At 64.9% G+C, this 457,684-nt stretch carries 412 protein-coding genes, 4 tRNA genes and 2 riboswitches (1 of these 418 only partly in view); of the genes, 205 read left to right on the plus strand and 211 right to left on the minus strand.

Features of this window, described 5'->3' with window-relative positions:
- The first annotated feature begins 65 nt into the window (after positions 1-65).
- The 3 genes from mmsA to QQZ18_RS13285 all read left to right on the plus strand — a co-directional run bounded on the left by mmsA (position 66) and on the right by QQZ18_RS13285 (position 3,575).
- Complete coding sequence (mmsA, locus tag QQZ18_RS13275; protein WP_284541877.1) at positions 66-1,580, plus strand: multiple monosaccharide ABC transporter ATP-binding protein; 1,515 nt, start codon at positions 66-68, stop codon at positions 1,578-1,580.
- Positions 1,580-2,773, plus strand: coding sequence for a multiple monosaccharide ABC transporter permease (gene mmsB, locus QQZ18_RS13280; RefSeq protein ID WP_284541400.1), 1,194 nt, complete (start codon positions 1,580-1,582; stop codon positions 2,771-2,773). The genes mmsA and mmsB overlap by 1 nt, the downstream gene beginning before the upstream one ends.
- A gap of 184 nt (positions 2,774-2,957) precedes the next feature.
- Positions 2,958-3,575 (plus strand): YceI family protein, encoded by a 618-nt coding sequence (locus QQZ18_RS13285; RefSeq protein ID WP_284541401.1) that lies wholly within the window; start codon positions 2,958-2,960, stop codon positions 3,573-3,575.
- Between the two features lie 83 nt (positions 3,576-3,658).
- On the opposite strand, the gene QQZ18_RS13290 is transcribed toward QQZ18_RS13285, so the two are convergent.
- Positions 3,659-4,621: an aldose epimerase family protein gene (locus QQZ18_RS13290; RefSeq protein WP_284541402.1), complete on the minus strand. Its 963-nt coding sequence runs from the start codon at positions 4,619-4,621 to the stop codon at positions 3,659-3,661.
- 250 nt (positions 4,622-4,871) lie between these two features.
- Here QQZ18_RS13290 and QQZ18_RS13295 point away from each other — a divergent pair, with 250 nt between their 5' ends.
- A complete protein-coding gene (locus QQZ18_RS13295) occupies positions 4,872-5,543 on the plus strand; it encodes a FadR/GntR family transcriptional regulator (protein ID WP_342398921.1) in 672 nt (223 codons plus the stop codon).
- A gap of 19 nt (positions 5,544-5,562) precedes the next feature.
- On the opposite strand, the gene QQZ18_RS13300 is transcribed toward QQZ18_RS13295, so the two are convergent.
- From QQZ18_RS13300 to QQZ18_RS13320, 5 genes are all read right to left on the minus strand, one after another.
- The gene (locus QQZ18_RS13300) at positions 5,563-7,329 is read right to left on the minus strand and encodes an IlvD/Edd family dehydratase (RefSeq protein ID WP_284541403.1); all 1,767 of its coding nucleotides are present in this window, start codon (positions 7,327-7,329) and stop codon (positions 5,563-5,565) included.
- 28 nt (positions 7,330-7,357) lie between these two features.
- The gene (locus QQZ18_RS13305) at positions 7,358-8,227 is read right to left on the minus strand and encodes an SMP-30/gluconolactonase/LRE family protein (RefSeq protein ID WP_284541404.1); all 870 of its coding nucleotides are present in this window, start codon (positions 8,225-8,227) and stop codon (positions 7,358-7,360) included.
- 117 nt (positions 8,228-8,344) lie between these two features.
- On the minus strand, positions 8,345-8,956 hold the full coding sequence (locus QQZ18_RS13310) for a glutathione S-transferase (RefSeq protein ID WP_284541405.1): 612 nt from the start codon (positions 8,954-8,956) through the stop codon (positions 8,345-8,347).
- Positions 8,957-9,088: 132 nt separating this feature from the next.
- Entirely contained in the window at positions 9,089-10,531 is a 1,443-nt protein-coding gene (locus QQZ18_RS13315; RefSeq protein ID WP_284541406.1) for a putative bifunctional diguanylate cyclase/phosphodiesterase, read from the minus strand.
- Between the two features lie 415 nt (positions 10,532-10,946).
- Entirely contained in the window at positions 10,947-11,444 is a 498-nt protein-coding gene (locus tag QQZ18_RS13320; protein WP_284541407.1) for a YciE/YciF ferroxidase family protein, read from the minus strand.
- 163 nt (positions 11,445-11,607) lie between these two features.
- Between QQZ18_RS13320 and QQZ18_RS13325 the strand changes: the two genes are divergently transcribed.
- From QQZ18_RS13325 to QQZ18_RS13340, 4 genes are all read left to right on the plus strand, one after another.
- A complete protein-coding gene (locus QQZ18_RS13325; protein ID WP_284541408.1) occupies positions 11,608-12,738 on the plus strand; it encodes a glucose-1-phosphate adenylyltransferase family protein in 1,131 nt (376 codons plus the stop codon).
- 58 nt (positions 12,739-12,796) lie between these two features.
- Complete coding sequence (locus QQZ18_RS13330) at positions 12,797-13,687, plus strand: SDR family oxidoreductase (protein WP_284541409.1); 891 nt, start codon at positions 12,797-12,799, stop codon at positions 13,685-13,687.
- A gap of 346 nt (positions 13,688-14,033) precedes the next feature.
- A complete protein-coding gene (locus QQZ18_RS13335) occupies positions 14,034-14,714 on the plus strand; it encodes a BON domain-containing protein (protein ID WP_284541410.1) in 681 nt (226 codons plus the stop codon).
- Between the two features lie 229 nt (positions 14,715-14,943).
- Positions 14,944-15,081 carry a hypothetical protein gene (locus QQZ18_RS13340; protein WP_284541411.1) on the plus strand — a complete coding sequence of 46 codons (138 nt, stop codon included), beginning with the start codon at positions 14,944-14,946 and terminating at the stop codon, positions 15,079-15,081.
- 71 nt (positions 15,082-15,152) lie between these two features.
- Here the strand turns inward: QQZ18_RS13340 and QQZ18_RS13345 are convergent, their stop codons facing one another.
- Both QQZ18_RS13345 and QQZ18_RS13350 read right to left on the minus strand, forming a co-directional pair.
- Positions 15,153-15,725, minus strand: coding sequence for a ferritin-like domain-containing protein (locus QQZ18_RS13345; RefSeq protein WP_284541412.1), 573 nt, complete (start codon positions 15,723-15,725; stop codon positions 15,153-15,155).
- A 179-nt stretch (positions 15,726-15,904) separates the two neighbouring features.
- A complete protein-coding gene (locus tag QQZ18_RS13350; protein WP_284541413.1) occupies positions 15,905-16,381 on the minus strand; it encodes a sigma-70 family RNA polymerase sigma factor in 477 nt (158 codons plus the stop codon).
- 358 nt (positions 16,382-16,739) lie between these two features.
- Between QQZ18_RS13350 and QQZ18_RS13355 the strand changes: the two genes are divergently transcribed.
- The 4 genes from QQZ18_RS13355 (at position 16,740) to QQZ18_RS13370 (ending at position 19,080) form a co-directional block, all read left to right on the plus strand.
- Positions 16,740-17,078, plus strand: a complete 339-nt coding sequence (locus tag QQZ18_RS13355; RefSeq protein WP_284541414.1) for a PepSY domain-containing protein — start codon at positions 16,740-16,742, stop codon at positions 17,076-17,078.
- 69 nt (positions 17,079-17,147) lie between these two features.
- Positions 17,148-17,726: a hypothetical protein gene (locus QQZ18_RS13360; RefSeq protein WP_284541415.1), complete on the plus strand. Its 579-nt coding sequence runs from the start codon at positions 17,148-17,150 to the stop codon at positions 17,724-17,726.
- 173 nt (positions 17,727-17,899) lie between these two features.
- On the plus strand, positions 17,900-18,667 hold the full coding sequence (locus tag QQZ18_RS13365; protein WP_284541416.1) for a siderophore-interacting protein: 768 nt from the start codon (positions 17,900-17,902) through the stop codon (positions 18,665-18,667).
- Positions 18,664-19,080 carry a low affinity iron permease family protein gene (locus QQZ18_RS13370; protein WP_284541417.1) on the plus strand — a complete coding sequence of 139 codons (417 nt, stop codon included), beginning with the start codon at positions 18,664-18,666 and terminating at the stop codon, positions 19,078-19,080. Before QQZ18_RS13365 ends, QQZ18_RS13370 begins: the two co-directional genes overlap by 4 nt.
- A 15-nt stretch (positions 19,081-19,095) precedes the next feature.
- On the opposite strand, the gene copM is transcribed toward QQZ18_RS13370, so the two are convergent.
- Positions 19,096-20,499, minus strand: a complete 1,404-nt coding sequence (gene copM, locus QQZ18_RS13375) for a CopM family metallochaperone (RefSeq protein WP_284541418.1) — start codon at positions 20,497-20,499, stop codon at positions 19,096-19,098.
- A gap of 219 nt (positions 20,500-20,718) precedes the next feature.
- Positions 20,719-21,312: a TetR/AcrR family transcriptional regulator gene (locus tag QQZ18_RS13380; RefSeq protein WP_284541419.1), complete on the minus strand. Its 594-nt coding sequence runs from the start codon at positions 21,310-21,312 to the stop codon at positions 20,719-20,721.
- A 157-nt stretch (positions 21,313-21,469) separates the two neighbouring features.
- Here QQZ18_RS13380 and QQZ18_RS13385 point away from each other — a divergent pair, with 157 nt between their 5' ends.
- Entirely contained in the window at positions 21,470-21,874 is a 405-nt protein-coding gene (locus QQZ18_RS13385) for a RidA family protein (RefSeq protein WP_284541420.1), read from the plus strand.
- A 382-nt stretch (positions 21,875-22,256) separates the two neighbouring features.
- On the opposite strand, the gene QQZ18_RS13390 is transcribed toward QQZ18_RS13385, so the two are convergent.
- From QQZ18_RS13390 to QQZ18_RS13415, 6 genes are all read right to left on the minus strand, one after another.
- Positions 22,257-22,332 (minus strand) — tRNA-Phe (locus QQZ18_RS13390).
- Positions 22,333-22,517: 185 nt separating this feature from the next.
- Positions 22,518-22,706 (minus strand): DNA gyrase inhibitor YacG, encoded by a 189-nt coding sequence (locus tag QQZ18_RS13395; RefSeq protein ID WP_284541421.1) that lies wholly within the window; start codon positions 22,704-22,706, stop codon positions 22,518-22,520.
- Positions 22,706-23,335, minus strand: a complete 630-nt coding sequence (locus QQZ18_RS13400) for a Maf family nucleotide pyrophosphatase (protein ID WP_284541422.1) — start codon at positions 23,333-23,335, stop codon at positions 22,706-22,708. Before QQZ18_RS13400 ends, QQZ18_RS13395 begins: the two co-directional genes overlap by 1 nt.
- An 87-nt stretch (positions 23,336-23,422) precedes the next feature.
- A complete protein-coding gene (gene infA, locus QQZ18_RS13405) occupies positions 23,423-23,641 on the minus strand; it encodes a translation initiation factor IF-1 (RefSeq protein WP_026784394.1) in 219 nt (72 codons plus the stop codon).
- A 133-nt stretch (positions 23,642-23,774) separates the two neighbouring features.
- Positions 23,775-24,290 carry an arsenate reductase ArsC gene (locus QQZ18_RS13410; protein ID WP_284541423.1) on the minus strand — a complete coding sequence of 172 codons (516 nt, stop codon included), beginning with the start codon at positions 24,288-24,290 and terminating at the stop codon, positions 23,775-23,777.
- A 138-nt stretch (positions 24,291-24,428) separates the two neighbouring features.
- Positions 24,429-24,947: a UPF0262 family protein gene (locus QQZ18_RS13415; protein ID WP_284541424.1), complete on the minus strand. Its 519-nt coding sequence runs from the start codon at positions 24,945-24,947 to the stop codon at positions 24,429-24,431.
- A 186-nt stretch (positions 24,948-25,133) separates the two neighbouring features.
- On the opposite strand from QQZ18_RS13415, the gene htpG reads away from it, so the two are divergent.
- The 3 genes from htpG (at position 25,134) to QQZ18_RS13430 (ending at position 29,274) form a co-directional block, all read left to right on the plus strand.
- Positions 25,134-26,990, plus strand: coding sequence for a molecular chaperone HtpG (htpG, locus tag QQZ18_RS13420; RefSeq protein ID WP_284541425.1), 1,857 nt, complete (start codon positions 25,134-25,136; stop codon positions 26,988-26,990).
- 229 nt (positions 26,991-27,219) lie between these two features.
- Positions 27,220-28,902 (plus strand): methyl-accepting chemotaxis protein, encoded by a 1,683-nt coding sequence (locus QQZ18_RS13425; RefSeq protein WP_284541426.1) that lies wholly within the window; start codon positions 27,220-27,222, stop codon positions 28,900-28,902.
- A gap of 147 nt (positions 28,903-29,049) precedes the next feature.
- Entirely contained in the window at positions 29,050-29,274 is a 225-nt protein-coding gene (locus tag QQZ18_RS13430; RefSeq protein WP_284541427.1) for a YgaP family membrane protein, read from the plus strand.
- A 3-nt stretch (positions 29,275-29,277) separates the two neighbouring features.
- Here the strand turns inward: QQZ18_RS13430 and hisD are convergent, their stop codons facing one another.
- The 7 genes from hisD to QQZ18_RS13465 all read right to left on the minus strand — a co-directional run bounded on the left by hisD (position 29,278) and on the right by QQZ18_RS13465 (position 35,017).
- Positions 29,278-30,567 carry a histidinol dehydrogenase gene (gene hisD / locus QQZ18_RS13435; protein ID WP_284541428.1) on the minus strand — a complete coding sequence of 430 codons (1,290 nt, stop codon included), beginning with the start codon at positions 30,565-30,567 and terminating at the stop codon, positions 29,278-29,280.
- A gap of 36 nt (positions 30,568-30,603) precedes the next feature.
- The gene (locus QQZ18_RS13440) at positions 30,604-31,035 is read right to left on the minus strand and encodes a DUF2948 family protein (protein ID WP_284541429.1); all 432 of its coding nucleotides are present in this window, start codon (positions 31,033-31,035) and stop codon (positions 30,604-30,606) included.
- Between the two features lie 158 nt (positions 31,036-31,193).
- A complete protein-coding gene (locus QQZ18_RS13445) occupies positions 31,194-31,688 on the minus strand; it encodes an SRPBCC family protein (protein WP_284541430.1) in 495 nt (164 codons plus the stop codon).
- Positions 31,689-31,793: 105 nt separating this feature from the next.
- Positions 31,794-32,234 carry an N-acetyltransferase family protein gene (locus tag QQZ18_RS13450; protein WP_446728647.1) on the minus strand — a complete coding sequence of 147 codons (441 nt, stop codon included), beginning with the start codon at positions 32,232-32,234 and terminating at the stop codon, positions 31,794-31,796.
- 5 nt (positions 32,235-32,239) lie between these two features.
- Positions 32,240-33,529: a UDP-N-acetylglucosamine 1-carboxyvinyltransferase gene (murA, locus tag QQZ18_RS13455; RefSeq protein WP_284541431.1), complete on the minus strand. Its 1,290-nt coding sequence runs from the start codon at positions 33,527-33,529 to the stop codon at positions 32,240-32,242.
- A gap of 62 nt (positions 33,530-33,591) precedes the next feature.
- On the minus strand, positions 33,592-33,801 hold the full coding sequence (locus QQZ18_RS13460) for a hypothetical protein (protein WP_284541432.1): 210 nt from the start codon (positions 33,799-33,801) through the stop codon (positions 33,592-33,594).
- Between the two features lie 190 nt (positions 33,802-33,991).
- Positions 33,992-35,017, minus strand: a complete 1,026-nt coding sequence (locus tag QQZ18_RS13465) for a LacI family DNA-binding transcriptional regulator (RefSeq protein WP_284541433.1) — start codon at positions 35,015-35,017, stop codon at positions 33,992-33,994.
- 137 nt (positions 35,018-35,154) lie between these two features.
- Here QQZ18_RS13465 and QQZ18_RS13470 point away from each other — a divergent pair, with 137 nt between their 5' ends.
- The 8 genes from QQZ18_RS13470 to QQZ18_RS13505 all read left to right on the plus strand — a co-directional run bounded on the left by QQZ18_RS13470 (position 35,155) and on the right by QQZ18_RS13505 (position 45,397).
- Positions 35,155-36,099: a hypothetical protein gene (locus QQZ18_RS13470; RefSeq protein ID WP_284541434.1), complete on the plus strand. Its 945-nt coding sequence runs from the start codon at positions 35,155-35,157 to the stop codon at positions 36,097-36,099.
- Entirely contained in the window at positions 36,096-37,253 is a 1,158-nt protein-coding gene (locus QQZ18_RS13475; RefSeq protein ID WP_284541435.1) for a serine hydrolase domain-containing protein, read from the plus strand. The genes QQZ18_RS13470 and QQZ18_RS13475 overlap by 4 nt, the downstream gene beginning before the upstream one ends.
- A gap of 101 nt (positions 37,254-37,354) precedes the next feature.
- Positions 37,355-38,656, plus strand: coding sequence for an ABC transporter substrate-binding protein (locus QQZ18_RS13480; RefSeq protein WP_284541436.1), 1,302 nt, complete (start codon positions 37,355-37,357; stop codon positions 38,654-38,656).
- A 36-nt stretch (positions 38,657-38,692) separates the two neighbouring features.
- On the plus strand, positions 38,693-39,625 hold the full coding sequence (locus tag QQZ18_RS13485; RefSeq protein WP_284541437.1) for a carbohydrate ABC transporter permease: 933 nt from the start codon (positions 38,693-38,695) through the stop codon (positions 39,623-39,625).
- Complete coding sequence (locus QQZ18_RS13490) at positions 39,622-40,446, plus strand: carbohydrate ABC transporter permease (protein WP_284541438.1); 825 nt, start codon at positions 39,622-39,624, stop codon at positions 40,444-40,446. The genes QQZ18_RS13485 and QQZ18_RS13490 overlap by 4 nt, the downstream gene beginning before the upstream one ends.
- A 51-nt stretch (positions 40,447-40,497) precedes the next feature.
- Positions 40,498-41,571: an ABC transporter ATP-binding protein gene (locus QQZ18_RS13495; RefSeq protein WP_284541439.1), complete on the plus strand. Its 1,074-nt coding sequence runs from the start codon at positions 40,498-40,500 to the stop codon at positions 41,569-41,571.
- A 539-nt stretch (positions 41,572-42,110) separates the two neighbouring features.
- Positions 42,111-42,185, plus strand: a tRNA-Thr gene (locus tag QQZ18_RS13500).
- 467 nt (positions 42,186-42,652) lie between these two features.
- A complete protein-coding gene (locus QQZ18_RS13505) occupies positions 42,653-45,397 on the plus strand; it encodes an autotransporter outer membrane beta-barrel domain-containing protein (protein WP_284541440.1) in 2,745 nt (914 codons plus the stop codon).
- 101 nt (positions 45,398-45,498) lie between these two features.
- On the opposite strand, the gene QQZ18_RS13510 is transcribed toward QQZ18_RS13505, so the two are convergent.
- Entirely contained in the window at positions 45,499-45,945 is a 447-nt protein-coding gene (locus QQZ18_RS13510; RefSeq protein WP_284541441.1) for a DUF6641 family protein, read from the minus strand.
- Positions 45,946-46,586: 641 nt separating this feature from the next.
- Here QQZ18_RS13510 and QQZ18_RS13515 point away from each other — a divergent pair.
- Complete coding sequence (locus QQZ18_RS13515; RefSeq protein WP_284541442.1) at positions 46,587-47,555, plus strand: alpha/beta hydrolase family protein; 969 nt, start codon at positions 46,587-46,589, stop codon at positions 47,553-47,555.
- Between the two features lie 115 nt (positions 47,556-47,670).
- Positions 47,671-48,702 (plus strand): AraC family transcriptional regulator, encoded by a 1,032-nt coding sequence (locus QQZ18_RS13520; protein WP_284541443.1) that lies wholly within the window; start codon positions 47,671-47,673, stop codon positions 48,700-48,702.
- 323 nt (positions 48,703-49,025) lie between these two features.
- On the opposite strand, the gene QQZ18_RS13525 is transcribed toward QQZ18_RS13520, so the two are convergent.
- Complete coding sequence (locus tag QQZ18_RS13525) at positions 49,026-49,928, minus strand: LysR family transcriptional regulator (RefSeq protein ID WP_284541444.1); 903 nt, start codon at positions 49,926-49,928, stop codon at positions 49,026-49,028.
- Between the two features lie 133 nt (positions 49,929-50,061).
- On the opposite strand from QQZ18_RS13525, the gene QQZ18_RS13530 reads away from it, so the two are divergent.
- The 3 genes from QQZ18_RS13530 (at position 50,062) to QQZ18_RS13540 (ending at position 52,901) form a co-directional block, all read left to right on the plus strand.
- On the plus strand, positions 50,062-50,685 hold the full coding sequence (locus QQZ18_RS13530) for an NADPH-dependent F420 reductase (protein ID WP_284541445.1): 624 nt from the start codon (positions 50,062-50,064) through the stop codon (positions 50,683-50,685).
- A gap of 144 nt (positions 50,686-50,829) precedes the next feature.
- Positions 50,830-52,221: an NAD-dependent succinate-semialdehyde dehydrogenase gene (locus tag QQZ18_RS13535; RefSeq protein ID WP_284541446.1), complete on the plus strand. Its 1,392-nt coding sequence runs from the start codon at positions 50,830-50,832 to the stop codon at positions 52,219-52,221.
- A gap of 116 nt (positions 52,222-52,337) precedes the next feature.
- Positions 52,338-52,901, plus strand: coding sequence for an NADPH-dependent FMN reductase (locus QQZ18_RS13540; RefSeq protein ID WP_284541447.1), 564 nt, complete (start codon positions 52,338-52,340; stop codon positions 52,899-52,901).
- A 332-nt stretch (positions 52,902-53,233) separates the two neighbouring features.
- Here the strand turns inward: QQZ18_RS13540 and QQZ18_RS13545 are convergent, their stop codons facing one another.
- A complete protein-coding gene (locus QQZ18_RS13545; RefSeq protein WP_284541448.1) occupies positions 53,234-54,106 on the minus strand; it encodes an alpha/beta fold hydrolase in 873 nt (290 codons plus the stop codon).
- A 220-nt stretch (positions 54,107-54,326) separates the two neighbouring features.
- Here QQZ18_RS13545 and QQZ18_RS13550 point away from each other — a divergent pair, with 220 nt between their 5' ends.
- The 4 genes from QQZ18_RS13550 (at position 54,327) to QQZ18_RS13565 (ending at position 60,500) form a co-directional block, all read left to right on the plus strand.
- Positions 54,327-54,755 (plus strand): YciI family protein, encoded by a 429-nt coding sequence (locus QQZ18_RS13550; RefSeq protein WP_284541449.1) that lies wholly within the window; start codon positions 54,327-54,329, stop codon positions 54,753-54,755.
- Between the two features lie 170 nt (positions 54,756-54,925).
- Positions 54,926-56,242 carry an RNA polymerase sigma factor gene (locus tag QQZ18_RS13555; protein WP_284541450.1) on the plus strand — a complete coding sequence of 439 codons (1,317 nt, stop codon included), beginning with the start codon at positions 54,926-54,928 and terminating at the stop codon, positions 56,240-56,242.
- Between the two features lie 38 nt (positions 56,243-56,280).
- Positions 56,281-56,871, plus strand: coding sequence for a GNAT family N-acetyltransferase (locus QQZ18_RS13560; protein ID WP_284541451.1), 591 nt, complete (start codon positions 56,281-56,283; stop codon positions 56,869-56,871).
- Positions 56,872-58,223: 1,352 nt separating this feature from the next.
- Positions 58,224-60,500 carry an autotransporter outer membrane beta-barrel domain-containing protein gene (locus tag QQZ18_RS13565; protein WP_284541452.1) on the plus strand — a complete coding sequence of 759 codons (2,277 nt, stop codon included), beginning with the start codon at positions 58,224-58,226 and terminating at the stop codon, positions 60,498-60,500.
- 192 nt (positions 60,501-60,692) lie between these two features.
- Here the strand turns inward: QQZ18_RS13565 and trpA are convergent, their stop codons facing one another.
- Genes trpA through QQZ18_RS13580 form a run of 3 tightly spaced genes read right to left on the minus strand, consistent with a single transcriptional unit; the run spans position 60,693 to position 63,844 of the window.
- Positions 60,693-61,505, minus strand: coding sequence for a tryptophan synthase subunit alpha (trpA, locus tag QQZ18_RS13570; protein ID WP_284541453.1), 813 nt, complete (start codon positions 61,503-61,505; stop codon positions 60,693-60,695).
- 22 nt (positions 61,506-61,527) lie between these two features.
- A complete protein-coding gene (locus QQZ18_RS13575) occupies positions 61,528-63,039 on the minus strand; it encodes a xylulokinase (RefSeq protein ID WP_284541454.1) in 1,512 nt (503 codons plus the stop codon).
- Between the two features lie 25 nt (positions 63,040-63,064).
- Entirely contained in the window at positions 63,065-63,844 is a 780-nt protein-coding gene (locus QQZ18_RS13580) for an SDR family NAD(P)-dependent oxidoreductase (RefSeq protein WP_284541455.1), read from the minus strand.
- Here QQZ18_RS13580 and QQZ18_RS13585 point away from each other — a divergent pair.
- The 16 genes from QQZ18_RS13585 to QQZ18_RS13660 all read left to right on the plus strand — a co-directional run bounded on the left by QQZ18_RS13585 (position 63,843) and on the right by QQZ18_RS13660 (position 79,765).
- Positions 63,843-64,043, plus strand: a complete 201-nt coding sequence (locus tag QQZ18_RS13585) for a hypothetical protein (RefSeq protein WP_284541456.1) — start codon at positions 63,843-63,845, stop codon at positions 64,041-64,043. The genes QQZ18_RS13580 and QQZ18_RS13585 overlap by 2 nt on opposite strands.
- A gap of 447 nt (positions 64,044-64,490) precedes the next feature.
- Entirely contained in the window at positions 64,491-65,441 is a 951-nt protein-coding gene (locus QQZ18_RS13590; RefSeq protein WP_284541457.1) for a sugar-binding transcriptional regulator, read from the plus strand.
- Positions 65,442-65,778: 337 nt separating this feature from the next.
- Positions 65,779-66,741, plus strand: coding sequence for a DMT family transporter (locus QQZ18_RS13595; RefSeq protein ID WP_284541458.1), 963 nt, complete (start codon positions 65,779-65,781; stop codon positions 66,739-66,741).
- Between the two features lie 260 nt (positions 66,742-67,001).
- Positions 67,002-67,361 carry a PilZ domain-containing protein gene (locus QQZ18_RS13600; protein WP_284541459.1) on the plus strand — a complete coding sequence of 120 codons (360 nt, stop codon included), beginning with the start codon at positions 67,002-67,004 and terminating at the stop codon, positions 67,359-67,361.
- Positions 67,358-67,531: a hypothetical protein gene (locus QQZ18_RS13605; protein WP_284541460.1), complete on the plus strand. Its 174-nt coding sequence runs from the start codon at positions 67,358-67,360 to the stop codon at positions 67,529-67,531. The genes QQZ18_RS13600 and QQZ18_RS13605 overlap by 4 nt, the downstream gene beginning before the upstream one ends.
- 434 nt (positions 67,532-67,965) lie before the next feature.
- On the plus strand, positions 67,966-69,054 hold the full coding sequence (locus tag QQZ18_RS13610; RefSeq protein WP_284541461.1) for an HD domain-containing phosphohydrolase: 1,089 nt from the start codon (positions 67,966-67,968) through the stop codon (positions 69,052-69,054).
- Positions 69,055-69,529: 475 nt separating this feature from the next.
- The gene (locus QQZ18_RS13615; protein ID WP_284541462.1) at positions 69,530-69,847 is read left to right on the plus strand and encodes a hypothetical protein; all 318 of its coding nucleotides are present in this window, start codon (positions 69,530-69,532) and stop codon (positions 69,845-69,847) included.
- On the plus strand, positions 69,844-70,212 hold the full coding sequence (locus tag QQZ18_RS13620; RefSeq protein ID WP_251727524.1) for a response regulator: 369 nt from the start codon (positions 69,844-69,846) through the stop codon (positions 70,210-70,212). The genes QQZ18_RS13615 and QQZ18_RS13620 overlap by 4 nt, the downstream gene beginning before the upstream one ends.
- On the plus strand, positions 70,209-72,251 hold the full coding sequence (locus QQZ18_RS13625; protein ID WP_284541463.1) for a chemotaxis protein CheA: 2,043 nt from the start codon (positions 70,209-70,211) through the stop codon (positions 72,249-72,251). The genes QQZ18_RS13620 and QQZ18_RS13625 overlap by 4 nt, the downstream gene beginning before the upstream one ends.
- Positions 72,248-72,778: a chemotaxis protein CheW gene (locus tag QQZ18_RS13630; RefSeq protein WP_284541464.1), complete on the plus strand. Its 531-nt coding sequence runs from the start codon at positions 72,248-72,250 to the stop codon at positions 72,776-72,778. The genes QQZ18_RS13625 and QQZ18_RS13630 overlap by 4 nt, the downstream gene beginning before the upstream one ends.
- Positions 72,779-72,822: 44 nt before the next feature.
- Entirely contained in the window at positions 72,823-74,676 is a 1,854-nt protein-coding gene (locus QQZ18_RS13635) for a methyl-accepting chemotaxis protein (protein ID WP_284541465.1), read from the plus strand.
- Positions 74,677-74,678: 2 nt separating this feature from the next.
- Complete coding sequence (locus QQZ18_RS13640; RefSeq protein WP_284541466.1) at positions 74,679-75,173, plus strand: chemotaxis protein CheW; 495 nt, start codon at positions 74,679-74,681, stop codon at positions 75,171-75,173.
- Positions 75,174-75,354: 181 nt separating this feature from the next.
- Positions 75,355-77,085, plus strand: coding sequence for a methyl-accepting chemotaxis protein (locus QQZ18_RS13645; RefSeq protein WP_284541467.1), 1,731 nt, complete (start codon positions 75,355-75,357; stop codon positions 77,083-77,085).
- 2 nt (positions 77,086-77,087) lie between these two features.
- The gene (locus QQZ18_RS13650) at positions 77,088-77,582 is read left to right on the plus strand and encodes a chemotaxis protein CheW (protein ID WP_284541468.1); all 495 of its coding nucleotides are present in this window, start codon (positions 77,088-77,090) and stop codon (positions 77,580-77,582) included.
- A gap of 61 nt (positions 77,583-77,643) precedes the next feature.
- Positions 77,644-78,501 carry a CheR family methyltransferase gene (locus tag QQZ18_RS13655; RefSeq protein WP_284541469.1) on the plus strand — a complete coding sequence of 286 codons (858 nt, stop codon included), beginning with the start codon at positions 77,644-77,646 and terminating at the stop codon, positions 78,499-78,501.
- Positions 78,502-78,658: 157 nt separating this feature from the next.
- Positions 78,659-79,765, plus strand: a complete 1,107-nt coding sequence (locus tag QQZ18_RS13660; RefSeq protein ID WP_284541470.1) for a protein-glutamate methylesterase/protein-glutamine glutaminase — start codon at positions 78,659-78,661, stop codon at positions 79,763-79,765.
- A gap of 24 nt (positions 79,766-79,789) precedes the next feature.
- Here the strand turns inward: QQZ18_RS13660 and QQZ18_RS13665 are convergent, their stop codons facing one another.
- From QQZ18_RS13665 to QQZ18_RS13720, 12 genes are all read right to left on the minus strand, one after another.
- The gene (locus QQZ18_RS13665; RefSeq protein WP_446728659.1) at positions 79,790-80,824 is read right to left on the minus strand and encodes an HlyD family secretion protein; all 1,035 of its coding nucleotides are present in this window, start codon (positions 80,822-80,824) and stop codon (positions 79,790-79,792) included.
- Positions 80,825-80,982: 158 nt separating this feature from the next.
- Entirely contained in the window at positions 80,983-82,686 is a 1,704-nt protein-coding gene (locus QQZ18_RS13670; RefSeq protein WP_284541472.1) for an MFS transporter, read from the minus strand.
- A complete protein-coding gene (locus QQZ18_RS13675) occupies positions 82,683-83,261 on the minus strand; it encodes a TetR/AcrR family transcriptional regulator (protein WP_284541473.1) in 579 nt (192 codons plus the stop codon). The genes QQZ18_RS13670 and QQZ18_RS13675 overlap by 4 nt, the downstream gene beginning before the upstream one ends.
- 521 nt (positions 83,262-83,782) lie before the next feature.
- The gene (locus QQZ18_RS13680; RefSeq protein ID WP_284541474.1) at positions 83,783-84,868 is read right to left on the minus strand and encodes a M48 family metallopeptidase; all 1,086 of its coding nucleotides are present in this window, start codon (positions 84,866-84,868) and stop codon (positions 83,783-83,785) included.
- The gene (locus QQZ18_RS13685) at positions 84,834-85,895 is read right to left on the minus strand and encodes a YjgN family protein (RefSeq protein WP_284541475.1); all 1,062 of its coding nucleotides are present in this window, start codon (positions 85,893-85,895) and stop codon (positions 84,834-84,836) included. The genes QQZ18_RS13680 and QQZ18_RS13685 overlap by 35 nt, the downstream gene beginning before the upstream one ends.
- Positions 85,896-86,078: 183 nt before the next feature.
- Positions 86,079-86,960 carry an ADP-ribosyl-[dinitrogen reductase] hydrolase gene (gene draG / locus QQZ18_RS13690; RefSeq protein ID WP_284541476.1) on the minus strand — a complete coding sequence of 294 codons (882 nt, stop codon included), beginning with the start codon at positions 86,958-86,960 and terminating at the stop codon, positions 86,079-86,081.
- Positions 86,961-87,006: 46 nt separating this feature from the next.
- The gene (locus tag QQZ18_RS13695; RefSeq protein WP_284541477.1) at positions 87,007-87,846 is read right to left on the minus strand and encodes an NAD(+)--dinitrogen-reductase ADP-D-ribosyltransferase; all 840 of its coding nucleotides are present in this window, start codon (positions 87,844-87,846) and stop codon (positions 87,007-87,009) included.
- Positions 87,847-87,873: 27 nt separating this feature from the next.
- Positions 87,874-88,257: a nitrogenase stabilizing/protective protein NifW gene (nifW, locus tag QQZ18_RS13700; RefSeq protein ID WP_284541478.1), complete on the minus strand. Its 384-nt coding sequence runs from the start codon at positions 88,255-88,257 to the stop codon at positions 87,874-87,876.
- Between the two features lie 8 nt (positions 88,258-88,265).
- Complete coding sequence (locus tag QQZ18_RS13705; protein ID WP_284541479.1) at positions 88,266-88,586, minus strand: HesB/IscA family protein; 321 nt, start codon at positions 88,584-88,586, stop codon at positions 88,266-88,268.
- Between the two features lie 131 nt (positions 88,587-88,717).
- Positions 88,718-89,341 carry a nitrogen fixation protein NifQ gene (locus QQZ18_RS13710; protein ID WP_284541480.1) on the minus strand — a complete coding sequence of 208 codons (624 nt, stop codon included), beginning with the start codon at positions 89,339-89,341 and terminating at the stop codon, positions 88,718-88,720.
- Between the two features lie 101 nt (positions 89,342-89,442).
- Positions 89,443-90,261, minus strand: coding sequence for a ModD protein (gene modD / locus QQZ18_RS13715; protein ID WP_284541481.1), 819 nt, complete (start codon positions 90,259-90,261; stop codon positions 89,443-89,445).
- The gene (locus QQZ18_RS13720) at positions 90,258-90,470 is read right to left on the minus strand and encodes a TOBE domain-containing protein (protein WP_284541482.1); all 213 of its coding nucleotides are present in this window, start codon (positions 90,468-90,470) and stop codon (positions 90,258-90,260) included. The genes modD and QQZ18_RS13720 overlap by 4 nt, the downstream gene beginning before the upstream one ends.
- Positions 90,471-90,597: 127 nt before the next feature.
- Here QQZ18_RS13720 and QQZ18_RS13725 point away from each other — a divergent pair, with 127 nt between their 5' ends.
- Positions 90,598-91,200, plus strand: coding sequence for a DUF2478 domain-containing protein (locus QQZ18_RS13725; RefSeq protein WP_284541483.1), 603 nt, complete (start codon positions 90,598-90,600; stop codon positions 91,198-91,200).
- 15 nt (positions 91,201-91,215) lie between these two features.
- Here the strand turns inward: QQZ18_RS13725 and fdxB are convergent, their stop codons facing one another.
- The 15 genes from fdxB to QQZ18_RS13800 form a co-directional block, all read right to left on the minus strand.
- On the minus strand, positions 91,216-91,533 hold the full coding sequence (gene fdxB, locus QQZ18_RS13730) for a ferredoxin III, nif-specific (protein ID WP_446728648.1): 318 nt from the start codon (positions 91,531-91,533) through the stop codon (positions 91,216-91,218).
- Between the two features lie 34 nt (positions 91,534-91,567).
- Entirely contained in the window at positions 91,568-92,029 is a 462-nt protein-coding gene (locus QQZ18_RS13735; RefSeq protein WP_284541485.1) for a NifX-associated nitrogen fixation protein, read from the minus strand.
- Between the two features lie 3 nt (positions 92,030-92,032).
- Entirely contained in the window at positions 92,033-92,521 is a 489-nt protein-coding gene (gene nifX / locus QQZ18_RS13740) for a nitrogen fixation protein NifX (RefSeq protein WP_284541486.1), read from the minus strand.
- On the minus strand, positions 92,484-93,860 hold the full coding sequence (gene nifN / locus QQZ18_RS13745; RefSeq protein WP_284541487.1) for a nitrogenase iron-molybdenum cofactor biosynthesis protein NifN: 1,377 nt from the start codon (positions 93,858-93,860) through the stop codon (positions 92,484-92,486). The genes nifX and nifN overlap by 38 nt, the downstream gene beginning before the upstream one ends.
- 10 nt (positions 93,861-93,870) lie before the next feature.
- Positions 93,871-95,349, minus strand: coding sequence for a nitrogenase iron-molybdenum cofactor biosynthesis protein NifE (gene nifE / locus QQZ18_RS13750; RefSeq protein ID WP_284541488.1), 1,479 nt, complete (start codon positions 95,347-95,349; stop codon positions 93,871-93,873).
- Between the two features lie 65 nt (positions 95,350-95,414).
- Positions 95,415-96,956: a nitrogenase molybdenum-iron protein subunit beta gene (gene nifK, locus QQZ18_RS13755; protein WP_284541489.1), complete on the minus strand. Its 1,542-nt coding sequence runs from the start codon at positions 96,954-96,956 to the stop codon at positions 95,415-95,417.
- Between the two features lie 135 nt (positions 96,957-97,091).
- A complete protein-coding gene (nifD, locus tag QQZ18_RS13760; RefSeq protein WP_284541490.1) occupies positions 97,092-98,606 on the minus strand; it encodes a nitrogenase molybdenum-iron protein alpha chain in 1,515 nt (504 codons plus the stop codon).
- 79 nt (positions 98,607-98,685) lie between these two features.
- Entirely contained in the window at positions 98,686-99,585 is a 900-nt protein-coding gene (nifH, locus tag QQZ18_RS13765; protein WP_284541491.1) for a nitrogenase iron protein, read from the minus strand.
- A 306-nt stretch (positions 99,586-99,891) separates the two neighbouring features.
- Positions 99,892-100,761, minus strand: a complete 870-nt coding sequence (locus QQZ18_RS13770) for an SIR2 family NAD-dependent protein deacylase (RefSeq protein WP_284541492.1) — start codon at positions 100,759-100,761, stop codon at positions 99,892-99,894.
- A 1-nt stretch (position 100,762) separates the two neighbouring features.
- Positions 100,763-100,975 (minus strand): putative nitrogen fixation protein NifT, encoded by a 213-nt coding sequence (nifT, locus tag QQZ18_RS13775; RefSeq protein WP_284541493.1) that lies wholly within the window; start codon positions 100,973-100,975, stop codon positions 100,763-100,765.
- Entirely contained in the window at positions 100,972-101,271 is a 300-nt protein-coding gene (locus QQZ18_RS13780; RefSeq protein WP_284541494.1) for a nitrogen fixation protein NifZ, read from the minus strand. The genes nifT and QQZ18_RS13780 overlap by 4 nt, the downstream gene beginning before the upstream one ends.
- A 1-nt stretch (position 101,272) precedes the next feature.
- A complete protein-coding gene (locus QQZ18_RS13785; RefSeq protein WP_284541495.1) occupies positions 101,273-101,467 on the minus strand; it encodes a 4Fe-4S binding protein in 195 nt (64 codons plus the stop codon).
- Between the two features lie 147 nt (positions 101,468-101,614).
- Positions 101,615-103,381 carry a nif-specific transcriptional activator NifA gene (nifA, locus tag QQZ18_RS13790; RefSeq protein WP_446728649.1) on the minus strand — a complete coding sequence of 589 codons (1,767 nt, stop codon included), beginning with the start codon at positions 103,379-103,381 and terminating at the stop codon, positions 101,615-101,617.
- A gap of 273 nt (positions 103,382-103,654) precedes the next feature.
- Positions 103,655-104,734, minus strand: coding sequence for a siderophore-interacting protein (locus tag QQZ18_RS13795; protein ID WP_284541496.1), 1,080 nt, complete (start codon positions 104,732-104,734; stop codon positions 103,655-103,657).
- A gap of 37 nt (positions 104,735-104,771) precedes the next feature.
- Complete coding sequence (locus tag QQZ18_RS13800) at positions 104,772-105,689, minus strand: siderophore ABC transporter substrate-binding protein (RefSeq protein WP_446728660.1); 918 nt, start codon at positions 105,687-105,689, stop codon at positions 104,772-104,774.
- A gap of 237 nt (positions 105,690-105,926) precedes the next feature.
- Between QQZ18_RS13800 and QQZ18_RS13805 the strand changes: the two genes are divergently transcribed.
- Genes QQZ18_RS13805 through QQZ18_RS13820 form a run of 4 tightly spaced genes read left to right on the plus strand, consistent with a single transcriptional unit; the run spans position 105,927 to position 109,510 of the window.
- The gene (locus QQZ18_RS13805) at positions 105,927-106,832 is read left to right on the plus strand and encodes a helix-turn-helix domain-containing protein (protein WP_284541498.1); all 906 of its coding nucleotides are present in this window, start codon (positions 105,927-105,929) and stop codon (positions 106,830-106,832) included.
- Positions 106,829-107,800: an ABC transporter permease gene (locus tag QQZ18_RS13810; protein ID WP_284541499.1), complete on the plus strand. Its 972-nt coding sequence runs from the start codon at positions 106,829-106,831 to the stop codon at positions 107,798-107,800. The genes QQZ18_RS13805 and QQZ18_RS13810 overlap by 4 nt, the downstream gene beginning before the upstream one ends.
- Positions 107,790-108,755: an iron chelate uptake ABC transporter family permease subunit gene (locus QQZ18_RS13815; RefSeq protein WP_284541500.1), complete on the plus strand. Its 966-nt coding sequence runs from the start codon at positions 107,790-107,792 to the stop codon at positions 108,753-108,755. The genes QQZ18_RS13810 and QQZ18_RS13815 overlap by 11 nt, the downstream gene beginning before the upstream one ends.
- Positions 108,752-109,510 carry an iron ABC transporter ATP-binding protein gene (locus QQZ18_RS13820; RefSeq protein WP_284541501.1) on the plus strand — a complete coding sequence of 253 codons (759 nt, stop codon included), beginning with the start codon at positions 108,752-108,754 and terminating at the stop codon, positions 109,508-109,510. The genes QQZ18_RS13815 and QQZ18_RS13820 overlap by 4 nt, the downstream gene beginning before the upstream one ends.
- A 14-nt stretch (positions 109,511-109,524) precedes the next feature.
- Here the strand turns inward: QQZ18_RS13820 and QQZ18_RS13825 are convergent, their stop codons facing one another.
- Positions 109,525-110,280, minus strand: coding sequence for a GntR family transcriptional regulator (locus QQZ18_RS13825; protein ID WP_284541502.1), 756 nt, complete (start codon positions 110,278-110,280; stop codon positions 109,525-109,527).
- Between the two features lie 621 nt (positions 110,281-110,901).
- Here QQZ18_RS13825 and QQZ18_RS13830 point away from each other — a divergent pair.
- The 6 genes from QQZ18_RS13830 to QQZ18_RS13855 all read left to right on the plus strand — a co-directional run bounded on the left by QQZ18_RS13830 (position 110,902) and on the right by QQZ18_RS13855 (position 115,270).
- Positions 110,902-111,861 carry a sugar kinase gene (locus tag QQZ18_RS13830; protein WP_284541503.1) on the plus strand — a complete coding sequence of 320 codons (960 nt, stop codon included), beginning with the start codon at positions 110,902-110,904 and terminating at the stop codon, positions 111,859-111,861.
- Between the two features lie 48 nt (positions 111,862-111,909).
- Positions 111,910-112,131 carry a hypothetical protein gene (locus QQZ18_RS13835; protein WP_284541504.1) on the plus strand — a complete coding sequence of 74 codons (222 nt, stop codon included), beginning with the start codon at positions 111,910-111,912 and terminating at the stop codon, positions 112,129-112,131.
- Positions 112,132-112,182: 51 nt separating this feature from the next.
- Complete coding sequence (locus tag QQZ18_RS13840; protein WP_284541505.1) at positions 112,183-112,644, plus strand: YhcH/YjgK/YiaL family protein; 462 nt, start codon at positions 112,183-112,185, stop codon at positions 112,642-112,644.
- Between the two features lie 31 nt (positions 112,645-112,675).
- A complete protein-coding gene (kduI, locus tag QQZ18_RS13845; RefSeq protein WP_284541506.1) occupies positions 112,676-113,518 on the plus strand; it encodes a 5-dehydro-4-deoxy-D-glucuronate isomerase in 843 nt (280 codons plus the stop codon).
- Positions 113,519-113,538: 20 nt separating this feature from the next.
- Positions 113,539-114,324, plus strand: a complete 786-nt coding sequence (locus tag QQZ18_RS13850; protein WP_284541507.1) for a gluconate 5-dehydrogenase — start codon at positions 113,539-113,541, stop codon at positions 114,322-114,324.
- 112 nt (positions 114,325-114,436) lie between these two features.
- Positions 114,437-115,270 (plus strand): class I SAM-dependent methyltransferase, encoded by an 834-nt coding sequence (locus tag QQZ18_RS13855; RefSeq protein ID WP_284541508.1) that lies wholly within the window; start codon positions 114,437-114,439, stop codon positions 115,268-115,270.
- 3 nt (positions 115,271-115,273) lie between these two features.
- Here QQZ18_RS13855 and alr read toward each other — a convergent pair whose 3' ends face one another.
- The gene (gene alr / locus QQZ18_RS13860) at positions 115,274-116,377 is read right to left on the minus strand and encodes an alanine racemase (protein ID WP_284541509.1); all 1,104 of its coding nucleotides are present in this window, start codon (positions 116,375-116,377) and stop codon (positions 115,274-115,276) included.
- Between the two features lie 195 nt (positions 116,378-116,572).
- On the opposite strand from alr, the gene cpaB reads away from it, so the two are divergent.
- From cpaB to QQZ18_RS13890, 6 genes are read left to right on the plus strand one after another with little or no spacing between them, the layout of a single operon-like run.
- A complete protein-coding gene (gene cpaB / locus QQZ18_RS13865) occupies positions 116,573-117,493 on the plus strand; it encodes a Flp pilus assembly protein CpaB (RefSeq protein ID WP_284541510.1) in 921 nt (306 codons plus the stop codon).
- Positions 117,490-118,860: a type II and III secretion system protein family protein gene (locus QQZ18_RS13870; protein ID WP_284541511.1), complete on the plus strand. Its 1,371-nt coding sequence runs from the start codon at positions 117,490-117,492 to the stop codon at positions 118,858-118,860. The genes cpaB and QQZ18_RS13870 overlap by 4 nt, the downstream gene beginning before the upstream one ends.
- 5 nt (positions 118,861-118,865) lie before the next feature.
- Positions 118,866-120,107, plus strand: a complete 1,242-nt coding sequence (locus QQZ18_RS13875) for an AAA family ATPase (RefSeq protein ID WP_284541512.1) — start codon at positions 118,866-118,868, stop codon at positions 120,105-120,107.
- On the plus strand, positions 120,100-121,506 hold the full coding sequence (locus QQZ18_RS13880) for a CpaF family protein (protein ID WP_284541513.1): 1,407 nt from the start codon (positions 120,100-120,102) through the stop codon (positions 121,504-121,506). The genes QQZ18_RS13875 and QQZ18_RS13880 overlap by 8 nt, the downstream gene beginning before the upstream one ends.
- A gap of 7 nt (positions 121,507-121,513) precedes the next feature.
- Positions 121,514-122,473, plus strand: coding sequence for a type II secretion system F family protein (locus tag QQZ18_RS13885; protein ID WP_284541514.1), 960 nt, complete (start codon positions 121,514-121,516; stop codon positions 122,471-122,473).
- Positions 122,474-122,480: 7 nt separating this feature from the next.
- Positions 122,481-123,479 carry a type II secretion system F family protein gene (locus QQZ18_RS13890; protein ID WP_284541515.1) on the plus strand — a complete coding sequence of 333 codons (999 nt, stop codon included), beginning with the start codon at positions 122,481-122,483 and terminating at the stop codon, positions 123,477-123,479.
- Here the strand turns inward: QQZ18_RS13890 and QQZ18_RS13895 are convergent, their stop codons facing one another.
- Positions 123,480-125,156 carry a methyl-accepting chemotaxis protein gene (locus tag QQZ18_RS13895; RefSeq protein WP_284541516.1) on the minus strand — a complete coding sequence of 559 codons (1,677 nt, stop codon included), beginning with the start codon at positions 125,154-125,156 and terminating at the stop codon, positions 123,480-123,482.
- Positions 125,157-125,357: 201 nt separating this feature from the next.
- On the opposite strand from QQZ18_RS13895, the gene QQZ18_RS13900 reads away from it, so the two are divergent.
- Entirely contained in the window at positions 125,358-125,834 is a 477-nt protein-coding gene (locus QQZ18_RS13900) for a tetratricopeptide repeat protein (RefSeq protein ID WP_284541517.1), read from the plus strand.
- Here the strand turns inward: QQZ18_RS13900 and QQZ18_RS13905 are convergent, their stop codons facing one another.
- A complete protein-coding gene (locus QQZ18_RS13905; RefSeq protein WP_284541518.1) occupies positions 125,835-126,194 on the minus strand; it encodes a DMT family protein in 360 nt (119 codons plus the stop codon).
- A gap of 161 nt (positions 126,195-126,355) precedes the next feature.
- On the opposite strand from QQZ18_RS13905, the gene QQZ18_RS13910 reads away from it, so the two are divergent.
- Entirely contained in the window at positions 126,356-127,024 is a 669-nt protein-coding gene (locus tag QQZ18_RS13910; RefSeq protein ID WP_284541881.1) for a polysaccharide deacetylase family protein, read from the plus strand.
- A 5-nt stretch (positions 127,025-127,029) separates the two neighbouring features.
- Here QQZ18_RS13910 and QQZ18_RS13915 read toward each other — a convergent pair whose 3' ends face one another.
- On the minus strand, positions 127,030-127,362 hold the full coding sequence (locus QQZ18_RS13915) for a hypothetical protein (RefSeq protein ID WP_284541519.1): 333 nt from the start codon (positions 127,360-127,362) through the stop codon (positions 127,030-127,032).
- A gap of 115 nt (positions 127,363-127,477) precedes the next feature.
- A complete protein-coding gene (locus QQZ18_RS13920; RefSeq protein ID WP_026790096.1) occupies positions 127,478-127,978 on the minus strand; it encodes a response regulator in 501 nt (166 codons plus the stop codon).
- 438 nt (positions 127,979-128,416) lie between these two features.
- Between QQZ18_RS13920 and hemA the strand changes: the two genes are divergently transcribed.
- On the plus strand, positions 128,417-129,688 hold the full coding sequence (hemA, locus tag QQZ18_RS13925) for a 5-aminolevulinate synthase (RefSeq protein ID WP_284541520.1): 1,272 nt from the start codon (positions 128,417-128,419) through the stop codon (positions 129,686-129,688).
- Between the two features lie 77 nt (positions 129,689-129,765).
- Here the strand turns inward: hemA and ccoS are convergent, their stop codons facing one another.
- The 8 genes from ccoS to ccoN all read right to left on the minus strand — a co-directional run bounded on the left by ccoS (position 129,766) and on the right by ccoN (position 137,949).
- Positions 129,766-129,981, minus strand: coding sequence for a cbb3-type cytochrome oxidase assembly protein CcoS (ccoS, locus tag QQZ18_RS13930; RefSeq protein ID WP_284541521.1), 216 nt, complete (start codon positions 129,979-129,981; stop codon positions 129,766-129,768).
- Complete coding sequence (locus QQZ18_RS13935) at positions 129,978-132,284, minus strand: heavy metal translocating P-type ATPase (RefSeq protein ID WP_446728661.1); 2,307 nt, start codon at positions 132,282-132,284, stop codon at positions 129,978-129,980. Before QQZ18_RS13935 ends, ccoS begins: the two co-directional genes overlap by 4 nt.
- A gap of 20 nt (positions 132,285-132,304) precedes the next feature.
- Positions 132,305-132,814: a FixH family protein gene (locus QQZ18_RS13940; protein WP_284541523.1), complete on the minus strand. Its 510-nt coding sequence runs from the start codon at positions 132,812-132,814 to the stop codon at positions 132,305-132,307.
- 82 nt (positions 132,815-132,896) lie between these two features.
- Positions 132,897-134,351 (minus strand): cytochrome c oxidase accessory protein CcoG, encoded by a 1,455-nt coding sequence (gene ccoG, locus QQZ18_RS13945; RefSeq protein WP_284541524.1) that lies wholly within the window; start codon positions 134,349-134,351, stop codon positions 132,897-132,899.
- A 194-nt stretch (positions 134,352-134,545) separates the two neighbouring features.
- Complete coding sequence (gene ccoP / locus QQZ18_RS13950; RefSeq protein WP_284541525.1) at positions 134,546-135,412, minus strand: cytochrome-c oxidase, cbb3-type subunit III; 867 nt, start codon at positions 135,410-135,412, stop codon at positions 134,546-134,548.
- Between the two features lie 3 nt (positions 135,413-135,415).
- A complete protein-coding gene (locus QQZ18_RS13955; RefSeq protein ID WP_284541526.1) occupies positions 135,416-135,571 on the minus strand; it encodes a cbb3-type cytochrome oxidase subunit 3 in 156 nt (51 codons plus the stop codon).
- A gap of 9 nt (positions 135,572-135,580) precedes the next feature.
- The gene (gene ccoO, locus QQZ18_RS13960; RefSeq protein WP_284541527.1) at positions 135,581-136,312 is read right to left on the minus strand and encodes a cytochrome-c oxidase, cbb3-type subunit II; all 732 of its coding nucleotides are present in this window, start codon (positions 136,310-136,312) and stop codon (positions 135,581-135,583) included.
- Between the two features lie 11 nt (positions 136,313-136,323).
- The gene (ccoN, locus tag QQZ18_RS13965; RefSeq protein ID WP_284541882.1) at positions 136,324-137,949 is read right to left on the minus strand and encodes a cytochrome-c oxidase, cbb3-type subunit I; all 1,626 of its coding nucleotides are present in this window, start codon (positions 137,947-137,949) and stop codon (positions 136,324-136,326) included.
- A 419-nt stretch (positions 137,950-138,368) separates the two neighbouring features.
- Between ccoN and hemN the strand changes: the two genes are divergently transcribed.
- Positions 138,369-139,730 carry an oxygen-independent coproporphyrinogen III oxidase gene (gene hemN / locus QQZ18_RS13970; RefSeq protein WP_284541528.1) on the plus strand — a complete coding sequence of 454 codons (1,362 nt, stop codon included), beginning with the start codon at positions 138,369-138,371 and terminating at the stop codon, positions 139,728-139,730.
- Positions 139,731-139,743: 13 nt separating this feature from the next.
- On the opposite strand, the gene QQZ18_RS13975 is transcribed toward hemN, so the two are convergent.
- From QQZ18_RS13975 to QQZ18_RS14010, 8 genes are all read right to left on the minus strand, one after another.
- Entirely contained in the window at positions 139,744-140,502 is a 759-nt protein-coding gene (locus QQZ18_RS13975) for a Crp/Fnr family transcriptional regulator (protein WP_284541529.1), read from the minus strand.
- Positions 140,503-140,914: 412 nt separating this feature from the next.
- Positions 140,915-141,253, minus strand: a complete 339-nt coding sequence (locus tag QQZ18_RS13980) for a response regulator (RefSeq protein ID WP_284541530.1) — start codon at positions 141,251-141,253, stop codon at positions 140,915-140,917.
- A 74-nt stretch (positions 141,254-141,327) separates the two neighbouring features.
- Positions 141,328-141,948, minus strand: a complete 621-nt coding sequence (locus tag QQZ18_RS13985; RefSeq protein WP_284541531.1) for a response regulator transcription factor — start codon at positions 141,946-141,948, stop codon at positions 141,328-141,330.
- A gap of 245 nt (positions 141,949-142,193) precedes the next feature.
- A complete protein-coding gene (locus QQZ18_RS13990; protein ID WP_284541532.1) occupies positions 142,194-143,357 on the minus strand; it encodes a two-component system sensor histidine kinase NtrB in 1,164 nt (387 codons plus the stop codon).
- Between the two features lie 165 nt (positions 143,358-143,522).
- Positions 143,523-144,746 (minus strand): pyridoxal phosphate-dependent aminotransferase, encoded by a 1,224-nt coding sequence (locus tag QQZ18_RS13995; RefSeq protein ID WP_284541533.1) that lies wholly within the window; start codon positions 144,744-144,746, stop codon positions 143,523-143,525.
- A 131-nt stretch (positions 144,747-144,877) separates the two neighbouring features.
- Complete coding sequence (gene mscL / locus QQZ18_RS14000) at positions 144,878-145,294, minus strand: large conductance mechanosensitive channel protein MscL (protein ID WP_284541534.1); 417 nt, start codon at positions 145,292-145,294, stop codon at positions 144,878-144,880.
- Between the two features lie 137 nt (positions 145,295-145,431).
- Entirely contained in the window at positions 145,432-145,854 is a 423-nt protein-coding gene (locus tag QQZ18_RS14005) for a hypothetical protein (RefSeq protein WP_284541535.1), read from the minus strand.
- A gap of 100 nt (positions 145,855-145,954) precedes the next feature.
- Positions 145,955-146,398 (minus strand): MerR family transcriptional regulator, encoded by a 444-nt coding sequence (locus tag QQZ18_RS14010; protein ID WP_284541883.1) that lies wholly within the window; start codon positions 146,396-146,398, stop codon positions 145,955-145,957.
- Between the two features lie 340 nt (positions 146,399-146,738).
- Here QQZ18_RS14010 and QQZ18_RS14015 point away from each other — a divergent pair, with 340 nt between their 5' ends.
- The 3 genes from QQZ18_RS14015 to QQZ18_RS14025 all read left to right on the plus strand — a co-directional run bounded on the left by QQZ18_RS14015 (position 146,739) and on the right by QQZ18_RS14025 (position 152,200).
- Positions 146,739-150,206: a peptidoglycan-binding protein gene (locus QQZ18_RS14015; protein ID WP_284541536.1), complete on the plus strand. Its 3,468-nt coding sequence runs from the start codon at positions 146,739-146,741 to the stop codon at positions 150,204-150,206.
- Positions 150,207-150,510: 304 nt separating this feature from the next.
- Positions 150,511-151,434 carry a sulfite exporter TauE/SafE family protein gene (locus tag QQZ18_RS14020; protein WP_284541537.1) on the plus strand — a complete coding sequence of 308 codons (924 nt, stop codon included), beginning with the start codon at positions 150,511-150,513 and terminating at the stop codon, positions 151,432-151,434.
- A gap of 1 nt (position 151,435) precedes the next feature.
- Entirely contained in the window at positions 151,436-152,200 is a 765-nt protein-coding gene (locus QQZ18_RS14025) for a TIGR02186 family protein (RefSeq protein WP_284541538.1), read from the plus strand.
- A 25-nt stretch (positions 152,201-152,225) separates the two neighbouring features.
- Here the strand turns inward: QQZ18_RS14025 and pdeM are convergent, their stop codons facing one another.
- The 4 genes from pdeM to QQZ18_RS14045 all read right to left on the minus strand — a co-directional run bounded on the left by pdeM (position 152,226) and on the right by QQZ18_RS14045 (position 156,907).
- Positions 152,226-152,948, minus strand: a complete 723-nt coding sequence (gene pdeM, locus QQZ18_RS14030; RefSeq protein WP_284541539.1) for a ligase-associated DNA damage response endonuclease PdeM — start codon at positions 152,946-152,948, stop codon at positions 152,226-152,228.
- On the minus strand, positions 152,945-155,443 hold the full coding sequence (locus tag QQZ18_RS14035) for a ligase-associated DNA damage response DEXH box helicase (protein ID WP_284541540.1): 2,499 nt from the start codon (positions 155,441-155,443) through the stop codon (positions 152,945-152,947). Before QQZ18_RS14035 ends, pdeM begins: the two co-directional genes overlap by 4 nt.
- A 55-nt stretch (positions 155,444-155,498) precedes the next feature.
- Entirely contained in the window at positions 155,499-156,407 is a 909-nt protein-coding gene (locus QQZ18_RS14040; RefSeq protein ID WP_284541541.1) for a class I SAM-dependent DNA methyltransferase, read from the minus strand.
- Positions 156,408-156,493: 86 nt separating this feature from the next.
- Positions 156,494-156,907: a tellurite resistance TerB family protein gene (locus tag QQZ18_RS14045; RefSeq protein ID WP_284541542.1), complete on the minus strand. Its 414-nt coding sequence runs from the start codon at positions 156,905-156,907 to the stop codon at positions 156,494-156,496.
- Positions 156,908-157,083: 176 nt separating this feature from the next.
- Here QQZ18_RS14045 and QQZ18_RS14050 point away from each other — a divergent pair, with 176 nt between their 5' ends.
- Positions 157,084-158,748, plus strand: coding sequence for a lysine--tRNA ligase (locus QQZ18_RS14050; protein ID WP_284541543.1), 1,665 nt, complete (start codon positions 157,084-157,086; stop codon positions 158,746-158,748).
- A gap of 49 nt (positions 158,749-158,797) precedes the next feature.
- Here QQZ18_RS14050 and QQZ18_RS14055 read toward each other — a convergent pair whose 3' ends face one another.
- On the minus strand, positions 158,798-159,502 hold the full coding sequence (locus QQZ18_RS14055) for a thermonuclease family protein (protein ID WP_284541544.1): 705 nt from the start codon (positions 159,500-159,502) through the stop codon (positions 158,798-158,800).
- Positions 159,503-159,674: 172 nt separating this feature from the next.
- Between QQZ18_RS14055 and QQZ18_RS14060 the strand changes: the two genes are divergently transcribed.
- Both QQZ18_RS14060 and QQZ18_RS14065 read left to right on the plus strand, forming a co-directional pair.
- Positions 159,675-160,028 (plus strand): DUF952 domain-containing protein, encoded by a 354-nt coding sequence (locus QQZ18_RS14060; RefSeq protein WP_284541545.1) that lies wholly within the window; start codon positions 159,675-159,677, stop codon positions 160,026-160,028.
- On the plus strand, positions 160,025-161,125 hold the full coding sequence (locus QQZ18_RS14065) for a quinone-dependent dihydroorotate dehydrogenase (protein WP_284541546.1): 1,101 nt from the start codon (positions 160,025-160,027) through the stop codon (positions 161,123-161,125). Before QQZ18_RS14060 ends, QQZ18_RS14065 begins: the two co-directional genes overlap by 4 nt.
- 2 nt (positions 161,126-161,127) lie before the next feature.
- Here the strand turns inward: QQZ18_RS14065 and QQZ18_RS14070 are convergent, their stop codons facing one another.
- From QQZ18_RS14070 to lsrF, 8 genes are all read right to left on the minus strand, one after another.
- Positions 161,128-161,919: an SDR family NAD(P)-dependent oxidoreductase gene (locus tag QQZ18_RS14070; RefSeq protein ID WP_284541547.1), complete on the minus strand. Its 792-nt coding sequence runs from the start codon at positions 161,917-161,919 to the stop codon at positions 161,128-161,130.
- A 17-nt stretch (positions 161,920-161,936) separates the two neighbouring features.
- Positions 161,937-162,674 carry a ribulose-phosphate 3-epimerase gene (locus QQZ18_RS14075; protein ID WP_284541548.1) on the minus strand — a complete coding sequence of 246 codons (738 nt, stop codon included), beginning with the start codon at positions 162,672-162,674 and terminating at the stop codon, positions 161,937-161,939.
- A 10-nt stretch (positions 162,675-162,684) separates the two neighbouring features.
- Positions 162,685-162,981 carry an antibiotic biosynthesis monooxygenase gene (locus QQZ18_RS14080; RefSeq protein WP_284541549.1) on the minus strand — a complete coding sequence of 99 codons (297 nt, stop codon included), beginning with the start codon at positions 162,979-162,981 and terminating at the stop codon, positions 162,685-162,687.
- A gap of 164 nt (positions 162,982-163,145) precedes the next feature.
- Entirely contained in the window at positions 163,146-164,171 is a 1,026-nt protein-coding gene (gene lsrB / locus QQZ18_RS14085; protein ID WP_284541550.1) for an autoinducer 2 ABC transporter substrate-binding protein LsrB, read from the minus strand.
- 78 nt (positions 164,172-164,249) lie between these two features.
- Positions 164,250-165,251, minus strand: coding sequence for an ABC transporter permease subunit (locus tag QQZ18_RS14090; RefSeq protein WP_284541551.1), 1,002 nt, complete (start codon positions 165,249-165,251; stop codon positions 164,250-164,252).
- Positions 165,248-166,315, minus strand: coding sequence for an autoinducer 2 ABC transporter permease LsrC (gene lsrC, locus QQZ18_RS14095; RefSeq protein ID WP_284541552.1), 1,068 nt, complete (start codon positions 166,313-166,315; stop codon positions 165,248-165,250). The genes QQZ18_RS14090 and lsrC overlap by 4 nt, the downstream gene beginning before the upstream one ends.
- Positions 166,312-167,829 (minus strand): autoinducer 2 ABC transporter ATP-binding protein LsrA, encoded by a 1,518-nt coding sequence (lsrA, locus tag QQZ18_RS14100; protein WP_284541553.1) that lies wholly within the window; start codon positions 167,827-167,829, stop codon positions 166,312-166,314. Before lsrA ends, lsrC begins: the two co-directional genes overlap by 4 nt.
- 127 nt (positions 167,830-167,956) lie before the next feature.
- Positions 167,957-168,841: a 3-hydroxy-5-phosphonooxypentane-2,4-dione thiolase gene (gene lsrF, locus QQZ18_RS14105; protein ID WP_284541554.1), complete on the minus strand. Its 885-nt coding sequence runs from the start codon at positions 168,839-168,841 to the stop codon at positions 167,957-167,959.
- A 366-nt stretch (positions 168,842-169,207) separates the two neighbouring features.
- Between lsrF and QQZ18_RS14110 the strand changes: the two genes are divergently transcribed.
- The 3 genes from QQZ18_RS14110 (at position 169,208) to QQZ18_RS14120 (ending at position 172,157) form a co-directional block, all read left to right on the plus strand.
- On the plus strand, positions 169,208-170,158 hold the full coding sequence (locus tag QQZ18_RS14110; RefSeq protein ID WP_284541555.1) for a sugar-binding domain-containing protein: 951 nt from the start codon (positions 169,208-169,210) through the stop codon (positions 170,156-170,158).
- Complete coding sequence (gene lsrK / locus QQZ18_RS14115) at positions 170,155-171,720, plus strand: autoinducer-2 kinase (protein WP_284541556.1); 1,566 nt, start codon at positions 170,155-170,157, stop codon at positions 171,718-171,720. The genes QQZ18_RS14110 and lsrK overlap by 4 nt, the downstream gene beginning before the upstream one ends.
- Positions 171,721-171,803: 83 nt before the next feature.
- Positions 171,804-172,157 carry a cupin domain-containing protein gene (locus QQZ18_RS14120; protein WP_284541557.1) on the plus strand — a complete coding sequence of 118 codons (354 nt, stop codon included), beginning with the start codon at positions 171,804-171,806 and terminating at the stop codon, positions 172,155-172,157.
- On the opposite strand, the gene QQZ18_RS14125 is transcribed toward QQZ18_RS14120, so the two are convergent.
- Complete coding sequence (locus QQZ18_RS14125; RefSeq protein ID WP_284541558.1) at positions 172,154-173,248, minus strand: low temperature requirement protein A; 1,095 nt, start codon at positions 173,246-173,248, stop codon at positions 172,154-172,156. The genes QQZ18_RS14120 and QQZ18_RS14125 overlap by 4 nt on opposite strands.
- Before the next feature lie 157 nt (positions 173,249-173,405).
- Here QQZ18_RS14125 and QQZ18_RS14130 point away from each other — a divergent pair, with 157 nt between their 5' ends.
- On the plus strand, positions 173,406-173,765 hold the full coding sequence (locus tag QQZ18_RS14130) for a plasmid stabilization protein (RefSeq protein ID WP_284541559.1): 360 nt from the start codon (positions 173,406-173,408) through the stop codon (positions 173,763-173,765).
- Positions 173,766-174,110: 345 nt separating this feature from the next.
- Positions 174,111-175,172 (plus strand): NAD(P)-dependent alcohol dehydrogenase, encoded by a 1,062-nt coding sequence (locus tag QQZ18_RS14135; protein ID WP_284541560.1) that lies wholly within the window; start codon positions 174,111-174,113, stop codon positions 175,170-175,172.
- Between the two features lie 249 nt (positions 175,173-175,421).
- Here the strand turns inward: QQZ18_RS14135 and QQZ18_RS14140 are convergent.
- The 3 genes from QQZ18_RS14140 to QQZ18_RS14150 all read right to left on the minus strand — a co-directional run bounded on the left by QQZ18_RS14140 (position 175,422) and on the right by QQZ18_RS14150 (position 178,166).
- Positions 175,422-175,495, minus strand: a tRNA-Gly gene (locus QQZ18_RS14140).
- 34 nt (positions 175,496-175,529) lie between these two features.
- The gene (locus tag QQZ18_RS14145) at positions 175,530-176,630 is read right to left on the minus strand and encodes a 2'-deoxycytidine 5'-triphosphate deaminase (protein ID WP_284541561.1); all 1,101 of its coding nucleotides are present in this window, start codon (positions 176,628-176,630) and stop codon (positions 175,530-175,532) included.
- Positions 176,631-176,759: 129 nt separating this feature from the next.
- Positions 176,760-178,166, minus strand: coding sequence for a diguanylate cyclase domain-containing protein (locus tag QQZ18_RS14150; RefSeq protein ID WP_284541562.1), 1,407 nt, complete (start codon positions 178,164-178,166; stop codon positions 176,760-176,762).
- A gap of 216 nt (positions 178,167-178,382) precedes the next feature.
- Positions 178,383-178,462, plus strand: a riboswitch (SAM riboswitch).
- A gap of 75 nt (positions 178,463-178,537) precedes the next feature.
- On the opposite strand from QQZ18_RS14150, the gene QQZ18_RS14155 reads away from it, so the two are divergent.
- The 7 genes from QQZ18_RS14155 to nudC all read left to right on the plus strand — a co-directional run bounded on the left by QQZ18_RS14155 (position 178,538) and on the right by nudC (position 183,838).
- The gene (locus tag QQZ18_RS14155; protein WP_284541563.1) at positions 178,538-179,713 is read left to right on the plus strand and encodes an O-succinylhomoserine sulfhydrylase; all 1,176 of its coding nucleotides are present in this window, start codon (positions 178,538-178,540) and stop codon (positions 179,711-179,713) included.
- Between the two features lie 48 nt (positions 179,714-179,761).
- On the plus strand, positions 179,762-180,112 hold the full coding sequence (locus QQZ18_RS14160) for a MarR family transcriptional regulator (RefSeq protein ID WP_284541564.1): 351 nt from the start codon (positions 179,762-179,764) through the stop codon (positions 180,110-180,112).
- Complete coding sequence (locus QQZ18_RS14165; RefSeq protein WP_284541565.1) at positions 180,109-180,993, plus strand: C40 family peptidase; 885 nt, start codon at positions 180,109-180,111, stop codon at positions 180,991-180,993. Before QQZ18_RS14160 ends, QQZ18_RS14165 begins: the two co-directional genes overlap by 4 nt.
- Positions 180,994-181,110: 117 nt before the next feature.
- Positions 181,111-181,953 carry a transporter substrate-binding domain-containing protein gene (locus tag QQZ18_RS14170; RefSeq protein ID WP_284541566.1) on the plus strand — a complete coding sequence of 281 codons (843 nt, stop codon included), beginning with the start codon at positions 181,111-181,113 and terminating at the stop codon, positions 181,951-181,953.
- A gap of 26 nt (positions 181,954-181,979) precedes the next feature.
- Positions 181,980-182,372 carry a Co2+/Mg2+ efflux protein ApaG gene (gene apaG, locus QQZ18_RS14175; RefSeq protein ID WP_284541567.1) on the plus strand — a complete coding sequence of 131 codons (393 nt, stop codon included), beginning with the start codon at positions 181,980-181,982 and terminating at the stop codon, positions 182,370-182,372.
- Between the two features lie 194 nt (positions 182,373-182,566).
- Positions 182,567-182,842 carry a DUF6460 domain-containing protein gene (locus tag QQZ18_RS14180; RefSeq protein ID WP_284541568.1) on the plus strand — a complete coding sequence of 92 codons (276 nt, stop codon included), beginning with the start codon at positions 182,567-182,569 and terminating at the stop codon, positions 182,840-182,842.
- A gap of 60 nt (positions 182,843-182,902) precedes the next feature.
- Positions 182,903-183,838, plus strand: coding sequence for an NAD(+) diphosphatase (nudC, locus tag QQZ18_RS14185; protein WP_284541569.1), 936 nt, complete (start codon positions 182,903-182,905; stop codon positions 183,836-183,838).
- Positions 183,839-183,841: 3 nt separating this feature from the next.
- Here the strand turns inward: nudC and QQZ18_RS14190 are convergent, their stop codons facing one another.
- Together QQZ18_RS14190 and QQZ18_RS14195 are read right to left on the minus strand one after the other, a co-directional pair.
- Entirely contained in the window at positions 183,842-184,726 is an 885-nt protein-coding gene (locus QQZ18_RS14190; RefSeq protein WP_284541570.1) for a prephenate dehydratase, read from the minus strand.
- 149 nt (positions 184,727-184,875) lie between these two features.
- Positions 184,876-185,631 carry a 3-deoxy-manno-octulosonate cytidylyltransferase gene (locus tag QQZ18_RS14195; RefSeq protein ID WP_446728650.1) on the minus strand — a complete coding sequence of 252 codons (756 nt, stop codon included), beginning with the start codon at positions 185,629-185,631 and terminating at the stop codon, positions 184,876-184,878.
- A 225-nt stretch (positions 185,632-185,856) separates the two neighbouring features.
- Between QQZ18_RS14195 and QQZ18_RS14200 the strand changes: the two genes are divergently transcribed.
- Entirely contained in the window at positions 185,857-186,477 is a 621-nt protein-coding gene (locus QQZ18_RS14200; protein WP_284541571.1) for a c-type cytochrome, read from the plus strand.
- A 37-nt stretch (positions 186,478-186,514) separates the two neighbouring features.
- Here QQZ18_RS14200 and QQZ18_RS14205 read toward each other — a convergent pair whose 3' ends face one another.
- Complete coding sequence (locus QQZ18_RS14205; RefSeq protein ID WP_284541572.1) at positions 186,515-187,393, minus strand: EamA family transporter; 879 nt, start codon at positions 187,391-187,393, stop codon at positions 186,515-186,517.
- Between the two features lie 67 nt (positions 187,394-187,460).
- The gene (gene betI, locus QQZ18_RS14210; RefSeq protein WP_284541573.1) at positions 187,461-188,045 is read right to left on the minus strand and encodes a transcriptional regulator BetI; all 585 of its coding nucleotides are present in this window, start codon (positions 188,043-188,045) and stop codon (positions 187,461-187,463) included.
- A gap of 291 nt (positions 188,046-188,336) precedes the next feature.
- On the opposite strand from betI, the gene QQZ18_RS14215 reads away from it, so the two are divergent.
- From QQZ18_RS14215 to QQZ18_RS14225, 3 genes are read left to right on the plus strand one after another with little or no spacing between them, the layout of a single operon-like run.
- Complete coding sequence (locus QQZ18_RS14215) at positions 188,337-189,272, plus strand: choline ABC transporter substrate-binding protein (RefSeq protein WP_284541574.1); 936 nt, start codon at positions 188,337-188,339, stop codon at positions 189,270-189,272.
- Positions 189,273-189,304: 32 nt separating this feature from the next.
- On the plus strand, positions 189,305-190,135 hold the full coding sequence (gene choW / locus QQZ18_RS14220) for a choline ABC transporter permease subunit (RefSeq protein ID WP_284541575.1): 831 nt from the start codon (positions 189,305-189,307) through the stop codon (positions 190,133-190,135).
- 10 nt (positions 190,136-190,145) lie between these two features.
- The gene (locus QQZ18_RS14225) at positions 190,146-191,192 is read left to right on the plus strand and encodes a quaternary amine ABC transporter ATP-binding protein (protein WP_284541576.1); all 1,047 of its coding nucleotides are present in this window, start codon (positions 190,146-190,148) and stop codon (positions 191,190-191,192) included.
- A gap of 4 nt (positions 191,193-191,196) precedes the next feature.
- On the opposite strand, the gene speB (QQZ18_RS14230) is transcribed toward QQZ18_RS14225, so the two are convergent.
- Genes speB (QQZ18_RS14230) through QQZ18_RS14240 form a run of 3 tightly spaced genes read right to left on the minus strand, consistent with a single transcriptional unit; the run spans position 191,197 to position 194,247 of the window.
- On the minus strand, positions 191,197-192,099 hold the full coding sequence (speB, locus tag QQZ18_RS14230; RefSeq protein ID WP_284541577.1) for an agmatinase: 903 nt from the start codon (positions 192,097-192,099) through the stop codon (positions 191,197-191,199).
- A gap of 31 nt (positions 192,100-192,130) precedes the next feature.
- A complete protein-coding gene (locus QQZ18_RS14235; RefSeq protein ID WP_284541578.1) occupies positions 192,131-193,522 on the minus strand; it encodes an ATP-binding protein in 1,392 nt (463 codons plus the stop codon).
- Positions 193,519-194,247, minus strand: coding sequence for a response regulator (locus tag QQZ18_RS14240; protein WP_284541579.1), 729 nt, complete (start codon positions 194,245-194,247; stop codon positions 193,519-193,521). The genes QQZ18_RS14235 and QQZ18_RS14240 overlap by 4 nt, the downstream gene beginning before the upstream one ends.
- Before the next feature lie 224 nt (positions 194,248-194,471).
- Between QQZ18_RS14240 and QQZ18_RS14245 the strand changes: the two genes are divergently transcribed.
- A complete protein-coding gene (locus QQZ18_RS14245; RefSeq protein ID WP_284541580.1) occupies positions 194,472-195,026 on the plus strand; it encodes an EF-hand domain-containing protein in 555 nt (184 codons plus the stop codon).
- A 52-nt stretch (positions 195,027-195,078) separates the two neighbouring features.
- On the opposite strand, the gene QQZ18_RS14250 is transcribed toward QQZ18_RS14245, so the two are convergent.
- The 5 genes from QQZ18_RS14250 to QQZ18_RS14270 all read right to left on the minus strand — a co-directional run bounded on the left by QQZ18_RS14250 (position 195,079) and on the right by QQZ18_RS14270 (position 200,330).
- Positions 195,079-196,149 (minus strand): ABC transporter ATP-binding protein, encoded by a 1,071-nt coding sequence (locus QQZ18_RS14250; RefSeq protein ID WP_284541581.1) that lies wholly within the window; start codon positions 196,147-196,149, stop codon positions 195,079-195,081.
- Positions 196,150-196,186: 37 nt separating this feature from the next.
- Positions 196,187-196,969, minus strand: a complete 783-nt coding sequence (locus QQZ18_RS14255; RefSeq protein WP_284541582.1) for an ABC transporter permease — start codon at positions 196,967-196,969, stop codon at positions 196,187-196,189.
- On the minus strand, positions 196,966-197,847 hold the full coding sequence (locus QQZ18_RS14260; RefSeq protein ID WP_284541583.1) for an ABC transporter permease: 882 nt from the start codon (positions 197,845-197,847) through the stop codon (positions 196,966-196,968). The genes QQZ18_RS14255 and QQZ18_RS14260 overlap by 4 nt, the downstream gene beginning before the upstream one ends.
- 104 nt (positions 197,848-197,951) lie before the next feature.
- Entirely contained in the window at positions 197,952-199,055 is a 1,104-nt protein-coding gene (locus QQZ18_RS14265) for an ABC transporter substrate-binding protein (protein ID WP_284541584.1), read from the minus strand.
- Positions 199,056-199,325: 270 nt separating this feature from the next.
- Positions 199,326-200,330 (minus strand): 2-hydroxyacid dehydrogenase, encoded by a 1,005-nt coding sequence (locus QQZ18_RS14270; RefSeq protein WP_284541585.1) that lies wholly within the window; start codon positions 200,328-200,330, stop codon positions 199,326-199,328.
- Between the two features lie 119 nt (positions 200,331-200,449).
- Here QQZ18_RS14270 and def point away from each other — a divergent pair, with 119 nt between their 5' ends.
- From def to truA, 3 genes are all read left to right on the plus strand, one after another.
- On the plus strand, positions 200,450-200,968 hold the full coding sequence (def, locus tag QQZ18_RS14275) for a peptide deformylase (RefSeq protein ID WP_284541586.1): 519 nt from the start codon (positions 200,450-200,452) through the stop codon (positions 200,966-200,968).
- Between the two features lie 371 nt (positions 200,969-201,339).
- Positions 201,340-202,272, plus strand: coding sequence for a methionyl-tRNA formyltransferase (gene fmt, locus QQZ18_RS14280; RefSeq protein WP_284541587.1), 933 nt, complete (start codon positions 201,340-201,342; stop codon positions 202,270-202,272).
- Between the two features lie 5 nt (positions 202,273-202,277).
- Positions 202,278-203,015, plus strand: coding sequence for a tRNA pseudouridine(38-40) synthase TruA (gene truA / locus QQZ18_RS14285; protein WP_284541588.1), 738 nt, complete (start codon positions 202,278-202,280; stop codon positions 203,013-203,015).
- 54 nt (positions 203,016-203,069) lie between these two features.
- Here the strand turns inward: truA and QQZ18_RS14290 are convergent, their stop codons facing one another.
- The gene (locus QQZ18_RS14290; protein WP_284541589.1) at positions 203,070-204,644 is read right to left on the minus strand and encodes a glucan biosynthesis protein; all 1,575 of its coding nucleotides are present in this window, start codon (positions 204,642-204,644) and stop codon (positions 203,070-203,072) included.
- 130 nt (positions 204,645-204,774) lie between these two features.
- Here QQZ18_RS14290 and recD2 point away from each other — a divergent pair, with 130 nt between their 5' ends.
- Both recD2 and glgB read left to right on the plus strand, forming a co-directional pair.
- Positions 204,775-206,958, plus strand: coding sequence for an SF1B family DNA helicase RecD2 (gene recD2 / locus QQZ18_RS14295; protein ID WP_284541590.1), 2,184 nt, complete (start codon positions 204,775-204,777; stop codon positions 206,956-206,958).
- Between the two features lie 180 nt (positions 206,959-207,138).
- Positions 207,139-209,385 (plus strand): 1,4-alpha-glucan branching protein GlgB, encoded by a 2,247-nt coding sequence (gene glgB, locus QQZ18_RS14300; RefSeq protein WP_284541591.1) that lies wholly within the window; start codon positions 207,139-207,141, stop codon positions 209,383-209,385.
- 81 nt (positions 209,386-209,466) lie between these two features.
- Here the strand turns inward: glgB and dapE are convergent, their stop codons facing one another.
- From dapE to rpmH, 9 genes are all read right to left on the minus strand, one after another.
- On the minus strand, positions 209,467-210,654 hold the full coding sequence (gene dapE / locus QQZ18_RS14305; RefSeq protein ID WP_284541592.1) for a succinyl-diaminopimelate desuccinylase: 1,188 nt from the start codon (positions 210,652-210,654) through the stop codon (positions 209,467-209,469).
- Between the two features lie 73 nt (positions 210,655-210,727).
- Positions 210,728-211,591, minus strand: coding sequence for a 2,3,4,5-tetrahydropyridine-2,6-dicarboxylate N-succinyltransferase (gene dapD, locus QQZ18_RS14310; protein ID WP_284541593.1), 864 nt, complete (start codon positions 211,589-211,591; stop codon positions 210,728-210,730).
- A gap of 312 nt (positions 211,592-211,903) precedes the next feature.
- Entirely contained in the window at positions 211,904-213,712 is a 1,809-nt protein-coding gene (locus QQZ18_RS14315) for a DEAD/DEAH box helicase (RefSeq protein WP_284541594.1), read from the minus strand.
- Between the two features lie 115 nt (positions 213,713-213,827).
- The gene (locus tag QQZ18_RS14320; protein ID WP_446728662.1) at positions 213,828-214,292 is read right to left on the minus strand and encodes an HAD-IA family hydrolase; all 465 of its coding nucleotides are present in this window, start codon (positions 214,290-214,292) and stop codon (positions 213,828-213,830) included.
- Between the two features lie 231 nt (positions 214,293-214,523).
- The gene (argB, locus tag QQZ18_RS14325) at positions 214,524-215,396 is read right to left on the minus strand and encodes an acetylglutamate kinase (RefSeq protein WP_284541885.1); all 873 of its coding nucleotides are present in this window, start codon (positions 215,394-215,396) and stop codon (positions 214,524-214,526) included.
- 139 nt (positions 215,397-215,535) lie between these two features.
- On the minus strand, positions 215,536-216,186 hold the full coding sequence (gene yihA / locus QQZ18_RS14330) for a ribosome biogenesis GTP-binding protein YihA/YsxC (protein ID WP_284541595.1): 651 nt from the start codon (positions 216,184-216,186) through the stop codon (positions 215,536-215,538).
- Between the two features lie 106 nt (positions 216,187-216,292).
- Complete coding sequence (gene yidC / locus QQZ18_RS14335; RefSeq protein ID WP_284541596.1) at positions 216,293-218,104, minus strand: membrane protein insertase YidC; 1,812 nt, start codon at positions 218,102-218,104, stop codon at positions 216,293-216,295.
- A complete protein-coding gene (gene rnpA, locus QQZ18_RS14340; protein ID WP_284541597.1) occupies positions 218,101-218,550 on the minus strand; it encodes a ribonuclease P protein component in 450 nt (149 codons plus the stop codon). Before rnpA ends, yidC begins: the two co-directional genes overlap by 4 nt.
- Positions 218,551-218,562: 12 nt before the next feature.
- Positions 218,563-218,697, minus strand: coding sequence for a 50S ribosomal protein L34 (gene rpmH / locus QQZ18_RS14345; RefSeq protein WP_026781973.1), 135 nt, complete (start codon positions 218,695-218,697; stop codon positions 218,563-218,565).
- Positions 218,698-219,093: 396 nt separating this feature from the next.
- Between rpmH and QQZ18_RS14350 the strand changes: the two genes are divergently transcribed.
- Entirely contained in the window at positions 219,094-220,539 is a 1,446-nt protein-coding gene (locus QQZ18_RS14350) for a sensor histidine kinase (RefSeq protein ID WP_284541598.1), read from the plus strand.
- 74 nt (positions 220,540-220,613) lie between these two features.
- On the opposite strand, the gene nagB is transcribed toward QQZ18_RS14350, so the two are convergent.
- The 13 genes from nagB to QQZ18_RS14415 form a co-directional block, all read right to left on the minus strand.
- Complete coding sequence (nagB, locus tag QQZ18_RS14355) at positions 220,614-221,360, minus strand: glucosamine-6-phosphate deaminase (protein ID WP_284541599.1); 747 nt, start codon at positions 221,358-221,360, stop codon at positions 220,614-220,616.
- A 109-nt stretch (positions 221,361-221,469) separates the two neighbouring features.
- Entirely contained in the window at positions 221,470-222,678 is a 1,209-nt protein-coding gene (locus QQZ18_RS14360) for an ROK family transcriptional regulator (protein WP_284541600.1), read from the minus strand.
- Positions 222,679-222,756: 78 nt separating this feature from the next.
- Positions 222,757-223,647, minus strand: a complete 891-nt coding sequence (locus tag QQZ18_RS14365) for a helix-turn-helix transcriptional regulator (RefSeq protein ID WP_284541601.1) — start codon at positions 223,645-223,647, stop codon at positions 222,757-222,759.
- Between the two features lie 52 nt (positions 223,648-223,699).
- Positions 223,700-226,249: a phosphoenolpyruvate--protein phosphotransferase gene (gene ptsP, locus QQZ18_RS14370; protein ID WP_284541602.1), complete on the minus strand. Its 2,550-nt coding sequence runs from the start codon at positions 226,247-226,249 to the stop codon at positions 223,700-223,702.
- Between the two features lie 116 nt (positions 226,250-226,365).
- Positions 226,366-227,508: a mannitol-1-phosphate 5-dehydrogenase gene (locus tag QQZ18_RS14375; RefSeq protein ID WP_284541603.1), complete on the minus strand. Its 1,143-nt coding sequence runs from the start codon at positions 227,506-227,508 to the stop codon at positions 226,366-226,368.
- A 68-nt stretch (positions 227,509-227,576) separates the two neighbouring features.
- Positions 227,577-229,499: a PTS mannitol transporter subunit IICBA gene (locus QQZ18_RS14380; RefSeq protein WP_284541604.1), complete on the minus strand. Its 1,923-nt coding sequence runs from the start codon at positions 229,497-229,499 to the stop codon at positions 227,577-227,579.
- Between the two features lie 590 nt (positions 229,500-230,089).
- Entirely contained in the window at positions 230,090-231,913 is a 1,824-nt protein-coding gene (gene glmS / locus QQZ18_RS14385; protein ID WP_284541605.1) for a glutamine--fructose-6-phosphate transaminase (isomerizing), read from the minus strand.
- 161 nt (positions 231,914-232,074) lie between these two features.
- Positions 232,075-232,398 (minus strand): PTS fructose transporter subunit IIB, encoded by a 324-nt coding sequence (locus QQZ18_RS14390; protein WP_284541606.1) that lies wholly within the window; start codon positions 232,396-232,398, stop codon positions 232,075-232,077.
- A gap of 226 nt (positions 232,399-232,624) precedes the next feature.
- Positions 232,625-233,644 carry an ABC transporter ATP-binding protein gene (locus tag QQZ18_RS14395; protein ID WP_284541607.1) on the minus strand — a complete coding sequence of 340 codons (1,020 nt, stop codon included), beginning with the start codon at positions 233,642-233,644 and terminating at the stop codon, positions 232,625-232,627.
- A 10-nt stretch (positions 233,645-233,654) separates the two neighbouring features.
- Positions 233,655-235,283: a glycoside hydrolase family 43 protein gene (locus QQZ18_RS14400; protein WP_284541608.1), complete on the minus strand. Its 1,629-nt coding sequence runs from the start codon at positions 235,281-235,283 to the stop codon at positions 233,655-233,657.
- Between the two features lie 3 nt (positions 235,284-235,286).
- Positions 235,287-236,087 (minus strand): carbohydrate ABC transporter permease, encoded by an 801-nt coding sequence (locus QQZ18_RS14405; protein ID WP_284541886.1) that lies wholly within the window; start codon positions 236,085-236,087, stop codon positions 235,287-235,289.
- A 26-nt stretch (positions 236,088-236,113) separates the two neighbouring features.
- On the minus strand, positions 236,114-237,052 hold the full coding sequence (locus QQZ18_RS14410; protein WP_284541609.1) for a carbohydrate ABC transporter permease: 939 nt from the start codon (positions 237,050-237,052) through the stop codon (positions 236,114-236,116).
- Positions 237,053-237,215: 163 nt separating this feature from the next.
- Positions 237,216-238,472, minus strand: a complete 1,257-nt coding sequence (locus QQZ18_RS14415) for an ABC transporter substrate-binding protein (protein ID WP_284541610.1) — start codon at positions 238,470-238,472, stop codon at positions 237,216-237,218.
- A gap of 175 nt (positions 238,473-238,647) precedes the next feature.
- On the opposite strand from QQZ18_RS14415, the gene QQZ18_RS14420 reads away from it, so the two are divergent.
- Positions 238,648-239,925 carry an AraC family transcriptional regulator gene (locus QQZ18_RS14420; RefSeq protein ID WP_284541611.1) on the plus strand — a complete coding sequence of 426 codons (1,278 nt, stop codon included), beginning with the start codon at positions 238,648-238,650 and terminating at the stop codon, positions 239,923-239,925.
- Between the two features lie 183 nt (positions 239,926-240,108).
- Here QQZ18_RS14420 and QQZ18_RS14425 read toward each other — a convergent pair.
- The 3 genes from QQZ18_RS14425 to QQZ18_RS14435 all read right to left on the minus strand — a co-directional run bounded on the left by QQZ18_RS14425 (position 240,109) and on the right by QQZ18_RS14435 (position 242,098).
- Positions 240,109-240,185: transfer RNA gene (locus QQZ18_RS14425), tRNA-Arg, on the minus strand.
- Positions 240,186-240,434: 249 nt separating this feature from the next.
- Positions 240,435-240,662, minus strand: a complete 228-nt coding sequence (locus tag QQZ18_RS14430; RefSeq protein ID WP_284541612.1) for a hypothetical protein — start codon at positions 240,660-240,662, stop codon at positions 240,435-240,437.
- 515 nt (positions 240,663-241,177) lie between these two features.
- Positions 241,178-242,098 carry a MurR/RpiR family transcriptional regulator gene (locus tag QQZ18_RS14435; protein WP_284541613.1) on the minus strand — a complete coding sequence of 307 codons (921 nt, stop codon included), beginning with the start codon at positions 242,096-242,098 and terminating at the stop codon, positions 241,178-241,180.
- 70 nt (positions 242,099-242,168) lie between these two features.
- On the opposite strand from QQZ18_RS14435, the gene QQZ18_RS14440 reads away from it, so the two are divergent.
- From QQZ18_RS14440 to QQZ18_RS14470, 7 genes are read left to right on the plus strand one after another with little or no spacing between them, the layout of a single operon-like run.
- Complete coding sequence (locus QQZ18_RS14440) at positions 242,169-243,404, plus strand: diaminopropionate ammonia-lyase (protein WP_284541614.1); 1,236 nt, start codon at positions 242,169-242,171, stop codon at positions 243,402-243,404.
- The gene (locus QQZ18_RS14445; protein ID WP_284541615.1) at positions 243,401-244,657 is read left to right on the plus strand and encodes a Zn-dependent hydrolase; all 1,257 of its coding nucleotides are present in this window, start codon (positions 243,401-243,403) and stop codon (positions 244,655-244,657) included. Before QQZ18_RS14440 ends, QQZ18_RS14445 begins: the two co-directional genes overlap by 4 nt.
- Before the next feature lie 14 nt (positions 244,658-244,671).
- Positions 244,672-245,589, plus strand: coding sequence for an N-carbamoyl-D-amino-acid hydrolase (locus QQZ18_RS14450; RefSeq protein ID WP_284541616.1), 918 nt, complete (start codon positions 244,672-244,674; stop codon positions 245,587-245,589).
- 23 nt (positions 245,590-245,612) lie between these two features.
- Positions 245,613-247,637, plus strand: coding sequence for a 4Fe-4S dicluster domain-containing protein (locus QQZ18_RS14455; protein ID WP_284541617.1), 2,025 nt, complete (start codon positions 245,613-245,615; stop codon positions 247,635-247,637).
- 15 nt (positions 247,638-247,652) lie between these two features.
- Positions 247,653-250,295: a selenium-dependent xanthine dehydrogenase gene (xdh, locus tag QQZ18_RS14460; protein WP_284541618.1), complete on the plus strand. Its 2,643-nt coding sequence runs from the start codon at positions 247,653-247,655 to the stop codon at positions 250,293-250,295.
- Positions 250,292-251,476 carry an amidohydrolase family protein gene (locus QQZ18_RS14465; RefSeq protein WP_284541619.1) on the plus strand — a complete coding sequence of 395 codons (1,185 nt, stop codon included), beginning with the start codon at positions 250,292-250,294 and terminating at the stop codon, positions 251,474-251,476. The genes xdh and QQZ18_RS14465 overlap by 4 nt, the downstream gene beginning before the upstream one ends.
- A gap of 51 nt (positions 251,477-251,527) precedes the next feature.
- A complete protein-coding gene (locus QQZ18_RS14470; protein ID WP_284541620.1) occupies positions 251,528-252,208 on the plus strand; it encodes a transaldolase family protein in 681 nt (226 codons plus the stop codon).
- A gap of 11 nt (positions 252,209-252,219) precedes the next feature.
- Here the strand turns inward: QQZ18_RS14470 and QQZ18_RS14475 are convergent, their stop codons facing one another.
- The 8 genes from QQZ18_RS14475 to QQZ18_RS14510 all read right to left on the minus strand — a co-directional run bounded on the left by QQZ18_RS14475 (position 252,220) and on the right by QQZ18_RS14510 (position 261,657).
- Positions 252,220-252,372 (minus strand): hypothetical protein, encoded by a 153-nt coding sequence (locus tag QQZ18_RS14475; RefSeq protein ID WP_284541621.1) that lies wholly within the window; start codon positions 252,370-252,372, stop codon positions 252,220-252,222.
- Between the two features lie 156 nt (positions 252,373-252,528).
- A complete protein-coding gene (locus QQZ18_RS14480) occupies positions 252,529-256,206 on the minus strand; it encodes an EAL domain-containing protein (RefSeq protein WP_284541622.1) in 3,678 nt (1,225 codons plus the stop codon).
- 295 nt (positions 256,207-256,501) lie between these two features.
- Positions 256,502-256,807 carry a hypothetical protein gene (locus tag QQZ18_RS14485; protein ID WP_284541623.1) on the minus strand — a complete coding sequence of 102 codons (306 nt, stop codon included), beginning with the start codon at positions 256,805-256,807 and terminating at the stop codon, positions 256,502-256,504.
- Between the two features lie 157 nt (positions 256,808-256,964).
- Positions 256,965-257,834, minus strand: a complete 870-nt coding sequence (gene purU / locus QQZ18_RS14490; RefSeq protein ID WP_284541624.1) for a formyltetrahydrofolate deformylase — start codon at positions 257,832-257,834, stop codon at positions 256,965-256,967.
- Positions 257,835-257,937: 103 nt separating this feature from the next.
- Positions 257,938-259,002 carry a molybdenum ABC transporter ATP-binding protein gene (modC, locus tag QQZ18_RS14495; protein ID WP_284541625.1) on the minus strand — a complete coding sequence of 355 codons (1,065 nt, stop codon included), beginning with the start codon at positions 259,000-259,002 and terminating at the stop codon, positions 257,938-257,940.
- On the minus strand, positions 258,999-259,688 hold the full coding sequence (gene modB / locus QQZ18_RS14500) for a molybdate ABC transporter permease subunit (protein WP_284541626.1): 690 nt from the start codon (positions 259,686-259,688) through the stop codon (positions 258,999-259,001). Before modB ends, modC begins: the two co-directional genes overlap by 4 nt.
- A gap of 104 nt (positions 259,689-259,792) precedes the next feature.
- On the minus strand, positions 259,793-260,557 hold the full coding sequence (gene modA, locus QQZ18_RS14505) for a molybdate ABC transporter substrate-binding protein (protein WP_284541627.1): 765 nt from the start codon (positions 260,555-260,557) through the stop codon (positions 259,793-259,795).
- 83 nt (positions 260,558-260,640) lie between these two features.
- Positions 260,641-261,657, minus strand: a complete 1,017-nt coding sequence (locus tag QQZ18_RS14510) for an AI-2E family transporter (RefSeq protein ID WP_284541628.1) — start codon at positions 261,655-261,657, stop codon at positions 260,641-260,643.
- Between the two features lie 129 nt (positions 261,658-261,786).
- Between QQZ18_RS14510 and QQZ18_RS14515 the strand changes: the two genes are divergently transcribed.
- The gene (locus QQZ18_RS14515) at positions 261,787-263,145 is read left to right on the plus strand and encodes a GH1 family beta-glucosidase (RefSeq protein ID WP_284541629.1); all 1,359 of its coding nucleotides are present in this window, start codon (positions 261,787-261,789) and stop codon (positions 263,143-263,145) included.
- Positions 263,146-263,296: 151 nt separating this feature from the next.
- Here QQZ18_RS14515 and QQZ18_RS14520 read toward each other — a convergent pair whose 3' ends face one another.
- Complete coding sequence (locus QQZ18_RS14520) at positions 263,297-263,569, minus strand: hypothetical protein (RefSeq protein ID WP_284541630.1); 273 nt, start codon at positions 263,567-263,569, stop codon at positions 263,297-263,299.
- A 432-nt stretch (positions 263,570-264,001) separates the two neighbouring features.
- Here QQZ18_RS14520 and QQZ18_RS14525 point away from each other — a divergent pair, with 432 nt between their 5' ends.
- Positions 264,002-264,403, plus strand: a complete 402-nt coding sequence (locus QQZ18_RS14525) for a flagellar basal body rod protein FlgC (protein ID WP_284541631.1) — start codon at positions 264,002-264,004, stop codon at positions 264,401-264,403.
- A gap of 9 nt (positions 264,404-264,412) precedes the next feature.
- On the opposite strand, the gene QQZ18_RS14530 is transcribed toward QQZ18_RS14525, so the two are convergent.
- On the minus strand, positions 264,413-265,531 hold the full coding sequence (locus tag QQZ18_RS14530; protein ID WP_284541632.1) for a DUF4432 family protein: 1,119 nt from the start codon (positions 265,529-265,531) through the stop codon (positions 264,413-264,415).
- 126 nt (positions 265,532-265,657) lie between these two features.
- Positions 265,658-267,145, minus strand: coding sequence for an ATP-binding protein (locus tag QQZ18_RS14535; protein WP_284541633.1), 1,488 nt, complete (start codon positions 267,143-267,145; stop codon positions 265,658-265,660).
- 147 nt (positions 267,146-267,292) lie between these two features.
- Here QQZ18_RS14535 and mog point away from each other — a divergent pair, with 147 nt between their 5' ends.
- Both mog and QQZ18_RS14545 read left to right on the plus strand, forming a co-directional pair.
- Positions 267,293-267,814 (plus strand): molybdopterin adenylyltransferase, encoded by a 522-nt coding sequence (gene mog / locus QQZ18_RS14540; RefSeq protein ID WP_284541634.1) that lies wholly within the window; start codon positions 267,293-267,295, stop codon positions 267,812-267,814.
- Positions 267,815-268,018: 204 nt separating this feature from the next.
- On the plus strand, positions 268,019-268,228 hold the full coding sequence (locus QQZ18_RS14545) for a cold-shock protein (protein ID WP_026781928.1): 210 nt from the start codon (positions 268,019-268,021) through the stop codon (positions 268,226-268,228).
- A gap of 79 nt (positions 268,229-268,307) precedes the next feature.
- Here QQZ18_RS14545 and QQZ18_RS14550 read toward each other — a convergent pair whose 3' ends face one another.
- From QQZ18_RS14550 to QQZ18_RS14565, 4 genes are all read right to left on the minus strand, one after another.
- Positions 268,308-268,805 carry a cytochrome b gene (locus tag QQZ18_RS14550; protein WP_284541635.1) on the minus strand — a complete coding sequence of 166 codons (498 nt, stop codon included), beginning with the start codon at positions 268,803-268,805 and terminating at the stop codon, positions 268,308-268,310.
- A gap of 112 nt (positions 268,806-268,917) precedes the next feature.
- A complete protein-coding gene (locus tag QQZ18_RS14555) occupies positions 268,918-271,215 on the minus strand; it encodes a Tex family protein (protein ID WP_284541640.1) in 2,298 nt (765 codons plus the stop codon).
- 106 nt (positions 271,216-271,321) lie between these two features.
- Positions 271,322-271,609 (minus strand): DUF2934 domain-containing protein, encoded by a 288-nt coding sequence (locus QQZ18_RS14560; RefSeq protein WP_284541641.1) that lies wholly within the window; start codon positions 271,607-271,609, stop codon positions 271,322-271,324.
- A 273-nt stretch (positions 271,610-271,882) separates the two neighbouring features.
- A complete protein-coding gene (locus QQZ18_RS14565; protein ID WP_284541642.1) occupies positions 271,883-272,236 on the minus strand; it encodes an amidohydrolase family protein in 354 nt (117 codons plus the stop codon).
- A gap of 191 nt (positions 272,237-272,427) precedes the next feature.
- Between QQZ18_RS14565 and QQZ18_RS14570 the strand changes: the two genes are divergently transcribed.
- The 3 genes from QQZ18_RS14570 (at position 272,428) to ilvD (ending at position 276,372) form a co-directional block, all read left to right on the plus strand.
- Entirely contained in the window at positions 272,428-272,832 is a 405-nt protein-coding gene (locus tag QQZ18_RS14570; RefSeq protein WP_284541643.1) for a cupin domain-containing protein, read from the plus strand.
- Positions 272,833-273,032: 200 nt separating this feature from the next.
- Positions 273,033-274,394, plus strand: coding sequence for a globin-coupled sensor protein (locus QQZ18_RS14575; RefSeq protein ID WP_284541644.1), 1,362 nt, complete (start codon positions 273,033-273,035; stop codon positions 274,392-274,394).
- Between the two features lie 121 nt (positions 274,395-274,515).
- Positions 274,516-276,372 carry a dihydroxy-acid dehydratase gene (gene ilvD, locus QQZ18_RS14580; protein ID WP_284541645.1) on the plus strand — a complete coding sequence of 619 codons (1,857 nt, stop codon included), beginning with the start codon at positions 274,516-274,518 and terminating at the stop codon, positions 276,370-276,372.
- Between the two features lie 222 nt (positions 276,373-276,594).
- Here the strand turns inward: ilvD and QQZ18_RS14585 are convergent, their stop codons facing one another.
- On the minus strand, positions 276,595-276,795 hold the full coding sequence (locus tag QQZ18_RS14585; protein WP_284541646.1) for a hypothetical protein: 201 nt from the start codon (positions 276,793-276,795) through the stop codon (positions 276,595-276,597).
- A gap of 38 nt (positions 276,796-276,833) precedes the next feature.
- Here QQZ18_RS14585 and QQZ18_RS14590 point away from each other — a divergent pair, with 38 nt between their 5' ends.
- Positions 276,834-277,619, plus strand: a complete 786-nt coding sequence (locus QQZ18_RS14590) for a ThuA domain-containing protein (protein WP_284541647.1) — start codon at positions 276,834-276,836, stop codon at positions 277,617-277,619.
- Positions 277,620-277,690: 71 nt separating this feature from the next.
- Complete coding sequence (locus tag QQZ18_RS14595; protein ID WP_284541648.1) at positions 277,691-278,743, plus strand: Gfo/Idh/MocA family protein; 1,053 nt, start codon at positions 277,691-277,693, stop codon at positions 278,741-278,743.
- 216 nt (positions 278,744-278,959) lie between these two features.
- On the opposite strand, the gene pta is transcribed toward QQZ18_RS14595, so the two are convergent.
- The 3 genes from pta to QQZ18_RS14610 form a co-directional block, all read right to left on the minus strand.
- Positions 278,960-281,074, minus strand: coding sequence for a phosphate acetyltransferase (gene pta, locus QQZ18_RS14600; RefSeq protein WP_284541649.1), 2,115 nt, complete (start codon positions 281,072-281,074; stop codon positions 278,960-278,962).
- A 19-nt stretch (positions 281,075-281,093) separates the two neighbouring features.
- The gene (locus tag QQZ18_RS14605) at positions 281,094-282,305 is read right to left on the minus strand and encodes an acetate/propionate family kinase (RefSeq protein ID WP_284541650.1); all 1,212 of its coding nucleotides are present in this window, start codon (positions 282,303-282,305) and stop codon (positions 281,094-281,096) included.
- Positions 282,306-282,653: 348 nt separating this feature from the next.
- On the minus strand, positions 282,654-284,027 hold the full coding sequence (locus tag QQZ18_RS14610; protein WP_284541887.1) for a leucyl aminopeptidase family protein: 1,374 nt from the start codon (positions 284,025-284,027) through the stop codon (positions 282,654-282,656).
- Between the two features lie 169 nt (positions 284,028-284,196).
- On the opposite strand from QQZ18_RS14610, the gene QQZ18_RS14615 reads away from it, so the two are divergent.
- A complete protein-coding gene (locus QQZ18_RS14615) occupies positions 284,197-284,982 on the plus strand; it encodes a tetratricopeptide repeat protein (protein ID WP_284541651.1) in 786 nt (261 codons plus the stop codon).
- Positions 284,983-285,114: 132 nt separating this feature from the next.
- On the plus strand, positions 285,115-285,504 hold the full coding sequence (locus tag QQZ18_RS14620) for a cupin domain-containing protein (RefSeq protein ID WP_284541652.1): 390 nt from the start codon (positions 285,115-285,117) through the stop codon (positions 285,502-285,504).
- Between the two features lie 9 nt (positions 285,505-285,513).
- On the opposite strand, the gene QQZ18_RS14625 is transcribed toward QQZ18_RS14620, so the two are convergent.
- The 5 genes from QQZ18_RS14625 to QQZ18_RS14645 form a co-directional block, all read right to left on the minus strand.
- Complete coding sequence (locus QQZ18_RS14625) at positions 285,514-286,806, minus strand: amidohydrolase family protein (protein WP_284541653.1); 1,293 nt, start codon at positions 286,804-286,806, stop codon at positions 285,514-285,516.
- A gap of 24 nt (positions 286,807-286,830) precedes the next feature.
- Positions 286,831-287,760, minus strand: coding sequence for a LysR substrate-binding domain-containing protein (locus QQZ18_RS14630; protein ID WP_284541654.1), 930 nt, complete (start codon positions 287,758-287,760; stop codon positions 286,831-286,833).
- A 166-nt stretch (positions 287,761-287,926) separates the two neighbouring features.
- Positions 287,927-288,406: a heme-degrading domain-containing protein gene (locus QQZ18_RS14635; protein ID WP_284541655.1), complete on the minus strand. Its 480-nt coding sequence runs from the start codon at positions 288,404-288,406 to the stop codon at positions 287,927-287,929.
- The gene (locus QQZ18_RS14640) at positions 288,403-289,851 is read right to left on the minus strand and encodes a lipopolysaccharide biosynthesis protein (RefSeq protein ID WP_284541656.1); all 1,449 of its coding nucleotides are present in this window, start codon (positions 289,849-289,851) and stop codon (positions 288,403-288,405) included. The genes QQZ18_RS14635 and QQZ18_RS14640 overlap by 4 nt, the downstream gene beginning before the upstream one ends.
- Positions 289,845-291,152, minus strand: coding sequence for a VpsF family polysaccharide biosynthesis protein (locus QQZ18_RS14645; protein WP_284541657.1), 1,308 nt, complete (start codon positions 291,150-291,152; stop codon positions 289,845-289,847). Before QQZ18_RS14645 ends, QQZ18_RS14640 begins: the two co-directional genes overlap by 7 nt.
- 180 nt (positions 291,153-291,332) lie before the next feature.
- Here QQZ18_RS14645 and QQZ18_RS14650 point away from each other — a divergent pair, with 180 nt between their 5' ends.
- From QQZ18_RS14650 to QQZ18_RS14660, 3 genes are all read left to right on the plus strand, one after another.
- Positions 291,333-293,579 carry a GumC family protein gene (locus QQZ18_RS14650; protein WP_284541658.1) on the plus strand — a complete coding sequence of 749 codons (2,247 nt, stop codon included), beginning with the start codon at positions 291,333-291,335 and terminating at the stop codon, positions 293,577-293,579.
- Between the two features lie 283 nt (positions 293,580-293,862).
- Positions 293,863-294,729, plus strand: coding sequence for a WecB/TagA/CpsF family glycosyltransferase (locus QQZ18_RS14655; RefSeq protein WP_284541659.1), 867 nt, complete (start codon positions 293,863-293,865; stop codon positions 294,727-294,729).
- Positions 294,730-294,734: 5 nt separating this feature from the next.
- A complete protein-coding gene (locus QQZ18_RS14660; protein ID WP_284541660.1) occupies positions 294,735-295,979 on the plus strand; it encodes a glycosyltransferase in 1,245 nt (414 codons plus the stop codon).
- On the opposite strand, the gene QQZ18_RS14665 is transcribed toward QQZ18_RS14660, so the two are convergent.
- Positions 295,937-296,998, minus strand: a complete 1,062-nt coding sequence (locus QQZ18_RS14665; protein WP_284541661.1) for a glycosyltransferase — start codon at positions 296,996-296,998, stop codon at positions 295,937-295,939. The genes QQZ18_RS14660 and QQZ18_RS14665 overlap by 43 nt on opposite strands.
- Positions 296,999-297,164: 166 nt before the next feature.
- Between QQZ18_RS14665 and QQZ18_RS14670 the strand changes: the two genes are divergently transcribed.
- From QQZ18_RS14670 to hrpB, 3 genes are all read left to right on the plus strand, one after another.
- Entirely contained in the window at positions 297,165-298,070 is a 906-nt protein-coding gene (locus QQZ18_RS14670) for a DMT family transporter (protein WP_284541662.1), read from the plus strand.
- 73 nt (positions 298,071-298,143) lie between these two features.
- Complete coding sequence (locus tag QQZ18_RS14675) at positions 298,144-299,340, plus strand: lytic murein transglycosylase (protein ID WP_284541663.1); 1,197 nt, start codon at positions 298,144-298,146, stop codon at positions 299,338-299,340.
- Positions 299,337-301,817 carry an ATP-dependent helicase HrpB gene (gene hrpB, locus QQZ18_RS14680; protein WP_284541664.1) on the plus strand — a complete coding sequence of 827 codons (2,481 nt, stop codon included), beginning with the start codon at positions 299,337-299,339 and terminating at the stop codon, positions 301,815-301,817. The genes QQZ18_RS14675 and hrpB overlap by 4 nt, the downstream gene beginning before the upstream one ends.
- On the opposite strand, the gene QQZ18_RS14685 is transcribed toward hrpB, so the two are convergent.
- From QQZ18_RS14685 to QQZ18_RS14715, 7 genes are all read right to left on the minus strand, one after another.
- Entirely contained in the window at positions 301,818-302,201 is a 384-nt protein-coding gene (locus tag QQZ18_RS14685) for a hypothetical protein (RefSeq protein ID WP_284541665.1), read from the minus strand.
- Positions 302,202-302,302: 101 nt separating this feature from the next.
- Entirely contained in the window at positions 302,303-303,346 is a 1,044-nt protein-coding gene (locus QQZ18_RS14690) for a sulfate/molybdate ABC transporter ATP-binding protein (protein WP_284541666.1), read from the minus strand.
- A 10-nt stretch (positions 303,347-303,356) separates the two neighbouring features.
- Positions 303,357-304,277 (minus strand): sulfate ABC transporter permease subunit CysW, encoded by a 921-nt coding sequence (cysW, locus tag QQZ18_RS14695; RefSeq protein WP_284541667.1) that lies wholly within the window; start codon positions 304,275-304,277, stop codon positions 303,357-303,359.
- Entirely contained in the window at positions 304,270-305,112 is an 843-nt protein-coding gene (gene cysT, locus QQZ18_RS14700) for a sulfate ABC transporter permease subunit CysT (protein ID WP_284541668.1), read from the minus strand. The genes cysW and cysT overlap by 8 nt, the downstream gene beginning before the upstream one ends.
- A gap of 153 nt (positions 305,113-305,265) precedes the next feature.
- The gene (locus QQZ18_RS14705) at positions 305,266-306,285 is read right to left on the minus strand and encodes a sulfate ABC transporter substrate-binding protein (RefSeq protein ID WP_446728651.1); all 1,020 of its coding nucleotides are present in this window, start codon (positions 306,283-306,285) and stop codon (positions 305,266-305,268) included.
- Between the two features lie 250 nt (positions 306,286-306,535).
- Positions 306,536-307,987, minus strand: a complete 1,452-nt coding sequence (locus tag QQZ18_RS14710; RefSeq protein ID WP_284541669.1) for a tetratricopeptide repeat protein — start codon at positions 307,985-307,987, stop codon at positions 306,536-306,538.
- Positions 307,984-311,850, minus strand: coding sequence for a tetratricopeptide repeat protein (locus QQZ18_RS14715; RefSeq protein ID WP_284541670.1), 3,867 nt, complete (start codon positions 311,848-311,850; stop codon positions 307,984-307,986). Before QQZ18_RS14715 ends, QQZ18_RS14710 begins: the two co-directional genes overlap by 4 nt.
- A gap of 187 nt (positions 311,851-312,037) precedes the next feature.
- Between QQZ18_RS14715 and QQZ18_RS14720 the strand changes: the two genes are divergently transcribed.
- The 9 genes from QQZ18_RS14720 (at position 312,038) to QQZ18_RS14760 (ending at position 324,615) form a co-directional block, all read left to right on the plus strand.
- Positions 312,038-312,856 (plus strand): LOG family protein, encoded by an 819-nt coding sequence (locus QQZ18_RS14720; protein ID WP_284541671.1) that lies wholly within the window; start codon positions 312,038-312,040, stop codon positions 312,854-312,856.
- Between the two features lie 72 nt (positions 312,857-312,928).
- The gene (mutS, locus tag QQZ18_RS14725; RefSeq protein ID WP_284541672.1) at positions 312,929-315,658 is read left to right on the plus strand and encodes a DNA mismatch repair protein MutS; all 2,730 of its coding nucleotides are present in this window, start codon (positions 312,929-312,931) and stop codon (positions 315,656-315,658) included.
- A gap of 93 nt (positions 315,659-315,751) precedes the next feature.
- Complete coding sequence (locus QQZ18_RS14730) at positions 315,752-318,523, plus strand: [protein-PII] uridylyltransferase (RefSeq protein WP_284541673.1); 2,772 nt, start codon at positions 315,752-315,754, stop codon at positions 318,521-318,523.
- A gap of 15 nt (positions 318,524-318,538) precedes the next feature.
- The gene (gene murJ, locus QQZ18_RS14735; protein ID WP_284541674.1) at positions 318,539-320,107 is read left to right on the plus strand and encodes a murein biosynthesis integral membrane protein MurJ; all 1,569 of its coding nucleotides are present in this window, start codon (positions 318,539-318,541) and stop codon (positions 320,105-320,107) included.
- A 92-nt stretch (positions 320,108-320,199) separates the two neighbouring features.
- The gene (locus QQZ18_RS14740) at positions 320,200-321,291 is read left to right on the plus strand and encodes an acyltransferase family protein (protein WP_284541675.1); all 1,092 of its coding nucleotides are present in this window, start codon (positions 320,200-320,202) and stop codon (positions 321,289-321,291) included.
- A gap of 187 nt (positions 321,292-321,478) precedes the next feature.
- Positions 321,479-322,531: a tryptophan--tRNA ligase gene (trpS, locus tag QQZ18_RS14745; protein WP_284541676.1), complete on the plus strand. Its 1,053-nt coding sequence runs from the start codon at positions 321,479-321,481 to the stop codon at positions 322,529-322,531.
- A 70-nt stretch (positions 322,532-322,601) separates the two neighbouring features.
- Positions 322,602-323,099 (plus strand): universal stress protein, encoded by a 498-nt coding sequence (locus QQZ18_RS14750; protein WP_284541677.1) that lies wholly within the window; start codon positions 322,602-322,604, stop codon positions 323,097-323,099.
- A gap of 117 nt (positions 323,100-323,216) precedes the next feature.
- Complete coding sequence (locus QQZ18_RS14755; RefSeq protein ID WP_284541678.1) at positions 323,217-323,771, plus strand: NifU family protein; 555 nt, start codon at positions 323,217-323,219, stop codon at positions 323,769-323,771.
- A 250-nt stretch (positions 323,772-324,021) separates the two neighbouring features.
- Positions 324,022-324,615: a malonic semialdehyde reductase gene (locus QQZ18_RS14760; RefSeq protein ID WP_284541679.1), complete on the plus strand. Its 594-nt coding sequence runs from the start codon at positions 324,022-324,024 to the stop codon at positions 324,613-324,615.
- 73 nt (positions 324,616-324,688) lie between these two features.
- Here the strand turns inward: QQZ18_RS14760 and nth are convergent, their stop codons facing one another.
- Positions 324,689-325,360, minus strand: a complete 672-nt coding sequence (gene nth / locus QQZ18_RS14765; protein WP_342398928.1) for an endonuclease III — start codon at positions 325,358-325,360, stop codon at positions 324,689-324,691.
- Between the two features lie 298 nt (positions 325,361-325,658).
- Here nth and QQZ18_RS14770 point away from each other — a divergent pair, with 298 nt between their 5' ends.
- Entirely contained in the window at positions 325,659-326,549 is an 891-nt protein-coding gene (locus QQZ18_RS14770; protein ID WP_284541890.1) for a methylated-DNA--[protein]-cysteine S-methyltransferase, read from the plus strand.
- Positions 326,550-326,628: 79 nt separating this feature from the next.
- Here QQZ18_RS14770 and QQZ18_RS14775 read toward each other — a convergent pair whose 3' ends face one another.
- From QQZ18_RS14775 to QQZ18_RS14785, 3 genes are all read right to left on the minus strand, one after another.
- Complete coding sequence (locus tag QQZ18_RS14775; RefSeq protein ID WP_284541680.1) at positions 326,629-327,249, minus strand: 2,3-bisphosphoglycerate-dependent phosphoglycerate mutase; 621 nt, start codon at positions 327,247-327,249, stop codon at positions 326,629-326,631.
- A gap of 105 nt (positions 327,250-327,354) precedes the next feature.
- Positions 327,355-328,167: a 4-hydroxy-tetrahydrodipicolinate reductase gene (dapB, locus tag QQZ18_RS14780; RefSeq protein WP_284541681.1), complete on the minus strand. Its 813-nt coding sequence runs from the start codon at positions 328,165-328,167 to the stop codon at positions 327,355-327,357.
- Positions 328,168-328,305: 138 nt separating this feature from the next.
- Positions 328,306-329,061 (minus strand): alpha/beta hydrolase, encoded by a 756-nt coding sequence (locus QQZ18_RS14785; RefSeq protein ID WP_284541682.1) that lies wholly within the window; start codon positions 329,059-329,061, stop codon positions 328,306-328,308.
- 323 nt (positions 329,062-329,384) lie between these two features.
- Between QQZ18_RS14785 and infC the strand changes: the two genes are divergently transcribed.
- The 5 genes from infC (at position 329,385) to pheT (ending at position 334,644) form a co-directional block, all read left to right on the plus strand.
- Positions 329,385-329,921: a translation initiation factor IF-3 gene (gene infC, locus QQZ18_RS14790; protein WP_284541891.1), complete on the plus strand. Its 537-nt coding sequence runs from the start codon at positions 329,385-329,387 to the stop codon at positions 329,919-329,921.
- Positions 329,922-330,305: 384 nt separating this feature from the next.
- The gene (gene rpmI, locus QQZ18_RS14795; protein ID WP_026781888.1) at positions 330,306-330,506 is read left to right on the plus strand and encodes a 50S ribosomal protein L35; all 201 of its coding nucleotides are present in this window, start codon (positions 330,306-330,308) and stop codon (positions 330,504-330,506) included.
- Between the two features lie 43 nt (positions 330,507-330,549).
- The gene (rplT, locus tag QQZ18_RS14800; protein ID WP_100080005.1) at positions 330,550-330,912 is read left to right on the plus strand and encodes a 50S ribosomal protein L20; all 363 of its coding nucleotides are present in this window, start codon (positions 330,550-330,552) and stop codon (positions 330,910-330,912) included.
- A gap of 152 nt (positions 330,913-331,064) precedes the next feature.
- Positions 331,065-332,147 carry a phenylalanine--tRNA ligase subunit alpha gene (gene pheS, locus QQZ18_RS14805; protein ID WP_284541683.1) on the plus strand — a complete coding sequence of 361 codons (1,083 nt, stop codon included), beginning with the start codon at positions 331,065-331,067 and terminating at the stop codon, positions 332,145-332,147.
- An 82-nt stretch (positions 332,148-332,229) separates the two neighbouring features.
- Positions 332,230-334,644 carry a phenylalanine--tRNA ligase subunit beta gene (gene pheT, locus QQZ18_RS14810; RefSeq protein WP_284541684.1) on the plus strand — a complete coding sequence of 805 codons (2,415 nt, stop codon included), beginning with the start codon at positions 332,230-332,232 and terminating at the stop codon, positions 334,642-334,644.
- Positions 334,645-334,705: 61 nt separating this feature from the next.
- Here the strand turns inward: pheT and mepA are convergent, their stop codons facing one another.
- Both mepA and QQZ18_RS14820 read right to left on the minus strand, forming a co-directional pair.
- Complete coding sequence (mepA, locus tag QQZ18_RS14815) at positions 334,706-335,557, minus strand: penicillin-insensitive murein endopeptidase (protein WP_284541685.1); 852 nt, start codon at positions 335,555-335,557, stop codon at positions 334,706-334,708.
- Between the two features lie 114 nt (positions 335,558-335,671).
- Positions 335,672-337,546 carry a hypothetical protein gene (locus tag QQZ18_RS14820; protein ID WP_284541686.1) on the minus strand — a complete coding sequence of 625 codons (1,875 nt, stop codon included), beginning with the start codon at positions 337,544-337,546 and terminating at the stop codon, positions 335,672-335,674.
- Positions 337,547-337,677: 131 nt separating this feature from the next.
- Between QQZ18_RS14820 and QQZ18_RS14825 the strand changes: the two genes are divergently transcribed.
- On the plus strand, positions 337,678-338,742 hold the full coding sequence (locus tag QQZ18_RS14825; RefSeq protein ID WP_284541687.1) for a glycosyltransferase: 1,065 nt from the start codon (positions 337,678-337,680) through the stop codon (positions 338,740-338,742).
- A gap of 1 nt (position 338,743) precedes the next feature.
- Positions 338,744-339,145 (plus strand): GtrA family protein, encoded by a 402-nt coding sequence (locus tag QQZ18_RS14830; protein ID WP_284541688.1) that lies wholly within the window; start codon positions 338,744-338,746, stop codon positions 339,143-339,145.
- Here the strand turns inward: QQZ18_RS14830 and QQZ18_RS14835 are convergent.
- Positions 339,133-339,930: a GNAT family N-acetyltransferase gene (locus QQZ18_RS14835; RefSeq protein WP_284541689.1), complete on the minus strand. Its 798-nt coding sequence runs from the start codon at positions 339,928-339,930 to the stop codon at positions 339,133-339,135. The two genes, QQZ18_RS14830 and QQZ18_RS14835, sit on opposite strands and share 13 nt — an antisense overlap.
- 321 nt (positions 339,931-340,251) lie before the next feature.
- On the opposite strand from QQZ18_RS14835, the gene QQZ18_RS14840 reads away from it, so the two are divergent.
- The 4 genes from QQZ18_RS14840 to QQZ18_RS14855 all read left to right on the plus strand — a co-directional run bounded on the left by QQZ18_RS14840 (position 340,252) and on the right by QQZ18_RS14855 (position 345,481).
- The gene (locus QQZ18_RS14840) at positions 340,252-341,466 is read left to right on the plus strand and encodes a glycosyltransferase family 87 protein (RefSeq protein WP_284541690.1); all 1,215 of its coding nucleotides are present in this window, start codon (positions 340,252-340,254) and stop codon (positions 341,464-341,466) included.
- 181 nt (positions 341,467-341,647) lie between these two features.
- On the plus strand, positions 341,648-343,546 hold the full coding sequence (gene dnaK / locus QQZ18_RS14845) for a molecular chaperone DnaK (RefSeq protein ID WP_284541691.1): 1,899 nt from the start codon (positions 341,648-341,650) through the stop codon (positions 343,544-343,546).
- A 109-nt stretch (positions 343,547-343,655) separates the two neighbouring features.
- Positions 343,656-344,786, plus strand: coding sequence for a molecular chaperone DnaJ (gene dnaJ / locus QQZ18_RS14850; RefSeq protein ID WP_284541692.1), 1,131 nt, complete (start codon positions 343,656-343,658; stop codon positions 344,784-344,786).
- A 77-nt stretch (positions 344,787-344,863) separates the two neighbouring features.
- On the plus strand, positions 344,864-345,481 hold the full coding sequence (locus QQZ18_RS14855; RefSeq protein WP_284541693.1) for a class I SAM-dependent methyltransferase: 618 nt from the start codon (positions 344,864-344,866) through the stop codon (positions 345,479-345,481).
- A gap of 19 nt (positions 345,482-345,500) precedes the next feature.
- Here QQZ18_RS14855 and QQZ18_RS14860 read toward each other — a convergent pair whose 3' ends face one another.
- Entirely contained in the window at positions 345,501-346,055 is a 555-nt protein-coding gene (locus tag QQZ18_RS14860; protein ID WP_284541694.1) for a MarR family winged helix-turn-helix transcriptional regulator, read from the minus strand.
- A 221-nt stretch (positions 346,056-346,276) separates the two neighbouring features.
- On the opposite strand from QQZ18_RS14860, the gene lepA reads away from it, so the two are divergent.
- Positions 346,277-348,082 carry a translation elongation factor 4 gene (lepA, locus tag QQZ18_RS14865; protein ID WP_284541695.1) on the plus strand — a complete coding sequence of 602 codons (1,806 nt, stop codon included), beginning with the start codon at positions 346,277-346,279 and terminating at the stop codon, positions 348,080-348,082.
- A 268-nt stretch (positions 348,083-348,350) separates the two neighbouring features.
- Here lepA and grpE read toward each other — a convergent pair whose 3' ends face one another.
- Complete coding sequence (grpE, locus tag QQZ18_RS14870) at positions 348,351-348,974, minus strand: nucleotide exchange factor GrpE (protein ID WP_284541696.1); 624 nt, start codon at positions 348,972-348,974, stop codon at positions 348,351-348,353.
- Positions 348,975-349,204: 230 nt separating this feature from the next.
- Here grpE and QQZ18_RS14875 point away from each other — a divergent pair, with 230 nt between their 5' ends.
- Positions 349,205-349,615 (plus strand): GFA family protein, encoded by a 411-nt coding sequence (locus tag QQZ18_RS14875; protein WP_284541697.1) that lies wholly within the window; start codon positions 349,205-349,207, stop codon positions 349,613-349,615.
- A 69-nt stretch (positions 349,616-349,684) separates the two neighbouring features.
- Here QQZ18_RS14875 and hrcA read toward each other — a convergent pair whose 3' ends face one another.
- Positions 349,685-350,755 (minus strand): heat-inducible transcriptional repressor HrcA, encoded by a 1,071-nt coding sequence (gene hrcA, locus QQZ18_RS14880; RefSeq protein ID WP_284541698.1) that lies wholly within the window; start codon positions 350,753-350,755, stop codon positions 349,685-349,687.
- Between the two features lie 143 nt (positions 350,756-350,898).
- On the opposite strand from hrcA, the gene tsaB reads away from it, so the two are divergent.
- The 4 genes from tsaB to QQZ18_RS14900 are packed head-to-tail and all read left to right on the plus strand — an operon-like array spanning position 350,899 to position 353,356.
- Positions 350,899-351,570, plus strand: coding sequence for a tRNA (adenosine(37)-N6)-threonylcarbamoyltransferase complex dimerization subunit type 1 TsaB (gene tsaB, locus QQZ18_RS14885; RefSeq protein ID WP_284541699.1), 672 nt, complete (start codon positions 350,899-350,901; stop codon positions 351,568-351,570).
- Positions 351,571-351,581: 11 nt separating this feature from the next.
- A complete protein-coding gene (gene rimI / locus QQZ18_RS14890) occupies positions 351,582-352,076 on the plus strand; it encodes a ribosomal protein S18-alanine N-acetyltransferase (RefSeq protein ID WP_284541700.1) in 495 nt (164 codons plus the stop codon).
- Between the two features lie 48 nt (positions 352,077-352,124).
- Complete coding sequence (locus QQZ18_RS14895) at positions 352,125-352,571, plus strand: Fur family transcriptional regulator (protein ID WP_284541701.1); 447 nt, start codon at positions 352,125-352,127, stop codon at positions 352,569-352,571.
- Positions 352,568-353,356, plus strand: a complete 789-nt coding sequence (locus QQZ18_RS14900; protein ID WP_284541702.1) for a lysophospholipid acyltransferase family protein — start codon at positions 352,568-352,570, stop codon at positions 353,354-353,356. The genes QQZ18_RS14895 and QQZ18_RS14900 overlap by 4 nt, the downstream gene beginning before the upstream one ends.
- Before the next feature lie 23 nt (positions 353,357-353,379).
- Here the strand turns inward: QQZ18_RS14900 and QQZ18_RS14905 are convergent, their stop codons facing one another.
- The gene (locus QQZ18_RS14905; RefSeq protein WP_284541703.1) at positions 353,380-354,426 is read right to left on the minus strand and encodes a MaoC family dehydratase; all 1,047 of its coding nucleotides are present in this window, start codon (positions 354,424-354,426) and stop codon (positions 353,380-353,382) included.
- Positions 354,427-354,707: 281 nt separating this feature from the next.
- On the opposite strand from QQZ18_RS14905, the gene polA reads away from it, so the two are divergent.
- Genes polA through QQZ18_RS14920 form a run of 3 tightly spaced genes read left to right on the plus strand, consistent with a single transcriptional unit; the run spans position 354,708 to position 359,766 of the window.
- Positions 354,708-357,692 carry a DNA polymerase I gene (gene polA, locus QQZ18_RS14910; RefSeq protein WP_284541704.1) on the plus strand — a complete coding sequence of 995 codons (2,985 nt, stop codon included), beginning with the start codon at positions 354,708-354,710 and terminating at the stop codon, positions 357,690-357,692.
- Positions 357,692-358,297, plus strand: a complete 606-nt coding sequence (cobO, locus tag QQZ18_RS14915) for a cob(I)yrinic acid a,c-diamide adenosyltransferase (protein ID WP_284541705.1) — start codon at positions 357,692-357,694, stop codon at positions 358,295-358,297. The genes polA and cobO overlap by 1 nt, the downstream gene beginning before the upstream one ends.
- Positions 358,297-359,766, plus strand: a complete 1,470-nt coding sequence (locus QQZ18_RS14920; protein ID WP_284541706.1) for a cobyric acid synthase — start codon at positions 358,297-358,299, stop codon at positions 359,764-359,766. The genes cobO and QQZ18_RS14920 overlap by 1 nt, the downstream gene beginning before the upstream one ends.
- Here QQZ18_RS14920 and cbiB read toward each other — a convergent pair.
- Positions 359,747-360,739, minus strand: a complete 993-nt coding sequence (gene cbiB, locus QQZ18_RS14925; protein WP_284541707.1) for an adenosylcobinamide-phosphate synthase CbiB — start codon at positions 360,737-360,739, stop codon at positions 359,747-359,749. The genes QQZ18_RS14920 and cbiB overlap by 20 nt on opposite strands.
- A 552-nt stretch (positions 360,740-361,291) precedes the next feature.
- On the opposite strand from cbiB, the gene QQZ18_RS14930 reads away from it, so the two are divergent.
- Genes QQZ18_RS14930 through QQZ18_RS14965 form a run of 8 tightly spaced genes read left to right on the plus strand, consistent with a single transcriptional unit; the run spans position 361,292 to position 370,216 of the window.
- Positions 361,292-361,615, plus strand: coding sequence for an STAS domain-containing protein (locus QQZ18_RS14930; protein WP_284541708.1), 324 nt, complete (start codon positions 361,292-361,294; stop codon positions 361,613-361,615).
- The gene (locus QQZ18_RS14935; RefSeq protein ID WP_284541709.1) at positions 361,590-361,958 is read left to right on the plus strand and encodes a response regulator; all 369 of its coding nucleotides are present in this window, start codon (positions 361,590-361,592) and stop codon (positions 361,956-361,958) included. The genes QQZ18_RS14930 and QQZ18_RS14935 overlap by 26 nt, the downstream gene beginning before the upstream one ends.
- Before the next feature lie 18 nt (positions 361,959-361,976).
- Complete coding sequence (locus QQZ18_RS14940; protein WP_284541710.1) at positions 361,977-364,070, plus strand: chemotaxis protein CheA; 2,094 nt, start codon at positions 361,977-361,979, stop codon at positions 364,068-364,070.
- A gap of 18 nt (positions 364,071-364,088) precedes the next feature.
- Positions 364,089-364,589: a chemotaxis protein CheW gene (locus tag QQZ18_RS14945; protein WP_284541711.1), complete on the plus strand. Its 501-nt coding sequence runs from the start codon at positions 364,089-364,091 to the stop codon at positions 364,587-364,589.
- A gap of 24 nt (positions 364,590-364,613) precedes the next feature.
- Complete coding sequence (locus QQZ18_RS14950; protein ID WP_284541712.1) at positions 364,614-367,577, plus strand: methyl-accepting chemotaxis protein; 2,964 nt, start codon at positions 364,614-364,616, stop codon at positions 367,575-367,577.
- A 56-nt stretch (positions 367,578-367,633) separates the two neighbouring features.
- A complete protein-coding gene (locus tag QQZ18_RS14955) occupies positions 367,634-368,485 on the plus strand; it encodes a CheR family methyltransferase (protein WP_284541713.1) in 852 nt (283 codons plus the stop codon).
- 3 nt (positions 368,486-368,488) lie between these two features.
- Positions 368,489-369,133: a chemoreceptor glutamine deamidase CheD gene (locus tag QQZ18_RS14960; RefSeq protein WP_284541714.1), complete on the plus strand. Its 645-nt coding sequence runs from the start codon at positions 368,489-368,491 to the stop codon at positions 369,131-369,133.
- A 9-nt stretch (positions 369,134-369,142) separates the two neighbouring features.
- Complete coding sequence (locus QQZ18_RS14965; RefSeq protein ID WP_284541715.1) at positions 369,143-370,216, plus strand: protein-glutamate methylesterase/protein-glutamine glutaminase; 1,074 nt, start codon at positions 369,143-369,145, stop codon at positions 370,214-370,216.
- Positions 370,217-370,230: 14 nt separating this feature from the next.
- On the opposite strand, the gene QQZ18_RS14970 is transcribed toward QQZ18_RS14965, so the two are convergent.
- A complete protein-coding gene (locus QQZ18_RS14970) occupies positions 370,231-370,764 on the minus strand; it encodes a gamma carbonic anhydrase family protein (protein WP_251753909.1) in 534 nt (177 codons plus the stop codon).
- A gap of 186 nt (positions 370,765-370,950) precedes the next feature.
- On the opposite strand from QQZ18_RS14970, the gene miaB reads away from it, so the two are divergent.
- The 15 genes from miaB to QQZ18_RS15045 all read left to right on the plus strand — a co-directional run bounded on the left by miaB (position 370,951) and on the right by QQZ18_RS15045 (position 387,553).
- Positions 370,951-372,429, plus strand: coding sequence for a tRNA (N6-isopentenyl adenosine(37)-C2)-methylthiotransferase MiaB (miaB, locus tag QQZ18_RS14975; RefSeq protein WP_284541716.1), 1,479 nt, complete (start codon positions 370,951-370,953; stop codon positions 372,427-372,429).
- 61 nt (positions 372,430-372,490) lie between these two features.
- On the plus strand, positions 372,491-373,504 hold the full coding sequence (locus QQZ18_RS14980) for a PhoH family protein (protein WP_284541717.1): 1,014 nt from the start codon (positions 372,491-372,493) through the stop codon (positions 373,502-373,504).
- Positions 373,501-374,001 (plus strand): rRNA maturation RNase YbeY, encoded by a 501-nt coding sequence (ybeY, locus tag QQZ18_RS14985; RefSeq protein WP_284541718.1) that lies wholly within the window; start codon positions 373,501-373,503, stop codon positions 373,999-374,001. Before QQZ18_RS14980 ends, ybeY begins: the two co-directional genes overlap by 4 nt.
- A gap of 66 nt (positions 374,002-374,067) precedes the next feature.
- Positions 374,068-375,102 (plus strand): hemolysin family protein, encoded by a 1,035-nt coding sequence (locus tag QQZ18_RS14990; RefSeq protein ID WP_284541719.1) that lies wholly within the window; start codon positions 374,068-374,070, stop codon positions 375,100-375,102.
- A 159-nt stretch (positions 375,103-375,261) separates the two neighbouring features.
- A complete protein-coding gene (gene lnt, locus QQZ18_RS14995) occupies positions 375,262-376,890 on the plus strand; it encodes an apolipoprotein N-acyltransferase (RefSeq protein ID WP_284541720.1) in 1,629 nt (542 codons plus the stop codon).
- Positions 376,891-377,038: 148 nt separating this feature from the next.
- Positions 377,039-377,452, plus strand: coding sequence for a helix-turn-helix domain-containing protein (locus QQZ18_RS15000; RefSeq protein ID WP_284541721.1), 414 nt, complete (start codon positions 377,039-377,041; stop codon positions 377,450-377,452).
- A gap of 297 nt (positions 377,453-377,749) precedes the next feature.
- Entirely contained in the window at positions 377,750-378,925 is a 1,176-nt protein-coding gene (metK, locus tag QQZ18_RS15005; protein WP_284541722.1) for a methionine adenosyltransferase, read from the plus strand.
- Positions 378,926-379,026: 101 nt separating this feature from the next.
- A complete protein-coding gene (gene trmB / locus QQZ18_RS15010; protein ID WP_284541892.1) occupies positions 379,027-379,758 on the plus strand; it encodes a tRNA (guanosine(46)-N7)-methyltransferase TrmB in 732 nt (243 codons plus the stop codon).
- Between the two features lie 163 nt (positions 379,759-379,921).
- Positions 379,922-380,515, plus strand: coding sequence for a ribosome maturation factor RimP (gene rimP / locus QQZ18_RS15015; protein ID WP_284541723.1), 594 nt, complete (start codon positions 379,922-379,924; stop codon positions 380,513-380,515).
- A gap of 93 nt (positions 380,516-380,608) precedes the next feature.
- On the plus strand, positions 380,609-382,207 hold the full coding sequence (nusA, locus tag QQZ18_RS15020) for a transcription termination factor NusA (RefSeq protein ID WP_284541724.1): 1,599 nt from the start codon (positions 380,609-380,611) through the stop codon (positions 382,205-382,207).
- Between the two features lie 50 nt (positions 382,208-382,257).
- The gene (locus tag QQZ18_RS15025; RefSeq protein ID WP_284541725.1) at positions 382,258-382,956 is read left to right on the plus strand and encodes an RNA-binding protein; all 699 of its coding nucleotides are present in this window, start codon (positions 382,258-382,260) and stop codon (positions 382,954-382,956) included.
- 73 nt (positions 382,957-383,029) lie between these two features.
- Positions 383,030-385,699 carry a translation initiation factor IF-2 gene (gene infB, locus QQZ18_RS15030; protein ID WP_284541726.1) on the plus strand — a complete coding sequence of 890 codons (2,670 nt, stop codon included), beginning with the start codon at positions 383,030-383,032 and terminating at the stop codon, positions 385,697-385,699.
- Between the two features lie 52 nt (positions 385,700-385,751).
- Positions 385,752-386,264: a hypothetical protein gene (locus QQZ18_RS15035; RefSeq protein WP_284541727.1), complete on the plus strand. Its 513-nt coding sequence runs from the start codon at positions 385,752-385,754 to the stop codon at positions 386,262-386,264.
- 117 nt (positions 386,265-386,381) lie between these two features.
- A complete protein-coding gene (rbfA, locus tag QQZ18_RS15040; RefSeq protein ID WP_284541728.1) occupies positions 386,382-386,819 on the plus strand; it encodes a 30S ribosome-binding factor RbfA in 438 nt (145 codons plus the stop codon).
- Between the two features lie 95 nt (positions 386,820-386,914).
- The gene (locus tag QQZ18_RS15045; RefSeq protein WP_284541729.1) at positions 386,915-387,553 is read left to right on the plus strand and encodes a glutathione S-transferase family protein; all 639 of its coding nucleotides are present in this window, start codon (positions 386,915-386,917) and stop codon (positions 387,551-387,553) included.
- A 2-nt stretch (positions 387,554-387,555) separates the two neighbouring features.
- On the opposite strand, the gene QQZ18_RS15050 is transcribed toward QQZ18_RS15045, so the two are convergent.
- Complete coding sequence (locus QQZ18_RS15050; RefSeq protein ID WP_284541730.1) at positions 387,556-388,389, minus strand: EamA family transporter; 834 nt, start codon at positions 388,387-388,389, stop codon at positions 387,556-387,558.
- A gap of 122 nt (positions 388,390-388,511) precedes the next feature.
- Between QQZ18_RS15050 and truB the strand changes: the two genes are divergently transcribed.
- From truB to QQZ18_RS15075, 5 genes are all read left to right on the plus strand, one after another.
- Complete coding sequence (gene truB / locus QQZ18_RS15055; protein ID WP_446728652.1) at positions 388,512-389,486, plus strand: tRNA pseudouridine(55) synthase TruB; 975 nt, start codon at positions 388,512-388,514, stop codon at positions 389,484-389,486.
- Positions 389,487-389,637: 151 nt separating this feature from the next.
- Complete coding sequence (rpsO, locus tag QQZ18_RS15060; RefSeq protein ID WP_284541732.1) at positions 389,638-389,907, plus strand: 30S ribosomal protein S15; 270 nt, start codon at positions 389,638-389,640, stop codon at positions 389,905-389,907.
- A 272-nt stretch (positions 389,908-390,179) separates the two neighbouring features.
- Complete coding sequence (gene pnp / locus QQZ18_RS15065; protein ID WP_284541733.1) at positions 390,180-392,318, plus strand: polyribonucleotide nucleotidyltransferase; 2,139 nt, start codon at positions 390,180-390,182, stop codon at positions 392,316-392,318.
- A 173-nt stretch (positions 392,319-392,491) separates the two neighbouring features.
- Entirely contained in the window at positions 392,492-392,767 is a 276-nt protein-coding gene (locus QQZ18_RS15070; protein ID WP_284541734.1) for a hypothetical protein, read from the plus strand.
- 250 nt (positions 392,768-393,017) lie between these two features.
- A complete protein-coding gene (locus tag QQZ18_RS15075) occupies positions 393,018-393,338 on the plus strand; it encodes a hypothetical protein (RefSeq protein ID WP_284541735.1) in 321 nt (106 codons plus the stop codon).
- Between the two features lie 3 nt (positions 393,339-393,341).
- Here QQZ18_RS15075 and QQZ18_RS15080 read toward each other — a convergent pair whose 3' ends face one another.
- The 7 genes from QQZ18_RS15080 to QQZ18_RS15110 all read right to left on the minus strand — a co-directional run bounded on the left by QQZ18_RS15080 (position 393,342) and on the right by QQZ18_RS15110 (position 402,933).
- A complete protein-coding gene (locus QQZ18_RS15080; protein ID WP_284541736.1) occupies positions 393,342-394,283 on the minus strand; it encodes an ABC transporter permease in 942 nt (313 codons plus the stop codon).
- On the minus strand, positions 394,280-395,329 hold the full coding sequence (locus QQZ18_RS15085; protein ID WP_284541737.1) for an ABC transporter permease: 1,050 nt from the start codon (positions 395,327-395,329) through the stop codon (positions 394,280-394,282). The genes QQZ18_RS15080 and QQZ18_RS15085 overlap by 4 nt, the downstream gene beginning before the upstream one ends.
- Positions 395,329-396,846 (minus strand): ABC transporter ATP-binding protein, encoded by a 1,518-nt coding sequence (locus tag QQZ18_RS15090; protein WP_284541738.1) that lies wholly within the window; start codon positions 396,844-396,846, stop codon positions 395,329-395,331. Before QQZ18_RS15090 ends, QQZ18_RS15085 begins: the two co-directional genes overlap by 1 nt.
- The gene (locus QQZ18_RS15095) at positions 396,843-398,258 is read right to left on the minus strand and encodes an amidase (protein WP_284541739.1); all 1,416 of its coding nucleotides are present in this window, start codon (positions 398,256-398,258) and stop codon (positions 396,843-396,845) included. Before QQZ18_RS15095 ends, QQZ18_RS15090 begins: the two co-directional genes overlap by 4 nt.
- A gap of 8 nt (positions 398,259-398,266) precedes the next feature.
- Positions 398,267-399,247: a BMP family protein gene (locus tag QQZ18_RS15100; protein ID WP_284541740.1), complete on the minus strand. Its 981-nt coding sequence runs from the start codon at positions 399,245-399,247 to the stop codon at positions 398,267-398,269.
- A gap of 153 nt (positions 399,248-399,400) precedes the next feature.
- A complete protein-coding gene (locus QQZ18_RS15105; protein ID WP_284541741.1) occupies positions 399,401-401,806 on the minus strand; it encodes an MGH1-like glycoside hydrolase domain-containing protein in 2,406 nt (801 codons plus the stop codon).
- 95 nt (positions 401,807-401,901) lie between these two features.
- Positions 401,902-402,933 (minus strand): LacI family DNA-binding transcriptional regulator, encoded by a 1,032-nt coding sequence (locus tag QQZ18_RS15110; protein ID WP_284541742.1) that lies wholly within the window; start codon positions 402,931-402,933, stop codon positions 401,902-401,904.
- 312 nt (positions 402,934-403,245) lie between these two features.
- On the opposite strand from QQZ18_RS15110, the gene yicI reads away from it, so the two are divergent.
- Positions 403,246-405,564, plus strand: coding sequence for an alpha-xylosidase (yicI, locus tag QQZ18_RS15115; protein ID WP_284541743.1), 2,319 nt, complete (start codon positions 403,246-403,248; stop codon positions 405,562-405,564).
- An 89-nt stretch (positions 405,565-405,653) separates the two neighbouring features.
- Here the strand turns inward: yicI and QQZ18_RS15120 are convergent, their stop codons facing one another.
- From QQZ18_RS15120 to QQZ18_RS15140, 5 genes are all read right to left on the minus strand, one after another.
- Positions 405,654-406,721 carry an ABC transporter ATP-binding protein gene (locus tag QQZ18_RS15120; RefSeq protein WP_284541744.1) on the minus strand — a complete coding sequence of 356 codons (1,068 nt, stop codon included), beginning with the start codon at positions 406,719-406,721 and terminating at the stop codon, positions 405,654-405,656.
- Entirely contained in the window at positions 406,718-407,545 is an 828-nt protein-coding gene (locus QQZ18_RS15125; RefSeq protein ID WP_284541745.1) for a carbohydrate ABC transporter permease, read from the minus strand. The genes QQZ18_RS15120 and QQZ18_RS15125 overlap by 4 nt, the downstream gene beginning before the upstream one ends.
- Entirely contained in the window at positions 407,542-408,444 is a 903-nt protein-coding gene (locus QQZ18_RS15130) for a carbohydrate ABC transporter permease (RefSeq protein WP_284541746.1), read from the minus strand. The genes QQZ18_RS15125 and QQZ18_RS15130 overlap by 4 nt, the downstream gene beginning before the upstream one ends.
- Before the next feature lie 121 nt (positions 408,445-408,565).
- Positions 408,566-409,795, minus strand: a complete 1,230-nt coding sequence (locus QQZ18_RS15135) for an ABC transporter substrate-binding protein (protein ID WP_284541747.1) — start codon at positions 409,793-409,795, stop codon at positions 408,566-408,568.
- A gap of 388 nt (positions 409,796-410,183) precedes the next feature.
- Positions 410,184-410,861 (minus strand): energy-coupling factor ABC transporter permease, encoded by a 678-nt coding sequence (locus QQZ18_RS15140; RefSeq protein WP_284541748.1) that lies wholly within the window; start codon positions 410,859-410,861, stop codon positions 410,184-410,186.
- 32 nt (positions 410,862-410,893) lie between these two features.
- Positions 410,894-411,098, minus strand: a riboswitch (cobalamin riboswitch).
- A 283-nt stretch (positions 411,099-411,381) separates the two neighbouring features.
- Between QQZ18_RS15140 and QQZ18_RS15145 the strand changes: the two genes are divergently transcribed.
- Entirely contained in the window at positions 411,382-412,677 is a 1,296-nt protein-coding gene (locus QQZ18_RS15145) for a solute carrier family 23 protein (protein ID WP_284541749.1), read from the plus strand.
- 16 nt (positions 412,678-412,693) lie between these two features.
- Here the strand turns inward: QQZ18_RS15145 and QQZ18_RS15150 are convergent, their stop codons facing one another.
- Positions 412,694-413,134 (minus strand): winged helix-turn-helix transcriptional regulator, encoded by a 441-nt coding sequence (locus QQZ18_RS15150; RefSeq protein WP_284541750.1) that lies wholly within the window; start codon positions 413,132-413,134, stop codon positions 412,694-412,696.
- 102 nt (positions 413,135-413,236) lie between these two features.
- Here QQZ18_RS15150 and QQZ18_RS15155 point away from each other — a divergent pair, with 102 nt between their 5' ends.
- Positions 413,237-414,262: a zinc-binding alcohol dehydrogenase family protein gene (locus tag QQZ18_RS15155; protein WP_284541751.1), complete on the plus strand. Its 1,026-nt coding sequence runs from the start codon at positions 413,237-413,239 to the stop codon at positions 414,260-414,262.
- Between the two features lie 140 nt (positions 414,263-414,402).
- On the plus strand, positions 414,403-414,561 hold the full coding sequence (locus tag QQZ18_RS15160; RefSeq protein WP_284541752.1) for a DUF3563 domain-containing protein: 159 nt from the start codon (positions 414,403-414,405) through the stop codon (positions 414,559-414,561).
- Between the two features lie 96 nt (positions 414,562-414,657).
- Here the strand turns inward: QQZ18_RS15160 and QQZ18_RS15165 are convergent, their stop codons facing one another.
- Positions 414,658-415,737 (minus strand): LacI family transcriptional regulator, encoded by a 1,080-nt coding sequence (locus QQZ18_RS15165; RefSeq protein ID WP_284541753.1) that lies wholly within the window; start codon positions 415,735-415,737, stop codon positions 414,658-414,660.
- A gap of 442 nt (positions 415,738-416,179) precedes the next feature.
- Here QQZ18_RS15165 and QQZ18_RS15170 point away from each other — a divergent pair, with 442 nt between their 5' ends.
- From QQZ18_RS15170 to QQZ18_RS15195, 6 genes are all read left to right on the plus strand, one after another.
- Entirely contained in the window at positions 416,180-417,898 is a 1,719-nt protein-coding gene (locus tag QQZ18_RS15170) for an ABC transporter substrate-binding protein (RefSeq protein ID WP_284541754.1), read from the plus strand.
- Positions 417,899-418,048: 150 nt separating this feature from the next.
- On the plus strand, positions 418,049-419,041 hold the full coding sequence (locus QQZ18_RS15175) for an ABC transporter permease (protein WP_284541755.1): 993 nt from the start codon (positions 418,049-418,051) through the stop codon (positions 419,039-419,041).
- Positions 419,038-419,928, plus strand: coding sequence for an ABC transporter permease (locus QQZ18_RS15180; protein ID WP_284541756.1), 891 nt, complete (start codon positions 419,038-419,040; stop codon positions 419,926-419,928). The genes QQZ18_RS15175 and QQZ18_RS15180 overlap by 4 nt, the downstream gene beginning before the upstream one ends.
- Before the next feature lies 1 nt (position 419,929).
- Positions 419,930-420,892 (plus strand): ABC transporter ATP-binding protein, encoded by a 963-nt coding sequence (locus tag QQZ18_RS15185; protein WP_284541757.1) that lies wholly within the window; start codon positions 419,930-419,932, stop codon positions 420,890-420,892.
- Positions 420,879-421,757 carry an ABC transporter ATP-binding protein gene (locus QQZ18_RS15190; protein WP_284541758.1) on the plus strand — a complete coding sequence of 293 codons (879 nt, stop codon included), beginning with the start codon at positions 420,879-420,881 and terminating at the stop codon, positions 421,755-421,757. Before QQZ18_RS15185 ends, QQZ18_RS15190 begins: the two co-directional genes overlap by 14 nt.
- 51 nt (positions 421,758-421,808) lie before the next feature.
- Positions 421,809-423,239 carry an FAD-binding oxidoreductase gene (locus QQZ18_RS15195; protein WP_342398923.1) on the plus strand — a complete coding sequence of 477 codons (1,431 nt, stop codon included), beginning with the start codon at positions 421,809-421,811 and terminating at the stop codon, positions 423,237-423,239.
- A 13-nt stretch (positions 423,240-423,252) separates the two neighbouring features.
- Here the strand turns inward: QQZ18_RS15195 and QQZ18_RS15200 are convergent, their stop codons facing one another.
- The 5 genes from QQZ18_RS15200 to speB (QQZ18_RS15220) all read right to left on the minus strand — a co-directional run bounded on the left by QQZ18_RS15200 (position 423,253) and on the right by speB (QQZ18_RS15220) (position 428,205).
- On the minus strand, positions 423,253-424,050 hold the full coding sequence (locus tag QQZ18_RS15200; protein ID WP_284541759.1) for an ABC transporter permease: 798 nt from the start codon (positions 424,048-424,050) through the stop codon (positions 423,253-423,255).
- A gap of 1 nt (position 424,051) precedes the next feature.
- Entirely contained in the window at positions 424,052-424,903 is an 852-nt protein-coding gene (locus QQZ18_RS15205) for an ABC transporter permease (RefSeq protein WP_284541760.1), read from the minus strand.
- A complete protein-coding gene (locus QQZ18_RS15210) occupies positions 424,900-425,931 on the minus strand; it encodes an ABC transporter ATP-binding protein (protein ID WP_284541761.1) in 1,032 nt (343 codons plus the stop codon). The genes QQZ18_RS15205 and QQZ18_RS15210 overlap by 4 nt, the downstream gene beginning before the upstream one ends.
- A 64-nt stretch (positions 425,932-425,995) precedes the next feature.
- Positions 425,996-427,084: an ABC transporter substrate-binding protein gene (locus QQZ18_RS15215; RefSeq protein ID WP_446728653.1), complete on the minus strand. Its 1,089-nt coding sequence runs from the start codon at positions 427,082-427,084 to the stop codon at positions 425,996-425,998.
- 68 nt (positions 427,085-427,152) lie between these two features.
- Positions 427,153-428,205 (minus strand): agmatinase, encoded by a 1,053-nt coding sequence (gene speB / locus QQZ18_RS15220; RefSeq protein WP_284541762.1) that lies wholly within the window; start codon positions 428,203-428,205, stop codon positions 427,153-427,155.
- A gap of 222 nt (positions 428,206-428,427) precedes the next feature.
- Here speB (QQZ18_RS15220) and QQZ18_RS15225 point away from each other — a divergent pair, with 222 nt between their 5' ends.
- Positions 428,428-429,381 carry a LysR substrate-binding domain-containing protein gene (locus QQZ18_RS15225; protein WP_284541895.1) on the plus strand — a complete coding sequence of 318 codons (954 nt, stop codon included), beginning with the start codon at positions 428,428-428,430 and terminating at the stop codon, positions 429,379-429,381.
- A gap of 26 nt (positions 429,382-429,407) precedes the next feature.
- Entirely contained in the window at positions 429,408-430,589 is a 1,182-nt protein-coding gene (locus QQZ18_RS15230; RefSeq protein ID WP_284541763.1) for an aminotransferase, read from the plus strand.
- Here the strand turns inward: QQZ18_RS15230 and QQZ18_RS15235 are convergent, their stop codons facing one another.
- From QQZ18_RS15235 to QQZ18_RS15270, 8 genes are all read right to left on the minus strand, one after another.
- Positions 430,590-431,597: an MBL fold metallo-hydrolase gene (locus QQZ18_RS15235; protein ID WP_284541764.1), complete on the minus strand. Its 1,008-nt coding sequence runs from the start codon at positions 431,595-431,597 to the stop codon at positions 430,590-430,592.
- Between the two features lie 105 nt (positions 431,598-431,702).
- Positions 431,703-432,380, minus strand: coding sequence for a DUF2161 domain-containing phosphodiesterase (locus QQZ18_RS15240; protein ID WP_284541765.1), 678 nt, complete (start codon positions 432,378-432,380; stop codon positions 431,703-431,705).
- Positions 432,381-432,488: 108 nt separating this feature from the next.
- Positions 432,489-433,241: an ABC transporter ATP-binding protein gene (locus QQZ18_RS15245; RefSeq protein ID WP_284541766.1), complete on the minus strand. Its 753-nt coding sequence runs from the start codon at positions 433,239-433,241 to the stop codon at positions 432,489-432,491.
- Positions 433,238-434,071 carry an ABC transporter ATP-binding protein gene (locus QQZ18_RS15250; RefSeq protein ID WP_284541767.1) on the minus strand — a complete coding sequence of 278 codons (834 nt, stop codon included), beginning with the start codon at positions 434,069-434,071 and terminating at the stop codon, positions 433,238-433,240. The genes QQZ18_RS15245 and QQZ18_RS15250 overlap by 4 nt, the downstream gene beginning before the upstream one ends.
- Complete coding sequence (locus QQZ18_RS15255; RefSeq protein WP_284541768.1) at positions 434,068-435,000, minus strand: ABC transporter permease; 933 nt, start codon at positions 434,998-435,000, stop codon at positions 434,068-434,070. Before QQZ18_RS15255 ends, QQZ18_RS15250 begins: the two co-directional genes overlap by 4 nt.
- On the minus strand, positions 434,997-436,040 hold the full coding sequence (locus QQZ18_RS15260) for an ABC transporter permease (protein WP_284541896.1): 1,044 nt from the start codon (positions 436,038-436,040) through the stop codon (positions 434,997-434,999). Before QQZ18_RS15260 ends, QQZ18_RS15255 begins: the two co-directional genes overlap by 4 nt.
- Positions 436,041-436,126: 86 nt before the next feature.
- Complete coding sequence (locus QQZ18_RS15265) at positions 436,127-437,764, minus strand: ABC transporter substrate-binding protein (protein WP_284541897.1); 1,638 nt, start codon at positions 437,762-437,764, stop codon at positions 436,127-436,129.
- A gap of 267 nt (positions 437,765-438,031) precedes the next feature.
- On the minus strand, positions 438,032-438,853 hold the full coding sequence (locus QQZ18_RS15270) for a pyridoxal phosphatase (protein WP_284541769.1): 822 nt from the start codon (positions 438,851-438,853) through the stop codon (positions 438,032-438,034).
- Between the two features lie 349 nt (positions 438,854-439,202).
- Here QQZ18_RS15270 and QQZ18_RS15275 point away from each other — a divergent pair, with 349 nt between their 5' ends.
- From QQZ18_RS15275 to QQZ18_RS15305, 7 genes are all read left to right on the plus strand, one after another.
- Entirely contained in the window at positions 439,203-440,135 is a 933-nt protein-coding gene (locus QQZ18_RS15275; RefSeq protein ID WP_284541770.1) for an ArsR/SmtB family transcription factor, read from the plus strand.
- A gap of 248 nt (positions 440,136-440,383) precedes the next feature.
- Positions 440,384-441,892 (plus strand): arabinosylfuranosidase ArfA, encoded by a 1,509-nt coding sequence (arfA, locus tag QQZ18_RS15280; protein ID WP_284541772.1) that lies wholly within the window; start codon positions 440,384-440,386, stop codon positions 441,890-441,892.
- Between the two features lie 174 nt (positions 441,893-442,066).
- On the plus strand, positions 442,067-443,959 hold the full coding sequence (locus tag QQZ18_RS15285; RefSeq protein WP_284541773.1) for an ABC transporter substrate-binding protein: 1,893 nt from the start codon (positions 442,067-442,069) through the stop codon (positions 443,957-443,959).
- Positions 443,960-444,102: 143 nt separating this feature from the next.
- A complete protein-coding gene (locus QQZ18_RS15290) occupies positions 444,103-445,095 on the plus strand; it encodes an ABC transporter permease (protein ID WP_446728663.1) in 993 nt (330 codons plus the stop codon).
- A gap of 5 nt (positions 445,096-445,100) precedes the next feature.
- Complete coding sequence (locus QQZ18_RS15295; RefSeq protein ID WP_284541775.1) at positions 445,101-445,958, plus strand: ABC transporter permease; 858 nt, start codon at positions 445,101-445,103, stop codon at positions 445,956-445,958.
- Between the two features lie 4 nt (positions 445,959-445,962).
- Positions 445,963-446,991 (plus strand): ABC transporter ATP-binding protein, encoded by a 1,029-nt coding sequence (locus tag QQZ18_RS15300; protein WP_284541776.1) that lies wholly within the window; start codon positions 445,963-445,965, stop codon positions 446,989-446,991.
- Entirely contained in the window at positions 446,988-447,797 is an 810-nt protein-coding gene (locus QQZ18_RS15305; protein WP_284541777.1) for an ABC transporter ATP-binding protein, read from the plus strand. The genes QQZ18_RS15300 and QQZ18_RS15305 overlap by 4 nt, the downstream gene beginning before the upstream one ends.
- Positions 447,798-447,930: 133 nt before the next feature.
- Here the strand turns inward: QQZ18_RS15305 and QQZ18_RS15310 are convergent, their stop codons facing one another.
- The 5 genes from QQZ18_RS15310 to QQZ18_RS15330 all read right to left on the minus strand — a co-directional run bounded on the left by QQZ18_RS15310 (position 447,931) and on the right by QQZ18_RS15330 (position 453,646).
- On the minus strand, positions 447,931-448,878 hold the full coding sequence (locus QQZ18_RS15310) for a D-ribose ABC transporter substrate-binding protein (RefSeq protein ID WP_284541779.1): 948 nt from the start codon (positions 448,876-448,878) through the stop codon (positions 447,931-447,933).
- Positions 448,879-449,004: 126 nt separating this feature from the next.
- Complete coding sequence (locus QQZ18_RS15315; RefSeq protein ID WP_284541780.1) at positions 449,005-450,057, minus strand: ABC transporter permease; 1,053 nt, start codon at positions 450,055-450,057, stop codon at positions 449,005-449,007.
- Between the two features lie 2 nt (positions 450,058-450,059).
- Positions 450,060-451,637 (minus strand): sugar ABC transporter ATP-binding protein, encoded by a 1,578-nt coding sequence (locus tag QQZ18_RS15320; RefSeq protein ID WP_284541781.1) that lies wholly within the window; start codon positions 451,635-451,637, stop codon positions 450,060-450,062.
- A complete protein-coding gene (locus tag QQZ18_RS15325) occupies positions 451,634-452,359 on the minus strand; it encodes a DUF2291 family protein (RefSeq protein ID WP_284541782.1) in 726 nt (241 codons plus the stop codon). Before QQZ18_RS15325 ends, QQZ18_RS15320 begins: the two co-directional genes overlap by 4 nt.
- A 429-nt stretch (positions 452,360-452,788) precedes the next feature.
- Positions 452,789-453,646, minus strand: a complete 858-nt coding sequence (locus QQZ18_RS15330) for a DeoR/GlpR family DNA-binding transcription regulator (protein ID WP_284541783.1) — start codon at positions 453,644-453,646, stop codon at positions 452,789-452,791.
- A gap of 228 nt (positions 453,647-453,874) precedes the next feature.
- Between QQZ18_RS15330 and QQZ18_RS15335 the strand changes: the two genes are divergently transcribed.
- The 4 genes in view from QQZ18_RS15335 to QQZ18_RS15350 are tightly spaced (at most 32 nt apart) and all read left to right on the plus strand, a layout consistent with a single transcriptional unit that may run on beyond the window.
- Positions 453,875-455,341 carry an L-fucose/L-arabinose isomerase family protein gene (locus QQZ18_RS15335; RefSeq protein ID WP_284541784.1) on the plus strand — a complete coding sequence of 489 codons (1,467 nt, stop codon included), beginning with the start codon at positions 453,875-453,877 and terminating at the stop codon, positions 455,339-455,341.
- Positions 455,342-455,373: 32 nt separating this feature from the next.
- Entirely contained in the window at positions 455,374-456,222 is an 849-nt protein-coding gene (locus QQZ18_RS15340; protein WP_342398924.1) for a transketolase, read from the plus strand.
- Entirely contained in the window at positions 456,222-457,178 is a 957-nt protein-coding gene (locus QQZ18_RS15345) for a transketolase family protein (protein WP_284541785.1), read from the plus strand. The genes QQZ18_RS15340 and QQZ18_RS15345 overlap by 1 nt, the downstream gene beginning before the upstream one ends.
- A gap of 2 nt (positions 457,179-457,180) precedes the next feature.
- A protein-coding gene (locus tag QQZ18_RS15350) for an FGGY family carbohydrate kinase (RefSeq protein WP_284541786.1) crosses the window boundary here: on the plus strand, positions 457,181-457,684 show its beginning. Its footprint extends 960 nt past the window's final position; 504 of the gene's 1,464 nt are visible here — the first part of the coding sequence; it begins with the start codon at positions 457,181-457,183; its stop codon lies off the right edge, out of view.

Consider the following 457,684-nt stretch of genomic DNA (forward strand, 5'->3'; position numbering starts at 1 on the left):
GCCTGTCGCCCATCGGAGATCGGCGGACAAAGGAGCCTCGCGTGAGCACGAACGTGATCCTCGAGATGCGCAACATCACCAAGACGTTTCCGGGCGTCAAGGCGTTGAGCGACGTCAGCTTTTCGGTAGAGGAAGGCGAAATCCACGCGCTCTGCGGTGAGAATGGCGCCGGCAAGTCGACGCTGATGAAGGTGCTGAGCGGCGTCTATCCCCACGGCACCTATGACGGCGAGATCTACTACAATGGCGAGCTCAAGAAATTCGGCTCGATCAAGGATACCGAGGAAGTCGGTATCATCATCATTCACCAGGAACTCGCGCTGATCCCGATGCTGTCGATCGCCGAGAACATCTTCCTGGGCAACGAGGTCGCCAAGGGCGGCGTCATCAACTGGGCCGAGGCGACGCGCCGGACCACCGAGCTCTTGGCCAAGGTCGGCCTCAAGGAAAATCCCTCGACGCTGATCACCAACATCGGCGTCGGCAAGCAGCAGCTGGTCGAGATCGCCAAGGCACTGTCCAAGAAGGTGAAGCTGCTGATCCTCGACGAGCCCACGGCCTCGCTCAACGAAAGCGATTCCAACGCGCTGCTCGACCTCCTGCTCGAGTTCAAGAAGCAGGGCCTCACCTCGATCATCATCTCGCACAAGCTCAACGAGATCTCCCGCGTCGCCGACAAGATCACCGTCTTGCGCGATGGCGCCACCGTCGAGACGCTCGACTGTCATGCCGAGAAGATCTCCGAAGCGCGCATCATTCGCGGCATGGTCGGCCGCGAGCTCAGCGACCGCTTTCCCAAGCGCGTGTCTAAGGTCGGCGAGACCATCTTCGAAGTGCGCAACTGGACGGCCTATCACCCGATCCACTCCGACCGGAAGATCTCCAACGGCATCAACCTCAACGTCAAGCGCGGCGAGGTGGTCGGCATCGCCGGCCTGATGGGCGCCGGCCGTACCGAGTTCGCCATGAGCGTGTTCGGCCGGTCCTACGGACAGAAGATTTCCGGCGAAGTGCTGATCAACGGCAAGCCGGCCGACGTTTCCACCGTGGAACGGGCGATCAAGTCGGGATTGGCCTACGTTACCGAGGATCGCAAACAGCTTGGTCTGGTGCTGATCAACAACGTGATGCACAACAACACGCTGGCCAACCACAAGGGCATCTCGAAGAACTTCGTCATCGACGAGTATACCGAGCGCAAGGCGGCCAACGAGTATCGCCAGAAGCTTCGAATCCGCACACCCAGCATCTACCAGGATGTCGTCAACCTCTCCGGCGGCAACCAGCAGAAAGTCGTGCTGGCCAAGTGGCTGTTCGCCAATCCGGACGTGCTCATTCTCGACGAGCCGACGCGCGGCATCGACGTCGGCGCCAAGTACGAGATCTATACCATCGTCAACGACCTCGTCGCCGCCGGCAAGGCGGTCATCTTCATCTCCTCGGAAATGCCGGAGCTTCTCGGCACCTGCGACCGCATCTACGTCATGAACGAAGGCGCGATCGTGGCCGAAATGCCCGTAGCCGAGGCCAGCCAGGAAAACATCATGGGCGCCATCATGCGCTCGGGGGAGAAGGTTTGATGAATACGCCCAACGAAGCCACCCAGACGGCCGCGCCGTCGCTTGCCGTCTTCCTCCGGCAGAACATGCGCGAGTATGGCATCCTCATCGCGCTCGTGGTGATCATGGTCTTCTTCCAGATCATCACCGGCGGCGTCCTGTTCCGCCCGGTCAACCTGACCAACCTCGTGCTGCAGAACTCGTTCGTCGTCATCATGGCGCTGGGCATGCTGCTGGTCATCGTTGCCGGCCACATCGACCTCTCCGTCGGCTCGATCGTCGCCATCATCGGCGCCGTGGCCGCGGTCATGATGGTGAACTACAAGATCGACCCATGGACGACCTCGCTCGTCTGCCTCATCCTCGGCGGTGCCATCGGCGCGGCGCAGGGCTACTGGGTGGCCTATCACCACATCCCGGCGTTCATCGTGACGCTGGCCGGCATGCTGGTGTTCCGTGGCCTGACGCTCTGGCTCCTGGGGGGCATGAACATCGGTCCGTTCCCGAGCGAGTTCCAGAAGCTCTCCACCGGCTTCCTGCCCGACCTGTTCGATATGGGCGGCCTGCACTCCACCTCGATCATCCTGACCATCGCCATTCCGGCTCTCCTGGTCTTCCTGTCGTGGCGCAGCCGCAAGCTCAACGAGTCGCATGGCATCGAGGTCGAGCCCTTCGCCTTCTTCTTCACGCAGAACGCCGTGCTCGTCGCCGTCATGGTCTACCTCGGCTACCAGCTCTCGACCTACAAGGGCTTCCCGAACATCCTGGTGATCATGGGCGTGCTGATCGCCTTCTACACCTTCGTGACCACCCGCACGACCATCGGTCGCCGCATCTACGCGCTCGGCGGTAACGAGAAGGCGACGAGGCTCTCCGGCATCAACACCGATCGCCTCAGCTTCTACACCTTCATCAACATGGGCGTTCTCGCGGGCTTTGCCGGCCTGATCGTCGCCGCCCGCCTCAACTCCTCGACCCCGAAGGCCGGTAACGGCTTCGAGCTCGACGTCATCGCCGCCTGCTTCATCGGCGGCGCCTCGACAACGGGCGGTGTCGGCAAAATCACCGGCGCGGTGGTCGGCGCCTTCATCATGGGCGTGCTGAACAACGGCATGTCGATCATGGGCCTCGGCATCGACTTCCAGCAGATGGTCAAGGGCCTGGTGCTGCTCGCCGCCGTCGTGTTCGACCTCTACAACAAGCAGAAGGGCTGAGGCTCCCCCTCCTCCCTCCAACCTGCGAGCCGGGACCGAAAGGCCCCGGTTTCTTTTTTTGCCGGACGAGTCCTCTCCGGCACCGGCGCCATGGACGCCCTGGCAGGAAGTATCGAAGCAACGGGAATAAACGTCGTCGCGGCGTGTTGTTGAGGCTGGGGCATGCCGCCCCGGAGCCGAACCGATGCGACACCTCCTGCCCGATCACATCTCACGCCATGTCCGGCAGTCCCTGACCCTCCTCTTCCTGCCGCTCCTGCTCGCCACTGCGCCGGCAGGCGCTGCTAGTTTCGACGATCTCGCCGGCCGCTATGCCATCGGCGATCAATCGAGCGTCACTTTCTCGATCTCGGGCACACTCGTTCCAACCGTGCATGGCAGCTTTCACAGCTTCTCCGGAGATTTTCGCCTCAATCCAGAGCATGTCGAGCGATCGTCGGTGACCTTCTCCGTCGCCTCGAGCTCGATTACCACCGGGATCGCCCCGCTCGACAGCTTGCTCCGATCATCCGTGGTGTTCGATGCGGTGGACCATCCGGACATCCGCTTCGCGTCGACCGCAGTACGCCGAACATCGGAGACCACCGCCGAGGTGGATGGCCTTCTGGAACTTAAGGGGCAGACACTGGCCGAACATTTCACCGTGACGCTGACGGGGCACGGCGACAAACGGCCGGAGTTTCACGTGATAGGCCGCGTGGCTCGTTCGGCTTTCGGGATGAACATCGGCCGACCGGTCTATTCGGACGACGTGGTGTTCAACCTCGACGTCCAGGGCCGTCACGTGCGCGCCGCCGGTTGATGGAGAGCTGCCGCTGCCCTCTCTGCTGACGAAAAAGGCCGCGCCCCCCCTGGACGCGGCCTTAGCTTTTCCCGACGCCGGACTCAGAAGCCCGAGAAGCGCCACTCGATGCGATGATGATAGGTCTCGCCCGGGCGCAGCACCGAACTCGGATAGCTCGCCTCGTTGGGGGCGTTGGGGAAGGTCTGCGGCTCAAGCGCGAAGCCGGCGTTCTTCAGCAGTTCGGAGAACGGCGCCTTGATCGCCGGCGTGAAGTGCTCACCGGTGTAGAGCTGAATGGCCGGCTCGGTCGTCCAGACCTCAAGCGTGCGGCCGGTGACCGGCTCGATCGCGCGAGCGCCGAGATGCAATTCGCCACGGCCGGCATCGAGCACGAAGTTCTGGTCGTAGGGACCGGCAATCGGACGCTTCTCACGGAAGTCGAAACGCGTCCCGACCACATCGGCCAGCGGGCCGAGGGGAATGAGATCGGCGTCGACCGGTGTATAGCGGCTCGCCGGGATCTGCATCAGATGACCGAGAATATCGCCCTTGCCCAGCAGGTTCCAGTAGACGTGATTGGTCAGGTTGACCACCGTGGGCTTGGTCGTGGTGGCGGTCATGTCCAGATAGAGCGTCTGCCCCTTGAAGCCGTAGGCCGCCTTGACAGCCAGCGCGCCGGGAAAGCCCATGTCCCCATCGGGGGAATCCAGCCGGAACACCACTTCACCGCCGGCCTCCTCGACCTCCCAGCTCAAGTGTCCGAAGCCAAGGGCACCGCCATGCAACTGCTTGGAACCTTCGTTGGCCGGCAAGCTGTAGGTGGCGCCGTCGAGCGTGAAGCTCGCTCCGGCGATGCGGTTGGCAAAGCGACCGCAGATGGCACCGGCCCAGCCATCGCCGTCGGGAGCATTGAGGCGGCCGGACGAACCGACCACCGTCTGCACCGGTCCGCCGGAGCTCGTCGGCACGTAGAGCGCCACGAGCTGCGCGCCGGCCGGGCTGAAAATGGCCTTGAAGCCGTCGCCGCCATCAAGCGTGATGAAGTCTTCAACCGGATGTGTCATGCTTCTCTCCCCGCGCTCTCCTGGAGCGGTCCTCGAAATATCCGTCAATCTCGCTCAAGTTCGCGAAAAACAAAAGGTTTTTTCGTCGTTGACCTTTCGGCTGGCTCCCAAGGCCGCAAGGTTGTGGCATAGTCGCACTAGCCTCACAATTTCAGGCGCAATGGCTTGATTCGTGGAGGTCGCCGGGCGGTTTGTGGGGAGTTGCATGACACGACGGACGGCTCAAAAGCGTTCGCGCCAGGATGAGATTGTGCGCGAACTGGCCCACGAGATTGTCAGCGGTCACCGGCCGGAGGGCAGCCTGCTGCCATCCGACGCCGAACTGATGTCACGCTTCGGCGTGTCGCGGACGGTGTTGCGGGAATCGTTGAAGACATTGGCCGCAAAGGGCCTGATCCAGCCCAAGACGCGCGTCGGCACCCGCGTGGTCGAGCGGACGAACTGGAACCTCTTCGACCCGGACATGCTGCGGTGGCATCTCGACTGCGGCATCGGGCTCGAGCTGCTTGCCCATCTGTCCGACGTACGCCTTGCCCTCGAACCGGTCGCCGCCTCGCTCGCGGCGCACCGACGGAGCGAAGCGGATGTTGCCGCGCTCCATGCCATCGTCGATCGCATGGAGGCGCCCGACGCCTCACCGGAGATTTTCGCAGCCGCCGACCTCGACTTTCACCTCGCCGTCGCCCGTCTCAGCGGCAACCCATTCTTCCGCACGGCGTCGGCCCTGATCGAGGTGGCGCTGGCCGCCACCTTCGCCATCACCACCCCGGTCAACGACCCGAAGGCCAAGGCCGCCTCTTGCGCCGCCCACCGCCGCGTCGTGACGTCGATCGGCGATGGCGACGGCGATGCAGCGGCGGCGGCCATCGTCGAAACGATCCGCTCGGGCGCGGCACGCGTGGCAGCGGCCGCCGGCCGCTGACAGCGTCGTTCTCCGGCGCTTAGTGGCTGTCGCGCGGATCGGTATCGGCCACCTTCTGGTACTTCACCGCCATCTCCATGACGGCGCCGTCGGCGAGCTGGCCGACCGTTGCCCGGTAGAGTTCCTGCCAGGGCGTCTGGCTGGCCGGGTAGACCGGCGTGAATGCGGCGCGGCGGCGCTCCCACTCATCGACATCGACGAGCGCATCGGCGGTGCCTGCGTTGAGATCGACCCGGATGCGATCGCCCGTCTTGAGTAGGCCGAGCCCGCCACCCACCGCCGCTTCGGGCGACGCGTTGAGGATGGACGGCGATCCGGACGTGCCGGACTGCCGGCCGTCGCCCATGCAAGGCAATTCACGGACACCGCGTTCGATGAGCGAAGCCGGCGGCTGCATGTTGACCACCTCGGCCGAGCCGGGCCAGCCGACCGGGCCGGCATAGCGGATCACCAGGATGGTTTCCGGCGTGATGCCAAGCGCCGGGTCCTCGATGCGATGGTGATAGTCCTCCGATCCATCGAAGACCACGACCGGTCCCTCGAAGACGTTTTCCGCTCCCGGCCTCGACAGGTAGCGGGCGCGAAACTCGTCGGAGATCACCGACGTCTTCATGATGGCGGCGTCGAACAGGTTGCCCTTCAGCACGATGAAACCCGCCTTGTCCTTCATCGGGGCATCGTAGGGCTTGATCACCTCGCCGTCGGGAGCTGGGAACGGGGCGAGGTTGTCGGCCATCGTACGGCCTGAGACGGTCAAGGCATCGCCATGAAGGCGACCATTGTCGAGCAGCGCCTTCATCACCACCGGCAGGCCGCCGGCCCGATGGAACCCCTCTGACAGATGGCTGCCGGCCGGCTGCATGTTGACCATCAGCGGCACGTCGTAGCCGACGCTCTGCCAGTCCATCGGTTCGATCGGCACGCCGGCATGGCGGGCGATGGCAACAATGTGCGGCTGGGCATTGGTGGAGCCGCCGATCGCCGAGTTGACGACGATGGCGTTCTCGATCGCCTGCCGCGTCAGGATCTTCGACGGTCTCAGGTCTTCCTCGACCATGGCGACGATGCGCTCGCCGGTGCGGTAGGCCATCTGCCCGCGCTCGCGGTAGGGAGCCGGGATGGCGGCATTGCCGGTGAGGCTCATGCCGAGCGCCTCAGCAAGGCAGTTCATGGTGGAGGCGGTGCCCATGGTGTTGCAGTAGCCGTCGGACGGGGCCGAGGCCGCCGCCGCCTCGATGAACTCCTCGTAGTCGATCTCGCCGGTGGCCAGTTGCAGCCGCTTCTGCCAGATGATGGTGCCGGAGCCGGCCAGCTTGCCCTCGTACCAGCCGTCGAGCATCGGCCCGCCGCTCAGCACAATGGCCGGCAGATCGACGGTGGCGGCGGCCATGATCAGCGCCGGCGTCGTCTTGTCGCAGCCGGTGGTCAGCACCACGCCATCGAGCGGGTAGCCGTGCAGGATCTCGACGAGGCCCAGATAGGCGAGGTTCCGGTCAAGCGCCGCCGTCGGCCGCCGACCCGTCTCCTGAATCGGATGCACCGGAAACTCGAAGGCGATGCCGCCGGCCGCCCGGATACCCTCGCGCACTCTTTCGGCCAGGCGCAGATGGACCCGGTTGCATGGCGACAGGTCCGAGCCGGTCTGGGCTATGCCGATGATCGGCCGATCGGATCGCAGCTCCTCGATGGTCAGGCCATAGTTGAGGTAGCGCTCGAGATAGAGCGCCGTCATCGAGGGATTGTCGGGATTGTCGAACCAGAGCTTGTGGCGGCGCGGTCGGGACATCGATCATTCTCCAGTCGGTGCGATGCGGTCAGCCAATCAGAACGGCCGGTTGCGGCAGCCCGCGGAACGGCCCATCGACAAGGTAGGTCAGGCCGGCCTCCGGCTCCGCGGCGCGCTTCTCCGCGTCGTAGCCCTCGAAAGCCGAGGTCACGAGAAGGCGGTCGAGGTTGGCTCCGACGAAAGCCGGACAGCTTACCTGCCGAGCAGGCAATGAAATGGTCCTGACGAGATGGCCGTCGGGATCGTAGGCATCGACGGCCGAGCCACCCCAGCGGGCGTTCCACAGGAGACCGTCGGCACCCACCGTGGCGCCATCGGGGCCGCCGCCGCTCACCTTGCAGAACACCTGTCGTTCGCCGTTCGGGAGCCCGGTGAGCGGATCGACGGCGAGCCGGTAGATGACGTGTTCCGTAGTATCGGAGAAGTAGGCCGTGCCGCCATCGGGAGAGAAGGAGATGGCGTTGGGAATGGTCAGTCCATCGACGATCAGCCTGAGTTCGCCGGCGCGATACCACCAGATACGCCCGAATCCCGGTTCGAAGCGCCAGCCCATGGTGGAGATCCAGAGGGCGCCGGCCGGATGCACGGCGCCATCGTTGCTGCGCGTGCCGGGTCGCTCGTCCCAGAACGGCCGAAGCTCTTGCAACGTGCCGTCGTCGATCGACCTGAGGTGCAGCCCGGCATCGCTGGCGATCAGATGCCGGTCGTTGTCGACGCGGGCAGCGACGGTGGCATGAAAGGGAAGATCGTGGATTTGCGGGGCAGCGTCGTCGAGCCCCATCTCCAGCAGCTTGCGGTCGAGGATATCGAACCAGAACGCCTTGGCGCGTCCGGGGTGCCAGCTCGGCCCCTCGCCAAGATGACAGGCATGACTGGACAAGACGGAAACAGTCGGCATGCACTCCTCCTCGTCGGTGGGCACCTCCGCCTGTCACCGAACATGACAATAGCCTTCCGGTTCAGGCCTGACCAGCCGGAGCGGACATAAGTCATACTAATTGATCGATGGCCGCATCTACTCGTGCGGCCAGGCCTGGAAAAGCGCGGTCCGCTCGGCGGCGGCGGTTAGCGCGGCAAGACGAGGATAGTCGGCCAAGGACACCACGTCCGGCACCAGGGCAGAAATGAAGGTTCCCGCCACGGCCAGCGTGATGCCCGCCTCGCTCGGGGGCGGCCCCAGCAGCCAATCGGCGCCGCCGATGTCGGCCTCGATGGCCGAAAGAGCTGCCTTGAGCTGTCCGGCGACACGATCGAGCCATGGCTGGTGCTGCTTTTCGGCCGGGCGGAGCTGGCGCTCGTAGACGATCTGGACCGCCTTCTCACACGCTGCAAGGCCCAGCCCGGTCAGGCGAACGTCGAGACCGGCCAATCGCCCGTCAGCCGGACCGAGGGTTTTGCCGCCGGCTAGCACCTTCAGGGCATAATCGATGATCAGGGTGGAATCGAGCAGCACGACGCCATCGTCGGTCACCACAGTGGGCGCCTTGACCACCGGGTTGATGGCGGCAAAGGCGTCATAGTGACGAAAGACCGAAAGCGGCTCGTGGGCGAAGGGAACATCGAGGGCGGCGAGCGTCAGCGCGGTACGGCGGACGTAGGGCGAATCGAGCATGCCAATAAGGCGCACGGCAAACCTCCGATGAATACGGAATCGCGTTCAGCGCGACGACGCGCCGCTACCGTAAGGCAAAAGCGAGGTGGAGTGGAGCAGACTTCGGCACCCGAGCGACGGATGTGGCCAACGCCGCAGGATCGAAGCTCACCCAGCGACGGCGCGCCGCTCCCTCTCCAGCGACGCCGGCGAGGTGACCACGTCCGGCAGGGAGGCCGGCCGGCCGAAATAGTAGCCCTGGAAGCACTGGCAGCCGGCAGCCTTCATGAGGAGATACTGTTCCTCGGTCTCGACGCCCTCGGCAAGAACGCGGGTGCCGAGCGCGCGAGCAAGCTCGGTGATCGCCGTGACGAAGGTCATGTCGACGTCGCTTGACCCGGCTGCGTGGACGTAGCTCTTGTCGATCTTCAGGCAGTCGAAGTGGAACTTCCGCAAATACTGCAAGGAAGCGAAGCCGGACCCGAAATCGTCCAGCACGATCATCACGCCGGCCGCCCTCAGGCCGTCGAGGTTTGCCCGTTCGACCGAGCCGAAATCCAGGAACACGGTTTCAGTGATTTCGAGCACGAGACGGCTGGCCGGCAAGCCGGAGGATGCCAGTTCGCCGGCAACGAAGGCGGCAAAGCCCGGCTGCTTCAGCTGGACGGCGGAGACGTTGATGCCGAATTGATACCGGCCGTAGCGGACCGCATCGCGAATGACGCGGCGGATCACCCACTCGCCGACCTCTTCGATCAGCGTGGACTGCTCGGCAACGGAAATGAACTCGGCCGGCGGAATGGTGCCGCGCAACGGATGGTGCCAGCGAATGAGGGCTTCGAAGGCGGTCTGCTCCTCGCCGTCCTGCGCCATGATCGGCTGGTAATGCATGTCGAGCTGGTTGAGGTAGATGGCGGCCCGCAGTTCGCGGGTGAGGAGCCGGGTATAGCGGTCGTCGACCAGCATGCGGGCGTTGTAGGACAGCACCGTGCCACGCGCCTGCTTGGCCTTGTAAAGGGCGAGGTCCGCAAGGTTGACCAGTTCGAGCGCGATATGCGTGTCGTCGGGCGCCATGGCGATGCCGGCCGTTGCGGACAGGCGCATGGTGCGGCCGTTGATCTGCACCGGCTGCCGCAGCCGGTCGAGCAAGGCCTTTACCCTCTGAACCACCTCGCCGCGCGAGGAGCAGTCGGTGAGGAGCAGCGCGAACTCGTCGCCGCCAAGCCGACCGACGACGGCGCCGGGCAACTCTTCGCGGCAGATGCGGACCACCTGGGCCAGCGCCTCATCGCCGGCGGAATGGCCGAAGGTGTCGTTCAGAGCCTTGAGGTGGTCGAGATCGAGCATGACATAGGCATGCCGACGCTCGCCGGACGTTTGCACCCGACGCCGCAATTCCTCGAGAAAATCGGCGCGCGTCAGGGCCGACGTGACGGGGTCGACCCGGGCCGAGCTTTCGGCGCGCTCCTCGCCCTGCATCAGAGCGAGACTCTTGCGCATCAGCACGAAGCCCACGGCGACGATCAGCAGAAGAAGCAGGGTTTCCGAAACGAGCCCTGTCAGCAGGCCGGGCTGCCAGGAGACCGGCAGCGTGCCCAGGCGGACGAGCATCAAGGCCATTGCAGTAGCAAGACAGGAGGCCGCGAGCGCTCCGACGAGCAACGAAACGCGCCGACTGACGCTCAGCGCGGTCTGAAGTTGTTTTCCGAGCGCCATCCTACACCTTTATGTCTAGGCAGATTTACCGCGCTCTTATGAATTTTTCGCAAATTCCAAGTCGAGATTTTGAACAGATCAGCCAAAAGTCTAACAAATGTCATGACTTGAGTGACGGGTAACGAGAAGCGGCAATACTTCGTTGCCGGCTAAGCAAAGCCGTGTCCGGTTCGGCCGGCGCCACGCCCGTTTTCCCCGCCCGGTCACGAAAAAGGACGGTCCCGCCCGAAGGGGGACCGTCTATATCGGGCGCGCTGCCCGAGGGAGGGGAAATGACGCGCCCCGACATAATATCCGGGAAGAGTGAGCGTCAGGCAGCCTTGAGAGCCGCCTGGTTGGCCGACCCCTCGGCGATCTTCGTCAGGCCGAGATCGGTCGCCTCTTCCTCGGCCAACGTCTCCTTGAGGAGCTTGGCGGCCTGCTTCTGTCCGATCAGCTCCGCCCAGCGGCACATCGTGCCGTAGCGCGCGATCTCGTAATGCTCGACCGCCTGCGCGGTGGCGATCAGGCCGGCATCGATGGCGTCGGAACCGGCGAAGGACTCAAGAACCTCCTCGCCTTCCTCGATGATGCCCTCGATGGCGGGGCAGGTCTTGCCGCGCGCGGGCTTGCCGATGAGTTCGAACACCTGCTGCAGGCGCTCGATCTGGACTTCGGTTTCCTCGCGGTGCTTCTCAAAAGCGGCCTGGAGCTCCGGCGACTGCGCGCCCCGGGCCATTTTCGGCAGGGCCTTCAGGATCTTGCGCTCGGCGTAGTAGACGTCCTTGAGCATGTCCAGGAAAAGATCGTCGAGTGACTTGGTCTTCATGGCTTCACCTCTGGGGCTGAAAGGAAGTTGCCCCTTTCAAACCGGCGGCGGGACGGATTGTTCCAGGCGGTCATGACGCCGAAGCCGCGTTCATTCCACCGGCCGTACGGGAACAATCGATGGCTTGGGCGATTTCACTACCTCCAACCACCGGAGGTCAAAAATGCATTTTCCGTCCTTCCCTTCGTTCCCGGCTGCCGACGCTTTCTGCATTCTGCTCGCGGGGGGACAGGGAACGCGGCTTCACGAACTCACATCGACCGAATGCAAGCCCGCCATGCCCTTTGCCGGCGGCAAGCTGGTCGATTTCACGATTGCCAATGCCATGCGGTCGGGAATGCCGCAGGTCCTGGTGGCGACGCAATACCTGCCGGCCAGCCTGACCCGACACCTTGAAACCGAGTGGCGGCACCAGTTTCCGGGCGGCATCGAAATACGCGATGGGTATCGGCTGCGGTCCAACGGCTATCGGGGCACGGCGGATGCCGTGCGCGCCAATCTCGCGGAGATCGCGGCAAGCGGCGCCGAGGAAATCCTCGTTCTCTCCGCCGATCATGTCTATCAGATGGACTATCGCGCCATGCTCGAAAGCCATCGAGCTTCCGGCGCCAAGGTGACCGTCGCCGTGACGAGAGCGCCGCTGGCGCAGGCGTCCAGCTTCGGCGTACTGTCGGCGGACTCGGACGGGGTGATCGCCGATTTCGCCGAGAAGCCGGCGCGCCCGCATCCCACCCCCGACGATCCCACGCATGCGTTGATCAGCATGGGCGTCTACGTGCTGGACCGCCGGTGGCTGTCCGAGATGCTGGCTTTCGAAGACGGCATGGACGACTTCGGACAGGACATTCTGCCCGAAGCGGTTCGCCAGGGCGTGGCGCGGGTGCACCAGCCCACTACGAACGGTACCTTCTATTGGCGCGACGTCGGCACGCTCGACAGCTATCGCCTCGCGCAGTTGGACTTCATCGATCCCGCCAGGGCGCCCCTTCCGCTGCCGGCCGCCACCGTCAAGCCCTCGCGGCAGATGCTGCTGGCCGCCGAGCGAGGCTCGGTGCTGCTGCCGGGCGCCCGTCTGGGCTACAGGACGCGCGTCGAGCGCGCCATCATCGCCCCCGGTGCGATCGTGCCGGACGGTCTCGTCATCGGCGAAGATCCTGAAGACGATCAGCGCTGGTTCCGCGTCACGCGCGGCGGCACCGCCCTGGTGACCGCAGCCATGCTGGACCGGTATCGCGAGGAGCGGCCACGGCTCCACCTCATCACCCTGCCCTTCCTGCCGGCACGAAGCTCCTAGGCTTCGCGTCGCCCCTCGGTCGGCGTCCTCGCCGGCCAGACCAACACGGAGATATCCCATGAGCAGCGAGACCCCATCGGGCGCGCCCCGCTATCCGGACTACCCGAAACCGCCCTTCCCCAAGCAGACCCAGCAGCTTCCGGGCAGCTTCAGGCTTCTTGAGCCGGCACCCGACCATGGCGAGGAGAGCTGGCGCGGCGCCGGCCGGCTGGAAGGCATGGTCGCCCTGATCACCGGCGGCGACAGCGGCATCGGCCGTGCCGTTGCCATCGCCTATGCCCGCGAGGGCGCCGACGTCGCGCTTTCCTTTCTGGAGGAGCGTGAAGACGCCACCGACACCGCGCGCCTCGTGACCGACTGCGGGCGCCGCTGCCTGCAGCTGCCGGGCGACATCGCCGATCCAGCCCACTGCCGCGACATCGTCAAGCGGGTGGTCGACGAGTTCGGCCGCATCGACATCCTCGTCAACAACGCCGCCCACCAGGACACATTCGACAGCCTGGAGGAGATTCCCGACGAGGAATGGCAGCGGACGTTCGCCGTGAACATCCATGCCATGTTCTACCTGGCCAAGGCGGCCGTGCCGCACATGCAGCCGGGCGCATCGATCATCAACACCGCCTCGATCAATGCCGATAGCCCGAGCCCCAGCCTGCTCGCCTATGCCACCACGAAGGGGGCGATCCAGAACTACACCGGCGGCCTCGCGCAACTTCTCGCCGAGAAGGGCATTCGCGTGAACTGCGTCGCGCCCGGGCCGGTTTGGACACCGCTCATTCCGGCCAGCATGTCGGCGGAGAAGACCTCGCAGTTCGGCGCCAACTATCCCATGAAGCGGCCGGCGCAGCCGGTGGAGCTCGCGTCGGCCTACGTGATGCTGGCCGAACCCATGTCGAGCTATGTATCGGGTGCCACCATCGCGGTGACCGGCGGCAAGCCGCTGATCTAAGGCGAGAAGCCCCTTCCAAGACGTCGGCCCGCGCCCATCCGGCCAAGTGCCGGAGCGCGGGCCTTTTCTCGACATGGCGAACAGACAACCAGAGCGACAAACCGGAACAATCGATCGATCCGCCTGTTGTTGATTGAGGCCGGTCCGAGGCCGGAGATCGACGAGAGGAGAGATGACAATGGCATACGGGCGAGATGACCGCGATTATCCCCGCAACCGGGGCGACGATCGGCAGCGGCTCAGCGGACGCTGGGTTCAGGACGATGACACCGGCTATCTGCGGCGGCGCTTCGAGGACTTCGGTCCCGGCGAGGACTCCCATGATGGCAGAAGCGATCGGGAAGGCTTGGATTATGGCGACCGGCGATATGGCCGCGGCGCAGGCGGCTACTACGGTGGCTCCGATCGGCCCTTCGAACGGGAGGGAGGCCACGCCTTCGACTTTGCCCGGCGCGATTCCGGCCGGTCCGATATTGGCGGGCGGGTTGGAGATCCGTCTCTCGGCGAGACGGACCGCTTCTCCGACGGCGAGGGATATGGCTCGCGTTTCGGCAGCGGCCCTGATCCGCGCTACGGCGACCGGACCGGCCAGGATCCCTCGCGCAGCTCGCCGCGAGGGGGCTGGCCGCAGAGAGACAACTGGATCAGCCGCTACGTGGCCACCGACGCCCGATCCGGCGAACAGGGTTCGTCGGGACAATCGGGGTCGTTCCGCGGCAAGGGGCCGAAGGGGTATGTGCGTTCAGACGAGAGGATCCGGGATGACGTCAGCGACCGGCTGAGCGATGAGGATCGCCTGGACGCTTCGGACATCACCGTCGAAGTCTCGGGAGGGGAAGTCACCCTTTCCGGCTATGTCGACTCACGGCTGGCCAAGCGAATGGCCGAGGATTGCGCCGAACAGTGCGCTGGCGTCGGCCATATCCAGAACAATCTTCGTGTGCGTTCGGCCGTCGATTCAGGTGCGAACCCAACCGGCTCGGCAACCGAACAATTCGGCGATAAGCCAAAGACAACAGACGTCTAGGCGTCCTCTCGCCAACCGCCCCGGTTCGCGATCCGCACGAACCGGGGCGGCGAATTGAAACCGACCGAAGATAAACCGACCATTTCGCAGGAGATTCCGGTTTCGGCGCGCTTTGCCAGGTAATAAGGTTTTCAGACGGTGCGCCTATGCTGTAGCGATCATGTCTTCAAACCATCTTCTCCCAGACGACCCATGCGGCGAACAACGACCTGAGGGTGACCTTGACCAGTTGAAGGCGACAGCCCGACGACTCGTCGATGCCATCGCCGCCGAGCCGGTGCCGGAGCGCTTGCGCGAGCTGGCCGTGCAGCTCGGCGAGTTGATCGACCGCCAGCGGGAGAAGGGCGACACCCAGCGATCAGAGTGAGCCGCTGAGGGGGCCGCCGCCGCGAGATACGCGACGGCTTGTTCAATCGACCTGCTACAATCCGGGTCACATTACCGGCGTGCCGGCAGACCGGCTTCGTCGCGAGCCAGGAAAATGCGCGTCGTCTGATCGAGATGATCGAACAACCAGTCGGCCATATCCTGTTCTTCGGCGAGGTTCTCTTCGAAAATCGAGATCGCCGTGGTGTCTTCAAGAACGGCGGCCGTCGAGATCAACACCTTGTAGGCGGCGATTTCCATCTGCTCGAAAGTGTAGCTCGCCATCACGCCCTTGATCACCTCGTCGTCGGCAAACATGCCGCCGAGAGCCTGACCGAGGGCCGTCGCTTTGCCAAGCGTGTCCTTGACCACGGAGGCGCCGCTATCGCGCCCTTCAAGCAGCTTCCGGAGGGATTCGGCCTGGCGCTCAGTTTCGGCGACGTGCTTTTCCATCCGGGCACAAAGGACCGGATAGTTCTCGAGGCGCGACAACATGCCGCGCATCATCGTCAGGGCCTGTTCTTCCATGGCATGGGCGTCGCGAAGCCAGGCCAGATAGTGTTCACGGATATCGTCCATGGTCTTGCCCTCCTGGGGGATGTGGCGATGAACTCGTTCGGCGTGCACCTCGGAGAAGGAAAGCAAGGCTGTCTTCCTCCAACCGCCGGCGCTTGAAACCGTTGCGGCTTGCCGTTCACGAGACGGCAGCCTCGGCGCATCCTCACGGCGCGCGAATAATCCAACCGATAACCCCTAGAGAAGTTCCATCCCGATTGGTTCGCTGTTGGCGTTGCCAGCTCTCGGTCGACCGCCTGAGCCGATAGCTAGATTTCCTCGCCCATGGCGGTGCGCAGCATTCGGCGGCCACGATTGATGCGACTTTTGATCGTGCCGATGTCGCATTCGAGGATTTCGGCGGCCCTGGCGTAACTCTCCTCGAGCACCACCACCAGCACGATCGCCTCGCGATAGTGGACGGGCAGCTCCTCCAGGGCCTGCTCAAGCTCCCTGATGCGCACCTGCCATTCCTGGGGCGCCGAGATCGTCGGTTGCTGGGAGGCGCAGTCCTCGTCGCCCGTTCGTTCCCGGTTTCGCTTGATGCAGTTGGAATAGAAGCGATTGCGCATGATCGTGAACAACCAGGCCCGCAAGTTGGTGCCGGGCGTATAGCTGGAGATGTTCTCGATCGCTCTCAGCAGGGTTTCCTGGACCAGGTCGTCGGCATCGGTGGCGTTGCCACACAAGGAGCGCGCAAAGGCACGCATAGCCGGCAAGTAAGAAAGAATATCATCGGACATCATGATGCGCTTTTGAGTTTCGAGCCGATATGGACCAACGGGCGGTCGCAAGATCGGCCACCCGCTGAATTGGACGAAACGCTTCCAACTGAATTCCTCAGACACGAAACGGTTCCGTCTTGCATCCCATTCACACGAAAATTGCCGCCGGACGCAGACAACCATCAGTGTACGTCAAGGTGTGTTCCGGTTGAGGCGAAATACCCTGGCACCGGCAGTGGAACTATTGCCGCTGCGGGACGTTGAAAAGGCGGTGCGGTGAGGTCGAAACATCGCCTCCGCCGCTCTCCAAAGTCACCGGCAGGTGCCGTCTCTCGGCTCCGCTTGACCGGCAATAACCCCAACGTCCGAGGAGATTCCGATGAAGCTCGCCTCACTCTGCATGGCCACCGCTCTTGCCTTCAGCACCAGCGCGTTTGCCCAGACCTCCACCGAACCGGCCACCCCTGCGCCGGACCCCGCCGCGCCGACGGCACCCAACACGCCTCCGGCGCAGACGAGCCCGTCCGACGAGAACCTGACGCCGGGCGCCAACAGCTTCACCGAGGCGCAGGCGAGGTCCTGGCTCGAAGAGGCCGGCTATACCGAAGTGACCGGCCTCGTTCAGTCCGAGGACGGCATTTGGCGCGGCCATGCCCGCCGCAACGGCGCAACCGTCGCCGTGGCCGTCGACTACAAGGGCACCATCAGCACTGAATAAGTGCGGCGCCTCCCGACCGGACAGCCTCTAAGCCACAGTCAAAAGCGACACACTGGGAAGGATAGCATCATGAGCACGCACACCCGACTTTACGACACTTGGTCCGACGCCATGGCGGTCGTTGATCGTCTCCGCGCAGCCCGGATCTCCAATGACGACATTTCCGTCATCTCCCCCGAAAGCGAAGACAATCGCGTGAGCGACGGCGCCGAAGCCACGGCTGCCGGGTCCGGCATCGGCGCGGTGCTCGGCGGAGGCGCCGGCGCGCTTGCTGGCGTCGGCATGCTCGCCATTCCGGGCCTCGGCCCGATCGTGGCGACCGGCTGGTTCGTATCCACACTGGCCGGCCTCGCGGCCGGCGCGGTGGCCGGCGGCGTGGCGGGCGGCATCGTCGACGCGTTGACCAGTTCCGGCCTCACCGCGGAAGAGGCGCAGGTCTATGCCGAGGCCATCCGGCGCGGCGGCACCATGGTGACGGTGCGCGTCGACGACAGCGAGGACGCCATGGTGGCGCGCCTTCTCGATGAAACGCCACCGGTCAATCTCACCGAGCGCGAACAGCTCTACCGCGAGAGCGGGTGGACGGGCTTCGACCCGACGCTGGACCCGCGCGTCGACGACCTGACGCGCCGGCCGCCGCCGGGCTGACGCACCGCTCCCCTGCCTTTTGTTGGGCGGCCGCATCACGGAGCGGCCGTTCGACACACACCGTCGCCCGTCTCGCCCCTTTCCCGGGGCGGGCGGGCTGTCGTGTGCGCCCACGCCACCGGCCGCTAGCTTCCACTTTCCCGTGTCACTGGTTCCCAGATCGGGAGACGTCCATGTTCCCGCAACCCATCGACCACGCCGACCGCTTCGACGCCATTCGCCGGGCCAATCGGCGCCGCCCTGCCACGGTTGTCGGGGCTTTCGACCTGACCCCGCATATGCGCCGCATCGTCCTGCGGGAACTCGAACCCGTCTCAGACAGGCCGGCCAAGCCCGCCGAGTGGATCAAGCTGCACGTTCCCTGGTCCGGCGAGGGGCGCAAGCATGGCCGGGCCTACACCGTCCGCGACCGCTCCAACGGCCGGATCACCATCGACATGGCGATGCATGACGGCCTCTGCGCAAGCTGGGCGCGCCGCGCCCGCCCAGGCGATCGGGTGGAGATTTCCGGACCCCGGCATGGCTTCAGGCTGGCTTGGCCACCGGACGAGTTGTTGCTGGGCGCCGACGAGACCGGCCTTGCCGCAGTTGCGACCATCGTCGCCGGTCTGCCGCATGACACGCGCGGCAAGGTGTGGCTGGAAGTGCCCGACGAGCGCGACGTTCTGCCGCTCGACGCGCCACCGTCCGTTGCCGTGCGGTTTCTGCCGCGCGGCGCGGCTGAGCCCGGGCACCTGTTGATGCGGGCCATGCGCACCGCAGCCATAACACCGACGACGGCGGTCTGGGTGGCGGCCGAGCGCGCCGCCGCGCTGGAACTGCGCGAGCATTTCGAGGCGGCGCTGCCGCCCCACCAGGTTGTCACATCCGGATATTGGCGTGTGCCCTGCCGCGAGCCGGCCGTCCACGATCCTTTCCCAGAACATGCGAGGCCGGCATGAGCGGAGCGAGTTCCACGACCCTCTTTGCGCGCTTTGCTTCGGTCCTCTCCGAATGGTCGGGACGACCGCCGACCTTCGCCCTTGCCGTGGCGATCCTTCTGATCTGGGCGATTTCCGGCCCCGTCTTCGGCTTTTCGGCAACGTGGCAGCTCGTCATCAACACCCTGACGAGCATTGCCACGTTCTTGATGGTGTTCATCCTGCAGAGTTCGCAGAACCGGGATGGCAAGGCCTTGCAAGCCAAGATCGACGAACTGATCCTCAGTTCGGAGGCGCGCAACCACTTCGTCGGTATCGAAAGGCTCGACGAGGAGAGGCTGCAAGACATCTGCGCCACGCTGCCCGATCCGGCCAGGGACGACTGCGAGGGTGAGATACCGGCGCTGAACGTCGGCCTCGCCCGGTCGGGGTGAGGCCGACGTATAGGCTTACTCGGAGATACCGCGCTGGCGCAGCCAGGCCCGCATTTCCGCAATCTCGCGCGTCTGCATGTCGATGATCTCGCGGGCGAAGTGCTGGTTCTGCGGGTCCTTGCCGAACTTGAGCACGATGTCCGCCATGTCGATAGCGCCCTGGTGGTGCGGGATCATGCCGCGCACGAAGGCGGCATCCGGATCCGCATCGGCAATGCCGCTCATCATCGGTCCGTGCATTCGGTCCATGGCGAGGCGATAGGCCTCCTCGGCGGTGGCGGCGTCGGACACGCCGCTCATGCCGGTGACGCCATGAGGATGCTCGGCATTGGGCGTGTGGGTGAGATACTCGGCCGGCGCCGCGCCGACGTTGCCCTCGGCACCGTAGATCGCCACGTGCAGCCCCCAATACCCGGAGGCGAAGACGACCAGCGCCGCCGCGATGCCGGCCGGCACGCCGGCCAGCGCCCGTTTCACCGCAGGCAGGAAATGCACCTCGCGGGTCCGATCGGCGGCGATGGCGACGATGATCGCCATGATCAGGGCATGGCCGATCAGGTCGACGCGCCCGAAGGGATAGACGGCGGCATTGAAGATGACGAAGAGAGCGATGGCCGACAGGCGACGCACCAGTGGCGTCCAGATCAGGCCGAAGCCCATGGTGAACTCGGCGACGCCGGCCATCGGAATGAACACGTCGCGTGGCATGCCGAAGGTCAGGAAGGGCTTCTCCACCACCAGCGGATAGAACCAGTCGGGATAAGCGAACTTCTCAAGGCTCGACCACATCAGCGCGATGGCGACGCCCCAGCGCAGCACCTCGAAGCGACGCGCCCGCAACTCCGGGTTCGGCAGCGCCTCCAGCACCAGATAGGCGGCGACGCCGACGCCCAGCGCCAGATAGTCCAGAAGGTGGAAGATGTCGTAGTCGCGCAGGGCCAGCAGCCACAGGCCGATGATGCCGGCGGCGGCTAGCGGCTGCGTGCGGCGCGAGAAGATCAGCGCGGCGATCAGGAGCTGCATCCACGACACCCACTCCGCCGGCGTCTTGAGATCGGGCGTCAGATAGACGCCGCCGATGGCGAAGATGGCGACGAAGAAGGCGCCGATGACGACGCGGACGAAATCGTCGAGCCGCAGCCAGAGCGGATCGGTGGCACGATCGAGGCCCTGCAGGATGGCCTCCCCAGCCGACGACCGCTCGACGAGGCGGGTGGCAAGGAAAAACACGAGGACGAGGAGAATGCCGGTCCAGAACCAGACGTTGCCCAGCGTCGCCGCGATCGGCTGCGGCGGCGCGCCGACAATGTAGGGCGCGAACCATTTAACGTGGGCGGCGGCGGGCGAGGCGGCGATGAGGGGCAGCAGCATGGCGCCGCCAAGGAAAAGGACGAGTTTCGGGGAAAATGGCCTTCGCATCGCAGCTCTCCGTCGCTGGTTTCGCACTCCCGGCGTAGCGGCCGGGTGCCGTCTTGTCCGAACCCTTGGGTCGTCGGCTGAGTTCCAGCCCGACGATCCGTTGGCCGGATCGGCATCACGCGTTCATCGGCGGCGATCTAACGATAATATGAGAATCATTCTCAAGTTAGCAGTAACCCGCACTTGTTTGGAATCATTCCTAACAGGAAGAGGAAGGGTCTACGCCGCTTTCACGAGAAGGCCGGAGGCGAGGGCCAGGAAAGCCTCGGTGGCCTTCGGCAGAACCTCCTGCGGCCTGTCGCTGGCGGCGATCCACAGCGCGGCGTTGAGCGCGCCCCCGCTCAGAAGCCTTGCCACCGCCTCAGCATCGAGAGGCTTCACGACCCCTTGCTCGATGAGCCGCTCCACCGCCTGTTTGGTGACCTGAAGGCAACGCCCCTGGCTCGGCCATTGCGAGGGGTCGCCCAGCACGGCAGGGCCGTCGAGAAGCACGATGCGCTGGACCTCGGGGTCGAGCGCCATCTCGATATAGGCCACGCCCTCGGCCAGCATGCCCAGCCAGGCGTCCGCCGACCGGGCGCCGACCCTTTGGGCGCGCGAGGCCATTTCCGTGTCGATCTGGTCGACCACCGCCGCCATGAGGCCGCGCTTGTCGCCGAAGTTATGGTAGAGCGCGCCGCGCGTCAGCCCGACGCTGGCGGTCAGCTCATCCATGGACGCGGCGGAATAGCCCTTCTCCGCGAAGGCCTTGCGCGCTGCCGCGATCAGCTTGCCGCGGTTCTCCTCCATCGTCTCCTGACGCCGCCGTGCCACCGGTTCCGCTCCATTTCGCATACGTCACGTATATGAACTTGACATACGGATCGTATGCGAGTTAGTTCACATACGCATCGTATATCAAATGATGACGCGCGGGAAGCCGAGCCATGGCCGCGCCCGCATCCCTATCCAGCAGCAAAGCGAGATCGACATGGCCCAACGTGACGCCATCTTCCCGGCCAACCGGCACACCCTTTATGAAGCGCACGGATACTCCGCCGCCATTCGCTCCGGCGATCTGCTGTTCGTGTCCGGACAGGTCGGCAGCCGTCCGGACGGATCGCCCGAGCCCGACTTCGGCCGCCAGGTTCAGCTCGCCTTCGACAACCTCAAGGCCGTGCTGGAAGCAGCCGGCTGCACCGTCGACGACATCGTCGACGTCACGACGTTCCACACCGACCCGGAACAGCAGTTCGGGGCGATCATGGCCGTCAAGGAGCAGGTGTTCAGCCAGCGCCCCTACCCCAACTGGACGGCCGTCGGCGTAACCTGGCTGGCCGGCTTCGACTTCGAGATCAAGGTAATCGCCCGGATTCCCGCTTCGGCAAAAGCGTAAGGCGCCCGAACCTCGGGGCGCCGGCTTCTCCAAAACAGAACCCCGTTGGTGGCAGACAAGCTCCAACGGGTTCTTTCCGCGTCCGGCACGCCGAGGGGAAAACGACGGATGGAAGGGCTTTTCGAAGCATCCCGCCCCGACGGCCCTGTTCCGCTCTTGGACGACGACCCGACACTCTGCGAGAGGAGCACCGTGGGCACGGCGGGATAGAGGCTACATCAAGCGGTGCGGTGGTGCTCCAGCCTGCTATGGCGCACTTCGGTGTGAACGAAGGGCTCGCTGTTGAAGCGCTCAGCATGTCCCGAAAGATGAGGCAAAACAGGTAAAGCGAGCGAAACAAACGCTGCTAATCTATTGTCTCATCAACGTTGAATTGGAGAAATGGTGCCTGAGGGCGGAATTGAACCACCGACACTACGATTTTCAGTCGCATGCTCTACCAACTGAGCTACTCAGGCACTTGCCGCGATCCACTGGGCGTTTGGTGTCGTCCAACGGCGAAGCACGGGCCTTATAGATAGTCCTTGCGGACCTGTCCAGAGGGTTTGACGGGAAAAATCAACTACGCCGGCAAGGAATGGAAAGACGAGCCATTTCAAGGGCGAAGCGCAGCCCACCTCGCCGCATCTGGGCGAGGGCCGCCTCAGGGACGGCCATCGCCCTCGTCATCGGGCAAGGGAAGATCGTCGTATTCGACGACGGGGATCGAATAGGCCCCCTTCAGCCACCTGTTGAGGTCGACATCCTTGCAGCGCTTGCTGCAGAAGGGCTTGAAGACCGGATCGGTCGGTTCGCCGCAGTTGGGGCAGCGGGGGCCCTTCGGCGCGACCATCAGGCGATCGCTCCGTCGGCCCAGCGCGCACGCACCGGGTAGCGGGCGGCTTCGAGCAGGTTGGCCGTCTCGTGCAGGGGCAGGCCGACCACGGAGGAATAGGAGCCGGACACCGAGGCGACGAAGGCGCCGGCGAAGCCCTGGACGGCATAGCCGCCGGCCTTGCCCTGCCACTCGCCGGAAGCGAGGTAGTCGGCCATCTCCTGCGACGACAGGCGCTTGAAGCGGATACGCGTCTCGACCAGCTTTTCGCGCAGGCCGGACGGTGTGGCCAGCGCCAGACCGGTGAAGACGCGGTGCGTGCGGCCGGACAGCAGAGCGATGCAGCCTTCGGCATCGGCGAAGGTTTCGGCCTTCGGCAGGATGCGGCGACCGACGGCGACCACCGTATCGGCGGCGAGCACCAGCACCTCGCGGCCCGGATAGTCCTGCAGCGGCACGCGATGGGCGGCGACCTCCGCCTTGGCGCGGGCGAGACGGCGGGCAAGACGGCGCGGCAGCTCGGCCCGACCCGGCGTCTCGTCGATGTCGGCCGGCAGCAGCAGGTCGGGCGCTATGCCGATCTGGTTGAGCAGCGCCACGCGGCGCGGACTCGCAGATGCCAGAACCAGGACGGGACGGTTGGTCATCGGGAGCGCACCCTAGACAGCTCGGCGTGGAGACAGCCGCCCGCATCCCGGATCGAGCCGGGGCGGCTCGCCGCCTCCTTGCGCCGCTTACTTGAAGCGATAGGTGATGCGGCCCTTGGTGAGGTCGTAGGGCGTCATTTCGACCAGAACCTTGTCGCCAGCCAGGACGCGGATGCGGTTCTTGCGCATGCGGCCGGCCGTATGAGCGATGATTTCATGGTCGTTCTCGAGACGAACGCGGAAAGTCGCGTTGGGCAGAAGTTCCGAAACGACGCCTGGAAACTCCAGGACTTCTTCCTTGGTCATGCGGGCATTGATCCGTTTTCGGGAATTGGTGGCGGATAACTATCCGAAATGCGCCGCAAAATAAACCACCCAGGCCGAAAAACGCAGAGAAAAGCGAGTGGAAGGACAGACGTAGCGGTCGGCGCCCCCTCGATCAACCGTTCTCCGCCTTCGCCCCCATCTCCCGCACGCCCTCGCGACGCGGTTCGAAGGACGGCGTCCAGCCGAGTCGCTTCTTGATGCGGGCCGTGAGCTGGTCGCGAACGGCCCGATATTCGTCGAGAATGCGCTCGCGTGAGCCGGAAGCCAGCGTCGGGTCGGCGGTGGGCCAGTATTCGGCCTCCACCGAATTGTAGCGTGTGTATTCGAGGGCCTTGTGGTGGGCTTCCGGGGCAAGCGATATGATCAGGTCGAAGTTGCTGTCCTCGAGATCTTCGAAGGTCTGCGGCTTGTGACGGGAGATATCGAGGCCGATCTCGTCCATCACGGTCACGGCGAAGGGATCGAGCTCGCCACGGCGGGCGCCGGCGGAATCGACGAAGATCTTGCCGGGAAACAGATGGCGGGCGATGGCCGCCGCCATCGGCGAGCGCACCGCATTGAACGAGCAGGCGAACAGCACCGCGCCGGGCTGCTTCACCTCCGCCTCTGTGTCCTCCTCGTCCGTCATGAGCCTCCCATCGGCCAAGCCCGCGCTTCGATCAGACGGCGAACCCTGTGTCGCCCGGCATGTTCCATCCCTTTGTTGTCACGCAACTCCGGAGGCAAAACCGGTCCCCCTTCTGCTGGAGTTGCTCCAGGCTTCGGTTCAGCCCTTCCAGCGCAGCACGGCGATCAGCGTGAACAGCCGCCGGGCTGTCAGCTTGTCGATGGCGATCTTGTCGGCCAGCTTGTCGCGCAGGATCTGCGCGCCCTCGTCATGCAGCGCTCGCCGGCCCATGTCGATGGCCTCGATCTGGCTCGGCGTCGAAACCTTGATCGCCTCGTAATAGCTGTCGCAGACGAGATAGTAGTCGCGGATGATGCGGCGGAAGGGCGTCAGCGACAGGATGTGGGTGGTGACGGGCTCGCCGTCGGCGCGGAAGATCTGCAACACGAGGCGATTGGAGACCAGCGACAGCCGAAGGACGAACTCGCCGCCGGGCGCGCCCACCGGCTCGAAGGAGTTCTGCTCCAGAAGATCGAAGATCGCGACTTGCCGTTCGTGCTCGACCTCGCGCGAAATCTGGCCGATCGAGGCGGCATCGAGGGTCACCGATACGAGGCGCCCGGTGATACTGTCGGTGTCGGTCACGACTGTCCTCCGCGAAAAACGTCGCCGAGGCATAGCACGGTCGACCCGCCCCACGAAGCCGGCAAAAGTCGACCCGGGCAGGAGTTTTACGCATGCCTCGTCCCTGCCGCCCATCGCGCCCCGCGAAGGCTCGACACCGCTTGACACCGGCCCTGCCTAGCAACACATAGCGGACGCGCGCCGGTTTTTCCGGCCCCCATCATCCACAAGAGCGAGACCATGACGCAAACGGAACGTCACAGCTTCGAGGCCGAAGTTTCCCGCCTGCTGCACCTCATGGTGCATTCCGTCTATTCCAACAAGGACATCTTCCTGCGCGAGTTGATCTCCAACGCGGCCGATGCCTGCGAGAAGCTGCGCTATCTCTCCATCGCCGAGCCGCAGCTCGCCGGAGAAGGCGGCTTTGCCATCACGCTATCGGCCGACAAGGACAAGAAGACGCTCACCGTTGTCGACAATGGCATCGGCATGAGCCACGACGAGCTCAAGGACAATCTCGGCACCATCGCCCGCTCGGGCACCCGCGCCTTTCTCGACGGCCTTGCCGACAAGGCCGAGGGACAGGCGCTGATCGGCCAGTTCGGCGTCGGTTTCTATTCGGCCTTCATGGTGGCGAACCGCGTTCGCGTCGTTTCGCGCAAGGCTGGCAGCGAAGAGGCATGGGCCTGGGAGTCGGATGGCGCCGGCACCTTCGAACTGACGCCGGTCGAGCTTGCCGACGCGCCGGCACGCGGCACCGTGGTCGAGCTGTTCCTCAACGACGACTCGCTCTCCTACGCCGAAGAGCACACGCTAGAACGCATCGTACACGAGTATTCGGCGCACGTGCCGGTACCGATCCGCTTCGGCAGCGGCGAGGACGCGCGCGAGCTGGCCGACGGTTCGGCCCTCTGGGTGAAGCCCAAGTCCGCCGTGACGGCCGACGAGTACAAGGAGTTCTATCACCACGTCGCCACCGCCTGGGACGAGCCGGCGCTGACGCTGCACTACCGCGCCGAAGGACGGCAGGAGTACAACGTGCTGCTGTTCGTGCCGCGCGAGAAGCCGTTCGACCTGTTCGACCCCAGCCGCAAGGGCCGGGTGAAGCTCTACGTGCGGCGCGTGTTCATCACCGACGAGGCGGACATCCTGCCGGCCTGGCTGCGCTTCGTGCGCGGCGTGATCGACAGCGAAGACCTGCCGCTCAACATGTCGCGCGAGATGCTGCAGAAGAACCCGGTGCTGGAGACGATCGCCAAGGGCGTCACCGGCCGCGTGCTGTCGGAGCTCTCCAAGCTGGCCGAGACCGACGCCGACCTGTTCCAGAAGGTGTGGTCGTCCTTCGGCGCGGTGATCAAGGAAGGCCTCTACGAGGCGCCGGAGCGCCGCGACGAGCTGTTCAAGGTCGTCCGCTTCAAGACCACCACCTCGGGCGACGGCTGGCGGTCGCTCACCGACGTCGTCAAGGACTTCAAGGAAAACCAGACCGCGATCTACTACGCCCTCGGCGAAGACGAGAAGCAGGTGCTGGCCTCGCCGCATCTCGAAGGATACGCGGCGCGCGGCCTTGAGGTGCTGATCCTCACCGATCCCGTCGATGCCTTCTGGGTGCGCACGGCGCTCGGCTTCGAGGGCAAGCCCTTCAAGTCGGTAACGCAGGGCGAGGCGGACCTCGACAACGTCAAGCCGCTCGAGGCGGACAAGGCCGAGAAGCCCGGCGCCGAGATGGCCGGCCTCGTCGCGGCGCTCAAGGACGCGCTGAAGGACGACGTGGCCGACGTGCGCCCGTCGGTCCGCCTCGCCACCAGTCCGGTCTGTCTCGTCGCCTCCGATTTCGGCCTCGACCGCATGACCGAGAAGCTGGTCGCCCGCCAGGAAGGCAAGGCTGCCCTCGGCAAGCCGGTGCTGGAACTCAACGCCGGGCACAGCCTGATCAAGGCGCTGGCGGCCAAGGCGGCGGCCGGCGATACGGCGGCGGTGACGGCGGCAGCGCCGCTCCTCTTCGGACAGGCGCGCATTCTCGACGGCGAAGCGCCGAGCGACCCGGCGGCTTTCGCAGCCTCCGTCGCGTCCCTGCTCGAAAAGAGCCTCACCTGAGACGGATCGGGGCGGAGGGGCATGCCCTTCCGCCCCCCAGGTGCTTGGACCGGCCGGTCTACTTCTGTTGATACTTTCAGATTTCAGCATATTTCCGGGCGGAGGAGAGAACTCTACGCTTTTGGTCAAGAAAAGCACGTAGTATTACCCGCGCTCTCCGATCCGAAATCCTTCGTTAACAAAGCAAGCTTGTAATACCCCTCAGATGCATTTTGCCTCGGGGGTATTCATGACTATTTCCCTCAAGACTTCGCTGATGGCGACCATTGTCGCGCTGCTGCTGATGACTTGCGGCCTCGGATGGGTGGCCGTCTCCCAGCTGTCGGCCGCCAACGAGCGGATCAGCGAGTTCGCGGATCACAAGCTGCCGCTGGTCAGAAGCCTCGGAGAAATCCGCTATGCGACGACGCGCCTGCGCGTCCGTTCGGCCCGCCTTGCCCAAATCACCGATGCCGGCGAACGGCAGAAGGCCAAGGATCTTGCCGACCAGTCGATCGCCGACGTCGACAAGGCGGTGACCGAGTTTGCCGGCCTGATCGCCGACCTGCCGAAGCAGCAGGAGGTGCTGGCGGCCTTCAAGGCGAACTGGCCGACCTATGTCGCCATGCACAACGACATCTACCAGAAGATGGTCGACGGCAAACCGGATGAAGCCTCGGCGATTCTCAACAAGACGTCGCAGCCGCCGTTCAACGCCGTCATCGCGGCGCTGCAGTCGGGCATCGATCAGATCAATGCCGACACGGCCGTAGCCCAGGCCGAGGCGGTCGCCGATTATCGCAGTGCCTTCGTCCTCACGGCCGGCACCATCACGGCGGGCCTCGTCCTGGCGCTCGGCGCGCTTGCCTTCGTCTTCTACGGCGTGGTCCGGCCGCTGCATCGGATTACCGACGCGATGGGCGAGGTGGCCGGCGGCAATCTCTCCGCCGCCATTCCCCATGCGGATGCGAAGAACGAAATCGGCAAGATGGCCGGTACGCTAAAGGTGTTCCGCGACGGCCTCATGGAGACGGAACGGCTGCGGCTCGCCAGTGCCGAGGCCGAGGCGAGCAACCGCGAGCGGCTCATCGCCGAGCGCGCCGCCATCGCCGACCGCTTCGAGGAGGCTATGGGCACGCTGGCCGAAGGCTTCGTCCACTCGTCGAGCGAGGTCGCCGACGCAGCCCGCAACCTCGCTTCGACCGCCGAGGAGACCAGCCGGCAGGCCCAGGCCGTCGCCGGCGCCGCCGAGACCGCGTCGGAGAACGTCCAGACGGTGGCGGCCGGCACCGAGGAGCTTTCGGCGTCGGTGCGCGAGATCACCACCCAGGTGACGCGTTCGGCCGATATCGCCCGCACGGCCGCTGGCGAAGCCCAGCGCTCAAGCGAAAACGTCAAGGCGCTGTCCGCCTCGGCGCAAGGCATCGGCGAGGTGGTCGAGCTGATCCGGGCGATCGCCGAGCAGACCAACCTCCTCGCCCTCAACGCCACCATCGAGGCGGCTCGCGCCGGGGAAATGGGCAAGGGTTTTGCCGTCGTCGCCTCAGAGGTGAAGAACCTCGCCGGCCAGACCGCGAAAGCCACGGAAGAGATCGCCAGCAAGATCCAGGAAATGCAGGCGGCGACATCCGTCACCGTCGACAGCATCTCGCTGATCGTCTCGACCATCGGCACCATCCAGGGCGTCACCCAGTCGATCGCCGGCGCCGTCGAGGAGCAGGGCGCCGCGACGACGGAGATTGCCGGCAACACTCACAAGGCCGCCAACGGGGCGAGCGACGTCACCGAGAACATTTCCGGTGTCGGTACCGCCGCCGAGATGACGGGGTCGGCCGCGACGCAGTTGATGTCACTCTCCGGCGCGCTGCAAACGCAGGCGGCCGACCTGAAGGGCGAGGTTGCCAACTTCGTCAAGAGTCTCAGGGCGGGTTGAGCGAGGCCACTACACCCAGGCAGGAATGCGCGGCTTCAGTCGCGCATTTTTGTTGAGATTCTCGCACTTTGGCGCGTTGCCGACCGTGTCGGCGAGGACTACCTCTTTACTGCGGATTGAAGATCCGAGGCAAAAAAGGAGCGTGCCATGATCAAGAACGTCGGCTCGACCGACCGCCTCGTCCGGCTCATCGCCGGTCTCATCCTTCTCATCATCGCAGTGCCATCGCTCGCCGGCATGGCCTTCGCCGGCCTCGGCGGCTGGGCATGGCTCGTGGGTCTCGTCGGCGTCGTCCTGGTGGCGACCGCGCTCCTGAACTTCTGCCCGGCCTACACGCTCATCGGCGTCAACACCTGCAAGACCGACAAGTAGCGATCACTCGAGCCGGATCGAGACGCTCCGCGCATGTCCGCCGAGGCCTTCCACCTCGGCGAGCGTGATGGCGGCTGGTCCGATCTGCTTCAGCGCGGCGGGCGGGACCTTCAGGAGCGAAGTGCGCTTCATGAAGTCGAGCACGCCGAGGCCCGATGAGAAGCGGGCCGAACGGGCGGTCGGCAAGACGTGGTTGGACCCACCGACATAGTCGCCGACCGCTTCCGGCGTGTGATGGCCGACGAAGACGGCACCGGCATTGCGAATACGGGCGAGCATGGCTTCGGGATCGGCGACGGCGAGCTCGAGATGTTCTGGAGCGATGCGGTCGCTGAGCGCCACAGCGCGGTCGAGCCTATCGACATGGATGATGGCGCCGTAATCGCGCCAGGAGTCGGCGGCAATGCCGCCGCGCGGCAGCGCCGCGAGCTGACGCTCCACGGCCCGCTCGACCGCGACGGCCAAAACCGCATCATTGGTGATCAGGATCGACTGCGCCGCCTTGTCATGTTCGGCCTGGGCGAGAAGGTCGGCGGCGAGCCATTCGGGATCGTTGTCGCCGTCGGCGATGATCAACACTTCCGACGGCCCGGCGATCATGTCGATGCCGACGGTGCCGAACACGCGGCGCTTGGCGGCGGCGACATAGGCGTTGCCCGGGCCGACGATCTTGGCCACCGGCCGGATGGTGTCGGTGCCATAGGCGAGCGCCGCCACCGCCTGCGCCCCGCCGACCCGATAGACCTCATCGACGCCAGCCAGGCGAGCGGCGGCCAGCACCAGCGGATTGACCTCTCCGCCCGGCGTCGGCACCACCATGACGAGGCGATCGACGCCGGCCACCTTGGCCGGCACGGCATTCATCAGCACGCTTGACGGATAGCTCGCCGTGCCGCCCGGCACGTAGAGACCGACGGCCTCGATGGCTGTCCAGATCGACCCCAGCTCGACGCCGATGGCATCGATGTAGCGATCATTTTTCGGCTTCTGGCGCGCGTGGTGGCTTTCTATGCGGTCGCGGGCGAGCTTCAGCGCCTCCATCACCTCGGGCTTGACCGCGGCGATGGCCTTGTCGATCTCCGCCTCGGAAACGCGGAGGCCTGAGGCGCGGCTGTCGAAGCGGTCGAGCTTCTGCGTCCAGTCGTGCAGCGCTGCGTCGCCGCGGGCACGCACGTCGGCGATGATGTCGGCGACGGCGGCATCGACATCGGCCGACACTTCGCGCTTGGTGGTCAGGAAGGCGGCAAAGCGGGCCTCGAAATCGGGCTCGCAGTTATCGAGGCGGATAGCCACGGGTCTCTCCAGCGGAAGAACGAAAGGGGCGGGCGGTCAGTTGAGATCGTGGCTGGGCTGGTGCTCGGTAGCCCAGGCAGCGCCGAGATCGGTCAGGCTCGCCTCGATGCACTCGACATCGAGCCGCATCGAGCCGCCGCCGGCAAACTCGAGGAAGATCCGCCCCGACGGGTCATCGTCCTGCCCCTCGAAGCGAATGGTGAGCAGGCTGACGATGGCGTCGGGAAAATCGCGCCGGATATGGGCCGACTTGACCGCCTCGACACGGGCGAAGTGCAGAAGGGTGCGCCGGCGCTCCTTGCTGCGGGCGCCGGCCTTCTCCCAGGCGAAGCGATTGAGTTCCAGAGTGAGGCGATGCTCGCCGGGCCGCCAGACGATATCGCCGACCTTGCCGACGGCGTCCTGCGCGTGGGCGGCAATCACCTTGAGGTCTTCGGCGTCGAGAGCCGCGAGTTTCAGCATGTCCATGGAGGGCGTTCCGCTCCTGTCAGGGCGGCGGGATGCAAGTGGAAACTCGCCCCGCCGAGGTTGCCTTGAGATAGGGCGGATGAGACGGCGAAGCAAGGCTTTGCCGCCTTGGATACCGACGGAAACAGGCCGGCTCGCCTCGGTGGCGGCATCGGCGATCAGAGCTGGCCGGCCATGGCCTCGACGAGTTGGTCGAGGGCGGCGCCCCAGCCGTCCTGGAACCCCAGATCCTCATGCCGTTGGCGGTCCTTGGCCGTGGCGTGCATGAGGTGCGCCCGGTAAAGCGTGCCACCGGCCTCCTCGCCCAAGGTCAGATCGGCGGTGAAGACGAAGTCGGCGTCACTGGTCGGCTGGGCGTGCGGCCGGAAGCCGGGCGTCAGCGCCGACGTCCACACCAGCCGCCTTTCTGGCTCGACGAGCAGATAGCAGTTGGCGCCGGCAACCTCGACGCCCTCGGGCGAGCGCATCACCGTGGCAAAGCGGCCACCGGGCCGGAGGTCGATGTCGCAGCTCACCGTTTCCCAAGGGCGGGGACAGAACCACTTGATCAGCGTTTCAGGTTCGGTCCAGGCCCTCCAGACGAGACGCCTCGGCGTCGGCACGACGCGTTCGAAGAGCAGATCGAGTTCGGGGTCGAAAGCGGCAGCGGTCATGGCATCCGGTCCTCCCAGACAGGCGGCGCTCGGCCGAGCCGCCATTATGCCGGAGCTTTCAGCCATATCAATGCCAGACCAGCGTACCGTGGCGCCTCGCCGCGATCAGGGCGTCAGCTTGTAGACGACCATGCCGCTCGCCTCCGCGAACCCGTCGTAGAGACGGCGGGCGGGATTGTCCTCTCGGGTGTGCCAGTAGAGGCGGTCCCAGCCCTTGGTCCTGGCAAGCGCCCGGATGTCCTCGATCAACGCCCGGCCGGCGCCGCGCCCCCGGCTTTCGGGGGCAACGAAGAGATCCTCGAGGTAGCAATGCGGCGTCAGCGCCCAGCTTCCCTCGTGCAGAAGACAGACGGCGAAGCCGACGACGACGCCATCCACCACCGCGAGGCGACAGAACACCGGGCTCGCCGGATCGAGAATGCGAGCCCAGGTGTGGGCCGTGACCTCGTTCGGCACGGTGGAGTCGAGATGGCCGAGATAGCCCGACCACAGGCGACGCCACGCCCCTTCATCGCTCGCTTCTGCTTCGCGGACCACGATAGTCATGGCGGTCAGCCGCTGATCCGCTCGATGACGGCGCCGCAGCGGCCGATCTTGTCTTCCAGCCGTTCGAAGCCGCGATCGAGGTGATAGACGCGGTTGATCACCGTCTCGCCCTCGGCGGCGAGGCCGGCGATCACCAGCGACACCGAGGCGCGCAGATCGGTGGCCATCACCGGCGCGCCCTTGAGGCGCTCGACGCCCTCGACGGTGGCGACCTGCCCTTCGAGGCTGATGCGAGCGCCGAAGCGGGCGAGCTCGGCCACATGCATGAAACGGTTCTCGAAAATGGTCTCGGTGATGCGGGCGGTGCCGCGCGCGCGCGTCATCAGCGCCATGAACTGCGCCTGCAGGTCGGTGGGGAAGCCGGGGAAGGGATCGGTGACGATGTCGGCGGCCACGATGCCCGCGCCGTTGCGCCGGATGCGCAGGCCGTCGTTGGTCTCCTCGATCTCGGTTCCGACCCGGCGCAACACCTCGATCGGCGCTTCGAGCAGCGATGCTTCAGCGCCCTCCAGCAGCACATCGCCGCCGGTCATCGCCACGGCCATGGCGTAGGTGCCGGTCTCGATACGGTCGGCAACGACGCGGTGACGGGCGCCGCGCAGGCGATCGACGCCCTCGACGACGATGGTCGACGTGCCGGCGCCGGAGATGCGGGCACCCATGGAGGAGAGGCAGCGGGCGAGATCGACGACCTCGGGCTCGCGGGCAGCGTTCTCGATCACCGTCTCGCCCTTGGCAAGGGTCGCCGCCATCAGGATGACGTGCGTGGCGCCGACCGACACCTTGGGGAAGACGACGCGGTTGCCGACAAGGCCGCCCGGGGCCTTCGCCACCACGTAGCCGCCTTCGACGTCGATCTTGGCGCCCAGCCTCTCAAGGCCCATCAGGAACAGGTCGACCGGTCGCGTGCCGATGGCACAGCCGCCCGGCAGCGACACGCGCGCCTCGTGCATGCGGGCGAGCAGCGGACCGATCACCCAGAAGCTGGCCCGCATGGTGGAGACCAGTTCGTAGGGGGCGGTGGTGTCGGTGATCGAGCGGGCGGTCAGCGAGACGGTCTGCCCGGTGAGCAGCCCCTCGCCCTGGCGCTTGCCGTTGACGCCGTAATCGACGCCGTGGTTGACGAGGATGTTGGTGAGCTGGCGCACGTCGGCGAGCCGGGGCACATTCTCGAGCGTCAGCGTCTCGTCGGTCAGCAGACTGGCGATCATCAGCGGCAACGCCGCGTTCTTGGCGCCGGAAATCGGAATGATGCCGTTGAGCGGATTGCCACCGACGATCCTGATCTTGTCCATCTTCACCTCTGGCCGGCAGCACCGGCAAAAATCCGCATTCGGTCTTGTCCCTTCGCGTGGGACTAACCGTCGGAACCGCCCGGCGTCTCGCCAACGCCAGGCTTGGCGGCGGCCAGTCCGGCGCGCTGATCGGCTTCACCGGCGCGGCGGCCACGCGCCTGCGCCTTGCGTTTCAGGAGGTTCTCACGCAGCGCCTCGGCGAGGCGCCGCTCCCGTTCCGCCTTGGCGTCGCGTCCCGCGCCGCCCTTCGCCGTGCCGTCGTCGCTCACCATGATGCCGCGCCGTTCCTTTCCGGCCTTCCTTGCGATCCTTTTCTTCGCCTTTCAAGGAATTTCATCGACAAAGCCGGCTTTTCCCGCGCTCAAGGCGTCATGATGGCCGGCGAAACGCCCTTTCGCCGACGCGCTTCTCCTCCATGAGTTGCGCGGTGGGCGGAACTATGGCGAAGGACCGGCCATGCGATCAGGAAGCGGCGGCCGGCAGGGAACCGCGCGGCACAACCGACATCGGCACCAGATGCTCTCCGGCCGCCGGCTCCGCGCCGAGCAGCAGTTCGACGGCGAGCTGACCCATCTTCTGATGCGGCAGACCGATCGTCGTGAGGCCTGGGCGCAGATAGGACGCCAGTTCGTCGTTGTCGAAGGAGACCAGCGCCACATCGCCCGGAATGGACAGACGAGCCTCGCCGAGAGCCTGATAAGCGCCGAACGCCAGACGGTCGTTCAGACAGAGAAGGCCCCTGGGACGATCCTTCCTGAGCAGCCGGCGGACCAGATCGTAGCCGTTCGATACCTCCCAGTCCCACGAACTCAGCTCGGCGGCGAAAGCCAGCCCTCGGACGGCCATTTCGGAGCGAATGCCGGCGAGACGCCGCGAGATGGTTTCGGAGCGGAACTGTCCGCGCTCCTCGTCGGGATTGTGCCCGACCAGGACGAGACGGTCGGTGATGCCGGCCTCGGCGAAGAGCCGGACGGCGCTCCGCCCGCCTTCGAACTCATCGGGCAGCACCGAGGTGAGAAAGCGCGCATTGGTGCCGTTCAGCATGACGGTCGGCACGGGAATGGCGATATCCGGAAGAAACACCTCGCGAGCTCGCATGGCGGCAAGAATCACGCCGTCGACCTGACGGTCGAGCGCCGCCTCGATGGCGCGGAGCGTCCGGGCCGGCTCGCCGCCGGTTTCCAGCACCAGCATGACGTTCCTGGCGGCATCGGCGGCGGAAAGCGCGCCACGAATGAGGCCGCTCGCAAAACGCGTGGTCGCCACGTAATCGGAAATGAAGGCGATCGACCGCGACTGGTCGGTCCTGAGAGCGCGGGCCGCCACGTTCGGCCGATAGCCGAGCTCCGCCGCCGCGGCATGCACCCTGGCGTGCGCCTCGGCGGAAAGACGGGTATCCGGCCGGCCGGTGAGAATCATCGACGCGGCCGTCGACGACAGTCCGGCAAGGCGAGCGACGTCGGCCAGGGTGACCCGCTTTTTCTGCAATCGCTCCCACCTCTTCCGTTGCCGCTTTTCAGTTCATTTCCATTGAGGCTGAGATAGCCGGACCTATGGCCTCTTGACAACTTTCGCCTGACATTGCATTTGCTAAATGGTTTTAGCAAGGGACTGTGGGGCACGCCATGGTTTTCTGCCCGCCACAAAGCTGGGTTTGGGATTTCTGGATCGCCGATGACGGGGCGGCCTACCATCTCTATTTCCTGAATGCCCCGCGATCGCTCGGCCATCCCGATGCCCGCCATCGGAACGCCAGCATCGGGCATGCCATTTCCAGCGACCTCACGACCTGGACCGATCTCGGCCCAGTGCTGGAACATGGCGAGAACGGAGCGTTCGACGCCACGGCCGTCTGGACGGGATGCGTGGTCCGGGACGATGCCGGACTCTGGCGCATGTTCTACACCGGTTCGCGGTTTCTCTCCGACAAGGGGCCGGCCAATGTCGAGACCGTCGGGTTGGCGGTATCCGCCGATCTCGACGTCTGGCAGAAGCGCCCCGGCTCGCTACTGTCGGCCGACTGCCGCTGGTACGAAACGCTCGGGTCATCGGCATGGCCCGAGGAAGCTTGGCGCGATCCTTGGGTCTTTCGCGGCGCGGACGGCAACTGGCACATGCTGGTGACCGCGCGAGCGCGGTATGGCGATCCCCTCGACCGAGGCGTCGTCGGCCATGCCACGTCGCGAGACCTCGACCATTGGGTGGCGGCGCCGCCACTATCGCTGCCGGGATGCGGCTTTGCCCATGTCGAGGTCATGCAGATCGTCGCCGTCGCGGATCGCCAGCACATGGTGTTCAGCTGCGACAGCAGCAAGCTTGCCGGGCACCGTGCCGGCGGCACTGGCGGCATCTGGACGCTGCCACTGAACTCGCTCGAGCATTTCCAACTCTCGGAAGCACGGCTTCTACTGCCCGAGAGCCACTATTCCGGACGTATCGCGTTCGACAGACGGAAGCGGCCGGTCCTCCTCGCCTGCATGCAGAACGATGGCGACATTCTGGGTCTTTCCGACCCGATGCCTCTTGCGACCGGTGCGGACGGCTATCTCATCGTGGAGAACGACCAATGATGCCCCTCGTTTCCGGCAGCGTGACATCCGGCTTCGAACCGCTGGCGGACGCCTTTGCCGCAGGCTTCGCCGGTCGGCCGACCATGGGCGCGGCCCTCTCGGTCCGGATCGACGGCGAGACGGTCGTCGATCTCTGGGGCGGCATCGCCGACGAACGCGACGGACGCGTCTGGACCGGCGATACGCCATCGGTTGTGTTCTCCTGTACCAAGGGATTGCTGTCGATCCTGTCGGCGCGCCTCGTGCAGGAAGGGCGCCTTGCCTACGACGCGCCGGTGAGCCGCTACTGGCCCGAGTTCGCCGCCGCCGGCAAGGCGGAGGTCACCGTCGGCGAGGCCCTGGCCCACCGGGCCGGCCTGTCGGCGACGCGGGCCGATCTCACCGAGGCTGACATTGTCGACTGGGCTCGCATGGCGGCGGTGCTGGCCGCGCAGGAGCCATTGTGGCACCCCGGAACCGGTTACGCCTATCACGCCATCACCCACGGCTGGCTCAACGGCGAGGTCATCCGGCGGGTGACCGGCCAAAGCGTCGGTCGCGTTTTCAGGGAGATGATCGCCGGCCCGCTCGGCGCCGATGCTTGGATCGGCCTGCCGGACAGCGAGGCGGATCGTCCGGCTCATCTGCAAGTCAGCCCGCTGCTGACCGAGCTCTGGGTCACTGAAGCGGCAAAGCCCGAGCCCAACTGGCCCTATAAGGCGATGACGCTGGGAGGCGCCCTGCCCGCCGATCTCGTCACCCCTGACGGCGGCTTCAACGCCCGCCGCATCAGGGCGGCGGAAATCCCGGGGGCCGGCGGCATCGCGTCGGCGCGGGCGCTCGCCGCGATCTGGTCGGCGACGGTCGCCGCCACCAATGGCACCCGCCTCCTCGACGACGCGACGATCGCCGCCGCGACCGAGGAGCGCTCCGGCGGCGCTCCGGTGTTCGCCGCCATTCCGCCCTATGCGCGCTGGGGCGCCGGCTTCCAGCTCGATTCGGAAGCCCGCCGCTACACCGGGCCGAAATGCTTCGGTCACGACGGCGCCGGCGGTCAGGTCGGCTTTGCCGATCCGGAACGGAGGATCGGATTTGGCTACGTCACCAACTGGATGATGGGGCCGGAGGATCAACGGGCGACGGCGATCATCGACGCGCTGCGTCCCTTGGTGTGAGGAGGCCGCCGCGCCCGGGCCGAGGAGCCGGGCGCGCGGATGGAGAACTTGCAGAAGCAGCGGCCTGCCGCCGCTTGCCCGCGTGTAAGGAGGAGATGATCATGAGAGCCAGACTTTCCATAAGGCTGATGTTCGGCGTCGCCCTTCCGGCGACGCTGCTGTCCGGCGGCGCCCTCGCCGCTCCCAGCTGCGGCGCCGACCCCGTGGTGCTCAACGCCTATTTCGAGACCGGCTTCCCGTTGCCGACCAAGCTGGCGGAAGAGTTCACCCGGCAGTTTCCGAACGTCACCTTCAACATCAAGGAAGACCAGTTCGCCAACCTCCTGGAGAACAGCCCGCGCACGCTGTCGGAGGACGGCGCGCCGGACCTCATCCGGTTGCCGACGATGAGCGACCTCGTCGCCAACGACCTGCTGGCCAATCTCGACCCGTATTTCACGGCCTTCGGCTGGGACAAGTTCCCGCCCTCGCAGCTCGTGCAGTTGCGCGTCGAGCAAGGCGGGCGGCCGCGCGGCAGCGGCTCGCTTTACGCCATGGGCATCAACTATTCGATGACCGGCGTGTTCTACAACAAGGAGCTTGCCGCCAAGGTCGGCATGACCGAGCCGCCGAAGTCCCTGGCCGAGCTCGACGCGGCTCTCGCCAAGGCCAAGGAAGCCGGCGTCCAGCCGATCATGCAATGGAACAAGGCGACCGGCGGTCTCGCCTTCCCGTTGCAGAACCTGATGGGCGCCTATGGCGCGCCGGAGCCGATCAACGACTGGATCTTCCAGAAGGAAGGCGCCAGCATCGACACGCCCGACAATCTCATGGCGGCCCAGCATCTCGAGGCCTGGATCAAGGCGGGCTACTTCCCCAAGGATGCCAACGCCATCGAGTATTTCCAGATGATGAGCCGCTTCATCGGCGGCGAAGGCCTGTTCATGTTCAACGGCGACTGGGAGTCGGGCAACCTCGACAAGCAGGCGGCGAGCAAGTTCGGCTTCTTCCTGATGCCGTCGGTGGAAGCCGGCGGTCGCCACGCCACCATGTCGGCGCCGCTCACCTTCGGCATCGCCGCCAAGGCGACCCACGCCGACTGCGCTGCCTACTTCCTCAACTGGGTGGCGACCAACACCGACGCGCGCAAGATCAACGTCGAGGTCGGCGGCTCCAACCCCGGCGGCCCGGCCGACATGCCGATCCCCGCGGTGACGCCGGGCTCGGTGACCGAAGCGACGCTGACCGCCGGCCAGGTGCTCGCCAAGGACAACGGCGCCATGGACTTCATCGCCAATGCCACCGGCGCCATCTTCGCTGCCGGCTGGACGCCGGAACTTCAGAAGATGATCGGCGGACAGCAGACGGCCGACGGTCTGCTGAAGGCCGTTCAGAAGGAATACGAGACCGAACTCTCCCGCTGACGCGGCGGGATTCCACAGAGACGAGCGGAGCCCGAGATGAACCACGGAACGCCCTCCGGAGACACCCGGCTGCGGATGTCGCGGCTCTTCCCCGGCGGGAAGAGCCAGAAGGCCCGCGCCACGGCCCTATTGTTCGTGTTGCCGGCCTTTACGGCCTATGCCGTGTTCGTGCTGGCTCCGCTCGTCATGTCCCTCTACTACTCGACGCTCCGTTGGGACGGCATCGGCAAGGCCCGGTTCACCGGGCTTGCCAACTATGTGACGGTGCTGACCGACCCCGACCTTCTCTCCATCATCGGCAACGCCTTCGAGCTGGTGCTCTATTTCACGGTGATCCCGGTCCTGCTCGGCCTCGCCGTGGCTTCCGCCATCCGCGGCCACATGGCCGGCACCTTTGGCACGTTGACGCGCACCGTGCTGTTCCTGCCGCAGGTCATTCCGCTGGTCGCCGCCGGCATCGCCTGGAGCTGGATGTTCGCCTCGTCGGGACTCGTCAACCAGGCGCTGACCGTCGTCGGTCTTGCCGACTGGACGCGCGGCTGGCTCGGCGATTTCGATTTCGCCCTGCCCGCCGTCGGCATCATCGGCGCCTGGGTTCTGCTTGGCCTCTGCACCATGCTGCTGGTCACCGGCATCGCCAAGATCGATCCCAGCCTCTACGAAGCGGCGCGGCTCGACGGCGCCAGGCCGTGGCACGAGTTCCGCTACGTCACGCTGCCCGGCCTCCGGCAGGAGATCGGCGTCTGCATCACCGTCACGGTCATCTCCGCGCTGGCCAGCTTCGACATCGTCTACATCGCGACCGGCGGCGGCCCCGGCATCACCACGATGGTGCCCGGCCTCGAAATCTACCGGCTCGCCTTCGCCCATCGGCAAGTCGGCCTCGCCTCGGCCCTCGCCATCGTCCTGATGGTGCTGGTGCTGATCGCCATCACCCCCATCCAGTGGTACGCGCGAGAGAAGAAATGACGGCTGCCAAACCTAGGAAATGGCTGGCGCACCTGCTGCTCGCCCTGCTGATGACGGTGACGCTGCTGCCCTTCCTCAGCATGTTCACGGCGGCGCTCGCCCCCTCCGGCAGCTATCCGAACGGTCTCAGTTGGCCGGACGACCCGCAGTGGAGCAACTTTGCCAAGGCATTCGAGGTCGCCAACATGGGCCGGCTGCTGGTCTCGAGCACGCTGATCGTGCTCGGCGTCGTGCCGGTGTCGGTCCTGGCGGCCACCATGGCCGGTTACGGTCTCGCCAAGCTCACCGGCGGCCGCAACAAGTGGATCTACCTCGTGTTCGTCGCCGGCCTCACGCTGCCGTTCGAAGCGGTGATCACGCCGCTCTACTACGAGGTTCGGGCGTTCGGCCTGCTCAACACCCGATTTGCCATCATCCTGCCGCTGATCGGCCTCTACATGCCGTTCTCGGTCTACTGGATGCGCGCCCATTTCCTCAACGTGCCGAACGACCTCACCGAGGCGGCGCAGCTCGATGGCGCCACGCGCTGGAAGGAATTCTGGCTCGTTCAGGTGCCGCTCGCCCGGCCGGCGATCATGTCGCTGACCATCCTGCTGTTCCTGTGGACCTGGAACCAGTTCCTGCTGCCGGTGGTGTTGGTGAGGGATCCGAGCCTGCGCACCATGGCCGGCGCCCTCGGCGCCTTCCAGGGGCAATGGGGCACCGACGTGCCACTGCTCTGCGCCGGCTCGCTGCTCATTCTGGCCCCGACCGTCCTCCTGTTTCTCGCCTTCCAGCGCCACTTCGTCGCGGCGCTCCTTCAGGGCTCGGTCAAGGGATGAGGAGCCGGTTCGGGAAAAGCGGGCGTTAGCCCCCGCATGGGAGATACCTCTATGGCTGGACTGAAACTTCAGGACGTGCGCAAGAACTTCGGCACCGTCGAGGTGATCAAGGGCGTGGATCTCGACGTCGAGCACGGCGAGTTCGTGGTCTTCGTCGGCCCGTCCGGTTGCGGCAAGTCCACATTGCTCAGGATGGTCGCGGGGCTGGAGGAAACGACCTCGGGCCGGATAGAAATCGGCGGCCGGCTCGTCAACGACGTCGAGCCGCGCGACCGTGGCGTCGCCATGGTGTTCCAGTCCTACGCGCTCTACCCGCACATGAGCGTCTACGACAACGTCGGTTTCGGCCTGAAGCTCGCAGGCACCCCCAAGGATGTGCGCGACGCCAAGATCCGGGCGGCGGCGCGGGTGCTGCAGATGGAGCATTTGCTCGACCGCAAGCCGGCCCAGCTCTCGGGCGGCCAGCGGCAGCGCGTCGCCATCGGCCGGGCCATCGTGCGCGAGCCCGACGTATTCCTGTTCGACGAGCCTCTCAGCAACCTCGACGCAGCGCTGCGCGTCGACATGCGGATGGAACTCGCCCGCCTGCACACCGACCTCGGCGCCACCATGATCTATGTGACGCACGACCAAGTGGAAGCCATGACGCTGGCCGACAAGATCGTCGTGCTGCAGGGCGGCATCGTGCAACAGATCGGCTCGCCGCTGGAACTCTACAACCACCCGACCAACCTGTTCGTCGCCGGCTTCATCGGCTCGCCCAAGATGAACTTTATCGAGGTGACCGTCGATGGCGCCACCGACGATGGCGTCCGCATCGCAAGCCCGCTGCTCGCCTCTCCCGCCATCGTCGATCAACGGCAAGGCATGGCGCAGGGTGGCAGGCTGACCCTAGGCGTCCGGCCCCACGCGCTCCAGCTTGACGACACCGGACCGATCGGCGGCGTCGTGACGCTGGTCGAGCGCCTCGGCAACGAGACCATCGTCCGCGTCCGTCTCGATGGCGCGACGGAGATGACCGCCGCCCTGGCTGGCCAGAGGGAGGTGGCATTGGATGCACCCGTTCGCCTCGGTTTCACGCCGGCCGACGCGCACCTTTTTGCCGCCGGCGGAAAACGGCTTTAGCGGCGCGGCTAGGCGATGCCATCGGCCGAAGCAGGTTCGATGGATGCCGCGCCACAAGCTGCCATCAGCGCTTGCCCCTCCGATGTCGAGTTCGGCGCCGGATGCCAAGTGCGCGCCTTTCGGGTGGGAGCAGGTTCGCTCCACAAGGATCATGGCCACCTGCAAGACAGGTAGCCACGTAGAGAACGACTGGGCAGGACGGCGTGAGACGTCATATGGTCGGGACGCGCCAGCGCTCCGGAAACCGCATACCATCCGCTCTCTGTTCGCCGGTGCCGCCTTCGGCTCGCTCCATACCGATTTGGCGACGATGCCTCCCGGCCGACCGCCCCGAACGCGTCGTCACCCTTCCTCGCCCCTTGTCTTCAAATGGTTTTGCCGACAAAGCCCTTTTTCCCGGCTTCCGTTTGGGCCGCTTTGCCACACGGGCTTTTTTGCCGTTCAATTTCGTGCCGATGGGGTTGCACGGCTGAACGAACTGTGGCAGGAGAACGCCCGTCCCCGACGATCGGTCGCGAGGCCAATCGGCGGACGAAGATGCTGCGGTAGCTCAGTGGTAGAGCACTCCCTTGGTAAGGGAGAGGTCGAGAGTTCAATCCTCTCTCGCAGCACCATTAATCCCTTGAAATAGCTGACGTTTTTCCGCTGCTTAATGCTGACCGGCGATCTTGGTCTCTGTCGGCTGCCGTTGATGCCCACGAGGCTACGTGATCCGGATATGGCAACGCTGGAACATCACCAAAAAGGTAGCAACACAGCGCAATGCAATTGCGGTCATGAAACACAATCCGTAACGCGGTTCAGACCGAGCAGTGACAACCGCTCTGCGCTGATCGCGGGCAGGCACGGTTCCAGCGAGACGATCAGGCTACAGCGTGGAAGAGCGCTGATTCCGGCAAATGCGCCCTTGAAGACCCGAAGTATACGCGGTTACCCTGGTGTGTCGCCATCGCGCCACATGCGCCGAATTTATTGCCATAGTCAAATAGACCATTGCTGCTTGATAATGTTACTGAATATTGTTCTTGCCGTGTTTTAGCACGTTTTGCGCGAACGGCGTTGCCGTCGGGGCGGGGCAGATATGACGAAGATGGTTGGGGCCCGGGCGGGCCTTGTGCGCAGCGTATCCTTGTCCGCACTGGCTATGACCGGCGTCTTTGGGGTCCCCGCCGCGCGCGCCGCCGACACAACCATCTCCGTCGATACCGCCGTCGACCAGGTCTGGACGTCGGATAGTTTCATCATCGCCCATGGCGTGACCCTGGAATCGTTCGCTCCGGTCAGCACCGATTCCACAGTCGGTACGCTAACGGTCAACGGCACCATCAACGAAAGCGATCCGACCGACAACGGTGGCGCGGTCAACGTCTTTGAGCACGGCGTCGTCGATGCCATCGACATCGCGCTTGGCGGCACCGTTTCGGGCACCTTCCGGGGCATCAACATTCGCGAGGCGACGATCACCTCGATCGCCAACGCCGGCACCCTATCGGGCGGCCAGGAAGCCATCGACAATTACCAGGGCAACATCGGCTCGATCGTCAACAGCGGCGACATGTCAGGCTCCCGCTATGTCATCCTCAATCAGTTGGGCACCGTCGGCTCGATCACCAACACCGCGTCCGGCCAGTTGATCGGCACCGCAGACCGCGCGAACGGTATTACCAACAACGGGACGATCACCGGCGCCATCGTCAACGATGGCTTGATCGACATGTCTAGCACGACAGTGAACAGCTACACTGGAACCTACCAGGAGACACAGGCCAACCCAATTGGCATCTACAATCTAGGTTCGGTGGTCTCCATCACTAACTCTGGAACGATTCGCGCTACCGGCACGGCTAACGCGATGGGCATTGAAAACGACAACGGAGCCGACACCGCTACTATCGGTACGCTGACCAACACCGGTTCGATCGTCACCAACAGCTATTCCAACGTAACCGGTTCAGATCAGGCCTATGCGACCGGCATCGTGAGCTGGGGCGGTTCGATCGGCACACTAAACAACAGCGGCTCAATCGCTGCCACAGGCTATACGACCACCGGCTGCACTTCGTCGATAAGCACCGACAGCTGCAAGGGAGCCTATGCGTATGGCATGTGGCTTTACGGGACGAACATCACAACGCTCGAAAATTCCGGAGCGATTTCAGGCCTGATCGCCGACGGCAACACCGACGGTTGGGGTTACGGCATCAAAGCCAGTGCTGGCACCACGATCTCTACGTTCGAAAACTCAGGGACGATTTCTGGGTCGACAGACGGCCTCAACAACAGCGCCGCTATAACGAACCTGAACAACACGGGAACCATTCGCGGGGCGACCCGGGCTGGCATCCGGACCACGAGCTCTGGATCAATTGGTACGATCGACAACTCCGGCACCATTTCCGGCGAGTACGGCATCTATGAATCCGGTGCCGCTGCGACCATCGGCTCGATCGTCAACACCGGAACGATCTCCGGCAACCTCGTCGCCATCACCCTCAGCACGGCCTCGACCATCACCAACTCCGGGGTGATCAGGGGCGGAACGAACTCAGTCCCGACCACGTCGATCCTGTTCGGCGCTAACGGCAACAGCCTCAACATCCTGCCAACCGCTCAGTTCTACGGCGTGGTCGACTATAACAATACCACCGGCAACACCACGACCTTCGGCGCTGGCAGCTACTCCGTGCCGGCCTCCAACTATCTCGAAGCCAGCAACACGATCACCCTCAACAACTCCAAGCAGTTTCTGATCCTTGACCATCCCAACTCGACCGGCACCATCAACGTCGTCGCCTTGTCGGCAGGTGATCAGTCGGCCACTCAGTATACGGCATCGGTGTCGGATGTGATCGGCAGTATCGTTGCGCTCGACGTGGCGCGCCCCGATCAGGTGACCATCGGCGACAGTACGATTTCGGCCCTGCAATATGGCGAGGGGAAGCCTGAGACCAAGGCGGCCAGGGCGCTGCGTCAACTGGGCGACGGGTTGGTCGTCGATGGCTATGGCAACCTGTTCTGGGCGCGCGCCTTCGGTGGCCTGCGCTACCAACAGGGAAACAATGGCGATCCGGCCAGCCACACTTCGCACTATGGGATCATTTCCGGCGTCGATCATCAGTTTGAAAACTATCGCCTGGGCTTCTTCGGCGGAGCGGGCAGTGTGCGGACCGCCACCTCCGGCAACGCCTCCGTCACCACGGGCGACACCGGCTTCGTTGGCGTTTACGGCTCGGTCAAGCTTCATGGTCTGCAATGGAACGCCTCACTGACCGCTGGTGGCATCGACAACGAGGCCAGCCGCTCCATCAACAACGGCGCGCAAACCGCTTCCGGCAATTTCACGGGCTGGTACGTTTCTCCGGAACTGGCGGTGAGTACCACCTATGCGTTGGCTTCCCGGTGGGAGGTCACGCCCAGCGCCAAGCTGCGCTATACGGGCGCTTTCTACGATGCCTACAACGAAAGCGGTTCCTCGCAGAACGTAAACTACGATTCCCGCGAAACCCATTCGCTGGACGGGCGCCTGCAAGTCGAACTCAAGCACACCATGGTGCTGCCAACGGGGCTGCCGGCCTCGGTCATCGCCACCGCCGCCTTGGGGGACACTCAGTATCTCGGTTCTGGCAAGACCCATGCGAGCCTCCAGAACAACGAGTTCACTCTCTCGAGTTCTGGAGACAAGAACGTGGTGGGCGCGACCCTCGGTCTCGGGTTCGATGCCATGGTGTCCAAGCGCGCGGCTGTCTACGGCAGCATCGATGGCACGCTCTACAGCGATGATTCGGTTGGGGCGTCGGGGCGGCTGGGGCTGAAGGTGGCCTTCTAGCGAGAAGTAGCCAATCGAGGCGGGGAGCTTGAACTCAGATGAAGAAGCCAGAGCCAATCAAAGTTGGCTCTGGCTTTTCTGTTTGGCAGTCGTGGCGACAGTCATCCCGCCCTCTTCAGCACCTGGCGCCGCTCTGCCGAAGCCTGCGCGAACTGATCTTCCAGTTCGCCACCACGAACCGCCTCGATCAGCTTGTCGATGATGCCGGGCAGGTTCGCAAAGTCGCCGACGGTCACGGCGTTCTTGTCCTTGGCGAACTCGATGGTCTTGCCCGCATAACGAAGGCCGAAGAAGAACTGACCGCTGGCGTCGGTGAACCAACCAGCACGCAGGCGCTTGGGCGTCTCGACCTCAACGAGCTGACCATCAGCGCCCTTTTGCCAGACCGTGTGCGTCGGCGCGAAATGCTGGCTAGCGATCTTGGCTTCGGCCATGGCCTTCTGTTCGGCGAGTGCGGAAATCACCTTGTCACGGGCACGCTCGCTGGGATTGTCGCTCGAATGGACAGGCTTGGCGTTGGTCAGCTTCAGGCTCTTCAGGATGCTCATTTGTCGGGACCTCCATGTGGACAGTCCCCGTCCCATCTACAGCTGCTTTCCAAGCTCGCAACCTAAACGACCAATAACTCCAACCTCAACGGCGACTGATTTCCCCACTCCAGCATATTCCAACCATTCATCGGAATATTCTCCAGATCTTTCAACGCGATCTATTCAAGAAACACCTTCACTGTCGACAGAGATCCAATCTAACACGCACCTAGCACAATGATCGAGATACGCTGATTTTACTGACAATTTTCTTTGGAAAACGTTATTTGTAACGTAGGGGTCGAGAGTTCGATCCTCTCTCGCAGCACCATTTTTACACAGTTATATCAATATCTTGAAATAGAGCAGCGTTTTCGCGCCGACACACATCATGCAGAACATTCAGGTGTTCTGGCACAATAGTGACACGCTGGTTGCGGCTTCGTTCTGATCAGACCTTGCCAACCAGAACCTTGAATACCGATGGAAGATAGGTTGATGCCGTTCCGGCGTTCATCACAGGAGGACGAGCCATATCTCAATCGCTTGGCGCCATATGCAAATCGATTGGCGGGAAGCGCCAATGCTCGGAAGCATCGAGCCGCTTAAAACGACTTCACCGGCCACCGATATCGGTCCGGCCAGATGGAGTCAGACATATGAACAACCTCATCAAGGATGCCCTGCTGATCCCGGTCAGCGATCCGCGCCAGACGATCTCGATCAACCCCGTCGTCCTCAAGGTCGAAGGCCGCCCGATCCCGCTCGAACTTCGCATCACGGCGCCCGTGGCCGGCGACAATCTGCCGGTGGTCCTGCTTTCGCATGGCCATGGGCCGTCGCTCTACCTTCCGTCGAAAGATGGCTACGGGCCGCTCGTCAACTTTTACGCGGAGCATGGCTTCGTCGTGATCCAGCCGACCCACCTCAATTCGAAGGTCGCGGGTATGCCGGCCGACGCCGCAGGCGGCCCGCTCTTCTGGCGCTCGCGCGTTGAGGACATGACCGCCATCCTCGACCAGCTCGACACGATCGAGGCAGCCGTCCCGGCGATTGCGGGCCGCATCGATCGCAGTCGTATCGCCGTCGTCGGCCACTCGATGGGCGGGCAGACCGCAGGCGTTCTGCTGGGCGCCCGGCTGACCGATCCGAACGATCCGAACGCACAGAATGTCGACATGCGCGAGCCGCGCATCGCGGCGGGAATCATGCTGACGGCGCCGGGCAATGGCGGGGCTTCGCTGAGCGAGATGGCGGCGAGCCGCTACAGCTTCTTCAATCCGGACTTCTCGCATTTGACTACGCAGACGCTGGTGGTCGTGGGAGATGAGGACGCCTCTCCGCACCTGACGGTCCGTGGTCCGGCTTGGCATGCCGACGCCTTCCACGACAGCCCGGGCGCGGAAGCCCTGCTGACCGTTATCGGAGGCAAGCATGGCCTTGGCGGTATCGCGGGCTATGACGCCAAGGAAACGGACGACGAGGATCCGGAGCGCCTGGAGATCGTCCTTCGGACGACATGGGCCTATCTGCGCTCCGCGTTGTACGATGGCGACGACGCTTGGGCGGTGGCAAGGCAAGCGCTGCTCGCGCATTGCGCGGGTCACGCCCGAGCCGAGGTCAAGTGACGTGAGCAGGCCGGACCACCCAGCACTATAGGCGCGCCTGGCTTACGCAGCACAAGGCCGTGGCGCGGTACAACACGTCACGGCCTTGACCGCCGGACCAACCTGGGCTTTCGTGATGGTGCCGAAGAAGACAAACAGCATTCCCGACAAGTGCCGCCTGCAGCAGTCCTTCTGGTCGGCGATGCAGACGACTGGCCTGAACCCGGTCGCGGTTTTGCACCACGCCCGCTTGCCCGTGACGCTGCACCTCGACACGCGCCGCTTCGTAAGCACCGAGCAACTCTTCTCGCTATGGACCGCGATGTCGGATCTCGCGGCGGATCCGGACTATTGGCTCCGCTTCGTTCAGGCGACGGAGTCGGTGGGGCACCAACCCATGTTCGTGGCCGCATGCCACGCCTCCGATTTCCGCGACGGCATCGGGCGCATCGCGCGTTTCAAGCAGTTTACGATGCCGGAACGAATTGCGATCGAAGAGCGCGGTTCGGAGGTCCACATCTACAAGGAGTGGTTTCACACCGGCGCTGCGGAACCGGACCTTTCGGTCGATGTCAGCTTCGCATTCCTCCTGTCGCTTGGCCGGCGCGGGACCGGCCAGAGACTGACCCCGCTCCGGCTGGAGCTGAGCCGGAGTGGCGCGCCGACCGCCGGACAGAGCAGCTTCTTCGGGTGCCCGATCGTCGGTGGAAAAGCGCGTAACACGCTCGTGTTGGCGGCGTCCGATCTCGATCGTCCGTTTCCAGGACATAATGCCGAGCTGATTGAAATCATCACTCCTGCTCTGGAGGAAAGCTTCGGCCGTCTAAGGCCCCGCAGCTCGTTCTCGGAGCAGGTCAAGGCCGTGCTGAAGCGTGGCTTTGCCAGCGGGCGCCCGGAGATCTCCGCCGTGGCGCGTGACCTCGGAACGAGTGAGCGCACGTTGCAACGGCGCATCACCGACGAGGGGGGCAGCTTTCGCGCACTTGTCCAAGAGGCCCGGAAGGAGTTGGGGCACAAGCTTCTATCCGACCCATATGCCGACGTAGCGGAAGTCGCCTGCATCCTCGGGTTCCAGGACACCACCTCATTCTATCGGGCGTTCCGCGGCTGGGAGGGCGTCACTCCCCAGGCCTGGCGCAGCCGCAACGCCGCGATACAGCCCGACTGATGAGGGCGTGAATGACACCGTCAACGAGCGTCCTTCATCCATGCCAAGATGGTCCAGCCAATGCAGGCCTCCGAACACGGGCCGGTCGACATTCGGGCCCGTCTGGAGCTCATTTGTCGGGACCTGCATTTGGACAGCTCCTGTCCATCTACCGTCGTTTTCCAAACTTGCAACCTAAACGACCGACCCCGATGGGACGCCCCATGGTTCAGACCAACTGCCGTAGAGCTTGTCTAGCGCTCGCACGTTACAAACCTTCCCGATCGACGCTCTACCGACCATCCCGATACTGCTCGGTCGCCAGCGCTGAAGGTTGAGTAACTTCACCGATCCGGTGAGTTGCGGCCGAGACGTTCGACGATGTGATCGACGAACACCCTGACTTTGATGGGCAGATGAGCCCGGCTTGGGTAGACGACGTAAAGACCAAGCTCGCCGCAGGTCCATCCCTTGAGCAGGGGAACAAGGGCGCCGGAGGAGAAGTCATCCTCAGCCAGGAAATCGGGCTGAACCAGCGCGCCGAGACCTTTCCGCGCCATCTCGACCAGAAGCTCCCCGTTGTTGGAGAGTATTTTCGGGGTCAGTTGGACGGGATGCGTGACCTCATTACCGCTTCGAAAGACGAGATGGCCGGATGTCCACAACGGCGTAAAGCCAAGGATGGCATGGTCGGAGAGATCGCTAGGCGTCTCAGGCTCCGGATGGTCTGCGAGGTATGAGGGTGCGGCGCACACCATCATGTGGATCGGCGTTATCTTGCGGGCAACGAGCTCCGGGCCAGGAGAGTTAGTCATGCGCAACGCCACGTCGATACCGTCGTTGACGAGATCGACCACCCGATTGTTGAAATCCAAGTCCAGGGTGATGTTGGGATACTGGCGGCAGAAATCGGGAAGGATTGGCGCGAGCTTTCGCATGCCGAAGGATACGGGCGCGCTAACGCGAAGATGGCCGCATGGGTTAAGCACGTGTTGTCCGACCACCGCGACGGTTTCGTCCAGATCGGCGAGAATATGCTGCGCTCTTTCTCGCAGTTCGCGCCCCGATTCCGTAAGGGATAGCCGGCGAGTGGTGCGCTGGAGCAGGCGCGCGCCCAGATGCTCCTCAAGGGCGGAGATGTAGCGCGAGACCGCGCCGGTCGATGTATTAAGCCTCTCGGCAGCCGCCGCGAAACTTCCAGCGTCGGTAACGTGCACGAACACCCGCATTGCTTTCGTCAAATCCACGTGGGCCTCCGATCCTTTCGATTTTCGCAACAATACGTTTCTTCTTATTGCCTTTTTAGGTCAAGACGAGGGGAATATGTGTGGGGTTGCGCCGTCGAGACGGATTGCTCGGCGAGCCTACAAGGCGTCTCCAATGAAAGTGACCCTCATCGGATCAGGCAGCATGGCGGAAGGATTGGCCGTACGCCTCACTGCATCCGATCATTATGTTCAGATTTACGGCCGCAACGCCGACAAGGTGGCGGCGCTTGCCGACAAGCTCGGTGTCAAACCCGTTGAGGCTGCCAAAGCGGCAAATGCCGACATCATCATCATCGCAACTCCCTACAACAACGCGGTCGAGGCGCTCTCTAGGCTCGGCGATCTCTCCGGAAGGGTCGTGATCGACATCACCAACCCGCTCACTCCGGACTTTATGAGCCTTTCCATCGGGCACTCCACCTCGGCGGCGGAAGAGATCGCCCGCGCGGTGCCAGGCATCCGTCTGGTCAAAGCCTTCAATACGGTCTTTGCCCAGGTTCTGCAGCGCGGCCACGAGATTGCAGGAACCGCCGTCCCGGTCTATGTGGCCGCCGACGATGCCGAAGCAAAACGCACGGTCACGGCATTGGTCCGCTCTTTGGGCTTTGCGCCCGTAGATGCCGGCAGTCTTGCGAACGCCCGATATCTGGAACCGCTCGGTGGCCTGAACATCTATTTCGCCTATGAAGCCGGCTTCGGTACAGCTATCGCCCCAGCTTGGCTCAAGGACTCTTGACCATTGCCGACCCTCAGTAGGCGCCTCTAGCCGATATCCTTTCCTTTCACTGATCCACAGCGCCCCCGGTACCGTCAGGACTTGGCCGTACCCGACACACGCCGCCGTGCATCGCAGTTTTCTTCAAGAATCGAGGACCAAATCATGGCCTATGCAACGATCAATCCCTTCACTGGCGAAAAGGTGAAGACATTCCCCGATGCGCGCGACGAGGATATCGAGCGGGCGGTTGCCACGGCGCACGCCGCCTTTCAGGGCTGGCGCAAGACATCCTTCGGCGTACGGGCCGCGGTGATGCGCCGCGCCGCCGCGCTGCTGCGCAAGAGCAGCCGTGCCTATGCCGAGATCCTGACGCTCGAAATGGGCAAGCTCATCGGCGAGGCGGAAGCCGAGGTCGAACTGTCGGCCAAGATCTTCGAGTATTATGCCGACAATGCCGCGACTTTCCTGGCGCCACGCCGCCTGCCCGTTCGCGATCCGGCCGAGGGTGAAGCGACACTGGTCTCCGAGCCACTGGGCGTTTTGCTTGCCATCGAGCCCTGGAACTTCCCCTACTACCAGATCGCCCGCATCATCGCTCCGCAGTTGTCGGCTGGTAATGTCATGCTCCTCAAGCATGCCTCGAACGTGCCGCAGAGCGCCGCCGCCTTTGAAAAGCTGATGCGTGAGGCTGGCCTGCCAGAAGGCGGGTTCACCAATCTCTATGCCACCCGCGCCCAGATCACGCGCATCATTGAGGACCCGCGCGTCGCTGGCGTCGCCCTCACAGGTTCGGAGGGAGCCGGCTCCGAGGTTGCCGCAACCGCAGGCCGGGCGCTCAAGAAGTCCACGCTGGAACTCGGCGGCGCCGACGCTTTCGTCGTGCTCGCCGATGCCGATCTCGACAAGACCGTCCGCTGGGCGGTGTTCGGGCGCCATTGGAACGGCGGTCAGGTCTGCGTCTCCTCAAAGCGTATGATCATCGTCGACGAGGTCTACGAAGAGTTCCTCGCCAGCTATTCCAAGGGCGTGGCCGCGCTTCGCACCGGCGACCCCATGGACCCGGCGACAACGCTGGCGCCACTCTCCTCGCAGGCCGCCGCCGACGAGGTGAAGGAGAAGATCCGGCAGGCGGTCACCCATGGTGCCACCGCTACCGAGGTTGGCCCAAAGGTCTCAAGCCGGGGCGCTTTCGTGCAGCCCACCATCCTGACCAACGTCACGCCCGACAATCCCGCCTATTACTGGGAATTCTTCGGGCCTGTCTCGATGCTGTTCCGCGCCAAGGACGAAACCGACGCGGTGCGGATTGCCAACGACTCGCCCTTCGGTCTCGGCGGCTCGGTCTTCACCTCGAACACGGCACACGGCGCCGAGGTCGCGGCCGAAATCTCGACAGGAATGGTCTTCGTCAACCATCCGACCAAGGTCGAGGCCGATCTGCCGTTCGGCGGCGTCCGCCGGTCCGGCTACGGCCGTGAGTTGCTCGATCTCGGCCTCACAGAATTCGTCAATCACAAGCTGATCGACATCGTCGACATAGACGCTTCGTTCTGAGGTCCTCGCCGTTCTAGGCGGCCCATCGCCAGCTCAGCGATGAGACAACTCTCCAATTGAAAGAGGAAAGATCATCCATGCGTGGCCTTTCCTCATCACCCTCAAGGAACACAGACTTGTCGAAGATATATTCCGTCGCCGTACTCGTCGGCAGCTTGCGCAAGGGCGCCTACACCCGAATGCTGGCGAATGCACTGAAGAAGATTGCCCCGCCTTCGATCGCTCTCTCGATCGTCGAAATCGGCGACCTGCCACTCTACAATCCTGATCTTGATGACGCGGGCGCACCAGCCGCGTGGACGCGGTTTCGCAACGAGGTGAAGTCCTCCAACGCGGTGCTGTTCATCACACCGGAGTACAATCGGTCAGTTCCTGCAGCCCTCAAGAATGCCCTTGATGTCGGCTCCCGACCTTATGGCGCCAGCGTCTGGCCCGGTAAACCTGGCGCTATCATCAGCCTGACGCCCGGCTCGCTCGGCGCTTTCGGTGCCAATCACCACCTGCGCCAGTCACTGGTATTTCTGGACGTACCAACCCTGCAGCAACCCGAAGCGTACCTCGGCAATGCCGGCTCGATGTTCGACGTTGCCGGAGGCTTTGCCGATGCGTCAACGGAAGCGCATATGAAGGCGTATCTCGACGCTTTCGCCGACTGGATTACGCGCACCGCGAAAGCGTAACGACAGCTGCGGATTTACAAGACCGGTCATGGCCAATGCCGCCCCCCCCGGGACATACCAGCTGCGGCAAAAAATCGAATAGCGACACCGATCACTCCACAGTTTGTAAAGGAGAGGTAGAGAGGCCAACCCTCTCTCGCGGCACCACCAATCCCATGAAATAGCTGAGCTCCCCCAACTCCGTTGGACTCCGGACAAAAACGGCTAGCACGCTTTTGGAGCGCACCTGGAGCGGGGAAGCTGCCCAGGACACTCACGCGATCCTTGATCGTATCCGCCATGGCCCATACTCCGTCGAGGACAGACCATGGCGGGGTGGGTTTTTTCGCGGACTACTTTTCGAACATCCCTTTGGCGTGCTCACCATCCAGAAATGGCTTGATGAGGCCCATCAGCAGATCTGGTTGTCGAATAATTGCCGTATGCGAACTTGCTGGCAGAACAGCGAAGCGGGACTTTGGAAGTTTGCGCCCCAAATCGCCCATGGCTCCGCCGCCCAGCAGACGAAACAGCTCGACCGAATGCTCAAGCGTGACCACGTCAGCATCGCCCGTAACCAGCAACGTCGGGCTTTTGAGCTGTCTCACCCGCTCCTGCCACGAGACCGGTTCGTGTTCGAGCGCGATCATTTTCTCGACGAACAACACGAACCGACCGGGATGGGGCGAAAGAGTCTTCCATTGCTTCTCGATCGGGCTTCCGACGAACATCTCCGGCCGCATCTGTGGGATCATTTTCAGATAGTCCGGCTGCATGCCTGAAAGATCGTAAGCCATAGACAAGGCAACGAGCTGATCCACCTTGTCCGGGTGGTCGGTGGCGAGGAAGAAGCCAACCGCAGCCCCCATGGAGTAGCCAACTACATCCGCCTTGCGGATCCCCATCTGGTCCATGAACGTCGAGACGTCGCTCGCGAGATCCTGATACCGGATCGGTCGATCTATGTCGTTGGTCCGCCCATGCCCCTGCAACTCCACTGCATAGACCATGCGCTCTTTGGCGAGCTGCGGGATGATCTCCCCCATGCTCGGAATATCCATGTACGCACCGTGGAGTACGATGACCGGCTCCGGATTGCCCTCCCCATGAATCTCGTAATACATCTTGAGGTTACCGACAGTCGCATAGCCCGAACTTTCGCTATGGGCTTTCGACACGGGTATCAGAACCAGCGCAGCAGCTACAATTCCCAGTAGTCGTCTCATTTTCCACCTCCGTTGGGGTTCAGAGATAAGACGTTCGTGCTGGGAAAAACCCGACATGGGCTCCAGCTTTCATATCTCGGCGGCCGATTTCCGGGCCATGGGGATGCCGACAGACACAAAAAAGAGGAGCATGATGTCGGGAACCTCCGCTCCCGTTCGTTGAATACATGTCTGCCTCGATGGAGGGGCGACTGCCAGAAACTGAACAAGGAGACCTGAGATGCGTGTCATGGTGATGGTAAAAGCCACATCCGCAAGCGAGGCGGGTGAAATGCCCACCTCGGACGTGCTGGAGGCCATGGGCAAGTTCAACGAGGAACTGGCCAGGGCGGGCGTTCTGCTCGCGGGGGAGGGATTGAAGCCTTCACGGCAAGGCAAGAGAATGGAGATCGAAAAGGGCAAGCGACGGGTGATCGACGGCCCATTCGCGGAAACCAACGAGCTGGTCGCGGGCTTCTGGCTTTGGGAAGTTCGGGACATGGACGAGGCTATCGAGTGGGCGCGACGGTGCCCGGCACCGATGCCCGAACGAAGCCAACTCGAAATCCGTCCGGTGTTCGAAGCCGACGATTTTGGAGACGCGATGACGCCCGAGCTTCGTGAACAGGAAGAGCGGATCTCGCAACAGATCGGCAAGACGAGCGTCTAGGGCCCAGTACCTGTGCCATCGATGGTCGCAGAAGTTTCCCGTGGGACTTCCCTGGAGCATATCCGGCGAACCCCGGTTCGCCAACACGCTCTAGTTCCTTGTTGTCGCAATGTTTTTGCGGGAAACCGGTTTCACCTTTCCGCACAAAGCTCTAGCTGAAGAGCAACGGCATGACTGCGTCCGCCCCAACCAGCCGTGAACTTGAAGCCGTGTTTCGTATCGAGCGGCCAAGGCTCATCGCCGCGTTGCTCCGTTACTCACGCGACGTCACGAACGCTGAGGACCTCGCGCAGGATGCACTGCTCAAGGCGTCGATGGTTTGGTCATCAGATGGAATCCCAGCAAATCCTGGCGGATGGCTATTTGCGGTCGCGCGCAATCGTCTGATCGATCGCGCGCGACACGCCCGCCTGGCCAAGGATAAGCTGGTCGACCTCACGCATTACCTGGAGCTCACCAGACCTCCCTCGCAAGCTTCTGCTTCGGACGCAGTGTCATACCCGGAAGTCGGGGACGACATGTTGGCCATGATGTTCATGACCTGCCATCCGGCGCTCTCTCAAGACTCGCGGGTCACTCTCACCCTGAGACTGGTTGGCGGTCTTTCCGTCGAAGAGATCGCGCGCGCTTTCCGGACTGGCGTAGCAGCAATTGAGCAGCGGATTGTTCGGGCCAAACGAGAACTTCTGCATCAGGGCATCAGCCGCGAACTGCCAGGGGAATGCGAGAGAGACCAACGGCTTCACTCCGTGATGGAGGTTATCTATCTCATCTACAATGAAGGCTATGCGGCAACGGAGGGAGCGAACCTAACCCGCCCGCCTCTCTGCTCGGAGGCGCTTCGGCTCGGACGCACGCTCGCAAATCTGAAGCCGATGGAGCCCGAAGTTCTTGGGTTGCTTTCACTGATGGAACTGCAATGCGCTAGATTGGTCGCGCGCCAGGACAAATCCGGCGTGCCGATACCGCTGGACCGGCAGGATCGCGCCTCATGGGATAGACTGCTCACTCGCCGCGGCTTGAAGTTGCTGGATCGTGCTGATCAACTTGCGCAATCTCCGGGCCGGTACTTGATCCAGGCGAAGATCTCCGCATGCCATGCACGCGCGCTTTCCTTCAACGACACCAACTGGACTGAGATAAAGCAGCTGTATGACGCTCTCTTCACTCTATCCCCGAGCTATGTGGTCGCACTCAACCGCGCTGTCGCGATATCTTGGGCGATTGACCCAGTTGCCGGCATGATAGAACTCGACGCAATCGCTGAGACCTGGGACGTCGATGGCTACTCGCTGTATCACGCGTCTCGAGCGGATTTCCTGGCCCGGCTTGGCCTTGAACAGGAGGCTGCCGCAGCGTTTGGTTTGGCCGCAAGCCTGAGCGCAAACGTTCCACAAAAGCTGTATCTGGCTGGTCGCGCCGAGGAGTGTCGCCAGAGAGCGAGGCACAAAGCGGAGGGCACTGGAGCTAGCCCGACACGACTGTAGGCTCGGCAGCACCGGCATATTTTGAAGGGCTATCGGCTGTGCAAACGTTGAATCCAACTGAGGGTAAAGATCTCGTTTCGCCTGAGGACGCTGCGCTCCTCCTCAGGCGTCCTGTCGCGAAAGATCTCGATTTTCTTTCAACCTACTCTCCCTCGGCGGACATCGCCCGCATGGCGGGCTACGCATGCACTAAGGATTGGGCCCCGGAGCTTGAAGGCTTGAGGCTTCTCGACCGCCTCAAGGCAAGCCCCTATGGGTGGCTCGCAGAAGTGAACGGGCGACTTGTCGGACATGTGAGGCTTTCCGAAACCGAAACGAGCCAGCGGCGTGGACGGCTCGTCACTGGGCTTTTCGATGACGCAAATCTTGGACGCGGGTACGGCAGGCGCGCTGTCGCCCTGGCGCTTGATCATCTCTTTCAAACGGAAGGGTTTCATCGCATCGACTTGCGCGTCCTCGCTTACAATCGCCGTGCAATCCGTTGCTATCTCGCGTGTGGCTTCAGTTTCGAGGGATTGGAGCGAGAGGTCTTCAATCTGGAGGGCGTTTGGCACGGAGACTGGATCATGTCGATCCTCGAGCACGAGCCGAGGCTGATGCCGCACGTCGCCGATCGGTTGCTCGCGTGACCGAACCTCACTGCCCAGAATGAATGGCCCCGCGTTTCGTGACACTTTCGGACTCAACAGCTAACCGGCAGCTACCCTCAACCCCAAATATCTTCCTTTCCTCGACATATTGCCCCTCAAGGAGTTCCTGTTGAACTCGGATCCCATTATCGGGATGCCCGCATTGGCCAAGGCGAAACCCAGACCAACCTGTTCGGCTAACTCCGCCTACAGCTTCCGGCACACATATGCGACCCGGCAGCTCAGGAAGGGAGGGAAATCGAGCGGTTCTTTCCCTCGATGTCGGCGGGGCAGGCTTTGCCGCAGACGGGGACTGAACGCAGTCACCTTACGTCAGTTCGGCTTATTGAAAAAACGCCGATTTACCCAACATACGTAAAGTAAAAATCAAACTATTTTACAACTGTTCAACCCCATTTCGACCTTAATTACGCCGATCCATTTATCTAGAACACATATAGAACGTATAAATTAGTACACTGATTTTTCTTATTCTTTTTGTGGATACCATAATTGGTAAGGGAGAGGTCGAGAGTTCAATCCTCTCTCGCAGCACCGTTAATCCCTTGAAATAGCTGGCCTCCGCAAGCGAAAGCCACTGGTTTTCGGGTCAAGACGGCTAGTGCCGCTGACGCGGCATGGCAATCCGCTAGTGGCGCCCATGGCACGACCCAAGCTGCCCTATCTCGGATTTTCAGAGTGGACAGCCAGCCTGTCGGTTCGCAGTCCCATGCTGCGGCAACTTCTGTCGCGCCCACGGCGTCATACCCGTTCCGCTTCATCTGGACTCGTCCAGTTCATGCGGGTCTCGCCCTGACCGGCCGGCACCCGGTTGGGCGCTTCCGCTTGCGTCAGGTTCCGCCCCGACGGTCAAAACCTGATGGAAGCGGCATCAGGTCCTGCCTCGATGTCGGCGAAACACAGGTCGAGCCGCGCGGCAGCGGCACGGTGGCCGCTGATCGGAAGGTTCGAGATGCCCCCTATCGTCCGCCCACGGTCCTACCTGGACTGGCAGATGCGGGTGTTTGCGAGCGCCGCTCCCGCGGCGGTGCCAGAACAGCGCAGCGGGAACAAAATCGTGAGAAGAGACCTTTGTTTAACACCAATGGTTGCACTAACCCTTGACAATTGTATCTGTATTCTGGATGAGAGTATGGAACCATGTATTGAGTCGAACCGCTTGAATGGCGCCCGGTAACTGACGAGCGGTAAGTGACGATCCAAAGAGAGCACCCTTGATGTCGGCTATCGCTCCCCCAGTCCGTTTCCGTTCGCGTTCCAGCCGCACAGTTGTCGGCAAGCGCCTTTTGCTGGCGTCGACGGCGTTGATGATGACCCTTTCGCAAGGGGCCATGGCAGATCCGGCTGACGAGGTTATCGACGGCGGCGAAATCCGCAACATTACGACCTCTACATCCTATCCTCGCGAACTCGTCGTCGGCTCAACCGGAGTCGGTACCCTGAACATCAGCAATGGCGCGACAGTCTCCAACGCTAATGAAGGTACCGTCGGCTTTATTGCGGGCAGCAACGGCACGGTGACGGTGGATGGCTTGGGTTCGTCCTGGGTCAACGGCGTGGGCCGGCAACTAGCCATCGGCTGGAGCGGCACGGGTACGCTAGCGATCACGAACGGAGGATCGGTCAGCAACTCTAACGGCTTCATCGGAGCGCGCGCCAGTGGCTCCGGCACCGTGACGGTCAATGGTGCCGGATCGACGTGGACAAATAGCGAGCAGCTTATTCTCGGTCTTGAAGCTTCCACGGGCACTCTGTCCATCGAGAATGGCGGAACGGTCATCAATACGGATGGTCGTATCGGCTTGAGCACCGGCAGCACGGGCACCGTCACCGTCACCGGGGCCAACTCGACCCTGACCGACAACGGCACGATCCTTCGTGTCGGCTGGCAGGGCAACGGCACGCTGACCATCGCCGATGGCGGCTTGGTGACGGTCGGCGCCGTGACGAACGGCGTGCATGGCGGCACTCTCAACATTGCTACGATCGCCGGATCGGCAGGTACGCTGAACATAGGCGCTGCGGAGATCTCTTCCGCCCAGGCGGCTGGCCGGCTCCAAGCCGCCGCCGTTACATTCGGCGACGGTAACGGAACCGTGGTGTTCAACCATACCGACACGGGCTACGACTTCGCCTCGGATATCTCTGGTCACGGAACGATCAAGGTTCTGTCCGGCGCGACGACGCTCTCGGGCAACAACTCGGCCTTTACCGGATCGACGACAGTCTCCTCCGGCGGAGCGCTCAATGTGACCGGGTCGCTCGGAGGCGGAGCGACCGCCGTCACGCTTGATGGCGGAGAGCTGACGAACAGCGGCGTCATCAAGGGCGGCACGACCTCGGTGTTCTTCGCCACCGGCGGCAACACGCTGAACGTCCTACCGACAGCCGTCTTTGACGGTGTCGTCGACTACAACAGCAAGATCGGCAACACGACCACATTCGGCGCCGGCAGCTACAGCATCGATGCCTCCAACTACAACGATGCCAGCAATACCATCAGGCTGAACAACTCCCGGCAGATGGTGGTCCTCAAAGACGCCGACACCACAGGCACGATCAATGTCGTCGCCGTTCCTGCTGCCAGCCAGACCGCGAAGCAGTACACCGCGTCGGTCTCGGATGTCGTCGGCAGCATCCTGGCGCTCGACGTGGCAAGGCCCGATCAAGTGGTGGTCGGCGGGTCCACCATCTCCGCCCTGCAGTATGGCGAACAGAAGGGGGAGACGTCCGAGTCCAAGGCATTGAGGACGCTCGGCGACGGCATCGCCGTCGATGGCTACGGCAACCTGTTCTGGGCGCGCGCCTTCGGTGGGCTGCGCTATCAGCCGTCGGGCGATGGCGATCCGTCCAGCCACACCTCGCACTACGGCCTGATTTCGGGCGTCGATCACCAGTTCGAAAACTATCGCCTGGGCTTCTTCGGCGGCGCCGGCAGCGTGCGCAGTGTCGCCGATGACAGCTCATCGAAAACGACCGGCGTCACCGGCTTCCTGGGCCTCTACGGGGCGGTGAAAACAAACGGCCTGCAATGGAACGCTTCGATCACCGGCGGCGGCATCGACAACGAGGCCACCCGCTGGGTCAACAACGGAGCCAGCAAGGCATCCGGCGACTTCATGGGCTGGTACGTCTCGCCCGAGATGTCGGTGAGCTCGACCTACCAGATCGCCCCGGAATGGGAGCTGACGCCGAGCCTCAAGGCCCGCTACACCGGGGCCTTCTATGATGGATATTCGGAGAGCGGGCCGTCGTCGCAGAACCTCTCTTACGATTCTCGTCAGAGCCACTCCATCGACGGTCGACTGCAGATCGAACTCAAGAGGAAGATAACTCTGAGCTCGGGCCTGCCGGCGGCGATCTCGGCCTCCGCCTCGGTGCTGGACACCCAGTATCTTGGTTCGGACGCCACCCATGTCCGCCTGGACAATAGTGAATTCAGCGTCTCGAATTCAGCCGACCGCAATGTCGTCGGCGCCAGTCTGGGCGTCGGTTTCGATGCCATGGTGTCGGAGCGCACCTCCGTCTACGGCGGCATCGATGGGACGATCTACAGCGACGACTCCGTGTCGGGCTCCGGCCGGCTCGGGCTCAAGCTCGCTTTCTAGGTGCTTCAAGCAAACGTAGGCACCGGCTTTGCGTCTGGGGCCGCGTCTCGGCAGAGAGTAGAAGTGTTCCGGTGAATCCGTTTCACCGGAACCTCCTGTACGGGGAGACATGCGCCACTCGGATGCTGTTCGGGAATCGCCGTTTCGGAGCATGTCCGGCCGCAAACCGGCGCCTACTTTCCCGGAGCGGTCCTAGAAGCTCAGAGCCTCTTTGAGCAGTTGCATGTCGTTTTTGAACTCGGCTTCCGTCTTGGTTGAAAGCCATTCGAGCGCGAGGCTGCCAACAATGACGCCATCCGCGCCTGCGGCGCGCATGTCCCGGACATGACCGGCATTCGAGATGCCGAATCCGGCGCAGATCGGAAGATCGCCGAGATGTCCGCGCAGGGCGGAAATGCGATCGCCAAGGCCGGGCATGACGTGATCGCGCTTTCCGGTCACGCCGGGCGTCGCTTGCATGAAGACATATCCCGACAGCGGCGCGGCGGCGAGAGCCCGGGCATAGTCATCGGTGAAGTCATACGGAGACAGCCCCAACAGATCGATGCTGCTCGGAAATGCCGTCGCTTCGTTCGCCAGCCAGGCCGGTTCCGCGCCGACGATCAGAACCGAGTCGACTCCGTTGTCGGTGCACAAGCTCAGAAACCGGTCCGAACCCAGTTCGGTCACGGTCTCGGTGTAGGTAAAGACTTCCAGGGGCTTGTTCGGGTATTTCGTGCGGATGCGCAGAATTTCCCCGAAGCACTTCTCCACCGTATATCCGTCTGCCAAGGCTTGCGACATCGCCTTGGTAACGGTTTTGCCGTCCATGTAGGGATTGGCGGTTGGCAGCCCGATTTCAAGAACGTCGACGCCGCAGCTGTCGTAGACATCGGCCAGCTGGACGCTGTCAAAGCCGATTCCGATCGGGAAATAGGTAATCATCGCGCCGCTGCGTTCCTGTTTCAGCCTCTTAAACATCTGCTGCAACGGGTGAGAGGCCATCGCCGATTGATCGTTGGTCAACTCTAGTTCCTTTATGTGAAAGCTAAATGCGCCGCATCCTGGCGAGGGCGGTGTTCGCTTGGTGAAGGGCCGGATGCAGACTGCGATAGATGTCGACGATCGTTTCGAAGCGGGCACGCGTCCGCTCGCTCGGGTAGAAGGTGCGGTCGACGTGAACCAGACGGGCGGCGGCATCGGAGATGCTTGACGTCGTTCCGGCCGCGATGGCAGCGATGAGGGCCGCGCCCAGCATTCCGGTGTTCCGAACCTTCAGGCGCTCCACCGGCCGACCGAGAATGTCGGCCCGGATCTGGCAGGCGATGTCGGACTGGGATCCCCCTCCGCTGAGGCGAACCTTGGCGGCCCGCCGGCCACTGGACTCCTCGGCGGCTTCCAGAACCGCCCGCCCGGTGATTGCGACACCCTCGATCACGGCGCGGGCCATGTCGGCCCGGGTGTGACGCCCCGTCAGGCCGATGAAGAGTCCGCGGACGTCATCGTCCCACAGAGGCGCGCGTTCACCTTCGAGATAGGGCTGGAAGATGAGCGGATCGGCATCCTCGGCGCCGCTTGCGGCCAGCGCCATCAACTCGGGCACCGACACCCCCAGAACGGAAGCGAACCATTGCACGGCCGAACCGCCCGACTTGGTTGGCCCCGCATAAAGACGCAATCCATCGACGGGTGGAAACTTCACCACGCCATGGGGTTCCTGATCGAGCGGACTGAGGATGCCGGCAATTTCGCAAGTGCCGGCGACCTCGATGGCGAAACCGTCGGAATCCGCGCCAGAGCCGAACAGGTTCCCATAGACGTCCATGTTGCCCACGCCGACGACCGCCCCCGCGAGAGCCGCATCGAGTGCGGGATCTCCGGTGGGCATCACCTCGCCAAGCGGCTGCCGGAAGTCCCGGATTTCAGGAAGGATGCGGACGACTCCCGGAACCAGTTCGTCCAGCCCGGCAAAATAGCTGCCATCGTCATAGACGAGGCCATACTGGCTCATGCCGTCCGTGGCGATGGCGCCGGTCAAACGCAGGTTGAGGTAGTCCTTGGGGTTGAGCAGATAACGGACCCGCCCCCAGAGTTTCGGCTCGTGTTCCTGAAGCCACCGCGCCCGCGCAAGCGCCGACGCGTTGTCGATCTTGAAGTTGGGCGGAAGGCGATCGGCATCGATGCTCGCCGCTCGCGCGTTCATCTCCGCGACAACCGGTTGGCAGCGGCTGTCCTGCCACAGCCAAGCCTTGGTCACCGCCTTGCCTTCGGCATCGACGAACACATGCGATCCGACCTGGGCACAAATCGCAATGCCGGCCACCTTGGCGTTGGGGGAAGACTGGATCAGGGCGGACAGGACGCTTTTCAGCGCCTTCCACCACATGTCCGGGTCCTGCTCGACGCGGTCGCGACCCTCTCGCTGCATGGGGAGAGCTTCCTCTCCGGAGGCGAGCTGAGTGCCACGGGCATCGAAAAGGGCAGCCTTCAGGTTGGTGGTGCCCAGATCGACGCCGATCATGCAACGGTCGATGATGGTCTTCGATGGAGTCGCGCTCATGATCGAGCCTCCGCAACGGTTTCGGTCAGGGAATGATGTATCCGCCGTCGATCGGCAGGACCGCGCCGGTGATATAGGCGGCGCCATCCGATGCCAGCCAGGCGATGGCCTCGCCGATCTCGCGCGGCTGTCCGACGCGCCCCAGCGGATGCAGGGCGATGAACTGTTCCCGAGCCTTGTCGTCCTTTTGCCAATCGTTGAAGATGGCCGTGTCGACCGCGCCAGGCGCGACGACGTTGACGCGGATGCCGGCAGGGGCCAGATCCAGCGCGGCGGACTTGGAAAGCCCGATCACGGCATGCTTGCTGGCGCAGTACGGCGCGATGCCCGGAGCGCCGACCAGCCCGCCGACCGACGACACGTTGATGACGGAACCACCCTTGCGTTTGCGGATTGCCGGCACACCCGCCCGCATGCCGTTCCAGACGCCCTTGAGGTTCACGTTGAGAATGCGGTCGTAGTCTTCTTCAGGAACCTCGTCGATCGGGTGCGGAGCGACGTTGATGCCGGCATTGTTGACGAGAATGTCGAGCCCGCCCCATTCGGAGACCGCGAGATCGACAGCCGCCTGTACCTGCGCGAAGTTCTGAACGTCGACTTCCGCCGCCAGTGCGGTGCCACCGGAAGCGCGGATCGTTTTCACGAGCTCGTCGAGCGCGGCAACATTCCGGCTGGCGGCAACCACCTTCGCGCCTGCGCCGGCAAGAATTTGCGCTGTCGCCGCGCCGATACCGACACTGGTGCCGAAAACGACCGCGACCTTGCCGTCGAGTGCCGGCGACGTACCGGAGATTGCTGATTTCATGGGCTTCCTCACTCCCGCCCCTGCCACGGGGCATTTCTTTGTTTGGACCGTCAAATCACAAGGACAGATTCAGTTTGAACAAACGTTCATTACTGAACGTATGATCAGGCTAGCACTCCTGATCGTGCATCGCAAGTGGATCGGCGGCGTCTTTCCAGCTGCGACATCGCCCAGCGGCACAGGGACTTCGCCGGGATGACCCGGTTCGGGGCCACGCCGAGAAGTCGGCTGCCTTGTGAGCCGGGGACTCCATCGCCTTGCCGCGCCGACGATCGGGGCGAAGGAACGCGGCGCAGGTGGATATGGACTTCTCATATTGCCTGCCCGTCGCTATGAAAGGGTATGGCCCAGGCCGCATCTTATGCGCGCAGCGCTTTAGGAGTGATGGCGGGAGAAAGGACGAGACGCCGATCGGACACGCCTCATTGCCGAAGGAATTGTATTTTTCGTCAATGAGTTGATGCGTTCGGCTTTGTAATGAGCCTCTTGCTCGGAGGCAGTGGTCGGGATGCCCTTTCGCGCGAACATCCGCCGCGCGAAGGTGTGATCTGGCGCACAAACGCCCCAGCGGCGGCTTCGGCACGATGATGGGGCAAGCGACAGGTTCCGGCGCAACCTACGGACGGGAAAGGAAGAGGCGGCGGTGATGCTTCTTGATGACGAGCGTATGCGGCTACTCGTGAGAGTGGCGACGATGTATTACGTTCGCGGACGTAACCAGGAGCAAATTGCGGCGGAGCTGAAGCTCTCGCGGCCGAAGATCAGTCGTCTTCTGGCTCAGGCGCAGAAGGCCGGAATCGTCCACATCAGCATCCATGATCCGTTCTCGTCTAAGAGCCAGATCGAGCGCCACCTGACGGAAAGGTTCGGGCTCCGCGAGGCGATCGTCACGACTTCCGCGACCGAGGTCAATGCCGTGCAGGCAAGCGTGTCGGTCGCAGCGGCTGGGTTGCTCGAGCGGCTGATCGAAGACGGAGATTCCATCAGCATCAACGCAGGCGTCACGTTGAACGACACTTGTGAGGCGGTCCGCAGCCTGCCGCGCGCCAACTGTGTCGTTATCCCGCTGGTCGGGGGGTGGGGGCCGAGCGGCTCGCGATGGCAAGCCAACCTGTCGGTAAGGACGTTGGCGCAACGGCTCGGTTGCTCCTATCTGCAGCTGAATGCGCCGGCTTTCGTATCCAGCGCTGCGGCAAAGCAGGCCTTGCTGGCCGAGTCCGAAATTCAGCTCGTGCTCTCCCGGGGGCGGACGAGCGACCTTGCGCTGGTGGGCATCGGACAGATTTCGATGTCATCGACACTGTTCAAGGCAGGCTTTCTCGACGCCGAGCATCTTGAAGAGCTGTGGAGCAGAGGCGCCGTGGCGAACATCTGCAACTCGTTCATCGACCGGACTGGGGCGCTCGTTCCGTTCCCCCACTACGATCGCATGATTGGGCTTTCGACGGACGAACTGGGTGCCATCCGCACCATTGTCGGGGTAGCCTCGGGAAGCAGCAAGGCCGAGGCAATCCTTGCCGCGTTGAAAGCCGGGCTGCTTCATTATTTCGTCACCGACTCAGCCACAGCCAAGGCCGTTCTTGCCTTTGACGAATAGGCTTCCCGGTCTAGCGAGACATTAGCGCCGGCTGGCTCGCCATCCTCATGGCCTCGCCAAGCCGACACACGCCACTCGTTGCATTTCCCGAATGGACATCTTTTCGCCGCTTGCGGCAGCGTTTCGGCATGCCTATAGTGATCCATTGTTCAGTCATGAGCAAATGTGCAAACACGTTACGAGCATCGCGGAGCGACCCCGTGTCGTGAAGCCCTCGTGCTCTTCAATGAGCACCTGCTTAGCTTTTGCCGAGGGACCTCCTCCGGCTCGGGCTGCGGGCTTCCGATGGAGGGACATGGAGGAGTGCCCCGCCACCGCTTCAAGGGAGAGAGTGCCAATGTCTATGACAACCACCGCCTCGACGCAGAAGGCCGCCTCCGGCGCTTTTCTTGTCGTCGTCGGGTCGATCCTGTTCGGAACGCTAGGAACCGTTTCGGTTCTGGCCTACCAGCACGGCATGACCCCGCCAGCCTTCGCTGCCTGGCGCGAGACGATCGGAGCCCTCGGGCTGCTGCTCATTCTGGGCACCGGTGTCGGCCGCCCGCGCGACGGCAGCAGCTTTTCCTGGAAAACGCTGGAAGCGAGCCAGAAAGTACGTCTGTGCATCGCGGCCGTTGCATTCATGACCTTCAGTCTCGCCATCTTCTACGCGTTCAATCTGATCACGGTCGCCCTGGCGCTGCTGATCTTCTACCTTTATCCGGCGTTGGTGACATTGGTCAGCGGCATGACCGGCAAGGAACGCTTCACCGTTTCCAAGATCATCGCGCTCATTCTCGCCTTGGCCGGCAGCGTGCTTGCCGTCATGGGCGGATATTTCGGCCCCGGCGACGTTCAGGTCAATTTGTTCGGTGTCGCGTTGGCGGCTCTGGCGGCGATCGCCGACACCGTCTACTTCCTCGTCGCCCGCGACGGCTATCGCGACGTGCCGCCGATCTATGCCACGACCTTCTTCCTGGTGGCCGGCGCCGTGGTTTTCGCCCTGATCAGTCTGGCCACGAGTGGATTGGAATCCCTGATCTATCCGTTCGCCAATCCAAGCGTTTTCCCGATCCTGCTGTTCGCGGGAGTCTTTGGAGCGGCTGTTCCCACCGTGATGATCCTGGCCGGCATCCGGATGGCGGGCTCCTCGCGCGCCTCGATCCTGGCCTTGACGGAGCCGGTCGCCGGAATGCTGATCGCTGCCGTGGTGCTGTCGCAGACCATGCTGCCCATCCAGATGACCGGCGGCGTACTCGTCCTCGTCGCCCTTGTTCTGCTTCAACTGTACAGGGACAAGGATAGTCAGTCCCAGAACTGACCCACTCATCGCTCTCTTGCGGCTTTAGCCGCAAACATCCAGCATCTGTTCACTTGGGCCGAACCGCAGGACTGGAGGCTTCTTGCCCCAGTCCTGCGGAGAGGTTCAAACGCATGTTGGTGCGGGACACTCCTGGTCATGACGACCGACGGCATCGCCACGGACCTTGCCCGGAATTACCACCTCTAACTGCATTGGCATCGCGTTTGCTCTGAATGGGAGCATGGCGTGTCCATGTGTTTCAAAGGGGGGCGTTTCCAATGCTTGATCGGCGCAGGGAGCATCGCGGCCGTACCTATTTGGGAGGTCAGGTCGCTTTCAACAACCGTTGGTGTACCATCGACTGCCTTGTTCGAAACGTGTCCAGAAGCGGAGCTAAGCTCGAGTTCTCCGATCCGGTACTGGTGCCCGGCGAGTTGGACCTGATCATCCCAATGAAGGGAGACAGCCACCGGGTGCAGGTCGTCTGGAGACGGGCAAAGACGCTGGGAGTCACGTTTGTCGACAAGGACAGGGATACGGTCATCCCGATCGATGTGGCGCGTCAGATCCGAAAATTGAAGGAAGAGCGCGACATGTTGGCGCGTCGGGTCAGGGATCTGAGTGACTCGCCGATATGATCAGAAGGGCGCTGACGTTCATCGCACATCGCCTTATCTTCATGGCACTCTTGCTGTTGGCCCTGAACGTTTTCTCGCAACGTTCCGGTTACGGCACCCCGAAGGAAGCCATGCGGGTACTGGCCGGCATCGCCAAGGCGCTTGACACCCTGAGCAGCTCATTTCGGTGAGGTGACATACGCCATCTCCGATACGGCCGCGCGAGCGCTTCTGGCGGCATGCGGCGCCAGCGCTTCGCTGCATGATCGCGTTTCTCGCCGTCACGGCGGGAATACCCGCTCGCCATGCGCAACAGGCGGCTCACGGCGCATTGCCCAGCGCGCCGCCATCCCCGCCAATCCGACGCCACAAGCGATCTCTCGTACCTCGAATTACGCCCCCGCGACGAACTCTTATTTCACTCTTTCATGTCATCGTCAGTATATGTCTTGTCTGGGCGGAAGCTATTACCCTCCCCTCGACCGGAGGGGCATTGAAATGGCAGACCATCAAGGTCAGGCGCAATGCGCATCGTCGCGTGTATCTCACTACTGATTGTTGTCGTCGGAGGAGCACGAACCGTGCCGAGACAGAGTCACGACGTATACGATAAGGCCATGACGCGATGCGCGCGCTGATCATCGACGACAGCAAGTCGGTCCTTTTGTGGATGGGCGCGGCGTTGACCGAAGTGCCGAGCCTTATGCTCGACCTCTGCGACAGCCCGGAAGAGGCCTTGGCTCTGGCTTCGACGCGGCAATACGACCTTGTCGTGGTCGACTATCTCATGCCCAACCTCACGGGCATCGAGGTGACCGAGGCGCTTCGCCTGCGTCCTGAGTATCACGCTATTCCAATCGTTATGATCACCGCCGAGCGGGACAGCGAAATCAGGCTCAAGGCGCTTCTCGCTGGCGTCAACGACTTCCTCAACAAGCCCTTCGACCCGATCGAACTGCGGGCCCGGGTCACCAACCTCATGTCGCTTCGGCGCACCCAGGTGGAGCTTGCCAATCAGGCACACCGCCTGGAGGAAGCGGTGAGCCAGGCCACCGCCGATCTGGTGTCGCGCGAGGAAGAAATGATCTGGCGACTGGCGCGGGCCATCGAGATGCGTGACGGCGGCACCGGCGCCCACATATCGCGTGTGGCGGCGATTAGCCGGCTGATCGCCGAGGGATTGTCGCTTGGTCCGCATTTCTGCCGGATGATCTATCTCGCAGCTCCGCTTCACGACATCGGCAAGATCGGCGTCCCCGACGCGATACTGAACAAGCCGGGCCGCCTCACCGCCGAGGAGATGACGGCGGTCCGCGAGCACGTCAACTACGGCGCAAGGATGCTGGAAAACGGCACCTCCGATCTCATTCGGGTGGCGGCGGCCATCGTCGGCGGCCATCACGAGAAATGGAACGGCAGCGGTTACCCGCGTGGTCTTTCGGGGACTGCCATTCCCATCGAGGCGCGCATCACCGCCGTCGCCGACGTGTTCGACGCCCTGAGTTCGGCAAGACCCTACAAGGAAGCCTGGAGCCCGGAACGGGCCTACGACGAAATCGTTCGTGGGGCTGGCAATCATTTCGATCCGGATTGCGTTCGCGTTTTCTGCGAGAAATGGCCGGAGATCGAGGAGGTGGCCCGCACCCTCCGCGATGAGGAAGAGGGACCGACGGCCTGGTCGAAGCAGAGCGAGGCTCCGGTCGCCCACGTGTGAGGCGATCGACCGAGAGAGCCCTGACGAGCACCCGCCAAAAAATTGCATTTCTCCGGAGGCGACCAGAAGCTGCCCGCCGGTGCTCGCATGCGCCTGAACGACGCCCGCCAAGCCGTTTCGCTTCCCCCCGCTGAGTCGGAATTGGGCGGCAAAATCGATATATCCAAGTGCTTAGGTGTTTATACGTATGTCAATCATTTCAGCCGAAGAAATCAGTATACATTCTAACAACTCACACGAGTCCGGATTCTATCTCGGCAAAAATTTTCATACGCGTTGCGCGCGATTCCGGCGGTTTGGCGCTACCCCAAATACTCGTAAAACGAGTCTCGCCGCTCCCGAGTATTAAGACTTCAACCCGTTCTTTATTGAAATTAATGCATGCTTTTTGATTCAAAATCATACTGTAAAAAAGCAGTTTATGGAAATTTAGTATTTGCATTCCACAACTTCATGGTCAGCAGGAGCTGCTTCCATGGAGAACTCAATCGTCATTCGGATGCATTCAAGTCTATGTGTTTCTGACATCCGGACGTCTTACTCTACCTTGGTCGAAGCGATGGATAAATTTCCCAGTATTCGCCTCGCCATTCCGACCGACGCAATCGTCGATCTCAGCTTCCTTCAGCTCATCGAAGCCGGAAGGCAACGAGCTGCCGAACAGGGCAAATCCCTGTCTCTTCTTGAACCGGCCAACGGCGAGCTACGGCGCGCGCTGGACCGAAGCGGCCTCATGACGGCCGCGACAGCTGCCGATCGTTCATTCTGGCTCCACGAGGAGACCGCCCAGTGACCGCGAGTATTCTGACCGTCGACGACTCGGTTTCGGTGCGCATGACAACGCGTATCGCCCTGACCGGTGCCGGCTACAAAGTGACGGAGGCCGTCGACGGCCTCGACGGCCTCAACAAGGCCAAGGCAACCCGGTTCGACCTCGTCATCACCGATCTCAACATGCCCAATATGGACGGCCTGCGTATGATCGAAGAGGTCCGGCGCCTGCCGAACCAGATCGGCGTTCCCATCCTGTTTCTCACCACCGAATCCGACGCCGCACTCAAGGGGCGCGCCAAGGCCGCCGGAGCCACCGGCTGGCTGACCAAGCCCTTTGAGTCCGACCAGTTGGTCCGCCTCGTACAGAAGGTGCTGGCCAAATGAGCACTCCCGACCCAGCAGACATCTTCCGCATCGAAGCGGCCGAACTGCTCGAGCAGATGGAACAAGGGCTGCTCGACCTCGAACATCGCCTCGACGACCGGACGCTGGTCGACGCGGTCTTTCGCGCGCTCCACACCCTCAAGGGGTCGGGTGCCATGTTCGGCTTCGACCGCCTCGCCGCCTTCACCCATCACTGCGAGACCGCTTTCGATCGCGTTCGCAAGGGTTTGGCCGACGCGACGCCAGAACTGGTGTCCGCGGTACTCAACGCTCGCGACCATATGCGTGCGCTCGTCGAAAATCCCGATGGCGATCATGCCGACGAGGAGCGCTATCTCCTGGAGCGTCTCCAGGCGGCCGTTTCCGTAGCCGCTTCTTCGCCAGTCGAGGCAGCCGCTGCCGAGGTGCCCGCCGCCGTGGTGCCGGAAGCGCCTGATGCGACGACAACCTGGCGCATCCGGTTCGGCCTGCCGGAGAACACCTTCGTCAACGGCACCAATCCCCTCAGCTTCCTCGACGAGCTGAGAGCGATGGGCGAATGCCGCGTCGTGCTCGACCGATCGGCCCTGCCGCCGCTTGAGAAGCTCGACCCCACGGCGCTCTACTTCACCTGGGATGTGACGCTGACAACCAGCAAGAGCCGCGCCGACATCGAAGACGTGTTCCTGTTCGTCATGGACGAGATGACGCTGGACATCGAGGAGACGACCCTCGGCGAACCCGCTCCCGTGGCGGCTCCGTCGGCAGCTCCGATCGTCGAAGCGTCTCCCTTGCCCCCGGTCGCGGAAATACCAGTGGAGCGGCAGGCGCCAGACACCGCCGCCCGTCCTGCCGCGGACGCGGCCGATCCCAAGCTGCGGCGGAAGGTGGAAAGCGTCCGCGTTCCCGCCGAACGGCTGGACGAGCTGATGGATCGCGTCGGCGAGCTGGTGATCGTGCAGTCCCGCTTGCAGCAGATCGCCGCCAGCAGCGCCGACATCGGACTCAGGACCGTCAGCGAGGAGATGGAGCGTCTTTGCAGCGAGCTGCGCGTCACCATGATGGTTTTGCGCATGGTCCCGGTGGCCACGCTCTTCGACCGCTATCGGCGCCTCGTGCACGACCTCCAGCGCGACACCGGCAAGAAGATCGAGCTTTCGACCGACGGAGAAAGCACCGAGATGGACAAGACGGTGATCGAGCGCCTCGCCGATCCCCTGGTCCATCTGGTGCGCAATTCAGCCGACCACGGCCTGGAATCGAGCGAGGCGCGTATCGCCGCCGGCAAATCGGAGACCGGCAGCATCCGCCTGTCGGCCCGTCAAACCGGCGGGGAGGTGATCATCTCGGTCACCGACGATGGTCGCGGCATCGACAGGGCAAAGGTGCGCGCCAAGGCGGAAACGGCGGGACTGATCCAGCCGGGGGCGACCATCCCCGACCAGGAGCTGCTTCAGCTGATTTTCCAGCCGGGCTTCTCGACGGCCTCGTCGGTCACCAACCTCTCCGGCCGCGGCGTCGGCATGGACGTGGTCAAGAAGGCCATCGAGTCGCTGCATGGATCGATCGACATCGCCAGCCGTCCCGGCGAGGGGTCGACCGTCTCCCTGCGCATACCGCTGACGCTGGCCATCATCGACGGCCTGCTCGTCAGGGTGGGCGAAGGTCACTACGTGATCCCGCTGCCCGCCGTCGAGGAGTGCATCGAGATCAGCCAGGAGGAAGACCTGCGTTCGCGCGGTCGCGCCTTCCTGTCGCTGCGCGACACCCTGGTGCCCTTCATCCGCCTGCGCGAACTGTTCGTCACCGGAACGAAGCCGGACCCCTACCAGAAGATGGTGGTGGTCTCGACCGGCGAAGAACGCGTCGGCCTGATCGTCGATCAGATCATCGGCCACCACCAGACCGTCATCAAGTCGATGTCCAAGCTGCACGACGACGTGACGACCTTCTCGGGGGCCACCATTCTCGGTGACGGTTCCGTTGCGCTCATCCTCGATGTGGCCAACCTGGTATCGCTCGGCCAGGAGCAGGAGGCGCAGTTGCGCGCGATCGCATGAGTGAGTTAGCCCTCAAGACCAAAGCCGTCCACGACGCACCGGCCGACGAGATCGAGGTCCTGACCTTCGAGATCGGTGGCGAGACCTTCGCCCTCGAGGCGGCCATCGTGCGCGAGATTCTCGATCTCCTGCCGGAGACGATCGTTCCGGGCAGCCGGCCGTTCGTCAACGCCGTGATCAACTTTCGCGGCAAGGTGATCCCGCTCGCCGACATCCGTGTCGCCATGGGCATGCCGACAGCGGCCACAACCATCGACAGCCGCATCGTCGTGGTCGAACTCGACCTCGACGGAACGCCGTCGCTGATCGGCCTCAGGGCCGACAGCGTCAACGAAGTCACGGCGTTTTCCAAGGCGAGCGGCGAACCGCCGCCGCGCGTCGGCCTCAAGTGGCCGCCGCAGTTCATCGAATGCCTGATCCAACGGGAAGGAGCCTTCGTCATCTTCCCGGATCTCAAAGCCATATTTGCTTCCAAAGGCCGTGCGAGCCAGCCGGACCAAAAGCAAATACCCAACCCATCCAAATAAAGCTCAAGCCAAACGCTAAGGGCACTGGACCGGAACAGAATATCATGCGCATCACTATAAAGCTAAAGCTTGCGTTATCCTTCGTATTCATCATCGCCCTTGTTGGCGGCATGGCGACGCTCGCCATCAGCAACCTGTCATCGCTGAACACGGCCATAACCAACATGGTTCAGGGGCCGGTGTCCGATCTTGCCGATGTGCGCTCCCTGACACAGGTCTTTTATGATGGCATTCGCCACGAAAAGAACGCCATCATGACGACCGATTCCAGCGAAACCAGGCAGTTTGCCGATTTCGTCAAGAAAGCCGACGAGGCAACTCTCGCAGGTATCGATACGCTGAAGGAGTCGACTGACCCCGAAATTCGCAACCTGGCTGCCGAGTTCGAGTCGATCAACAAAGAGCTGACGGGCGTTCGGGGCCAGATCATGGACTTGGCCGTCCAGAACACCATGGATAGCAACGCCTCCGCGGCAAGACTCAGCATGGGGCAGGCCCGCGCCATCACGGGCAAAGCTATCGACGTGCTCAGCAAGATGACGGACGCCATTGGCGCTAACGTCAAGGAAACGGACGCGGAGACCAACGCGCTTTACGACACGTCGCGCACGGTGTTGCTGACCTTCATCACAGTCGTGACGCTCTTCTCGATTGTCATCGCCTTCTGGATGTCGCTGTCGATCGCCCGCGGCCTGAAGCGTGGTGTCGAGCTGGCGGAAGCCGTGGCCATCGGCGACCTGAACCACGAGGTCGCCCACAAGTCCAACGACGAGATCAAGGATCTGATCTCGGCCATGCAGAGGATGACGGCCAATCTCCGCGAGACCGCCAACGTGGCCGCCGAGATCTCGAACGGCAACCTTACCGTGACGCCGAAGCCGCTGTCCGACAAGGACACCCTCGGCCGGTCGCTGCTTGACATGGTCGAACGTCTGCGGTCGGTCGTGAGCGATGCACTGGTCGCCTCCGACAACGTGTCGGCCGGTAGCCAGCAGCTGTCGTCGGCCTCCGAGCAGATCGCTCAGGGCGCCACCGAGCAGGCTTCGTCGGCCGAGGAAGCGTCCTCGTCGATGGAAGAGATGGCCTCCAATATCAAGCAGAACGCCGACAACGCCGCCCAGACCGAGAAGATCGCCCGTCAGTCCGCCAAGGATGCCGAGACCTCCGGTCAGGCCGTCACCCAGGCCGTCGCCGCCATGCAGACCATCGCCGAGAAGATCGGCATCGTCCAGGAGATCGCCCGCCAGACCGACCTTCTGGCCCTCAACGCCGCCGTCGAGGCGGCCCGGGCCGGCGAACACGGTCGTGGCTTCGCCGTCGTCGCCTCGGAAGTGCGCAAGCTCGCCGAGCGTTCGCAGGCCGCCGCCACCGAGATCTCGCAGATGTCGGTCGACACGGTTGCCTCTGCCCAGCAGGCTGGCGACATGCTGAACCGTCTGGTGCCGGATATCCGCAAGACCGCCGAGCTGGTGTCGGAGATCTCCGCCGCCTGCCGCGAACAGGACATCGGCGCCTCCCAGATCAACCAGGCGATCCAGCAGCTCGACAAGGTGACGCAGCAGAACGCCGGCGCCTCCGAAGAGATGTCGGCCACCTCCGAGGAACTGGCAGCCCAGGCCGAGGAACTGCAGGCCTCGATCGCCTTCTTCCGCGTCGATAATGCGGTCGCTGGCGCCAAGTCCACCCAGCGCAAGGCACCGCAGGCTACCCGGCAGACCGCCAGCCACGCCCCCGCTCGGGCATCGCAGCCTGCCGCGCCGGCCAAGAAGGCCGCCAGCGCCGGCCGGATGCAGCGTCCGACCGTCAAGGCCCAGCAGGAAGCGGCGCGCGGCTTCGCGCTCGACCTCGACATGGGCGGCCCGGATGCCGACGACGCCGACTTCCGGGAAAGCGCCTGATCATGACGGCTCGCTCTTCGGAGACCCAGTACGTCACCTTCGCACTCGGTAGCGAGGTGTTCGCGGTCCCCGTCGCCGTGGTGCGGGAGATCCTCGATCATGAGGAAAGCTTCCGCATCCCGAACGGCCCGGACTATCTGATCGGCCTGCGCGACGTGCGCGGACAGGGCGTGCCGGTGATCGACCTCAGGCTGAAGCTCGGCCTCAGCCGCACCGTGCCGACCCCCAACACCCGCGTGCTGGTGGTCGACATCACTCTCGACGAGCGCCAGCTGACGCTTGGCCTGGTCGCCGACCGCGTGTTCGAGGTCGCCGCCTTCTGCGGCGACCAGCTGGAGGCGGCGCCGGACATCGGCGTTCACTGGAACTCCGACTACATCGACGGCGTCGTCCGTCGCGACCAGGGCTTCGTCGTCGTCATCGACCTCGCCAGGCTCCTGACCGCGAAAGACCTCGTCGCCCTCGGCGGGGCGGACAAGACAAAAGCCGTCGCGTGAGAAAATCGCGGGGCAGCAGTTTCTGCTGCCCCGCCGAAGACTTTGTACATGCAGCATGGTCTGCTCGCCCAGTACCAAGCCCTATTTCGCGCTGGCGTTGTCAGTACAGAAAAGGACTGGGGAGCTCCTGCCGAACAAGAGATCAAAAGCGCGCCAGCGTACGTGAAATAGGGGATGAGTCATGCGTATCACAATCAAAGCAAAGCTAGGGCTTGCCTTCGGATTCGTCATCATGCTGACGGCTGCGATGGCAGGCCTTGCCGTTTCGGACCTGTCGTCGCTCAATACGGCCGTCACCAACCTGGTCAACGGCCCGACCGCCGACCTTGAGAACATCCGGGTGCTGACCAACGAGTTCAACGCCATCGTTCGCAACGAAAAGAACGCTGTCATGAGCTCTGATTCTACCCAGATCGCGTCTTTCCGGGAGAAGGTCGATCAGAGCAGCCAGAAGATTCGCGATCTCTCCGACCAGATTGCCAACTCCACCGATCCGAACGTCGTCGCCGAAATTGCCAAGTTCAAGCCGCTGTTCGACCAGCGCGCGCCGCTATCGGAACAGACCCTCAATCTGGCCGCCATCAACACCGACGATGCCGATGAGCAGGCCTCAAGACTGAGCATGGGCAAGGCCCTTGAGGTCAGCTACGCCATTTATGCCGTGCTCGACGACATGGCCAACATCGTCAGCACGAACCTCCAGGCGACCGACGAAGCCACGGGTGCCGAGTACATCACCTCCCGCAACCTGCTCCTCGGCTGCATCGGCTTCCTGTCGCTCTTCTCGGTAACCGTTGCCGTGCTGATGTCGGTTTCGATCAGCCGCAGCCTCCGGAACGCCGGCACCGTGATGGGCAGGGTGTCCGACGGCGACCTGACCTGGAAGGCGGAAAAGCTTCCCAATGATGAAATCGGCGACATGCTGCGGCTCGTGGATACCATGGTCGAACGTCTGCGGTCGGTCGTGAGCGATGCGCTGGTCGCCTCCGACAACGTGTCGGCCGGCAGCCAGCAGCTGTCGTCGGCCTCGGAGCAGATCGCTCAGGGCGCCACCGAGCAGGCTTCGTCGGCCGAGGAAGCCTCCTCGTCGATGGAAGAGATGGCCTCCAACATCAAGCAGAACGCCGACAACGCCGCCCAGACCGAGAAGATCGCCCGCCAGTCCTCCAAGGACGCCGAGACCTCCGGTCAGGCCGTCACCCAGGCCGTCGCCGCCATGCAGACCATCGCCGAGAAGATCGGCATCGTCCAGGAGATCGCCCGCCAGACCGACCTCTTGGCCCTCAACGCCGCCGTCGAGGCGGCCCGGGCCGGCGAACACGGTCGTGGCTTTGCCGTCGTCGCCTCGGAAGTGCGCAAGCTCGCCGAGCGTTCGCAGGCCGCCGCCACCGAGATCTCGCAGATGTCGGTCGACACGGTTGCCTCTGCCCAGCAGGCCGGCGACATGCTGAACCGTCTGGTGCCGGATATCCGCAAGACCGCCGAGCTGGTGTCGGAGATCTCCGCCGCCTGCCGCGAACAGGACATCGGCGCCTCCCAGATCAACCAGGCGATCCAGCAGCTCGACAAGGTGACGCAGCAGAACGCCGGCGCCTCCGAAGAGATGTCGGCTACCTCCGAGGAACTGGCCGCCCAGGCCGAGGAACTGCAGGCCTCGATCGCCTTCTTCCGCGTCGAAAACGCAGCCGCCAACGCCAAGGCACCTCAGCGGAAGGCACAAGGACGGGTCACGCGGACGGTCGCCCACGAGCCCGTGCGGAAGCCGGCCGCGCTCGTCAAGAAGACCGCCAGCGCCAGCCGGTTGCAGCGCCCGACCGTCAAGGCCCAGCAGGAGGCCGTGCGCGGCTTCGCGCTCGACCTCGACATGGGCGGTCCGGATGACGACGACGCCGACTTCCGGGAAAGCGCCTGATCATGACGGCTCGCTCTTCGGAGACCCAGTACGTCACCTTCGCCCTCGGCAGCGAGGTGTTCGCGGTCCCCGTCGCCGTGGTGCGGGAGATCCTCGATCATGAGGAAAGCTTCCGCATCCCGAACGGCCCGGACTATCTGATCGGCCTGCGCGACGTGCGCGGACAGGGCGTGCCGGTGATCGACCTCAGGCTGAAGCTCGGCCTCAGCCGCACCGTGCCGACCCCCAACACCCGCGTGCTGGTGGTCGACATCACCCTCGACGAGCGCCAGCTGACGCTCGGCCTGGTCGCCGACCGCGTGTTCGAGGTCGCCGCCTTCCGCGGCGATCAGCTGGAAGCGGCGCCGGACATCGGCGTTCACTGGAACTCCGACTACATCGACGGCGTCGTCCGTCGCGACCAGGGCTTCGTCGTCGTCATCGACCTCGCCAGACTCCTGACCGCGAAAGACCTCGTCGCCCTCGGCGGGGCGGACAAGACAAAAGCCGTCGCGTGAGAAAATCGCGGGCGGCGATATTTCGCCGTCCGCACCCCACCCCTTACATGAGGACCGAAACTTGTCGTCTGTCGAAGCCCTACAATATGATCGTTCGGCCGACCGCCTCAGCGCGAAGAACTTCCGTCGGCTGTCGGGTTTCGTGAGCAGCTACAGCGGCATCAAGATGCCGCCCGGCAAGCAGACCATGCTGGAAGGCCGTCTCCGCCGACGCCTGCGGTCGACCGGATTCGCCTCGCTCGACGAGTACTGCACCTATCTCTTCGACAACGATGGCCTGGACGTCGAGGCGGTGGCGCTGATCGACGCGGTCACCACCAACAAGACGGACTTCTTCCGCGAGCCCAAGCATTTCGAGTTCCTGAAGCGATACGCGCTGCCGGCGCTCGTGCGAAACGGCCGCACCTCGCTCCGGCTGTGGAGCGCCGCCTGCTCGGTGGGAGCCGAACCCTACACGGCCGCCATGATCCTCGCGGACTTCGCCGAGAGTTCCGGCCCTCTCAACTACTTCGTCCTTGCAACCGACCTCTCCACCGAGGTCCTCGCGTCCGCCCGCAAGGGCATTTATCCCGCTGCCATGCTCGCTCCGGTACCGGAGGACTACATGCAGCGTTTCGTCCATCGCTCGAACGACCCCAAGAGCAATCTGGTTCGAATAGCGCCGGCTCTTCGGTCGAAGGTCGGGTTTGCCCGCATGAACTTCATGGACGAGACCTACCCGATCGGCGAGCCAGTCGACGTCATCTTCTGCCGCAACGTGCTCATCTACTTCGACAAGCCGACGCAGGCCAAGGTTCTGTCGCGCCTGTGCGACTGTCTGACGCCGGGGGGCTATCTGCTCATCGGCCACTCGGAGTCGATCACCGGCTTCAACCTGCCGGTTCGGACCGTGGCCAACACGATTTTCCAGAAGCTCTGAGACGCTTCCACTCGGCTTTCGCTTGCTTCCACCCGACAAGCCGCTGCATCCAAAGCCGACTTGCCGCTTCGATCACCCTCATGTTAGGCCAAGCAGGTCCAGCGTGGCGCCGCCAGACGGCGGGCCGCCACCAAGTCAGGCCCACCGCCGGAGCGAGATGACGTTGCCCTCCCAGAAACGCGTCCGCGTCCTCATCGTCGACGACTCCGCCTCGGTTCGGCAGACGCTGGCCACCATTCTCGGAAACGATCCGGAGATCGAGGTGATCGGTGTCGCCGCCGACCCCTTCGTGGCCGCCAAGCGGCTTCGGGAAGACATTCCCGACGTGATCACCCTCGATGTCGAGATGCCACGCATGGACGGCATCACCTTCCTCAAGAAGCTGATGGCCCAGCACCCCATTCCGGTGGTGATGTGCTCATCGCTGATCGAGGAAGGCTCGGAGACGTTGATGCAGACGCTGGAGGCGGGGGCGGTCGACGTCATCCTGAAGCCGAAGATCGCCGCCGCCGATCATCTCGCCGAGCAGGCCATGCTGATCTGCGATACCGTGAAGAGCGCCGCTCGCGCGCGCCTGGGGCGGCGGAAGACCGACAAGCCGGCCCTCGTGCCGGGAGCGAAAACGCCGGCGCCCAAGCTGACGGCCGATGCCATGCTGCCGCCTGCCGCGCATGGCGCCATGGCCAAGACCACCGAGATCATCGTCGCCGTCGGAGCGTCGACAGGGGGCACCGAAGCCCTGCGCGAGTTCCTGATGGCCCTTCCGGCCAACGCACCCGGCACTGTCATCGTCCAGCACATGCCCGAGCACTTCACCGCCGCCTTCGCCAAACGGCTCGACGGACTGTGCCAGGTCAGCGTCAAGGAGGCCGAGGATGGCGACCCGGTATTGCGCGGACACGTGTTGATCGCCCCCGGCGGACGACATCTTCTGCTGGAACGCCAGGGCGCCCGTTATCATGTCGCCGTGAAGGATGGTCCGCTGGTGTCGCGCCATCGACCGTCGGTCGACGTGCTGTTCCGCTCGACCGCCAGGGCGGCCGGCCCCAATGCCATCGGCGTCATCATGACCGGCATGGGCGACGACGGCGCCCGCGGAATGCTCGAAATGAAGGAAGCCGGCGCCCACACCATCGCGCAGGACGAGGAGAGCTGCGTGGTGTTCGGCATGCCGAGAGAGGCTATCGCGCGCGGCGGCGTCGACACCATCCTGTCGCTTGAGGACATCGCGCCGCACGTCATCCTGCAACAGTCGCGGCGGTGACCGGCGCCGATCGCTTTAAGCGATTTACGTCCGTCCGCCTGCCGAGGAGGACGGTCTCGCCGACGCCGTCTCGACCCTGGCGATGACCGACATGCCGGGCCGCAGACGCTCCGCCATCGGCTGATCGTCCGCCAGGCGAATGCGAACCGGGATGCGCTGAACCACCTTGGTGAAGTTGCCGCTGGCGTTGTCGGCCTTCAGAACGCTGAACTCGGATCCGGTGGCCGGGGCCAGTTCCTCGACAGTGCCCTGCAAGGCCGCACCATCGAGACCATCCACATCAATCGTGACGGGCTGGCCCACCTGCATGTGGGCGGTCTGCGTTTCCTTGTAATTGGCAACGATCCATCGAGTGGGCGGCACCAGAAACATCAACTGCGTGCCGGCCGTCACATATTGCCCTTTCCTGACCGAGCTTTCGCCGATCTGTCCGTCGGCGGGCGCGGTGATCACCGTGTTGCCGAGGTTGATGCGAGCAAGGTCGGCGGCCGCCTCGGCGGCGTGCACCTGCGCCGTCAGGCCCGAGCGTGACACGTCGGTGGCCCGCACCTGCGCCTCGGCCAGCCTGACGTTGGCCTCGGCTGCCGACACGCCGGCCTCGGCGACCTTGAGGGCGGCCACGGCACTGTCGAGATCGGTTTCGGCACGGATCCCTTTCTGGGCAAGCGAACTGACACGCGCGTAAGCCGCCTTGGCCTCTGCAAGCTGGGCGGCCGCCTGATCGAGTGATGCCTTGCGGACGGCGACCGTGGCGACGGTTTGGGCCATGGTCTGGTCGACGTTGACCAGCGAGGCTTTGGCGATGTCGAGCTGCGCCACGGCCTGTTCCAACTGCTGGCGGTAGATGCGATCATCGACGCGGACCAGGGGATCGCCGGCCTTCACGACCTGGAAGTCGCGCACCGGCACCTCGGTCACGTAGCCGCTGACCTGGGAGGCCAGTGCGGTCACCTGTCCGCGTACATAGGCGTTCTCCGTCACCTCGACGGTGCTGGTGAACGGCCAGAGATGCCAGGCCCACAACACGGCCGCCGTGCCGGCAAACGCCACGAGCAGCATGCCGAAGACCGTTGCGACGCCGGCCTTGGCAACCTTGGGCGGCGGCGCCGACCGCTGCGGAGAGGGGGCCGCATCGGTGGTCTCGGTATCCATGCTGCGGCGAGCGTGGCTGGTGACGGCGGTTGCCGCCTCCGGCGACGGTGGACGGATGGGCTGGTTCATTGCGGCGTGGTCCTGAGTTTGCGTGACTGCCGGTAGCGGGCGGCAGACAGGCGCCGCCGGGTCAGTCGCCGAGCCTTTTCGATGCTGCCCGTCAGGACGCGGAAGACGTCACTGGCGAAGGTCCAGAAGAGAAAGCAGAGGGCGATCAGGCTGTTGAGAAGCGAGGCATCGTTGTAGGCCCGGACATTGGCCTCGCGGGTGGCCGCTTGGGCGAGCAGCGTTCGCGCCTGAACGTCACGCCGCACCGGGTCGACGATCGTCTTGGCGTAGGCGCCTTGATAAAGCTTGATCCTCTGCGCGACTTGGGGATCGGCCGGATCGAGCGCATCGACGAGGACCGCCGAATATTCATGCTCCCGATAGAGCTGATAGGTCCCCAGCACCGCCGGGCCGGCAAGACCACCGATCCCCTGCGACAGGCTGAACAGCACCGAGAACGTGACGATGTGGTCGGTGCCACGCGACAAGGCCTTGGTGATTCCCATGAGCAGCAGCGGCCCCATGAACATGCCGGTGGCAAGCGAGATCATCAGCTGGCTGAGATAGACATCGTGAGGCCGGGTGAGATTGGTGGCGTTATGCTCGAGGTAACTGCCGGCGACCACCAGACCGATCGAGATGCCGAGGATTGCCAGCACGCGCTTGGGTCCGAACATCAGCGCCGAGATCACGGCTCCAACGATGGTGGCGGCGAAAATGACGGCATAGAGGGGCTGCAACTGATCCGGCCCCATGCCGAGCGTGCGAAGAAGTCCCGGCGCCGTGTAGCTCTGCTCGGACAGCAGGAAGCGCATACCGACCGCCCCCATGCCGAAGCGGAAGGCATCGCTGGTTCCGAGCCAGCGCGTCATGATCAAAGGGCGCGCCCGATGATGCTCGATCAGCACCGCCGCCAGGGCCATCGCCATGGCCGCGATGATGGCGTAGGCCATCCATGGATTGTCCTCCCACCATTCATAGCGCATCTGGGCGAACACGGCGCCGACCAGGGCGATCGCCGGAGCCATCAGGGCAAAGGACAGGAAATCGAGCGGCTCGAAAACGCGGATGCGGATGCCCTGCGGCAGTTTGACGATGACCATCGCCGCAAGGCTGATGAGCGCCATGCCGAGTTCCAGACGGTAGATCTCCCGAAAGTCGCCGGTGCTGGACAGAGATGGCGACAGGACCCAGGCGAGCGGCGTCATCGCCTGCATCAGCCCCAGAGCGAGGCAGAGGGCGCGGCCGAGATGCTTCAGCGGGAAGGCCTGCATCAGGTAGAACATGCCGAGCGCGCTCATCGGAGCGGCCGCGAAGCCGGCCACGGCGCGCAGCAGCAACGCCGTCGGATAATCGGCGACCACGAGATGCAGTACGCAGAGCAGGACATAGGCGGCGATGCCCGCCTCGGCGAAATGGCGGATACCGAAGCGCTGCCGGCACTTGAAGAGGATCAGGTTGGCCGACGCGTTGAACATGACATAGACGGCGGGCAGCCAGGCCGCTTCGGATGGGGTCAGGCCGAGATGACCCTGGATGTTCTGGAGGTTGGCCGAAACGAGACCGGTGCCGAGCCCGCTCGTCGTGATCACCAGCAGACCGACCAGGCCATAGGCCAGGCGACGGCCGGGCGAGTGCTTGACGAGGGCCGGCGACCCCGGCATGCGGGGGCGTTCCTCGGGATCCCAATCGGGTAGCGGATCGAGCGGTTGGGGGGTCATGTCGCCGCCTGCGCGTGCTCGGCCGGCCGCGGGCGCAACCCCGCGACCAGGAGTTCGAACGCCCTGAGGCTGAGCCTTGCCTGCTCGTCGGCCGAGCGACCGCGCAGTGCGGAACCGAGCATGCTGACCAGCAGCGTGACATCCTCGACCTGAATGTCGGGCCGGCATGTCCCGGCCTCGACGGCACGAAAGATCAGCGGCGAGAAGATCTGATGAAAGCGCTCGCGGACACGCCTCACTTCCGGCGCGCCCCGATCGAGCACGCGCCAGTAATCGACCAGCGACGAGCGGGAATGGATGCGTTCGGCGTGAAAGCGCAACAGCACGAAGAAGGCATCCTCCCGGTCACCGAGTTCGACCGCCTTGGCTGCGGTCTCTTCCAGCCCCCGCTCGAGAAGAGCGACGATCAGATGGTGACGATCGGGGAAATGCCGGTAGAGCGTCGCCCGGCCGACCCCCGCCTGCTGGCAGACGAGGTCGAGCGGCACGGTGATGCCATGGCTTGCGAAGACGAGATCGGCCGCAGCGAGGATGACCGCGCGGTTCTCCTCTGCGTCCCTTCTGAGCTTTGTCATGCGCTTCAAATCGGACAAAAATGTCCGATCGTCAATGCATGTCGCTCGCATCTGCAGGAAAACCCGGTCAAACTTAGGTGATGGGACTTATCTCACGGCAACACAGCCGCAACTGCGGTCCACGCCATTTCAAGTCTCTGGAGGAAATGGACACAAGTGCCCGTAGTTCTCACCCGCCGCTTTCGCCTAGAGCGCCTCCAGCAAAAGTGGGTACCGGTTTTCCGTCCGGAACTGCGTCGTAATAGAGCTTTTCCGGCGAACCCGAGGTCGCCGGAAAACTCTAGCGGCTCGACGGGCTGTGCCAACTGAGCGTCCAAGAGCCGAGAACGACGACCCGGCGTGCCGGTGCTGATCGCACCCAGAGGCCGGCTTCAGCGCCATCCTATCGCGTGAAGATATCGCGCCGCGCGTCGTGCAGCGGCAGGCGCGGCGGTGACCGGACCCGGCGGCCAGAGAGGTTCCCCGCTCATGGAGCCTCCGAGCGCTGGGACGGCCGCGAGAGCGGACACTTGTCCAGCCAGCTACCTCGCGGAAGTTCCGCTTTCCAGTTCGCGAGCGTATTTCATGACAGCCGCACGACGTGCGGGCGTGTCCGGATGGGTGGACAGAAAGCTGACTTCGCCCCGCGTCCCCGAAATCGTCTCGATACGGTCGAAAAAGCGGACGATGGCCGTCGGCTCGTAGCCGGCGGCGCGCATGATCTCGACGGAGCGGCGGTCGGCTTCCGCCTCGGCAGCGCGCGAATAGGACAGAGCCAGGATGGTACCGCCCTGGGTCAGCATGTCCTCCAACCCCGAGCCGACATCGCCGGCAATCAGCAAGATCATCGCCGTCACGCCAGCGACGCGGTAGATTTGCCGAAGGCTGTGCTTGCGCTCGACGTGGGCGATCTCGTGCCCCAGCACACCGAGGATCATTTCCCGATCCCCATCGGCAAGCTTCACGAGATCGTCGGTCAGGATGAGGTTGCCGTCCGGTAGCGCGAAAGCATTGGGGCCGATCGCCCCACCGTCGCGAAAGCTGAGCGTATAGGCAGTTGGTCCGCCTTCGGACGCGGCGGCCAGTCTCTCAAAGCCGTCGCTGATCGCCTGCCTCTCGTCCTCGGGCAGATGGGAAGGCCCCAACACGGTTCGGTCAAGCGAAGCCAACGCGCCAGAGCCGATCATTTCCGGCACGAACGGCGGCGTCACGAACACTGCGACTTCGACCAGAACCGGAACCGCATAGCGGTAGATCGCGAAGGCGAGGAAAATGACGGCGACGACGAAGACGAGGAGCCGGGGGCGGAACGCCTCCAGGCCATGGACCCAGCCGGACTTCGCCCCCTTGTGTCGGCGAAGCCAGGCATCGATGCCGTCGTTGTCGGCCGTTTCAAAGACGGATCCGTCCGGAAACGTCAGCCTGCGGGGGATCGAGCCGACACGCGGGCTGATCTCGACTTTTCTCTCGGACACGACGGCGCGAACGGCGCCATCGGCCATGACCGACAGCTCATCTCCGTTTGCTTGGAGATCGGCGGGAATAGAGCGGCTGGTGTTTGGTGGATGCCACTCGCCAACCGCGACCGGCTCGTCAGAAGCCAAAATCGAAGCCTTCCATGTCGACATATTCGGCGGAGATCGCCGATCCACTCGCTTCGATCTGCGACATTACCTCGCCAGGATCTCCATTGATACGGATGCCGGTGTGCTCGTTGGTGAAACGCGCCATGCGCACGGCGGCCCAGGGACGCATCAGGCCGAGCGTCAGTATGGTGACGAGAATGTTTGAGGCGGCGATCCAGGCATAGTGCAGCCGGGGGATGTCACTCAGCAACTCATGGCGGTCGTCCAGCAGTGCAGCTGAAAGAACGACGTTGCGGACGCCGATGCGGTAGACGAGAGCAACAAGAGCGTAGATGAGAAGAACGATGTACGGCAGAAACACCGAGAAGACCATAAAGCCGGCCCCAGGTTGGCCCGTGCTCTGACCAACTGCGAAACCTGCCGCAATGATCGTACCGACGATTGCGCTGCCAAGAGCAAACAGCAGGAACGGAAGCAGCCAAACGCGGTAGAGGGCACCGAGGCGCGGCGCAGTGGAAAAGGCTCTGTTGCCGTAACGGAGATTGTTGAGGATGTAGCGCCACAGCCAGCGACTCGCCAGAGGCGCCAGGATGCCGAGGGACAGGAAGGCGACGATGCCGCCGAGCGTCACCGCGACGAAGGCGCCGCCGGTCGAGCCCACGAAATCGAAGCGGACGTTGCGATAGCTGGTCACCCGCGCATTGAACCGCAGGCTGCGCTTGATGAGCCACGGAAGCCCGATCACGATCAGCAGCCAGGTCGCCAGCGTGAGAAATGGATTGATGATTCCGAGAACGTTGACGGCGATGAGCGCACCGATGACGATCAGCCGGCCGACGAAGATCTGACTTCCCTTGGCGTGATACTCGAACGTCCGCCCGAGAAGAACGGTGTTGCCGTGGAAGTAGCGCTTGCGGCGCACCTTGGCCCAGGCGGAGTAGATGCCGAGCGTAAGGATGGTCAGCAGGACGTTGACGATCCAGATACCGAAATACTCCGAAGCGCTGCCAGTGAACGAAGCACGCGCGAACCGGTCCGCCGGAACCGGCGGCGTATCAACCAAAGCCATGATCTAGATCCCCGTGTTCCCGCGGGACGATGCGCCATCTCCGCGGCACAGGGCAACCAGATACAACCAGAACATCTTTTCAACCTTAACGTTTATATCGAATAGGTAGTTCTCTCTACAAGACGGCCAGAATCCCTCATTGCCGAGACCGACGCCACCGCTCCCTTCTTTGGCAAGCCGCCATCACCCTTCAGCGAGCCCCAGCAGGGCCGGCACCAAGGCCCTGATCGCCGTGGCCGCGTCGCGATCGAGCGCCTTCAGCCAGCGCCTCGGGATGGCGTCGAGGCCATATGTCGCGCCGGCCAAGGCGCCGACGATGGCCCCGGTGGTGTCCGCGTCGCCACCGTGATTGACGGTGCGGATCAGACAGTCCTCGAAGGTATCGGTGGCAAAGTAACCGTCGAACACGGTCTGAAGCGTGTCGACGACATAGGCCGACGACAGCCCCCGATAGGGAACGAAACGGAAGGTCGGATAGCGGCCGACCAGACCATCCGCCAGTCGCGCGGCAGCGGCCCGCCCTCCTCCGGCAATCAGCGTGGCCAGCATGCCGGCCAGCGCGTCGCAAGCGGCGTCCGACAGCGGATGGTTGTGGGTGACATGCCCCTGCTCCACCGCCCAGCGGCGGGCGCGGGCCGGATCGCGATAGCTGGCGATCGCTGCCGGCAGAACGCGCATGGCAGCGCCGTTGCCCGCATCGCCCTCGTTCGGCGGGCCGATGACGATGCCACGCTGGATGTAGCGGCGGATGCCGCGCCGGCAGGTGTTGCCGACGTCGGGCGGCCCCGACTTGAGCCAGGCGGCGAACTCCTCGCAGAGATCGGTGAGGTCGAGTTCGCCCTTGCGGGCGAGCGAACGCCCCAGGGCCAGAGACATCGCCGTATCGTCCGTCACCGCGCCGGCCTTGAGGTGCAGCCAGCCACCCCCGACGATATCGCACAATAGGCCGTGCTCGACGGCGATCTCTCGCGGCGTCATGAACTCGACGGTAGCGCCGAGCGCGTCGCCAATGGCAAGGCCCAGGAAGGCGGCGAGAGCCCGGTCCGCAATGCCGGCATCGATCATGCAGGCCTCCCGTTGCCGACCGAAATGCCCGTGAGGACGAGCCAGCTCATCGCGACACGCTGAGTTCGTAGTCGCCGCCGATCACCAGATACTCTCCCTCGCCCTTGAGGGGGTGAGATGCCATCAGCGTGTTGAAGAACAGGATCTTCTCGCGCGGCACCCGTGCCGTGAGAATGACGTCACCGAAGCAGTCGGCGATGTCGCGTTCGGCCGTGAAGGACGACAGGCTGTTGAGGCGCATGACGATCCGGCGCCGATCGATCCGCTGCCGGATGGGATGTTCGTCGAAATCATTGACGCCGCGATGGAGCGTCAGGTGGGTTTCCGTCGGAGAGGCGAAGCGGACGAGCGCCCACTGGCAGAACTCGTAGAGCAGGTCGAGCTGGGCCATGATCGCGTTGTTGTGGAAGCGGCTCGACATCTTCTCGGCGACATAGGCCGCCCAGGCGGCCGGCGCCTGCCTCACCAGACGTTCCCGATGAAACGTTGGAAAGATGCCGAAGCGGCTTTCCACCCAGCCCTTCAGCACCGCCCCCTCCGGACCGTTGCTGTCGTAGCCCCAGCCCTTGATGAGCCTCAGATAGGACGAGCGATAGCGCCGCCGTCCCGCCGCGTTCCCCGGCTCGCGCTGCTCGCGGTCGATGCCGAACATCGCCATCATGTAACTGGCGAAGGCCTCGCCCGCCTCGGTCAGGTCCGCGGCGAGCCCGAGCATCTCGAACAATCCTCCGTTCATCTCGCGCACGCCGGAAACGTGGACGGGAACCGGGCGGGCGTTGAAGGCGACGTCGGCAAGAAAAGCCGTCGACAGCCCGACGAGATTGGTCGAGTGGCCGATCAGGCCGCCGTCCGGTGTTCCCTCCTCGCTGACTGCCGCTTCACTCACGATGAAGACCGCTCCAAAGCCCGGGGCTCAGCCGCCATCGATCGGTCGCAGGGCATCGCCGAACGACACGAAGGGACGGCGCGGCGGCGCGGCGGGCCGGGCAGGGTCGCGGTCCTTCAGGACCTTGAAAAGCCGTTTCTCAAGCGGCGAAGCGCCGGAGAACTCCCGATAGGCGCGCTCCAGCATGGAGCGGGCGCGGGCGGCGGCAACGGCATCGGGCAGGTCTTCGAGGTCATCGCCCGCCAGCATCTCGCCCATGCGTTTCATGACGTGAAGGCGGCAGACGGCGAGGCGCTCGGGATCGAAGCGAACGCCGAGGACATCGAAGAAGTCTTCGGCCGAGGAAAGGCGCCTCATCCTCTCAAGGATGCCGGTGGCGTCGGGAACAGGGCGATCTATAGGACAGGACATGGTGCCTCTCAGCAGAAGGACTTGCCGCAGGAACAGTGGGACGCGGCGTTCGGATTGTCGAAGACGAAGCCCGACTGATCGACGCCATCGACGAAGTCGACGACCAGTCCGTCGACGTGGCGCTGGGTCAGCAGGTCGAGATAGAGCCGGACGCCGCCCTGCTCGACCACGAGATCACCGGGGCGTTCGTCCGTCTCCAGGCCCATTCGATACCTGAGGCCGGCACAGCCTCCGGCTTCGACGATGATGCGCAAACCCTCGGCCTGCCCGTCGGCAGCGGCAAGAGCGGTTCGCACGGCGTCGGCAGCGTTTTCGGTGAGTTCGATCATGGTCATGTCCTCACCACCCGGAAACGAAGTGGTCTAAGCGGAGATTGCATGGCTCATGCCACATTCTAAGTGCCTGAAACTCAACGGACCTGAGTGGCTTGTCGGAAATCCGACATGTTGCCGGGTGCGGTTCACGCCGCCTCCTCCACGCGCCTGCGGAGGTCGGCGAGCCGGCTGAGGCCATCTTCGGCGCCGAAGCAATCGTTGAAGTCGGCGCAGACGGAGCAGGACGGCGCCGCGCAGAGCGAAAATCCCTCGGCTTCGCAGAGCACGCGATAGAAGTACTTCTTCCAGCGCATGTTGCCGGTATTGCCGGCGTGCAGGCTGCGGAAATGGCGGGCGAGCAAACGATTGAGCTCGCCACGGTCGTTCAGCCCCAAATCCTGCCAGAGATGATCGGGCCGCATGGCCCGACGGGCGATCAGGACGGACAGCCAGGTGGCCACCGGTTCGGGTCCGGCGCGATGCGCCATCAGCAGGTCGACGAGGAGAACCTCCTCTTCCGATGGCCCGCTCGGCGGAAGAGTGCGAAACGTCGGAGCGGAGTAGCCCGGAAAGCAGCTACCAAGGAGCCGATCGACGTCGGCGGGCGAAAGACCGAGGCCATCGATGGGGGGACTGCCGGATATCTCCGCCTCGGCCAGCGCAGCCGCAAGAATGGCGGCGAGGATATGGCTGTCGAAAGCCTCGGCTTCGTCCCGCGCCGGGCGGGCCGCGGCGCGGAGCACGGAGTAATGTCGGGCAAAGGCCGGCATGTGGCACCTCCTTCAGCTCTGTCGGGAATCCGACACGGCGAACGCCGCATTGTCGGATCCGATGAGTGTCTGAGGGAGATCAGCGCAAGGGCCGTGCCGGTTCAGTCGGCAAACAGCCGGACCGCGACGTCGCGGGGTCGGGCGGTATAGGGCCAGGACGTGACAATGAGGTCGGCACCAGCCGCCACATAGGCGGCCGCGTTGCTCGGATCGATACCGCCCGCCGCGCCCAGGCGAGCCCTCTTGCCCGGTTCCGGCAGACAGCCGACCAGTTCCGCCACCGCCTCAGGCGTGAACTTTTCAAGCTGGACCACGTCGAAGCCGGCGACAGCCGCCTCGACCGCCTCATCGATCGTACCGACCTCGACGGTCAGCGCCTTCTCGGGCTGGGTTCGCCTGAGGCGAGCCGCGATGTCGGACAGGCTCTCGCCACCAAGAAACACCCGGTGTTCCGGGAAGACGAGGATGGTCTCCGACAGACCATGGCGATGGAGAATGCCTCCTCCGGCCCGGACGGCCAGTTGCGACAGGGCGCGGGCGCCCGGCACCGTCTTGCGCGTGGTCGCCACCGGAACAGGGGCCGCCGCCTCGACCACCGCACGGGTGGCGGTCGCAATGCCAGAGAGGATTTCGAGCAGCGTCTGTGCCGCCTTCCAGGCGCGGTGCAACTCGCCGGCTCGCCCACTTGCCTCCAGAATCGGCGTCCCCGCCGGCAGCCGATCGCCATCGCTGGCGTGAAGATCGACGGCAAGGCCGTCCATCATCCTGGCGGCCACCTCAATGCCGGCGAGCACCATGTCGTGGCGCGCCGTGAAGGTCATGCGGCCGGTGCGATGCCCTATGCCCAGGGCGTCGGTGGTCAGATCGCCGGCCGGCACGTCCTCGGCCAGCAGACGTTCGATCTCGGCGCGGGAAATCACAGATCGATACCGATCATCACGTCGGACGCCTTGATGATGGCGGCGGCGTCCGCGCCGATCGTCAACCCCAGATCGTCGGCCGCCTCATTGGTGATCGCGGCGGTGACCACCATGCCGTCCACGATCTCCACCTTGACATGCGTGGTGGTGGCGCCACGTGTGAGAGCCACTACCTTACCCTTCAGGATATTCCGCGCCGAGAGCCGCATGGCCATCTCCGTGAGTGCGTGCCGTTTCACCTCGTTATATAGCCGAAACAATAACGTTCAAGGCGGTTGGCCCGGCACTTGCGAGGCACCGATCACTGACGCCCGCATTCCGACAAGGAGTCTCTTCATGACCCGTCGCCTGCTCGACCGCTTTCCGGCTCTCGATCCTGCCGACATCAATGCTTCCGAGCTGGCGGCGATCGTTTACGACGAGGGGGCTTCGGTGGACCATCTCATCGCCTTCTTCGCCGACGAACTCCAGGCCACGGGGCGCCGGGTGGGCGGCATCGTCCATCTCCCCGACGACGAGGAACCCGCGAGCAAAGACGTGACGCTGGTCGATCTTGTCGCCGGCGATCGCTGGCGGCAATTGCACGCATGCCCCTCCCCGGCCGAGGCCGCCATGACGAGGCAGCGCATCCTCGCGGCCATCGAGGCGCAGGCCGACCTTGCGATCCTTCCACGCTTTGGCGCGGCGGAAATCACCGGCGGCGGCCATGCCGACACCTTCGGTACGCTGGCCGCCTTCGGCCTGCCGATCCTGACGGCGATCCGCCGGGACGACGTGGAGGCCTGGTTGCGGTTCACCGGCGGCATCGGCACCCTGCTTGCCTGCCGCCTGCGCGTCGTGCGCGACTGGTGGCAGGAAACAGACGGCCGGCGGCAGAAGATGCTTGCCCGCATGAACGCAAAAAGCGGCAACGTCGTGCCGCTTCTGCCGACCTTCTGACGATGTGAAACAGGCTCACGCCGCCAGCTTGTCGGGCTCGGCGTGGCTCTGGCAGTTCTTCGGACAGACGCGGGCGCAGGCATTGCAGCCGATGCAGGCGCCATCGTTGTCGGCGACCATGATCTTGCGGTTGAGTTCGCCGTCGAAGTCGTCGTCGTCGTCCTCGACGACCTTGCCGAGAATTTCGCCCTCGTCATCGACGCCATAGAGATGCATGACGTCGCGGTCGCAGACCTTGAAGCAGCGGGCGCAGCCGATGCAGGCGCCGCCGTCGATCGAGACGAGAAACAGCGGCGTCCAGGGACTGCCGTCGCGGGTGGTATAGTCGGCCATCAATTGTCTCCAGCACGGATGGTTCAGGGGGGCGTCAGAAGTCGGCAACTTTGGGAAAGCGCTCGACCATGGCGACGGCTTCGTCGACCAGCTTGCCACCGGCGGCGGCCAGCGCCTCAAAATCGTCGAAGCCGAAGCGGTGGGCGTCGCGCAATGTCCTTGAGATCACCACCAGCCGGCCAGCGGTGAGCAGAACGCGACCGAAGCCCTCGTGGTTGAGTTTCAGCATCGGCGAGGCCAGCCGGCCGGTCGCCTGCTCAATGGCGAGACCGACCGCGCCATAGAAGGCCTCGACGCGATCGATGATGTCGGGATCGGGATCGTCGATGATCGGTCGCGACCGTCTTTCCGCGCGGCTGACGATGAAATCGGCCAGCACCTCGGCGTCGGACTTGCGGTCCCAGACGCCGTGACTGTCGGCGGCGCGGACGAGGCGGGCCAGTGTCTTGACGAAGGGATGATCGACGGCGGAGACTGGCGGGGCGATGTCACTCATGGCTCAATCGTCCTCGAAATCGGGTCGGGGCGCGGCAACGCCGGCCGCCTCAAGAACCTTGCGAAGCCATGGCGGCGGGCTGCCGGTCAGCATGGCGCGCACCTTTTCCAGTACGTCGTCAATGGCCGCCGGTTGTGCCTTGATCGGGTGGATGCGGCTTGCCACCGCCTTGGCGGCGGCCGGTCCGCCGATGGCCAGGCAGAACAGCAGATGACAGCCGGCGAGTGCATCGACCTTGGGCGTGATGCGGTCGTCGCCATCGGCCCGGTGCGTGCCGTCGCCCTCGGTGTTGCCCTCGAACTCAACGGCTTCGACGAAGCTCCAGCCGGACGGCGTCACATCGTAGATCGCGAATTTGGGCGCCGAACCGAAGTGGGCGTTGAGCCCCTTGAGATCGGAGGAGGCGATGGCGACCCGTACCGCGCCGGGCGGCGAAGTGGGTTTCGTTGCCGTGTCAGTGTCGACGAGGCTGAGGCGACGGACGGCTGTCATGGGGTGTCTCCCGGTTGCGGAGAGGATCGAGGCTGTCGGGGGTCGGATGGTGACGGTCGGATGCGATCAGGGTGTTCGCGACCTCGAAGATCAGGTCGCGCGTGCCCTCGTAGAGAACGCTGCGCCGGTGCTGCGCGCCGAGCCGGTCGAAGATTGGAAAGCCGACGCGAAACAGCGGGACTCCCAGCCGTTCCGACGCCTGCCGGCCATGAGCGTGGCTGACCAGGAGATCGACGCCGGCTGCCCGCTCCTCAAGGTCGCCGAGATCGCCCACGGTCACCTCGGCCGGGACGACGGCGAGAATGGGATTGTCCGGCGTCGCGGCGATCGCCACGGTGGTCTCGGCGCCCATTTCGGCGAAGAAGGCGGCCATCTGGTAGAGGAGGTCCGGCTCGGCGGCGACGGCGACCTTGCGGCCGCCGAAGTGGAAATGACCATCCAGCATGGCGTCCTGCAGCTGCGAGCGGCGGCGACGGATCGCGGCCGGCACCGGCCGGCCGGACAGGCGTGAGAGCTGCGCCACCAGGCGGTCGGCGGCGGCAAGGCCGGTCAGCGTCGGCAGGAGCGTGTAGGCAAGACCGGTCTTCCGGCGCAGCGCCTCGGCCGGCCGGCGCATGTGCTCGCCAATGGCGATGCAGTGGCAGGCGCCGCCAAGCGACTCGATGTCGGCGATAGGCGTGCCGCCGTAAGTTGAGGATACCCAGCGATCCGGCACCGTGCCGTCGAGCGAGCCGGAGATATCCGGCAGGATCACCGGTGCGAGACCGAAGGCCTCGACCGTCTGCCGCACGGTATCGATGTCGCCGACCGTGAAATGGCTGGGCGCAAGGATGACGAGACGCTCAGGGTCACGGCAGGTTGTTTGCCGGGTCAGCGCCTCGATCGTCGCCGTGACGGCGGCGCTCCAACCCTCCTCGATCGAGCCGCGGAAGTCGGGGGTCTCGGCTAGCACCACGCGGCAATCGCCGAGCACATCAGCACGGCGACCAGAGATCGAGGCGAGATCGGCGGCGAAATCCTCGCCGCGCGTTTCCACCAGCGCCGTTGTGCAGACGCCGATCAGCTTCGGGTTGGCGCGGGTCCGGATGTTGAGAAGAGCCTCTTCCAGGTGATCGGCGCCGCCGAGCACCGTCGATATCTCGTTCATCGCCGTCGTCTGGATGGGGATGGTTTCCTTGAAATGGCGGACGAGCAGCACCAGCGCGAAGGCGGTGCAGCCCTGGCTGCCATGGAGGAGCGGCATGGTGCCTTCGATGCCGAGAAAGGCATAGGCGGCGCCGAGCGGCTGCGACGACTTCAGCGGATTGGTGGAGAGGGAGCGGATTTCATTGACCGGCATGACCGTCTCCTCAGCAATCGTCGGCGTCTTCGAGGACGCCGCTGGCAAACTTGCGAAAGCTGTGAGCCACCTCGGCCGGCGGAATACCGGGGTCCGTGAGCCGACCCGCCTCGTCCCAGGGCGCCGGCTGGCGCAGGGCGGGGAACACCGGACTGTTGACGGCGAGGTCGATCCGCTTGAGCAGTTCGACGATGCCCTCGTAACCGGCGTAGGGGTGATGGCGCTCCTGATTGACGTCGAGCCAGGGCGCCTTCGCCTTCAGGGCGATGAACTGAGTACGACTGCCCGACAGCATGATGTCGGCCTCGCCATCGGCCAGCATGCGGTAGATCTCGCGCGGCGCCAGGCGGTCGAACAGGTGCTTCTCATCCCTCAGCGCGGCGAGCGCCCGCGCCTTGTCCTCGTCGGTCGACTTCTTGATCGAGGTACGGATCACCTCCATACCCGCCTCCTGAAGGGCATCAACCATCGACCAGCTCTTGACACCGCCGGTGTTGAGCAGCACCCGCTTGCCGGCAAGCCGCCGCTTGAAGGGCGCGATGCGCTGCCAGGCGATCGCCTCTTCGCGGGTGATCAGCGCCTCGGCCCGGTCGAGGAGGTCGGCGGGCGCGCCCTGTTCCACCAGCAGCCGGCAGAGGCCGCGGATGGCCGACGAGGTGTCGGAGATGCCGTAGAAGGACCCCTCGAAATAGGGGATACCCCAGCGCTCCTCCATCCGGCGGGCCAGAGCAATCAGCGCCGACGAGCAGACGATCATGTTGGCCTTGGCGCGATGGGCGGAGGCGACATCGCGATAGCGGGCGTCGCCGGGAATGACGGCGCGCAAGCGGATGCCGAGCTCTTCGAGCAGCGGCTTCACGAACCAGAACTCGCCGACCAGATTGTACTCGCCGAGGATGTTGACGTCGTAGAGGCCGACGTCATCGGGCTCGATGGTGCCGATGACATGCTCAAGCAGCGTCTCGCCGGCCAGCTTGTTGCCGAGGTTCTTCGAACCGGCGAAACCGGGAGCATCGACGGGCACCACCGGCCGATCGAAGCGTTCGCTCGCCCGCTTGCAGACGGCGGCGACATCGTCGCCGATCAGCGCGGTGACGCAGGTGGAATAGACGAAGACGGCGGGCGGATCGTGCCGCTCGACGATGGTCCGGATCGCCTTGAACAGTTTCTTCTCACCGTTGCCCATGACGATGTCGAGCTCGGAGAGATCGGTGGTGAACGACCGCCGCCAGAGGTCGGAGCCGGAGGAGGCCGCGTGGCGATTGTCCCAGGAGTTTCCCTCGCAGGCGAGCGGGCCATGGATGAGATGGGCGACGTCGGTGATCGGCTGAAGCACGATCTTGGCGCCGTCGAAAGCGCAGCCTCCCGCCGCCGCGCCGGGCGTCAGCGGCTTCGAGCACCCCTTCTTGCGCGTCGTCTCGGACTTTTCCCGATTGGTCGGGCAAGCCGGCTCGTCGAACAGGGTGGCTATCCTGGCCTTCAGGGACATCGGCGCCTCTCTGGTGTCATGTGCGAGGAGAGCCGGCTCCGAGTGTCGGAGCCGGCGTTGGCCGATCAGCGGGTCAGATCGAACGAGATGTCCGTCTCGCCGGCGATGTTGGTCTCGGCGTCGAGCTTGTCGAACAGCTTGTCGAGGATGGTGGTGAGCACCCTGAGGCCGCCCTGATAGCCGATCACCGGGAAGCGGTGATGGTGGTGACGATCGAAGATCGGGAAGGTCAGGCGGATCAGCGGCGTCTTGGTATCGCGTTCGAGATACTTGCCGTGGCTGTTGCCGATCAGGAAATCGACCGGCTCGGTGAAGAGCAGCGAGCGCAGGTGCCAGAGATCCTTGTGCGCGTAGGCCTTGCAGTCCTTGCCGAAGGGCGAGCCGTCGAACAGCTTCCGCATGCCCTCGGCCCACTCCTTGCCGCCGTTGGTCGACAGGCAATGGACGGGCTCGCCGCCGGTCTCCAGAATGAACCGGGCCATCGCCTCGACGAAGTCCGGATCGCCGAAGATGGCGTAGCGCTTGCCGTGCAGATAGGCCTGGCTGTCGGCCATGGCGTCGACGAGGCGGCCACGCTCCAGACGAAGCGCCTCGGGAATGGTCTTGCCGGAGAGCGCCGAGACCTTCATCAGCAGCTCGTCGGTGGCTTTGACGCCGAGCGGATAGTGGAAGCTCGCCGTCTCCTGGCCGACGCTCGCCGCATATTCCAGCGTCTTGCGGCTGTTCCAGTGCTGGAGGGCGACGGTCGCCTTGGCGCCCCTGGCCGCCTTCAGTTCATCGATGGTGGTACCGCCGTCATACATGCGGTACTCGCCGTCCGACGGGGTGTCGAACTGATCGGATGCGTCACCGATGAAGGTATAGCTGACGCCCATCAGGCCGAGGATGCGGGCGAACTCGCGGTTGTTGCCGACGCAGAAGCCATCGAAGCCCGGTACGATGTTGATGGTGTCGACCGACGCGGCGACGACCGGGCTGTCCTTCCAGAAGTGCTCGAGAATGCCCTTGATGGCGTTGTCGTAGCCATCGATGTGGCTGCCGACGAAGGACGGTGTATGGGCGAAGGGCACGTCGAAGTCTTCAGGCACCGAGCCCTTGGCCTTGGCGTTGCCGATGAAGCCGTGCAGGTCGTCACCAATCACCTCGGCCATGCAGGTGGTGGAGACGGCGATCATCTTCGGCTGGTAGAGCGAATAGCAGTTGGCGAGGCCATCGATCATGTTGTTGAGGCCCCCGAACACCGCTGCGTCCTCTGTCATCGAGGAGGAGACCGCCGTGCAAGGCTCCTTGAAGTGGCGCGAGAGATGCGAGCGGAAATAGGCGGCGCAGCCCTGCGAGCCATGGACGAAGCTCATGGTCTTCTCGAAACCGGCGGCGGCGAACACGGCGCCGAGCGGCTGGCAGGCCTTGGCGGGATTGATGACCAGCGCCTCCCGGGCGAAGTTCTTTTCCCGGTAGTCCCACCCCTTGGTGTATTCGGACTGAAGGGCCGTGGCGTCGATGCCGGCGGCACCGTCGCAGGCCTTCTTGCGGGCGAACATCTCCTGGTATTCCGGTTCGCGGAACAGAGGACCATGGTCAAGGATCTTTTCGACTGACTGGGGCATTGTCTGACCTCATCGCCCGCGCCGCGCCATACGGCGGCAGACGGGCATGGGAGTATCGGTCACGCGCCAAAGGGCGTGGTGGACGTGTCAAGGCTGTCGGGAAGCCCACTCCCCTTCACGGGAGGGAGCGTCAGGTCATTCGGCGGCCGCGAGGAGTTCGCCGCCGTCCGTCCAGGGGGCGTCGAACAGATCCCAGACCGGGTTGTTGATGGCCAGATCCATGTCGCGGGCGAAGATGGCGAAGCCGTCGTAGCCGTGATAGGGGCCCGAATAATCCCAAGAGTGCATCTGGCGGAAGGGAATGCCCATCTTCTGGACGGGGTACTTTTCCTTGATGCCCGAGCCGACGAGATCGGGGCGGATCTTCTCGACGAACTTCTCCAACTCGTAGCCAGTGACATCGTCGTAGATCAGCGTGCCGGGCTTGGCATAGTGACCGGTGCGCTGGTAGTCGTCGTTGTGGGCGAACTCGTAGCCGGTTCCGGCAATCTCCATGCCGAGATCCTCGTAGGCGGTCATGACGTGACGCGGCCGGAGCCCGCCGACGTAGAGCATGACCTTCTTGCCCTTGAGGCGCGGGCCGTATTTCTCGACGATGCCATCAACCAGCGGCTTGTACCTGGCGATGACCTCCTCGGCCTTGGCCTCGATCTCGGGGCCGAAGTGCCTGGCGATCTTGCGCAGGCTGGCGGCGATCTGCGACGGGCCAAAGAAGTTGTACTCCATCCACGGAATGCCGTACTTCTCTTCCATGTGCCGGCAGATGTAGTTCATCGAGCGGTAGCAGTGGATGAGGTTGAGCTTGGCCTTCGGCGCCCGCTCCATTTCCGCCAGCGTCGCATCGCCCGACCAGTTGCCACAGATGCGCAGCCCCATTTCCTCGAGAAGACGGCGTGACGCCCAGGCGTCGCCGCCGATGTTGTAGTCGCCGACGATGTTGACGTCGTAGGGGCCGGCTTCCCATTCCGCCTCGGCGCTCTTGTCGAGCACCCAATCGCGGATGGCGTCGTTGGCGATGTGGTGGCCGAGCGACTGCGACACGCCACGGAAGCCCTCGCAGCGGACGGGGACGATGGTCTTGCCGATTTCCTTGCCCTTGCGACGGGAGACGGCCTCGATGTCGTCGCCGATGAGACCGATCGGGCACTCCGACTGCACCGAGATGCCGCCGTTGAGCGGGAACATCTGCTCGATCTCGTCGATCACCTTGTCGAGCTTCTTGTCGCCACCGAAGACGATGTCCTTCTCCTGGAAGTCGGAGGTGATCTGCATGGTGCCGAAGGCATCGATGCCGGTGGTGCCGACATAGTAGTTGCGGCGTTGCGACCATGAATACTGACCGCAGCCGACGGGGCCATGGCTGATGTGGACCATGTCCTTCACCGGCCCCCACACCACGCCCTTGGAGCCGGCGTAGGCGCAGCCGCGAATGGTCATGACGCCGGGGATCGACTTGATGTTCGACTTGACCTCGCACTCGGTGAGAAGCGGGCCCTCCTCGCCGACCGGCGCATCCGGTGCCGCCTCGGCCGCCTTGGCGACGGCCAGGTGCTTCTTGCGCCGCTTGGCGAACTTGTCGGGATATTGCGCAAGGACCTCGGTGATGTACTGCTCGTGGGCCTTGCCGTCGTTTTCGTAACTGTCGCTCATGGACTTGTCCTCGCGGAAGGGGCCGAAAAATGAACGCGAAAGCCGGGGTCAAGGCCCGGCCTCCGCCTCCTCCCGGAAATCAGGCGGGAACCGCGGCCTGGCGGGCGGCTTCCTTGGCGGCGAGTTCGGCGATCATCTGCTCGTCGGTCTTCATGATGCCGAAGGCCAGCAGCATGTCTTCCAGCTCTTCCATGGTGATCGGCGTGGGTATGGTGCCCTTGCCGCCGTTCTCATGGATCTTGGTGGCGAGCTGGCGGTACTCCTCGGCCTGCTTGCTGTCCGGGGCGTACTGGATGACCGTCTGCTTGCGCAGTTCGGCATGCTGGACGATGTTGTCGCGCGGCACGAAGTGGATCAGCTTGGTGTTGATGCGCTTGGCCAGCGCCTCGGCAAGATCGAGTTCGCGGTCGGTCTGGCGCTCGTTGCAGATCAGGCCGCCGAGGCGCACGCCACCGGTATTGGCGTATTTCAGGATGCCGCGCGAGATGTTGTTGGCGGCATAAAGTGCCATCATCTCGCCGGACATGACGATGTAGATTTCCTGCGCCTTGTTCTCGCGGATCGGCATGGCGAAGCCGCCGCACACCACGTCGCCAAGCACGTCGTAAGAGACGTAGTCGACGTCTTCATAGGCGCCGTTCTCCTCAAGGAAGTTGATGGAGGTGATGACGCCACGGCCGGCACAGCCGACGCCGGGCTCCGGACCACCAGATTCGACGCACTTGATGCCCTTGTAGCCGACCTTCAGAACGTCCTCGAGTTCGAGGTCCTCGACCGATCCGTGTTCGGCGGCGAGATGAAGGACGGTGTCCTGCGCCTTGGCGTTCAGGATGAGGCGCGTCGAGTCGGCCTTGGGGTCGCAGCCGACGATGAGAATCTTCTGCCCCATCTCGACGAGGGCGGCGAGCGTGTTCTGGGAGGTGGTCGACTTGCCGATGCCACCCTTGCCGTAAAAAGCGATCTGGCGGAGTGCTGCCATGGTCATGGTTCCTTGTCTTCACGAAAAGCATCGGGAGGTGGATGCGAATTCGGTCGGCAGCGACGGGCCGCCTCACAGCTCTCCAATTTCAAGGGTCGTGCCAACTGACGAAGAATCCATAAAATCATTTCAAATCATATATTTGCTCATCTTCTCGAGAGGCTACACCGGGCAACAGGCGCTGTCGCGGGTCCGACAAAAGTCGACAGTCGATGTCGGGAGATCGAGCATCCGAACAAAAAGGCCGCCCCGAGGGGCGACCAGAAGAGCGAACGAGGGGAGATGGGAAGGCCCGCCTGACAAGGTTCATCCGGCGAGGATCTGCGCAGCCTCGGCGAGTGGCAGGTCGAGCAACAGGATTCCCTCGGCGGCAAGGAAGCGTCGCTCGTTGACGGTCAGCGCGGACGCTTCCGCCACGCAAACGTGCGACCCGGCCGAGCGCTTCAGGATCTGCCGGGCATAGGTGCGCAGCATCTGGTCGTGGAAGCGGCATCCGAGGAACAGGAAGCCGCGCGTCGCCCGCCGCGTCCGCACCTCCTCCGGGATCGGCGTCTGAATGTCGATCTCGGTCAGCACCTCGACGTAATCGCTGTCGGATACCAGCACGTCACCGTCCGGCCTCATGCCGCCGTGCGGCCTGTAGAGCAGCGTGCGCGCCTTGTCCGGCTCGGTGGGATGTCCAAGGAGGTCGAAGGCCCGATGCCAGCGGCTTTCGCCGATGGCGGCGCGCGACTGTCCCTGAACGTCGACGACGTCGGTTCGTCCGGCCTCGGCCATGGCGGCGACCAGCACACCGTCATACCAACTGTCGACGACGAGACCGAGCGGCAGCTCGGCCAGAAAGCGATGGAAGGCGGAGGGTGTCGGTTCGACGGCAAAGACGTCCGCCATCAGCTTCTTCAGCGTCCGACGGTGACGATGGCTTTCGATGTATTGGGCGACGGCCCACATGTTGCCGCGGATGCGGCCGGGCACGGGAACGCGCTTCTGGAGAGCGGTGGCGATGTCTTCCGGCGAGGCCGGCACCGCCGCCGGCCCTTCGAGCGTCAGGAGGCCGGGGCCGAGATAGGGAACAAGGCGATCGGCGAGAAGCTCGGTTCGCTGGTGCGAGAGCGCGTCGCGGGCGGCCTCTCCAGAGAGAACGTCGAGGCGGCCGCCAGCAAGAAGCGCGCTCATTTCAGCCGTCCTCGCCGCGTCGGCGTGCGTTGACCGTCACCGGCAGGCGGGTTTCCAACGGCATGTCCGGCAGATCCAGCACCCAGCCGTTCTTCAACGTCACGGCGCCACCCCAGAGCTCATCCTTCTCCTGCGAGACGATGGGCTCCTCAAGGTCCTTTTTGGCAACGTAGGCCGACAAACCTTTTGCCGATTGGCGGATCATCACTTTCATCGCGGCTTGCGCTCCGTCGTCTCCCGGCCGTCGAGCGCGGTGAGTTCCCGCGCCCGCATGCCGACCAGAATGCCGCGATCGACCCACTCGACCGCGTAGATGTAGAACTGCTGCAGAAAGGTGCCGACGTCGCGTACGTAACCGACGTCGCCCTTGTGAACGAGACGCTCGCCGATGTCGCGCCCGGGATAGGTGCCGTCGTTCTTCACATTGAGGCGTGCGATCACCTTGTCGCCCGGCAGATGGCGCGGTGGACCGTCGATCTCGACCTCCGGCTCTCGTTCGGCAAACGCCATGTCAGGCCGCCCGCGAGATGGCGCCCGACGGACAGACGTCATCGCACTGCGGTGCATCGGCGACGCCCTGGCACTCGGTGCATTTGCTGGCGTCGATGAGGTAGGCGGCACCCTTCAGGCGAATGGCCTTGGAAGGGCATTCGCACTCGCAGGCACCGCAGGCGGTGCAATCGTCGGCGTTGATGGACATGGCCATGGCGATATCTCCGTTCGGAAACTCCGCCATTTGCTCCGCAAGCCCCATGCCACCCTAAAAACCGTTCCCCGCCAGATCGTTAGGTGGGAGGCTCCCCTGGACAGCCTTGATCCGACACGTCATTGTCGGACTTCCGACAGGTGGCGGTCAGAACCGCTTCAGCTCGACGCGGTGCTTCTTGAGCGCGTAGCCGATTTGGCGCGGGGTGAGGCCGAGGATGCGCGCCGCCTTGGCCTGCACCCAGCCGGATTTTTCCATGGCGTCGATCAGCCGCTCCTTCTCGCCGGCACGATGGCCGAGCGCGGGACAATCGGGGCCGGCGTGTTCGCAAAGCGGAGTTTCGGCTTGCGGTTCCGGGCAGGCGTCCGCCTCGGGCACTCCCGACACGGGAGCCGGCGGACGCAGGCCGGGCACCAGAAGCTCGCCACGCCTCAAGGCGGTCAGTTGCTCGTCGGCCGTGACATGGTGAGCGCCGGTCCACAGCGTCGCCGACAAGCATTCGCCGTGTGCGCAGGCAAAATCTTCCCGGCGGATGGTGTCGCCGCGCGCGAGCGTCGCGGTCCGGCGGACGCAATTCTCCAGCTCGCGCACGTTGCCGGGGAAATAGCACTTGCCGAGCAGATCCAACGCCCGATCGGTAATACTTAGCCGGCGTCCATTCTCGCGGTTGAAGCGGTCGAGAAACGCCCGGGCGAGCAGCTGAATGTCGCCCGGACGCTCGCGCAACGGCGGCAGGAACACCGGCACGACATTGATGCGGTAATAGAGATCGGCCCGGAAGTCGCCCTTCGCCACCGCCGCCTCAAGGTCGCGGTTGGTGGCACAGATCAGCCGGACGTCGACCTTCAGCGTCCGCGTACCGCCGACCCGCTCGAACTCGCCCTCCTGGAGGACGCGCAGCAGCTTGGATTGGAAGGCGGGTGAAATCTCGCCGATCTCGTCGAGCAGAAGCGTGCCGCCGTTGGCCAGTTCGAAGCGGCCCGGCTTCAGCGCAATGGCGCCGGTGAAGGCGCCCTTTTCGTGGCCGAATAGCTCGGATTCCAGCACGCTTTCGGAAACGGCGGCACAGTTGAGCTTGATGAAGGGTTTGGCTTTGCGGCTCGAAAGCTCATGAATGGCGCGGGCGAACAGTTCCTTGCCGGTGCCGCTTTCGCCGCGCAGCAGAACCGTGGTGTTGGACGGCGCGACGATGGAGATGGTCTCCATGACGCGGCGCACCGACGGGCTGTCGCCGACGATGCCGCCGGTCCCGACGCGGACGCGTGCCGGCTTGGGCTTTTCGTCGAGCGCCTTTTCCAGCCTCGACCGTTCGTCGATCAGACGTCGGCGATCGGCGGCGACGACACGATGGAGGCGCACCGCCTGCCCCACGAGATTGGCGACCATGGCGAGGAAGCGCAGGTCCTCGTCGATGCGGATGTCAGCCGATCCGTCCCAGACACGGTCGATGCTCAGAGTACCGATCACCTTGACATCGTCCTTGATGGGGACGCCAACGAAGGAGACGCGGCTCGGGTCATGGGCGGCGGGCGTACCGGCAAACAGCGGATCGGCAGCCGTGTCCTGAACGACAAGCGAGGTTTGTGTGGCGACGATGCGATCGATGACCGCCTGGGGCAGGCTGTCGATCGGCCGCCCCTTGACCTCGCCCGCCCAGCCGGCGGTGGCGACGATCTCCGGTTCGCCAGCCTCGTCGATGACGACGATCATGCCGCGCCGCATGGCGAGGAAGGACGTGAGGATGTTGACGACGCTCGCCAACATGCTCTCGAGGCGGACGGGCGCGTTGAGGATCTTCGATATCTCGTAAAGGCCGAACAGCGCCATTTCGGCACTCTGCCGGCTTTCGCGCCGAATGACGGGGGCCGTCTCGACGGGTGCGAGGCGAGGCGGTTGGCGGACTGCCACGATCATGCCATGGCTCCTCAGGGTCGGGGCCGGCAGGGAGGAGACCGGCTTCCCAAGTCTAAAGGGTCGAGGCAAATCCTGCTTTTGTCACGCACGAATTGCAGTCATTCCTGACACCACCATGCATAATACGAAAGCATATAAGTCTATATACTTAGAAAAATCGTCTGGAAGAACAGGCAGTTGCGGGGCGAGCGCTCCGCAAGTCCTTGTCTCGTCTTTCCTGCACAGCTCGGCAGCGACCGACGGCAGATGCGTCGCATATGAGCAGGTGGCGGCCTAATCGTCGTGGTGGTGATCTCCACCCGCCTGACCGCGCCGCCAATAGGAGGCAAGCCGCAAGCGGTCGCGCGACAGTCCCCAGATGTCGACTGCCCTGCGGTAGATGGCGCGGCGCGCAGCGTGCTCCATGCCACCCCACACGACGACATCGGGCTGCAGATCATCGGCGCCTATCGCGTCGACCATCGTTTCCAACCGGGCGCCATCCCGCCGATGCAGCCAGACGATGTCCGCCTCGGCCGCGCTTGGAAGATCCTGCCAGTCTTCCCGGCCTTCGACCTCCAGGATCGCGCGGACACGGCAACCGACCGGCATCTCGGCCAGCATGCGGGCGACCGCCGGCAATCCCGTCTCGTCGGCGAGGAACAGATAGTCGGAGGCCGCGGGCAGATCGCCGCCGCCAGGTCCCGTCATGCCGACCACGTCGCCCGGCCGCGCCCGCTCGGCGAAGGCGGCACCGGGCGCATCGCGATGACCGACGTGCAGCAGCATGTCGATCTCCACCTCGCCAGCGGCAACGTCGATGCGTCGCAAGGTGTAGACGCGCGCCGGCGGCGGATTGCCATCCGGCCACCAAGGGCGTCCGTCATCGCCGGTCACCGGCCAGCGCTGACGCACCCCCTCGGCCGGCAGCAGCAGGCGGACATGCAGCCCGCTTTCGGCGAAGCGACCGAGATCGTCACCCTTGAGCGTCAGGCGTCGGAAGCGACCGAACGTCGCAGCGCCGGTCACCGTCATCTGCCGAAAGAATGGCAGCGGCGAGCCGGCGGCGCCCACTCCCGTCCAATGAAGGGCAACGTCAGCCTCGCCGAAGTCCAGCACATGATTGGCCATGATCATCTTGATGTAGGCAAGACCGGCAGGATCGGCGCTTTCGGCGGTAATGCGCAAGGCGCCGGCTTCGAGCGCCAGCCGCGACCGGCCAAGCTCGCTCGACAGCACGACGTCGCCCGAGTCCGTCGTCACGCAGCTGGCATGGCGGCCGACGTGTTCAGCGAGCCGCGCGCGCAACGCCACTGGGTCCGGACTTGGAACGACAAGGGTGGCAACCAGCCGGACCGGCGCGTGCATGGTCATCGGGAGACGTCTCCGGGCAGATGTGGAAGGCGCAAAGTCATGGGCGCTCGAAGGCGGCGAGGAAGCCGTCGACGATCACTTGTTCGGCGCGCAGACCGGACCCCGTCAGGTACATACCGACCGGATCGAGATAAATGATCTGACCGGACTTGGCCGCCTGGGTGCGGTTCACCAACTCGTTGTCGAGCAGGGCACGGGCCGGCGTATCGGCCCGGCCGATGGCCGCGTCGCGGTCGATGACGATCAGCCAGTCCGGATTGACCTTGAGGATGTACTCCCATGAGATGACCTGACCGTGGGTAGTCGCATCGATAGTCGGATCGGCGGCGGCAAGGCCGTAGAGATCATGCACCTCGGAGAAGCGCGAGCCGGGACCGTAAGCACTGATCTTGCCGCCGGTGGTCAGCACCACGAGCCCCCTGCCCTTGTCGGCGGTCACCTCCTTCAACCGGGCCGTCGTGGCGTCGAGCTTCCGGAGCCGCTCGGCCACGTCCGCTTCCTTGCCGAACAGCTTGCCGACCGCTTCGGCGTTGCGCTTCACCGATGCGCGGAAATCGTTGTTGTCGGGCGTCAGGTCGAGCACCGGCGCGATCGCCGACAGCGCCGCGAAATGCTTCTGGCTGCGGCTGCCGATGACGATCAGTTCTGGTTCGAGCGCGGCCACCGCTTCGAAATCCGGCTCGAACAGCGAGCCGACCTTGGCGTAGGCGTCACTCCGATACTTCTCGAGCTCGCCGGACATCGCCCAGTTGGGTACGCCCTTCACCTCGACCCCAAGGGCATCGAGCGTATCCAGGGCGGCAAGATCGAAGACGACGACGGTCTTCGGATTGTCCGGAAACACCCGCGTTCCCTGCGCGTCGGTGATGGTGGCTGCGGCCGCCGAGCCGACGGGCAGGAGGAGCGACATCAGCAGGACGCCGAGGCGGCAGAGCCCGCCTCGCCCACTCCGGATCGGATGCGACCGGAACACCGAGAGAAGACCCATTTTGCTCGTCATTTGCCTCTATCCGACCACTATTTGCAATTGCAAGCCACTCGCATAAGGGATTTCCCTTAAACTTGACTAGTCATGTCAGGTATATAAACAAGGTGGTCGGAAGCTGTCGACGATCCGGGCTTCAGCGCAAACGTCGGTTTCTTTCTCGCAAACAGCCGAGCCCGTCGCGCGTGTTGTCGGACGGCGTCTTGGGTGGCATTGGGTGCGTTCATGGAACTGTCGCTGGCGACATCGGAAAACGACGGCATCTCGCTCGCCTGCCGGCTCACGCCCGTGATCGCCGGCCAACGCAGCGTGCGCGAGATTCCGCCGGGTTTTCGGCTGTTCATCTATCTCCGGGGCTGGCAGCGGTTCGAGATCGACGGACAGCGGTTCGACGTCTCCGCCGATGCCGGTCCGGTGGCATTGGCACTGTCGCTCGTCCGCCCCGCCCGTCTGGTCCAGCTCGCCTGGTCGGAAGACCGGATGAGCAAACTGATGATCACCGCCCCAAGCGACTGGACGGCGACGCTCGACCTTGATGGTGCGGGCCACGGCGACGCACTTGCGACCTTTCTCGCCGGGCATGGCAATCACCATCTCTGGCGCCTCGACGACGACAGCGTCCGCATCGCACGGCTGGCCGCCGAGCCGCCGGCCTGGGTGCCGCGAGAGGCGTTACCGCTCTATCGGCGCGCCCGCGCGCTCGATCTCGTTTGCCTCACCCTCAGCACGCTCGCCCTGCGCCGCGAGGAGAATACCCTGCCCCGCCCCGCGCAGTCGGTGTTGGGCGAACGCATCCGCATCTTCCTGCTCGATCACCTCAACGAACCGCTGACCATCGATGCGGTCGCCCAGGCCGTCGGGGCGTCGGTCAGCGTCGTGCAGCGGTGCTTCAAGGAACTCTACGGCATGACGGTGTTCGACTTCGTGCGCCGCCGTCGCCTCGATGCCGCCCGCGACGCACTGGACAATCGCGGCGTCAGCATCGCCTGCGCCGCCTTCATAGCGGGCTACTCGGCGCCGTCGAGCTTTGCCACCGCCTTCAAGAAGGCCTATGGCGTGCCGCCCAAACTGCGGCGCCGGCAGGCGATGCCGTTCCGCGAGGCGGCCGAGTGACCGTTCCACCTCGTCCGTTGCTGCTTGGCACCCTCCTGATCGCGACCGCCCTTCTTGCCGCAGCGAGCCTCCTCATCGGGGGTGGCTACGCATGGTCCGACGTGCTGACGCTGGAAGGCGATGGAGCGCTCATACTCGCCGCGAGCCGCGTGCCGCGCACCCTCGCACTGCTGCTGTCGGGCGCCGGGCTCGCCGTATCCGGCATCCTGATGCAGATGATCGCCCGCAACCGCTTCGTCGAGCCGTCAACGGCCGGCACGGTGGAATCGGCAAGCCTCGGCATTCTTCTGACGTTGCTCCTGATGCCCGGCGCCCCGGTGGTCGTGCGCATGCTGGTGGCAGCCCTGGTGGCGCTGGCCGGATCGGCCGTGTTCCTGATGCTGATCGCCCGGTTGCCGCTCGGGTCGGTGCTGATGGTTCCCCTGGTCGGCATCATGCTCGGCGGCATCTTCGACGCGGCGACCAGCTTTCTCGCCTATCGCTTCGACCTGCTGCAATCGCTCGGCGCCTTCGGCAGCGGCGATTTCTCCATCGTGCTGCGGGGGCGTTACGAGTTCCTGTGGATCATCGCCGGTCTGGTGGCCGTCGCCTATGCCACCGCCGCCCGTTTCACCATCCTCGGCATGGGCGAGGCCGTGGCGGTCGGCGTGGGCCTCGATTATCGGCGGCTCGTCATCTTTGGCCTGATCATCGTCTCGGTGGTCACCGCCGCCGTGGTGGTGACGGTCGGCGCCGTCCCGTTTGTTGGTCTCATCGTGCCCAATGTCGTCAGCCTGTTCCTGGGCGACGACCTGCGGCGCAGCCTGCCGGTGGTGGCGACGGGCGGCGCCGTGCTGGTCCTCGCGTCGGACGTCGTCGGCCGGATCGTCATCGCGCCCTATGAAATCCCGGTCGGGACCATCATGGGCGTCGTCGGCAGCCTCGGCTTCCTGACGCTCATCTTCTGGCGACGCGGCCATGCCGCCTGATCGCCCGCGGTCCGCCCGTCTCGTGCTGGTTGCCGTGACATCGCTCGCCATTCTGTCGGCGGTGGCCTTCATGACGCTCGATGCAAAGGGACCATGGAGTTTCATACTCACCCATCGCGGCGTCCGCCTCGCCGCCCTGATCACGGTCGCCTACGCCATCGCCGTATCGACCGTGCTGTTCCAGACGTTGACGGGCAATCGCATCCTGACGCCGGCGGTGATGGGCTTCGACGCATTGTTCCTGCTGCTGCAAACCTCGCTGGTGGCGGCCCTCGGCGGCGCCGGTGCCGGGACGATCGATCCGCGACTCCTCTTTGCGGTCGAATGCCTGGCCATGGTCGGTCTATCCGGCCTGCTCTTTCGTCTGCTGTTTCGGGGCGAAGGCCGAAACCTGCCGCTGGTCGTCCTGTCCGGCATGCTGTTCGGGGCACTGTTCCGCAGCCTGTCGAGCTTCCTGCAACGCGTCATGGACCCCAACGATTTCCTCGTGCTGCAAGGACGGGCCTTCGCCTCCTTCAACGTCGTCGATCCGGCATTGATCGGCGTTGCCGCGCTGCTGGCGGTGGCGGCGACGATCATCGTGCTGCCCCGCCTTGCGGAGCTTGACGTGCTCGTTCTGGGGCGCGACCGGGCAACGGGCCTTGGCGTCGACACGGCACGCCTGTCGGCCATCGTCTTCGCGGTCGTTGCCGTCCTGGTATCGGCGTCGACGGCGCTGGTCGGACCAACCACGTTCTTCGGCCTGCTGGTCGCCAACCTCGCCTATCTCCTGATCCCTTCGGCCCAGCACGCCAAGGTGCTGCCAGTCGCCATCGGCCTCGCCATCGTCACGCTGGTCGGTGGTCAGATGCTGCTGGAGCGGGTGCTGGGCTTCGGCACCGCGCTCTCCATCGTCATCGACTTCGTCGGTGGCGTCACGTTCCTTCTCATCCTGTTCAGGTCCGGCCGGCGATGATCGAAATCGACAAGGTCTGCAAACGCTACGGCGACACGCTGGTCGTCGACACCGTCAGCCTCGCCATTCCACGCGGCGGCGTGGTCGGAATCGTCGGCCCGAACGGCGCCGGCAAGTCGACACTTCTATCTGTCATTAGCCGGCTCATGAAGTCCGACTCGGGCCGCGTTCTCGTGGACGGCCTCGACGTGACGAAGACGCCCGGCCGCGAGCTGGCCCGTCGGCTGTCGGTGATGCGGCAGGAAAATCACGTCGCGGCGCGGCTGACGATCCGCGATCTCGTCGCCTTCGGCCGCTTTCCGCACAATCGGGGGCGCCCCAACCGCGACGACCAGGAGCGGGTGGCGGCGGCGATCGCTTTCGTCGGGCTGGATGCCATGGCCGATCGGTTTCTCGATCAGCTCTCCGGTGGCCAGCGGCAACGGGCGTTCGTCGCCATGGCTCTTGCCCAGGACGCCGACTATGCCCTGTTCGACGAGCCGCTCAACAACCTCGACATTCATCATGCCGTGTCGATGATGCGGCTTTTCCGCCGCATGGGCGACCAGCCGGGCAAGACGGTGGTGATCGTGCTGCACGATCTCAACATCGCCGCCACCTACGCCGACCGGATCATCGTCATGCAGAACGGCCGGGTGGTCGGCGACGGCGCCCCATCGGAGGTCATCAACGGGCGCCTGCTGTCGGAGGTGTTCCGCGTCGAAGGCGATGTCATCGAAATCGATGGCCGGCGGGTGGTCAGCGTAGCGCCGTGAGCCTCCGCTCCCGCTCAGGCCGTTTCGACGGCCCAGCGATCGTAGACGGCACTGACATCGCCGGAGAAATAATCGGGGTTGAGCTCGCGTATGGGCGCCAGGCTGATCCGAAGGCCGTCGAGATGGCGATGCATCGCCGCCGCAGCAGCCGCGTCGTCTCGACCGGCGATGGCCTCGACAATCGCCTCGTGTTCGGCGAGTGCGTGCTCCATGCGGTGCGGTTGCGGCAGGGTCAGGCGGCGATAGCGATCGAGCTGAACCTTGATCTGAACGATCATCGCCCACAGTCCCGGCAGCCTGCCGGCCTCGGCGATGGCCCGGTGCATGAGTTCGTCGGCGGCGTGAAAGCCGTCGATGTCGCCGGTGGCAAGCGCCTCGCGCTGCCGCTCCATGATCGCCCGGAGGCCCGCGACATCGGATCCCTTGGCGGTCTTGGCAGCCGCCCGCACGGTGACCGCCTCGAGAGCGGCGCGTGCGACGATGATCTCCGGCAGAATCTCGGCCGGAATGCGAGACACCATCGTTCCGGACTTGGGCACGATCTCGATCAGTTTCTCGTCGGCGAGGCGGAGCAGCGCCTCGCGGACGGGCGTCCTGCTGACGTGGGCTTCCAGAGCGATCTCCTTTTCGAAGATCACGTCGCCCGGACGACGACGCATGGAGACGATGTCATCCCGTAGCCGACGATGAACCAGTTGGGCGGCCGTTTCGCCGGCCGGGACACCGGCGGTCGAAGGTCGCCCGCTACCGCTCATGGTCCATGTCGTCATCGGGTTCGCTCCATGGGCTGCCCTTGTGATGGTCAGTTCCGTCGATTCTTCGAGGCTACCGACGGAAACGTGCCGTCAGCGCCCTTGGTCGCGGGAGGCTTTCGTCGTCGACACGAGTCCTGCCTCGTATTTCAGATATATAAAGTAGCCAGAGCGAGTTAGTGCCAAGCTCGCGGATCGGGATCGCTACGGATGCCCCCTCGGAGCGCAGGTCACGTCTCTCCAGCATAAACGGCCCCGCTTCAAGTGGAAACATGGTGACCGCTTCACCGCACCGTCAAAGCGACGCGGTTTCGCGATTCACCCCCACCATGATCCCGAACATATTTTTATGCTTATATCGACATATACCTTATATATCTTATATACAAGATTGTATTTATTACCCTATTCGCGACCCTTCATGAGTTATATATTTTCTCATTACGCTCTCTAGATGCGAGCAGATTTGTTTATTACTTATATTTAGACTTTGGTATCGCTGCAATTTCAAGCAGTTTGACGTGGAATAATGCGTATTGACTTAAAGGTCCCGGAAACAGATGCTCCAACCACTGCGAATGATCGCGAGACGCCGGATGGCTTCCGCCCAGATCGAGCAGCGACCGATCGGAGGATGACGTGACCCAGGATATCCGCGTGGCAGCCATCGGCGAGTGCATGGTCGAACTGCAGGAGCGGGCCGACGGCGGCATCACGCAATCCTTCGGTGGCGACACCTTCAACACGGCGGCCTACATGGCCCGGCTCGGCGAGGGCCTCGGCGGCTTCGTCGATTATGTCAGCGCCATCGGCGACGATCCGTTCAGCGATGCCATGTCGGCCTTCTGGCGCGCCCAAGGCGTCGGTGACCGCCTTGTGCTGCGTCGCCCGGGCCGTCGTCCCGGCCTTTACTTCATCAAGACCGACGCCGCCGGCGAGCGCCGCTTCTATTATTGGCGCGGCGAAGCCGCGGTGCGCGAAACCTTCGAGACCGACGGATCCGACACCATCCTCACGGCGCTCGCCGGCTACAGCAACATCTATCTCTCGGGCATCAGCCTCGCGGTGCTGAAGCCGCAAAGCCGCGCCCGCCTCATCGCCCGCCTCGGCGAACTCGCCAGAGATGGCATCGCCGTCGACTTCGACTGCAACTACCGGCCGCTCCTATGGGAGAGCGTCGCGATGACGCGCGCCGTCTACGAGGAGGTCATCGCCTTCGCAAGTCGCGTACTGGTGACGGTGGAAGAACTCGAGGTGCTCGGCATCGATCCGACGCCCACGGCCGGCGCCGACCATTTCGCGGCCATGCCGCGCCTCGAAGTGGTGATCAAGGACGGCGCCAAGCCCTGCACGCTGATCCACGGCGGCAAGGTCGAGACCGTGCCCGCAACAGCCGTCGACAAGGTGGTGGACACCACCGCCGCCGGCGACAGTTTCTCGGCCGCCTATCTGCTCGGCCGCAGCCTCGGCCTCCCGCCGACGGAAGCCGCCCATCGCGCCCACATCGTCGCAGGCGCCGTCGTGCAGCACCGTGGCGCCATCATTCCGAAAGACGCCACCCCCGACGTCTTCGCCTCCGAAATCGCCCGTCGTCGCTGACCCGCCGCACGCGCCAACACCAGCCGATACGCTCGAAACGACCGGATCATGAACATCAAGAGGACGATCGACAAAATCCCGGGAGGGTCGATGCTGACCGACGGGCCGATCGGCGGCACCAACGGCGCGGCCGGCCTCGCGGTTTCCTCGACCACCGGCGCCAATCCGATGATCATCGCCGAGCCGATCCTGACCGGCATCCCGGCCACACGCGTCGGACGCGTCGGCGCCGTCCCTCTTCCTGTCGAGAAGCTGCAAACCGCTGAATAGTCGCGGAGGGACGGCGTCAACGTCCCCTCGAACCGCCCCAGGAGAAGCCCCATGTATCTCAGCCATATCGCCACGCTCGATCGCGACGCCGCCAACCTGCCCGAAGACATTCGGCGCGGGCTCAAATTCCTGGCCGAAACCGACATCATCGCCCTGCCGGCCGGTCGAGTCGACATTGACGGCGACCGTCTGTTCGCGCTGATCCAGGACTACGAAACGGTCCCCAAAGCGGACAAGCGTCCCGAATCCCACGCCCACTACATCGACATCCAGTATGTGGCGAGCGGTCGCGAGAGGATCGGCTATGCGCCTCTCGCCGGCAACAATCCGGTGTCCGAGGACCTGCTCGAAAGCCGCGACGTGCAGTTCTTCGCCACGGTTGCCGACGAGACCGACCTCGTGCTGGGCACCGGTGCCTACGCCGTCTTCCATCCCACCGACATTCACCGGCCGGGTTGCGCCGCGGGCGCGCCGGCCAAGGTCCGCAAGGTCGTGGTCAAGATTCTGGCCTGACCTCCCGCATCTCTCACCATCGGAGACACCAATGGACATTCGCTATTCGGCCAATCAGAAGGACTTCAAGCGCTACACCACCGAGGAAACGCGCGCGGAGTTCCTGATCGAAAACCTCTACCTCAATGATGAGGTGGTCGCCGTCTACTCCCATGTCGACCGCATGGTGACGCTCGGCTGCAAGCCGGTCAACGAAGCGGTGCCGCTCGACAAGGGCATCGACTGCATGAAGAACTTCGGCACCGCCTACATGCTGGAGCGCCGCGAGATCGGCATCTTCAACATCGGCGGCACCGGCTCCATCGAAGCCGACGGCGAAACCTTCCAGCTCGGCTTCCAGGACTGCCTCTACATCACCAAAGGCACGAAGTCGGTCGTCTTCCGCAGCGACGACCCCAACGCGCCGGCCAAGTTCTACATGGTGTCGGCTCCGGCCCACAAAGCCTGCAAGACCACCTTCCTGTCCATCGCCGACGCCAAGAAGAAGCCGGTCGGCGACGAGGCCACCGCCAACAAGCGCGTCATCAACCAGTTCATCCATCCGGACGTGCTGGAGACCTGCCAGCTTTCCATGGGTCTCACCCAGCTCGCGCCGGGCAGCGTCTGGAACACCATGCCCGCCCACACCCACGAGCGCCGCATGGAGATCTACACCTATTTCAACATCCCCGAGGGGCAGGCCGTCTTCCACATGATGGGCGAAGGCAACCAGACCCGACACATCCTGGTGCAGAACGAGCAGGCGGTCATTTCGCCGTCCTGGTCGATCCACGCCGGCTGCGGCACCGCCGCCTACACCTTCATCTGGGCGATGGGCGGCGAGAACCAGACCTTCGACGACATGGATCACATCGCCATCGGCGACCTGCGCTAAGCAAACAAGGACAGACCGCAATGACCTACCCGAACGCATTCTCGCTTGAAGGCAAGGTGGCGCTCGTCACCGGCGCCTCCTACGGCATCGGTTTCGCGTTGGCGAGCGCTCTGGCCGAGGCCGGCGCCACCATCGCCTTCAACGACATCAACGCGGAGTTCCTCGAGAAGGGCCTTGCCGCCTACAAGGCTGCCGGCATCGACGCCCGGGGCTACATCGCCGACGTCACCGACGAGACCGCCGTGCAGAAGCTGGTGGCCGACATCGCGAAGGATCTCGGCTCCATCGACATCCTGGTCAACAATGCCGGCATCATCAAGCGCATCCCGATGCACGAGATGGACGTCAAGGACTTCCGCCAGGTGATCGACATCGACCTCACGGCGCCGTTCATCGTCGCCAAGGCGGTGATCCCGGGCATGATGAAGAAGGGCAGCGGCAAGATCATCAACATCTGCTCGATGATGTCCGAGCTCGGCCGCGAGACGGTTTCGGCCTACGCAGCCGCCAAGGGAGGCCTCAAGATGCTGACCCGCAACATCGCCTCCGAATACGGTGCCTTCAACATCCAGTGCAACGGCATCGGTCCCGGCTACGTCGAAACGCCGCAGACGGCGCCGCTACGTGCGCCCGGCCACCCGTTCGACGCCTTCATCCGCGCGAAGACGCCGGCCGGCCGCTGGGGCACCACCGACGACCTGAAGGGCCCGGCGGTCTTCCTCGCCTCCTCGGCGTCGGACTTCGTCAACGGCCACATCCTCTATGTCGATGGCGGCATTCTCGCCTACATCGGCAAACAGCCCTGATCGACCGATCTTGAGACCAAGGCGGCCGCGCTCCCCCGGGGGCGCGGCCGTTGCCTTTCCGGCCGAGAATTCCGTTTCATCCGGCGCGATCGGGGCCTATCCTGCCGCCGCCATGTACGAAATTCTCTCCGGCTTCCTTGCCCGCCCCGTTCCCTTTTCCATCTCCACCACCGAACTGCTGTGGACCGACCCGCACATTGCGAACGAGATGCTGCGCTTTCATCTCGACGGGAGCAACGATCTGGCCTCGCGGCGGACAACCACCATCGATGCCTTCGTCGACTGGCTGGACCGACGCTTCACCCTCGCCGGGCGTAGCGTGACCGACCTCGGATGCGGACCCGGCCTTTATGCGAACCGGTATGCTGGGCGCGGCGCAGTGGTGACGGGCCTCGACTTCTCGACCAACTCCCTTGCCCACGCGCGCAAGGCGGCCGAAGCGGCGGGACTTTCCGTCGACTACAGGCGCGCCGACTATCTCAGGGACGATCTCCCCGGCGGCCAGGACCTTGCCACCATGATCTATGGCGACTTCTGCGCCATGGCGCCCGACAAGCGCGCCGTCATCCTCGCCAAGATCAGGGCCATGCTGAAGCCGACCGGCAGCTTCGTGTTCGATGTGTTCTCGACGGGGATGTTCGCCGAGTTGCGCGAGGAGACGCTTTTCGAATCCCGCCTGATGAATGGCTTCTGGGCGGCCGGCGACTACGTCGGCTTCAAGACGACCCGACTTTACCCGGACGAGGCCATCGGGCTCGATCGCTATCTCATCGCAGCGCCCGATCGCACCTTTCAGGTCTTCAACTGGATGCAGTACTACACGCCGGACACCATCACGGCGGAGGTGCTGGCCGCCGGCTACTCGTCCGTGGACATCGTCTCCTTCGAGACCGGCGGTCCGTGGCCGGGCGGCGCCAGCGCCTTCGCGGTGATCGCCCGGCCCTGAGGATCAGCGATAGACGCGGTGGTAGCGGCGGCCAAGCGAGGTCAGCACCTCATAACCGATGGTGCCGGCAGAGCGCGCCAAGTCGTCGGCGCTCTGGTGCGGACCGATCAGTTCGAGAAGATCCCCCTCGGCGAGCGTGCCCGCCGGCAGGGCGCTGATGTCCACCGAGAAGCTGTCCATCGACACGCGGCCGACCGACGGCAGGCGCGTATCGCCATGGTAGGCGGCGCCGGCGCCGTTGGAGAAGCGGCGCCACCAACCGTCGGCATATCCCGTCGCCAGCGTGGCAAGGCGGGTCGTCCGGCTGGCGCGGAAGGTATAGCCATAGCCGACCGAGGTACCCGTCTCGATCTCGCGGATCTGGGCGACCTTCACCCTGAGGTCGACGACCGGCTTGACTCCCTCGGCCAGCGGACTGGTCTCGATGCCGTAGAGCGACGCGCCCGGGCGGGTGAGATCGAAATGGTAATCCGCTCCGAGGAAGATGCCGCTCGAGGCGGCGAGCGAGCCGGGAAGCCCCGGCAGGCGCTCGCGCGCGGCCCGGAAGGCGGCGAGCTGCTCGCCGCTCGCCGACTTGCTCGGCTCGTCGGCACAGGCAAGATGGCTCATGATGAGACGGGCGCCCGTGGCGGCGAGCAGCCCCGGATCGTCGGCAAGCATCTGCTGCTCGGCAGTGTCGAGGCCGAGACGCGACATGCCGGTATCGACTTGGATCACCGACGGGCGGTCGCCACGGCTGGCCTCGGCCCAGGCGCGGCATTGGGCGATCGAGTTCAGAACCGGCAGAATGCCATTGCCATAAGCCGCCGCCGTTCCGGGCAGCAGGCCGTTCAGCACGTAGATCGTCGCATCGGGCGGAAGCAGCGGTCGGAGCGCTTCAGCCTCCGAGAGCACGATCACGAAGAAGTCGCGACACCCCGCGTCGTAGAGCGGCCGCACCAACGGGGCGGCACCGAGACCGTAGGCATCGGCCTTGACGACGGCGGCCGTGCGAGCGGGCGCGACACGGGCAGCGAGGCTCTTCCAGTTGGCGACGACGGCGTCGACGCCGATGGTCAGGATGCCGCCGGCCGCGGCCGCGCTTGAAACGCCTTCGGAAGCCGACACTTTTCCCTCCACGCCTGATGGACTGCCTGGCACCGGCTTAGTCCGCCTTCTCAGCCGCCGCAAGCCGCACTGGCGAAGAACCGGCATCGGCAGGGTAAACAGAACCTTGAGATGATTGCGGAAAAGCCACGAGCCGATTGAACCGGCCTTTATCGCGAACCTGCTAGCTTGGGCGCACTTTAAGAGAGTGTCTCGATGCGCGCCAATTTCAAGGTCATGATCCTGCTTGCCATCGTTTGTGGCGGCGGAGCCATCTGGGCGGGCGGTCGTTGGCTCGACAACGCCTCGGCGGCCCGTCTCAAGGAGATCGAGGCGGCGCGACCTTCGGTGACCTTCGGAACCCTGGTGGTGGCGGCGGAACCGCTGAGGTTCGGCGCTCCGCTCTCTCGCCAGGCGGTCCGCGAGATTCCCTGGCCGGATGGCGATCTGCCGCCCGGCGCCTTTGCCACGACCGACGATCTGTTCAAGGACGGCGACCGCACCGTGCTGTATGCGCTGGAGCAGGGCGAGCCGCTGTTCGCCTCCAAGCTGACGGGCCCCGGCGAGCGGGCTGCCCTTTCCCGCCTTATTTCCGACGGCAATCGTGCCGTGACGCTGCGCGTCAACGACGTTGCCGGCGTTGGCGGCCTGGTCCTGCCGGGCGACCGGGTCGACGTGGTGCTCACCACCGCCGAGGTGGCCGAGGTCATTCTCCAGGACGTACGCATCCTGTCGATCGACCAGATGGCCGACGAGAAGAGCACCGAGCCGATGGTCGCGCATACCGCCACCGTGGAAGTATCGCCGGAAGCCGCGCAGAAACTAGTGCTGGCCCAGAGCGTCGGCAGCCTGTCGCTGGTGTTGCGACGGGCCGGTGAAGTGACCGCCGCCGCGTTCCGGCCGATTGGCGTTGCCGACCTCACCACCGCCCGCAAGACCGAAAACGCTGAAGCCGAGCCGCCGCCCACCCCACCGATGACCGACGCCACGGTATGGGTACGGCGTGCGACCGAGCTTACCCAGTACTCCGTTCCGGTGAGGGACGGCGGCCCCAGCCGCCTCGTGACGCCCCCGACCGCACCGACTGAGGCCGCTCCTCCATCGCCCGCATCGATCGCCGCCGGAGAACCGCAATGATCCCCTCGATGCGCGCGGCGCTTCGCCTCGTGGCGCTTCTCGTTTTCGCGCTGGCCGCCGCCGTGCCGGCCAATGCCGCCGCCCCCATCCGCATGACGGCGGCGACCTCTGGCCAGTCGTTCTCGATTGCCAAGGGCGTGCCGCAGATGATCGTGACGACCTCCGCCTTCTCGGAGATCGTGGTCGGCGATCCGGCGCTGGCCGATGCTTGGCCGCTCACGGACAAGTCGTTCATGGTGCTCGGCTCGAAGGGTGGCGTCACCGGCATCGTGCTGTTCGACAAGGAGCGAAACGTGGTCGGCGCCGCCGATTTCGAGATCGCCCTGCACACCGACCGGCTGCAGGCGGCCTTGGAGCGCAAGCTGCCCGACGCCCGGGTCGACGTTTCCTCGGCCAATGGATCGATCGTCCTGTCGGGGACGGCCGCCGACCAGAAGACCATCGACGAAGCCGGCGCCATCGCCAAGGAGTTCGGCGGCGACAAGGTGGTGAACACCGTCGATATCGGCGGCGGCAAGCAGGTGCAGCTCAAGGTTCGCTTCCTTGAGGCGACTCGCTCGGCCAGCCGCGAGCTGGGGCTGGGCTGGGCAGTTCAGACCGATGGCTTCTCCCTCGGCGTCGGGTCGTCGACGCTTGCCTCCGGTTCGACGCCGTTCGGCGAGATCGTCAGCCAGGTTCTGTCGGGTGGCCTGTCGGTCGACATGGTGGTGCAGGCGCTGGAAGCGCGCGGCCTCGCCCGATCACTGGCCGAGCCCAATCTTGTGGCGTTGTCCGGCCAAACCTCCAGTTTCCTTGCCGGCGGCGAATTTCCGGTGCCGGTGGCCAGCGACAACAACTCGGTTTCCGTCGAGTTCAAGAAGTTCGGCGTCGGCCTCGACTTCACGCCCACTATGGCGCCTAACGGTCTCATTCATCTCAACATCAAGCCGGAGGTGAGCGAGATCGACTATTCGGCGGCGGTCACCATCAACAGCATCACCATTCCCGGCCTCAAGGTGCGCCGCTCGGACTCGACGTTGGAGCTGCGCGACGGCCAGAGCTTCGTGATCGCCGGCCTGCTCACCAACTCGCGGTCCGTCTCGAACAATCGCGTGCCATGGCTCGGCTCGATGCCCGTGCTCGGCAACCTGTTCCGGTCCACCGCCTACAAACGGTCGGAAACCGACCTCGTGATCATCGTGACGCCGCACATCGTCGACCCGCTCGGCGCCGGCAACGCCATCGCGACGCCCTTCGACCGGGCGATGCCGGGCAGCGATCTCGATGCCTTCGCGCGTGGCAATGCCGAAGTGCCGCACGATGCCGCCGCCTATCTCGCCGCCAACGGCACATCGACCGGCGGCTACATCCTGGACCTGGTGCGGTGATGCCGATGGCCGAGACCTCGATCAACTTCGGAATCGTCCTCGTCGTCACCGCCGACAAGGATTTCGCCGTCCTGGTGGCCGATGCCCTCAGGGCATCCGGCGCCAACGTCGGCGACCTCAAGGTGCGGTCGCCCGACAAGCTGTCCGACGAACTCGCCGATCCGGCCTGCGGCCTCGTCGTCCCCGATCTCGATGCCTTCCCGGACGGACCGGTAGCCGGCCTTTCAGAGCTTTACCGACAGGCCGGTCCGTCGGTACGCTTCCTCCCGGTCACCGGCGTGTTCGATGCCGAGGTCGCCCGCGGGTTTCTGCGGCTGAGACTGCAGGACTTCCTGGTCAAGCCGGTGGCGCCTTCCGACCTCGCCCACACGCTGACCCGCCTCGGCCGCGACGATTCCGACCCCTATCCCGACTCGCGGATCTTTACCTTCCTGCCGGCGGCCGGCGGCGTCGGCAACACGACCCTGGCGCTTCAGGCGGCCGTGTTGTTGCATCAGGCGGCGGCGCGGCGCCACCAGACGACATGCGTCGTCGACCTGAACCTTCAGAGCGGCTCCTGCGCCGAGTATTTCGACCTCGAACCGCACTTCGACATCGCCGAGATCGAGAACCAGCCGGACCGGCTCGACCGCAAGCTGCTCGACGTCATGCTGAGTCGGCACAAGTCGGGCCTCGCCATCGTTTCGGCGCCACCCTGCCCATGGGAGATGCGCAGCTACCGCCCCGACCTCGTGGCGCGGCTGCTCGACCTCGTCGCCGGGCACTTCAACAACGTGGTGATCGATCTTCCTCGCACCTGGTTCCCCTGGACCGACTCGGTCCTCCAGGGATCCGACCATGTGTTCCTGACCACCGAAATGACGGTGCCGGCGCTGAGACAGGCACAAAGGCTTGCCCAGGCCGTCCGGGAACGCGTCCACAAGGATGCCCGTTTCGGCGTCATCATCAACCGCGTCGATGCCAAGGGCAGCCCCAGCGTATCGCTCTCCGAGGTCAAGGAGCTGTTCGGCGACGCCTTCGCCGGCTCCGTCGCCAACGACTACAAGGCCGTCCGCGAAGCGCTCGATCAAGGGCGCGCGCTTGGCGAGGTGGCGCCCAACTCTCGCGTCATCGCCGATCTCCGGGCGATCATCGCCGATCCGGCCGAGCTTGGCGGAACTTCCTGGGCCGCACCGCTGCGCGCCCTTCTCGCCCGGCTGAAGCGGTCCGATCCGGCGGCGGCGAGCAAGGGGAGGCGTCATGCGTAGCCGTTTCCTGAGTTTGCAATCGGGCGAAGCGCCGCCGACGATGCCTGCGGACCGGCCGGCCGTGTCGCTGATCCAGGTGGCGCCTTTGCGCGAAATGGAGCCGCTGCCGCTGCCCAAGCCGATCAACGAAAAGCTGATCGCCGCCAAGGACAAGCTGCACAAGCGCCTGATCGAAGACCTCAACCTCTCCCAGCTTGAGAAGCTGTCACCCGACGCCGTGATGCGCGAACTCTACGGCCAGGTCAGCGCCTTCGCCGCCGAGGAGCGACTGGCACTCAACGAGCAGGAATTCGGCGAGTTCGTCACCGCCGTCTACGATGAAATGATGGGGCTCGGACCGCTGGAAGCGGTGATGCGCGACCCCACGATCAACGACATTCTGATCAACGGCCACCAGAACTGTTTTGTCGAGCGCTTCGGCAAGCTCGAGCCGATCAACATTCCCTTCAAGGACGAGGCGCATCTTCTTCGCATCATCAACAAGATCGTCGCCGCCGTCGGCCGCCGCATCGACGAGAGCCACCCGACCTGCGACGCCCGCATGCTCGACGGCTCGCGCTTCAACGCGGCGATCCGGCCGATCGCCGTCGACGGCCCCCTGGTCTCCATCCGCAAGTTCGCCAAGAAGAAGCTGTCGCTCGACCGCCTGATCGACGTCGGCGCGTTGGGCAAGCCGATGGGCGAACTGATGGCCGCGGCCGTCAACGCCCGCGTGACGACGCTGATTTCGGGCGGCACCGGCACCGGCAAGACGACCATGCTCAACGCCCTCTCGGCCTTCATCTCGCCGGACGAGCGCCTGATCACCATTGAGGACGCGGCCGAGCTGCAACTGCAGCAACCGCATGTCGCCCGTATGGAAACCCGTCCCGCCAACACCGAGGGCCACGGCGAGATCCGCCAGCGCGACCTCGTCAAGAACGCGCTGCGCATGCGGCCCGACCGCGTCATCCTCGGCGAGTGCCGTGGCGAGGAAGCCTTCGACATGCTGCAGGCCATGAACACCGGCCACGAGGGATCGATGGCGACGATCCACGCCAACACGCCGCGCGATGCCATTGCCCGCCTCGAACAAATGCTGGGCATGACCGGCATGCCGATGACCGTCGCCTCCATCCGCTCGCAGATCGCCTCGGCCATCCGGCTGATCCTGCAGCTGACGCGCCTGTCTGACGGCAAGCGACGCGTCACCTCCATTTCCGAGATCACCGGAATGGAAGGGGACATCATCCAGATGCAGGAGATCTTCCGCTTCAACCGCCTGCGCACCGAGGCGGATGGAACGGTGGTCGGCGAGTTCCGCGCCACGGGCATTCGGCCGCGTTTCCTCGACGATCTCGTCGCCAAGGGCATCACCGTGCCCAGCGCCTATTTCGATCCCACCAAGCCACTCGTTTGAGGCCGACATGAACGAGATGCACCTGTTCTACGCCTTTGCCGGCTTTGCCGCCGCCTTTCTGGGCGAGGCAGTGTATCTCCTGACCGTGAATGCCAGCGCCGACCGCCGTCAGATCAACCGCCGGCTTCGCGTGTCGGCGCCGGACGCCAACCGGCAGGAGGTCATGGTGCTGCTCAGGCGCGAACGCGGCCTGACAGCGTCGGGCGGCATGCCGCGCCACCTCGCCTGGCTCGGCCGACTGATCGTGCAGTGCGGCATCACCATCGGCCTCACCAAGCTGATGCTGGTGTTCGTCGCCACCGGCCTCATCATCGCCGGGCTCGTCTTCAACTTCACCGACCACGACATCGTCAAGACCGCGATCGCATTGCCGCTTGGCGGTTTCGTGCTTCCCGTCATGGTGCTGCGGATGCGGCGAAACCGAAGGCAGGAGAAGTTCGCCCTGCAATTCCCGGAGGCGATCGAGCTGATCGTCCGCAGCCTCAAGGCCGGGCATCCGGTGCCGGTCGCCATGTCGATGGTGGCGCGCGAAATGCCCGATCCCATCGGCACCGAGTTCGGCCTGATGACCGACGAGGTGACCTACGGCGCCGATCTCGTGACGGCGCTCGCCAACATGCAGGCCCGTGTCGGCCAGGAGGACTTGCCGCTGTTCGTCACGGCGGTGTCGATCCAGTCGTCGACGGGCGGCAACCTGCGCGAAATCCTGCAAAACCTCACCGACGTGATCCGCCAGCGCATCAAGATGCGGCGAAAGATCCGTTCGATTTCGGCCGAGGGGAGAATATCCGCCGTCTTCCTCACCGCCATGCCGGTCCTGCTGTTCGCGGCCCTCAACTTCATGTCGCCCGACTACTACGGGTCGGTGTGGGGCAAGCCGATGACCACGTGGGGTCTCCTCGGCGCCGTCGCATGGCTCGGCGTCGGCAACCTGATGATGAAGAAGATGATCAGTTTCCGCTTCTGAGGCCCAAATGCCCGACGTTGCCCGCTCACTTCTCGATTTCGCGACAGCCCGACCGGACCTCGTTGCGCTCGTCGCCTTCATGGCCATGCTGACCAGCATCGCCGTGACGGCAGTGAGTTCGCTTGCACGCCGTCGTCGTCTCAGGCGCCGCCTGAAGGTCGATCTGCCGGTACCGAAGCGAGACGCGACGAGAGACGAACCCGGCGAGGATCCGCTGTCGACGCTTGGCCTCGGGCCGGAGGGCAGCCGCCTGTCGCCGACGCTCGAACGGTTCGTCATCCAGGCCAACGGCATCGTCAGCAGCGGTGATGCCGGCAAGATGAAGCTGGCCCGGCAGCGGATGATCCGGGCCGGCCTGTTCTCTCCCTACGCCGTTGCCCTGTTCTTTGTTGCCCGCCTCGCGGGCGCTGCCGGATTGCCCCTCGTCGCGCTGCTGTTTCTTGCCTTTACCGGCTTCGAACCGGTCATGACGAAGCTGCTCCTCATCCTGATGGTGTCGGCCATTGTCGGCTATCTCGGCCCGAGCCTTTACGTCGACCGGCGCGCCAAAGCGGTGCTGCGGCAGAACCGCATTGCCTTCCCCGATTTCATGGACCTGATGGGCGTCTGCGCCAACGCCGGGCTTTCCATGGAGGCCAGCCTGGAGCGCGTGACCCAGGAACTGGCGCCGATGTACCCCGCGCTCGGCGTCAATCTTCAGGTGCTTTGCCTTGAGGTACGAGCCGGGCGCTCGATGGAACTGGCGCTGCAGACCCTGGCCGATCATGTCGGCGTACCTGAGGTCCGCGCCTTCGCAACACTGCTTCAGCAGTCGCGCGAGCTGGGGTCGAGCCTTTCGGATGCGCTGCGCGTCTTCGCCGAGGACATGCGCCATCAGCGTCTCGCCGCTGCCGAAGAAAAGGCCTACGCTTTGCCGGCCAAGCTGTCGGTACCGGTCACCGCCTGCATCCTGCCAGTGGTCCTGTTCATCGCCATCTGGCCGGTGGTGGTGAAGTTCAACAGCTGATCAGGCCGCGGCGACGTCGTCGAGGAAACTTCGCACTCGCTGGCGCAGCTCCGCGGTCTTCTCCGTCACGTCGGCCGAGGTCGAGAACACCGATCCGGCAGCCGCGCGTGATTTTTCCGCCGACGACGACACGCCGTCCACGCTGTGCGTCAGATCGGCGGCGCTCGACGACACCGCACCGATGTTGGCGGCTATGGTGCCGGTGACGACGCCCTGCTCCTCGATGGCGGCCGAAATGGTGGTGGTGTAGGAGCGCACCTCGTTCATCACGACGCCGATCGAGCGGATCGCTTCGACGGTGTCGCCGGTCGACGACTGAATGCTCGCGATCTTTTCGGAAATGGTGCTGGTCGCCTGGGCCGTCTGGGCGGCCAGCGACTTCACCTCGCTCGCGACCACGGCAAAGCCCTTGCCGGCCTCGCCGGCGCGGGCAGCCTCGATCGTGGCATTCAGCGCGAGAAGATTGGTCTGGGCGGCTATGCTGTCGATGAGGGTGACCACCTCGCCGATGGCATCGGCCAGTTCCGCCAGCTCGCCGACGCGCTTGTTCGCCCCGTCGACCATCTCGGCAGCGCGCAAGGTCACCTCGGAGGTTCTGGAAATCTGCTCGGAGATTTCGGAAATGGCGCCGCGCAGTTCGTCGGACGCGGAGGCGACCGCCGACGCGCTGGTGGCCGATTGCTCGGCCCCTTGCGCCGCCTTGCTGGCCAGCCGTTCGGTCTCCTCGCCGGCCGTCGAGAGATCGCCGGCCAAACGGTCGAGACCGGTCATTTCGGCGATGACGGCATCGAGCCGACGCCCGACATCGCTCCCAAAGCTGGAAATCAATCCTTCGACCGCCTCGCGTCGACGCTGGCGGTCCTGGTCGGCGCGCTCCTGCTCGGCGCGCAGGGCGTTCCGCTCCTCGGCATTGCGACGGAAGACGTCGACGACGCGTGCCATTTCACCGACCTCGTCGCTGCGCTCAAGGCCGGCAACCTCAACTGGGCGCCCTTCGGCAATGTCGGCCATCGAGGCGCGCAGAGCGCGCATCGGCAGGGTAATGGTGCGGGTGAGCCAGCTCGCGACAAGCACCAGAAGCGCGGCGATCACCAGGGTGGAAACCGCCGCCCAGATGGCCGACGAACGGTTCTCGGCGGCAATGTCGTCGACATAGACGCCCGTTCCGATCGCCCAGCCCCAGGATGGGAAAGGCAGCACGTAGCTGGTCTTGGGCACCGGCTGCTCGGCGCCCGGTCGCGGCCAGAGATAGCTGTAGTAGCCGCCGCCGTTCTTGGCGAGCCGGGCCATATCCTTGAACAGAGTTGCACCGGCAGGATCGGTGGATGCAGAGAGATCCTTGCCGTCGAGTTCCGGCTTGATCGGATGCATGACCATGTGTGCGTCGAAATCGATGACGAAGAAGTACTCCTGACCGTCGTAGCGCATGGACGAAAGGGCCGCGAGCGCTTCTCTTTTCGCCGTGTCCTCGTCAAGCGCACCGCTCTTTGCGAGGTTCGCGAAATGGCCGACCGACGACAGAGCCGTGTCCGTGAGGGAACGCAACGTCTCGGTGCGATGGGTTCTGTTCGAGGCCGTGAGCTGGTAGGTCGACAATCCGGCAACACCGGCCACCGCGAGGACGGCCAAGATTATGAGAGCATGGAATCGTCCGGCAATGCTGTTGAGCCTGATCATTCTTCTTCCACCCCTCGCGCTATACAGCACTCCCGCCGGATGATTGATGAAGCGTGTGAACAGCTCATTAATGAAGTAAGGACAGCGACATGCATGCGGACAATTATTTCGGCGCACCTTCTTCATAAAATTGAACAGGAATTCTTGACGCAGATTTATGGTGCATTCACTAGAGTTCGATGAGCCACCAAGGTATGCACCATGGATCGACTCTTTTTCCTACCAGCCATTGTTCTTCTCGTCTCGCTACCACTCGGTGCGTGCAGTACAGCCTTCGAAGACGGGCTTATTGACGGCGGCCCCGAGTATTCGCAGTTCGCGACCCAGCAGGCGGCGTTGCGCGATCGCGCCAAGGCGGCCTTTCGGCAGAGCGACTTCGCCGGGGCCGAGCGTACCTTCCGGGCAGCGTTGGCCAAGGATCCGCTCGATCCGGAAGCCTGGCTCGGTTTCGCGGCCGCTTCCGATCGGCTCGGGCGGTTCGAGGTCGCCGACAAGGCTTACGCACAGGTGATCGCCATCGCCGGCCGTCGCGGCGAAGTGGTGAACAACATGGGTTGGTCACAGTGGCTCAGGGGCAACCGCGAGGCGGCGAAGCTTCTCTTCGCCGAAGCGCTGACGCTCGCCCCCGGAAATCCGGTGATCGCCGCCAACGCATCGGTCAAGAGCGCCGAAAGCTGACTATAGCCGGATCGGCCCCTTGAAGATGAAAAACGCGCCAAGACCGATGAAGGCAAAGCCGACGAGGTGATTGAGCGTAATCGGCTGCTTCAGATAGACGGCCGAGAAGACCATGAAGATGACGAGGGTGATCACCTCTTGCATGGTTTTCAGCTCGGCCGCCGAATAGACGCGGAAGCCGTAGCGGTTGGCCGGAACCGCGAGACAGTATTCGACGAGGGCGATCGTCCAAGAAATCAGGATGACGGCCCATAGGGGCTTGTTCGGGTACTTGAGGTGACCGTACCAGGCGAAGGTCATGAACAGGTTGGAGGCGACGAGCAGGACGACGGGGAGGAGCGCCGACGGGATGAAGGACATTAGAGCCATTCCGGTGGGAAGAATTCCGGAGTCTTGATTCCAGAATTTTGGCGGCATGACGGCAGCCTTGATTTCGACATGCCTGCGGCGCATCGACCCGCCGTCCGCGTGCCAGGAGTCGAGCGATGCGATTGTCCCTTCTTGTTCCCTTCCTCGCCCTGATGGCCTCTCCCGCCCTTGCCGGCGATATCGAACCGCGCCTGACGCTGCCAGCGGGCATCCATGCCGTGGCGCTCACCTTCGACGCCTGCTCGGGCGCCGTCGACGAGCGAATCCTCGACGAACTGATCGCCGATCGCGTTCCCGCCACACTGTTCGTCACCCACCGATGGCTGAAGCGCAACGCCGCCGCCACGGCTCTGCTTCTTGCGCATGCCGACCTGTTCGAAATCGAAAATCACGGCGAGAATCACGTGCCGGCCATCACCGATCGGCCCACGGTGTTCGGTCTGGCTACGGCGGGGTCGCTCGCAGCGGTGTCGGAAGAAGTGTTGGGAGGCGCGGCTGCGGTGACCGCCGCCTTCGGGCGGAGCCCCGTCTGGTATCGCGATGCCTCGGCGCGCTACAGCCGTGACGCGGCCCATTTGATCGGCGAACTCGGATACCGCATTGCCGGCTACTCGCTCAACGCCGACGTCGGCGCCTCACTGCCGGCGGATACCGTGAGCAAGCGAATTCGAGCGGCACGGCCGGGCGACGTGATCATCGCCCACATCAATCACCCGGAGCGGCCGTCGGGGGCCGGCGTCGTCGAGGGTATCAAGGCTCTCCTGGCAAAAGGCGTCCGGTTCGAACGGCTCGACGCCGCCTTCTCGCTTCCGACCGGCTGAGGCGTTCACAGCGAACCGAAATCGCCCTTGATGGACGGATCGGCGGGGCGGCCCGGAGCGATCTTCGACACCGCGCCACTCTTCGGCGGGGCAAGCATGCCACAGGCGACCGTCAGCCCCGTACCGTCGGCGAGATCTAGATCGACGCTGCGGTTCGGCGTCACATCGAGCTGGGACCACGCTGGAGAGCCGTCGCCGGAGCCGAGGCCCACGAGACAGACCGACAGCGCCGGAGGCGCAGCAGAGGAAGCTTCGACGGCGAAGGCGGGGGACGCGATCTCGAACAGCGCTGCGATGGTCATCGACAGGAAAGCCGGTTTGCCAGGGATGCACACCATGATCGTCTCTCCAGAAGGACAGGCCGGCCGCCACCCGTCGCGGCAAAGCGGGCCTTTGTGGGTCCTATAACGCGGAGTAAGGCAAAGAGTTTCAGCTCGCAGGCACGCGAATGGGTCAGGACGCCGCCTTCTCGCCCGGCTTGGCCTGCCAGATATTCTGGCGGTTGCGAATTTCACGCGGGGCGGGACCGAAGTAGGTCGGGGTCTTCACGAAATCGCGCGGAGCCAGCACCACCGACTGGATGCGCTGGTAGAGCGACTTGGCCGAAATCGGCTTGCACAACAGCTCGTGAATGCCAAGCCTGCGCGCCTCGATGATCCGGCTGCGCTCGGTATGGCCCGTGACCATGATGATCGGAATGTAGGCGAAGGGGTTGGACGGTACGCGAATCATTCGCACCATGTCGGCGCCGTCGAGGATCGGCATCACCCAATCGAGGATCAGAATATCCGGGTTGGCGCGGTCCATCGCCTCCAGGCCGGACGCGCCATCTTCCGCCTCCACGATGCGGCGCGCGCCGAAGCCCTGCAGCATCGTCCTGAGGATCGTGCGCATGTAGGCGCTATCTTCCACGACCAGAAAGGTCAGGGATGACAGATCAAGCTGCACCGGCATACTCCTTCGACTCTCTCCCTATCAGCCAAAGGTGAAAAAGCAGTTAGGCGCCGCCGCAGCAGCGGCAGCGGACGCAAAGCCTTCGACCAAAGGCCAAACACGGCGCCCGACCGCATCGCCGCCGTCCGTTTCCTGGCGCGAGAAGAACGAAACCGCTTGAGACTTCACCCATGCCGTGCTTTAGTTTCAGACAGATGCGTCGGGTTTTTGGACCCGTTCAAAAAGCTGTGACCACGCAAGGACATCGGGGATCCCCACCGTCTTTTCGCCAACCCTATTGATCAAGACTGTCCACGATTTGATCGTGATCAAAGGCGTTTCGCGGCAATGTGCGTAGGTTATCGTAGGTGGAAAGACGACGGACCGTCGGCCGAAGCAAGGCGATCCGTTCACGGAAAGACGCTCAGTCCGCCGGGCGTCGGAGGGATTGGATCGATCATGAACTATGATGCCGTGTTCGAGAGTGCCGTCCAGGCGCTGCAGGACGAGAAGCGCTATCGCGTGTTCGCGGAACTGGAGCGAATGGCCGGGCGGTTCCCAACCGCTCTCTGGCATCAGGGCGGCGGAACGCGCGAGATCACCGTCTGGTGCTCCAACGACTATCTCGGCATGGGCCAGCACCCCAAGGTGATCGGCGCCATGACGACTGCCGCCGAGACGATGGGCGCCGGTGCCGGCGGCACGCGCAACATTTCCGGCACCAATCATCCGCTGGTCCAGCTTGAGAACGAACTCGCCGACCTGCACGGCAAGGAAGCGGCGCTGGTGTTCACCTCCGGCTACGTTTCCAACGAGGCGGCGATCTCGACCATTGCCAAGCTGCTGCCGAACTGCCTGATCCTGTCCGACGCGCTCAATCACGCCTCGATGATTCACGGCGTGCGCTCGTCGGGCGTCTCCAAGCAGATCTGGCGGCACAACGACCTCGGCCATCTTGAGGAGCTGCTGATCGCCGCGGGTTCGGATCGCGCCAAGCTGATCGTCTTCGAGAGCGTCTATTCGATGGACGGCGATGTTGCGCCGATCGAGCAGATCGCCGATCTCGCCGACAAATACAACGCCTTCACCTATATCGACGAGGTGCACGCCGTCGGCATGTACGGCAACCGCGGCGCCGGCATCTGCGAGCGTGACGGCGTCATGGACCGAATGGACGTCATCGAGGGCACGCTCGCCAAGGGCTTCGGCGTGATGGGGGGCTATATCACCGGCAAGAAGTCGCTGGTGGATGCCGTACGCTCCTATGCTCCGGGCTTCATCTTCACGACGGCTCTGCCGCCCGGCCTCTGCGCCGCCGCCACCGCCTCGATCCGCCATCTCAAGGAAAGCCGCAGCGAGCGCGAAGCGCACCAGCGGCAGGCTGCCCGCACCAAGGCGGTGCTGAGGGCCGCCGGCCTGCCGGTGATGCCGTCGGTGACGCATATCGTGCCGGTGCTGGTCGCCAATGCCGACCTTTGCAAGAAGGCGACCGACATTCTGCTCGAAAAGCACGGCATCTACATCCAGCCGATCAACTACCCGACGGTGCCGCGCGGCACCGAGCGGCTGAGGATCACGCCGACGCCGTTCCACAACGACGCGCTGATCGAGCACCTGCGCGACGCGCTGGTCGACGTGTGGGAGACGCTCAGCCTTCCCTTCTCCGAGCCGAGCGTGCCGGAGACGGAAAAGACCGTTCGCCAGCAGATCTTCAGCGCCGCCGGCGGCTGACCGAAACCTGCCCGAAAACGATGAACGGGACCGACGGCGTCGGTCCCGTTTTCTTTTTGCCGTGATGCTGGCGTCGCTCACCCCCTGCGACGTTCCTCGCCTTCGGGAACCCGTCCACGCACGCCCTCGGGGAGAGCTTCGGGTACATCCTCGACGTCGTCGTCCTCAAGGATGCGCCAGGCGGCACCTTCAAGATCCTCGTACTGGCCGGTCTTCAACGACCACATGAATCCGGCGAGGCCAAGGAGACCAAGCGCCAAGGCCGCCGGCACCAGAAAAACGAGAACGCTCATATCTGCACCTTGGCTTGCTCTCCAGCCAGCTCGTCACGGGCGGCCGCCACCGCCGCCGGAGGCCGTTCGGCGGGTGGCATCGCCACACGGCGCAAGCGCAACGCGTTGAGCGTCACGATCAGGGACGAGCCGGACATGGCCGCAGCGGCGATCAGCGGCGTGACGTATCCTAGAACGGCGATCGGCACGGCGATCAGATTGTAGACAACCGCCGTCCAGAGGTTCTGTTTCATCAGGCGGTAGGCGGCGCGCGACACGTCGAGTGCGGTGACCACCGGCTTGAGACGGTCGCCGAGGAAGACGGCATCGGACGCCGCCTGGGCAAGGTGGGCAGCCGAAACCGGCGACAGCGACACATGAGCGGCTGCAAGCGAAGGGGCGTCGTTGAGGCCATCGCCGACCATCAACACCCGCCGCCCTTCGGCCTTCAAGGCATCGAGCCGGGCGATCTTGCCGGCCGGGTCGACCTCGGCCTGCCATTCGGCGATGCCGAGCGTTTCGGCCACGATCGCGACCGCCGCCGCGCGATCACCCGACAGGATGATCAGGCGACACCCCTTGGCGCGGAGCTCGGCCGCCACCTCGACGGCATCCACCTTGAGGCGCTGGGCGAAGGCGAACACCGCCTTCCGCTCGCCATCGGAGAAAGCGATGAGCGAGGCATCGGGATGGGCGGAGCGCACCGGCTCCGCGAGATCCTCACCGATCTTGCAGAAGGCGAGCGATCCAAGCCGCAGGGTCCGCCCCGCCAGCTCAACCGTCACGCCCTCGCCCGTCACTTCGCGAGCGCCGTCGATGGTGCCTCCGGCGCCGGAGGCTCGCGCCAGCGCCTCGGCCAGGGGATGCCGGCTGGAGCGGGCAAGACGGCCGGCGAGCTCGAGAAGATCGTCGGATATGGAAGCCCGATTGGCGAGAAGCGGTTCGGGGCTGGTCAACGTTCCCGTCTTGTCGAAGACCACGGTATCGACGCGGGCGAGGCGTTCGATGGCGTCGCCGGCATTGAGCAGGATGCCATTGCGGAAGAAGCGGCCGGCCGCCGTCACCTGTACCGCAGGCACGGCAAGCGCCAGCGCGCAAGGACAGGTGATGATCAGAACGGCAATGGCGTTGACGAGAGCGGTGTGCCAGCCGGCGCCATAGAGCAGCCAGCCGATGGCCGTCAGCAAGGCCGATGAGTGGACCACCGGCGCATAGGCGCGCGCGGCGCGGTCGGCCAAGCGCAGCGCTCCGGATTTTGCCGTCTGCGCCTCGCCGATCAGCCGCTCGATCTCGGCCATCAGCGTGCCCTCGACGGCGGCGGTCACCACCACGGTGAGGAGACCGGCGCCGTTCAGGGTACCGGCGTGAACGACATCGCCTGGGGCGACCGGCACGGGAAGCGTTTCGCCTGTGACGAGACTGCGATCGACGTCGGACTGCCCGGAGAGAACCTCGCCATCGACGGGCACCCGTTCACCGGGCCGCACCACCACAATATCCCCGGGGCGCACCGCGCTGAGCGGCACGCGCACCAGATCGCCGTCGCTGCCGCGTTTCAATGCCGAGTCGGCACGGAGCGTTGCCAGCGTTTCCGCTTCCACCGCCGTGCGGCGGCGCATGTTCTCGTCGAGGAAACGGCCGAGCAGCAGGAAGAACAGCAGCATCAGCGCGCTGTCGAAATAGGCCTCGAGCGCGTGATTCAACGTGTTGAAGATGGAAAGGCCCATGGCCAGGCAGACGCCGAGCGAAATGGGCACGTCCATGTTGAGCGACCGGCGGCGAATGGCGGCAAACGCGCTGCGGATGAACGGCCGGGCAGCATAGGCCACCGTCGGAATGGCGATCAGAGCGCTCATGAAGTGGAAGAAGTCGCGCGTTTCCGGCGTGATGTCGGTGACATTGCCGGACCAGACCGAGACCGACATCAGCATGACGTTCATGGCGCCGAAGCCGGCGACGCCCATGCATTTCAGGAGCTCCCGCGCCTCGGCCGAGCGATTGTCGCGTCGCATCGCCGGATCGAAGGGCTGAGCCGGATAGCCGATCGCCGCCATCCGCTCCAGCACGGCGTCGGGGGTCAGCTTGTCGGGCGAGAAGACGACGGAGGTGCGGCGATTGCCGACGTTCACCCGGGCACTCACCACGCCCGGAAGGCGACGAAGGCCTCGCTCGATGTCGGTGAGGCAGGCGGCGCAGGTTATGCCGTCGACGGCGAGCTCGATGCGGCGGGCGCCATCGCGATCGGCGACGGTATAGGCGTCCCAATCGTGCCCGACGGACCGCCCCGAGGGATCGTCTTCCAGACCGCCGGCATCCACCGCTATGTTCACGGCCTCTCCCTTCGTCAGCGGACGAGGCGAAGCTGGTTGCGGCTCATGAAAAGTCGCTCGTCGCCTCGGTAGGCCTCGATCGTCAGACTCCACATGCCGGCCTTCACGCCTTGCAGCTCCGTTCGATAGGTGCCGCTCTCCACTTCGGGCAGCGTGGCCGAGTGGTCATGGTTCGGATCGACGGCATGAATCAGGCGGACGCGCACGTCGAGGCCGTGCAGATCGGCGCCAGACTTGTCACGAAAGTGAACTTCGACGGCAGCGTCGTCACCCACCGGCTTGACGGCGGCGTCCACCGTCCAGCCGCGCTCGGCCTGGGCTCGACCGGCGGCGATCTCACCTTCGAATTCCTGGCCAGCCTTGTAGCTCGAAGCCACCTCGACGCCTGGGAACGTCGAAACCGCGAAGTAAATGAAGGCGCCATTCACCGCGAAGGTGACGCCGAAGAAGGCAAAGAGCCAGAGGAGAACGCCCCGCCCGGTCAGGCGACGGCCGCGATCGGCTTCCTCGGTGGTAGCGGTCATTCGGTTACTCCCTCGCCATGTCCAAGCATCTGCCTTTTGCCAGCCGTTCGCAACCTTTCGGGCACGGTTCGGCCGGCATGGCTCAGTTCGGCGGCGCAGCCTTGAAGAAGTCGGAAGCGGAGGCCTTCTCTCCGTTGTCGGTATCGACGATGTAGAAGTCGATCGGCGTCGACTCCGGCAGAGACAACCCGCCTGGAACCATGACCAGCACGCGCAGCTCACGCGTCGTATCGGCCGGCACCTCGATCACCGGCTTGCCGCCGGCCGAGGCCACGCCTTGGGCTTCGACGATGAAGCCTTCCGGCAGGCCGGATACGGTGAGGGCGAAATGCCGCTCGTGGGCGCGCTTGTTGATGAGGCGCACGGTGTAGCCGTTGCGGGTGCCGCCGTCGGACAGGTTGACGTAGAGCGGATTGCGGTCGTGCAATACGCTGACGCCCTGGAAGGCACGGGTGGCCAGGGCGTAGGTCATGATGCCGCCGATGATGACGATCAACGCCGCGTAGAGCACGGTGCGTGGCCGCACGATGCGGAAGATCGGCGGCTTGCCCTCACTGCGCCGGGCGATGTTCATATCAGTATCGTAGCCGATCAGGCCGGGCTCGCGGCCGACCTTCTTCATCACCGTGTCGCAGGCATCGATGCAGAGGCCGCACTGGATACATCCGAGCTGCAGGCCCTCGCGAATGTCGACGCCGGTGGGACAGACCTGGACGCAGGCCTTGCAGTCGATGCAGTCGCCGACCTGGGCACCGGCCGCCTTCGCGCGCGCGCCGGTCCGGACCGACATGCGCGGCTCGCCGCGATCGGTGCGATAGGTGACGTTGAGCGCCCATTCGTCGGTCAGCGCCGCCTGGATGCGTGGCCAGGGGCACATGTAAAGGCAGACCTGCTCGCGCATGAAACCGGCGAGCGAGTAGGTCGTAAAGGTCAGGATGCCGATCCAGATGTAGACGATCGATGCGGCATTGCCGGTGAAGATGTCCCGGATGATCGTCGGCGCATCGCCGAAGTAGAGCACCCATGCGCCACCGGTGCCGACGGCGATCAAAAGCCAGACAAGATGCTTCGCCGCCTTGCGCGTGAGCTTGCCGACGCTCAGCGGAGCGCGATCCATCAGGATACGGTCGCGGCGATCACCCTCGAACCAGCGCTCGACTGCGAAATAGAGATCGGTCCAGACGGTCTGCGGGCAGAGATAGCCGCACCAGACGCGACCGGCCACCGCGTTCATCAGGAACAGGGCGATGGAAGCGAGCACGAGAAGGCCCGTAAGGTAGTAGACCTCCTGCGGCCAGATCTCCACGCCGAAGAAGTAGGCCTTGCGGCCGGCCATGTCGATCAGCACAGCTTGGCCAGGCGCATCGGGCCCGCGATCCCAGCGGATGAAGGGCAGGAAATAGTAGATGCCAAGCGTGATGATCAGCACCGACCACTTGATGGTCCTCAGCCGGCCACTGACCGATGCCGGGTAGTTCTTCTTGGCGGCGACATAGTAGCTGTCGCCTCCCGTCGTGACGTCCTCGTCAACCCGCATGGTGCCTTCATCTCCCGGCGGCCGCCTTGCCGTCCCGGCAGCTCGCTTCTAAGTAATCGCCACTATTATTAGCACATTAGCACAAACGAGAACTGGCGACGACCGGCGATTTGGTCGCTGCCGCCCATGCTACCGCTGCAAAAGGCAGCGGCGGGGATCGCTCCCCGCCGCCCCGGTTTGACGAATGGGGCAGATCAGGTGCCGCCGCCCAGGTCGTGGACGTAGATCGCCAGTGACTTGATGGTCACCGGATCGAGCTTGCCACCCCAGGTCGGCATGACGCCACGGTGAGCATGGGTGATGGTGTAGATCACCGACTCCTCGTCGCCGCCATAGAGCCAGATCTTGTCGGTCAGGTTCGGCGCGCCCAGTTCGTGGCTACCCTTGGCGTCCTCGCCATGGCAGCTCGTGCAGTTCTCGGCGAAGATCTGCTTGCCGGCGTCGACGTCGGCACCCCGAACCGAGTTGCCCGACAGCGACAGCACGTAGCCGGCCACATTGCGGACCTGCTTGGCGTCGAGCAGGCCGTCGGCGCCGAAGCGCGGCATGTCGTTCATCCGCGTGTCCGGGCTGGTCGAGCGCACGCCGACCGTGATGGTGTGCTCGATGTCTTCAAGCGTGCCGCCCCACAGCCAATCGTCGTCCTGCAGGTTGGGATATCCCTTGGAACCCGTCGCACCCGAGCCGTGGCAGGGAGCGCAGTTGTCGCCGAAGGCGGCGCGCCCCTGAGCCATGGCGAACTCCAGCATCTTGGGATCGTTCTTGATCTCCTCGAGACTGGCGTTGGCGAGGTTCTGGCCCACCTCGTTGCGCTCGACACGGCCCGCCTCGGTCTCGGCGAGCGCCGAAGCGCGTTGCGAGTGGCCGAGCAGACCCTTGGTGTAGGTCGAGACGAGCGGCACCGCGGGGTAGACGAAGACGTAGCCGATCGAGAAGACGATACAGGCGTAGAACACCCAGAGCCACCAGCGCGGCAGCGGGTTGTTCAGTTCCTTGATACCGTCCCACTCGTGGCCGGTCGTCGACACGCCGGTGACCTTGTCGATTTCCTCATGAGCCATGGCTCAATCCTCCTCAAGCGGGATCTGCGCGGCTTGGTCGAACTTCGCCTTGTTCTTCGGCCAGAGCGCGTAGACGCAAATGGCGGAGAAGATCAGGAAGAAGTACAGAAGCCCGCTCTGTTGGGCGAAGGCGGCAACCTGTTCGTAGCTGAAGTCCATGGCTGTTCCTCAACGCAGGTTGGCTTTGTCGTCGTAGGTCGAGAAATCGACCAACGTGCCGAGCATCTGGAGATAGGCGATGAGCGCGTCCATCTCGGAGAGCTTGTTCGGGTTGCCGTCGAAGTCGCGCACCACCGTCTTGGGATAGCGGGCGACCAGACCTTCGATCGTGCCGTCCGGATTCACCTGGGCCTTGAGGTCGGCCACGGCGTTGGCGATGTCCTCGTCAGTGTAGGGCACGCCTTCGAGCCGCAGCGCCTTCATGTCCTCGGCGATGAGGTCACCCTTGAGCGGCGTCTCCTTCAGGAAGGGATAGGCCGGCATGACCGAAGCCGGCACCACCGAACGCGGATCGACGAGATGGGCGACGTGCCAGTCGTCGGAATACTTGCCGCCGACGCGAGCGAGATCGGGACCCGTCCGCTTCGATCCCCACTGGAAGGGATGGTCATACTGGCTTTCGGCCGCCAGCGAGAAATGGCCGTAGCGCTCGATCTCGTCGCGCATCGGGCGGATCATCTGGCTGTGGCAGAGATAGCAGCCCTCGCGCACGAAGATGTTGCGGCCGGCCAGTTCCAGTGGCGAGTAGGGACGCATCCCCGTCACCGTCTCGATCGTGCTCTTGAGGTAGAACAGCGGCACGATCTCGACCAGGCCGCCGATGGCGACCACGATCAGGATGCCGATCAGGAGAACGATGGAGTTCCGCTCGAACACCGCATGCTTTTGCATGAGACTCATCAGTCGTCTCCTTACTCGGCCGGAGCCAAGGCCACGTCAGCAGCCGGCTTTTCGGCCTCGCCGTGGCGAATGGTGAGATAGAGGTTGACCGCCATGATCACCGCGCCGGTCAGGAAGAGGATGCCGCCCAACGCACGGATGACGTAGTAGGGATGCATCGCCTCGACAGTTTCGACGAAGGAGTACTGCAGGAAGCCGAGCTCGGTGTAGGCGCGCCACATAAGACCCTGCATGATGCCCGACACCCACATGGAGGTGATGTAGAGCACGATGCCCAGCGTCGAGATCCAGAAGTGCCAGTCGACGAGCTTCAGCGAGTAGACGTCGCGTTTGCCCCAGATCCAGGGGACCATGCAGTAGAGGGCGCCGAAGGAAACGTAGCCCACCCATCCGAGCGCGCCGGAATGCACGTGACCGATGGTCCAGTCGGTATAGTGGCTGAGGGAGTTGACCGCCTTCACCGACATCAGCGGGCCTTCGAAGGTCGACATGCCGTAGAAGGCCACCGACACGACAAGGAGACGCAGCACCGGATCGGTCCGGAGCTTGTCCCAAGCGCCCGACAGCGTCATCAGGCCGTTGATCATGCCACCCCAGGACGGCATCCACAGCATGACCGAGAACACCATGCCGAGCGTCGAGGCCCATTCGGGCAGCGCGGTGTAGTGGAGGTGGTGCGGGCCGGCCCAGATGTAGAGGAAGATCAGCGCCCAGAAATGGATGATCGACAGCCGGTATGAGTAAACCGGCCGGTTGGCCCGCTTCGGCACGAAGTAGTACATGATGGCCAGGAAGCCGGCGGTCAGGAAGAAGCCCACCGCGTTGTGGCCGTACCACCACTGCACCATGGCGTCCTGCACGCCGGCCCAGACGACGTAGGACTTGGAACCGAAGAAGCTGACCGGCACCGCCGCGTTGTTGACGATATGCAACATGGCGATGGTGACGATGAAGGCCAGATAGAACCAGTTGGCCACATAGATATGTGGCTCCTTGCGCCGCCACAGCGTCGCCAGGAAGATCAGCAGGTAGGCGACCCAGACGATGGTCAGCCACAGATCGGCATACCACTCGGGTTCGGCGTATTCCTTGCCCTGCCCGACGCCGAGCAGGTAGCCCGTGCCGGCGAGGACGATGAACACGTTGTAGCCGAGGATGACGAACCACGGCGTGACGAGACCCGGCATGCGAGCCCGGCTGGTGCGCTGCACGACGTAGAAGGACGTCGCCAGAAGCACGTTGCCACCGAACGCGAAGATCACCGCCGACGTGTGGAGTGGGCGAAGGCGTCCGAAGGTGGTCCACGGAAGACCGAGGTTGAGGGCCGGATAGGCCAGCTCGAGAGCGATCCAGATACCGACGGAAAAGCCGGCGATGCCCCAGAACATGGCGGCAATCGAGGCGAACTTGACCGGACCGAGATTGTAGTTCGGCTTGCCGTTGATCTCGGCGGGCTCGACGCGCCCGTCGCGGTCGATGAACGACCGGACGATCAGGAAGACGCCTGCCGCCGACGCGATCGCGCCGATGGTGGCATGAAAGGCAAAGACCGGATCAACCGCCTTGCCGGCGGCCAGAACGCAGTAGAGAAAAAGAAGCCCCAGGAAAACCGAGTATGCAGTTTCCTCGAGCGACATCAGAGGTTTGGCCCTCAATGCCGTCATGTTCGTCGCCCCGTGTCTGTCGGAGATCGCCCGCCGTCGCCAACGAACGCCTCGCCTCGCCCGCTTGCCGACCCCATGGAGTCCCCCGCCCCGGACCTTCGCGTCCGAAGCACGGGAAACAACCTAGTGGGGTCTACGCATACCAACCTTGATAAAGGTCAAGGCCGATCCCGGAATGGAGGGGGTTTAGCGCAGTTCTAGACGTTTTGCCTATATCAAAATGGACTAATTATAATGAGCGTCACGGTTTGGATCGTCGCCGTTGCAAGCGAGACGGATCGAGAGGCAGATACCTGTCCGCCAAAATGGCCAGGACCGACTGATTCGGTCCAATGCCGCCGCGTTTGACGCCGGTCAATGTATTCACCGGCCAGCGGCGCCTAGGATTGCGCATGACACAACTGGACGAAGCCGTTTCCCTCGAGACCCTCATTCGCGCCACCGTGCCGCGCTACACCTCCTATCCGACGGCGCCGCACTTCTCGGCTGACGTCGGCGCGGACGCCTATGGCGGCTTTCTCGACGGGGCAGCGGCGGAGGACGGTCCCGTCTCGCTCTACGTCCACATCCCGTTCTGCAACTCCATCTGCCACTACTGCGGCTGCACCACCAAGGCGACGCGGCGTTATGCGCCGATCGAGGCTTATGTCGAGGTGCTCAGGTCGGAAATCGCCATGGTCGCGGCGCGGATCGGCCGGCGGACGGTGTCGCATATCCATTGGGGTGGCGGCACGCCCAACCTGCTCTCCGCCGAAGCCTTCGAGGCCATCGTGGGCGATTTCCATCGCTTCTTCGGCATCGGACCGGATACCGAGCACGCGATCGAGCTCGATCCGCGCCATCTGGGCAAGGAGCGGGCACGCCTGCTTCGAGCCATCGGCGTCAACCGCGCCAGTCTGGGCGTGCAGGACTTCGATCCGGCGGTCCAGGCGGCCATCGGGCGAATCCAGCCCGCCGAGACGGTGGCGGCGGCCGCTGAGCATCTGAGAGAGGCCGGCATCACCTCGCTGAGCTTCGACCTCATCTATGGACTGCCAGAGCAGACGGTTTCGTCCATCCGGCGCACGGTGGAGACGGCCATCGCGCTCGCACCCGATCGGATCTCCCTGTTCGGCTACGCCCACGTTCCCTGGTTCCGCGTCAACCAGAAGCTCATCGACACATCGAAGCTTCCAGGTAGCGAGCAACGCCTCGAACTCGAACGAACGGCCCATGGCTCCATCGGGGCGGCGGGCTACGTGCCGATCGGCATCGACCATTTCGCGCGGCCGGGCGATTCCATGGCCGAGGCCTTGTCGACGCGAACGCTGCGGCGCAATTTCCAGGGTTACACCACCGATCGCGCCGAAACGCTGATCGGCTTCGGCGCCTCGTCGATCGCCCGAACCTCCAGGGGATACGCGCAGAATGTCACCGACACCGGCAACTGGCGCGAGCGCATCGTCGACGGTCGTTTCGCAACCGAGCGGGGGCGGGAGTTGACGGCGGAGGATCGCCTCAGGGCCGATGTGATCGAGCAGCTTCTCTGCTTCTTCGACGTGGACCTGCCGGCCACCGCCGCTCGCCACGACGCCGAGGTCGGGTTGTTCTCGGCCGACCTAGAGAAGCTGGCGCCACTCGTCCGCGCCGGCTGGGTGGTCGCCGACGGCGGTCGGGTAGCCATCGTCCAGCACGGCGCCGAGCTGGCGCGCCTTGTCGCGTCCGCCTTCGACGCCTATCTCGGCACGGGCGGACGCCACTCGGTAGCGGTGTAGCCGGCGACGAAACTCAATGGATGCCGGTCATCTTGCAGACGCGGCAGACATCGACGAGGCGGATGCGGTCGTTGCGCTCGATGGCGATGAAGCCGCGCCGCTTGAGGTCGGACAGCACGCGACTCACCGTCTCGATGGTCAGGCCGAGGAAATCGGCGATCTCCTGCCGCGTCATCTTCAGCACCACGAGCTCGGTGTCGGCGCTGTGCCGCTCCGGTCCCGCACAGCCGACCACGCCGCGTCCAGGCACGAAACGCATCAGGAAACTGGCCACCCGCTCGGTAGCCGACTTGCGGCCGAGCAACACGGCGTGGCTGTGCAACGCTTCGATGCGCGTCAGCAGGCATCGATTGACATGGGCGAGCAACTCGACGGACTGGTCGATGTCGCGACGATCCAGCGTCCGCACCTCGGCGGAGGTCAGCGCCTCGGCGGTGCAATCGTAGAGACCGGTGAGCGAATGGCCGCAAAGGTCCCCCTCCCCGAGGATATCGACAACTTGGCGGCGGCCGTCGCCGAGCAGGCGATAGAGCATGATCTGGCCACTGACCACCTCGTAGAGATGGCTCGCCGCATCGTCCTCACGAAACAGCACGGAATGGGCGTCGTGGCGATCGAGCCGGGCCCGGGGCGAAGCGCGGTAATGCGTCCACGCACTGTCGTCGACCGGCGCACGAACCCTCGTGCCAGCGTAGCGGCTGCGGTGGCGTCCATCGTCGAAACCGCCGGCAACGAACCCTTCGGCGAATGACGTCTTTTTCTCTACGAACATCGATCCCTCCTCGATGACTTGCTCGATGACACGTGGTCGGCAGGCCACCGGAGGATCGATCCGGCCATCCGTCCATGGCCATCTCTTCTCCGTAGGCTCGACCGAAACCCGTCCGCTTCGGCCGCACCACTATCGATACTGACACAATATGGACATTCGCGCCCTGCGGTAATTCGTTTGGTTACTTAACCATCGCAAGAAGGGTTGCCGCACGCCACGGCAGTGGACACGGCAAAGCGGGGCGGAAACATGCGTTTCCACCCTCCCCTCAAGACAATCCCAGGGAAATGTCACCCCCGACAAAACGGGCGCGAACATGGACAATACCGCCGTGCGACGCCTTTCTCTCCCGAAAAGAAAGACAAAAAAACCCGGCGAACCGGGGCACCAGCGCACCGTTCCAAACGAAAGATCAGGCGGTGATCGCCTCCAGCCAGTCGGCCGCCGGCGGCTTGCGAAGAATCTTCACATCGGCCAAGCCTTCCGTCTCGCGGGCAATCGTCCGCGACGACTTGCCAGAAATGGCAATGACCTTGGGGGTGGCGCCGGCCTTTTCCAGATGGCGAACGAGTTCGCCGCCGCTCATGCCCGGCAGACCCAGGTCGACAATCATCGTATCCTCGGGCGCCAGTGAAGCGGAGTGGATGAATTCCTCGGCGGTGGCAAAAACACGCACCTGCAATCCCGCTCCGGAGAGCAGGGATTCCAGTGCGTCGGCGACCGAAGGGTCGTCCTCAACAATTATGTACATCGGCAACACTCTAAAACCGCGAGACGCAAACCAGTCGCAGGAAAAAGTAGTGTGCCTCGATCATCCGGCAATGTTTATCCGTGATCCCCCGTATGCGCAGTCAGCACGATACGCACGAGATCGGCCGCATTGCGCGCTCCGAGCTTTTCCATGATGCGCGCACGGTGCACTTCGATGGTGCGCGGGGAGATGCCCAAGCGACGACCGGCTTCCTTGTTGGAGGCGCCACCGGTGATTTCCTGAAGAACGTCGCGCTCGCGCGGCGTCAGGTGCTCGGCACCGGGGAAGCTGAGGCCAGGCGTGCCGCCGCTGGCATGACGGCCGTAGGAGGCAATCGCCTCGCGAACGCGCGTCACCACGGTGTCGGCATCGAACGGCTTCTCGATGAAGTCGGTGGCGCCGGCCTTGATGGCGCTCACCGCCATGGGAATGTCGCCCTGACCCGAAATGATGAACACCGGAGACGGGAAGGTGCCGACATCGATCGAACGGAGAATGTCGAGACCGGACTTGCCCGGCATGTGGACGTCGAGCAGCACGCAGGCCGGCTTGTCCGTCTTGAGGGCCGTCAGAAACTGGTCGCCGTCGGCGAACACCCTGACGCCATAACCTTCCATCTCGAAGATGACCGACAGCGCGTCACGCACCGATGCATCATCGTCGACAACGAAGATTTTTCCTTCTGTTTCAGCCATGTCACCCTTCCTCGATCTGAGGATCCCTGAAGACCGCCAGGGTCCCGCCCGGCTAGCCAAGTCCATGGATCGCGTCCGCTCCTCGCGCTTTGCGGCTTCCCGCCCGGGGGCGGTCTCCGCAAAGCTCGCGGCGGACTTTGTTGATTTACGTATTTATACGGCGAAACCTCCCGCCGCGCCAGTTGCCGCTCTTGTGGCGGCCGTATTGTTTTTGCCCTTCCCTCCGGCGCCAGCCGCGCCGCTCTTTACTCCCACGCGTCCTCTTCCGTCTCGTCCGACTGGTGCATCGGCAACATCAGGGTGAACGTTGCCCCCTGTCCGTTGCCGCCGGGGTCGGCCATCAGGTCTCCACCATGGTTCTGGGCGATCGCCCGGGAAATGGCGAGCCCCAACCCCATGCCGGTTTTCTTGGTCGTGCTGAACGTTCTGAACAGCGACTTGCCGACATCCTCGGAGAAACCGGGACCGCTGTCGGTCACCGAGACGAAGGCCGACCGATCGTCGGAGCCGATCGACACCTTCACCCAGCGCTCCTCGCTCTCCTTGGCCACCTCCAAGGCGTTGCGCAGGAGATTCAGAATGATCTGCTGGATCTGCGTCGCGTCGGCGTCCACCTGAATCGGGGTCATGCCGAAGACGCGGCGAATCGTAACGGTGGCGCCCTGCGCCACGAACTCGCTGAGGTCGAGCGCTTCGTTGACCACCTCGCGCAGGTCGATGGTTGCCCGCTCCGGATCGCGCTTTTCCACCATCTGACGCATGCGCTGGACGATGTGACTGGCCCGCTCGGCCTCGAGCACCGCCTTGTCGAGCACGTCGAGCATCTTGTCGCTCGGTGGCTTGGCGTCCGCGTGGCAGGACTTGACCTGACGAGCAACGGCCTGGAGGTAGAGCAGAAGCGCGGTGAGCGGCTGATTGAGTTCGTGCGCCATGGCGGCGCCCATCTCATCCATGGCGGAGAGGCGCGTCATGTGCACCACCTGCGCCTGGAGCTGCGACACGCGCTGTTCCACGGTCCGTCGGGGCCGCAAATCGCGCAACACACCGATATACTGCCGCCCATCCGCCGTCTTGGCTTCGCCGACAGAGAGTTCAAGCGGGAAGACCGTACCGTCACGGTGCATGCCGGACACTTCACGCCCGATGCCGATGATCCGTCTCTCGCCCGTGCGGTGATAATTGTTCATGAAGCGATCGTGGGAGGTCGAAAACTCCGGCGGCATGATCAGCGACACGTTCTGGCCAATCGCCTCCTGGGCGGTATAGCCGAACAGCCGTTCGCAGATCTTGTTGAAGACCAGCATGCGACCAGTCTCGTCGATGACGATGATGCCATCGGCGGCGGTGTCGAGAAGACTCTCGAAACGAGCTTCCGAAACCGCGGTCCTGCGGTCCTCGAGTTCTCCCATATCTGCCTCGCTCTCCCCTTCATCCAGACGGGGCCACAACCTTGCCCCGAAATCTGTCAAATCAGGAACAGCCCTTCAGTGCAAGTCCGGATGTAACATGCACGACTTCTACGGAAAAGGAACTGTTCCAGATCAAATTCAAACGCAAATGTCCGTAAAAAATCACTAAACGGCTGCTGCCACCTGTCGGCGCGTGGCGAGCCAGGCCGAAAGACGGCCGAGCGCGATGGTGATTTCCTGCGGGTCGCCTGCGAAACAAAGGCGCATGAATCGCTCGCCGCCACGGCCGAACGCGGTGCCCGGCGCGATTCCGACGCCCGCCTCACGCACCATGTCGAGGCAGAGCTGGCGCGTGTCGGGCTCGCCCTCCACGGAGAAGAACAGATAGAAGGCGCCGTCGGGCGGGGAGACGGTCACACCGCCGGCAGCGGCGAGCGCGGCGAGAACGGCCGCCCTGTTGTCGCGTGCGCGGGCCGCCTGAAAGGCCAGGAATTCCTCGCCATTGTCGAGCGCCTCGACGGCGGCTCGCTGCATGAAGACCGCCGTGCCCGAGCTCGTATACTGCACAAGATTCTGGACGGTGGCGTTGAGGGAGGCCGGCACTTCGATCCAGCCGATGCGCCAGCCGGTCATCGCCCAGTTCTTGGAGAAGGTGTTGACGAAGATAAGCCTATCCTCGGGTTCTGCCATCGTATGGAACGAAGGCGCCACGGCCGCGCCGTCGAGATAGCAGAAGCGGCCATAGACCTCGTCGGCGACGATCCAGAGTCCATGGCGGCGGGCGATGTCGAGAATGGAGGCCAGCCGGTCGCGGTTCGCGACCCAGCCGGTCGGATTGCCGGGCGAGTTGACGAAGATGGCCCGGGTACGCGCCGTGATCGCCGCCTCGAGATCGTCGGGGTCAAGATCCCAACCGGCCGAGCCGAAGCGCATCGGCACTTCACGCACCGCGGCACCGCAGAGCGCGGCGGCGGCCGGAGCGTTCGGCCAGGCCGGCGTCGGCACGATCACCTCGTCGCCGGCGCCGGCGACCAGCGTTGCCGCCATCTGGATGGCATGCATGCCGGACGCGGTGACGATGAAGCGGCTCACGTCGGCGGGGCGACCGCCGAACGGCCCGTAGATTCGGTCGTGATAACGACAAAGAGCCTCCCTCAACTCCGGCAATCCAGCCTGATGAGTGTAGAAGGTCTCTCCGGCCAACAGCGAACGAACCGCCGCGTCACGGATGTTGGAAGGCGTCGGCAGGCTGCCTTCGCCAACCCAGAGCTTGGCCGTCCCCGGCCGCTTCAGTCCTTCGAGATGGACTTCGACGATGCCGCTTGGCGGCGCATTTCGGGCCGCCGGTCGGATGGTATCGAGAAAGCGTGCAGCAACGTCGGGTGTCATGGGCATACCCTGCTCGGATGGTCGGCGAGAATCGCCGCCACTCGGGGGAATATCAGGGCCTCAAAAACGAATCAAAAGGCAAGACGAGGAAGAGGCGGCCACAGCCCCGGAGAGCATGACCGCTTTTCCCGTCAGCCCTTCTTGAGGAGGTCGCGAATCTCGGTGAGCAAGGCGACGTCGGCCGGAACTTCCGGCGGCGCTTCCACCGCCGGTTCGGAGGCCTTCTTCATGCGGTTCATCACCTTGACCACCAGGAACAGAACAAAGGCGATGATCAGGAAATTGATCACGAGGGTTACGAAGTTGCCGTAAGCGATCGTTGCCCCAGCCTTGCGGGCGGCTTCGAGATCGCTTGCCACCGGTGCGCCAGACAGCTGGACGTAGAGATTGGTGAAATCGATGCCGCCGGTGATGAGTCCGATGACTGGCATCAACAGGTCGGCGACGATCGAGTTGACGAGGCCGCCGAAGGCTCCGCCGATGATCACGCCGATGGCGAGGTCGACCATGTTGCCACGCAACGCGAATTCCTTGAATTCCTTCAGCATGTTTCCATCTCCCAGCGTTTATCAAAGGTAAACGCGATCATGCAGCAGCGTTCGCCGCGCTGCCATGCCCCCAAGCGCACTCGGCTCGCATTTCTACTGATAAACTTGTGGATTTCCGGTGCGAAACCCGGGAGCCGCTAGATTGGCGCCCTCTCCCGCTCGCGCAGCCGCTCGACCAGATCGAAGAAATGACGAAACATGCGGTCACCGAGGTCGAAGAATTCCTGCAAACGTCGTTCGTCGTCCCCGCCGAGCAGCGGCGCGGCGTGCTCCTCCGCCTTGAGGGCGGCAAGCTGCTTGGCGAGACGCTCGTTCTCGGCCTCCAGCTCGACAATGCGATCCTCATAGGCCCTGCGGTCGTCGGCGATCAGTTGGCAGGACCAGGCATCGCCACGCGGCGTGCAAAGGGAAACGTCGCCGGTCCGGCGGTCGATCTTGAGATAGTTGCCGGTGGCGGGCTGCAGGCTGTAGCCCTCGTCGGGCGTCGGACTCTGCGCCGAAGCGGGTGAAAGGACGAGGATGGTGCCGAACGCAAGAAGGGCGGCCAGGATCGCGCGCATCGTGGATCTCCCGGTTGGTCACTCGCCGACAGGATACCCCATCGTGTCCACGACGGCTCGTTCATATTTTCCGCCGCAAACTCAGGCCCGGCCTCTCGTCTCAGCCCTTACGCGTGCCGGCTTCCTTTTCCTCTTTTTCCTTCAAGAGGCCACTGACAACCGCCGTGGTCCGGCGCAGTTCCATCAGGGCCTGCTCGATTTCCTTTTTCTGCTTTTCAAGGATGGCGATCCGATCGTTGAACCGGTCGAGCGCAACCTTGAGCTGGGCCACCTGACCGTCACGCAGGTCATAGAGGTCGAGCATGCCCTTGATCTCGGTCAGCGAGAACCCGACGCGCTTTCCCATCAGCACCAGCTTGAGGCGGGCTCGATCGCGACGGGAGTAAAGCCTGTTGAGTCCCTCGCGGCGCGGACTGACGAGCCCCTTGTCCTCGTAGAAGCGCAGGGTGCGAAGGGTGACGTCGAACTCGCGGGCCAGATCGCCGATGGAAAACAACGATCCACGGGGATGCAGCCCATCGTCGTCCTCGAGCTTGTCGGCAATGACGGCCCCGATTTGAGCCTCGGCGGCCGGCTCGTCGCTTTCGGTCACCCCTGATCCCTCCATACCGAGCCGTGCCGGGACGGCTCCGCTACCCATCGGTCAAACTGCGCACAAGCTTCCCTTTACGTCAAGGTCGGGCAGAAATGACACTGATGGCGTCAGTTTTCGGAGCGGCACGGTAAGGTTCCGTTCAGAGCGCTTAAAAAGTGGCGAAGAAGGACTGCATAGTTAACCGGGTGTTTACCCTGTTTTTGCAAATTGCCCAATGAATGCATCCTGGCGGCGATCCGTCCCGGCGGCCCTTGCCGCGAGGACGGCGTTGCAAACGGGGAGAACAGTCATGGCGTCGCGGGCTACGTCTCGTTTGAGCGGCGGAATGGGCGGAGCGAGCCAGTACGATCGGGAGCCGACCGGCTACGGATCGGAAAGCGACCGGCAGGGCAGCGACCCCGTCGACCGCATCCTCACATCGCTCGATCGCCTCGGGGAGCGCATTCGCACGCTGTCCCCGGTCGAGGAGCGACGGGCGGCAAGGCCCGCGCCACGTACGCCGGAACCCGATGACCTTCAGCGGGCCATCGAGCAGATTTCGCGCAAGCGCGACTCTGTCGATCCCGGCCGGCTCGGCCGCCGCGACGGCGCCGATGTTGCCGAACTCGGCGCCCGCGTCCGTGCCCTCAGCCAGGAAATGAATGCCGACCGGCGGCGGACGTCCTCGCACGGCGACGGCCTGGCGATGGAAGTGGCCGACCTTCGAGCTCAGGTCGAACGACTGGTCGAAGCAAGTTCCGGGCGGTCCCTTGAGAGCGCCTTCGATACACTGGTGGCACGGCTCGACGACATCCACACCTCCGTCGACAACCCGCGCCTCGTGGACGACCTCGTGCAGCGTCTTGCCGAGATCCGCCGGCTGATCGCCACGCTGCCGTCGGGCGATCAGGTCGGGGTCATCACCGCCCGTCTCGACCGTCTTGCCGAACGACTCGATCAGGGGCTCGGTGACCAGCGCGTGCTCGGCGACTTCGGACGCAGCCTTTCGGATCTCGCCGCCGCCGTCGCCCAGCTCGACAAGCGCGAAGTGATCGCGGCCATCGAACGGCGCCTGGATGACGTCGCCGGCAGCATCCGCTCCATCGAGCGCGACGTCGGCGACTTTTCGCTTTGGAAGGATGGGCTCGATCGGCAGAACGCGACACTGTCGCAGGTCGCCCAGCGCTCCGAGCAGTTGCCGCGCTTTGCGCATGAACTGGAGCGGCAGTCGGCATCCATAGAGCGCATTGCCCGCTCGACCGAGGGGTTGCCGCGCCTTGCCGAGGAGATCGACGGCCTGCGCCTGTCTCTGGATCGTCCTGGCGTGGCGCTCGACGCCGCCGCCATCCGGGCGCTCGACGAGCGGTTCACCGAACTCGGCCGCTCGCTGGAAGCGCAGCTCCGTCCGGCGTCCAGCGGACTGCCGGACGACCTTGCCGCCGCCCTCTCCCGCATCGAATCCAAGCTCGCCGAGCCGGTGCCAACGGGTCGAATTTCGGAAATCGAAGACCGCATCGCCGTTCTGACGCGGTCGGTCGCCGACATCGACTTCGCCACCGGCAAGGATGTTTCCGCGCTCGAAAGAGCCGTCGAGAGCCTCAGGGAAGACGTGCTGACCGCAGCCGGCCGGCCCGACGCCGGCCTCGCGTCCGATGTGCGGACGCTGGTCGAACGTCTCGATCGGCTGGATGCTCCATCGATCGGCGCCGTCGCCTTCGAACGGCTGGAAAGCCGGATCGCCGATATTGCCAGCCGCCTCGAAACCCGACCGAACGAAATCGCCGCGCTGGCCGAAGCGCTCGAGCGGCTCGACGCCACCATGTCGAGTTCGCTGTCCGTGGAGGCCATTGCCGATCGCGTGGCGGCGGTGGCGGGGCGGAACGGAGACGACGCCCCAGCGCGTCTCGCCAGCGTCGAAGCCGGCATCACGCGCCTCGGCGAAGATCTGAGGGCTGGCGCCGAACGCGACCGCGGCTTGCTGCTGGCCATCGGTCAGACTGTGGAGCGCTTGGCGCTGCGCGAGGTTGGCGAGGACGGTCCCCGCCTCGACGCGGCCGAGCCGAAGCCGGTGCGTGCCAGGAAGGACAACTGGGAAGAGATCGAGCAGGCGCTCACCCGGCGGACGCCGCCGATCCCCGAAGCCGAGGAAAACGACGACCTGCCACGCATCTTCGGCCGCAAGCCGGCATCCGCGCCGCGCGTCGAGCCTCAGCTCGGCAAGCCGGAGCCTGCGGAGGCCAATGAGCCCCTGCTGCCGCCCGGCTTCGACGTCAACAAGCCGCTCGAGCCCGGCTCGGGCAAGCCGCGCCTGCCGAAATCGGCGCCGGTGGCCGAGAAGCCCGCCGCCGATGCGACGCGCACGCCAACCAAGGCGGACTTCATCGCCGCGGCCCGACGGGCTGCTCAGGCGGCCGGCACCGGCTCGCCCGACGAGGCGCGCAAGGAAGAGGCACCCGCACGCGGGAAGCCTCGCTTCGCCTTGCCAAAGATCGGATTCAACCTGCGCAAGATGGCCATGGCCGCCGCCGTGGTATTGATCGCGCTCGGCGTCGCCAAGATCGCCATCGACACGCTAAGTCGCGGCGCGACGCCCGACGAGGCGCCAGCGGCGACCCCCGCTTCGCAGGAGCCAACGGCGTCGACCGCGCCGGCTCCAGAGGCATCCCCCGTTGAAACGCCGGCTCCGATGGCGCCGATCGTTCAGACTCCCGAGACCCAGCCGGCCGGACCGACCTCCGAGATCGAAGGGGCGCCGACGGCGCCGACCAGTCTCGAAATTCCTCCCGCTCCGCAGGTCACGCCGCCGCCGGGCGGCTTCTCCCAGATCCCCTCGGCACTCCCGACCGATGGCTTCGTGCCGCCGGCCGCATCACCCGAAACTGCGGTGGAGGCATCGGCGGCTCCGATTGCCAAAGCCGCACCCACCCTGCCGGAAGCCGTGGGCTCCAAGGCCCTGCGCGACGCGGCAGCCGGCGGCGACCCGCTGGCCGCCTTCGAAGTCGCCTCCCGCTTTGCCGACGGGCGAGGCGTGCCGCAGGATCTCTCGGCCGCCATCGACTGGTACCGCCGTGCCGCCGAAGCGGGCCTTGCGCCGGCTCAGTATCGGCTTGGGAGCCTTTACGAGAAGGGCGTCGGTACGGCGCGCGACGCCAAGACGGCCACCGAATGGTACACCAAGGCCGCCGCTCTTGGTAACGCCAAGGCCATGCACAACCTCGCGGTGATCAACGCCGAAGGCAGCCTCGGTTCGCCCGACTATGCCATGGCCGCCAAGTGGTTCCAGGGCGCCGCAGAGCACGGCATTCGCGACAGCCAGTTCAACCTCGGCATCCTCTACGCTCGAGGCCTCGGTGTGCCGCGTGACCTCGCCACGTCCTACAAGTGGTTCGCGCTGGCCGCCACCGGCGGCGACGCCGACAGCGCCAAGAAGCGCGACGACATCGCCCAGGTGCTTTCCAAGGAAGACCTTGCCCGCGCCCGTCTCGCTGTCGAGACATGGGTGGCCAAGCCGCTTGATCCCAAGGCCGAGGATGTGCCTCCGGCCGATCCGGCCTGGGCCGTTCCTGCCGAACACACAGCGTCGGTCGACACCTCCCGGACGATCGCCCGAACCCAGGCCGTGCTCACGAGCCTCGGCTTCGACGCCGGCCAGCCCGACGGCAAGATGGGCCGCAAGACCCGTGACGCCATCGCCGCCTTCCAGACATCGAAGGGAATGCCGGCGACGGGCGAGATCGACAAGGCTTTGATCGAAGCGCTCGGCATGCCGACCATTTGATAACCGTTCCGCTTGATCTGGACTCATCCAGCTCAAGCGGGCCTTACCGGCCGGCGCCCAGGCAGGCGCTTCCGCGTCCTTCAGGTTCCGCCCCGAGGATCAAAACCCGGCGGAAGCGGTCCGACGGAAGCGGTATGAGTTGCCGCAGACTGCTATCCCCGAAGCTTCGGCTCCGGGGGTTTCTTTTTGCCACATCAATGCGCTTTTTCGCCGGAAAGGCGTGGCACAAGCTGTTCCGTTGCACTTTTGCAAGGGGTTAGGAGCTAATACTGGCCGCCAACCGCCTTTGAACGGATGACGGGTCGTGGATCTTTACTTGCCGATCGCCGAAATGCCGATGAATCTCTTCCTGTTGCTGGGGATGGGCGCGGCGGTCGGCTTCCTGTCCGGCATGTTCGGCGTGGGCGGCGGCTTCTTGCTGACACCGCTCCTCATCTTCTCCGGCATATCGCCGGCCGTTGCCGTCGCATCGGTCTCATCGCAGATCGTCGCCAACTCGGCCTCGGGGGTCCTCGCCTATCTGCGCAAGAAGACGGTCGACCTGAAGCTCGGCCTCTACCTCACGCTGTCCGGCATCATCGGTTCGGCGATCGGCGTCTTGGTCTACGGGGCCTTGCGCGGCATCGGCCAGCTCGATGTGGTCATCGCCCTTTGCTATGTCGCCTTTCTCGGCACCATCGGCATGCTGATGGCCGTCGAGGCCATCAGGGCAATCCTTGCCAAGCGACGCGGCACGCCCCTGCCCATCCGCCGTCCGGGCCAGCACAGCTGGATCGCCGGCCTGCCGCTCCGGGTGCGCTTCCATCGGTCGCGCCTCTATATCTCGGCCCTGCCGGTCATCGCGCTCGGCGCGTCCATCGGTTTTCTGGGCGCGCTGCTCGGCATCGGCGGCGGCTTCATCATGGTACCGGCGCTGATCTACCTGCTGAGGGTACCGACCACCATCGTCATCGGCACGACGCTCTTGCAGACGCTCGGGACCATGGCCTTCACCACCTTCATGCAATCGGCCACGAACCAGACAGTGGACGTCATCCTCGGTCTGGCCCTGATGGTCGGCGGCGTTGTCGGGGCGCAGTTCGGAGCCCGCGTCGGCCAGTCGCTGCGCGGCGAGACCTTGCGTCTGCTGCTCGGCCTTCTCGTGCTGTCGGTGGGCCTCAGGTTTGCCGTCGATCTGGTGGCGAGACCGGACGAGCTCTACTCGATCAGTCGGATGGGAGGAGGATGACATGATCGTCCGCGCCCTTCTCGCCGCCGCGACGCTCGCTTTCGCCTCATCGCACCTGCACGCCGAAACCCTGGTGACGGCGCTCTCCACCGAACGCGTGTCCATCGAATCCAACTTCACGGGTTCGGGTGTCGTCATCTTCGGCACCGTGGAGCGCGACCGACAGACGGTGGCCCGTGCCGATCCCTATGAGATCGTCGTGACGCTGACCGGTCCGTTGCGTTCCATGGTGGCCCGCCGCAAGGAACGGGTGGCCGGCATCTGGATCAATCGGGCGTCGAGCGAGCTGCCGCGCGTTCCATCCTTCCTGGCCATCGCCACCACGGCGCCGATGGCCGATGTGGCCGGCAACCGCGTAAGAGCCGGCCAGGGCCTCGGCTTCGACATGTTGCCGACGCGCGGCCTGCCGGATGCCTTGCCGCCGGTCAGAACCGAGTTCGACGCCGCCTTCCTGCGGCTGATGCAGAAGGAAGGCCTGTTCACCCTTAACGAAGGGCGAGTCGAGTTCCTGTCGCCTCAGTTGTTCCGGGCGCCGATCGACCTGCCGGCCAACGTGCCGATCGGCTGGTACACGGCCACCGTCTACCTGTTCTCCGGAGGCGTGCTCCTCGCCAAGACGACGCAGGATTTCTCGATCCTGAAGGGGGGCTTCGAGCAGACGATCACCGACCTCGCCCATCGCCAGCCGGCCGTCTACGGCCTTGCGACCGTGATTGTAGCCTGCTTCACCGGATGGCTGGCAGGCGTGGCGTTCCGCAGGGACTGAGTTCGCCTTCCTTGCCGCCCGATGGCTAGTCGGGAAGGAACTCAGACGAACGCACCGGATAGACGCGCCCGTCCGACAACATCCAGGCGATGAGGCGGGACCGCTCGAACAGCCCCTTGAAAGCCGCATCCATGACATTGAGTCCGCCGGTGTAGGCACCGAAGGCGGGCAGCAGACAGCGGCTGCCATCGCACACGAAGGCGCGACGACGGACCGAGCGGGTTCGCCCGACCTTGGCCGCCGGATGAAGGTGACCGGCCACCTCGCCGACCGAACGGCCGACGCGCGGTTCGTGCCGGAAGACGAGAGGACCGACGACGATCTCGGCGACCGGCCTGCCGCCCAGGCCGGCCGGCGGCGACGGATCGTGGTTGCCCGCCACCCACGTCCAGTCGACGGATCCAACCAGCGCCGAGAGGTTTTCAAGATCGACGGGAGCCAGGCGCCCCTCGGCCTCAGTGTCGTGGAAACTGTCGCCAAGCGCGATCACGCGCTCCGGCCGAAGACGGCCGATGGCCTCCGCCAGGGCTCGGAGCGTCGCTCGGGTGTCGTAGGGAGGCACAAAACGGCCGCGCGAGCCGTGAGAGGACCCCTTTTCGAGGTGCAGATCGGCAACGACCAGCAGTCGTTCCTCGGGCCAGTGGAGCACACCGGACGCATCGAAACGCACGGCGGCGCCGTTGAGGTTAACAAGGCCGCCCGCTGTCAGCACGTCGTCGTCTCCCTGTCTCTTGCTCAGCGCCGTCAAGCCATGGCCTCCCGGATGATCTCGTCGGCCGCCTCACGCAGGACGTCCTCGTCGGCCTCGCCGGCAACGCGCTCGCCGCCGATCTCAAGCATGATCGGCACGGCGAGGGGCGAAATGCGGTCGAGCCGCTTATGAACGATGCGGCCGCCGATTCGCGACAGCATATCCGAGAGACGGCCGAGGTCCAGAAGCCCCGTCGAGGCATCGGCCCAGGCCGCTTCGAGCAGGATGTGGTCCGGTTGATGCTCGCGCAGCACGTCGTAGATGAGGTCGGTGGAAACCGTCACCTGCCGTCCCGTCTTCTGCGCGCCGATGGCATTCTTCTCGACGAGGCCGGCGATCGTGGCGCAGGACTTGAACATGCGCTTCAGGAGATAGCTCTCGGCCATCCAGGCTTCGAGATCGTCTCCCAGCATGTCCGGCTCCAGGAGGCGCGACAGCGTCGGCTGCCCCTGGGCGAAGGCGCTTCCAACGTCGGTCGCGCACCAGACGCCGATCACGTAGTCCGTGGCGATGAAGCCGAGCGGCTTGAGGCCGAAGCGTTCGAGCCGGCGCGTCAACAGCATGCCGAGGGTCTGGTGGGCGAGCCTTCCCTCGAACGGATAGAGCGCCAGGAAGTGGCGACCCCGGTGGGGAAAGGTCTCGACCAGGAGTTCGTCGGGCTGGGGAAGCAGGGAATGGTCCCGCTGCAGCTCGAGCCAGTCGCGCACCGGCGCCGGCAGCCTGCCCCATGACGAGGGATCTGAGAGCATCTTGCGGACGCTGGCCGCTAGGAAGGTGGAGAGCGGGAACTTTCCACCGGCGTAAACCGGAATGCGGGGGTCGCTCGACCGCGCGCGGGAGACGATCACCTCCGTCTCGCGCATACCCTCGAAACGCAAAACTTCGCCGGCAAACAAAAAGGTGTCGCCCACCTTCATCTGCTCGCAGAAATACTCCTCCACCTCGCCGAGCAGGCGGCCGCCCATCACCGGACCGCGGCCGCGCGCCTTGCCGCCGAGCCGGACCTTCAGCATCGGGCTTTCGATGATGGTGCCGACATTGAGCCGATAGGCCTGCGCGAAGCGCGGATGAGTCAGGCGCCATGTGCCGTCGGCGGTCAGCTTGATCTTGGCGTAGCGCTCGTAGGCGCGCAGCGCGTAGCCGCCGGTGGCGACGAGATCGACCACCCGATCGAACCGTTCGCGGTCGAGATGGCGATAGGCATAGGCGGAGACGACCTCGGCATGGAAATCGTCGGCGCGAAACGGACCGGCCACGGCCCGGCCGAGCACGTGCTGGGCCAGCACGTCGAGCGCGCCGTCGCGGATCGGCGGCGTGTCCTGGGCACCGACATAGTTGGCATCGAGCGCCGCCTGGCATTCCAGCACCTCGAAGCGGTTGGCCGGCACCAGAAGCGCCGTCGACGGCTCGTCCATGCGATGGTTGGCGCGACCGACCCGCTGGGCGAGCCGGCTGGCGCCCTTCGGAGCACCGACGTGGATGACGAGATCGATATCGCCCCAGTCGATGCCGAGATCGAGGGTCGAGGTGGCGACCACAGCTCTCAGACGACCATCGGCCATCGCCGCTTCCACCTTGCGCCGCTGGCCGACGTCGAGCGAACCGTGATGAAGGGCGATGGGCAGGTTGGCGTCGTTGAGGCGCCAGAGCTCGGAAAACACCATTTCCGCCTGGCTGCGCGTGTTGACGAAGATGAGGGTCATGCGGCGGCGATCGATTTCCGCCAGCAACCCTTCATAGGCATAGCGGGCGGAATGCCCAGCCCAGGGGATGGTCTCGTCGGCCTCGAAAATGCGGATGTCGGGCCGGGCGCCGCCCGCGACGGTGACGATCTCGGAGAGAGCGAGCGGCATGCCCGGGGCCTGCGGCACCAGCCAGGCCCGCAGTTCGTCGGGATCGGCAACGGTGGCCGACAGGCCGACGGTGCGGATGGCCGGCGCGATGGCACGCAGCCGGGACAGACCGAGCGCCAGCAGGTCGCCGCGCTTGCTCGTGACCAGCGCATGCAGTTCGTCGAGAATGACCGTCTTGAGGTCTTCGAAGAAGGTTTCAGCGTCACGACCGGCGAGCAGCAGCGCCAACTGTTCCGGCGTTGTGAGCAAAATGTCGGGCGGAATCAGCTTCTGCCGCTGGCGGCGGGACGCGGACGTGTCGCCGGTGCGCGTCTCGATGGCAACGTCGAGGCCGATTCCGGCGACAGGGGTCTCAAGGTTGCGCTCGATATCGACGGCAAGCGCCTTGAGGGGCGAGATGTAAAGCGTATGAATGCCGCGCCGTCGCGTCCCCGGCCGCCACTTTGGCCGGGATGCGAGATCGACAAGCGACGGCAAGAAGCCCGCCAGCGTCTTGCCGGCGCCGGTCGGGGCGATCAGCAGCACCGAACGGCCGGCAAGGCCGTGTTCGAGCAGCGCGAGCTGGTGAGCACGCGGGCTCCAGCCGCGCGACGCGAACCAGGCTTCGAACTTGGGGGGCAGAAGATTCGTCTCGGTCACGGCGGGAGTAAGCCCGATTTCCGCGAACAAGTGAAGAACATTTGCTCGGCAGCCGCTATCGCGCGAGCCGAGCCACCACGATCAGCCCCCGGATCGGCGCGCCACGGTCGAACCGCAGCGTGCCGCGCGTGAGCTCCACGACCTCAAGGTCCGCCTCGGCAATGGTCCGGCGGATGTAGGATTCACCGTGGGCGTAGCGCAAGCTGTCGCGAAGCACGAGATCGCCGTCGAAGGATTCCTCGACACTGAATGCAAAAAGGCCGTCCGGTGCGAGACGGACGGCCACATGCCGAAACAGACTGTCAAGCGCGCCGACGTAGACGAGGACGTCCGCGGCGGTGACGAGATCCAGGGTTTGAGTGCGCTCCGACAGGAAGGTCGCAGCCTCGGCGACGACGACCGACTGATAGCGCTCGCCGGCCTCGGCACGGGCGATCATCTCCGGCGACAGGTCGCAGCCCGTGAAGTGATCGACACGCCCCGCCAGCGCCTCGGCCATCAGCCCCGTGCCGCAGCCGAGGTCCAGCCCTCGCGAAAAACGCCCGCCGGGCCGGACTGTTTCGATGAGATCGGCGATGAGCCAGGGCGCCCGATAGCCGAGGTCCTCCACCAGCGCCGTCTCGAAGCGGTCGGCATAATCGTCGAAGAGACCACGAACATAGGCGGCGGGCGGAGCGTCGGGAACCTCGGCAAAGCCCAAGGCGGCGAGCCTCAGCGATGCGCCGAACAGCCCGTCGTGGTCGCGCTTCGCCGCTTCGCGCAGCAGCGGCTCGGCTTCCGCCGGGCGGCCGTCGGCGGCCAAGGCATCGGCGGCGCCGACAAGGGCCGGCAGCCAGCCCGGAGCGCGTTCGAGGGTCTGCAGAAAGAGATCGGCTGCCGCTGCGGCATCCTCGGCCTCAAGATAGGCGCGGGCATACTCGTAGCGGCGGTCGGCGAGAAGGTCCCCGGAAGAGGAAACATGCAAGATGGCGGCACTCGGCGGAAAGGGCGCCGGGTCATCTCGCTAAAGCGGGCCGCCGTCAAGATGGATTCCAACGAGAGGCGTCAACCTTACCCCAACTTGCGATAGCGAACGCGGGCCGAGTGCTCGATGGCGGCGACGGCCAGCTTGTCGAGCGCGAAACGGTCCTCCAGCATCTGCAGGAACACCAATTCCTCCTGCTTGACGTCGACATCGGAGGCGGCAACCTCGACGGCGAGCGCGTAGGCCGTCTCATAGAGACGCTCCGGCAGGGACATCGCCACCCGATCGAGGATGTGATCGATGCCGTTCACCGACTTCAGGTTGGCAGAGCAGGCATCGGCGATTTCGCCGACCGAGCCCTCGAACCCCTGGAACACCGGCAGGAAGCCGATCAGCCGCTCGAACTGGTTGAGTTCGCGCTCGGTCATGTTGCGGTCGGCGATGGCGGTGGTGACCATCACCCAGATCAGCGATTCCTGGGCGGACAACGGCTTGTGCATGGATTCCTCGGCCAAAGGTCAAACGGGACCCTATTTGGGACGCCACCTCAAAAAGCGCAAGCATCCTCTCGGCGGAATCGACGCAAAGCACCCCCATGTCCTTGACCTTTCGGGGCCTCGTCCCTACTGTCCCGCGCGCCCCGGAAACTCCGGGTTTTCTCGAATAGAGGCAACCGATGGCAACCGTTTTTTCCGCCCTGCTCTCCGATCCCGCGCTTCTCGCCGCGGCCGGCCGCTCCAAGGCCTGGCCCTTCGAGGAAGCCAAGAAGATCGTGGCGCGGATCGAGAAACGGAAAGATGCATCGAAGCCGGTGATCTTCGAGACCGGCTACGGCCCGTCCGGTCTGCCGCATATCGGCACCTTCGGCGAAGTGGCGCGCACCACCATGGTGCGCCACGCCTTTCGCGTGCTGACCGGCGACAGCGTGCCGACGCGCCTTCTCTGCTTCTCGGACGACATGGACGGCATGCGCAAGGTGCCGGACAACGTGCCGAATCCCGAGCTGCTCAGGGCCAATCTCGGCAAGGCGCTGACCAACGTGCCGAACCCGTTCGACAACGGCTATCCGAGCTTCGGCCACAACAACAATGCCAAGCTCCGGCAGTTTCTCGACGCCTTCGGCTTCGACTACGAGTTCATGTCGGCCACGGAGGAGTACAAGAAGGGCACTTTCGACGACATGCTGCTGCGCATGCTCGCCAAGTACGATGCGGTGATGGAGATCATGCTGCCCGTTCTCCGCGAGGAACGGCGCAAGACATACTCGCCCTTCCTGCCGGTGCATCCGAAGACGGAAGTCGTCATGCAAGTGCCGGTCGAGGAGCGCAACGTCGAGAAGGGCACCATCGTCTGGACCGACCCGGCGACCGGCGAGCGCTTCGAGACCCTGGTGACCGGCGGCCACGCCAAGTGCCAGTGGAAGCCGGACTGGGCGCTTCGCTGGGCAGCGCTCGGCGTCGACTACGAAATGAGCGGCAAGGACCACATCGACAACGTCAAGACCTCGTCGCGGATCTGCAAGGTGCTGGGCGGCAACCCGCCGGACGGCTTCAATTTCGAGCTGTTCCTCGACGAGAACGGCGAGAAGATCTCCAAGTCGAAGGGCAACGGCCTGACCATCGACCAGTGGCTGACCTACGCCTCGCCGGACAGTCTCGCCCTTTACATGTTCCAGAAGCCGAAGACGGCCAAGCGACTGTTCTTCGACGTGATCCCGCGCGCCGTCGACGAATATTTCGCCTATCTCGAGAAATATCCGGCGATGGATGCCGACCAGCAGCTCACCAACCCGGTCTGGCATATCCACTCGGGCAACGTGCCGGTGACCCCGGTGCCGGTCAGCTTCTCGATGTTGCTGAATCTGGTGTCGGCCAGCCATGCCCACGACAAGGGCGCGCTCTGGGCCTATATCGGCCGGCATTCGCCGGGCGTGACGCCAGAGACGCATCCGAAGCTCGACGAACTCTGCGGCTATGCGCTGGCCTACTATCGGGACCGGGTGAAGCCCTTCGTCACCTTCCGCACGCCGGACGACGAGGAGCGGCAGGCGCTCGCCAAGCTGCGCGACGCGCTCGACGCACTGCCCGCCACCACCAGCGGCGAGGCCATCCAGGACACCGTGCTGGCGGTCGGCCGCTCGTTCCCGCGCTTCCAGGACCCGTCCAAGAAGAGCCCCGACGGTGGACCGGGCGTCAGCCTCGAATGGTTCGCGACGCTCTATCAGGTGCTGCTCGGCCAGGAGAAGGGGCCGCGCTTCGGTTCCTTCGTCGAGCTCTACGGCCTGAAGGAAACCGTGGCCATGATCGACGCGGCGCTTGCCGGCACGCTCGGCCAAGCCTGACGAACGAAACCAAAAGACGATCGGAGGCCGGCACTCGCGCCGGCCTTTGTCATTCGTCCGGCGGCTGCAGGCTGCCATCGCCGTAACGACCGAGCTTCTCCTCCTTCGCCTTGGCGGCGTAGGGAGCCAGCAGCGGATCGGCGGGGTCGACCGGTTCGGCCCATCCCCGGCTCACCATGAACAGCGACAGGTTGCGGCTGCCGACCCAGCAGTCGGAGGTGCTCTCGCCATCCTCTCCCTGCGCCACGATGCCGACGCAGCCCACCGAGCGCGGTCCGATCAGGCGAGCAAGATCGGCGCGGGCGCGGGCGCCGCAGTTCCAGCGGCCGGCGGTTCCATCGCAGGAATCGGAAAAGGCAAGCCCGGCGATGCCCTTCAGATGAAGGACCTGCGTCTCGCGGTCGCGGATGGCACGGAAGCGGGTGGCATCGAGCACGGTGACGCGCGAGAACAGCGCCTCGAAGCTGTCCGGAGGCGGCGGAGGCGACGGCATCTCCCGAGGACGCGTCTCTGACGCCGCCGAACCCAGGGCGACTTCCACCGGAGGAGGCTCCCGGGCGGCAAGCGGCTGCCTCAAGGCGGGGGGCGACGGCAAGCGACCGAAATCGATCATGGTGGGCCGAACCTTCGCCAGGTCCTCACGCTCGGCGTCTTGCGACAGCCAGAGCAGCGCCGCAGCGGTCAAGGCCGAGCCGGCTATCAGCGGCGCCATGCAACCCAAGAGAAAACCGTGCCGCTTCGTCTGCTTCGCCATCGTCTGAACGGCTTCCCCGCTTGATTGCATGCCATGGAAAATGCTGGATTCTCGCCATGGGGGCAAGCGGCCCGGCGATGGAACCAAACCGAGCGGGGAATTGAACCCGGCGGGGTGGTGTCGGGCGGCCGGATGCTCTAGAGCAGGGCCGCAGCCTTTCGGAGTCCCGCACATGGATCGTCTCGTCTACAAGATCGCACCGCGCGCATTGTGGGAAGCCGCCGAAGCGACCGGCGTGTTTGCCGGCGCATCCGTCGACTTCGAGGACGGGTTCATTCACCTTTCCTCGGCCGCGCAGGTGAGGGAAACGGCGCGGCTCTACTTCGCCGGACAGGGCGACCTTCTGCTGATCGGCGTCGGGACGGCAGCGCTCGGCGAAGCGTTGAAATGGGAGCCGTCGCGCGGCGGCGATCTCTTCCCGCACCTCTATGCGCCGCTGGAGTTCTCGGCCGTGGACTTCGTCGTCCCGCTGCCGCTCGGGCCGGACGGTGTCCACCAGTTTCCCGATCTGGAGACCGGCCGATGACGCTTTCCGAACTGATCGGCTCATCCAGCGCGGCCATGCTTCGGCGCTTCGATCCGGAAGTCTCCCACACGCTGGCCGTCACGGCCATGCGTCTCAACCTCGTGCCCGGCCTGCCGAAGGTGGTGGACGACCGGCTGGCCATCGGCTTCTTCGACATGCGGCTCGACCATCCGGTCGGGTTGGCTGCCGGTTTCGACAAGAACGCCGAGATCGCCGACACGCTGCTGAAGCAGGGCTTTTCCCATGTCGAGGTCGGCACGGTGACGCCACGGCCGCAGCCGGGAAATCCCAAGCCGCGCATCTTCCGCCTGCCCGAGGCGAACGCGGTGATCAATCGTTGCGGCTTCAACGGCAAGGGGCATGCCCACGCCCTGAAACAACTGGAGCGACGCGGCGGACGGCCCGGCGTCATTGGGGTCAACGTCGGCGCCAACAAGGACAGCGTCGACCGGGCAGCCGATTACGTGGCCGGCATCAAGGCGTTCGCCGGACTTGCCTCCTATTTCACCGTCAACATTTCCTCGCCCAACACGCCTGGCCTCCGCGACTTGCAGGCGAGCGCGGCGCTGTCCGACCTGATCGCCCGCGTCATCGAGGCGCGCGATGAAACGGCCGCCGCCGTCGGTCGGAAGACGCCGGTGCTGGTGAAGATCGCTCCCGACCTCGACGAGGCGGCGCTCGACGACATCGCCGCCGTCATCGCGGCGCGGGGGGCCGATGGCCTCGTCGTCTCCAACACCACGCTGTCGCGGAGCGGCGTGTTCGGTCCGACGGCGACCGAACCGGGCGGTCTTTCCGGCAAGCCGCTGTTCGAACGGTCGACGATCGTGCTCGCCAAGATGCGCGAACGGGTCGGACGCGCACTGCCGATCGTCGGCGTGGGCGGCGTGATGACCGGCGAGGATGCCTATCTGAAGATGGCCGCCGGCGCCAATCTGGTGCAGGTCTACACCGCGTTCATCTATGGCGGCGGCAATGCCGTCAACGCCATCACAACGGATCTGCTCGGCCGCATCGAACGAAGCGGCATCGGTTCGGCGCGCGCGCTCGCCGGCTCGGACAGCCGGGCCTGGGCCAGCCGGCCGATTCCAGCCTGAGTTCAGAGGGTGTTGAGAACGCCGCCATCGACGCGCAAGGCGGCGCCGGTGGTGGCCGACGCCTGCGGCGAGCAGGTATAGACCACCATGTTCGCCACCTCCTCGACGCTGGCCGCGCGCTGGATGATCGACGAGGAACGGTGAGCCATGACGAAGTCGGCGGCGACTTGCTCGACCGTCTTGCCGCTGCGCTTCACTTCGCCGGACAGCATGTCGGCGAACCCTTCCGATAGCGTCGGGCCGGGCAGCACCGAGTTGACCGTAACCCCTGTCCCGGCCATCCGCTTGGCCAGACCGCGAGCGAGCGACACCAGCGCCGTCTTGGAGACGCCATAGTGGACCATGTCCTCGGGGATGTTGAGGGCGGATTCCGAGGAGATGAACACCACCCTTCCCCAGTTCCGCTTCGCCATGCCCGGCAACCAGGCCCGCGACAGGCGGACGCCCGACATCACGTTGACATCGAAGTAGCGGGTCCATTCGTCGTCAGGCGTCTCGAAGAAATCGCGTGGGCCGAAGATGCCGAGATTGTTGACGAGGACGTCGCAATCGGGATGAGCAGCGACGATCGCCGCGCAGCCGTCCGCCGTGCCGAGATCGCCGGCATGGCCGATGAAGCGACCTTCCGGCACAGCCGCCTTGGCGGATGCGATCGCCTTGTCGACAGCCGCCTGGGTGCGGCCGTTGACGACGACGGTGGCGCCGCACTCGGCGAGGCCCTTGGCGATGGCAAGTCCGATGCCCGCCGTCGATCCGGTCACGATGGCGGCTTTGCCCGAAAGGTCGATCCTCATGTCTGTCTCCTCGGCGATTACTGGCCGGCTGCCCGGCGCAGTCCTTCGAGATTGGCGGCAATGCTGGCGCCAGCCTTGAAGACGGCGCTGCCGCTGACGATGATATCCGGCCGGAAGCCGGCGGCAATGCCGATGGTCGCCTCGGTGATGCCGCCATCGATGGCGATCAGCGGATCGGCGCCGGCCTCGGTGGCAAGCCGCCTCAGCCGCTCGATCTTGCGACCAAGCGCGGCGTCGGGCACGCCGCCGCTCCAGCCGGGATCGACGGCGAGCAACGTCACCATGTCGACCTCATGGAGGACGGGCACGAGAAGGTCGACCGACGTTGCCGGATTGAGCGCAACGGCACGCAACACGCGACGGCCCGGCTGTCCCGCCACATCCACATCGAGCATGGCGAGCGCCCGATGGAGGTGCACAAGCCCCTCGGGGTGAACGTGAACGATGTCGGCCCCGGCCTTCAGGACCGCCGGAATGATCGCGATCGGATCGGCCACCATCAGATGGACGTCCTTCAGCATCTTCGTCTTCGACGCCGCGACAAGTGGCGGCCCGGCGGTGAAAGCTGGACAGAAGACGCCATCCATGACGTCGAAATGCAGGAGCGCGGTGCCTGCCGCCTCAAGTTCGGCGATGGTCGCGCCATATGCCATGGCGTCGGCGGCCAGAAGGCCGACGCTGAGGGAGGGCGTGGCATGGCGCAGGAACGTCTTCAGCGAATCGCGCGTCGCAAGATCATCGGGAGTGGGGAGCATGGCGGCCTCGTCAGTCGCGCGGCATGACGCCGACGAACACCTTGTGGCTGCGCGGCCCGGTCATGATGTCCTCGAGCTCGGCCTTCACCTTGAGATAGTGCGGCGTGGTCTTGTGGAACTTCACTGCCGCCTCGTCGACGAACGCCTCGTAGATGGTGAAGCGGGTGGGCTCCGCCGGATCCTGCAACACGTCGAAGCGGCGGCAGCCGGGCTCGGCAATGGTGCCCTCACGGTTGGCGGCGAAGACGCGCAGGAAATCATCGATCCGTTCGGGCTTGACGTTGATCTCGACGAGCGTGACGTGCATGGAGGGACCTCCGGATTGAGTGCAAGAAAAGGATGGCCGGCCGCCGATGGATGGCGGCCGGCTCTCCGAAATCCCGCGCGGCCTCAATGGGGGGATGGCCGACGGGGGAGAAGCGGACGGCAGACGGGAGGGACCGCCGTCTCGCAGAGTTGGGATCGACCCGATCAGAAGTCGAAGTTGTCGATGTTGTCCTTGGTGAACACCTGACGCTCCGGCAGCAGGATGATGCCGTTGTCGTCGGCTTCATAGCTGTAACCCTGGACGCTGTTCGGGCTGACTTCGACGGTGCCGATCTCGGGAATGTCGAGCTTGTCGCCGACCTTCATGGCGCCGTTCTTGATGAGGTGATCGGCAACATAGATCGAGATGGCGCCCTGCTTGGTGACGTCCCAGAGGCCGAAGGCCTTGACGGTGTCACGCTTGACGTAGGGGCGCATCACGTTCGGCGTCGAGAAGCCGACGATGGTCACCTGACCGGCGCGGCCGACGTTCTCGGCAGCCTGGGCGGCGGCCGGAAGCGCGTTGGCGTCGGGGGCGATGATGATGTCGACGTCCTTGTAGGCCTTCAGGATGCTCTCGCCGGTCTGCAGCGACTTCTGGGCATCGTTATATCCATACTGGGTGGTGACGACCTCCCAGCCCGGCTTGTCCTTGGCGATGATCGCCTTGGCCTGCTCGACCCACTGGTTCTGGTCGGTCACGGTCGGGCTGGAATAGAAGAAGGCGACCTTCGCCTTCTCGGCCGGGTGCTGCTCGGACGCCATGTCGACCAGGAGCTTGCCGAGCTGGGCCGGCGTGCCCTGGTTGACATAGTAGCTGCGGCACTCGGGATTGACGTCGCTATCCCAGGTCAGAACCTTGATGCCACGCTGCATGGCGCGCTTCAGCGCCGGGCAGAGACCGTCGGGCGACACGGCGGAGACGACGATGGCGTTGAAGCCCTGGTTGGCGAAGGTGTTGATATACTGCACCTGGCCTGACACCGACGGTTCGGTCGGGCCGTCATAGGTCACTTCGACGCCGAGCTTCTTGCCGGCTTCGACGGCGCCCTTGCCGCCGGAGGTGAAGAAGCCGACGCCCACCAGCTTCGGGATGAAGGCGATGCGGGTGCTGTCGGCGGCGACCGAAGGACCGGCGAAGGTCGCAGCGGCGGTCACGGCAAGCGCGAGGGAAACGGTACCGAATTTCATTGTACTCTCCTTCCAAGACATGGCCCCCGAGGCTGAACACCCCGCTTTTCCGGGCCCTCCTCCTCAAACGTCAGACCGTCATTCGGCCGCAACGTTTCTCAAGACGCGACGATGCTGGAACCAGACGCGTCCCATTTCCGAGAGGCTGCGCAAGGCAACCACGATGACCAACAGACCACCCGACAGGGCGCTCGAGACGTGGCTCGACACGCCAACCAGTTGAAGACCGGTTTGCAGATAGCCGACCAGCAGAGCGGCCAGCGCCGTACCCAGGATGGTGCCCGAACCGCCGTAGATCGACGTGCCGCCGAGCACGACGGCGGTGATCGCCGGCATCAGGGCCGTCGTGCCGAAGTCCGAACGGGCGGAGCCGAAGTAGGACGCCAGGATCAGGCCGGACAGCGCCGCCATCAGACTGGTCAGGGCGTAGGCAACCACCAGCGTGCGGAACACAGGCGTGCCGGCATAGGCAGCGGCGCGCGGGTTCTGGCCGATCAGGTAGACATAGCGGCCGAAGCGGGTGCGATGCAGCAGCGCCATGAAGCCGGCGGTCAGCGCAAGGAACAGGGCGAAAGGCAGCGGCAGACCGAGAACCTCGAGATTGGCGAGGTTGACGAAGGCCGGATCGAAGTTGCTGATGCCTTCATAGCCCGTCGCACCGGCGAGCCCCGACAGGACCAGCGCGGCTCCACCGAACAGGAAGCCGGTGCCGAGCGTGATCACCAACGGATTGACCTTGGACAGGTGAATGGCGACGGCATTGAAGATGCCGCCGAGCGTGCCGACCCCGAGCGCGGCCACGGCCGCCACCCAGATGTCCACACCACCCACCCAGAGGATGCCCAGGGTGATGGCCGAGAGGCCCATCACCGAGCCGAGCGACAGGTCGATGCCACCGGTGATGATGACCAGCGTCAGCGCCAGCGCCGTGATGCCGACGTGGATGAAGTCGGAGGTGGCGTAGAGCAGCATCGACGGCTGCAGGAACACCGGGTTGATGGCGCCGAATAACAGGATCTCGGCGATCAGGAGCAGTGCGAGCACGCTCTCCCAGCGCTTGAGGGCAGGATGAAGCTTCATTTGCGCGCCTCCGAGGTCTCAAGCGTCGTCTTGAGCGGCCGCGTCGCGGCCTTGGCGGCGTCGCCGTGCTGGCCGGCCGCCTGCGGATCGATGAACTTGCGGTACTTCTGGTAGCGGAGGAGACGATCGACGGCCTCGCGGATCTTGCCGTCGGTGATCAGAACCACCAGCAGGATGGCGCCGGCGATGATGTCGTTCCAGTAGGCCTCAAGGCGCAGCAGCACGAGAACGCTGTCGATCGAGGTCATGAAGTAGGCGCCGAGCGCCGCGCCGAGCACGGTCCCCGTGCCCCCCAGGAGACTGACGCCACCGAGCACGCTCGATGCGATGGCCCGCATCTCCATGCCGGTGCCGGCGGTGTTGGGAATGAAGCCGATCTGAGAGGCGAAGATGACGCCGGCCAGCGCGGCCAGGAGGCCGTTGAGACCGTAGGCGACGATCTGCACCTCGTTGACGCGGATACCGATGAGGCGAGCGCCCTCGCGGTTGTCACCGACGGCGAACATGGAGCGGCCGAAGGCGGTGTAGCGCAGGCAGAGATGGGCGACGATCAGCAGGACCAGCACCAGCCAGGCCACCGGCGACAGGCCGAGCGAACCGGCCTTGGTCAGCGCCTTGAAATTCTCCGGCAGGCCTTCGATCCAGCTGCCACCGGAGAGGAGATACACAAAGCCGCGATAGAGGCCCAGTGTGCCGAGCGTGGCGACGATCGCCGACACCTTCAGCCACGACACCAGTACGCCGTTGAACAGGCCGCAGAGGAGACCGACCAGAAGCGCGACGCCGATGGAAGCGGGAAGCCCCCAGCCGGCATTCATCAAGAGGCCGGCAACCACCGCCGCAAGCCCCATGATCGAACCGACGGACACGTCGAGGCCGTGCGTCGCCATCACCATGGTGGCGCCGATCGCCAGGACGAACAGGATGAGGCTGTTGCCGTAAACGAGGAGCACCGTATCCAGGGACAGGTAGCTGTGATCGACGAGGCCGAGGACCGCGAACAGGAAGACGATGATCAGCGCGACCGAAGCTTCGCGGTGGCGCTGCAGGAAGCGGATGATCATTGCGCAGCGTCCAATTTGGCGCCGACCCCGAAGGAGAGGCGGGCAATGGCATTGATGGTGATGTCGGAGCCTTCGAGCAGGCCGCCCGGATAACCGTGGTTCATCACCAGTACGCGGTGACTGAGGCGCTCGATCTCCTCGTGGTCGGAGGAGATCAGGAGGATGGCGAGCCCTTCGCCGGCCAGCCGGTCGATCAGCCGGTAGATGTCGGCGCGCACGGCCACGTCGACGCCGCGCGTCGGCTCGTCGAGGATCAGGACGCGCGGGCCGGCGGCAAGGCACTTGGCAAGCAGCACCTTCTGCTGGTTGCCGCCCGACAGCGTGCGAACCGGCTGGTCGGCATTGGCGCAGACGATGCCCAGAAGCTTGACCTGCTCGGAGAAATCGACCCGTTCCCTGGCCAGCGGCAGCCACTCCCGGCCCCGGTGCAACACCAGTGCCGACGCATTCCAGACGAGCGGCGCGTTGACGAACAGGCCGGAGACCTGACGGTCCTCGGGCAGGTAGACGACGCCGGCATCGAGGCTCTGGCGTGGCCCATGGCCGGACAACGGCTTGCCGTCGACGAGAATGCGGCCACGAGCGGCGGGGCGAATGCCGTAAATGGTTTCGGCAAGCTCGGTACGGCCGGAGCCGACGACGCCGGCAAGCCCGAGGATCTCGCCCGAATGCAGCGAGAAGGTCACGTCGGCAAAGCCTTCGCCGGCAAGCCCCTCGACGAGCAACCGTTCAGGCCCGCGCTCGGCGGGAGCTGCGACACGACCGAGCGTGAAGCCCTCCTTGCCCTCGACATGGGTCATCGCCGCGACGATCTCGGCGTCGGTGAACGACTTCGGCGGACCGGCCAGCACGACCTGGCCGTCACGCAGGATGGAGACGATGTCGGCTATCTCGCGGATCTCGCCGAGCTTGTGGGAGATGAAGAAGATGCCGACGCCCTGGGCCGTGAGCGCGCGGATGCGCTCGAACAGCTTGCCCACCTCGCGCGGCGTCAGGGCCGAGGTCGGTTCGTCGAGAATGAGGATGCGGGCGTCGCGGATGAGACCGCGCAGAATTTCGACCATTTGCTGGTCGGCAACCTCGAGCTGCCCGGCCTGGGTGGACAGCGTCATGCCGGCGCCGATCTCGGAGATCATGGTCTCGAGGCGCGCGCGCAGTTCCTTGCGATTGCCGGGAACGTGCATCAGCACGTTCTCCTCGACCGAAAGGCTCGGGAACAGCATCGGTTCCTGCGGGACCAGATGGATGCCCGCCTGCCGGGCGGTGACCGGCGTCATGGCCGAGGCATCTTCGCCGCAAACCAGGAGTTCGCCCCGGTCGACGCGATGCAGACCGGCGATCATCTTCATCAGCGTCGACTTGCCGGCACCATTGCCGCCGAGCAGCGCATGCACTTCGCCCGGACGAAGCGTCAGGTCGACACCTCGCAGCACGGCGATCGAGCCGAAGAATTTCCAGATTTGCCTGGCTTCGACCAGCGGCGGCGGCTGGTCGGACGGCGAGGTTCCCGCCATATTGACAGTCTCCCAACATTATTCTTGGAAGCGCGGGGGTTGCCCGCGTTTCGGCGCCCTCCTCCGGGCGATCCGCCGGACCTCCCCTTGAGGAGCCCGGCGGCACGGTTCGCGAACTTCCTGTGGCTCAGGCCGCCTTGGCCTTGCCGGCCTTGTAGATGTCGTAGGCCTTGTCGACGCTCTCGCCGTCGTGCACCACGGCCCGCACGGCCGAGATCATCGCCACGGGGCAATCGGACTGGAAGATGTTGCGGCCCATGTCGACGCCGGCAGCGCCCTGATCGATGGCGCGCCAGGCCATCTCGAGCGCGTCGCGCTCGGGCAGCTTCTTGCCTCCGGCGATGACGATCGGAACCGGGCAACCGGCCACGACCTTCTCGAAGCCGTCGTCGATATAGTAGGACTTGACGATGTGCGCGCCGAGTTCCGCGCAGATGCGGGTCGCGAGACCGAAATAGCGGGCGTCGCGTGCCATGTCCTTGCCGACGCCGGTCACCGCCATGGTCGGAATGCCGTAGCGATTGCCGGTGTCGATCAGCTTGACGAGGTTGGCGAGCGACTGGTGCTCGTACTCGGCGCCGACGTAGACGTTGGTGGTGATCGCCGAGGCGTTGAGACGGATGGCGTCCTCGATGTCGACCGCCACCAGCTCGCGCGACAGTTCGGTCAGAACGCTCATGCCGCCCGAGCAACGCAGAACCACCGGTTTGCGGCTGTCGGCCGGCATGGTCTGACGCAGGCCGCCGCGCGTACACATCAGCACGTCCGTGTAGGGAACGAGCGGGCGAATGGTGAGATCAAGCCGCTCCAGACCGGTAGCCGGCCCCTGGAAATAGCCATGGTCAAAGGCCAGCATGACGGTGCGACCGCTGTTGGGCTGGAAGATACGCGCCAGGCGGTCCTGCATGCCCCAATCGAGCGAGACGGAACCACGCACAGGGAACGCCTTGACCTCCACCGGCTGATCCAATCCGAAATCCTTGCCTTCTCTCACGTCGTCCAAATCGGCCATGGGGTCCTCCAATGGGCGGCGGGGTCTGCAACCAGCAGCACCAGTCGTTCAAATGAACACCGCCTTATCAATTGCACACCGGACTATCCGCCGAGCGGCCCATATCGTCAACCCAGATTCTGCACATAAGTGATAACGACAGCCAAACGAACCACCCTGCAAACTTGAGGCAATACGACGTCATTCTTGCAAGCTATTGATTTATAACAATTTCGAAAAATCTGACAATTGGCGCTATGCGACTTAATGATGATCAAGAACATCACGTCTTGCGCTTATGTGCGCATCGTGATCATATGATCGTCACCAACGGTGCTCGGGACCTCTGGCGGGAGCACCCGTGCAAATGTCACGAAGGTGAATAACGTGAACGAAGCTTATGACGAGCTGGCATTCGAGCCGCACGAGGAAGAGCTGCTGAGCCGCGTGGCATGGCATTACTATCATGACGGCCTGACGCAGAGCGAAATCGGCGAGCGGCTCAACCTGTCGCGCATCAAGGTGTCGCGCATGCTCGACCGCGGCCGGAAGATGGGGCTCATTCACGTCCACATCAATTCGAGCTATGGCGGCTGCTTCGCCCTAGAGGCCCGCCTCCAGGAGCTTTACGGCCTCGATGAGGCGCGCGTCATTCCCGCGCAGGAGACGGGCAACATCAACGACCGGTTGGCCGAAGCGGCCAGCCAGTACCTGATGGGCCGCCTCAAGGACCAGGAAATGCTGGCCGTCGGCTGGGGCGCCACGGTCATGGGCACGCTGCAGCGGCTCGCCCGCACGCTCTCCTACAAGGATATCTCCCTGGTCAGCCTGACCGGCGGCGTCTCCGCCTACATCGAGGGCGTTGCCTCGGGTCGATCGTCGCAGAACGTCCACCTCATTCCGGCGCCCCTCGTCGTGTCGCAGGAGAGTATCGCCGAGGCGATCCGGGCCGAACGGCACGTCGTCGAGGTGATGAGCATGGCCCGCACCGCCAACTATGCCCTGGTCGGCATCGGCGCAGTTGCCGACGAGGCGACGCTGATCGCCTCCGGCTACGCCAGCCGGTCCCAGTTCGAGATCTTCCGTCGTCAGGGCGCGGTCGGCGACATCATCGGCATTTTCTACGACCAGAACGGCGCACCGCTCGACCTTCCCTTCCACAAGATGCTGGTCGGCCTCGATTTCGACGCCCTGTCGGCCATTCCGCAGGTCATCGCTGCCGCCGGTGGTTCCAAGAAAGTGGATGCCATCCGAGCCGCCGCACGCGGCGGCCGCATCAACGTGCTGATCACCGACGAGCCGACCGCCGAAGCCATCCTTGAGAAAGACCCAGCATGATCCTCCCGCACGTTCTCGCCATCGATGCCGGCACCGGCAGCGGCCGCGCCGTGATCTTCGACAAGGCCGGCCGACAGGTCGCCGTCGCACAGGAAGAATGGACGCATCTCAGCGATCCCCGTTACCCCGGATCGATGGAGTTCGACTGCGCCGCCAACTGGGCGCTGCTTGCCGGCTGCGTACGCCGCGCGCTCGCAGCCGCCAACCTGCCGGCGTCGGCCATCCGAGCCGTCAGCGCCACCTCGATGCGTGAAGGCATCGTGTTGTGGGACCGCGACGGGCGCGAGCTCTGGGCCTGCGCCAACGTCGACTCGCGCGCGTCCGACGAGACCAAGGCCCTCAAGGCCGCCATGCCGGACTTCGAGCGAGACGCCTATGCCGTGACCGGGCAGACGTTCGCGCTCGGCGCCATTCCGCGCCTCAAGTGGATCGAACGCCACCTACCGGACGTTTATGCCCGCACGGCACGCATGTGCATGCTGTCCGACTGGATCGTTGCCCGCCTCTCGGGCGAGATCGCCTGCGATCCCTCGAACGGCGGCACCAGCGGCCTGCTTGCCCTCGACAGTCGCACCTGGGATGCCGATATCGCCCGCCGCGCCGGCATCGATCCCGCCATCCTGCCGCCCGTCCATGAGACGGGTACCGCCATCGGCCGCGTGACGGCAGCCGCCGCAGCCGACACGGGCCTCGCCGTGGGAACGCCGGTGGTGGTCGGCGGCGGCGACGTGCAGCTTGGCGCGCTCGGCCTCGGCGTCGGTCGCGCTGGCGAAGCGGCCGTGCTGGGTGGCACGTTCTGGCAGGAAGTGGTCAACATGCCCAGGCCGACGGCCGATCCGGCCATGCGGGTGCGCGTCAATCCGCATGTCGTGCCGGGTCTCAGCCAGGCCGAGGGCATCGCCTTCATGGTCGGCATGACCACCCGCTGGTTCCGCGATGCCTTCTGCGACGAGGAGAAGCGCATCGCTGCCGAACGAGGCATCGACGTCTACGCGCTCCTTGAGGAGAAATCGGCCGCCGTGGCGCCCGGCGCCAATGGCATTCTTCCGATCTTCTCGGACGTGATGAACTGCGGCGCCTGGTACCACGCCGCGCCGTCGCTTCTGAACCTGTCGCTTGACGCCAGCGTTTGCGGCAAGCCCCAGATCTTCCGCGCCATCCAGGAGAACGCCGCGATCGTCGCGTCGGAGAATCTCCAGCTTGCGGCGAACCTCGCAGGCGTGACGCTGACCGATCTGGTTTTCGCCGGGGGCGCCTCCAAGGGCGCTCTCTGGGGCCAGATCCTGTCCGACGTGACCGGCCTGCCTGTGAAAGTGCCGGAGGTGACCGAGGCGACGGCGCTGGCCGCGGGCCTCGCCGCCTGGGTCGGCATCGGCGAATACGCATCACTGCCGGAAGCGGCCGACGCCGTGGTTCGCTGGCGTCGTCGCTACGAGCCGGATGCCAGTCGTCATTCTTTCTACCGGGAGGTCGCCGAGCGTTGGCGCGAAGCTTATGCCGCCCAACGCCGCCTCGTCGACGCCGGCATCACCCGGTCGATGTGGAAGGCCCCCGGCCTCTGACGCCTGCCGCAACGAAGCGGCAGCACCGACTTTCAATTGCAAGCAAGAACCGCCGTCCGGACGGGGACAGCGGCGGAGGAACAATGTTCAAAACAAAAGAAGACGAGCACGAATATCGCTTCGGCGATCATGGCCCCAAATACCTGCTGCGTGGTCCGCGCGTCGACATCGGCGTCGTCACACTGCTGCCGGGCCAGCATTTCAACACGCACAAGCATCAGCACATCGAGGAAAACTTCCTGACGATCGCCGGTGAGGTTCACATGTACGTCGACGGCGAGCTGCATGTGCTCGGGGTCGGCGACTTCCTGCGTTGCGAGCCCGGCGAGGGGCATCACGTCGTCAATCGTGGCGACACGCCGTGGAAGGCGGTCTTCGTCAAGGCGCCCTACGACCCCAAGGACAGCGTCCCGATCGCCTGGTCGCCCGAAGACTAGTCGTCAACTCGCCCTGCCACGGCATCCGCGGCAAGTGCCGCCACGGCGATGGCAAGTGCCGCACCGAGGAGGCCAACCGGCCCCAGGGGGAGCAGCAAGAGCACGCACCCCGCCGCGGCGGCCGCGATGCGCGGGGCTACGCCGCGAAGGCCGAGGCCGTACCGGAACAGGGCTGTTCCGGCGAAGTAGAGGACGAGCCCGAGACCGAGCCAGAAGGACAAGTTGGCATCTCCGCTCTCAGCCCCGAAATGTTCCTTGAGCCCGACCGACAGGCAAAGCACGCCGCCGATCATCACCAGGAAGGCGAACCAGTAGGCGATCAGCGCCGCCCGGCCACGTTCGGCCGGGGTCAGATCGGATAGTCGTCGCTCGGCCCGCCGATCGTCACCGGCAAAATAGGCGGACCACAACGCAATGATGATGGCCAGCGACAGGCCCGCCTCGATCAGGCCCGTCACCATGCCGCCGGCAGAGAGCGAGATGCCGATCGAGATGACGCTCTCCCCGAACACGATGAGAAGCAGCAGGCCATGCCGCTCGACAAAATGGTCGGGAGCGAGCGTGAAGGCGCGCGCCGTGTAGAACAGCGCCATGCCGACCAGGATGATGATCACCAACGCCTGAGCCATGCTGCCCGCAAGCCCCGGCAGATAGCCGGATATGCCCAACAGGAGCGCGGTGCCGACGTTGACGACGCCGAAGCGCAAGGTCGGGCCGACAAGGCCGCCAAGCGTTGCGAAGGCCAGGGTATGAACCGCCACGACGAACAGCGCGCCCCCGCCAACAACGGCGGTGCTGTGCTCGTGGAGGCCAGGAATGCCGATCGCGAGAAAGAACGTGCCGGCCATGGCGACCAGCATGACCGCCGTCAGGGCTCGATGCGAAGCGATGTGGCTCGCCAGCCAGACATAGCCGCCGTACATCCACCAGAGGAACGTCAGCACCGACAGGGCGCCGACAAGATCGGCCGGCGTGTGCGCCGCCTTCAAGAGGTGGGTGATCTGGGTAATCGCAAAGACGAAAGTGAGGTCGAAGAGAAGTTCGACCGTCGCCGCGCGACGTTCGCCCGCCCCCTGCGCTGCTGAAATCATCGAGGCCCCCGCCCGAAAGAAGCTGAAATGTACGTCGACAACAATGATTGGAAGAGTAGTCGATTTAGGGGGTCGCGCAACCAGCGACGGCGAGGCGCGGAACATTCCCGTCGACGAACGGTTTAGGCGGGACATATCCGCAGTAAGGAGACGTTCCATGCCCCGTGGAGATAAATCCGCCTATACCGAAAAGCAGAAGCGCAAGGCCGAACATATCGAGGAAGGCTACGAGTCACGCGGCGTTTCCGAAGATGAAGCGGAGCGGCGTGCCTGGGCGACCGTGAACAAGGAAAGCGGTGGCGGCAACAAGTCCGGTTCCGGACGCGGCCGCCCGGACACCACCGTTTCCTCCGAGAAAGGGGGACGGAAAGGCGGCGCCGCCTCGGCCTCCCGCTCGAAGGAAGAGCGATCCGCCTCGGCCAAGAAGGCGGCCGCCTCTCGATCGCGGGAAGATCGTTCGGCATCGGCCAAAAAGGCCGCCGCGACGCGCAAGCGCAACAAGGAACGAGCCGCCTGACGTCCGGCGCTGGAGCGACTGAAGGATCGAACCCTCTCGCCGAGTTCCGGCATATCGATAGCGGCGAGTGCGCTTGGCTGGCCCTTAGCCACTAGCCGAGTGGGTCAACCCGGGCAAAGTGACCTAGCTTGTCGAGGACTCTCGACGCACAAGTATACGTACCATTCCGCACCATGTTTTCGCCCCTTTGGGGCTAAATCGATTTCTAATCATTTAGATTCCACTTTACCGCGCTCAGGACTCGAAGTGCAATTTCACTAGTCTTTCCATAGGTATAATCCGATATTGCCCGCCACCGGATAATTTCTAGAGTTCTTCTGTCAAGTTTGATGGAAGGAAAGAAAAATGCGTGGCTTCGCAATGCTGGGTATCGGTCGGACCGGGTGGATCGAGAAGGAGACGCCCAAATGCGGACCGATGGACGCAATCTGCCGCCCAATTGCGCTAGCCCCTTGCACGTCGGATACGCACACCGTCTGGGAAGGAGCGCTGGGAGACCGCCACAATCTCATTCTTGGTCATGAAGCGGTCGGTGAAGTGGTCGAGGTCGGATCGCTGGTGAAGAGCTTCAAGCCAGGGGACAAGGTGCTTGTTCCGGCGATCACCCCGGATTGGAACTCGCTTGAGGCGCAGGCTGGCTATTCGATGCACTCCGGCGGAATGCTGGGGGGATGGAAGTTCTCGAACAGCAAGGATGGCGTCTTCGCCGAGTTCTTCCACGTCAATGACCCGGACGGCAACCTGGCCCATCTCCCCGAAGGCATCGAGCCGGCGGTCGGGACGTTGCTCGCCGACATGATGCCGACAGGCTTCCACGGCGTCGAACTGGCGGACGTGAAGTTCGGCGACAGCGTCGCGGTGATCGGAATCGGGCCGGTTGGCCTGATGAGCGTGGCCGCGGCAGCCATCGGCGGCGCCTCTCGCATTTTCGCCGTCGGCTCCCGCCAAAGAACCATGGACATCGCCATTGAGTATGGCGCCACCGACTGCATCAACTACCGGGATGGCGACATTGGCGAGCAGATTCTTGAGAAAACCGCCGGAAAGGGCGTCGACAAGGTAATCGTAGCCGGCGGCGACGTCGACTCGTTCATCCCGGCGACCAACATGATGAAGCCGGGCGGCACGATCGGCAACGTCAACTACCTTGGCTCCGGTGACTATATCAAACTACCGCGCTCCGGCTGCGGTTGTGGCATGGGTCACAAGAACTTCCGAGGCGGTTTGATGCCCGGCGGGCGGCTTAGGATGGAAAAGCTCGCCGCGCTGATCACGTCGGGCCGCATCGATCCAAGCAAGCTCATCACCCACAGGTATGAGGGGTTGGAGCACGCCGAAACGGCGCTGATGCTGATGAAGGACAAGCCGGCCGATCTGATCAAGCCGGTCGTCACCATCAACTGGTAGTGCAAGCATAACCTTAGGCACCGGAGGCCATCCGCTACATTGCGGGTGGCTTCTCGCGGCACGCCGGCAACGCACACCACAACAAAAACGACCAACCTTTAAAGCCGAGGCGATGGGCTGGAGCAAAGCCGCAGGATCGCGAGGGCAAGAGTCGTAGCCAGGTCGCCGAAAGGCGAGTGACACGGCAGTGACACGAGTGACACGGCAGCGAAAACTAAAGCTTTAAAATATTGATTTTATTGGAGAAATTGGAGCGGGTGAAGGGAATCGAACCCTCGTATTCAGCTTGGGAAGCTGCTGCTCTACCATTGAGCTACACCCGCGACGCGCCCTAGATCGCAGTCTCGCCCGGCGCTGTCAAGAGGCGCTTTGGGGGCGGAAATGCTTGGAGAGCTTCAGCCCCTGGGCCTGATAGTTCGACCCCATGCCCTGCCCATAGAGCGTGGCCGGCACCTCGACCATACGCTCGTAGACGAGGCGGCCGATGGTCTGCCCATGATCGAGAATGAACGGCACGTCGTGGCTTCGCACCTCGAGCACCGCGCGAGCACCCTTGCCACCGGCCGGCGCATGCCCGAAGCCGGGGTCGAAGAAACCGGCATAGTGAACGCGGAACTCGCCGACCAAGGGATCGATCGCCACCATTTCGGCGGCCGTTTCGGGCGGCACCTGCACGGCCTCGCGCGAGACGAGGATGTAGAACTCATCCGGATCGAGAATCAGCGACGTACGGCCGCGCGCCTTGATCGGCTCCCAGAAGTCGTCGATCTCCTGCGCCGCCTTGACGTCGACGTCGAGAACACTGGTATGCCGGCGGGCACGATAGCCGATCAGCGCGCCCTCTCCCGCTCCGGCAAGGTCGATGGACAGGGTCAGGCCATGCTCGAAGCGCGGCTCCCGGTCGACCAGGGGAAAGCGGGCATGAAGCGACGCCAGCGCCGCATCATCGAGACGCGCGTCGCCACGGCGGAAGCGAACCTGGCTGAGGCGCGAGCCCGTCCGGACCTTGATCGGGAAGGTGCGGGGCGAAATTTCGACCCACAGCCGCCCGTGATAACCGGCGGCGATCTGGTCGAAGGCGACGCCACGATCGGTGATGAGGCGGGTGAAGACATCGATGCGGCCGGTCGAACTCTTGGGGTTGGCCGAAGCGGACACCGCATCAGGCAGGGCGAGGGACTCCAGAACCGGAACGAGATAGACGCCGCCAGTCTCCAGAACCGCGCCGGCACTGAGATCGAGTTCGTGCAGGGCGAGATAGTCGAGCTTGTCCTCGACCGTGGAGCCGCCGCCCGGCAGAAAGCTAGCCCGAAGCCGGTAGGCGACCGGCCCCAGGCGCAGATCGAGACTGGCCGGCTGGATCTGGTCGGCATCCAGCGGTCGTGTCGACGCGATGGCGCCAGCGTCGAACAGGTCGCGGATGCGATGGGCAGGAAGAATGCCGGCGATCTCGGTCATGGGCGTGCAAAGCGTCCGGAAAGCAACATACGAGGCCGACGCAGGAAGGCGCGGCCGGACTTTTCGAAGCTCTAGCCTGTTTTGATGTCTATGGAAACTCGAAGAGGTATGGGAAGCGAAGAATGGCGCTCAGATGCCGACGGCGGGAGCCATTGCCCAGTCGCTCGGAACCGTCTCGGCATGCATGCTCTTGCGGTAGAACCGAACCCGCCCCTTGCCGCCCTGCTTGGCAGCGTAGAGCGCGGCATCGGCCTTGTGCAACAGGGCCGCGACATTGAGGCCATGCTCCGGCGCCAAGGCAATGCCGATGCTGACCCCGACGACCAGGGGACGCCCGTTGTAGTGATAGGGGCTGCTCAACGCAGCCAGCATAGCTTCTGCCCGCTCCTCGACCAGTTGGCGATCGTTCATCGGAATGACCATCACGAACTCGTCGCCGCCGAGCCGGGCCACGGTATCCTCCGTCCGGCAGAACTCGCTCAGCCGGCGCGCCACCCCCACCAGCACGGCATCGCCAGCGGCATGACCGGCGCTGTCGTTGACGTCCTTGAAGCCATCGAGATCGAGGTAGAATACCGCCGCCCTTGCCTCCTCACCGCGCTTCGCCGCGAGCAGGTGCTTCATGCGATCGAGCAGAAGCAACCGGTTGGGCAGACCGGTGAGCGGATCGTGCAATGCCTTTTCCTCGCTGTCGCTGATCAGCCGGACGGCACGGCGCGCAAAGAGCAGTACCACGGCGGTAAGGACGAGATAGGCCGCGAAGACCAACACGAGTCCCGGTCCGATGGCCTTGATGATTTGATCGCCGGGCAGGATGGGGTCCCAGACCAAGGCATCGGACATGGTTCCGTCCTGGCCCATCAGACGCAGGCGGCCGGGGCCGTCGCTCGTCTGGCCGAAGCCCGGTTCGAAGCTGAGGTTGGGCAGCATGAAGGTCTCGGAGAGGTGCCTGAGGCTGGCACGGTCGACGCGCCGGCCGATCGCCAGGACATAGCCGTTGTCGGCCAGCTCGTTCCGGTCCGCGATCTTGTGGATGCCGGTGACCGCGAACAGCACCGGCGTACCGTCCACCGCCATGAGCTGAGTGACGGTATCGCTGATGTGGCCGGCCCGCCAGCGCGCGATCAGCTGCCCGAAGGTAGGGGGCAGAACGCTGCGCGCCTCCACCGCCACGTCCCGGCCGCCGATACGAGAAAACAGCGTACGGTCGTCAGGATCGAGAACGAACAGGAAGGCGTCGGCCTGTTCCGCCGTCAAATGTTCGGCGAGCCAACCGGCATCGAAGGCGTCGATGACATGGGTCGCCGTCTCGTCCCGGCCAGCCATGCCGGACGCCATCTCGGACAGTTCGTCTGCGAAATAGCGCAGCGCGTTCTTCGCCGTGCGGTGCTGGAACTCCGTCGACAGGTAGTTTTGCTTGGACGACAGCATGAGCACGCCGGCAATGGCGCCAGCGAGCAGAATGGCAATCAGGCCGAACATCGGCAGGATCACACGCAAAAGAAATCGGCGATCAAGGCTGGCCGTCGGGTTCATCGGACCTCCGGAAACGCGGTCGCATGAACAATATCTTGAGCCCCATCAACCAATAATCAGTGGAGGTACGAGAATTATCTCGGTATGACAAACACGACCTTACGGGAATGAGCAGTTTCGCCGTGGCCGTTTGCGGCTTGCGGCGGCGCTGCGGCCGACTCTGCAACGCACCGCATCGGTTGCCGGCTTGACCTTTGTCCACGCATCCCATAGCGTTACAGGGATCGTGGTTCTTTGAGCCGACCGGCTTGCCGCCACGTTAAACAAGGCTGCTAAAAGGTCGGGACGGACATGTCGATTGTTGACACCCGGCTCGCCTCTGCGCAGCCGGGTTTGTTTTTTTCCGGTCTCCGATATCGAAGGACGAAGACATGACCAAGGTCAACTGGCATCCCGACACTGCCCTCGTGCATGGTGGCAGCCTGCGCTCGCAATGGGGCGAGACGTCCGAGTCGATGTTCGTGACGCAGGGCTTCGTCTATGACAGCGCCGAGCAGGCGGAAGCGCGCTTTCTCAATCTCGATCCGGGCTTCCAGTACAGCCGCTTCTCCAACCCCACGGTCGCCATGTTCGAAGAGCGCATGGCCCTGCTCGAAGGCGCCCCGGTGGCGCGGGCCACGGCGACCGGCATGGCGGCGGTGACGGCGGCCATCCTGTCGCAGGTTTCGGCCGGCGACCACATCGTCGCGGCGCGGGCGCTGTTCGGGTCCTGTCGCTACATCGTCGAAGACCTGGCGCCGCGCTTCGGCATTGCCTGTACGCTGGTCGACGGTCGCGACCTTGACCAGTGGCGGGCAGCGGTGCGGCCCAACACGCGCGTCTTCTTCTTCGAAAGCCCGACCAACCCGACGCTGGAGGTGGTCGATATCGCCGCCGTGGCCGAGATCGCCCACGCGGCCGGCGCGCGCCTCGTCGTCGACAACGTCTTCGCCACCGCGCTCTATCAGAAGCCGCTCGAACTCGGTGCCGACGTGGTGGCCTATTCGGCCACCAAGCACATCGACGGCCAGGGCCGCTGCATGGGCGGCGTCGTCCTGTGCGACGAGGAGTTCCTCGAGAAGTACCTGCAGGTGTTCCTGCGCCAGACCGGCCCGACCATGAGCCCGTTCAATGCCTGGGTGATGCTGAAGGCCCTCGAAACCTTCTCGCTCCGCGTAAGCCGACAGGCCGAGAGCGCCGCGAAGATCGCCGCCTTCCTTGAGGGACACCCCAAGATCGAACAGGTGATCTATCCGGGTTCGGCGAGCCACCCCCAGGCCGACATCTGCCGCAAGCAGATGACCGGCGGCTCGACCATGATCGCCATCGAGGTGAAGGGTGGCCGCGAAGGTGCCTTCGCCGCCGTGAACAAGCTGGGCATCATCAAGATTTCCAACAATCTCGGCGACGCCAAGAGCCTGATCACCCACCCTTCGACGACGACGCACCAGCGCTTCACCGAAGAGGTGCGGCAGGAACTCGGCATCCGCCAGGGTCTGTTGCGCCTGTCGGTCGGCCTCGAACATGCCGACGACCTGATCGCCGATCTGGAACAGGCGCTCGGCTGATCGTTCGATAATAACGCCTCCGAAACGAGTTCGGTGTAGACAGGGCGCATGCCGATCGACATGCGCCCCGCTCAGGCCCTCAGACTTTGGCACGATGTCTCGCTCGCCACCGTGCGCGAGAACGGCGCCGACCTGTCGCCGCGCCAGATCACCGTGCTGCTCACCGTCTATCTCGAGCCGCCGCCGCACACGGTGCGCGGCCTCGCCGAAAAGCTCGGCGTCACCAAACCGGCGATCACGCGTGCGCTCGACACCATGGGCGAACTGAAGCTTCTGGGCCGCAAGCGCGACGAGACCGACAGGCGCAACGTCATCGTTCATCGCACGGTGGAAGGGGCGCTGTTCCTCGAACGCCTTGCCGATATCATCGTGGACAAAGCCAGGGAGCTGCCGCGTTGACCACCGACCGCCGCACCACGTTCGCCCGCCCCGACCTCGCCGACGCCGCGCTTGCCGGTCACGTGGCGGCCGAGCGATATGCCGAGCCACGGCCGGCCCGGATCATTTCGCCGATCGCCGGTCTCCGGCGCGAGCCGCGCTTCGATTGCCCGCTCGACAGCGAGGCGATCCATGGCGAGGCGATCAACGTGCTCGATGTCGACGGCGAAGGCTGGGCCTTTGTCCGGATCGGGCGAGACGGCTATGTCGGTTACATGCCGGCCGAGGCAGTGTCCTTCTCGACGCCCGAGCCGACGCATGCAGTGTCGCAGGTGCGCTCCTTCGCCTTCTCGGGGTCCGACCTCAAGCTGCCCGTCGCCTACACGCTGGTTCAGGGGGCGCTCGTCACGGTCACGGGCGAAGTTGAGCGACGCAACCTCGTTTACGCGCTGCTCTCCGACGGTACGGCCACGGTGATGAAGCACCTCCGGCCGGTCGGATCGCCGCCGGCCGGCGATTTCGTCGCCGTTGCCGCCACCTATGTCGGCACGCCCTATCTCTGGGGCGGTTCGTCGAGCCTCGGCATCGACTGCTCGGGGCTCGTCCAGCGCGCCCTCGCCGAAACCGGCGTCGCCGCTCCCCGCGACACCGACCAGCAGGAGACCGGCGCCGGCGAGCCGGTCGACTGGAATGGCGATCCCGACGCGCTCGAGCGCGGCGATCTCGTGTTCTGGAAGGGGCATGTCGGCATCGTCGCGGGTCCGGACCAGCTGCTGCACGCCAACGGCTTTCACATGGCAACGGTGATGGAGCCGCTCGGCGGCGCCATTGCCCGCATCGCCTCTGGCGGTGTGCCGGTGACGAGCGTACGACGGCTTGCCGGCTACCGCGCCAAGGCGTGACGGGAACGGGTCGGAGCCCCCGTAGATCCGAGGACCGGCAGCCGAGGCTTCCGCCAAACCACAAGTTCGGCTAGCCTCGTGGGACTTTCATTTTCGCAGCCGCCGAGTGTGTCGAAGATGCGCCTATCAAAAACCTTGGTTGCTGCAAGCCTGGGTCTGCTGTTCTGCCTCGCCGGCCCGTTTGTCTCGGAACTCCGCGCCGCCGACGCCGACTATCCCCGGCTTGTGCCTCTCGGGACGGGGGCCACCGCCGGCGCGAGCCCGCCATCCATTCGCTTCGTGACCTCCGACGACTTCCCGCCGTTCAACTTCGTCGACGGTTCGGGCCTCATCACCGGTTTCAACGTCGAGGTCGCGAGAGCGATCTGCGCGCGCCTTACCATTCCCTGTACCGTTCAGGTCCGGCCGTTTCCTCTTCTTCTCGAGGCGGTGCGCGAGAACAAGGCAGACGCCATCGCCGCGGGCGTCGCCGATACGCCGGCCCTGCGCCGCCATCTGGCCTACTCCGTTCCCTACTTCAGGGAGCCGGCGCGCTTCGTCCGCCGCTGGCCGGCACTGGTGGAGCCATCGCCGCGCTCGCTGGCCGGCAAATCGGTGGGCGTCATCGCCGGCAGCCGTTATGCCGATTTCATCGGCGACTTTTTCCCTACCTCCAAGCTTCGTCCCGCGACCACCGAGGCCGAGCTGTTCTCGCTCCTCAAGAGCGGCGAGGTGGATGCCGTCTTCGCCGGTGCCGTCGGCGCGTCCTTCTGGCTGGCCGGTCCGGTCGCCAAGGGCTGCTGCGCTTTTTCCGGCGGCGCCTACACCGAGCCGGCCTATTTCGGCGACGGCATGAAGATCGCCGTCGCCGCCGACAACACCGCGCTCAAGGCCAGCATCGACGGTGCGCTGCGCGCCCTCGACGCCGACGGCACGCTGGCCGATCTCGCCTTGCGCTTCTTCCCCGAAAGCCTTTACTGACGCCGAGCCGCGAACCGGGATGCATCATGTTTACCGCCGTCAGCCATGAGATCGTCGTCAGCGTGGAGCCGAGTTATCTCCCTGGAGAGTCCGAGCCCGACGAGCACCGCTATGTCTGGTCATACCGGGTGGTCATCGCCAATCATGGCCGGCGCGCCGTGCAGCTCGTGACGCGCTTCTGGGAGATCACCGACGCCAACGGCCTGCGCCGCACGGTGACCGGGCCGGGCGTCGTCGGGCAGCAACCGATCATCGAACCGGGCGAGGCCTTCGAGTACACGAGCGGCTGCCCGCTATCGACGCCGAGCGGCATCATGTCCGGCAGCTATCGAATGGTCGACGATCGCGGCACCACGCTCGACGTCGTCATTCCGGCCTTCTCGCTCGACAGCCCGGCGGCGGTGCGTACCCTCAACTAGTATCCGCCCCGGCTTCCGCTCGGCACCCGTTTCCGAGATGCTTCATGTTGCGCGGGTGGGTCGGCTGCCGTCGAACCGCGCCTGAGGTCACTTCAAGATTGCCCGCATCTGGTCACCTCCAACGGCTGGACAAGATCGGTTGCCGCGCCTATCTGTCGGCAACTCCCTCACCGGAAAGCCGGAGCGTTGTTCCCATGTCCGACCGTTTCGCGCGCCTGTTCGGCGACAGCCCGGCCCGCCTTCTTCTGAGGCTTGTCATCCTCTCGTTGGTCGTCGGCGTCGTGCTCGCCGCGCTCGGCATAGAGCCCTACGACATCGTCACGTCGGCGCTTCGCTTCGTCGACCGCATCTGGTCGATGGGCTTCGATGCCGTCGACCGTGTCTGGCGTTACTTCCTGCTTGGCGCCGTGGTGGTGATCCCGGTCTGGCTGGTGCTGAGACTGCTCAATATCGGCCGCAACCGTTTCTGACGGACGGTCGCAAGCACCCGGCCGGCGGTGAGAGCCGGCCCACTGAAAGCGAATGACACGATGATTCTGCCTTCCGACCCGCCCTTCGGCTTCGACTGGTCCAGCCACAACACCTACTCGACCAACGTTCTTCATCGTCATTCCGAGCAACGCACCGACGAAGCGCTGGTGCAACGCCATCTTGCCGACCCGCACCGCCGGTTGATGATGCTGTTCGGCGACCGCGTCCTCGTGAAGTCGGGCCGCCTCGACTTCGAGGGCAACGCCGCCTCCGCCCTGTTCCAGGAAACGGAGACGCAGATTTTCCTTGGCCTCGACGCCGAGGGGCGCCCGTGGTTTGCCGGCGAGTTCAAGACCGAACCGGAGCTGGAGCCCGGCGAAACCCTTGTCGATCTCCGCAGCCTTGCCCGTGATGCCGTGGTCGGAGCCGACGGTTTTGGCCCCGTGGCACAGGCGCGGGCAACGCTGTTCTGGCACCAGCGCCACCGTTTCTGCGGCGTCTGCGGCGCACCGACGGTGAGCATTGCTGCCGGCTACCAGCGCACCTGCACCGGTTGCGGCACCCAGCACTTCCCGCGAACCGATCCAGTGGTGATCATGCTGATCCAGAACGGCGACGACCGGGTGCTGCTCGGCCGGACGCCCCGCTTCGAGGCCGGCATGTATACCTGCCTTGCCGGCTTCATGGAGCCGGGAGAGACGGTCGAGGACGCCGTGCGCCGCGAAGTGAAGGAAGAATCCGGCATCGACGTCGGCCCAGTCCGCTATCATGCCAGCCAGCCGTGGCCGTTTCCGGCCAACCTGATGCTGGGCTGCTATGGCGAGGCGATCTCCACCGACATCGTGGTGGACAAGGCAGAGATGGACGACTGCCGCTGGTTCACGCGCGACGAGGTCAAGGCGATGCTGGCGACCACCGAGGTCGGCAAGCTTCACTGCCCGCCGAGACTGGCGGTCGCCCGCCACCTGATCGAGGTGTGGGCGGACCTCAAGTAGCGATCACTCGCCGGGCCGGAGTCCGAGATGGGCCGCCGGCTCGCGGATCTTGTCGCGGAAGGGGCTGGCGGGATAGCTGCCGAACACCTTGACCTCACGGCTGAAGAACTCGAGCTCCTCCAGGGCGAACTTCACCGCCGGGTCGTCGGGATGTCCTTCGACGTCGGCGTAGAACTGCGTCGCGAAGAACTGGCCTTCGAGCTGGTAGCTCTCCAGCTTCGTCATGTTGATGCCGTTCGTGGAGAAACCGCCCAAGGCCTTGTAGAGCGCGGCCGGAATGTTGCGGACTCGGAAGATGAACGTGGTCACCGTCGGCGTGCCATAGGGCGGAGCAGCGCGCGGACGCGGCGACAGGATGATGAAACGCGTCGTGTTGTGGAGCGTGTCCTCGCAGTCGGCCTTCAGCACGTCGAGACCGTAGATGTCGGCGGCAAGCGACGAGGCGATGGCGGCGCGCGTGGGGTCGCCCCCCTCGGCGATCTCGCGGGCCGAACCGGCGGTGTCGGCGCCGACGATCGGCGTGATGCCGAGCGAGCGCAGCGTTTGCCGGCACTGACCGAGCGCCTGTACGTGGCTCTGCGCCGTCCGGACGTTCTCAAGGCGCGCGCCTTTGACGCCAAGGAGCTGGTGGTGAACCGGCAGGAAATGCTCGCCGATGATATGGACGTCGGCGTGCGGCAGGATGTGATGAATGTCGGCGACCCGGCCGGCGGTCGAGTTCTCGATCGGAATCATGCCGAGGTGACCGGCGCCGGATGCGAGCGCGGCGAAGCAGTCCTCGAAGGTCGGACAGGCGATCGCCTCGCAATCGGGATAGACTTCAAGAGCGGCAAGATGGGAATTGGCGCCCGGCTCGCCCTGGAACACGACCTTAAGCTTCTCCGACATCGTTCTCTTCCGCTTTTTCATAAGGCGGAAAGCGGCATAGCAGCCGCGCCGAAGCAATTCCAGCGAAAGTGGACATGGGGTCCACCTTCGGACTGCGCCGTGAGATCGGAAGGGGCGTTTCCTGCCTCACCGGAAACGCCACGGCCTCATCATCTCTTGAGAGAGGCGCCGATGATCGCCCTGGCCCGGTCGAGATCGTGCGGGGTGTCGACGCCCAGCGGCACGTCATCGACGATGGCCGCGTCGATGCGCATGCCCGCCTCGAGAAGGCGGAGCTGCTCCAGCCTCTCGCGCTTCTCGAGCGTCGACGGCGGCAGCGTCACGAAACGGGCGAGCGCCGCGCGGCGATAGGCGTAGAGGCCGATATGGTGATAAAGCGGCCCGTCGCCATAAGGCGCCGTGGCGCGGCTGAAATAGAGCGCCCGGAGGCGACGCTCGGCCACCGGCGAGCCGATCACCTTGACCACGTTGGGGTCGACCTTCTCCTCGTCGCGAACGATCTCGGCGGTCAGCGTGGCAACGTCGACCACAGGATCGAGAAGCGGATCGAAGCAAGCGCGAACGGCGGCCGGTGCGATGGTCGGCAGGTCGCCCTGCACGTTGACGATCACCTCGACCCTTCCCTCGGGATCGGCCTTGGAAAGCGCTTCGAAGATCCGGTCCGAACCGCTCGGATGGTCGGGGCGCGTCAGCACCGCTCGTCCGCCGGCCGCTTCGATGACCGCTTTGATGGAGGGATGATCGCAGGCGACGACCACCTCGCCGATGCCGGCCTCGACGGCACGCCGCCAGACGTGGACGATCATCGCCTCGCCATGGATATCGGCGAGCGGTTTGTCCGGCAGGCGCGTCGATCCGAGGCGCGAGGGAATGATCACCAAGACGTTCGGCTTCACTTCGGACACGTGCAATCCTCCGGCAGGGCGGCGAAAAGGCGTCGGCCGACGCACTTTCGAGCGGCCGCTTTATACGGCGCGGCGCGACCTGAGGATAGTTTGCAGGAGGGAGCAAAATCCCGTATATGCTGCCGAGTGTGACCAGAAATCCTCTGGTGAGATCCATTCCTAAACCGCCAAACGTCACGCGCGCCAGGGCGGGCGCCGCGCGACCCCAAGGAGCCGGTGTCCCCGATGTCGCTGCAACCCAACAAGATTCTCGGCGCCGTGCTGGCGGTCGCCGTCGTCGCTTTCGCCATCGATTTCGTGTCCGACCAGATTTTTGCCAAGCAGGACCTCAAGACACCCGGCTATGTCGTCGACATGAACGCCGCTCCGGCGGTTGCCGCGACAGAGGCTCCCGCACCCGCTGCGGTCGCGCCCGATCCCAACGCACCGGCCGCCGTTGCGACCCAGCAGGCCGCCGCGGCGCCGGCAGCCGCCGGCTCTGACGTGGCGCCCATCGCCGACCGTCTGAAGGCCGCCGACGTCGCCGCCGGCGAGAAGACGTCCAAGGTCTGCACGGCCTGCCATTCCTTCGCCGATTCGGGCGCCAACAAGGTTGGCCCCGGCCTTTGGGAAGTCGTGAACCGCAAGCCGGGCACGCATGAGGGCTTCAAGTACTCGCCAGCCATGGTGACCTTCGGCGAAACCCACACCTGGGATTACGCCACGCTCGACATCTATCTCACCAACCCCAAGACCGAGGTGCCCGGCAACAAGATGGCTTTCGCCGGCGTCAAGAAGCCGGAAGATCGCGCCAATCTGATCGCCTACCTTCGGTCGCTGTCGGCCAATCCGGCGCCGCTGCCGTAATCAGGCTCCAGACGGAAGCAGATCACGCGGGCGGCCTTCAGGCCGCCCGTCGTCTTTTGGCGAAGGTCGGCAACGGTAGGGCGATGGTGGCGAGCCCAAGAAGGATCAACCCCATGCCGGCGACGCGGAGCGGCGAAAAGGTCTCTCCCAGCACCAGCCAGGACGACAGCGTGCCGAACAGCGGCACCAGAAGCGAAAAGGGCGCCACCGTCGAGGCCGGGTGGTTCTTGAGAAGGAAGCCCCAGAGGCCGAAGCCGACCAGCGTGGCGAGCAGGGCGAGATAGAGCACCGAGCCGGCGCCCACCAGTCCCATTCCGGCGACGCCGGAGACGATGGCCGGCCATCCTTCGAAGACGAGCGATAACGCGAACAGCGGGATCGGCGGCACGAGGCTGAGCCAGACCATCATCGGGAACATGTCGACCTTGCCGGTGCCCCGCATCAGGACATTGCCGAGAGCCCAGCTCGCCGCCGAGGCAAGAGTCAGACCGAGACCGATCGCCGTGAAGTCGCCGCCCACCGTGGAGGCAATGGTCAGGAGTCCGAGCGCGGCGACACCGGCACCGGCAAGCTGGCGGGGCCTTGGCCGCTCCCCAAGGGCGAGCGCGGCGAACAGGATGGTCAGGAAGGCCTGGCTTTGCAGCGTCACCGAGGCGAGCCCCGGAGGCATGCCGAGCTTCATCGCCGGAAACAGGAAGGCGAACTGACCGACGAACAGCGTCATGCCCACTGCGATCATCCGCATCGGCGGCACATTCGGCCGCGCGAGAAAGACGACCGGCAGGGCGGCGACGACAAACCGCAGCGCCGCGAGCAGGAGCGGCGGCACGGAGCCGAGCCCGAGACGGATCACGACGAAGTTGAAGCCCCAGATCGCCGTGACGAGGACGGCGAGGGCGATATGGCGGACAGGCATGGGCGAACGGCTCCGGGAGGAGCGCAAAGCCTAGCGGTGCGACGGCCCGGACGCAAACGGGGAAATCTCAGGTTCTCGCCACGGCGAGACGACCATCGACATAATCGCGCAGAATGCCGAGGGCCTCGCCGGGGGAGCGATGCAACGTCGGCAATGCGGCGTGCAGCCAGAGACCGTCGATCATCGCCGCGATGCCACGCGCGAGAGCCGGGGCGCCATCGCCGACAAGCGGCCGAAGATCGTGCCGGAGGTTGGCCTCGAGCCGCTTCAGGTAGATGGCGAGCAGACGTGCAGCCGCCTTGTCGTGAATGGACTGCATGTAGAAGGCGAGCCAGGCCGAAATGACGGCGGGGGAGAACTGCTCGGGCGCGAAACTCGCCGCCAGGATGGCATCGACGCGGGAACGCGGATCGCCCGCTTCTGCGAGGCGGCGGCGGGCGGCGAATGCGAACTCGCCGAGAAGGTGGCGCATGGTGGCCGACAGCAGTTCGTCCTTGGAACCGAAATAGTGATGCGCCAGCGCAGGCGACACACCTGCCCTCTTGGCGATGTCCCCCATGGTCACGCCATTGAGACCCCGCTCATGAATGGCTTCCACGGCCGCGACCACCAACTCCAGTCGGCGGATGGGCTGCATGCCGAGCTTGGGCATTCCGCTCTCCATTGCTGCTGGACACAGCATATTTTTAATTGACTGCTCAATCAATAAAAAACTCACAGCGTAATTCCACCCGTCTTGCGATGGCGAGGCGCGAACGAGGTCCGACAAATACGCTACGACCGGCCGATTTCCGCGGAATCCGTGAAGTACTCCACTGCAATCGGTCAAAAAAGCATTGGCATTCACTGGAAAATGCGTATTCACTTCGCTCCGCATGGTCATAAAACTTTCATGGCCCGAGGGAGGTTATGCCTCCGGACGGCTTGAGGAGCTCTACAGCCGATGAAATCCGCCTTTGCCGCCCTGCCGATCGCCCTTGCTCTCGCCGGTCCCGCGCTTGCCGCCGACGGCGACGCCTGCACGACCGTGCGCTTTGCGGATGTCGGCTGGACCGATATCACGGCCACCACGGGTGCCGCCTCCGCTGTGCTCGAAGGGCTTGGCTACCAGCCGGAGGTACAGCTTCTCGCATTGCCGGTCACGTTCGCATCGCTTGCCAACGGCGACATCGACGTCTTCCTCGGCAACTGGATGCCGACCATGGAGGCCGACCTCAAGCCCTACCTCGACAAGGGAACGATCGAGGTGACCGGCATCAACCTCGAGGGGGCCAAGTACACGCTCGCCGTGCCGAAATACACCTTCGACGCCGGTCTCAAGTCCTTCGGCGATATTGCCAAGTTCAAGACCGAACTCGACGGCAAGATCTACGGCATCGAGCCGGGCAACGACGGCAACCGCCTCATCCTCGGCATGATCAACGACGGCAAGTTCGATCTCACCGGGTTTGAACTGGTGGAGAGTTCCGAGCAGGGCATGCTTGCCGAAGTGAGTCGGGCGGTGAAGGACAACAAGCCGATCGTCTTCCTCGGCTGGGAGCCGCACCCGATGAACGCCCGTTTCGAGATGGCCTATCTCGAAGGCGGCGACGACGTCTTCGGCCCGAACTTCGGTGGCGCCACCATCTACACCAACACGCGCAAGAACCTGTCGGTCGATTGCCCGAACCTCGGCAAGTTCGTCAACAATCTGAAGTTCACGTTGCCCTTCGAGAACGAGATCATGGGCGACATTCTCGACAACGGCGCTGACGCCAAGGATGCCGCCAAGGCCTGGCTGAAGGCGCATCCCGACACGCTCGGTCCCTGGCTCGACGGCGTCATGACGCGCGACGGCAAGGATGGCCTCGCCGCCGTGAAGGCGTCACTCGGGCTGTAAAACTGACGCGGTAATAGGAAGCTGAGGCGATCATGGACTTCCTGACGGCCTACAAGATCCCGGTCGGCCCCTGGGCCAAGACGCTGGTGGACTGGCTGACGGCCAATGGCGGCGGCTTCTTCGACGCCATTTCCGCCGTGCTCGGCGGAGCCGTGGGCTGGATCGTCCTGGCATTGCAGGCGCCGCCGCCACCGGTGACGGTTGCCTTGATCGCCACGCTGGCCTTCATCCTCAAGCGGTCGATCCCGCTCGCGGTGTTCGTGGCAGCGGCGCTCCTCTTCATCGTCAACCAGGGGTTCTGGAAGGAAACGACTCAGACGCTGGCGCTGGTCGTGGCGTCATCGGCGGTCTGCATGGGGCTGGGCGTGCCGATCGGCATCCTGGCGGCGCGGAGAGCCTGGGCCATGGCGGCGTTGCGTCCGGTGCTCGACCTGATGCAGACCATCCCCACCTTCGTCTATCTCATCCCGGCATTGGTTCTGTTCGGTCTCGGCATGGTGCCGGGTCTGATCGCCACGGTGATCTTTGCCCTGCCCGCGTCGATCCGCCTTACGGCCCTCGGCGTGTCCTCGACGCCAAAGCCGTTGGTCGAGGCGGCCGACAGCTTCGGCGCGACGCCGTTGCAGCGGCTCGTCAAGGTGGAGCTGCCTTATGCCATGCCGCAAATTCTGGCCGGCCTCACCCAGACCATCATGCTGTCGCTATCGATGGTGGTCATCGCCGCCATGGTCGGCGCCAACGGTCTCGGCGTACCGGTGGTGAGGGCGCTCAATACCGTCAACATCGGCATGGGCTTTACCGCCGGGCTCGCCATCGTGCTGATCGCCATCATGCTCGACCGCATGTGCCGGATTCGCGGCTGAGGAGTTGTTCGTGTCATCCTCCCGCGTTCGCGACGCGTTGCGCTTCGAGCGCGTCGACATCGTCTTCGGCAAGAAGCCGGAGCCCGCTTTCCCTCTGATCGATGCCGGCCTCAGTCCATCGGAAATCACCGCCGAGACCGGCCTCACCGTCGGCGCCATGCAGGCATCCTTTTCGGTGCGCGAGGGCGAATGCCTGGTGCTGATGGGGCTTTCCGGCTCGGGCAAGTCGACGCTGATCCGTGCCGTCAACGGCCTCAACCGGGTCAGCCGGGGGCACCTTTTCGTGCGTGACGGCGAAGGCGAAGTCGATGTCGCCCGTTGCGATGCCGTGGCGCTGCGCCGCATCCGCCGCCGACGCGTCGCCATGGTTTTCCAGCAGTTCGGTCTCTTGCCCTGGCGGACGGTGGCCGACAACGTGGCGCTCGGGCTCGAACTCGCGGGCGTGCCCAAGGCGGACATCGCCGCGCGCGTCGCGACGGAGCTGGCGCGCGTTCACCTGGCCGACTGGGCCGACCGCCGGGTGCAGGAGCTGTCCGGCGGCATGCAGCAGCGGGTGGGTCTTGCCCGCGCATTCGCCACCGAGGCGCCGATCCTGCTGATGGACGAGCCCTTCTCGGCCCTCGACCCGCTGATCCGCGACAAGCTGCAGGATGAGCTGATCGATTTCCGCGCCGAGCTGAAGCGCACCATCCTGTTCGTCAGCCACGACCTCGACGAGGCCATGAAGCTCGGCGATCGCATCGCCATCATGGCCGGCGGGCGCGTCGTGCAGGTGGGTACGGCGCAGGAGATCATGCTGGCCCCGGCGACGCCCTATGTCGCCGAGTTCGTCGCCCACATGAACCCGCTCAACGTGTTGCGCGCCGCCGACGTCATGGCACCGGCCGGCGATCTCATTCGCGAGGAGGGCAGCGCGGTGGTCGCCCCGACGACGCCGATCCGCGAAGTGATGGCCGCTTCCGTCGCCACCGGCAAGCCGGTGCTCGTCGAAGACGCCGGCGAAATCGTCGGCGCCATCACCTCGGAAGCAATCCTCAAGGCCATCCTCAGGAAGTAGCCGATCAGGCCGTCTTCGCCGACCCGACGAGGCCGAGATAGTCCCAGATCACCGTGGCGGCTGCGAGCGACGTGATCTCCGACACGTCGTAGGCGGGGGCGACTTCCACGACATCCATGCCGACGAAGTCGATGCCGGCAAGGCTGCGAAGAATGGCCTGGCTCTGCCATGGCAGAATGCCCGCGAACTCCGGCGTACCGGTGCCGGGAGCGAAGGCCGGATCGAGGCAGTCGACATCGTAGCTGAAATAGGTCGCTCCCGATCCCACGACCTTCCGGACCCGTTCGGCGACGGCGGCCGGCCCCAGCGCGTGAACGTCCTGGGCCGAGAGGATGGTGACGCCCTTCCCGACCGTCCAGTCCCAGACTTCCCGCTGTACGGGCGAGCGAATGCCGATCTGGATCATTCGCCTGGGATCGACGAGTCCTTCCTCGATGGCGTGGTAGAAGGGCGAGCCGTGACCATAAACTTGGCCGAAGTTGTCCGGCCAGGTGTCGACATGGGCGTCGAAATGGACAAGGCCGAGCGGCGCACCGACCTTGCGACGCAGGGCGCGCAGGAGCGGCAGCGTGATGCCGTGTTCGCCCCCGACGGCAAGAAGATGATCGAGCCCCTCGGCCTGTTCTTCGATCAGCCGATAGCTTGCGGCGAGATCACCGAGGGCGATCGTGAAGTCGCCGATGTCGGCAATATCGAGACGCGTCGGGTCGATCCAGAAATGCGGATGGTCACCATCGGTCAGCATGCGGCTCGCCGCGCGCACGGCGGCCGGCCCCGAGCGGGCGCCGGTACGGTTGGTGACGCCGATGTCGAGCGGGATGCCGGCCAGAGCAAAAGCGGCGCTGCGATCGGAGCGAGGGAGCCCCATGAAACTTGAGGCAACAGCGAAGGTCGGGGTACCGGACATGGACGCTCCTGCGTGCGCGCTCCGGCAGCCGTCAGGTCTCGGCGGCGACCGGCAGATGAATCGCCGCAGTCAAACCGCCGCCGGGCCGATTGGCAAGCGTCAATTCGCCGCCGTGGGCCCGGACGATCGAGCGCGCCGTGGCAAGGCCGAGGCCCACGCCGCCGGTTTCGAGATTGCGGGACGTCTCCAACCGGGTGAACGGGGCAAAGACCTCCTCCAGCTTGTCCTCGGGGATGCCGGGGCCATCGTCGTCAACGACGATGACGACGGCGGTGGCGGTGCGCTCCAGCCGGACGCGGGCGCGGAGCCCGTAGCGGATGGCGTTCTCGACAAGATTGCGCAAGGCGCGCCGCAGCGACACCTGCCGGACCGACAGATAGAGATGCTCCGGCCCCTCCACGGTGACGTCATGACCAAGGTCCGAGAAGTCGGCCGATACCGCCTCGATCAGCGCCACGAGATCGGTATTGCGCGACGCCTCGCCCGCCGCGTCGTCGCGGGCGAAGGCCAGCGTCGCCTCGGCCATGCGCGCCATCTCGTCGATGGTGGCAATCATCCGCTCGCGCGTCTCGTCATCGTCGATGAACTCCGCCCGAAGGCGCAGCGACGTCAGAGGCGTTCGGAGGTCATGGCTGATTGCCGCCACCATGCGGGTACGGTCGGCGACGAAACGGCTGACGCGCGCCTGCATGGCGTTGAAGGCCCGCGTGGCGCGGACGATCTCCTCCGGACCGCGTTCGGGCAGGTCGGGCACATTCTCGCCGCGCCCGAGCCGGTCGGACGCCTGGGCCAGCTCCCGGAGCGGCTTGGTGATCCGCCGCACCGACAGCGCCATGACCAGGGATATGGCGATCACCGTCAGGAAGGTCGACATCACCACCGGCCATGCCCAGAGCTGGGGGCGCGGCAGCAGCGTTTCCGAGTTGAGCCAGGCGCCGTCGGCAAGCCGCACCGACAGCGCAAGCGTCGGCGGCCAGTGCTTCATCCGCTGCCGGCCACCCGGTCCCTGTCCGTTGCCCCGCGGTACGGGGCGCGGTTCGACACCGGCCCGGTCGTTGTCGGCAAACTCGGCGCGGACCTGTCGCCCCGGCCCGAAGATTTCGTCGAGCTTGGCGCGCGTCTCGTTGTCGGGCCAGACGGTGACGTCTCCCTTGACCAGCGGCTCGGGAGTGACCGAGTAGGTAAAGCGGCTGGTGCTGAGCGCCCCCAGAATGCGATCGCGCTGGCCGACGGGCGTTTCCTCGATCAGGTTGGCCAGCGTGGCAATGCGGCCGAGCACCTGCTCGCGGGCCGCCGCGTCGATCGCCGATCGCCGGCTTTCGGCGAAGAACACCAGCGTGACCACCTGGGCGATCAGGACGGCGGCGATCAGCAATACCGAAAGCTGGCCGGCAAGGCTGCGCGGGAACAGACGCAATCTCACTCGGACAACTCCTCGACGTCGGCGGCAAAGATGTAACCGCCTCCCCACACGGTCTTGATCAGTTCGGGATTCTTGGGGTCGACCTCGATCTTCTTGCGCAGCCGACTGACCTGATTGTCGATGGAACGATCGAAGATTTGCGGCGTGCGTCCGGAGGTGAGATCCATCAGCTGATCGCGGTTGAGGACCATGTTGGGACGCTTCAGGAAAGCGGTGAGCAGTTGGAACTCGGCCGTGGACAGCGGCAGTGCCACGCCGTCGCCACCGACCAGTTCCCGGCGGCGCGCATCGAGCACGAAGCGGTCGAACTTCAACCGCCGGGACTCCAGTGGATCCCGGGGCTTGGGCACGGCCTGCGTTCGTCTCAGCACCGCGCGGATGCGGGCGAGCAGTTCGCGCGGATTGAACGGCTTGGTGACGTAGTCGTCGGCGCCGATTTCCAGGCCGACGACCCGGTCGGTATCCTCGGCCATGGCGGTGAGCAGGATCACCGGCGTATCCGAGCTCTCGCGCAGGAAGCGGCACAGGCTGAGGCCGTCCTCGCCAGGCATCATGATGTCGAGCACCACGAGATCGACCGCCGCCGCCTTCAGCGCCTTTCGCGCCGCTGCCGCGCTCTCTGCCGTCGTGACTCGAAATCCGTTCTTCAGCAGGTAGCGGCCGATAAGGTCTCGGATCTCGCGATGATCGTCGACCACCAGAATGTGGGGTTGAGGTTCGGTCATGTCGGGTACTCGGACGTTCTGTGTCCCAAGGATAGCGATCCGCCGGAAGGATACCAAAGGAAATGGTATCAAGATGTATCACTCGCCTGCGAGGTTACGCCTCAATACAACAGGGGCATTTCCCGGCGAATTTGAGCGACAATTGCTCCCTATGTTGCCACTGCCGCCAACGGGAACCCCCTTTTCAAGCCGTAGGCGGTACGGACAGACAAGGAGAAGCTCCCGTGAAAGCGCTCACACTCGCCACGATTTCCACTCTTTCGGTCATTGCCATCGGCACCGTCGCCTTCGCCGCCGGCCCCGGCATGGGACCGATGGGATACGGCCCGTCAGGCGGACCGATGAAAGTCTTCACCGCGGCCGACACCAACAAGGATGGCAAGGTCGACGCCGCCGAGCTGACTGCCTATCGCGACAAGATGTTCGCGGAGGCCAACAGCGACGGCAAGGACGGCATTACCATTCAGGAGTTCGAGCCCTGGTTCTGGAAGCAACATCGGGAAATGATGGTGCGCGCCTTCCAGCGGCTCGACGCCGACGGTGACGGTCAGATCACCAAGGCCGAGGCCGATGCGGCCGCCGAGCAGATGCTGAACCGCTTCGACCGCAACAAGGACGGTGTCCTCTCGGCCGAAGACCGGCCGAACCGCGATGGCTGGGGCCGTGATGGCAAGCACGGCCGCCATCATGGTCCGGGCATGATGAAGAACTGGATGGGCCAGGGCCCCGGCCCGGCGCAGGACGCGCCCGCCGACGAGACGCCCGATCCCGCCAACTGATCCTGAACCCCGCAAGACCATCGCCGCCCTCCCTCCGGAGGGCGGCTTTGCTTTATTGCGCGCGATCGATGATCAGCAGATCGTCCTTTTTGAAGAAAACCGTCGCCGCCGATCCGACCTTCGGCAACTCGAGTGCCGGATCGTTGAAGATGTCGAGCGACACCCTGGCCTCGCGAAGCCGGACGCGGACGCGTATCACCGCGCCAAGGAAGGACACCTCCTCGACGGTTCCGGCAAGGGCATTGCGATCGCTCTCGCCGTCGCCGCCGAGCGACAGTGCCTCGGGCCTCAGCGCCACGGTCGCCTCGTCGGCGATGCCAAAGGCGGAAATGTCGCGCGCCGTCACCACCGGCTGGCCGTCGATCGACACACGCCCGGTCGCCGGATCGACAACACGCGCCTCGAACAGATTGAGCGTGCCGACGAAACTCGCCACGAAACGCGTCGTCGGGTTGTTGTATATTTCCGAAGGCGTCCCGACCTGATCGGCCCGACCTTCGTTCATCACCACGATGCGGTCGGAGATGGACAGCGCCTCTTCCTGGTCGTGCGTGACGAACACGGTGGTGATGCCCAGTTCGCGCTGGAGAGCCCGAATCTCCTCGCGCAGGGATACGCGGATCTTGGCGTCGAGCGCTGACAAGGGCTCGTCGAGCAGCAACACCTGCGGTTTGATCGCCAGCGCGCGAGCGAGCGCCACGCGCTGCTGCTGGCCGCCGGATAGCTGGTAGGGGTAGCGATCGCCGAGGTCCGGCAACTTGATGAGTTCCAGCATCTCGGCAACGCGCGCGTCGATCTCGCCCTTGTCCTTGCCGGCAATCTTCAGCCCGAAGCCGATGTTGCCGGCCACCGTCAGGTTGGGAAACAGCGCGTAGGCCTGAAACACCATGCCGACATTGCGTTTGGCCGGCGGCAGGTTCGTCATCTCCAGCCCGCCGACATGGATCGATCCCGACGTGACGGTCTCGAAGCCGGCGATCATTCTGAGAATCGTGGTCTTGCCGCAGCCCGACGGGCCGAGGAAGGAGATAAACTCGCCCTTCTCGATGGAAAGGCTGAAGTCGTGGACCACGGTGTTCGGACCGAAGGACTTCCTGAGGTGGCTGATTTCGATGAAGGACATCGGGCGTTCCGTGGAGTGCGGCGGTTGGGGCGCCGGGTCAGGGGCGGGCAGCAACGGCGTTGCGGGAGATGACCTGGATGATCCCCATGCAGGCCCAGGTGATCATGAAGGCCATGACGGCCAGCGCCGCCGGCTCGTAGGCACGATTGGCGCCGATGAGCTGGAGGTAGGGACCGAAGGCCGGCCGGTTGAGCAGGCTGGCGAAGGTGAATTCGCCGATGACGATGGCAAAGGTCAGGAAGGCGCCCGACAGCATGGCCGACCGGATGTTGGGCAGGATGATGCGCCAGATGATGGTGCCCGACGATGCGCCGAGGCTCTCGGCCGCTTCGGTCAGCGTTCTGACGTCGATGGACCGGAGGCCCGTCTCGATGGAGCGGTACATGTAGGGCAGCGCCAGCGTCACGTAGCCGCAGGTCAGGAGAAAGTTGGTGCCGAGCGAGGAGTTGGTGAGCGGCAGGACGCTCGACGAGTTGTAGAGGCGCAGATAGCCGAAGACGATGACGATGGCCGGCACCACCAGCGGCAGCAGCGTCACGAACTCGACGAACGGCCTGAGCTTCCTGAGCCGCAGCTCGACGAAATAGGCCATCGGCACGATGATGGCCATGCCGAAGACAATGGTGACCACGGCAAGGCCGACCGAGAAGGTGAAGGACGACTGGAACTGCGGGTCGGCCAGCACCACCCTGTAGGCCTCGAAGCTGTAGACGCCCCTGAGCTTCCTCAACGAAAACTCGAAGGTGGCCGCGAGCGGGACCAGGAAATACAGCGTGCCGATCAGGATGGCGAGCCAGTGGCCGAGGCGGTCGCTCTTCATTTGAGCCACCTTTCACTGCGCACGCGCAGCAGGATGTAGCAGAGATTGGAAAGACCGGTGATGACGATCATGCCGAAGGCGATGGCATAGCCGAGGTTCTGGTCATGCAGCACGTCGCCGCGGATCTGCGCGTAGAGCAGGATGGTGACGATGTTGAGCGACGAGCCGGTCAGCGCATAGGCGGTGGCTATGGCGCCGAAGGCGTTGGCGAACAGAAGCAGCGTCGCACCGAGAAAGCTCGGCAGCAGAACCGGCCCGGCGATATGACGCCAATACTGCCAGTTGGACGCGCCGAGGATGGTGGCCGCCTCGCGCCATTCCTTCCGCAGCCCCTCGATGGCCGGGGTGACGATCAGCACCATCAGCGGGATCTGGAAATAGAGGTAGGTGAGCGTCAGCCCCCAGAAGGACAGGAGGTTGAAGCCCTGGGCGTAGATGTTGAGACCGAACACCGACGACAGGAACAACGTGACCAGACCCTGCCGGCCGAGCGTCGCCAGAAAGGCGAAGGCCAGCGGTACGCCGGCGAACTGCGATGCGACGCCGGAGAAGGTCATGATGGTTGGGCGGATCCAGCGCGGCAGGCCACCCGACACCGCCGCATAGGCGATGAAGGCACCGATCGCCGCGCCGATCACCGCCGAGGCGACCGACACCTTGATGGAGATCCAGTAGGACGACAGGATGGTCGGCGTCCACAGCTTGCCCAAGTTGGCGAAGGTGAAACTGCCTTCATTGTCCTGAAACGCGCCGACCACGAGAAACAGGGTCGGCAGGACCAGGAACAGCACGGCGAAGACCATGAAAGGCGTTACGCCGACGACGGCCCATGGAACGCGTGGGCGGGGGGAACTGGCAGACGAAGCACTGAAAGCCATGCTTTTTGCTATCCGGATCGGCGATCGCGGAAAACCGCCCTCCGACCATGGCCGGAGGGCGGTACCGGGAAGGGAGGCGGGCGGCCATGTGGCCGCTCCGGGCCTTACTTGACGTCGGCGCCGACGACGCTGTCCCAATTCTTGGTGATGGTTTCCTTATAGGCCGCCTGCTCGTCGAGCGTCGGGAAGATGGCGTTGGCATAGGCCTCGGCCGGCGGCAGCTTGTCGAGCAGCTCCTGCGGCACCTTGCCGTTCTTGGCGAGGTCGTTGAAGCGGATCGGATGGCAATAGCCCTTCAGCCAGCCGAGCTGACCTTCATCCGAGTAGAGATACTCCATCCACAGCTTGGCGGCATTCGGATGCGGCGCATAGGCCGAGATCGCCTGAACGTAGACACCGGCCAGCACGCCGGTCTTCGGCACAACGACGTCGATCGGCGGGTTGCCGGCGAGCGTGTCGCGCCAGGACAGAAGGTTGTAGTCCCAGGCGGCGACGATCGGCGTCGTGCCCTGCGCGAGGGAGGCCGACTTGCCGATCACCGGCACGAAGTTGCCCTTGGCGACGACATCCTTGAAGAGACCGAGGCCGGCCTCGCCAGCCTTGGCGACATCGCCACCGGCGGCCGACAGGCCTGCCGCGAAGACGGCCGAGATGGCCTGCGAGGAAGCGCGCGGATCGCCGGCCAGAGCCACGGCGTTGGCGAACTCCGGCTTCAGGAGGTCGGCCCAATCGGCCGGGCTGTCCTTGATGAGGTCCTTGTTGATGCCGAAGGACATCACGCCGTAGTAGTCGCCGTACCAGTAGCCCTCGGCGTCCTTGGCGCTGTCGGGGATGCTGTCCCAGGTCGCCACCTTGTAGGGCTGCAGAAGTCCCTCGGCCTTGGCGGACGGACCGAAGCTGAGACCGACGTCGATCACGTCAGGCGCCTGATCGCCGGTGTTGCCCTTGTTGGCCTTGATCGCCTCGATCTCGTCGCCGGAGCCGGCGTCGGGATTGAGCTCGTTGACCTCGAGACCATACTTGGCCTTGAAGCCCTCGATAACGGCACCGTAGCCGCACCAGTCGTGCGGCAGGGCGATGGTGGTCAGCTTGCCTTCGGCCTTCGCGGCAGCGACGAGTTCATCCAGCGACGCCGCGAACACGGGCGTGGAAACGCACAGAACGGCCTGCGCGGCGATGGTCGACGCGAGAAACAGTTTGAAAGACATGATGGTTCCCCTGTTGGCCGGACACTCCGGCACCCGGATTTCCCACTCTTCGGCAACGCCCCATACCCGCCTCCGCAAGGAAGCGGGCGAGGTTTGCGCGTTCTAGAAGGCGCTCCGATCCGGGATGCCGCGAGCGGTCTCAGAAAGGTTCGCCGTCTCCGCGTTCTTCGTTACCTGAGTTATATGACAGTTTGTTGTGCGTGCCGTCAATTCGCCCAGTCCATTCGGGACGTTGCGTTTTTCGCCGCCTAAGGGCTTTCGCCTTTGCGCTCAGTAGCCTTTGTCGCGATCGACAAGATGACGGAGGGGCCGCCCCGCCTCGTAAGCGGCGATCTCGCCGATTACATAGCGGCTGAGCGCCACCGGATCGCTCTCGGCGGCGACATGAGGCGTCATGAAAAGATTGGGCGCCTGCCAGAGCGGACTCTCGGCCGGCAATGGTTCGGTGGCGAAGACATCGAGGCTTGCGCCTTTCACGCGGCCGTCCAGCAGCGCTTCGACCAGGTCGGCCTCGACCAGTGACCGGCCGCGGCCGGCATTCAGAATGACCGGACCGCCGAGAGGGCCATCCTTGGCCAGCGCATCGATGACGGCGCCGTCGATCAGGTTCTCGGTCTCCGCCGTCAGCGGCAACAAGGACACGAGAATGTCCGTGCGAGCGAGGAAGGGCGCAAGTCCTTCCTCGCCATGGAAGCAATCGACACCTTCCATGCGCTTCTCGGTTCGGCTCCAGGCGGCGACCTGAAAGCCGAGCGCCAGGAGCGCCCGTGCGGCGTCCCGCCCGAGCTCGCCCAGCCCCATGATGCCGACGCGAACGGCACTGGCCGCCCACTGGCGGAGCGGCTTCCAACCGCCGGCCGCCTGTGCCGCCGCGTAATGGGCATGACGGCGGTGATGCAGGAGCACGTTGAGCACGACCCATTCGGTCATCCGCCCGGTCAGATCGGGGTCGACGATGCGAACGACCGGAAGGTTGGGGAGATCCGGATCGGTGGTGAGATGGTCGACGCCGGCCCCCAGCGAGAAGATCGCCTCGAGCTTGGGGAATGTTTTGAGATAGCCGGGCTCCGGCTTCCAGACGAGAGCGTAACGGACGCTGGCTGGGTTGAAATCGTCGCCCGGCAGCACCACCGCGCGATCGGGCGCAGCCTCCCGCAGGGCTTGGATCCAATGATCGGGCTTCCAGCCCCGAACGGCGACGAGAATGGTCATGGCGATTCCCGGATGGAGAAGATGCTCCACCTTGCCCGGCTTGAGAGCGGAAACGCAAGCCATGCCCATCCGCCGCCGACTGCATTGGCTTGCGCCGTTTCGCGTGAACGGCCCACAGTTCCCAGGACATGCCCGGATGGTCGCTATTGACGGCAATAGCTGCCATGCGTATCTGACTTTTCATGTCAACACGCCCCCTCGTTATCCTTCCCGCCCCGCAGCTTCGACTGACTTCGGCGCCCATCGCCCGCGTCGACGATGGCGTTCGCAAGCTTGCCGAAGACATGCTCGAAACCATGTACGCGGCGCCCGGCATCGGCCTTGCCGCCGTGCAGGTGGGCGAGATGAACCGCCTCATCACCATCGACGTCTCGCACGACGAGGACGCCAAGGAGCCGCGCGTCTTCATCAATCCGGAAATTCTCTGGAAATCCGAGGAGTTGTCGGTCTACGAGGAAGGTTGCCTGTCGATCCCCGACTACTATGAGGAAGTCGAGCGACCGGCCAAGATTCGCGTCCGTTACACCAACCTCGCCGGAGAGCCGGAGGAGGTGGAAGCTGACGGGCTGCTTGCCACCTGTCTGCAGCACGAGATCGACCATCTCGACGGCGTCTTGTTCATCGACCACATCTCCAAGCTGAAGCGCGACCGCGTCACCAAGAAGTTCGCCAAGGCGGCCAAGGAAAAGACGAGGATCTAGTTTTCCTGCGTCTTAAGGCCGCTTTCGGCTTTCTTCGCCTCAATCGCCGGCGGGCCTCCGGCCCTTGGCTTTCGCGCTCCGTGCGGGCGCCGCTTGGCGCCGGAAGCCGCTTTCGGCTTTGTTCGCCTCAATCGTTGGCGGCCTCCGGCCCTTGGCTTTCGCGCTCCGCGCGGGCGCCGCTTGGCGCCGGAACCCGCTTTCGGCTTTGTTCGCCTCAATCGCCGGCGGGCCTCCCGCCCTTGGCTTTCGCGCTCCGCGCGGGCGCCGCTTGGCGCCGGAAGCCGCTTTCGCGGCTTCACGCGGTTCCGATGCTTGACGCCGCCATCCGCATGGTATGAAACGCCGGGCAGAACAACTGCCGCAGGATCGCCATGCCGCTCAAGATCGTCTTCATGGGAACGCCCGATTTCTCGGTGCCGGTGCTCGACGCCGTCGTCGGGGCGGGACATGAGGTCATCGCCGCCTATACGCGTGCGCCGAAGCCGGCCGGACGCGGCATGGACCTTCGTCGCTCGCCGGTCCACGTCCGCGCCGATGCGCTGGGCATTCCGGTTCTGACGCCAAAGACACTGAGGACGGAGGAGGCGCAGGCGACCTTCGCCGCCCATGGCGCCGATGTCGCCGTTGTCGTCGCCTACGGCCTCATCCTGCCGAAGCCCGTGCTCGACGCCCCTCGCCTCCACTGTCTCAACCTGCATGCCTCGCTGCTGCCGCGTTGGCGCGGGGCTGCGCCGATCAACCGTGCCGTCATGGCCGGCGACGCGGAATCCGGCGTCATGGTGATGAAGATGGAGGAAGGGCTCGACACCGGCCCGGTGGCGCTGACCGCCCGCGTCGTCATCGGACCGAACATGACCGCCGGCGAGTTGCACGACGCACTGTCGCCGACGGGCGCCGCCTTGATGGCCGAGGCCCTCGGCAAAATCGAGGATGGATCGATATCCTTCGTTTCCCAAGGCGAGGACGGTGTCACCTACGCCGCGAAGATCACCAACGAGGAGACCCGCGTCGACTGGCACCTGACGGGCACTGTGGTGCATGATCACGTGCGCGGCCTTTCGCCCTTCCCCGGCGCCTGGTTCATGGCTGATCTCGGCAAGGGCGAGGAGCGGGTCAAGCTCCTCCGGGCCGAGCGGGCCGAGGGCTCCGGGTTACCCGGCTCCCTGCTGTCGGTCGAAGGGATGGTCGCCTGCGGCGAAGGCGCGGTGCGCCTCCTCACCGTGCAGCGGGCCGGTTCGAAGGCGATGTCCTTCGCCGACTTCGCACGCGGTGCCCGCCTGGGCACCGGCTTCCAGTTCGGCTGACCGATATGCCCCGTTACCGGATGCTCATCGAATATGACGGCACCGCTTTTTCCGGCTGGCAATCGCAGGCCGAAGGAACCGGCGTACAGGACTACCTGCAACGGGCGATCCAGGGGTTCACCGGCGAGAGGATCGTCCTCAAGGGCGCCGGCCGTACCGATGCCGGCGTTCACGCACTCGGCCAAGTCTGCCACTTCGACATCGGCAAGACGTTGCGCACCGATACCATCCGCGACGCCGGCAACGTTCACCTGAGGCCGCACGCCATCACCATCGTGTCAGCCGAAGAGGTGCCGGAGAGCTTCGACGCTCGTTTTTCGGCGGTGAGGCGTCACTATCGGTATCGTGTCTTCGCACGGCGGGCACCGCCGACGCTGGAGCGTCACCTCGTCTGGCACGTCCACGCGTCACTCGACGTCGAGCGCATGGCGGATGCCGCCAAGGTGCTGCTCGGTCGGCACGACTTCACCACCTTCCGCTCCTCGGACTGCCAGTCGAAGAGCCCGGTCAAGACGCTCGATCAGCTCGATGTGGTCGCGGTGGACGGCGAGATTCACTTCCTGGTCTCGGCGCGCTCATTCCTGCACAATCAGGTGCGGTCGATGGTCGGAGGGCTCCGGAAGGTCGGCGACGGTCGCTGGACGGCGGCCGATCTCAAGGCGTCGCTGGACGCCACCGATCGCAGCGCGTGCGCGCCGGTGGCTCCGCCCGAGGGGCTTTGCCTGATGCAGGTCGACTATTGAGAAAAGGGCGGGAAGTTTCCTCCCCGCCCCATCGAACTCAACCGCCCGCCCGGATCACTTCGGCCAGACGAACGTGGTCGGCAGATGCTGGTAAAGCCAGGTCTCGGTCAGCGTCTTGTCGCCGGCGCGAAGGTAGAGGCGCATGTCCACCGGGTTGGGGCCGTCGCCCTTGAAGTCGAACACGGCCCGCCAACGCGTGGTACCCACCACCGGCAGCGTGTAGACGCCCGAGATGGAGCCGGACGACGCGGAGACCACAGCCTCGACGCCCGACGACTGGTCATAGGTGCTGAGGTCGCCACCGTCGAAATCGATCACATATTTGACGACACCGGCGGGGCGGGTCTGACCGGGCACGCCGCCGAAGCCGAGACGCGTCGAGTAGACGCGGCCGACCGGCGCCGGGTTCGGCTCGTCGACGCCCCAGGTCAGGCGATAGTCGAAGGCGATCTCACTGCCCTTGATGGCCGGCGCCGCCGGCAGCCAGTAGGCAACGATGTTGTCGTGGATCTCGTCGTCGGTGGCAATCTCGACGAGTTGCACCGCGCCGTCGCCCCACTCGCCCTTCGGCTCGACCCATACCGTCGACCGCTTCTCGTAGAAGACGCCGTCGTCCTGATAGTCTTCGAAAGAGCGGTCGCGCTGACAGAGGCCGAAGCCCTTGACGTTCTTGTCGACGAATGTCGACGTCATCACGTTGATCGGGTTGTTGAGCGGCCGCCAGACTCGTTCGCCGGCACCGTTCCAGATCGATAGGCCATCCGAGTCGTGGATCTCCGGCCGCCAGTCGGGCGCCCGCTGACGATTGGTCTCGTCGTACCAGAACATGGAGGTCAGCGCCGCCACGCCGAAGCGGGCGATATCCTCGCGCGGGTAGAAGCGTACGGCCATGTCCATGACGACCGTGCGGTTCTCGTCGCGGCTGACATCCCAGCGAACGGCGCCCGAAACGCGCGGCCCCTCGAGGTCGGCATAGATGGCGAACTGGCCGTCCTTGGAGGCGCCGAAGTAGAAGTTGGTGAAGCGCGGGAACTCCTCGGGCGTCGGCATGGCGACGTCGATGGCCAGCGCGCGGGCGGACAGGCCGTACTGGTCGAGCGCACCCGACGAGCGGAAATAGGCGGCCCCGAGGAAGGCCAGCCAATCGCGCTGGCCGGTATCGTCCATGACGCGGAAGCCGGCGAACCCGATGTCGCCCGGCAGGCTGGCGGCCGGATTGCCCTCGGGAATGTCGAAATAGTCCGGCGAGTAGAGGACTTCCTGCGTCTTGTCGCCATCGACGAGATAGATGCCGACCGGCAGCTTGAAGTAACGGCCGAGGTGGAAGAAGCGAAGCGGCGCCTTGCCGCCGGCCGCCTGGACGGTGTGATCGTCCTTGAACTTGATCTGCCAATGCCTGTCGTAGTCGATGGCTTCCAGCGCCTCGAAGGCGCGCGGCACCTCCGGCACGTAGGCGGCGGCGGCCCGCTCCTTGGCGGCGGTCATCAACTTGCTGAAGGAAAAGGGCTTCGGCTTGCCGAGCCTGGTCGACGCCTCAACGGCGAGAGCCTCGGTTGCGGAAAGGCTCGGGACGAGCCCGAGAGCGGCCAGCATGGCCAGAAGGTCACGGCGGGTAAGCTCGGACGACATGAGAGGGACACACTCCGACGAAGAGTCGGCGCCAGCCATGCCGATCGTTATCGGAGCGCGGCGCGACGGGCGCATACATAGACCGATCAAGGCTCGACGAACAGTAGTGGAACACTGCATAACTGGTAGAATGATTGATGATTCCCGACCATCCGAGCGTTTGTTCGAGCGGCTCACCGGCACGGTCGAGCGCGTTACCTTCCACAACGAGGAAAACGGCTTCTCGGTGTTGAGGATACGCGTGCGCGGCCGAAAGGACCCTGTGGCGGTCGTCGGCCACGTTCCCACCGTGGCCGCAGGTGAAAAGATCGACGCCGAGGGCCAGTGGATGACCGACAAGGTCCACGGCCTGCAGTTCCGCGCCGACCGCATCGAGACGCACGAGCCCACCGGCAAGGATGCGGTGGTGCGCTTTCTTGGGTCGGGCCTCATTTCCGGCATCGGGCCGGCGATGGCCGAGCGCATCGTGCAGGTGTTCGGGGCCAAGGCGCTCGACGTCATCGAAAACGAGCCGATGCGGCTCGTCACCGTGCCAGGCCTCGGCAAGCAGACCGCCGCCCGCATCGCCGAAAGCTACCGGGAGCGCAAGGCGGTCAAGGACGTGATGATCGCCTTCCAGGACAAAGGTATCGCCACGGCGCGCGCCGTGGCCATCTGGAAGGTCCTGGGACCGGAAGCGGTAAAGCTGGTCGAGGAAGACCCCTATCGCCTCGCCCGCGAGGTGCGCGGCATCGGCTTTGCCGGCGCCGACGAGATCGCCGAGAAATTCGGCATCGACCGCGCCGCGCCGGAGCGCATCCGGGCCGGAATCGCCCATGCCATCGAGGGCGCGGCGGACGACGGCCATACGGCCGTGCCGCGCGCCGACGTGCTGGAGCGTGCCGAACGGCTGCTCGGTGTCGATGCCGACGCCGTGTCGGCCGAGGTGGAAGGAGCTATCGCTCAGGGCGATGTCGAGACCTTCGACATCGACGGCACCGCGTTTCTGGCCGTTCGCCGCCTCGCCCGCTTCGAACGCTCCGTCGCCAGCCGCCTCAAGGCTCTCTCCGAAGGGCGCCCACCTTGGGGCAAGATCGACGTCGACACGGCCGTCGAGCGGTTCGAAACGCGAAAGGGCATGCAGCTCAGCCCATCGCAACGCGAAGCGCTGGCGCTGGTCGCCGGTGCGAAGGTCTCGGTGATCACCGGCGGCCCCGGCGTCGGCAAGACAACGCTGCTCGAAGCCCTGCTTGCCACCATCGCCACCTCGAAGCTCACGGTGGCGCTCGCCGCTCCGACCGGCCGCGCCGCCCGCCGCATGGCCGAACAGGCTGGCCGCGAGGCGAAGACCATCCACCGCCTTCTGGAAATCGACCCAACGACCGGCGGCTTCAAGCGCTCGGCGTCCGAACCGCTGGAAGCCGACGTGGTGGTGATCGACGAAACGTCGATGGTCGACGTGCCGCTGATGGCCGCGCTGGTCGAGGCCGTGCCGCTCAACGCGGCGCTGATCCTGATCGGCGACGTCGATCAGTTGCCGTCCGTCGGACCGGGCCAGGTGCTCGCCGACATCATCGGCGCCGGCCTGGTGCCCGTGGCCCGTCTGACCGAGATCTTCCGCCAGGCCGAAGAGAGCCGGATCATCGTCAACGCCCACCGAATCAATCGGGGCGAATGGCCGGAGCCGCCGCCCTCCGGCGAACTTGCCGACTTCTACGTCATCGAGGCGCGCGGGGCCGACGATGCGCTGGCCAAGATCCTGGAGGTGGTCGGCAACCGCATCCCTCGCCGCTTCGGTCTCGATGCCATGCGCGACGTGCAGGTGATCACGCCGATGCAGAAGGGCATCTGCGGCGCCCGCAACCTCAACGACCGTCTTGCCGAACTTCTGAACGGCGCGCCGCTCGACCGCATCGAACGATTCGGCCAAACCTACGCCACCGGCGACAAGGTGATGCAGATCGAGAACGACTACGATCGCGACGTGTTCAACGGCGACCTCGGCATTCTGAAGCGCATCCGCCAGAAAGAAGACGAAGTCGTCGTCTCCTTCGACGGGCGCGACGTGAAATACGGCCTCGAGGACCTTGAGGCGCTGACTCGCGCCTATGCCATCACCATTCACAAAAGCCAGGGCTCGGAATACCCGGCGGTGGTGATCCCGCTCCTGCGCGACCACGCGATCATGCTGGCCCGCAATCTCCTCTACACGGCGGCGACGCGCGGCCGGCAACTGGTCGTGCTGGTGGCTGAACCGCGAGCGCTGGAGATGGCGCTCTCGGGGGACAGGATCCGCCGGCGGTTTACCCGTCTGAAGTCCATGCTGACCGGCTGACCCAGCTCCAAGACGAAGGATTTCTGCTCGGAAAGGTCCGTTTCGCTCTGCATCGTTGCACGCCGCGCGCGGCCGCGGGCCATTTCAACCAGTTGCTTTGATTGGTCGGAAAGCCATTTGCCCTCGCCTTGGCTTCCGCGTAACGTCGAGAAATAGCGATCGAATTCGGGAGATGGGTCGATGGTGGATCTCGGGTTGCGTGAGGGACTGACGGACGGTGCGGTCCGGGCGATCACCGAGGGAACCCATGGCGACCCCTTTGCACTTCTCGGGCCGCATCGGGTATCAGGTGCGCGGACCGTCATCCGGACCTTCAAGCCGAACGCCCGCGCCATCGCGCTGATTTCCTCCGACGGACGCAAACTCGCCGACTTCCAGCACGTGGAAGGTGGCCTGTGGGTGGCTTTCGCGCAGGGCGATCCAGGCCTCTACCGCCTGCGGGTCGAGTGGCCGAACGGCAGCCACGAGGCGGAAGACCCATACTCCTTCGGGCCGTTGCTCGGTGAAATGGATGTCTACCTGCTCGCCGAGGGGCAGCACCGGCAGCTCACCGACGCACTGGGTGCCGTAGTCACCGAAGTCGGGGGCGTGCCGGGCGTGCGCTTCGCCGTCTGGGCCCCCAATGCCCAGCGCGTTTCGGTGGTCGGCAACTTCAACGTCTGGGACGGCCGCCGCCACCCGATGCGACTCCGCCGCGAATGCGGCGTCTGGGAGTTGTTCATCCCTCGCCTTCCCGTTGGCGAAGCCTACAAGTACGAGATCATCGGTGCCCACGGCGAGCTGCTGCCCGACAAAGCTGACCCCGTCGCCCGCCAGTACGAACTGGCGCCGGCCACCGCCTCCATCGTTGCCGATCCCAAGCCGTTCGAATGGCACGATGCCACCTTCATGCGCAACCGCGCCGCCTTCCAGTCCAGGACCGCGCCGTTTTCCGTCTACGAGGTGCATCCCGGCTCGTGGCAGCGTCCGGACGGCAAGCCCGTTACCTGGCGTTTCCTCGCCGAGCATCTCGTGGCTTACGTGAAGCACATGGGCTTCACGCACATCGAGCTGTTGCCGATCATGGAGCATCCGTTCGGCGGTTCATGGGGCTATCAGCCGCTCGGGCTGTTCGCGCCCACGGCCCGCTATGGTTCGCCGGCCGACTTTGCCCGATTCGTCGACGCCTGCCACGAGGCGGGCATCGGCGTCATCCTCGACTGGGTGCCGGCGCATTTTCCGACCGACGCCCATGGCCTCGCCCACTTCGATGGTACGCCGCTCTACGAGCACCAGGACCCGCGCGAAGGCTTCCATCAGGACTGGAACACGCTGATCTACAACTTCGGCCGCACCGAAGTGATCGGCTTTCTGGTCGCCTCGGCACTCGAATGGCTGAAGCGTTTCCACATCGACGGCCTCCGGGTCGACGCAGTGGCGTCGATGCTCTACCGCGACTATTCGCGCCAGCCGGGCGAGTGGATTCCAAACAAGTATGGTGGCCGGGAGAACCTGGAAGCGGTGTCCTTCATCAAGCACCTCAATGGCGTCATCGCCCACGAAGTGCCGGACGCGTTGATGATCGCCGAGGAGTCCACCGCGTGGCCGGGCGTGACCGCCCCACTGGCCGACGGCGGCCTTGGCTTCTCCTACAAGTGGAACATGGGCTGGATGCACGATTCGCTCGACTACTTCTCGCTCGAGCCCGTTCATCGCAAATATCACCACAATCAGCTGACCTTCGCGCTGATGTACGCCTATTCCGAGCGCTTCGTGCTGCCGCTCAGCCACGACGAGGTGGTGCATGGCAAGCGCTCGATCTTCGGCCGCATGCCCGGCGATGAGTGGCAGCGTTTCGCCAACCTCCGCTCCTACTACGCCTTCATGTGGACCCACCCCGGCAAGAAGCTGTCCTTCATGGGCAACGAGATCGCCCAGGGGCGCGAGTGGAACCACGACGGCACGATCGACCTGTGGCTCGAAAGCCGGGCGAGCAATCTCGGCATCCAGCGCCTGATGCGCGACCTCAATACGCTTTATCGGGCAGAACCGGCGCTGCATGCCCGCGACTTCGAGCCGGAAGGCTTCCAGTGGGTGGTGGTGGACGACAACGAGCAGTCGACACTGGCCTTCATGCGCTGGGGCTTCGAGAGTGACGCACCCTGCCTCGTCGTCGGAAACTTCACGCCGGTGCCGCGTTCGGGGTATCGCGTCGGGGTATCGCGCGCCGGCGTCTGGCGCGAGGTGTTCAACTCCGACGCCGAAATCTACGGCGGTTCCAACATGGGCAACAAGGGGCGGCTCACGGCCAACGACGCCCCGAGCCACGGCATGGACTTCTCGCTCGATCTGACCTTGCCGCCGCTCGCCGTCGTCATCTTGCGCTGGGATGGCGAGGCGCCCGCAGCCGAAGAAAAGCCGGCAAAGAAGGGCAAGGCGAAGGGATAGTGCCGCCGCCAGTTTCTGGCCAGCCTGTGTGCCCTCCCCGCGTGTTGCCCTTCTGGGAACGCGCATAGGGAGGGCTGAAGGTTATGAAGCGAAGTACTTATCCAGGAAGGCCCGGTAGATCGCCTTCAGGCGGTGCAGGTCGTCGAGCGCCACGTTCTCGTCCACCTTGTGCATGGTCTGTCCGACGAGGCCGAACTCGACCACCGGGCAGTAGTTCTTGATGAAGCGCGCGTCCGACGTGCCGCCAGTGGTGGACAGCTCCGGACGGCGGCCGGTGACCGCCTCGACCGCATCCGACAGGCCACCGATCAGTGTGGCGTCGTGGGTCAGGAAGGAAACCGCGTTGGTGGGCTCGAACGTCAGCTCGTAAGCGAGCGGCGCAGGTCGCCCCGTCCGCAGCGGCGCGGTCTCGACGGCGCGGCGAACCCGTGCGCCGATCTCCTCGTGCAACGCCTCGACCGTCCAGATGTCGTTGAAGCGGATATTGAAGGCGATCTCCACCTCGGCCGGCACGACATTGGTGGCGCGATTGCCGGTCTCGACCGAGGTGACCTCCAGGTTGGACGGTTGGAAGCGCTCGTTGCCGGCATCGAACGGCGGGTCCATCAGCGCGGCGATGACGGCCGGCGCGACGCGAAGCGGGTTGTCGGCAAGGTGCGGATAGGCGACGTGCCCCTGCACGCCCCTGAGCTTGACGAAACCGGACAGGGAACCGCGACGGCCGACCTTCACCATGTCGCCGAGAGCGTTCGGGTTGGTGGGTTCGCCGACGATGGCATGGCTGAAGCGCTCGCCGCGCTTTGACGCCCAGTCGAGGAGCTTCACGGTGCCGTTGATCGACGGTCCCTCCTCGTCGCCGGTGATCAGGAGGGAAATGCGGCCGCCGAAGTCGCCCCCGTTCTCCTCGACGAAATCGAGGGCGGCGGCAGCAAACGCGGCAATCCCGCCCTTCATGTCGACGGCGCCGCGGCCATAGAGCCTGTCGCCCTCGATATCACCAGCGAACGGGCCGTGGCTCCAGAGCTCCACCTTGCCGGGCGGCACCACGTCGGCATGGCCGGCAAAGGTCAGATGGCGGTTGCCGGAGCCGATGCCGGCAAAGAGGTTCTCGACATCGGGCGTACCCGCGTCGGAGAAGACAGGGCGATCGACCTGGAAGCCAGCCGGCGCCAGCAATCGTTCCAGAAAGGTGAGCGCCCCGCCCTCGGCCGGCGTCACCGAAGGGCACATCAGAAGGTCGCGGGCAATGGCGACGGGATCGTGGGGCATATCCTTCTCCTCGAAACGCAAACGGCCGGCAGTTTCCCGCCGGCCGTTCGGATAGCACGGATCGGCTCTGCGGTCAGTCGCGCAGAAGCTCGTTGATCGAGGTCTTAGAGCGCGTCTTGGCGTCGACCTTCTTGACGATGACGGCGCAATAGGTCGACGGACCCCAATCCTGGCCGGGCATCGGCTTGCCGGGGATCGAGCCGGAGACGACCACCGAATAGGGCGGCACCTTGCCCATATGAACTTCGCCGGTGGCGCGGTCGATGATCTTGGTCGACTTGCCGATGAAGACGCCCATGGAGATGACCGACCCTTCACCGACGACGACGCCCTCGACCACTTCGGACCGGGCGCCAATGAAGCAATCGTCCTCGATGATGGTGGGGCCGGCCTGCATCGGCTCCAGCACGCCGCCGATGCCGACGCCACCCGACAGGTGGACGTTCTTGCCGATCTGGGCGCAGGAGCCGACAGTGACCCAGGTGTCGACCATGGTGGCCGTGTCGACATAGGCGCCGAGGTTGACGAAAGAGGGCATCAACACCGCGCCCGGGGCAATGTAGGCCGAGCGACGGACGATGGCGCCGGGCACGGCGCGGAAGCCAGCGGCCTCATAGGCGGCGGCGTCCATGCCTTCGAACTTGGAGGGCACCTTGTCCCACCAGGCGGCGCCACCGGGGGCACCGGGGATCAGCGCCGTCGGCGTCAGGCGGAAGGACAGCAGCACCGCCTTCTTGAGCCACTGGTTGACCACCCATTCGCCGCCGATCTTCTCGGCGACGCGCGCCTTGCCGCCATCGAGCAGGTCCAGCGCCGCTTCGACGGCGTCACGCACCTTGCCTTTGGTCTCCTGCGAGACGGAGGCGCGAGCCTCCCAGGCGGCGTCGAGGGTGGCGGCGAGGTCGGCATAGGCGGCCGTGGCGGCAGTCTCGGTCATGATGATCTCCGAATGGGCCATGCGGGATTGGCATCGGCTTCGTGCTTTAGGGGTTTTGCCCGGCACACGCAACAAAAGCGGCGACCGCCAGAGCAGCTAGCCGCATGCCCCTCGCCAACCGGCGCGGCGATGGCGCGACATGTCCAAGGTCAGCCGAAGCGGAGGAAACCAACCCCGATTCAAGGCCTTATCGCTGCCACTAGAGATCGGAAGGGCTCCAAGGGACAGCTCCGGCCTTCACAAAGCCGGTCCGTCGGCGAAAAGCCGACGGATGCATAGGTACTATCACGCACCTTTGCAGACACCCGCCGATCAGCCGGCCTTTCGGACTTTCTTCTTGCCCTTGAAAGGCACCTTGCCGTCGCGCGGGTCCTTATGCGGCGGCTTATCGTCGCGCGGCGCGTCCCTGTATGACGGCTTGCCATCACGCGGCGGCTTCGCCTTGCTCTTGGGGCGGTCATCCTCGCGACGGGGCTTGTCCTTGCGGGGACCGGCGGGCGATGCCGCCGGCGGACCATCGGCACGCGTGATGCGGACATTCTCGTCATTGCCGGCGGCGGCAAGCCGCTCCATGGCGGAAACGCCGCCTGGCGCCACTTCGGCGAAGGTCTCGCCGTCAGCGAGGCGGATGGCGCCAAAGTCGCGCCCCTTGAGACCGGATTGGCGGCACAGGAAGGCCAGTACGCGCTTCACCTCGGCGCCATCGCGGCGGCCGACCGACAGGCGGAACCAGGCCGAGCCGGTGAAGTCCACCGTTTCCCGAACCTTCGGGTACTCCGGCGTATCGGTGCGGCGCGGCTTGCGCTCCACCGGATCGCTGATTTCCTCGGGCGCAGGAAGCCGCGTACGAGCGAGGCGGATGAAGGCTGCGGCCAGCTCCTCCGCCGTCCGCCCCTCGGCGAGGCGGGTTGCGAAGGCCAGCTCGTCTTCGCCTATCTCCTCGGTCAGCACGGGATCGGCGAGCAGGCGATCTTCGTCCAGCTTGTGGATCGTCTCGGCCGACGGCGCCGCCTCGGAGAAGAGTTCGATGCCGGCTCCGGCGAGCAGGCTTTCCGCCCGACGCCGACGCGTTGACGGAACGAGCAACACGGAGACGCCCTTGCGACCGGCACGGCCGGTGCGGCCGGAGCGATGCAGCAGCACCTCGCTGTCGTGCGGCAGGTCAGCGTGGATGACGAGGCCGAGATCGGGAACGTCGAGGCCGCGCGCCGCCACATCGGTGGCGACGCAAACGCGGGCACGTCCGTCGCGAAGTGCCGACAGCGCCTCGTTGCGTTCGCCCTGCCCCATTTCGCCAGAGAGTGCCACCACCGAGAAGCCGCGTTCAAGCAACGCGCCGGTGAGGCGTTTCACACCCTCGCGGGTGCCGCAGAAGACGATGGACGTCGTCGCATCGTGGAACCGCAGAAGGTTGACCACCGCCTTCTCGATCTCGTGCGGGAAGACGCGGACGGCATGATAGTCGATGTCGGCGTGGACCTCGCCATCTTCGGCGACATCGACGCGGGTCGCGTCCTTGCGCATGAAGTCGCGGGCAAGGCGGACGATGTCGGCCGGCAGCGTCGCCGAGAACAGCAGCGTCTGCCGATCGGCGGGGGCGGCCCCCAGCAGCTTCTCAAGATCTTCCCGAAAGCCGAGATCGAGCATCTCGTCGGCCTCGTCGAGCACCACGGCAACGGCTTCGGTCAGGTCGAGGTTGCCCCGATCGAGATGATCGCAGAGGCGGCCGGGCGTGCCGACGACGATATGCGCGCCCTGCGCCAGCTGCCGCTGTTCGCGGCGCGGATCCATGCCACCGACGCAGGAAACGAGACGGGCGCCGGTCTCGCCGTAGAGCCAGGCAAGTTCGCGCGCCACCTGCAGCGCCAGTTCGCGCGTGGGGGCGACGACGAGAGCGAGCGGCTTACCGGCGGCTGCGAAAACCTCGGCCGGGCCGAGAAGGCGCTCGGCGAGCGCCATGCCGAAGGCGACGGTCTTGCCCGAACCGGTCCGGGCGGACACCAGCATGTCGGCGCCGGCGAGTTCGGGCGCGGCGACTGCCGACTGGACGGCGGTGGGATCGGCATAGCCACGGGCGGCGAGCGCCCGCGCCAAAGCGGGATGGGCTTGAGAAAAAGACATCGGGTTCCTGGGAGGAGCGCGCGAGCAGCGGCGGAGGCCGGCACAGCGCGGAAAAACGAAACTCTCTCATACAGACGAAGGCGCGTTTCCGCCACCCCTGTCGATGCATGGCTCGTCAGCCGGAAAGTGCGTCGGCGACACGGGAGAGGAAGCCGGGCAGGTCACTGATAACGAAATCGGCGCCCGGCGAGGCCGGCTGCGGCGTCTTCCGCCCGGTCACCAGCACCGTGCGCATACCGAGGGCTCGCGGCACGACGAGATTTCGCGGCGCGTCCTCGAACATGACGGCGGCCAACGGCTCGATGGAAAACCGCTCGATGAAGGCGGCATAGGTCGCCTCGGCCGGCTTCGGCAGATAATCGGCGTCGGCGATGTCGAACACGCCGTCGAAGCGGTCGGCGATGGCAAGACAGGCAAGCGTCTCACCGACGTGGGCATGGGTGCCGGAGGTCAGGATGAACTTGCGCCCCGGCAGGCGGGACAACGCTTCTGCCAGTCCCGCATCCGGAGCAAGCGCCGAACGGTCGACGGTGTGGACATCGGCAAGGAAATCCTGGGGATCGACGCCATGCTCCTCCATCAATCCGCGCAGAGTGGTTCCGTAGCGGGCAGCGTAGGTTCTCTGAAGGGGCGGCGGCCTCCTCGGCGGGAATGCCCGTCACCCGTGCCGTGTAGGCACGGATGCGTTCCATCACGGCGGTGAAGACGCCGCTCTCCGGCGGATAGAGCGTGTCGTCGAGATCGAAGATCCAATCCCGAACACCGGCAAACACCGAGAGGTCGCTGCCGGCGGGCGATATGTCGACCGTCATCAGCGGCGGATCAGCGTGCCGGCGCCGGTCTCGGTGAAGATCTCAAGAAGAACGGCGTGCGCCGTCTTGCCATTGACGATCACCGCCGCGTCGACGCCGCGCTTCAGCGCGTCGAAGCAGGTTTCCACCTTGGGGATCATGCCGCCGGAAATGGTGCCGTCGGCGACCAGCGCCTGCGCTTCGGCGCGCGTCAGTTGCTTGAGAAGCTGGCCGTTGCGGTCGAGCACGCCCGGAACGTCGGTCAGGAACAGAAGGCGGGCCGCATGCAACGCGCCGGCGATGGCGCCGGCGAAGGTGTCGGCATTGACGTTGTAGGTCTCGCCGTCGATGCCCGGCGCCACGGGCGCCACCACCGGGATCAGGTCTTCCTTGGCGACCATGTCGAGCACGGCAGGATTCACCACCTTGGGCTCGCCGACAAAGCCAAGATCGATCACCTTCTCCATCTCGCTGTCGGGATCGCGCATGGTGCGCGTCGCCTTCTCGACGGTGACGAGATTGCCGTCCTTGCCGCAGAGGCCGATGGCCCTGCCGCCCTCGGCGTTCAGCGCCGAAACGATCTGCTTGTTGATGGAGCCGGCCAGCACCATCTCGACGATTTCCATGGTGGCGCGGTCGGTGACGCGCAGACCGTTCTTGAATTCGCTCTTGATGCCGAGCTTGTCGAGCATGGAGCCGATCTGCGGGCCACCACCGTGGACCACGATCGGCTTCATGCCGGATTGCTTCAGGAGCACGATGTCGCGGGCAAAAGCGCGGGCGAGATCGGGGTCGCCCATGGCATGGCCGCCGTATTTGACCACGATCGTCTTGTCGTCGTAGCGCTGCATGTAGGGCAGCGCTTCCGAGATAATGCGGGCACGCGACAGCATCGCTTCGGTGGATTCGGGCGTGGAAGATGTCATGGCGGCCTCGCGTCGGTTGGATCGAGAACGCCTATAGCCGATCGAGGGGCAAGGCTCAACGGAGGAAGCGCAGGCGGCACGGCCCAAGCCGCCTCCGAGCCACCGCTCACGCGCCGGCGAGTAGCCTGGAAATCGCGGCCTTGAGATCGTCGATGCCCGCGCCCTTCTCGCTTGAGGTGGCCAGCACCTCGGGAAAGGCAGCGGGACGCTTGCGAATGCGCTCGGCGGTGTCGGCAATCACCTTGTCGATGCCACCCGGCTTCAGCTTGTCGGCCTTGGTCAGCACGACCTGGTAGGAGACGGCCGCCTTGTCGAGCAGCGTCAGCACCTCTTCGTCGTTCTTCTTGAGACCATGGCGGGCATCGATCAGCACGTAGACGCGACGGAGATTGGGACGGCCGCGCAGATAGTTTCGGATCAGCGCGTTCCAGACGTCGACCTTCTCCTTCGGCGCCTCGGCATAGCCGTAACCGGGCATGTCGACCAGCAGGATGCCGGCTTCGACCTCCGGCCGGAACAGGTTGAGCTCCTGCGTACGGCCGGGCGTATTGGAGGTGCGGGCGAGCCCCTGCTGACCGGTCAGCGCATTGATGAGGCTGGACTTGCCGACGTTGGAGCGCCCGGCGAAGGCCACCTCGATGGTGCCGGCGATCGGCGGCAGGTCATCCGTGTTTGCCATGCCTCGGACAAAAGTCCAGGGCCGGGCGAACAGAAGGCGCGTCGCTTCGGGATCGATCGCAGTGCGGGTCTCGTCCATCGTGGAAGTTCCTGGGCTGACGGCGGCGGGCGGCCTCGCCCTTATAACGGAAACGGACCGGCCTGTTGTAGCCGGTCCGCGTATTTCACGAGCCTTGGCGGCAGTTTCAGCCGGCCTTTGGCTTTTTGGCGAACGTGCTTTTCAGGTTGTCGAACAGCTCGATCTTGACGCCGTGCTTCTTCATGATCAGCGACTGCTGCAAGATCGACAGCGAGTTGTTCCACGACCAGTAGATGACGAGACCGGCCGGGAAAGACGCCATCATGAACGTGAAGACGATCGGCATCCAGGTGAACAGCATCGCCTGCGTCGGATCCGGGGGCGCCGGGTTGAGCTTCATCTGGACGAACATCGTGATGCCCATGATGATCGGCCAGATGCCGAGCATGAGCATGTGCGGCGGCGTCCAGGGGATCAGCCCGAACAGATTGAAGATCGTCGTCGGGTCCGAAGCCGACAGATCGTGGATCCAGCCGAAGAAGGGCGCGTGACGCATTTCGATGGTCACGTAGAGCACCTTGTAGAGCGAGAAGAACACCGGGATCTGCACGACGATCGGCAGGCAGCCGGCCAGCGGGTTGATCTTCTCCCGCTTGTAGAGCTCCATGGTCTCCTGCTGCTGCTTGACCTTGTCGTCCGGATACTTGGCCTTGATGTCGGCCATGGCCGGCTGCAGCATCTTCATCTTGCTCATCGACGCATAGGACTTGTTGGCGAGCGGGAAGAAGATAGCCTTGACGATCAGGGTCACCAGCAGGATGGCAATGCCGAAGTTGCCGACCAGATTGTAAAGCCAATCGATCAGCAGGAACATCGGCTTGGTGATCCAGTAGAACCAGCCCCAGTCGATCATGCGGTCGAACTTGACGATGCCGAGCTCACGCTCGTAGGCATCGACGCGAGCCACCGTCTTGGCGCCGGCGAACAGGCGCGTCTCGGTGACGGCAGACCCGCCGGCGGGGACCTCAAGCGGATCGCGGAGATAGTTGGCCTGATAGGTGTCGATGCTGCCGGCGAGTGCCCACGAGAAGCGCGGCTGGAACGAGACTCCGCCCTCGGGAATGAGCGCCGTCGCCCAATACTTGTCGGTGATGCCGAGCCAGCCGGACGCGACCTTGGCGGGCTTCACCCCATCGCTATCCTTCAGATCCTTGTAGGAGGTCTCGGTGAGCCCCTCGTCGCCGAACACGCCGAGCAGCCCCTCGTGGAGAACCCAGGTGCCAGGCACCTGCGGCGTGCCATAGCGGGTGACGAGACCGTAGGGGTAGACGGTGGTGGCGGTACCCGAGGTGTTGGCAACGCCGTCCTTCACCGTGAACATGGCGTGGGCATCGACCGAGATTTCGCGCGTGAAGACGAGGCCGGACCCGTTGTCCCAGGTCAGCGTGACCGGTGTCGACGGCGTCAGACGTGCGCCCTGGGGCGCGGTCCAAACCGTGTCGGCGCCCGGCAGCTTCACACCGGCTCCGGCCGGAGCCATGAAGCCGAACTCGGCGTAATAGGCGTGGTCGGTGCCGAAAGGGTTGAGCAGCTTCACCAGCGGCGAATCGGGTTCGATGGTGTCGCGGTAAAGCTTCAGCGACAGATCATCGATGCGGGCGCCGGTAAGGCTGATCGAACCAATGAGCTCGGGCGTATCGACCGGCACGCGCGGGCTCTTGGCCAGCGCTTCCTCGCGGGAGACAAAAGCCGCGGTGGTATTGAGACCAACCGTCGGCGCCGAACCATCGGTCGCGGCACCACCGGCAGCCGCACCGTCAGCCGCCGGGGCGGGGGTCGCGGTGCCCGCCTGCTGCTCGGCCAACTGCTGGGCGATCTGGGCCTTTTCGAGCTGCGGCTTGGCAACGAAATACTGCCAGCCGAGCAGCACGGCCAGCGACAGCGCAATGGCCAGGATCATATTGCGGTTTTCGGTCATGGACCTTTTTCTTCCTCGCTCGGCGCCGGCTTCAGCGCCTCATTGCCGCCGCGCGGCCTTGTCTTGTCGGAGGCCGCGGCACGAACGGCGCCAACGACTTCGGTCACCAGATCGGCAAACGGCATGTCCAGCGCCGGACGGCGGCCGACCAGCACAAAATCGCGTCCGGGGTCGGCGGCCATGGCACCGGCGAGCCGTACCGCTTCCTTGAGACGCCGCCGGATGCGGTTGCGCACCACGGCGTTGCCTATCTTCTTGGTCACCGTGAAACCGAAACGGGCGTCCGCCCCGGCCTCACCTTCCACCCCATCGGCGCGGCGAAGCGATTGCAGCAAAAAGCCGCGCCGGGGTGTTCGGGCACCCCGGGCGACTTTTACGTAGTCTTTTCGCTTTTTCAGCCGTTTCATGTCAGGCGCCTCGCAAGCCGGGTGGCCGGCGTCCGCCATGAACAAGGCCGATCACGCCGACAGACGCTTGCGCCCCTGGGCCCGACGGCGGGCAATCACCTTACGACCACCGGCGGTGGCCATGCGCGCACGGAAGCCGTGACGGCGCTTGCGAATGAGCTTCGACGGCTGATAAGTCCGCTTCATGGTCGTTTGCCCGCCCAGCGGGCCCCTCGTTCTGGCGGCTCTCCGGCCTCGTGGCGCTTAGCGCCCCGCCTTCGGACAGCTCTTGTGTCTCAACAGGGAAATCGGCCACAGCACATGCGGCCAAGCCGGCCGAAAGACCGGTGGCGCCCTTCCGATCGGAGGGGCTTATACGGGACGGACGGTGGCTCGTCAACGCATCAATGCCATGCGAACCGCTGCGAGACCGCCACTTATCCGGCTTTCTTGCCGCTGCTGACAGTTGCCGGCGCGCCGACGCGCCAGGATGAGGGCAAATATGGCACCGTGACAGAATTTTACCTTATTTCCGACGCGTGCCTCTTCCAATTTCTGCGCAAAGCGACAGATAGAGAACAGTCTTTTTCGGAATCTCCCATAATGGCCCAGACTGATAGTTCCGGCGGTACAGCCAAGCCGCATTTCCCGACCAAGCACACCTTCAGTCTGTCGTTCAAACTTCTGATCTTCACGATTCTCTTCGTGATGTTCGCCGAAGTGCTGCTGTTCGTGCCGGCTGTCGCCAACTTCCAGCGCACCTATATCGAATCGAAGATACGCACCGCCGGCATCGTCGCTCACACACTGACCACCTATCCCGAGACGGCGCTGCCACGCACCATTCAGGCCGACCTCCTGAACCGGCTGGACGCCTATGCCGTCGCCGTGCGCTCGGAGGGGATGAAGCAGCTCGTCGCCATGGCCGACGCTCCGCCGACGGTCACTCGCAGCATCGATTTCGACAGCCAGCGGACGCATGGCATCGTCATGGAGGCGATGGACACCATGCTGTTCGGCGGCGACCGCACTATTCGCGTCACCGGCGACTACGATGGCGAGGGCGAGGTCGAGGTGGTGTTCTCCGAGACGCACCTCAGAGACGAGATCCTGCATTTTGCCGGCCGGCTGCTTCTGGTGTCCTTCCTGATTTCAGCCTTCGTCGGCGTGCTGGTCTTCTTCTCGATCCAGTATCTGATGGTCATCCCGATGCGTCGGCTGGGCAAGTCGATCTACAAGTGGTCGCAGGAGCCGGAAAGCGATGCCTATCTCGTCCGCTACGGCGGGCGCACCGACGAGATCGGCCGGGCGGAGTTCGCCGCGGCCACCATGCAGCAGCGCATTCAGGAGCTTTTCAAGCAGCAGAAGCGGCTCGTCGAGCTGGGGCTCGCGGTCTCGAAGATCAACCACGACCTTCGCAACCTGCTCGCCTCGGCCCAGCTCATCTCCGACCGCCTGACGGCCATTCCTGACCCATCGGTGCAGCGCTTCGCACCAAAGCTGGTGTCGGCGATCGACCGGGCGATCAACTACTGCCAATCGGTCCTGGCCTATGGCAAGGCACAGGAGGCGCCGCCGGCCCGGCGACTCCTGTCGCTGTCGAGGCTTTGCACCGATGTCGCGGAGATGACCGGACTCATCCACCACGCCAGCATAGAGTGGGTGAACTCGGTGCCCGACGACCTCGAAGTCGATGCCGACTCGGACCAGTTGTTCCGGGTCCTGCTCAACCTCGTCCGCAACGCCTCGCAGGCGCTCGAACAGTGCAAGGACGACGCTCTGGTTCGTCGGCTGACGGTTTCCGCCGAGCGGGACGGGACCAAGGTGAGCATCCGCGTCTCCGATACCGGCCCCGGCCTGTCCGAGAAGGCGCGCGAGTCGCTGTTCAAGCCCTTCTCTGGTTCGGTCCGGTCAGGCGGCACAGGGCTCGGTCTTGCCATCGTCGCCGAGCTCGTCAGGGCGCATGGTGGCACGATCTCATGCCTGGATGGCGGCCCCGGCGCCACCTTCGTCATCGACATTCCCGACCGCCCGGCCCTTGCCGCCTGAGCGCGGAGTGCACGCAAAAGCGGCGACGCTCAGGAAGCGTCGCCGCTGGCATTTTCCAAATGCGATGAAGCGCCTTATTCCGCCGCCAGGCTTTCGCCGGCCACGCCGGACCCGCTCTCGGCGTCCAGCCACCAACTGACGTTGGCATGGCGGCGCAGCGCCGTGGCCGGGCAGTTGGAACTGATGGCGCCCTTGAGCGCGGCGTGCACCGCGTCACGCTTGGTGGCGCCGGTGGCCAGTACCATGATTTCACGCGACTCGAGGATGGTGCCGATACCCATGGTCATGGCCTTGGTGGGCGGCAACGCGCCATCGAAGAAGGCCGAGTTGGCTTCCAGCGTCGACGGCTCGAGATCGACGACGCGGGTACGAGCGGCGAAGTCGGTGCCGGGCTCGTTGAAGCCGATATGGCCATTGCGGCCGATGCCGAGAAGCTGCAGGTCGATACCCCCCGCCTCGCGCATCATTGCCTCATAGCGGCGGGCGAAAGCGGCCGGATCGGCGGCAAGCCCGTCCGGCACGAAGGTCCTGGTCTTGTCGATATCGACGAGATCGAACAGCTGGCTGTCCATGGTCGAGCGATAGGAGCGCGGATCTTCGGGCGGCAGCCCAACATACTCATCCAGATTGAAGGAGGTGACGTCGGCGAAGCTGATCTCGCCCGCGCGGTGCAGCGCAACAAGCCGCTCATAGACCGGCTCCATGGTGGCGCCGGTGGCAAGGCCCAGCACGATCTTCGGCATCGCCTTGAGGCGCTCGGCGATACGGTCGGCCACGGCATGGGCCGCCGCCACGGTGGTGGGGAAATGATTGATCCGCATCTTGGGCTCCATCGACCGGTCATGCACGAGCGACCGCCAATCTCATGTGGAGATGATGGCGATGGATAATTAGTTCGTCAAGATGCCGAACATAAAATTTCGATGACACTCAGCCGTGAGCAGCGGCCGGCAGTCGCAGCGGCATGGGCAAGTCCGCCGGGCTGAACAGCAAGTTGTGCGCCTGATTGAGCGCGATGGCGACGGCCCCGGTCAGGGCGGCGCGGGCACCGAGAGCCGATACCTCGACGACGATCGGTCGGCGGCTGACGCGCGGCAGTTCGGCGCTTATCCAGTCCACCACGCCCGGCAGGCATCCGACGATGCCGCCCACCACGATCTTCCTCGGCTCAAGCAGTGCATGGACGGCAACCATTGCCAGAGCGACGGTGTGGGCAAGGTCGCGAGCGGCCGCGACGGCGGCGTCATCCTGGCCCTTCAGGGCGGCCGCGACGATATCGGACGTGCTCTGCGTCTTCGCGCCGCCAAGCGCCCGGTAGCGTTCGCGGATGCCACGACCACCAATGGTGCTTTCAAGGGCGCCACGCTCCAGACTGTCGGCGGCAGCCGGGTCACCACCAATCGGTAGGAAGCCGATTTCGCCGGCGGCGCCGCTGGCGCCCCGGATCAGTCGCCCGCCCGTGAGCGCGCCAAGACCGATACCCGTGCCCAACGAAACGAAGGCCACCTCTTCGACCCCGACGGCACACCCCATCCAGGATTCCCCGATCACCGCCGCGTTGATGTCGTTCTCGATCACCACCGCGCAACCAAGCTCGGCCGCCAGCAGCGTGCGGACATCGACGTCGCCCAATCCTTCAAGGTTGGGCGACAGCGACAGACGTCCGCTGACCGGCTCGACAACGCCGGGCATGGCCACCGCCGCCACCAGAACCTTCTGCCTGTCCACGCCGGCCTTGGCGACCAGTTCGCCGCAGAGACGTCCCAGAGCGGAAACCAGCGCGGTGCCCGTGAGGTCGTCCGACGGCGCTTCCTCCGACGCCAGGATATCGCCGACGATGTTGGAGAGCGACAAGCGCAGCGACGTGACGCCGAGTTCGGCGCCGATCACGTAGCCGGCCGAAGGATCGACTTCATAGATGACGGCAGCGCGGCCGACCTTGCCCGAAGTCACGCCCTTGATGCGCACGAAGCCGCCGCTTTCCAGCACGCGGATGACTTCCGACATGGTCTGCTTGGATAGACCGGTGATCTTGGCAAGGGCGGCTCGCGAGGTCGCGCCCGAGTTGAGGAGCACGTCCATGACGGCGCGCACCGAGATCTGGCGCAGCACCGGCGTTGCGGTATCGTCTGGGATCATCGGGCCGGAAGTCTCCGTGGGAGAGTAACGGGATCGATCCTTACACCCAAATGCGAAGCTTCACAGCCCTGCCAACACTTACGCCTTGGAGGCGGCAGCCCCGGCCTGCACCGAGTTTCGGTATTCGGTGGGCGTGCGCCCGACCACCTTCTTGAACACCTTGTAGAAGTAGTTGAAGTCGTTGAAGCCGCATCGCTGGGCGATCTGCGACAGCGGCAGATCGTATTTCTCCAGCATGAACTTGGCCTTGCCGATTCTCACCTGCGTCAGGTAGTCGGAAAAGGTCATGGCGCCCTGCTCGCGGAAGACGCGGGAGAAGTAGTTGGGGCTGATGCGCAGATGGGCGGCCACCGTGTCGCGGGTGATCAGCCGGTCGAAGTTTTCCTCGATATAGAGACAGGCGGCACGGAAGAAGGCCGACGACTGCCGGTCCTCCTCGGGTACGGGATTGGCAATCAGGCGGCGGGCATACTCGAGGATCGACTGCGCCAACAGACGGGCATCCAGGCTGGTGCGCCCGACGTCGTCGCGATGGCTCGTCATGGCCTCCACGAGGTGCTGCAACGGCCCATTGCCGGGGATCAGGCAGCTTCGCTTTTCAACGGAGACGAAGCGCTGCTCGCCGGCGTTCCAGCGCACCAGACTGACGCCGAGATGGGTTGCGCCGAACAAAAGGCTCAGTACCTCGACGTCCTTGTTCCACAGCGGCTGGTTCCAGCAGTTGCCCGGCACCACCAGCGCGTCGCCGGGCCCGAGTTCGCTTTCCACGATCCGCGCGGCATGGTCGCAGAGCAGGTTGGTATAGGTTCCGGCGATCACGAACTCGAAGCGCGCAAACTGAACCTGCAGGGCCCCGAGGGGCGGGGCGGCAGCGTCGAGGCCAAAAACGATGCGCTGCGGCCAGCCCGCCTCCGCGGCAAGCGCGTCCCCACGGGCAAAATCGTCGAGCGTCACGTTGGCATTTAACATCGCGCGTCTCCTTCTTGCTTCGAGGGGGCAAGAGAGCGGTCGCAGAAAGGCGTCAGAGCCCCGGCCAGCGCCGCGCCACCATCGCCCGCACCTCGGCCGCGGAATCGAGAGACAAGGCTTCCTCCGCCACGGCCCGGCAGGTGTCCTTGTCGAGCGTGCGGATGAAGGCCTTGAGGTCGGGAATGCCGGAACGGGTGGCCGACAGGCTGGTCACGCCGAGCCCGATCAGGATGGGCGCGGCCGGCAGTTCCGAGGCGAGGCCGCCGCAAACACCCACGGGGCAGGCGTGGCGGGCACCGGCCGCCGCCGCGTCGGCGATGGTCTTGAGCACCGCCGGATGCAGCGAGTCGATCTCAGGGGCGAGTTCGGTGTTGCCGCGATCCATGGCCAGAACATATTGGGTGAGATCGTTGGTGCCGATGGAGAAGAAATCGGCCTCCTGTGCCAGCTTGTCGGCCATGGCGACGGCGGCGGGCACCTCGATCATGATGCCGAGAGGCACGTCGGCGGTCACGCCGAGCGCGGCCTTCTCTTCCTCGAAGATCGCCTTGACCCAGCGGAGCTCTCCGATGTCGGCGATCATCGGCATCATGATCCGGACGACCGACACCGGCGTGACCTTGAGGATGGCGCGGAATTGCTGGCGCAGAAGGTCGGGCCGGCGCCGGGAGACGCGGATGCCACGCACGCCGAGGATCGGGTTCTCCTCGACCGCCTGCTTGAGATAGGGCAGTGGCTTGTCGCCGCCGATATCCAGCGTGCGGATGGTCAGCGGCTTGCCGCGCAGCGCATCGGCGATGGCCTGGTACTCGGCCTGCTGCTCGGCTTCGGTGGGGGCCGTCGGCCGATCGAGAAACAGGAACTCGGTTCTGAGCAGCCCGGAGCCTTCGGCGCCGAATGCGAGACCGCGCGCCGCGTCGGCCACCGAGCCGACGTTGGCATAGACGGGCAGACGCGTGCCGTCGGCCATCACGCAATCGACCGGCGCCGCCTCGCGGTTGGCGGCGCGACGCACTTCGCGCTCGGCAGCCGCCTTTCGGGTAGCTTCGATGGTCGCCTCGGTCGGGTTCACCTGGATCTCGCCGCGCTCGGCATCGACGATGAGAGGCGTGCCTTCGACGATGCGATGGGCATCGGAGCCGACGGCAGCCAACATCGGCACGCCGCTCGCCGCCGAGAGAATGGCGACGTGCGAGGTTCGGCCACCCTTGGCGACCACGAAGGCCGCCGGCAGGCGATCGCCGAACGCCATGAACTGCGACGGCAGCAGATCGTCGGCGATGGCGACGGCATCCTCGGGAAGCGCCAAGTTCTCTGGCGAACCGCCGGCCAGCACGGTCAGCACCTGCTGTTCGAGATCGACAAGGTCAGCGGCGCGTTCGGCAAGGCGGGCGTTGTCGAGCCCGCGCAGCAAGGCTGCCTGGGCCGAGATGGTATCGGAGAAGGCCCAGCCGGCGCTCTTGCCGCGCGCGATCCGGTCGCGAGCGCCCTCGAGCAGCTCGGTATCTTCAAGAAGCGCGGCATGGGCTGCCATGATTTCGCGCTGCTGCTGCGTGCGGCCGGCCGTCGCCTGCTCGGTCAGGTGCCGATGGACGCGAGCGAGGGCAGCGTCGAGGGCCTCGCTTTCGGCCACCATGTCGCCACCCGCCTCCGGCGGGCGGGCCACCTTTTCCTTGAGATGAACGGCGCGGCCGATGGCAAGACCGGGCGCCGCGACCACGCCGGCGAGCTGCGGCCGGTCTTCCGGACCGAAAGGCGTAAGATCAACGGGCTCCTCTTCCTGGACGGGATAGGCCTCGGCAACGCCCGGCAACGTATCCTGTCCGGCGTCGGCATAAGAAACCACCGGATCGCCCAGCCCCGACGCTATCGCCTCGATGACACCATCGACGGCTGCCGCCGCGTCGGCGCCCTCCGCCGAGACGGCCAGACGACTGCCCCAGCGGCTGCCGAGCGTGAGCAGCGACACCGGGCTCTTGGCATTGGCCTTTCGTTCGCCGAGAACGATCTCGATCGCACTTGCGTACTCCTTGGCCTTGGCCGCAAGAAGCGCCGCCGGCCGGGCGTGCAGGCCCTCGCTCATTTCCAGCACGACGTCGCGCTCCACCCGCGCGACGGGCGGGGGAGCTTCCGCGCCGATCGGCATGACCGTCATGACCTCGTCTTGGAGGTTGACCGAACCGGCCGATTTGCGCGCCGTCACGTGGAAGGCGTCCTCATTGGTCACGAGGACGGGGGTCGTCACAATGCCGCAGCTCTCCGCGAGGGCCGCGAGATCGAAGCGGATGAGGAGATCGCCAGCTGCGACGCGGTCGCCTTCCGCCACCATGGCCACGAGCCCGGCGCCGCGCAGCGCCACGGCCTCAAGGCCGACGTGTACCAGGAACTCCGCGCCGTCGTCGGTCATCACCTTCACCGCATGACCGCGACGATGCACGGAGGTCACCGTACCGGCGACCGGCGCATGCACTTCGCCGACCTCCGGCTCGATGGCGAGACCATCGCCCATCATGCCGAGCGCGAACATCGGATCGGGAACGTCGCCGAGCGGCACGATCCGGCCCTTGAGCGGAGCCCGGACGGAGATGATGGAGGTGGTCATGCGCTTGTCTCCCAATACCTTGTGTCGAGGCGAGCCTCCCGCCGCCGCCAGTATCCGGCGACGACCGGGGTGCGAGGAGGACCGGACGCTTGCCGTCCCGTCATGCCTCGTGGGACTTAAATCTGGGCTGCGGCGGCTATCTCGGCAAGAACCTCGGCGGGAAGCGCGTTGCCGGAGAAACGATCGACGGCCGCCGCGACACCGACTTCGGCAATGGCCGCCTGCATCTCGACCGCCTGGGGATCGCCGTCGTTGCGGTAATGCAGGGCGGCAGCGATGCCCTTGACGAGGTTTGCATGCGGCAGGCCGTACTCCAGCGTGCCGAGTAAAGGACGGATCAATCGGTCGCCCTTGCCCAGCTTGCGCAGGGGCTCGCGGCCGACACGCGCCACATCGTCACGGATGAAGGGATTGGCGAAGCGGCCGAGGATCTTCTCGATGTAGGTGGCGTGCTTGGCCGGGTCGAAGCCGTAGCGACGGATCAGCACGGCGCCGCTCTCTTCCATGGCAGCCTTGACGACGGCATGAATGCTCGCGTTTTCGATGGCGTCGCGGATGGTCGGCATGCCCTGTTCAAAGCCGAGATAGGCCGTGATGGCGTGGCCCGTGTTGAGCGTGAACAGCTTGCGCTCGACGAAGGCCATCAGATTGTCGGTCAGTTCCATGCCCGGAATGTCGTGGGCCCAGCCCTTGAGCTGACCGCGATCGACGATCCACTCGGAAAACTCCTCGACGGTGACCGCGAGCGGCTCGCCTTCGACGGGTGGAGCGGGCGGCACGATGCGGTCGACGGCGCTGTCGGCAAAGCCGACCTCGATCTCGACGACGGCGGCAATGGCTGCCGGCAGATGTCCGAACACGGCATCCTTCAGCTGGGTGGTGCCGCGAATGGTGTTTTCGCAGGCAATGATGTTGAGCGGCGCATGCTTGCCGGAGGCGACGCGCGCTTCGAGACCACGGGCGATGGTCGGGGCGATCTTCGGCAGCACGGCCGGTCCGACGGCGGTGGTAATGAGGTCGGCAGAGGCCATGAGAGCCACGATCTCGTCACCTATCGACGAGACGGCGGTAACATTGGTCACCTCCTCGCGACGGCTGCCGGATCCCACGATGTCGACGGGGTAGCGTCCGTCCCTGGCGATCTGTCCGACCAGGGTTTCGTTGACATCGGCGAAGGTGACGGTCCAGCCGGCGTCGGCGAGGATCTTGCCGATGAAACCGCGGCCAATATTGCCCGCGCCAAAGTGAATGGCTCGCATGGTCGTCTCCAAAAGATGTCGGGGGAGGAGGCCGCCTGTCGACGGCCTCCGGTTCTCAGAAGCCGAGGTCAGCCGAGATCGAGGATGCGCAGCACGTCGGCGGGGTTTTTCGTCGTCGCAAGGTGGGCGACCACCTTGGGATTTTCGAGAACCCTGGCGAGGGCAGACATGACATCCATGTGTTCGTTGCCCTTGGCCGCGAGGCCAACGACGAGACGAGCCACGTTCTCGGAGTCGGGACCGAAGAACACGCCGTCGGGGTACTGGCAGACGACGATGCCGGTCTTCAGGACCTCGTTCTTCGCTTCGTTGGTGCCGTGCGGCATGGCCAGCGACTGCCCGAGATAGGTCGACACGATGGTCTCACGCTTGAGCATGGCCTCGATGTAGCTCGGGGTAATCGCGCCCATCTCCAAAAGCTTGGAGCCGGCGAAGCGAATGGCTTCCTCTTTGGTGGACGCGGTGAGGCCGAGGAAGATGTTTTCCTCACCGAGATTAAAAGATGCGCCACCCTCGGGCTTGCCGGCGGCCGGAGCCGCGGCGGAACCCGCCTTCGCCTTGATTTCGGCGACGATGCGGTCATAGGCCGCGCCATCGAGGAAATTGGTGATGGAGATGTGGGTGGCCTGGGGAGCAGCCCGACGGGCACGCTCGGTCAGGTCCTTGTGGGTGATGACCACATCCACATCGGCCGGAAGCGCGTTGATGGCGACATTGCTCGACCGAATGGCGCCGAGGCCGGCCTGATCCAGCTTCTTGCGAAGCATGGATGCACCCATGGCGGACGAGCCCATGCCGGCGTCGCAAGCGACGATGACCGAGCGGACCGGACCGGAGATGGCGGCCGACGAAGCGGCAACCGGGGCGGCCATGCCCTTGGATTCAGCCTTCAGAGCCTTCATGCGAGCGGTAGCCGCATCGAGGTCCTCGACGGCTTCCTCGGTCTTGTCGGTCTTCAGCAGAACCGAAGCGACCAGGAAGGTCACGAGGGCACCCAGCGTCACGGCGGAGATGACGCCCACGAAACCATCGGCCGGGGTCATGCCGAGCACGGCGAAGATCGAACCCGGCGACGAGGGGGCGCGCAGACCACCACCGAGCAGCATGTTGCAGGCAACGCCAGTGGCACCGCCGGCGATCATGGCGATGATCAGGCGCGGCTTCATCAGCACGTAGGGGAAGTAGATCTCATGAATGCCGCCGAAGAAGTGGATGATGGCGGCGCCCGGAGCCGACTGCTTGGCATTGCCACGGCCGAAAGCCATGTACGCAAGCAGCAGGCCAAGACCCGGACCAGGGTTGGCTTCGATCAGGAAGATCAGCGACTTGCCCTGTTCCGCAGCCTGCTGGATGCCGAGCGGGGTGAAGACGCCGTGGTTGATGGCGTTGTTGAGGAACAGCACCTTGGCCGGCTCGACCAGGATCGAGGCCAGCGGAATGAGACCGGTGCTGATCAGGGCGTTGACGCCCGCGCCGAGAGCCGCAGACAGATGCTCGACGATCGGGCCGACGATCGCGAAAGCGATCATGGCGAGGATCATGCCGAGGATGCCGGCCGAGAAGTTGTTGACCAGCATTTCGAAGCCGGGGCGGATCTTGCCGTCGATCAGCTTGTCGAACTGCTTGATCGACCAACCGCCGAACGGACCCACCAGCATGGCGCCGAGGAACATCGGAATGTCGGTACCGACGATGACGCCAGCGGTGACGATGGCACCGACGACGGCGCCGCGCTCACCGTAGACCAGCTTGCCGCCGGTGTAGCCCAGAAGGAGCGGCAGCAAGTAGGTGATCATCGGACCGACGAGCTTGGCGAAAAACTCGTTGGGCAACCAGCCGGTCGGGATGAAGAGAGTTGTAATGATACCCCAGGCGATGAAAGCGCCGATGTTGGGCATCACCATGCTGCTCAGGAAGCGGCCCACCTGCTGGACGCGCACCTTGAGGTTGGACGACGCTCCGTCGCCCCCTGCGGTTCCGGTATATGCCATGTCTTGGAAACTCCTCCACGAAGTCCTGTCACGCCCCAGAGGGGAACCGACAGGCCTAGGGACAAGCGATCCCGCCGCCGCAACTGAGTTGCGTCGAAGAAATACCGGCTCCCGGGACGAGCCAGTCAGGTCGTTTGTCTCGCAGGCCTCTCCGCCCCTCCACCCCAGCCCCGTATTCCACGGTCCAGGAGATACGAAAACACCGCCCCGAGCGCCTATCGACGCTCGGACTCCATCTCACTTGAATAGTTGTTCTTGCGGGTCCTCGTTCGATTGTGATGAAAACATGACATCACTATTAGTTAAAGTGGAAAGATATAAACACGACTGTAAAAATGTATCCCTCGTTGACGCGTCATTTCAGCGCCTCTCGCCCAGCGGAGCGAAAAACCAATGAAATCCATGGATTTGGGGTGATATCCACGACTTGAAAATTGTATGATTGAGGTTTAGCCAGAACCATACTTAAGTCGACATGCGGAGCACTCCGACTCCCTTACGTATACTTTTTGCGCATGGAAAAACGGCGCGCCGGCCTCGAAGGACCGACGCGCCGCTATTGTTCGAGCCGGAATCAATCGGCTGGTCGTCTACTCGACGGTCACGCTCTTGGCGAGGTTGCGCGGCTGATCGACGTCAGTGCCCTTGGCCACCGCCGTGTGATAGGCGAGAAGCTGAACCGGCAGCGAGTAGAGAATGGGGGCCACGAAAGGATCGACCTTTGGCAGCTCGATCGACCAGCGCACCTTGCCGCCGAGGCGGGCGACGCCTTCGGCATCGGAAATCAGCAGGACACGGCCGGAGCGGGCCGCCACCTCCTGCACGTTGGAGACCACCTTCTCGAACAGGGAATCCGAGGGGGCGAGCGCGATCACCGGCACGCCGTCGTCGATCAGCGAGATCGGGCCGTGCTTCATTTCGCCGGCGGCATAGCCCTCGGCATGGATGTAGCTGATCTCCTTCAGCTTCAGCGCTCCTTCCAAGGCGATGGGGTACGCCGTGCCGCGCCCGAGATAAAGGGCGTCGCGGCTTTCGGCCACCATGCCCGCCAGCGCCTGGATGGCGTCGTCGTGGCGCAGCACCTCAGCGGCGCGCGCCGGCACTTCGCGCAAGGCCAGCGCCAGTTCGGCCTCCCGCTCGTGGGAGATGGTACCGCGAGCCCGGGCGAAGGCCAGCACCAGGCAGGCCATGACGGTGAGCTGGGTGGTGAAGGCCTTGGTGGAGGCGACACCGATTTCCGGTCCGGCCAGCGTGTAGAGCACACGGTCACTCTCGCGGGCGATGGTGCTCTCGGGCACGTTGACGATGGAGACGATGTGCTGCCCTGCCCGCTTGGCGTGGCGCAGCGCCTCCAGAGTATCGAGCGTCTCGCCCGATTGCGAGACGAAGACGGCGACGCCCCCTTTCTCGAACGGCGTGTCGCGGTAGCGGAACTCCGAACCGATATCCACCTCGACCGGCAGGCGCGCCACCTGCTCGAACCAGTACTTGGCCACCATGGCCACGTAGTAGGCTGTGCCGCAGGCGACGATGGTGAGGCGCGGCACCTTGGCGGGATCGAAGGGCAGATCCGGCAGCGCGATGGTGCCGGTGGATGCAGACACGAAGGCGTTGATGGTATCGCCGATCACTTGCGGCTGCTCGAAGATTTCCTTGAGCATGAAGTGGCGGTGGCCGGCCTTGCCGATCAATGCCGCCGAAACGTTGGAGACGTGGATCTTGCGCTCGACAAGCGTGTCGTCGGCGGTGCGAATCTCGGCCGAGGCGCTTGTCAACACGGCCCAGTCGCCATCTTCGAGATAGGCGAGCCGGTTGGTGAGCGGCGCCATGGCGAAAGCGTCGGAGGCCAGATACATGGCGCCGTCGCCATAGCCGACGGCGAGCGGCGTGCCGCGCCGCGTGCCGACCATCAGGTTCTCCTCGCCGGCGAACAGGATCGCCAGCGCGAAGGCTCCCTCAAGGCGATGGAAGGCGAGGCGGCAGGCCTCGACCGGCGCCTTGCCTTGCTGGAGATAATCGGTGATCAGGTGGGCGACCACTTCGGTATCCGTCTCGGTGACGAAGACGTGGCCCTTCCGCGTGAGCTCGGCGGTCAGCGCCTGGTAGTTCTCGATGATGCCGTTATGGACCACCGCCACCTTGTCGGTCGCGTGCGGATGGGCGTTGCCCTCGGTGGGGCCGCCGTGGGTTGCCCAGCGCGTATGGCCGATGCCGATGGAGCCGGCGAGCGGCTCTTCGGCAAGGCGCCGTTCCAGGTTGACGAGCTTGCCCTCGGCGCGGCGACGCTCGATGGCACCGTCGACCAGCGTCGCGATGCCGGCGCTGTCATAGCCACGGTATTCGAGGCGCTTCAACCCTTCGAGCAACAGTTCAGAGACACCATCGCGACCAACGATTCCAATAATTCCGCACATTGACGAACTAATCCATTCTTGTCCCGGAGGCCGATCTATCAAACGAAACTCGTCCCGACGATCTCGCCTTTCATGGGAGATGACCGTGTCACGCCGAATAACTGGCGACAAGTCAACAATAGTTGCCAAATTTTACAGAAATCTTGCCGGATGGCCGGCCATCACGGCCTGGGCAGCGCCAGGGCTTCGGCCAGCACCGCATCCGGGTCGGCTATGGCGCGCGCCGTGCCGACGGTCAGCACCGGCACGTTCTGGAAGCGATCGAGGCCGTCGATGTCCACATCGGCGGCAATGATGGCAGCGTTGGCGCGACCGATGTCCTTGCGCGTCAGAACGTCCTCGCTGCCGAGGGCGCCCTGCGTCTCGACCTTGATGAGGTAACCAAGGCGCTGAGCGGCGGTCAGCAGGCGGGTGGCAGCCATATAGGTGAGCGCGACGCCAGTCGGGCAGGCAGTGACGACAACGATACGGATGTCGCTTTCCATGTCGCCTCCCTCCCCTGTCGTCCGCGGATACCCGCAGACGGCGCTCCGCCATTTCGAACCGCTCTGATACTTCAAATGCGCCAAAGCTGCAAACGGCAGGAAAGAGGACACTCCTTCTGAAACTCGCACCCGATACTTCGACCCGATCGGCATCGAGATCGCGAGTTTAAGGACCGGCAAAATGCCCCCGGGCCATCAACGATGCCCCGAGGTATCACATATGATCTCAATGCGTGGTCCGGAGGACCGGACAAGACTGCCCGTCCGAATCGAAGCCATGTGACGCTGCCGCCTGCGGCGCGAGGCCTATGGTCTCGCCGCCGGTGAGTGCCGCATCGCCGACGGCCCTTACCGTCAGACGGCCAATCTCTGGAACGTCAACGTGCAGATAGGTGTCGCTGCCCAGCCTTTCACTGAACTGCACGGTTCCGGTCCAGTGGGGGGACGAGGTGACGATGTCGATGTGCTCGGGCCGAACCCCGAAGGTGGAAACGCCCAGACGCGAGGCATACTCGCCCGTGATGAAGTTCATCTTCGGCGAACCGATGAAGCCGGCGACGAACAGTGTCCGCGGTCGATTGTAGAGTTCGAGCGGACTTCCGACCTGTTCGATCCGCCCCTTGTTCAGGACCACGATCTGATCGGCCAGCGTCATCGCTTCGACCTGATCGTGGGTCACGTAGATCATCGTTGCGCCAAGCCGCTTGTGCAGCTCCGCGAGCTCCACACGCATCTGCGTCCTGAGCGCCGCGTCCAGATTGGACAGCGGCTCGTCGAACAGAAACACCTTGGGCTCGCGCACGATGGCCCGGCCAATCGCAACGCGCTGACGCTGGCCGCCCGAAAGTTCGCCCGGCTTGCGCTCCAGAAGCGCGTCGAGCTGCAGCGTCTCCGCTGCCGCCTGCACCTTTCGAGCGATCTCTGCCTTGGGCTTGCCGGCCATCTTCAGGCCGAAGCCGATGTTCAGCGCCACGTTCATGTGCGGATACAGCGCGTAGGACTGGAACACCATGGCGATCCCGCGTTCGATCGGTCGGGCGAAGGTCACGTCTGCCCCATCGATCTCCAGCGTCCCTTCGCTGATCTCTTCCAGCCCCGCAGCAAGCCTCAGCAGGGTCGATTTGCCGCAACCCGACGGGCCGACAAAGACGGTGAACGAGCCATGGGGGATGAACAGCGACACATCCGGAATCACCTCCACGGCGCCGAAGGTCTTGTTCACATGCTTGAATTCGAGCGTTGCCATGGATGGACCCTCACGCGCCGAGATCGCGGTAGCGGAAATAGGAGAAGTCGGCCGGCATGCCCTGGCCGCTCAGGTCGTTGGCCGACATCCCGACGAACGCGCCGGTGAAGTTGGAGTGTTCGCCTGCTCCGCACTCGTCCGACAGGAGCGAGGCATCGAGCGCGCCACCCACCTGCGCCCAGTCGTCCGAGCCCACAGCGTAGAAGAAGGTCAGGGTTGTCGTCCTGACTTCGACCTTGAGCCGCACCGGCACTCCGCCGGGCACGGGAACAGGCTTGGCGAGGCCGATGGTGGTCTGCCCTCCCCCTTGCGTCCCGGTGCAGGAGATGACCTGCAGGCAGGTGCCGACCTCCTGATCGAAGGTCAAGGCAAGGTAATGATAGGCAAAGCGGTTGTAGTAGGCCGCGAGCCCCGCCATCTGCATGTGGAGCTTCGGGTCGGCATGGACCTCCGTTTCCGCGTCGTAACAGAAAGCCGTCTGCCGACGTGCGACCAGAGCCTGCTCGTACCAGGACCCCATGGCCTCGCGCCCGTAGAGACGCAGAAAGCCGGGACGGGCATCAAGTGAGAACAGCCGTTCTCCGAAGGGCGTGCGCAACCACTGGAAGTCCCTCGGCAAGCCGGCGTCGGACGAGAAGCGGTACTCTTCCGGGGCAGGGGCGAAAGGATGAGCCGGCACGTCGGGCGCTTCGACTTCCAGCTTCGGCGTCAGCTTGCCGCCCACGATGCGGGGCCAGCCATCGGTACCCCACTCGATCTTCTGGATCGCGGTTTCCCGCCCCAGAGGGCAGCGGCGCAGGCCCGGAATGGGGCGGCCGGTCAGATGCACGAGATAGGTCTCGCCCGCTGGCGTATCGACAAAATCGGCGTGCCCGGCGCGCTGGAGCGGCGCGTTCGGATTGCCGCGAGCCGTGACCACGTAGGTGTCGGGATGCAGCTCATACGGCCCATCGAGCGCACGGGAGCGCCCCACGGTGGCGACATGATTGTAGCCGGTGCCGCCCTCGGCAACCACGATGTAGTACCAGCCATCGCGCCTGTAGAGATGGGGGCCTTCCGTCAGCCCGGCCTCGGTGCCCTTGAAGATGTTGGTGATCGGCCCCTTCAGCTTGCGCTCGGCGACGTCGTATTCCTGGCAAGCGATGCCGGCAAAGCTGTTGTCTCCCGGAAAGCGCGGCGGGCGGCCGCGATAGTCCCACCACACGTTGAGCAACCACTTGCGCCCATCGTCATCGTGGAACAACGACGGATCGAAGCCCGAGGAGTTGAGGTAGATCGGATCGGACCAGGGCCCTTCGATCGAGGGAGCGGTCACGAGATAGTTGTGCACGTCCTTGACCGAGCCGTCGCGGCGCTTCATGTCGCTGAAAATCAGCCAGAACATGCCGTCGGCATAGGTCAGACAGGGCGCCCAGACGCCGCAACTATCCATCTCGCCGCGCATGTCGAGCTGGCTTGGGCGATTGAGCGGCCGGCAGACCAGATCCCAATGCACGAGGTCGCGGGAGTGGTGAATCTGTACTCCGGGAAACCATTCGAAAGTGGAGGTGGCGATGTAATAGTCGTCGCCGGCGCGGCAGATCGACGGATCGGGGTTGAACCCCTTGAGGATCGGATTTGTGATGACAGGACGGGACATGTTTCAACCCTTGACCGAGCCGCGCGTAAGGCCGGCAACGATGTATTTCTGTGTGAAGGTGAAGAAGATGAGCGCCGGCAGGATCGTCAGCGACACGAAGGCGAGAATGCGGTTCCATTCCACGATGAACTCGCCACGGAACTGCATGATGCCGAGCGGCCAGGTGAACAGGGACTGCTCGTTGAGCACGACCAGCGGCAGCAGGTAGTTGTTCCAGCTCTGGACGAAGACGAAGGTGCCGACCGTGGCCAGGATCGGCGTCGACAGGGGCAGCGTGAACCGGAAGAAGAATCCCACATAACCGCACCCGTCGACGTAGGCCGCTTCGAACAGCTCCTTGGGCAACTGCTGGAAGAAGCTCCGGAGCAGAACCACGGCGAAAGCCATGGAGAAGGCCGTCTGAGGCAGGATGATGCCGAGCGGATTGTCGAGCAACCCGAAGCGGTTGATCTGGAAGAACAGCGGCACGATGGCGGTGGCGAAGGGGAACATCATCCCCAAGAGCATGTAGGACTGCAGATAGCGCGAGCCGAAGAAGCGGATCTGCGCGAAGACATAGGCGGCCATGGAGGCGCAGAGCACCGTCAGAACCACCGCCGACAGCGAGATGATCAGCGAGTTGCGCAGGTAGGTCCAAAACGCCGAGCCAGTCAGAATATCGACGAAGACGGTGAAGCTCCAGTCGGAGGGGATGCCGAAGGGCGCCGCTCTGAGCTCGCCCAGCGTTTTGAAACCGCCAAGAAAGGTGGCCAGCAGGGGCAGGATGACGAGCGCGGCGATGAAGGACAGGAAGGCCGCGCGCATCAGCTGCGGGAACAGGTTCGTGCGCTTCACAGCTGCCCTCCCTTGTCGATCGCCATGCGCTTGTAGGTGAAGGCCGTGCCGACGCAGAGGGCGAACAGTACCACGCCGACGGCAGCGCCGAAGCCGACGTTCATGCGGGCGAGGCCGAAGGTGTAGAGGAAGCTGACAATCGAATGCGTCGAGTTCGATGGGCCACCGTTGGTCAGCGGAATGATGATGTCGAAGACCTGGAGGGCGCCGGTGATGGCAAACAGCACGCTGAGCTTGATGGCGTGCATGATCATGGGCAGTTTGACGTACCAGATCGTCTTCAGCGAACTGGCTCCATCGATCTCCGCCGCTTCGACAAGGTCTGACGGCACCGCCTGCAAGGCGGCGATGAAGATCATCATGTGATAGCCGAAGTACTTCCACACCACCACGATGATGATCGTCCAGAAGGCCCACTGCTTGTCAGCAAGGATGTAGAAGGGCTCGGTGCCAAGCTTGTTGGCGACCATTGCCGAGATGCCATAGTCACCGTCGAAGATGAAGCTCCAGATCAAGCCCGTGGCGATTTCGGCCAGGATGTAGGGCGCAAAGAAGATCAACCTGAACGCCGTGTTGGCGGACGTCTTGCGGTAAAGGAGCAAGGCGAGCATCAGGGCCAACGGAATCTGCAGAAAGATCGATGCCAGCAGCAGCTTGAGCGAGTTGAACAACGACTGGTGGAAGATGGAGTTCTTCACCAGGATTTCGTAGTTCTTCAAGCCAACGAAATTGGTGACATCGCCATAGCCGTTCCACTTGTAGAAGCTGAGATCCACCGCGCTGAAGATCGGCCAGATCACGAACAGGGTGAACAGGAGCAGGGCCGGAGGCAGAAAGAGGATCAGGGCGGTGAGGCTGCCGTCCGTGCGCATGCGGGCAAAGCCGCTCGGTCGCCGTCGCGCGACCGGTGGCACCGCGGGTGTTGTGAGGGTCATGAAACAGGTCTCTTGGTAGGCAGCCTCGGAGACGGGGGAGGCGACCATCGATGCCCAGGGGATCGGGGGAGCCAAGCACGGCTGCCGGCCCGGCAGGAACAGTCGGAGCCATTCCGGATGGCTGGCGAGTGCCACCACCCGGAATGAGCGTTTCAGGCGCCGGTCAGCGCATCTCGTTCGCTTCCTCGACCATCTGCGCCGCTTCCTCAGGCGAGATGTCGCCGGTGGCCAGCTGAGCCGAAGCATCGTTCATAGCCGCGCCGACGTTGGCGCCAAGCTCCTGGTCGAGATAGAGCTGATGGTGCGGGGCTGAGGCGAGCAGGTTGGCGATCGCCTTGACGTTGGCGTTCTTTATGCCGGCGTCCGCGCCCTTCACGATCGGCAGCCAGAGGTCCATGCTGGCGCTGACGGTCTGGTTATCGAGATTCATCAGGCTTTCCAGAAATTTGGCAGCTGCCGGCGTCGCATTCTGGGAGACCAGCCAACCGTTGATGCCGCCGAACGTGTCTGCCGGATCGCCCTTGCCACCCTCGACGACCGGGAAGGGAATGAAGCCGAGGTTTTCGTCGCTGATCCCCGTGCCGGACGTGGAATTGCGCTTCTGGGCACCGATCATGTAGTTGCCCGACAGGATGAAGGCGCCGCGGCCGTCGCCAAACAGGCCGCCGGCCTTGGAGTTGTCGGTATCCATGAAGCCGGGCTGGAAGGGCTGGAGATCGGCCAGCCTCTTGAACTCTTCGCCCGCCTTGATGAAGTCCGGCCCGGCAAGCCCGTCGTTCTCGCCGACGGCAGCGGCGGCAATGCCATCGGTACCGGCGATACGCGTGGCGAGGTAGCCATAATAGTGCTGGAGGGGCCACTTGGACTTGCCGCCGACCACGATCGGCGTGATCCCGGCTTCCTTGACCGTCTTCACGGCGGCAAGGAAATCATCCCACGTCTTGATGGTCTTGGGATCGACACCAGCCTTGTCGGTCAGTTCCTTGTTGTAGAACAGCACGACGACGCCCGCGTACATGGGAAGGCCGTATAGCTTGTCCTTGTAGGTCAGCGCTTTGATGCCGCCGGGGGCAAAGGTTTCGAGCGCCTTCGGATCCACGTCGCCGGAGATGTCCTTGAGGACGCCTGCGTCGGCCTGTTCGTGGAAAACGCCACCGGTCCAGGTGAAGAAGATATCCGGCCGGGCCGCCGACTGAAGCAGCGTGGGCAGCTTGGACTTGAAAGAGGTGTCGTCGAGATAATCGAACTGGATCTTGATGTCCGGATTGGCTTTCTCGAATTTCTCGATCGCCGCGGCGTAAAAATCACGCCCTTCCTTGACATTGGGCTCGATCGAAAGAACTTTTACGGTCTCAGCAAAAGCTGGACACGAGGCGAGCACCGTCGCTGCAAGCACAGCGAGCATGGCATACTTTTTCATATTTCTCCTCCCACTCCGCGCCCGCAGTGCTCCAACGTTAATACATTGATTTACGTATCAACCACTTCGATGCGAGCCGAATGGGACGACACTAGTCGAGCCGATTTGAAAATCGGGATTATGTTTTTTTATAGTTCGACGACGGTGGCGCATTTTCTCAGACGAGATAGACTATTTGCTCAGTGAGGCGCCGAACCCCGAACGCAAGCCGTTTGGGAAACAACCGGATCGGGCGGAGAAGCTGGCTGGCATGGTCGCGACGGGGGTGAGTTCTTTTCGCGTGGCCTTGATGCTGAAGGCCAAGGGAGCCTGGGGCCGCAACGTGGTCGCGGGTGTCAGCGATTATGTCCAATCGACCCGCGTCGCCTGGGACTTCTTGCTGTTCGAAGACTTCCGCGGCTCGATCACCGGCATCGACGCGTGGTCTGGCGACGGAATCATCGCCGACTTCGACGATCCGGAGTTCGAGCGCCTGTTCAGCCGCAGCAAGCGACCGATCGTCGCGGTTGGCGGCTCCTATGAACGCTCGACCGATTACCCCACGGGCACTCCCTACGTCGCCACCGACAATTTCGCCCTCGTCGCAGCGGCTTACGACCACCTTGTCGAAATGGGATTGACGCACTTTGCCTTTTACAGCCAACCACCGGCGCCAACCAACCGCTGGGCACAGCAGCGAGAAGCCGCGTTCTGCAAGATCTGCCTGCGCGATGGCATCGCCCCTCTACTGTTCGAGGGGCACTTCAACGACGGGCTGGATTGGGACAGCATTCTGAGGGAACTCATCGACTGGCTGGCGGGACTCCCGAAACCGATCGGCGTCATCGCAGTGACCGATGCCCGTGCCCGTCAGGTGCTTCAGGCCTGCATCATGGCCAAGATCGCGGTTCCCGAAGAGGTGGCGCTGGTCGGCATCGACGACGATCATCTCCTCAGGATGCTCTCCCGCATCCCCATCAGTTCCGTTCGTCAAGGCACTCGCGAGATGGGGAGGATCGCCGCGGAGATGATGCACCGACGCCTCATCGGGGATCGCGCGGAACAAAGCCCCGTCTTGGTCCCTCCCAAAGGGCTCAACGCGCTGGCATCCTCCCGCCACCAACCGACCTATGATCCCTATATCATGAGGGCGCGCCACTATATCCGCCAGTTCGCCGCGCAAGGGGTAAAGGTGGCGCAGGTGGCAGCCTATGTCGGCGTGTCGCGCGCGACGCTCGACATCCATTTCCGCAAGGCCTTCGGCTGGACAGTCCACGACGACATGTTGGCGTTTCGCCTTGAGCGCGCCAAACAGATGCTGTCCGACCGCACGCTGTCCTTCGCCGAAATCGCGGCGCGCAGCGGCTTCACATCCCTGCCCTATATGTATGCCGTGTTTCGGCGCGAGCTGGGCTGCACGCCAACCGAGTTTCAGGCGACGCTACCAGCAGCCACCATGATCGAAACGGCATAAAGGAGAACCGGATTCGGCCTCAACGACGTCCGGACGAGCCTTCGTCACGGCCATGATCGGGTTTCGGAATATGGACAATCGCAGCGACAGCTCTCTACGACGACGTAGCCAAAAAGGCTGCCAGCCGCGCGCAAGTCAGGTCGGCTTTGCCGACTCTGCAACACTATGCAAACGAAAGAAGAATGGCGCGCTCGAAGAGATTCGAACTCCTGACCCTCAGATTCGTAGTCTGATGCTCTATCCAGCTGAGCTACGAGCGCAAGCCAATACAATCTGAACACCGCCGCGATGAAATCGGCGGTCCCGATCGCTGGGGAGTGTCTAACCAACTGACCGAATGAATGCAAGAGCTTTCTGCTTGATGGGTGAGCCTTTTTGCGCTCCGGCCGATTTCCCGTATTTTCAGAGAGTTAGTGCGGGCGATCCCGATCATGAACCTTGGCCGGCGCAGTTTTGCGACCGCCGGCCAATCGGCGCCCTGCTTCAAAGCCGAACTATCCGCGTGCCCATCAGATCTGACGCACCGCCCGGCGAACGGCGCGGCGTTCGGAAATGACGGAGCCCGGCTGCATCGCGGCGGCGGGAACCGGAGCCTGCGTCGGCCGGCGGGAAGCGAAAAGGGCCCCCACCACGACGGCGAGCAGCATCGGCAACCACAGCAGAGTTCCCGACCAGGCGATGAGCCGATTGAAGGGGCGATTGCGTCCGTTGGAGGCGAGCTCGTGAAGCGACAGCATCGCAAAACCGAGCCCTATGGCAAAATAAGCCAAGCTTGCAAAAAGAACGAGAGTAAACATTGGCGCCAACCCGAGTGCTACCGATCGACAACCGACCGGAATGGAAAAGAACCCCTTCGAGCCAATGGCTCGTCGGGCGCTTTCCGGGTCTATCCAAACCCGCATAAACCTGTCGGGACCCCGTTTCGCTTGCGCGAAAAACGGAACCCGCCGGCTTGGGTGAGGTGGCCGCCACGAAGCTGGCGCGCTCGCTGTTCACCCGACCCGCACCGAGACTGGAGTCCAGACTCGCACGGAGAAGGTTAATGAAAGATGAGTCAATCGCCTCGATCCGACGCGTTAGCTCGCTTTCATGGGGTGGAAGTATACATCTTTTTCACCAAGAGTCGTGCAAAAGTAGAGTTAATGCGCGCAGTTTTTGCAACAAGGGCGCGCTCTGCAAGACGTAGTACACCCGCAGATTTTTGATTTTTCTTGAGTTTTTCCGAAAAACATCATCTTGCCGGGCCCGGCATTCACCCACGCGACGACCGGCCGCCGCCCGGGGAAAACGGTTCGAGACGCCGGTGCGCATCCTCGATCATGGACAGGCGCCGCTCCGCCGCCGGGCCGAGCGCCGCCCCCACCGCCGATGCAAGATGGCTGATGAGCGACATCGGCGCCACGTAACTGTCGAACAGACTGGCGCCCTGATTTGGGCAGCGAAGCGTCACATGCGCCAAATGGGCCGTGCGCGCCGCCGATGCATCGGTGACGAGCAGGATTCGGGCGCCCGCTTCGCGAACGGCGGCCATCGCGTCGCGCAGCATCGCCGGGCGACGACGGAAGCCGAACACCAGGAGGGCGTCGTCGGATCCGAGATCGACGAGATCCTCGGCGAGCGTCTGTCCTGCCAGCGGCAACAGCCGGACGTCCGGCTTGACGTGAGCCAGAAGGCCGCGGGCATACCCGGCAAGCGTCGCCGAATTGCGGAAACCGATGACATGAAGTCGCCTTGCCGAAACGAGCAGATCCACGGCTGCGGCCAATGACGCAGGCGAAAGCTCGGCGACCAGACGTTGCAGGTTTTCGATGTCCTGACCGACGTGTCGTGCAAGATCGGCGGGCTGCCCGCCAGCCGAGAGTTCGTAAAGCGGCGAACCCCAGGTGCGCGCGTCGCGAACGGAACGGCGCAGGTCACCGTAGCTCTCGTAGCCGAGCCTCCGAAAGAAACGGGCCGCCGTCGCCGCCGAGACCTCGGCGCGCGATGCGAGTTCGCCGGCCGTGAAGGACGAGAGAGCGCCGGCCGCTTCGAGCACGACCTCGGCAAGACGCTTCTCGCTCTCGGTCAGGTCGTCGAACAGAGCGGCGATCCGGACGTCGATGGCATCGTCTGCCGATACGCCATCTCGTCCGCCCACACCGTCGGCAGCCAACTCTTTTTTCACTTTTTCCATTTCATGAAAATTCTCTTTCATATATGCTTCACTGTCAAGCCGGACTGCCGGCAGCAAGACCATAGGACCAATGACAGACTTTTTCTCACATCCGGCCTTCATGCCCGACAAGGCAGCCTTTCTCGGCAACCCCTCTCGCAAGGCGGGCGCCTATCCCGAGCCCTTCAAGGCAACGCTGTCGCACGCCGGATATGTCAGGGCGGCCGGGATCATCACGTCCTGGCCGGGGTACGCGCCGACACCACTCGTCTCGCTCGCAACGCTGGCGGAGCAGCTCGGTGTGGCCAGCATTCACTACAAGGACGAAGGCGACCGCTTCGGTCTCGGCTCCTTCAAGGCGCTCGGCGGCGCCTACGCGGTGTTTCGCCTGCTTGCCCGGGAACTCGGACGCCGCAACGACAGCTTCGACGAGGCGGCACTTGCCTCCGGTCGGCTGAAAGAGGCGGCCAAGCAGATCACAGTCTGCTGCGCTACCGACGGCAATCACGGTCGTTCGGTCGCCTGGGGCGCGCGCACGTTCGGAGCGCGGGCCACGATCTTCGTTCACGAGACGGTCTCGGAACAGCGCGTCGACGCCATTCGGCGCTACGGAGCCGAGGTGGTCAGAACCAAGGGCAACTACGACGACTCCGTGCGCGAGGCCGATCGGGCGGCCGCCGAAAACGGTTGGTTCGTGGTGTCCGATACCTCCTATCCCGGCTACACCGACGTGCCGCGCGACGTCATGCAAGGCTATGCGGTGATGGTGGCCGAGGCTCTCGAAACATGCGAGGCGCCACCCACGCACGTCTTCCTCCAGGCCGGCGTCGGCGGTCTTGCCGCCGGCGTCATCGCCCACCTCTGGGAAGCCTACGGCGCCGACATGCCCGTCATGACGGTGGTGGAACCGATCAGGGCGGCCTGCCTTTTCGAAAGCGCGCGATCGGGAAAACCGACGGCTGTCGCGGGCGAGCTCGATACCGTCATGGCCGGCATGGCCTGCGGCGAACCTTCGGTGATCGCCTGGCCGATCCTTGAAGGCGGAGCATCCGCATTCATGGCCATCCCGGACGAAGCGGCCCTTGCCACAATGCAGCTCTTGGCGTCGGGCGCCGCGGGGGCCACCATTGTCGGCGGCGAATCGGGGGGCGCGGGCCTTGCCGGATTGATCGTCGCCGCCGGTCAGCCGGACTGGCGGCAGTCGATTGGTCTTGATCGCGCCTCGCGTGTCCTGCTCATCGGCAGCGAGGGCGACACCGATCCGGATCTTTACGCCCGCATCGTCGGCCGCACCGGCGACGCGGTTCGCGCTGGAGCACAGAGATGACAGACCTTTCTCCCGCCCTGCCCGTCAACGGCGACCGTCTCGTCGCGCGCCTCAAGGCGCTTGGTCAGGTCGGCGCATTGCCGGAAGGCGGCGTCTGCCGCCTTGCCCTGACACCCGAGGATGGCGCCGGCCGCGATCTCGTCGTCGGCTGGATGCGGGACCAGGGACTTGAGGTGGCGATCGACCCGATCGGCAACATCTTCGGGACCCGCAAGGGTACGCAGGACGGCCCGTCGGTGATGATGGGCTCGCATATCGACACGGTGGCAACCGGCGGCCTTTACGACGGCAACCTCGGCGTGCTCGCCGGTCTGGAAGTGCTGCAGGCCCTCGACGACGCCAACATATCCACCGTTCATCCGGTGACCGTCGCCGCCTTCACCAATGAGGAAGGCGCCCGCTTCCAGCCGGACATGCTGGGCAGTCTCGTTCACGTCGGCGATCTGCCGCTGCAGGACGCTCTCGACACCATCTCCATCGACGGCACGCGGCTCGGCGACGACCTCGCCGACATCGGCTATGCCGGCACCGCGCCACTCGGCGGCATCAAGGCGGCCGCCTATCTCGAATACCATATCGAGCAGGGCCCGGTGCTGGAGGCCGAGGGGATCGACATCGGCGTCGTCGAGGGCGTGCAGGGCATTTCCTGGACCGAGATCACACTGTCCGGCCGGGCGAGCCACGCCGGCGCCACGCCGATGCGTCTTCGGCGCGACGCGGGACTTGCCGCTGCCCGCATCGCTCATGGCGTCGCCGACATCGCCAAGTCGATCGGCGGCGACATGGTTGGCACCGTCGGCTCGCTGCGCCTTCGGCCCAACCTCGTCAACGTCGTCGCCGAAATGGCGCAGATGACGGTGGATCTCCGCCATCCGCAGGAGAAGGTGCTGGCCGAAGCCGAGGCGCGTCTTGCCGCCCTGGTGGCGCGTGTGGCCGAGGAGGAGCACGTCTCCTTCACGCGTCGGCCCCTGGCGCGCTTCGAACCCGTTGCCTTCGACGGCCAACTGGTCGGTCGTGTGGAAAAGACGGCCAAGAGCCTCGGCCTTTCCACCCGCCGCATGTTTTCCGGCGCCGGTCACGATGCCCAGATGCTGGCCCGCACCTGTCCGGCCGCCATGGTGTTCGTTCCGTCCATCGCCGGACTCAGCCACAACATTGCCGAATACACGGCGCCCAGCGACATCGCCAACGGTCTGGCCGTGCTCGGCACGCTGGCGCTGGAGCTGGCCGGCCGCGCCAACACACCCGCCTGAGGAGTATTGAGAGAATGTCCCGCACCATTGTCGTCGGTGCCGCCCAACTTGGGCCGATCGCCCGCGCCGACAGCCGCGAAGTCGTCGTCAACCGGATGATCGCGCTGCTCGAAAAGGCCGCCCGTCGCGGCTGCGATCTCGTGGTCTATCCGGAACTGGCGCTGACCACCTTCTTCCCGCGCTGGTTCATGGAAGACCAGGCCGAGGTCGACAGCTTCTTCGAAACCGAGATGCCCGGTCCGGCAACGGCGCCGCTGTTCGCCAAGGTCCGGGAACTCGGCGTCGCCATCAGCTTCGGTTATGCCGAGAAGACGGTGATCGACGGCCGCGTCCGGCATTTCAACACCTCGATCATCGTCGACAAGACCGGTGCGATCGTCCATCGCTACCACAAGGTACACCTACCCGGGCACACCGATAACGAGCCCTGGCGCGCCTTCCAGCACCTTGAGAAGCGCTATTTCGAGCCCGGCGACACCTTCTTCGAACCGGCCGACTGCCTCGGCGGCAAGATCGGCATGGCAATCTGCAACGATCGCCGCTGGCCGGAGACCTACCGCGAGCATGCGCTGCGCGGCACCGAGATGGTGCTGATCGGCTACAACACGCCCTATCATTATCCGCTCGCCCCAGAGCACGATCACCTGCAGTGCTTCCACAACCACCTGGCCATGCAGGCCGGCGCCTATGCCAACGGCATGTGGGTGGTCGGTGTCGGCAAAGCCGGCAACGAGGAGAACTGTGTGCTGATTGGCCAGAGCTGCATCATCGCACCGACGGGCGAGATCGTCGCCATGGCCTCGACGCTAGGCGACGAACTGGTTACGCACGACTGCGACCTTGATCGCTGCACCGAGATTCGCGCCAATATCTTCAACTTCAAAAAGCACCGGCGGCCGGAAATGTATCCGCTCCTGTCGGCGCCGGTCTGACGCCGCTTCGGGGACAGATTTCCATGGCCGACCTGACGCCCATCCCGTTGCCGATACTTGTCAACCGGATGTTTCGCGAACTCGAGGCGAAGAAGAGCGCCTTCCATCTGCCGCGCTTCAAGTTCGCCAAGGCGGCGGCCGGCCGTGACCTCTCCACCTCGATCTTCGGCCGGAGAGCGGCGACGCCCTTCGGACCGGCAGCCGGTCCGCATACTCAACTGGCGCAGAACATCGTGCTGAGCTGGCTGGCCGGCGGCCGGGTGATCGAGCTCAAGACGGTGCAGGTGCTCGATCATCTGGAAATCGCCCGCCCTTGCATCGACATGGAGACGGTGGGCTTCAACATCGAATGGTCGCAGGAACTGTCGCTTGAGCAGTCGCTCGAAGAATACGTCAAGGCGATGATGCTGATCGAGATGGCCAAGGCGTCGGGTCTTGCCCCAGGCCTTGATGATACCGTCATCGACATGAGCGTCGGCTACGATCTCGCCGGCATCCGCTCGGACAAGGTGCGGGCTTTCATCGCCGGCATGAAGGATGCGAGCGCCGTCATCGAGCAGCTGCGGCCGCAAATTCCCGACGCCTATGCCCACTTCCGGGAGCAGGCCTATCCCACCTGCATCTCCGACAACGTCACGGTATCCACCTTCCACGGCTGCCCGCCCGGCGAAATCGAGGCGATTGCCGCCCACCTGATGGCTGAGGAAGGGCTCGACGTGGTCGTCAAGCTCAACCCGACGCTGCTGGGCAAGACCGACCTCAATGCCATCCTGCATGACAGTCTCGGCTACGCCGATCTCGTGGTGCCCGACGCGACCTTCGAGAAGGACGCGAAATGGGAGGACGTCAGGGGCATCGTCGGCCGGCTCGGCGAACTGGCCGACAAAGTCGGGCGCGGCTTTGGCGTCAAGTTCTCCAACACCCTGCTCGTCCATAACCACAAGCAGTTCTTTCCGACCGGCACCGGCGAGATGTACCTGTCCGGTCCGCCGCTACACGTTCTGGCCATCGAGCTGGTCGCCCGCTTCCGGGCCGAATTCGGCGATCGCTTCCCGATTTCCTTCTCGGCCGGCATCGACGTCGGCAACTTCGCCGATACGGTGGCGCTCGGCCTCAAGCCGGTCAGCGTCTGCACCGACCTTCTGAAAGGCGCCGGCTATGGCAAGGGAACGGACTATATCGCCGACCTCGCCGATCGCCTGGCCGAGGTAGAGGCAACCGATCTCGACATCTACACCCTGAAGGCCTTCGGGCTTGCTGAAGCGGCACTTGGCGATCTGAAAATCGCAGCGGAGCGCAAGGTAGCCCTGACCACGACCCTCACGACCGGTGCGAACCTGCGCGAAACCGCCGGGCCGGATTTCGAGGCGTGGGTGTCGGCCGCCCGACTTCGCAACACCGCTCACTATGCTGCTCGCGTGCGGACCGACCGTCGCTACAGCCGGCCCGAGGTCGATCATCCGCCGCGCCGGACGGGCGTGCTGCTGGCGCTTCTCGACTGCGAGACCTGCGGCAAGTGCGTCAACATCTGCCCCAACGACGCCATCTTCCGCTATCCGCTGCCGCAGGAACCGGTCGTCACCGCGACGCTGAGCCCTGGCTCGACCGTGATTGTCGGCGAAACGCAGGCGGTGACGCGCGCCCAGCAGATCGGCATCTTCGCCGACGTCTGCAACCGCTGCGGCAACTGCGACGTCACCTGTCCCGAAACCGGCGGCCCCTTCGCCCGCAAGGTCAACCTGTTCGGCTCTCCCGCGAGCCTTGACGATGCGCCGGACCGCGACGGTCTTGCCATCGAGAGAACCGCGACGGGCCTTCGCTCGCATGTGCGCGACAACGGTGAGCGGTTCACGATCGACGACGATGGCGTTCGCCTGGTCTGCCGAGGCGACGGTCTCGACCTCTCGATCGATCCGGCCGCACCCGAGGCGGTCTCCGGTACGGCAGACCGCCCGACCGATATCGGCCGCATGATCCTCTTCGCCCGCATCGCCCGCGCCGTCACGGCGCCGACGATCGTCACCTATGCCAACGCCGCCTTCGACTGAACGGACACCCGCCAGATGCCCATGATCACCCTCACCGTCAACGGTCGCGACCATCAGCTCGATGTCGAGGCGGACGAGACGCTGCTTTCCGTGTTGCGCGACCGGCTGAAGGTCACCTCGGTGAAGGATGCCTGTTCCGGCCAGGGCCAGTGCGGCTGCTGTCTGGCTCTGATCGGCGGCAAGCCGAGCAAGACCTGCACCCTCAAGGCCGCCGCCGTGAGGGGGCGTCCGATCGTCACGCTGGAAGGCGTCGACGCGGCGGAGCGCCAGCTCTACGCCGATGCGTTTCAGGCGGCCGCAGGCGTCCAGTGCGGATTCTGCACGCCCGGCCTCGTGGTGCGCATCAAGGCGCTCACCGACGCCGGCGAAGCAACGGACCGGCAGGAGATCGCCGCCGCCCTCGACGGCCACCTCTGCCGCTGCACCGGCTACAAGAAGGTGATCGACGCCGTCGAACTGATCCGCGACGTCAAGGCGGGCGTGAAGCCGCATCCGCAGCCAATGACGGATGGCGGCGTCGGCCGGCCGGTCGAGCGCTTCCGGGGCGGCGACCTCGCACTTGGCGATCGGCCGTTCCTCGCCGACATCGAGGTGCCCGGCCTGCTGCACGGCGCCTTCGTTCTGTCGCCGCACGCTCGCGCCCGGGTCAACGCCATCGATCTTTCCAAGGCCCTCGCCTACCCGGGCGTGGTGGGCATTGCCACCGCCGGAGACGTGCCTGGCGACCGCTGGGTCGGACAGATCAAGAAGGACTGGCCGGTGTTCGTCGCGGTGGGCGAAGAAGTCCGCTATGTCGGCGACGTCATCGCCGCCGTCGCAGCCGAAACGCCGCGGGCCGCCCGCGCGGCGGCGGCTCTCGTCGCCGTCGACTACACGGTGCTGGAGCCGACGCTGTCGCCGGAAGAAGCACTGAAACCCGGCGCGCGGCAGGTCAATCCGCGCCAGCCCAACATGTTGTCCGAGACCGTGATCGACCGCGGCGACGTTGACGCAGCGCTGGCTGCCTCCGCCCACGTCGTCTCCGGCACCTGGCAGACCCAGCGCATCGAGCACCTGTTCCTGGAGCCGGAAGCCTGTCTGGCGGTGCCGCTCGAAGACGGCCGCCTCCACCTCTATTCGCAGGGACAGGGCGTGTTCGAGGACCGTAAGGCGGTGGCCGGCGTGCTGGGCGAGGCGGTGGACAACATCTTCGTCGAACTGGTGCCGACCGGTGGCGCCTTCGGCGGCAAGGAAGACATGACGGTGCAGGCGCAGACGGCCGTGCTCTCCCGCCTGACCGGCCGGCCGGTACGACTGGTCCTGTCGCGCGAGGAATCGGTGCGCGTTCATCCCAAGCGCCATCCGATGAAGATGACCTATTCGGTCGGCTGCGATGCCGAGGGCCGAATCACCGCTGCCAAGATCGACATTCTCGGCGACAGTGGCTGCTACGCCTCGGTGGGAGACAAGGTGCTGGAGCGCGCCGCCGGCCATGCCTGCGGCCCCTACAGGGTGCCGACGCTGTCCATTCACTCGATCGCCGCCTACACCAACAATCCGCCCTGTGGCGCCATGCGCGGCTTCGGCGTCAACCAGACCTCGTTCGCCATGGAAGGCTGCCTCGATCTGCTCGCCGAAAAGGTCGGCATCGACGGTTGGGAGATGCGCTGGCGCAACGGCGTTCGCGTCGGCGACGTCTTCTCCTCAGGCCAGATCCTCGAGAAGTCGGTCGGCCTTGAGAAGTCGCTTCTCGCCGTCAAGGACGCCTATTACGCGGCAAAAGCCGAGGGCAAGGCGGTTGGCGTCGCCTGCGCGGTAAAGAACTCCGGCATCGGCAATGGCGCTCTAGAATGGGGCAAGTGCCGCCTCGAAATCGAAGCGGAAGACCGCATCGGTCTCCACATCGGCTTCACCGAAATGGGGCAAGGACTCCTCACCATCGCTGCTCAATCGGCGGCCGAGGTGACCGCCCTGCCGTCGTCGATCTTCGTGCCGCAGGTCAACAGCCGCTTCGATGTCGGCTGCGGGCAGACCACTGGATCGCGCGGCACGCTGTTGGCCGGCAACGCCGTGATCAAGGCGGCGAAGGCGCTGCGCGCCGCGCTCGACGGGGGCAAGACCTTGAAGGACCTCGTCGGCGAGGTGTTCGTCGGAGACATCATGATCGACGACACCACGGCGCCGGGGCAACTCAAGAACGGCAAGATCAAGACCCACACGGCCTTCGGTTGGGCAACGCAGGTGGCGATCCTCGACGAGACCGGCCGCGTCGCCAAGGTGATCGCCGCTCACGATGTCGGCAAGGCTCTGAACCCGAAGCTGGCCGAAGGCCAGATCGAAGGAGCCGTCCACATGGGCCTCGGCTACGCCCTGACGGAACAGCTTCCCTGTGAGGACGGCATGCCGGTGACGGCCAGCGTCCGTGAGATCGGCGTGCTCAGGGCGTCCGACATGCCGGAGGTCGAGGTGATCATCATCGAGGAGCACGAACCGGAGGGGCCGTTCGGCGCCAAGGGGATCGGCGAGATCGGCCTCGTGCCGACCGCCGGCGCCGTAGCCTCGGCGCTCGCCGCCTTCGACGGCGTGCGGCGCACGGTGTTGCCGATGATCGACAGCCCGGCTGCAAGGGCACTGTCCGTCGGCCTCGATCCCGACCTCGACCGGAGCCATTGGCATTGACCCGTTCCATCACTCTGGGCCCCGACAGAACCGGCCGCACCGTGGCGATCGTCGACGGCGTGATCGCCGAGGCGGCCGATCCGGCAGCGCCGACCGTGTCATGCCCGGATGGAGAAATCCGACCGGGCGCGGTCTGCGCCCATACCCATCTCTACTCGGGCCTGGCGCCCTACGGCATGCCGCCGGCCGAACCGGCGCCCGCCAACTTCGTCGAAATCCTTGAAAAGGTATGGTGGCGGCTCGACCGGGCGCTCGATCGCCAGGCCCTCAGGGCGTCGGCCCGCGACTACATCGCCAAGGCATTGCTTGCCGGCACCACCAGCCTTGTCGACCATCACGAGTCGCCGCATTTCATCGGCGGCTCGCTTCAGGTGCTGGCCGACGCGGCGGAAGAACTCGGCGTGCGGGCGCTTTTCGCCTTCGGCGCCACCGAGCGCAACTTCGGCCGCGCGGAAGCCGAGGCCGGCCTTGTCGAGTGCGGCAATGTCGAGGAGACGTCGCTCATCCGCCGCCTCGTCGGCTTGCACGCCAGCTTCACCGTATCCGACAACACCATCCGCGCGGCGGGCGAGCTTTGCGCCGCACTCGGCACGGTGATGCATGTCCATGTCGCCGAAGCGCTCGATGACGTCGAGGACGCGCGGGCTCGCGGCTACGCCGGTCCGCTCGAACGCCTCCTCGCCCTCGATGCGCTGCCGCCCGGATCGGTCCTCGCCCACGGCGTGCATCTCACGGCCGACGAAGTGCGCGAAGCGAACCGACACGGCCTCTGGCTGGTCCAGAATCCGCGTTCCAACGAGGGTAACCGGGTCGGCTATCCCGCCAACCTCCGCCACTCGGACAAGGTCGCGCTCGGCTGTGACGGCTGGAATGCTGACATGGCCATTGAGGAAGCCGCCCTTTTCCGTCTTGCCGCTGCCGAAGGCGATGACGGAGCGTCCGGCCGCCTCGATGCCGGCCAGCGGTTGATCGCCGAGCGCTTCGGGTTCTCCACCACGGGGCTTTCGGCGGGGGCTGCCGGCGATCTGGTGGTGCATGAAGATGGCAAGGTGATGCTGGTGGTGGTCGACGGCCGGCTCGTCGTCCGCGACGGTCGCCTCGTCGGTACGGATGCCGGCGCGATCGAAGCCGAGGCGCGCGCCGAGGCGGCGCGTCTGTGGCAGCGGATGGCCGCGCTCTGACCCCGTGACGGCGCGACCGGCCAAGGCTATTGTCGGCGAAGGGAGAGACCGATGATCTATTTTCTCGACACAGCCAACGCCGCCGCCATCGCCCGCCTTGCGGACCTTTATCCGATCGCCGGCGTCACCACCAATCCGACGCTGATCGCGCGCGAGAAGCGGCCGTTCCCGGACATCATCAAGGACATCCGGGCCGTGATCGGCGATGGCTCCATGCTGCATGTCCAGGTGACCGGCCACGACGCCGATACCATGGTGACCGAAGCGCGCAAGCTTGCCGACTTCGTCGGTGCCGGCTTCCACCCCAAGGTGCCGGTGACCCCTGAGGGCCTCAAGGCGATCCGCCGTCTATCCGGGCTCGGCTTCCACGTGACCGCGACGGCCATCGTCACCGCCCAGCAGGCGCTGATGGCGGCGGTCGCCGGTGCAGCCTTCACCGCCCCCTATGTCAATCGGCTTGACATGATCGGTGGAGACGGCGTCAAGGTCGTCGCCGACATCGTCCATCTCTTCCGCACCCATGCACTGCCGACCCGGTTGCTCACCGCCTCGTTCAAGAACGTCCAGCAGGTACATGACGTCACGATGGCCGGAGCGCATTCGGCAACGCTGCCGCCCGATATTCTCGAAGCGCTGATCCGCCACCCGCTCACCGACTCCGGCGTTGCCGGCTTTGCCGCCGATTGGACGGCCGCCTACGGCGAAGGCCGCAGCACGGCCGACCTTATCTGAAACCGGAGCGCTTACGCCGCCGTCTTCTTCTTGCCGGCGTGATGGGTGGCGTCGTCGGTTGCCTTGGCAAAGACATCCGTCACCGATGTCGTCTTCGCGCCGGCCGGCTTGGTCGCCTTCGGTTTGCGTGCTTCCTTGGTTTTTTTCACTTGTCCCTTGGCCATGTCGCTCTCCTCAGCGAAAGCGCGGCCGACGCGACAGTCGCCGCGCGCCTTTCCTTCGTCGGGCCGGTCTTCCGGCTGGCCACCAACGCAGAGCATGATGAACCGGCTTTTGCGCAGATACAACCCGAGCTTAGGTCCATGCGGTTTGCCGCGGACTCACGCACGCAGAGGCTCGGCCGGAACGAGGCCACGTCCATCGCCGAAGCCCGCGAGAACCGCGTCGAAATCGCTCGGCTCGCTGAAGAGATAGCCTTGGCCGTAGCCAACGCCGAGCGCGGCCAGTTCCTTCAGAGTGGCTTCGTCCTCGATGCGCTCGGCGATGACCTCGATTCCGAGTTGGCGGCCGATTTCGTTGATCGCCCGGACGACGGTGCGGTCATAGGCGCTGTTGGCCATGTTGTGGACGAAACTGCCGTCGATCTTGATGGCATCGACATCGAAGCTCTTCAGATAGGTAAACGATGACAGGCCGGAGCCGAAGTCATCGAGGTTGACGCGGCAGCCGATGCCACGCACGGCGCGGATGAAATCGCGGGCCACCTCGAAGGAATTGATGACGGCCGTCTCGGTGATTTCAAGCGTCAGGCGCGAGGGCGTCAGAGGGCTCGTCCGGAAAAGATCGGCGAGGTAGCGCCAGAGCGTCGGGTCGTTGAGCGAGTTGGCCGACAGGTTGACGGCCACGCGCAGATTGGGCACCGCCATGATCGCCGGTCCGAAATGCCTGATGACCTTGGCCAGCACCCAACGGTCGATGGCGCCCATCAGGTCGAAGCGCTCGGCGGCCGGAATGAAGGCATCCGGCGTCAACACACCACCGTCATCGTCGAGCATGCGGATGAGGACTTCGAGCGAGCGACCGCGCGCGCCGATGGCGGCTATCGGTCGGATCTCCTGGGCATAGAGCACGAACCGGTCGCTCTCTATGGTCTCGCGGATACGGGCGGCGAGGCGGAAGTCGCTCATGTGCTGTTGCGCCTCGCCGGTGTCTTGCAGGAACACGGAGACGCGACCGCGGCCGGCGGCCTTCGCGGCGTAGCAGGCAACATCGGCCTCGGCCAGCACCGCCTCGGCACTGGCGGTGGTGACGTCAACCTGGGTAACGCCGACGCTGGCGCCGACTTCGTAAATCTTGCCCTCCCAGGTGAAGCGTATGGCTTCAATGGCGCCGATCAGCTTTTCGCCGACGAAGGCCGCGAACTGACGGTCGCAGTTTTCGATCAGAACGGCGAACTCGTCACCGCCCAGCCGGGCGAGACAATCACTGATCGGCACGATCGACCGCATGGTGCGTGCCACTTCCTGCAGGAGAGCGTCGCCGGCCAGATGCCCGGCCGTGTCGTTGACGATCTTGAAGCGGTCGAGGTCGACAAACAGAAGCCCGTGCTGGCTGCCGTCCTCACGCGCCGTGGCGATCATGCCCTGGATACGCGTTTCGAAATGGCGGCGATTGGCGAGACCGGTGAGATCGTCGTGGGTCGCGGCATGGGCGAGAGACCGCTGCATGGCGCGCTCGGCCGAAACGTCCTGGAAGACCAGAACGGCGCCGGCTCGCCCGTCGGCAGCCGTGGCGGCGATCGGCGCCGCCGCTTCGCGGATGTAGTGCACGTCGCGACCGCGCACGTCGATGACCTGCGTTCCGAGCCGTTCGACCGCCGCACCGGTTTCCAGTACCTGCCGCACGCATGACGCGGCAGGCCGGCCACTGTCGTCATGGACGGCCTGGAAGACCTCTTCGATCGGATGACCACAGGCCTCCGCTTCGGAGAAACCGGTCATTCGCTGAGCGGCGGGATTGATCAGCGCGACGCGGCCGTCGGCATCGGTGGCAATGACGCCGTCGGAAATGGCGTGCAACGTCGTTCTCAGGCGCTCCTTCTCGTCGCGCAGCGCCTGGGCCGAACTCACCTGTTCGCTGATGTCCCAGGCCGTGCCGAGCAGCAGCCTGTCGCCACTCGACAGCGTCACCTGGTCGGCAAGCACGCGGATATGCACCACGCCGCGCGTCGGGCTCAGCAGGCGACAGGTGGTGTTGACGCGCGCGCTCGGATCCAATGCAGCCTGATGCAGCATGTCCGACAGACTTGGCCGATCCTCGGGATGGACGAAGCTCAGCCATTCGAGCGAGCGCTGTCCGGTCCGGTCGGTCGCCATCTGGCCGAAGGTCTCGCCATTCCAGGTAGCAGTGCCGGTGGCGAGATCGATGCTCCAGAGACCGATGCCGCCGGCTTCGACAGCGAGGCGCACGCGCTCCTCAAGAAGCTGGATCTCCCGCTCCGCCGCCTTGTTGCGGGAAATGTCGGTGTGGGTGCCGATGATACGAAGCGGACGACCGTCGGCATCGCGAGAGATCACCTTGCCGCGGTCCAGAATCCAAATCCAGTGACCGTCCTTGTGGCGCAGGCGAAACTCCGCCTCTAGCCATTCGGTATCGCCCCGCTCATGGGCATCGTTGACGGCGAGGAAGGTGTCGCGGTCGTCGGGATGCATCAACTGGAGCCATGCATCCCCGCCGTCGATCGACACATCGTCCGGTTCGTAGCCAAGCATCCGCTTCCAAGTGGGCGAGGTGTAGAGGCGGCCGCCTGACTTGTCGACATCCCAGACGCCCTGCTGGCCATTCTCCAGCGCGAAGGCCCAGCGGCTTTCGCTCTCGGCTATGGCTTCGAGCGTTCGTTTCTTGAGGTCTATGTCTTCGATCTGTGTGATCAGGCGGTTCGGCCGGCCGGTTGCCGGGTCGGCGAGGACAATGATGGAGAGCTCCGCCCAGAAAACCTCGCCCGACTTTCGCACATAGCGCTTTTCAGCCTTGAGACTGCGGATTTTGCCCTCGGCAATGCCGTTGCAGAAGCCGGCCAGCCTGCCCCGATCCGCCTCGTAGGTTATGTCCTGGAAGCATCGTCCGAGGAGTTCCGCTTCGCTGTAGCCGGTCATGGCGCAGAAGGCAGCGTTGACCTTCTGATAAATGCCATCCGTGCTGATGATCGTCACGCCGATGCTGGCATCGTCCATCGATCGGCGAAACAGGTTCTCGCTTTCGGCCAGATCCCGTTCGCGTTGACGCAGGCGCTCCAACAACACGCAGGTAGCGATCGGCAGCAAAACGCCGATGGAGACACCGAGAGGAGTCAGCAAGGGAGCCTGCGACGTTCCGACCATGCCATAGGCGGCCATCATCGTCGCGAACCAGACCGTGCCCGACAACACCGCCATGTCTACGGGGCGGAGCACAAAGCTCGCGAGCAGCAGCGGGACGACGAAGAACACCATCGGCTCGGGCAGCGTCGCGGTGGCGGCGACGGCGCCAGCCGAAAACACCAGCACCACGGCTATGAAAGCCCAGCCATTCAGCCAAACGGGCCGCCGACCAAGCCGCGCGGCATCGCGTTGCAGATAGAGCAACGGCGGAAGGAAGATGGCAAAAGCGGCGGTCCCGCCGCCCCACCACACACCGAGCGGCATCGGCGTGTTCCGCAGAATTCCCGCTCGCGAAAGAAGGAATGCCAAGGCGAGGCTGGCGAGAGGGGCAAATATGGCGGCGGCCAGCGCGGCAACCACCTCGAACAGTTCCTCGCTGTGCGACCGTTCCGCCCAGGTCCGGACGAGATCGATCACCCAGAAGCCGACTCCCATGGTGAGAGCCCGCACGAACAGAATGGAGACAAAGAAGTGCGCGTCGCCGCCACGATACCAGGCGAACAGGAGCCATCCCATGAGGGCGCCCGCCACACCGGCCAACCGATCGCCGACCGGTCGGTTGGCCAAGAGGGCGATGACCACGGCGTCGGCAGGCCACACGGGCGTTTTCACACCGGCCAGCACGACGATCGCGAGCATAACCGCGGACAGTCCGGTGTACAGCAGACCGCAGCCCGCAAACACTCCGAGCCGGCCTCCGGGGAACACGCCTTTCAGCACCGCAACACCATGCCATGAGGTGAGGTTGCGGCGACATTGGCAGGCCGGCGTGAAACAACGCTTAACAATGCCCCAACCCGGCGGGAACATTGGCCCGAAAAGCCTCCCGCCGTCCGGGCCAAACTACGACGCGGAAACGAGGAAGCAGAACAAGAAACTGCTCCCTCGGTCGCCTTTACTTTAGCTCGCCGGATACGTTAAGGGGCCGTCGGCTTCACTCCTCAAAAGAGAAGCGCCCCACCTCGCAGACATTGACGCCCGCTTTCGTGGCTTCCGTAGAGTCTTCGAACACGGCGCGGAAGTCATACTTGCAGTAACCCGAACCGTCATCGATGTTGACCGTCAACTCTCCGCCCGGCTGCAGCATTTCGTTCCCCAGAATGTCCTCCTGCCAATCATTCTGGCCGGTATTCGAGGCATAGAACTCCTGGATCGCCGAGGACGTATTGTTGATCACGACGACGCGACGATCATAGGCGCTGGCGTCGGCCACGCACGCAACAATGACGGCAACGGCCAACGCCGATCTCTGCATATGAAAACTCATGTTCACCCAACCCCTTTCGTCTTTCAAGGATCGGCGAAATCTGCCTCTTGAAGACGCAGCACCAAAGCACGCCCGCAAATCACGGTCACCTGCGACTTTTGGGGCTGTCGGAGATCGGCGCGCGGACGCGTCAGGCGAAGACGATGGTTTTCTTGCCGTGCATCAGCACGCGCGCCTCAAGATGCAACTTCACCGCGCGAGCGAGCACGCGGGACTCGTTGTCACGACCGACGGCGACGAGATCCTCGGCGGACAGGGCGTGGGTGACGCGCGAGGTTTCCTGCTCGATGATCGGACCTTCGTCGAGGTCGGGCGTCACATAGTGGGCAGTGGCGCCGATCAGCTTCACCCCGCGCTCATGGGCCTGGTGATACGGCCGGGCTCCCTTGAAGGACGGCAGGAAGGAGTGATGGATGTTGATGATCTTGCCGAACAACGACGACGACAGCTTGTCCGACAACACCTGCATGTAGCGGGCGAGCACGACCAGTTCGGCGCCGGTTTCCTCAACCAGGGCCACGACCTTGGCCTCCTGCTCGTCCTTGTTCGACTTGTCCCTGTCGACCGGCCAGCAGTAGTAGGGAATGCCCTGGGCCTCGGCAAAGGCTCGGCTGTCCTCGTGGTTGGAGACGATGGCGGCCACCTCGGCCTTCAGCCAGCCGACGCGGATCTGATACATGAGGTGCTGAAGGCAGTGATCGAACTTCGACACCATGATGATGATCTTCGGCATGCGGGCGGCATCGACGAGGTCGACGGTCATACCGAAGGTCTCGATGGTGTCGGACAGCGCTGCGCGGATCGTGTCGGCACTGAGGGCCGACGGCGTCTCGAAGGCGATGCGCATGAAGAAGCGGTTGGTGATCCGATCCCAGAACTGGGCACTTTCGGCGATGTTGCCACCGAGACCGGCGAGGATGGTGGTGACCGAGGCGACGATGCGCGGACGATCGGCGCAGGAGAGCGTGAGAATGTGGGTGCGCTTGTGGGCGTCGGCCATGGTCGGTGAACCTCGTCGCGATTTGATCGATGCTAGTTAGCTTGGCATGCCCCGAGAAGAAAGAGGCTAAAGCATTCAGATATGGCCAACCGCCGCCGGACGTTCACAAAGGACGTTCGTCAAGGGCCACCGACTTCACCAGCGCGAACACCGAACGGCCCGGTTTGAGGTCCAGTTCGGCCACCGCCGCCCGTGTGACCGAGGCGGCGAGCCGGGAGCCGCCCTGAAGCGCCACGTCGACAGTGACGCTCGGACCGGAGCCGTCCGGCACGTCGGCTACGGTGCCGGCCAGCACGGTTCGGATGGTGACGCCTTCGGGGCGGTGGATGGCGAGCGCCACGTCGGTTGCGTGGACCAGCACGCGCACCGTCCGGTCTTGCGGCCGCACGAGGCCGTTCAGCCATACGGTTCCTGCAGGCATCTCAACCGGTGTCAGTTGGAAAGCCTCGTTCGGCGAGCCGAGCCGTCCCTCGATCACCGACATGATCTCGAAGCGATCGGCCGCGAGGCGGAACACGTCGGCAGGCGGCCCCTCGCGCACGACCTTGCCCGCCTCCAGCACCACGACCTTGCCGGCAAGCCGCGCGACCTCCTCAACGGCATGGCTGACGTAGACGATGGGGATGCCGAACTCGTCGCGCAGGGCCTCGATCAGCGGCAGAATTTCCAGGCGACGCGGTGCGTCGAGCGAAGCAAGCGGTTCGTCCATCAGCAGCAGGCGTGGCGAGGCAAGCAGCGCCCGTCCCAGGGCAACGCGCTGCTGTTCGCCGCCGCTCAGCGTCGCTGGATGCCGATCGAGCAGGTGACCGATGCCGAGCGTCTCGATCACCGGTCCTTCGGCGATCCGTCGCTGGTCCAGAGGCGTAAACAGCCGTCCATAGCGAAGATTGCGCCGGACGGAGAGGTGCGGAAACAGCCGCGCCTCCTGAAACACCACGCCGATACGGCGGCGATGGGGCGGCACGTGGCATCCCTGTCCATCGGCCAGGACCGCTCCGTCGACGAGGATTCTGCCGGAGCGAAGCCGCGTCAGGCCGGCAACGATCTTGATCACCGACGACTTGCCGGAGCCGGAAGGGCCAAACAGCGCGGTGACGCCATCGCCGCCGGAGAAGTCGACATCGAGTTGAAAGTCGCCGAGGCGCTGGTGGATCTCGACATCGATCACGAGGAGGTTCTCCTGAACCAGCGCGCGATGACCTCCGAGGCCACGAGAGCGGCGAGGCCGATCGAGGCGGCGATCACCGAGAGGAGGAGCGCCTCGCCGTCGCCTTCCGGGCTCTGGCTTGCCGTGTAGATGGCCGATGCGATGGTACGCGTCTCGCCGGGAATGTTGGAGACGAAGGTGATGGTGGCGCCGAACTCGCCGAGCGCCTTGGCAAAACCCAAGGTCGCCCCGACCAGAATACCGGGCAGTGACAGAGGCAGCGTCACCAGGAAGAACGTGGCAACCGGACCGGCGCCCAGCGCGCCGGAGGCCTGTTCGAGACGGACGTCGACCGTTTCGATGGACAGCCGGATGGCGCGAACGATGATGGGCAAGGCCATGATGACGGCGGCAACGACGGCACCCGTCCAGCGAAACGCAAAGACGATGCCGAAATGCTGGTCGAGGAAGGCGCCGATCGGCCCCTTGCGGCCCAAGAGCAGCAGCAGCACATAGCCGGTCACCACCGGTGGCAGCACCAAAGGCAGATGAATGAGCCCGTCGAACAGCGCCTTGCCGGGAAAGCGCCCACGGGCAAGGATCAAGGCCAGCACGATGGATACGGGAACGCCCCACAACGTCGCCATGGCAGCGACCTTGAAGCTCAGGGCAATGGCAGTCCAGGCGTCTGGGGAGAGATCCGGCATCGGCTTACAGTGTTCGATCGGCACCGGGTCGGCAAGTGGTCATCCGGGAGAATGGTTCCCGCCGCGGGCGGTCGACGGGGCGGCGCATGGCCGCCCCGAGCCGATCACTTGGCGGGCTTGACGAAACCGGCGGCCGTGAACACGGAATCCGCTTCCGGCCCCTTGAGATAGGCGACGAAATCGCTGGCGGCCGGGCCGGCACCCTTGGTCAGACCGATCGGATAGACGATGGGCTTGTGGCTCGTTTCGGGGAAGGTGGCGACGACGGCGACACCCGACTCGGCGGCGGCGTCGGTTCCGTACACGATGCCGAGCTTGGCCTCGCCACGGGCGACCATCTGCAAGGCGACGCGGACGTTTTCGGCCGGAGCAAATCGCGGCGACACCGCGTCATAGAGACCGAGCGACTTCAGCGCCTCCTCGGCATAGGCCCCGGCGGGAACGCTCTTGGCTTCGCCGACCGCGAGGCGCTCCTCACCGAGAACGGCCGGTAGTGCCGCCTTGTCGGCAAAGTCGACGGCGACCTTGTCGTCTTTCGCGGCCACCAGCACCAGGGAGTTGCCAAGAAGATTGAAGCTGCTGCCCTCCTTCATCAGGCCTTTCTCGTTGGCATAGGCCATCCACTTGAGATCGGCGGAAATGAAGATATCGGCAGGCGCACCGGCCTCGATCTGCTTGGCCAGCGCACCGGAGGCGGCGGGCGTGATCAGCACCTCGACATCCTTGCCGGCATTGTAGGTGTCGGCGATCTTCTGAAGCGACGGCGCCACGGAAGCAGCGGCGAAAATCCGGACCTGATCGGCGGCGGAGGCAGCCGAAGTCAAGAGGCCGAGCGCAAGCGCGGCGACGAGGGCGAGCGACTTTTTCATGGAATTGGGTTCCCGACTTGGCGTTATATACTGCACGCTATAACGATCCTCAGGGGAGCGCAAGCGGCGGGAAACCATGGCTCTCAGATCAGGCCGTTGGCCGACAGTTCTTCCTTGACGTAGGCATAGAAGATTGGCGCAGCGATCAGGCCGGGCACGCCGAAGGTCGCTTCCATGGCCAGCATTACCGTCAGCATTTCCCAGGCGCGGGAGTTGATCTGGGTGCCGATGATGCGGGCGTTGACGAAATACTCGAGCTTGTGAATGGCGATCAGGAATATCAGCGCGGCAATCGCCGCCGGCGCCGACACGCCGAGACTGACAATGAAGATGACCGTGTTCGAGATGATGTTGCCGATCACCGGCAGCAGACCGACGATGAAGGTGACCGCCACCATAGTCTTCAGGAACGGCAGTTGAACGCCGATCAACGGATCGAGGCCGTAGAGAAAGAGAGCGGTCAACGTCGTGTTGAGCAACGAAATGCGGAACTGGGCGAAAACGACGCGACGGAAGGAGAGCGTGAGACGACGAACGCGGCCGATCAGCTCGATGGCGAGCGGGCCGTGCGGCTTCTCCGGCGGTCTGCGAAACAGCACCAGAGAGCCGATGATGATACCGAACAGAATGTAGACCAGGATGCGGCCGACGTCCTGGCCGAAGCGCTGCAGTTCCCAGGCGTTGTCCTGAAGGAACTTCACCGCCTGCCGCCGGAGTTCGTCGGTGTTGACGGGCAGATAGTCGCCAATCCACGGCGGAAGATAGGTGCGGCCGGTTTCCAGCACCTGCGCCATCTTGTGAATGAGGGCGAACAGCCCCTCCGAACCGTTGGTGAACAGCGATCCGGCCGCGATGACGGCGGCGGCAATGCCGAGCGAGATCGCGGCAACGATGACGATGAGGGCCACCGCCTTGCCCATTTGCTGGGTCCAGCCGGTGCGGTTGCGGAGCCATGGAGCGGCGCTGATCGCCGTCTCGTGCACGAGCAGCCCAGCCAGGAGGCCGGCGAGCAGGCCCATCTCAAGACAGAGGAGAAGGGCGATGCCAACGATCAGATAGGAGGCGATCTTCACCCAATTGCACGAAGCCAGCTTGTCCATCGCCCGTGATCATCTCCATCAGTGATGCCCCAATACAGCCCATTCCGGATGAACGCAAAAAGAAACGACGGGGGCTTCCGGGGTGAACCGATTCATGGCAATTCGTTGTGTTCGACGAGGAGGAACCCGATGTCCAGCGCTGCGCTTTCGAAACGTTTTCCCCGCGACTTTGTGTTCGGCTATGCCACCGCCGCCTATCAGATAGAGGGCGCCCATGATGAAGACGGGCGCAAGCCCAGCATCTGGGACGCTTTTTCCCGCATTCCGGGCCGCGTCAGGAACGGCGACACCGGCGACGTCGCCTGCGATCATTACCACCGCATGCCGGATGACGTGCGCCTGCTGAGGTCGCTTTCGGCGGATGCCTATCGTTTCTCGATCGCCTGGCCGAGGGTCATTCCCGACGGTCGCGGCCCGGTCAATGAAAAGGGCATCGACTTCTACGACCGGCTGGTCGACGAGTTGCTGAAGGCGGAGATAAAGCCCTACGCAACCCTCTATCATTGGGATTTGCCGATCGAGCAGCACGGCCGCGGCGGCTGGTGTGCCCGCGACACCGCCTATGCCTTTGCCGAATATACCGACGTGGTCATGGCCCGCCTCGGCGACCGCCTCTCGGGCATCATGACGCTCAACGAGCCCTGGTGCTCCGGCCATCTGTCCTACCTGATCGGCGAGCATGCCCCCGGGGAGCGCAATCTGACGGCGGCGCTCGCGTCGATCCACACGCTGAACCTCGCCCATGGGCTCGCCATGCAGGCGATCAAGGCGCGCCGATCCGATCTTCCGGCCGGCATCGTCTACAACGCCAAGGCTCTCTACCCAGCCAGCAACCGCCCCGAGGACATCGCCGCCACAGAGCGCTATCGCGCCTTCCACGACGGCGTGTTCCTGGATCCGGTGATGCTCGGCCACTATCCCGCCGACGTCCTTGAGGCGTTCGGCCCGATCATGCCGACGATCGAGCCCGACGATCTCAAGATCATCTCGACGCCCATCGATTTCCTCGGGCTCAATTTTTATGCTCCCGAGCGGATCGCCGTCGATCCCGCCTTGCCCTTCCCGCGTGCCCGCTCCGTCCAGGCGGAGAACGTGCCGCGCACCGCGATGGGATGGGAGATCCATGCACCGGCCCTCGATCGGCTGCTCACCGACCTCGACGCCCGTTACACACTGCCGCCGATCTACATCGCGGAAAACGGATGCGCCCAGTATGACGAGCTCATCGACGGCAAGTGCGACGATCCCGGTCGCATCGACTATCTCGAAAAGCATCTGACGGTCCTCGCCGACGCCCGCGACAAGGGGATCCGCGTCGATGGTTATTTCGTCTGGTCGCTGATGGACAATTACGAATGGTCGCACGGCTATGCGAAGCGCTTCGGCGTCGTCTACGTCGATTACGAGACGCAGGTGCGGACGCCCAAGTCCTCGGCCCTCTGGTATCGCGACCTCATCGCCGGCCGGGCCCAGGCCGCGTCCGTGTGATCATCGAAAACAAAAAGCCCCGGGAGCTAGCGCTCCCGGGGAAGTTTATCGGCGCGCCTGGAAGGGTAACGGCCGAGAAGGACAACCAAGGAAAAGAAAAACGTTACTCAAAGGACTTAAGAAGAGCTTCAAGAAAAGGTCTGGACTAGGATCACGTGCTGAAAGCCTCGATCGTCGGGCGCCCCGTCAGACCAAGTCCGTCGCGAAAAAACGAATACTGGCGGCGGCCGCGTTGCGTCGACTTTCCCGCCCCATGGCGGGCAAGACGCCGTACCGCGCGCTCGGCGGCAAAACCATTGTCGAAGACCGCTCCCTCGAGAGAGCGAAAGCGCGGATCCACCGCGTGAAATTCATAGACGCCACCGGCGCCAACCAACACACCGGCCGCTTCGCCGGCCAGTTCGACAATATATCCGCTATCCATTTCCTGCCTCCAGGGCCGGCGTGCACCGGCCACCCATCAAACCCGTTCGAAAGCGTTTGGTTTCAGCCACGTTCGAAAAAATCGACGACAGCATCGTCCGGCGGCATGGTTAGGGATCGTCGGGTGAGCAAAGGTCATGGTCGCCTCCTGGAAAGGCACCACCATGCCGGGGGCATGGCGCTTTAGCGATTGATCCGGCGGTCGCAAGCTACTGGTCAAATCCCGCCGCATCCGTGTCCGGATGCCCCATCATTTGGCACCGGAAGCGGCTGTTCTTCGAGGAACCGCCGTCCAAAGATTCCCGGAAATGGAGATAAATCGTCCCAACGGCAGCTTGGGCGGGCAATGATTCAAATTCGCGGCATCGCGGCAAGGCGAGTTTAGCTTATGTCGCCGACAATGCAGCTCTTCGAGAGCCCGGAGCCGCCCCCGATGTCCATCTCGCCCATCTTGTCGATTTCCACGTCGGGCATGCAGGCCGCCGCGACGCGCCTTGAAGCTTCGGCGCAGAACATCGCCAACGTCCAATCTTCGGGTCCATTGCCAAACGCCGCCGGCACCACGTCCGCTTATGCGCCGGTCGCAGTGAAACAGGCCGACGTCAAGGGTGGTGGCGTCTCGGCCCGCATCGTCAATGCCGCCGATCCCTTTGTGCCGTCCTACGATCCGTCCTCGCCGGACGCCGACACCGAGGGAATGGTGGCTACCCCGAATGTCGACATGGCCGGCGAGATGGTCAACGTCATGACGGCCCGCATCAGCTACGAGGCCTCGGCGAAGACGCTGAAAGTGGGCAACGACATGCTGAAGGCGACGCTCGACGCCTTCAGCTGAGCAAGGCGCTCAGGCGCGCAGCCGTTTCACCGCCTCGATATGGCGCGCCATGGCCTCCGCTTCCGCCGGCGTGAAGACGGCGGCGACGATCTCGGTCGCAAAGCGCTCCCCCTGGCCCAGCGGCGCGTGGGTCACGGGCTGACCGTTGACGCACGCCGCCTCGTCCGGCGACCGCACGGGAAAAGCCATGCCGACCGCCTCCTGGTCGCCCGTGCGACAGATCCAGCGGGCAGCGGCTCCCGTGTCCTCGGGTTTGAAGGAGGTGTAGTCGGCCGTCCCATCGGGATGAACCTGCATGAAATGCGACCGTCCCTCGTCGTCGGTCAGAGGATCGAAGGCGAACACCACCTCCGGCGCAAAAATCTTGTCCGAGGTCAAGGTGCCGGCACGGCCGGGGTCCTTGGCGAGCTCCGCTATCCATTCGACATAGCCCGGGCCGGGCTTGATATGCGGAGGAATTTCCTGACGGACACGCAAACTCTCGGCCGTCTCGTGGACCGTGCCGAGCAACCGGCCGCCCTCGCGGGCGCGCCAGTTGAGATGGCCGAGATAATGCACCGTGAGCGGCGACGATTTCAGGTTGGTGACGGTGATGCCGATGGCGATCCTCGACCGGCCCTCATACAGCTTCAGAAGCGGCACCGCCTCGTAGTTGGTGGCAAAGGCGACCGTATGGTTATAGCGGCCGGTGACCGCGATATAGCGGCCGTTTGCGTCCTCGCCGATCAGGACGGCGGCATCGCGATAGGGGGCGTTGGGCAGTTCGCCGTGCTGCTCGCGGCGCTCCATCGGGCCGGGAGCGCCGATCGCGGTGATGCCGGCGTGCTGGAAATAGCCGCCATAGGTCTCGAAGAATTTCTGCGTCGGGCGCGGCATGTCGAACATCGACTTCATGCCGACGTCGCGGCCACCGAGACGAGCCGACCAGACATGCTGCCCCTGGAAGGGCAGCACCACCACCTCGTCGGCTCCGTTCGACAGCCTGACGGCATCGACTCCGGAGGCAAATCGGAAAGCCGCCGCCGAGAGAGACCCGGCTCGGAAAAACACCCGCTCGGCTTCCGCGAACGCAACGCCGCGAAGGTCGACGGCCGCTGTCGCCCCCTCGCTCAACTTCGACAATGTCATACCATCCTCCCAGGCACGGCGACCGGGAGCCCTCCCGAGTCGACGATCGCCGGAGCGGCAGTCTGTCGCGTTTTATCCGGCGCTCCAAGGGGTGGAGACACAGCAATAGAGCTTAGTGCAATGATATCACTCGGCAGCGGCGGCCGCCGTCGCCGAGCCGGACGCCGTCTGCCATCCGAGATCGGGAAGCTGGATCATCCGCTGGCCACGCAAGTCAGACGCGCAGACGAGAAAACCGCGCTCCTCCATATAGGCGAGCAGTCGCCGCGCGCGGGATGGCGAGCGGGTCCCGTAGGCCCGGGCGATCTCGGCGTCGGAAGGGCATGGCGCCTTCTGGAGCGCCGCCTTGGCGACCAGCAGGAAGACGCCGCGCATGTCCTCGGGCAACGATGCCGAAATCAGCGTGGCCTGCTGCCAGGCGTCCTCGTCGACCGCCTCGGTCTCCACGCCGGCGCGGGCCAGCGACAAGCGCTGGCGGAAGGACTGCAAGTCGAGGCTGTCGCCGGTCACCCGCTTGATGCGGCAGCGGACGAGGAAGTCCTGATAGAGCATCGACACCGGCTGGAAGGCGGCGTCCGGCTCGGCCATCATCTCCACGAGGATTTCCTCGATCGCCTCGTCACGGGCAAGTCGCCCGAGTAGATCGGCCTGGGGCGGATTGTCCTCGGGCGCCGGCGCCAGTGCCGCGCGGGACCGCGACAGCTCGGAAAGGATATCGGCGGTGGAGATGGGCGCGGCCGTGATGCGCGGCGCCTCCTCACCGGCCGCCGACCGGAAAATCAGCTCGCGCGCCGCCTCGCCACCCTGTTCGGGCAGCGGCGTCAGCTTGGGACCGCCGCCGCGCCCCGTCGTTTCCACCGGCCCGATCCTGACCGCTTCCGGACGGCGACCGATGGCCGGACCGAGCGAGACGAACTCGCCGCGCTGAAGGTTGCGGAACATTTCCGCCTGTCGCCGCTCCATGCCGAGCAGATCGGCGGCACGTGCCATGTCGATGTCGAGGAACGTGCGCCCCATCAGGAAGTTCGAGGCTTCGGCGGCGACGTTCTTGGCCAGCTTGGCAAGGCGCTGGGTTGCGATGACGCCGGCAAGGCCGCGCTTGCGACCGCGACACATCAGATTGGTCATGGCACCGAGCGAGGCGCGGCGCGCCTCGCCGTCGGCCTCGCCGGACGCCGCCGGTGCGAACAGCTGCGCTTCGTCGACCACCACCAGCATCGGGTACCAGTGATCGCGCTCGGCATCGAAGAGGCCGTTCAGAAAGGCGGCCGCGGCGCGGACCTGGCCGTCGACATCGAGCCCTTCAAGGTTGAGAACGACGGACACGCGATGTTTGCGGACGCGGGCCGCGATCAGCGCCAGGTCACGCTCTGAGCAGTTGGCGTCCACCACGACGTGACCGAAGCGATCGGCCAGCGTCACGAAGTCGCCTTCGGGGTCGATGACGGCCTGTTGTACCCACTCGGCACTCTGCTCGAGAAGTCGGCGCAGAAGGTGCGACTTGCCGGAACCGGAGTTGCCCTGGACCAGCAGACGGGTGGCCAGCAGTTCCTCAAGGTCGAAGGCGGCACGCGTGCCGTTCGCCCTGTTGCCGATGTCCACGCTGAAGGTCATCCCGAAATCTTTGTCCCACGCACCGGTAAACACGGCCCGCCTTCGCGAGCATGTTTCTTCTGTCGACCGATTCGGCCGCCTTGGCCAAGGGCGAAGCAAGATGCTAACGCTGTCTTCTCCCGTGATTCACAGGCTGGAGCTTCGACCATGGTCCGAATTGCGCTTCTCACCGTTTCCGATCGTGCCGCGCGCGGTGAGTATGAAGACCTCTCAGGGCCGGCGATCGCGGCTTGGCTCGGCCGTGCCGTGACCTCGCCCCACGAGATCCTGACGCAGGTGGTCCCCGATGGCGTGGATAGCGTCGGCGGCGAGCTGGTCCGCCTCTGCGACGAAGAGCGGGTCGATCTCATTCTCACGACCGGTGGAACCGGGCCTTCGCCACGCGACCTCACGCCGGAGGCGATGAAGGTGGTACTGGAGAAGGAGCTGCCGGGCTTTGGCGAACTGATGCGCCGCATCAGCCTTGAGAAGGTGCCGACCGCCATCCTGTCGCGCCAGACCGCCGGGACGCGCGGCTCGACACTGATCGTCAACCTTCCGGGCAAGCCGGCCTCGATCGCCGTATGCCTCGACGCGGTATTTCCGGCCATTCCCTACTGCCTCGACCTGATCGGTGCCGGCCGTATCGAGACCGACCCGGCCGTCTGCCAGGCGTTCCGACCGGCATGACGACACACCTAAAGGTTGCTTGCAAGAATGCCACTTCCCGTAGTATGAAACTGCTATCGATTTTGGCCAGACCATCGGCCCTGAACGCCTGGGGTCCATCCCCCGCGACGTGACGACCTTTCCAAACTCGGTAACCACCTGCCACGCGCTCCGTGCGGGCGCTTGGCTTTCTTTCAAGTGACTTTCTGAGGAAAGGATCTCATCATGGCTCTAGGTACCGTCAAGTGGTTCAACGCCACCAAGGGCTACGGCTTCATTGCTCCGGACGCCGGTGGTCCGGACGTTTTCGTTCACATCTCCGCCGTCGAGCGCTCGGGCCTTGGCTCGCTCAACGATGGCCAGAAAGTGAACTTCGAGGTCGTGCAGGACCGCCGTTCCGGCAAGTCCTCGGCTGACAATCTGTCGGCTGCCTGATCTCACGATCGACCGGCTTGAATGCAAAGCCCCGCGGGAGTTCTCTTCCGCGGGGTTTTTCTTGTCCAGAACGAAGCCGTCAGTGGGTGCCCGGCACCATCATCCGACGCAGGGTTGAATCCTTCAGCACGAAATGGTGGTAAAGAGCCGCCGCAGCGTGGATCAGGATCAGCAGGATGAACACGGGCTTGTTGGCGGCATGAACCTCGCCGAAGGTTTCGATGTCGACATACTGGGCGAGAAGGCCTGTGATCGGCGTAACGATCAGCATGAGATAGAAAAGATAGTGCAAAGCCTCGCCCGCCTTCACTTGCAGAGCAGGGCCGGGCACCGAAGGCGGCACGCCGACCGTCAGGCGCAAGCCGAAACGGAACAGCGTCAGAACGAGGACGGCGATGCCGACGCCGACGTGCAGATAGTAGCCGGTCAGGAGCGGGGCGACGTCCTGTCCGGAATGCAGGAAATAATTATAGCGCCCCATGTCTTCGCCGAAGATCAACTGGAACAATACGAGAAGCACGATCAACCAGTGGAGCGAAAGCTGGAGAACGGTGTAACCGGTGGACTGCTTGGCCATGGCGGACTCCCGCGGTGGTTAACGGAGCGGAGCTTACACCAAATCCGCCGACACAATCGGCAAGATTGCATCGATCACCCGGAAATATACCGCCGCCGGTGACGGTGCCGTCTCACCGCCGCTTCATGGCGGCGGCCAGGGCGGCAGCCATGGCATTGTTGCCCGTCGATGGCGGCGGCGGACTCCGCCGGTCCGGCCGACCGCCGCCCGTACCTTTCGGCGCGCCGTCATCGTCCTTGCGCATGGACAAGGCGATACGCTTGCGTTTGACCTCCACCTCGACGACACGAACCTTCACCACGTCGCCGGCCTTCACAACGTCGCGAGGGTCCTTCACGAACCGGTCGGCCAACTGGCTGACGTGAACGAGGCCGTCCTGATGGACGCCGATATCGACGAAGGCACCGAAGGCGGCGACATTGGTCACCGTACCCTCGAGGATCATGCCGGGCTTGAGATCGGCAATGTCCTCGACCCCTTCGGCGAAGCTGGCGGTCCGGAACTCGGGGCGCGGATCCCGGCCGGGCTTTTCCAGCTCGCTCAGAATGTCGCGTACGGTCGGCAAACCAAAACGGTCGTCGACGAATTTCGCCGGGTTCAGCGCCTTAAGCACGGCACTGTCGCCCATCAGCTGCCGAATGTCGCGGCCGCAGGCGGCGACGATGCGGCGGGCGACGCCATAGGCCTCGGGATGCACGGAGGAGGCATCGAGCGGCTCGTCGCCATCGCGGATGCGCAGGAAGCCGGCGGCCTGCTCGAAGGTCTTGGCACCGAGGCGCGGTACTTCCATCAGCGCCTTGCGGCTGCGGAAGGCGCCCGAGAGATCGCGGTAGGCGACGATGGCCTCGGCAAGCGAAGGGCCAAGGCCGGAGACGCGGGACAGGAGCGGCGCCGAGGCCATGTTGAGATCGACGCCGACGGCGTTCACCGCGTCCTCGACCACGGCGTCCAGCGCCTTGGCGAGATGGCCCTGATCGACATCGTGCTGATACTGCCCGACGCCGATCGACTTCGGCTCGATCTTGACCAACTCGGCCAGCGGATCCTGAAGGCGGCGAGCGATGGAAACGGCGCCTCGCAGCGAAACGTCGAGACCGGGAAACTCACGGGCGGCCAGTTCGGATGCCGAATAGACCGAGGCCCCAGCCTCGCTCACCACAACCTTGGTGGGCTTGGGTGCCGGCAGATCGGCAATCAGCGCTGCGGCAAGGCGATCGGTCTCGCGGCTCGCCGTACCGTTGCCGATGGCGATCAGTTCCACCTTGTGCTTGCGGGCGAGGGAAGCCAGCGTTGCAAGCGCTCCGGCAACGTCGTTTCTCGGTTGGAACGGGTAGACGGTGGCCGTGTCGACCAGTTTGCCGGTGGCGTCGACCACCGCCACCTTGACGCCGGTGCGGATACCGGGATCGAGGCCCATGGTGGTACGGGCGCCGGCCGGCGCCGCGAGCAGCAAATCCTTCAGATTGTCGGCGAAGACGCGGATCGCCTCGGTCTCGGCTTTCTCTCTCAACGTACCCATCAGGTCTAGGGACAGGGAAAGCTGAAGCTTGACCCGCCAGGTCCAGCGGCAGACATCGAACAAAAAGCCTTCGGCCGGCAGTTTCGCCGGAACGTTGATCGAAAAGGCTTCCGCCACCATGCGCTCCACCGGCTTGACCGGCGCCGGATCGTCCGCGTCGATCTCAAGCTCCAGGGCCAGCACCTCCTCGTTGCGGCCGCGCAGCATGGCGAGCGCGCGATGGCTGGGCACCGTCGCCCAGCGCTCTCGATGATCGAAGTAGTCGGCGAACTTTTCGCCGGCGGCTTCCTTGCCCGCGATCACCGCCGAGCGCAACACGGCGCGATCGCGCAAATAGGCACGCAGGCGACCGACGAGTTCCGGCGTCTCGGCAAAACGCTCGGCGAGGATATCGCGGGCTCCATCGAGTGCCGCCTTGATGTCCGGCACTGCCTCGTTGACGTAGGCCGCAGCTGTCGCGGCTGGCTCCCGCGTCCGATCGGCGAACAGCGCGTCGGCCAACGGCTCCAGCCCCTTCTCCTTGGCGATCTCGCCCTTGGTGCGGCGCTTCGGCTTGAAGGGCGCGTAGAGATCCTCGATCTCCGCCTTTGTGACGGCGGCGGCGATCTTTTCGGACAGCGCAGGGGTCAACTTGCCCTGCCCTTCGATGGCCGTCAGGACGGCGGCACGACGGGTCTCGAGCTCGCGGAGATAGGATAGCCGCTCCTCAAGCTTGCGGAGCTGCGTATCGTCGAGCCCGCCGGTGACTTCCTTGCGGTAGCGGGCGACGAAAGGCACCGTCGCGCCCTCGTCGAGAAGGCCGATAGCTGCCGCTGACTGCGCCGGCCGGCAGCCGATTTCGCTGGCGATGGCCTCGACAATGCGGGCTTCGACGGCTGCGGAAAGGCTCATATCACGGCTCCCTCACAAGAAGGCCGCGACATTAGGCATCCTGTCCGGACGGCGCAACGGCGCCGACCGGCCTTGTCAACAAGCTGTCCGTGCCGTGGTGGCGACTTCAGCCGGAGACCACCTTGAGCGACGGCTTCTTGGCGGGCTCTTTCTTGGCCACTTCCTTCTTGGCGGCGGGCTTCTTGGCAGCCGGCGCCTTGGCTTCGGGCGCCTCCTTCTTGGCGGCGGCTGCGCGCGGCTTGCGAGCCGCCTTGGGTTTTGCAGCCGCCTCGGCTTCGGCGCGAACGATCGCCTCCGCCTCGTGCCAGTGTTGGTCGGCCCGTCCTTCGGGCTGCCCCTCGGCCAGCCAGAGTTCGCGCGCCTTTTCTCTGATCTTGGCTTCGATATCGGACATGTCGAAATCCTCTTTTGTTCGGAACCCGGCCAGCGGACGCCGCATCCGGCATCCCCTCAGGGGCTTTCGGGACAAGAAACTGGACCCTTCGACCCGACGGCTTCGTCGACGAAACCGCAGCGAGAGCAATGTAGACCAGCACTCGCCATCTGAGAAGGCAATGACAGGCGGAAAACTGCGCGCTGGCAAAGACTTTTACTCCGAATCGCCCTGCATGACGCCTGTCATGGCGACGAGCCACCTCCTTGCGGGCGAACGGACTTCCCCGACGAGTCAGGCGACAGAGCCGGCGATGGCCGGACGAAGGGCTGCGGCTGCGGCCACCAAGGCGCCGACATCGGCAGTGAGAAGGCTTCCGGCCTCGACGATACGACGACCGCCAACGAAGACGTCAGTGACATCGGCCCGACCGGCCGAATAGACGAGGTGGGTGACGGGATCGAACAGCGGGGCAGCATGCAGACGGCCGGTGTCGACCAGAATGAGGTCAGCCTCCTTGCCAACCTCGATCGATCCCAGCCGATCGCTGGCGCCGAGTGCGCAGGCGCCGTTGCGCGTTGCCATGGCAAGGGCTTCGCCGGTGGTAACGGTGGTGGCGTCGCCTGTCGCGGCCATTGCGGACGGCAACGGCGCCGTTCTCGATGACGGTCATGGCATCGTCGCAGGTGACGACATGGTCGGCGCGAATGACGAGATCGGAACTGGGCATGTTCTCTCCGGAGTATTCATTCATCGCCGATGGGCCGCACCCCGTAAAGAGAGTGTTGCCGCCCCATCTCCCTTGCCTCAAACTCGCCCCAGCAACCGGCGAGGCCATCATGACCCATCCATTCTTCATCCCGAGCGGAGGCCTTCGGGAGTTCGCGACATCGGAACGCTGTCACATCACCGAGCTTCTCAACCATCCGACCCGGCCGGATGTGTCGCTGGCGCGGGCGCGCGTCACCCCCGGCGTGGTCACAGAGCTGCACGCCCTCGACGTCGAGGAAACCTATGTGATCGAGATGGGAAGCGGCATGATGGAGGTGGGGGGCGATCGCTTTCGCGTCGGTCCCGGCGACAGTGTTCGCATTCCTCAGCGGGTGTCGCAACGGATCGAAAACGACGGAGCCGTCGATCTCGTCTTCCTTTGCCTTTGCCGGCCGCGCTTCCGTCCTGAGGGCTACGCCAGCCTGGAAGCTTCCGTTGACGAGCCAACCCGGTCGGGGGCCACGGGGGACTGAGGCATACGGCATGTATAATATTGAGAGCATTTCTCATGAATATTGCGCATATAGGTAGTATAGCGCACCTTCACCTGACGTAAGTTCCTTAAATATCGATGGTTTTCCTAATTCATTTACGAAGAGGTAAGGGATTTGACGCGACATAGCCGGTGTCGGGCGCATCCGGTGCGCCGACCCCGCAGCACAAAGGAACCGGCATGTCCGCTCCCTCGATCATTGCCTCTGACATGCGTCAGCGCCTCGGTTTTCACGCCATCGACGACAGTGTTGCCGCGACCCTTCGCGAACATCGCTCCTATATTTTCAGTATTCTTGCCGACGGTATCGACGCCTTCTACCGGCATATCGCGGAGTTCCCTGAAACCAAGCGCTTCTTTCGATCTCCCGACCATATGGCCCATGCCAGGGCGGCACAGATCAAGCATTGGGAGCGCGTGCTGGAAGCTCGCTTCGACGAGACCTATTTCCAGTCCGTTTCGAAGATCGGAGAGACCCATCACCGGATCGGCCTGTCTCCCACGTGGTACATCGGCGGCTACGACTTCCTGCTCAACACGCTGATCGCCCGCATCAACAAGGATTACTCCGGCGGCTTCATGAAGCGCGGCCGGGATGAGACGCGGCTCAAGCTGCTGCAGGCGCTCAGCAAGGCCGTCATGGTCGATATGGATTTTGCCATTTCCGTCTACATCGATGCGGAACGCGCGGCGCGCCAGAGCCTGATCGACCACGTCACCAAGGAGTTCGAGTCGTCCGTCGGAGCCATTGCCGACAAGGTCCTCTCCTCGGCCAAGGATATGGCTGCGCTGACTCGCGACCTCGACCATGCGACCGACAGTGCCGCCGAACGGGCCAAGAGCGTGACGCGCGGCGCCGAAACGGCATCGGCGAACGTTGCCACCGTTGCCGCCGCCACCGAGGAACTGACCGGCTCCGTCGCCGAGATCACCCGCCAGGTCGAGGAATCGAGTCGCGTCGCCGCCGAGGCGGCCGCCGATGCCGCCCGCACGTCGACACAGATCAGGGACCTCTCGGAAGCTGCCAAGAAGATCGGCGACGTCGTCGATCTGATCGACAACATCGCGTCCCAGACCAACCTTCTGGCGCTGAACGCCACGATTGAAGCTGCCCGGGCCGGCGAGGCTGGCAAAGGGTTCGCCGTCGTCGCCGCCGAGGTCAAGCAGCTCGCCGACCAGACCGCCAAGGCGACGTCGACCATCGCTGACCAGATCAGGGGCATTCAATCGTCGACCGAGCAGTCCGTGGCGGCCATCAACACCATTTCCGGCGTCATCGGCCGCCTCAGCGAGATCTCCAACGTCATCGCGGCGTCCGTCGAGGAGCAGGGCACCGCCACGCTCGACATCTCGCGCAATCTCAACCAGGCATCGACCAGCACCGCCGAGGTGACCGAGCACATCGACGGCGTGTCGCAGGCCAACGCCGCCGCCGTCGTGGCCACCGAGCGGATGAAGGTCGGTACGGCGGAGCTCGACGAAACCTGTGCCCGCCTCCGGTCGGAAATCAAGGGTTTCCTGGCCAAAGTGCGCGCCGCCTGACGGCGCCTCCGAGCCCATAAGGGGCGGCAGCGAACGCTTTGCGCCGCTGCCGCCCTTGCTTTTTCGGCAAAACGGTCTCATCCGTCAGGCAATACGCCTTCCACCGAGATGGATCGAACCCATGCCCGCCTATCGTTCCCGCACCTCCACCCATGGCCGCAACATGGCCGGCGCTCGCGGTCTGTGGCGCGCCACCGGCGTCAAGGAAAGCGATTTCGGCAAGCCGATCATTGCCGTGGTCAACTCCTTCACCCAGTTCGTGCCCGGCCATGTGCATCTCAAGGACATCGGGCAACTGGTTGCCCGCGAAATCGAGAAGGCCGGCGGCCTCGCCAAGGAATTCAGCACCATCGCCGTCGATGACGGCATCGCCATGGGCCATGACGGCATGCTCTATTCGCTGCCGTCGCGCGACCTGATCGCCGACAGCGTCGAGTACATGGTCAACGCCCATTGCGCCGACGCCATGGTCTGCATCTCCAACTGCGACAAGATCACGCCAGGCATGCTGATGGCGGCGTTGCGCCTCAACATCCCCGCCGTCTTCGTCTCCGGCGGACCGATGGAGGCCGGCAAGGTCCTGCTGTCGTCGGGCGTCACCAAGTCGGTCGACCTGATCGACGCCATGGTCGCCGCCGCCGACGACAAGGTGTCGGACACCGACGTGCGCTCCTACGAACGGTCGGCCTGCCCGACCTGCGGCTCCTGCTCGGGCATGTTCACCGCCAACTCGATGAACTGCCTCACCGAGGCGCTCGGCCTCAGCCTGCCGGGCAACGGCTCGATGCTGGCGACGCACGCCGACCGCAAGGCACTGTTCCTCAGAGCCGGCCAACTGATCGTCGACCTCTGCAAGCGCTACTACGAAGGCAACGACGAGAGCGTGCTGCCGCGCTCCGTCGCCTCTTTCGCCGCCTTCGAGAACGCCATGACGCTCGACATCTCCATGGGCGGGTCGACCAACACGGTGCTGCACCTGCTGGCGGCCGCCCAGGAAGCCGGCGTCGACTTCACCATGGCCGACATCGATCGCCTCAGCCGCCGCGTGCCCTGCCTGTCCAAGGTGGCGCCGGCCGTGGCCGACATCCACATGGAGGACGTGCACCGTGCCGGCGGCATCTTCGGTCTGCTGGGCGAGCTCGATCGCGCCGGGCTGCTCAACACCGACCTGCCGACCGTCCACACCCCGACGCTGAAGGCAGCGATCCGCGAGTGGGACGTCGTTCAGTCCAACTCGATCGCCGTCCGCACCTTCTTCGCGGCGGCGCCGGGCGGCGTGCCGTCGATCGAAGCCTTCAGCCAGGATCGGCGCTGGGACGATCTGGACCTCGATCGCAAGAAGGGCGTCATCCGCTCTATGGAAAACGCCTATTCCAAGGATGGCGGCCTCGCCGTGCTGTTCGGCAACATCGCGCTGGACGGCTGCATCGTGAAGACGGCCGGCGTCGACGAGTCCATCCTCGTCTTCGAGGGCGAAGTGAGGATCTATGAAAGCCAGGAAGGCGCGGTGAAGGGTATTCTCGGCGGCGAGGTCACTGCCGGCGACGTCGTGGTGATCCGCTACGAGGGCCCCAAGGGGGGGCCCGGCATGCAGGAGATGCTCTATCCGACGAGCTATCTGAAGTCGAAGGGCCTCGGCAAGGCTTGCGCGCTTCTGACCGATGGCCGCTTCTCCGGCGGCACCTCGGGCCTTTCCATCGGTCATGCTTCGCCTGAAGCGGCCGAAGGTGGCGCCATCGGCCTTGTCGAAGCGGGCGACCGCATCCGCATCGATATCCCGAACCGCACCATCAATCTCCTGGTGTCGGACGAAACTCTCGCCGCCCGGCGTGCCGCCATGGAAGCCAAGGGCAAGGCTGCCTGGAAGCCGGCGGCTCCGCGTCCGCGCAAGGTGTCGGCGGCGTTGCGCGCCTATGCCGCCATGACCACTTCGGCGGCCAAGGGCGCCGTGCGCGACGTCAGCCAGATCGAGCACTGACACGGCGCTCGGCCGCCTGCGCGCTTACCTGTCCCGGAAAAGACCCGGTGGCGACGTGTTCGCCGCCGGAGTGGGGCGAGAACGGCCGGGGATCGGCGCCATGGGCAAGGCGCGATCATTTTTATCATAGCGTCTGGTAACCGTCCGAATTCGTATGGCATTTTAGCGTCGTGACGGCGCGTCGGTGACGCCTGCGCGCACCCAATGTTTGTTTCGATTCATTCAAAGCGCTTTTATTATTTCGTCATTCAAAATATCTTTGACGGAACAAGCAATTGTGAGAACTACCCACTGCGGCCGGCGACTCTTGACAATCACCATTAAAAGCGCTTTGAATGCTTGTGAAGCAAGATGCCGCGCCTCGTTTACGGCCTTGAGGAAGGTCGGCGAACCGGGTCTTGCCGCGGAATCGGCGGTGCGCACGTCAGCGGCGCCGGGCCGCTCATCCCGGGAGGACTTCCATGACTATCCGCACCACCGTCTACGGCGAGAACGTGCACGAGCAGACCAGCCAAGTCGTGCGTGACCTCTATCCCAACGGCATGCACAGCGCCATCGCCGATGCGCTCAACGTCGACCCGTCCATCGAGGCGAGCTGGGTGACCCTGCAGATGCCCGAGCACGGCCTGACGGTCGAGAAGCTCGCCGCGACCGACGTCCTGGTCTGGTGGGGCCATGCCGCCCATGGCGAGGTGAAGGACGAGATCGTCGAGCGCATCGCCAAGCGCGTCTGGGAAGGCATGGGTCTCCTCGTCCTGCACTCCGGGCATTTCTCGAAGATCTTCAAGCGTCTGATGGGGACGCCCTGCGCGCTCAAGTGGCGCGAGGCGGGCGAGCGCGAGCGCCTCTGGGTGATCAACCGCAACCATCCGATCGCCGCCGGCCTGCCGGAGAAAATCGAACTCGACATGGAGGAGATGTACGGCGAACCGTTCTCGGTCCCCGAGCCCGATGAAACCGTATTCATCTCCTGGTTCCAAGGTGGCGAAGTGTTTCGTTCCGGCCTTTGCTACAAGCGCGGCGCCGGCAAGATCTTCTATTTCCGCCCTGGCCACGAGGCCTACCCCACCTACCACGATGAAAACGTGCTGACGGTGCTGCGCAACGCGGTCAAGTGGGCCTACAATCCGGGCCCGGCCTGGACGGCGGTCACCGAAGCGCCCAACGTGCCTGTCGACAAGGCGCTGGAGCCGATCAAGGAGCGCGGCCTGACCATCCATGCCAAGGGTGCTCCCGGCCTTCGCTGAATGTTCTTGAACGGCCGGCGGCTTCCCGCCGGCCGCCGCTCTTATCGCCCTCTTCCCATCGGACCTTCAACATGCGTCTCATCATCGTGGGCACCGGCAGCATGGCCCGCCATCACGCCCAGCACTTTTCCAAGATTCGTGGCGTGAAAATCGTCGGTTGCGTCGACATCTTCCCCGAGCTCGCCACCGCCTTCGCCAAGGACTTCAACATCCCCCGCACGTTCGCCACGGTGGAGGACGCCATCGTCTGGGGCAAGTTCGACTCGGCGGCCAACGTCACCACCGATCTTGCCCACTACCCCACGACCATGGCGCTGCTCACTGCGGGCAAGCACGTGCTCTGCGAAAAGCCGCTTGCCACCAACTATGCCCACGCCCTCGAGATGACCGAGACCGCCGAGAAGGAAGGTGTCGTGGGCATGGTGAATCTCAGCTACCGCAACGTGCCCGAGATTCACAAGATGCACGAGATGGTCACCTCGGGCGCCATCGGCGACGTCAAGCACGTAGAGGCCAGCTACCTCCAGAGCTGGCTCACCGGAACCCATTGGGGCGACTGGCGCACCGAAAGCCGCTGGCTGTGGCGCCTCTCCGAGAATCACGGTTCCAAGGGCGTCATCGGCGACGTTGGAATCCACATTCTCGACTTCGCCTCCTTTGGCGCCGGCACCGACGTGACGCGGCTGTTCGGCCGTCTCAAGACCTTTCACAAGGCGCCCGACGACAAGATCGGCGAGTATACGCTCGACGCCAATGACAGTTTCGCCGGCACGCTGGAGTTCGAAAACGGCGCCATCGGCGTCATCCATGCCTCGCGGTTTGCCACCGGTTATGCCAACACGCTGCGTGTCCGCGTTTTCGGCGACAAGGGCGCCCTCGAAATCCAGAATGGATCCGATGGCACCTGGCTGCGCGTGTGCAAGGGCGCAAAGGACATCAACAGCCAGACCTGGCGACCGGTGACGGCGAAGCCGGTGCCGATGAACTACAAACGCTTCTTCGATGCGGTGAAAGCCGGTCGGACCATGGAGCCGAGCTTCCGTCGGGCCGCCGATCTGCAACGCATTCTCGATGCCTCCTTCGAGACGGAGCGGCTGAGGGGCGAACTGCCCGTTGCCGGCTGAGGCGTCCCATGCCTGTCGTTCAAAGCCGCCGGGTCGTTTCCCGGCGGCTTTTGTTTGAACGCCCCAGAAGCGACCCATCATATAATTAGTCGGCTTACTACATATCGACAATCGGCTGGATACGTCCCTCTCGCTCCGCAAGACCATCGCCCCGGCAACAAAAAACCGGCGACCCAAAGATCGCCGGTTTCGTTGTTCCGTTGGATTTCCGCAGCCTTATTCGGCGGCGGCCTGCATCGGCCGCTCGCTCTGCCCGACCTGGATGGCCGTCAGCGCGATGGTGTAGACGATGTCGTCGACCAGGGCGCCGCGCGACAGGTCGTTCACCGGCTTGCGGAGGCCCTGCAGCATCGGGCCGACCGACACGACGTTGGCCGAACGCTGCACCGCCTTGTAGGTGGTGTTGCCGGTGTTGAGGTCGGGGAAGACGAAGACATTGGCATGACCGGCCACCGGCGAGCCCGGCGCCTTCTGCTTGCCGACGCTTTCGACGGAGGCGGCATCATACTGGATCGGACCGTCGATCAGCAGGTCCGGACGACGTTCCATGACCTTCAGCGTAGCCTCGCGCACCTTGTCGACATCGCTACCCGTTCCGGACGTGCCGGTCGAGTAGGAGATCATGGCAACGCGCGGGTCGATGCCGAAGGAGCGAGCGCTGTCGGCCGACTGGCAGGCGATCTCGGCCAGTTCGTCCGCCGACGGGTCGGGGTTGATGGCGCAATCGCCGTAGACCAGCACCTGATCGGGCATCAGCATGAAGAACACGCTGGAGACGATGGAGTTGCCCGGCGCGGTCTTGATGAGCTGCAACGCCGGGCGCACCGTCGAGGCCGTCGTGTGAACGGCGCCCGAAACCAGGCCATCGACGTCGCCCATGGCCAGCATCATGGTGGCCAGCACCACGTTGTCCTCGAGCTGCGCCTCGGCCTGCGGCGGGGTCAGCCCCTTCGACTTGCGAAGCTCGACCATGGGGGCGACGTAGCTGCCGCGCACCTTGGCCGGATCGAGGATTTCCAGCTCCGGCGGCAGTTCGATGCCGTGGCTGGTCGCGACATCCTTGATCGCCTTCGGGTCGCCGACCAGCGCGCAGCGGGCAATGCGCTTCTGCGTGCAGATGACGGCGGCCTTGATGGTCCGCGGCTCGTCGCCCTCGGGCAGCACGATGCGGCGGTTGGCGGCACGCGCTTCCTGGATCATCCGGTGGCGGAACATCGGCGGCGTCATCAGGCCGCCGTTGGAGCGTGTCGTCGCCGGGGCGAGCGGAGCAAGATCGATGTGATCGGCCACATGCTCGAGCAGCTTTTCCATGCGCTCGGCATCCTCGTGACGAACGCGGCGGTCCATCGAGTTGAGGCGCACGGCGACGTCATAGGTCTGAAGCTCGGTGGTCAGCACCGGCAGATCGCCGAAGCGTGGCGACAGGAACTCGGAGATGGACGGTGCCATCGGCTCGTCGCAGGTGAGCAACAGACCGGCGATCGGCAGGCCCGACGAACGGGCCAGCGTCGTGGTGATGATGATGTCGGACCGGTCGCCGGGGGTAACCACCAGCGTGCCGGGCTTCAACGCCTTCACCACCTTGTCGGGGCTGCGGGCGCCGATGACGATCTCGCCGACCCGCGCCTTCTTGATGTCACCGGGGCGAAGGATGCCGAAGCCGAGGTCGCCAGCGACGTCGATGAGACGTGGCGCGTTGAGGGCCGGCTCGTCAGAGGTGACGGCGAGCACCGGTACCCCGATCTTCGCGGCTTCCAGCGCCTTGGCGAACTCTTCCGCCTTGACGTCGCCACCGCGAGCACGGCCGACGATCAGGCCGGCAAACGGGCGCCCCTCGGCGAGGAAGCGATGCTGGGCGTCGGCGAGATCGCCGACAATCGACTTCACCGTCGCGTCGAGGCCGGGCACCACCGGGATGATCTCGGCCGACAGCGAGCGACCCATGGCGATGTCGAGGTCGATGGTCAGCGGGTGCGTGGTCGAGGGCAAGAGCCCTTCGACGATCACCATGGACCGGGCGCCGCGCGCTTCCTCGACCAGTTCCACGATCTCTTCGAGCAGCGTGAACAGGTTGCCGGTGCGGATCATCTCCTCGGCGCGCTCGGCCGGGATCGGATCGGGCGTGTTGAGGCCCAGCAGCGTGCGGGCGAAATGCACCGAGCGGTCGAGACCGTCGGGATAGGCCTCGGGATCGGCGACCGGCTTGGCAAAGCCGACGTCGTAGCCTTCGCGCTGGAAGGCGCGGACGAGGCCGAGCGCCACGGAGGAAATGCCCTGCTGGCTGGAAGTCGGCGCCAGGAAGAACGTGCGGTAAGAGGGTTTCGGAGTCATGGCCTTCGTCCCTTTCGCATCAGGCTTTGGCAGGCAGAAGACCGGCGAGGAGGGCCGTATCTTCAGCGATCACACGTTCTTCATCGGTCGGCACGACGATGGCGACCGGCTTCCTCGACCGCGAGACGATGCCGCTCTTGCCGCCGAAGATGGTGGCATTGGCTTCCTCGTCAAGATCGAGGCCGAGGGCGGACAGGCGCTTCAGCGTCTTGGCCCGGATGTAGGCGGAGTTCTCGCCGATGCCACCGGTGAAGGCGACGGCATCGAGGCGCGGCAAGGCGGCCGTCAGCGCGCCGATGTAGCGGCAGAGACGGAAGACGAAGACGTCGAGCGTCTCCTCGGCCTGGTGGTTGCCGGCCTGGGCGGCCTCGGTCAGCGTGCGGCAGTCGTTGGAGAGTTCCGACAAACCGAGCAGACCGCTCTCGCGGTTGGCCATCTTCTCGAGCCCGTCGACGTCGAGACCGGTCTTCTTGGCGATGTAGGCGAGCGCGCCGTAGTCCACGTCACCGGTGCGGGTGCCCATGACGAGACCTTCCAGCGGAGTGAGGCCCATCGACGTGTCGACGCACTTGCCGTTCCAGACGGCGGTGGCCGACGAGCCGTTACCGAGATGGCAGACGACGACGCCGCTGTCGTTCGGATCGAGGCCGAGCAGGCGGATCGTCTCGCCGGACACGTAGCGGTGCGAGGTACCGTGGGCGCCATAACGGCGCACGCCGAGATCGCGGTAGTACTTGCGCGGCAGGGCGTAAAGGAAAGCTTCCGGCTTCATCGTCTGATGGAAGGCGGTGTCGAACACGGCAACCTGCGTCAGCGACGGGAAGGCGTGGACGGCGGCGCGCATGCCGATGGCGTGGGCCGGGTTATGCAGCGGCGCGAAAGGACAGGTGCCGATTTCCTCGATCATGGCATCGTCGGTGACGATGCGGCTCTCGGTGAAGCGTTCGCCGCCATTGACGACGCGATGACCGACGGCCGCCACGCGTTCGAACCAGCCGCGCTCCTTCAGGAAGGCCATCAGCGCATCGACCGCGCCCTGATGATTGGTGGGGGTCAGCGGGTTCTTGTTCTTGGCGCCGTCGACATCAATGCGGATCGAGGCATCGCTCTGGCCGAGGCGCTCGGCAAGACCGGACGCCAGCGGCTGGCGTTCGCCAAGCGGGTAGATAGCGAACTTCAACGACGAGGAGCCGCTGTTGATGACCAGGATCAGGGGGGAGGATGTCGACATTGGCGATACTCTATCGATTCTCGTTGGATTGACCGAGGATACGGCGAGCGGCGGCGCCCCCGTCATACCAATTCTCGTGGATTTGCGGCGAATATCCGAGATCGGGTGGATTTGGTATGCGGCCCACCCCGTACCGAAATCGCAACCGCCAATGCCCACAAAACATCGGGGAGCCTATCGCGAGCCGATTTATATTTTCTTTTCATGGCTTTAACAAAAACTATCCCCCGCATTTCCGGAATGGCTCGGGGGAGAGCAATGCGCAAGACGCAGACGAGCCGCCCGGCAGCGGCATAAGTGCGCGCTACCGAACAGCTTTTTTTGTCGCAGTGGGTTTCAGTACCGCGCTCAGGCGTGGCCGAAGCGGTCCTTCAGATAGCGATAGACAGCTCGGATCGCCTGTGCCTCGCCACCCTCCGGCTGCCCGGGCCGAGCCGCCGGCACCCAGGCGAAGATATCGGCGTGCATCCAGGTCTTTGCCTTTTCGACGAAGCGGCCGAGGAACAGCGCGGCGGTGATCGAGCCGGCAAAGCCGCCTGGAGACACGTTGTTGAGATCGGCGATCTTCGACTTGAGACCGTCCTCGTAGGGCGCCCACAGCGGCAGGCGCCAAAGCGGATCACCGGCGGCAAGGCTGGCCGCCGAGAGGTCGGCGGCGAAGGCATCGTCGCGGGTATAGAAAGGCGGAATGTCCGGACCGAGAGCGACGCGGGCGGCCCCGGTGAGCGTCGCCAGGTCGACGAGCAGATCAGGGGCTTCGTCGTCGGCGAAAGCCAACGCGTCGGCAAGGATCAGGCGCCCTTCGGCATCCGTATCGCCGATCTGCACGGTGAGCCCCTTGCGCGAGGGGAAAACGTCGCCCGGCCGGTAGCTGGTACCCGACACGGCATTCTCGACGATCGGCAGCACGACGCGCAAGCGCAGGTCGAGGCCGGCTTCCATGATGAGACGGGCCAGGCCGAGCACGTTGGCCGCGCCACCCATATCCTTTTTCATCAGCAGCATGTAGCTGCCGCCCTTGATGTCGAGGCCACCAGTATCGAAGACGACGCCCTTGCCGACCAGCGACACTTTCGGAGCGTCGGGCCGCCCCCAGGTGAAGGTGATCAGGCGCGCCGGGCGGCTTGAGCCGCGCCCGACCGCCTCGACAAGCGGGAACTCGCGCGCGAGAAGGTCGTCGCCGAGGTACTCCTCGAACACCGCGCCATGGGTCGTCGCCAACTCGCGGGCGGCGGCCGCCAGTTCGGTCGGGCCGAGGTCGTTGGCCGGGGTGTTGACGAGGTCTCGAACCATGTAGACGGCAGCCGCGATCCGCTCGGCCTCCGCGCCCTCTTCGCCGTCCGGCAGAACGAGACGCGGCGCGTTTGTCTTTGGCTTCAGATACCGCTCGAAACGGTAGGATCCGAGCGCAAAGCCCAGGGCCGCGTCTCCGACGTTGCCCGGCCAGCCTTCGAGACGATAGGTGCCGGCCGGCAGAACGGTCGCAAGCTTGCCGGCGAGAAGCGGCGGTCTGCTGCCTCCTTCGCGGCCGAGGCCGAACAGCGCGGACGCCACCTCACCATCGCCATTCGGCAGCAACAGAAGCGTTCCCTCGTCGGCCGAGAAGGCATTGGCTTTCGCCCAGGCCGTCGCGCCGAGCTCGGCAAGCTTGGCTTCGAGGCCCTCGGTGGTGACGGCGTGGACGGGAATGGCGGTTTCATCGGCAGCGGCAAAGGCGGGCAGCAAGACGGCAAACTCCGGTTGGCGTTTTCCCGAATGTAGAGAGACGGGCGAGCCGCGGCAAGGTGACCGCGGCAGTTGGGAAAGCATCGGGTTAACCGGCCGTTAGGGTTAACAGATTATCAAGGACAAGCTCCGAGGCGGTGGTGCCGCCCCCATCACGGTGAGACCGATGCTGTTTTCCCTTCGACGTTCCGCGCTTCTCGCCCTGCTGCTGCCGCTTGCGCTCGTCTCCGCCGGGTGCGCGAACAACAGACCGGTGCTCACCACCAGAGGCGACGTATCGGTGACCGGTTCCGTGGATCGGATGACCGACACGCAGATCACCGCTGCCGCATCGGCCTGGGGGCAGCGCTACGACGCCGATCCCAAGAACCGCACCAACATTCTCAACTACGCCGCGGCCCTTCGCCTCGGCGGTCGCACCGACCAGGCCGTCGCGGTCCTTGAGAAGGGCATGCTGGCCTCGCAGAACGACCCGGAAATGAGCGCCGCCTATGGCAAGGCGCTTGCCGCCAACGGCAACTTCGACCAGGCGCTCAGGGTCATCCGCCAGACCCAGCAGCCCGATCGCCCGGACTGGAAGCTCTATTCCGCCGAAGGCGCCATCCTGGACCAGCAGGGCAACCCGGCCGAAGCGCGGGCCGCCTACCAGAAAGCCCTGCAGATCGCGCCCGGCGAAGCCTCGATCTACAATAACCTCGCGCTGTCCTATCTCCTCGCCGGCGATGTCGCCAATGCCGAGACAACGCTGCGGAAGGCGGCCACTTTGCCCGGCGCGACCAGCCGCATCCGCCAGAATCTGGCGCTTGTGCTGGGGTTGCAGGGCAAGTTCAAGGAAGCCGATGCCATCGCCCGGCAGGAACTCGACCCGGCGCAGGCGGAAACCAACGTCGCCTATCTCAAGTCGATGCTGAGCCAGACCAACACCTGGAAGGAAGCCCGCAAGCAGGGCTGACGGGAGGAGACGCTGCCCGGGATCATCAATCTTGCGGATGTCGCCTTCGCGCCCGAGGACGACATCGATCGGACCGCGCCCGAGGGTTACGCGGCCCGCTTTGCCGCCATCGGTGCTCAGCTCGGCGCTCGGATGCTCGGTTACTCGCTGATCGAGACCGCTCCGGGATGCCGCGCCACGCCCTTCCACAACCACCGATACAATGAGGAAATGTTCCTGATCCTCGAGGGTGAAGGCAGCATTCGCATCGGCCACGACCGATATCCGGTTCGGGCCGGTGACATCATCGCCTGTCCGGCCGGCGGCCCGGAGACCGCCCACCAGATCGAGAACACCACCGACAAGCCGCTCCGCTACCTCGCGATCTCGACCACGAAGGAGCCCGACGTCGTCGATTACCCGGATTCGGGCAAGTTCCTGGTGACGGGCCGAGTCTCGGCCAGCGACGGCACGCGCACCGAACGCTTCCGCTTCATGGGCCGGCCGGAAACGAGCCTGGACTACTGGGACGGCGAGAACTGATGCAGACGCTCACTCGCCGCGCGGCGGCGCATACGCCGCCGGATCGACCGTCTCGGGCCGGCCGGGCAGGTCGAGCCGAGCCATCCGGGGCGCCGTCTCGGCGATCACCTTGCCATTCCGGACCACGCTGAGACGTGTCGGCTTCAGGCGGATCGCTTCCACCGTGTCACGTGCCTGGAGTACCACGAGATTGGCGGCCTTTCCGACCTCAAGCCCGTAGTCCTCAAGACCGATGGCCTTCGCCGCCCGGTCGGTGACGCAGTGGAAGGCGGTATCGATGGCGTCGAGTGCCGTCATCTGGCCGACGTGCACGGCCATCGATGCCACCTCCAGCATGTCGCCCGAGCCCATGGAATACCAAGGGTCCATCACGCAGTCGTGGCCGAAGGCGACGTTGACGCCGGCCTTCAGCAACTCCGGTACCCGCGTCATGCCACGGCGCTTGGGATAGGTATCGTGACGCCCCTGCAGCGTGATGTTGATCAGCGGATTGGCGACGGCGTGCACACCGGCCTCCCGCATCAGGGGAATCAGCTTGGAGACGTAGTAGTTGTCCATGGAGTGCATGGAGGTGAGGTGGCTGCCGACCACCCTGCCCTGCAAGCCGGCGCGGATCGTCTCGGCGGCCAGCGTCTCGATGTGGCGCGACAGCGGATCGTCGCTCTCGTCGCAGTGAAGATCGACCATCAGGCCGCGCTCGGCGGCGATCTCGCAAAGGCGACGCACCGAGGCGGCCCCATCGGCCATCGTCCTCTCGAAATGCGGGATACCGCCCACGACGTCGACGCCCATGTCGAGCGCCTTGAGAAGATTGCGCTCGGCCGTCGACGACCGATAGAAGCCGTCCTGCGGGAAGGCGACAAGTTGCAGATCGATGTAGGGGGCGACCCGCTTCTTCACCTCCAGGAGCGCCTCGACGGCCAGAAGGCGGTCGTCGCAGACGTCGACGTGACTGCGGATGGCGAGAAGCCCCTGGCTGACAGCAAGGTCGCAGTAGCGAAGCGCCCGCTCGACCACCGCCTCCTGGGTGAGGAGGGGCTTCAGTTCACCCCAGAGCGCGATGCCCTCCAGCAATGTGCCCGATCGGTTCATGCGCGGCAGACCGAGCGACAGCGTCGCATCCATGTGAAAGTGCGGATCGACGAAGGGCGGCGTCACCAGCCGCCCGGTCGCGTCGATGGTCGTGTGAGCCGGCCCGCCGATGGCCGGCCCGATGCCCACGATGCGGCCACCGCTGACGGCGATGTCGATACCAGTGCGGCCATCGGCGAGATTGGCATTCTCAATGAGCAGGTCGAGCATGGGGAAGCCTCGGTCGAACGGAGTTCAGGAGGGCGCTTGGGTCGTCGGGGCCGCGTCGGTGTGGTCCTTGAGATAGGTCCACAGGCGCTCGACGCGGGCGCGGACCTTGTCCATGTTGCGGTAGATGCGGATGCGCATGTCGATCACCGCCTCGGGATCGACGGCCACCAGCTTTCCCGACTCGATCTCGGCCTGGATGGTATTGGCGGGAAGCCAGGCCACGCCGCGCCCGGTGATCGCCATGGTCTTGATCGCCTCGGCCATCGGGTTCTCGTAGATCTTGGCAAGGTTCAGCGCCTCGCCGCGCTCGGCGAGCAGCACGGACACCAGCCGGCCGAGGAACGTCTCGGGCGCGTAGGCAAGATAGGGAACAGGCTTGTCCGATCCACCGGGCAACGGAAACAACGGCGCCCCGGTCGGGTCGGGCGCGGACACCGGCATGACGCGGTCGCCGCCAAGGTCGAGAGAAGGGAAGCGCTCGGGATCGAGCAACACTGGAACGCGCGGGTGCTCATAGGTGAGCAGGAAGTCGCAGTCGCCTTCGGCGAACATGCGGATGCTGTCGTGGAAGTTCTCTGTGATCAGCCGGGCGTGGATCGGTCCGAAACCCGCCTCGACATCCTTGAGCCACCAGGGGAAGAATGAAATCGACAGGGAATGCAGCGTCGAGAAGGTGAGGATGCCCTGCCCTTGCGCCCGTCCCGAGCGCAGTTCAGCGCGTTCGAGCAGGATGAGGCGCAAGACCTCCTCGGCGGTCTCGCGGAAACGGCGGCCCTCCGCCGTGAGCGTGGTCGGATAGGTGGAGCGATCGACCAGCGGCACGCCGAGCCACTGCTCGAGCTGCTGGATGCGGCGGCTGAAGGCGGACTGTGTTACGCGGCGCTCTACCGCAGAGCGCGAAAAACTGCGCGTGTTGGCGAGGCTCACGAAATCCTCGAGCCACTTGATCTCCACGAACTGGCACTCCCATTCGAGGCTCGCAGCCTCAGCGCCAACAGGCGCGCCCGGAAAAAGGTCACGCCCGTTATGTACGCAGACGGAAGATAAAGTCGAGCCCCGACGTCATGACAGCCGCCCGAAGCGGTTGTCATGCTTGTTGTTCTGCCGGCCATCCGCCGGATCAGGCCTTCTTGGCGAGGAAGCTTTCGATGGCCTCGACGACGAGGGCATGATCCTCGTGCTGCGGCAAGCCCGACACGGTGACGGTGCCGACGAGCCCGGTGCCGGCCACCCTGATCGGGAAGGCGCCGCCGTGGGCTGCATACTCCCGCGGATCGACCAGCATCGCCTCGTGAAAGGGTATGTCCTTCAGGACCGCCCGTCGCCCCATGTAGTAGGACGAATGACCGAAGCGCATGACGACGGCGTTCTTGCGGATCACCCATTGATCGTTGTCGGCGGTGGTGCCGGAGAGCGCCGCGTGGAAAAGCTGCTGGCCGGCGCGGGTCACGTTGACGGTGATCGGCAGACCGCGGGAGCGGCCGAGTTCCACCAGGATGAGACCGAGCGCGATGGCGGTGTCATTGTCGAAAGAAGGAAATTGAAGGCGGTCTTCCTGTGCCAGTAGATCGTCGAGAAAGTCCTGAGAAATAAAGGTCATGGTCGCGTCCCCGCGAATTTTTCAGTGATGAGGCCGACCAGAGGCGGCAGTCGCCTATAATAGACGGCAGCGAGCGCCATGACATAGGAAAGCCCGCCAATCAGCGTGGCACCCACAAGACCAAGGGCGGTATGCGGCCAGTCGATCGCGTAGACGACGCCTCCCATGACGGCGGTAGCAAGCGCGATGCGAAGGGTATCCGCCACAGGGAAGCGGAAGCCGCAGAGGCGGATGGCAAGGGTGGCCGAGAACGCCAGCGTCAGGCCGGACGCGATCAACGCGCCCAAGACTACGCCAACGAGATAGTTCATATTAAAGCCGACGACGGCCAGACCGGCGGTGGCGACGATCTCGAACAGGCCGACGATGATGAGCAGGCCATAGCGGCGGTCGAGCGTCAGCATCTGGCCGGTAGCATGCGAGTGGTAAGCGCGGACCATGCCGCCGAACGCGGCGAGGCCGAGAATGGAGCGGGTCACCTCGCGGTAGGTTTCGGCAACCGCCAGATCAACGAGGATGTCGGTGACGAGCCAGAGTCCCACCACCGACGGCAACAGGACGGCGGTCAGCAGCGCGGCATTGGTCTTGAGCTGGTCGAGGGCCGCGTCGCGATCGCCGGCATTGATCAGTCGAGCGGCGATCGGAAAGGCGGCCACGGCCACCAGCATCGAGGCGACGGAGGCCGAGCGCCGGCCGAGCCCCCAGCCGACGGCCATCAGGCCAAAGGCGGCGGAACCGCCGATATGGTCGACGACGTAGCGAATGCCATTCTCGCCGAACCAACCGATGCCATTGACCGCCAGCATCGGTCCGCCGTTCAGAACGGCTGCCTTGAAGATCGCAAGATCGAGACGCGCCGTCCGAAGGCTGGCGCCGATCATCGGCAGAGCGACGACGGTACCCAGCGCCTGCATCGCCGCGTAGGCGACCAGAAGCTCGCCGGCGGAGGCGCCGAAGATCTCGGTTGCAATGACGCCCGCCACGAGCCCGCCAACCGGACCCGATGTCAAAAGCAGCGTGTAGGCGAGAATCCTGTCCTGGGCGCGGGCTCTTTCGCCGAAATGGTTGTTGAGACCTCGCGTCACGTAGTAGGCGGCAATGATCAGGAAGACGAGAAACGGATCTCCGTTCCCATCAAAGAAGTGAATGGAAAGCGCGGCGGCGGCGAGCTCGGGAAGCGTCATCAGAACGAGCAGCGTCGTCTCGGTCTCCAGATAGCGGCGACGCCCGGAGACATCCTCGGCCGGGGGTAGGAAACGCAGCGTATAGAACGAGAACCAGGACCGGCTCAGCATATAGGCCAGTTCCTGCGTCGAGGTGACGAGCACGAAGGTGGACATTTGCGCCGGCGGCAGCCACCAGGTCCAGATCATCACCGACAGGAACTGGGCGACCGGCGACAGGAACTGCGCCGGCAGGTAGAGGATGGTCTGGCGGATCAGCATGGCGACGACCTTTCCGAAGACCGCGGCCGGCAGGCAAAGGCCGTGGTGATGAGGGTCGTCAGGAGACCAAGCTCAAGCGACTTGGTTGAGAAGGAGGACACCGCCGTCGATATCAGGAAATAGATGCCGAGCGGCAGAAGAACCGCCCCCCCGAACCGGCGGACCAGTTCGGCGAAGAAGGCGGCAAGCCCCATCAGGAAGAACACCGTAACGAAGCCGCCGTAATAGGCGATGAAGCCGATATAGGCGCTTTCGATGGCGACCGGAGTGCCGATCCTCGGCAACATCGCCTTCACGGCGGCGACATCCGGCCCGAAAATCACCTCCGACCACGACATGTCCCTGAAAATGGACAGCATGGCAACGCGGGCCATGGCGCTGCCATCGTCGTCGATGAAGCGATCGATGAGGCGGTCGACGAAGCCGCCGTTGACGACGAGTGTGGCGCCGATCACCAGCAAGGTGACGGCGAAAATGGCTGCGCCGGCCACGGGGAGCTGGAAGCGGCGCCCGAGCAGCAGGCGCGCGCCAGAAAAAGCGGCGATGGCGAAAAGGGCGCCGGCCGACAGGACGATGGCGGTACGACCGCCAAAGAAGAACAGCGCACCGAAGTGAAACAGCACCAGGAAGAGACGTGGCCCCCTTCGGAACGGCCCGGCGCCGAGAGCCAGCGATACCAGACAGACCGCCGTGGTCATGGCGTTCATCAACGGATGACCAAGCAGCGCCGTCGCCCGCCATTCCCAGGAAAGCAGCTCGCCATTGACGTAGAGAGGCGTCAGGCGGAAACCACCGAGCACCTCTGCGTAGCCGAAGAAGCTGTTGACCGCGAGGACACCCTGAACAAGCAGCGCGACGAGCCGTATCTCCTGGGGCTGCAGCCGCACGAGAGAGGCGAACAGACAGGCCGTCAGCACGAAGTTGTCGGTTACCTGGGAGATCGGCGTTTTCTGAACACCGATGACCTGGAAGGCGAGGAGTCCGATGGCGAGGAACATGACGACCAGGCCCGGACTTTCGCGCCAACAGCGGGCTAGGAAAGCTCCGAGGCCGCCATCGGCGACAATCCAGGCGGCCAGCGCCAATATGGATAGATAGCTGGCCGGATGAATCTTGGAGAGCGGGCTGCCACCGGCCGCGTCATAGGGAATGCCGGCGAGATTGAGCATCTGGCCGGACAGAAGGAACAGCGCGAGCACGGAAAGAACCGTCAGGCCGACCGCCAACGGTCGGACGTCGATCGCAAAGCCGACGCTGCCGGCGCGATAGGAGACGGGTAGCTGAAACGCCAGCAAAGCCATGCCGAGATCGATCCGAGAGTGAGACCTGCCAAAAATCAGGAAGAGATCGTCGCGACTGTGTGGTTAACCCGCGGTCTTCGCGAGGAGGGTCGGTCCCTCTATTTCGACCGACAGCGTTCACGTTTCCTTAAGCGCGCCGCCGTATGGTTAACAAGCTGCAAACACGGGCGGAAAAGCAAGTTGAACAGCCTCATCATATCCGACGACCAGAGCATCGTTAGGCCGATGACCGAGGAAACGCGCCGCCCGGGTGAGGTCGACATCGGCCTGCTGCTGTCCATCCTGTTCCACCAGTGGCGCTTGATCCTTATCGTCACGCTGCTGTTTGTCGGCTCGGGCCTTGTCTACGCGACGCTCGCTCCCCAGGTCTGGCAATCGACGGCCAGGGTGTTGCTCGACCCTCGCGACAAGCAGGTGGTCGCCGGCCCCGGCCTTTCCCAGCCGATGCAAGGCGTCGACGCCGTCTGGATCGACACCCAGGCCAACGTCGTCACGTCCGCCTCGATCCTTTCGACGGTCATCGATACGTTGGGCCTCCAAAGCGACCCGGAGTTCGGCGGCAGCCGAGACACGACGCTGAGGGCGCTGGTCAAGGCCATCAAGGTGGAGCGTGCCGACCAGACCTATGTGCTCGACATTTCGGTTCGCAGCGGTTCGGCCGAGCGATCCGCCCGCATTGCCCAGGAATTGGCCGAAGCGTTCGTCGCCAACCAGGTCGAGGTGAAGCAGGCCGCGGTCCGCGAGGCGAGCAATCTCATCAACCGGCAGCTCGACGATCTCAGGGCCAAGGCGCGCTCGGCCCAGGAGAAGCTCGAAGCCTATCGCCGCAACCATGGAATCCTGACCGCCAACGGCCGCTCGGTGGACGAGGACACCTTACGCCAGCTCAATGACGCCTACGTCGCCGCCCGCCTGCGCACCCAGGACGCCAAGGCGCGTCGCGACAAGATCGCAGCCGCCCGCGCCGGCGGATCGGACGCCGCGCTCTCGGGCATCGATTCCACGGTCTTGAGCCGGCTCAAGATCGAGCGGGCTCTCGCCGCCCGCACCGTTGGCGAACTCGGCCAGGATCTCGGTCCGAACCATCCCCGCATGGTGGCGGCTCGGGCCGACCTCGTGCGCGCCGAGTCCCAGATCGAAGGCGAGCTCAAGACGCTCTCGCTCAGCGCCGACGCCGAATACCAGGTGGCGGTAGCCGCCGAGGCCGCGGCGCGAAAGTCGCTCGACGATGCCGGCGCCGTGGTCACCGACACCGGCGAGCGGACCATCGAGTTGCGCGAGCTCGAAAACGAAGCCTCCCTGCGCGCCGACATGTACAAGACCTATGTCGCGCGAACCGAGGAAATCACCCTGCAGGCCAACACGCAGGTGTCGGACGCGCGCGTCATCGCGCCGGCCAATGTGCCGCTTTCCCCCTTTGCACCGCGTCAAACCCTCATTCTGGCTCTTTCCGGCATCGCCGGCCTCGGTCTCGCACTGACGATCGCGGTCTATCGCGGCCGCCGCTATCTGCCGGAATATCGAGACGCCGACGAAGTGGCCTTCGTGGCCCCCGCGGATCCCGATACGATCCATGTTCCGGAAGACGAGGATCCGACGGCAGGGGACGCCCCCCACACGACGCAGCCCCTCGCGGCGGTGCCCCCGGGGCCTCAGCCAAGCACCGGGACGGACGAAAGCCGGGCAACGCCCTCGGTGTTGGCTGAGTTCACGGTGGCGACGCGCTCGCCTGTCCGCGACCGTCGCAGCCGTCCGACGCCCCGGTTACCGCGCGCCATTCTCTCCAGCGCCCTGACCGATGGCGACGGCATGCCCAGCGAGACCTCCATCGAGGCATTCGGTGCGCTCGTTCGCAAGATCACGGCCGCCGCCGGCGCATCGCGCCTGGTTCTCGTGCTTGGTGCCGACGACGGCCCTGCAGCGGCGACCATCGCCTTCGGCCTCGCCCACGTACCGACCAGGGACGGCGTTCTGCTGATAGATGCCTCCTGGGATGAACTCCCGCTGCATCGCGCCTATGTCGATGAGACGATGCCCGGCGTCATCGACGTCATAGCCGGACGGGCCGAGGCTGCCAGCATCGCGATCTGCGAAGGCGGACCCGACGTGACGCTCATCGGCGTCGGTGGACCAGACTCGGCGGCCGACATCGCCGCCGACGTCGGCCGTGTCGCCGACTTCGTCGAGAAACTCTCCCAGGATTTTGGCCGCATCATCCTGCATTGCGGGCACCGTCATTCGCCCGAACTGTTTCAAGCCCTTCTCGACCGGGTCGATGCCGTGCTGATCGTCGCCGACGCCATCATCGAAGACGACGACGAGGCGGCGGGAATGGTGCGCGATCTGGCAGGAATCCTGCCGGCATTCACCGGCCTCGTGCTGGTGCACGAGCGCGTGGAAAGCCTCGCCGTGGCCGAGCGCGCCTGAGAACCTGCGTGGTTTAGGTGTCCTAGCGGTGAGATGGCGGACCGTCGCCAGACCGCCCGCGAGATCCCTTCACTCAAAACAAATCGGCATTTCGTTACAATTTGAGAGATCGGATAAATCCGTACTGAACTGCGACCAGTCTAGGGTGCGTCTAAAGGAGGGCCATGTCGACAGCTTGGTCCTGCCGGAAAACGCAATTCGCTGGGAGGCGGGGATGGGGCCTTGATGGTCCGTCGCGCACCTCCGGCGTCGGGATGGCGCTTGATGCGCCGGAGAGTCGCCAATGTCTGGTCTATTCCTAGATCTTCCGGTTTCGACCGAAGCCGCAAAGTCCGCAGAATCCGGCCATGCGCCCGACCCGATCGCTACGATCGACACGGTGGGCGTCAACATCGGAAAGCAGGTGGACCTCGTCCATCTCGTCACATTTGACGCATTGACCGGCAGAGGCGGCACCGTCTTCACGCTGAACCTCGATCATCTGGTCAAGCTGGAGCATGATCCGGCCTTCCGTGCCGCCTACGATCAAGCGACATATGTCTCGGCCGATGGCGCCCCGGTGGTGGCCATGGCGCGACGGCAGGGGGCAAGTCTCGTCCGCGTCACCGGCGCCGATCTTGTGCGTCCGCTCTGCGGAGCGGCGGCGCTTGCCCGGGTTCCCGTACACTTCTTCGGCACGAGCCCGGAAACGCTCGCCACCAGCGTGGCCGTTCTTCGCTGCGAGTTTCCGCGTCTCATCGTCGCCGATTTCGAGAGCCCGCCCTACGGTTTCAGTCCCTTCGGGGTAGACGCCCGGGCCGCCGCCGAACGCATCGCGGCGAGCGGCGCCCGCATCTGCTTCGTGGCCCTCGGGGCACCCAAGCAGGAAGTCTTCGCCGAGTTCGCCCGCCGCTGGGCACCCGGCGTCACGTTCGTCTGCATCGGCGCAGCACTCGACTTCATCGGCGGGCGCCAGAGCAGGGCACCAGAGGTGCTTCAGGCCGCCGGTCTCGAATGGCTATGGCGCCTCGTTCACGATCCGCGCCGCCTCGGCAAGCGCTACGCGCTGTCGGCGCTCTATCTTCTGCGCTACAACGCGCGCGAACTGGCGAGCCGGCTGCCATGGCGGCGCTCCGCCGCTGTCGCCGACAAGGCCAACGGAGAGGAGTGAACACGATGACCCATCGCATAACGCTCCTTCACTCGATCGACCCGCGCGGCGGCAAGGTCGGCGGCATCGAAACCCATGTGCGGCTGATGCTGTCGCGCCACCCCGACAACGTGTCCGTTCTCCTCATTGGAATCGACGAGCGCGGCGACCTGGAGATCGGCAAGCCGGTACAGGTCGACTTCGACGGACGCCCTATCGACTTCCTGCCGGTGGTACACATTCCGGGCGAGGCGATGCGCGCGGCCGCGAAGACAATCAGCCAATCGGTGACGCTCCGCTTCACTCTCGGCGTCATGCGGCACCTCCTGACCATTCGCCGTCTTGCCGCCGGGGATACCGCCTCGACGGAGATCGAGCGTTTCGAACAGGCGATCCCGGCCTGGCTCATCGGCCATCCGGTGGTGCAGCTCGTGCATAACGAGGAGACCAAGGGCGACAAGATGGACAGCATCCTCGGTCGCCACTTCTGGATTCATCGTCTCAGCGAGAAGATCGGGCTGGCGCTCGCCACCCGCGTCGTGGGCGTCAATCCGAACATCATTGCCCGTTACGAGCGGGAGATGCCACAGGTCGCCCGCAAATCGGAGTTCATTACCGTTTCGGTCGATACCGAGCGCTTCCCGGTGGCTCCCTTCCCATCAAGCGACGTGTTTCGCGTGGTATTCGCCGGCCGGCTCGACGCCTTCAAGGATCCGCCGCTGATGTTCGAGACGTTGCGGCGGCTGCATGCAAAGCTCGATGGCAAGCTGGAGTTTCATTACATCGGCACGTCCGACCCGCACCGCGACAAGGAGTTCGCGGCCATCGAACCGTTCACCATCCGCCACGGTTTCCAGACGGGCGACGGCGTATCGGCCATCATGCGCAATTGTCACAGCGGCATCCTCACGTCCTATTTCGAGGGCATGCCCTGCTACCTGCTGGAGACGCTTTCGAGCGGGCGGCCGATGGGGGCAATCCGCCTGTCGCAGTACGATCCGCTGATCAAGGCGGGCGTGTCGGGATTTCTCGTCGAACGGCCGGAAGATCGCGAAGCCGCCGCCGAGGCGATGGCCGACGGCTTCGTGCAATTGGCGACGGACATCGCGGCCGGGCGGCTCGACCCCGAGGCAATTCGAACCAAGGTGACGCCTTATTCGGTGGCGGTGCAGATGCCTAAGCTATTCGAACGGCATATCGCGCTCGGCCGCGCCCGCGCCAAGACTCCTCAACCGGGCGTCGCCAGCCCGGCGAACAGCCGCTCCCACTGATCGATGCCGGCCTCGTCCGAGAACTCCCGCGCCCGGGCGACGCCCGGTGCCGGGTCGGGCGGGGCCGACAACGCCCGGTCAAGCGCCGACGCCATCGCCGCGACGTCGCCGACAGGAACCAGCTCGCCATGACGCCCGGCCAGGATTTCACGCGACCCTTCGCAGTCCGACGCGACGACCCCGAGACCGGCCGAGAGCGCTTCGACGGTGGTCATGCCGAAGGCCTCGGTACGCGACGGCACCGCCGCGACGCGTGACAGGCCATAGACTTCGGCGGCCGAGGAAACCCGTCCCAGAAAACGCACCCGGTTGCCGATGCCGAGGTCGGCCGCCTGCTCGGCCAAACGCTGGCGCTCCGGACCGTCGCCGCCGATGAGGAGGCTCGCGCCGGGAGTCGTCAGGCGGGCGAAGGCGTCGAGCAGCACGTCCATGCCCTTTTCCCGCGATAGGCGGCCGACGGCGCCGACGATCGGCGGCCGGGCCGCGATCTCCTCGGCGGTGGGCGCGGCCAGAAGCGGCACCGGATTGTATATGCGTTCCGTGCGGGCCGTCGGCGCATGCCAGCGTTCGACGAGCGCCTGAACGATGCCGTCGGACACACCGACGAAGCGGCGAACCAGAGGAGCAAGCGCCGGCAAGGCATAAAAGCCGAAGGCGGACAGGCGGCCCGTCTTGTATTCCTCGAAGCCGTGGTAGGAAAAGACAAGCGGAACCCGCGACAGGGCGAGCGCCTTGGCGAAGGCCAGCTTGACGCAGGAGACGGATACGGCGCCGGCGATCACGTCGAAGCGGCGAGCGCGCAGCAGACGGGCGAGCCGCAGCACCGCGACCGGGTGGCGCCTGCCGACATCGATCGTCTCGACGGCCGGATCGACGCCGTCGTTAGCCATCGTTTCGTCGAAAGCGAACGTGACGCGGTGACCGCGCGCCGCAAGGCCATTGGCCAGAATCGCCCAGACGCGCTCGGCGCCGCCGCCGCCGGAGGCGCGGGTATAGAGAAGAATATCCAGCTTGCGCATCTTGTCTCCAGAACAACAGCAGCCGGAACGAGGTTAGCCTTGGCGCTGTCGTCCGGCCAAGCGGGTAAATAAGAGACGGTCCGGAGAAATCGGCCACCCATCCTCGCCATGGGCAGGGGGATGGGCTATCGCAACGCAGCATTCTTGGATGTCTGCGGAGTTCCCGTTGTCCGTTGCGCTTCTTACCCGCCGCGCCGTCGGTTCCACCATCGGTCTCGGCATCTTCATGATGTTCTTCGGCGACTTCATGTTCGCCGTCAACGACGTCATGGGAAAGTGGCTGGCCGGCACCTTCTCGGCCGGCCAGATCGTACTGACACGGTCACTTGCCGCCCTCGTCGTGCTCGCTCCCCTGCTCATGAAGGGCGGAGCGCCGAATCTCCTCAGGCTCGAGAAGCCGGGGGTACAGGTATCCCGCGTCGGGCTGGCGACGGCGGAGCTCGTGTTCTTCTACATGGCCATCCGTTACCTGCCTCTTGCCGACGTCATGACCTTCTATCTGGCCGGACCGATCTATGTCGCCGCCGTGTCGCCCTGGCTGCTCGGCGAGCGGGTGAGCCGCCGTCAATGGCTGGCCATCGCCATAGGATTTGCCGGCGTCGTCGTCGTGCTGCGCCCCGGTTCGGGCAGCCTCTCCTGGCCGGCGCTGATCTCCATCGGCGGCTCGCTCTGCTATGCCATGGTGGTGGTGCAAAGCCGTCAACTGCGCGGCACGCCCGATCGGGTGCTCGTCTTCTGGCAGACGATCGGCGCGCTGGTCATAGGCGCCATCCTCTCGCCCTTCGACTGGGTGGCACCGAGTCTCGCGGACCTCATGATGCTCGCCGCCCTCGGCGTCATCTCGATGACCGCCCATCTCTGCATCGCACGATCGCTCAAGCTGGCTCCGGCCGCCGTGGTGGCCCCGATCCAGTACTCGCTGCTGCTGTGGGCGATCCTGTTCGGCTGGCTGGTGTTCGGCGACCGGCCGCAGTCCTCGATGCTGATCGGCGCGGCCGTGATCGTCATCGCCGGTCTGATGGTGGTGAGCGGCCGTGGCAAGCAAAGCGAAGCGCCGGCGGAGGCCGACTGACAGACTGTCGGTTGCCGACGAATGCCGCTATGATCCGTTTCAGCCGAGTTAAGTCCTTCAGGAGGTTGTTTTCATGCGGTCTTCGGTTTCCGTCCTTGCAGCGTTGGTTTTCGGACTGCCGGCATTCGCCACGTCCGGCCTCGCCGCGACCTGCAGCGCCAAGGGCGATGGCTTCGACACCTGGCTCGCGGGCTATTCGAAGACGCTGATAGAAGCCGGTCTTCCGCCCGATGTCGTCCGCTCGTCGCTTTCGGGCATCGCCTTCGATCCGGCAGTGATCAAGAAGGATCGGGGACAGGGCGTCTTCTCGCAGACGTTCGCCGAATTTGCCGGCCGCATGGTCAACAAGAACCGTCTGACGGTCGGGGCGCAGAAGATCAAGGCCAATGCCGATCTCTTCGCCCGCATCGAAGCGCAGTACGGCGTGCCGCCGCAGGTGATCGTCGCCGTCTGGGGGCTCGAAAGCGACTTCGGCGCCAACACCGGCGATTTCCCGACCCTGCAATCGCTGGCTACCCTGGCCTACGACTGCCGCCGGCCGGTGATGTTCCAGAACGAGTTGCTCGATGCCGTCCAGATCGTGGCGCGGGGCGACCTCAACCCCTCCGAGATGAAGGGAGCCTGGGCCGGCGAACTCGGCCAGACCCAGTTCCTGCCGTCCAACTACCTTCGTCACGCCGTGGATTTCGATGGCGATGGCCGCCGCAATCTCATCAAGAGCGCCCCCGATGTGCTGGCGTCCACCGCCAACTATCTTCAGTCGCTCGGTTGGGCGAAGGGCCAGCCGTGGCTCGTCGAGGTCGACATTCCCACCGAGCTTCCGTGGGACCAGGCCGATCTGCCCATCAAGAAACCGGTCGGCGAATGGCAGGCGATGGGCGTGCGCGCCGCCAATGGCTCGATCCCCGACGGCCTTGCCGCGCTCTATCTGCCGATGGGCCGCTTCGGGCCGGCCTTCCTTGCCTATCACAACTTCGACGTCTACCTCGGCTGGAACGAGTCGCTGGTCTACTCGACGACGGCAGCCTATTTCGCCACCCGGCTCGCCGGCGCGCAGCCGGTCGGTGCCGGCAACGGCAGGGTCGATGCGCTCGGCGCCTCCGACATTGCCTTTATCCAGGGCGCTCTGACGGCACAGGGCTTTGATGCCGGCCCCAAGGACGGCAAGCTCGGCCAGCGGACGCGCGAGGCGGTGAGAGGCTTCCAGATGAAAGCCGGCTTGCCGGCCGACGGCTGGCCGGATTCGGCGCTGCTCCAGGCCCTCAGGTGATCTCCATTCCGGACCGCTTTTCGCCACCGCTGCCCATCGACGCGGTGCTGGACGACGTCCGAGCATCACTTGCGACCAGCCCTCGCCTCGTTCTTGTCGCCGCCCCCGGCGCCGGCAAGACGACGCGGGTGCCGCTGGCGTTGCTCGGCGCGCCCTGGCGGCGGAACAAGCTGATCGTCGTTGAACCGCGCCGCATAGCCGCCCGCGCCGCGGCGGCGCGCATGGCCGAAAGCCTGGGCGAGAGCGTCGGCCGGACGGTCGGCTACCGGGTCCGCATGGACTCGAAGGTGTCGGCGAACACGGTGATCGAGGTCATCACCGAGGGCGTATTCACGCGCATGATCGTCGAGGATCCGCTTCTCGAAAGCGTGTCGGCGGTGCTGTTCGACGAGTTTCACGAACGCTCGCTCGACGGCGATCTCGGCCTCGCGCTTGCGCTTGACGGGGCGGCCCTCAGGGACGACCTCAGGATCGTCGTGATGAGCGCCACGCTCGACGGCGGGCGCGTGGCCTCCCTTCTCGGCGATGCGGCGGTTGTCGAGAGTGCCGGTCGCGCCTTTCCCGTGGAGACGCGCTACATCGACCGCGACCCGCTCCTTCGCTTCGAGGATCAGGTTGCCGAGGCGACACTTCGAGCCCTGAGGGAAGAGGACGGCTCGGCCCTGGTCTTCCTGCCGGGACAGGCGGAAATACGCCGTGTCGCCGAACGGCTTGCCGACCGTCTGCCGGCCGGCGTCCGACTCGCGCCGCTCTACGGCGCCCTGACCGCCGCCGAGCAGGATTTTGCGATCCGTCCCTGCCGCCCGCCGGAGCGCAAGGTGGTGCTCGCCACCGCCATCGCCGAGACGTCGCTGACCATCGACGGCGTGCGCCTCGTCATCGATGGCGGCCTCTCCCGCGTTCCGAAGTACGAACCGGACACCGGCCTGACGAGGCTTGAGACGGTGCGCGTGTCCCGCGCCTCCGCCGACCAGAGGCGCGGCCGCGCCGGCCGCACCGAACCGGGCGTCTGCTGGCGTCTCTGGAACGAGGGGCAGACGGCGGCCTTGCAGCCCTATTCGACGCCGGAGATTCTCGAGGCCGATCTCAGTCAGTTGGCGCTCGACCTTGCCGCCGTCGGCATCCGCGACCCTGCCACCCTCGCCTTTCTCGATCCACCGCCCAAGCCGGCCTGGAACGAGGCGACGGAGCTGCTGCGCGGCCTCGACGCCCTCGACGACGACGGGCGCATCACCGCCGAGGGCAAGGCGCTGGCGCGCCTGCCTCTGCCGCCGCGCCTCGCCCACATGATCCACCGGGCGGTGGAGTTCGGTGCGGCCCGATTGGCGGCAGACATCGCCGCGATCCTGACCGAGCAGGGCCTGGGTGGCGACGCCACCGATCTTGCCGACCGTCTTCAACGCTTCCGCGCCGACCGCGGGCAGCGGGCCGCCGATGCACGCACCATGGCGGCCAGATGGGCAAAGCTGGCGGTGGGAGGCGATGCTCCCGCACCGTCGCTGGCGCTGCTTGCTCCGGGCGCCGTCCTCGCCCTCGCCTATCCCGACCGTGTCGCCGAGGCGCGCGGGCAGCCGGGAGCCTTTCGCCTCGCCAGCGGTCGAGGCGGGCTGCTGGAGGAACATGACCGGCTGGCCAAGGAAGGCTACATTGTCGTCGCCGATCTCGCCGGCAAGGCGGAGCGGGCGCGCATCCGGCTGGCGGCAGCCATTTCCCGCGACGAGATCGAAGCGCTGTTTGCTTCCCGGATCGTCGCGGAAACCGTCGTGCAGTTCGACCCGACGGCTCGCGCCGTCCGTGCCCGTCGCATCCGCCGGCTCGGCGCGGTTAAACTCGCCGAGGAGCCGGTGGCCGCGCCGGCCGGAGCGGAGACGCTCGACGCGCTCTTGTCGGGCGTGCGCCGCATCGGCGTCGATCGCCTCGGCTGGTCGAAGGAGCAACGACGGCTGCGGGAACGGGCCTGTTTTCTCAACCTTACCGTTGGCGATCCTTGGCCCGACCTTGCCGACGCCGCGCTCGCGAGCACCCTCGACGACTGGCTCGGACCGGTCGTCGATGGCGTGACGCGGTTCGACGATATCGACGCGGCTCTGCTCGGCATCGCGCTCGACCGGCTACTCCCCTACGGCCTCCGGCAGGATATGGACCGGTTGATGCCGAGCCATTTCGAAGCGCCGACCGGCAGTCGCGTTCCCATCGACTACGCGGCCGACGGCGGACCGGCCGTGGAGATCAGGGTACAGGAGCTGTTCGGCCTCGACCGCCATCCGGCCGTGGCCGGCGGCCGTGTGCCACTGACGCTGGTGATGACTTCGCCAGCCCACCGGCCGATCCAGACGACAAAAGATCTGCCCGGCTTCTGGCGCGGCTCGTGGAAGGATGTCGCCAAGGATCTCAAGGGGCGCTACCCGAAACATCCCTGGCCGGACAACCCGCTTGCCGCCGAGCCAACCCGGCGCGCCAAGCCGCGCGGCACCTGATCAGCGAACGTTCAGCGTGACGTCATAGGTCGTGTAGCTGTAGCGCATTTCGGACGTATCGACGGCATAACCCAGGCTGACCGACAGATGATCGGTGCCCCGGAAGCCCTTGGCCGACGTGTAGTAAAATTTGGTGCCGACAAACTTGCGTCCCTGACAGGGCGGTTCAACGGCAATGAACGTCTCCCGACGCACGACCAGCTTGCCATGGTCCGGTTCCTTCAAGATCTTAGTCCTGAACTGACCGGAGGAAACGCAGTTATCCGTATAGATATACATTTCCTTAGATTCCGTCCGCCCCGATCTGACGTCGAAGTTGAGATCTTCGGCATGGGCAGCGGTGATCAGCGGCAGCAGCGCCGCGGCGGCAACAAAAAGACGCATGAATCCCCCCGATACAATCCCTCGCTTTGCGCAAGGGATGTTTCCAATTGTAACTCTTATCAAGGGCTGCATAACGTCGCAATTGCCGCGACGTCGTCGCATCAACCGGAGAACAGGCCCGCCGCCCGGATCTCCAGCGCGGCGCGGTCGCCGATGCGAGGCGGTTCCCGATCGGCCGGCGTCAGCGCCTCGATCACCGTGTCGGTGCCATCGGCACGGAAGCCGATCCGGCGCGAGGATCCCGACCGATGCAGCGAAACCACCGTCGCCCACAGCCCCTCGCCGTCGCGGCGGAAGGCGACATGCTCGGGACGGACATAGAGCTTGGCCGGGCCGTCGAACAGAAGCGGCGGCAGCTTCGGGATCGACACCTCCTGCTGGCCGACGAAGGGGCGCCCCTTGTCGACGCGGACATCGAGGCGGACCGACTCGCCGATGAAATCGAACACGAAGGGGGTTGCCGGCCGGTCGTAGACGTCCTCGGGCGTCCCCTCCTGCTCGATCCGGCCGTCACTCATGACGACGACGCGATCGGCAAGATCCAGCGCCTCCTCCTGGTCGTGCGTGACGAACAGCGTGGTGTGGCCGGTGCGGTCATGGAACTCTCTGAGCCAGAGCCGCAGCTCCTTGCGCACCTTGGCGTCGAGGGCGCCGAAGGGCTCGTCGAGCAGCAATATCTTCGGCTCGACGGCGAGCGCGCGGGCGAGCGCCACTCGCTGGCGTTGGCCACCGGACAGCTGGCTCGGGTAGCGGCCACCGTAGCCGGGCAACTGGATCAGGGAAAGCAACTCCTCGACCTTGTCCCGAATGGCCGCCGCCGTCGGCCGCGTCCGGCGCGGGCGCACCCTCAGGCCGTAGGAAATGTTGTCGGCGATGGTGAGGTGCTTGAAGAGGGCATAGTGCTGGAACACGAAGCCGATCTGTCGCTCCTGCACGCTCTTGAAGCTGGCATCCTCGCCACCGAACAAGATCTGGCCGCCCGTGGGAATTTCCAGGCCGGCGACGCAGCGCAGAAGCGTCGTCTTGCCGGAGCCGGACGGCCCCAGCAGGGCCAGCAGCTCGCCCGAAGCGACCTTGAGATCGACGCCATGCAGGGCCGCCGTGCTGCCGAAGGTCTTCGTGAGGTTGCGAATGTCGAGTTCCATAGGGACTCCGTCAGTGGCGGTGGCCGGCGGCGAGATCGCCGGCATAGCGATGTTCAAGCCAGGACTTGATGCCGAGAGTCACCAGCGCCAGGGCGGCAAGCAGCGAGGCGACGGCGAAGGCTGCGACGAACTGATACTCGTTGTAGAGGATCTCGATGTGCAGCGGCATGGTGTTGGTGTAGCCGCGGATATGGCCCGACACGACCGACACCGCCCCGAACTCGCCCATGGCGCGGGCGTTGCAGAGCAGCACGCCGTAGAGCAGCGCCCATTTGACGTTGGGCAGCGTCACCGTCCAGAACATGCGCCAGCCGGAGGCACCGAGCGTCAGCGCCGCCTCTTCGTCCGTGTTGCCCAACTCCTCCATCAAGGGAATGAGCTCGCGGGCGACGAAGGGGAAGGTGACGAAGATCGTCGCCATGATGATGCCCGGCAAGGCGAAGATGATCTGGATGCCGGTCGATTGCACCAAACCGCCGAAAATGCCGTGGCTGGCGTAAAGCAGCACGTAGACGAGACCGGCGACCACCGGGGACACCGAGAAAGGCAGGTCGATCAGCGTCACCAGGAAGGCCTTGCCGCGAAAATCGAACTTGGCGATCGCCCAGGCCGCCGCAACGCCGAAGACGAGGTTGGCCGGCACGGCAATGACCGCCACCATCAGGGTCAGAAGAATGGCGTCGATGGCAGCCGGATCGGCGAAGGCTTGGAGAAACGCGCCGCTTCCCTTGCGGAAGGCTTCCATGAAGACGGTGATCAGCGGCAGCAGCAGGAACAGGCCGAGAAACCCCACCGCCAGCCCGATCAGCAGCCGCCTGACCCACGGAGCTTCCTCGGTGGGCAGACGGCGGCGTGACGCGCGAGCGACAGGCGACCCGGCGGCGGGCGCCTCCTCGAGCGACACGGCGAGCGCGACGGAGCCGTCAGACATGACCATACCTCGCGCGCGCCCGGGCCTGGATCAGATTGATGAGAAGCAGCGTTCCGAAGCTGACCAGCAGCATGATGGCGGCCACGGCCGTGGCGCCTGCGTAGTCGAACTCTTCGAGCTTGATGACGATGAGCAGCGGGGCGATCTCCGAAACGTAGGGAATGTTGCCGGCAATGAAGATCACCGATCCGTATTCGCCGACCGCCCGCGCGAAAGCCAGGGCAAAGCCGGTCAGGATGGCCGGGCTGAGCACCGGCAGCACCACCGATGCGACGGTTCTGAGCCGGCCGGCGCCGAGCGTCGCGGCGGCCTCCTCGAGCTCGCGGTCGACCTCGGCCAGTACCGGTTGAACCGTGCGGACGATGAAGGGCAGGCCGACGAACACCAGCGCCAGAAAGACGCCGAGCGGCGTGAAGGCGATCTTGAGACCGAAGACGGCGGCGATGGATCCGATCCACCCCTTAGGCGCGTAAAGCGCGGTCAACGCGATACCGGCAACCGCCGTCGGCAGGGCGAACGGCAGATCGATGATCGCGTCGAAGAAGCGCCTGCCGGGAAAATCATAGCGCACCAATACCCAGGCGATCAGCAGACCGAAGGGCACGTTGAAAGTGGCGGCCGCCAAACTGGTGAGGAAGGAAAGCTTCAGCGCCGACAGCGTACGACTGTCGAGTGCCAGCGCGACGAGCTCATGCCCCCCCAGCGAAGAAGCCCGGAAGAGCAGGGCGCCAAGTGGCAGGAGTACGATCACCGCCAGATAGAGGAGCGTGAGGATGATCGTCAGGCGGAAGCCCGGCAGAACGCTCGGCTTGACGAAGGGCGCGTTGAGGGTCATCGGCCTCGCTTTCAGGGGAAGCCGGCCGACCAGGATCTCCCGGTCCGCCGGCGGCAAGGTCTTGTTCGGTCAGCGGAAAGAGAAATCCTGGCGGCGCCGTTGCGATCCACATGGCATTCCCTCCACTCGCCGGCAGGCATGCCGGCAGCTCGTTCACTGTCCCGGCTTGTAGATCTGATCGAAGACGCCGCCATCGCCGAAGTGATAGGGCTGCGCCTTGGCCCAACCGCCGAACAGCGGATCGTCGATGCTGACCAGCTTGAGCTCGGGGATCGCCTTCAGGAGTTCGGGATCGACCAGCTTCGGCTCCGACGGCCGATAGTGGAACTTGGCGGCGAGCGTCTGCCCCTCGGCCGAGTAGAGGTATTCGAGATAGGCGCGGGCTTCCTTCTCAGTGCCGTTGGTCTTGGCGTTGCCTTCGACCACGGCGACCGGAGGCTCGGCTAGGATCGACTGGGGCGGCACCACGATGTCGAACTTGTCGGCGCCGAACTCGTCGAGCGCCAGAAACGCCTCGTTCTCCCAGGCAAGCAGCACGTCGCCGAGTTCGCGCTGGGCGAAGGTGACGGTCGAACCACGGGCGCCGGTATCGAGCACCGGCACGTGCTTGTAGAGCCTGGCAACGAACTCGCGGATCTTCGCCTCGTCGCCGGCATACTGGTTGGCCGCCCAGGCCCAGGCGGCAAGATAGTTCCAGCGGGCGCCGCCCGATGTCTTCGGGTTGGGCGTGATCACCTCGATGCCGTCCTTGACGAGATCGCCCCAGTCGTGGATGCCCTTGGGATTGCCCTTGCGGACCAGGAACACGATGGTCGAGGTGTAGGGAGCGGAGTTGTGCGGCAGCTTGCCGCGCCAATCGGCCGGGATCTTGCCCGTCCTCTCGGCGATGGCGTTGATGTCGCTCTCAAGGGCCAGGGTGACCACGTCGGCCGGCAGACCGTCGATAACCGCGCGGGCCTGCTTGCCGGAGCCGCCATGGGAGGCACGAATGGAGATGTCCTCGCCGGTCTCCGCCTTCCAGTGGGCCGCGAAAGCGGCATTGTAGGCTTCGTAGAACTCGCGCGTCGGATCGTAGGAGACGTTGGTCAGCGTGACCGCCAACGCTGGAGCGGCTAGCGCGAGCGGCGCCGCGATCATGGCGGCGAACAATCCCAGACGTTTCGAGCCTCTCATGCTTTCAGTCTCCAGCCCTTGGCGACGCCGCGCATCGCATCTGTCCGGGAGCCTCGTCTGCCTCTCAGGCTTCGAAGCGCCTCCCGACAGGTTGAAATCCTAAAAGGACGAGTTCAATTGGCAAGAGATACCATTCCCTAGGAAACGGTCAGTTTGTAAAATTTCATTCCGCTATTGTCGCCCATTACGTACTCAGAGGCAACAAGCTTCCCGGAAGCGGCTGGTTTCCGGTGGGATTTTCCTGCGCAGTTCAGCCACGCATCACGTCGCGGACACGTTGGACCGCTTCGGGCAGCATCGCGGCCAGCGATCCTTCCGACGCCTGCCTCAGCAGCGACAGCGACGGATAGACGGGTGTCCTGTCTCCCTCGATCCGCCAGATCCAATTGGCCGCTCCTGGCAGAAGAGCGACACCGGGGCGCCCAAGCAGGCCTGCGAGGCGGAGCGGCAGGCCATCAATGGCGATCACCGCATCAAGTCGGCCGAGCAGCGCGGCGCAATCGACGCGGGCGTCGACACCCGCCTCGAAATCGGGGCCGGGATGCTCGATGCGGATCGGCGCGCCAGTGACCTCCCATCCCGATGGCGCCGACGAGCGGGCAAGCATGGCCGAGGGCAGCCGCTCAAGGGCAACGAACCGCAGGTCGCCGATGCCGGCAAGCGGCGTGAGATCGGCAAGCCCGAAGCCACCACCCCAGACAAGGCCGATGGCCGGCCGTCCCCGACCGAGATCGAGCCGGGCACTCCAACGATCGGCGAGCATCGGCTCGCTGACGAGCAGAGGGCCGATCGAGGCAAAGCTGCCGGCGGTGAGGCCGAGCCGATGCGGCAGCCCGACAAGCGGCGCCGCCGCGCCCGCCCCGTCGATCAAGCCGCCGATGTCTTCGGTGTCGGCAATGACATGGCTCACCCCGGCCAGTGCCGAGGCCAGGCGAACGTAGGGCTTGGGCACCACCAGCACGAGATCGGGCACCAGCGATCGGGCGAGCGGCAACACAGGCGCGAAAGCGGCGAGATCCAGGGGATCGGAGCCAACCCAGACGACAAGCGGGCGATCGAGCGGGACGCCATCCCAAGCCGGAAGCCTCGTCGCCCAGGCCGGACCGGTGGCGATGGCATCGAGGTCGGCAAAGCCTCCCGACATGTCGCCCAAGGCCAGCAACGCCGCCGCCCGGTCGGCGCGCGGGCGAGAGTCACCGGCCCGACGGAAGGCTTCGACCGCGGCCAGGGGGCGGCCGGCGGCGGCCAGCGCCGAACCGAGACCGCCAAGGGCGCGCGGCTCTGCCGGATCAAGTCGCAACGCCGCCTCGAAAGCCGAGACCGCCCCGGCGGCATCGCCGGCCGCCAGACGCGTGGCGCCGAGGCGCGCGGCGAGACCGGCATCGAGCGGCTTGGCGGCACGCGCCCGTTCGAAAGCAGCGGCCGCTTCGGACAGACGCGAAGTTGCTGCGAGCGCCTCGCCGAGCGCCACGGCAATGTCGGCGCGGCCGGGCGCGGTGCGGTCGGCGCGCGTCAAGAACACGATGGCGCGGGCGTGATCGCCGTTGGCGCGCGCGGCGGCGGCAGCGCCCAGCATCGCCGGCACATGGTCCGGCAGCCGAACGAGTGCCACCTCATAGAGAGCGACCGCTTCGATCCACTTGTGCGCCTCCTCGGCGACGGCGGCACGAGCCAGCAACTGATCGACGACCGTTTCGCTCATGGCGCCGGCCTTTCGGAAACGAGACCACGCAGGAAACCGACAAGGTCGTCATCCCGACGCAACAGACGGGCATCGGGATACCAGGGCGTAGTGTTCTCCCCGGCCCAGAGCCAGTCGGTGGCCGCCGGAGCGACCACGATCGTCGGCCGACCGAGCGAGGCGGCAAGATGAGCGGTAGCGGAAACCGGTGCGATCACCGCGTCGAGCGCCATCATGGCCGCCGCCATCTCGACGAAGCCACCCAACCGGCTTCCGAGCGACTCGGTGGCAAGCCCGCTCGGCAGTGCGGCAAGCGACGCCCTGCCCGCCCGACGATCGAGAGCATAGAGGCGCACCCCGGCGAGGCGGGCAAGCGGCGCCAGCAGCGCGGCATCGTCGGCATTTCGCCAATAAACGCCGACGGCGGGTCGTTCGTCTCCATCGGCGAGCTGCCGTCGCCAAGCCTCGACCCGCAACGGATCCGGCCGGAAGCGGGCGGGCGGCGGCAGCCCATCCCGCTCGATGCCGAATACGTTGGGCAGGCTTAGAAGGGGAACCTCGAGGTCGTGCGGTGGCAGACGCCGCCCCTGCTCGACCACCGTCACGTCGCCGCCGAGGTCGAGCCGCCGGAACAGGTCGGTCAGCGCCGGACGAACCTCCACGACGAGGCGCGGTCCACACGCCACGAGCTGGGGCAGAAAGCGTGCGAAGGCGATGTCCAGCCCGGGATTCCGCTCGCCATGGACGAGCAGGGTCCGGCCAGCAACGTCCTCGCCGGTCCAACGCGAAGCCGAGAAGCGCCGAGGCAGCAGTTCGGTGGCTTGCCAGCGGACTTCGGCACGGGCGAAGCCGCGCCGGTAATCGCCGACGATCAACAGCGCTTCGGCCTCGTCCATCAGCAACTCGGGATCGGCGGGCGCCAGCGCCAGGGCGCGGCCATAGGCGGTCAGCGCGTCTCCGGCACGGCCAAGCGCCACCAGGGCCTTGCCGACGGCTCGATGGGCCTCGGCGAGGTCGGGGCCAAGCTCGACGGCCCGCTCGGCATGGGCGAGCGCTTCTTCGAGCCGACCAGCCAGGCGATCGACTTCCGACAGTTCGACGAGCCGCCCCGCCGTGGGTGTTTCGGCAACCAACGCGGCGAGAAGGCGTCCGGCCCGGTCGCGTTCGCCGATGCGCAGGAGCGCGGCGGCAAGCGTCTCGCGCAGTGCCGGCTCGGTGGCCCCGGCAGCTATGGCGTCTCCGAGCAGCAGCACGGCCCGATAGTCGTTCCGGCTCCTTGAGGCCGCAATGCCGGCTTGCGCGAGCATGGCGCTCGGACGAACGGAACCGTCGCCATCCGGGAGCGCCTCGTCGACCGGTGCCGGATCGGCGCGATACGGAATGGCGCGGTCGCCCGCAGCGAAAGAGGCAAGCGCAGCCGTGAGTCGGAGGAGCGGGGCGCCCTTCTCTTCGCCGGTGCGGCGACGGAAAAGACGGGTGGTGGGGAACCAGGGGCTGCGCCCGTCCTTTTCGAGCCACAGCCAATCATCGCGGTCCGGCCCGATGACGAAGGTCGGCCGCCCCATGGCGCCGGCCAGCACGGCGATCGGGCTCGACGCCAGTGCCACCACGACGTCGAGATTCGGCAACGCGGCGGCAATCCTCTCGAGGCCGACCTGATCGGCGGCGAGCGGCCAAGCCGTGTGGAACCAAGCCGCCGCTCCCGCGTCGAGAGCGACGAAAGCGGCGCCAGAAATGGTGGTCAAGGCAGCGGCATCGGCGGCGTTGATGCCATCGAGCGCGAAGCCGACGCGAAAACCGTCAAGGTGCGCGAAAGCCCGCGCCGCGTTGGTCACCGCGACCGGATCGACGGTGAGATAAGGTTGGGAAAGCAGCAAGTCGCCGATGGAAAGGCCGAGCAGCGCGGGCACGCTCATGATCGGCAGAACCAGATCGCCCTCCCCCGGCTCTCCCACGCCATCGAGCCCATGGACAGAGGCCAGCAAGGGCGCCAGTTCGTCCGCGCCGGCGATGCGAATGCCGGCCGCGCCCGCCGCCTTGAGCGTCGGAATGAACCGCAGCAGGCGAATCAGCACCCCGGCATCGCCCTCGGCGACGAGAACGATGGTCCTGCCGGCAAGCTCGGCAGGGGATGGAAGAGCGGGCGCTCCGCCGCGTCGCCATTCGAACTCGGCAAGGCCGGCGGCAAAGTCTCCGGAGGCGAGAAGCAACTCCCCGAGAAAGGCGCGAATCGGGGGGGACGGACGATGGACGATCAGGCGGCGAAGGACGCCGATCGCCTCGCTCACTCGGCCAGCGGCGGACAGAACGCGCGCGAATTCCATCGCAGCCTCGGTGTGGCCGTCGTCGCGCGCCACGGCCGATCCGAGAAAGTGCAGGGCGAGCCCGGTCTCCCCCTCCGATTGGGCCAAACGCCCCAGCCCGAGACGAGCGTCGGCGTCATCTCCGACGATGACGGCCCGCTCGAAGGCACGGGAGGCCCCGCGACCATCGCCCAACTTTCCCAGCACCTCGCCCCAGGCGACCAGAAGACCGGCCCGGCGCGGTGCCGCCTGCACCGCCTGGCGAAGGGTGAACTCCGCTTTCGTCAGTTCGCCGAGCTCAACGAAGGCGGCGGCGCGGATCCTCAACGCATCTGTCGAGCCAGGGGCGGAGCTTAGTGCCTTCTCGGCGTGCTGAAGGGCTGCGACGGGCCTGCCGCATTGGAGGTCGCGACGAGCGGCAAACAGCAGCAGCGGCGCATGGTGCGGTCCGGCGGACAAGCCGGCATCGAGCACCCGATCGAGGTCGCCCGTCTCGCCAAGGCGCAACAACAACCCGGCCAGCCGCGCCCAAGCCTCGGGATCGGATGGGTTCAGCGCCACGAGCCGGGCGGCAAGCGGCAGGGCCGTACGGGCAGCCGGGGCGCCATCCACGCCTTCGGCGGCGGCCGCGAGCCGGGTGAGAGAGGCGACGTCCGACAGACCTGCCGCCGCGAGCGCCCTTGTCTCGATCGCGAGAGCATCGGCCATCCCCTTCCAGTTCGGCCCTTCGGCGCGAAAGAGGCGCGCAGCGGGATACCAGCGACTGAACAGCCCCTGACCACCCCACATCCAGTGAGGCTCGCCGTCGAGCAGCAGCCAGAGCGGCGAGCCGGTGACGCCGGCGGCATGAGCGGCGGGACCATCTGTGGCGACGACAAGTTCAAGGCCGGCAAGCATGAGAGGGTCGGCATCCACCACCCCACCGCCGAGCAGCGTGGCAGCGGTCGCGTCGAGCGCCACCAGCCGGCGGTCTGGAAAGGCCCGACGCAGCGTCGCGACAATCTGCTCGGGGACTGCCTCCCCAACACGGCTCCAAGGAGAAGCCGCCAGAGCCACGCCGATGGTCGGTCCGTTTCGCCGTTCCCAAGCTGCGGGGCGAGGAGGCGGTACTCCATCGGGTGACAGACCGAGCGCCATCGGCGCGGACGCCAGCGGCAGGACAAGATCATGTGGCGGCAGACAGCCCGTGTCGACGAGCGGCACGCCGCCGAAGGCACCGGCGAAGGGCGCCAGTCGTGCCGCCTGGGCGGCAGGCGCGGCAAGCGTCAGAGACAGCACGCGGGCCGCAAGTTCGGGCAGGAAGCGAGCGAAAGCGAGCGTGTCGCATTCCTCGTCCTCGGCGAGCACGACCAGACGAGCCGCCGGCAACCGCGCGCCGGTCCAGCGCGGCCGATCGGATGGCGAGACAAAAGCACGACGCTCGAAGTCTCTGAAGCCTTCCGCCCATTTGCCTTGTGCGAGCAGCAAGCGTGCCGCGTCGAGGCGGGGGGACGCGGAGGCATCCGACGCCTGGGAATGGCGGCCCTCATCGATCGTCAGGTCTTCGTCCAGTTTCAGCTCCAGCTGCCGCCGTTGATCCAAGCGCCTTTCCATGAAGCGAACGGCCTGATTCGGGAACGATTATATCCGTTCCCGCCAGCCCCCATGCGAATGCTGGGCGTCCTTCGGCGCCTTCATGCCACAGTGCGGCCGTGTTTCAGCGTTCCTTAAGATACCGATCCCTATCCTGGTTATCGCCGAATCTGGCTGGAAATCCTGGACTGACCGCATGACCGACATCGCTGACAACACCGCCCAGAAGACCTCCAAGGCCTTTGTCCTTCCAGCCATCGACAACGATTTTCTTCTCTCGGACTCGATGCGCGGCGTCCGCTTCATGCTGGAGTATTCCAAGGCCGAACAGACGCTGAAGGCCTGGGGCATCCGGTCGACGCTCGTCGTGTTCGGTTCTGCCCGCGTCCATGAAAACGGCGATCCCCTGCACAATCGCTGGTACAACACGGCGCGCGAATTCGGCCGCATCGCGTCCGAACGTGGCGGCGCCGTCAACCGTGCCGACGGGTTCTTCGACAACGTCATCGCCACCGGCGGCGGCCCTGGCGTCATGGAGGCGGCCAACCGTGGCGCCCGCGACGCCGGCGCGCCGACCATCGGCTTCAACATCGTCCTGCCGCACGAGCAGGAACCCAACGCCTATACGACGCCGCAACTCACCTTCCGGTTCCACTACTTTGCCATGCGCAAGATGCATCTGGCCATGCGCGCCAATGCCTTGGTGGTGTTCCCCGGCGGGTTCGGCACCTTCGACGAGCTGTTCGAGCTTCTGACGCTGACCCAGACCCACAAGGGCACCCGAATTCCGGTCGTGCTGGTGGACGGCGAGTACTGGCACAAGGTCATCAATTTCGACGCCCTGGCCGACTACGGCATGATCAACCGCGAGGACATCGGTCTCGTCCACTTTGCCGAAACGGCAGAGGAGATCTGGAGCTATCTCGCCTCGGAGGGTCTCGGGTCGCACCGTAACCGCGACAAGGCCCGTTACGGCGAAGGCGTGTTGACGCGCCCCTCTCCCGTGCCGGAATGACGGCTGGATAACCGCGACAGCAGGACATTTGCCGCGTGAAAAGCGGTGCGGGCTTTGTTAGCTTCCCGCCCCATGACCGACGTGCAAGCTCTCCCCGACGACCGGACCGCCGATGTGGCGACGCCCGCCATGGCGCAGTTCATCGAGATCAAGGCAGCCAATCCCGATTGTCTGCTGTTCTACCGGATGGGCGACTTCTACGAGATGTTCTTCAAGGATGCCGAGGTCGCCTCGCGCGCCCTTGGCATCACGCTCACCAAACGCGGCAAGTATCGCGGTGAGGACATTCCGCTCTGCGGCGTACCGGTGCATGCGGCCGACGACTATCTTCAGCGCCTCATCGCCCTCGGCCATCGCGTCGCCGTCTGCGAGCAGATGGAAGATCCGGCCGAGGCAAAGAAGCGCGGCTCGAAATCGGTGGTGCGGCGCGACGTCGTCCGGCTCGTCACGCCCGGCACGCTGACCGAGGACAATCTTCTCGATGCGCGCCGCTCCAACTATCTCGCTGCCGTCGCGCGCCAAAAGGGAACGGATAGCACCGCCGACGGATTTGCCGTCGCCTGGGCGGACATGTCGACCGGCGCCTTCCGCCTTGCCGAAACCAGCCCGGCCGCCCTGCCGGCGCTGCTTGCCCGCATCGAGCCACGCGAGCTCCTGGCCGCCGACGGCCTGTTCGAGGACGACGAGTTGCGTCGGACCTTCAAGGCGGCGAGCCCGGCCGTGGTGCCGCTGCCGCGTGCCTTTTTCGATGCCGCCACGGCCGAACACCGGCTCGCCGATTTCTTTTCCGTCGCCTCGCTCGACGCCTTCGGCAGCTTCACCCGGCTGGAGCTGACCGCCGCCGCCGCCATCGTCGCCTATGTCGACAAGACGCAAATCGGCAGCCGGCCACCGCTCGACCCGCCGGCCCGCGAGAGCCTGGGCGGCGCTCTCGCCATCGACGCGGCCAGCCGGGCCAACCTCGAACTGTCGCGCACTCTGTCCGGCGAACGGCGCGGCTCGTTGCTGCACGCCATCGACCGCACGGTATCGGGCGCCGGAGCACGCCTCCTCGCCGACCGGCTCGCGGCACCGCTTGCCGACCCCGACGCCATCCGCGACCGGCTCGACGCCGTCGACTTCTTCCTGTCGGAGACGACGCTTCGGGCGCGCCTGCGCCGGGATCTGGCCGGCGCACCCGACATGGCCCGCGCCCTCACCCGCATCAGCCTCGACCGTGGCGGTCCGCGCGATCTTGCCGCCATCGCCGGCGGGCTCGCCGCCGCCGTCCAACTGGCGGGCGACCTTCGCGATGCAGGCGGCGCGGGACCCGAGATCGACCGCATCGCCCATGGCCTTGAAGCCGCCCCGGCCGACCTTGCCGGACGGCTGACCGCAGCGCTCGACGACGAGCTTCCCCTCCTGAAGCGCGACGGCGGTTTCGTGCGGCCCGGCTTCCGCGCCGACCTCGACGAAGCGCGCGCCCTGCGCGACGAGAGCCGGCAGGTGATTGCCGCCTTGCAGCAGACCTATGCCGAGACGGCCGGCATCAAGTCGTTGAAGGTGCGCCATAACGGCGTGCTCGGCTACTTCATCGAGGTGGCGCCGAACTACGCGCAGGCGATGACCAGCGAGCCGCTCAACCGGCTGTTCATCCACCGGCAGACGCTGGCCGGCGCCATGCGCTTTTCGACGACGGAGCTGTCCGAACTCGAGGGCCGCATCGCCTCGGCGGCGGAGAGAGCCTTGGCGGTCGAGCTCTCGGTCTTCGCCGAACTCGCCCGCGAGACGATGGAAGCCGGCACCGCCATCAAGCGGGCGGCCGACATGCTGGCCGCGCTCGACGTCGCCACCGCGCTTGCCGAGCTGGCCGCCGCCGAGGGTTACGTCCGGCCGCGCGTCGATGACAGCCTGACCTTCCGCATCGACGGCGGCCGTCACCCGGTGGTCGAGCAGGTTCTGCGCGAGGACGGTGGTTCGTTCGTCGCCAACGGCTGCGACGTCGGTGGCGAGGCGGCCGGCAAGCTGTGGCTGGTCACCGGTCCCAACATGGCCGGTAAGTCGACCTTCCTGAGGCAGAACGCGCTGATCGCGGTGCTGGCCCAGATCGGCTCCTTCGTGCCGGCCCGTTCGGCGCACATCGGCGTCGTCGACCGGCTGTTCTCGCGCGTCGGCGCTGCCGACGACCTGGCGCGCGGGCGCTCCACCTTCATGGTCGAGATGATCGAGACGGCGGCCATCCTCAATCAGGCAGGCCCGCGCTCCTTCGTTATTCTCGATGAGATCGGCCGGGGCACCGCCACCTATGATGGACTTTCCATCGCCTGGGCCACCATCGAGCATCTGCACGAAGCCAATCGCTGCCGCACGCTGTTCGCGACGCACTACCACGAGCTGACAGCGCTCTCGGAGCGCCTGCCACGCGTCGTCAATGCCACCGTCAAGGTGAAGGAGTGGCGCGGCGACGTGGTGTTCCTGCACGAGATCGTGCCCGGATCGGCCGACCGGTCCTACGGCATCCAGGTCGCCAAGCTCGCGGGCCTGCCCCGGCCGGTGATCGAGCGGGCGCGCTCCGTTCTGGCCGAGCTGGAGAAATCGGGCGGAAACAACGCCGCCTCCATGCTCGACGACCTGCCGCTGTTCTCGCTGGCACGCCATCAGGCCGCGGCGGCACCGGTCGAAATGGCACCCGATCCCGCGGAAGCGGAGCTGCTCGCCGCCATCGATGCGCTGGCGCCCGACGAGCTCAGTCCCCGCGAGGCGCTGGAGGCCGTTTATCGGCTGAAGGCGCTTCGAATGGGAATCGGACGCGCGCATGGTTGATTGTTCGGGTTCCGCCGACTATTCGGTTTTGTTGCCGGCTGCGGACAAGCCCGGACCTGCTGCGCCTACCTCGTCCGAAGGTGATTGCCGCCGATGACCAAGCTTCCGGAAACCACCACCCTGATCGACGAGACGGCACTCGGCGCGGAAATGGCGGCCATCGCCGACCGGGCGGCAACCGCCGGTGTCGACCCACGCCCGGAACTGCTCGCCGTGCTGAAGCGGGCGAACCAGGAAGGACGAGCGGCGGCCCGAGATATCCTGGGCCGCGACCGGGATGGCGTCGCCTGCGCCCGCCGCCTCTCGGCTCTGGTGGATTCGCTGATCCACGTCATCTACGAGCATACGGTGAGCCGCGTCTTCCCCGGCGGGCGCGACGAGAAGATCGCCATCATCGCCGTCGGCGGCTATGGCCGCGCTACGCTGGCCCCCTCCTCGGACGTCGACCTCCTGTTCCTGCTGCCGCCGAAGTCGCAGCCGCTCGCCGACAAGGTTCTGGAACACATCCTTTATTTTCTCTGGGACATCGGCTTCAAGGTCGGCCACTCGACACGCCGCGTCGAAGACTGCATCAAGCTCGGCCGCGCCGACATGACCATCCGCACGGCGCTGCTCGAAGCCCGGTGGATTCTCGGCGACAAGAGCCTCTATTCGGAGATGACCAGCCGCTTCGACAACGAGGTGGTCAAGGGCACCGGTCCGGAGTTCATCCAGGCCAAGCTTGCCGAGCGCGACGAAAGGCACAGGCGCGCCGGCACCTCGCGCTATCTCGTCGAGCCGAACGTCAAGGACGGCAAGGGCGGCCTCCGCGACCTTCACACGCTGTTCTGGATCGCCAAATACTTCTATCGCGCCTCGACGGCCGACGAACTTGTGAAGCAGGGCATCTTCGCCCGCAAGGAGCTCAACCGCTTCCACAAGTGCGAAGAGTTCCTGTGGGCGGTGCGCTGCAACCTCCACTTCGTCACCAACCGGGCCGACGACCGGCTCGGCTTCGAGAACCAGCGCGAAATTGCCGAGCTCCTGGGCTATCAGCTCCATCCAGGTCTTGAGCCCGTCGAACGCTTCATGAAACACTATTTCCTGGTGGCCAAGGACGTGGGCGACCTCACGCGCATCTTCTGCGCGGCCCTCGAGGAGATGCACGCCAAGCCCAAGCCGATGCTCGATCGGGTGCTGCGCCACACCTTCCGGCGGCGCAAGAAGTCGCTGCCGGGCACGCCGCAGTTCATCATCGACAACGACCGCCTGTCGGTGATCGACGACGGCGTGTTCGAGCGAGATCCGGTCAATCTTCTTCGTATCTTCGCCGTTGCCGCCCGGAAGGATCTCGACTTTCATCCGGATGCGCTGAAGCTGATCACCCGCTCTCTGCGCCTCATCGATAGCGACTTGCGCGAAAATGAGGAGGCCAACCGCATATTCCTCGACGTGCTGACGTCGAAGAGGCATGCCGAGGCGGTGCTCAGGGCGATGAACGAAACCGGCGTGCTCGGCCGCTTCATCAACGAGTTCGGCCGCGTCGTGGCGATGATGCAGTTCAATATGTATCATCATTACACCGTCGACGAGCACACGCTGCGGGCCATCGGCCTTCTCGCCCAGATCGAGCGCGGCGAGGAGCAGGGCGACCATCCGCTCGCCACCGAGCTGTTTCCGGCCATTTCCAACCGCAACGTGCTCTATCTCGCCCTGTTCCTGCACGACATCGCCAAGGGGCGCGTCGAGGATCACTCGATTGCCGGTGCCAAGATTGCCCGCCGTCTCGGGCCGCGCTTCGGCTTCTCGCCGGCCGAGACGGACCAGCTCGCCTGGCTCGTCGAGAACCACCTGGTGATGTCGATCATCGCCCAGTCGCGCGATCTTTCCGACCGCCAGACCATTCGCGACTTCGCCGCCGTGGTGCAAACGGTGGAACGGCTCCGCATGCTGCTGATGCTGACCATCGCCGACATCAAGGCGGTGGGTCCGGGCGTCTGGAACGGCTGGAAGGGGCAACTCCTCAGGACACTCTATTACGAGACCGAGCCCTATCTCCTCGGCGGCCACTCGAAGCTGTCGCGCGACCAGCGCGTCGCCGCCGCCAAGGCGGAGCTCGCCGCCGAGCTGACCGACTGGAGCGAGACGGAGCTATCCGACTATGGCCGACGCCATTTCGCGCCTTACTGGCTGCGCGTCGACCTGCCCGAAAAGATCATGCACGCCCGCCTTCTGAGGTCGATGGAAGGGACGGGGCGACGCCTCGCCACCGCCTATTCGACCAAGAAATTCGAGGCGATCACCGAACTGGTGGTGGTGGCGCCCGACCATCCGCGCCTTCTGTCGACCATCACCGGCGCCTGCGCGGCGGCCGGCGTCAACATCGCCGACGCCCAGATCTACACCACCACCGACGGCCTCGCCCTCGACACCATCCTGATCAACCGCGAGTTTCCGGACGACGCCGACGAGTTCCGGCGCGCCGACCGCGTGCTGAAGATGATCGAGGCGGCGCTCGAAGGGCGCGAGAGACTGCCGGAGATCGTTGCCCGCCGTGTCGGTCAACGCAAGGCGACCAAGGCGTTCAGCGTGCCGACCGACATCAAGTTCGACAACGCGCTGTCGGAGAACCTTTCCGTGCTCGAGGTGTCCTGCCTCGACCGGCCGGGCCTTCTCTACGACGTGACGACGGCGATGAGCGACCTCAACCTCAACATCGCCTCGGCGCACATCGCCACCTTCGGCGAGCGGGTTGTCGACGTGTTCTACGTCACCGATCTCACCAAGCTGAAGATCCAGTCCGGCTCCAAGCAGGCAGCGATTCGCCGACGCATCCTCGCGGCCGTGGCCGGCGAAGAGCCGCATCCGCCCAAGAAGGCAGCCTGAGGAAGGCAACCGGTCATGAGCCTCGTCAAAAACTTCGTGACCGTGGGCGGCGCCACGTTGTCTTCACGGCTGCTCGGCTTCGTCCGTGACGTGTTCATGGCGAACATGCTGGGCTCGGGCCCGATTGCCGATGCCTTCTTCGTCGCCTTCCGCCTGCCCAATCTGTTCCGGCGCCTGTTCGCCGAGGGGGCCTTCTCCTCAGCCTTCGTGCCGCTGTTCGCCCGGGCGCTGGCCGAAGGTGGCAAAGTGTCGGCGCGTGCGCTGGCAGAGGACATCCTCGCGATCTTCCTGCTGGTGCTGGTCGTCGTCACCGCGCTGGCCGAAATCGGCGCGCCGTGGCTGGTGGGCGTGCTCGCACCGGGCTTCATCGACGATCCGCAGAAGTTTTCCGCCGCCGAGTTCATGACGCGGGTGATGTTCCCCTATCTCGCCTGCATGTCGCTGACCGCCATGGCGGCCGGCATGCTGCAATCCTTCGGACGTTTCGCCGTCGCCGCCTTTGCGCCGTCACTGCTCAACGTCGTCCTGGTCGCCGCCCTCGCCCTCATCTGGTGGGAGAACTGGGCCGGCACGCCGGAAGCCGCGTATACGCTCTCCTGGGCCGTCTGCATCTCCGGCTTTGCGCAATTGATCGCCGTCGGCGGCTCGCTGTGGTGGATCGGCTTCCCCATGTCGCTGAAGCGGCCGCGCTACAACGACAATGTCCGCCGTTTCGTGACGCTCGGCATCCCCGGCGTGATCTCCGGCGGCATCACCCAGATCAACATCGTGGTCGGCACCATCATCGCCTCTATGCAGGCGAGCGCCGTGTCCTGGCTGTATTTTGCCGATCGCATCTACCAGCTGCCGCTCGGGGTGATCGGCGTCGCCATCGGCATCGTGCTCCTGCCGGACCTCACCCGCCGCGTCCGGACGGAGAAGGCCGAGAGCATCTTCCACACCCAGAACCGGGCGCTGGAGTTCGCCATGGCGCTGACGTTGCCGGCTACCGTCGCCCTTTGCGCCATTCCCTACACGATCATGCGCGTACTGTTCGAGCGCGGTGCCTTTACCGCCGCCGACACCCTTGCCACCGCCGACGCGCTGATCGCCTTCGCCGCCGGCCTCCCGGCCTTCGTCGCCATCAAGGTGTTCCAGCCGTCCTTCTACGCCCGCGAGGACACCCGCACGCCCACCATACAGGGCGGCATATCGGTGGCGGTCAACGTGGCGGCCTCGTTGGCCCTGTTCCCGTTCATCGGTCATGTCGGCATTGCCGCGGCGACCTCGCTCGCCGCCTGGGTCAATGCGCTGATGCTGGTCATCGAGCTTCACCGGCGCGGTCATTTCAGGGCCGACGCCCTGCTCGTCCGGCGCCTCGTTCTGCTCGCCGTCGCCAGCCTCGTGATGGGGGCGGCGCTGCTCTTCGGCGAAAGCCTTGTCGACGCCCGCCTCCACAGCGGCCGCGAGCTGCTCCAGATCATCTGGCTTCTCGGCCTCTGCCTGTTCGGCATGGCGGTCTATGGCCTTGCGACGGTGCTGACCGGCGCCGTCGACGTCCGCCGTTACGCCAAGGCGATCGTCGGTCGCGGCAAGGCCGGCTGAGCGCGTCGCCAGCCTTCGTCACAACACCTCCTTCAGCAATTGCTGCTAACCTCCCGATCCTTATCGCCCTTTGTTGGGATCGGGAGGCAGGAATGCAGGTCGAGGCAAGGCCCAGATTGCTGGGGCTGGAGTTCGGACGCTTCCTGGCGGCGCTCCTCGTGTGTTGTTTTCACTTCACCATCGCCTTCGAGAACCTGCGCCAGGATCAGGTGTTCGACTTCGCCTTTCGTGCCGGGCATGCGGGCGTCGACTACTTCTTCGTCCTGAGCGGTTTCATCATCTACTGGGTCCACCGCCCGGACATCGGTCGCCCCGCCGCCGTGACGAGTTTCGCCACCAAGCGGATCATCCGGATCTACCCGCTCTATCTTGCCATCTTCGCAGCCATGCTCGTGATGTTCTTCCTGGTGCCGTCGTTGCGCGGGGAGCGGGAATTCACCTTCTGGAACGGCGTCCTCGACGCTTTGCTGCTGCCGCTGTCCGGCGATACCGTCGTGCCCCAGGCATGGAGCCTGCGCCATGAGATGGTGTTTTACGCGCTGTTCGCGGTGATGATCCTCAACGTGCGGGTCGGCGCGTTGGCACTCATCGCATGGCAGGCCGCCAGCCTGGTCGTCGGGGCCATGCACCCCTACGATCTTGCTCCAGCGATCAAGCCATTCTTCTACATCTACAACCTGGGCTTCGGCCTGGGCGTGGCCTGCGCCTGGGCGGTCACCCGCATCTCGCTGACGAAGCCGGGCCTCATTGCCAGCCTTGGCGGCCTTGGTTTCTTGGCTGCCATGACCGCCGAGTGGTACGTCGGCCGGGACCTGCCGGAAGAATTTCTGCCGCTGGGCGGCATAACCAGCCCGCTGATCTACATGAGCTGCGCAGCCGCGCTGATCCTGTCGATCTCGCAAATCGAGATGAGAAAGCCGCTGCCATTCGCCCGCCCGATGGCGATCCTGGGCGGCAGTTCCTATTGCATCTACCTGATCCACGCTCCGCTCGGGTCGGTCCTCATCCGCCTGTTCGGGGTGGGGCCGTTGGCCGAGCTGCCCAACCGGGTCGTGTTCGTTGCCATGGTCCTGATCACCATCGGCGTATCGGTGGCCGTACATCTGTTGATCGAGAAGCCGGCGATGCAATGGCTGCGCCGGCCGGGCCGTCGTGCCCACCCCGCCGGAGGTGTTCCGGCGTAGGGGGCCGGACGTGGCGCGGTCACCTCACCCCATCCCTTCATGACCACCAACGGCTCGGTCGGCGGCATAGGCCGTAGGTCGAGCACCGCTGTCTTTCGCTTGCGGTCACCGCGTGGCGGGTCCATAAGTCCGCTCCGCCCGGTTTCACCACCGGAGCGCGTGTCACTCTATCCTCGGGTCCAAACCGATGCCTTTCAAACCTCTTGTCTTTTCCGGCGTTCAACCGACCGGCAATCTCCATCTCGGCAATTATCTCGGCGCCATCAAGCGCTTCGTGGAAATGCAGTCGACCCATGACTGCATCTACTGCGTCGTCGACGAGCACGCCATCACCGTCTGGCAGGATCCCTTCGAGCTCCGGCGCCAGATCCGCGAAGTGACGGCCGCCTTCCTCGCCGCCGGCATCGATCCGAAGACGCACATCGTCTTCAATCAGAGCCAGGTGCCCGAGCACGCCGAACTCGCCTGGGTATTCAACTGCGTCGCCCGCATGGGCTGGCTCAACCGCATGACGCAGTTCAAGGAGAAGGCCGGCAAGGACCGCGAGAACGTGTCGGTGGGCCTGTTCGCCTATCCCAGCCTGATGGCGGCCGACATTCTGGTCTACCGGGCGACCCACGTGCCGGTCGGCGAGGACCAGAAGCAGCACCTCGAGCTCGCTCGCGACATCGCAACGAAGTTCAACAACGACTTCTCCGCCTCGATCGTAGCCCAGGGTCACAGCGCCGAGGACGGCTATTTCCCGCTGCCCGAGCCGCTGACGCAGGGTCCGGCGCCGCGCGTCATGTCGCTTCGCGACGGCACCAAGAAGATGTCGAAGTCCGATCCGTCGGACTACTCGCGCATCAATCTGACCGACGACCGCGATGCCATCGCCACGAAGATCCGCAAGGCCCGGACCGACCCGGAGCCGCTGCCGTCCGAGGTCGACGGTCTCAAGGAACGGCCGGACGCCGACAACCTCGTCACGATCTACGCCGCTCTGGCGGGCACGACGAAGGAGGCGGTGCTGAAAGACCGCGGCGGGTCGCAGTTCTCGGCCTTCAAGCCGGCGCTGGCCGATCTCGCGGTGTCCGTCCTGTCGCCGATCAACGATCGGATGAAGGCGCTGATGGCAGAACCCGACCATATCGACGCAGTCCTCGCCGACGGCTCTGAACGGGCCGGCGCCATCGCCGGCAAGGTGATGGACGACGTGCGCGACATCGTCGGCTTCATTCAGAGCCGCAAGCGGCGCTGAGGTGCCGTTCAGTGAAAACTTGAAGGCCGGTGCGGCTTGTCCGCCGCCGGCCTTCTGCTAATTTGTCATCATGGTTTCACGCCGCCTCGCCCGCGAAGAGGGTCACCGACGCAAGTTCCTCTGCGTCATAGACGACACGCCCGAATGCGACCGGGCGCTTGTCTACGCAGCCACGCGCGCACGGCATACGTCCGGGGGGCTGGTGCTTCTCTATGTCATCCCGCCCGGCGACTTCCAGCATTGGCGCGGCGTCGAGGAGATGATGCGCGCCGAGGCAATGGACGAAGCGCGGCAGCGTCTGGCCGCTACTGCCGAACGCGTGCACGCCTTCGCGGCCGATATCGAGGCCGAGCTCGTTATCCGCGAAGGACAGGCGGCCGAAGCGATCCACCGTCTCATCGAGGAGGATCGCGACATCGCCATCCTGGTACTCGCGGCCGGTATCGGCAGCGAGGGGCCGGGGCCGCTGGTGACCTCGGTCGCCGGTCGCTCGGGGCCGCCGTTTCCCATCCCGGTGACCATCGTGCCCGGCGACATGAGCGACGAGGATATCGCGGCCGTCGCTTGAGCCCTGAACGATTTAGATCCGCAGGTTCACCGATTGTTCATTTGCAAAGTCGGAACTATCCTCTAAAGATCAAGTTTAGACATGTTCCAATCAGGCGAGCCTGAGGAGCCCCACAAGATGTTCATTCAGACCGAGTCCACGCCCAATCCGGCTACGCTGAAGTTCCTGCCCGGGCGGGTCGTCCTCGAAGGCAGTCCGCGCGAATTCCTGACGCCCGAACAGGCGGCCGTTTCGCCGCTTGCCACGGGGTTGTTCGAGATCAACGGCGTGTCCGGCGTGTTCTTCGGCGCCGACTTCATCACCGTGACCAGCCCGGACGAGGACTGGACGCACCTGAAGCCGGCAGTGCTCGGCGTCATCATGGAACACTTCATGTCGGGCGCGCCGATCCTGACGACTACCGAGACGACGGCCGGCGACGAGGATTTCGATCCGGCCGACGCAGATACGGTATCGTCGATCAAGGAGCTCCTTGATACGCGCGTGCGTCCGGCCGTGGCGGCGGACGGTGGAGACATCACTTTCCGCGCCTACAAGGACGGCATCGTCTATCTCAACATGCGCGGCGCCTGCGCCGGGTGTCCGTCGTCGACGGCGACACTCCGGAACGGCATCCAGAATCTCCTGCGTCACTTCCTTCCGGACGTGCGCGAGGTTCGCGCCGTCGCCTGATTGACCTCTGATACGCACCGTATCCCACGCCGCCGGTCACTCCGGCGGCGTCGTCATTTCAAAGGGGCGCGGTCCGAAGCGGCATTCAAGTTACCGTGAAAAGGTTGTGAACAGCGCGCAATCGACCGCGGTATTGCGGGATAGGTCACTTTTATCGAACAATTTGTCAGCCGATCGCCGACTATTCGGGGCATCGAAAGACACCTAGTTCGGGCGTGAATTCGCTTCCTCCGCCCGAAAGGTTTTTCCAATGTCCGCTCTTCTTGCCGACGACACGCTCGACCGTCTGTTCCGCGACGGCCGCTCCTACAACGGCTTCCTCGACAAGCCGGTTACCGACGAGACGCTGAGGACGCTGGCCGAACTGACCAGTCTCGGCCCCACCGAGGCCAACACCCTGCCCGGCCGCTTCGTTTTCGTGAAGTCGCCCGAGGCCAAGGAAAAGCTGCTGGCCGCCATGGCGCCCGGCAATCAGGCCAAGACCAAGACCGCGCCAGTGTCCGTCATTGCCGGCTACGATCTCGATTTCTACGAGAACCTGCCCAAGACCTTCCCCCACGCCGATGCCCGCTCCTGGTACGCCGGCTCGCCGGACGAGCGCCTGCAGTTCTCTGCGTTGCGCTCGGCCTCGTTGCAGGTCGGCTACCTGACCACGGCCGCGCGGGCGTTGGGTCTCGACGTCGGCCCGATGGCCGGCTTCGATGCCGCCGCCGTCGACGCCGCCTTCTTCCCCAACAGCCGCGTCAAGACCTTCCTGGTCGTCAATCTTGGCTACGGCGACAAGTCGTCGCTGTACCCGCGCCTGCCGCGCCTCGCCTTCGACGAATACGCCCGCATCGCTTGACCGATTTCGGATCGAGAAAAAACGAAACCCCGCCGGCGACGGCGGGGTTTGGCGTTTCAAGCATCCGGTAAGGTCACATCATCGGCAGGCGCTTTTCCGGACTCCGGCAGAGATCGGCGACGATGCACCGTTCGCACTCCGGCCGCCGGGCCTTGCAGACGTAGCGGCCATGCAGGATCAGCCAATGATGGGCGTGCAGAAGATAGGCTTTCGGCACGACCTTCTCCAGGCCGAGCTCGACCTCGATCGGCGTCCGCCCCGGCGCGAGGCCCAGCCGGTTGGAGACGCGGAAAACATGCGTGTCCACGGCGATGGTCGGTTCGCCGAAGGCGATGTTGAGGACGACATTTGCCGTCTTGCGGCCAACGCCCGGCAAGGCTTCGAGCGAAGCGCGGTCGCGCGGGACTTCGCCGCCGTGCTCGCGCACCAGAATCTCCGACAGCGCAATGACGTTCTTCGCCTTGTTGCGATAGAGGCCGATGGTCTTGATGGCCTCCCGAAGACGGTCTTCGCCGAGCTCCAGCATCTTTGCGGGGGTGTCGACCGTCTCGAACAGCGGCCGAGTCGTCTTGTTGACGCCGGCATCGGTGGTCTGGGCGGACAGCGCCACCGCGACCAGAAGCGTGTAGGGGTTGACGGCGTGAAGCTCGCCCCGCGGTTCGGGATTGGCCGCCTTGAAGGTGGCGAACAGCTCTTCGATTTCCGCCGAGTTCATGGGCCGGGTCGGCGGAATGGGCGTGTCGATGTCTTCGGACGCGACGGCAGGCTTTCTCGGCACGGGCAATACTCCGGGCAAGGCGCTATGCCGCCTTCTATAGCCGGATTTGGTGCCTGGCGGCGTCAGCAGCGTCGCTTTTTCCGGCCATCGGGATCGTTTTTTTGCTCTTTTTCCTCCGACGTGCGAGAATCGGGTGGTTGGATCGCCGACCCCTCCCTAACTTTGCATCGCACCCTTGAAGGAGGACGCGATGGACGCCATTACGCTGACCGACAACCTCACCCGCCCGCCGATGTCTGCGAGCTGGCTGCACGAGGGGCTGCGCATGGCGGGCGAGGTATCCCTCGATCGCGATCACAGCGACTACGTTCTCGTGCGCGACACCATTCGCTTCATTTCCGAGCGCTGGCGCGACCAGCCTGAACTTGAGACGATCGCCGCTGCCGTCGGTACGGATGCCGGTCATCTGCATCGCCTGTTCACCCGGTGGGCGGGCCTGACTCCCAAGGCCTTCGTCCAGGCGCTGACGCTCGACGAGGCGCGGCGGATGCTCGACCAGTCGTCGTCGATCCTCGACACCGCCTATGAGGTCGGCCTGTCCGGTCCGGGGCGTTTGCACGATCTATTCGTGACGCACGAGGCGATGAGCCCGGGCGCCTACAAGGCGCGGGGAGCCGGCGTCACCATCGCCTACGGCTTCCACTCCTCGCCCTTCGGTACCGCGCTGGTGATGGCCACCGACCGGGGACTTGCCGGCATAGCCTTCGCCGACCCCGGCGAGGAACAGAAGGCCTTCCTTGACATGTCGGCCCGCTGGCCTGCCGCCACCTACGTTCAGGACGAAGTGACCACCGCGCCTTATGCGCGACAGGTGTTCGATCCGACGGTGTGGTCGCAGGATCGGCCGATCCGGCTGGTGTTCATCGGCTCCGACTTCGAAGTCAGGGTATGGGAGACGCTGCTGCGAATTCCACTCGGCAAGGCGACGACCTATTCGGACATCGCCCGGCACATCGGCAACCCGAACGCGGCGCGGGCCGTCGGCTCCGCCGTCGGGCGAAACCCCCTGTCCTTCGTCGTGCCCTGCCACCGCGTGCTCGGCCGCGAAGGCGACCTCTGCGGCTATCACTGGGGCCTCACGCGCAAGAAGGCCATTCTCGGCTGGGAAACCGGCCTGGCGCGCCGGCTCGGCGGCGCCGAGGTGGAGAAGGCCTGAGCTTTGCCGTTCCATCCAAAAGAAAAGCGCCGCGATGGAGACCCCACCGCGGCGCTGATCTTTTTCAAAGGTGCGACAATCAGGCCGCCAGAACCTTCTTCGACTTGATCGAACCGTCTTCGTTGAGCTCGTAGACGATCGGCTCGCCGGTGTTCAGCTCGCGGGCGACGATCTCGTCGCCGGAGAGCTTCTCGAGGTCCATGATGATCGAGCGCAGCGAGTTGCCGTGGGCGGCGACCAGCACGTTCTCGCCCTTCAGGACGCGCGGCAGGATCTCGGCGTTGAAATAGGGCAGCGTGCGCTCGGCGGTGTTCTTCAGGCTCTCGCCGCCCGGAGGCGGAACGTCGAACGAACGGCGCCAAATGTGCACCTGCTCCTCGCCCCACTTGGCGCGGGCGTCGTCCTTGTTGAGGCCGGTCAGTTCGCCGTAGTCGCGCTCGTTGAGGGCCTGGTCGCGGATGGTCTCGAGGTCCGGCTGGCCGACTTCGCCGAGGATGAGGCGTAGCGTGTGCTGGGCGCGCGTCAGGACCGACGTGTAGGCGATGTCGTACTTGTAGCCGAGCGCCTTGAGGCGGGTACCGGCGGCGGTGGCTTCCTTGACGCCCTGGGCGGTCAGGTCGGGATCCTTCCAGCCGGTGAACAGGTTGAGCAGGTTCCACTCGGACTGGCCGTGGCGGACGAGGACCAGAATGCGGCTCATGGGCTTTTCTCCAGTTGATCGCTTCATTGGGGGCCGGAACCGACCGTCGGTCCCGGATCTTTCTGCAGCCGGCCACGCCTCCCCAGGAAGCGAGGACGGGATTGGTCAATCCTTCAGGCCGAGGACGTCGGCCATGTCGTAGCGGCCCGGCTTTCGGCCACGCGCCCAGAGCGCGGCTCGAACCGCTCCCTTGGCAAACTGCGCCCGGTCCTCGGCGACGTGCCTCAGCTCCAGCCGCTCGCCGGCGCCGGCGAGATAGACGGTGTGGTCGCCGACGACAGAACCGCCGCGCAGCGTGGCAAAGCCGATGGCGCCTTGCGGACGAGGGCCGGTGTAGCCGTCGCGGGAACGGACGGCGTAATCGTCGAGTTTGATGTCGCGGCCGCGCGCGGCGGCCTCGCCGAGCAGAAGAGCCGTGCCGGAGGGCGCATCCACCTTTTGCCGGTGGTGCATCTCCAGGATCTCGATGTCGAAATCCGGACCGAGAGCTCGAGCGGCCCGCTCGACCAGCACGGCGAGCAGGTTGACGCCGACGCTCATGTTGCCGGATTTGACCACCGTCGCGTGGCGGGCGGCGGCATCGATCTTCGCTTCGTCATCGGCCGAGCAGCCGGTGGTGCCGACGATGTGGACGATACGTGCCTGCGCCGCCAGTTCGGCGAACTCGACCGTGGCGGCCGGACTTGTGAAGTCGAGAATGCCTTCGGCGCCGACCACCGCGGCCAGCGCATCTGTCGTCAAAGGAACGCCGATCTCGCCAATGCCCGCCAGCATACCGGCATCCTCGCCAATCAGCGGACTGCCCTCCCGCTCGATGGCAGCATGGACCGCCACGCCCGCCGTCTCGGAGATGATGCGTACCAGCGTACGCCCCATGCGCCCACCGGCGCCGACCACAACGAGCTTCATGTCCGACATGTCCGACCTCGCGGTTCAGGGGAGAACACCGTTGCCATGGCGGCCTTCTATCACGCGAGAGCCGCGTGGTAATCCTTTAGTCGCAAAAATCCCTCGGGATCACGCTGGAAAAAACGCGTATTGGCGCGGATTTCCGCGTCACTCCTCGGTCACGCGGCCAATGGCATCGAGGATGAGGGCGATGTCGGACGGTCGCGACAGCCGGTGGTCGCCGTCTTTTACCAGCGTCAGCACCACGTCGTCGTCGACGAGACGGTCGACGATGCGCCGCGCGTGGGCATGAGGCACAGAAGTGTCGGCCATGCCCTGGATGATGATCACCGGCACGCCGAGGCGAAGCGGCGCATCGAGAAGGTTGTGCCTGGCGCCGTCACGGAAGAAATCGGCGGTGAGACGGTAGGCCGGACTTCCATATTCGCCGGGGACCTCGACGGTCTCCCCGGCATCCAGGCAAGCGCGCATTTCCGGCGGCAACGCCGGATAGAACAGCTTCTCGGTGAAATCGGGGGCCGGAGCGACGAGCACCACACCCTTGAGCCCGGCAGGTTGCTCGCGGGCGAGCAGCAGCGCCATCCAGCCACCCATCGACGAGCCGACGAGAACGAACTCCGGACCGGCTTCGGCGGCGATCACGGCCTTCGCTTCGCCGAACCAGCGACCGATGCGGCCGTCCTCGAAAGCGCCGTCCGAACCGCCATGACCCGAATAGTCGAAGCGCACCACCTTGCGGCCGTGCTCCTGACCCCAGGCCGCAACCGCCTCGGCCTTGGCTCCGGTCATGTCGGAGCGGAAACCGCCGAGCCAGACGATCGTCGGGCCGTCGCCGTCGCCGACGAGACCGCGAACAATCCGGCCGTCGTCGGGCAAGGTGATACTGATCGGCCGGTCCGACATTTCTCTCCGCTCCTCGCGTCCCACGCGTCGCATGTTGCCGTCGTTCAGGACAATATGCCGCTTCTTTAGCCCATTTCCCCGCCGATTGGCGTGTGCGACCTTGACTTTTTCGCACTCTCCAACGATTTTCAGGCCGTTGTCCAGTTTGCGAGTCCGTGCTTCACAGCAGGCTGCGGTTCGCCGTGAGGACAGCCGGTCATCCGTGGGTGGCGTCCCTGTCTCAAAGGTGCGATCGGTTTGACGATCAAGGTCCTTGACATGGTCGGGCGTCGACATATCCCGAGGAGCGACTGGTCCCATGAACTTCAGAGGAGTTGACAGCCATTCGTCGCCCGTTCCGAGCCACCGCCCCCGTCAAGGAAGGTCCGCGCATCAATCGCGAAATCCGGGTCCCTCAGGTCCAACTGATCGGCGAGGATGGTGACAACCTCGGCGTTGTCGCGATCGCCGATGCCCTGGCCGCCGCTGCCGAGGCCGGTCTCGACCTTGTCGAGATTTCCCCGAATTCGACGCCTCCCGTCTGCAAGATCCTGGACTTCGGCAAATACAAGTTCGAAGCCCAGAAGAAGGCGTCGGAAGCCCGCAAGAACCAGAAGATCGTCGAGATCAAGGAAGTCAAGCTTCGGCCCAACATCGACACGAACGACTACACCGTGAAGATGAAGAGCATGCTGCGCTTCTTCGAGGAGGGCGATAAGGTCAAGGTGACGCTGCGCTTCCGTGGCCGCGAAATGGCCCACCAGGACCTCGGCTTCAAGCTGCTTCAACAGGTCAAGGAAGAAACCGTAAACGTTGCCAAGGTCGAGAGCGAGCCGCGCCTCGAAGGCCGCCAGATGGTCATGTTGCTCGCCCCGCGCTGAGCACTCGGGTCTTCTTCGAAAATGCTCCGGGCAGTTCCGCTGCGCCGGGGCATTTTCATTTTTGCCGAGACTGGCCTGCGTGGGCGACAGAGAAGCCCCCTGAGAAGCCCGTGCGCGCAAGCGCTCGGCGACCCGGCGGCTTCACCATCGCGCGAATCCGCCTTGCGCCCAGCGCCCTTTTCGGCTAGAAGCCCAGCCACTTCAGGTCGCCCGGCGTGGAGACGGCTTGCCGTATCCAAGGGCATGCCGTGGCGGCCGTGGAAGCTCAACCCTGGACAGACCGTCTTGGCCTCCGCGGGATTACCGCGATGGCCGCAGGTCTTCCGGAAAGACAAGGTCAGCGAGGCCCCGCAAGGGATCTCCAAACACTCGGAAACGAGCAAAATGCCCAAGATGAAGACGAAGTCGGGCGCCAAGAAGCGCTTCAAGGTGACGGCCAATGGCCACATCAAGTCCGCCCAGGCCGGCAAGCGCCATGGCATGATCAAGCGGACCACCAAGTTCATCCGCAAGGCTCGCGGCACCACCGTGCTGTCGAAGCCGGATGAAATCATCATCAAGAAGAATTTCCTGCCCTACGCCTGATCCCGCGCGATCAAACGGCACTCACTATCGAGGAGACTGAATTATGGCGCGCGTCAAGCGGGGCGTAACGTCCCATGCCAAGCACAAGAAGGTTTTGGAAGCCGCCAAGGGCTACCGGGGCCGTCGCAAGAATACCATCAAGACCGCCAAGGCGGCTGTCGATCGCGCGATGCAGTATGCGACGCGTGACCGCCGGGCCAAGAAGCGCAACTTCCGCGCCCTCTGGATCCAGCGCATCAACGCCGCCGTTCGTGATGTCACCGGTGGCGAGCTGACCTACGCTCGCTTCATCGATCTCCTGGCCAAGGCCGGGATTGCCATCGATCGCAAGGTGCTGTCCGATCTCGCCATCAGCGAGCCGGCATCGTTTAAGGCCATCGTCGAGAAGGCCCAGGCTGCCGCTTAATCGGCGACAGCGCGGGGCCGATCGCTGATCGGCCGCCCCCGACATTACGAGAGCGGCGCGCCGATCGGTGCGCCGCTCTTTTTGTTTCCAGGGGTGCATTCGCCGGTGAGACCGGCTAGAAGCCAGCCATCAGATCCGCCAGGACATCCGTCATGACCGACATCGAACAGCTCGAAGCCTCCATTCTCGACGACATCCACGCCGCCAGTGACGAAGCCGCCCTTGAAAGCGTGCGCGTTGCCACCCTCGGCAAGCAGGGGTCGGTATCGGCGTTGCTGAAGACGCTCGGCGCCATGAGCCCGGACGAGCGGCGTACGCGCGGTGCGGCGATCAATGCGCTGAAAGACCGGGCTGCCCTCGCCATCGCCGACCGCAAGGCGGTTCTGAAGGCTGACGCCCTTGACGCTCGCCTCGCGCGCGAAACCGTGGACATCTCGCTGCCGGTCCGTCCGGGACCGCTGGCCGAGGGACGCATCCACCCGGTGAGCCAGGTGATCGACGAGATCACCGCCATCTTCACCGATATGGGATTCGCGGTGGCCGAGGGGCCGGACATCGAGACCGACCACTATAACTTCACCGCGCTCAACTTCCCGCCGGACCATCCGGCCCGCGAAATGCATGACACCTTCTTCCTGAAGCCGAAGGAAGACGGCTCGCGCCTGCTGCTCAGGACCCACACCTCGCCGGTGCAGGTGCGCACCATGGAGAAGCAGAAGCCGCCCATCCGCATCATCGCGCCCGGCCGCACCTATCGCTGCGACAGCGATGCCACCCACACGCCGATGTTCCACCAGGTGGAGGGGCTCGTCATCGACGAGACGACGCACTTCGGCCATCTCAAGTGGGTGTTGGAAGAGTTCCTGAAGGCCTTCTTCGAGGTCGATGAGGTCAAGACGCGCTTCCGCCCGTCCTTCTTCCCGTTCACCGAGCCGTCGATGGAAGTCGACGTTGGCTGCCGGCGGTCGGGCTCCGAGATCCGCATCGGCGAGGGCGACGACTGGCTGGAGATCCTCGGCTGCGGCATGGTGCATCCGAACGTCATCCGCGCCGCCGGCCTCGACCCCGACGTCTACCAGGGCTTCGCCTTCGGAATGGGCATCGACCGCATCGCCATGCTGAAATACGGCATGCCCGACCTGCGCGCCTTCTTCGACGCCGATGCCCGCTGGCTGAAGCACTACGGCTTCCGTCCGCTCGACCTGCCGAGCCTCTACGGCGGTCTGACGGGATGATGTCGGCGGCCCTTGCCACGATGTTCCCCCGCCCGCACGCCGGACCAAGCCAATTAGAATTTCCGATTACGGATTTGCCAAAATGAAGTTCACCCTCAGCTGGCTGAAAGACCATCTCGAAACGGAAGCCTCGCTCGACGAGGTCGTCGAGGCGCTCACCATGGTGGGCCTCGAGGTGGAGGAGGTTTCCGATCCATCGGCGCCGCTCAAGCCGTTCGTCGTTGCCAAGATCGTCACCGCCGACAAGCACCCCAACGCCGACAAGCTGAAGCTGCTGTCGGTCGATGCCGGCAAGGGGCCGGTGCAGGTGGTTTGCGGCGCCCCCAATGCGCGCGCTGGCCTCAAAGGCGTGTTCGCGCTGCCCGGCGTCGTCATTCCGGCCACCGGTGACGTGCTTGAGGTCGGTACCATTCGCGGCGTCGAGAGCCGCGGCATGATGTGCTCGGAGCGCGAGCTCGGCCTGTCGGACGAGCACAACGGCATCATCGAGCTGCCCGAGGACGCTCCGATCGGCGTGTCGTTCGCCGACTATCGCGGCGGTGCCGACCCGGTGATCGATATCTCCATCACCCCCAACCGGCCCGACTGCCTCGGCGTTCGCGGCATTGCCCGCGATCTGGCGGCGCGCGGCCTCGGCAAGCTGAAGCCCGATCCGCTCTCCCCGGTCCCCGGCGCCTTCCCCTCGCCCGTGCCGATCGCGCTGAAATTCGATGGCGACGACACGCCCTGCCCGGTGTTCGCCGGTCGCGTGGTGCGCGGCCTCAAGAACGGCCCATCCCCGAAGTGGCTGCAGGACCGGCTCAAGGCCATAGGCCTTCGTCCGATCTCGGCGCTGGTCGACATCACCAACTACCTGACCTTCGATCGCGGCCGGCCGCTGCACGTCTATGACGCCGACAAGCTGACCGGCACCATCTCGGCCCGCCTCGGCATGCCGGGCGAAAGCCTGCTGGCGCTCGATGGCAAGGCCTATGCGGTCGACGACAGCATGTGCGTCATCGCCGACGATGCCGCCGTGCTCGGCCTCGGCGGCGTGATGGGTGGCGAGACCACCGGTTCCACCGAAGCCACCACGTCCGTCTTCATCGAAAGCGCCTACTTCGATCCGGGCCGTACGGCTCGTACCGGCCGTCGCCTGGGCCTCAACTCCGATGCTCGCTTCCGGTTCGAACGCGGCATCGATCCCGGTTTCGTCGTCGCCGGCCTTGAACTCGCGACACGACTGGTGCTCGACCTCTGTGGCGGCGAAGCCTCCGACGTCGTGGTGGCAGGCAAGGAGCCCGTTCCCAATAAGGTGGTCGACTTCCCGCTATCCGAGGTGAAACGCCTCTCAGGCCTCGATCTTCCGGCTGAAACAGTGACCGGCACGCTTGAGAAGCTCGGCTTCTCGGTGACCGGCAGCGGCGACAGCCGTTCGGTCGCCGTGCCTTCGTGGCGCCCGGACGTTTACGGCAAGGCCGACCTCGTCGAGGAAGTAGTGCGCATCGTCGGCCTCGACCAGGTGAAGGCGACGGCGCTTCCGCGCATCGCCTCGGTGTCGCAGAAGGTCTTGACGTCCCTGCAGACTCGCACCCGCCGCGCCAAGCGGACGCTGGCGGCGCGCGGCCTTGTCGAGGCGGTGACATGGTCGTTCCTTGCCAAGCCAATCGCCATGCTGTTCGGCGGCGGCGCGGCCGAACTCGAGCTCGCCAATCCGATCTCCGCCGACATGAGCGACATGCGGCCGAGCCTGATCCCCGGCCTGATGGCGGCGGTCAAGCGCAACGCCGACCGCGGCCTCTCCGATCTTTCGCTGTTCGAAGTTGGGCAGATCTTCGCAGGGGACCGGCCTCAGGACCAGAGCATCGCCGCGACCGCAGTGCGCGAGGGCACTGCCGGGTTCGTCGGCGGCGGCCGTCATTGGGCCGGGCCAGCGACTTCCGTGACCGCCTTCGACGCCAAGGCCGACGCGCTGGCGCTGCTCGATGCGCTCGGCGTCGACATCTCGCGCGTGCAGATCGTCCGTTCGGCGCCGAGCTGGTTCCATCCGGGACGCTCGGGCAGCATCCAGCTCGGCCCGCAGACCGTGCTGGCCCATTTCGGCGAGCTGCATCCGGCCGTCATCGAAGCGCTCGACGCCGAGGGGCCGATCGTTGCCGCCGAGGTGATTCTCGATCGCATCCCGGTGGCCAAGGCGAAGTCGGGCCGCAGCAAGCCGGCGTTGGCGCTCTCCGCCTTCATGCCGGTCAGCCGCGACTTCGCCTTCGTGGTCGATGATGGCGTCGAGGTGGCCAAGATCATCAAGGCGGTGCAGGGTGCCGACAAGAAGCTGATCGGCAGCGTCGATGTGTTCGACATCTACAAGGGCGAGCACGTGGCCGCCGGGCAGAAGTCGGTCGCCATCGCCGTGACGCTGACGCCAAGCGACCGCACGCTGACCGACGAAGACATCGAGAAGGTGTCGAAGGCGATCGTCGCCGCCGTGCAAAAGGCGACGGGCGCCGCATTGCGCGGATAACACTTCCAAGCGCGCAGACTTGAAAAGGCCGCGGTCAGTTCAGAGACCGCGGCCTTTTCTTTCACTTCGCCACCAGAACCTGCGAGCACTCCGGCGGAAGATCCTTCAAGGTGATCTCCGGCGGCGGCGGCTTGGGCTTCGATGGCTTCGTCGGCTTTGGCGGCGGTGCATACCAGCTCTGGAGCTCGGCACCGCAGCCGTCGCCCGTCGGCGGATCGGCCTGGGGCTTGCAGGTCGGCGAGTTGCGCGGGCAGGCGATGCGAACGTGGAAGTGGAAATCGTGACCCCACCACGGACGCACCTTGGACAGCCAGGCGCGATCGCCGCTGGCGCCTTCGCAGAGCGCCTTCTTGATGGCCCGGTTGACGAAGATACGCTCCACCTCCGGCTGCTTGGCGGCGAGGCGGATGATGTTGAACTGGCGGTTCGAGAACTTCTTCGGGTCGACGCTGAGCGTGTCGGGCGCCAGCATCGACACGGCGCTCACCTTTTCGCGCTCGTCGTAGGAGAACTCTCGTTTCGGCATCGGTGTCAGCCAGATGTCGGCGTCGAGCCCAATCTGGTGGCTGGCGTGACCCGACGACATCGGGCCGCCGCGCGGCTGCGACATGTCGCCGACGAGGAGACCGTTCCAGCCGACCGACGGCGCTTTCGCCGCAAGATGCTCGAGGAAACCGACCAGAGCCGGATTGCCCCAGTTGCGATTGCGCGACAGGCGCATCACCTGCCAGGTCGGACCGTTGACGGGCAGCAGGTCCGCGCCGGCAAGGCAGCCTCGGGCATAGGAACCGATCGAGCGCGCAGCGAGTGGCGCCGGATCATTGACGGCGCCGAACAGCTGCTTGGCCGGCGTCTCGGCGGCGGCCGGCAGCGCGGTGGCTAGGAAGACGAGTGCGGCAAGACGACAGAACATGGGCTATTCCGGCTTGGTTGACGGATCATGCTGCGCCTTGGCCGATTAACCGGAGATTAACCAGGCGCAAGACGAAGCGGCTTCAGGAGCCCCACGCCGGATCGGGGCCGCCCGTCAATCGCGTATCGATGGGCGGAGCCTGAGCACCGGCAGCGAGCCGGTGACGTCGAGACCGGAGGGCTTTGCCGAAAAGATCATGCCGGCCGGCCCCGAGGCGACCTCGGCAAGCCAAGGCGGCCGCACACCGTCGATCAGGCGAGCGGCAAGTCCGCCCGGCGCGCGCTCGGCCATCTGGTTAAGCTCGGGATCGCCAGTACAGGCGGCAAGATAGGTGGCGCCGGTCGCCCGGAAAGCGACCTCGGGATCGGCACCCGTAAAGACCGCATCCACGGCCAGGATGCCATGGGCACCGCGATGATAGGGCGCTGCCAGCACGGAATGCGGCGTCGCCTTGAGCAGGAAGGCGCCGAAGTTCGAGGTGGCCACGACGAGCCCTGGCGCGCGCGCGCCGAGTACATCGCCCAGGAAAGCGCGGCATTCGGCCATGTTCGCGACATTGGCCGCCTCGGCGTCCGGTCGGTCAAACAGGCGATCGGATGTCGTGACGACAAGCGTCCACAAGGCAGGAACGGCGAGGAGCCAAGTCCATCGCCGGGCGATCGAGCGGGCATCGTCGCGCCCCTCCGTCACCTTGACGGCCAGGGCGACGACGACGCCGACGGCCGCCGATGCGACCACCTGGGCGCCGACCAGCGCGCGCAACTGCACCGCACCGAGCAGAACCGAGCCGCCAAGAATGGAGAGAACGATGACGAAAGCCGGCCGGTCGGAGGCCGGCATGCTGCGAAGCGCTAGCACCCCAAGCAGGAGGGCGGCGAATGGCGCGAAGTAAACCGGCAGCGCCAGTCCCGGCCGGTTCTCGATGGTGGACAGAAAGCCCTGTGCCTCCGCGACGTGATCCAGCCAGATCGGCCGAATGGCCGGATCGATGCCGCCATAAGGACCGGCGAGGCAGGACGGAAACAGCACGGCGGCAACCGTCACAAGAAGCGAGGCGACAGCGACCAGCGCACCGCCGCGCATCAGAAGGCCCGGCACGCCGTCACCATGGCCGCGCAGCAAGGCCGCCGACGCGATCACGCCGATACCTCCGACGACCACGGGCATCAGATAAGCGAAGGACAAAGCGTCACAAGCCGGCACCAGCCAGCGCGACGGGGGTATGGTTGCCACGGCACCCAGCAGGGAGCCCAAGATCAGCGCGCCGGCAAACAGGATCAGACCGCGCCGCCAGCGGTCGGCATCCACGATCCAAGCGATGGCGAGACCGAGGATGGCCAGAAGGACGGCAGGCAACGTTTCCATGCCGACGGCGAGGCTGATCGACGCCGCCACTCCAGCGGCGACAGACCAGCGACGGCCTTGGTCGGCCCGTACCAGCCCCATCAGCACGCAAGCGAGCAGCACCGCCTGAACGTTGTGATGATCGAGATTGCCGGGGGTGAAAACAGCCTTCACCTGCGGCGAGAGGAAGATCATCAGGAGGGTGGCGAGGCGAGCGATGTCGCCCCCGAAGCGGCCGGCTACCGAAGCGAGCGCGAAGGCGAAAGGAATCACCAGCAGAACCGGCCAGACGTTGGCGGCGAAAACTTCGGCCCCGGCGCTGCCGACAAAGGGGGTTGCCGTGAGCACGAGGATGGCAATCGGCAGATCTACGAGACGCGACCAGTGCATCAGCACGCCGCCGGGCGGATCGAGCCGGTATTGCGTCAGGTCGAACCAGCTCTGACCGGCAAGGAAATCGCGGACCTCAACGAGGCGCATCATCGCATCGGGATCATCCCAGCTGGGCCCGAGGTCGGCGAGCCGATTGACCGCGACGAGCCCCGCGACGAACAGCCCCAACGCGACAGCGAAGACCAGACGAGCGCGCAGGCCGAAACAGAAGAGGACAGGTGCGACGCCGAAGGCGCCTTGTTTGGAATTCATTGACCAAAGCCGACGACAGAACGTGGTGAAGCCCGGCACATGCGAAGCGTCGTTAGCTTTGCCTTAACACGATGGATAAAAGGTAAAGGCGACGCACCGCCCGTCGCGGTTCGCATCTTCCGGAAGGCGCCATGACCGCAAGCGAGATCGCAACCGACTCCACCGCCGCCTTTCCGGGGCTCGACATCGCCGTGGTTCTGCCCTGCTACAACGAAGGGGTGACGATCGGCGCCGTCGTGCGCGGCTTTCGCGCCGCTCTGCCGGAAGCGCGCATCTTCGTCTTCGACAACAATTCCTCCGACCGGACCGCCATCGAGGCGCGGGTCGCCGGAGCCGAGGTCGTGCGCGAGGGCCGGCAAGGCAAGGGCCACGTGGTCCGTCGCATGTTTGCCGACGTCGACGCCGACATCTATGTCATGGCCGACGGCGATGGCACCTACGATCCGAACGACGCCATCGATCTCGTGCGGGCTCTGATCACCGAGCGGGCCGACATGGCCGTCGGCGTCCGGCGCAACGTCACCGTCGATGCCGGCCGCTCAGGACACGCCTTCGGCAATCGACTGTTCAACGGCCTCTATCGCCGCCTGTTCGGCCCCGATTTCACCGACGTGTTCTCCGGGTACCGGGCCTTCACGCGTCGCTTCGTCAAGAGCTTCCCGGCCGTATCGCACGGCTTCGAGATCGAAACGGAAATGGCGGTGCACGCCGGCCAGCTCCACATCCCCACCGTGGAGCTGCCGCTCGACTACGGCCGCCGCGTCGAGGGCGCCCCGTCCAAGCTGCGCACGTTCCGCGACGGTTTCCGCATCCTGATGATGTTCGCCATGCTGGTGAAGGAGACCCGGCCGAGCCTGTTCTTCGGCCTGCTCTCGGGGCTCTTCGCTGCCGCCTCCGTCGTTCTTGCCCTGCCGGTATTCGCGACTTACGTCGAGACCGGCTTGGTTCCCCGCCTGCCCACCGCCGTGCTGTCGACCGGCCTGATGATCCTGGCGGCGCTTCTGGCGACCGCCGGCCTCGTTCTCGACAGCCTCGCGCGCTCCCGCGTCGAGCAGAAGCGCATCCTCTACCTGTCGATTCCGGCACTCCGAGCGACCGAGGAGCCCGTCGGGGCGGAAACGGCGGCGAACCTTGCGACGCTCCGCGACTTGCTGCGTCGGCTTGGCGATCGGTCCGATCGGCGAAGGGCCGGCTGAGATGCCGCCCGTCTTCCGGCGGTTCGGTGGTTTCGCAGTGGCGGGCCTCAGCGGCTTTGTCGTCGATGCCAGTTTGACCGAGGCCCTGGCTGCGTTCGGCGTCAGCCCCTATCTCGGCCGCATCTTCGCCGTGGCAGTTGCCATCGCCGTCACCTACACCATCAACCGCAACTTCACCTGGAAGGAACGGCGCGCCCCGGTGCCCGGCCGGCGGGCGCGCTACCTCGCGGTATCGCTCATTTCGATCGCCGCGAACTACCTGGTGTTCGCCGCCGCCCTGGCGCTCCTGCCTGGGCTGCGGCCGCTGCTGGCCGTCGCGGCCGGCACCGGCGTCGGCATGGTGATGAACTTCGTCGGTTATTCTCGCTTCGTGTTCAAGACCGGCGAGGATCAGGCGGCGTAACGGCTGGCGTCGGCGCCGTAGTAACGGACGTAGCGCTCAGAGATGCGGTCGACCGGCAATACGATCATCACGTCTGTGGTTCCGAAGGGGCGATCGACGACGGCGCCGCGGCCGACCATGGCCCCGAGGCGAAGATAGCCCTTGATGAGCGGTGGCATTCCAGCGAGCGCGGTGCGCATGTCGACAGCCTCGATCGGCAGCCGGTTCATGGTGACCCCTCGCTCGGGCCGTGCTTCCACCAGCCAGTCGGTATCGGCGGAGGCATGGTGGTGCAGGAAAGACAGCGGCAGGGCGAGAGCATCGGGATCGGTGCCCTCGAAGGACGCGCAACCGATCATGGCGTCGACGCCGTTGTTCAGCACGTAGGCCCAGATGCCCTGCCACAACAATTCGACGGTGCGCTTGCTGCGGTAGGCCTTCATGACGCAGGACCGGCCGAGTTCGAGGAATTCCAGGCCGGAATGGCGGGCAAGAAGAGGTTCGATGGCAAACTCGCCGGCGGTATAGAACCCGCGATGACGTTCGGCTACTTTCTGGCGCAGGAGCCGATAGGTGCCGACGATGCGCGGCCGCGCTCGCCGAAACGGCCGGATCTCGACGTCGTCGTGATCGAGGACGAGCAAGTGATCGCAATAGCGATCGAAGGCATCGGCATCGCGACGGCGCAAGAGGGTACGCGGGTCGGCGGTCGCCTGCATCTCACCGTAGAAGACGCGGTAGCGCAACGCCTGGGCGGCCCGAACCTCACCGGCCGAGCGGGCGAGCCGCACCTCGAGAGACCCCATGCGCCCGAGCGGAGGCACGTTTTCGGGAATGCGTCGCAGATCTCCAGCTGCGAACGTGGACCAAAGCCGACTACCTGCGGCGGAAACCCGATCAGATCCCATTGTCCGGACGCTCCTTCGAGTTCGCGCTATTCTGTGCGGGAAAGCGCTGGCAAACGTGCCATGACGAGCCCACCATGTCGCCTGAACAGAAGGATGACAAATTTCCGACGGTTTAGTGACGGTTGTCGGCAAATCGTCCCGCTTTCATAAAGGCGTCATTTAGAAACTGTTTTCGGTCTCGTGGTATCGCCTGACAGGCGTTACCAGGAGTTTCACCCGATGTCGTTGTCGACGCCTCCCGCTCGGTCGAACTTGATCACGCCCCGCTTCGCGCTTGGCATCCTGAGTTTTTCGACATTCTACGTGATTTACGACGCGATTATCGGGTTTCCTCAACGCGGCGATCTCTATGCCATCGGGCGGGATTTCGTGAACATGTGGATGGGCGCACGCTTGGCCCTCTCCGGGAACATATCAACACTATTCGACTGGCCGGCCTACGTCGACTTGCTGCGAACGACCTTCTGGCCGACATATGCCATCCACAACTGGTCCTACCCGCCACATGTCCTTCTGTTCGTCTGGCCACTTGGCTTGCTGCCTTATCACGTGGCGCTGGTTCTGTGGGACGCTCTTGGGCTGCTTGCGTTTTTCGCGTCCGCAAGACTTGCATTCCGATCAATGCAACCCGAGCGAAGAAACTGGCTGTCACTCGCTGCCATTGGATCCCCGGTCGTCGCGCTTAACATTGTTCTCGGGCAAGTCGGACTTTATGTCGGAGCGATTCTGGTGTCGGCGTGGGTTCTGCGCGATCGCAGTCCCATAGTGAGCGGCATCCTCGTCGGTCTGCTCACTATGAAGCCGCATTTAGGACTGCTTTTGCCGATCGTACTGTTGATCGAACGGCGTTACGCAGTCGTCTTGTCGGCTGCGACGACCACTCTTGTTCTCGTGCTGGCGACTTCGCTGATTTTCGGCTGGTCCGTATTTCCAGACTACATAGCCTACGCCGGACCGACACAACTGCACGTGCTGACAACATATGACCGGCTCGACTGGATCATGCCGACACCGATGATGATGGCGCGCACCCTGGATCTACCGATCGATTACGGCTGGTTTTTCGTAGCTGCCGCCGCTCCGGCCGCCCTGATCGCCTTTTTCTACGTAATGCTGCACGATGCAAACGATGCCTCGAAGCTCGCAATGACTGTCGTGGCGACAATCCTCATCCTGCCGTATGCCTTCACCTACGACACCACACTGTTTGTCATACCTGTCGTCCTGCTCATGGATCGTATGGAAAAGCCATGGCAAATGATGGTCCTTCTTAGCGCCTATATGCTGCCTGCGCTTGGTCTTGCCACGTTGGCATCCGGCATACCGCTTGCCACCGCCTCCTTGGTCGCTTTTGCCTTCCTACTCGTATACGAGGCGCGCCGGCCCGCTCAACGGGAAGAGACGGTCGCTCCGAGCGATTTCAGCGCACCCTGACCGAAGACTCAAGGCGCTCTCCGTCTTGCGCCGCCTTCGCCGGCAACCTATATACCGGCCGAATTCGGGGACTTCCCCGGTCAGCATTCAAGATGAAAAAACGGGGACCGGCCGGGAATCCGGCATCTAGCCGAATGCCTCGGAAGAGGGTTCGGACGGTCTGCCTGAACGGAGTGACGAAATGGGCAAGGTTATCGGCATCGATCTCGGGACGACCAATTCCTGCGTCGCCATCATGGACGGCAAGAACGCAAAGGTGATCGAGAATTCTGAGGGCGCGCGCACCACGCCCTCGATCGTCGCCTTCGCCGACGGCGGCGAACGCCTGGTCGGCCAGCCGGCCAAGCGGCAGGCGGTGACCAATCCCGAAAACACAATCTTTGCGGTGAAGCGCCTGATCGGTCGGCGGTTCGAGGACCCGATGGTGTCCAAGGACAAGGACCTCGTCCCCTATTCCATCGTCAAGGGCGACAACGGCGACGCCTGGGTGAATGCTGACGGCAAGAAGTATTCGCCCTCGCATATCTCGGCGATGACGCTGGCCAAGATGAAGGAAACGGCAGAGGCCTACCTCGGCACCAGCGTGACGCAGGCCGTCATCACCGTTCCCGCCTACTTCAATGACGCCCAGCGTCAGGCCACCAAGGACGCCGGCAAGATCGCCGGCCTTGAAGTGCTGCGCATCATCAACGAGCCGACGGCCGCCGCTCTGGCCTACGGCCTCGACAAATCCGATCATTCCAAGACCATCGCCGTCTATGACCTCGGCGGCGGCACCTTCGACATCTCGATCCTCGAGATCGGCGATGGCGTGTTCGAAGTGAAGTCGACCAACGGCGACACCTTCCTCGGTGGCGAGGACTTCGACATGCGACTCGTCAACTATCTCGCCGACGAGTTCAAGAAGGAGCAGGGCATCGACCTGCGCGGTGACAAGCTGGCGCTGCAGCGGCTGAAGGAAGCCGCCGAAAAGGCCAAGATCGAGCTGTCCAGCGCGTCGCAGACCGAGATCAACCTGCCGTTCATCACCGCCGACGCTAAGGGTCCCAAGCACCTGACGCTGAAGCTCACCCGCGCCAAGTTCGAGGCGCTGGTCGATGACCTCGTGCAGAAGACCGTCGAGCCCTGCAAGGCGGCCCTCAAGGATGCCGGCCTCAGCGCCGGTCAGATCGACGAGGTGGTGCTGGTCGGCGGCATGACCCGCATGCCCAAGGTACAGGAGACGGTGAAGCAGTTCTTCGGCCGCGAGCCGCACAAGGGCGTCAACCCGGACGAAGTGGTGGCCATCGGCGCCGCCATTCAGGCCGGCGTCCTGGCCGGCGAGGTCAAGGACGTCCTGCTGCTCGACGTGACGCCCTTGTCGCTCGGCATCGAAACGCTGGGTGGCGTGTTCACGCGCCTCATCGACCGCAACACCACCATCCCCACCAAGAAGAGCCAGGTGTTCTCGACCGCCGAGGACAGCCAGAGCGCGGTGACCATTCGCGTCTTCCAGGGCGAGCGCGAGATGGCGGCGGACAACAAGATGCTCGGCCAGTTCGATCTCGTCGGCCTGCCGCCGGCACCGCGCGGCGTGCCGCAGATCGAGGTGACCTTCGACATCGACGCCAACGGCATCGTCAACGTGTCGGCCAAGGACAAGGGCACCGGCAAGGAGCAGCAGATCCGCATCCAGGCGTCTGGTGGCCTTTCCGATTCCGACATCGACAAGATGGTGAAGGATGCCGAGGCCAATGCCGCCGCCGACAAGGCGCGCCGCGAGGCGGTCGAAGCGCGGAACCACGGTGAGGCGCTGATCCACTCGACCGAGAAGTCGCTCGCCGACTTCGGCGACAAGGTCTCTTCCTCGGACAAGTCGATCATCGAGAACGCGATCACCGATCTCAAGGCGGTGATCGAATCGAACGACGCCGAGGATATCAAGGCCAAGACCAATGCCCTCGCCCAGGCGGCCATGAAGCTGGGCGAGGCTATGTACGCCGCCCAACAGGATGGCGCCGAGGAGAAGCCAAGCACCGAGGGTGACGACGTCCTCGATGCCGACTTCGAAGAGGTCAAGGACGACAAGAAGAACGGCTGAGGCCGGGCTTCCTGCGCATCCGGCTCTCCGGTCGAATAACCGGGGAGCCGCTTCCTGTTGAGAGCGGGCGGGGACATGCCGCCCAGCGTTCTCCACCTCGGGACAGACGATGGCCAAACGCGATTATTACGACGTGCTGGGCGTTTCCCGCGACGCCGACGAGAAGACGCTGAAGAGCGCCTTTCGCAAGCTCGCCATGCAATTGCATCCGGACAAAAATCCAGGTGATGCCACCGCAGAGACCCGCTTCAAGGAAGCCAACGAGGCCTACGAAGTCCTGAAGGACCCGCAGAAAAAGGCCGCCTACGATCGCTTCGGCCATGCGGCATTCGAGAATGGCATGGGCGGGCGTGGCGCGGACCCCGGCTTCGGCGCCTCGATGGCCGACATTTTCGACGACATTTTCGGCGAGTTCATGAGCGGCGGCCGGCGCAGCCGGCCGAATGGGCGCGAGCGCGGCGCGGACTTGCGCTACAACCTCGACATCACGCTGGAGGAAGCCTTCGCCGGCAAGACGGTCGAAATTCACGTTCCCACATCGATCACCTGCGTCAAGTGCTCGGGGACCGGCGCCAAGCCCGGCACCAGCCCGCAAACCTGCCGCACCTGCGGCGGTAGCGGCAAGGTCAGGGCGAGCCAGGGGTTCTTCACCATCGAGCGCACCTGTCCCACCTGTCAGGGCCGCGGCGAGACCATCGCCAACCCATGCGAAGCGTGCTCGGGCACCGGACGCACCACGCAGGAGCGGTCGCTGTCGGTCAATATCCCGGCCGGCATCGAGGACGGCACCCGAATCCGCCTCTCCGGCGAAGGCGAGGCCGGCCTGAGGGGTGGTCCGGCCGGCGACCTCTACATCTTCATCTCGCTACGGCCGCACGCCTTCTTTCAGCGCGATGGCGCCGACCTCCATTGCCGCGTGCCGATCTCCATGACAACCGCGGCGCTCGGCGGCGAATTCGAGGTACCGACCATCGAAGGCGGCAAAACCAAAGTGCGCGTGCCCGAAGGCACCCAGACCGGCAAGCAGTTCCGCCTCAGATCGAAGGGCATGCCCGTGCTGCGCTCGCGCGACGTCGGCGATATGTACATCAATGTCACCGTCGAGACGCCGCAACGCCTCACGCGCCGTCAGCGTGAGTTGCTCGAGGAGTTCGAGCGCGAGTCTTCGGGCGAGAACAATCCCGAGTCGGCCGGCTTCTTTGCCCGCGTCCGCGATTTCTTTGACAACCTGGGCAGTTGAGATCACTGTCGAAATCGCGGTTGGTAGTCGTCGGTGACGCGGTTCAACGCGTCTGCTGGCCGGACCTGGGGGTGGGGATGTTCGTGCATCGACTGCGGGACGAAGCGATCGCCGAGGCGAAGCGCGTGCGTTGCCATTATTCGGACGATCTCAAGTTCCTGAAGAGCTGGGCGGCAAAGCCGCTCACGACCGGCGCCGTAAGTCCCTCGGGGCGGTGGCTTGCTCGCTCCATGGCAGCCCTCGTCGATCCCGCCTGGGAAGGAACGGTCATCGAACTTGGGCCGGGCACCGGCGCCGTTACCGCCGCCCTGCTCCAACGGGGAGTAGCGCCCGAGAGCCTGCTTGCCATCGAGTACAATCCGGATTTCGCCGAGCATATCCGGGGCCGCTTTCCGGGCATCGGCGTGGCTGTCGGCGACGCCTACCAGTTCGGTGATACGCTGCGGCGTGCTGGCGTCGAGAAGGTAGCCGCCGTCGTCTCCTCGCTGCCCCTGTTCACGCAGCCACCGCTCCGTCGCCGCCAGCTTCTCGAAGAGGCGATGACGGCCCTCGAACCGGGGCGGCCATTCATTCAGTTTTCCTATGCTCTGGTGCCGCCGGTTCCCGCCGAGGCCGGGCGCTGGACCCTCGGCGTCAGCGGCTGGATCGTTCGCAACCTGCCGCCGGCTCGCGTCTGGACCTATCGCAAGGCGTAAGGCCCGGACGGCAAGGCGGTCAGATCTCGTCGCAAGTCGCGGAAGAACCATCCGGCGAAGCGTCCTTGGCCGCCAGAAGCTCCGCCTTGAAACTGCATGTGCAGTAAATTCGCGAACACATCCGGCAGAGACGGCGGCGATCGTGCCCGCGTGCCGCGTGATCGCGCAGCATCCGATCGATAAGCCCGTCGAGAAGATCGCGCTCCTCGGCCGACAGACTGGCGAGAAAGCCGCCGCTCGCGGCAAGGCGGTGCTCCTGCAACCCGTCCGCCCGCCGCCGCCCGGCCGGCGTGATTTCCACCAGCACTTCACGACCGACGCGACGGCGGCGATGCAGCAGACCGTCGGCCTCCAGCCGGTCGATGAGCCGGACGGTGGCCGAATGGGTGAGGCCGACGATGGCGGCCATCTCGCCAATGCTGGCCGGAGGGTTGTTGGCGGCGGTGATCAGGGCGGCGACGGCCGTCGGTGCGAGGGCGGCATCCCCGGAGAGCGTCGCATCCGTGATGGCCAGCGACAGGGCAGCAAACTTGTTCGACAGGTGCTTCTCCACGTTTTCCCTCGCCTCCGGCATCCGTCCCGACCTTACCAAAGGGTCTTCGCGTCACCGAAAATTCAACCATTTCTCATTGATAAACGAAGGCGATGACGGCTACCGCTCAGAAAAACACTTATCGCGTTCAAGACATAAGCCGTGCCGACCGGTCGCCGAAGCGAACGATGGCTCGGAAAACCTTGCTCCGGCCGGGCGTCAGGTGCTTGGCGGTGGGGCGGGGTAATGATATCTAGCCGGCCATGACGACAAAGCCGCTCTCCCATATTCGCAACTTCGCCATCATCGCTCACATCGATCATGGCAAGTCGACGCTCGCCGACCGCCTGATCCAGACGACGGGCGCCGTTGCCCAGCGCGACATGAAGGAACAGATCCTCGACTCGATGGACATCGAGCGCGAGCGCGGCATCACCATCAAGGCACAGACCGTTCGCCTCGCCTACAAGGCCGAGGACGGCGAGACCTACACGCTCAATCTGATGGATACGCCCGGCCACGTCGACTTCGCCTACGAGGTCAGCCGTTCGCTTGCAGCCTGCGAGGGATCGCTGCTCGTGGTCGATGCCAGCCAGGGCGTCGAGGCGCAGACGCTCGCCAACGTCTACCAGGCGATCGACAACAACCACGAGATCGTGCCGATCCTCAACAAGGTGGACCTGCCGGCCGCCGAGCCGGAGCGGGTCAAGAGCCAGATCGAGGACGTGATCGGCCTCGATGCCTCCGACGCCGTGGAGATTTCCGCCAAGACCGGGCTCAACATCGAGGGTGTGCTGGAGGCGATCGTCAAGCGCCTGCCGCCGCCCAAGGGCGATCCGGACGCGCCACTCAAGGCCCTGCTGGTGGACAGCTGGTATGACGCCTACCTCGGCGTCATGGTGCTCGTGCGCATCATCGACGGCGTGCTTCAAAAGGGCATGAAGGTCAGGATGATGCGGACCGGCGCCGTCTACGAGATAGAGCGCGTCGGCTACATGACGCCCAAGCTCGAACTCTGCGACAAGCTGACGACCGGCGAGGTCGGCGTCATCACCGCTTCGATCAAGGAAGTGGCCGATACCGCCGTCGGCGATACCATCACCGACGAACGGCGACAGACCACCGAGCCGCTGCCCGGCTTCCGTCCGGCGCAGCCCGTGGTGTTCTGCGGACTGTTCCCGGTCGACGCCGCCGACTTCGAAGACCTGCGCGCCGCCGTCGGCAAGTTGCGACTCAACGACGCCAGCTTCTCCTTCGAAATGGAAACCTCGGCCGCGCTCGGCTTCGGCTTCCGCTGCGGCTTCCTCGGCCTGTTGCATCTCGAAATCATCCAGGAGCGACTGGAGCGCGAGTTCAACCTCGACCTGATCGCCACGGCGCCGTCGGTCATCTACAAGATGACGCTGACCGATGGCACGGAGATCGAGCTGCACAACCCGGCCGACATGCCGGAGGTGACGCGCATTTCGGTGATCGCCGAGCCCTGGATCCGCGCCTCGATCATGACGCCCGACGACTACCTCGGCGCCATCCTGAAGCTTTGCCAGGACCGGCGCGGCATCCAGATCGACCTCTCCTACGTCGGCAGCCGGGCCATCGTGCAGTACGACTTGCCGCTCAACGAAGTGGTGTTCGACTTCTACGACCGGCTGAAGTCGATCTCCAAGGGCTACGCGTCGTTCGACTATCACCTCAGCGACTATCGCGAGGGCGATCTCGTCAAGATGCAGATCCTCGTCAACGCCGAGCCGGTGGATGCGCTTTCCGTGCTCGTCCACCGCAGCCAGTCGGAACGGCGCGGCCGTGCGATGTGCGAGAAGCTGAAGGATCTCATCCCGCAGCACATGTTCCAGATCCCGATCCAAGCGGCGATCGGCGGCAAGATCATCGCCCGCGAGACCATCCGGGCGCTCCGCAAGGACGTTCTCGCCAAGTGCTACGGCGGTGACGTGACGCGCAAGCGCAAGCTTCTGGACAAGCAGAAGGAAGGCAAGAAGCGGCTTCGCCAGTTCGGCAAGGTGGAAATCCCGCAGGAGGCCTTCATTGCAGCGCTGAAGATGGACGACTGAGCGAACACCAGCGGCAGGCCGTCCCCTTGGCGCGTCTGCCGCCGGGCTGGCAATGTCCCCCGCGTGCAACGCAGGGCCGTTCCGACATTGCCGCCCGAGGGCGACCATCCCCTCCTGGGGCCTTGCGTGACGCTAGACGCGATGGCGCGCGATTGCCAGTCCCTTTTACGTGAAATCGCGTACAGACCCGTCCGAAGTTCAAATAACGTTGAGAAAAGAAAAAGGGCGCCCGTTCGGACGCCCTTTCTGCTTTTGTTGCAGCTTCGGTTCACACCGTCTTGTCGACCTTGTGGCCGCCGTCGGCCGGCGTTTCGGGCTGAACGGCTGCTTCCTCGGCAGGCGCCGCCTTCGGGCCGCCGCGGCCGACGCCGACGAGGGCCGGACGCAACACCCGCTCGCCGATCTTGAAGCCGACCTGCATGACCTGCACCACCGTACCGGCCGGCACGCTCGGATCGGGGACTTCGAACATCGCCTGGTGGAAATTGGGATCGAACTTCTCGCCGGTCGGATCGACGCGGCTGATGCCGTGCTTTTCGAGCGCCTTCATCAGTTCGCGCTCGGTCAGCTCGACGCCCTCGACCAGCGAAATCAGCGCTTCGCCACCGGTGGCGCGCGCTTCGGCGTCGACTGCCGCGATGGCACGCGTCAGGTTGTCGGCGGCGCCGACGATGTCGCGGGCGAAGTTGGTCACCGCATAGGTGCGGGCATCGGCGATCTCGCGCTCGGTCCGGCGGCGGAGATTCTCCATGTCGGCGAGGGTACGGAGGAGCTGATCCTTGAGATCGCCCGCCTCCTTTTCGAGGGCGGCGATGCGCTGGAGTCCCTGGTCGACCACCGGGTCCAGTTCGGGGGCGGCCGGTTCGGGAGTCTGTGCTGTCTCGTCTGCCATCTTGTCCTCATACTGTCTGAAAGCGGCTGTCGCCGCCAAACGTGCTCCGGATTTGAGGGTTTCGGACAGGAAAATCAACCCTTGGCCCCGCTTTCCCTGCGCGCAGCCCTACAAGTATGCTTCCGCAGGCGGCGATGCTAGCCTTCGTCACGATAGGCGCCACGGACGGCTTCCGTCGCAGGGACGATATCGGCCGTCCATGACGGTGCCTTCCGAATGGGGAAAAGCGAATGGCTCAAGGACCAAACCGCCTTCGCGGCGAGTGCCTTTGTCGTCGGGTGGGCTACGAGGTGGACGACGCCTTCGAGTATGCATTGAACTGCCATTGCTCGAACTGCCGTCGTGCGACCGGAGCCGCCTTCAAGCCTTTTGCCGGCATTCGCGCGGAACAACTGGCCGTGGTGCGCGGCCGAGATGACATCATGCGCTTCGATGAAGGCAACCATGACGCCCATTGCGGCCACTGCGGCTCGCTACTCTATTCGCAGGTCCGCGACGGAGCCTATGCCCATGTCACCCTGGGCACGCTGGTCGACCCGCCGTCGATCCGGCCGACCGCGCATATCTTTGTCGGCTCCAAGGCCCCCTGGTTCGAGATCTCGGACGCGCTGCCACAGTTCGACGAGTTTCCAACCGACTGACCGCGCGCTCGGCTCTTGTTGCCAGGCGTCGTCTTGTCGCCTCTCGTTTCACTCCGGTCGAATGACGCTCTATCCAAGAAGACGGCCGACCACCCGGGCGGTGTAGTCGACCATCGGCACGACGCGAGCATAATTGAGACGGGTCGGGCCGATGACGCCGACGACGCCGATCACGCGCGCCTCGGTGTCGCGATAGGGCGACACCACAAGCGACGAGCCCGACAGCCCGAACAGCTTGTTCTCCGAGCCGATGAAGATGCGCACCCCCTCGCCGGCATCGGCCAGCCCCAGGAGCTCGATCAGGTCCTCGGAACTCTCAAGCTCGTCAAAGAGCGCCCGGATGCGCTCCAGGTCCTCGGCGGCCCGGACATCGTCCAGCAGGTTGGCTCGCCCCCGGACGATCAGCGTCTGGGGCCGGCTGCCGTCGGCATCCGCCCACGAAGCCAGACCGGCATCGACGAGGCGGGCGGTCAAGGTATCCAGTTCGAGCTTGCGCGCGGCGCGCTGGCGCTCGACCTCGGTGCGCGTTTCGCTGAGAGTACGCCCCCGAATGTGGGCGTTGAGATAGTTCGCCGCCTCCTGCAAGGCGGAAGCCGGCAGGTCCGGAGGCAGATCGACCAGCCGGTTCTCGACGGTGCCGTTGTCGCCGACCAGCACGACGATGCCGCGCGTCGGCTCGATGCGCACGAACTCGATGTGCCTGAGGCGCGGATCGGCTTTCTGCGTCAGCACCACGCCGGCGCCACGCGTCAACCCGGACAGCGTCTGCGATGCCTCCGTCAGCACGTCCTCGACGCTCTTGCCGGTACCCGACGCCTTGAGGCGGCCTTCGATTGCCGATCGATCGCCTTCGGTGAGGTCGCCGATCTCCAGCATGGCATCGACGAAGAAGCGCAGGCCGAATTCGGTCGGCAGCCGGCCGGCGGACGTGTGCGGCGCGTACAGGAGCCCCGCCGCCTCCAGATCGGACATGACGTTGCGGACCGAGGCGGGCGACAGCGGCGCGGCAAGAAGGCGCGATATGTTGCGGCTGCCGACGGGATCGCCGGTGTCGAGATAGGCCTCGACGATGCGACGGAAGATATCGCGCGATCGCGCGTCGAGTTCCCGCAAGCCGCCCTGTCCACCTGTCGTCACCACGATACCGTAGCTCCTTTACCATCAGGGCTAATCTGGCCATACCGACACGGCGACGCAAGCCCCGGAGACCGTTTGGCCGCGGGAAGGTGGACGACGTGGCATGGCTGCTCGACAGCGGCTGCGGGCCGGGATAAAGGGGGCCGATGCTGACGCTCGCGCTCGATACCGCCAACGACCGGGTTGCCGTCGCCCTCTTGGGCGATGGCAGGGAGACGGTGCGCGTCGAGGCCATCTCGCGCGGGCATGCCGAACGGCTGTTTCCGCTGATCGACGAAGTGCTGACCACGGCCGGCGTCGAGATCGAAGGCGTCGGGCGAATCGCCGTCAACGTCGGCCCCGGCAGCTTCACCGGCATCCGCATCGCCGTGGCGGCGGGTCGCGGGCTTGGGCTGGCCCTCGGAATTCCGGTGGTGGGCATCGACGCGCTTCGTCTCATCGCCGCGTCGCTCGAAGAACCGGCGGAGGGCCCCATACTGGCCGCCGTCGATGCCCGGCGCGGCGAGGTCTACGCCGCTCTCTACGACGCGAAGGGCGATGTGCTGGAAGCTCCGTTCGCCGCCGATGCGGCAAGCGTGCTCGCTCGGCTGGGCGCCCGCGTCGCCGTGATTGCCGGTTCGGGTGCGGCGATCCTTACTCATCAGGCGGCGACTTCCGGCTTGCGGGTACCGCCGGTCGACGCGATGACCGCGACGGATCCGCTGGCCCTGGCGCGGCTTGGCGGTCTTGCCGAGCCGGCCACCGCCCTGCCCCGCCCGCTTTATCTCAGGGCACCCGACGCCAAGCCGCAACCGCCGGTGCCCGGCCTTCTCGCATGATGTCCGACGCCATGAAGTTTTTCGACCTGATGCGCCTGTTCGCCGCCCCTCGTCCGATCTGCGAGCCCGGTCGCGTCGCCGATGCCGACGATCTTGCCGCGCTGCACGCCCACGCGTTTCGCCACGGTTGGCCGTCCACCGAGATGGAAGCGTTGATCTCCGATCCCACGGTGACGACGGTCGTGGCCCGCGAAGGCCGAACGCCCTTTACCCGTCGACCGATCGGGTTCGTCATGACGCGTGCGGCCGCAGATGAGGCCGAAGTCCTGACCGTTGTCGTTTCCCCGGCACGCCGCGGCCGTGGCGTAGGTCGGCTGATGATGGACGAGACGATCCGCCGCCTCTACTTCATGCGCATCGCCTCGCTGTTCCTCGAGGTGGACGAGAACAACGATTCGGCTCTCACTCTCTATCGACGTCTCGGTTTCCGGGAGGTCGGCCGCCGTGCCAACTACTACGCCGGGGGGACTGCGAACGCCCTTGTCATGCGAGCCGATCTCAAATAACCCATACTTGGCCGGCGACGGAGGCCAAGCAGTTCGAGGGTACCCGCGATGACCGAGGAAACCACTCCGCTCTCTTTGGAAGAAGCCTGTGCGGCGCGCGGCATGCGCATGACCGAGCAGCGGCGAATCATCGCGCGCGTGCTGGAGCAGGCCGTCGATCATCCCGATGTCGAAGAAGTTTACCGGCGCGCCTCGGCGATCGACAGCAACATCTCGATCTCCACCGTCTATCGCACCGTCAAACTGTTCGACGACGCTGGCATGATCGCCCGGCTCGACTTCCGCGATGGCCGTTCGCGCTATGAGCCGCTGCCAGACGAGCACCACGATCACCTGATCGACTTCCGCACCGGTGCGGTGGTCGAGTTCCACAGCGACGAGATCGAGGCTCTGCAGCGCGAAGTCGCACGCAAGCTGGGTTACAAGCTGATCGACCACCGGCTCGAGCTCTATGGCGTACCGCTCGATGAAGCCGGCAAGGAGGACAAGGCGTGAAACCAGGCCACGTCAGGGCGGCGATGACGCTGCCGCTGTTTTCCGTGGCCGCTTTCATTCTCGTCCTTCTCTATCTTCCGGCACGGCGTTTCCGCTGGCGTCTCGCCGGCTGGCTTCAGATGGTCTTTCACCGGCTGGCCTTATGGGCGCTCGGCATCAGGCTGCACGTGCGCGGTCGACCGGCAGCCGACCGCCCGCTGCTTCTCGCCGCCAACCATGCTTCGTGGATCGACATTTCCGCTTACAGCGCCGTGATGCCACTATCTTTCGTGGCCAAGCGCGAGGTCGGCACCTGGCCGCTGATCGGTTTCTTTGCCCGCTTGCAGCACTCGGTGTTCGTCGATCGGGCCCGGCGCGGCGCCACCGCCGATCAGGCGGACAGCATCGGCCGCCGACTGGCGGATGGCGACACCATCGTGCTGTTCCCCGAGGGCACCACATCGGACGGCAACCAGGTGCTGCCCTTCCGCTCGTCGCTGTTCGGCGCCGCCCGCACGGCCCTCGACGAGGCCGGCGTCGAAGCGGTTTTCGTGCAGCCGGTGGCGATCGCCTATACCCACATGCTCGGACTGCCGCTTGGCCGCTCGGGGCGCTCGATCGTATCCTGGGTCGGCGACCAGGACCTCGTGCCACACGCCAAGGATCTGCTCGCTGCCTCCGATTTCGATGTGAGCATCGTCTTTGGCGAACCGATCCGCTTCGATCGCGGCACCGACCGCAAGAAGGTTTCCCTTGAGGCTGAGAAGGCCGTGCGCCGGTTGCTGGCCGCCGAACTCAGGGGCTGATCGGCGGACCGGTCGAGCAAGCGTCAGCGCGGCATCAGCAGCCACATGTCGAGGTCGAGAACGACCGACGGCAGGTAGGCGCCACTGTCGTCCCGATCCGGGAAGTCGGTGGCCGGCTGATCGCGCGTACCGATCAGACGGACGCGGAGCGCGCCGAGATCGTCGCGGCCGTCAATCAGTTCCTTGCCGACGATGGTCGACCATGCGTGGATGATCGAGCCCGTGAACACCGGGCCGACATAGCGGCCGGCGTTGATGGCCGCGACATGGATGGCGTTGGCGAGGCCGTTGAACATCAACGCCCGGCCAATGGCCATGACCAGACCGCCAGACACCAGCCAGCGGCCGCGCGAACGCTCGTCGGAGAACGGCAGCGGATGCTGTCTGGCCGGGTTGCCGAAGAAGCGGGCGGCCATCATGGTCGTGCCCTCGTCCACGAGAGCGCCGTCGACATGATCGATACGCTCGCCGAGTTCGTAGTCGCCCCAGCGAAAGCGACTGCCGGACAGCCCGCTGTCCCAGGCGGAAAGATCGAGCACCGGCAGGCGAGCGCCGAGCGCATCGGCGGGGACCGCAGCCGGCAGCGGCGGAACCAGTTGCTCGGAGAACGGCTGCACGCCCTCCTCGGTCTTGCGCACCGTCTGCCAGCGGGCAAAGTCGATCACCTCGACCCCGCCCTCCTTGTGGCCGGTCGTTCGCAGATAGACGACGCCGGTGCGCCCGCCGGTGTCGCGCAGGCCGATCACCTCGGTCACCGCCGAGATCGTCTCGCCGGGGTAGACCGGCGCGAGAAACCGACAGCCGGCATATCCGAGGTTGGCGACGGCATTGAGGCCGACGTCCGGCACGGACTGGGCGAACACGACGTTGAAGACAAGAAGATCGTCGACAGGCGCCATCGGATGGCCGATGGCGCGGGCGAAGTCGTCCGAAGACTGCAGGGCGAAGCGGCTGGCTGTGAGCGCCCGGTAGAAGGCAACATCGCCGTCGGTCACTGTGCGAGGGCTGGCGTGACGAAAAACCTGCCCGACCCGGAAATCCTCAAAATACCGGCCGCCGCTACTCTTCATGGCTGCCCCCAACCCGCGAATCGCCGACCATGATGACCGGCAACGCCGAGGTGTCATCCCCGCCTATGGTCGGGGATGGATTGCAGACCGAGGCAAGGCGGCCGGAATGGCTCGAAATCCCGCGGCGACACCCATCCGGAAACCAGGCCGAGGCCTTGAAGCGCAAGCGCTGGTGGACATCGACCGGAAAGCGTCAGCAGCGACCATGGACGGCGACGGTGCGTCTTCACTTCCGGCGGGCGGGCGGGCATAGTCCCAACATGTCGAATGCAGAATCCCCCATGAGCCCCGCCTCGCGTCCGGTCCGGGCCGGCGACCACGTATTCCTGATCGACGGGTCGGGCTACATTTTCCGCGCCTACCACGCGCTGCCGCCGCTTACGCGCAAGTCGGACGGCGTGCCGATCGGCGCCGTCTCAGGCTTCTGCAACATGCTGTGGCGACTGTTGAAGGAAACCGAGCAGACCGCGATCGGCGTCCGGCCCACGCATCTCGCGGTGATCTTCGACGCGTCCGCCGTAACCTTCCGCAACGAGATCTACCCGCTCTACAAGGCGCAGCGCCCCGAGCCGCCCGCCGACCTCAGGCCGCAGTTCGGGCTGATCCGCGAAGCCGTCCGCGCCTTCAACGTGCCGTGCGTCGAGCAGCTTGGTTACGAGGCCGACGACCTGATCGCCACCTACGCGACGGAAGCGAAAGCGGCGGGCGCCGACGTCACCATCGTTTCCTCCGACAAGGACCTGATGCAGCTCGTCGGCGAGCGCGTCATGCTGCTCGATACGATGAAGGACCGCCGGATCGGCGTCCCCGAAGTGATCGAGAAATTCGGCGTGCCGCCGGAAAAGGTGATCGAGGTGCAGTCGCTCGCCGGCGACTCGGTCGACAATGTGCCGGGCGTGCCCGGCATCGGCCTCAAGACGGCGGCGCAGCTCATTCTCGAATACGGCGACCTTGAGGCTTTGCTGGCCGCCGCGACCGGCATCAAGCAGCAGAAGCGCCGCGAGAACCTGATCGCCTTCGCCGAGCAGGCGCGCATCTCGCATCGTCTGGTGACGCTGAAATGCGACGTGCCGCTTGAGCACTCGATCGATACGCTGGGCGTTCGGCCGATCATCGGCGAGCGACTTATCGCCTACGCCAAGGCCATGGAGTTCTCGGCCATCATTCGCCGGGTGTCCGAAGCGACCGGCGTCGAGCCGTCGAAAGTGGAGCCCGCCGTCGTGCCGGTGACGCACTGGCCGCCCGAAGGCGAGGTCTCGTCCGAGGCGGGTGAGGCGAAAGGGCCGGCAGCGACCGAAGACCTGCCCTCCTCTCCCGCCCTGCCCGACACGACGAACGAAGCGGACGCCCCTGTGTCAAGGGAGTTCACGCCGGCCGGCCGCGCCGCCGAGGCGCTGGCCCGGATGCAGGCGATTCCGGTCGATTATTCGGCCTACGAAATGGTGACCGATGTCGCCCGTCTCGAAGCCTGGGTGGCGGACGCCTATGAGGCCGGCCTCGTCGCCTTCGACACCGAGACTTCCGGTCTCGACCCCATGCAGGCGGAAATCGTCGGCGCGTCGCTGGCCGTCACGCCTGGCCGGGCGTGCTACATTCCCTTCGCCCACGTCTCTGGAGCCGGCGACCTGCTGGGCGGCGGGCTGGTGCCCGGCCAGATCGCCATTCGCGACTTCGTACGGGTCGTGAAACCGCTTCTCGAAGATCCGTCGGTCCTGAAGATCGGACAGAACGCCAAGTACGATTGGGTCGTCCTGAAGCGTCTCGGCATCACCGTGGCGCCGTGCGACGACACCATGCTGATCTCCTATGCGCTCGACGCCGGCCGCATGGGCCACGGCATGGACGAACTGTCGGAAGTGCTGCTCGGACACAAGCCGATCGCATTCAAGGACGTCTGCGGCTCCGGCAAGTCGATGATCACCTTCGATCGCGTGCCGCTCGACCGCGCCACCCAGTATGCCGCCGAAGACGCGGATGTCACCCTTCGCCTCTGGCACGTGCTGAAACCGCGTCTTGCCGCCGAGGGCATGACCGCCCTTTACGAGACGGCGGAACGGCCGCTCATCGACGTCATCGCCCGCATGGAAATGCGCGGCGTTTCCGTCGACCGCCAGATCCTGTCGCGCCTCTCGGGCGATTTCGCACAGTCCATGGCGGCCATGGAGGCCGGTATCTTCGAGGTGGCCGGGGAAACCTTCAACATCGGTTCGCCCAAGCAGATCGGCGACATCCTGTTCGGCAAGCTCGGCCTGGCCGCCGCCAAGAAAACCAAGACCGGCGCCTGGGCGACCGGCGCCGACGTGCTGGAAGACCTCGCGGCCGAAGGCCACGAACTGCCCCGCCGCATTCTAGACTGGCGGCAGCTCTCCAAGCTGAAGTCGACCTACACCGACGCGCTGCCCGGCTACATCCACCCGGAGACGAAGCGCGTCCACACCAGCTACTCGCTGGCCTCCACCACCACCGGCCGCCTCGCCTCGTCCGAGCCCAACCTGCAGAACATTCCGGTACGTACCGAGGAGGGGCGCAAGATCCGCCGGGCCTTCGTGGCACCGCCGGGCCGCAAGCTGGTGTCGGCCGACTACAGCCAGATCGAGCTGCGCGTGCTTGCCCACGTTGCCGACATCCCCGCGCTGAAGAACGCCTTTTCCGAGGGTATCGACATTCATGCCATGACGGCCTCGGAAATGTTCGGAGTGCCGGTCGAGGGCATGGACCCGATGGTCCGTCGCCGGGCCAAGGCAATCAACTTCGGCATCATCTACGGCATCTCGGCCTTCGGCCTCGCCAACCAGCTCTCCATTCCGCGTGAGGAAGCGAGCGACTACATCAAGCGCTACTTCCAGCGCTTCCCCGGCATTCGCGACTACATGGAAGCCACCAAGCGGCAGGCGCGCGAGAACGGTTACGTCACCACCATCTTCGGCCGCAAGGCGCACTACCCGGAGATCGGCTCGCCCAACCCGTCGATGCGGGCCTTCATGGAGCGCGCGGCCATCAACGCCCCCATTCAGGGATCGGCCGCCGACATCATTCGCCGGGCCATGGCGCGCATGGAGGCGGCACTGGCCGAGGCAAGGCTGTCGGCACTGATGCTTCTGCAGGTGCACGACGAACTGATCTTCGAGGTGCCGGACGACGAGGTGGCCGCGACCATCCCGGTGGTGCGCGCCATCATGGAAGGTGCCGCCGAACCGGCGGTCAAGCTCGACGTGCCGCTGGTCGTCGATGCCCGCGCCGCCCAGAACTGGGACGAGGCTCACTGATGGCCGACGCGGAGGCCGAACGCCATCGGGCGAAGATGGCGAAACGCAAGGCGGTGCAGGATGCCGAAGTGGCTTCCAAGACCATCGGCGAGAAGGGCCTCCTGATTGTCAACACCGGCCCCGGCAAGGGCAAATCGACGGCCGCCTTCGGTCTGGTCGTCCGCGCCCTCGGTCATGGCTGGAAGGTTGGCGTCGTCCAGTTCGGCAAGGGAGGCTGGGAGAGCGGCGAGCGACGCGTGCTGGAAGCGCTCCCCGGCGTGTCCTGGCACACCCTCGGCGAGGGTTTCACCTGGGAGACGCAGGACAGGGCGCGCGACGTCGCCGCCGCGCAAGCTGCCTGGGCAAAGGCAACGGAACTGATGGACGACCCGGCCGTCCGCCTGCTCGTGCTCGACGAACTCAACATCTCACTCCGCTACGAGCATCTGCCGCTTCTCGACGTGGTCGAGAAACTGAAGGCGCGGCGGGACAACCTGACCGTGGTCGTGACCGGACGCAACGCCAAGGCCGAGCTGATCGAGGCTGCCGACTGCGTCACCGAGATGGTCGCCACGAAGCATCATTTCGCAGCCGGCGTGAAGGCGCAGGCGGGGATCGAGTTCTGATGGTCAGCCGGCTGATGTTGCAGGGGACCGGCTCGGACGTCGGCAAATCGCTGATCGTCGCCGGTCTCTGCCGTCTCTACGCCCGGCATGGCCTCAAGGTGCGCCCTTTCAAACCGCAGAACATGTCGAACAATGCGGCGGTGACGGTGGACGGCGGCGAGATCGGTCGAGCGCAGGCGTTGCAGGCCCGCGCGGCCGGCATCATGCCCTCGGTCCACATGAACCCGATTCTGCTGAAACCCCAGTCGGAGATCGGCTCGCAGGTGGTGGTGCAGGGGCGCGTCGTCGGCAACGCGCGAGCCCGCGACTACCAGGGCATGAAGCCGGAGCTGATGCCGGCGGTGCTCGACAGCTTCGCCCGCCTGTCGGCGGACGCCGACCTCGTGCTGGTCGAGGGCGCCGGTTCGCCGGCGGAAATCAACCTCAGGGCCGGCGACATTGCCAACATGGGTTTTGCGAGGGCGACCGACACGCCCGTCGTGCTGATCGGCGACATCGACAGGGGCGGCGTGATCGCCAGCCTCGTCGGCACCAAGGCGGTGATGGCGGAAGAGGACGCCGCTCTGGTGGCCGGCTACCTCATCAACCGCTTTCGCGGCGACGTTTCGCTGTTCGATGCCGGGCTTGCCGCAATCACGGAGCGTACCGGGTGGCACTCCTTCGGCGTGATTCCCCACTTCGCCGACGCCGGCCGACTGCCCGCCGAGGATGCCCTCGGGCTGAAAAGCCGCTATGAAGCCGAACGCGCGGAAGGCCGCAAGCGCATCGTCGTGCCTGTGCTTCCGCGCATCGCCAATTTCGATGATCTCGACCCGCTTCGTCAGGAGCCTGGGGTCGAGGTGATTCTCGCGCAGGCCGGTCGTCCGCTGCCGCCGGCCGAGCTCATCCTGCTGCCCGGCTCGAAGGCAACCATACCCGATCTTGTCGCGCTCAAGGCGGAAGGCTGGGACGTCGACATCCGGGCGCACGCCCGTCAGGGGGGCAAGGTCCTTGGCCTGTGCGGCGGCTACCAGATGCTCGGACGGTTGTTGCGCGACCCCGAAAGGGTCGAGAGCGACATCGAAGCCATCGAGGGCCTCGGCCTGCTCGACGTCGAGACCTCGCTGACCGGCGACAAGCGCCTTCGGGCGGTAAGTGGCCTGTCGATGCCCGATGCCACTCCATTTTCCGGCTATGAAATGCATGTCGGCGCAACCGTCGGACCCGACCGCTCCAGGCCGTTCGCCCGCCTCTCGGATGGCAGCGACGAGGGCGCGACGTCTCGGGACGGCAAGGTTGCCGGCAGCTACTGTCACGGCCTGTTCGCCGACGACCGGCAGCGGAACCGGTTGCTCGGGTGGATCGGCGCCGATTCGTCGTCGCTAGCCTACGAAGCGGAAATCGATCGGGTGCTCGACGGCCTCGCCGATCACCTCGCCGCCCATCTCGACATCGACGGCCTTCTCGACCTCAGCCGAAGGCGAGGATGACGAGACCGAGCCAGACGAGTGCCAACAGGGCGAAGATCAGCAACAGAGCCCGCTTGTAGAGCCTCAGCGCGCGGTCGATGTCATAGGCGTTGACCTCGGCGCGGCCGTCGCCCATCCACGCATCCTCGATCCGAGTGTCGCCATAGACCTTGGGGCCGTTGAGGCGCAGGCCGAGGGCGCCGGCCATCGCCGCTTCGGGCCAGCCGGCGTTGGGCGACTTGTGACGACGGGCATCGCGGTCGATCGCCCGGACGGCCGAAGCGGCCGAGGCGCTGTCGTCGGCAAGCGCGGCCACGACGATCGCCCAGGCGGTGAGGCGCGAGGCCGGCAGGTTGACGAGGTCGTCGAGTCTCGCCGAGGCCCAGCCGAAGGCGAGATGGCGCGGCGTCTTGTGCCCGATCATCGAATCGGCGGTGTTGATCGCCTTGTAGGCGGCCGCCCCAGGCAAGCCCAGAACCGCCATCCAGAACAGCGGCGCCGTCACACCGTCCGAGAAGCTCTCGGCAAGACTCTCGATGGCGGCGCGGCAGACGCCGGCGGCATCGAGGTGGGCCGGATTGCGGCCGACGATCCGGCCGACGGCCAGACGGCCCGCCTCAAGACCGCCTTGCCGCATGGCGTCGGCGACGGCCGCGACATGAACATACAGGCTGCGAGCGGCAAGCAGCGTCGAACCGACGATGGCGGCAAGGCAAGGTCCCGCGATCGGGCCGGCGAGCCCAACGAGCGATCCGATTGCCGCAGCGACGAGAGCACTGGCGGCCACGTTGACGGCAGCGGCGAGGACACCGTTCAACCGGCGCCGGTCGGCATCGAGATCCTCGCGATTGAGCGTACGGTCGAGAAAGCCGATCAGCGTGCCCATCCAGGTGACGGGATGCCCGATCAGTCGGAAAACGAAGTCCGGATAGCCGGTTGCCACTTCGAACACGAGGGCCAGCAAGGCAACAAGAAGAAACTCAAGCGGGACCATTTCAGCTTCTCTTCCGGAGCGGCAGCCGCGCAGCCCTAGGCACGCGCCGGACCTTTTCTGTCACGCCTCCGGTCGTTCCGGAAGCCCCGACGCCGCACCGATACCCGCTGATTCGACACTTCCGGTCGTTTGCCCGCAAAAAATGTGTCCGTCGCGGTATTCCGCAGAATACCTACCAAGGAAATTCTATCTATGGTTGATATTGTGAGGCCAATATCCGTGAGCGAGTCTCGGCGTTTAGTCGCCGCGAAAAGCTAAAACTGGAAATTGTGATTCATTTCAAGACTCTACTATGACGTCCGTCAAGACATGCCGCCCAGTGTTCTTTCAGCATTGAGCAAGGGCAAGACCTTCCGGGGGAAAACGTATGATTCAACAAATGACAAGGAAGACTCGTAGAAACCAGTATCCTTAATTTCCGGCCCAGCCCAAAGGGCAGCGGAGAGCGGAATCCACTTCAGTTTTCGGTAACAAATCCATGCGTGTACTGCGGCACATCAGGTCCATGGATGGGTGTGTCCAGTACCGCCTGTAGATTGTAAAGAGTCTAAGTTGCCGTCGCTCGAACAACGCCAGATTTCTTTTGACCTGACCGCCGTGCTGGATGCAGCAGCGGTCCGGGATCTCCACGCCCAGATCGAGCCTCTCGTTTCCGAGACCACCTACCTGACGCTGAATGCCGCGGCCGTCGAACGCCTCGGCACTCAAGCCGTTCAGCTTCTTGTTGCAACCGCCCGCGCGATCGAGATGAACGGCGGCCGGCTCGCGATCGTGAATATCACGCCAACCTTTCGCGAAGCCTATGCCGACCTCGGCCTTCTCGCCGAACTCGACGCCCGGAGCGCCCTAAATGCCGAGAAAGATACTTACGGTTGACGATTCCAGGACCATGCGCGACATGGTCTCCTATACGTTGAAGGGGGCTGGTTTCGAGGTTCTGGAGGCTGAGGACGGGGTGAAGGCCCTCGGCGTTCTCGCCAACACCCGTGTCGACCTGATCATCACCGACATCAACATGCCCAACATGGACGGCGTGACGCTGGTCAAGCGCGTGCGCGCCGGCGGGAACCACGCATCGACGCCGATCCTGATTCTGACCACGGAGTCGGGCGACGACAGAAAGGCCAGCGGCAAGGCGGCCGGGGCAACGGGTTGGATCGTCAAGCCCTTCGCGCCGGAGAAGCTTCTCTCCGTCGTCAACAAGGTCTGCCCCGCCTGACCCTTCTGGACGGCCGTCATGTCAACTCCAAGCTTCGGCTCCGACGAACTCGCCCAGTTCCGCAGGACATTCTTCGAGGAATGCACGGAACTGTTGGCCGACCTTGAGGAACGTCTCGGGGCGCTCGCCGCTTTCTCCAGCGACGTCGAGGGACTCAACGCCATTTTCAGGGCTGTCCATTCGGTGAAGGCGGGCGCCGGCGCCTTCGGCTACACCGTGCTGGTCGGTTTCGCACACCGCTTCGAAGCGCTTCTCGACCGGCTGCGCGACGGCAAGGCCGATCTCGACGAACGCACGCTCGCCGCCCTCGTCGCCGCCGCCGACGTCTTTTCCGCCCTGGTCGACCTCGCGCGTCAGGGCGAGACGCCGGCCGACGACTTCGGCGCCGACGTCGCCGAGGAGCTCTGCGCGCTGCTCGATGGCGAGGCGATGCCGGCGTCCGTCGCCCGGCCGACCACGAGCGCCCTCCCAGCACCACCGACGGCGGAAAGAACCTATCGCATCGTCTTCCGGCCCAACGCCGAGCTGTTCCGCCACGCCAACGAGCCGCTCTATCTGATCCGCGAGCTGAAAGGGCTCGGCACGCTGACCGTCGACTGCGACCTCAGCCGCCTGCCGCCCTTCGACGCGTTCACTGTCGACGATGCCTATCTCGGCTGGACGATGACGCTGCGCGCCAGCTGTTCGCCGGCCGCCATCGCCGAGGTGTTCGAATTCGTCGACGACGAGTGCGAACTGATCATCGAGGAAGTAGGTACCGCTCCGGCCGAGCCGGAGGAAGCCGTAGCTGTCGCCGTCCCGGAGGTCATGGCGACGACCATCTCGGGTCCGTCTCCGGAGACCAAGCCTGCCGAAAGCAAGCCATCGGACAGCAAGGGGGCCGGCAAGTCCGGTTCGATCTCGTCGATCCGCGTCGACCTCTACCGCGTCGACCGGCTCGTCAACATGGTGGGCGAGCTGGTCATCGCCCAGGCGATGCTGGCCCAGCAGTTCACCGAAAGCCACGACCAGGACGACCCGGGCGCTCTTCAGGGCTTCGAGCATCTGGCCGGCCTGACGCGAGAGCTGCAGGAATGCGTGATGGCCATTCGCATGCAGCCGGTGAAGTCGGTGTTCTCTCGCATGCCGCGCCTCGTCCGCGACGTCGGGCACAAGACCGGCAAGGACGTCAGGCTCGAAATGGCCGGCGAGCAGACCGAGGTCGACAAGACGGTGATCGAGGAGCTTGCGGACCCCCTCACCCACATGATCCGCAACGCCGTCGACCACGGCATAGAGGACGTGGCGACGCGCCTTGCCGCCGGCAAGCCGGCCGAGGGCGTCATCCGTCTGTCGGCCCAGCATGCGGGCTCCAACATCCTGATCCATGTCGAGGACGACGGTGCCGGGCTCGACCGGGACCGCCTGCTGGCCAAGGCCATCGACAAGGGCATCGTGCCGGCGAGCGCCAAGCTGTCCCCCGAGGAAATCGATGAGCTGATCTTCGCGCCGGGCTTCTCGACGGCCGCCGCCGTGACCGACGTCTCGGGCCGCGGCGTCGGCATGGACGTCGTCCGGCGCAACGTCCAGGCGCTTGGTGGGCGCGTGCAGGTGATGTCGACGCCCGGCAAGGGCACGCGCTTCACGCTGGTCATCCCGCTGACTCTCGCCGTCCTCGACGGCATGGTCGTGGCCGTCGGCTGGGAGAAGTACATCCTTCCCCTCACCTCGATCGTCGAATCCTTCCGTCCCGGACGCGGCCAGATCCGCGTCATTCCCGGCGGCGGCGAGGTGGTGTCCATTCGCGGCGAGTTCGTCCGCATGATCCATCTTGCCCGCGTGTTCGGCGTTTCCGAAGCGGTTTCCGACCCATGCCAGGGCCTGGTCGTGCTGCTCGAACTGGCCAACGGCGGCAAGCTCGGCGTGGTGGTCGACGAACTGATCGGCCAGCAGCAGGTGGTGATCAAGTCCCTGCAAGACAACTACGATCCGGTCCCGGGGATCTCCGGCGCCACCATTCTCGGCAACGGACGCGTCGCGCTCATCGTCGACATCGAAGAACTCACCCGCCTTCATGACCGATCCGCCCGTATCGCCGACACGACACGGCAACCGATCGCTGCCAACGCCTGACCTCACGGAGCCTTCTCCATGGCAGAACCGCAAGATCTTCCCAACACCGGTCCCGACGCCTCCGTGGCGCAGGCGCGACAGTTCATTTCCTTCCGCGTCGGCGACGACGAGTTCGCCATCGACATCATGGCCGTTCGCGAGATCAAGGGGTGGACCGAGACAACCGTCCTACCGAACCAGCAGGACTACATGCTCGGGGTGCTCAACCTTCGCGGCACGATCGTACCGATCTTCGATCTTCGCTGCCGCTTCGGACTCGGTCTCACGACGGCCACCCGCAGTCACGTCGTCATCATCGTGGCGATCAGTGGCCGGCTGCTCGGCCTGCTGGTCGATGCCGTTTCGGACATCCTGACCGTCAATGCCGCCGATATCCGGCCGGTACCCGACGTCGACCAGCCGATCGACAATGCCTTCCTCGCCGGCATCATCCCCGTCGGCGACGGCATGGTCGTACTCCTCAGCCTCGAAAATCTCTTCGCCAATCACGGCCCGGCCAACGCCGCCATCGCCGCCTGAACCAGCTCTCCAGGAACTGACATCATGTCACTCACCTCGCTGAAACTTCGTACCAAGATCGGCTTGATCGTCGCGCTGATGAGCCTGCCGATCGTCATCCTCGGCTGGCTCTACGTCAGCAAGAGCGAGGAAGGCGTGGCCGCTGCACGGACAGAAACCGCCGGCGTCACCTATGCCGTCGCCGTCTGGGAATCCATCCGGGGACTCGCCGTCTCCGCGCTTGACGACGCGGCGCCTCCCGCCACGGTTCTTTCAAACGTTCCCGACCTGCAGGGGCTTGGCAGCGCCAACGATGCCGCGTTCGGCATAGCCAAGGAGGCGAGTGCCTTCACAAGCGCTCTCGCGAGCTATGATTGGCCGCGCAGCCACATCCCGTTCGACGAGCGACTGCCCCAGTCGGTCAACGCCGGCCTCGACCTCATGGCGGCCATCTCCAACGGTTCGGGTCTCGCCGTCGATACCGAGGTCGACCACAACTATCTCGGCCAAGCCCTCATGAACCGCGTCCCGCGCGTACTCTGGTACCGCGTGGCGATCACCGGCAAGATCCGTGCGATGTCGCGGTCCAGCTCCGTCTCGGTTGCCGATCTCGGGCTGCTGAAGTCGCAGATCGCCCTTTTCAAGGAGGCTTCGGACGGTGCCACGGCCGCTCTGCAGGTCGCCAAGTCCTACAGCACCGACGGCCGCATCGAGAGCCTCAACGAGCAGATCGGCGCCTTCGTCGACATCGCGCCCCATTTCGTGAGCGAGGCGGAAGCGGTCGCCACCGCCTTCGAGACGGCCTCCACGCCGCAAAGCGTAAGCATCTCCAGCTTCATGGACGCCACCAAGGCGCAGGCGCAGGCCAGCCAGGCCCTCTGGCACAGCGGCGCCACCACGCTGACCGCCATGCTCGATGACCATGCCGCCGGGCTGCGCAGCGCCCTGTTCACGACGCTCGCCGTGATACTGGCGGCCGTCGTCGTGGCCCTCGCCGCCAGCATCTTCTTCTCCTTGCAGATCACCCGCGGTGTCGGGCGCATGATCGGCTACATGCACCGGATCACCGCCGGCGACTACGAGTTCGAGGTCGAAGGCGCCGATCGCAAGGACGAGATCGGCACCATCGCCGGCGCCGTGTCGATATTCCGCGAGAACGGTCGCCAGGTTGCCGAGCTCACCGCCAACTACAAGGGACAGGCCGACGCCATCCGCCTGTCGCAATCGGTGCTGGAACTGGCGATGGACGGCACTGTCGTCGACGCCAACGAGATCTTCTGCCGGATCTTCGGCTACACGATCGACGAGATCCGGGGCAAGCCGGCTGCGATGTTCGCCGATGCCGCTTCCCGGGAGAGCGCCGAATACAAGCTGATGTGGGAGAGCCTGCAGCGTGGCGAGCACGTCACCGGCCAGTACAAGCGCGTCGGCAAGGGCGGCCGGGAGGTCTGGCTCGAGGTGTCGTTCAACCCGATCATCGGTCTCGACGGCAAGCCGTTCAAGATCGTCCAGATCGCGACCGACGTGACCGCCCAGCGCCTGCAGTCGGCCGACTTCGAGGGACAGATCGCCGCCATATCCAAGGCGCAGGGCATCATCGAGTTCTCGCTGGACGGCAAGGTGCTCAATGCCAACGAGAACTTCCTCAACACGCTCGGCTACACGCTGGCCGAGATCAAGGGACAGCATCACTCGATCTTCGTCGAGCCGGCCTATCGCGCATCGGTCGACTACCGGATGTTCTGGGAGAAGCTCGGCCGCGGCGAATACGACACCAACCAGTACAAGCGCATCGGCAAGGGCGGCCGGGAGGTCTGGATCCAGGCGTCCTACAATCCGATCCTCGACATGAACGGCAAGCCGTTCAAGGTGGTCAAGTACGCCACCGACGTCACCGAGCAGGTGCGCTCGGCCGAGGCACTGCAGGCGGCGGTTCGCGAATCCAAGGAAGTGATCGAAGCCGCGCGTGGCAACGACCTCACCCGGCGCGTGCCGCTCGACGGCAAGACCGGCGAAATCGCCAACCTCTGCGAGGGCATCAACACGCTGCTCGATACCATGTCGACGGTCGTCGCCGACATGATGGACGCAGCGACCACCATCTCCAATGCCGTGGCGGAGATCTCGTCGGGAACCACCGATCTGTCCCAGCGGACCGAACAGCAGGCCTCGAACCTCGAGGAAACGGCCGCGTCGATGGAGGAGATGGCGGCGACCGTCAAGCAGAACGCCGACAACGCCCAGCAGGCCAACCAGCTCGCCGCCTCGGCGCGCGGCACGGCCACCGATGGCGGCGATGTCGTCGGCAAGGCAGTCGGGGCCATGAGCCGCATCGAGACCTCCTCGCAGAAGATCTCCGACATCATTTCGGTGATCGACGAGATCGCCTTCCAGACCAACCTCCTGGCTCTCAATGCGGCCGTCGAGGCGGCGCGCGCCGGCGATGCCGGCAAGGGCTTCGCGGTGGTCGCCTCGGAGGTTCGTTCGCTTGCCCAGCGCTCGTCCGGCGCCGCCAAGGATATCAAGGCGCTGATCGTCGAGAGCGGCGCCCAGGTCAAGGACGGCGTCAAGCTGGTCAACGACGCCGGTACGGCGCTGAACGAGATCGTCGGTTCGATCAAGAAGGTGGCGGACATCGTCTCCGACATCGCCGCGGCGAGCCGCGAGCAGTCGGCGGGCGTGGAGGAGATCAACAAGGCCGTCACCCAGATGGACGAGATGACGCAGCAGAACTCGGCGCTCGTCGAGGAGAACGCTTCGGCGACGCGCATGCTCCAGGAACAGGCCGAAGCGATGCATGGACGGATGTCGGCCTTCCGACTGACCGACTCTGTCCGGTCAGCCCGGGCGACCGTTGACGATCGCCGCGAAGCACGATCCGCCGTCAGGACAGCGCCGCGCCCGGCTCAGCCGAAGAAGGTGGCAGTGGGTGGCGGGCGCACCGCGCAGCGCCTGCAATCCGACCTGCATGCGGCCTTCGAGAGCGACGCCGACTGGAAGGAGTTCTGAGCGCACCGAACAATCGGGCCGCGGCGTCGTCGCGGCCCAGTTCCACCGGAGCAAATATGGCCGCACTCAGTACCGCCCCGGAGCATCGCGAGTTTCCCTTCTCGCTGAAGGAATATCGCCGGCTCTCCGCGTTCGTCCACGGCCGAACGGGCATCACTTTGCCCGATCACAAGATCAACATGGTCTATTCGCGGCTGACGCGACGCCTGAGGGAGCTCGGCTTCTCAGCCTTTGCCGAATACTGCGACTATTATTCGAGTCCCGAGGGCGAAGACGAGATCGAGTATCTCATCAACGCCCTCACGACCAACCTGACACGGTTCTTCCGCGAAAAGCACCACTTCGATCATCTCGCCGAGAACCTGTTTTCCGACCTGTCGACCGACGGAGCCAACGGTCGGACACGCATGCGCATCTGGTCCGCCGGCTGCTCGACCGGCGAAGAGCCCTACTCGATCGCCATGACCTATCGCGAAGCGGCTTCAGCGCGCGTCAAATGCGACACGCGCATCCTGGCGACCGACATCGACAGCTCCGTGGTGGCGCGCGGCGCGTCCGGTCGCTACGGCAACCAGTCGGTGGCCGAGCTCGGCAAGGCCCGGCGCTATCGTCACTTCACGGACGTCAGCGGCAGCGAGTGGCAGGTTCGACCCGAGCTCAGACAACGGATCGCCTTCAAGCAGCTCAACCTTCTGGACGCATGGCCGATGAAGGGACCGTTTGACGCCATCTTCTGCCGTAACGTCATGATCTACTTCGACAATCCGACCAAAGCCCGGCTGGTGCAACGCTTCGCCGACCTGCTGGCGCCCGGTGGTTGGCTCTACATTGGCCATTCCGAGACCATTCTCGACCAGAAAACGGTTTTCCGCCTGCGCGGTCCGACCATCTACCAAAAGGGTACCTGAGCGATGTCCTTCGCCGGCCAACCGAAACCAACCGTACGCCAGGAGGGCGACGCCGCCCCGCTCCGGCAAGCCGCCCCGCGCACCCACGACTGGCGGAGGGGCATGCAGACGGTGCGCGTGCTGCCGGGAGAGGCGTATGTGACGGCGCGCGCCGAGGAGATCATCGTCACCGTCCTGGGCTCCTGCGTCGCCGCCTGCATCCGCAATCCGGCAACCGGATTTGGCGGTCTCAACCACTTCATGCTGCCCGAAAGCGACTCCGGCATGTGGAACGGCGCCAGCGCCGCCCTGCGCTATGGCAACTATGCCATGGAGGTGCTGATCAACGAGGTGCTGAAGTCCGGCTGCGAGCGTCGCGACCTGGAGATCAAGCTCTTCGGCGGCGCCGACCTCACGGACGGGCCGACGCTGATCGGCTCGTCGAACGTGTCCTTCGTGCTCGACTATCTCAACGCCGAGGGGCTCGCGATCGCCTCCGCCGATCTGGGGGGCTGCTACGGCCGCCGAATCCACTACAATCCCTCGACCGGCGTCGTACACAGGCTTCTGCTCGGCACCGCCACCCACCCCGAGTTCGTCGACGAAGAGCATTCCTTCAAGGACCGTCTCGCAAGAACAAAGGTCGAGGGCGAGGTCGATCTCTTCTGAGGTAGCATCATGCCTGGAACACCCATCCGCGTGCTCATCGTCGACGATAGCGCCCTGATGCGGGACATGCTGGCAAGCGTTCTCCGACGCGATCCGGGGATCGAGGTTGTCGGCACCGCCGCCGATCCGTTCGCCGCGCGCGACGCGATCAAGCGCCTCAATCCCGACGTACTGACGCTCGACGTCGAAATGCCCGGCATGAACGGCATCTCATTTCTCGAAAAGCTGATGGCCCTGCGCCCCATGCCGGTGGTGATGGTGTCGACGCTGACACAGGCCGGCGCCTTCAGCACCCTTCGCGCCCTCGAGATCGGCGCCGTCGATGTCGTCGGCAAGCCGGCAAAGGCCTCCGACCTCGACAGGGTCGCCGCCGAGCTCATAGACAAGATCAAGGTCGCCGCGGCTGCCAATGTCGGCGCCCACCGTGCCGCGCAGGAGAAAACGCCCCCTCGCTTCTCCACCGCTCCGCCACCGGTCGGCTGCTCGCGCACCGGCACGGTGATCGGCATCGGCGCCTCGACCGGTGGCGTCGAAGCCATCCGCGCCGTGCTCACCGACCTGCCGGCCGAAATGCCGCCGATTCTGATCGTCCAGCACATGCCGGGCCAGTTCACCGGTTCGTTCGCCAGCCGGCTCGACGGTCTCTGCGCCTTGCGCGTTAAGGAGGCCGAGGATGGCGAGGTCTTGCGTCCGGGCACGGTCTACCTGGGGCCGGGCGGCCGCCAGTTCGAGCTCGGGCATGCCGGACCCAATCTTACCTGCCGCATCGGAAGCGAAGAGCGCGTGTCCGGGCATGCGCCGTCGGTCGACGTGCTGTTTCGCTCGATGGCCCGGGTCTGCCCGATCAACAGCCTGGGCGTCATCCTGACCGGCATGGGGCGCGACGGCGCCTCGGGGCTTCTCGACATCCGGCTCGGCGGCGGCCACACCATCGGCCAGAACGAGGCGACGTCGGTGGTCTACGGCATGCCGCGCGCCGCCTACGAGATCGGCGCGGTGGAGCGGCAGCTGCCGCTGCAGGGCATCGCCCCCTATCTCACCGCCACCTTCTCGCCGGAGCCGGCAGACAAAGCGCATATCTGAGGCGGTGGAGCCCGTCAGTCGGCGATCTTGCGGCACCCAGCCTTGAAGCGCTTGAAGTTGGCGGCGTAGTTCTCCGCCGACCGCCGCAGTTTCTCGATGGCCGCGTCATCGAGCGTCCGCACGGCCCGTGCCGGCGCGCCGACGATCAGCGACCCTTCCGGAAATTCCTTGCCTTCCGTGACGAGCGCGTTGGCGCCGACCAGACTGTTGGCGCCGATCTTCGCTCCGTTCAGGATGGTGGCGCCCATGCCGACCAGCACGTTGTCGCCAAGCGTGCAGGAATGGACGATCGCCTGATGGCCGATGGTGCAGCCTTCGCCGATGGTCAGCGGAAAGCCCGGATCGGTATGCAGCGTCGCCCCCTCCTGGATGTTGGTGCGGGCGCCGACGACGATCGGCTCGTTGTCGCCGCGGATCACCGCCCCGAACCAGACGCCAACCTCGGAGCCGAGTTTCACCCGGCCGATCACATGCGCATCGGGGGCGACCCAGTAGTCGCCATCTTCGGGCAATTCGGGGGCGATTCCGTCGAGTTCGTAGATCGGCATGAGAGGGTTTCCCGGGTGCGATGAAGATCCGTCGTAGGCTCCTTGTAAGGCCAAGATGCCGACGATCAAGACGGCGCATCGGGCGAACGGGTAGCTAATCGTTCCAGAGACGGGAAGGCCCTCTCGGCCAACTTGCGCGCGATTTTGTTGGAAAACCGCCTTTCGCCGCTCCCCAAAATGCACTAGATGCCGTTATCTTTGACGGGACGGCTCCGATCGGTCGTCCCCCACGAGGGAAAGCGGGCAACGGTGACGGATAAGAAGTCTGTCTTCATCAAGACCTACGGCTGCCAGATGAACGTCTACGACAGCGACCGCATGTCGGACACGCTGGCGCCGCTCGGATATGTCACCGCCGACAGTCCCGAGAATGCCGACCTCGTCATCCTGAACACTTGCCACATCCGCGAGAAAGCCGCCGAGAAGGTCTACTCCGAGCTTGGGCGCCTGCGCGTCCTGAAGGCCGAGCGGGCTGTCGAGGGGCGGGAAACGCTGGTTGCGGTTGCCGGCTGCGTCGCCCAGGCGGAAGGCGAGGAAATCATCGCCCGCGCACCGGTGGTCGACATGGTGTTCGGCCCACAGACCTATCATCGCCTGCCCGAACTGATCGAACGGGTCCGTGCCGGCGAGCGGCCGGCTGCCACCGAAGGCAAGGCGCCGGCCCGTCCGAAAGTGGTGGAGACCGAGTTTCCGTCCGAGGACAAGTTCGACCACCTCGCCGCACCGTCCGAGACGGCGGTTCGCTCGCGCGGGGTGACGGCCTTCCTGACCGTGCAGGAAGGCTGCGACAAGTTCTGCACCTTCTGTGTCGTGCCCTACACGCGCGGCTCGGAAGCCTCGCGTCCGGTCGAGAAGATCGTCGAGGAGGCAAAAACCCTGGTGGCAGCCGGCGTGCGTGAGATCACGCTCCTCGGCCAGAACGTCAATGCCTATCACGGCGTCGACGGCGACGGCCGGACGGTGGGGCTTGCCGGCCTGCTCGCCCGTCTCTCCGAGCTGCCGCGCCTTGCCCGCATTCGCTACACGACCAGCCACCCGCGCGACCTCGACGACGCGCTGATCGCCGCGCACGGCGACAATGCCAAGCTGATGCCCTATCTGCATCTGCCGGTGCAATCGGGCTCGGACCGCATCCTCGCGGCGATGAACCGACGCCACACCGCCGCCGAATACATCGCGCTCATCGAGCGCATCCGGATGGCGCGGCCGGACATGGCGATCTCCGGCGACTTCATCGTCGGCTTCCCCGGCGAGACCGAGGACGATTTCGCCGCGACCATGGATATCGTCCGCACCGTCGACTACGCCGCCTGCTTCTCCTTCAAGTACTCGCCGCGCCCCGGCACACCGGCGGCGGCGCTCGACGATCAGGTTCCGGAAGCCGTGAAGACCGAGCGGTTGCACCGATTGCAGGCGCTGCTCGAAGACCAGCAAAGGCTTTTTGCCGAACGTCTCGTCGGGCGTACGCTGCCGGTACTGTTCGACAAGACCGGACGCCTTCCCGGCCAGATCGTCGGACGATCGCCGTATCTTCAGCCGGTGGCCGTCATGGCACCGTCGTCACTCATTGGCGAGATTGCCGACGTGACCATCGAGTCAACTGGCGGGCACAGCCTGATCGGCCGGCTCGAGGGCGAGCCAGCATCGGCCCGACGGTCGGCATGAGGCCGTCGGGACACGCACCGACCATGCCGTCGCGACTGCCGCGACCTATCCGGGGAACGCCATGACCTATGCGTCCGACCTCACCCATCTGGTGCTGGTCTTCGAGGATAACCGGTTGATCGGCCCACTCTACGGTCAGTTCGACCAGCATCTGGCCTTGATCGAGCAGAAGCTCGGCGTCGATGCGACGGCGCGCGGCAATCAGGTGACGATCCGAGGATCGCACGAGGCGGCCAGCCGCGCCCGTGACGTGCTGGAGGCGCTCTACGGCCGTCTTCAGGCCGGCCAAGCCATCACATCGGCCGACGTCGAGGGGGCGATCCGCATGGCATTGGCCGTGGGCGATCAGTTGCCGCTGCCGACCATGGACGCCGGATCGCGCCTGCAGCTCGCGGCCATTTCGACCCGGCGCAAGACCGTCGTCGCCCGCAACCCGGCGCAGGATGCCTATATCCGCGCAATGGAGCGCTCGACGCTGGTGTTCGGGCTCGGTCCTGCCGGTACCGGCAAGACCTACCTTGCCGTGGCCTATGCTGCGGCCTTGCTCGAACGCGGGGAGGTGGCGCGCCTCGTGCTGTCGCGCCCGGCCGTCGAAGCCGGCGAGCGGCTTGGCTTTCTACCCGGCGACATGCGCGAGAAGATCGACCCCTATCTTCGCCCGCTTTACGATGCGCTTTACGACATGATGCCTCCCGAGCGGGTTGAGCGGGCGCTCACCTCCGGCGCCATCGAGATTGCGCCGCTGGCCTTCATGCGCGGCCGTACGCTGGCCAATGCCGCCGTCATCCTCGACGAGGCGCAGAACACCACCTCGATGCAGATGAAGATGTTCCTCACCCGCCTCGGCGATGGCTCGAAGATGATCGTCACCGGCGACCCCAGCCAGGTCGACCTGCCGGCGGGACAGGTGTCCGGCCTGGTCGAAGCCAGCCGCATCCTCACCGAGACGCCCGGCATCGTCCAGGTGCGGTTCACCCACGAGGACGTGGTGCGCCACGAACTGGTCGCGCAGATCGTCAAGGCCTATGACGACGACAGCCGGCAGCGGCTGGCCGCCCGCGGAGAGAAGGCATGAGCGTGATCGCCGTCGACATCCTTGCCGACAGCCCGCTGTGGGGTGAGGCCGAGGACTGGCGTGCCGATATCGAAGCGGCCGTCGCCATGGCGGCGGCGGCGGCCGATGCCGAGATCGCCGACGACGCGGAACTGTCGCTTCTGCTTGCCGACGATGCTGCGATCCAGGTGCTCAATCGCGATCACCGTGGCCTCGACAAGCCGACCAACGTGTTGTCCTTTCCCCAGGACGATCCGGAGGCGGATGCCTACGGGCCTCTTCTCGGCGATATCGCGGTGGCCCATGAAACGGTGGCGCGCGAAGCGCTCGAAGAAGACATTTCCTTTCGGGACCATTTCCTGCACATGATCGTGCATGGATTCCTGCATCTCGTCGGTTATGATCACATGAACGACGACGAAGCCGAGGAGATGGAGAGCCTGGAAACGGCCATCCTCGCCCGGCTTGGTATCGCCAACCCCTATGCCGACGCGCCGATGGGCGGCGCCGGCCACTGAGGGACGGCATTATCGGGGCGTCCGCCAGCGGCCGGGAGGGTCTGCGGGCGGCGCGGAAGAAGGACGATGAGCGACAGCGACAGTCATAGTACGGGCAGTCAGAGTATGGCCGCGGCGGCCCAGGCGGGCGTTTCGGCCGAGGGTGGGACAGGTTCAGGATCGAGCTGGCTGGCGCGATTGCGCGAGGCTTTCGGCTTCAAGACCTCGGCGACGCTCCGACAGAATCTCGAAGAGGCACTCAGCCAGGAGGACGCGCTCGATGCCGCCTTCTCGCCCGAGGAGCGGACGCTGATCCGAAATATTCTTCGCCTCCGGGAAACGCGCGTCGCCGACGTGATGGTCCCGCGGGCCGACATCGCCGCCGTCGACGCCGATACGACACTGGCCGAGTTGCTCGGGTTGTTCGAGGCGTCCGGCCATTCGCGCATGCCCGTCTACCGGGAGACGCTCGACGACGCCATCGGCATGGTCCACATCAAGGACCTCATCACCCACATCACCGGAAAGGCGCGGATCGACGCCACCGCCGAAGAGGACGATGTCCGGCTCGATGTCGGCAAGGTCGACCTCGACATCACGCTCGAGGCGGCGAAGCTGGTGCGCGCCGTGCTGTTCGTGCCACCGTCCATGCCCGCCACCGACCTCCTGCAGAAGATGCAGGCGACCCATATCCAGATGGCGCTGGTCATCGACGAATATGGCGGCACCGACGGCATCGTTTCCATCGAAGACGTGGTCGAAACCATCGTCGGCGAGATCGACGACGAACATGACGACGAGGACGGACCGCTGGTCAAGACGGTGCAGGACGGCGTCTATCTTGCCGATGCCCGCGCCGATCTCGACGATGTCAGGGCGGAGATCGGGCCGAGCTTCTCATTCGCCGACTACGACGAGGACGTCGACACGCTCGGCGGCCTGCTGTTTGCCGCCCTCGGCCGAATTCCGGTGCGTGGCGAAGTGATCGCCTCCGACGATCTGCCGGGCTGGGAAGTCGAGGTCCTCGACGCCGATCCGCGCCGCATCAAGACGGTGCGCCTCGTCGCGCGGCCTACCGAGCCGGCCGAAGCGACCGAACCTTCCGAGATGGGCGCCGCCTGACGGGCTGCGTTTCCGGTAGCCGCGACGGTCGCCGAGCCTGATCGCACACCGAACGGGTGCCGGAGGCCGCCAACGCGGCTTCCGGCCATTCCCTCCCCGACGACGACCGGCTATTGCTTCGGACGGAACGACCGATTCGCCGGTACGGGAAGAGGCGAGATGTTTGAAACCTTTGCCCATCGTCTCCTTCTTCTCTGGGGATGGCCGCGGCGCTTCGCAGCCCTCGCCGCCGGCGCGCTTTCGGCGCTTGCCCTGGCTCCCGTGCATGCCGCCCCAATCCTGTTCCTGACGTTGCCGGCTCTGGTGATCCTGATCGATGGCGCCGTCGTGGCGGGACCGCGCGGCGTTCGCCGCCTGAGGCCGGCGGCGATCACCGGCTGGTGGTTCGGCTTCGGCTACTTCCTTGCCGGCCTCCACTGGGTGGGCATCGCCTTCTTCGCCGAAGGACGATCGGCTCTCGTGCCGCTGATGCCGTTCGCCGTCGTCGGGCTCGCGGCGGGCCTCGCCCTGTTCACCGCCCTGGGTACCTTCGTGGCCCGTCTCCTGTGGAGCGACGGTCCGACACGCATCTTCGCGCTCGCCTTCGGGCTCGGTGCCTCCGAATGGTTGCGTGGCCACGTGCTAACCGGCTTCCCTTGGAACCTTTTCGGACAGGCGGTCGCCTTCACAGACGTGACCGCGCAGGCAGCGAGCGTGGTCGGCGTCTATGGGCTGACGTTGGCCGGAATAGCCGTGTTCGCTGCTCCGGCATTGTTTGCCGACGATCGGGGAAGCCGCCCCTGGTTGCGGCGATTGACGTTGACGCTGGTCCTGGCGCTTGCGGCGGCCGATATCGGTTGGGGTATCTACAGGCTTTCGGGCGCCGCGCCGGTGGGCGAAGCGGCGATCGCCGATGCTCGCATCCGCATCGTCCAGCCGAACATCGATCAGGCCGTCAAATGGTCGCCGGAAAAAAGGCAGGAGGCACTCGACAAGCTGGCGACGCTCTCGGATCGGCGAACCGATCCCGAGACGCTGGGCGCCATGTCGTTCTCGGAAATCGTCTGGCCGGAAACAGCGCTGCCCTTTTTCCTGACCGAGGACCCGCAAGCGCTCGCCCGCATCGCCGACCTGCTGTCGCCGGGAACGATCCTTCTGACCGGAGCTCCGCGCGTCGAACCCATCGACGATCTGGCCGAAGGCGGACGTCGCTACTACAACTCGCTGTTCGCCATAGACGACACCGGCGCCATCCGCGCCGCCTACGACAAGGTGCACCTTGTCCCCTTCGGCGAATACATGCCCTTTGGATCCTTGGTGAGCCGGCTGGGCGTCGGCGAACTCTTCCGCGGCATCGGCGGCTTCTCGCCCGGACCTCGCCGCACGCGCATCTCGCTTGCCGGCCATCCGTCCTTCTCGGTGCTGATCTGCTATGAAGCGATCTTCCCGGGCGAGGTTCTACCGGAAGGCGACCGCCCCGACTATTTCGTGAACATCACCAACGATGGCTGGTTCGGTCACAGTGTTGGTCCCTACCAACACTTAGATGCTGCCCGTATGCGCTCGATCGAAGAAGGCATACCGATGGTTCGCGCAGCCAATACCGGCATATCTGCAATCATCGATGCCTATGGCAGGACGGTTGCAAGTCTACCTCTCGGCGAGGAGGGCGTGCTGGACGGTTTCGTGCCATCCGACCGGCCCAAGTCTTTCTCTCAACGAGCAGGGTCACCTTTTCTCTTGATCTTTAGCGTCTTTTTCATCTTGCTGTCAGTTCTCGGAAATGGAAAACGTAGATCCGGGAGTTGACAACTTCTCGTTCAGAGACAACAATCTCAGCGCGCAACGATCCCTTTGTGGTTCGTTTGCCAAGAAATGGGCCGCAAGACAAAAAAACAAAGACCGCGCCTTGCGAGCCTCATCGATAACCGCGGATCAATCCGCAGACGAGACCAAAATGGCCAGCAAGAAGTCCCCCAATCCCATTGACATACATGTCGGCAGCCGCGTGAGGCTTCGCCGCATGATGCTCGGAATGAGCCAGGAAAAGCTGGGCGAAGCGCTCGGCATCACGTTCCAGCAGATCCAGAAATACGAGAAGGGCACCAACCGCGTCGGCGCCAGCCGCCTGCAGCATATCGCCACCGTCCTCAAGGTGCCGGTGTCCTTCTTCTTCGAGGATGCGCCTGGCACGCCGGAAGAGGCTGCCGGTTTTGCCGAGACCCCCAGCCACTCGTATGTCGTCGACTTCCTGTCGTCGACCGAAGGCCTGTCGCTCAACAAGTCGTTCGTGCGCATCAAGGACGCCCGCGTCCGTCGGCGCATCGTCGATCTCGTGCAGACTCTGGCCTCCGAGGATGGCGAGGCCTGAGCAGTCGCATTTTAAGCCATGACGGGTTGCCTCGGCGTCGGGTCGAGGCAACCCGTTTTGCATTTCTGGTAACCCGTTCGGCGGGAAACGGGGTTGCTGACACTGCCCTTGGAGGAGAATATTTTCCCAGTCGCCGTGGCACGGAACGCACGGTGCGATGCAAACGCGCGCAAGCAAACGGCTGGCGCTTGCGCTTTTCCCGGCGGCTTGCGAAAAGGATGCGCCGCGCTGGATCAATCCCGCGACAGACCAGCCTTCCGTCGACCGCGTCGACGTCTTCTTTGAGGGGTCAACCCTATGTCCCGCCAGAATTACCTCTTCACTTCCGAGTCCGTCTCGGAAGGCCATCCCGACAAAGTCTGCGACCGCATCTCCGACACCATCGTCGACGCCTTTCTCGCCGCCGAGCCTCAGGCGCGCGTGGCGGCCGAGACGCTGGCCACAACCAACCGCGTGGTCATCGCCGGCGAAACGCGAGGCCCCAAGTCCGTCGACAACGCACTGATCGAGCATCTGACGCGTGAGGCGATCCGCGACATCGGCTACGAGCAGGATGGCTTCCACTGGCAGAACGCCGAGATCGAGATCCTGCTGCACGAGCAGTCGTCCGACATCGCCCAGGGCGTCGACGCCGCTGCGCACAAGGACGAAGGCGCCGGCGACCAGGGCATCATGTTCGGGTATGCCTGTCGCGAGACGCCCGAGCTGATGCCGGCGCCGATCTACTACGCCCACAAGATCCTGCGCGATCTTGCCGCCGTCCGCAAATCCGGCAAGGAACCGCTGCTCGGGCCCGACGCCAAGAGCCAGGTGACCGTCGCCTACGAGGGCGGCAAGGCGGTGCGGGCACCGCAGATCGTGCTCTCCACCCAGCATGCCGACGGCCTTTCGTCGGCCGACGTGCGCCGCATCGTCGAGCCTTATATCATCGCCGCGCTGCCGGCGGGTTGGATCGATGAACGCACCACCTGGCACGTCAATCCGACCGGCAAGTTCGTGATCGGCGGCCCGGACGGCGATGCCGGCCTCACCGGCCGCAAGATCATCGTCGACACCTATGGTGGCGCGGCGCCGCATGGCGGCGGCGCATTCTCCGGCAAGGATCCGACCAAGGTCGACCGCTCGGCCGCCTATGCCGCCCGTTGGCTTGCCAAGAACATCGTGGCCGCCGGCCTCGCCGATCGCGCCACGATCCAGCTCAGCTACGCCATCGGCGTCAGCGATCCGCTGTCCATCTACGTCGACCTGCACGACACCGGCAACGTCGATCCGGCCCGGATCGAGAAGGTGCTGGGCGATCGGGACTTCGTCCGCCTTTCGCCACGCGGCATTCGCGAGCGGCTCGGCCTCAACAAGCCGATCTATGCCCGGACCTCCGCCTATGGTCACTTCGGCCGGGCGGCCGAGGCAGACGGCGGCTTCTCCTGGGAGGCACTCGACCTCGTCGATGCCCTGAAGTCGGCCCTCGCCTGAGGCGGAGAAATAAGCTAGACACCGCCCCGGCAGCTCGGCTGCCGGGGCTTTTTCATTGCCGGGCGGTCAGGCTGCCCGAGTTTTGCATGCAACGGGCATCGATGAGCGACGACGACCACAGACCGGAGCACCGGCCCGGCGATCCGCGCGAGAGCGCCTTCTTCGGCCGCCGCAAGGGCAAGACGCTGAGGAAGGGACAGGCCGAGCGCCTCGAGGCGGACCTGCCCAGGCTTTCGCTGGACCTCGCGACGCCCGCTCCCCAAAACCTCGCGGAACTCTTCCCCGAAACGCCGAGCGAGATCCGCCTGGAGATCGGCTTCGGCGGTGGCGAGCACCTTGTTCATCGCGCCCTTGAACGTCCCGACGTCGGCTTCCTCGGCGTCGAGCCATTCATCAATGGCATGACCAAGGCGCTGGGACGCATTGCCGCCGAGGAGATCGCCAACATCCGCCTCAGCGGCGAGGATGGCGTCAGGGTGCTCGACTGGCTGCCCGAAGCGTCGCTCGATCGCGTGCTTCTGCTCTACCCAGACCCCTGGCCGAAAAAGCGCCACTGGAAGCGGCGCTTCGTCGGGCCGGATACCGTCGCCCGCTTCGCACGCGTGCTGAAGGATGGCGGCGAGTTCTGGTTCGCGTCGGACATCGACACCTATGTCGACTGGACCTTGCATCACGTGCGGGCCAATCCCGACTTCGTCTGGACCGCCGAGGCGCCCGATGATTGGCGCTTGCCTTGGGAAGGCTGGCCAGGGACGCGCTATGAGGCCAAGGCCCGGCGCGAAGGGCGCAGCTCGGCCTATCTCACCTTTCGACGTCTGGCGCGCTCGACTTGAGTTTTGGGCCCATCGGCAGCGGCCATTGATTTCCGCGCAAAAGCGGCCTATATGGGGTGCATCAGTTCTGATGCGCTTTACAAAGCGGGTTGGGAGTGGGTCCGAGAGGTCCCGCTCTTTTTTATTGCCCGTTACGGAGGCGCCGCGAAGGATACCGCGACCGATGACGTCCGAGGACCAGCCGCCCCTTCCGCCACTCAGCGGTCAGAGTGTCGAAACGACGCTCGACGAACCGCGTCTCGTGACCGAGACCGGCGTCGAGGCGCGGGTTGCCGCCATCATCGAGCCAGCGTTGATCGACCTCGGCTATCGCCTCGTCCGCGTGCGCATGTCCGGTCTCAACGGCGTGACGCTGCAGATCTTCGCCGAGAAGGCCGACGGCACCATGAGCGTCGAGGACTGCGAAGCGGCGAGCAACGTCATTTCGCCGCTGCTCGATGTCGACGATCCGATCGGCAAGGCCTACAGCCTCGAGATGTCGTCTCCGGGCATGGATCGCATTCTGGTGCGGCGCTCGGATTTCGTTCGCTGGGCGGGCTTCGAGACCAAGCTGGAGCTCGCCGTCCCCTTGCTCGGACGCAAGCGGTTTCGCGGTTGGCTCACCGGCGTCAAGGACGACAAGGGCGGCATGCGCCTCCTTCAGGCGCTCGAAGACGGTACCAAGGACATAGAATTCCCGCTCGACACCGTGTCGGAAGCACGGCTCGTGCTGAATGAAGCGCTGATCCGCGAGGCGCTCAAAGCGGGCAAGAGCTGAGCTTAACGGGCGGCCGGGCCGCCCGAAGGAAAAACCGGGGACATCCCCCGAAGGACGGATTAGGAACCCCATCGAGGGCAGGAGACGAAGACAATGGCCGTCAGTGCGAACCGTTTGGAACTCTTGCAGATCGCCGATGCGGTGGCTCGCGAGAAGTCGATCGACCGACAGATCGTCATCGCGGCGATGGAAGACGCCATCCAGAAGGCAGCCCGCTCTCGCTACGGTTCCGAGACCGACGTTCGCGCCGAGATCAACCCGCGTACCGGCGAAATCAAGCTGCAGCGCCTCCTGCAGGTGGTCGAGAACGTCGAGAACTTCTCGACCGAGGTCGATCTCGTCGAGGCGCAGCGCCGCAACCCGGCCGCGCTGGTCGGTGACTTCATCTCCGAGCCGCTGCCGCCGATCGACTTCGGCCGCATCGCCGCCCAGTCGGCCAAGCAGGTGATCGTGCAGAAAGTGCGCGAAGCCGAGCGCGACCGCCAGTTCGACGAGTTCAAGGATCGGACCGGCGAAGTGGTCAACGGCGTCGTCAAGCGCGTCGAGTATGGCAACGTCATCGTCGATCTCGGCCGTGGCGAGGCGATCTGCCGCCGCGACGAACTGATCCCGCGCGAGAGCTTCCGCTACGGCGACCGCATCCGCGCCATCATTCACGACGTTCGCCGCGAGCAGCGCGGGCCGCAGGTGTTCCTGTCGCGCACCCATCCGCTGTTCATGGCCAAGCTGTTCGCGTCCGAAGTGCCGGAGATCTACGACGGCATCATCGAAGTGAAGTCGGTGGCTCGCGATCCGGGCTCGCGCGCCAAGATCGCCGTCATCTCCAAGGACTCGTCGATCGACCCGGTCGGCGCCTGCGTCGGCATGCGCGGCAGCCGCGTTCAGGCCGTCGTGCAGGAGTTGCAGGGCGAGAAGATCGACATCATTCCCTGGTCGCCCGATCCAGCCACCTTCATCGTCAACGCGCTGCAGCCGGCAGAAGTCGCCAAGGTGGTGCTCGACGAGGATGCCGAGCGCATCGAGGTGGTGGTGCCTGACGACCAGTTGTCGCTGGCCATCGGCCGCCGCGGCCAGAATGTGCGTCTCGCCAGCCAGCTGACCGGCTGGGCGATCGACATCCTGACCGAGCAGGAAGAGAGCGAGCGGCGACAGAAGGAATTCAACGAGCGCACAGAGCTGTTCATGAACGCGCTCAACGTCGACGAAGTGGTCGGCCAGTTGCTGGCCACCGAAGGCTTCTCGACGGTCGAGGAGCTCACGCTTGTCGAGCGCGACGAGATCGCAGGCATCGAGGGCTTCGACGAGGAGACCGCCGAGGAAATCCAGGCGCGCGCCCAGGACTATCTCGATGCCAAGGAGCGGGAACTCGACGAGGAGCGGATCAAGCTCGGCGTCGACGATGCCCTGCGCGACGTGCCCGGCGTCACCACGGCCATGATGGTGGCCCTCGGCAAGGACGGCGTGAAGACGGTGGAAGATCTCGCAGGCTGCGCCACCGACGATCTCGTCGGCTGGACCGAGCGCAAGAACGGCGAGACCATCCGCAACAAGGGCAGCCTTTCCGATCTCGACATCAGCCGCACCGATGCAGAGGCGATCGTCATGGCGGCGCGCGTTGCCGCCGGCTGGATCGAGCCGCCGGCCGAGGAAGAGGCCGTCGTCGAGGAAGAGGTCGCCGAAGAGGCGCAATGAAATCAACGACGGAGGTCGCTTCCGGCGACCTCCCAAACGGAAAGAGGACGATGGCACCGAGGTCAGAGACGGCGGAACGCAGTTGCATCGTGACACGCGTCGCGCAGCCGCCCGAGGGCCTTGTCCGTTTCGTCTGCGGGCCGGGCGGCGTGGTGGTGCCGGATGTGCGCGGCAACCTGCCGGGTCGTGGCGTCTGGGTGACCTGCCGCCGCGACGTGGTTGCCGAAGCGGTGCGCAAGAGGGCGTTTTCGCGTGGTCTCAAGGAAGAGGCCAAGACCGACGACGAACTTCCGGAGCTGGTCGAGACACTGCTTCTCAGGGCGGCGCTGTCGGCGCTGTCCATGGCACGCAAGGCTGGCCTCGTGGTCACTGGCTTCGGTCAGGTAACCGATGCGGTCGGCAAGGGTGGTACCGTCGCCGTGGTGCACGCCCGCGAGGCGGCCGACGACGGCCGCCGCAAGATCGGACAGGCGATACGGCGGCGCTTCCGCGCTGCCGGCGCCGATGAAGATGCGAGTGAAACGCCCGGAAATGCGGCATTATGGCAACAACCGCCGCTTTCCGGCCCAAAGGTTATCGCCGGAATCTTCGCCTCGAGCGAAATGGATTTGGCATTGGGCGGCGCAAATGTGATACATGCTGCTCTGCTCGCCGGTGGGGCGAGCACCAGCTTCCTGAAATGCGCTGCAGCGCTAGCCCGTTACAGGGGCGAAGCGCCGGACACGGACTGGACAGCGAACCTTTCCTGAGGTTCGCCAATACGATTGGCCATTGCGCCGCCTTTGAAAGGCGCCGCGGCGGCCCGCGAGGATAGAGCACGGCATGAGCGATACGAAGAACACCGACGACAAGAGCACGTCCATGGCGCCCAAGAAGACGCTGACACTTTCCCGGCGCACCGTTGAGCAGGGAACGGTCAAGCAGAGCTTCAGCCATGGCCGGACGAAGGCCGTCGTGGTGGAGACCAAGAAGTCGCGCAAGCACGGCGAAGGCGGGCCGCTCGAAGGCGCGCCGGCGACGCAGACCGCGCAGCTTCAGAAGTCGATCTCCGAGAGCCTGAAGCCGCGCCGCGACGCCGCTCCCACCGCGCCGCGCGAACAGCGCCGGCCGGCACCCGGCGGCATGGTGCTGCGCACGCTCAGCCAGGATGAGATCGAGGCCCGCCAGGCCGCGCTCGCCGAAGCCATCGCTCGCGAGGCCGAAGCCCGCAAGCGCGCCGAGGAAGAGGCGAAGCGCCGCGCCGAGGAAGAGGCTCGCCGCAAGATCGAGGAAGAGGAGCGCGCCAAGCGCGAGGCCGAAGAGGCCGCCGTCCGCGCCGTCGAGGAAGCTCGCCTCAAGGCCGAGGAAGAGGCCCGCGCCAAGGCGGCGCCGGCCGACGTCGCACCGCCGAAGCCCACCGAGCCGGCCGTCGCAGCGAAAACTCCCGTTGCCGAAAAGAAGCCGGTTCCCGCTGGCGCGCCGCGTCCTGCCGCCGAGGCGGCCCCGCGCGGCAAGATCGCCGGCGACGACGAAGAAGAAAGCCCGCGCGGCAAGGTGCTCGCGGCCAAGAAGGCGCGCGTGCCGGTGCCGGCGCCGGTCAAGAAGGCCGGCGAGGACGATCGTCGCAAGGGTCGCCTGACCATTTCCGCCGCCCTCTCAGGCGACGAGGGCGAGCGCTCCCGTTCGCTCGCCGCGTTGAAGCGCAGGCGCGAGAAGGAACGTCGGGGCCAGCAGTCCGGTCCGCGCGAGAAGGTGTTGCGCGAAGTGGTGCTGCCTGAGGCGATCACCATCCAGGAACTGGCCAACCGCATGGCCGAGCGCGCCGTCGATGTCATCCGCCTGCTGATGAAGCAGGGACAGATGCTGAAGATCAACGACGTGATCGACGCCGATACCGCCGAGCTCATCGCCACCGAGATGGGGCATACGGTGAAGCGCGTTTCCGAGGCCGACGTCGAGGAAGGCCTGTTCGACGTACCCGACGACGCCGCGAACACCCAGCCGCGTCCGCCGGTGGTCACCATCATGGGCCACGTCGACCACGGCAAGACTTCGCTGCTCGATGCTCTGCGCCACGCCAACGTGGTGGCCGGCGAGGCCGGTGGCATTACCCAGCATATCGGCGCCTATCAGGTCGAGCAGAAGGGCCAGAAGATCACCTTCATCGACACCCCGGGCCATGCCGCCTTCTCGGCGATGCGTGCCCGCGGCGCCAAGGTGACCGACATCGTCATTCTGGTGGTGGCGGCCGACGACGGCGTCATGCCGCAGACGATCGAAGCCATCAGCCATGCCAAGGCAGCCGGTGTGCCGATCATCGTCGCCATCAACAAGATCGACAAGCCCGACGCCAACCCTGAGCGTGTGCGCACCGAACTGCTGCGCCATGAGATTCAGGTCGAATCGATGGGCGGCGACACGCTCGAAGTGGAAGTGTCCGCCAAAGCCAAGACCAACCTCGACAAGCTGCTGGAGATCATCCTGCTGCAGTCGGAAGTGCTGGAACTCCGGGCCAATCCCGATCGTGCCGCCGAAGGCATCGTCATCGAAGCCAAGCTCGACAAGGGCCGTGGTCCGGTGGCAACCGTGCTGGTCGATCGCGGTACGCTCAAGGTGGGCGACATCGTGGTGGCGGGCTCCGAATGGGGCCGCGTCCGCGCACTGCTCGACGACCGGGGTGCCAACGTCAATGCCGCCGGCCCCGCCATGCCGGTCGAGGTTCTGGGCTTCCAGGGCACGCCCGACGCCGGCGACCGCGTCGCCGTGGTCGAGAACGAGGCCCGCGCTCGCGAGATCACCGAATACCGCGTCCGTCAGAAGCGCGAGAACGTTGCCAAGCGGGCCTCCGGCTCGCGCGGTTCGCTCGAGCAGATGATGACCAAGCTGCAGACGGCCGGAAAGAAGGAGTTCCCGCTGGTCGTCAAGACCGACGTGCAGGGCTCTCTCGAGGCCATCGTCGCCTCGCTCGAAAAGCTCGGCAACGAGGAAGTGGCGGCTCGCGTCATCCACGGCGGCGTCGGTGGCGTCACCGAGTCCGACGTCACGCTGGCCTCGGCCTCCGACGCGGCGATCATCGGCTTCAACGTCCGCGCCAACAAGCAGGCGCGCGATGCGGCCGACCGCGACGGCATCGAGATCCGCTACTACAACATCATCTACAACCTCGTCGACGACGTGAAGGCGGCGATGAGCGGCATGCTCACCCCCGAGCGGCGCGAAACCTTCCTCGGCAACGCCGAGATCCTGGAGGTGTTCAACATCTCCAAGATCGGCAAGGTGGCAGGTTGCCGCGTCACCGAGGGCATGGTGGAGCGCGGCGCCTCGGTGCGCCTCATCCGCGACAACGTGGTTATCCACGAGGGCAAGCTCGGAACGCTCAAGCGCTTCAAGGACGACGTCAAGGAAGTCCACGCCGGTCAGGAATGCGGCATGAACTTCGAGGCCTATCAGGATATGCGGGCCGGCGACGTCATCGAGTGCTTCCGCGTCGAAGAGATTGCCCGCACGCTGTAATGACTGCCCGGCGTCCTCAGGGGCGCCGGGTAGGCTTTCTCGACGGTAAGCCATGACTGACGCCGCCGAATCCTCTTTTGCTGCACCGACATCGCGCCGCTTCGTCTTCACGACGACGGAGGCTGACGCGTTGGCACTGGAAGCGGTTCTGAAACCGGCGGATCGTGGCTGGCGTTCGCTTCTCGGATACGCTTTCGCCCTGCCGCCCCTGGTCGCGGTCTCCTGGCTGACGCGAAATGCCGAGTGGCCGCTGTGGTTCGCCGCCTTCGGTGTCGCAGGGCTTGCAGCCTGGCAGTTATCGCGCTTCGTCCTCAAGGCCGAGCGGCAACGGGCGGCGCGGAACCATCCCGTCGGCAAGGGAGAGATCGACTTTGCCGATGATCGCCTCGAAGGCACGATCGGCGGCGTTGCGATCGACATCTCCTCGGTTTCCGCCCTTCGCGTCGAGACGGATGGCAGTCATCTCTTCCTTCTCGCCGAAGGGAAGCCGGCGGTGATCCTGCCGCGCGCAGCCTTTGCCGGCGCCGCGGACATGACGGCTTTCGCAGCGATGCTCAAAGAATAGCCGAGCCGGGTTGAAGCAGCCCGCCGTGGATCTATTCTCTATGGTCCGAATTCCACGCCCTCCCCCAAAGATCGGATATCATCCGAGGGAAGAGGCGTCCAAACGAGGTTCTATATCATGGTCCAGTACGGACAAAACCAGGGGCAGGCCCGTACCCCCTCCCAACGCCAGCTTCGCGTCGGCGAACTGGTTCGTCACTCTCTCGCCGAGATACTGGCGCGCGGCGAACTGATGGACGACGAAGTGGTCCGTTTGATGATCACCGTGCCGGAGGTGCGCGTCAGTCCCGACCTCCGCAACGCGACCGTCTACATCACGCCGCTTGGCGGCGGCGACCCGAAGAAGGCCGAAAAGGCGATGACCCGCAACGCCCGCTGGCTGCGCGGCCAGGTGGCGCACCGCATCAATCTCAAGTTCGCGCCTGAACTCGTCTTCCGTTACGACGACCGCTTCGACGAAACCGCCCACATCGATGCGTTGTTGCACTCGCCCGACGTGGCGCGGGACCTCGACGAGGCCGATCGCCCCCACGACGACCAAGGCAAGGACGACTGACAGTTTCTGTCATGAGCGCAGCTGCCAGTTCCTGACGACAACAGGTTCGAAGCTCCACCGGCGCGCCGCCAGCGCGGCCGCACGGAGGGAACTTCATGACCGACGACCGCATCACGTTTCATTACGCACCCCAAAGCCGAGCCTTTGGAACCAGAGTTCTTCTCGAAGAGCTCGGCGCGCCCTATGATCTTCATGTCCTGGATATCCGGACCGGCGAGCAGCTGAAGCCGGACTATCTTGCCGTGAATCCGATGGGCAAGGTACCGGCCATCAGCCACAGGGGCGTCGTCGTGACGGAGCAGGCGGCCGTCGCTCTCTATCTCGGCGACCTGTTCTCCGGTGCGGGAATGGCGCCGACCGTCGACGACCCGCGTCGCGGTGCCTATCTGCGCTGGATGGTGTTCTACGGTTCCAGCTTCGAGCCGGCACTGGTGGACCACGCCATGAAGCGGCCGCCGCTGCCGCGCAACAACGCTCCCTATGCCGACTACGAGACCGTGGTCGCCATCGTCAACGAGCAGGTCAGGCGCGCGTCGCCCTTCTGGCTCGGCGAGCAGTTCTCGGTGGCCGATGTGCTGTGGGGCTCGGCGCTCCTCTGGGTCACCAGCTTCGGCATCTTCGAGAAGACGCCCGAAGTGGCCGCCTATGTCGAACGGGTGACCAGCCGGCCCGCATTCCGGAAGGCGCAGGCGGACGAAGCAGCGTTGATCGCCGCCCGCGACAGCGCAAGCTGACATCAGAAGAGGCGGAGGGCACCCACGCCAGCCATCACCAGCAGGGCGGCGGCGATGCGCCGCCCGCCAACCTTTTCGCCGAAAACCAAGTGCGACAGCACAAGTGCAAAGACGATCGACGTCTCGCGCAGCGCGGCAACCGGCGCAACGGGCGCTCGCGTCATCGCCCAAAGGGCGACGCCGTAGGAAAGTGTCGTCGCCGCACCGCCGACAAGCCCCAGGCCCAACGTGCGTCCGTCGAGTCGCGGCCGCGCGCGCCCGGCGAAAACCAAGGCCAGGGTGACCACACCCGTCAGCACGGCCAGCAGCAACGCGTAGGCCACCGGCGCGCCGGAAAGGCGTACGCCGCTCGCATCCACCAGGGTATAGGAAGCAATGATCATGGCGTTGCAAAGCGCGGTAATGCCTCCGGCAGCGCCCAATGGCTGGCGAAACGCCCCGAGAGCGAGTGCCCCGATACCGGCGGAGATCAGCCCGATGGCCATCCACTGCCCGCTCCTCAGGGTTTCGCCGAAGACCAGAGCGCCGGACAGGGCCACCACAAGCGGAGCCGCACCACGCATCAGGGGGTAGGCGAGACTCATGTCGGCGATGCGATAGGCCCGGGCGATCAGCAGGTAGTAGACGCTTTGGAGAAGCACCGAAGCGCCCAGAAACGGCCAGCTGTCCGGCGCCGGCAGCGGCAGAAACGGAAGGATCGAGGCGGCGACGATCGCGGCGCCGAGTGCAACGGACACCGTCATGGCGAGCTTATCGGCGGCGCCCTTGACGAGAACGTTCCAGCCAGCATGGACCAAGGCTGCGGCCAGAACGGCTGCGAAGACGCCGAGCGACATCTGGGCTCCTGAAGATTCGTCTTTGACGGCGCCGGCACCATTTCACGATCGTCGCGCCGCCGCAATCTTCGGGCCTTGCCTTCACAGGCCCTCCGGTGTAGGAGCGGCGCCTTCCGGACGAAATGTCCGCCGTCTCTTCCGCCGCTTCGGGTTCCACCCCCGGCCGGCGTACGCAGGAATCAGGTATGGCTCGCAAGAAAAAAGGCACGGTCCACGGCTGGGTGGTGCTCGACAAGCCCTATGGCATGACGTCGACGCAGGCGGTAGGCGCCATGAAGCGCATCTTCGGCACGCCCAAGGCGGGACATGCTGGCACGCTCGACCCGCTCGCGTCCGGCATGCTGCCGATCGCCCTGGGCGAGGCGACCAAGACCGTGCCCTACGTGATGGACGGCGACAAGTTCTACCGCTTCACCGTACGTTGGGGCGCGGAAACCTCGACCGACGACGCCGAGGGCGAGGTGGTGCGGGCGTCCGATCATCGGCCGACAGCCGAGGACATCGACGCCGTGCTCAACGAGTTCGAGGGCGAGATTCTCCAGACGCCCCCTGCTTTCTCGGCGATCAAGGTCGACGGCGAGCGCGCCTATGACCTCGCCCGCGCCGGCGAAACCGTCGAGCTGGAAGCGAGACCGGTCACTGTTCACCGACTCGATCTGATCGACTGCCCCGATGCGGATACCGCCATCTTCGAGGCCGAGTGCGGCAAGGGAACCTACGTTCGCGCCATCGCCCGAGACATGGGGCGACGGCTCGGTACGGCCGGCCATGTCATCGAACTCCGGCGGCTCGCCGTCGGACCGTTCGGTGAAGAAGACATGGTCAGCCTCGATGCGTTGCAGGCGGCGCTCGAGGCGGACGGCGACGCGCTGTCTTTATTGACGCCGATCGAGGCTGCTCTCGCCAACCTGCCGCAGCTCGACGTGACCTCCGACCAGGCTGTCCGGCTCAGGAATGGAAATCCGGTTCTACTGCGCGGCCGTGACGCGCCGGTCGAAGAGGACGCCGTCGGCGTGTTCGAGCGTGGCCGGCTGATGGCGATCGCCAAAGTGGAGCATGGCGAGCTGAAACCGGTCCGCCTGATCCTGCCGGATTGACGCCCGCTGCTGTCCCGGCTCCGGATTGCCGCTGGCATTCGGACCCATTTTCCTGTAGAGAAACCGCAACCTGATCATACAGGTTGCGCCGACCCGGCTGGACGACATCCCGGCCGGGCCATTTTTGTTATCCAACGACAAGGAGTCACCGATGTCGATCACTGCCGAGCGCAAGGCCGCTCTCATCAAGGAATACGCGACCCTCGAGGGCGACACCGGTTCGCCGGAAGTCCAGGTGGCGATCCTTTCCGAGCGCATCGCCAACCTCACCGAGCACTTCAAGAGCCACGCCAAGGACAACCACTCCCGCCGCGGCCTTCTGAAGCTGGTGAGCCAGCGTCGTCAGCTTCTGGACTACCTGAAGCGCAAGGACGTCTCGCGTTATACCGCGCTGATCAGCCGCCTCGGCCTGCGCCGCTGACGGTTTGCCGGAGGGGCGGTCCGCCGCCCTTCCCCTTCGCCGCTTCGGTCCTCCGAGGCGGCTCCGGTTTCCCGCCCTGAGACGAGGGCGTGGGTCCGCCCGCAGAAGCGGGCAAGAACGACAGGCGCCGTCGCCCCGCCGGGGCGAGCGCCGCTCCGGCGTGTTCCGCACCCTGGGGCAGGATTGCCAGACGCTCGCCTCGCCTGGAGAGGAGCGTCTCGTCGTCTTGCCCGTGGGCCGCGCGCCGGACCAGACAAGAACGGAACAAACGCATGTTCGATATTCAGAAAGTCGAGATCGACTGGGCCGGCCAGAAGCTGACCCTCGAGACGGGCCGTGTTGCTCGCCAGGCCGATGGCGCGGTGCTCGCGACGCTCGGCGAAACGTCGGTCCTCGCCACCGTGGTCTCGGCCAAGCAGCCGAAGCCCGGCCAGGACTTCTTCCCGCTGACCGTCAATTACGAAGAGAAGGCCTTCGCGGCCGGCAAGATCCCCGGCGGCTATTTCAAGCGCGAAGGCCGTCCGGCCGAGCACGAAGTGCTCACCTCGCGCCTGATCGATCGCCCGATCCGCCCGCTGTTCCCCGATGGCTACAAGTGCGACACCCAGGTGATCGTCACCGTGCTCAGCCATGACATGGTGAACGCTCCCGACATCCTCGCCCTGGTCGCCGCTTCGGCTGCCCTTACGATCTCCGGTGTGCCCTTCATGGGCCCGGTCGGCGCTGCCCGCGTCGGTCTGATCGAAGGCGCCTACGTGCTCAATCCGCCGGTCGACAAGATGGTCGATTCGAAGCTCGACCTCGTGGTCGCCGGCACCGGCGATGCCGTGCTGATGGTCGAGTCCGAGGCCCAGGAGCTCGACGAAGACACCATGCTCGGCGCCGTGATGTTCGGTCATCGTGGCTTCCAGCCGGTGATCGACGCCATCATCCGTCTGGCCGAGCGCGCCGCCAAGGAGCCGCGCGAGTTCGCCGCCCCCGACGTGTCGGAGATCGAGGCGGCGGTTCTCGCCATTGCCGAGGCCGACCTGCGGGCTGCCTACAAGATCACCGCCAAGCAGGAGCGCTATGTCGCCGTTGACGCCGCCCGCGCCAAGGTGATGGCCGAGCTGTTCCCCGAGGGCGCCGAGCCGAAGTTCGACAAAGAAAAGGTCGCCACCGTCTTCCACGACCTGCAGGCGAAGATCGTCCGCTGGAACGTGCTCGACACCGGCCTGCGCATCGACGGCCGCGACACCAAGACCGTCCGCCCGATCGTGGCCGAAGTCGGCGTGCTGCCGCGCGCCCACGGCTCGGCGCTGTTCACCCGCGGCGAGACGCAGGCCCTCGTGGTTGCCACTCTCGGCACCGGCGAAGACGAGCAGTATATCGAGACGCTGGAAGGCACCCGCAAGGAACGCTTCCTGCTGCACTACAACTTCCCGCCCTTCTCGGTCGGTGAAACCGGCCGCATGGGCTCGCCCGGCCGCCGCGAGATCGGCCACGGCAAGCTTGCCTGGCGCGCCATCCATCCGGAGCTGCCGGCTCATCACGAGTTCCCCTACACCATCCGCGTGGTGTCGGAGATCACCGAGTCGAACGGTTCGTCGTCGATGGCCACCGTCTGCGGTTCCTCGCTGGCCCTCATGGACGCCGGCGTGCCGCTGAAGGCGCCGACCGCCGGCATCGCCATGGGTCTCATCAAGGAAGGCGATCGCTTCGCGGTGCTGTCCGACATCCTGGGTGACGAGGACCATCTCGGCGACATGGACTTCAAGGTGGCCGGTACGGCAGCGGGCATCACCTCGCTGCAGATGGACATCAAGATCACCGGCATCACCGAAGAGATCATGAAGGTCGCCCTGGCCCAGGCCAAGGGTGGTCGCGAGCATATCCTCGGCGAGATGTCCAAGGCGCTGACCGGCGCCCGCTCCTCGATCGGCGAGCATGCCCCGCGTATCGAAGTGATGAAGATCAACCCCGACAAGATCCGCGAAGTGATCGGTTCGGGCGGCAAGGTCATCCGCGAGATCGTCGAGAAGACCGGCGCCAAGATCGACATCCAGGACGACGGCACCGTCAAGTTCGCTTCGTCCGACCTCAAGGCGATCACCGCCGCCATGAACTGGGTGAAGGGTATCGCCGCTGAGCCGGAGATCGGCGCCATCTACGAAGGCACCGTTGTGAAGTGCGTCGACTTCGGCGCCTTCGTCAACTTCTTCGGCACCCGCGACGGCCTCGTCCACGTGTCCCAGCTCGCTCCGCAGCGCGTCCAGAACGTCAAGGACGTCGTCAAGGAAGGCGACAAGGTGTGGGTCAAGCTGATGGGCTTCGACGAGCGCGGCAAGGTTCGCCTGTCGATGAAGGTCGTCGACCAGACCACCGGCCAGGAGATCAAGCAGGAAGAGAAGGCCGAGCCCAAGGACGAGTGACGTCCGCTTCCGGCAAAGACGTTGGCGGCCGGCGGGTATTCCCCGCCGGCCGTTTTCATATCGGCGGTCTTGTTGCCTTTGGAGCGACCCGCACTTGACAGCAGGCCGCCACTGGCTCTTGATGCGCGCCGACGAACGCGCCGCCGAAGCGGCTGCATCCAGGACGCCATTCCATGCTGGTCAAGACCGACGATCTGCCCCACGAAGTTCGCTACACCAAGACCGACGCCGTCATTTCCGCGATCGGGGCGACCCTGCTGATCGTCTCCGAAATGCTGGGCGCCATCGTCGCCTTTGCCTGGGCGGTCGGCAGCATGCTCGGGCTTAGCGAGACGCCGATCCTGATCTTCGTCGGCGTCATGGCCGTTCCAGGTCTGATCCTGTCCGCGACACTTACGCGTCGCATCCTGCGTGTCGAGCACTCCCTGCGGGACAGCGGAAGCTTCTGAACGTTCGAACGACGTTTCCGATTTCGGGCGTGGCGATTGCCGCGCCCTTTTTGTTTTTGGCCTGATCCCGTCTTCTCCTCGCGCGCCGATGACCGAAGGCACTTTCGGCGTGGGAAGTTATGACCAGGCCGGCAACCATTCGCTTACCGAAGGCAGCGCTTTGGTAGAATCGGTCGAATGTCCACGTTGTCATAGGCCGAAAACGTGCTATTTCCGCAGCTGTAGGGTGGCCCTGCGAAAGGAGAGAGCGATGATTTTTCCCCGAGAGCTCGTCGCTAGAATCGACGCCAGTCTAATCCGTAGCCAGATTTCTCAGGCGCCCTCGGATGGTCTCGAAGAGATCGCGACCGTGGCACTGGGGTTGGCCAAGGGTGACCGGGATGTGGCTCGCGGGCTCATCCTCAACGACTTCGAAGACTGGCTGTCGCGCACAGGGCGCCTGAACTCCAGCTACAGCTTCGCAAGCTACCCTCAGTTCCGAAAGGGCAAGAGGCGCGCAAGCCTGTTCGGCGCGCAGGCCTGGACCTATCTGCTGCCCAAGCGCACCATCTCCCTGCGTCACTATGCGTGACCATCAGCGCTCGCCGCGCCTGTAGGGCTGCATCAGCGCCTGCGGAACGCGCGCGCGCCGCGCCATGACGCACAGGGCAGCGATCGACAGGATGTAGGGCGTCATCAGGAACACTTGGTAAGGTACCCCATCGACCGCAGTCTGCAGACGCAGCTGAAACGCATCGAAGAAGGCGAACAGCAGCGCACCAAACAAGGCCCGTCCCGGCCGCCATGAGGCGAAGACGACGAGGGCGATGCAGATCCAGCCGCGCCCCTGCACCATAGTCGGGAAAAAACTGTTGAAGGCCGACAGCGTGAGGAAGGCTCCTCCCACCGCCATCAGCGCCGATCCGGCGATGACCGCGCCATAGCGCACCGCCATGGGGTTGACACCCTGTGCCTCGGCGGCGTGCGGGTTTTCGCCGGTCATGCGGATGGCAAGGCCAAGCGGCGTTCGAAAGACGACATAGGCCAGAACAAGCGACAGCAGCAGGGCAAGATAGGTCGGCGGCGTCTGGGTCGACAGCACGGGGCCGACGAAAGGGATCTCGGCCAGGACAGGCACGTTGACGGGCGCGAAAGGCTCGATGGTCGGAGGGCTACCGGCGAGCGGCACGATCAGGCGAAAGAGATAGTAGCTGAAGCTCGAGGCGAACAGCGTGACGCCCAGGCCCGACACGTGCTGGGAAAGCCCAAGCGTCACGGTGAGCGACGCATGAAGCAGACCGAAGGCGGCGCCGGCGATCGCGGCGACCAGAAGTCCCGTCCAGAGATCGGCGCCGTGGTAGACGGCGAGCCAGCCGATCATGGCGCCGAAAGTCATGATGCCTTCGATGCCGAGGTTGAGCACGCCTGCCCGCTCGCAAAGCAAGGCCCCGAGCGTGCCGAAGATCAATGGCGTGGCGATCCGAAGCACCGCCGCCCAGAGGCCGGCCGAGGCGACGATATCGAGAACGGTGCTCATCGGCGTATCCTGTACTGGGCGAAAAACACCGCCACCAGCATGGTGATCAACGACAGTGCGACGGTGACGTCGGCAATGTAGGTCGGGATTTTCAACGCCCGGCTCATGCCATCGGCACCGACGAACATGGTGGCCGTGAACAACGCTGCCAGCACGACGCCTAGGGGATGGAGCCCAGCCAGCATGGCGACGACGATGCCCGAATAGCCGAAGCCGGGCGACAGGTCAGTGGTGACGTAGCCCTTGACGCCCATGACTTCGACGGCCCCGGCGAGGCCGGCGAGACCTCCTGAGAGGCAGGCAACGAAGAACAGCGTTCTGGCGAGCGGCACGCCGGCAAAGACGGCGCCTTCGGGACTGAGGCCGGCGGCGCGCGATTTCAGGCCGAACACCGTGCGGCTCTGTACGAAGTGGACGACAAAGGCGAGGGCGACAGCGATGCCGAAGCCCCAGTGCAGGCGCGAGCGGGCCACCAGCTTGGGCAGCATTGCCACGTCGGGCACCGACTGACTTTGCGGCCAGCCGAAGGCCAGGGGGTCCTTGAGCGGCCCGTCGATCAGCATGGAAACCAGGAGCACGGCGACGAAGTTGAGCAGCAGGCTCGTCACCACCTCGTCGACGGAAAATCTCAGTCGCAGCCATAACGGGACGATCAGGAGCACCATACCGGCAATGGCTCCGACGACCAGCAGCAGGGGGATCGACAGATAACCGGGCGCGCCGACCAAAAACTGGGATCCGACCGCCGCCACGGCGATAGCGCCCAGATAGAATTGCCCCTCACCGCCGATGTTCCAGACGCGGGCCCGGAAGGCGACGGCGGCGGCGAGACCGGTGAGCATCAGCGGCGTCGCTCGCGTCAGGGTCTCGGTGGCCGACAGGCGGGAGCCGAAGGCTCCGACAAGGATGCGCCAGTAGGCTTCAAGAACCGGAGCACCGGCAGCGGCGATCAACAGGCCGGAGAGGGCCAGGGCGGCTACGATGGCGAGAAGCGGCGTCAGGATGATCAAGGCGAGCGGGCGATGCTCGCGGCGTTCGAAGCGCATCAGGCCGCCTCTTTCTTCCAGGCGCCGGCCATCATCAGGCCGAGCGCGCGCGCATCCACCTCGCCGGCCGAGACCGGTGGCGAAAGGCGGCCGCCGACGATGGCCTGGATGCGATCGGCGAGCCCGATCACCTCATCTAGGTCTTCGGAAATGAGAAGCACGGCGGTTCCGGCCTTTCTGGCATCGAGGATACGGGCATGAACGGCGGCGACGGCGCCTTCGTCGAGACCCCGCGCCGGCTGGGCGGCAATCAGAATGCGCGGCCGTTCGGCCAGGTTTCTGCCGAGAATGAGCTTCTGCATGTTGCCGCCCGACAGAAGGCGTGTGCGGGTGTAGGGCCCGCCGCCGCGTACGTCGAAATCACTGACGATGGTCTCAGCAAAGGCGACGGCAGCGCTGCGGTCGACGAGCCCGTGCCGCGAGAAGCGCGGTTCGTCGATGCGTTCCAGCACCGCATTCTCCCAGACCGCCATCTCGCCGATCGCCCCCTCGCGCGTGCGATCTTCGGGAATGCGTCCGATGCCCGAGGCTACCGTATCGGCCACCGAAAGATCGCCAATCGCTTCTCCATAGAGCAGGATGTCACCCGAACTGCGGGCGAGCGTGCCGGACAGAAGGCCGGCAAGCGCCGCCTGACCGTTGCCGGACACGCCGATGATGCCGAGGACTTCGCCGGCATGCAGTCGAAAGCTGACCTCCTTCAAGCGATCGACGCCGTCGATACGAACAGAAACGGCCGCCGCCTCCAGCACCGGAGCGCCACGCTCGTGCGCGTCGCGCACAGGCCGGGCGACCCTGTGGCCGACCATCAGTTCGGCCAGCTCGGCCTTCGATGTCTCGGCCGCCCGACACTCCGCCACCACCTTGCCGCCGCGCAGCACGACGACCCTGTCGGCGGCGGCCATCACTTCATCGAGCTTGTGCGAAATGAAGATCAGCGACAGGCCCTGCCGCGCCATCTCCTTCAGCGTGACGAACAGCGTCTCGGCTTCGAGATTGGTCAGGACCGCCGTCGGCTCGTCGAGGATCAGGATGCGCGCGTCGTTGTAGAGCGCCTTCAGGATCTCGACGCGCTGCTGCTCACCGACCGAAAGATCGCCGAGACGGGCATCGGGATCGACGACAAGGCCGAAGCGTTCGGCGAGTGCCGTCAGCTTGGCTCTGGCCCGGCCGGTTTCGGAGCGGAGGGACCACAGCTTCTCGGTGCCGGTCATGACGTTTTCCAGCACGGTCAGATTGGGCGCCAGAGAGAAATGCTGATGCACCATGCCGATGCCGGCATGGATGGCGGCGCGCGGACGCCCCGGAGGCAGATCGGCTCCGGCGATGCGGATGCGTCCCTCGTCGGGCGTGTAGTGACCGAACAGGATACTCATGAGCGTGGTCTTGCCGGCGCCGTTCTCGCCGAGAAGCGCCACGATCTCGCCCCGCGCCAACGTCATCGAGATGGCGTCGTTGGCCTTGTTGTCGCCGAAGCTCTTGCTGACGCGATCGATTTCGAGAACGGTTTCGGTCATGAGGGCAATCCAGCGACTGGGAAGGCATGTTGCCAGCGGCCGTCCGCTTCCAGCGTCGCGCCGAGCGTCAGAAGCTGACGATCGGCGCCGAGTGGGGCAAACATCTGCACCGGGAGCGGCAGACCGTCGGCATCGGCGCCGAACGGCAGCGTCAGCGCCGGAAAACCGGAGATGTTGGCCAGCGTTGCGAGAGGAGCCAGCGATACCATGCGGTTGAGATGAAGGTCGGTATCGCGATGGTCGAACGGGGACGATCCGATCGGCGGCGGTGGGGAGGCGAGCATCGGTGCAAGTAGGACGTCGATCCGGTCGAACAGACGCCAAAGATTGCGCGACACCAGGACGCCGGCAGTCTGGGAGCGCCAGAGGTCGGTGGCGGAAAGTGCCCTGCCCCGCGCAGCGAACGCCTGGGTGACGGGTTCGGCAAGCGAGATGTCGAGGCCCGGCGTCTCGGAGAGGGCTGCGAGATTGGTCGAGATCAAATCGTAGAAGAGACTGGCCGAGGCTTTCGCCATGGTCGAGACATCCGACCAGGCGAGAGGTACGAGCCGGTGGCCACGAGCTTCGAGGAAACGAGCGGCCGACTCGATGGTGGCGGACCGTTCGGCTGTCGTGGGATGATCTGAACCCGTCTCGCACAGGACGCCGATGGTGAGCGGTTCCGTCCTTGGCTCGGCAAGCACAACGTCGGCAAAGGGGCCGCGCGTCTTGCCGCTGACTGACGCCAGCAAGGCAGCACTATCGCGAACGCTGCGCGACACACAGAGTTCCGAGGCGATACCGCCCAGGTGGTTACCGAAGGCGGGGCCGGCGGGCATCACGCCCCGGCTCGGCTTGAGGCCGACGAGACCGCAGCAGGCGGCCGGGACCCGAATGGATCCCCCCGCATCGGTGGCGTGCGCGACGGCGACGATGCCCGCGGCGACGGCCGCCGCCGCGCCGCCCGATGAGCCGCCGGGCGTCAGGGCGAGGTCGAGCGGGTTGCGGGCGATCGGACCGATTGCCGGCTCGCTCGCCAGCGCCAGGCCGAACTCCGGCGCGGTGGTGAGGCCGAAAGGCAGCAGGCCGGCGGCGCGGAACCGGTTCGCCAGATCGGAGTCGGGCGCATCGGGCCTGAGCCTTGAGAACAATCGCGACCCGGCAACGACCGGCAGGCCGGCAAACGGTCCACCGAGATCCTTGGCCAGCGTCGGGACACCACAGAACGGACGCGCGGCGAAGCGATCGACATCGGTACGCCGTTCGGCGTCGGCGGCATCGGCCTGCCGCCGGCCGAGGTCATCATCGACATGGCAGAGCGCGCCGAGATCGGCGCGCGATGCGGCAGCGGCGAGAGAAGCCGCCATGGCCTCGCCGGCAGTGAGGCGACCGTCACGGATCGCCCCGGCCAGCGCTATCGCATCGTCTTTCATGAGCCGGCTTACTTAGGTTCGGCGGTGTCGCGCGGCACCTCGAAGGCACCGGACTTGATCTTGGCCCGCACCTCTTCCATCGCCGCTTCGGCATCGGCCGGCGCACCCCCCTTGGCATAGGCAATGTCGCTTCCGCCTTCCTTCATCAGGCCGAAGGCGGTGTAATCCTTGCCGACCGGCTTGCCGGCTGCGGCATCGGCCACGGCGGCATTGAGGATCGGCCGGAAACCCCAGAGGGCGTTGGCGAACACGGTGTCGGGATAGCGTGGCGTGTAGTCGATCAGCGAACCGACCGCCTTGATGCCGCGTTCCTTGGCAGCGTCGGCTGTGCCGATGCGTTCGCCGAACAGGATGTCGGCGCCGGCATCGATCTGGGCAAGGCCAGCTTCGCGGGCCTTCGGCGGATCGAAGAAGGTGCCGATGAAGGTGACAAGGTGCTTGGCCTCGGGATTGACCGCCTTGACGCCGGCCGCGAAGGCGTTGATCAGCATGTTGACCTCGGGGATCGGCATGGCGCCGACCGAACCGACGACATTCGACTTGGTCATCTTGCCGGCCAGCATGCCGGCGAGATAGGCGCCGTCATGGTTCCAGGTGCCGAAGACGCCGAAGTTGTCGCCGGACGCCGCACCCGACGAGCCGAGCACGAAAGCCGTCTCGGGATAGTCGGCCGCCACCTGACGGGCCTCCTTCTCAACGGCATAGGCTTCGCCAATGATCAGCTTGTTGCCGGCCTCGGCATATTCGCGCATGGCGCGCGGATAGTCGGTGCCCGAGACGCCTTCGGAGAAGGTGTATTCGATGGCGCCATCGGCGGCGGCGTCCTGCAATGCCTTGTGCAGACAGGAATTCCAGGCGTTTTCGACCGGCGAGGCGTGGATGCCCGCGACCTTCAGCGGCGTGGCGGCACGAACCGGAAGAATGAGACCGCCGACGCCGAGCGCAAGGCCCGACGCCAGCACGGCGCGGCGGGAAAGACGGTGATCCATGGTGGTCCCTCTGGCTTTTTGATTGTATTTCGAAAGCCGTATCAGTGCTCAAAATTTTGTCAAGTTATCGCCGGCCACAAATTTGGGCATAAGAGGAGATAGGAAGGGACGCCATCACTTACGGGTGCATGTTTGCCGAATACCCGCCTCCAATCAGCCGACACGGATGAGCTCGAGCGCCCGAATGTCGGCGTCGTTGCGAGGGCCGCCGATGCCACCGGGGCTGATGTAGGTACTATTTGATGAAAGATAGCTCATGTTGAAAAAGTCGGCGATCTCTACCCTGTAAAGGCCTGCCGCAAGGCGTAGAGGCAGCATGGTCGACCGACGAAGCGGATTGACCGGCGTCATGTGGGGCATCTGCACGACGCCCGTTGCGATTTGTTGCCCATCGTCGCCGAACACGCCCACCCTCTTCACCGCATTGGTGACGCCGGTCTGGATGTGGAAACTGTGGTTCCGATAGAGAAGCGCCAGCCTGTAGTCGCCGGCCTGCCGCACCGCCACCTCGGCAAAAACCAACCCAGCGCCCCGCCGCTCGACGCCGGGGCCGTCGACGCCGAGGGTCAGCACGGCGCCAGCCTCGATCGCCGCCTCGCGCGATGGATGTGAGGCATTGCCGCTTTCGGCGAAACGCGCGACGACACGATAGGCGCGCCGGATCCCAGACCCGAGCGGCTCGGGATCGTGCCAGGCAGTGTCCGACACATCGCTCGCCGCCACCTCGCCATCGCGCAGCACGGTGAAAAGGAGGGGATCGCTCCGGCCAGAACGCGGCGGCTGGCCTTCGAAGTTGAGCCGCACCCGTCCACTCTCGATGACGAGGTCGACAATCAACGGCTCGCGCGGCGAGAAGACGGGCGGATCGTCATGGGTGGCAACATCGACAGTCGGAATCAGCGCCAGCCTGGAATCGTCGGGAACGAGTTCACCGAAGAACACCTCGACGAGATTGTCATCCCGCAACAGGGCATCACTGATAACACCCCTCACGACTTGGCCATTGAGGCAGACCTCGCGCACCGCGTAATACCCCTGCGCGGCAACGCGCGGCGGCAGGTCGAGGGTGATGGCGACCCGCTTGCCATGGTGGACGAGGCCATGAAGCTCCGCCCTGCCCTCACCCAACCGATCTCTCGCATGGGCGGTCAGGAAAGGCGCCAGACGGAACCCGTCCGATTCCGGCCTGTAGCCGAAGAGCGCCGCCGTCACCATGCCGAGATAGCCGCCGACCGACCAGAGCTGGCGTGCGGAGGAAATGCGCGGACCGTCGTCGAACCAGGTGCGGCCGGTCAGCCATTCCTGGTTCTCGACATTGTCGAGATTGAGCGCGGCGGCACGGACAAGCGAGTCCAAGGCGTGGTCGAACGCGGCGACGGCCTGCACTTCGGCGGCCGCCAGCAGTTCGTAGGCGGTGACGAAAGGCCAGATGGCCCGGTTGTGGTAGCAGAAGACATCGGGCTGAGCCGGGTAGTAAACAGGCACGCCGAAAGGCACGTGCGGGTAGGTGGAGAGGATTCGTGCTGCCCGCTCACGATCTGCGATCCCCGCCAGAATGACCAGGGACAGGCCAAGCATGTCGAACTTTTCGACAGGCAGAGCCGGACTGTCGGGTGTGGTGATCGAGGCGTAGAGCCCCTTCCCTTCCAGCCAGAAGCCGCGGTCGATAGCCGCACGAAGCTCGGCGGCCCAGCCGGCGTAAAGATCGGCCGTGGCCTTGTCGCCCCGTTCGGCGGCAAGGCGAGCGGCGAGATCGAGCGCCTTGTAATGACAGACGTTGGTGGACAGCGCCTTGGAGGTGGCGATGGTGGTGAGGTCGTCGATCGCCCACGGGGCATAGGTCTGGTCGCGCCAGTCGAGGAAGGACTGTTCGCCGCGATAAAGTCCGTCAGCGGCATCGAAGGCCGCGAGCCGGTCGGCTTCGATGGTGCCGGACAGCGCGCGAAAGGCCGTGTCGGCAAAGGCGGCGCGCGCAGCGCCATGAAGCGTTCCGAGCAGCGCTTCGGCGCCGAACGCCCAGGAGACGCGATCGGTGCTCACCGGCCAGCTGCCACCTGAACCGGTGTCCTGGACGATCTGAAGGCTATCCGCCGGTAGCTCGTCCGGCAGGGCGAGACCATCGCGGAAGGGGCTCACCTTGTAAAGGAGCGTGGTTGCCGCCCGTTCCGGGTCGAGGACGGCAAGCCCGAGGTGGGTGGCGTAGGACACATCGCGCGTCCAGACATAGGTCCACTTCTCGCCGGTCTGGAAGCATTCGCAGGGAATGGGTTCGCCGTGGCGATAGGCGCCGTCGCGGATCGACGAGACGGCGTTGAGGCGAGCGTCGTCGACGGCTTGGGCAAACAGCGCGTCGAACAACGGCGAGCCCGTCAGAAGGCGCGGATCAGTCGGCCGCTCCTCGACGCGCCTGTGACGCGAGGGATTGTCGCGCCGCGCGGCCGTGGTCGTCAGCTCGAATACCCGGCTCCCGCCGGACATTCCGACCTTCACCTCGACCGTCTCGTCGCGTCCGGACGGGTCGGTGGGAAAAGGCGGAAAGGACTGGCTTTCCTCGCGCATGATCGTCTCCGGAAGAGGGCGAATCGACTGGCCGCCCTTTTCCAAGATCTACGCCGGTCCGTCGTCGCCCGGAACACCCAGAGGACATGCAATGATCAGCCGACGCGGAAGTCGTCGCTATCGCGGCCGACCAGCTCCCAAGGCCAGATCTCCTGGATCAGCGCGCCGCCATAGCTATCGGCGAAGCGCGGCATCGAGGCCAGCAGCGCCTGGGCGAGGCGCCGACCCAGACCGTAGAGATCGAGGCGGAAGCAGGTGAGCGGCGGCGCCATGAACTGGGCGATGGTCGTATCGGCCGAACAGCTGAGGATCGCCACATCGCGCCCCGGCTGCAAGCCGGCTTCCGACAGGCAGGCATAGGCGCCGACCACTGCCCGATAATGAGGAAAGATCACCGCGGTCGGCGGCTCGGCCATGGCGAGGAAGTCGGTCATAGCCTTGTAGCCGCCCTCCTCATGAGTGTCGGCCTTGATCATCAGCGCTTCGTCGACGGCGATGCCTCGGTCCATGAGTTCGCGCCGGTAGGCGTCCTGCAACATGGTGTCGAGCCGATAGCCGGGGTCGCCGGTGACCAGCGCAACACGCCGATGGCCGAAGCCGGCGAGGCGATCGATCGTGGTCCGCATGGCGAAATTGAAGTCGAGATCCATCCAGGGATGGCTGCCGCCCGACCATGACCGCCCCATGGTGGCAAAGGGAAAATTGCGACCGGCGAGATAGTCGAGGCGTGGATCGTTGTCGCGCGTCTCGGCCAGGATGAGCGCGTCGGCCTGCCGCCGCTCGACGATGCGCTTCACCCGGTCGAGCATATCCATGCCCGGCTTGTTCAGGTGGATGACGAGGTCGAGACCATGCTCGGCGAACTGATCCTGAATGCCGCGCGACAATTCCATGAAGAACATCGTGTCGGTCTTGGACGTAAGATCGGTGGACAGCAGCAGCGCCACGACGTTGAGCGTACCCTGGCGGAGACTGCGTCCAGCCTGATCCGGCGCGTAACCCAGCTCCGCCGCCGCCTCGAGCACGCGCTTGCGCGTCTCGGCGTTGACCTCCGGATGGCCGTTGAGCGCCCGCGACACCGTTCCGATGGAAATGTTGAGATGGCGCGCCAGCTCCTTGATGCCCAATCCCTCATCCTCCGCGTCCAGCGCCGAAGCCCACGCCGGAGGGGCCCTGCCACCCCCGTCTTTCAGCAGAAATCCGGCCTGCGATCAATAGCGGACACCCTCGGCGACGCCGGTGGCGTCTCTTCGCCATGCCACCAACGTCGGCAATGCTCCGATACAAAAGCCCTTTGACAGAAGAGCGCGTCGCCGCTATCGTCGTAAACGTTTACGGAATATAGGAAGGCCGTGAAATCGCAAGCCCCACGAAGGTCTTGGCGACGAGCGGCGGGCGCATGCTCCCCTTGCGGCGGAGCGGCTCCGGGGAGGACGACAATGAAGTTCAGCGACGGCAACTGGATGCTGCCGGCAGGCATGAGCATTCTCAATCCGCATCACGTGCATGCGGTGCGTACGGAAGCCCGCAAGGCCGAAATCCTGGCGCTCGCCGTACGCGGCCAAGGCCGTGCCGACCAGATCAACGCACCGACGCTGACCGTGACGCTGACCGCGCCGATGGAAGGCATCATCGGCGTGCGCATCGAGCATCACAAGGGCGCGGCAAAGCGCGGCCCGGCCTTCGAACTCTTCCCCGACGAGTCCTTCCGGCCGACCATCGTCGACGGCGAGGATACCCTGACCTTCACCTCCGGCGATCTGACGCTGACCATCTCCAGAGATGGCGACTGGCGGACCGAGGTGACGCGCGGCGGCAAGCGGCTGACCGGCACCGGCTTCCGGGAAACGGGTCACGCCAGCGTCGCCGGCGAACCGGCGCATGTGTTCGAGCGGCTCGATCTCGAGGTCGGCACGCTGGTCTACGGGCTTGGCGAGCGTTTCTCCCCCTTCGTGAAAAACGGCCAGAGCATCGACATCTGGAATCAGGACGGCGGCACGTCCACCACGCAGGCCTACAAGAGCATTCCGTTCTTCCTGACCAACCGAGGCTGGGGCGTGCTGGTCAACGATCCCGGCCGGGTCGGCTTCGAGGTGGCATCGGAGAAGGTATCGAAGGTGCAGTTCGCTGTCGAAGGCGAGGCGCTCGAATACTACCTGATCGACGGCCCGACGCCGAAGGCGGTGCTGGAGCGCTACACCCGCCTCACCGGCCGGCCGGCGCTGCCGCCGGCCTGGTCGTTCGGCCTCTGGCTGACTACCTCCTTCACCACCGACTACGACGAAGGCACCGTCAACTCCTTTGTCGACGGCATGTTCGAGCGCGACATACCCCTGCATGTCTTCCACTTCGACTGCTTCTGGATGCGCGGCGTTCACTGGTGCGATTTCGAGTGGGATCCAGAGGTGTTTCCCGATCCTCAGGGCATGCTGGACCGCCTCAGGGAAAAGGGGCTGAAGATCTGCCTCTGGATCAATCCCTACATCGCTCAGGCATCGAAGCTGTTCGACGAGGCGGTGGAGAGGGGCTACCTGCTGAAGCGGCCGGATGGCAGCGTCTGGCAGTGGGATCTCTGGCAGGCTGGACAGGGCATCGTCGACTTCACCAATCCGGAGGCGGCGGCCTGGTACGCCGGACATCTCAAGCGCCTCGTCGCCATGGGCGTCGACGCCTTCAAGACCGATTTCGGCGAGCGCATCCCGACCGATGTCGTCTGGCATGACGGCTCGGATCCGGGGAAGATGCACAACTACTACTCCTTCCTCTACAACAAGGTGGTCCACGACGCCTTGATCGAGACGCGGGGCGAAAGCGTGTTGTTCGCCCGTTCGGCCACCGTCGGCGGCCAGCAGTTCCCCGTGCATTGGGGCGGCGACTGCTATTCCGACTATCCGGCCATGGCCGAGACGCTGCGCGGCGGCCTGTCGCTCGGCCTCTCCGGCTTCGGCTTCTGGAGCCACGATATCGGCGGCTTCGAGAACACCGCCGAGGCCGACGTCTACAAGCGCTGGTGCGCCTTCGGCCTGCTCTCCAGCCACAGCCGCCTGCACGGTTCGAAGTCCTATCGGGTCCCCTGGCTGTTCGACCAGGAGGCGGAGGCGGTGCTTCGTGACTTTGCGCGCCTCAAGTGCTCGCTGATGCCCTATCTCTACGCCGCCGCCGTCGAGGCGTCGGAAACCGGCGTGCCGGTGCTCCGGGCCATGCTGCTCGAGTTCCCGGACGATCCCGGCGCCGAGACGCTCGACCGCCAGTTCATGCTGGGCTCGGCCCTGCTGGTCGCGCCGGTGTTCGACATGAACGGCGAGGTAGCGGTCTACCTGCCAGCCGGCCGCTGGACACAGCTTCTGAGTGGCGAGGTGGTGGAAGGGCCGGGCTGGCGGCGCGAGACGCACGGGGTCATGAGCCTGCCGCTCTACGTGCGGCCAGGCAGCCTCATCGCCTTCGGCAGCAACGATCGTCGGCCGGACTATGACTACGCCGACGGCATCACCTTCGCGCTCTATGAGCTTGCCGATGGCGCTAGCGCCACGGTCACGGTGCCGGACTATCGCAACGGGGCACCGGCGTTGACGCTGACGGTGCGCCGCGACGGCAATCTCATCGTTGCGACCCCTGACCGCGACCACCCCTATGCGCTCCGGCTCGTCGGCATCGGTCATGTCGCCACCGTCGACGGAAGCGGCGACTTCGAACAGCGTTCCGGCAGCGTTACCCTCCGCGCCGCCGGCCCGCTTCGGATCACCCTCCCACCGGCCTGATGGCCGCGCCACGCATGGCAACGATCCGAAGCAGAAACCCCGGAAGCGCGGCTTCCGGGGTTTTTCTTGCGCTACGATGAGGGGGCCGGCTAGAGCCGCCGATCTGTCGCCGCGTCGAAGACATGGATGTTGGCATCGGCAAAGGCCAGGCCGACGCGGTCGCCATGCGCAACCAGCCGGCGGCCGGTCTCCACCACGATCATTTCCGGCGTCGTCGCCGTGGTGACGAAGGTTGTCGAACCGGTCGACTCGGTGAAGGCGACGGGCGCATCGAAGCGGCCTTCCCCCGGTGCTGTCAGCGTGATGTGCTCGGGTCGGATACCGATCAGCACATTGGCGCCCGCCGGCGCGGCAACAGGAGTCTGGAGGCGGAACGCGCCATTGCCGAGGTCGACGGTCACGGCGCCACCCTCGGCCACCGTTGCCGGCAGGAAGTTCATGGCCGGCGAACCGATGAAGCCGGCAACGAACTTGTTGGCCGGCCTGTCGTAGAGATCGAGTGGCCTCCCCTGCTGCTCGATGATGCCGGCCCGCAGCACGACCACGTGGTCGGCCATGGTCATGGCCTCGATCTGATCGTGCGTCACATAGACCGAGGTGGCGCCGAGCCGGTCGTGCAGAGCGCGGATTTCCTTGCGCATGTGAACGCGCAGCGCCGCGTCGAGATTGGACAACGGCTCGTCGAACAGGAAGGCCTTGGGATTGCGGATGATCGCCCGGCTCATGGCGACGCGCTGGCGCTGGCCGCCGCTGAGCTCGCGCGGATAGCGGTGAAGAAGGTCGGACAGACCGGTGGTCGCGGCCACCTCGGCTGCGGCCTTCTTGCGTTCGGCCTTGGAGACGCCATGCACCCGTAGCGAGTAGGTGAGGTTCTCCTCCACCGTCATGTGCGGGTAGAGGGCGTAAGATTGGAACACCATGGCGACATCGCGCTTGCGCGGCGGCAGCTTGGTCACCACCTCGCCGGCGATCGAGATGTCGCCGCCGGTGATCTTTTCCAGGCCGGCCAGCGAGCGCAGCAGCGTCGACTTGCCGCACCCGGACGGACCGACCAGCGCGACGAAGCTGCCCTTGTCGATGGACAGGGTGATGTCTTTCAGGGCGTGGTAGGCGCCGTAGTGCTTGTTGACGCCGGAAAATTCGATCTGCGTGGTCATTTCAGGGCTCCGGAGGTCAGGCCAGAGACGATGCGCCGCTGCAGCAGCACGAAGGTCGCCAGAATGGGCGTCACGTAGATCGAGGCGAAGGCCATGATCCGGTTCCATTCGTTGGTGTTCGGGCCCATGAATGCGTTGAGGCCGACCGAGCTCGGCTGCAGCTCGATTTCCTGGATCAGCGACTTCGAATAGACGAACTCGCCGAAGGCCTGCATGAAGATCAGGATGGCGGAAACGAGGATGCCGTTGCGGGCAAGCGGCAGCACGATCGACCAGAAGGCGCCGACGCGCGAGTTGCCGTCGACCAGAGCCGCCTCCTCGAGTTCCATCGGCACGCTCATGAAGGTGGCGCGCACCAGAACGATGAAGAAGGGCATGCTCTTGGCCGCGATCGCCAGGATCACCGCCGTGCGCGGGTAATCGAGAACGCCGGTGAGGGTGAACAGCACGAAGATCGGCGTGATCATCAGCGAGGCCGGCAGCACCTGAAGCATCAGGACGAGAAACAGCCCGACATCGATCCAGACGTTGCGATAGCGGGCGAGCACATAGGCGGCGCCGGTGCCAAGCACGGCGATCAGCGCCACCGAGCCGGACGCGATCACCACCGAGTTCCACAGGAACTGGCCCATGCCCTTCAGCTGGAACACGAAGGGAAAGATCGACCACTGCGGATCGTCCGGCCAGAAGGATGGTGGCGTCGCGAACATCTCCGAACCGGTCTTCAGCGCGGTGATGTACATCCAGTAGAGCGGGAAGAGATAAATGGCGGCGAGCAGCAGCGCGATGACGAGCAGCAGCCGGTTCCTATTGGTCTCGCTCATCCTCTCACCTCATGACGGGTCGACCGGACGTAGTAGACGGACGCAAGCATCACAACGACGATCATGATCACCGAAATGGCGGCGCCCTTGGCGAAGTCGTACTGCTTGAAGGAAAGGTCCCAGGCCCAGTATTGCGCGACGTTGGAGGCGTTGTTCGGACCGCCCGAGGTGATGGCGGCGAACAGATCGAACTGTTGCAGCGTGAAGATCAGACCGAGCGAGATCAGCGCGCCGATGGTCGACCGCATCATCGGCAGGGTGATCGTCCAGAAGCGGGTCAGCGCACCGGCACCGTCGAGTTCGGCCGCTTCATAGAGGTCGGCGGGGATCGACGACAGGCCGACCGACAGCAGGATCATGTTGAAGGACATGCCCAGCCAGATGTTGGCGATGATCACGCTCCAGAGCGCGAAGGCCGGATCGGAACGCCAGAAGACGTTGCCGGAGATGATGTGGAGCTCGCGCAGCACGAAGTTGAACACGCCGAAGTCGCCCGACAGCAGCCAGTTCCAGACAGCACCGACCACCAGGCCCGGCATCACCCACGACACCAGGAACAGGCCACGCAGCCAGGAGGCACCGGGGAAATTCGTCCAGAAAAACAGCGCCAGCGCGAAACCGAGCAGGAACTGACCGGCGATCGAGGCGACGAGAAACGTCGCCGTATGCCCCATGATCGGCCAGAATTCTGGCTGGGCGATCAGTTGGCGATAGTTGTCGAAGCCGACCCAGGGCCGGATGAAGCTGCCGAGACTGAACATGTCCACGGCCTGGAAGCTCATCACGACATTGTAGACGAGCGGAATGCCCGACAGCACGATGAGAAAGGCGAGCGGGACGCCGATCAGGCAGAGGTCGAACCCTCGGCCGTCGACGAGACTGGAATAGAGGCGTCGCATCGGTCCTCCCCGCATCCACGCCGCGGCCGGCCGCCGGCACGGAGCAACGCCCTTGCCGGGCGCTGCGGTCAACACGCTGGAATGGCGCTCCGGCCCATGCCGGAGCGCCTTGTCGAAAGGGTCAGCCGAGAATGCCCTTGATGGTGGTGGCAGCCTGATCGAGCGCGTCCTTGGGGCTCGCCTGACCGGTCAGCGCCGACTGGATGGCGTCCTGAATCGCCTTGGAAATCTTCATCCAGTCAGGATGCGGGCCACGAGGCTGGGCGTATTTCAGCTGTTCCATGAACACCTTGACGGCGGCGTCCTTCTTGGCGTCGCCAGTCGCAGGGATGTCGATATTGGCGCGCGCGGCGAGCTGGCCCCAGTCGGGGAAGACGCGCGGGTCCTGCGATACGAAATATTCCAGCGCCTTGAAGGCCTCGTCCGGGTGCTTGGAGCTCTTGAAGATGGCCCAGTTGAAATCGCCCATGGCCGACGAGCGCGGCGCACCGACTTCCGGTACCGGCATGAGCGCCACGCGCCAGTCGAACTTCGCCTCCTGCGACATGCGATTGAGTTCCCACGGCCCGGAAATGACCATGGCGGCGTTGCCGGAGTTGAAGGTGCCGGTGGAGTCCCACTGGCCGCGCGTCAGCGTATCCGGCGACGCGAGCTTTTCGTCGAGCAGCGTTTTCCAGATGGTGAGCGCGCGGACGGCACCGTCGGTGTTGATCTTGTCAAAGCCGCCGCCGGTCATCTGCGCCCACGGCAGGAACTGGAAAGTCCCCTCTTCCGAAGCCTTGGCCGAGAAGGCGATGCCGTAGACGTTCTTGGCGGGATCGTTGAGCTTGCGGGCGGCGTCGACGAGTTCATCCCAGGTCTGCGGCGGCTTGTCCGGGTCGAGGCCCTTCGCCTTGAACATGTCGACGTTGTAGTAGAGGGCGATGGTGTTGGTGGCCTTCGGCACGCCGAACAGCTTGCCGTCCCAGGTGACCGAGGCCAGCGGGCCGGGGAAATAGTCTTCCTTGTGAATGACGGCCGACTTGGCTATGCGGTCGGTGAGGTCGAGGAAGACGCCGTGCGAGGCGAACAGCGCATGTTCGGGATTGTCGATGGCGATGATGTCGGGCGCCTGACCGGTTGAATAGGCGCGCATCGCTTCCGAGGTCACATCGTCGAAATGGATCTGACGGTAGACGACCTTGATGTCGGGATTCTTCTCACCGAACTCCTTGGCGAGGTTGAGGCCCGGCTGCGTCTCGCTGTCCTGACACCAGATGGTGATGGTGACCGGGTCGGCAGCATGCGCCGCCATGCCGAGCGCCGCGGCGCCAGCATAGAGCACCGCCCCCAGAATTGCCGATGTCTTCATGCTCCCTACTCCTCCAGTTGGCCGGCCGGCCCCGGCTCGGGATGACCGGCGGGACCGAGAACGACGGGCAGCGGTTCGACAGGTTGTCCGGCCTCAAAAGAGCAAGATTCACCGTTCGCCATCCATGCTCGCCGGCACGGTCATGGCGCCCGAAGGCCTCAGTCCGGACAGGACTCTCCTCCCTGCCTGCTTGCCACCGTAAACGTTTACGACGTTATGCGGAAAGGCTCGCGGCTGTCAAGACCACCGGAGGTCGACCACCGGCGACACTGCGCGTCGGCGAGAGGAAACGGGCGAAGAGGTAGTGAGGCGAGTACAGGCTCAAAAAGCAACCACGCCGCCCCGATGGACCGGGGCGGCGCGGCAACACTGCGTCAATATGAAGCGGTCAGGCGGCGTCGTAGAGGCGGCGCTCGACCAGGAAGCTGCCCCGCAGACCGTGGAGGAGCTTGGCGCCGGCAAGGACCGCCAGATCGACAAGCGGCTCGACGAGGATCACCAGCATGTAGGCGCCGCCGAACGAGCCGATGGCCGCGAAATTGTCGACGGTGAAGCCCTGACCGTAAAAGGCCCAGAAGCCAACCCAGGCGACAATGCCCGCCTGATAGGCGGTGGAGAGCGCGAGCGCCTGCCTGTACTTCAAATCGACATAGGGCGTGGCGGGCGCGACGATGCCGCGCGCCAGCGCGCTGAGGCCGAACAGCGGCACCAGAAGCGTGGTGACGTTCATGCCATACTGGGGCAGGTCGAAGGGAGCGAAGAACAGCCCCTGGATCAAAAGACCGAGCGCAAGGCCGATAGCGGCAGGCGCCGCGCCGAACAGCAGGAACAACGTCGAGCCGAGGATCAGATGCACCTCGGACACGCCGACCGGATAGTGCGGCAGCACTTCAAAGAACGAAAAGACAAGCGCAGTGGTGGCAACGCTACGCAGCCCCAGCGACAGAACGCCGTTCTCGCGCGCCATGTTCCAGGCAAGCTTCACGCCGTAGCCGGCCGCGCCGGCCGCCGTCAGATAGCTGAGCCAAAGTTTACCGTCGGCCACCAGGCCGGGTTCGATATGCATGTCAGTCTCCTTTTCCGTCTCACCCGACGGAATCCGATATGTTGCGCGAGGCCGGTCTCCTGGCTCGTGGATCGCTGCCTGTCGTCCGCCTTCCCGGGAGATCCCAGTGGCTTTCCGGACGGAGACTCACCACGCACAGTCGCGGGGGCGGCCGGGGTTCGGATCGTGATCCTTCCCCGTTCCCGTTTCATCTCGGCGGCCGCATGCCGCCGAAACACCTTGCACACCCTCACCTGCTGGCAAGCCGTCATGGCTGTCAAGCCGATTCGGCTGCGCCAACCGCGCCTCGCGGACATCGGCTGCGCTGATTTTTCTGTGGATTACCAATGGGTTGAATTCTGACCATCTGGTCAAAATGTGCGTTTTCATGTTGAAAATCAGCGTCTCGCGCACCGAGCCCTCGGCCGGGGTCGTAGAAGGCTGCTCTTTCGCCTTCTTACGTCTTGGAGATAGTGACCATCTCGCCTTTCCCATGCGGCCGCCCACGGGGGGACGACCGGGGACAACAGACGAGACAATCATGACAACAAGCCCAACCGAAGGCTGGTTTCCGCGCTGGAAGCTGACCACCGCCGATCGCGTCGCGCCCGAGGAGCGCCTGCCCTGGCCGCAGACCCTGATCGCCGGCTTCCAGCACGTGGTCGCCATGTTCGGCTCGACGGTGCTCGCACCGATCATCATGGGCTTCGATCCCAACGTCGCCGTGCTGTTCTCCGGCATCGGCACGCTCATCTTCTTCATCGTGGTCGGCGGCCGCGTGCCGTCCTACCTAGGATCGAGCTTCGCCTTCATCGCCGTGGTGATGGCCGCCTCCGGCTATGCCGGGACCGGCGCCAACGTCAACATTTCGGTGGCGCTCGGCGGCATCATCGCAGCCGGCGCGCTCTATGCGCTGATCGGCCTCATCGTCATCAAGATCGGTTACGGCTGGGTCGAGAAGCTGATGCCGCCGGTCGTCACCGGTGCCATCGTCGCCGCCATCGGTCTCAATCTGGCGCCGATCGCCGTGAAGGGCATCTCCGCGACCGGCTTCGATCGCACGGTCGGCCTGATCACCATCGTCGCGGTCGGCGCCGCCGCCGTTTACTCGCCGGGCATGCTGCGCCGCATTCCGGTGCTGATCGGCGGCCTCGTCGGCTATGTCATCTACTGGCTGGGGGCCGCCTCGTTCGGCGACGTGCCGATCGACTTCTCCAAGCTTGACGCCGCCCCCTGGTTCGGCCTGCCGACCTTCACGGCACCGACATTCTCGACCAGCGCAATGGCGCTGATCGCGCCGGTGGCGATCATTCTGGTCGCCGAAAACCTCGGACACATCAAGGCGATCGGCGCAATGACCGGCCGCAGCCTCGATCGTTATGTCGGCCGGGCGTTCCTTGGCGACGGTCTTGCCACCATGCTGTCAGGCAGCTTCGGCGGCACCGGCGTCACAACCTATGCCGAGAACATGGGTGTGATGGCGGTGACCAAGATCTACTCGACGCTGATCTTCGTCATCGCGGCAGCGATCGCCATCCTGCTCGGCTTCTCGCCGAAGTTCGGTGCGCTGATCGGTACCATTCCCGGCCCGGTGATCGGCGGCCTTTCCATCGTCATCTTCGGCCTGATCACGGCGACTGCCGGCCGCATCTGGGTGGAGAACAAGGTCGACTTCTCCGAAACCAAGAACCTGATCACCACGGCAGCGGCGGTGATCGCCGGCGCTGGCGATCTCACGCTCAACATCGGCGGCTTCACGCTGGGCGGCATCGGCACCGCGACCTTCGGCGCCATCCTGCTCTACGCGCTGCTCGACCGCGGCCCGAAGCGGGCCTGACCGGACGGCCGATCGATCACTCGATCGGTTCGGGATCGTACCTTGCCCACTGGTGCCCACCGGCCGTCTGGCCGGTCGGTGCCGGTGGGTTTTGTTTTTCACCAACCGCCTTGGGCTTACCGAAGCGGCCGATGTTGGCATCGCCCCAAACCTTCAGCGCCATCAGTACGGGCTCCATGGAGCGGCCGAGCGGCGACAGCGAATACTCCACCTTGGGAGGCACTTGCGGATAGACGGTGCGCACGACAAGCCCATCTTCCTCCAGTTCGCGCAACTGGTTGGTCAGCATGCGTGGTGTCACCGACGCAAGAATGCGGCTCAACTCGCCGAAGCGCAGCGTCCGTTCCAGCAGATGGAAGAGGATCACCGACTTCCATTTTCCATCGATGAGGCCGATGGCCGCTTCCACCGCGCAGCCGGGCGCGCAGTCGAAGCGCGAATGCCGGACCTTGGCCATGACACTATCCTTTTATGCAGTATTGGCGTCTTTTGTGCGTATTGGCTAATGCAGATGGTAGGAGCAACTATGGCGCATATCAACCGCAAAGGAAGTTGCCCGATGAAAGCCATTGCCTACCGCCAACCCGGCACCATTGACCGGCCAGACGCACTCCTCGACGTCGACCTGCCGACACCGGTTGCCGAAGGACGCGACCTCCTCGTCGAGATCGCCGCCGTCGCGGTCAATCCGGTCGACACCAAGGTGCGCAAGAGCGCCGCGCCAGCTCCGGGAACGCTCAAGGTGCTCGGCTGGGACGCGGTGGGCCGCGTGGTTGCCGTGGGAGATGAGGTGACCGCCTTTCAGCCTGGCGACGAGGTCTGGTACGCCGGATCCATCGCCCGCCCGGGCGCCAACAGCCAGTTTCACCTCGTCGACGAGCGCCTCGTCGGCCAGAAGCCGAAATCGCTGACGAACGCTGAGGCGGCGGCGCTGCCGCTCACCGCCATCACCGCATGGGAGATGCTGTTCGACCGGCTCGACGTGCGGCGCGGCGTTCCCGGCGCGGCCAATGCCATTCTGATCGTCGGCGGCGCGGGCGGCGTCGGGTCGATCGCCATCCAGCTTGCCCGCGCGCTCACCGACCTCACCGTCATCGCCACGGCGTCGCGCCCCGAAACGGCGGCCTGGGCGCGCGAACTCGGCGCCCAGCATGTCGTCGATCACTCGCGCCCGCTCGCCGATGAAGTGGCCGCGCTGGGGATCGGCGCGCCGGCTTTCGTCTTCTCGACCACCGAAACGCATCGCCATCTCGGAGAGATCGCAAAGCTCATCGCGCCGCAGGGGCGCTTCGGGTTGATCGACGATCCCGACGGCCTCGATATCACCGGGTTCAAGCGCAAGGCGGTCTCTGTGCATTGGGAGCTGATGTTCACCCGCTCGCTGTTTGAGACGCCGGACATGACGGAGCAGGGAAGACTTCTCGGCGAAGTTGCCCGCCTCGTCGATGCCGGCCGATTGCGTACCACGCTGACCGAGGTGCTGCGGCCGATCAACGCCGACAACCTACGGCGCGCTCATGCGGTCATCGAAAGCGGACGGGCGCGCGGCAAGATCGTTCTCGAAGGATTTTCTCAGGAAAACTGAAGCATCCCCAAAGAAAATACGACTCGCGGCGGCGGCCTCGGCCCATTGGAGAGAAACGGCCGAGGCGCTATATTCAGGGTGCAAAGAAGAGAACGAAGACGGGTTCCGGGAACCGCCCGGAACGGAAAAGGACAAAGATCATGTTCGGCACCCTGAAGCACCTTGCCAAGACCTTCCGCGCTCCCGCCGCCGCCGAGCGCGAACTCATCTACATCACCGCGGCCGACCGTTATGATCTTGAGGCGCGCGCGCGCCATGCGGCGCGCGGCCTCTGCCGCCAGCCGGCCCTCGGCTGCTGACCGGCCACCGGACTCCGGCCGACCACCCCCGGCCGACGTCGAGCGCTCGATTTCCCTGACCGGATCGGGCGCTTTGTCGTATCCAGGCGATGGCGGTCAACGAATCCCGTTGGCAGCCACCCTCGCTTCCATGGTTTCCGAGACCGCGATCCGCGGCTCATCCAGGAAGTGGGTATCGGCGTCGGCGGTGCCCTCGATGCGGCCGACGATTGCCCGGGCGAGCCAGCGCCCGGCGGCGCGAAAATCCTCGTGCGCCGTCTCGATGGCGGGCCGGAACTTGCGGAACAGGTCGGACGATTCCTTGATCACCACGTCGAAGTCGCGACCGAGCACGAGACCGGCCGACTCGGCCCCGGCGGTTACCGACAGGGCGGCCACGGCGCCGCCGCTGACGAATCCATCCGGCCGGTCGGCGCGCTGCATCAAACGAAACACTTCGGCCTGAATGCATTCATGCGGGCTGTCGGTGTCGATGCCCACGACGGCAACCGTCTCGAGGCCCAAGGCCGTCACCCCGCGGCAAAAGCCCGAGGCCATGTGGCGCGCGTAGGCGAGATGCGGAGGCGGCCCGACGAGCGCCACACGACGGCGACCGAGACTGGCAAGGCGCTTGACGGCGCTTTCGGCGTAGGCCTCGTTGTCGAAGTCGAAATAGGGATGGACGATGCCCATGCTGGTCCGGCCATGGGTCGCAAACGGCACGCCTCGCTCGGTCAGAAAGCGAACGCGCGCATCGTCGGGCTCGATGCGGGCAAACAGGATGCCGTCGGCGGCGCCGGCCTCGACGATGTTGCGGACCGGCTCGAGAGGATTCGAGGCCGGATCGTGCATCATCACGACCAACTGGTAGGTCGACGACGACAGGGCCTCGGAAATGCCATAGATGAGCTGCGAATTGATACCCAGCTCTTCCGCTTCGGTGGCCAGGACCAGGGCAATGACGTGACTGCGCCCCGTACGGAGACGAACGCCGGCCCGGTTCGGCTGATAGCCGAGGCTGTCGGCCAGCTTACGGACGCGTGCCTTCGTCTCCTCTCCGATGTCCGGCGCATCGTGCAGGGCCCGCGATACCGTCGTCACGCCAAGGCCGGCCAGCCGGGCGATGGTCTTGAGCGTCGGCCGAGCGGGCGGCTGAGCGGGCGCGTCTTCCGAGCGCGTCTCGTCGTGCGATACCATATTGCCAATCAGCGCAATCCCCCGGTCGTTGCCGGCGGCGCTGCTCCTCCCAATCGTTCACCCTACATCCTTTGGGCGAGGAACAGAACAGAGGCTTGCGTATTGTTGCGCCTTTGAGTAAGGCTACTGTAACGTTACAGGAGAGAATGCCGCGGGCAACCGCGGAAGGCGCGCCGGCAAGTCGCCAACTGTGATATCGCGAATTCCAGAGGAGATTTCAGCGATATTTCAGCGAGTTGCCGATGGGGGAGCGAGAGGAGCCAACAGTCGCCGCTGTTCTGTCATCGGCCGTCCGGTCGGATCGTTTGGGTAATTCCATTTTCCTGACCGTCATTTGCCAATGACTCTCTCGAAAGATGCGCAACCCTGCGGCGTGGGCCGTCCGGGAAGCGTTTGGTCGCGGCGGGGAGCTTGTCGCCGCAGGAGGAAAGGGAGGATCGAGATGTCCTTTGGTATCAATCGTCGCACCTTCACGGTCGTGTCGGCCGCCGCCCTGATGGCGACAGTGGCCGGCTCGGCCCTTGCGCAGTCGGGTGAGTACCCGCGCAACGAAACGCTCTACATGAGCGGTGCCCAGTGGGGCAACATTGTCGGCTTCAACCCCTATTTCGGCAACTTTGCCAACGGTCTGGTTGGCCTCGTCAACGAGACCCTGTTCCGTTACGACCCGGTCGCCGACAAGTACATCGACTGGCTGGCTGAGAAGGGCGAGTGGGATAGCCCGACCGTGTTCAAGCTGACCATCCGCTCCGGCATCAAGTGGAGCGATGGCGGCGACTTCACCGCCGACGACGTGAAGTGGAACATCGATCTCGGCAAGCTGCCGACCATCTGGTGGAACGATCTTTACAAGAGCATCAAGAGTGTCGAGGCGGCCGGCAACACGGTGACGGTGACCTTCGAAGGTACGCCCAACTACCAGGCCTGGCAGAACGCCCTCTGGAACATTCCGATGATGAAGCCTTCCCAGTGGAAGGATCACGCCAACGAAACCGAGATCACGTCCTGGACGCCGGAAGAGCCGATCGGTACCGGCCCCTACGTGTTCGACAAGGCCGGCTATGATCCGACGACTCGCGTCGTCTGGACGAAGACGCCGGACGGCTGGTGGGCATCGAAGGCCGGCATTTCGCCCGATCCGAAGCCCAAATACATCATCGACCTCGTCAACTCGTCGAACAACGTGGCGCTCGGCCTGCTGCTCTCCGGCAAGCAGGACCTCAACAACAACTTCCTGCCGGGCGTGGCGACGCTGATCAGCGGCGGCTATGGCCTGCACACCTACTACGACAAGCCGCCCTACATGCTGCCGGCGGTCACCTCCTGGCTGCTGCCGAACACCAAGAAGGCACCGCTCGACGACGCGGCCTTCCGCCGTGCGCTGGCCTTTGCCATCAACACCGACCAGATCGCCAAGGTTGACTACGGCAACGTCGTGCTGCCCGCCAGCCCGACCGGTCTGCTGCCGGTGTGGGACAAGTACATCGACAAGGAAGCGGTGAAGAAGCACGGCTTCAGCTACAACCCGAAGAAGGCAGCCGAGATCCTCGACAAGGCCGGCTACAAGAAGGGCGCCGACGGCTTCTACCAGACGCCGAAGGGCGAGCCGATCGACCTCAAGATCGAGGTTCCCTCGGGCTGGTCGGACTGGATGCAGGCGGTGCAGATGATCTCGGCCGACGCCAAGGCGGTCGGCATCAAGATCACGCCGAAGTATCCGGACTTCAACACCTACCAGTCGCAGCGCAACACCGGCAATTTCGATCTGATGATCGAAAATTCCCAGCCGCTCAGCGACACGCCCTACACCTACTACCGCTACCTCTACCAGCTTCCCATCCTGAGCTCGCAGACCAACTACAACTTTGCGCGCTTCGAGGACAAGAAGGCCTGGGATCTCACTGTGGAGCTCGCCAAGACGCCGCGTACCGACATCGACAAGATGAAGGAAATCACGGCCAAGCTTCAGGTCAGCTTCATGGAAGAGCTGCCGATGATTCCGCTCTGGTACAACGGCGCCTGGGCTCAGATGAGCACCACCACCTGGAAGAACTGGCCGGCCGACGGCACCGACCGTCAGTTCATCCCGATCGCGTGGCGCGGCTGGCTGCAGATGACCGGCCTCGACACCATCACGCATCTCGAGCCGGCCGGCGAGTAAGTCGCCGTTTCCCCGTCCCGGTGGCCAACGCCGCCGGGACGCCTCCGCCCGACCGAACGAACGACTCGCTCGCGCAGAACCTGGACGACGGCAACCGTCGCCGTCCGGGTCCGGCCGGGGGATCTTTGTTCCTTTTCCGGAGCCCCGACCGTGCTGCGCTATCTCGCCCGGAAGCTATTCATCTATATCCTGACGTTCATCGTCGCGGTGACCATCGACTGGGCCATCCCCCGCTTCATGCCGGGCAATCCCGTCGACGCGCTCGTGTCGCGCATCGCCCTCATGCCGGACGCCAACGCGGCGCTGACATCCTATTTCATGGCGGCCTTCAATCTCGACCAGCCGCTATGGCAGCAGTATCTCAATTTCTGGTGGGCCTTGTTCAACGGCGATCTCGGCCGGTCGATCATGCTGTTCCCGACCCCGGTGACGACGCTGATCGGCCGCGCCCTGCCCTACACGCTGGGCCTGCTGCTGCCGTCGATCCTGCTCTCCTGGTATGTCGGCAACGTCGTCGGTGCGCTGGCGGCGCGGCGCAAGCTTCTGGACAACAGCGTACTGCCTCTCGGCTACCTGCTCACCGCAACGCCCTACATGTGGCTCGGCATCCTGCTCGCCTGGGTTCTCGGCTCGACGCTCGGCTGGTTCCCCCTGGCCTTCGGCTACGACCAGTCGCTCAAGGCCGAGTGGTCCTGGCAGTTCTTCGGCAGCTTGCTCTACCACTGGTTCCTGCCGTTTGCCTCGTTGTTCCTGGTAGCGCTCGGCGGCTGGGCGATCGGCATGCGCAACATGATCATCTACGAACTTGAAAGCGACTACGCCAACTATCTGATGGCGCTCGGCGCTCCGCAGCGGCTCGTGCGCAAATACGCCTTCCGCAACGCCATGCTGCCGCAAATCACCGGCCTCGCCCTGCAACTCGGCGCAGTGGTCGGCGGCGCGCTGGTAACCGAAATCGTCTTCTCCTATCCCGGTCTCGGCTGGCTGGTGCTCTCTGGCATCCAGAACCAGGACTATTTCGTGATCCAGGGCGTGTTCCTGTTCATCATCGTCGGCGTCCTGCTCGCCAACCTGATCGTTGATGTCGTCTACGTAATCGTCGATCCGCGCACCCGCGTCGGACTGCAAGGAGATGCAGCATGACGAGCACCACCAGTTCTTCTCCGGCAGCCCCCGCCGCCAAGAGCGGCCGCAACGAGATCCTCTATTTCGCCTTCCGCAACACCAAGCTGGTGATCGGCGCCATCGTCTTCGTGCTCTTCCTCCTGGGCGCGATCTTCGGTCCGATGTTCGCGACTCACGAGCCTCTGACCTTCGATGCTCCTCCGGGCATGCCGCCCTCGGCCGACTACTGGTTCGGCACCACGCTGTTTGGCCAGGACGTGTTCTCCCAGTTCGTCCACGGCCTGCGTTCCAGCTTCATCGTCGGAGCACTGGGCGGCGTCACGGCAGCGGTGATCGGCATGCTGGTCGGCTTCTTCGCCGGCTACCGTGGAGGCATCATCGACGAAGTACTGAACATGCTGACCAACGTCGTGCTGGTCATTCCCACCTTCGCCGTCCTTCTGGTGGTTGCCGCCTATCTCAGCGTGCGCGGCCTCGGCACGGAAGCCATGTTCATCGGCCTGACCTCCTGGCCCTGGGCGGCGCGCGCCATCCGCGCCCAGACCTTCTCGCTCACCTCGCGCGACTTCGTCGGCATGGCACGACTCAACGGCGAGAGCACCTTCCGCATCATCTTCGGCGAGATCGCGCCGAACATGAGCTCCTATCTGGTGATGACCTTCATCCTGCTGTTCGGCGGCGCCATCCTCACCGCCGCGACGCTGGACTTCATCGGGCTGGGACCGACCGACTCCATCTCGCTCGGCCTGATGATGAACTACTCGGTGATGAACGCCGCGCTGCAGCTCGGCATGTGGTGGTGGTTCGTGCCGCCGGGCCTTGCCATCACCGCCATCGTCGGCTCGCTCTACGTCATGAACGTCGGCCTCGACGAGGTGTTCAATCCCAAGCTGAGGACGCTCTGACATGCTGGCGGTATCCGACCTCAAGATCCACTATCGGACGCTCGCCGGCAGCGTCAAAGCCCTCGACGGCGTCAGCTTCTCCGTCGCCGACGGCGAAATCATGGGCCTGGCCGGCGAGTCCGGCTGCGGCAAGTCGACGCTGGGCAAGGCGCTGATCCGCCTCGAAGAACGCATGCAATATGTCGGCGGAGAGGTAAGGCTCGACGACAAGGTCCTGCCGATCGCCGACGACAAGGCGATGAACCCATACCGCTTCCGCGAGGTCTCCATCGTTCCTCAATATGCCATGAGCGCGCTCAATCCGACGCGCCGCATCGGCCGGATGATCGACGAGCTTCTGGAAACGCGCGGGCTCAAGGGGGCGGCGTTGCGCCCCGAGCTCGAACGGCGCCTCGCCATTCTCGGTCTCGCGCCCGACGTGCTCGGCATGTATCCGATCGAGCTGTCCGGCGGCATGAAGCAGCGCGTCGTCATGGTCCTCTCGACCCTGCTCGATCCGTCGCTGCTCATCGCCGACGAGGTGACGTCGGCCCTCGACGTGGCCTCGCAGAAGAAGGTGGCCGGTGCGCTGGTGGAGTTCCGCGATCGCGGTTACGTCAAATCGATGATCGTGGTCACCCACGATCTCGCCATCCTCGCCCAGATCGCCGACAGCATCATGATCATGTACGCCGGCAAACTGGCCGAGAAGGCGCCGACGCGCACCATCGTCGAGGCACCGGTGCATCCCTACACGCGCCTGTTGCTCGGTTCGCTGCCCGAGGTGGGCATCCGCTTCGAGGATAAGCGGTTGCCGGGCATCAAGGGGCGACCACCGTCTCTCCTCTCTCCGCCGGCAGGCTGCCGCTTCCGCGACCGTTGCCCGCTGGCCTTCGGCAAGTGCGTCGAAGAGCCCCCCTTCATCGAGATCGCTCCCGACCATCAGGTCGCTTGCTGGAAGGCGGACGCCCATGCTCAAGGTTGAGAACGTATCCAAGGTGTTCCGCTCTGGCGCCTTTGGCGGCAAGAAGAAGCGCGTGATCCAAGACATCGACTTCGAGGTGAAGCCCGGCGAGGTGGTCTCCCTGATCGGCGAAAGCGGCTCGGGCAAGACCACCGTCGGTCGCATGATCCTTCGTCTCACGTCGGTGAGCGAGGGACGCATCACCTTCGATGGCGAGGACGTCTCGACGCTGAAAGGCGCCAGCCTGAAGGCCTACTATCGCCGCGTCCAGGGCGTGTTTCAGGATCCCTTCAGTTCGTTCAACCCGATCTTCAAGGTCGGGCGCGTTTTCCGCACCATCCGCCGCGAGTTCCTGGCCGACCTTGATAACGCAGCTTGGGAGGAACGCCTGACGGGCGCGCTCAACGCCGTCGGCCTGGAGGACGCCGCCCTCGACAAGTTCCCCCACCAGATGAGCGGCGGTCAGTTGCAGCGCCTCTTGATCGCTCGCGCCCTCGTTCTCGACATCCGGCTGCTCGTCGCCGACGAGATCATTTCGATGCTCGACGCCTCGACCCGCATCGACGTGCTCAACCTGCTCGGCGATCTCAAGCGCAAGGGACTGTCGATCATCTTCGTCACCCACGACCTCGCGCTGGGCAACTACATCTCCGACCGGATCATCATCCTGCAGAAGGGCGTCATCGTCGAAATGGGGGCGACCGACAAGGTGTTCGGCGACCCGCAGCATCCCTACACCCGATCCCTGCTCGACGCCGTACCGCATCTCCACGAGCGCTGGAGCGAGGAAGAGCTGAAGGACCTGGGGCTCGTCGCCGATACCGCCCGGTTCGGAGGCCACCTCATCGAGCATCGGGAGAACCATCTCGTACGGGTTTATTCCTGAGCGACAGCACAGGAGGCCAATCGACCTGTCCTGCTCACCGGCCGGCATGCTATGCCGGTCGCAGATTTGCAGCGGGGCGGCGAGATGAACGGGCGCGGCGAGGCACAGGCTTTTTTGGAACTGCGGGCGGCGCTCGGGCCGTCCGGATATCTTGACGGCGACGATATCCCGCCCCGCAACCATGCCGATGCCTCCGTGCTGCCTCCGCAGGGGCCACTCGCCGTCCTGCGGCCCGCGTCGACCGACGAGGTGTCGGCCGCGCTTGCCATCGCCTCCCGTCACCATCTCGCCGTGACCGTACAGGGCGGACTGACCGGCCTCTGCGGCGGAGCGACGCCGGCTCCCGGATCGCTGGCGCTCTCACTCGAGCGGCTCACCGGCATCAAGGAGATCGACGGCCGCGCCATGACGCTGACGGCCAGGGCCGGCACACCGCTTGAGGCGATGCAGCGGGCGGCCGAGGCGGAAGGGTTCCTGTTCCCGGTCGATTTCGGCGCGCGCGGCACGGCGACGGCCGGCGGCATCGTGTCGACCAATGCCGGCGGCAATCGCGTGCTGCGCTACGGCATGACGCGCGCCTCGGTGATCGGCCTCGAGGCGGTGCTTGCCGACGGCACGGTGATCGGCTCGCTGAACAAGATGCTGAAGAACAACGCCGGGCCCGACCTGAAACAGATGTTCGTCGGATCCGAGGGCCTGCTCGGCGTGGTGACGCGGGTGGTGTTCGCGCTTCAACCGCTGCCCCGCTGGACCGGGCTGGCGTTGGTCGCCGTTCGCGACTTCGAAGCCGCCGCCGACATTCTCGCCAGCGCCCGCGCCGATCTCGGTCCGACGCTGTCCGCCTTCGAGGTGATGTGGCCCGACTACTGGACGATGGTGACGGCAAACGTACCCGGCCGCCGCGATCCATTCGACGGCGGACACGGTCTCTATCTGCTGGTCGAGGGGCACGGCCGCGACGCGACGCGTGACGGCGCCGCATTCGAGGCCTTCCTGGAGGGCATCTATGAGGCGGGCCTTGTCGAAGATGCGATGCTGGCGCAGTCACTGTCCGACATGGAGGCCTTCTGGGCGATCCGCGACGCCTCGGCGGAAATCGAGCCGGTGCTGGGCGATCATGAGAGCTTCGACGTCGGCTTGCCACCCAGTGAGGTCGGACGCTTCGTCGACGCTTGCCGCGTAGCGCTGGCGCGCGAGCTGCCGGCGAGCCGGGCCGTGTTCTTCGGCCACGCCGCTGACGGCAACATCCATGTCATGGCCTCGGTGCCCGAGCCAGGCCCGCACGGCCATCATGCGGTGGAAAGCGTCGTTTACGGCGTCACGCGCAGCTTCTCCGGCTCGGTGTCGGCCGAACACGGCATCGGCGCGCTGAAGCGCGGCTGGCTGGCCCACAGCCGGTCATCCGCCGAGATCGCCTTGATGAAGCGCCTCAAGGCGGCGGTCGACCCCAAAGGCCTCCTCAACCCCGGCAAGGTCATTTAGGGCAGGCCGCAGGTCAGTCCTTCGAGGACATGGCGCCCATCAGTCTGGGCAGGTCGCCGAAGCGGGCGATGAGGCCGAACACCGCTGCCGTCACGGCCACGAACAACACCGACACGGCCGCCATGGTCGGCGTGTAGCCGTAGCGGAGCGCGTTGAACACCTTGATCGGCAGCGTTTCGCGCACGAAGCCGATGGTCATGTAGGCGACGATGTATTCGTTGAGCGACAGCACGAAGGCGAAGGCGTAGCCGGAGACGACATAGGGCAGGATCAGCGGCAAGACGACGGTTCGGAACACCGTCCGGTCGTCGGCGCCCATGGTGGCGGCCGCCTCCGTCAGCGAACGATCGATCGACGAGAAGCCGAGCGTCAGCGTCACCAGCGGCAGCGTCACGAAGAAGATGGCGTGGGCGATCACGGCCGTCCACACCTGACCGTAGAAGCCGGACGTCGCCCAGAAGGTGAGAAAGCCCAGCGCGGTGATCACCGGCGGCAGCGTGAAGGGCGCGACGCCGAGCAGTTGGAATACCTGCGCCCACGGCGCGACGCGCCGCCACAGAAACCAGGCGAGCGGCAAGGCGATGGCGACGGCCAGCGCCGCCGAGGTGACGGCCAGCAGCACAGAGGCGACAAGCGCGCGAAGCCACTCGGGGTTGACGAAGATCTCGGCGAACCAGTGCAGGGAGAAGCCCTGCGGCGGAAATGCGAGATTCTGCTTCTCGTTGAACGAGACGCCGGTGACGACGACGATCGGCGCGGCGAGAAAGATGCCGACCAGCGCCAGATAGAGGCGGGAGAGCAGGCGTCCCATCTCAGGCCTCCAGCTTCTTGCCGGCGAGCATGGTCAGCGCGACCAGCGCCAGCGACACCAGCACCAGGAACACGGCCATGGCCGCCGCGAACGGCATGTTGGATTGGTAGAGCGCCTGGTCGGTGATTAGCACCGACAGCGTCCAGTGGCTGGGTCGGCCCAGGATCTGCGGCAGAAGATAGGAACCGAGCGCGAAGATGAAGGCCATGATCAGCGTGGCGATCAGCGTCGTCCTGAGCGCCGGCAGCACCACGGTGAAAAAGGCCTTGAGCGGCGAGGCGCCCAGCGTGCGCGCCGCTTCGGTCAGCGTCGGATCGAGCCGGACCATGGAGGGATAGAGCACCAGCACGGCATAGGGCATCGCCTGATAGACCATGCCGGTGAGCACGGCGCCGAAGCCTGGCACCAACGCCTGCGGAGCCTCCATCAGACCGAGCCGGACGAGCAGGTTGGTGATGCCGGCGGTGCGCGACAGCAGCGTCGACCAAGCAAAGCCGATGATCACTTCCGACAGCGACAGGATGGAGAGAAGCGCCACCAGCCAGATCACCTGCGTCATGCGGCGCGAGCGGGCGATCAGATAGGTGAAGGGCACGGCGACGATCAGCGACACCACCGCCACGGCAATGGCGAGATAGAGCGAGAAGACCAGGACGTTGCCGAAGAACGGCGTCAGGAAGCGGGCATAGTTGGCCAGCACGAAATCCGGCACGTAGAAGCCGCCCTGCTGACGGCGAAAGAAGCTGACCGCCACCATGGTGCCGAACGGCACGATGAAGAAGACGGTCAGCATCAGGCCGGGAAAGATCACCGGCAGGTGCTGGACGAGGCCCCGGGCCGGTTCGCGTCTCATCGGGTGAGCACCACGGAGCGAGTGGGGTCGAGGCGAATGCCGACGCGATCGCCGATGGCGACCTCGGGCCGCGCGCGCGGACTGGTGACGGCGACCACCTGCGTGCCGCCGGCATCGAGGAAGAACTCGATGGCGCCGCCAAGATCGCGCACGAAGGTGACCTTGGCCTCCGGCAGGTCCGAGGACGGCGCGGTCAGCTCGACATCCTCCGGCCGCACCGACAGCGTGGCCTTCGAGACGCCGTAAGGCAGAGCCACGGCGGCAGGACGGCCGAGCAGAACGGCACGGTCGCCGTCACGCGCGATGTCGATCAGGTTGGTGGAACCGATGAAGTCAGCGACAAAGGTATCGGCTGGCTTTCTGTAGATCTCGACCGGTGAGGCCGCCTGACGGATCTCGCCGCCCTGCATGACGATCACCGTGTCGGCCATGGTCATCGCCTCGCGCTGGTCATGGGTGACCACGATGGTGGTGATGCCGAGTTGCTGCTGCAGCTGACGCAGCTCGACCTGCATCGCTTCCCTGAGCTTGGCGTCGAGTGCCGACAACGGTTCGTCGAGCAGGAATAGGCGCGGACTGACGGCCAGCGCCCGGGCGATGGCAACGCGTTGGCGTTGGCCACCCGACAGCTTGGCCACCGGACGGTCGGCATAACCCGGCAGGTGAACGAGAGCCAGCAACTCCTCGACGCGTCGAGCCTGCTCCTCCTTGGAGAGGCCACGGATCCTGAGCGCGTAGGCGATGTTGCCGCCGACGGTGAGATGCGGAAACAGCGCCAGCGACTGGAACACCATGCCGAGATTGCGCTTGTGGGTCGGCTGACGGGTAATGTCCTCGTCGTCGATCGAGATGGTACCGGCCGACGGCACGTCGAGGCCGGCGATCATTCGGAGCAGCGTCGTCTTGCCGCAACCCGACGGCCCGAGCAGGCAGACGAAGCGCCCGTTCGGCACTTCGAGGTCGACATCGTTCACGGCCTTGACCGTGCCGAATTCCCGGCTGACGCCTTTGAGGACCAGACCCGACATGAGGATTCCCGTGGCAAGAAAAGAGGCGCCCCGCCGTGCGGGACGCCGGACGTGGCGGGATCGGTCAGCCGACGATCAGCTCGGTCCACTTTTCGTTCAGCCAGTCGGCCTTTTCGACCTGCATGTCGTAACGCGGGATGATCGGATCGATTTCCGACGAGGCCGCGGCGAACTCGGCGTCGGTGAGGTCGGTCAGCGAGCGCTTGACGGTCGGCGCGGTGCCGACCTTGCGCGTCACCAGTGCCTGGATCGACGGCTGGCTCATGAAGTCGATGAACAGATGGGCTTCCTCGACCTTCTTTGATGCCTTGGACAGCGCCCAGCAGCCGGAGTCGAGGATCCCACCCTCCTTGGGGAAGGTGGAGCGGACGTGGAAGCCATCGGCGATCGCGAGGCCCGTCACGTCATGGTAGTACTGGCCCATCGGGATCTCGCCCGACTTCAGCGCCTGCTCGAACTGCGCCTCGTCGCGATACCACAGGCGGACGTTGCCCTTCAGCTCCGCCAGCTTGTCGAAGGCCTTGAGGATACCTTCCTCGGTATCGAGCGCATTGGTGCCGCCGAAGAAGGTCTTGGCCGTCACTTCCAGCAAGAAGGAGTTGGAGACCAGCGCCATCAGGCCGAGCTTGTCGGCATTGGAAGCATCCCACAGGAAAGCCCAGGAGGTCGGCGCTTCCTTGTAGACGTCGGTGTTGGAGACGAGCGTCACATACCAGGCGACGGCGCCGATGCCGGCGATGCGGCCATCGGGATACTTGTTGACGAAGGCCGGGATCAGGCCGTCGATGTTCTTGATCTTGGCCGGGTCGAGCGGCGCCCACAGTTCGGTGGCCTGCCCCTTCAGCATAGAGGTCTGCGAGATCATCGACACGTCGGCCGGCGCCTCGCCGGCGGTGGCGGCCTGCTGGAGCTGGACGAGCCAGGCTTCGCCGGTCGGCTCGGCCACCGATTCCACGGCGATACCGGTCGCCTTGGTGAATTCGGGGAAGACGTTCTTGTCGAAGGAATCCTTGAAATAGCCGCCGTAGGCGCCGACCTTGAGCGTCCGATCCTGGGCGCGCAACACGCTGGGCATGGCGAGCACGGCGGCACCGGTGGCGCCAGCGGCAAGCAAGGCGCGACGGCTGATGGATAAGTCGGTGATCTTGGTCATCTCTTTGGTTCCCTTTTGTCTGGCCGTCGCCGTATTCGGCATGCGCGGCCGGTTCCCCTCGTTAATGCTTATTTACTCTTTTTCAGCGCCGGGCTGAACACCATCAGGCTCAGGATCTCGAACAGCATCTGGGCGCCGAGCTGAGCGGTGTTGGTGGTCGCGTCATATTGCGGGGCGACTTCGACGACGTCGCCGCCAACGAGAAGCAGGCCTTTGAGTCCCCTGACCAGGGCCAGCGCCTCGCGGCTGGAGAGGCCACCCACCTCCGGCGTGCCGGTACCCGGCGCGAAGGCCGGATCGATGCTGTCGATGTCGAAGGACAGATAGGTGGGACCGTCGCCGACCACTTGCCGCGCCATCTCGATGATGGCGGGAATGCCCAGGCCGGAGATGTCCTTGGCGTCGATCACCGTCATGCCGCTGTCGCGCGAGAATTCCCAAAGATACTCAGACGAGCCACGAATGCCGATCTGGATGGTGCGGGTGGGGTCGAGCACACCGTCGAGCACGGCATTGCGGAACGGGCCGCCGTGATGGAACTTGGTGTCGTCGAACGGCGCGCCGGTATCGCAATGCGCGTCGATGTGGATGAGACCGACCGGCGCTTCGGCGCCGACCGCGCGCAGGACGGGGTGGGTGATCGAATGGTCGCCCCCCACCGACAACGGCAGTACGCCGGCTGCGAGGATGGCGGCAACCGTCCGTTCGATATCTTCGTGGGATTGCTCCAGGCGAAAGCGGCCGCGAAACGGTACGTCGCCGATATCGGCGACCGAGATGTCGTGAACGGGGGCGGTATCGAGCGCCTCGTTGTAGGGACCGATGCGCTCAATGGCTCTGAGCGCTCGCGGTCCGAACCGCGAACCAGGGCGGTTGGTGACGCCGAGATCCATCGGCATGCCGAGAAGGGCAACGTCGAGATCCGACAGATCGGGTGCATTCCAGTCGACGGAGCGGGCCGGAGCCGATAGCAAAGTGGGCATGCCCGCAAAGGGGGCAGCACGCGTGCCACCCTTGAATATGCGGGCAGCGACCCGAGCGTAGCGAGGATCGTAGGTCTCGCCCGGCTTGCCGGTGTACTTCTCCCGCAGCGCCTTGAGCCGCTCGGCATCCCAGACCATGGCTGATGTCTCCCCGGCGCGTCACATGGCCACCTGCCGCGCCCGTGGACGACCGACATCACGGCGGCGACCGCTTTGGCGGACCTGTTGAACTGTTCCCCGGAGCTTGGATTGCCCCTTGTTTGCCCAATCAAAAGGCAAATCCATTTGAAATGCAATTCACATTGATTTATCCAGGTATGTGAATTTTTCTCACAGACGGATCCGATGGGCGACCAGGGAATTCCCAGCCGGCTGCCGCCGCTCAACTCGCTGCGCGCCTTCGAGGCAACGGCCCGCCGAGGCTCTGTGTCGGCGGCGGCGCGTGAGCTCGGCGTCACCCACGGCGCCGTCAGTCATCAGATCAGGGCTCTCGAAGAGACGCTGGGGTCTTCGCTGTTCGAACGCGGCAGCCGCCGCATGCGGCTGACGGCGCAAGGCGCCTTGCTGCTACCCGCCGTGGCCCAGGCCTTCGGCGACATCGCCACCGCGACGGCCCGCCTGCAACGGCCCGAGGCAAGCGGCACGCTGACCATCATGTGCGTCGCCGGCCTCCTGTCCTTCTGGCTGCTGCCACGCCTCCATGGCTTCACCGACGCCTACCCCGGCATCACGCTGAACCTTTCGGCCGGCAATGACCCGGCACGCGTCGGCGATCCGGAAGTCGATCTGGTCATTCTCTACGGCCGAGGCAGCGTCGACGGATGCTGGAGCCGGTTGTGGAGCTCGCTTCGCTTGTTTCCGGTGGTTTCGCCGAGTCTGATCGCCAGCCGGCCGCTGCGCTCGGTGCGCGACCTTCGCCATCACACCCTGCTGCACGGCGACCGTGGCGACGAGTGGGCGACCTGGCTCACCGCGGCCGACGCCGCCGAACTGCCACGCGGCCGCCAGCATTTCCTTGGCGACGCACGCCTTTCCACCGAGGCGGCCGTGCATGGACAGGGCGTCGCGGTGGGCGATACCATCACTGCCGCCCGTCTGATCGCCGACGGCGATCTCGTGGTGCCCTTCGACCTCTCGGTGGCGGCCAACGACAGTTTCTTCATCGCCTGCCGCAACGAGATGCGTTCGGCGCCGATCGTCAAGGCCTTCGTCGACTGGATGTTCGCGACGCTCGACGCCGACGCCCTGCCCGAACCCAAGCTGTCGCCGCGCTCGCCGCAGCGCCGGCCAGCCAACCTATCGCCCGATGCCTGAAACAGACCCGTCACAGGATCCCGGACATGCCGCGCCTCAATCCTCTCGTCGCCGACCTCGCTCCGCCGCCCATTCCCTCCGTTCAGGCCTGGGCCCGTGCCTATGACGGCAGCCTGGGGCCAACGGTCGACCTGTCGCAAGCCGTGCCGGGTTATCCGCCGCACCCCGAGCTGATAGCGCTCTTGCGGGCGGCGGCGGCCAATCCTTCGACGGCCGCCTATGGCCCGATCGAGGGTGAACGTGCCCTGCGCGACGCGCTCGCCGCCGACGAGAGCACCCTTTATGGGGCAGCCATCGCGGCCGACAACATCCACATCACCGCCGGCTGCAACCAGGCCTTCATCTGCGCGGCGCTGGCCGTCGCCGAGCCGGGCAGCCGCGTTCTGCTATCCAACCCGTTCTACTTCAATCACGAGACCTCGCTGCGCATGTTCGGCGTCGGCATCGGCCTCGTCGACTGTCCGGCGGAGGGCGGATTCCTGCCGAGCCTTGAAGCGCTCGACGAGGCGATCACGCCCGACGTCAGAGCCTTCGCCGTCGTCTCGCCCAACAATCCGACCGGCGCCGTCTATCCGCCAGCCCTTCTCGCCGACCTCCTGGAACTCTGCCGGCGGCGCGGCATCTGGCTGATCCTCGACGAAACCTATCGCGACTTCCTGCCGGCGGAGGCGAGACGGCCGCACGATCTCTTCCTGCGCTCCGGCTGGGGCGACGGGCTCATTTCGCTCTACTCCTTCTCGAAGAGCTTCTGCGTGCCCGGCTATCGTCTGGGCGCGGTAACGGCCAGCCCCGCCGTCGTGGCCGAGATCGCCAAGATCATGGATAACCTGCAGATCTGCGCGCCGCGCGTCGGCCAGATCGCCGTCGCCGAAGCCTTGCCCCGGCTTGGCGCCTGGCGAGAAACCAACCGGGCCGAGATCACCCTTCGCGCCAATGCGCTGAAAGCGGCCATCGCCCAGGCGGACGGTTGGGAGATCGGCGCCGTCGGGGCATACTTCGCCTTCGTCCGCCACCCCTTTGCCGGCGTACCATCGGCACGCGTCGCGGAAGAGCTGGCCCGGCGGCCCGGGATCGTCACCGTGCCCGGCAGCTATTTCGGGCCCGGACAGGACGGCTATCTGCGTTTTGCCTTCGCCAACGCGACGGCGCCGACCATCGGCCTTCTGCCGGCCCGGCTGGCTCAGCTCGGAACGGTCATCGGCGACTGATCACGCCGACGGCCGCCACCAGGAACCGCCCACCGGCAGAGCGACGAAGTCGTCGACGGCAAGACTGGCGGCGACACGCGCCCCGGCAAGCCTCATCGGCGGCTCGTCGAGCGCTTCGTCGGTGAGCTGGAAGCAGCCCCAGTGGATGGCGATGCTCCGCCGTGCCCCGATGTCCTGGTGCGCAAGCACCGCTTCTTCGGGGTTCATGTGGTGCTCCTTCATGATACGACGCGGCTCGTAGGCGCCGATCGGCATCAGCGCGAGATCGAACAGCACGCCATTCCGCTCGCGCGGCTCAAGACGCTGACGCGTCTCGCCAAAATGCGGGCCATAGCCGCTGTCGCCCGCGAAATAGCAGGAGAAGCCCTCGGCGAAGATGGCAAAGGCGCCCCACAGCATGCGGTTCCGGTCGTTGAAGCTGCGCGCCGACCAATGCCGGGCCGGCGTCAGCGTCATGTCGAGGCCGCGATAGCTGTGGCTCTCCCACCAATCGAGCTCGACGACGTTGCTGATGCCCCAGCGCCGCAGCAAAGCACCGACGCCGAGTGGAACGACGAACAGCGTCCGACCATCGAAGCGTCGGTTGATGTGGCGCACCGAGGCGCGGTCGAGATGATCATAATGGCCGTGGGAAATGAGCACGACATCGATCGGCGGCAACTCGTCGAGCGCGATGCCGGGCGGAACGAAGCGCTTGGGGCCAAGGAAGCTGAAGGGCGAGGCACGCTCGCTGAAGACGGGATCGGTCATCACCGTGAGACCGCCGATGCGGAGCAACACGGTTGAGTGGCCGATGAAGGTGGCTGAAGTTTCAGTGCCGGCGATACGGGCGAGATCCGGGGGCACCCTGGGCGTCGGGCTTCCCGGCGGATGCGGCTTACCCTCTCGCCGTGCCTCCCGTTTCCACTTCCAGATATCGCGCAGGGTGGCCCGGCCGGTTTCCACGTCCGGGTCGCGAAAGCCATCTGGCGTGTGGTGGGTCTTGGCAGGATCGTAGTAGGGATTCATGGGGGCAGGTCGCTCCGATGCACCGGCAGGTCAGGGAAATATGGCATCGCCGTGGAAAACCGCCATACGCGCCCGATGGTTGCACGTCACACAATGACGTGAGCATTACGCCGCCACCGGCTCCTCTGCCGGCAGGTAGGCCGCCCATGCGACGAGTGCCGCCTTGCCGCCATCGGTCAACCGGTAAATGCCGCGCTCGACCCGTTCGAACCAGCCATAGACGTCGGCCTGGAGGATTTTCGCCGCGTCGGGGGCAATCGGCTTGAGATCGCGCGGTCTGAGCGGGCCATCGCGCAAGGCGCTGGCAACGGCAAGGGCTTGCTGGCGATAGGCCGTCATCTGCGGCAACCGGGTAGAACCACCGGGTATCGGATCGCCCCTGCGCCGGCGGAACTCCTCGACGATGCGGGAACGGCGCCGGCCGTCGCGGCGCGGCTTCCAGGGTGCCGGCTCGACGATCACCTCGACAAGGCCGGTGGGTGTGACGGCGATCAGGCCGAAGCCTAGGAAGCGGCACAGCTTCCTGACGCGCGGATCGCCCTCGCGACCACGGCCACGCTTCGAGGCACCGATGGCAAGCCACACCTCGTCGGCCGCCGCGGTGCGGTCCACAGCTTGCAACACCAGTTCCAGGGTGAAGGCGCGCTTGAGTTCGCCAATCACGACCAGCTCGGGCTCGCCATCCGACAGACCAACGAGATCGCAGCCCTTCACCTCGCCCTTGACGGTGAGGCCAAGGCTTTCGAGGTGGCGCTTGACGGGCAGATACAGGTCGGTTTCCACGAGAAAGGGCTCCAATCGGCGACTCGCCATTGGTAAATCCTCGCCCGCCGCCGGTAAAGAAAGCGTGGGGAGAGCACGTCCGTCAAACCCTCGTTTGCCGGACATGTTCTAACTGCCGGCCTCCCGCGAGAAGCCCTTGCTCGCCACCATCAGCCGCCGCGTGTAGTCGGACACCATCCTGCCGCCGGCAAGGTCGGCCGCGGCGAGCGTTTCCACCACCTCGCCGCTTTTCATGACGGCGAGGCGGCTGCACATGTGGGTGACCACTCCCAGATCATGGCTGACCATGATGTAGGTAAGGCCATGGCGGCTGCGCACGTCTTCCAAGAGGTTCAGCACCTCGGCCTGCACCGAAGCGTCGAGTGCGGAGGTGGGCTCGTCGAGCAGCAGGATTTCCGGTTCGACGATCAGGGCGCGGGCAATGGCGACGCGCTGCCGCTGACCGCCCGATAGCTGATGGGGATAGCGGAAGCGGAAGGACGAGCCGAGTCCGACTTCGTCGAGCGCCTTCAGGATGCGTCGTTCGCCGTCGTCGATGCCATGAATGGCGAGCGGCTCCAGCAGTTGCCGATCGACGGTCTGGCGCGGATGCAGCGATGCGTAGGGATCCTGGAAGACCATCTGCACGGCGCGGCGAAAGGCACGGCTGCGCCAGTGGCCCGACAATGCCTCGCCGTTCACCTCGATGGTGCCGGCACCGACCGGCGCAAGGCCGGCCACGGCGCGCAGCAGCGTCGACTTGCCCGAGCCGCTCTCGCCGACGAGACCGAAGGATTCGCCCTTGTCGACGGAAATGCTCACGGACTTCAGTGCCTGAAAGCTGTCAAAAGTTACCGACAGGTGTTCGATGCGGATGGTCACGCCGCCCACTCCTTCCGCCGCTCGAGGACCGGCAGCGGGTGCCGGCTCTCGCCGATCTTCGGCGTGCAATCGAGCAGACCGCGCGTGTAGGGATGCGTGGCGCTGGCAAGATCGGCGGTCGCTAGTTCCTCGACGATGCGACCGGCATACATCACCAGCACGCGGTCGCAGAAGGAGGAGACCAGGCGGAGATCGTGGCTGATGAATATGAGCCCCATGCCCTTGTCTCGCACCAGCCGGTCGAGAATGCCGAGCACTTCGAGCTGGACGGTGACGTCGAGCGCCGAGGTCGGCTCGTCGGCGATCAGCAGTTCCGGCCCGCAGACCAGCATCATGGCGATCATCGCCCTCTGGCCCATGCCGCCCGACACCTCGTGCGGATAGAGGGCGAAAACCCGCTCCGGATCGGCGATCTGCACCGCTTCGAGCATTTCCAGGGCGCGGCGCCGCGCCTCGCGTTTCGAGATGGTCTCATGGTGGCGCAGCGTTTCGGTGATCTGGCGGCCGATGGTCATCACCGGATTGAGCGAGAACTTGGGATCCTGCAGGATCATCGCCATGCGGCTGCCGCGCATGTCGCGCCATGTGGCTGGCCCAGCCCTCAGGAGATCGACGCCCGAAAACGACAGCGCGTCGGCGCGAACGATGCCGGGAGGCGGCGTCAAGCCCATGATGGCGCGGCCGGTCTGCGACTTGCCCGAGCCACTCTCGCCGACGATGCCGAGCCTCTCGCGCCCGAGCTCGAAGGAGATGCCGCGCACCGCCTCGATGATGCCGGTGCGGGTGGGATAGGTGACCGACAGGTTGCGTACGGTGAGCAAAGGCGTCATCGGCCTGTCCCCCGCGGGTCGAGCGCATCGCGCAAACCGTCGCCAAGCAAATTGAAGCCGAGGCTGACGATCAGGATGGCGATGCCGGGCATGGTCGCCACCCACCACTGGTCGAGGATGAAACGGCGGCCAGACGCGATCATCGTGCCCCACTCCGGCAGCGGCGGCTGGGCGCCGAGGCCAAGGAAACCGAGGCCGGCCGCCGTCAGGATGATCCCGGCCATGTCGAGCGTGACGCGGACGATCAGCGAGGAAAGGCACATTGGCATGATGTGTCGGATGACGATGCGAGCCGGCGAAGCGCCCATCAGGCGAACGGCGGCAATGTAGTCGGAGTTTCTGACGCCCAGCGTTTCGGCGCGGGCCAGGCGGGCATAGGGCGGCCATGAGGTCAGCGCGATGGCGATGACGGCGTTCTCGATGCCCGGCCCCAACGCCGCGACGAAGGCCAGCGCCAGGATCAGTTTCGGGAAAGCCAGGAAAATGTCGGTGATGCGCATCAGCACCGCATCGACGTAGCCACCGGCAAAGCCGGACACCGTGCCGATCAGCAGGCCGACCGGCGCGGCGATGATGGCAACCAGCGCCACCACGGCGAGCGTGATCCGTGAGCCCACGAGAAGGCGGGACAAGATGTCGCGCCCCTGGTCGTCGGTGCCGAGCAGGAAGCCGGGCGATCCCGGTGGCAGCAGGCGGGCGCCGGCGAGGTTGCCGACGGTCGCCGAATGCGGCGCCAGAAGATCGGCAAAGATGGCGACCAGCACCAGGGCGACGATGATCAGCAGGCCGGCAACGGCGAGGCGATTTTCGGAAAAGCGCCGCCAGGTGACGTAGGCGCGGCCGAGCCTTGCCTGGTGACGGGAATGCGGCTCGGCGGTGAGCAGCCAGTCGCGCCAGCTTTCGGAGGCCGGAGACGAGGGATCGGTCATCTTGCGCGCGTCCTCGGGTCGAGCAGCCGATATAGGAGGTCGGACAGCATGTTGATGGTGATGAACACCGAACCGATGACGATGGTGCCGCCGAGCACGGCGTTCATGTCGGCATTCTGCAGGGAGTTGGTGATGTAGAGGCCGATGCCCGGCCACGAGAACACCGTCTCGGTCAGGACCGAGCCTTCGAGCAGGCCGGCATAGGACAGGGCGATGACGGTGACGAGCGGCACGGCGGCATTGCGGAGCGCATGAAACCAGACGATCCGGCGTTCGCTGAGGCCTTTGGCGCGCGCGGCGACGATGTACTCCTGGCCGAGCTCGTTCAACATGAAGGAGCGCGTCATGCGGCTGATGTAGGCGAGCGAGAAATAGCCAAGCAAAGCGCCGGGCAGGATGATGTGTCGGAAGGCGTCCCAAAGGACGTCCCACTGCCGCGTCCACGCGGCGTCGACGAGGTAAAGGCCGGTGATCGGGGTGAAGGTGTACTCGTAGGCCACATCGAGGCGGCCGGGATAGGCGACCCACTTCAGCTTGGCGTAGAACAGCAGCAGCGACAGCAGCCCCAGCCAGAAGATCGGGACGGAGTAGCCGACGAGCCCGACGATGCGGACGATCTGGTCGGCAATCGAGCCGCGCCGGACGGCGGCGACGACGCCAAGCGGCACGCCGAGCCCGGCGCCGATCAGCGTGCCGACCGTCGCAAGCTCCAGCGTCGCCGGAAACACCCGGAGGATGTCCTCCATCACCGGGTTGGTCGTCAGCACCGACGTGCCGAAATCGCCGGTCAGGGCCTGCTGGAGATACAGGATGAACTGGCGCCAGAGCGGCAGATTGAAGCCCATCTCCTCCCGGACGCGCTCAACGACCGCGGCGGGAGCGCGATCGCCGACGATCGCCAGCACCGGATCGATCGGGACGACGCGGCCGATGAAGAAGGTGACCGCGAGCAGGCCCAGATAGGTGGTCGCCAACATGACGGCGAACCGGCCAATGTTGGCCAGAACACCGCGAGCGCGCCGTAGCCCCACGGATCGCATGGTTTTCGGATGAGACACGTGCCCGGCCGCTCCTCACTTGCAGGGATGGGAGAAGCTCCGCCCCCGGAAAGAGGCGGAGCCCACCGTCATTCCTTGGAGACGGAGTAGACCAGATTGGTGTCGAAGGACGGACCGAGCCTGAAGCCCTTCAGCTTGGCCGAAAAGGCGGCCACTTCGACCTGCTGGTAGATCATAACGAACGGACCGCTCTCCATCACCTTGCGCTGGAGATCCTCGTACATGGCGGCTCGCTTGGCCGTGTCCTTCTCGAGAAGGGCAGCCTTGGTTTCGGCGTCGAGTTCCTTGGGATCCCAGGCATTGCGCCAGGCCAGCGTCTTCACCTTGCCCTCGTCGGAATTGTCCGGATTGGCCGTGAAGGTCTCGGCGTTGGAGTTGGGATCGAAATAGTCCGAGCCCCACTGGCCGATGTACATGTCGTGCTGGCGGGCGCGATACTTGGTCAGGGTCTGCTTGCCGTCGCCGGGGATGATCTCCAGCTTGACGCCGGCCTGCGCCAGCGTCTGTTGGAAGTTCTCCGCGATGCCGGTCACCGGCTGCGTGTTGCGGGTGTCCATGGAGAGGGTGAAGCCGTCGGCGAGGCCGGCCTTGGCGAGCAGTTCCTTGGCCTTGGCGACGTCGAACTTGAACGGCTTGTCGTCGATGGCGCCAAGCTGCCCCTTCGGCAGGAAGGACTGATGAATCTCGCCGATGCCCTTGATCATGGTGGCGCCGATGGCGTCGTAGTCGATCAGGTACTTGAAGGCCTGGATGACCTCGGGCTTGGCAAGGTTCGGGTTCTTCTGGTTCAGAGAGATGTAGTAGACGGTGCCCTTCGGCGCCGAGATCGTGCTGAGATCGGCATTGGCGCTGGCCGCCTCGAAGTCGCCCGGCTCAAGGTTGCGGGCAACGTCGATATCGCCGTTCTCAAGCGCCAGACGCTGGCCGGCACTCTCCTTCATGTGGCGATAGATGACCCGCTTGAGCTTGGCCGGTTCGCCGAAATACCCGTCGTTGCGCTCGAGAACGACGGCTTCGTTGGCCTTCCACGTGACGATCTTGAACGGCCCGGAGCCGGCAGAGTTGGTCTTCAGCCAATCGTTGCCGAAATCGGTGTCCCACTTGTACTCGTCGGACGGGGTCACCGCCTTGGCGTGCTCCATGACCAGCTTCTTGTCGAGCACCGCGCCGGCCGTCGACGTCAGAACGTTGAGCACGAAGGATGTCGCGTAGGGCTTGTCCACGGTGAGGCTGACGGTGAGCGGATCGATCGCCTTGACCTTTTCCGTCACGTTGTCGCCGGTAAGACCGAACTGCCCGAACAGGAAGGCGGGGCTCTTGTCCATCTTGATCAGCCGCTCGACCGAGAAGACGACATCATCGGCGGTCACCGGATTGCCGGAGGCAAACTTCAGGTCCGGCTTGAGCTTGAACGTGTAGGTGAGGCCGTCATCGGAAACCGTCCAGCTGTCGGCGAGATCGCTCTTCACCTTGGTGGTGTCGTCCAGATCGAGGCGGACGAGCAGCGAGTAGGTGTTGCCGGTGACCTCGGCGGTGGAAATCTCGAACGCCTCACCCGGATCGAGCGTGATGATGTCGTCGATGGCAAAGCCTTCGACCAGCGTATCCGCGGGCGTGACGGCAAAGGATGGCCCGCTCAAGGCAAAAAAGGCGGCCACAGCGGCGCCCGCCGACAGATATCTCAGGTGCTTTACCAGGACTGGCATGCTCATCTCAGTATTCCCCTTTTCGTATATATCGGTGGTTTCTCCACCTTTGATCGCTCGGCGTCGTCCGCAAGGAGCCGCAGCGCCGTCGCCTTCATACCATACGCGCACCACCGGCGGGAGCGCGAGCGCCCGCGCCATTCCGCGATCCGGTCGGCAGGCGAACCACGACCGGCAACGGGGGGCGTTGTTTCTGAACGGAAAGTGGTAATCACCCACCATAGGATGGTCAATAGGCGGGCATGCCCAAAGCCGGGGCAGCCGGTTTCAGGCGCGAAGAAGGCTCTCGATCCGGCAAGCTATGGCGTCGGTATCATTGGTGCCGATGACCTCGGCCGCCTTCGCCTTGACCGCGTCGGGTGCGTTGCCCATGGCGATGCCGAGACCGACACCGGTCAGCATGTCCACATCGTTGAAATTGTCGCCGAAGGCGACGATGTCACGCGAGTCGACGCCCCGCTCGGCGGCCCAGGAAACAAGGCGACTGCCCTTGCTGCGCCCTGCCGGCATGACGTCGATCCGGTCGTGCCAGGAATACTCGACAGCATAGGCCGGCATGGTCTCGGCCTCCGCGTACCAGCCCGCCAGGCGGCCGGCATCGGCATGCGTGACGACGAATTTCCAGACATTGGGAGCGGCATCGAGCACCGCCTCCACCGACGGGATCCGCCGCAGCTCCGGCTTCGGTCGGGTGGAAAGCCCATCGATCCAGGCGCCCAGCTTTTGAAGGTGCGGCGTCGGCACTTCGTAGAGCATGACATCGTCGAGATAGACCAGCATGTAGACGCCATGCTGGCGACAGGACGCGACGACGCGACGCGCATCGGCAAGCTCGAACGGCTCGCCGCTGACCACACGCTCGGTCGGAAAATCGTAGACATAGGTGCCGTTGCAGCAGATGGCAGGCCCCGAAAGCCCGAGCTCCTCGAAATAGGGACGGGTCACCGAATGGTGCCGGCCGGTGACCAGCACCACCTCAAGCCCCTGCCCCTTCGCAGCTCCAAGCGCGGCGATCGTGCTCGGGCGGATACGCCCTTCCGGGTCGAGGAGCGTGCCATCAAGATCGAGGGCGATCATCCGGTAGGGCATGTCTTTCTCCCGCAGCATCAGAGGACAGGCAGCCACCTGAAGGCGCCCTCCGCATGGCATTTCCAAGCCAACCTAGAGCATTCGCCGACCAGATTGAAACAACTGGCCGCCAAGCGAATGCTCCGGATTCACGAGCAGAAACAGCCACGCTCCGATCCGACTGGTCAGCTCAGTCCGGAGGTGCTCTAGCCGACACAGCCCCGGCTGTCGATCCGTAGTCGCGTCAGCCGGGGAAACCAGCCTTCACCCTCCGGACCTCTACCAACGGACCGAAGCAAACCATGATTTGCCATAGACTCTATCAGGATCGGTGATATGAAAGAATAGACCCTGCTTTCGAGTGATCCCCTTGAATAGAAACTTCCTGACGCTGCATGCCGCCGACAGCCATGCCACGCTCAAAGGCATCTCCTCGCCGACCCGGCTCGACATCCTGCGCCTCCTGCACGGCAAGGGACCTATGAATGTCAATGAAATCAGTGCCGAGTTGTCGCTGCCTCAGTCGACGGTCGCCATGTCGGTACAAGCGCTCGAGGAAGCGGAACTGATCGATACCAAGACGGTAAAGGCCAAGAAGGGGCACCAGAAAATCTGTTCGGCCCGCTACGACGAGATCGTTATCAGGTTTGATGATTCAGGCGCGCTGCCACGCGACGAGACGATCGAGGTGTCGATGCCGATCGGTCTCTACACCAGTTGCGACGTGCGTGCGCCTTGCGGTCTCTGTTCGAACGACGGTGTCATCGGCCTTCTCGACGTGCCGAATTTCTTTCTCGATCCCAACCGCATGCAGGCAGGGCTCCTGTGGTTCGGGCGCGGCTATGTCGAGTACAAATTTCCCAATAACGCCAAGGTATTGAATGAGGAGATCAGCGCCGTCGAGTTCTCCATGGAGCTCTCGTCGGAGGTACCGGGCACCAATGCCGACTGGCCGTCCGACATCACGCTCTGGGTCAACAACGTTCTGGCCGGCACCTGGACATCGCCCGGCGATTATGGCGACAAGCGGGGCGTCTATACGCCGCGCTGGTGGAAGCTCGAGGGCTCCCAATACGGCAAGCTGAAGACCTGGACGATTTCCGAGCGCGGGACGTTCATCGACGGTATCAGAATTTCCGATGTGAAACTGGCCGACCTCGATCTCGACAACCACCATTCCATCCGCATGAAGATCGGCATTTCCGACGAAGCAAAACATCCAGGCGGCATAAACATTTTCGGTCGCGGCTTTGGAAACTACGATCAAGACATCGTCATGCGCCTGTACAGATCCGAAAACTGATCCTTTATACGGCTTTCACTCTCATTTATTGTCCACATTGACGCGATAATTCATCATTATCTTCGCGAGTGCATTTTTCTATTTTCTATCTGTGTGGAAAAATACACCTTCTCGCTGTTCCACAGGATCGACGTCAGCCTTTGGTCGTGGGCGGACATCGGCCGATTGACAACCCTACAGGTGCGAAACATACTCTGCGTTATGTATCAAAAAAAATAATACAAACTACAGCGGGAGCGAGGGCCAACGTGAAAGCGAATGTGACCATCCACCGGGACTTCACGATTTCCCAGATCGACGACCGTGTCTACAGCTCCTTCCTGGAGCATTTGGGGCGCGCCATCTACACCGGCATCTACGAGCCAGGACATGCGACGGCTGACGCCGACGGCTTCCGCGGTGACGTGCTGGATCTGGTTCGCGCCCTCAACACGCCCTATGTCCGCTATCCCGGCGGCAACTTCGTTTCGGCCTACAACTGGGAAGACGGCGTCGGCCCGCGGGAGAGCCGCCCCACCCGGCTCGATCTTGCCTGGCGCACCCGTGACAACAACCACATCGGCGTCAATGAGTTCGTCGACTGGTGCAAGAAGGCCGGTACCAAGCCGATGCTGGCGGTCAATCTCGGTTCGCGCGGCCTCGATGCGGCGCGCAACTTCATCGAGTACTGCAACCATCCGGGTGGCTCCTACTGGAGCGACCTGCGCCGGCAGCATGGCTGGAAGGAGCCGCACAACGTCAAGCTCTGGTGTATCGGCAACGAGATGGACGGTCCCTGGCAGGTCGGCCACAAGTCGGCCGACGAGTATGGCAAGCTCGCCAACGAGACGGCCAAGGCGATGCGCCTGTTCGACAAGTCGGTGGAGCTGGTGGTCTGCGGTTCGTCCAGTTCCAACATGCCGACCTTCCCCGACTGGGAGGCGACCGTTCTCGATCACACCTATGACGTGGTCGACCACCTGTCGCTGCACATGTATTTCGCCAACAAGGAACACAACACGCTCAACTATCTCGCCCAGGCCGAGACGCTCGATCGGTATATCCAGTCGGTTTCCGGCGTCATCGACTACATCAAGGCGAAAAAGCGTTCCAAGAAAAACGTCACGATCTCTTTCGACGAATGGAACGTCTGGTACCACAGCAACGAGCAGGACAAGAAGATCCTCGAAGGCGACGATTGGCCGGACGCTCCGCACCTTCTGGAGGACATCTACAATTTCGAGGACGTGTTGCAGGTCGGCAGCGTACTCAACACCTTCATTCGCCGCGCCGACCGGGTGAAGATCGCCTGCATCGCGCAGCTGGTCAACGTCATCGCCCCGATCATGACCGAAGAGGGCGGTCCGGCCTGGAAGCAGACCATCTACTATCCGTTCCTGTTCGCATCCCTCTACGGTCGCGGCACCTCGTTGCTTGCCGTCGTCGACGGACCGACCTACAAGGCCGATGTCGCCAGCGACGTGCCCTATCTCGACCTTTCGGTGGTGCGCTCGACCGGCGGCGACGCCCTGACCTTCTTCGTGGTGAACCGCCATCTCACCGAGTCGCTGGACTTCGCCTCGGCGCTCAACGGCTTCCCGGCCGCGCGCGTCGTCGAGCACATCCAGATGACCCACCCGGATCTGAAGGCGGTCAACTCGGCCGCTAACCCGGACAATGTGGTGCCGAAAACGGTCGGCGGAACGCTGGTCGATGATGGCGCGCTCCGCTGCAAGCTGCCGCCGCTGTCCTACAACGTCATACGCCTGTCGGTTTGAACCAACCGGCCGCCTTCGGAGGAATGGCGGCTGGTTCCAATTTCACGTCGGCGCGCCCACGTGCGCCGGCCAGCAGAAGGAGGACCTGAGCATCCCGTCGGTCTGGAGGACATGGCTCGACGCCCGTTCGGGGCGCGCCGTGCAACGTGGACATTTTAGAGGGAGGATTACCGCATGAGACTATGGAGAAAGTTTCTCGCCGGAGCCGCGCTCGTGGTTCTGGCCAATACGGCCCAGGCGCAGGACATTTCCAATCTGCCGCGCAAGGAAACCGTGATCATCGAAAACCCGGAGGGTACCGTCAAGAATCCGGGTTGGTTCAACATCTGGGTGAACGGCGGCGGCGGTCTCTCGACCGGCCTGCAGCAGCTGACGATGGATACCCTCTGGTACATCGACCCGGATCAGGGCATCAACGGCCCGTGGTACAACTCGTTGGCCGCCGAAAAGCCGATCTACAACGCCGACTTCACCGAGATGACGGTGAAGCTGCGCAAGGGGATGTACTGGAGCGACGGCGTCGAGTTCACCGCCGACGATGTCGTCTACACCGTGCAGACTCAGATCGACCATCCGGGCATGGTGTGGAGTCCGCTTCTCACCGTCAGCGTCGACAGCATCAAGGCGACCGATCCCTATACCGTCGTCTTCAAGCTGAAGAAGCCGAATTCGCGCTTCCACGCCCTGTTCACGGTGCGCTGGAACGCCATCTGGATCATGCCCAAGCATGTGTTCGAGAAGGTCGAGGATCCGCTGAAGTACGACTTCGCCAACCCGATCTCGATCAGCGCTTACAAGCTCAAGAACTACGACCCGCAGGGCAAGTGGTACATCTGGGAGAAGCGCGAGGACTGGCAGCGGACGCCGCTCGGCCTGATTGGCGAGCCCGGTCCGAAATACGCCGCCTATGTGGACGGCGGCCCGCCGGACAAGAAGACCATCGCCCAATTGAAGCACGAGCTCGACATCATCCACGACAACACGCCGGAAGGCATGTTCACGCTGGTCGAGCAGTCGAAGTCGCTGGCCACTTGGTTCAAGGGCTTCCCCTACGCGCATCCCGATCCGACCCTTCCGGCCGTGATCTTCAATACGCAGAAGGCGCCCTTCGACAATGCCGACGTGCGCTGGGCGCTCGCTCTCCTGATCGACATCAAGGCCGTCGACCTTGCGAGCTATCGCGGAGCGGCGACCCTGTCGGCCATCGGCGTGCCGCCGACCGGCGTGGCGATGCCGACCTACCAGGCGCCGATGCACGAGTGGTTGAAGTCCTTCGAACTCGACACGGGCAAGAGCAAGATCAAGCCCTATGACCCGACGATCCCGACACAGATCGCCGACATGCTACGCAAGCAGCCGAAGTTCAAGGACCAGATCCCGACCGACCCGGCGGCCATTTCCAGCCAGTTCGGCTACGGCTGGTGGAAGCCCGATCCGAAGGCGGCCGGCGAACTGCTCGAGAAGGCCGGCTTCAAGAAGTCCGGGAGCCAGTGGCTGCAACCGGACGGCCAGCCCTTCCGGATCCGCCTGACCGTCGAGGGCGACTCGCGCTCGGTGTTCACCCGCGCGGGCACGCTGATCACCCAGCAGTGGAAGCAGTTCGGCATCGACGCGAAGGCGCAGCCGACGACCAACCCCTGGCAGCCGATGCAGGCCGGCGACTTCGATGCCGCCATCGCCTGGAGCGTCGAGACCTGGGGTGGCGACGCCGACATGTCGTTCTTCCTGGACAGCTGGCATTCCAGCTTCGTGGCCAAGCCTGGCGATGTCCAGCCGGCCCGCAACTGGCAACGCTGGTCGAGCCCGGAACTCGACAAGATCATCGAGGGTATCCGCGGGATCAGCTTCGACGATCCCAAGGGCGTGGACTACGGCATGGACTATCTGAAGCTGGTGGTGAAGGAAATGCCAACCATTCCGATGATGTCCTACAACGTGTTCGCCTCGATGGACACCACCTACTGGACCGGTTACCCGACGTTCCCGGATGATCCCTACACCGATCCGGTTCCGAACTGGGGCAACTCGCGCCTCATGATGGTCAAGCTCCGGCCGGCGCAGCCCTGACGGCGGCGGGCACGCCCCTCTCCTCCTCGGCGTGCCCTCCTTCTTGACGACCCGCGCGGACCTCGGCCCGCGCGGGCCATTTTGGACGGATCGCCGGCGATGCCGGCAGTGCAAGCGGAGCTAGGGATCCCGTGGCAGCCTACATGATCTTCGTCGCGCGCCGGTTCGGCCAACTGTTGCTGGTCGTCTTCCTGGGCATTTCCGCGACCTTCTTCATCAGTCACATGACGCCGGTCGATCCGGTCGCCGAGTCGATCACGGCGATCACCAATTTCGGCAAATCGGATCCGGAAGCGATCGCCCTCATGCGGAAGACGCTGACCGAGCTCTATGGGCTCCAAGGCAACCTCTTCGAGCAGTATGTCACCTTCTGGTCCCGCCTCATCCGTGGCGACTTCGGCCCGTCGCTGTCGGCCTTCCCGACGCCGGTGTCGCAGATCATCTTCCGTGCCCTGCCCTGGACCGTCGGGCTGATGATTTCAGCAACGCTGATCTCGTTCCTGCTCGGCAACACGCTTGGCGCGCTTGCCGGCTACTATCGCAAGAGCCGGATCCTGAAGATCATCAGCCTGGGTCTGATCGGCCTGCAACCGATCCCCTACTACGTGCTGGCCTTCATCCTGCTGATCCTGTTCGGGTTCGTCTGGCCCGTGCTGCCGATCACCGGCGGCTACGAGATGAACGCCGATCTGACGCTATCCTTCACGCTCATCCTCGACATCATCCGCCATTCGATCCTCCCGGCGATGGCGCTGGTGCTGGTGGGCGCCGGCTCCTGGCTGACGGGCATGCGGGCGCTGACCTCCAACATCGTCACCGAGGACTACGTGACCTTCGCCGAACTCGGCGGCGTCGGCTCGACGCGCATCCTGCGCTCCTATGTGGTGCGCAACGCCATCGTCCCGCAACTCACCGGTCTCGCCATGTCGCTCGGCGCCATCTTCAACGGCACGGTGATCACTGAGATCGTGTTCGGTTACCCCGGCATCGGCACGCTGCTGATCAACGCGGTGCACGCGGGCGACTACAGCCTCGTGCTCGGTCTCGCCTCGCTCTCGATCATCGGCGTCGCAATCGCGGTGTTTCTGATCGACATCCTCAGTCCGCTGCTCGACCCGCGCATCAAGGCGGAGTGATGGCCATGTTCACAATCATCCGCGACCTCATCCGCTACAACATCGAGTTTGCCATCGGCCTCGCGATCCTGCTGCTGCTGATCGGAGCCGTCATCCTCTCCTTCTTTTCACCCTACCCGGCCGCCGACATCTACGTGGTGCCTCCGGACATGCCGCCGGACGCCGAGTTCTGGTTCGGCACCACCTCGCGCGGCCAGGACAACTTCTGGCAATTGGTGATCGCCCTCAGGAACACCTTCGCCTTCGGTCTGGCCGTCGCCTTCCTGTCGCGCATCCTGTCGCTGGTGGTCGGGCTTACCGCCGGCTATGCGGGCGGTCGCGTCGATCGCGTGCTGATGGCGATAAACGACTCGGTCATGGTGATCCCGCATTTCCCCATTCTGGTGCTGTTCTACTTCGTGCTGAAGGACGAGATGAACTGGCTGATGCTGGTGCTGATCCTGTCGGCGCTCGGATGGTCCTACGACGCCCGCCTGATCCGATCGATCGCCATGAGCCTGAGGACGCGCCCCTTCACGACGCAGAGCGTCTATTCGGGCATGAGCATGCGCAAGATCCTCGTCGAGGAGCACCTGCCCTACGTGATGCCGATCGTCTTCGCGACCACCATGAACAACATGATCTGGTCAATCGGCATGGAGATCACGCTGTCCGTGCTCGGCTTCACCGACGTCGATACGCCAACCATGGGCCAGATCATCTATTGGGCGAACTCCCATTCGGCCCTGATTTCCGGCATCTGGTGGTGGGTGGCGGCGCCGGTGGTGGCCATCATCGTCCTGTTCATCGGGCTATTCCTGCTCTCCATGTCGATGAACGAGTACATCGATCCACGCAGTCGCCTGAACCGGATGGGGAGCTGAGCCGATGCAAACCGAAGCGCTTCTCCACGCTCCCGAAGCGGCGACCCAGCCGACGCTGGTGGTCGAAAGGCTGAAGGCCTACTACACCACCAAGGCCTTCGGCATCGATCGCGACATTCGCGCCGTGGACGACATCAGCCTGACCGTGGCCAAGGGAGAGATCTATGGCGTCGCCGGCGAATCCTCCTCCGGCAAGACATCGCTGATCAAGACCATCGTCGGCGCCATCCGGCCACCGTTGCACGTGGTCGGCGGAACCGTTCGCTTCAACTTCGGCGGACAGAGCTACGACATCTACGACATGAAGCCGGACAAACTGCAGGCCATCCGCTGGCGGCACCTGTCCTACATCATGCAAGGATCGATGAACGTGCTGAACCCGGTGCGCCGGATCAAGCATTCCTTCTACGACTTTGCCTTTGCCCACATGGGCCTCGATCGCGCCACCTTCTGGGACAAGGTACGGGATCATCTCAGGCGATTGGACCTCGACCCCGACGTGCTCGACAGCTACCCGCATCAGCTGTCCGGAGGCATGCGTCAGCGAACCACCATCGCGCTCGCCACCGTCTGCACGCCGGAGTTCATCGTCGCCGACGAGCCGACGACAGCGCTCGACGTCATCGTCCAGCGCGACGTCCTCGCCATGCTGCGCGACATCCAGCGCGATCTCGGATCGTCCTTCCTGTTCGTGACGCACGACATGAGCGTGCATGCGACGGTGTCGGATCGCGTCGGCATCGTCTACGCCGGTCGTCTCGTCGAGGAGGCCGACACGCCGACGCTGTTTCGCGGCGCCCGTCACCCCTACACCCAGCATCTGGTCGCTTCTCTGCCGAAGATCGGCGACACCACGCGCCGCGCGTCGCTGCCGGGCCGGCCGCCGAGCCTCGCCGAGCCGCCAAGCGGCTGCCGCTTTCACCCCCGCTGCCCGCTGGCCATGGACATCTGCTCCAGGGAGGTGCCGCCGATGACCAACCTGACGCCGCGCCACCGCGTCGCCTGCTTCGCCGTCTCGGGAGCGACGCCATGAGCCTCATCCTCGACATCGACCACGTCGGCAAAACGTTCCTTCAAGGCGGACTCCTGTCGCGCCGCTCCGTCGAGGCGGTGAAGGACATCTCGTTGCAGATCGAAGCCGGGAAGCCGGAAATCCTGTCCGTGGTCGGCGAGTCAGGCTCCGGCAAATCGACTCTGGCAGCCATGGTGCTCGGCCAGCAACTGCCGACCCGCGGCCGGGTGCTGTTCGATGGCGTCGACGTCGCCAGCATCCGCAGCAGCGCCGCTCGCCGGGCATTCATGGCCAAGGTGCAGCCGGTGCTGCAAAACCCGTTCGAAGCCTTCAATCCGTTGAAGCGGGTCGATCGCTACCTGTTCGCCACCGCCGCCAACTTCATGAGGGCAAAGGGCAAGCCGAGCCGCCAGGAGATCGAAGAGCGCGTCGACCGGGCCCTGGTCGAGGTGGGACTGACGCTGGCCGAGGTTCGAGGGCGTTTTCCGCACGAACTCTCCGGTGGACAGTTGCAGCGCACCGCCATCGCCAGGGCGCTGATTCCCGATCCACGCCTGCTGGTGGCCGACGAGCCGGTGTCTATGGTCGACGCCTCGCTCAGGATGTCGATCGTCAACCTGTTCGGCGCGCTGCGCGACCGGCTGGGCCTGTCGATCATCTACATCACCCACGATCTCGCCACCGCCTACTACATTTCCGACCGCATCATCATCATGAAGAAGGGCGAGGTGGTGGAGCGAGGCAATGCCAGGGCGGTTCTCGACAACCCCCAGCATCCCTACTCGATCGCGCTCAAGAACGCGGTACTGACGCCCGATTTCGCTTGAGCCCGGTCTCGCCGTCCATCCTTGCCGGACGGCCAATGCAAAACAGGCAGGCGCTGCTCGGCGCCTGCCTGTTTCGTTCGTGCCTTCAGGAGGCCCCGGCGGACGTGCCGCCGAGGCTCCATTTGCTCGGAGATCAGTCCTTGAGCGCGAAGTTGTCGAGCTTGGCGGCGTTCTCCTTGGTGATCAGCACGCAGTCCATGGAGATCTTCTCAGGCTGGCCGGTGGAGCCTTCCTTGAGGTACTTGTCGGCCAGTTCGACGGCATACTGAGCCTGACGGAAGGCCGGCTGCAGGCCGGTCGCATGGATCTTGCCGGCGATGATGGCATCGCGGACGTCGTTGGAGCCGTCGAAGCCGGCGACCAGAACGTCCTTGCGGCCAGCGGCCTCGAGAGCGGCCATGGCGCCCATGGCCATGGTGTCGTTGCCGGAGATCACGCCCTTGATGTCCGGATTGGCCTGGAGGATCGATTCCATCTTGGAGAAGGCTTCGGTCTGGCTCCAGTTGGCGCTCTGCTGGGCGACCATCTTCATGTCGGGATACTGATCAATCACGTCATGGAAGCCCTTGGAGCGCACGCCGGCGTTGGTGTCGGATTCCTTGCCGACCAGCTCGACGAAGTTGCCCTTCTCACCCATGGCTTCGACGAAGCTCTCGGCGACCAGGGTGGCGCCCTGATAGTTGTTGGAGACGATCTGGGCGACGGCGATGCCGTTGGCATTGATCTCGCGGTCGATCAGGAACGACGGCACACCGGCATCCTTGGCCTTCTGCACGGCGGCGACGGTGGCGTCGGCACCGGCGTTGTCCAGGATGATCGCGGCGGCCTTCTGGGCGATGGCCGAGTCGATCAGATCGTTCTGCTTGTTGGCGTCGTCGTCATGGCTGTAGATCGCCGCCTCGTAGCCGAGCTCCTTGGCCTTGGCCTGGGCGCCAACCGCTTCCTGCTTGAAGAAGGGGTTGTCGTGGCTCGGGGTGATGATGACGATCAGCTTGCCGTCGGCGGCCAGCGCCGAGGCGGTCAGGGCGATACCGGCCAACAGGCCGAGGGAAACCGTCTTCAGAGTTTTGCGAAGCGACATGTCATTCTCCTCCACTAAAGTCCGCTGCACACCTCTCAGCGGGGCGCGGTTCACGTCGGGTGTCGACGGCCGCAGTCGTTGACGCCGGCCGGGGCTTCGGCCGGCGCCAGAATTTCAGCCCAGATATCAGCCAAGCCGGGCATTACGGGCGATGCGGCGCTGCATCTGGTCGAGGATGACCGCGCCGACGATGACGACGCCCTTGATGACCATCTGCCAGAACTCCGAGACGCCCATCATGACCAGGCCGTCGGAGAGCACGCCGATGACGAAGGCGCCGACAATGGTGCCACCGATGGTGCCGCGACCACCCGACAGCGAGGTGCCGCCGAGCACGGCCGCCGCGATGGCGTTCATTTCGAAGGTCTCGCCGGAGGCCGGATGCGAGGCAACCAGCTGGGAGGCGACCACAAGGCCGGCGATGGCGGCACAGAAACCCGAGATCATGTAGACGGTGAGCTTGACCCGGTTGACGTTGACGCCACTCAGCGTGGCGGCGCGCTCATTGCCGCCGACGGCGTAGATCTGCCGGCCGAACGGCGTCTTGGTGGCAACGTAGGCGGCGATGCAGGCGACGACCAGCAGCAGCCAGATCGACAGGGGAATGCCAAGAATGGTGCCGGAGCCGAGCGTGGGGAAACCCTGGTTGCCGAACTCCGGCTTGCCAATCAGGTTCGGGAAGGTGGAGCCGCCCGACATCAGAAGCGCCGTACCACGGGCGACGTAGAGCATGCCGAGCGTGGCGATGAACGGGGCCACCTGCATGCGTGTGATCAGGAGGCCGTTGATCAGGCCGACGAAGGTGCCAACCAGAAGCGCGATGCCGATCACCTCCCAGACGTTGGGATAGATCACCACGCCGAACATCTCGAGCGGGATGCCGTAGAGGACCAGTGCGCCGGCGACCATGCCGACCAGACCGACGATTGCGCCGACGGAGAGGTCGATACCGCCGGTCAGGATGACGAAGGTCATGCCGATGGCGAGGAAAGCATTGATGGCCACATGCTTGGACACGATCACCGCGTTGGCGACGGTGACGAAGTTCGGCGCCATCAGACTGAAGAAGACGACGACGGCGATCAGCGCGATGAAGGTCCTGAGCTTCAGGAGCAAGAGGAGCAGTGTCGACTGTCCTTTGGGCGCATCGGCCGCCGGGGTTGCAACTGTGTTGGTCATGGTCACTGATCCTGAGCCGGGTGGTCTTGGGCGGACATTGGGGCGGGGGCGGCGTGTCCCTTGGTGGAGGCGAGGACGATGGCCTCGTCCGTCGCCTCATGATCGGGCAGGTCGGCGGTGATCCGCCCCTGCGACATCACCAGCACGCGGTCGGACACCGCGTGGACTTCCTTGAGATCCGAGGTGGCGAAGACCACCGCGAGGCCCTGATCGGCCAGTTCGCGCATGGTGCGGAACACCTCTTCCTTGGCGCCGATGTCGATGCCTCGGGTGGGTTCGTCGAGCAGAAGCACCCTGGGTTCGGTCATCAGGCTCTTGCCGATGACCACCTTCTGCTGGTTGCCGCCGGACAGGGATGTGATGGGCGTGTCCGGCGACGGCGCCTTGATGCGCAACGAGCGGAACAGCACGTCGATCGCCTTGCGTTCGGCACCGCTCTGCACGGTGAAGAGCTTGGTGACTTTGGCAAGGCTGGCGAGCGACAGGTTCCTGCCGACGGAGAGATTCTGCACGAGACCGTCGCGCTGCCGATCCTCCGGCACCAGGAAGAGACCGGCGGCGATGCGCCGGGATACCGGCAACTGGTCGATCGCCTTGCCGTTGATGGTGACCGTGCCGCGCGCGTCGGCGCGCAGGCCGAACAGGCTTTCGAACAGTTCCGAGCGTCCGGCGCCCAGGAGACCGTAGATGCCGACGATCTCGCCAGCCCGGAAATCGACGCTGACATCGTCGACGAGGTAACCGCCGCCCACGCGCGGAAGCTTGAGATCCCGCACCGACAGGACGGCCTCGCCCACCTTCACCTCGCGCTGCTGGCGCTTGGCGAATTCCGACGTGCCGAGCATCTGGCGGATGATCCAGGGAATGGTTGCCTCGCCCTTGGGGGCGCTCGCCTGGAAATGGCCGTCGCGCAGCACCGTGAAGTAGTCGCCGATGCGGACGAGTTCCTCAAGGCGGTGCGAGATGTAGATGATGGCGACGCCGGATTTCTTCAGCTCGGCGATGACGCGGAACAGCACTTCCACCTCGGAGGCCGACAGCGCCGAGGTCGGCTCGTCCATGATCAGGACCTTGACGTCGTCGGCCAGCGCCTTGGCGATCTCGACGATCTGCTGCTCGCCGATCCTGAGATCGTCGACCAGCGTGTCGGGGTCGATGTCGTGCTCGAGGCGGGCGAGCAGTTCCTTCGCCCGCTCGCGCTGGCGCGCCATGTCGATATGGATGCCCGCCTTGGTCATGTCGCGACCGAGGAAGATGTTCTCGGTGACCGTGAGATTGGGGCAGAGATTGAGTTCCTGGAAGACGATACCGATGCCCTTTTGCGCCGCGTCGAGCACCGATGAGAACTCCACCTCCTCGCCACCCATCAGGATGCGGCCGGACGTCGCCCGATCGACGCCGGCGAGGATGCGCATCAGCGTCGACTTGCCGGCGCCATTCTCGCCGATCAGCACGTTCACGGAGCGCTCGTAGACATCGAAGTCGACGTCTTCCAAGGCGATGGTGCCGGGGAAGACGCGGGTCATCTTCTCGGCACGAAGAATGACCGCCGGCGCGTCGGTCCGTTCCAGCGCGCTCATTGGGATCCTCCCGCCGGACCGATCAGAACCGGGGTCAGCAGGATCTTGTCGGTGGCCGTGTTGAGCGAGAAGGTGCCGGAGTAGGCTATCGTCTGGCCGGTGGCCAGCCCTTCGACGACCGTCTTGAGTTCCTCGGCAACGCGACCATTGAAGGCGCGGCCGACCTCGGCGAACTCGAGCTGGTTGGTGAAATTCTGGAAGTTGATGAAGGGCATGGCGTCGCGCAGCGAGTTGCCCTTGATGACCGGACCGATCTGGATCGTGACTGGCACCGGCCCCTTCGGGGTCGCGACATCGATCAGCACGGTACCGGCACGGGAGGCCGTGTTCTTCTCCTTGATCACCGCCGTGCCCTTGACGACGAAGCTCCAGGGGCTCCCTTCCTCGGCGGGGCGATGACCGAACTCCGGTCCGGCCTTGTCGAGGCCGCCTTCGATGGCCGCGATGACCGTCTCGATCGGAAATGCCTTGTCGCGAACCACCGGAATGACCTCGCCATCCCAAAGCTTGGTCACGTAGTCCACGCCATTGAATTTCTGCTGGGCCGCATCGGACTCGCTCTGGATCGGCAGGATCTTGCAACCGGCCAATGCCACTGCCAGCACACCGGCAACGATGAGACGCCTTGAAAGCTTTGCGCCGCCCTGGCCGCGAAAAGCGGCGAACGACTGATTGTCGGCCGTGCCGGCGAAAGGCCGACGCGACGCAGCATGGTCTGGCATGCTCATCCTCCCTAGGGTCGCGGGGATCTCCGTCCCGAACCTTATGTTTCGATTATTTTCGTTTTCTATCGTTTGTCAACGGATCATTCGCATCTATTGACCGCCACCGGATTGTGCGGCGTGAACGGGATGACATTTTCAGCCGTTTTCCGCAGGCCCGTTTCAGGATGGGGCTGACCTTCGATCCCCGACCACCCAAACAAACGCCAACGAACGCCAAATCGCGCGCTATTAGACAAAAGTCGATAATATTCGAAAGGTAGCAAGCCGCCTCAACCCTCGCCACAAGCGAGCAAAATGCCGCCTGCAAGCATCGATCGGCCGAGCATTGGGACAACGAGTCGCCCCGACGCCATCGCGACGGCGCACCACAAGACACTGGTGAAGATGACGCAGTCCGTCGATCGTCGAACTAACGGGAGTTCGCCATCAGGTGGCGACGATCAGCTCGATGCCCCGACGTTCGAACTCCTTGGCATCACCGTCGGCGATGCCGTCGTCGGTCACGAACGAATGGATCACATCGAGATTGCCGAGGCGGGTGAAGGACGTGCGATTGATCTTGGACGAATCGGCCACAAGATAAACGTGGGCGGCCGCCTTGATCATCGCCTCCTTGAGCTGCAAGTCGGCAAAGCTGGGATAGGTAAGCCCGGCATCGACCGACACGCCGGCCGTCGCGAGAAACAGCTTCGACGCGAAGATATTGCGAAAATACTCGACGGACTTGTCGCCCGAGAGCGACAGCGTCGGCGCCTTGAACTGGCCGCCGGGCATATGCACGGCATAGCCGGGAACAGCGCCGAGGATGATGGCGATATTGAGCGCGTTGGTGATGACCGTCAGGTTTTCGCGGGTGGTCAGGCGCTGGGCGATCTCGGTGGTCGTCGAGCCGGCATCGAGAATGATGGTCTCGTTGTTCTTGACCAGCGACGCCGCCTTGGCGCCGATCTTGCGCTTGCGATCCATGTTCTCGATGTGCTGCAGCGACATGGTGCCGACCTGCTGCTGCACCGTCTTGAGATAGGCGCCGCCATGCTCGCGCAGGATATGACCGTCCTGCTCGAGCCGCTCAAGATCCTGGCGGATGGTGGCTTCGGACACCTTGAAGGCCTGCGACAGTTCGCGCACGCGGGCGCTGCCTTCTTCCTGAAGCCATTCGAGAATCTTCATGCGCCGGGGCTCGGCGAGAAGTCCGGTGAAAGCGGGCGCATCAGCCGCGGCAGCGCCGCGCTTGCCGGACGACCCCACGTCCGCCCCGCTACCATTCGATGCTTCTGTCACCATGGGAACCTTCGCTTTCTTGCGATCCTTATAGCTCCGATTTCCCTTCAGCCGCCAAGTCTTTTTGGCAAATCGAGCCAACGAATGCCGTACCTGCGCCCTGTCGACAAGGGAACGGGCAAAAACCCTATTGACAAAACGCCCCCTAAAAAACATCATCAAACGAAAGAAAGCGATAAAAATCGAAAATTGAATTCGTGTCGACGCAAGCCTCGTCGACGGGAGGATGGAATGACGGACAAGTTCAAGCGCGAAGTGACCCTCGGCCTGGTGATCGGCAGCAGGCAGTTCTTCAACGGCGCACCCTGCATCAAGGCGCGCAACGATCTGGAGGCCCAGGCCGCCCGCCTCGGCATCCGCACGCTGATGCCGCCGGTGGATGCCACGGTGAACGGGGCCGTGCAGACGCGCGACGACGCCAAGCTCTATGGCCGCTTCTTCGCCGCCCACAAGGGCGAGATCGATGGTCTCGTCATCTCGCTGGCCAACTTCGGCGACGAGATCGCCATCATCGAGATGGTGATGGCCGCCAGCCTCGGTGTGCCGATCCTGCTTCAGGCCTGCAACGACGAGTTCGACAAGGTCGACGTCAAGAGCCGCCGCGACGCCTTCTGCGGCAAGATCTCGGTCGCCAACAATTTCTACAACTACGGCATTCCCTTCACCGAGACGACCAACCACACCTCCGACCTCGACGGCGAGGAATTCGGTCGCGACCTCGACGCCTTCTCCCGCGTCTGCCGCACGGTACGTGGCCTCAGCCACGCCCGCATCGGCGCCATCGGCGCCCGCACGGCGCCGTTCCAGACCATGCGCTACTCCGAAAAGCTGCTCCAGGCGATGGGCGTCACCGTGGTGCCGGTCGACCTCTCGGAAATCATCGGGCGTGCGAAGGCGATCGACGACAACGCCGCCAGTGTGAAGGACAAGCTTGTGGCCATCGGCGGCTACGGCAAGATCGACGCCCATATCCGTCCCGAACAGGTTCTGAAGCAGGCCAAGTGGGGTATCGCCATCGACGAGTGGATGGGCGAGAACGACTGCGACGCCTCGGCGATCCAGTGCTGGCGGTCGCTGCAGGACAACTATGGCTGCGCCACCTGCCTCTCCATGAGCATGATGGGCGAGAAGCTGATGCCCAGCGCCTGCGAAGTGGACGTGCTCGGCACGCTGTCGATGTATGCGCTTACGCTCGCCGCCGGCCAGCCGGCCGCCATCCTCGACTGGAACAACAACTACGGCTACGACCCCGACAAGTGCGTCGGCACCCACTGCGGCAACTATCCGAAGAGCTTCTTCGGCGACACGCCCAATATCGGCGAGCTCGACGTGCTCGGCGAGACCATCGGCCGTGACAAGTGCTTCGGCGCCGTCAAGGGCAAGGTGAAGGCCGGGCCGATGAGCTTCCTGCGCTTCTCCTCCGACGATCTCAACGCCACCATCAAAGCCTATGTCGGCGACGGCCGGTTCACCGATGATCCCTACGGCATGGACGGCGGCATCGCCGTGATTCAGGTCGAGAAACTGCGTCAGCTTCTCAAGGTGGTGACGCAGAACGGCTTCGAGCATCACGTCGCCATGGTGCGCGGCCAGGTGGCCGGCATCGTCGAAGAGGCAGTCAGCCGGTACATGAAGCTGCCCATCTACCATCACAACGGCGAGGCCGTGCCGACGCTCGGCCTCAAGGCCTTCTGTTGACGGCCTGCCGGTCGCAACCCGGAGAATAGGAAATGCCTCTTTCAACCGCCTCGGCGCCGGTTTCCGGCGCCGACAGGATCGACATGGTCTGCGCCCGGGCTCTGAGCATTCGCCGCAGCGCCTTCACGATGGTGCACGAGGCCCGGCTCGGCCATCCCGGCGGCGACTTCTCGGCAGCCGACATCCTGGCGACGCTGTACTTCGGCGTCATGCGCTACGATCCCAACGAGCCGCGCCATCCGGACCGCGACCGGTTCATCATGAGCAAGGGGCATTGCACCGGCGCCTTCTACTCGGTGCTGGCCCAGGCCGGCTACTTCCCCGAGGCCCAGCTCAAGACCTACATGCAGCCGCTGTCCATGCTGAACGGCCACCCCAACCGCAACTACCTGCCGGGCATCGAGACCAACACCGGACCGCTCGGACACGGACTGCCGGTCGCCGTCGGCGTCGCCATTGCCGGCAAGCTTGCCGCCAAGGACTATCGAACCTTCGTGCTGACCGGCGACGGCGAACTGCAGGAAGGCTCCAACTGGGAAGCGGCCATGGCGGCGGGCCACCGCAAGCTCAACCGCCTCACCGTCATCGTCGACCGCAACCGCCTGCAGCAGGGCGACCGCACCGAGGCCACCAACGGTCTCGATCCGCTCGACGACAAGTGGCGGGCCTTCGGCTTCCATGTCGAGATGATCGACGGCCACGACCATGCGACCCTGCTCGACGTGCTCGGCGCCGATCCGGCGAGCCGCGACAAGCCGCTCTGCGTCATCGCCAACACCATCAAGGGCAAGGGCGTGTCCTTCATGGAGGACAACGTCTCCTGGCACCACGGCGTTCCCACCGACGAACAGTTCGCCCAGGCGATGAAGGAGCTCATCTGATGTCGGCCGCCATCAAGACCAACGAGGGCCTGTACGACTGCCGCGACGCCTTCTCCAAGACGCTGGAAGCGCTGGCCGAGGCCGACGAGCGCGTGGTCGCCGTCGTCAACGACAGCGTCGGCTCCTCCAAGCTCGGCGGTTTCAAGAAGCGCTGGCCCGACCGGCTCGTCAACGTCGGCATCGCCGAGCAGAACATGGTCGGCGTCGGCGCCGGCCTTGCCAACGGCGGGCGCATTCCCTTCGTCTCCTGCGCCTCCTGCTTCCTGACCGGGCGGGCGCTCGAGCAGGTGAAGGCCGACGTCGCCTACTCCAACACCAACGTCAAGCTGTGCGGCCAGTCGCCCGGCATCGGCTACGGCGAACTCGGCCCCACCCACCATTCGATCGAGGACCTCGCCTGGCTGAGGCCGCTCGCCAACCTTCTCACCATCGTGCCGTCTGACCCTTGGGAAACCGAGCAGGCCATTCGCTTTGCCGCCGCCCATGAGGGGCCGGTGTTCATCCGCGTCAGCCGCTATCCGGTACCGGCGCTCGATCATCGCCTCGATCGCATCGAGCCGGGCAAGGCGGAGGTGATGCGCGAAGGCGCCGACGTCGCCATCCTCGCCAACGGCGTCATGCTGCACAAGGCGCTTCAGGCGGCCCAGGTGCTGGCCGAGAGCGGCGTGTCGGCCCGTGTCGTCAACATGGCCTGGATGAACCCGCTCGACGTCGAGGCGATCGTCGATGCCGCGTCGACCGGCGCGGTGGTCACCGTGGAAGAGGCCAGCGTGCGCGGCGGCCTCGGCGGCGCCGTGGCCGAGACCCTCGCCCTCCACCGGCCCGTTCCGATGGAGATGCTGGGCTTCCCGGGCTTCGTGCCCACAGGATCCGTCGACTTCCTGTTCGATCATTTTGGACTGACCGAAAACGGTATCGCAGACGCCGCGCGAAAGGCGATCAGCCGCAAGGGGTGACGATGGACAATGCGCTCGTCCTGGCCATCGACCAGGGAACCACCAACACCAAGGCGCTGCTCGTCGACAGGTCGGGAGCGGTGATCGCCTCCGCCTCCCGCCCGATGACGGTCGACTATCCCCAGTCCGGCTGGGCCGAGCAGTCGGCCGATGCCATCTGGACCGCCGTCAAGGCGGTCGTCGATGAACTGGCCGGCCATCCACGGGCGGCGGATGTCGTCGCGCTCGCGGTCTCCAACCAGCGCGAGTCGATCGTCGTCTGGGATGCCGCCACCGGCAAGCCGCTTGCGCCTTGCATCATCTGGCAGTGCCGCCGCACCGCTTCGGCCTGCGAGGCGCTGATTGCCGCCGGCCACGGCGACTTCGTCGAGGCCCGCACCGGCCTCGGCATCAATCCGCTGTTTCCGGCCAGCAAGATTGCCTGGGTTCTCGATCGCATCCCCGACGGTCGCGCACGGGCTGCGACGGGAGCCATCCGCGCCGGCACCATCGACAGCTGGTTGCTG

Source organism: Pleomorphomonas sp. T1.2MG-36 (genome assembly GCF_950100655.1).
Taxonomy (GTDB): domain Bacteria; phylum Pseudomonadota; class Alphaproteobacteria; order Rhizobiales; family Pleomorphomonadaceae; genus Pleomorphomonas.

Excerpts from the sequence above, each read along its gene's own strand:
- mmsA (WP_284541877.1), top strand. The coding sequence starts at position 66 with ATGCGCAACATCACCAAGACGTTTCCGGGCGTCAAGGCGTTGAGCGAC.
- mmsB (WP_284541400.1), top strand. The coding sequence starts at position 1,580 with ATGAATACGCCCAACGAAGCCACCCAGACGGCCGCGCCGTCGCTTGCC.
- QQZ18_RS13285 (WP_284541401.1), top strand. The coding sequence starts at position 2,958 with ATGCGACACCTCCTGCCCGATCACATCTCACGCCATGTCCGGCAGTCC.
- QQZ18_RS13290 (WP_284541402.1), bottom strand. The coding sequence starts at position 4,621 with ATGACACATCCGGTTGAAGACTTCATCACGCTTGATGGCGGCGACGGC.
- QQZ18_RS13300 (WP_284541403.1), bottom strand. The coding sequence starts at position 7,329 with ATGTCCCGACCGCGCCGCCACAAGCTCTGGTTCGACAATCCCGACAAT.
- QQZ18_RS13305 (WP_284541404.1), bottom strand. The coding sequence starts at position 8,227 with ATGCCGACTGTTTCCGTCTTGTCCAGTCATGCCTGTCATCTTGGCGAG.
- QQZ18_RS13315 (WP_284541406.1), bottom strand. The coding sequence starts at position 10,531 with ATGCTCGTCCGCCTGGGCACGCTGCCGGTCTCCTGGCAGCCCGGCCTG.
- QQZ18_RS13320 (WP_284541407.1), bottom strand. The coding sequence starts at position 11,444 with ATGAAGACCAAGTCACTCGACGATCTTTTCCTGGACATGCTCAAGGAC.
- QQZ18_RS13325 (WP_284541408.1), top strand. The coding sequence starts at position 11,608 with ATGCATTTTCCGTCCTTCCCTTCGTTCCCGGCTGCCGACGCTTTCTGC.
- QQZ18_RS13330 (WP_284541409.1), top strand. The coding sequence starts at position 12,797 with ATGAGCAGCGAGACCCCATCGGGCGCGCCCCGCTATCCGGACTACCCG.
- QQZ18_RS13350 (WP_284541413.1), bottom strand. The coding sequence starts at position 16,381 with ATGATGTCCGATGATATTCTTTCTTACTTGCCGGCTATGCGTGCCTTT.
- QQZ18_RS13355 (WP_284541414.1), top strand. The coding sequence starts at position 16,740 with ATGAAGCTCGCCTCACTCTGCATGGCCACCGCTCTTGCCTTCAGCACC.
- QQZ18_RS13360 (WP_284541415.1), top strand. The coding sequence starts at position 17,148 with ATGAGCACGCACACCCGACTTTACGACACTTGGTCCGACGCCATGGCG.
- QQZ18_RS13365 (WP_284541416.1), top strand. The coding sequence starts at position 17,900 with ATGTTCCCGCAACCCATCGACCACGCCGACCGCTTCGACGCCATTCGC.
- QQZ18_RS13370 (WP_284541417.1), top strand. The coding sequence starts at position 18,664 with ATGAGCGGAGCGAGTTCCACGACCCTCTTTGCGCGCTTTGCTTCGGTC.
- copM (WP_284541418.1), bottom strand. The coding sequence starts at position 20,499 with ATGCGAAGGCCATTTTCCCCGAAACTCGTCCTTTTCCTTGGCGGCGCC.
- QQZ18_RS13385 (WP_284541420.1), top strand. The coding sequence starts at position 21,470 with ATGGCCCAACGTGACGCCATCTTCCCGGCCAACCGGCACACCCTTTAT.
- QQZ18_RS13395 (WP_284541421.1), bottom strand. The coding sequence starts at position 22,706 with ATGGTCGCGCCGAAGGGCCCCCGCTGCCCCAACTGCGGCGAACCGACC.
- QQZ18_RS13400 (WP_284541422.1), bottom strand. The coding sequence starts at position 23,335 with ATGACCAACCGTCCCGTCCTGGTTCTGGCATCTGCGAGTCCGCGCCGC.
- infA (WP_026784394.1), bottom strand. The coding sequence starts at position 23,641 with ATGACCAAGGAAGAAGTCCTGGAGTTTCCAGGCGTCGTTTCGGAACTT.
- QQZ18_RS13410 (WP_284541423.1), bottom strand. The coding sequence starts at position 24,290 with ATGACGGACGAGGAGGACACAGAGGCGGAGGTGAAGCAGCCCGGCGCG.
- QQZ18_RS13415 (WP_284541424.1), bottom strand. The coding sequence starts at position 24,947 with ATGCCTCGGCGACGTTTTTCGCGGAGGACAGTCGTGACCGACACCGAC.
- htpG (WP_284541425.1), top strand. The coding sequence starts at position 25,134 with ATGACGCAAACGGAACGTCACAGCTTCGAGGCCGAAGTTTCCCGCCTG.
- QQZ18_RS13425 (WP_284541426.1), top strand. The coding sequence starts at position 27,220 with ATGACTATTTCCCTCAAGACTTCGCTGATGGCGACCATTGTCGCGCTG.
- QQZ18_RS13430 (WP_284541427.1), top strand. The coding sequence starts at position 29,050 with ATGATCAAGAACGTCGGCTCGACCGACCGCCTCGTCCGGCTCATCGCC.
- QQZ18_RS13440 (WP_284541429.1), bottom strand. The coding sequence starts at position 31,035 with ATGGACATGCTGAAACTCGCGGCTCTCGACGCCGAAGACCTCAAGGTG.
- QQZ18_RS13445 (WP_284541430.1), bottom strand. The coding sequence starts at position 31,688 with ATGACCGCTGCCGCTTTCGACCCCGAACTCGATCTGCTCTTCGAACGC.
- QQZ18_RS13450 (WP_446728647.1), bottom strand. The coding sequence starts at position 32,234 with ATGACTATCGTGGTCCGCGAAGCAGAAGCGAGCGATGAAGGGGCGTGG.
- murA (WP_284541431.1), bottom strand. The coding sequence starts at position 33,529 with ATGGACAAGATCAGGATCGTCGGTGGCAATCCGCTCAACGGCATCATT.
- QQZ18_RS13460 (WP_284541432.1), bottom strand. The coding sequence starts at position 33,801 with ATGGTGAGCGACGACGGCACGGCGAAGGGCGGCGCGGGACGCGACGCC.
- QQZ18_RS13470 (WP_284541434.1), top strand. The coding sequence starts at position 35,155 with ATGGTTTTCTGCCCGCCACAAAGCTGGGTTTGGGATTTCTGGATCGCC.
- QQZ18_RS13475 (WP_284541435.1), top strand. The coding sequence starts at position 36,096 with ATGATGCCCCTCGTTTCCGGCAGCGTGACATCCGGCTTCGAACCGCTG.
- QQZ18_RS13480 (WP_284541436.1), top strand. The coding sequence starts at position 37,355 with ATGAGAGCCAGACTTTCCATAAGGCTGATGTTCGGCGTCGCCCTTCCG.
- QQZ18_RS13485 (WP_284541437.1), top strand. The coding sequence starts at position 38,693 with ATGAACCACGGAACGCCCTCCGGAGACACCCGGCTGCGGATGTCGCGG.
- QQZ18_RS13490 (WP_284541438.1), top strand. The coding sequence starts at position 39,622 with ATGACGGCTGCCAAACCTAGGAAATGGCTGGCGCACCTGCTGCTCGCC.
- QQZ18_RS13495 (WP_284541439.1), top strand. The coding sequence starts at position 40,498 with ATGGCTGGACTGAAACTTCAGGACGTGCGCAAGAACTTCGGCACCGTC.
- QQZ18_RS13505 (WP_284541440.1), top strand. The coding sequence starts at position 42,653 with ATGACGAAGATGGTTGGGGCCCGGGCGGGCCTTGTGCGCAGCGTATCC.
- QQZ18_RS13510 (WP_284541441.1), bottom strand. The coding sequence starts at position 45,945 with ATGAGCATCCTGAAGAGCCTGAAGCTGACCAACGCCAAGCCTGTCCAT.
- QQZ18_RS13515 (WP_284541442.1), top strand. The coding sequence starts at position 46,587 with ATGAACAACCTCATCAAGGATGCCCTGCTGATCCCGGTCAGCGATCCG.
- QQZ18_RS13520 (WP_284541443.1), top strand. The coding sequence starts at position 47,671 with ATGGTGCCGAAGAAGACAAACAGCATTCCCGACAAGTGCCGCCTGCAG.
- QQZ18_RS13530 (WP_284541445.1), top strand. The coding sequence starts at position 50,062 with ATGAAAGTGACCCTCATCGGATCAGGCAGCATGGCGGAAGGATTGGCC.
- QQZ18_RS13535 (WP_284541446.1), top strand. The coding sequence starts at position 50,830 with ATGGCCTATGCAACGATCAATCCCTTCACTGGCGAAAAGGTGAAGACA.
- QQZ18_RS13545 (WP_284541448.1), bottom strand. The coding sequence starts at position 54,106 with ATGAGACGACTACTGGGAATTGTAGCTGCTGCGCTGGTTCTGATACCC.
- QQZ18_RS13550 (WP_284541449.1), top strand. The coding sequence starts at position 54,327 with ATGCGTGTCATGGTGATGGTAAAAGCCACATCCGCAAGCGAGGCGGGT.
- QQZ18_RS13555 (WP_284541450.1), top strand. The coding sequence starts at position 54,926 with ATGACTGCGTCCGCCCCAACCAGCCGTGAACTTGAAGCCGTGTTTCGT.
- QQZ18_RS13565 (WP_284541452.1), top strand. The coding sequence starts at position 58,224 with ATGGCAGATCCGGCTGACGAGGTTATCGACGGCGGCGAAATCCGCAAC.
- QQZ18_RS13575 (WP_284541454.1), bottom strand. The coding sequence starts at position 63,039 with ATGAGCGCGACTCCATCGAAGACCATCATCGACCGTTGCATGATCGGC.
- QQZ18_RS13585 (WP_284541456.1), top strand. The coding sequence starts at position 63,843 with ATGGGCTTCCTCACTCCCGCCCCTGCCACGGGGCATTTCTTTGTTTGG.
- QQZ18_RS13580 (WP_284541455.1), bottom strand. The coding sequence starts at position 63,844 with ATGAAATCAGCAATCTCCGGTACGTCGCCGGCACTCGACGGCAAGGTC.
- QQZ18_RS13590 (WP_284541457.1), top strand. The coding sequence starts at position 64,491 with ATGCTTCTTGATGACGAGCGTATGCGGCTACTCGTGAGAGTGGCGACG.
- QQZ18_RS13595 (WP_284541458.1), top strand. The coding sequence starts at position 65,779 with ATGTCTATGACAACCACCGCCTCGACGCAGAAGGCCGCCTCCGGCGCT.
- QQZ18_RS13600 (WP_284541459.1), top strand. The coding sequence starts at position 67,002 with ATGCTTGATCGGCGCAGGGAGCATCGCGGCCGTACCTATTTGGGAGGT.
- QQZ18_RS13605 (WP_284541460.1), top strand. The coding sequence starts at position 67,358 with ATGATCAGAAGGGCGCTGACGTTCATCGCACATCGCCTTATCTTCATG.
- QQZ18_RS13610 (WP_284541461.1), top strand. The coding sequence starts at position 67,966 with ATGCGCGCGCTGATCATCGACGACAGCAAGTCGGTCCTTTTGTGGATG.
- QQZ18_RS13615 (WP_284541462.1), top strand. The coding sequence starts at position 69,530 with ATGGAGAACTCAATCGTCATTCGGATGCATTCAAGTCTATGTGTTTCT.
- QQZ18_RS13625 (WP_284541463.1), top strand. The coding sequence starts at position 70,209 with ATGAGCACTCCCGACCCAGCAGACATCTTCCGCATCGAAGCGGCCGAA.
- QQZ18_RS13630 (WP_284541464.1), top strand. The coding sequence starts at position 72,248 with ATGAGTGAGTTAGCCCTCAAGACCAAAGCCGTCCACGACGCACCGGCC.
- QQZ18_RS13635 (WP_284541465.1), top strand. The coding sequence starts at position 72,823 with ATGCGCATCACTATAAAGCTAAAGCTTGCGTTATCCTTCGTATTCATC.
- QQZ18_RS13640 (WP_284541466.1), top strand. The coding sequence starts at position 74,679 with ATGACGGCTCGCTCTTCGGAGACCCAGTACGTCACCTTCGCACTCGGT.
- QQZ18_RS13645 (WP_284541467.1), top strand. The coding sequence starts at position 75,355 with ATGCGTATCACAATCAAAGCAAAGCTAGGGCTTGCCTTCGGATTCGTC.
- QQZ18_RS13650 (WP_284541468.1), top strand. The coding sequence starts at position 77,088 with ATGACGGCTCGCTCTTCGGAGACCCAGTACGTCACCTTCGCCCTCGGC.
- QQZ18_RS13660 (WP_284541470.1), top strand. The coding sequence starts at position 78,659 with ATGACGTTGCCCTCCCAGAAACGCGTCCGCGTCCTCATCGTCGACGAC.
- QQZ18_RS13665 (WP_446728659.1), bottom strand. The coding sequence starts at position 80,824 with ATGCTGCTCGTGGCGTTTGCCGGCACGGCGGCCGTGTTGTGGGCCTGG.
- QQZ18_RS13670 (WP_284541472.1), bottom strand. The coding sequence starts at position 82,686 with ATGACCCCCCAACCGCTCGATCCGCTACCCGATTGGGATCCCGAGGAA.
- QQZ18_RS13675 (WP_284541473.1), bottom strand. The coding sequence starts at position 83,261 with ATGACAAAGCTCAGAAGGGACGCAGAGGAGAACCGCGCGGTCATCCTC.
- QQZ18_RS13680 (WP_284541474.1), bottom strand. The coding sequence starts at position 84,868 with ATGTCGACATGGAAGGCTTCGATTTTGGCTTCTGACGAGCCGGTCGCG.
- QQZ18_RS13685 (WP_284541475.1), bottom strand. The coding sequence starts at position 85,895 with ATGGCTTTGGTTGATACGCCGCCGGTTCCGGCGGACCGGTTCGCGCGT.
- draG (WP_284541476.1), bottom strand. The coding sequence starts at position 86,960 with ATGATCGATGCCGGCATTGCGGACCGGGCTCTCGCCGCCTTCCTGGGC.
- nifW (WP_284541478.1), bottom strand. The coding sequence starts at position 88,257 with ATGTCCTGTCCTATAGATCGCCCTGTTCCCGACGCCACCGGCATCCTT.
- QQZ18_RS13705 (WP_284541479.1), bottom strand. The coding sequence starts at position 88,586 with ATGATCGAACTCACCGAAAACGCTGCCGACGCCGTGCGAACCGCTCTT.
- QQZ18_RS13710 (WP_284541480.1), bottom strand. The coding sequence starts at position 89,341 with ATGCCGGCCTTTGCCCGACATTACTCCGTGCTCCGCGCCGCGGCCCGC.
- QQZ18_RS13720 (WP_284541482.1), bottom strand. The coding sequence starts at position 90,470 with ATGCGGCTCTCGGCGCGGAATATCCTGAAGGGTAAGGTAGTGGCTCTC.
- QQZ18_RS13725 (WP_284541483.1), top strand. The coding sequence starts at position 90,598 with ATGACCCGTCGCCTGCTCGACCGCTTTCCGGCTCTCGATCCTGCCGAC.
- fdxB (WP_446728648.1), bottom strand. The coding sequence starts at position 91,533 with ATGGCCGACTATACCACCCGCGACGGCAGTCCCTGGACGCCGCTGTTT.
- QQZ18_RS13735 (WP_284541485.1), bottom strand. The coding sequence starts at position 92,029 with ATGAGTGACATCGCCCCGCCAGTCTCCGCCGTCGATCATCCCTTCGTC.
- nifX (WP_284541486.1), bottom strand. The coding sequence starts at position 92,521 with ATGACAGCCGTCCGTCGCCTCAGCCTCGTCGACACTGACACGGCAACG.
- nifN (WP_284541487.1), bottom strand. The coding sequence starts at position 93,860 with ATGCCGGTCAATGAAATCCGCTCCCTCTCCACCAATCCGCTGAAGTCG.
- nifE (WP_284541488.1), bottom strand. The coding sequence starts at position 95,349 with ATGTCCCTGAAGGCCAGGATAGCCACCCTGTTCGACGAGCCGGCTTGC.
- nifK (WP_284541489.1), bottom strand. The coding sequence starts at position 96,956 with ATGCCCCAGTCAGTCGAAAAGATCCTTGACCATGGTCCTCTGTTCCGC.
- nifD (WP_284541490.1), bottom strand. The coding sequence starts at position 98,606 with ATGAGCGACAGTTACGAAAACGACGGCAAGGCCCACGAGCAGTACATC.
- nifH (WP_284541491.1), bottom strand. The coding sequence starts at position 99,585 with ATGGCAGCACTCCGCCAGATCGCTTTTTACGGCAAGGGTGGCATCGGC.
- QQZ18_RS13770 (WP_284541492.1), bottom strand. The coding sequence starts at position 100,761 with ATGAGCGCGCTTCTTGCTGGCGGCCGCCTCGACGTTCTCTCTGGAGAG.
- nifT (WP_284541493.1), bottom strand. The coding sequence starts at position 100,975 with ATGAAAGTGATGATCCGCCAATCGGCAAAAGGTTTGTCGGCCTACGTT.
- QQZ18_RS13780 (WP_284541494.1), bottom strand. The coding sequence starts at position 101,271 with ATGGCGTTTGCCGAACGAGAGCCGGAGGTCGAGATCGACGGTCCACCG.
- QQZ18_RS13785 (WP_284541495.1), bottom strand. The coding sequence starts at position 101,467 with ATGGCCATGTCCATCAACGCCGACGATTGCACCGCCTGCGGTGCCTGC.
- nifA (WP_446728649.1), bottom strand. The coding sequence starts at position 103,381 with ATGATCGTGGCAGTCCGCCAACCGCCTCGCCTCGCACCCGTCGAGACG.
- QQZ18_RS13795 (WP_284541496.1), bottom strand. The coding sequence starts at position 104,734 with ATGACCATGCACGCGCCGGTCCGGCTGGTTGCCACCCTTGTCGTTCCA.
- QQZ18_RS13815 (WP_284541500.1), top strand. The coding sequence starts at position 107,790 with ATGCCGCCTGATCGCCCGCGGTCCGCCCGTCTCGTGCTGGTTGCCGTG.
- QQZ18_RS13820 (WP_284541501.1), top strand. The coding sequence starts at position 108,752 with ATGATCGAAATCGACAAGGTCTGCAAACGCTACGGCGACACGCTGGTC.
- QQZ18_RS13825 (WP_284541502.1), bottom strand. The coding sequence starts at position 110,280 with ATGACGACATGGACCATGAGCGGTAGCGGGCGACCTTCGACCGCCGGT.
- QQZ18_RS13835 (WP_284541504.1), top strand. The coding sequence starts at position 111,910 with ATGAACATCAAGAGGACGATCGACAAAATCCCGGGAGGGTCGATGCTG.
- QQZ18_RS13840 (WP_284541505.1), top strand. The coding sequence starts at position 112,183 with ATGTATCTCAGCCATATCGCCACGCTCGATCGCGACGCCGCCAACCTG.
- kduI (WP_284541506.1), top strand. The coding sequence starts at position 112,676 with ATGGACATTCGCTATTCGGCCAATCAGAAGGACTTCAAGCGCTACACC.
- QQZ18_RS13850 (WP_284541507.1), top strand. The coding sequence starts at position 113,539 with ATGACCTACCCGAACGCATTCTCGCTTGAAGGCAAGGTGGCGCTCGTC.
- QQZ18_RS13855 (WP_284541508.1), top strand. The coding sequence starts at position 114,437 with ATGTACGAAATTCTCTCCGGCTTCCTTGCCCGCCCCGTTCCCTTTTCC.
- cpaB (WP_284541510.1), top strand. The coding sequence starts at position 116,573 with ATGCGCGCCAATTTCAAGGTCATGATCCTGCTTGCCATCGTTTGTGGC.
- QQZ18_RS13870 (WP_284541511.1), top strand. The coding sequence starts at position 117,490 with ATGATCCCCTCGATGCGCGCGGCGCTTCGCCTCGTGGCGCTTCTCGTT.
- QQZ18_RS13875 (WP_284541512.1), top strand. The coding sequence starts at position 118,866 with ATGGCCGAGACCTCGATCAACTTCGGAATCGTCCTCGTCGTCACCGCC.
- QQZ18_RS13880 (WP_284541513.1), top strand. The coding sequence starts at position 120,100 with ATGCGTAGCCGTTTCCTGAGTTTGCAATCGGGCGAAGCGCCGCCGACG.
- QQZ18_RS13885 (WP_284541514.1), top strand. The coding sequence starts at position 121,514 with ATGAACGAGATGCACCTGTTCTACGCCTTTGCCGGCTTTGCCGCCGCC.
- QQZ18_RS13890 (WP_284541515.1), top strand. The coding sequence starts at position 122,481 with ATGCCCGACGTTGCCCGCTCACTTCTCGATTTCGCGACAGCCCGACCG.
- QQZ18_RS13895 (WP_284541516.1), bottom strand. The coding sequence starts at position 125,156 with ATGATCAGGCTCAACAGCATTGCCGGACGATTCCATGCTCTCATAATC.
- QQZ18_RS13900 (WP_284541517.1), top strand. The coding sequence starts at position 125,358 with ATGGATCGACTCTTTTTCCTACCAGCCATTGTTCTTCTCGTCTCGCTA.
- QQZ18_RS13905 (WP_284541518.1), bottom strand. The coding sequence starts at position 126,194 with ATGTCCTTCATCCCGTCGGCGCTCCTCCCCGTCGTCCTGCTCGTCGCC.
- QQZ18_RS13910 (WP_284541881.1), top strand. The coding sequence starts at position 126,356 with ATGGCCTCTCCCGCCCTTGCCGGCGATATCGAACCGCGCCTGACGCTG.
- QQZ18_RS13915 (WP_284541519.1), bottom strand. The coding sequence starts at position 127,362 with ATGGTGTGCATCCCTGGCAAACCGGCTTTCCTGTCGATGACCATCGCA.
- QQZ18_RS13920 (WP_026790096.1), bottom strand. The coding sequence starts at position 127,978 with ATGCCGGTGCAGCTTGATCTGTCATCCCTGACCTTTCTGGTCGTGGAA.
- hemA (WP_284541520.1), top strand. The coding sequence starts at position 128,417 with ATGAACTATGATGCCGTGTTCGAGAGTGCCGTCCAGGCGCTGCAGGAC.
- ccoS (WP_284541521.1), bottom strand. The coding sequence starts at position 129,981 with ATGAGCGTTCTCGTTTTTCTGGTGCCGGCGGCCTTGGCGCTTGGTCTC.
- QQZ18_RS13940 (WP_284541523.1), bottom strand. The coding sequence starts at position 132,814 with ATGACCGCTACCACCGAGGAAGCCGATCGCGGCCGTCGCCTGACCGGG.
- ccoG (WP_284541524.1), bottom strand. The coding sequence starts at position 134,351 with ATGCGGGTTGACGAGGACGTCACGACGGGAGGCGACAGCTACTATGTC.
- ccoP (WP_284541525.1), bottom strand. The coding sequence starts at position 135,412 with ATGGCTCATGAGGAAATCGACAAGGTCACCGGCGTGTCGACGACCGGC.
- QQZ18_RS13955 (WP_284541526.1), bottom strand. The coding sequence starts at position 135,571 with ATGGACTTCAGCTACGAACAGGTTGCCGCCTTCGCCCAACAGAGCGGG.
- ccoO (WP_284541527.1), bottom strand. The coding sequence starts at position 136,312 with ATGAGTCTCATGCAAAAGCATGCGGTGTTCGAGCGGAACTCCATCGTT.
- ccoN (WP_284541882.1), bottom strand. The coding sequence starts at position 137,949 with ATGTCGCTCGAGGAAACTGCATACTCGGTTTTCCTGGGGCTTCTTTTT.
- hemN (WP_284541528.1), top strand. The coding sequence starts at position 138,369 with ATGACACAACTGGACGAAGCCGTTTCCCTCGAGACCCTCATTCGCGCC.
- QQZ18_RS13975 (WP_284541529.1), bottom strand. The coding sequence starts at position 140,502 with ATGTTCGTAGAGAAAAAGACGTCATTCGCCGAAGGGTTCGTTGCCGGC.
- QQZ18_RS13980 (WP_284541530.1), bottom strand. The coding sequence starts at position 141,253 with ATGTACATAATTGTTGAGGACGACCCTTCGGTCGCCGACGCACTGGAA.
- QQZ18_RS13985 (WP_284541531.1), bottom strand. The coding sequence starts at position 141,948 with ATGGCTGAAACAGAAGGAAAAATCTTCGTTGTCGACGATGATGCATCG.
- QQZ18_RS13990 (WP_284541532.1), bottom strand. The coding sequence starts at position 143,357 with ATGGGAGAACTCGAGGACCGCAGGACCGCGGTTTCGGAAGCTCGTTTC.
- QQZ18_RS13995 (WP_284541533.1), bottom strand. The coding sequence starts at position 144,746 with ATGACACCCGACGTTGCTGCACGCTTTCTCGATACCATCCGACCGGCG.
- mscL (WP_284541534.1), bottom strand. The coding sequence starts at position 145,294 with ATGCTGAAGGAATTCAAGGAATTCGCGTTGCGTGGCAACATGGTCGAC.
- QQZ18_RS14005 (WP_284541535.1), bottom strand. The coding sequence starts at position 145,854 with ATGCGCGCGATCCTGGCCGCCCTTCTTGCGTTCGGCACCATCCTCGTC.
- QQZ18_RS14015 (WP_284541536.1), top strand. The coding sequence starts at position 146,739 with ATGGCGTCGCGGGCTACGTCTCGTTTGAGCGGCGGAATGGGCGGAGCG.
- QQZ18_RS14025 (WP_284541538.1), top strand. The coding sequence starts at position 151,436 with ATGATCGTCCGCGCCCTTCTCGCCGCCGCGACGCTCGCTTTCGCCTCA.
- QQZ18_RS14045 (WP_284541542.1), bottom strand. The coding sequence starts at position 156,907 with ATGCACAAGCCGTTGTCCGCCCAGGAATCGCTGATCTGGGTGATGGTC.
- QQZ18_RS14050 (WP_284541543.1), top strand. The coding sequence starts at position 157,084 with ATGGCAACCGTTTTTTCCGCCCTGCTCTCCGATCCCGCGCTTCTCGCC.
- QQZ18_RS14055 (WP_284541544.1), bottom strand. The coding sequence starts at position 159,502 with ATGGCGAAGCAGACGAAGCGGCACGGTTTTCTCTTGGGTTGCATGGCG.
- QQZ18_RS14060 (WP_284541545.1), top strand. The coding sequence starts at position 159,675 with ATGGATCGTCTCGTCTACAAGATCGCACCGCGCGCATTGTGGGAAGCC.
- QQZ18_RS14065 (WP_284541546.1), top strand. The coding sequence starts at position 160,025 with ATGACGCTTTCCGAACTGATCGGCTCATCCAGCGCGGCCATGCTTCGG.
- QQZ18_RS14070 (WP_284541547.1), bottom strand. The coding sequence starts at position 161,919 with ATGAGGATCGACCTTTCGGGCAAAGCCGCCATCGTGACCGGATCGACG.
- QQZ18_RS14075 (WP_284541548.1), bottom strand. The coding sequence starts at position 162,674 with ATGCTCCCCACTCCCGATGATCTTGCGACGCGCGATTCGCTGAAGACG.
- QQZ18_RS14080 (WP_284541549.1), bottom strand. The coding sequence starts at position 162,981 with ATGCACGTCACGCTCGTCGAGATCAACGTCAAGCCCGAACGGATCGAT.
- lsrB (WP_284541550.1), bottom strand. The coding sequence starts at position 164,171 with ATGAAATTCGGTACCGTTTCCCTCGCGCTTGCCGTGACCGCCGCTGCG.
- QQZ18_RS14090 (WP_284541551.1), bottom strand. The coding sequence starts at position 165,251 with ATGAAGCTTCATCCTGCCCTCAAGCGCTGGGAGAGCGTGCTCGCACTG.
- lsrC (WP_284541552.1), bottom strand. The coding sequence starts at position 166,315 with ATGATCATCCGCTTCCTGCAGCGCCACCGCGAAGCTTCGGTCGCGCTG.
- lsrA (WP_284541553.1), bottom strand. The coding sequence starts at position 167,829 with ATGGCGGGAACCTCGCCGTCCGACCAGCCGCCGCCGCTGGTCGAAGCC.
- lsrF (WP_284541554.1), bottom strand. The coding sequence starts at position 168,841 with ATGGCCGATTTGGACGACGTGAGAGAAGGCAAGGATTTCGGATTGGAT.
- lsrK (WP_284541556.1), top strand. The coding sequence starts at position 170,155 with ATGATCCTCCCGCACGTTCTCGCCATCGATGCCGGCACCGGCAGCGGC.
- QQZ18_RS14120 (WP_284541557.1), top strand. The coding sequence starts at position 171,804 with ATGTTCAAAACAAAAGAAGACGAGCACGAATATCGCTTCGGCGATCAT.
- QQZ18_RS14125 (WP_284541558.1), bottom strand. The coding sequence starts at position 173,248 with ATGATTTCAGCAGCGCAGGGGGCGGGCGAACGTCGCGCGGCGACGGTC.
- QQZ18_RS14130 (WP_284541559.1), top strand. The coding sequence starts at position 173,406 with ATGCCCCGTGGAGATAAATCCGCCTATACCGAAAAGCAGAAGCGCAAG.
- QQZ18_RS14135 (WP_284541560.1), top strand. The coding sequence starts at position 174,111 with ATGCGTGGCTTCGCAATGCTGGGTATCGGTCGGACCGGGTGGATCGAG.
- QQZ18_RS14145 (WP_284541561.1), bottom strand. The coding sequence starts at position 176,630 with ATGACCGAGATCGCCGGCATTCTTCCTGCCCATCGCATCCGCGACCTG.
- QQZ18_RS14150 (WP_284541562.1), bottom strand. The coding sequence starts at position 178,166 with ATGAACCCGACGGCCAGCCTTGATCGCCGATTTCTTTTGCGTGTGATC.
- QQZ18_RS14155 (WP_284541563.1), top strand. The coding sequence starts at position 178,538 with ATGACCAAGGTCAACTGGCATCCCGACACTGCCCTCGTGCATGGTGGC.
- QQZ18_RS14160 (WP_284541564.1), top strand. The coding sequence starts at position 179,762 with ATGCCGATCGACATGCGCCCCGCTCAGGCCCTCAGACTTTGGCACGAT.
- QQZ18_RS14170 (WP_284541566.1), top strand. The coding sequence starts at position 181,111 with ATGCGCCTATCAAAAACCTTGGTTGCTGCAAGCCTGGGTCTGCTGTTC.
- apaG (WP_284541567.1), top strand. The coding sequence starts at position 181,980 with ATGTTTACCGCCGTCAGCCATGAGATCGTCGTCAGCGTGGAGCCGAGT.
- QQZ18_RS14180 (WP_284541568.1), top strand. The coding sequence starts at position 182,567 with ATGTCCGACCGTTTCGCGCGCCTGTTCGGCGACAGCCCGGCCCGCCTT.
- nudC (WP_284541569.1), top strand. The coding sequence starts at position 182,903 with ATGATTCTGCCTTCCGACCCGCCCTTCGGCTTCGACTGGTCCAGCCAC.
- QQZ18_RS14190 (WP_284541570.1), bottom strand. The coding sequence starts at position 184,726 with ATGTCGGAGAAGCTTAAGGTCGTGTTCCAGGGCGAGCCGGGCGCCAAT.
- QQZ18_RS14200 (WP_284541571.1), top strand. The coding sequence starts at position 185,857 with ATGTCGCTGCAACCCAACAAGATTCTCGGCGCCGTGCTGGCGGTCGCC.
- QQZ18_RS14205 (WP_284541572.1), bottom strand. The coding sequence starts at position 187,393 with ATGCCTGTCCGCCATATCGCCCTCGCCGTCCTCGTCACGGCGATCTGG.
- betI (WP_284541573.1), bottom strand. The coding sequence starts at position 188,045 with ATGCCCAAGCTCGGCATGCAGCCCATCCGCCGACTGGAGTTGGTGGTC.
- QQZ18_RS14215 (WP_284541574.1), top strand. The coding sequence starts at position 188,337 with ATGAAATCCGCCTTTGCCGCCCTGCCGATCGCCCTTGCTCTCGCCGGT.
- choW (WP_284541575.1), top strand. The coding sequence starts at position 189,305 with ATGGACTTCCTGACGGCCTACAAGATCCCGGTCGGCCCCTGGGCCAAG.
- speB (WP_284541577.1), bottom strand. The coding sequence starts at position 192,099 with ATGTCCGGTACCCCGACCTTCGCTGTTGCCTCAAGTTTCATGGGGCTC.
- QQZ18_RS14240 (WP_284541579.1), bottom strand. The coding sequence starts at position 194,247 with ATGACCGAACCTCAACCCCACATTCTGGTGGTCGACGATCATCGCGAG.
- QQZ18_RS14250 (WP_284541581.1), bottom strand. The coding sequence starts at position 196,149 with ATGTCCTTCATCGAAATCAGCCACCTCAGGAAGTCCTTCGGTCCGAAC.
- QQZ18_RS14255 (WP_284541582.1), bottom strand. The coding sequence starts at position 196,969 with ATGAAGAGCGACCGCCTCGGCCACTGGCTCGCCATCCTGATCGGCACG.
- QQZ18_RS14260 (WP_284541583.1), bottom strand. The coding sequence starts at position 197,847 with ATGGCTTTCAGTGCTTCGTCTGCCAGTTCCCCCCGCCCACGCGTTCCA.
- QQZ18_RS14265 (WP_284541584.1), bottom strand. The coding sequence starts at position 199,055 with ATGTCTTTCAAACTGTTTCTCGCGTCGACCATCGCCGCGCAGGCCGTT.
- QQZ18_RS14270 (WP_284541585.1), bottom strand. The coding sequence starts at position 200,330 with ATGGCTTGCGTTTCCGCTCTCAAGCCGGGCAAGGTGGAGCATCTTCTC.
- def (WP_284541586.1), top strand. The coding sequence starts at position 200,450 with ATGTCAACACGCCCCCTCGTTATCCTTCCCGCCCCGCAGCTTCGACTG.
- fmt (WP_284541587.1), top strand. The coding sequence starts at position 201,340 with ATGCCGCTCAAGATCGTCTTCATGGGAACGCCCGATTTCTCGGTGCCG.
- truA (WP_284541588.1), top strand. The coding sequence starts at position 202,278 with ATGCCCCGTTACCGGATGCTCATCGAATATGACGGCACCGCTTTTTCC.
- QQZ18_RS14290 (WP_284541589.1), bottom strand. The coding sequence starts at position 204,644 with ATGTCGTCCGAGCTTACCCGCCGTGACCTTCTGGCCATGCTGGCCGCT.
- recD2 (WP_284541590.1), top strand. The coding sequence starts at position 204,775 with ATGATTGATGATTCCCGACCATCCGAGCGTTTGTTCGAGCGGCTCACC.
- glgB (WP_284541591.1), top strand. The coding sequence starts at position 207,139 with ATGGTGGATCTCGGGTTGCGTGAGGGACTGACGGACGGTGCGGTCCGG.
- dapE (WP_284541592.1), bottom strand. The coding sequence starts at position 210,654 with ATGCCCCACGATCCCGTCGCCATTGCCCGCGACCTTCTGATGTGCCCT.
- dapD (WP_284541593.1), bottom strand. The coding sequence starts at position 211,591 with ATGACCGAGACTGCCGCCACGGCCGCCTATGCCGACCTCGCCGCCACC.
- QQZ18_RS14315 (WP_284541594.1), bottom strand. The coding sequence starts at position 213,712 with ATGTCTTTTTCTCAAGCCCATCCCGCTTTGGCGCGGGCGCTCGCCGCC.
- QQZ18_RS14320 (WP_446728662.1), bottom strand. The coding sequence starts at position 214,292 with ATGGAGGAGCATGGCGTCGATCCCCAGGATTTCCTTGCCGATGTCCAC.
- argB (WP_284541885.1), bottom strand. The coding sequence starts at position 215,396 with ATGCTGTCGCGTGCCCGCATTATCTCGGAAGCGCTGCCCTACATGCAG.
- yihA (WP_284541595.1), bottom strand. The coding sequence starts at position 216,186 with ATGGACGAGACCCGCACTGCGATCGATCCCGAAGCGACGCGCCTTCTG.
- yidC (WP_284541596.1), bottom strand. The coding sequence starts at position 218,104 with ATGACCGAAAACCGCAATATGATCCTGGCCATTGCGCTGTCGCTGGCC.
- rnpA (WP_284541597.1), bottom strand. The coding sequence starts at position 218,550 with ATGGCGGACGCCGGCCACCCGGCTTGCGAGGCGCCTGACATGAAACGG.
- rpmH (WP_026781973.1), bottom strand. The coding sequence starts at position 218,697 with ATGAAGCGGACTTATCAGCCGTCGAAGCTCATTCGCAAGCGCCGTCAC.
- QQZ18_RS14350 (WP_284541598.1), top strand. The coding sequence starts at position 219,094 with ATGGCCCAGACTGATAGTTCCGGCGGTACAGCCAAGCCGCATTTCCCG.
- nagB (WP_284541599.1), bottom strand. The coding sequence starts at position 221,360 with ATGCGGATCAATCATTTCCCCACCACCGTGGCGGCGGCCCATGCCGTG.
- QQZ18_RS14360 (WP_284541600.1), bottom strand. The coding sequence starts at position 222,678 with ATGATCCCAGACGATACCGCAACGCCGGTGCTGCGCCAGATCTCGGTG.
- QQZ18_RS14365 (WP_284541601.1), bottom strand. The coding sequence starts at position 223,647 with ATGTTAAATGCCAACGTGACGCTCGACGATTTTGCCCGTGGGGACGCG.
- ptsP (WP_284541602.1), bottom strand. The coding sequence starts at position 226,249 with ATGACCACCTCCATCATCTCCGTCCGGGCTCCGCTCAAGGGCCGGATC.
- QQZ18_RS14375 (WP_284541603.1), bottom strand. The coding sequence starts at position 227,508 with ATGCGAGCCATTCACTTTGGCGCGGGCAATATTGGCCGCGGTTTCATC.
- QQZ18_RS14380 (WP_284541604.1), bottom strand. The coding sequence starts at position 229,499 with ATGGCATATACCGGAACCGCAGGGGGCGACGGAGCGTCGTCCAACCTC.
- glmS (WP_284541605.1), bottom strand. The coding sequence starts at position 231,913 with ATGTGCGGAATTATTGGAATCGTTGGTCGCGATGGTGTCTCTGAACTG.
- QQZ18_RS14390 (WP_284541606.1), bottom strand. The coding sequence starts at position 232,398 with ATGGAAAGCGACATCCGTATCGTTGTCGTCACTGCCTGCCCGACTGGC.
- QQZ18_RS14395 (WP_284541607.1), bottom strand. The coding sequence starts at position 233,644 with ATGGCAACGCTCGAATTCAAGCATGTGAACAAGACCTTCGGCGCCGTG.
- QQZ18_RS14400 (WP_284541608.1), bottom strand. The coding sequence starts at position 235,283 with ATGTCCCGTCCTGTCATCACAAATCCGATCCTCAAGGGGTTCAACCCC.
- QQZ18_RS14405 (WP_284541886.1), bottom strand. The coding sequence starts at position 236,087 with ATGCGCGCGGCCTTCCTGTCCTTCATCGCCGCGCTCGTCATCCTGCCC.
- QQZ18_RS14410 (WP_284541609.1), bottom strand. The coding sequence starts at position 237,052 with ATGACCCTCACAACACCCGCGGTGCCACCGGTCGCGCGACGGCGACCG.
- QQZ18_RS14415 (WP_284541610.1), bottom strand. The coding sequence starts at position 238,472 with ATGAAAAAGTATGCCATGCTCGCTGTGCTTGCAGCGACGGTGCTCGCC.
- QQZ18_RS14430 (WP_284541612.1), bottom strand. The coding sequence starts at position 240,662 with ATGCTGTCGCTTCACGAGCTCGCCTCCAACGGACGCAATCGCCCCTTC.
- QQZ18_RS14435 (WP_284541613.1), bottom strand. The coding sequence starts at position 242,098 with ATGGAAAAAGTGAAAAAAGAGTTGGCTGCCGACGGTGTGGGCGGACGA.
- QQZ18_RS14440 (WP_284541614.1), top strand. The coding sequence starts at position 242,169 with ATGACAGACTTTTTCTCACATCCGGCCTTCATGCCCGACAAGGCAGCC.
- QQZ18_RS14445 (WP_284541615.1), top strand. The coding sequence starts at position 243,401 with ATGACAGACCTTTCTCCCGCCCTGCCCGTCAACGGCGACCGTCTCGTC.
- QQZ18_RS14450 (WP_284541616.1), top strand. The coding sequence starts at position 244,672 with ATGTCCCGCACCATTGTCGTCGGTGCCGCCCAACTTGGGCCGATCGCC.
- QQZ18_RS14455 (WP_284541617.1), top strand. The coding sequence starts at position 245,613 with ATGGCCGACCTGACGCCCATCCCGTTGCCGATACTTGTCAACCGGATG.
- xdh (WP_284541618.1), top strand. The coding sequence starts at position 247,653 with ATGCCCATGATCACCCTCACCGTCAACGGTCGCGACCATCAGCTCGAT.
- QQZ18_RS14470 (WP_284541620.1), top strand. The coding sequence starts at position 251,528 with ATGATCTATTTTCTCGACACAGCCAACGCCGCCGCCATCGCCCGCCTT.
- QQZ18_RS14475 (WP_284541621.1), bottom strand. The coding sequence starts at position 252,372 with ATGGCCAAGGGACAAGTGAAAAAAACCAAGGAAGCACGCAAACCGAAG.
- QQZ18_RS14480 (WP_284541622.1), bottom strand. The coding sequence starts at position 256,206 with ATGCTCGCGATCGTCGTGCTGGCCGGTGTGAAAACGCCCGTGTGGCCT.
- purU (WP_284541624.1), bottom strand. The coding sequence starts at position 257,834 with ATGGCCGACGCCCACAAGCGCACCCACATTCTCACGCTCTCCTGCGCC.
- modB (WP_284541626.1), bottom strand. The coding sequence starts at position 259,688 with ATGCCGGATCTCTCCCCAGACGCCTGGACTGCCATTGCCCTGAGCTTC.
- modA (WP_284541627.1), bottom strand. The coding sequence starts at position 260,557 with ATGAAAAAGTCGCTCGCCCTCGTCGCCGCGCTTGCGCTCGGCCTCTTG.
- QQZ18_RS14510 (WP_284541628.1), bottom strand. The coding sequence starts at position 261,657 with ATGGACAAGCTGGCTTCGTGCAATTGGGTGAAGATCGCCTCCTATCTG.
- QQZ18_RS14515 (WP_284541629.1), top strand. The coding sequence starts at position 261,787 with ATGTCCAGCGCTGCGCTTTCGAAACGTTTTCCCCGCGACTTTGTGTTC.
- QQZ18_RS14520 (WP_284541630.1), bottom strand. The coding sequence starts at position 263,569 with ATGGATAGCGGATATATTGTCGAACTGGCCGGCGAAGCGGCCGGTGTG.
- QQZ18_RS14525 (WP_284541631.1), top strand. The coding sequence starts at position 264,002 with ATGTCCATCTCGCCCATCTTGTCGATTTCCACGTCGGGCATGCAGGCC.
- QQZ18_RS14530 (WP_284541632.1), bottom strand. The coding sequence starts at position 265,531 with ATGACATTGTCGAAGTTGAGCGAGGGGGCGACAGCGGCCGTCGACCTT.
- QQZ18_RS14535 (WP_284541633.1), bottom strand. The coding sequence starts at position 267,145 with ATGACCTTCAGCGTGGACATCGGCAACAGGGCGAACGGCACGCGTGCC.
- mog (WP_284541634.1), top strand. The coding sequence starts at position 267,293 with ATGGTCCGAATTGCGCTTCTCACCGTTTCCGATCGTGCCGCGCGCGGT.
- QQZ18_RS14545 (WP_026781928.1), top strand. The coding sequence starts at position 268,019 with ATGGCTCTAGGTACCGTCAAGTGGTTCAACGCCACCAAGGGCTACGGC.
- QQZ18_RS14550 (WP_284541635.1), bottom strand. The coding sequence starts at position 268,805 with ATGGCCAAGCAGTCCACCGGTTACACCGTTCTCCAGCTTTCGCTCCAC.
- QQZ18_RS14555 (WP_284541640.1), bottom strand. The coding sequence starts at position 271,215 with ATGAGCCTTTCCGCAGCCGTCGAAGCCCGCATTGTCGAGGCCATCGCC.
- QQZ18_RS14560 (WP_284541641.1), bottom strand. The coding sequence starts at position 271,609 with ATGTCCGATATCGAAGCCAAGATCAGAGAAAAGGCGCGCGAACTCTGG.
- QQZ18_RS14570 (WP_284541643.1), top strand. The coding sequence starts at position 272,428 with ATGACCCATCCATTCTTCATCCCGAGCGGAGGCCTTCGGGAGTTCGCG.
- QQZ18_RS14575 (WP_284541644.1), top strand. The coding sequence starts at position 273,033 with ATGTCCGCTCCCTCGATCATTGCCTCTGACATGCGTCAGCGCCTCGGT.
- ilvD (WP_284541645.1), top strand. The coding sequence starts at position 274,516 with ATGCCCGCCTATCGTTCCCGCACCTCCACCCATGGCCGCAACATGGCC.
- QQZ18_RS14590 (WP_284541647.1), top strand. The coding sequence starts at position 276,834 with ATGACTATCCGCACCACCGTCTACGGCGAGAACGTGCACGAGCAGACC.
- QQZ18_RS14595 (WP_284541648.1), top strand. The coding sequence starts at position 277,691 with ATGCGTCTCATCATCGTGGGCACCGGCAGCATGGCCCGCCATCACGCC.
- pta (WP_284541649.1), bottom strand. The coding sequence starts at position 281,074 with ATGACTCCGAAACCCTCTTACCGCACGTTCTTCCTGGCGCCGACTTCC.
- QQZ18_RS14605 (WP_284541650.1), bottom strand. The coding sequence starts at position 282,305 with ATGTCGACATCCTCCCCCCTGATCCTGGTCATCAACAGCGGCTCCTCG.
- QQZ18_RS14615 (WP_284541651.1), top strand. The coding sequence starts at position 284,197 with ATGCTGTTTTCCCTTCGACGTTCCGCGCTTCTCGCCCTGCTGCTGCCG.
- QQZ18_RS14620 (WP_284541652.1), top strand. The coding sequence starts at position 285,115 with ATGCTCGGTTACTCGCTGATCGAGACCGCTCCGGGATGCCGCGCCACG.
- QQZ18_RS14625 (WP_284541653.1), bottom strand. The coding sequence starts at position 286,806 with ATGCTCGACCTGCTCATTGAGAATGCCAATCTCGCCGATGGCCGCACT.
- QQZ18_RS14635 (WP_284541655.1), bottom strand. The coding sequence starts at position 288,406 with ATGACCTTTATTTCTCAGGACTTTCTCGACGATCTACTGGCACAGGAA.
- QQZ18_RS14640 (WP_284541656.1), bottom strand. The coding sequence starts at position 289,851 with ATGCTGATCCGCCAGACCATCCTCTACCTGCCGGCGCAGTTCCTGTCG.
- QQZ18_RS14645 (WP_284541657.1), bottom strand. The coding sequence starts at position 291,152 with ATGGCTTTGCTGGCGTTTCAGCTACCCGTCTCCTATCGCGCCGGCAGC.
- QQZ18_RS14655 (WP_284541659.1), top strand. The coding sequence starts at position 293,863 with ATGTCTGGTCTATTCCTAGATCTTCCGGTTTCGACCGAAGCCGCAAAG.
- QQZ18_RS14660 (WP_284541660.1), top strand. The coding sequence starts at position 294,735 with ATGACCCATCGCATAACGCTCCTTCACTCGATCGACCCGCGCGGCGGC.
- QQZ18_RS14665 (WP_284541661.1), bottom strand. The coding sequence starts at position 296,998 with ATGCGCAAGCTGGATATTCTTCTCTATACCCGCGCCTCCGGCGGCGGC.
- QQZ18_RS14675 (WP_284541663.1), top strand. The coding sequence starts at position 298,144 with ATGCGGTCTTCGGTTTCCGTCCTTGCAGCGTTGGTTTTCGGACTGCCG.
- QQZ18_RS14685 (WP_284541665.1), bottom strand. The coding sequence starts at position 302,201 with ATGCGTCTTTTTGTTGCCGCCGCGGCGCTGCTGCCGCTGATCACCGCT.
- QQZ18_RS14690 (WP_284541666.1), bottom strand. The coding sequence starts at position 303,346 with ATGGAACTCGACATTCGCAACCTCACGAAGACCTTCGGCAGCACGGCG.
- cysW (WP_284541667.1), bottom strand. The coding sequence starts at position 304,277 with ATGTCTGACGGCTCCGTCGCGCTCGCCGTGTCGCTCGAGGAGGCGCCC.
- cysT (WP_284541668.1), bottom strand. The coding sequence starts at position 305,112 with ATGACCCTCAACGCGCCCTTCGTCAAGCCGAGCGTTCTGCCGGGCTTC.
- QQZ18_RS14705 (WP_446728651.1), bottom strand. The coding sequence starts at position 306,285 with ATGAGAGGCTCGAAACGTCTGGGATTGTTCGCCGCCATGATCGCGGCG.
- QQZ18_RS14710 (WP_284541669.1), bottom strand. The coding sequence starts at position 307,987 with ATGAGCGAAACGGTCGTCGATCAGTTGCTGGCTCGTGCCGCCGTCGCC.
- QQZ18_RS14720 (WP_284541671.1), top strand. The coding sequence starts at position 312,038 with ATGACCGACATCGCTGACAACACCGCCCAGAAGACCTCCAAGGCCTTT.
- mutS (WP_284541672.1), top strand. The coding sequence starts at position 312,929 with ATGACCGACGTGCAAGCTCTCCCCGACGACCGGACCGCCGATGTGGCG.
- QQZ18_RS14730 (WP_284541673.1), top strand. The coding sequence starts at position 315,752 with ATGACCAAGCTTCCGGAAACCACCACCCTGATCGACGAGACGGCACTC.
- murJ (WP_284541674.1), top strand. The coding sequence starts at position 318,539 with ATGAGCCTCGTCAAAAACTTCGTGACCGTGGGCGGCGCCACGTTGTCT.
- QQZ18_RS14740 (WP_284541675.1), top strand. The coding sequence starts at position 320,200 with ATGCAGGTCGAGGCAAGGCCCAGATTGCTGGGGCTGGAGTTCGGACGC.
- trpS (WP_284541676.1), top strand. The coding sequence starts at position 321,479 with ATGCCTTTCAAACCTCTTGTCTTTTCCGGCGTTCAACCGACCGGCAAT.
- QQZ18_RS14750 (WP_284541677.1), top strand. The coding sequence starts at position 322,602 with ATGGTTTCACGCCGCCTCGCCCGCGAAGAGGGTCACCGACGCAAGTTC.
- QQZ18_RS14755 (WP_284541678.1), top strand. The coding sequence starts at position 323,217 with ATGTTCATTCAGACCGAGTCCACGCCCAATCCGGCTACGCTGAAGTTC.
- QQZ18_RS14760 (WP_284541679.1), top strand. The coding sequence starts at position 324,022 with ATGTCCGCTCTTCTTGCCGACGACACGCTCGACCGTCTGTTCCGCGAC.
- QQZ18_RS14770 (WP_284541890.1), top strand. The coding sequence starts at position 325,659 with ATGGCGGGCGAGGTATCCCTCGATCGCGATCACAGCGACTACGTTCTC.
- QQZ18_RS14775 (WP_284541680.1), bottom strand. The coding sequence starts at position 327,249 with ATGAGCCGCATTCTGGTCCTCGTCCGCCACGGCCAGTCCGAGTGGAAC.
- dapB (WP_284541681.1), bottom strand. The coding sequence starts at position 328,167 with ATGTCGGACATGAAGCTCGTTGTGGTCGGCGCCGGTGGGCGCATGGGG.
- QQZ18_RS14785 (WP_284541682.1), bottom strand. The coding sequence starts at position 329,061 with ATGTCGGACCGGCCGATCAGTATCACCTTGCCCGACGACGGCCGGATT.
- rpmI (WP_026781888.1), top strand. The coding sequence starts at position 330,306 with ATGCCCAAGATGAAGACGAAGTCGGGCGCCAAGAAGCGCTTCAAGGTG.
- rplT (WP_100080005.1), top strand. The coding sequence starts at position 330,550 with ATGGCGCGCGTCAAGCGGGGCGTAACGTCCCATGCCAAGCACAAGAAG.
- pheS (WP_284541683.1), top strand. The coding sequence starts at position 331,065 with ATGACCGACATCGAACAGCTCGAAGCCTCCATTCTCGACGACATCCAC.
- pheT (WP_284541684.1), top strand. The coding sequence starts at position 332,230 with ATGAAGTTCACCCTCAGCTGGCTGAAAGACCATCTCGAAACGGAAGCC.
- mepA (WP_284541685.1), bottom strand. The coding sequence starts at position 335,557 with ATGTTCTGTCGTCTTGCCGCACTCGTCTTCCTAGCCACCGCGCTGCCG.
- QQZ18_RS14820 (WP_284541686.1), bottom strand. The coding sequence starts at position 337,546 with ATGAATTCCAAACAAGGCGCCTTCGGCGTCGCACCTGTCCTCTTCTGT.
- QQZ18_RS14825 (WP_284541687.1), top strand. The coding sequence starts at position 337,678 with ATGACCGCAAGCGAGATCGCAACCGACTCCACCGCCGCCTTTCCGGGG.
- QQZ18_RS14830 (WP_284541688.1), top strand. The coding sequence starts at position 338,744 with ATGCCGCCCGTCTTCCGGCGGTTCGGTGGTTTCGCAGTGGCGGGCCTC.
- QQZ18_RS14835 (WP_284541689.1), bottom strand. The coding sequence starts at position 339,930 with ATGGGGTCTCTCGAGGTGCGGCTCGCCCGCTCGGCCGGTGAGGTTCGG.
- QQZ18_RS14840 (WP_284541690.1), top strand. The coding sequence starts at position 340,252 with ATGTCGTTGTCGACGCCTCCCGCTCGGTCGAACTTGATCACGCCCCGC.
- dnaK (WP_284541691.1), top strand. The coding sequence starts at position 341,648 with ATGGGCAAGGTTATCGGCATCGATCTCGGGACGACCAATTCCTGCGTC.
- dnaJ (WP_284541692.1), top strand. The coding sequence starts at position 343,656 with ATGGCCAAACGCGATTATTACGACGTGCTGGGCGTTTCCCGCGACGCC.
- QQZ18_RS14855 (WP_284541693.1), top strand. The coding sequence starts at position 344,864 with ATGTTCGTGCATCGACTGCGGGACGAAGCGATCGCCGAGGCGAAGCGC.
- QQZ18_RS14860 (WP_284541694.1), bottom strand. The coding sequence starts at position 346,055 with ATGCCGGAGGCGAGGGAAAACGTGGAGAAGCACCTGTCGAACAAGTTT.
- lepA (WP_284541695.1), top strand. The coding sequence starts at position 346,277 with ATGACGACAAAGCCGCTCTCCCATATTCGCAACTTCGCCATCATCGCT.
- grpE (WP_284541696.1), bottom strand. The coding sequence starts at position 348,974 with ATGGCAGACGAGACAGCACAGACTCCCGAACCGGCCGCCCCCGAACTG.
- QQZ18_RS14875 (WP_284541697.1), top strand. The coding sequence starts at position 349,205 with ATGGCTCAAGGACCAAACCGCCTTCGCGGCGAGTGCCTTTGTCGTCGG.
- tsaB (WP_284541699.1), top strand. The coding sequence starts at position 350,899 with ATGCTGACGCTCGCGCTCGATACCGCCAACGACCGGGTTGCCGTCGCC.
- rimI (WP_284541700.1), top strand. The coding sequence starts at position 351,582 with ATGAAGTTTTTCGACCTGATGCGCCTGTTCGCCGCCCCTCGTCCGATC.
- QQZ18_RS14895 (WP_284541701.1), top strand. The coding sequence starts at position 352,125 with ATGACCGAGGAAACCACTCCGCTCTCTTTGGAAGAAGCCTGTGCGGCG.
- QQZ18_RS14905 (WP_284541703.1), bottom strand. The coding sequence starts at position 354,426 with ATGAAGAGTAGCGGCGGCCGGTATTTTGAGGATTTCCGGGTCGGGCAG.
- polA (WP_284541704.1), top strand. The coding sequence starts at position 354,708 with ATGAGCCCCGCCTCGCGTCCGGTCCGGGCCGGCGACCACGTATTCCTG.
- cobO (WP_284541705.1), top strand. The coding sequence starts at position 357,692 with ATGGCCGACGCGGAGGCCGAACGCCATCGGGCGAAGATGGCGAAACGC.
- QQZ18_RS14920 (WP_284541706.1), top strand. The coding sequence starts at position 358,297 with ATGGTCAGCCGGCTGATGTTGCAGGGGACCGGCTCGGACGTCGGCAAA.
- cbiB (WP_284541707.1), bottom strand. The coding sequence starts at position 360,739 with ATGGTCCCGCTTGAGTTTCTTCTTGTTGCCTTGCTGGCCCTCGTGTTC.
- QQZ18_RS14935 (WP_284541709.1), top strand. The coding sequence starts at position 361,590 with ATGCCGAGAAAGATACTTACGGTTGACGATTCCAGGACCATGCGCGAC.
- QQZ18_RS14940 (WP_284541710.1), top strand. The coding sequence starts at position 361,977 with ATGTCAACTCCAAGCTTCGGCTCCGACGAACTCGCCCAGTTCCGCAGG.
- QQZ18_RS14945 (WP_284541711.1), top strand. The coding sequence starts at position 364,089 with ATGGCAGAACCGCAAGATCTTCCCAACACCGGTCCCGACGCCTCCGTG.
- QQZ18_RS14950 (WP_284541712.1), top strand. The coding sequence starts at position 364,614 with ATGTCACTCACCTCGCTGAAACTTCGTACCAAGATCGGCTTGATCGTC.
- QQZ18_RS14955 (WP_284541713.1), top strand. The coding sequence starts at position 367,634 with ATGGCCGCACTCAGTACCGCCCCGGAGCATCGCGAGTTTCCCTTCTCG.
- QQZ18_RS14960 (WP_284541714.1), top strand. The coding sequence starts at position 368,489 with ATGTCCTTCGCCGGCCAACCGAAACCAACCGTACGCCAGGAGGGCGAC.
- QQZ18_RS14965 (WP_284541715.1), top strand. The coding sequence starts at position 369,143 with ATGCCTGGAACACCCATCCGCGTGCTCATCGTCGACGATAGCGCCCTG.
- QQZ18_RS14970 (WP_251753909.1), bottom strand. The coding sequence starts at position 370,764 with ATGCCGATCTACGAACTCGACGGAATCGCCCCCGAATTGCCCGAAGAT.
- miaB (WP_284541716.1), top strand. The coding sequence starts at position 370,951 with ATGCCGTTATCTTTGACGGGACGGCTCCGATCGGTCGTCCCCCACGAG.
- QQZ18_RS14980 (WP_284541717.1), top strand. The coding sequence starts at position 372,491 with ATGACCTATGCGTCCGACCTCACCCATCTGGTGCTGGTCTTCGAGGAT.
- ybeY (WP_284541718.1), top strand. The coding sequence starts at position 373,501 with ATGAGCGTGATCGCCGTCGACATCCTTGCCGACAGCCCGCTGTGGGGT.
- QQZ18_RS14990 (WP_284541719.1), top strand. The coding sequence starts at position 374,068 with ATGAGCGACAGCGACAGTCATAGTACGGGCAGTCAGAGTATGGCCGCG.
- lnt (WP_284541720.1), top strand. The coding sequence starts at position 375,262 with ATGTTTGAAACCTTTGCCCATCGTCTCCTTCTTCTCTGGGGATGGCCG.
- QQZ18_RS15000 (WP_284541721.1), top strand. The coding sequence starts at position 377,039 with ATGGCCAGCAAGAAGTCCCCCAATCCCATTGACATACATGTCGGCAGC.
- metK (WP_284541722.1), top strand. The coding sequence starts at position 377,750 with ATGTCCCGCCAGAATTACCTCTTCACTTCCGAGTCCGTCTCGGAAGGC.
- trmB (WP_284541892.1), top strand. The coding sequence starts at position 379,027 with ATGAGCGACGACGACCACAGACCGGAGCACCGGCCCGGCGATCCGCGC.
- rimP (WP_284541723.1), top strand. The coding sequence starts at position 379,922 with ATGACGTCCGAGGACCAGCCGCCCCTTCCGCCACTCAGCGGTCAGAGT.
- nusA (WP_284541724.1), top strand. The coding sequence starts at position 380,609 with ATGGCCGTCAGTGCGAACCGTTTGGAACTCTTGCAGATCGCCGATGCG.
- QQZ18_RS15025 (WP_284541725.1), top strand. The coding sequence starts at position 382,258 with ATGGCACCGAGGTCAGAGACGGCGGAACGCAGTTGCATCGTGACACGC.
- infB (WP_284541726.1), top strand. The coding sequence starts at position 383,030 with ATGAGCGATACGAAGAACACCGACGACAAGAGCACGTCCATGGCGCCC.
- QQZ18_RS15035 (WP_284541727.1), top strand. The coding sequence starts at position 385,752 with ATGACTGACGCCGCCGAATCCTCTTTTGCTGCACCGACATCGCGCCGC.
- rbfA (WP_284541728.1), top strand. The coding sequence starts at position 386,382 with ATGGTCCAGTACGGACAAAACCAGGGGCAGGCCCGTACCCCCTCCCAA.
- QQZ18_RS15045 (WP_284541729.1), top strand. The coding sequence starts at position 386,915 with ATGACCGACGACCGCATCACGTTTCATTACGCACCCCAAAGCCGAGCC.
- QQZ18_RS15050 (WP_284541730.1), bottom strand. The coding sequence starts at position 388,389 with ATGTCGCTCGGCGTCTTCGCAGCCGTTCTGGCCGCAGCCTTGGTCCAT.
- truB (WP_446728652.1), top strand. The coding sequence starts at position 388,512 with ATGTCCGCCGTCTCTTCCGCCGCTTCGGGTTCCACCCCCGGCCGGCGT.
- rpsO (WP_284541732.1), top strand. The coding sequence starts at position 389,638 with ATGTCGATCACTGCCGAGCGCAAGGCCGCTCTCATCAAGGAATACGCG.
- pnp (WP_284541733.1), top strand. The coding sequence starts at position 390,180 with ATGTTCGATATTCAGAAAGTCGAGATCGACTGGGCCGGCCAGAAGCTG.
- QQZ18_RS15070 (WP_284541734.1), top strand. The coding sequence starts at position 392,492 with ATGCTGGTCAAGACCGACGATCTGCCCCACGAAGTTCGCTACACCAAG.
- QQZ18_RS15075 (WP_284541735.1), top strand. The coding sequence starts at position 393,018 with ATGATTTTTCCCCGAGAGCTCGTCGCTAGAATCGACGCCAGTCTAATC.
- QQZ18_RS15080 (WP_284541736.1), bottom strand. The coding sequence starts at position 394,283 with ATGAGCACCGTTCTCGATATCGTCGCCTCGGCCGGCCTCTGGGCGGCG.
- QQZ18_RS15085 (WP_284541737.1), bottom strand. The coding sequence starts at position 395,329 with ATGCGCTTCGAACGCCGCGAGCATCGCCCGCTCGCCTTGATCATCCTG.
- QQZ18_RS15090 (WP_284541738.1), bottom strand. The coding sequence starts at position 396,846 with ATGACCGAAACCGTTCTCGAAATCGATCGCGTCAGCAAGAGCTTCGGC.
- QQZ18_RS15095 (WP_284541739.1), bottom strand. The coding sequence starts at position 398,258 with ATGAAAGACGATGCGATAGCGCTGGCCGGGGCGATCCGTGACGGTCGC.
- QQZ18_RS15100 (WP_284541740.1), bottom strand. The coding sequence starts at position 399,247 with ATGGATCACCGTCTTTCCCGCCGCGCCGTGCTGGCGTCGGGCCTTGCG.
- QQZ18_RS15105 (WP_284541741.1), bottom strand. The coding sequence starts at position 401,806 with ATGCGCGAGGAAAGCCAGTCCTTTCCGCCTTTTCCCACCGACCCGTCC.
- yicI (WP_284541743.1), top strand. The coding sequence starts at position 403,246 with ATGAAGTTCAGCGACGGCAACTGGATGCTGCCGGCAGGCATGAGCATT.
- QQZ18_RS15120 (WP_284541744.1), bottom strand. The coding sequence starts at position 406,721 with ATGACCACGCAGATCGAATTTTCCGGCGTCAACAAGCACTACGGCGCC.
- QQZ18_RS15125 (WP_284541745.1), bottom strand. The coding sequence starts at position 407,545 with ATGAGCGAGACCAATAGGAACCGGCTGCTGCTCGTCATCGCGCTGCTG.
- QQZ18_RS15130 (WP_284541746.1), bottom strand. The coding sequence starts at position 408,444 with ATGCGACGCCTCTATTCCAGTCTCGTCGACGGCCGAGGGTTCGACCTC.
- QQZ18_RS15135 (WP_284541747.1), bottom strand. The coding sequence starts at position 409,795 with ATGAAGACATCGGCAATTCTGGGGGCGGTGCTCTATGCTGGCGCCGCG.
- QQZ18_RS15140 (WP_284541748.1), bottom strand. The coding sequence starts at position 410,861 with ATGCATATCGAACCCGGCCTGGTGGCCGACGGTAAACTTTGGCTCAGC.
- QQZ18_RS15145 (WP_284541749.1), top strand. The coding sequence starts at position 411,382 with ATGACAACAAGCCCAACCGAAGGCTGGTTTCCGCGCTGGAAGCTGACC.
- QQZ18_RS15150 (WP_284541750.1), bottom strand. The coding sequence starts at position 413,134 with ATGGCCAAGGTCCGGCATTCGCGCTTCGACTGCGCGCCCGGCTGCGCG.
- QQZ18_RS15155 (WP_284541751.1), top strand. The coding sequence starts at position 413,237 with ATGAAAGCCATTGCCTACCGCCAACCCGGCACCATTGACCGGCCAGAC.
- QQZ18_RS15160 (WP_284541752.1), top strand. The coding sequence starts at position 414,403 with ATGTTCGGCACCCTGAAGCACCTTGCCAAGACCTTCCGCGCTCCCGCC.
- QQZ18_RS15165 (WP_284541753.1), bottom strand. The coding sequence starts at position 415,737 with ATGGTATCGCACGACGAGACGCGCTCGGAAGACGCGCCCGCTCAGCCG.
- QQZ18_RS15170 (WP_284541754.1), top strand. The coding sequence starts at position 416,180 with ATGTCCTTTGGTATCAATCGTCGCACCTTCACGGTCGTGTCGGCCGCC.
- QQZ18_RS15180 (WP_284541756.1), top strand. The coding sequence starts at position 419,038 with ATGACGAGCACCACCAGTTCTTCTCCGGCAGCCCCCGCCGCCAAGAGC.
- QQZ18_RS15185 (WP_284541757.1), top strand. The coding sequence starts at position 419,930 with ATGCTGGCGGTATCCGACCTCAAGATCCACTATCGGACGCTCGCCGGC.
- QQZ18_RS15190 (WP_284541758.1), top strand. The coding sequence starts at position 420,879 with ATGCTCAAGGTTGAGAACGTATCCAAGGTGTTCCGCTCTGGCGCCTTT.
- QQZ18_RS15195 (WP_342398923.1), top strand. The coding sequence starts at position 421,809 with ATGCCGGTCGCAGATTTGCAGCGGGGCGGCGAGATGAACGGGCGCGGC.
- QQZ18_RS15200 (WP_284541759.1), bottom strand. The coding sequence starts at position 424,050 with ATGGGACGCCTGCTCTCCCGCCTCTATCTGGCGCTGGTCGGCATCTTT.
- QQZ18_RS15205 (WP_284541760.1), bottom strand. The coding sequence starts at position 424,903 with ATGAGACGCGAACCGGCCCGGGGCCTCGTCCAGCACCTGCCGGTGATC.
- QQZ18_RS15210 (WP_284541761.1), bottom strand. The coding sequence starts at position 425,931 with ATGTCGGGTCTGGTCCTCAAAGGCGTCAGCCGGGAATTCGGCACGGTC.
- QQZ18_RS15215 (WP_446728653.1), bottom strand. The coding sequence starts at position 427,084 with ATGACCAAGATCACCGACTTATCCATCAGCCGTCGCGCCTTGCTTGCC.
- speB (WP_284541762.1), bottom strand. The coding sequence starts at position 428,205 with ATGGTCTGGGATGCCGAGCGGCTCAAGGCGCTGCGGGAGAAGTACACC.
- QQZ18_RS15230 (WP_284541763.1), top strand. The coding sequence starts at position 429,408 with ATGCCGCGCCTCAATCCTCTCGTCGCCGACCTCGCTCCGCCGCCCATT.
- QQZ18_RS15235 (WP_284541764.1), bottom strand. The coding sequence starts at position 431,597 with ATGAATCCCTACTACGATCCTGCCAAGACCCACCACACGCCAGATGGC.
- QQZ18_RS15250 (WP_284541767.1), bottom strand. The coding sequence starts at position 434,071 with ATGACGCCTTTGCTCACCGTACGCAACCTGTCGGTCACCTATCCCACC.
- QQZ18_RS15255 (WP_284541768.1), bottom strand. The coding sequence starts at position 435,000 with ATGACCGATCCCTCGTCTCCGGCCTCCGAAAGCTGGCGCGACTGGCTG.
- QQZ18_RS15260 (WP_284541896.1), bottom strand. The coding sequence starts at position 436,040 with ATGCGATCCGTGGGGCTACGGCGCGCTCGCGGTGTTCTGGCCAACATT.
- QQZ18_RS15265 (WP_284541897.1), bottom strand. The coding sequence starts at position 437,764 with ATGCCAGTCCTGGTAAAGCACCTGAGATATCTGTCGGCGGGCGCCGCT.
- QQZ18_RS15270 (WP_284541769.1), bottom strand. The coding sequence starts at position 438,853 with ATGCCCTACCGGATGATCGCCCTCGATCTTGATGGCACGCTCCTCGAC.
- QQZ18_RS15285 (WP_284541773.1), top strand. The coding sequence starts at position 442,067 with ATGAGACTATGGAGAAAGTTTCTCGCCGGAGCCGCGCTCGTGGTTCTG.
- QQZ18_RS15290 (WP_446728663.1), top strand. The coding sequence starts at position 444,103 with ATGATCTTCGTCGCGCGCCGGTTCGGCCAACTGTTGCTGGTCGTCTTC.
- QQZ18_RS15295 (WP_284541775.1), top strand. The coding sequence starts at position 445,101 with ATGTTCACAATCATCCGCGACCTCATCCGCTACAACATCGAGTTTGCC.
- QQZ18_RS15300 (WP_284541776.1), top strand. The coding sequence starts at position 445,963 with ATGCAAACCGAAGCGCTTCTCCACGCTCCCGAAGCGGCGACCCAGCCG.
- QQZ18_RS15305 (WP_284541777.1), top strand. The coding sequence starts at position 446,988 with ATGAGCCTCATCCTCGACATCGACCACGTCGGCAAAACGTTCCTTCAA.
- QQZ18_RS15310 (WP_284541779.1), bottom strand. The coding sequence starts at position 448,878 with ATGTCGCTTCGCAAAACTCTGAAGACGGTTTCCCTCGGCCTGTTGGCC.
- QQZ18_RS15315 (WP_284541780.1), bottom strand. The coding sequence starts at position 450,057 with ATGACCAACACAGTTGCAACCCCGGCGGCCGATGCGCCCAAAGGACAG.
- QQZ18_RS15320 (WP_284541781.1), bottom strand. The coding sequence starts at position 451,637 with ATGAGCGCGCTGGAACGGACCGACGCGCCGGCGGTCATTCTTCGTGCC.
- QQZ18_RS15325 (WP_284541782.1), bottom strand. The coding sequence starts at position 452,359 with ATGCCAGACCATGCTGCGTCGCGTCGGCCTTTCGCCGGCACGGCCGAC.
- QQZ18_RS15330 (WP_284541783.1), bottom strand. The coding sequence starts at position 453,646 with ATGGTGACAGAAGCATCGAATGGTAGCGGGGCGGACGTGGGGTCGTCC.
- QQZ18_RS15335 (WP_284541784.1), top strand. The coding sequence starts at position 453,875 with ATGACGGACAAGTTCAAGCGCGAAGTGACCCTCGGCCTGGTGATCGGC.
- QQZ18_RS15340 (WP_342398924.1), top strand. The coding sequence starts at position 455,374 with ATGCCTCTTTCAACCGCCTCGGCGCCGGTTTCCGGCGCCGACAGGATC.
- QQZ18_RS15345 (WP_284541785.1), top strand. The coding sequence starts at position 456,222 with ATGTCGGCCGCCATCAAGACCAACGAGGGCCTGTACGACTGCCGCGAC.